Source organism: Stenotrophomonas sp. 8(2023) (genome assembly GCF_030345295.1).
GTDB classification, from domain to species: Bacteria; Pseudomonadota; Gammaproteobacteria; order Xanthomonadales; family Xanthomonadaceae; genus Stenotrophomonas; species Stenotrophomonas muris.
The window spans coordinates 1,734,199-2,186,144 of sequence record NZ_CP128404.1 but is presented as its reverse complement, the minus strand read 5'-3'; the positions used below and the strand labels follow the sequence as shown (position 1 = coordinate 2,186,144).

Here is a 451,946-nt window from a genome sequence, read left to right as displayed (position 1 = left end):
GACTGGCGGTAGAAGCACAGGTCCAGCTGCTCGGGCAGGCCGCCGTTGGCGATACGGGCGAGCGCCGCCTCGAACGCGTTGCGCGAGTCCTCCGTGTACAGCGCCAGCGCCTGGTCGAGGGTGATCGGTTCCTTGCGCAGGCCATGGATGCGGTAGCACTCCTCGGTCCATTGCATGCTGCGGGTCTGCACTTCGATCTCGCAGCCGCCGATGCGGCCCAGCGCGGAGACCCGGTTCAGCAGTTCGGTGCGCCAGCGGATCAACGCATCGGTCTGGTGCTGTTCGGTGATGTTCTGTACCTGGCCGAGCAGGCGCTTGGGTTGCCCGTCCATGTCCAGCAGCGGCTGCATCCATAGCCGCAGGTGCTGCGAAGGCTCATGGCCGCGGGTCAGCTCCAGCTCGAGGTTGGCAGCGCGGCCATCGCGCCACAACCGCCGCCATGCCGCGCGCAGCGCGCCGCGGGAGCGTGGATGCAGCTGCTTCAGCCACCGCCGCTGGCCCGGAACGGCGCCCTGCTCCAGTGCCAGAAGCGAACGCAGTTCCGGCGACCACCAGAAATGCCCGCTGTTGGGATCAAACGACCAGCTGCCCATGCTGGCGATGCGCTGGGCCTCGCTCAGGTGCAGCTGCTGTTCCTGCAGCAGCGATTCGAGCTGCTTCTGCTGCTCGATATCGGTATGCGTGCCGACCATGCGCAGGGGCTGGCCATCGGCGGTGCGAGCGACCACGCGGCCGCGATCGAGCACCCAACGCCACTGGCCATCGGCCTGGCGGAAACGGAACTGTGCGCTGTACTGCTCGCTGTGCCCGCGCAGGTGCTCGTCGAGCGCGGCGCGCACCTGGGCGATGTCCTCGCCGTGCACGCGAGACAGCAATTCAGTGGCGGTCTCGTCGCCCAGCGCCGGCGTGCGCGCCACCCGGTCACTGGGGATGTCCCAGTCCCACAGGCTGTGGCCGGCGCTGTCCAGTGCCAGCTCCCAGCGCCCGCCCCCATCGACCGGCACCGGCTCGGGAATGCTCAGGGTGAACGCCAGCAGGTTGCCGGCACCGTCGTGCACCGCACGCAGGTGACCGTCATAGTGCCCCCGTGGGCCGCCCGGCAGCGTGCAGGCAACGATGCCACCATCGGCGGCCATCAGGCGCAGATCTTCCAGCATCGGCGCATAGGCCGCCACGGTGGCCGGCAGGCCATGCTCGCGCGCGGCCGGATTGGCCGCCAGCGGGCGCCCGGCACGGTCGACGATGACCAGCGCCGACGCAAGCGGGTGCTGCAGCAGGCTGGCGATGATCCCTTGGTCCACGCGATCTTGCTCCGGATGACACGCCCGTCAGCGGGGCACGCAGTGGTTAACGGCGCCTGCGGCGGATAATTGAGTGGTCACGGCACGCTGCGGGGTAAGATGACCGGCGCCCCTGTCACCCGCCCCGTCCATGCCCGCAGAACCGACCGGCAACGCCCCAGTTCCCGACCCGCGGATGGCGCAGGCGCTGAGCCGTGACCGGCGCCGGGTGGTGCTGAGCTATCTGGTGATGGCGCTGGCCTGGATGATCTCCACCGACAGCGTGGTGCAGGCGCTGGTGCCCGATCCGCAGCAGGCGGCCCTGTGGCAGGGCCTGAAGGGCTCGTTCTTCGCGCTGGCCAGCGCGGGCCTGCTCTATCTGCTGCTGCGCCCGCTGGCCGAACACGTGCTGCATACCCATGCGCGCCAGCAGGCCTCCGAGCTGCGCCTGCGGCAGATGTTCGAGGGCAACCCCGGGCCGATCCTCGTCTACGACCTGGACACGCTGGCGATCCTCGATGCCAACCCCGCCGCCTGCAGCGCCTTCGGCTGGGACCGCGACGAGCTGCTGGAACAGACCATCGACGCCTTGTGGCCGCCGGGCCAGGACCAGGCCCTGCAGACCAAGCTGGAGGCGATCCGCGAGGCGCCCGAGGAGCTGTGCATCCTGCGCGCTCAGCTGCAGCTGCGCGATGGCGCGCTGCGGCAGATGGAGCTGCGCTCCAACGCCATCAGCTACGACGGCCACAACGCCCGCCTGCTGATCGCCATCGACCGCACCGCCGAGGATCTGGCCCAGCTGCGCCGCGACCAGGCGTTGGCCCGGGTGGAGGAAGCCCATGAGCTGGCCCGCATCGGCGCCTGGGAACTGGACCCGTCCACCGGGCTGGGCCGCTATTCCAACCAGGTCTATCGCCTGCTCGGCCGCCGCCCGCCCGAGGCCCGGCGCTGGCACCGCTTCGATGAGCTGCTGGTGCCGGCCGACCCGGCCACCGCCACCCAGACCGAACAGCTGCTGGCCGAACTGTGCTCCGGCGAGCCGGTACAGGTGGACGTGCTGCTGCCGCTGCTGTCGATGGACGGCCGTGCATTGATGGTGCACCTGCGGGCGGCCAGCGGTATCGACGAAGCCGGCCGCAGCCGCGTGCTGGGGACGCTGCAGGACGTGACCGAGCGCGAGCAGTCGCGGCGCCTGCTGCGCGAGCGCGAGGAACAGTTCCGCGAGCTGGTGCGGGTACTGCCCGACGGCGTGGTGATCCTCTCCGACGAGCACGTGCTGTACGCCAACGCCTGGGCCGCCGGCCTGTTCGGTTACGGCAGCCACACCCTGCTGGGCGAGCCGCTGTCGGCACTGGTCGCTGCCGCCGACCTGCCACGGGTGCGCAGCCAGCTGCGCGCCGGCCAGCCCCACCTGGGGCCGGGCCACAGCAGCGTGGTGGCCATGCAGCGTGCGGACGGCCGCAGCTTCCATGCCGGTCTGGCGGTGGGCGAAGTGCGCTACGGCGGTCGTGACTGCAAGCTGCTGATCGTACGCGACCTGAGCGATTCCGAACGCACCCGCAGGGCGCTGGAAACCAGCAATCGCGAGCTGCAGGCGATGGCCGGGCGGCTGTTCTCGCTGCAGGAGGACGAGCGTCGCGCGATCTCGCGCGACCTGCACGATGACATCGGCCAGGCCATTACCGCGATCAAGCTGTCGGCGCATGCGGCGCAGGATGAGGACGATCCGAAGCGTCGTGGCGAGGACCTGGCGCAGATCGTCAGCCTGGCTGACACCACCGTGGCCAAGCTGCGCGACATCTCCACCCTGCTGCGCCCGCCGCAGCTGGATGCACTGGGCCTGGAGGCGGCGCTGAGCTGGCAGGCGCGGGTGCTGTTCCGCTCTTCGCCGGTGGAGCTGCTGGCCGAGATCGAGCCGCTGCCGCACCGCCCCGACAACAGCATCGAACAAGCCTGCTTCCGCATCGCACAGGAAAGCCTGACCAATGCGCTGCGCCATGCGCGCGCCAGCCAGGTCCTGCTGCAGCTGCGCGACGTCAGCCAGCGTGGCCTGCACCTGCAGATCCGCGATGATGGTGAAGGCTTCGATCCGGACGGCCCGCGCGGCCTCGGCCTGATCGTGATGCGCGAGCGCGCGCAGAGCGTCGGTGGCCACGTGCGGATCGAATCCGCGCATGGCGAAGGCACCCTGATCGACGTCCACCTCCCCTACCAGGCGACCAGCATGGCCGCCGTCGATTCACCGGAATACTGAGCCTATGTGGAATCCCAACCTGCCCCCGGTCAGCATCGATGATGCCCCCGACCGCCTTGGCGCCGGCAACCCCGAGCTGCAGGCGATGGTTGCCGAGGCGGCCTCCGGCGGCATCGCGCTGATGCTGATGCACGTGGACATCGACCACTTCGCATCGGTCAACGAGAACATGAGTGCCGAAGTGGGCGATCAGGCGCTGGTACTGGTGGCGCAGCGCCTGCAGTCCTACCTGCGCGGGCGTGGCAAGCTGTGGCGGCATGGCAGCGACGAGTTCCTGATCGCGGTGCCCCGCACCGCGGACCTGCCGCTGCCGGAGGACTTCGCTGAAGAGATCCGCCAGCAGATGGAACTGCCGCTGTCGGTGCTTCCATACACGCTGTTCATGACCGGCAAGCTGGGCGTGAGCCTGTGCCCGGAACATGCCAGCAGCGCCTCGCGCCTGCTCGACCATGCCGAAGATGCGCTGTACCAGGCCGCCCGCGAAGGCGGCAATGCCGTGCGCATCCATGCCGTGGATACCCCGCCGAGCGCGCACAGCGAGAGCATCATCGCGCGCCAGATCGTCGATGCCATTCCCAATGGCGAGCTGAAGCTGCGTTACCAGCCGCTGGTGAGCGCCCGCGACGGCCACGTGGTCGGCATGGAAGCGCTGCTGCGCTGGCAGTCGCCGACCCTGGGCATGCTGGTGCCGGAGCGCTTCATGCGCACCGCCGAGCGCCTGGGCATCATCGTGCAGATCGGCACCTGGGTGCTGGAAGGCGCATTGAAGCAGGCGCGGTTGTGGCGCGACCAGGGCTTTGATGACTTCACCATCGCGGTGAACGTGTCCACCCTGCAGCTGCTGCGGCCGAACTTCTTCGCCGAGGTGATGTCCCTGCTGCAGGCCGCGGGCGTGCCGGCGCACATGCTGACGCTGGAGATCAACGAGAGCGCGCTGACCAACAACGTCAATTTCGTCCATGAAACGCTGGCCAACCTGCGCAACGAAGGCATCAGCCTGAGCCTGGACAACTTCGGCACCGGCGATTCCAGCCTCAGCGCGCTGGTGCGCTACCCGGTGGACAAGCTGAAGATCGACCGCAGCTTCATCAAGAGCGCACCGGCTGGCAATCGCGAAGCAGCCATTGCCCGCGCGATCATTGCCATGGGCCACCAGCTGGGCATGACCGTGATTGCCAACGGCGTGGAATCGCAGGCCCAACTGGGCTTCCTGCGCCGCAACGACTGCGATGTGTTCCAAGGCTACCTGTTCGGCGAGCCGATGTCGGCCGATGCCGCCGGCATGACCCTGCGCCGGCGCTACCTGCGCCCGGAAGCCTTCGCCGAAACGCGCCCGGACCGGACGCTGCTGCTGCTGGATGACGAGGAGAACGTGCTGCGCTCGCTGGTGCGCCTGTTCCGCCGCGACGGCTACCGCATCCTGGCCGCTGGCAACGTGCGTGACGCCTTTGATCTGCTGGCGATCAACGACGTGCAGGTGATCCTGTCCGACCAGCGCATGAGCGACATGAGCGGCACCGAGTTCCTGGGCCGGGTGAAGATGCTGTACCCGGATACGATCCGCCTGGTGCTGTCGGGCTACACCGATCTGAACACGGTGACCGATGCGATCAACCGTGGCGCGATCTATCGCTTCCTGACCAAGCCGTGGAACGACGACGAGCTGCGCAAGCACATCCACCAGGCATTCCGCACGTACGAAGAACAGCGCCGTAGCAATGCCGGCCCGGCACCGGTGGAAACCGGGGATGGTGGCGAGGATCGGCCGCTGCGGTGACGATCGGGTAGAGCCGGCCGCTGGCCGGCTGCCTTGGGTGCCCGGCTTCAATGAGGTTGCCGGCCAGCGGCCGGCACTACCGTCGATTGGCCCCGGTAGAGCCGGCCGCTGGCCGGCTGCCTTGGGTGCCCGGCTTCAATGAGGTTGCCGGCCAGCGGCCGGCACTACCATCGATAGGCCCCGGTAGAGCCGGCCGCTGGCCGGCTGCTCTGGGTGTCCGGTTCCAATGAGGTTGCCGGCCAGCGGCCGGCACTACCGTCGATTGGCCCCGGTAGAGCCGGCCGCTGGCCGGCTGCCCTGGGTGTCCGGTTTCAATGAGGTTGCCGGCCAGAGGCCGGCACTACCATCGATAGGCCCCGGTAGAGCCGGCCGCTGGCCGGCTGCTCTGGGTGCCCGGTTCCACTTCGGAAGCGGTCAGCGCGGCTGCTTCACCGGCAGCACCACGCGGAAGCGCGAGCCCACGCCCGGGGTGCTGTCCAGGTCGATGCGGCCGTGATGCTTGTTGATGATGCTGTAGGAGATCGACAGGCCCAGACCGGTGCCGCTGCCGACCGGCTTGGTGGTGAAGAACGGATCGAAGATGCGCTGGCGCAGTTCCGGCGAGATGCCGCCGCCGGTGTCTTCGAATTCAACCCACACGTGATCGCCATCAACGCCGGTGCGCACAATGATCGTGCCGCGCTCGGCGATGGCATGGCCAGCGTTGAGCAACAGGTTCATGTAGACCTGGTTCAACTCCGACGGCAGGCACTCCACCAGCGGCAACTGGCCGAATTCGCGTACCAGGGTGACCTTGTACTTGAGTTCGTTCCAGATGATGTTGATGGTCGATTCCAGGCCCGCGTGCAGGTCGACCAGCTTCCACGATTCGTCGCGACCGGAATACGAGAAGTCCTTCAGGTCGCGCACGATGCGGGTAACGCGCTCGATGCCTTCGCGCGATTCGGCCATCAGCTGCGGCAGGTCGCGGCTGATGAAGTCGATGTCCAGGCGGTCACGGATGTCATCGATTTCCGGAATCAGTGCCTTCGGGTCCGGCGCGCGCAGGGCGCGCTCGTAGGCTTCGATCACGGTGAACAGGCTGCGCAGGTACTCCTGCAGGCTGCCCAGGTTGGAGTGCACGTAACCGATCGGGTTGTTGATCTCGTGCGCGACGCCGGCGGCGAGCTGGCCGATCGAGGCCATCTTCTCCGACTGCAGCAGCTTTTCCTGGGTGCCATTGAGGCGCAGGTAGGCCTGGCGCAGCTCGGCGTGGCGCTGCTGCAGTTCGCGCTCGTAGTCTTCCTGCCCTTCGATGTGGCGGAACAACGCAAGGAAATGCCCTTCGCCGACCGGACCATGGTGGTACAGGTGGGCGATGACCACGCCCTCGCCCAGCGGCAGGCTGCCATTCCAGTGGCCATGCTGGCGGGCCTGCTCCAGTGCATCAGGGGGGAGCAGCTCGCGCAGCCGCTGCGGCGGCGGCAATCCGCCGTCCGAGCCACTGGCCAGCAGGTTCTGCGCGGCCGGGTTGGCCAGGGCCACCTGCCCGTCTTCAGTGAACAGCAGCAGGCCTTCGCGCAGGCGCTCAAGCAGGGCCTGCAGCACCGGCTGCGGCGGAAGGGGGGCGGTAACCAGGGCGTTGGCAGCGGACACGGCGACTCGGGGCGTTCGAACAGGCGCCCAATATACGCGGTCATGCAGCGGGCTTCAGCCCACCGGGAGGGGGTGTGCGACCGCCGTCGCGTCAGGCGACGGCGAGTGGCCGGCCGATGCTGACCGTGTGCGACTGGCCCTTGGCATCGTAGGCCGAGGCATCTTCGGTACGGCCGAGCTGGCGCAGCGCCCAGTTCACCTCGCGGCGACGGCGCGACAGCAGCACGCCGTTGGCGCGGTTGCGCTCGGCCAGTTCCTGCAGCTGTTCGCCCTCGCCCACCGGCGGCGCGCCTTCCAGCGCACGCAGCGCTTCCAGCTTGGCGCCGGTGGCCCGGATCAGGGCGTGCACGTCGTGCTCGACCAGGGCCTGGCGCTCAACGTCCAGGGCCTGGGCGAGGCGCTGCAGCGGCTCGCTCATCGCCGCAGTCATCCGTGCAGCTGCTGGTCCAGATCGAGCATGCGCGATGCGATCGCGTCCGGATTGATCTTGTAGGTGCCGTTCTGCAGTGACTCGCGCACGGCCGCCACGCGCTGGGCGTCGATCGCCGGGGCGGTGGTCAGCTCACGCTCGATGGCCTGCAGATTGGTGGCCTCGCCGGTCAGGCGCAGGCTGTCGGCCGCCTCGACCGGGCGCGCCGCCGCATCGGTGCTGACGCCGGGCTTGCTGGCCGGGGTCGTCACGCTGCGCAGTGCCTGGGGGACCTGCAGGTTGCCGTCGATTTTCTGGCTCATGGGGTGTCCTGGAGTTGCCGTTCACAAGGGATAACGGCCGCAGGGCCGTGATCTTTAGGGATATTTTGCGGTAAATCAACGCGCCACGATTACGTCACCTGCGGCGTCGACCGTGCCCTGCACGATCCGCCGCGAGGACAGGTTCTCGACCGAGACCCGCTCGTTCTCACCGGCATCACCCATCGCACGGCCGGCAATGCGCACCTCGACCGAGCCGCGACGCGACACCAGGGCTACATTGTCTCCTCGCTTGATGAGACGCTGGACCACCAGATCGTTGTTCGACAGCAGGGCTCCGGCCTGCAACGGACGGCGGGCGATGCGGCCGATCGCCGCATTGGGATCGGACAGCACCGCGCCGGCAATCCGGGCAGCGTCACGCTGGGCAGTGGTGATATCGGCGGCCGTGAGGGTTTCTCCAGTGCCGATTCCGCGGTTGAGCACCAGCACGGTCTGGTTGCGCCGCACTTTTACCGGCACGAACAGGCGCCAGCCGCCCGCATCGGGACAGCTCACCTCCACCGTGGTGTTGGCGGTGGGCTGCACCTGCAACGCGCTGCCGCATTTCGGCAGGCGCAGCGCATCGGCCACCTGCGCCTCGCCTTCACTGCCGGCAGGCAGCGTCGACAGCGCCGCAGTGCGGATGCTGGCCACCGGCTGCCAGTCCGTGGCGCCCGCCCACGGCGCGGCCAGGGCGAGCGCGATGGCGAACAGCGATGTGACCCGGCGCATGGCGCCTCCTGTCGATGGGATCTGCCCAGCAGCGTGCAAGGGGTGTGCCAGAGACCGGGTCCCGTTGATCGGATCCGGGATGGGGATTCGACCGGATGGGTAGAGTCGACTGCCAGTCGACTTTCGCGCGAAGCGCGGGGTTTCCCGTGATCGGATCGAAGAGCAGTCGGCTGACAGTCGACTCTACAAACGCGGTGCGGGCCGCGCGGGCGGCAGAGCGCCCTCAAGTTCCGCCCCCACCACGCCGATACAGCAGCCATGTCCCATGACCTGCTCAACCGGATCGACCAGCGGACCCGACTGGCCGGCCACAACCGCCTGGCGCTGCTGCTGTTCCGCCTCGGCGGACGTCAGCTTTTTGGCGTCAATGTCTTCAAGGTGCAGGAAGTCCTGCGCCGCCCGGAGCTGTTCCAGGTGCCCGGCCTGCCCAGCCAGTTCTCCGGCGTGGCCGACGTGCGCGGCCGCTCGGTGCCGGTACTGGACCTGGGCCTGGCGATCGGCCACCCCGAGCGCGAACCGGACGCGGACACCTCGCCCGGCTACCTGGTCGTCACCGAATTCAACCGCTCGATCCAGGGCTTCCTGGTCAGTGGCGTCGAACGCATCGTCAACATCGCGGTGGAAGACATCCACCCGCCACCGGAGCTGGGCGCCGAGTCGAGCTACCTGACCGCGGTGACCCGCTTCCAGGGCGAGCTGATCCAGGTGATCGACGTTGAGAGCGTGCTGGCCGATATCGCCCAGGTGCGCGGAGAAGCGGTACTCGACCCGGCAATGGCCATGCCCGCCGACGGCCCGCAGCTGCAGGTGCTGGTGGTGGACGACTCGCGCGTGGCCCGCCAGCAGATCCGCAGCGTGCTGGACCAGCTGGGCGTGGGTGCCACCCTGCTTTCCGACGGCAAGCAGGCGCTGGACCACCTGCTGCAGGTCCACGCCTCGGGGGAAAACCCGGCCGAGCGCTATGCCATGGTCATCTCGGACATCGAGATGCCGGCCATGGATGGCTACACGCTGACGACGGAAATCCGGCGCCACCCGGGCCTGGCCGGCCTGTACGTGCTGCTGCACACCTCGCTGTCGGGCGTCTTCAACAACGCCATGGTCGAGCGCGTCGGCGCCAATGCGTTCGTCGCCAAGTACTCGCCGCACGAGCTGGCCGACTTCGTGCTGGACCGCCTGCGCAAGGTGGCGCTGGCGGCGTAAGGCCCGCCGAGGGGTCGGATCCCGGAACGGGCTCCGACCCCGCATCGCAACGCGTCAACCACGGGGTCAGAGCCCCTGCGGGGATCTGACCCCCTCTCCATTTGGCACACCCCTTGCAGCTTCCCGGGCAACGTTCCCGTGGGAGTGCACCGTGCGCAACCTGATTACCGACTACCTGGGCGTCCACGCCCAGGCCATGCCGTTGCGCGAACAGCGGATGAAGCTGATCGCCAGCAACCTCGGCAATGCCGACACTCCCGGCTACAAGGCCCAGGACCTGGACTTCGATGCCGCCCTGCGCCACGCCCAGGGGCAGGATGCCAATGGCCTGATGGCCACCACCCATGAGCAGCACTACGAGATCAGTAGTGGCCTGAACCCGTTCCAGATCGCGCGCGAAGGCGTGCAGCCCAGCCTGGACGGCAACACCGTCGACCCCGATGCCGAGCGTGCCGCCTATGGCCGCGCCGCACTGGAATACCGCGCCTCGCTCAGCTTCGTCGAGAGCAAGGTGCGTTCCATGCTGACCGCGATCACGGGGCAATAAGCCATGAGCAACCTGCCGATCTTCGACATCGCCGGCTCCGCGCTGCAGGCGCAGTCGGTGCGCATGAGCACCATCGCCTCCAACCTCTCCAATGCCGACACCGTCGCCGGTTCCGCCGACGCCGTGTACAAGCCGCTGGAACCGATCTTCCAGGCCGTCACCAGCAAGAACGATCCCAACATCACCTCGGTGAAGGTGAAGGAGATCACCCAGAGCGAGGCCGCGCCGATCAAGCGCTACGAGCCGGGCCACCCGCTGGCCGACGCCGATGGCTACATCTACCAGCCCGATGTCGATCCGGTGGCGCAGATGGTCAACCTGATCTCGACCTCGCGCAATTACCAGGCCGGCGTGGAGATGTTGACCACCGCCAAGGAACTGGCCCTGGCCACCCTGACCATGGGCCGCTGAGGCCCGCAGCACCGGATACCGCCATGACCACCGCCGTCAACAACCAGACCAGCCAGGACGTCTATTCCGCGCTGGGCCTGAACGCCCCCAACAGCAACGCCACGAAAAAGAAGAACACGCTGGACCAGGCCGACTTCCTGCGCCTGATGACCGAGCAGCTGCAGCACCAGGATCCGCTGAAGCCGATGGACAACACGCAGATGGTCGCGCAGATGGCGCAGATGTCCACCGTGCAGGGCATCACCGATCTGAACAAGACGGTGAAGGGCTTCCAGGAGTCGATGGCCAGCGACCAGGTGCTGCGTGGCGCTGCGCTGGTCGGCCACCAGGTGCTGGTGCCGTCGGAAAAGCTGGTGCTGGAGAAGGAAGGCAATGTCGAAGGCACGGTGGCTGCACCGTCGGCCGGCATCATCACCGTGGACATCACCGATGCCAACGGCGCCAAGGTCACCTCGCTGAGCGTGGAAGCCAAGGCTGCCGGCGAAACCGCCTTCCAGTGGGACGGCAAGGATGCCAACGGCAAGCGCATGGAGCCGGGCAAGTACTCCATCGTCGCCAACCATGTCGACACCGCCGGCAAGAGCACCAAGCTGTCCACCTACGTACAGGCGCCGGTGGAGAGCGTGACCGTTGGTTCCGACGGCCTGTACCTGAACCTCAAGGGCCTGGGCACGGCCCCGATCGACTACGTGCTCCGCGTCAGCTGAGCCGCACCTTCCGCATCAACCAGGAGCATCCCATGGGCTTCAATGTCTCGCTGTCCGGCATCAACGCCGCCAACACCGACCTGAGCGTCACCGCCAACAACGTCGCCAACGTCAACACTACCGGCTTCAAGCAGTCACGCGCGGAGTTCGCCGACCTGTTCGCTTCGACCAGCTACGGCCTGTCGAAGAACCAGACCGGCTCGGGCGTGCGCGTTTCCAACGTCGCCCAGCAGTTCATCCAGGGCCACAACGAGCAGACCGGGCGCAGCCTGGACATGGCCATTTCCGGTGAAGGCTTCTTCACCATGAACATGAATGGTTCGCGCGTGTACTCGCGCGCCGGCAACTTCCAGACCGACTCGGCCGGCTACGTGGTCAACCCGCAGGGTGCGCGCCTGCAGGTGTTCGCGCCGAATGCCGATGGCACCAACTTCGATGCAGGCCGCCTGGTCGACCTGCAGCTGCTGACCACCGACAGCCCGCCGAAGCAGACCAGCGAAGTGAAGGTTGGCTTCACCCTGCCGGCCAACGCCAAGCAACCGACGGTGGCGACCTTCGACCCGGCCGATTCGAACAGCTACAACCACTCCAGCGGTGGCATCACCGTGTACGACTCGCTGGGCGTGAGCCACATCCAGGTCTCGTACTTCGTCAAGGGCGCCAACCCCAACGAATGGACCGTGCGCAATTACGTCGATGGCCAGCCGGCCGGCGCAGCGACCCCGGTCACCTTCGACAACAGCGGCAAGCTGGTCGCACCTGCCAACGGCAAGGTCAGCCTCGGCACCTTCACCCCGACCACCGGTGCCGGCCAGTTGAACATGACGCTGGACATCAGCGGCTCCACCCAGTACGGCGAGAAGTTCGCCCTGCGCAATACCCAGCAGGACGGCTATGCCGCCGGCAAGCTCAACGAAGTGACCGTGTCCGAATCCGGCGTGGTCTACGCCCGCTATTCCAACGGCGACGACAAGCCACTGGGCCAGGTCGCCCTGACCACCTTCAACAACACGCAGGGCCTGGAATCGAAGGGCAACAACCTGTGGGTGGAGACCTTCGAATCGGGCACGCCGCGCACCGGCATGCCGGACACCTCCAACCTCGGCAAGATCCAGGCCGGCTCGCTGGAGGCGTCCACCGTCGATCTCACCGAGCAGCTGGTCAACATGATCACCGCGCAGCGCAACTTCCAGGCCAACGCGCAGATGATCACCACGCAGGACCAGATCACCCAGACCGTCATCAACATCCGTTGATGAGCTGCTGACCCTGTCACGGAACTCCCCGCATGGATAAAGCTCTTTACGTGGCGATGACCGGTGCCCGCGCCTCCCTGCAGGCGCAGGGAACGCTCAGCCACAACCTCGCCAACTCGGACACCCCTGGCTTCAAGGAAGCGCTGGCCAACACCGAAGCGTTCCCGATCAAGGGCCCGGGCTTTGCCTCGCGGGTGGATGCGCTGCACGTCGACGCCGGCTTCAACCGTACGCCCGGCTCGCAGCACATCACCGGCAAGCCGCTGGATCTGTCCCTGCAGACCGGCACCTGGCTGGCCGTGCAGTCCAGCGACGGCAGTGAGGCGTACACGCGCGGCGCTGCATTGTCGGTCACCCCGAACGGCCAGCTGGTGACCTCCAGCGGCCGTCCGGTACTGGATGACAACAACAACCCGATCGCCATTCCGCCCTACCAGGCGATGGAAATCGGTGCCGACGGCACGCTCTCGATCATCCCGCAGGGCGAAGGCCCGCAGACCATGGCGCAGATCGGCCGGATCAAGGTGGTACAGGCGCCGGACGAGCGCCTCGAGCGTGGCCTGGATGGCCTGTTCCGCAACACCGACCCACTGCAGCCGTTCGCACCGGCACAGGGCACGGCCGTGCACAGCGGCCAGCTGGAAGGCAGCAACGTCGATGCCGCCGGTGCACTGGTGCAGATGATCCAGCTGCAGCGCCAGTACGAAATGCAGGTGCAGGTGATCAAGCACGGCGACGACAACGCGCGCAGTGCCAACAGCCTGCTGCGCCTGGGCAGCTGACGGAATTCCGGCGCCGCCCGGGCGCGGCGCTGGCACACCGCTTGCACACCCGTTACCAGGGGCCGCATCGCGCGGCCGGCTTTACCCAGACAGGACACCGAAGATGAACCAGGCATTGTGGATCGCGAAAACCGGACTGGATGCGCAGCAGATGCGCATGTCGGTGGTTTCCAACAACCTCGCCAACACCAACACCACCGGCTTCAAGCAGGACCGTGCCAGCTTCGAGGATCTGCTGTACCAGCAGGTACGCCAGCCCGGCGGCTCTTCGTCGGCGCAGACCCAGCTGCCGACCGGCCTGCAGCTGGGTACCGGTGTACGCGTGGTCGCCACCGCCAAGAATTTCGAGCAGGGTGGCCAGCAGCAGACCGGCCGTGCGCTGGACGTGATGGTCAACGGCCGCGGCTTCTTCGAAGTGCAGATGCCCGACGGCAGCTCGGCCTACACCCGTGATGGCTCGTTCAAGATCAACCAGGACAGCGAGCTGGTCACCAACAGCGGCTACCCGGTGCAGCCGGGCATCCAGATTCCCGAGGGCGCGCAGTCGGTGACCATCGGTACCGACGGCACCATCAGCGTGAAGATGGCCGACGGCGCGGCGTCAGTGGAAGTGGGTGCGCTGACCCTGACTGACTTCGTCAATCCGGCCGGCCTGCAGGCACGCGGCGAGAACCTGTTCCTGGAAACCACCGCTTCCGGTCCGGCACAGAACGGCAATCCCGGGCTCAACGGCCTCGGCACCGTGGTGCAGGGCGCGCTGGAAGGCAGCAACGTCAATGTGGTCGAAGAGCTGGTGTCGATGATCGAAACCCAGCGCGCCTACGAAATGAACGCCAAGGCGATCTCCACCACCGACTCGATGCTCGGCTATCTCAACAACAAGCTCTGACCGGCCCAACCGGGAAACCGCCATGTCGCCCATTTCCAGATTCACCCGCACTGCCCTCGCCTGCGCCGTGGTCGCCCTGCTCGGTGGCTGCGTGATCGCCGGCGACGTGCGCCCCTACGCGGCGATGGCACCGATCCAGCCGATCATGCCGCCGCAGGCCGCGCCGACCGCCGGTGCGATCTACGCTGCCGGCCCGACCCTGCAGCTGTACTCGGACCGCCGCGCACGCGATGTCGGCGACCTGCTGACCATCACCCTGCTGGAAAACACCACCGCGCAGACCAGCGCCAACACGGCCACCAACAAGGAATCCAACCTGAGCCTGGGCACGCCGTCCATCCTCGGCGCGCCGGTCACCCTGGGCGGCAAGGACATCCTCAGCGCCACCGCAGCAGGCAAGCGCGATTTCACCGGCAAGGGCAACAGCGCGCAGAGCAACCGCCTGCAGGGCAGTGTCACCGTCACGGTGATCCAGCGCCTGCCCAATGGCAACCTGGTGGTACAGGGGCAGAAGAACCTGCGGCTGAACCAGGGTGATGAACTGGTGCAGGTGCAGGGCATCGTGCGCCCGGGCGACATCAGCCAGGACAACACCATTCCTTCCAGCCGCGTGGCCGAAGCCCGCATCGTCTACGGCGGCCGCGGCCCGGTCGCGCAGTCCAACGCGATGGGCTGGCTGAGCCGCTTCTTCAATTCCGGCCTGACGCCGTTCTGAGTATGGCCATGAAACTCCTCCCCTCTTCTTCCTGGCAGCGCCGCGTGGCGTCGTTCGTCGCGCTGATGCTGCTGGTCGTGGCAGCCCCGGCCAGCGCCGAGCGCATCAAGGACCTGGCCCAGGTCGGCGGCGTGCGTGGTAACGCCCTGGTGGGCTACGGCCTGGTGGTCGGCCTGGATGGCAGCGGCGACCGCACCAGCCAGGCGCCCTTCACCGTGCAGAGCCTGAAGAACCTGCTCGGCGAGCTGGGCGTGAACGTACCGGCCAACGTCAACCCGCAGCTGAAGAATGTTGCGGCCGTCGCGATCCACGCCGAGCTGCCGCCGTTCGCCAAGCCGGGCCAGCCGATCGACATCACCGTGTCGTCGATCGGCAACGCCGTCTCGCTGCGCGGCGGCTCGCTGCTGATGGCCCCGCTGCGCGGCGCCGACGGCCAGATCTATGCGATCGCGCAGGGCAACCTGATCGTCGGCGGCTTTGGTGCGCAGGGCAAGGATGGTTCGCGGGTTTCGGTGAACGTACCGAGCGTGGGTCGTATTCCCAATGGCGCCACGGTCGAGCGTGCCCTGCCCGACCCGCTGGCCAATGGCGGCGACATCACGCTGAACCTGCACAACAACGATTTCACCACCGTTTCGCGCATGGTCGCCGCACTCAACAACGCGTTCGGCGAAGGCGCCGCGCGTGCGGTCGACGGCGTGACCGTGGCCGTGACTGCGCCGACCGATCCGGGCGCACGCATCGGCCTGCTGGCCCGCATCGAGAACCTGGAGCTGACCCCGGGCAGCGCCCCGGCCAAGGTCGTGGTCAATTCCCGCACCGGCACCGTGGTCATCGGCCAGCAGGTGCGGGTCGGCCCTGCCGCGATCTCGCATGGTTCGCTGACGGTGACGATCCAGGAGAACACCAACGTCAGCCAACCCAATGCCCTGTCCGGTGGCCGTACCGTGGCCAGCCCACAGTCGACCATCACCGCCACCAACGACGGCAGCCGCATGTTCAAGTTCAGCGGCGGCACCACCCTGGACGAGATCGTGCACGCGGTGAACGCCGTGGGCGCGGCGCCGGGCGACCTGATCGCGATCCTGGAAGCCCTGAAGCAGGCCGGCGCATTGAGTGCCGAGCTCGAGGTGATCTGACATGCGCATCAATCCCGCATTCGACCTGCACCCGGCGCAGCAGAACGACCCGGCGAAGATCGACAAGGTCGCACGCCAGCTGGAAGGCCAGTTCGCACAGATGCTGGTCAAAAGCATGCGTGATGCCAGTTTCGGCGACTCGCTGTTTCCCGGCGAGAACAAGATGTTCCGCGACATGTACGACCAGAAGATCGCCGAGGCGATGACCCGCGGCAAGGGGCTGGGCCTGTCCGGCATGATCAGCCGCCAGCTGTCCGGCCAGGCCGCCGACGGCCCCGCGCTGGATACCCGCGTGGATCCGGCCAAGGCCAGCCGCGCCTACCAGCTCAACGCGCCGGACAAGCCGGCACCGTCGCTGCCGTTGGAAGATGGCAGCCAGGCCGTGCGCATGCTGCAGCAGATGGCGGCCGGCGCACAGCACGGCGCGCAGGCCGCGCTGGCACCGATGGAACAGGCACTGGACCTGATCGCCGGTCGCGAAAGCAGCAGCCTGCACCGCTCGCTGGGCACCGAGGATCCGTACATCGGCAACCTGCAGGGCGAGGACTGGTCCACCAACAACGACCAGTGGTCGGCGACGGCCAGCAACCGCGGTACGGCCATGAGCCAGGCCGATGCGATGGCTACCCGCACCGCCGTGGCCCAGCTGGGGCCGCACACGCCGGAAGGTTTCGTCGCCAGCATCTGGCAGCACGCGCAGAGCGCGGCCAGGGAACTGGGCGTGGATGCCCGTGCGCTGGTCGCCCAGGCCGCGTTGGAAACCGGCTGGGGCAAGCGCCACATCCGCCAGTCCGACGGCAGTACCTCGCACAATCTGTTCGGCATCAAGGCCACCGGCTGGAGCGGCCAGCGCGTTGAAGCCGGCACCCACGAATACGTGGATGGCGTACGCCGCAACGAAACCGCCAGCTTCCGCGCCTACAGCTCGCCGGCCGAAAGCTTCGCCGACTACGTGCGCCTGCTGAAGACCAGCCCGCGCTACCAGCAGGCCCTGCAGGCCGGCACCGACGTGCAGGGCTTCGCCCGTGGCCTGCAGCGCGCCGGCTATGCCACCGACCCGCGCTATGCGGCCAAGATCGCCGCGATCGCCGGCGGCCCGACCATCGAGCGTGCCGTAGCGGCCGTGACCGACGCCGGCGCGCGCCTTGGCCAGACCTTCGCCAGCACCGCGACCGCGGCGCTGGGTATCACCCGTCGTTGAGGAACCCCATGTCCAGCGTACTTTCCACCGGTACCGGTGCCCTGCTCGCCTTCCAGCGTGCGTTGGCGACCACCAGCCACAACGTGGCCAACCTCAATACGCCCGGCTACAGCCGGCAGAAGGTCAACTTCGCTACCGCCGACCCGCAGAACTACGGCTATGGCACGGTCGGCAACGGCACCCGGATCACTGACATCCGCCGCACGGCCGACCAGCTGGCGATCTCGCGCCTGCTCGACAGCAGCGGTGAACTGGCGCGCCTGAAACAGCTTTCGGGCATGGCCGACCGGGTCAACGCGCTGTTCTCCGATGCGGCCACCAATGTGGCCGGCGTCTGGTCGAACTTCTTCGATTCGGTCAGTGGCCTGTCGTCCAACGCGGCCGGCACCGCCGACCGCCAGAACATGCTCGACGGCGGCAAGGCGTTGGCCAACCGCTTCGTGCAGCTCAACACGCACTTGAACAACCTCAACAGCGAGGTCAACAACGGCCTGCTGGCCGGTGCCACCGAGGTCAACCGCCTGGCGCAGGAAATCGCGCAGATCAACGGCGCCATCGGCACCAACATCGCCTCTGCCGCACCCGATCTGCTCGACCGCCGCGACCAGCTGATCACCCAGCTGATCGGCTACACCGGTGGCACGGCGGTGATCCAGGACGGCGGCATCATGAATGTCTACACCGCCGGCGGCAACGCGCTGGTGGTGGGTACCACGGCGACCAAGGTCACCACCGTGGCCGACCCGTACCAGCCCGAGCGCCTGCAGTTGGCGCTGGAGACCCAGGGCAACACCATCCGCCTCGACCCGAAGGCGGTCGGCGGCCAGATCGGTGGCCTGCTGGAATTCCGCGACACCGTGCTGACCCCTGCCCAGGCCGAACTGGGCAAGCTGGCGGTGGGCCTGGCCGAGAGCTTCAACCAGGCGCACCACCAGGGCGTGGACCTGTATGGCCAGCTGGGCGGGGACTTCTTCACCATCGGCAACCCGCGCGTCACCGGCAACAACAGCAATACCGGCACCGCCAGCCTCAGCGCAACCTACGGCGACCTGGGCAAGCTGGACGCGCAGAACGTGGTGCTGCAGTTCGATGGCACCAACTGGAAGGCCAGCCGCGCCGACACCGGCGCCAGCATCCCGCTGACCGGCACCGGCACCGCCGCCGATCCGCTGGTGATCAACGGCGTCAAGCTGGTCGTCGGCGGTACGCCGGCTGCAAATGACCGCTTCCTGCTGCAGCCGACCGCGGGCGTGGCCGGCAGCATGGAAGTGGCAATCACCGATCCGTCGCGCATCGCCGCCGCTGCAGCGGTGAAGGGCGCGGCCGCCACCGCCAACACCGGTACCGGCAAGCTGAGCGGTGTCACCGTCACCGATTCGACCAACGCCAACCTGCGCAATCCGTCGGCGATCGTGTTCACCTCGGCCACCACCTACACCATCGACGGTGGGCCGCCGCAGACCTACACGCCCGGCCAGACCATCAGCGCCAACGGCTGGAGCTTCGTGCTGGACGGTGCACCGAAGGTGGGCGATACCTTCAACATCACCCCGACCCCGGCCGGTTCGTCGGACAACAGCAACGCGTCGAAGCTGGCCAAGGTGGAAAGCGCGAAGGCGTTCAACGCCGGAACGGTGACACTGAACGGCGCGCTGGGTGGCCTGACCACCCAGGTCGGCGCCGCCGCCCGCTCGGCCGAGTACTCGCTCGACGCGCAGCTGGTGATCAATGACAAGGCGCAGGAAGCCCGCGACGAAGTCTCCGGCGTGAACCTGGACGAGGAAGCGGCGGACATGCTGCGCCTGCAGCAGGCCTACCAGGCCGCCTCGCAGCTGATCTCGACCGCCGACAGCATGTTCCAGACCATCCTGGGAGCCGTCCGCCGATGAGCAGCCGCATCTCCACCAGCATGATGTTCAACCAGTCGGTGTCGCTGATGATGGCCAAGCAGGCCAAGCTCAGCCACCTGGAGCAGCAGATCGCCACCGGCAGCAAGATCGTCAGCGCCAAGGACGATCCGGTTGCCGCCGGCACCGCGGTCGGCCTTGACCGCAGCCTGGCTGCACTGGACCGCATGAAGCTCAATGCCGGCAACGTGCAGAACCGCCTGGGCGTGCAGGAAAACACCCTGGCACAGGTCAACGACCTGATGGCACGCGTCAACGATCTGACCATCCAGGCCAGCAACCCGGCGCTGAGCGCGGCGGACAAGAAGACGCTGATCACCGAGGTCAACCAGATACGCGACGGCCTGCTGTCGCTGGCCAACGCCGATGATGGCACCGGCCGCTACGTGTTCGGTGGCACCAACGACGGCGACCCGCCGTTTGCCAAGATCAACGGCAAAGTGGTCTACCGTGGCGACCAGACCCAGCGCCAGGTTGAAGTCGGTCCGGATACCTACGTGAAGGACGCGCTGCCCGGCAGCGAGATCTTCATGCGCATTCCCACCGGCGATGGCTTCGTCGACGGCAGCGCTGCGGCCGGCAACACCGGCAACGGCGTGCTCACCAACATCACCCGCGACGGCAGCGACAGCTGGAACGGCCAGGGCTTCAGCGTGCGCTTCACCACTGGCAACCAATACGAGGTGGTGGACGGTGCGGGCAACGTGACCGGAACCGGCACCTACAAGGCCGGCGACGATCTGGAAGTGAACGGTGTGCGCCTGCGCATCACCGGCGCACCGGCGGCGGGTGACAGCTTCAGCGTACAGGCCGCCAGCAGCCGCGACATCTTCTCCACCATGGACAACCTGGTGGCGGCGCTGGGTGCCGACACCGGTACCACCGCGCAGATGACTGCGCAGCAGAACCAGCTGCAGAGCGCACTGCGCGACGTGGCGCGCGCTTCCGAGCGGATGATCGATTCGCGTGCCGCAGGCGGTGCGCAGTTGAAGGCGCTGGACAATGCCGCCGACATGCGCGAGGCCAATGGCGTGACCCTGAAGACCACGCTGTCGCAGATGCGCGACCTGGATTACGCCGATGCGCTGAGTCAGTACCAGCTGCAGAGCACCGCGCTGCAGGCGGCGCAGACGATCTTCTCGCAGATGCAGTCGATGTCGCTGTTCAACAAGCTGCGCTGACGCGCCGCCCGAGTCAGTCCCGAAAGGCCGCGATGCCCTGCATCGCGGCCTTTTTCGTTTGCGCGCCTGCCCGCCGCTGCGCGGCCACCTGGCCGTCGCCGACCGATTTTCCGTGATTCTCCATCAAGCCCGGCCCGACCCCGCCGATACCTTCATCAGCGCTGGTCAGGCCCTGCCCGACCGCCCCTCCCGGGGCCGCTTCCACCCTGGCAACAGGGCTGAAAACCCCGGGAAAACAGCTTCAGGCAACGAATTCTGGCTTCAATGGAATTCACGGCTAAAGGTTGTTGACAAAGCGCCGTTATTCATTTGGCAACGGCGAAGCACACAGCCACACAAAAAAACAGGCGGCGCTTCGTTTCATTCACCAACGGGTTCCATATAAGAGGAGACGACCCCATGGCACAGGTAATCAACACCAATACGATGTCGCTCAACGCTCAGCGCAACCTGAGCACCAGCGGCAGCTCGCTCGCCACCACCATCCAGCGCCTCTCGTCCGGCCTGCGCATCAACAGCGCGAAGGACGACGCGGCCGGCCTGGCCATCAGCGAGCGCTTCACCACCCAGATCCGCGGTCTGGACGTGGCCATCCGCAACGCCAACGACGGCATCTCGCTGGCCCAGGTCGCCGAAGGTTCGCTGAACGAAGTCGGCAACAACCTGCAGCGCATCCGCGAACTGGGTGTGCAGGCTTCCAATGCCACCAATTCGGCCAGCGACCGCAAGGCCCTGCAGGCTGAAGTGACCCAGCTGGTCAGCGAGATCGACCGCGTCGCCAAGCAGGCCGACTTCAACGGCACCAAGCTGCTGGACGGCAGCTTCACCAGCCAGCTGTTCCAGGTGGGCGCCAACGCCGGCCAGGCCATCGCCATCAACAGCGTGGTCAACGCCAAGGCCGATTCGCTGGGCGCGGCCACCTTCGCCAACGGTTATACCGGCACCGCACTGGCGGTGGACAAGGCGACGGCCGACACCACCTACTCCGGCCTGCAGGTCTCGGTGACCCCGCCGGGCGGCACCGCCACCACGGTCACCATCAGCGACTTCACGGTGAAGGCCGGCGAATCGATCACCTCGGCCACCGCCGCGGCGATCAACAACAAGCTGGGCGAAACCGGCGTGGTTGCCTCGGTCAATGCCGGCGTCGTCAGCCTGGCCTCGGTCAAGGATGGCCAGACCTTCGCGCTGGGTGTCAGCGCGGCGACTCCGCCGGCCGGCGCCACCGCCGCGACCCTCGCCGGCCTGGGCCTGACCGAGACCAGCACCAACGGCGGCACCCTGACCGGTGCAGCGGCCAGCTTCGTCAAGGACCTGAACGTCACTACCGCCGAAGGCGCACAGAAGGCGATGTCGATCGTCGACAAGGCCCTGGAATCGGTCAACAGCGTCCGCGCCGACCTCGGCGCGATCCAGAACCGCTTCACCTCGGTGGTGGCCAACCTGCAGACCTCCTCGGAGAACCTGTCCGCGTCGCGCAGCCGCATCCGCGATACCGACTTCGCCAAGGAAACCGCCGAACTGACCCGCACCCAGATCCTGCAGCAGGCCGGTACGGCCATGCTGGCCCAAGCCAACCAGGTACCGCAGAACGTGCTCAGCCTGTTGCAGCGCTGACATGAGCCGCCCCCGGGGCACGTCGGGGGCGTCTAACCCAACTCACGTGCAACCGCTCAAGGACCTCTCCTCATGGCACAAGTCATCAACACCAATACGATGTCGTTGAATGCTCAGCGTAACCTGAGCACCAGCGGCAGCTCGCTGGCTACCACCATCCAGCGCCTGTCCTCCGGTTCGCGCATCAACAGCGCCAAGGACGACGCCGCCGGCCTGGCGATCTCCGAGCGCTTCGGCACCCAGATCCGCGGTACCGACGTCGCCATCCGCAATGCCAACGACGGTATCTCGCTGGCCCAGGTCGCCGAAGGTTCGCTGACCGAAATCGGCAACAACCTGCAGCGCGTCCGCGAGCTGTCGGTGCAGGCCTCCAACGCCACCAACTCGGCCAGCGACCGCAAGGCGCTGCAGGCCGAAGTGACCCAGCTGGTCTCGGAAATCGACCGCGTCGCCAAGCAGTCGGACTTCAACGGCACCAAGCTGCTGGACGGTTCGTTCTCCAGCCAGCTGTTCCAGGTCGGTGCCAACGCCGGCCAGGCCATCGCCATCGACAAGACCATCGATGCCAAGGCCAACGCCCTGGGCGGCGCCAAGTTCGACACCAACGCGCTGGCCCTGGCCGACCCGGGCACCAACGCTGATTTCAGCACCAGCGGCCTGCAGATCAATGGCGTTGCCATTGCCGATGTCTCGGTCAAGCAGGGCGCCGACGCCGCTGCCACCGGCAAGGCCTCGCGTGAAGCACTGGTGACCGCGATCAACGCCAAGATCGGCGAGACCGGCGTGTTCGCGGAAGTGAACGGCACCGCTGGCGTGACCCTGACCTCGGTCAAGGACAGCGTCAACGCCGATGGCTCGTTCAAGGCCATCACCGCGACCCCGGGCACCTGGACCGGCGCCACCGCGCCGACCTTCACCGCCTCGACGGCCGCGCCGGCCGCCAAGTACGCCAGCGACCTGGACGTCAGCACCGTGAAGGGTGCCCAGCAGGCGATGGAAATCGTCGACAAGGCCCTGGGTGCGATCAACAGCACCCGCGCCGACCTCGGTGCGATCCAGAACCGCTTCACCTCGGTCGTGGCCAACCTGCAGACCTCGTCGGAAAACCTGTCGGCGTCCCGCAGCCGCATCAAGGACACCGACTTCGCCAAGGAAACCGCCGAACTGACCCGCACCCAGATCCTGCAGCAGGCCGGTACGGCCATGCTGGCCCAGGCCAACCAGGTGCCGCAGGGCGTGCTCAGCCTGCTGCGCTGATCCGCTCGCTGATCGACCTCCGGGCGCCGCATGACGCGGCGCCCGGATCCTGAAACACGTTCCACCTTCGCCAAAGGAAAAGCACCATGGCACAAGTCATCAACACCAATACGATGTCCCTGAATGCTCAGCGCAACCTGAGCACCAGCGGCAGCTCGCTGGCTACCACCATCCAGCGCCTGTCCTCCGGTTCGCGGATCAACAGCGCCAAGGACGACGCCGCCGGCCTGGCGATCTCCGAGCGCTTCGGCACCCAGATCCGCGGTACCGACGTCGCCATCCGCAATGCCAACGACGGCATCTCGCTGGCCCAGGTCGCCGAAGGTTCGCTGACCGAAATCGGCAACAACCTGCAGCGCGTCCGCGAGCTGTCGGTGCAGGCCTCCAACGCCACCAACTCGGCCAGCGACCGCAAGGCGCTGCAGGCCGAAGTGACCCAGCTGGTCTCGGAAATCGACCGCGTCGCCAAGCAGTCGGACTTCAACGGCACCAAGCTGCTGGACGGCACCTTCTCCAGCCAGCTGTTCCAGGTCGGCGCCAATGCCGGCCAGGCCATCGCCATCGACAAGACCATCGATGCCAAGGCCGGCTCGCTGGGCACCTCGACCTTCGCCACCGGCGCGACCGCTGCCCTGGCTGCCAGCACCGACGGCGCCCGTTTCTCCGGCACCGTGATGGGCGTGGACATCGGCACGGTTGAAGTGAAGGCCGGCGCCACCACGGCCGATGCCTCCAAGGCCGTCGCCACCGCCATCAACGCCAAGATCGGCGAGGCCGGCATCTACGCCGAAGCCAATGCCGACGGCACGCTGAAGCTGAGCTCGGTGAAGGAAGGCAAGGCTGTCGCCGCCGCCGATATCGCCCTGATGCGCAGCGACTACGACGCGACCGCCAAGACCTGGGGCACCGCGGCAGCTGCGGGCGCCTACACTGCCGGCACCGATACCTCGGCCAACGTGCAGAAGCTGGACGTGAGCACCGTGCTCGGCGCCCAGCAGGCGCTGGAAGTGGTCGACAAGGCCCTGGGTGCGATCAACAGCACCCGCGCCGACCTCGGTGCGATCCAGAACCGCTTCACCTCGGTCGTGGCCAACCTGCAGACCTCGTCGGAAAACCTGTCGGCGTCGCGCAGCCGCATCAAGGACACCGACTTCGCCAAGGAAACCGCCGAACTGACCCGCACCCAGATCCTGCAGCAGGCCGGTACGGCCATGCTGGCCCAGGCCAACCAGGTGCCGCAGGGCGTGCTCAGCCTGCTGCGCTGATCCACGGCAAGAAGGCGCCGCTACCGTCGGATCGAACCGACGGTAGCGGCAACCGGGAAGCCACGATGCACGAAGGCGCGGGCCATGCCCGGCCCGGGATCACTCCCGAACCGGCTTGGCATCGCCCGCTCCTGCGGACCTCTCTTTCAGCGCTGTACCTTTGACTGTACGTACCGGGCGGCTTCGTCTCCCCCCGATTGTCAGTAGCCTGATCCCTCCCCTGCATTGGGGGAGGGCTTTTTGCAGACTCCCGGCAGCCCGCGGTGAACCTACCCGCACCCTGCCCCAGCCCTCCTGCAACCCGCGTGCCAGAACCCGCGCCAGGCGATTGGCACGGCACGTGCATCGACGAAGTCCTCAAGACCCAGCGGCGCAGGCCGCTATTTTCGTTGACGACGGGCCACCGCACGACGGCCGGGCCCGGATACCAGGAGAAACGACGTGGCAGACTTTGGATACGGTGGCATTGGCTCGGGACTGGATATTTCCAGCATCGTCAACCAGCTGGTCGCAGCTGACCGCAAGCCCGCCGACAATGCGCTGAACCTGCAGCAGTCCAAGGCCAAGATGCAGTTGTCGTCGATCGGCACCATCACCTCTGCCTTCGACAAGCTGAAGACGGCGCTGACCGCACTGAAGGCCACCACGGCGTTCGACACGCGCACGGTGACCGCCAGCAAGGGCGGCGACAAGGGCACCGACGAGATCCTGACGGCGTCGGTCGCGCTGTATGACGTTGGCACCACCAAGGCTGCGGCCTCCAACGGCACGCACGTGGTCAATGTCACCTCGCTGGCGACAGCGCACAAACTGATCGCCGATACCTCGGTACCCAAGACTGACACGTTTGCTGCCGGAACCTTGACGCTGACCGTTGGCGTGGGCGACAAGGCCAAGACCATGAACGTGGAGGTGGAGGACGGCGACACGCTGACCACCATCCGCAACAAGATCGATGCGGCCGGCCGCAAGGAAGGCGTGCAGGCCACCCTGATCAGCTCCGGCGACAACCAGTACCTGTCGATCGCCCAGGAGAAGACCGGTGCCGCCAACGCGATCAAGCTCGAATACGCCGGCAGCGACGCCAAACTGGGCGGCCTGGTCAACAGCCTCAAGCAGAACACCGCCGCCGCCGACGCCGAGCTGACCATCGATGGTGTGAAGGTCGTCAGCGCCAGCAACACCGTGGCCGATGCGGTTCCGGGCCTGACCCTGAACCTGAAGATGCCGGGCACCAGCACGGTGACCATCAGCACGGACACTGCGGCAGCCACCAAGGTGATGCAGGAGTTCGTCACCGCCTACAACGCTGCACTGGCGGCGATCAACACCGAAACCAAGTACGACGCCAAGACCAAGGAAGCCTCCACGCTGACCGGCGATGCGCAGATGCGCGGCGCCACCAGCCAGCTGCGCTCGGTGATGTCGAGCGTGCTCAAGGACCTGGCCGGTGACAAGCTCGATGCCAAGGCGATCGGCCTGGATACCCGTGGCTATCCCAATGCCGACGGCACGCTGATCCTGGACACCACCAAGTTTGCCGCCGCACTGGCCAGCCAGCCGGAGAAGATGCGCCAGGCGATCACCGGTGATACCGGCGGTGCCGGCAAGCTGTACACGCTGGTCGACGGCTATGTCAGCACCACGGTCGGCAAGGAAGGCGCCTTCGTTGCCCGCACCAAGGGCCTGAACACCACGCTGGACAACATCGACAAGCGCCGCAAGGACCTCGACACGCGCATGAAGAGCGTGGAAGAGCGCTACAAGAAGCAGTTCCTGGCGCTGGACAGCCTGATGGGCAAGCTGCAGCAGAGCAACACCGCGCTGCAGCAGCAGCTGGCCCAGTTGAACCGCTGACGGAACATGCACGGCACTCAAGTTTGCCGCGCAATGCACCGATAACGGACGCAACAGCAATCATCGCCGCGCCGTCGGCACCGGTCCCCGCGATCACCCGACGGCACCCCGCGCAAGGAGAATCACGAATGTACGGTTCCAGCCGTCAATATGCCGAGCAGTACCGCCAGGTGGGGGTGACCAGTGCGGTCGCCGATGCCGATCCACACAAGCTGGTGGCGATGCTGCTGGCCGGCGCGCTGGAGCGCGTGCGCCGCGCCCTGGCCAGCCTTGAACGCGGTGACCAGGCCGGCAAGGGCAAGGCGATCGGCGAAGTCTGCGCGATCGTCGGCCACCTCAACGGCTCGCTGGACCATGAGGCCGGTGGCGAGATCGCCGGAAATCTGTCGGCGCTGTACGACTACGTGCTGCAGCGCCTGACCGAGGCCAACCTGCACAACGACCGTGCCGCGCTGGATGAATCGCTGCAGCTGCTGGGCGAGATCGACAGCGCCTGGAACGCGATCCCGCACGAACAGCGCCGCCCGGCCGCGGTGGCGCCATGAGCCTGCAGGAACTGCATGCGCAGCTGGATGCCTTCGAGAGAGCCTTGGGCGAAGAATCCCTCGACCAGGCAGACAGCCTGCTCGACGGCCACGACAGCACTCTGCACGCCCTGCTCAGCCAGCCGCTGACCGCTGCGGACCACGCGCCGCTGAGCGCCCTGTTCGAGCGCCAGCAGAGTCTGCTCGGCCTGCTGCGCCAGCGCCGTGATGCCGTGGCCGCACTGATGAACGACGGCCAGCGCTCCCTTCGCGCGGCGCATGCCTATCTGCAGGCAGAATCGCTGGCATGACCTCGCTGCCGACCACCTCGCTGCATCACCCGGCCGAAAGCGAGCTGTTCGACGAGACGCTCAGCTGCGAACTGGCCCTGCCGGCCGAGTTCCAGGCGGGCAGCGCGGCCGGCCGCACCAGCAGCGCCGAAGGCCTGCTGCGCAGCCTGGCACTGGTCGAGGACAGCCGCGGCGACGAGCACGACGAACGCAACGAAGCCAGCCTGCAGCTGCAGCGCCTGGAAGCCAAGCTGGACCTGGCGATGGTGCTGCTCGGCCGGCTGGTGCGCCAGCAGGGCCAGGAGCTGACCCTGCGCCCGGTGCGCTGGTCGCGCCGTGGCATCCGCCTTCAGCTGGGCCCGCGCAGTGGCGCAAGCCCCGGCCAGGCCGGCGTGGTGCGCCTGCAGCCCAGCGACTGGCTGCCCGACCACATCGACCTGCCGGTGGAGGTCGTCGCAGAAGCCGCCGACGGTAGCGGCGGGCACTTCCTGTGGCTGCGCTTCCAGCGTTTGGGCGATGGCCTGGAGATGGCGATGGAGCGGCACCTGTTCCGCCTGCACCGCCGCCAGGTGGCCGAGGCACGCCGCGCACGCTGAAACCCGCCCCCTTGGCGCTGTACGGCCGACCCTTGGCGCGCCCGTTCAGCTAAGTTAAGGTGGATGCCCCTACACGGATCTGCTGCGTGCCTGTGCGAGTTCTCATCGTCGACGATCACACCCTTGTCCGCGCCGGCCTGGCGCGGCTGCTGCAGGGGTTTGCCGACGTGCAGCTCGTGGCCGAGGCCAGCAACGCCGAACAGGCACTGCAGCTGTCCCTGCAGCACGCACCGGATGTGGTGCTGATGGACCTCTCGCTGCCGGGCCGCACCGGCCTGGAAGCGCTCAGCGACATCCGCCTGCGTGCCCCCGGTACCCGGGTGGTGATGATGACCATGCACGACGATGCCGCCCACGTGCGCGATGCACTGGATCGTGGCGCGGTCGGGTTCGTGGTGAAGGACGCCGCACCGCAGGAACTGGAACTGGCACTGCGGGCCGCGCACGCCGGCCAGGTGTTCCTGAGCCCGCAGATCTCGGCCAAGATGCTGGCGCCGATGCTGGGCCGCGAGAAACCCACCGGCATCGCCGCACTCTCACCACGGCAGCGCGAGATCCTGCGCCGCATCGGCAAGGGCGAGAGCAACAAGGAAATCGCCGCCGATCTCGGCATCAGCGTCAAGACGGTGGAGACCCACCGCGCGCGGATGATGGAATCGCTGGGCTGCCGCCGCGCCAATGACCTGCTTCTGCTGGCCGCACGCCATCAGCACGAGCTCGAGTAGGCGCCGGTATCGGGGTCAGATCCCTTTCCCGCGGAAAAGGATCTGACCCCGCGACACCCTGCAGCGGCGACGACATCCCGTCACCCCGACATTCCCTGACAGGAATCCGTACCCCGACCGGCGCGCGCCAAGCGGCTTCGCCACCACAAATCAATGACTTGGCGACGCATTTCGTCAATTTCCCGCGTCGGTGTAGGGAATTCCCCTACACCCTGTCGGGAGTTCCACGAAATGCATCAGGAACCCCCCGATTCCGCCCCCGCCGGATCAAAAGCAAGATGCGTTCCACAAGGCGCCGGGGAGCGGTGCCGGGGAACCACGATGAAGGCTGCACTCTCGACCCAGCTGGGCCAGCAACTCCACCTCACCCCGCAACTGCTGCAGTCGATCCGGCTGCTGCAGCTCGATGGCCTGCACCTGGAGCAGGAAATCCAGCGCCTGCTGGACTCCAACCCGCTGCTGGAGATCGAGGAGGCCGAAGCGCCCGCTGCTGACGCCACCGAAGCGAGTGCCACCACCCTCGACACCGCCGCCTTTGACGAACTGCCCGAGCCGTCGATGTGGGACGTGGCCGGCGCCAGTTGGCAGGACGGCGACGACGATCGCATGGCGCGCATCGCCGCCGGCGAGTCGACCGACCCGCAGCTGCGCGTGCTGCAGCGCCTGGCGCTGGACATGGACGACCGCCAGCTGGCGGTGGCCGCGTTCTGGCTGGACCACTGCGATGAGGCCGGCTACCTGCAGGCGCCGCTGGCCCAGCTGCAGCTGCTGGCCAGCGCCCAGTTCGACATCGCTGCCGACGGCGTGGAAGCCATCCGCCAGCAGCTGCTGCATGGCGAGCCCGCCGGCATGGCCGCGCAGGACCTGCGCGAAGGCCTGCAGGCGCAGCTGCGCAGCCTGCATGGCGTGGTGCCGGCCCGCCACCTGGCCGCACGCATTCTCGATGGCGCGCTCGACGCGCTCGCGGCCCACGACTACCCCGCCCTCGCCCGCCAGCACGACGCCGAGATCGACGACGTGCGCGAGGCGGTGCGCCTGATCCTATCGCTGCAGCCGCGCCCCGGCGACAGCCTGCTGCCCGAACGCAACGCCGTGGTGGTGCCGGACGTGGTCGCCTGGCACGCTGATGGGCAGTGGAAGGTCGCACTGAACCCGGCCACCAGCCGCCGCGTGTCGATCAACAGCCAGTACGAACAGGCCCTGGCCGAGACCAGCGACGCCGCCCCGGCACTGCGCGAAATGCTGCAGGAGGCGCGCTGGTTCAGCCGCGGCCTGTCGATGCGCTACGACACCCTGCTGCGCACCGCGCGGGTGATCGTCGAGCGCCAGGCCGCCTTCCTGGTCCGTGGCGAAGAGGCCATGGCGCCGTTGACCCTGAAGGAAGTGGCCGAGGAGATCGGCATGCACGAGTCCACCGTCTCGCGCATCACCACCGGCAAGTTCCTGCAGACCCCGCGCGGCACCTTCGAACTGAAGCACTTCTTCGCCGTGCGCCTGGAAGGCGCCAGCGTCTCCGGCCAGGCGGTGAAGGCCATGGTCCGCCGCCTGATCGACGCCGAACCGGCCGGCCGGCCGCTGGCCGATGAGGCCATTGCCGGCCTGCTGTCACGCCAGGGGGTGAACATTGCCCGCCGAACCGTCGCAAAATACCGAGAACAACTGGATATCGCCCCGGCCCGCGAACGGCGCCGGCTCAGCGCCAGGCAACCCCAGCTGGCCCGGGTGGGCTGAAAAGGATGTTGGACATGAACAAGCTCACGGTCCTGCTGGTCGATGACCACGAGGGCTTCATCAACGCGGCGATGCGCCATTTCCGCAAGATCGACTGGCTGCAGATCGTCGGCAGTGCCGGCAACGGCCTGGAAGCGATCGAGCGCTCGGAAACGCTGCGCCCGCAGGTGGTGCTGATGGACCTGGCGATGCCGGAAATGGGCGGCCTGCAGGCCACCCGCCTGATCAAGTCGCAGGACGATGCACCGTACATCGTGATCGCCAGCCACTTCGACGACGCCGAGCACCGCGAACACGCGCTGCGCGCCGGCGCCGACAACTTTGTCAGCAAGCTGTCCTACATCCAGGAAGTCATGCCGATCCTGGAAGGCCTCAGGGAGGATCGATCGTGAGCGAATCGCGCATCCTGGTGCTGGACAACGACGCCGTGCGCGCAGAGCGCACCGTTGCCCTGCTGGAATTCATGGACTTCAACCCGCGCTGGGTGTCCGACGCGGCCGACTTCGACCTGGGCCGCCAGCGCCAGAACGACTGGATGGCAGTGATCGTCGGCAGCCTGGATGACAGCGCCGCCAGTACCGCGCTGTACCACTGGCTGGGCGGCAGCAGCCTGCCGCCGCCGGTGCTGCTGGCCGATGGTGATGCTGCAGCGTTTGCCCAGCAGCACGGTCTGCACGAGGCCAACATCTGGCCGCTGGAAACGCCGCTGCGCCACGCGCAGATGGAAGCCCTGCTGCGCCGCGCCAGCCTCAAGCGCCTGGATGCCGAGCACCAGGCCGGCGCCGCGCAGGATCAAGGCCCGACCGGCAACGGCCCGGCGGTCACCGCGCTGCGCACCATGATCGAGCAGGTGGCCGCGTTCGACACCACCGTGCTGGTGCTGGGCGAATCCGGCACCGGCAAGGAAGTGGTATCGCGCGCCATCCACCAGCGCTCGCCGCGCCGTGATGGCCCGTTCGTGGCAATCAACTGTGGCGCCATTCCGGCCGACCTGCTGGAAAGCGAACTGTTCGGCCACGAGAAGGGCGCCTTCACCGGCGCACTGACCGCGCGCAAGGGCCGGTTTGAAATGGCCGAGGGCGGCACCCTGCTGCTCGACGAAATCGGCGACATGAGCCTGCCGATGCAGGTGAAGCTGCTGCGCGTGCTGCAGGAACGCAGTTTCGAGCGCGTTGGCGGCAACCAGACCATCCGCTGCAACGTGCGCGTGGTGGCCGCGACCCACCGCGACCTGGAGACCCGCATCGCCGAGGGCAAGTTCCGCGAGGACCTGTTCTACCGCCTCAACGTGTTCCCGATCGACGTGCCCGCGCTGCGCGAACGGCGCGAAGACCTGCCGGCGCTGGTGGAAACCATCGCCGCGCAGCTGGCCCGCACCGGCCGTGGCGAAGTGCGCTTCACCCCGGAAGCCCTGCAGGCCCTGGCCGGCTACGAGTGGCCGGGCAACGTGCGCGAGCTGACCAACCTGGTCGAGCGCCTGGCGGTGCTGCATCCGGGCGGCTCGGTGCGCGTGCAGGACCTGCCGGCCCGCTATCGTGGCGATGCCGCGCTGGCAGCGGTGGCCGCAGCGGTACCTGCAGCGCCGGTTGCCAGCGAAGAACGCCTGGACCTGCGCAGCTTCTCGTTCCACACGCCCGGCAGCGGCAACCAGCCGGCGCTGGAGCACGGCATCGCCGTCAATCGCCCGGCGGCACCGGCGGCACTGCCCGACGACGGCCTGGACCTGCGCAACCACATGGCCAACATCGAACTGGGGCTGATCAACGAAGCACTGGAACGCACCCAGGGCGTGGTCGCCCACGCCGCCCAGCTGCTTGGCCTGCGCCGCACCACCCTGGTGGAAAAGCTGCGCAAGTACGGCATCGAGCGCGAGCAGGCCGAACTGGCCGGCTGAAGCGCGCGACCCGCATGAAGGGGGCACGAACGCCTGGGCTTACCCGGGCGTTGGTGTTTGTGGTGCCCGGGGTCAGATCCCTTTCCTGCGGAAAGGGATCTGACCCCATTGCATTTGCACGTTTTCCTAGAGACAACGGAATCGCACTGCGGAGCATGGCAGGGACATCCCAAGGAGGTCCCACCATGCATCACCTGATCCTGCTCGCCGTCCTGCTCTGCCCGGCCCTGGCCACCGCGGCCAACTGCACCCTGCCCGCCACGCTCGACCAACGCCAGTTCACCAACCTCAGCGACCCGTTGTACGCCCCGGACAACCCCAACGCCGGACGCATGGTGCAGCTCAGCTTTGCTGGCAGCCAGTACGTGCTGGACATCCTCGGCACCGACCGCCGCATCGGCGGCAGCTACCGCTACCAGCGCCTGGCCCCGCATATCGCGGAAATCCAGATGACCGAGGCCCACCCGGCCGGCCCCGCCCACTACACCCTGCTGCTGACGTGCCAGAGCGACCGCCAAGGCCGTTTCATCTACACCCAGCATGACGGCCCCATCGCACCGCGCCAGCGCCAGAATTCCGGCCGATGGACCCTGCAGCCATAGGCCAGAAAACCGACGCCGGTTAAATGGCGCCGCCAATGGGGTCAGAGCCCGTGCCGACCAACGGTCGGCACCCACCATCAGCAGCAGGTTCCAACAGATCGCGGCCACCTGTCGAAGGCGGGGGGGGGTCCGGTTGCGGGGGCGTGAGCGCCATGGATGGCGCGACCGAGCCTCCATGGACGGATTTACGGCGTCCCCCGTAACCGGACCCACCCCGCCATCCCTCAGTAGACCCGCTTCTGCTGTTGCTCCGGCTCCGGCTCCGGCTTCGGCCGTTGCCGTTGAGGTTGCCGGCCAGCGGCCGGCACTACCGCGGGGCGCGGGGTGCAACCCCGCACGCACACCCAACCTCCTCACTTCACTGAATCGAAAACCGGTTTCGGCACGGCACTTGCACTGGCTCCAGCAGACAACCCCATCCCTGTTTCTGGAACCGTTGCAGATGTCCCACTCCGTCACTTCGATCCTTTCGCAGATCCGCTCCTATCAGACCCAGATGGGACAGCCGGCGCTCAACCCGCTGGGCGAAACGCCGCGCAGCAATGCCCTGCCGGGCACGGTGCTGGATGCGCCGCAGGTGCAGCCGGCCAGCTTCACCGAAACCCTGCGTGGTGCGATTGCCGGCGTCAACGACGCGCAGCAGAAATCCGGCGCCCTCGCCAAGGCCTTCGAAATGGGCGACCCCAGCGCCGACCTGGCCAAGGTGATGGTCGCCTCGCAGCAGTCCCAGATCGCCTTCCGCGCCACCGTGGAAGTCCGCAACCGTCTCGTCCAGGCCTACCAGGACGTGATGAACATGCCGCTGTAAGGAACGTTGACGCATGGCACTGACGCTCTCCAAGGACAGCCTGAACGCCGAGAAGGCCGGGCAATGGTTCGACCGCCTGCAGAGTCTGCAGATCACCCGTCGGCTGGGCCTGATGGCGATGATCGCGGTGGCGGTGGCGGCAGGCCTGTCCGTGTTCTTCTGGTCACAGAAGCCGGGCATGGTCCCGCTGTACACCGGCCTGGACCAGAAGGCGACCGCTGAAGCGACCGACCTGCTGCGCGCCGCGCAGATTCCGTTCGCGCTCGACCCGGCCACCGGTGGCATCACCGTGCCGGAAAAGAACCTGCATGATGCCCGCCTGAAGCTCGCCGGCTCCGGCCTGACCGACAGCGGCAAGCTGGGCTTCGAGCTGATGGAACGCGACCCGGGCTTTGGTGTCAGCCAGTTCGTGGAAAGCGCGCGCTACCAGCACGCGCTGGAAACCGAGCTGTCGCGCACCATCAACACGCTGCGCCCGGTGCGCGATTCGCGCGTGCACCTGGCCATTCCCAAGCCCAGCGCGTTCACCCGCCAGCGTGACGTGGCCAGCGCCTCGGTCACCCTGGAACTGCGTGGCGGCCAGCAGCTGGAGCGCAGCCAGGTCGATGCCATCGTGCACATGGTCGCCGCCAGCATTCCGGACCTCGCGCCGGAACGGGTGACCGTGGTCGACCAGAGCGGGCGCATGCTCAGCATCACCGACCCGAACAGCGAGGCGGCGGTCAACGCGGCCCAGTTCGAGCAGGTGCGCCGCCAGGAAACTTCGTTCAACCAGCGCATCCGCGAACTGCTGGAACCGATGACCGGCCCCGGCCGCGTCAACCCGGAAGTGAGCGTGGACATGGATTTCTCGGTGACCGAGGAAGCCCGCGAGCTCTACAACGGCGAGCCGCAGAAGCTGCGCAGCGAGCAGATGAGCGAGAACACCACCAGCACGCCGGGCCCGCAGGGCGTGCCGGGTGCGACCAGCAACAGCCCGCCGGGCCAGCAGGCCGCACCGGCCACCGCGCAGGCCCCGACCGAAAGCAGCAAGAACGCGACCCGCAACTACGAGCTGGACCGCACCCTGCAGCACACCCGCCAGCCGGCCGGCCGCATCAAGCGCGTCTCGGTGGCGGTGCTGGTGGACAACGTGCCGCGCGCCGGCGCCAACGGCAAGATGAGCCCGCAGCCGCTGTCGGCTGCCGAACTGACCCGCGTCGAAGCGCTGGTCAAGCAGGCCGTCGGCTTCAACGCCGAGCGTGGCGACACCGTGTCGGTGATGAATGCCCCGTTCGTGCGTGACACCACGCCGGTCGAAGGCCCGTCGTGGTGGGAGCTGCCGTGGGTGCACGATGCCGGCCGCATGCTGCTTGGCGCGGTGGTGGTGCTGGCGCTGCTGTTCGGCGTGCTGCGTCCGGCGCTGCGCGCGATCACCGGCCAGAGCAGGAAGAACGACGAACAGGCACTCGAGCCGCATACCGCGGACGTGCAGCTGGTCGATGACGATGGCATGCCGCTGCCGGCGCTGGGCGCTGACCGGGCCAGCCTGGGCGGGCCGGAAGCACTGGCCCTGCCGGTGGATTCATATGAGGAACGATTGCGGATGGCGCGTGAAGCCGTGAAGACCGACTCCAAGCGCGTGGCCCAGGTGGTCAAGGGTTGGGTAGCAAATGACTGAGGCCGCACTGACTGGCGTGCAGCGCGCCGCCGTACTGCTGCTTTCGCTGGGTGAGCTGGACGCGGCCGAAGTGCTGCGCCACATGGAACCCAAGGAGGTGCAGAAAATCGGCATCGCCATGGCCACCATGACCGACATCACCCGCGAGCAGGTGGAGCGGGTGATGGACCAGTTCGGCCAGGAGCTGGGCTCGAAGACCTCACTCGGCGTTGGCTCGGACGACTACATCCGCAACATGCTGGTGCAGGCGCTGGGCAGCGAGAAGGCCGGCAACCTGATCGACCGCATCCTGCTCGGCCGCAACACCACCGGCCTGGACGCGCTGAAGTGGATGGACCCGCGTGCGGTGGCCGACCTGGTGCGCAACGAGCACCCGCAGATCATCGCCATCGTGATGGCGCACCTGGAAACCGACCAGGCCGCCGACGCGCTGAAGCTGCTGCCGGACCGTACCCGCGTGGACGTGCTGCTGCGCATCGCTACCCTCGACGGCATTCCGCCGAACGCGCTCAATGAACTCAACGAGATCATGGAGCGCCAGTTCGCCGGCAACCAGAACCTGAAGTCGTCGAACATCGGTGGCGTGCAGTGCGCGGCCAACATCCTGAACTTCATGGACAGCGGCCAGGACCAGGCGATCCTGGGCGAAATCGCCCGCATCGATGCGCCGTTGAGCAACCGCATCCAGGACCTGATGTTCGTGTTCGACGATCTGGTCGACCTGGACGACCGCGAGATGCAGCTGGTGCTGCGCGAGGTGAGCGGCGAGCGCCTGGGCCTGGCCCTGCGCGGCGCCGACATCAAGGTGCGCGACAAGATCACCCGCAACATGTCGCAGCGCGCGGCCGAGATCCTGCTGGAAGACATGGAAGCCCGCGGGCCGGTGCGCCTGTCCGACGTGGAAGGCGCGCAGCGCGAGATCCTGGCCATCGTCAAGCGCATGGCCGATGAAGGCACCGTCACCATCGGCGGCAGCGCGGAGGCCATGCTGTGAGCAACGTCGTGCGCTGGCTTGCCCCGGACCTGCTGGCCCAGCCCGAACCGGCGCTGGAGCAGGAGGACGCGTTCGAACTCACCGAGCCGGACCCGGAACACGAACCGGAGCCGCCGCTGCAGCTGCCGACCCTGGAGGAAATCCAGGCGATCCAGGACAGCGCGGAGAAGGAAGGATTCGATCAGGGCCATGCCGAAGGGTACGGCCAGGGCCAGGCGGAGGTGCGTCGCCTCGCCGCGCAGATCGAAGGCATCCTCGACAACTTCAGCCGGCCGCTGGTGCGGCTGGAGAACGAAGTGGTCGGCGCCCTTGGTGAACTGGCGGTGCGCATCGCCGGCGCGCTGGTCGGCCGCGCCTACGAGGCCGAGCCGGCACTGCTGGCGCAGCTGGTCGGCGAAGCGATTGACGCCGTGGGCGGCAGCACCCGCGAGGTGGAAGTGCGGCTGCACCCGGATGACATCGCCGCGCTTGCCCCGCTGCTGAACCTGTCGCCGGCGCAGCGCCTGGTACCGGATACCAGCCTCAGCCGTGGCGACCTGCGCGTGCACGCCGAAGCCGTACGCATCGACGGCACCCTGGAGGCCCGCCTGCGCGGTGCGCTGGATGCGGTGATCCGCCAGACCGGGGCGACGGCATGAGCGCCGCACCGCAAACGACGCCGCCGCCGGCCGACTGGGCCGTGGCCCGCAACCTGCGCCTGGCCCGCCGCCTGGACGGCCTGCGCGTGGATACCGCGCATGGCCGTGGGCTGATCCGCGAGGGCGTGCTGCGCCGCGCGGTCGGGCTCACCCTGGAAGCGGTCGGCTGCGAGGCGCCGCTGGGCGCCAGCTGCAAGGTGGAAGTGGTCGATGGTGGCTGGGTCGATGCCGAAGTGGTCGGCTTTGCCGGTGAGCGCACCTACCTGATGCCCAGCGCCGAACTGCACGGCCTGCTGCCCAACGCCCGCGTGGTACCGTCGGCGCGGCGTGGCGGCGTGGAAGTGGGTGAAGGCCTGCTCGGCCGCGTCATCGACAGCGACGGCGTGCCGCTGGATGGCAAGGGCCCGATCCGCGCAGAAGGGCATGTCGGCATGGCCGGCGTGTCGATCAATCCGTTGGCGCGTGAACCGATCACCCAGCCGCTGGACGTGGGCGTGCGCGCGATCAACGCGCTGTTGCCGATCGGCCGCGGGCAGCGTGTCGGCCTGTTCGCCGGTTCCGGCGTCGGCAAGTCGACGCTGCTGGGCATGATGACCCGCTACACCGCTGCCGACGTGATCGTGGTCGGCCTGATTGGTGAACGAGGCCGCGAAGTACGCGATTTCGTCGAGACCACGCTGGGCGAGGAAGGCCTGCGCCGCGCCGTGGTGGTGGCCAGCCCCGCCGACCGGCCACCCTTGGCGCGCCTGCACGGTGCCTACCGTGCCACCGCCATCGCCGAGTGGTTCCGCGACCAGGGCCTGAACGTGCTGCTGCTGATGGACTCGCTGACCCGCTTCGCCCAGGCGCAGCGCGAGATCGGCTTGTCGGTCGGTGAACCACCGACCACCCGCGGTTACCCGCCCTCGGTGTTCGCCAAGCTGCCGGCGCTGGTCGAACGCGCTGGCAACGGCGCAAAGGGCCGCGGCTCGATCACCGCGTTCTACACCGTACTGACCGAAGGCGATGATCCGCAGGATCCGATCGCCGACGCCGCACGCGCGATCCTCGACGGCCACATCCTGCTCTCGCGCCGGGTGGCCGACAGCGGCCTGTACCCGGCCATCGACGTCGAATCGTCGGTCAGCCGCGTGGTCACGGAAATCGCCGACGAGCCGTGGCGCCTGCGCATCCGCAAGTTGAAGCGACTGGTCTCGGCCTACTCGGCCAACCGTGACCTGATCGCGATCGGTGCCTACCAGCGTGGTAACGACGCGGCCACCGACGAAGCCCTGGAACGCTGGCCGGAAATCATGGAGTTCCTCGGCCAGGACGTTGCCAAGGCCGCAGATCTCCCGCACAGCCAGGCGGCGCTGCAGCGCCTGGTGGAACAAGAGAGTTAAGCCATGAACCAGTCCAAGCGCATCGATCCCCTGCTCAAGCGGGCCCAGGAACACGAGGACGCGGTCGCCCGCGACCTGGCCGAACGCCAGCGCGTGCTCGACACCCATCTGTCGCGCCTGGACGAACTGCGCCGCTATGCCGAGGAGTACGCCAACGCCCAGATGGCAGCGACCAGCCCGGCACAGCTGCTGAACCGCCGCGCCTTCCTTGATCGCCTGGACAGTGCGGTCGAGCAGCAGCAGGCCACGGTCAACGGCAACCGCGAAAAAGTGGAGGCCGAGCGCGCGCGGCTGATCCTGGCCAGCCGTGACAAGGCGGTGCTGGAGCAGCTGGCCGCCAGCTACCGCGCGCAGGAAAAGGTGGTGACCGACCGCCGCGACCAGCGCGAGATGGACGACATTGGCGCGCGGCGCGCGCGCCTGGTGCAGGCCGAAGACCAGGACGGCGCCGAGCAGGGAGGCCGCCCGTGATGCCCGCCCCGCTCGCCAGCAGCGCCAACCCGGCCACGCCCGCCACCAGCAACAGTGCCGCACGCGCCGCGCGCAGCGAAGGCGCAAAGGACTTCAGCCAGCTGCTGCAGGGCGGTGCGCCCTCCGCGCCCGCGCCTGCCGGCAGCGCTACCACACCGACGCCGTCCACGCCCAGCCAGCCATCGACCGCCGACAGCAATGGCCAGGCACCGGGCGAACGCAGCGCGGACGCGGAAGCGGCAACTGCCGAAACGCCGCCGCTACCGCCCGTTGCCCCGCCCGCGGCTGGACCCGGCACCGACAAGGACAAGCCCGCCGCGACCGAGGACGCCCCGTGGCCACCGATCGGCCTGGCCGGCCTGGTGCTGGCGATGCCGACGCCTGCCGATCCGGCCGTCGCTCTGGCGGGCAGCGCTGCACCGTCACTGGCCAGCGACGGTACGGCGCTATCCACCACTGCCCCCGCCGCGACCCCGACACTGCCTGCAGCCGCGCCGGCAGCGGCAACCGCAGCCCCCGTGGCGGCCGACGGCAAACCGGCGGCGACCAGCGCGGAGGATGCCACCGCGCTGCCATTGCCGGCGATGATCCTGCCCGGCAAGCGCAGCGAGCGCGGCGAAGGCAGTGACGTGGCCGCCGTTGGCGACCGCGCAAATACACCGTTGCTGCACGCACCGGCAGCCGCCGCCGTGCAGGACCTGAAGGCGGCGCTCGCCACCGGCAACGCGATCTTCAATGGCGAACCCACGCCCAAGCCCGTGCTGGGTGACGATGGCTTCGACCAGGCCATCGGCGCACGCCTGGGCTGGCTGGCCGACCAGAAGATCGGCCATGCCCACATCCGCCTGAGCCCGGACGACATGGGGCCGGTCGACGTGCGCCTGCAGTTGAACGGCGACAAGGTGCATGCCAGCTTCAGCAGCCCGCACGTGGACGTGCGCCAGGCACTGGAAAGCAGCCTGCCGCGCCTGCGCGAGCTGCTGGGCGAACAGGGCTTCCAGCTGGCTCACGCCGATGTCGGCCACCACGCGTCTGGTGGTGACGGCAATGCGTCGGGACAACCCGGTGGCGGCGGCATGACCGGCGACGGAGAACCGACGCCGGGCGATGCCAGCGTGTCGTCCGCGCAGTTGATCCGCCAGCGCGGCTTGCTGGACGCCTACGCCTGACAGGTGTGCCAACCAAGGTTGGCACCCACCAGGGCAGGCGGTCGGCACCTCCCCGTATTGCGTTGGTGGGTGCTGAGCTTGCTCCGCACGGCCCTACCTGCACCCCGACGGAATTCCGTCGCACCCTGCGGGCCCAGCCTTCGGCACACCCCTTGCATATCCCGGTGAAGCAACCCTCAGGAGCTTCACCCCGTGGCCGCAGCCGCTGACAAAACCAAGAAGACCGCCGAGAAGGACAAGGCCGCCAAGCCGCGTAGTCCGATCCTGATCACCGCACTGGTGGCCGTACTGGCCGCCGCTGCCGCTGGTGGCGGCGTGTGGTTCTTCACCCAGTCCAAGCACGAAGAGAAGACCGCGCAGGCGCCCAAGAAGAGCGCGACCCCGGCCCCGGCACAGTACTTCGCGCTGGACCCGGCGTTCGTGGTCAACCTCAATGGCCCGGTCGACGGCCCGCGCTACCTGCAGCTGGAGGTCCAGCTGATGACCCGCGACCCGGCCGCGCTGGAAGCGATCAAGACCCATGCCCCGGCCATCCGCGCGCGCCTGCTGATGCTGTTCTCGCAGGTCAGCCCGGACCAGATCGCCGATGTCGCCGGCAAGCAGAAGCTGCAGGCCAGTTCGCTGGTCGAGGTGCAGAAGGTGCTCAAGGCCGAGACCGGCAGCAACGGCGCCGACGATCTGCTGTTCACCAGCTTCGTGACCCAGTAAGGCCCCCCGATGAATGATCTGCTGTCCCAGGACGAGATCGATGCCCTGCTCCACGGCGTGGACAGCGGCGCGGTCGAGACCGATGCGGAACCCCCGTCAGGCGAAGCGCGCTCGTACGACTTCGCCAGCCAGGACCGCATCATCCGTGGTCGCATGCCGACCCTGGAAATGGTCCACGAGCGCTTCGCGCGCCTGTGGCGGATCGGCCTGTTCAATCTGATCCGGCGCTCGGCCGAGCTGTCGGTGCGCGGCATCGAACTGATCAAGTTCAACGACTACATGCACTCGCTGTATGTGCCGACCAACCTGAACCTGATCCGCTTCAAGCCGCTGCGCGGTACCGGCCTGATCGTGTTCGAGCCGACCCTGGTGTTCGCCATCGTCGACAACTTCTTCGGCGGCGACGGGCGCTACCCGACCCGCATCGAGGGCCGCGAATTCACGGCCACCGAAATGCGGGTGATCCACCTGCTGCTGAAGCAGACCTTCGCCGACCTGCGCGAAGCGTGGGCACCGGTGATGGACGTCGACTTCGAGTACATCAACTCGGAGATCAACCCGCATTTCGCCAACATCGTGACCCCGCGCGAGTACGTGGTGGTGTGCCGCCTGCACGTCGAGCTCGACGGCGGCGGCGGTGACATCCACGTCACCCTGCCCTACTCGATGCTGGAACCGATCCGCGAACTGCTCGACGCCGGCATCCAGAGCGACCGCAACGACCGCGACGAGAGCTGGGGCAAGACCCTGCGCGAGCAGCTCAACATCGCCGAAGTCACCCTGTCCAGCGTACTGGCCAGCAAGCGCATGACCCTGCGCGACCTGACCCAGCTGAAGGTCGGCGACATCCTGCCGATCGAGCTGAGCCCGCAGGTGCCGCTGTGCGTGGAGAACATCCCTGTGTTCACCGGCGAGTTCGGCATCGCCAACGGCATGAACGCCGTGAAGATCACCGCTACCCATCCGCCGGGCACCCGCCCGCGCGTACCCGTCATCCAGGAAGACCCGCAATGAACGATATCGACGCCCTCGAACCGACCCCGGCCCAGTTCAGCAGCCTGCAGGCCGACGAGGCCAACGGTCCGGACCTGAACCTGGACGTGATCCTCGATGTGCCGGTGACCCTGTCGCTGGAAGTCGGTCGTGCCCGCCTGCCGATCCGCAACCTGCTGCAGCTCAACCAGGGTTCAGTGGTGGAACTGGAGCGCGGTGCCGGCGAATCGCTGGACGTGTTCGTCAACGGCACCCTGATCGCCCACGGCGAAGTGGTGGTGATCAATGACCGCTTCGGCGTGCGCCTGACCGACGTGGTCAGCCCGAGCGAGCGGATCCGGAGACTGCGTTGAGCCTGCTGGCCTCCACCCTGCTGGCGGTCGGCAAGACCGCAGCGCCGATCGGCCCGCAGGTCGGCCAGCACGCGGCCGCCGCACCCAGCCTGTTCGGTGCGGTGCTGGCGCTGCTGGCGGTGCTGGCGCTGGTGATCGGCCTGGGCTGGCTGCTCAAGCGCATGCCCTGCAGCGGCTTCCGCCCGGCCGAAGGCATGAAGCTGGTGGCCAGCCTCAGCGTCGGCGCCAAGGAGCGCGTGGTGGTGGTGGAGGTCAACGGCCAGCAATTGCTGCTGGGCGTCACTGCCGGCGGCATCAACACCCTGCATACCCTGCCCGAACCGTTGCCGGCACCGGCGCCGGTGCGCGTGCCGGATTTCAAGAACCTGCCGAATTTCGCCCAGCTGCTGCAGCAGCGGCTGCGCAAGGACCCCTGACATGCGTGTCACCCGTACCCGTGTTGCCACCCTGATGCCGTGGCTGCTGTTGCTTGCCCTGTGCCTGTTGCCGGTGCTGGCGTTCGCCGCGCCCGGCGCCCCGGCCACCCCGCTGCCGGACGTCAACGTCGGCAAGATCGGCGGCCAGCCGGTCAGCCTGCCGCTGCAGACCCTGCTGCTGATGACCGCGATCACCCTGATCCCGTCGATGCTGCTGGTGCTGACCTCGTTCACCCGCATCATCATCGTGCTGGGCCTGCTGCGCCAGGCACTGGGTACCGGCCAGACGCCGTCCAACCAGGTACTGCTGGGCCTGGCCCTGTTCCTCACCGCGATGGTGATGATGCCGACCTGGGACAAGGCGTGGAGCACGGGCATGGCGCCCTATCTCAACGGCGACATCGACTTCCAGACCGCCTGGACATTGACCACGCAGCCGCTGCGCGGGTTCATGCTGGCGCAGATCCGCGAGACCGACCTGATGACCTTCGCCGGCATCGCCGGGCACGGCACCTACGCCAGCCCCGATGCGATCCCGTTCCCGGTGCTGGTCGCTTCGTTCGTCACCAGCGAACTGAAGACCGCTTTCGAGATCGGCTTCCTGATCTTCATTCCGTTCGTGATCATCGATCTGGTCGTCGCCAGCGTGCTGATGTCCATGGGCATGATGATGCTGTCGCCGATGCTGGTGTCGGCACCGTTCAAGATCCTGCTGTTCGTGCTGGTGGATGGCTGGGTGCTGACCGTGGGCACGCTGGCGGCCAGCTTCAATCCCGCGTGACGCGATCCGGCGCGATTGAAAGACAGTCGAGCATGGCTCGACTCTATATATGAAGGTGGAACCCGAATGTCTCCCGAACTTGCCTTGACCGAACTGCGTGGCGGCCTGATCACCGTGCTGTGGGTGGCCGGCCCGCTGCTGCTCACCGTACTGGTGGTGGGCGTGGTGGTCGGTGTCGTGCAGGCTGCAACCCAGCTCAATGAACCGACCATCGCCTTCGTCGCCAAGGCGGCAGCGCTGACCGCGGTGCTGTTCGCGCTGGGCAGCCTGCTGATCGGCCACTTGGTTGAATTCACCACGCTGCTGTTCCAGCGCATTCCGCACCTGATCGGCTAGGACACGCACTTCGATGGACGCCGCGACACAGATGGCGGCCGACGGCCTGCAGGCCTTCGGCATGATCGGCACCGTGCTGTGGACCATGCTGCGCATCGGCGCGGTGGCCATGGCCATGCCCATGGTCGGCACGCGTGCGGTGCCGTCGCGGGTGCGCGTGGTACTGGCCGGCACCCTGGCCATTGCACTGGCGCCGCTGCTGCCACCGGTACCGGACTGGACCGGCTTCGACGCGGCTACGGTGCTGACCATCGCGCGCGAACTGGCCATCGGCGTTTCCATCGGTTTCATGCTGCGGCTGGTATTCGAAGCCGGTGCGATGGCCGGCGAACTGATCGCGCAGGGCACCGGCCTGGCCTTCGCGCAGATGAGCGACCCGCTGCGCGGTGGCACTTCGGGTGTGATCGGCCAGTGGTTCTACCTGCTGTTCGGCCTGCTGTTCTTCACCGCCAACGGCCACCTGGCGTTGATTTCGCTGCTGGTCGACAGCTACCGCGCACTGCCGATCGGCGCCCCGCTGCCGGACCCGCACGCCTTCTTCAGCATCGCCCCGACCTTCCTGCTGACCGTGCTGCGCGGCGCGCTGACGCTGGCCATTCCGCTCACCGTGGCGATGCTGGCGGTGAACCTGGCCTTCGGCGTACTGGCGCGTGCCGCCCCTGCGCTGAATCCGATCCAGCTGGGCCTGCCGGTCTCGCTGCTGCTGGGCCTGTTCCTGCTGGCCCTGCTGGCCGGGGAAATGGGGCCGCCGGTACAGCGCCTGTTCGACGCCGCCTTCCAGGCTGCGGACGCGGTCACACACTGACCCGATCATCACGTTCTACTGCTTGCCATGCATTTGTTTCTGTAGAGCCGAGCCCATGCTCGGCTGCCGCTCCTGCCGAAGGCAGCCGAGCATGGGCTCGGCTCTACAGAGGCGCAATTTCACGTATTGCCGCTTGAAGTCCCCCCCGGTCTGCGCGTTAGAGTGAATGCGCGGCAACCGGGGGGATGCCGCACATGGCCGGCGTCGTGCGTCGGCCTGCCTCATGCATGCCCCACCGTGGTTTCCGTCGACAGGCAGGTCCGGGAGACTGACGAATGCTGGTAGGCACGTACAACCCGTGGCTGGTGGCGATCTCGCTGCTGGTCGCCGTGATGGCTTCATACACCGCGCTGGCGATGGCCGGGCGCACGGTGACCGCCCCGGGCAGGGGCGCGGCCTGGTGGTGGCGGCTGGGCGGTGGCTTCGCCATGGGCCTGGGCATCTGGTCGATGCATTTCATCGGCATGCTGGCTTTCGACCTGCCCATCCCATTGGGCTACGACCTTCCCATCACCCTGCTCTCGCTTGCGCTTGCCATCGCCTCATCGGTGTTCGCGCTGTGGCTGGTCTCGCTGCGCACCCTGCCCCACCCGCGATTGGCGGTCGGCGCCCTGCTGATGGGCACCGGCATCGCCGGCATGCATTACGTTGGCATGGCTGCAATGCGCATGCAGCCGGGCATCGACTACGACCCGGGTTGGCTGCTGTTCTCGCTGATGGTGGCGGTGGCTGCCTCCTGGACCGCGCTGTACGTGGCGTTCCGGCTGCGCGCCCAGCGCACCCGCATCGGTGATCGACTGGCGGCGGCGGGCCTGCTCGGCCTGGCCATCGTCGGCATGCATTACACCGGCATGGCCGCTGCGCGCTTCCCGGAAGGCAGCGTCTGTGGCGCGGCGGTCGGCGATGGCCTGCAGAACGAGTGGCTGGCGATGCTGGTGGTGGTGCTGACCGTGGCGATCCTGGCCGTGGTGCTGGTGGTCTCATGGCTGGACCAGCGCGTGGAAGCGCAACTGCTGCGGCTGCGCAATTCGATGCTGAGCACCTCGTTGACCGACGCGCAGCAGGAACTGACCCAGGCCGCGCTGCACGATCCGCTCACCCGCCTGCCCAACCGCCTGCTGCTGCAGCGGCGCATCGTGCAGGCACTGGCCGAGGCCGAACAGGGCGGCAACCGCTTCGCGGTGATGTTCATGGACCTGGACGGCTTCAAGCAGGTCAATGATGCCTACGGCCATCAGGCCGGTGATGCGCTGCTGGTGGCGGTGGCCGAACGCACCCGCCAGCTGCTGCGCCCGCACGATATGCTGGCACGGCTGGGCGGCGACGAGTTCGTGCTGGTGGTGCGCATCGAGCACGACGAGGACCTGCCGACCCTGGCCCGGCGCATCCTGCAGGCGGTGGGCAGCGGCCCGTTGCTGCCGGACAACGAACTGCAGGTGACCGCCAGCATCGGCGTGGCGATCTGCCCGGACCACGCCGCCAGCGAGCGCCAGCTGATGGCCTTCGCCGATGCGGCGATGTACCAGGCCAAGGAGTCCGGACGCAACGCCTTCGTGCTGTTCGCCGACTGGATGAACGACAGCGCCGAGCAGCAGTTCCGGCTGCTGGCCGACCTGCGCCGCGCCATCGGCAGCGAGCAGCTGTTCCTGCACTATCAGCCGAAGATCCGCGTGGCCACGCAGAAGGTGGCCGGCGCCGAAGCGCTGATCCGCTGGCGCCATCCGGAACACGGCCTGATTCCCCCCGACCGCTTCATCCGCCTGGCCGAGCGCAGCGGTGCGATCAACGAGATCGGGCGCTGGGCGCTGGACCAGGCCTGCCAGCAGCTGCGGCGCTGGCACGACGCCGGGCATGAAAGCTGGTCGATGTCGGTGAACCTGTCGCCGGTGCAGTTCAGTTCGCCGCACCTGCTGCAGGATGTGCGCGAGGTGATCGAGCGCCATGGCATTGCCCCGCGCCACCTGGTGCTGGAGATCACTGAAAGCACCGTCATGCGCGATACCGATACCAGTCTTCGCCTGCTGCAGGCGCTGTCGGCGCTGGGCGTGGGCATCTCCATCGATGATTTCGGAACCGGCTATTCCAGCCTGCTGTACCTGAAGCGGCTGCCGGCCACCGAGATCAAGATCGACCATGCGTTCGTGCGCGACCTGGAACACAGTGCCGAAGACGTGGTGATCGTCTCGGCGATCGTGGCGCTGGGCCATGCGCTGGACATGGACATCGTCGCCGAGGGCGTGGAGACCGCCGCGCAGCGCGCCTACCTGGAACGCCTGGGCTGCGACTTCCTGCAGGGATACCTGCTGGGCCGCCCGGTCGATGCGGCGCGCTTCATGCAGCTGCACGACCTGCCCCGGCCGCGGGTGGAACTGGCACAGAGCCCGCCGCCGCAATACCCGCCCGGCTGACACCGGGCCACGCGCGCCCGCCATCACGGAACGATTCCTGCGGCACTCTCCTGTAGAGCCGAGCTCATGCCCGGCTGTGCTTCGCGCCTGGCCCCAACCGTAGCCGAGCGTGGGCTCGGCTCTACAGAACGGGCCGTCGGTAGACCCACGCCAGGCGTGGAACGGTTCTTGCACGCACCCCGGCACCCCCTGCCGCAGTGCCCGTGATGTCCGAGAACGAATCCGCCGGCGAAAAGACCGAACAACCCACCGAAAAACGCCTGCGCGACGCCCGTGAACAGGGCAACCTGCCGCGCTCGCGCGAACTTGGCACCGCCGCCGTGTTCGGCGCCGGCGTGCTGGCGGTGATGGCCATGAGCGGCTCGATCGGCCGTGGCGCCACGGCCTGGATGAAGCACGCGCTCAGCCCCGAACAGAGCCTGCGGCAGAACCCGAAGGAACTGTTCGGCCACTTCGGCGACCTGCTGCTGCAGTTCCTGCTGGTGATCGCACCGCTGGTGCTGGTCTGCCTGCTGGCCAGCTTCGTCGCCCCGCTGGTGATGGGCGGCCTGCGCTGGTCGCAGAAGGCGTTGCTGCCCGACATCAACCGCATGAACCCGATGAGCGGGCTCAAGCGCCTGTATGGCCCGGAGGCGATTGCCGAATTCACCAAATCGCTGCTGCGCGTGGCCTTCGTCGGCGTCGCCGCCGGGCTGGTGGTCTGGACCGGCTTCGACACCCTGCGCGGGCTGATCCACCACCCGCTGGAAACCGCCATCACCGATGGCCTGGGCTTCACCCTGCGCCTGCTGCTGGCCACCGCCGGCGCGATGCTGGTGCTGGCCGCCATCGATGCGCCGTACCAGCGCTGGAACTGGATGCGCAAGCTGAAGATGACCCGCGAGGAACTGCGCCGGGAAATGAAGGAAAGCGAGGGCAGCCCCGAGGTGAAGGGCCGCATCCGCCAGCTGCAGCAGCAGATGGCCAACCGCCGGATGATGGAGGCGGTGCCCACTGCCGACGTGGTGGTGGTCAACCCCACCCACTACGCGGTGGCCCTGAAGTACGAGGGCGGCGCCATGAACGCCCCCACCGTGGTCGCGCTGGGCGTGGACGAAACCGCCCTGCGCATCCGTGAAGTGGCCGACGGCAACAAGGTGGCGATCGTCTCCGCCCCGCCTTTGGCACGCGCCTTGTATCGGGAAGGCCAACTCGGAAAGGAAATCCCCGTGAGACTGTATTCGGCCGTCGCCCAGGTCCTGTCCTACGTCTACCAGCTGCGCGCCTGGCGCACTGGCCCGATGCCGGACGCCCCGCACATCCAGGTGGATGAATTCGGCAAGGGAGGCCGCCCGTGAGCGCCCAGCCCTCCGCCGGTTTCAACACCCGCCGCGCCCTGGAAATGATCCGCCAGGGCCTTGGCGCGCCGCTGATCGTGCTGGCCCTGCTGGCCATGGTCGTGGTGCCGCTGGCCGCGCCGGTGCTCGATGCGCTGTTCACCTTCAACATCGCCATCTCGCTGATGGTGCTGCTGGCGGTGGTCTACGTGAAGCGCCCGCTGGACTTCACCATCTTCCCGATCGTGCTGCTGATCACCACCATGCTGCGGCTGGCGCTGAACGTGGCCTCCACCCGCGTGATCCTGCTGAACGGCCAGAACGGCCATGATGCCGCGGGCAAGGTCATCGCCGCCTTCGGTGAATTCGTGATCGGCGGCAACTATGCGGTCGGCATCGTGGTGTTCGCGATCCTGACCATCATCAATTTCGTGGTCATTACCAAGGGTGCCGGCCGCGTTTCGGAAGTGACCGCGCGCTTCATCCTGGACGCGATGCCCGGCAAGCAGATGGCGATCGACGCCGACCTCAACGCCGGTTTGCTGACGCGTGAAGAAGCCAAGCTGCGCCGCGAGGAAGTGCGTGAGGAAGCCGACTTCTACGGTGCGATGGACGGCGCCAGCAAGTTCATCCGCGGCGATGCCATTGCCGGCATCCTGATCCTGTTCATCAACATGCTCGGCGGCCTGGCCGTGGGCGTGCTGCAGCATGGCATGCCGTTCGGCGAAGCCGCCGCCACCTACACCCTGCTGTCGATCGGTGACGGCCTGGTAGCGCAGCTGCCGGCCCTGCTGGTCTCCAGCGCCGTGGCCATGCTGGTTACCCGCGCCTCGCGCTCGCAGGACATGGCCCAGGCCATGACCGGCCAGGTGTTCGGCCAGTACCGTGCGCTGGCGATCACCGCCGGCATCATCGGCGTGGTCGGCCTGGTGCCGGGCATGCCCAACGTCGCTTTCCTGACGCTGGCCGCGATCCTCGGCTTCATCGCCTGGAAGCTGTACCGCAAGGGCAAGGCGCCGGCTGCCGATGCGGCAGGCGGTGGCACCGATGCCGCCGCACTCAACGCACTCGGCCGCCCGGCCGCACCGGCACCGACTGCCGAACTGAGCTGGGACGAACTGCGCCCGGTCGATCCGCTGGGCCTGGAGGTCGGCTACCGGCTGATCCCGCTGGTGGACAGCAACCAGGGCGGCGAACTGATGGCGCGCATCAAGGGCGTGCGCCGCAAGCTGACCCAGGATGTCGGCTTCCTGATCCCGTCGGTGCACATCCGCGACAACCTGGAACTGCCGGCCAACGGCTACCGCGTGCTGGTGCACGGCGTGCCGGTGGCCACCGCCGAGATCCACCCCGACCGCGAGCTGGCGCTGGACCCGGGCAGCGCGCTCGGCGCGCTGGAAGGCATCGCCGGCAAGGACCCCGCGTTCGGCCTGGACGCCACCTGGATCCAGCCGCACCAGCGCGCCCAGGCAGAAACGCTGGGCTACACCGTGGTCGATCCGGCCACCGTGGTCGCCACCCATCTGTCGCACCTGATCCGTGAGCACGCGCCGGAACTGCTCGGCCACGAAGAAGTGCAGCACCTGCTGGCCAACCTGGCCAAGAGCGCGCCCAAGCTCGTCGAAGATCTGACGCCGAAGGCGTTGCCGCTGTCGGCGGTGGTGCGCGTGCTGCAGAACCTGCTGGTCGAGCGCATTCCGATCCGCCAGCTGCGCAAGATCGCCGAGGCACTGGTCGAACATGCGCCCAGCAGCCAGGACCCGGCCGTGCTGACCGCCGCTGTTCGCACCGCACTGGGCCGCTTCATCGTGCAGGAGATCGCCGGAATGTCGGCGGAGCTGCCGGTATTCACCCTCAACCCGCAATTGGAACGTGTCTTGCAGGAGTCCACGCAGGGCAACGGCGCCGCGCTGGAACCCGGACTCGCTGAGCGACTGCACCAGAGCCTGGCCGAATGTGTCAGCAAGCAGGAAGCCCGCAACGAGCCCGCGGTCGTGCTGGTACCTGGCCCGGTGCGCGCCGCGCTGGCCCGCCTGGTCCGCCACAGCGTTCCGTCGCTGTCGGTCCTGGCCTACAGCGAGGTGCCGGAGGACAAGCGCCTGAAGCTGGTCGGAACGATCAGCTGACGCCGCCCTGCGATGCGCCAGAAAACAGACACCACTTTCGAACCAACGCAACAGACAGATACCAAGGGGAACCCGCACCGTGCAGACCACCGACCACCCGAGTTCTCCGACCGCCACCCCGCCGTCTTCGCCCCGTGACCACAGCATGAAAATCAAACGATTCGTCGCCGCCGACATGCGCTCGGCCATGAACCTGGTGCGCAAGGAACATGGTCCTGACGCCGTGATCCTGTCCAACCGCCGGATCGAGGAAGGCATCGAGATCGTCGCCGCCGCCAACTACGACGAGAGCGCCGTGCAGCGTGCACTGGAAGCCTCGCGCCGTGACGTCGCACCGCCGCCGGCACCCAAGCCGCGCACCGCCGCCGACGCGGTGATCGCCGCCGTCACCCGCCGCCGCAGCAGCACCCCGGCGCCGGAACCGGTCGCGGCCACCACCTCGGCAGTGGCCGCCCTCGCCCGCGCCGCCGTCGGTGCCACCGGCCGCACCCTGGACAGCGCCGACGAGATCGTGCCGACCCGGGGCAGCACCGGCTTCGCCGCCACCCTGGCCCGCGCCGCCGTCAACGAACCGGCACCGCCGGACCAGATCTTCGCCCCGTTCGCCGAGGCCATCGTTGCACCGGCCGCCACCGTGCCGGCCAACCGCGCGCGCTTCCAGATCGACCCGCCGCACGAGGCGCATCACGAAAGCGTGGCCCCGGCCGTGCTGCCGCCGCCGCTGCCGACCGCTGCCGTGATCGACGCGCAGCCCGGGATCGCCGCCAGCGAACCGGCAGCGGTCGAAGCCGCTATCGAGGCCAGCCCGGCCCCCATGCTGGCCCCGGCACCGACGCTGACCGTGGTTGCCCAGGACGACGCCGAGATCCGCCAGCTGCGCCAGGAAGTGGCCGGCATGCGCCAGGTGATCGAGCGCGAGATGAACCGCTTCACCGATGAGCGCCTGCGTGGCAGCCCGGTGCGCGCCACCGCGCTGGACCTGATGGACGAGTACGGTTTCGACGCCGGGCTGGCCCGCGACGTGGCCATGCAGATCCCGCTGGAAACCGAAGCCCATCGTGGCCGCGGCCTGATGCTGGGGCTGATCTCGCGCAAGCTGCCGATCGCCCCGGTCGACCCGCTGGAAGAAGGCGGCGTGATCGCGCTGGTCGGCCCGACCGGCGCCGGCAAGACCACCACCATCGCCAAGCTGGCCTCGCGCTTCGCCGAGAAGCACGCCCCGCGTGACGTCGCCCTGGTCACCACCGACACCACCCGCATCGGCGCCCGTGAACAGCTGTATGGCTACGGCCGCCAGCTCGGCATCGCCGTGCACGAGGCCAACAGCGGCACCGACCTGGACCAGCTGCTGGAACGCTTGAAGGACTACAAGCTGGTGCTGATCGATACCGCCGGCCTGGGCCCGCGCGACCGTGCCCTGGCCGCCCAGCTGCAGTGGCTGCGCGCCGCGCGCCAGGTGCGCACCCTGCTGGTGCTGCCGGCCAACACCAGCTTCGGCGACATGGACGAGGTGGTGCGCCGCTTCGGTGCGGCCAACCTGCAGGGCCTGGTGCTGAGCAAGCTGGACGAGACCGGCCGCTTCGGCAACGCCCTGTCGGTGGCCGTGGACCACGCCCTGCCGATCACCTGGGTGACCGATGGCCAGGACGTCCCGGAGGACCTGCACCGGGCCAGTGCAGCCAATCTTGTACTTCGCCTTGAAGATTTGCGCCGAGCGGCCGATATGCCCTGCAACCCGGAGTTGAACCATGCCGTCGCGTGAGTACGCCAAGCTGACCAAGACCTTCCCGCTGTCGGCCACCCGCAGCGAGCCGCTCGGCCCTGTGCGCACCATCGCGGTGACCGGCGGCAAGGGCGGCGTGGGCAAGACGAATGTGTCCGCCAACCTGGCGGTGGCGCTGGCGGGCATGGGCAAGCGCACGCTGCTGCTGGACGCCGACCTCGGCCTGGCCAACATCGACGTGATCCTGGGCTTGAACCCCACCTTTACGCTGGCCGACCTGGTGGCCGGCCGCTGCTCGCTGGACGACGTCATCGTCGAAGGCCCGAACGGCGTGCTGGTGGTCCCGGCCGCTTCCGGCCGCCGGCACATGGCCGAGCTGGCCCCGGCCGAGCATGTCGGCCTGGTCAACGTGTTCTCCGAACTGGAACGCGAGCTGGACATCATGGTGGTCGATACCGCCGCCGGCATCACCGACGGCGTGCTGACCTTCTGCCAGGCCGCGCAGGACACCGTGGTGGTGGTCTGTGACGAACCGGCCTCGATCACCGACGCCTACGCACTGATCAAGGTGCTGTCGCGCGAGCGCGGCGTGGACCGCATCCAGGTGGTGGCCAACATGGTGCGCGACCCGAACGAGGGCCGCGTGCTGTACGAGAAGCTGACCCGCGTCTGCGAGAAGTTCCTCGCCGATGTCTCGCTGAACTACCTGGGCTGCGTGCCGCAGGATGACTGGCTGCGCCTGTCGGTGCAGCGCCAGCAGCCGGTGGTGAAGGCCTATCCATCCAGCCCGTCGGCGCTGGCGATCACCGAGATCGCACGCCGCACCGCGCGCTGGCAGGCACCGACCGAACCGCGCGGTGGCGTCGAGTTCTTCCTCGAACGCATCCTCAAGCAGCGTGGGGTGGCCGCATGAAAGGCGCAGCCCACCAGTACAGGGAAGTCCAGCGCTCGGCGGCCAACGAGGTCATCGCCCAGCATTCGGACCTGGTGCGACGCATCGCCCACCACCTGGCCGCGCGCCTGCCGGCCAGCGTCGAAGTCGATGATCTGATCCAGGCCGGCATGATGGGCCTGATCGAAGCCTCGCGCAGCTACGACGCCGACCAGGGCGCCTCGTTCGAGACCTATGCCTCGATCCGCATCCGCGGCTCGATGATCGACGAGATCCGCCGTGGCGACTGGGTGCCGCGCTCGGTGCACCGCCGTGCCCGTGATGCCGCCGCCACCATCCGCCGCCTGGAACAGAGCACGGGCCGTGCCGCCAGCGCCACCGAAGTGGCCGCCGCGATGGAGATGCCGCTGCCCGAGTACCTGAGGCTGATGGAAGACGCCGCACGTGGCCAGGTGCTGAGCCTGGAGTCGCGCATCGAAGACCAGGGCGAACTGGATACCGTCGCCCAGGGCGGCCCGACCCCGCAGCAGGTGCTGGAGCGCGGCGAGTTCGGCCGTGAGCTGGGCAAGGCCATCGGCCACCTGCCCGAGCGCGAACAGCTGGTGCTCTCGCTGTACTACGAGCAGGAGCTGAACCTGAAGGAGATCGGCGCGGTGCTCGGCGTGAGCGAGTCGCGGGTCTGCCAGATCCATGGCCAGGCCGTGCTGCGCCTGCGCGGCCGCCTGAAGATTTTCGAGGCCGTCGACGCCGGCCTGGAAGAATGAACATCCCCGAGGCGACTGCCCCCGGCCGCCCGGAATGAACAACAAAGGAACTCTGCTTTGAACAAGAACATGCGCATCCTCATCGTCGACGACTTCTCGACCATGCGTCGAATCGTCAAGAACCTGCTGGGCGATCTGGGCTTCACCAACACCGCCGAAGCCGAGGACGGGCATGCCGCGCTGTCGCTGCTGCAGAGCCAGCCCTTCGATTTCGTCGTCACCGACTGGAACATGCCGGTGATGACCGGCATCGAACTGCTCAAGGCGATCCGTGCCGACGCCAAGCTGAAGACCCTGCCCGTGCTGATGGTCACCGCCGAAGCCAAGCGCGAGCAGATCATCGAAGCGGCCCAGAACGGCGTGAACGGCTACATCATCAAGCCGTTCACCGCGCAGACGCTGGAAGAGAAGCTGGGCAAGATCTTCGAACGCCTGGCGGCCAGCGCCTGATGGATACCACGGTCGACAAGAACGCCCTCGCCCTGCGCCTGCAGGAAGCCCTGGATGCCCTGGAGTCCGGTGACGAAGCCGCCTGGCGGCAACGCATCGACGGACTGGTCGCGCTGCGCACGCAGCCGATGATGAGCGGCCTCTCGCGGCTGGCCCGCGAGCTGGGGCAGGCCTTGGGCGAACTGCCGACCGTGCCCAGCGAGGCCGGCGAACTGGACGATGCGTGCGCACGTCTGGACCACGTGGTGGCGATGACCGAACAGGCTACCCACCGCACCCTGGACCTGGCCGAGGAATGCCGCAGCCTGACCGAGCAGCTGCGCGCCGAAGGCCTGCAGCCAGGCCAGGACGTGCAGCTCGAGCGCATCCGCCACAACCTGACCGAGATCGCCCTGACCCAGAGCTACCAGGACCTGACCGGGCAGATCATCCGTCGCGTGGTCGGCATCGTCCGCCGCGTGCATGAAGGCTTCGGCGCGCTCGGCCTGCCGCCGGAACAGCATCGCACCGACCCGGAACTGGCCGGGCCGGCACTGAAGGGACTGGACCGCCACGCGGTCTCGCAGAACGACGCCGACGACCTGTTGTCGGATCTGGGGCTGTAAGCATGAGCGCGGTATCCGACGACATCACTGCCGATTTCATCATCGAGGCACAGGAAATCCTGGATCGCCTCGGCGAACAGCTGGTGTCGCTGGAGCAGGCACCGCAGGACACCGAACAGCTCAACGCGGTGTTCCGGGGCTACCACACGCTCAAGGGCGGCGCGGGTTTCCTCGGTGTCACCGCCATGGTCGAGCTGTGCCACGCCGCTGAAGAAGCGCTGGGCGCTGCACGTGCCGGCCAGGCCGTGCTGCAGGCCCATCACTTCGACGCCGCCCAGCAATCGCTGGACTACCTGCAGTCGATGCTCGATGCCGTGTCTTCCGGCACCGAGCCGGGCTATGCACCGCCGGACCTGATCGCCCAGTTCGACGTGCATGGAGGTGCAGCAGCGCCTGCCGCCGCTGCCGCCGCACCGGCGGCCGGTGCCGGCGACCTGATCACCGACGACGAGTTCGAGGCGCTGCTCGACCAGCTGCACGGTGGCAACGCACCGACTGCGGTGGCGCCGGCAAAGAAGGCCGACGACGGCCTGATCAGCGAAGATGAGTTCGAAGCCCTGCTCGACCAGCTGCACGGTGGCGCCGCACCCGGCGCCAGGCCCGCGGCTGCGGTGGCGCCGGCACCGATCGCCGCCCCGCGCCCGGCCGCCGCACCGGCACCGGTGGCCAAGCCGGCCGCCAAGCCGCTGGCCGAAGCCGAACACACCGTGCGCGTGGACACCAAGCGCCTGGATGCGATCGTCAACCTGATCGGCGAACTGGTGCTGTCGCGCAACCGGCTCAAGACCCTGCGTGCGCGCCTGCGCGACGAGGAGCTGGACCGCGCCGTGTCCACCCTGGACATCGCCACCGCGCGCCTGCAGTCGGCGGTGATGCGCACCCGCATGCAGCCGGTGGGCAAGGTATTCTCGCGCTTCCCCAAGGTCGCCCGCGACGTCGCCCGCTCGCTGAAGAAGGAAGTGGACCTGGAGCTGATCGGCGCCGAGACCGAGCTCGACCGCAACCTGGTCGAAGCGCTGGCCGACCCGCTGGTGCACCTGGTCCGCAACGCCATCGACCATGGCGTGGAAATGCCCGACCTGCGCGAAGCGCAGGGCAAGCCGCGCATGGGCCATGTGCGGTTGTCGGCGCAGCAGGAAGGTGACTACGTCAGCATCGAGGTGCAGGACGATGGCGCCGGCATCGATCCGGAAAAGCTGCGCGCGAAGGCACGCGAGAAGGGCCTGATCGATCCGGAAGCCGCCGCCCGCCTGAGCAGCGAGGAGTGCCTGCACCTGGTGTTCCTGCCCGGCTTCTCGACCAAGCAGCAGGTCACGGATATTTCCGGGCGCGGCGTCGGCATGGACGTGGTGCAGTCGCGCATCCGCGAACTCAGCGGGCAGATCCAGATCCAGTCGGAGCTGGGCCGCGGCAGCCGCTTCCTGATCCGCGTGCCGCTGACCCTGGCGATCCTGCCGACCCTGCTGGTGCAGGCCGGCGAGGACGTCTATGCGCTGCCGCTGGCGCGCGTGATGGAGGTGCTGCACGCGCCGCGCACCTCGCTGGGCTGGTTCGATGGCCGTGCCGTGCTCGACCGCCGTTCGCACACGCTGCCGCTGGTCGATCTGCGGCAGTGGCTGGATGTGACGCCGGCCGCATCGACCCTGCTGACCATCGTGGTGCTGCAGGCCGGCGAAGCGCGCTTCGGCCTGGTCGTGGACCAGGTACGTGGGCGCGAGGAAGTGGTCATCAAGCCACTGCCGAAGGCCCTGCGCGGCCTGCGCGGTTACGCCGGTGCAACCTTGATCGGCGATGGTCGCATGGCGCTGATCCTGGATGTGGATGGCCTGCGCAGCCCGCACGACTGACCCGCTTGCTGAACCCGTAAAACCGTGAAGTCGCACCAGTAGCCCGTACCGGTGTCTCAAGTCCCATTCATACAAGCCGATACCGGATCCATGGATAGACTCAGCCTCATTGGACTCTTTCTCGCCCTGGCCTCGCTGGTCGGTGGCAGCATCCTCAAGGGCGCCGGCCTGGCGTCGTTGTGGTCGCCTGCGGCGTTCGTGATCGTCATCGTCGGCACCGTTGCCGCGATCCTGCTGCACACCTCGCCGGCGGTGTTCAAGCATGCGTTCAAGATCGTGCGCTGGGTCGTGCGCCCGCCGCACAGCGATCGCCGCGAACTGATCCAGCAGATCGTCGAGTGGAGCAACATCGCCCGCCGCCAGGGCCTGCTCGGCCTGGAATCGCAGGTGGAAGCGCAGCAGGACCCGTTCCTGCGCAAGGGCCTGCAGCTGCTGGTGGACGGTGTCGAGCCCGAATCGATGCGGCACATGCTGGAAATCGAACTGGGCAGCCAGGAACACCAGGACCAGGCCGGCGCCAAGGTGTTCGAAGCGATGGGCATCTACGCACCGACGCTCGGCATCATCGGCGCCGTGCTGGGCCTGATCGCGGTGATGAAGAACCTGGCCGACCCGAGCAAGCTCGGCCACGGCATCGCTGCGGCGTTCACCGCCACGATCTACGGCATCGCCTCGGCCAACCTGCTGTTCCTGCCGATCGCCGCCAAGCTCAAGAGCGTGATCTCGCACAACACGCGCGACCGCGAAATGGTCATCGAAGGCCTGATCTCGATCGCCCAGGGCGAGAACCCGCGCAACATCGAAACCAACCTCTCCGGCTTCCTGCACTGACATGGCCCGCCGCAAGCACCACGAAGAGCACGCCAACCACGAAGCATGGGCGATCCCCTATGCCGACCTGATGACGCTGCTGCTCGCCTTCTTCGTGGTCATGTACGCGATCTCGTCGGTGAACGAGGGCAAGTACCGGATCATGGCCGACGCGCTCACCGATGCCTTCGGTGGCGCGCCGCGCACGATCAATCCGGTGCAGGTGGGCAACAAGCAGGTGCAGGGTGGCGGCTGGGACAGCCCGTCGGTGATCAAGTCCGGCACCAAGATCGGACCGTCCGCGCCGGCGCCCTCGCACGACCCGACGCTGCTGCCGTCGATGGCCTCGCAGATGCGCATGCCGGTGTCGGTGCACAACCAGGAGCAGATCGCCCGTGCCGAGCGCCAGCTCAACACGATTGCCGACCGCCTCACCGCCGCCCTGGCGCCGCTGATCGACCGCGGCATGATCAGCGTGCGCCGCACGGAACTGTGGATCGAGGTCGAGATCAACAGCGACATCCTGTTCCCCACCGGCTCGGCCGCACTGGACGTACATGCACGGCAGACCCTGGCCAGCCTGGCCGAGGTGCTGCGCGACGTGCCCAACAGCGTGCGCGTGGAAGGCCACACCGACAACGTGCCGATCGCCACCGCCACCTTCCCTTCGAACTGGGAGCTGTCGGCCGGGCGCGCCGCCAGCGTGGTGCATCTGTTCGCCGACCAGGGCGTGCAGCCGTCGCGGCTGGCGATGGTCGGCTATGGCCAGTTCCGCCCGCGCGAAGAGAACGACAGCGCACAGGGCCGCAACCGCAACCGCCGGGTGATGGTCATCATCCTGGCCGACACCTCGCATTCGGTGGACCCGCTCGGCCAGCGCCTGAACGCAGCCACCGGCGCCACCGGCAGCACCGTCACCGAACAGGCCGCCGCAACGCCGGCCAGCGCCCCCACCTCCCCCATCGCACCGGTGACGTTGCCACCGGTGCCGGCTGGCAGCCGCGTCGGCGCCGCCGTTCCCCCGGCAATGAAGGAGTAATCCGATGCGCATCTGGGCAGTCGCCAACCAGAAGGGCGGAGTCGGCAAGACCACCACCACCCTCGCCCTCGGCCGCGGCCTGGCCGCGCTCGGCCATCGCGTGCTGCTGATCGACCTCGATCCGCATGCTTCGCTCAGCCGCGCCTTCGGCGTGCCGGTGGACCCGCCGCCGGCCGGCGTGCTGGAACTGTTCGGCGCACCGCCAGCGGACCTGTCCGGCCTGTGCCATGCCAGCAACATCCAGGGCCTGGACTACGTCTGCGCGCAGTCCGCGCTGGCCACGCTGGAACGCCGTAGCGCCAACCAACCCGGCCTCGGCCTGGCCCTGCAGAACGCGCTGGCGCGCCACCAGGGCCAGCACGACTACATCCTGCTGGACTGCGCACCGACGCTCGGCCTGCTGATGATCAACGCACTGGCTGCCGCCGATCGCCTGATCATTCCGACCCAGGCCGAGCCGCTGGCGCTGCACGGCCTGGATGGCATGGTCCGCACCGGCGAGATGGTCGAGCGTTCGCGCCGCCGGCCGCTGCCGATCTCGATCCTGCCAACCCTGTTCGACCGCCGCACCCGCGCCGGCAACGAGTCGCTGCGCACCATGCAGGACCGCCATGGCAGCCGCGTCTGGGAAGACGCGATTCCGATCGACACCCGCATCAGCAACGCCGCCGGGCTGACCCTGCCGAGCGTCGGCGAAGACTACCCGGGGCGCGGCCTGGCCGCCTACCGGCGCGCCTTGAACTGGATCCTCGGCGAGGATGCCCGCGCCCTGGAGCAGGCCGCATGAACAGCACCGGCATCCTCGACGACTACCTGGACGAACTGCTGGGCGAGGCGATCGCCCCGGCCGCCGCTCCCCTCCCCGCGCCAATCAGCACCGCCCCGGCCACGGCCACCGAAGCCGCCGCCGAACGCGAACCCACCTGGGATGACCTGCCGGCCGAGGTGATCTACGAAACCGAAACCGAGAGCGTTGCCGCTGCCCCTGCCGTGGACAATGCCGCACTGGAAGCCGCTTTCGATGCCGCGTCCGCGCCCGTCAGCGTGATCGATGCCGAACGCGAACCCACGTGGGACGACCTGCCCGCTGAAGTGATCAACGAAACGGATGCCGTCGTCGCGGCCCCGGCCGAGGATGAGGCTGCACTGGAGGCCGCCTTCGAGGCCGCCGCCGCGCCGGCCAGCGCCGGGTCCACCGAACGCGAGCCGACCTGGGATGACCTGCCCGAGGTCATCCACGAAACCGCGCCGGCACCCGCTGCGGCCGCTGCGAACACCGGCCCGGAACCCACCTGGGACGATCTGCCGGACGAAGTGATCTACGAGACCGACCCGGCGGACAGCCATCGTCTCGCCCACACCGACAGCCCCGGCCTGCAGGCCGCCTTCGAGGCGGCCGCTGGTGGCGAAGACGTGCCTGCGCCGCCGCCCGCCGTGGTCGCAGCGCCGGTGCCCCCCCCGGCGGCACGCCCTGCACCGGCCCCGGCCGCACGCGCCGCCACGCCGCCGCCGCGCGTCGCCGTCGATGCACCCGCAGGCAACCGCCCCGGCACCTGGCAGGAGCTGCAGGCGCAGGCCCACCAACCGGCCCGCAGCCCGCATCCGCAGAACCGTCGCGCCGGTGAACGCACCTCGCGCTGGCTGCGCCTGCGCTGCGGCACCCAGGCCTATGCGCTGGAACTGCTGAAGGTCCAGGAGGTCGTGCTGCCGGTGCCGCTGCTGCCGTTGCGCGGCACCGCTGCCGCCATGCTGGGCATCATGAACCTGCGCGGCCAGGTGGTTCCGGTGATGGATCTGGGCCTGCACCTGGGCGCGGCTGCCGCCGAGGACGACGCCCAGACCCGCATCGTGGTGCTGGAAGAAGACGGCGAGACCATCGGCCTGCGCGTGTCGGCAGTGGAAGATGTCGCCAACCTCACCGATTCGCAGATCGAACCTCCCGATACCGCACGCATCTGCCAGATTTCCAACGACCTGTTCCGCGGCGTGGCCCGGGTCAGCCAGCGCCCGATGATCCTGCTCGACGCCACACGGCTGTTGAGCTGACCCCCAAAAAGGGGACGGAGGGGATTAAGTCGCAAGTGGCTCGGCGCTTGGCGCCGAAGCGGTGCCTGTCGGGGACGCAAGGAGTTGATCCGTTGGATCAACACCTTACATCCCCACTGCGCGGTCGCCGTTGCCGAGGGGGCTGCGGCAGAGCCAGGTCGCTTGCGACTTAATCCCCTCCGTCCCCTTTTCAACAGCGACCGCATCGACGCACCGCGTCGATTCTTCTAAAGAACCCCACCGGGGTGCCGTTATGGATCACGGAACCGTTTGTCCGGAGCAACGATGAGCACTGTCGAACTGGGTGGGGATCTCGGCATCGAGAGCACTACCGAGCTCAAGAACCGCCTTGCCCCCCTGGTGGAGCAGGCAGGCGAGCTGACCCTGGATGCCAGCCAGGTCGCCCGCATCCACACGGCCGCCGTGCAGGTGCTGTGTGCGTTCGTGCAGGCCCGCCGCGAGGCAGGCCTGGGCACCGGCTTCCACGGTTGCACTGCAACCTTCCGTGACGCCGCGCGCCTGCTGGGCGTCACCCAGGCCCTCGGCCTGGACGTAACCCATGACAACCTGAAATCTGTGGAGAACGCTGCATGAGCGCACGTATCTTGGTGGTGGACGATTCGGCGTCGATGCGCCAGATGGTGTCCTTCGCCCTCACCTCGGCCGGTTTTGCCGTCGAAGAAGCTGAAGACGGCGCGGTCGCGCTCGGTCGCGCCAAGGGCCAGCGCTTCAATGCGGTGGTTACCGACGTCAACATGCCGAACATGGATGGCATCGCGCTGATCCGCGAACTGCGCCAGCTGCCGGACTACAAGTTCACCCCGCTGCTGATGCTGACCACCGAATCTGCCGCCGACAAGAAGTCCGAAGGCAAGGCCGCTGGCGCCACGGGTTGGCTGGTCAAGCCGTTCAATCCCGAACAGCTGGTCGCCACCGTGCAGAAAGTGCTGGGCTGATCGCCCGGCACCGCTCCCCCTCTTCGCTTCCGGACCACCACTGCCATGAGCATGGACCTGCAACGCTTCCACGCCACCTTCTTCGAGGAGAGCCGCGAAGGCCTCGACGCGATGGAGGCTGGCCTGCTGGCCCTGGAATCGGGGCAGCAGGACGCGGAGATCATCAATTCGGTGTTCCGCGCTGCCCATTCGATCAAGGGCGGCGCCGGCACCTTCGGCTTCGACGCGATCGCCGGCCTGACCCACGTGCTGGAAACGCTGCTCGATGAGCTGCGCGCCGGCAAGCGGGCACTGGAAGGCCACGCCGTCGACGCCATGCTGTCTTCGGTGGACGTGCTGCGCGCCCTGCTGCGCGAAGCCGAACATGGCCAGGCTGCCGATCCGGCTGCCGTCGCTGCGGTGAAGGCACGCCTGGAAGCGGTTCTGTCCGGCCAGGCCGCAGCGAGCGCCCCGGCGGCCGCCGCAGCCAAGGTGGACGATACGCCGGAAGCCTGGCAGATCGGCTTCACCCCGGCGCCGTCGCTGTTCATGAGCGGCAACGACCCGCTGCGCATCATCCGCGAACTGGAACACCTCGGTTCGCTGCAGGTCGCCGCGCGCATGGACCGCCTGCCGGGCTTCGCGCACCTCGATCCGCTCGAAGCCCACCTGGCGTGGGATCTGGGTCTGGTCGGCAAGGTGCCGCGCAGCAAGATCGAAGACACCTTCGCGTGGGTACTGGACGACTGCGAGCTGGACATCCGTCCGGCCGCACCGCCGAGCCTGGCCACCCAGACGCCGGCCGCGGCTGCTCCCGCTCCGGCGGCAGCGTCGCCGTCGGCACCCGCCGCGCCTGCCGCCAGCGGTGGCGCCAGCCAGGAAGCGGAAACCTCCATCCGCGTCAGCGTCGACAAGGTCGACGCGCTGATCAACCTGGTCGGCGAACTGGTCATCACCCAGGCCATGCTCAAGCAGGTCTCGCATGCGCTGGACCCGGTCCACGCCGAGAGCCTGTTCGCTGGCCTGGACCAGCTTGAACGCAACACCCGCGACCTGCAGGAAGCGGTGATCGGCGTGCGCATGCTGCCGGTCGATGCGGTGTTCCGTCGCTTCCCGCGCCTGGTCCGCGACCTGTCCAGCCGTCTCGGCAAGCAGGTGCGGCTGCGCACCGTCGGCGAAGGTACCGAGCTGGACAAGGGCCTGATCGAGAAGATCGCCGATCCGCTGGTGCACCTGGTGCGCAACTCGATCGACCACGGCCTGGAAATGCCCGACGTGCGCCGCGGTGCAGGCAAGGACGAAACCGGCACGATCACCCTGGCGGCCTCGCACCAGGGCGGCCACATTGTCATCGAAGTCAGCGACGACGGTCGCGGCCTGGACCGCGCCAAGATCCTGGCCAAGGCCACCGAGCGCGGCCTGGCGGTGCCGGACAACCCGACCGATTCGCAGGTCTGGGACCTGATCTTCCAGCCCGGCTTCTCCACGGCCGATGCGGTCACTGACCTGTCCGGTCGTGGCGTCGGCATGGACGTGGTCCGCCGCAACATCCAGGCGTTGGGGGGCGAGGTGCAGATTGAAAGCAGCCTCGGCGCTGGCACCCGCACGCTGATCCGCCTGCCGCTCACCCTGGCCATCCTCGATGGCATGACCGTGGCGGTAGCCGGTGAGACCCTGATCCTGCCGTTGGCCTATGTGCTTGAGGCGTTGCAGCCGCAAGCCGAGGACATCCGCAGCATGGCCGGCGAAGGCCGCGTGCTGCGCGTGCGCGGTGAATACCTGCCGATCCTGTCGCTGAGCGAGTACTACGGCTACGGCAACCGTGCACCCGGCAGCGAATCGCTGGTGGTGGTGGTCGAAGGCGATGGCCAGAAGATCGCCCTGGAAGTGGACGAACTGGTCGGCCAGCAGCAGGTGGTGGTGAAGAACATCGAGAACAACTACCGCCGCATCGGCGGGGTGTCCGGTGCGACCATTCTCGGCGACGGCCGCGTCGCATTGATCGTCGACATCGGCGGGCTGGTGCGTTCACTGCGGATGCCGCAGGCCGCCTGATCCACACTGCATGCGTGTACTGGACCGCCGCCCTTCGGGGCGGCGGTTTTTGTTTGCGCGCTCCATTCCGGCCGGGGCCGGATGCCCTTTCGGGGAAAAGGGATCTGACCCCATCCGTTCTGTGAACTCCGTCGACGCGATGGTTTCGCGCGCAACTACGCCATGCAAGCGAAAGCCCCGCCGCTGCGCCACTTCCGCACCGTCATCCCTACGCCACCGAATGTGACATGCGTCCATAAAGTCCATCCGGACTGCGCCGCTATTTCGCTTTGACGGCCGTCACCGAACCCCACCGGGCACCACCGTTCGCTCTGCAACCACCCCCAAACCGGCGCACAGACGCCGGCACTCTGCCCACCTGGAGCACCCTGCATGAAGTGGTTCCAAGATCTGCCCATCGCCCGCAAGCTGGCCGTGGGGTTCACCCTTACCACCCTGATGACCCTGGTCCTCGGCGCGTTCGCCCTGCTGCGACTGAGCGAAGCCAACGCGCAGCTGCGCGAGATGGCCGGCAACGATATCCCCTCGGTCCAGCACCTGGGCGAGGCGCGCTCGCAGCTCGGTGAGTTCCGCACCTACGAACTGGCCCAGCTGAGCATGCTCGACCAGCCGGAGAAGGTCGCCGACTACAACAAGCGCATGGACGACACCGCCAAGGCCGTACATGACGAACTGGCGGCGTACGCGGCGCTGCCGGCGCTGGACAAGGAGCGCGAGCTGTATCGCGCGGCCAGCACCCAGCTGGATCGCTACTTCGCCGCCAACAAGGCGATGCGCGACGCCGTGGCCGCCGGTGATGGCGCGCAGGCCCAGCAGATCTCCGATGAGCAGTCACGCCCGGCGCGCCGCGACCTGTTCGCTGCGATGAAGGCACTGGGCACCCACATCGCCGGGCAGATGGACGGCAAGATCGCCGACGCCAACGCCACCCATCGCACCAGCATGATCGCCATCATCGGCTGCATCGTGCTGCTGTCGCTGGTGGCCGCCGCGCTGGCCATCGTCATCTCGCGCGCCGTTACTGGCCCGCTGGGCAAGGCCGTGCATGCCATCCAGGCGGTTGCCCGCGGCGACCTCAGCGTCAGCACCCAGGCCACCAGCAAGGACGAAGCCGGCAGGATGCTGGCCGCCACGACCGAGATGACCGCAATGCTCCGCCGCTTCAGCGAGCAGACCCAGCTGATGGCACAGATGCACGCGGGACCGGACATCAGCCATCGCATTCCGGAAGATTTCCCGGGTGTCTATGGCCAGCTGGCCGGCGGCATCAATACGGTGATCTTCGAGCACCTGGATGCGATCCGCGATGCCATCGACGTGCTCAACCAGTACGCCATCGGCAATCTCACCCCGGATGCACGCCGCCTGCCCGGCAGCCGCGCGATCCTGCACGAATCGATGGACGCGGCCAAGGCCAGCCTGCTGGCGATCAATTCGCAGATCCAGCAGCTGGCCGCGGCGGCCGCTGCCGGTGACTTCAGCCAGCGCGGCGACGCACAGCGTTTCCAGCATGACTTCAAGCTGATGATCGAGCATCTCAACACCATGATGCAGGTGGCCGACGGCAACCTCGGCCAGCTCTCGCAGCTGCTGCAGTCGATCGCCGCCGGCGACCTGACCGCGCGCATGGAAGGCCAGTTCAATGGCGTGTTCGCGCGCATGCGGGATGATGCCAACACCACCGTTGCACAGCTGACCCAGATCGTCGGCCAGATCCAGGCCAGCGCCTCCAGCATCACCCTGGCCGCCGGCGAGATCGCCTCCGGCAACAGCGACCTGTCGCGCCGCACCGAGCAGCAGGCCGCCAACCTGGAAGAAACCGCCGCCTCGATGGAGGAACTGACCTCCACCGTGCGCCAGAACGCCGAGCACGCCCGCCAGGCCAACCAGCTCGCCATCGGTGCGCACGGTGTCGCCTCGCAGGGCGGTGACGTGGTCGGCCAGGTGGTCACCACCATGTCGGCCATCGAAGCCTCGTCGAAGAAGATCGCCGAGATCATCTCGGTCATCGACGGCATTGCCTTCCAGACCAACATCCTGGCGCTGAATGCCGCAGTGGAAGCCGCCCGTGCCGGCGAACAGGGCCGCGGCTTTGCCGTGGTCGCCAGCGAAGTGCGCACCCTTGCCCAGCGCTCGGCCGCCGCCGCCAAGGAGATCAAGGGCCTGATCGACGACTCGGTCGGCAAGGTTGCCGAAGGCTCCAGCCTGGTCCACCAGGCCGGCAGCACCATGGGCGAGATCGTCGCCTCGGTGCAGCGCGTGACCGACATCATGGCCGAGATCTCCGCGGCCTCGCAGGAACAGTCGGCGGGCATCGAGCAGGTCAACCAGACCGTGGTGCAGATGGACGAAACCACCCAGCAGAATGCTGCGCTGGTGGAAGAAGCCACTGCTGCGGCACGCGCGATGGAAGACCAGGCCGTGCAGCTGGGTGAAGCCGTGGCCCGCTTCCGGCTGGCATCGCAGGGCACGATGGCCATCCCGGCACGCCCGCTGGCCGCACCGGTACCGCGACAGCTCGCAGCCGCCGCGCCTGCGGCAAAGCCGGCCCCGGCACGTGCGCTGCGCACGGCAACGGCCCAGCCGGCGCTGGCCACGGACGGCGACTGGCAGGAATTCTGACAGAAGCACGGGGTCAGATCCCTTTCCTGCGGGAAAGGGATCTGACCCCTTACACGTGGAAAGTGATGCAAATCCCACTTCATAATCCGGTGCAGGAGCCGATATCCCCATCGAGCCTCGCGCCAATGCGTGCTGGCGCCCGCCCCTGACCGTAGATTCCATGTCCGACGGCAACGACACTGCAGTGCATGATGTCCACGCGGCCGATGCCGCGGACGAACGATTCCTGGTCCGCAACCCGCGCCAGCTGCGCCAGCTGCTGCGCTCGCTGATCGACCAGCGATCGCTGATCAACGCCCATATCGACGGCCGCGACCGTTCCTTCCCGACCGCCCTGCTCGACCTCGACGAAGACGAGGACTTCCTGCTGCTCGATGGCAGCCCACAGGAAGCCTCCAACCGCGCCGCCGAGCAGGCCGATCACCTGCTGTGCTTCGCCCAGCTCGAACGCGTGCTGGTACGGTTCCGGCTGCACGAACTGCAGCGCGTGGACAACGACGGCCATGTGGCCTTCCGTGCGCCGCTGCCTGACGAACTGGTGCACCTGCAGCGCCGCGAGCTGTACCGGCTGGAGACGCCGGTCACCGACTCGCCCCACCTGCTGCTGCCGCCTGGCGAAGCGCGCGCCGAAGCCCTGTCGATGCGCGTAGTGGACATCAGCGGTGGCGGCCTGGCCGTGGTGGTGCCCAATGACTGCGCGGTGTTTGGTCTGCAGAAGCGCTATCCGGCGCGGCTGTCGCTGCCGGACGGCCCCGACCTGGATATCGAACTGGTGGTCTGCAACCTGCTGCCGCAGCGTCAGCCCAATGGCATCGAGGTCAAGCGCGTGGGAATGCGCTTTGAATGCCTGCCACGCGGCGCCGACAGCGCCATCCAGCGCTACATCTTCCGCATCGACCGCCAGCGCAAGGCCCGCCGCAACGGCGAGCTCTGAGGCCGTCCGACCGGTAGTGCCGGCCGCCGGCCGGCAACCCTGGAACGCGTGCCGGGGTCAGATCCCTTTTCCCTGAAAAGGGATCTGACCCCATCCACGGCACTGCCCGGCACCTAAAGTCCCCCCCGGCGGGGCCGATATCGAGCCTGACACCGGGACTTCCGGCAGAACCAGGACCCCTCGATGAACGACAAGACCAGCTCCGCCGCCAGCGCCGGTGGCGAATTCCTCAGCTTCACCCTTGGTGATGAGCACTACGGCGTGGACATCCTCAAGGTGCAGGAAATCCGCGGCTACGACGCCGTCACCCGCGTGCCGGACGCCCCGGACTACATCAAGGGCGTGATCAACCTGCGCGGCACCATCGTCCCGGTCATCGACCTGCGCCTGAAGCTGCGCCTGGACAACGCCCGCTACGATGCCTTCACCGTGATGATCGTGCTGAACGTGGAAGACCGCGTGGTCGGCATCGTCGTCGACAGCGTCTCCGACGTGATCCCGCTGTCGGCCGAGCAGATCCGCCCGACCCCGGAATTCGGCGCGGCCGTCGACACCCGTTTCATCTCCGGCATCGGTACCCACGACGATCGCATGCTGATCCTGCTGGACATCGAGACCCTGCTCGACAGCGCCGACATGGGCCAGGCCAACCTCGCCGAAGACGTCGCTGCCTGAGCAAACGGAACTGCTTCACGTTCCAGTCACAAAACCCTTCAGTTCCCTTCGGCGGTGCCGATAGGGGGACAGAAGCCGGTCGCGCAGGAGCGCGCAGGACCGGCCCGATCGTTACCATCCCCGGAGATACCCTCGATGAAGTCCCTGTTTGCGTTCGTCTCGGCCGCTGTCCTGGCCACCACCGCCGCCTCCGCTTTCGCCCAGTCGGCCGACATGATCCCGCCGGAAATGGCGCCGCGTTCGGTCGGCAAGGACGGCATGGTCTGTGGCAAGGTCGAAAAGGCCCGTTACGCGGAAGGCTCCGAAGGCCAGCCGACCTTCCTGTACATGGGCGGCGCCTTCCCGCGCCACACCTTCTCGGCGCGTATCGCCGGCGAGAACCGCGGCAAGTTCTCCTTCCCGCTGGAAACCCTGGAAGGCAAGACCGTGTGCGTGATCGGCAAGATCCAGCGCGACGCCTCGCGTGCGGAAATCGAAGTCAGCTCGCCGGCCGGGCTGAAGCTGGCCAACATCAAGTAATCCGCCGTTCGTCGGACCACGCCGGGCCTGGTCCTGGCGTGGTTTCTGCTGCAACCGGGCCCGATGCCCGGGCGCGTCTGCCTTAGGAGCTCGCAACGCCCATGCCGTGGATCAACAACCTGAAACTGATGCCGAAACTGCTGCTGACCTTCGGCGTCCTCCTGCTGGTGATGCTGCTGCAGGGCATCGTCGCCTATCGCGGCCTGCATTCGCTGAACAACGTGACCACCGAGCTGGCCGGTTCACGCATGGAGAGCATCCGCATGGCCGGCGAGATGCGCGGCATGCTGGGCGAGTACCGCAATGCCGCCTACCAGCAGCTGATCCGCGCCAGCGATGACGTCAAGTCCGATGCGCGCAAGCAGGGTGTCGACCTGCGCGCCAGCATGGACAAGTCGATCAAGGAGTATCCGAAGCTGGTCGACAACCCGCAGCAGAAGAAGCTGTTCGACGCCTTCGCCAAGGAATGGAAGGACGCCCTGGCATCCTATGACAGCGTCACCGAGATGCTGGAACTGGACCTGCCGGACGACGCCATCGATACCTTCGTCGGCGAAACCCGCACCAAGCACCGCAAGGCCGCCTCCGCGCTGGAGGCGCTGATCGCCGAAGACAACCGCCTCGCCCGCGCCTCGCGCGAAGAGGCCGCATCCACCTACTCCGCCTCGGCCGTGCTGACCGTGATCGCCCTGCTGGGCGGCGCCGCGCTCGGCCTGGTACTGGTGTGGCTGTTTGCCCGCGCCCTGGTCGGCAGCGTGCGTGGCGCCGTCTCGGTGGCCAACGACGTGGCCGGCGGCAAGCTCGATGGCCACATAGACGTCAGCCGCCAGGATGAAGTGGGCGAACTGATGCAGGCCATGCAGCGCATGCAGCGCGACCTGCGCGAGCGCATCGAGACCGACCAGGCCATCGCCCGCGAGAACCTGCGCATCCGTACCGCGCTGGACTACAGCTCGACCGGCGTCTACCTGACCGACACCAGCAACACCATCGTCTACAGCAACCGCGCCCTGCAGCAGACCCTGAGCCAGTACCAGGACGAACTGCGCCGCGACCTGCCGGACTTCGATGCGCAGGCTTCGCTGATCGGCAAGCCGGTCACCGTGCTCGAACACCGCGGCGAGATGGACCAGACCCTGCTGGGCAACCTGAAGGCACACGGCGTCGCCCGTCGCCCGATGCAGTACGGCGATGCCCAGTTCGCCCAGGTGGTCTCGACCATCCGCAATGAAGGCGGCGACACCGTCGGCTACGTGGTGGAATGGCGCGACCGTACCCAGGAAGCGCAGGTCGAAGCCGAAGTGGCCCGCGTGATCGCCCAGGCCGCCGCTGGCGACCTGTCCGGCCGCATCGATGCCAGCGACAAGGAAGGTTTCTTCCTGCAGCTGGCCCAGCAGATCAACGGCCTGCTGGACGCCAACGCCGGCAGCATCGAGCAGATCTCCGGCCTGCTGGCCGCGCTGTCGCAGGGCGACCTGACCGTGCGCATGCACGGCGATTACCAGGGCGTGTTCGCCCGCATGCGCGACGACGCCAACGCCACCGCCGCGCAGCTGAGCGAGATCGTCACCCGCATCAAGCAGTCCAGCCGCGCGATCAGCTCCGCTGCCGGTGAAATCGCCTCCGGCAACAGCGACCTGTCGCGCCGCACCGAGCAGCAGGCCGCCAACCTGGAAGAAACCGCTGCCTCCATGGAGGAACTGACCTCCACCGTGCGCCAGAACGCCGAGCACGCACGCCAGGCCAACCAGCTCGCCATCGGCGCGCACGGCGTCGCCTCGCAGGGCGGTGACGTGGTCGGCCAGGTGGTCACCACCATGTCGGCCATCGAAGCCTCGTCGAAGAAGATCGCCGAGATCATCTCGGTCATCGACGGCATTGCCTTCCAGACCAACATCCTGGCGCTGAACGCCGCAGTGGAAGCCGCGCGTGCCGGCGAACAGGGCCGCGGCTTCGCCGTGGTCGCCAGCGAAGTGCGCACCCTCGCCCAGCGCTCGGCCGCGGCCGCCAAGGAGATCAAGGGCCTGATCGACGACTCGGTCGGCAAGGTCAACGACGGCTCGGCGCTGGTGCACAAGGCCGGCGCGACCATGGGCGAGATCGTCGCCTCGGTGCAGCGCGTGACCGACATCATGGCCGAGATCTCTGCCGCCTCGCAGGAACAGAGCGCCGGCATCGAGCAGGTCAACCAGACCGTGGTGCAGATGGACGAAACCACGCAGCAGAACGCCGCGCTGGTGGAAGAAGCCACCGCCGCCGCACGTGCGATGGAAGAACAGGCCGGCCACCTCAGCGAGGCCGTGTCGATCTTCGTGGTGGACGAAGCCGAGGTCGTCGCCGCCCCGCGCGTCACCGCCCCGGCGCCGCGCGCCGCTGCACCGGCTGCCCCGGCCCCGGCTGCCCCGCCGGCCCGCCGCACGGCGGGTGGTCGCCCGATGGCCACCGAACTGGCCGACGGGGACTGGCAGGAGTTCTGATGCCTGCCTGACCTGAGTTACGAGAACGCCCTGGTCCTGTGCTGGGGCGTTTTTGTTTACGGGGTATCTGATTATCCAGCCAACGGCGAAGCCCCTCGGGGTGGTCGCTGAGAGCGGCGGACTTCCTTCGTTTGGGCCGGGAGGATGGGTTGCGCAGGGGACGCTGCAAGTACGTCTCTGTAAGCTCGGTCGCCGCTTGCACGTGTGCACTGTCCTGCGCACACGGCAAGACCGGGGTTGGGCGTCCTGCCCAACCCGCCCGAGGCATGCCTCGACCCCATGCGGCTCACGCCCCTGCGCAACCCACCCTCCCGGCCACGGACACTTTCCGTACGCGTCCGCCCCGGATTGAAGAAAGAAGAGCAAAAGACAAAAGCCAGGTCACTTCCGGGGTCAGATCCGTTTTCCGCAGGAAAACGGATCTGACCCCTCTTTCCACCTGGAAACCCAATACTCTTGCCGTCCGCCGAAGTGAAGCCCTGGCGGGCCGGGTCGGGGTGGGCAGGCAGGACCGTTGGCGCCATGGATGGCGCCATCGAGCCCCCATGGATGGGTTCACGGCGTGTCCTGCCTGCCCATCCCGACCCGGCCAACCCGTAGCTACCGATCGCCATGACCTGCCGTTGCCGTTGCCGTTGCTTCAAAAGCCTGCCGCAGGCAGCGCCGCAGCCGCCGCTGCAAGGAAACCTGAATACGTTCGGACACCGCACCTCAATCCCCCGCCCGCGCGGCCGATAACGGGGTTGTCACGGCGTATCCCGCCGCTGACCGGCACGGCGCCGCCCGCCCGCTTCGACCTGGTCCTGCTCGATGAATCTCCTGCATCGCTGGCAACACTACTTCCGCAATCTTTCCGTCCGGCGCAAGCTCAACCTGCTGACGCTGCTCATCGCGCTCGGCGTGATCGCGCTCTCGGTGATCGCCGCCCGCATGCAGTACCTGGATCTGACCGAAACCCGCAAGAGCGCGCTGAAGACCCAGGTCGAACTGAGCTACGGCATCCTGCAGCACTACCACCGCCTGGCCGGTACCGGCGAGCTCAGCGAAGAGGCCGCCAAGAGCGCCGCGCTGCAGGCGCTGGAGGTCATGCGCGCCGGGAACGATACCTACTACTTCAACATCTACGACACCGGCTACCGCCTGCTGATGCACCCGTTCCGCAAGGACCTGGTCGGCAAGGACATGAAGGACTTCCGCACCGACGACGGCGTACGGATCTACTACGACCAGGTCGAAGCAGCTCGCGCCGGCGGCGGCTTCGTCAACTACCGCTGGGCCAAGCCGGGCAGCAAGGGCGAGGTCGAGAAGGTCGCCTATGCCGGCCTGTTCGCGCCCTGGAACTGGGTGGTCAGCAGCGGCGTCTACATGGACGACGTGCAGAAACAGGCGCTGGTGTTCACCGCCATCATGGCGGTCTCTGGTGGCGTACTGGTGCTGATCGTGCTGGCCCTGAGCTGGGTCATCGGCAACCGCATCGCCGTGCCGCTGAAGCAGGCCACCGCCGTGGCCGAAGGCATCGCCGGCGGCAAGCTGGACAGCCACATCGGCCCGCAGCCGCACGACGAAACCGGCCGCCTGCTGGAGGCCATGGCCGGCATGCAGCAGCAGCTGCATGCGGTCATCACCGGCCAGCGCGAAATGGCGCGCCGTCATGACGGTGGCGAACTGAGCTACCGCATCGACGCCAGCGCCTTCCCCGGCGAGTACGGGCTGATGGTGCAGGAAACCAACGTGCTCGTCGGCGGCCACGTCCAGACCCTGCACGATGTGCTGGACGTGGTGCAGCAGTACGCGGTCGGCGATCTCAGCCGCGACATCGCGCGCTACCCTGGCGAAAAGGCCGCGATGACCACCACCGTCGACACGGTCAAGGCCAACCTCGGCCGCATCAACACCGAGATCAAGCAGTTGGCCAGCGCCGCCGCGGCCGGCGACTTCAGCCGCCGTGGCGACGCGCAGCGTTTCGATCACGATTTCCGCCTGATGCTGGAGAACCTCAACGCGATGATGGCGGTCAGCGATGACAACCTCGGCAAGCTCTCGCAGCTGCTGTCGGCCATCGCCGAAGGTGACCTGACCGCACGCATGCACGGCGACTACCAGGGCGTGTTCGCACGCATGCGCGACGATGCCAACACCACCGTTGCACAGCTGACCCAGATCGTCGGCCAGATCCAGGCCAGCGCCTCCAGCATCACCCTGGCCGCCGGCGAGATCGCCTCCGGCAACAGCGACCTGTCGCGCCGTACCGAGCAGCAGGCCGCCAACCTGGAAGAAACCGCCGCCTCGATGGAGGAACTGACCTCCACCGTGCGCCAGAACGCCGAGCACGCCCGCCAGGCCAACCAGCTGGCCATCGGCGCGCACGGCGTCGCCTCGCAGGGCGGTGACGTGGTCGGCCAGGTGGTCACCACCATGTCGGCCATCGAAGCCTCGTCGAAGAAGATCGCCGAGATCATCAGCGTCATCGATGGCATCGCCTTCCAGACCAACATCCTGGCGCTGAACGCCGCAGTGGAAGCCGCGCGTGCCGGCGAACAGGGCCGCGGCTTTGCCGTGGTCGCCAGCGAAGTGCGTACCCTCGCCCAGCGCTCGGCCGCGGCCGCCAAGGAGATCAAGGGCCTGATCGACGACTCGGTCGGCAAGGTCGCCGAAGGCTCCAGCCTGGTCCACCAGGCCGGCAGCACCATGGGCGAGATCGTCGCCTCGGTGCAGCGCGTGACCGACATCATGGCCGAGATCTCCGCCGCCTCGCAGGAACAGAGCGCAGGCATCGAGCAGGTCAACCAGACCGTGGTGCAGATGGACGAGACCACCCAGCAGAACGCCGCGCTGGTGGAGGAAGCCACCGCCGCCGCACGCGCCATGGAAGAGCAGGCCGCGCAGCTCGCAGACGCGGTGGCGATCTTCCGCCTCGACAACCAGGTGGCTGCTGCAATGAAGGCCGCGGCCGCGCGCGTCGAGCCCGCCCGCGCGGCTCCTGCAGCGCGCCCGCAGCCCGCCAGCGTGCCAGCACCGGCCCGGCGCGCAGGCGGCAGCGGCACCTTCGTTGCCAGCGACAGCGACTGGCAGGAATTCTGACCCACCTGCGGTGGCTCCGGCCGCCGCCTCCGCCGATGGACACGTCCCCCGTGCAAAGTCCTACTCCCATCGTTACCGGCCCGCGCGAATTCGAGTTCGCCGACCGTGATTTCCGCCGCGTCTGCGACCTGATCTACCAGCGCGTGGGCATCGCCCTCGCGCCGGCAAAGCGCGACATGGTCTATGGCCGCCTGTCGCGCCGCCTGCGCACGCTGGGCATGCGCAGCTTCCAGCAGTACCTGGACCATCTGGAGCAGGAAGATGGTGACGAATGGCAGGCGTTCACCAACGCGCTGACCACCAACCTGACCTCGTTCTTCCGCGAACCGCATCACTTCGACAAGCTGCGCGAGGAACTCCAACAGCGCTCCAGCCGCACCCCACTGCTGCTGTGGTCGTGCGCGGCGTCCACCGGCGAAGAGCCCTACTCGATGGCGATCACCGCCTGCGAGGCCTTCGGCACGTTGAAGCCGCCGGTACGCATCATTGCCACCGACGTCGATACCCAGGTGCTGGCCACCGCCGGCCGCGGCGTCTACAACATCGATCGCGTCGCCAGCCTCGATCCGGACCTGCGCCGCCGCTACTTCCAGCGCGGCAGCGGCCCCAACGAGGGCCAGTGCCGCGTGCTGCCGGCGCTGCGCGAACTGATCGAGTTCCGCCCATTGAACCTGCTCGCCCCGCGCTACGACGTCGGCGGCCCGTTCGACGCGCTGTTCTGCCGCAACGTGATGATCTACTTCGACAAGCCGACCCAGCGCGCCATCCTCGGTCGCCTGGTCCAGCACCTGGCCGATGACGGCCTGCTCTACACCGGCCATTCGGAGAACTACCTGCACGCCGCCGACCTGATCCAGCCCTGCGGCCGCACCCTGTACCGCCGTGCGGCAAAGGCCGGCGCATGAATGCCTCGCTGCGTACCGACGATGTGATGCGCTACCAGGATGCGCGCTTCCAGACCATCGCCGCCAAGCTGCTGCCGACCCAGTACCTGGTGGTCGATGACACCACTGCGCTGACCACCACGCTGGGCTCCTGCGTGGCGGCCTGCCTGCGCGACCCGGTGCTGAAGATCGGCGGCATGAACCACTTCCTGCTGCCGGAGGGCAACGCCGGTGACGGCGCACCCGCACGCTACGGCAGCTATGCGATGGAACTGCTGATCAACGACATGCTCAAGCGGGGCGCCCACCGCAAGCGCATCGAAGCCAAGGTGTTCGGCGGCGCCAACGTGCTCAAGGGCTTCACCAGCAATCCAGTGGGCACCCGCAACGCCGAGTTCGTGCGCCAGTACCTGCAGGCCGAGCACATCCCGATCATCGCCGAGGACCTGTGCGGCATCCATCCGCGCAAGATCTGGTTCTTCGCCGACACCGGCCGCGTGGTGGTGCAGCGCCTGCCGCATGCGCATGAGGCCGAAGTGGCCGCCACCGAATCGGCGGTGCGTGCGCGCCTGTCCAAGGCGCCGGTCACCGGTGGCGTGGAGCTGTTCGAATGACCTTTACCGGCAACGCCCCCTGCCGGGTGCTGATCGTCGACGACTCTGCCGTCGTGCGCCAGATGCTCACGGAAATCCTGTCCAGCGATCCGTCCATCGACGTGGTCGGCACCGCTGCCGACCCGCTGCTGGCGCGCGAGAAGATCAAGCGCCTGGCCCCGGACGTGATCACGCTGGACGTGGAAATGCCGCGCATGGATGGGCTGGCGTTCCTGGAAAACCTGATGCGCCTGCATCCGCTGCCGGTGGTGATGATCTCCTCGCTGACCGAACGCGGCGCCGACACCACCCTGCAGGCGCTGGCGCTGGGCGCGGTGGATTTCGTCTCCAAGCCGAAGCTGGACGTGGCGCGCGGCCTGCAGGCCTACGCCGAAGAGATCATCGGCAAGGTCAAGATGGCGGCGCGCTCACGGGTACGTCCGCTGGTCCGCGCTGCAGTCCCGAAGCTCACGCTGGACACAGCCCCCTCAATGCGCCCTGCCACACCGCAGTTCCGCACCACCGACCGCCTGATCGCGATCGGCTCGTCGGCCGGTGGCACCGAAGCCCTGCGCGTGGTGCTGGAAGGCATGCCCGCCGACGCGCCCGCCGTGGTGATGACCCAGCATTTGCCGGCCAGCTTCAGCAGTGCCTTCGCCGAACGCCTGGACCGGCACTCGGCGATGGCCGTGCGCGAGGCCAGCGATGGCGAAGCAGTGCTGCCTGGCCATGCCTACCTGCCACCCGGCGGCAAGCACCTGCGGATCATCCGCGACGGTGCGCGCTGGCGCTGCCGCGTCGACGATGGCCCGGCAGTGAACCGCCACAAGCCGGCAGTGGACGTGCTGTTCCGTTCGGTCGCGCAGAACGCCGGTGGCAACGCCATCGGCGCCATCCTCACCGGCATGGGCGATGACGGTGCACGCGGCCTGCTGGAAATGCGCCAGGCCGGCGCGCCGACGTTGGTGCAGGACGAAGCCACCAGCGTGGTCTGGGGCATGCCGGGTGCCGCGTTCAAGCTGGGCGCGGCCGAGGAACAGGTGCCGCTGGAGCGGATCGCCGAGCGATTGCTCGCCCTCGCCCGCGGCTGACAGGTCCCTGTAGAGCCGAGCCCATGCTCGGCTCTGCACCCTGCTGAACACCTCCAAGAGACGTCAGGCTCCATTGCCGATCCGCCGCCAGCACTTTCGACCATTGATGTTTCAACGACGCTGATCGAGGTTTGATCCTGCCGCAAGCCATGCGCGCCAAACGGGAGGCCCGCAGGACACCGACTTGGAGCGCGGCTGGAGCGGGTCGTATAGTCAGGTATCGCACAGCAATGGAACGCCGATGAACGTTACCCCGCAAGGCCGCGCTGCTCGGGTACGCAGGGAGGGAGGTCCGGATAGCGGGCAATACCCACTGCGCAACCTGTCGCACTTGCCCGGATGCGGCGCCGTCGTTCGTGATGAGACCGCATGTTCCAGGGATCAAGGAAAATCCTGCAGCGACATGGACCGCTCATGCTGAAAGTTCTCCCGACCCTTGCTCACGTTGCGTTGATCGCCTCGATCACACTGGCCGTTCCGGGCTGCAACAAGGAACGCTCATACCCGGTCTATCGCGAGAATCCTGCACCCAGGGATGCGCTGCCTATTGTGATTCGGGTCCACGATGCACCCGTGGATGTCCCCGTTCCTTCGGTCTTTGTCACGTATGAGATAGACCCACTCTGTCTCCCTCCGGTCAACAATTGGGAGGGGGTGCAGTACGAGCCGAACCAGCACAAGGTTGAGCTTCAGGCACAGCGCCTCAGTGCCACTGAATTCAGCAGTGTTGTATTCAACGATGGCATGGAAGTTGCCGACTATTACGGTCGCGGCCCGTGCACTTGGACGCCCGTGCTCGTGGAAGCTTCATTCGCCTTCATCATCGATGATCGCCCTATCCAAGCAACCGCATGGACTTCATTCACAAAGCTTGAAACCGAGAAACTCGCTACTACCTACGTACATCGCGCCTTGCGCCCCATGACTTCAGGGGGATCGCCAGAGTGGACGCCTACCGAGCCTTCGACTTGGTACGAGAAGATGCCTCAAGATAAGCGAAAGGATTACTTCCCAATCGAAATCTCCACACGGACTGAAGGAACAGCCCAATGAATCCTGGAGCAAATGCAGCCCTCTCAGATCATGTCTACAAGGATCCGCTCCCTGCGCCCAAGGCCATTGTTACCATTGCCGGGACGGAATATCGTGTATTGGCCAGCCTAAACTCCGCCACCGGCTACCAAGGCGTCAAGAGTCAACGCACAACTCGGTGATGCCCTCGCACTGACCAAGCAGGCGATCGATCTGGCTAAAGAGAATGGGGATGGTCCGGTGTACGTCACCGGCCACTCGCTGGGCGGCGCGCTCGCCCAGATCACTGCACACCACTACAACCTCCCCGGCGACGCATTCAATCCTTACGGTGCTGCCGGGCTGGCGTATCGCCTTCCTGAGGGCCAGCCGGCCAACGCGGCGCCCTTCACCAACCATGTGATGGCAGGCGACCTGGTCAGTGCGGGCGGTCCTCATTACGGCAAGGTCGAGATGTATGCGCTGCCCAGGGAACTGGAGGTCCTGCGCAACGCCGAGCACGGCCAGCGCATCGCCTCGCTTGGAACACCTGGGATGAAAAGCGGCCATGTCATGTCCGCCGCGGTGGCGGTCCAGTTGGGCGACTCCCATCGATTGGTTCATTTCCTTGATCGCGTGACCGACAAGGGCCCGGTGCAGTCTGTACTGGACAATCCCCAGGCCCGGATCACAGATCCCGAAGACCTGCGCCGGATTGTCGACTACCGCAGTGATGTTCATCAGTTGCGCGCAGGCGCGACCGTGCTGGTCGGCGGCGGGCTTGGCCTGCTGCGCGACGGGGTCAATTACCTGCGCGGTATTGAGGAAGCCGGTGCATATGCCCGCCGCGAGGCTGAAGCGGAGCAGCGGGCCCGGAATGCGCTCAGGCCGGGGGAGCAACTGACCCAGGATGCAACCGACAAGGGCTCGCCCTCTCTCGGCAATCCCGGCTTCTCTCCCAGGAGTCCATCGCAGGAGAGCATTGAGTCAACCGTGGACAAGGCAGGCTTGGATCCCAGGAAGGAAGGCCATCCAGACCATGTGCTCTACCAGCAGATCCGCGATGGTGTATCCGCCGTGGATGCCAGGCACGGGCGCAGCTTCGATGAAACCAGTGAGCGCATGACGGCCAGCCTGCTTGCGACGGCCAAGAGCAGCGGCCTCGAACGCGTTGATCATGTGGTCCTGGGCAGTCCACCCAGCGATGGCTCGGGCGCTCGCATGTTCATTGTGCAGGGAGCACCGGACAATCCAGCGCACCTGCGGGCGTCGGTTCCGATCAGCGAGGCAATCAATACGCCGGTAGAGCAGTTGATCGCCAAGGCCGAACAGATTGCGCAGGCACAGCAGGTCGGTCAGCAAGACCACGCCCAGGAGCAGACCCGAACCGCGATGCGCATGGGCTAGGCCACCTGGCCGGGCACAATAAAAACCCGGCTTTCACCGGAGTTTCTTCGTTTCAACGGGTTGCCGGCCAGCGGCCGGCACTACCATGCGTCGTCCGCTCACAAAAAAACCCCCGGCGCGAGCCGGGGGTTTTCAGTTACCGCATCAGGCAGCGACCGTCTTGGCCACGTCCTGGTATTCCTCGATCTGGTCGAAGTTCATGTAGCGGTAGATCTCCGCGCCATTGGCGTTGATCACGCCGATGTCCGCCATGTACTCCTCCTTGGTCGGGATGCGGCCCAGGCGCGAGCAGATCGCCGCCAGTTCCGCCGAACCCAGGTACACGTTGGTGTTGCGGCCCAGGCGGTTCGGGAAGTTGCGGGTCGAGGTCGACATCGCGGTGGAGCCTTCGCGGATCTGCGCCTGGTTGCCCATGCACAGCGAGCAGCCCGGCATTTCCATGCGCGCGCCGGTAGCGCCGAAGGTGCCGTACACGCCTTCCTTGGTCAGCTCCGAAGCATCCATCTTGGTCGGCGGGGCCACCCACAGGCGGGTCGGCAGGTCACGCTTGCCTTCCAGCAGCTTCGCAGCGGCGCGGAAGTGACCGATGTTGGTCATGCACGAACCGATGAACACTTCGTCGATCTTGGCGCCGGCCACTTCGGACAGGGTCTTCACGTCGTCCGGGTCGTTCGGGCAGGCCACGATCGGCTCATGGATGTCGGCCAGGTCGATCTCGATGACGGCGGCGTATTCGGCGTCGGCATCCGGCTCCAGCAGCTGCGGGTTGGCCAGCCACGCTTCCATCTTCTCGATGCGACGCTGCAGCGAACGCGGGTCCTGGTAACCCTCGGCAATCATCCACTTCAGCAGGGTGATGTTGCTGGTCAGGTACTCGATGATCGGTTCCTTGTTCAGGCGCACCGAGCAACCGGCCGCCGAACGCTCGGCCGAGGCATCGGACAGTTCGAACGCCTGCTCGACCTTCAGCTCCGGCAGGCCTTCGATTTCCAGGATGCGACCGGAGAAGATGTTCTTCTTGCCAGCCTTGGCCACGGTCAGCAGGCCCGACTTGATCGCGTACAGCGGGATCGCGTTGACCAGGTCACGCAGGGTCACGCCCGGCTGCATCTTGCCCTTGAAGCGCACCAGCACCGACTCCGGCATGTCCAGCGGCATCACGCCGGTGGCCGCGGCGAAGGCGACCAGGCCCGAACCGGCCGGGAACGAAATACCCACCGGGAAACGGGTGTGCGAGTCACCACCGGTGCCGACGGTGTCCGGCAGCAGCATGCGGTTGAGCCAGCTGTGGATCACGCCGTCGCCCGGGCGCAGCGAGACGCCGCCACGGGTGGAGATGAACTCCGGCAGGGTGTGGTGGGTCTTCACGTCCACCGGCTTCGGGTACGCGGCGGTATGGCAGAACGACTGCATCACCAGGTCGGCCGAGAAGCCCAGGCACGCCAGGTCCTTCAGCTCGTCGCGGGTCATCGGGCCGGTGGTGTCCTGCGAGCCCACCGAGGTCATCTTCGGTTCGCAGTAGGTGCCCGGGCGCATGCCCTGGCCTTCCGGCAGGCCACAGGCGCGGCCGACCATCTTCTGCGCCAGCGAGAAGCCCTTGCCGGTGTCGACCGGCTGCACCGGCAGGCGGAACAGATCGGTCGGGGCCAGGCCCAGCGCTTCGCGCGCCTTGCCGGTCAGGCCACGGCCGATGATCAGCGGAATGCGGCCACCGGCACGCACTTCGTCGAACAGCACGTCGGACTTGACCTGGAACTCGGCGATCACTTCACCGTTCTTCAGCGCCTTGCCTTCATACGGACGCAGCTCGACCACATCGCCGTGTTCCATCTTCGACACGTCCAGCTCGATCGGCAGCGCGCCGGCATCTTCCATGGTGTTGTAGAAGATCGGGGCGATCTTCGAACCCAGGCAGACGCCACCGGCGCGCTTGTTCGGGATGAACGGAATGTCGTCGCCGGTCCACCACAGCACGCTGTTGGTGGCCGACTTGCGCGAGGAACCGGTGCCGACCACGTCGCCGACGTAGGCGACCAGATGGCCCTTGTCCTTCAGGTCAAGGATCTGCTGGATCGGGCCGCGCTTGCCGTCTTCTTCCGGGGTGAACGGCGCGTCGTCGCGCTTGTTCTTCAGCATCGCCAGGGCGTGCATCGGAATGTCCGGGCGGGTGGTCGCGTCCGGTGCCGGCGACAGGTCGTCGGTGTTGGTCTCGCCCGGCACCTTGAACACGGTGACGGTCAGGCTCTGCGGCACTTCCGGATTGCTGGTGAACCACTCGGCATCGGCCCAGCTCTGCAGCACGGCCTGGGCGTTGGCGTTGCCGGCCTTGGCCTTTTCCTGCACGTCATGGAACGCATCGAACACCAGCAGGGTCTTCTTCAGGCCGTTGGCGGCGATGGTGCCGACGCTGGCGTCGTCCAGCAACTGCACCAGCGGGGCCACGTTGTAACCGCCGAGCATGGTGCCCAGCAGTTCGGTGGCGCGCTCGCGGCTGATCAGCGGGTTCTGCTCGCTGCCCAGGGCGATCGCCGCCAGGTACGAGGCCTTGACCTTGGCCGCGTCATCGACACCGGCCGGCACGCGATGGGTCAGCAGGTCGAGCAGGAACTCGGCCTCGCCCTGCGGCGGGTTCTTCAGCAGTTCGATGACATCGGCCGTCTGCTGCGCGCTCAGCGGCAGCGGCGGGATGCCAAGCGCAGCGCGCTCGGCGACGTGGTGGCGGTAGGCTTCCAACATGACAACTCCCGGGTAATGCGTAGGTTGAAATAACAAAGTGGGCTCAGGCGTGCGGCACGATCAGCTTCAGGCCCTTGAAGTAGTCGCGGTAAAACGTGTCGTTCCAGGTGATCAGGCCGTCACACTGCAGCAGTGCGTGGGCGCCGACCATGAATTCGTCCAGGCTGCGGCGGCTGCCGCCGCGCTGGCGATGACGGCGGTGCATCTCGCCGGCGCGCAGCGCCGACTTGGCTTCCATCGGGTTGAAGTGCACGCCCATTTCTTCCAGCGCTTCGAGCACCTCGGCGCCGCCGCGCAGCGATGCGCAGACCTCGGCCAGGGTCGCGCCACAGACCACCACGCGGCCACCGACCAGGCTCTGCCGGAGGATGGCTTCCACGGCATCGGCCTGCGGACCATTGCTGAGCAGCTCGACCAGCACCGGTGAATCGACGGCGATCATCACGGCTTATTCCTCGTCACGCACCGCGCGTACCGCTGCGTCGGACGATTCGAAGCCGTCCAGCGCAAACTTGCCGCGCGCCCGTGAAATCGCATCGTCAACACTCTTGCGCAGGATGATGCGGCTGCCGTCCAGCTCGACCTTCAGCAGCGTGCCCTTGGTCAGGCCGAGGGCATCACGCACCGCCTTGGGCAGGGTGATCTGTCCGCGTTCTGCAACAGTGGCTTCCATCGGTAGGCCCTCCAGAGTATGCACAAATTATACATACTTCCCCGGGCATACTTCCACCCTGAACAGGACCGGCGCCCCGCCAGCCCTTGCCTCGCAAAGGATCGGCCACAAACGTGACATACGCCATACACCTTCCCCTATAGTCTGGAACCGATGCCGCAGGCCGGAACCCGGCCCGGATGAATCCATTCAGTCTGAGGTTCATACTGGGACGACCGGGGCCGTCAGGCCCGCGGCGACCGCAAGCAGGCCCGCCCATGCGCGGGCCACTGCAAGCCATCCGCAAGAAGGAGTTACCCCGCATGAGCGATTCGTTCTCCACCCGCAGCCAGCTGAACGTCGGCGGCAAGACCTACGACTACTTCAGCCTGCCCACGCTGGGCCAGCGCTTCGATATCTCCCACCTGCCCTACTCGATGAAGATCCTGCTGGAGAACCTGCTCCGGCACGAGGACGGCGGTATCACCGTCGGCAAGGACCACATCGAAGCCGTGGCCCGCTGGAACCCGGCGGCCGAGCCGGACACCGAGATCGCCTTCATGCCGGCGCGCGTGGTCCTGCAGGACTTCACCGGCGTGCCCTGCGTGGTCGACCTGGCCGCGATGCGCGACGCGGTCGTCAAGCTGGGCGGCTCGCCGGAGCAGATCAACCCGCAGATCCCCTCCGAACTGGTCATCGACCACTCGGTGCAGGTCGATGTGTTCGGCAAGCCGGACGCGCTGGACCTCAACGGCAAGATCGAGTTCCAGCGCAACCAGGAACGCTACGGCTTCCTGCGCTGGGGCCAGAAGGCCTTCGACAACTTCAAGGTGGTGCCGCCGAACACCGGCATCGTCCACCAGGTGAACCTGGAGAACCTGGCCCGCGTAGTGATGACCGCCGACAAGGACGGCAAGGCGGTCGCCTACCCCGATACCGTGTTCGGCACCGACAGCCACACCACCATGATCAACGGCATCGGCGTGCTTGGCTGGGGCGTGGGCGGCATCGAAGCCGAGGCCGCCATGCTCGGCCAACCGTCGTCGATGCTGATCCCGCAGGTGGTCGGCTTCAAGCTGACCGGCAAGCTGCCCGAGGGTGCCACCGCTACGGACCTGGTGCTGACCGTCACCCAGATGCTGCGCAAGCTGGGCGTCGTCGGCAAGTTCGTCGAGTTCTACGGTGACGGCCTGCAGCACCTGCCGCTGGCCGACCGTGCCACCATCGGCAACATGGCCCCGGAGTACGGCGCCACCTGCGGCATCTTCCCGATCGACGCCGAATCGCTGAACTACCTGCGCCTGTCCGGCCGCAGCGAAGAGCAGATCGACCTGGTCGAAGCCTATGCCAAGGCACAGGGCCTGTGGCACGAACCGGGCAGCCCGCATGCCCAGTACAGCACCACGCTGGAACTGGACATGGGCACGGTGAAGCCGTCGCTGGCCGGCCCGAAGCGTCCGCAGGACCGCGTGCTGCTGGAGGACGTGCAGAAGAACTACCGCGAAGCACTGGTTGGCATGACCAGCAACCGCGACAAGCGCAGTGATGATGTTTCCTCGTTCGTCAATGAAGGCGGCGGCGCGGCGGTCGGCAACGAGCAGCTGGCCAAGGGCTTCGCCGACATCGAGATCGAAGGCCGCAAGGTGCGGCTGAAGGATGGCGCGGTGGTCATCGCCGCCATCACCTCCTGCACCAACACCTCCAACCCGGCGGTGATGATCGGTGCCGGCCTGCTGGCCCGCAATGCGGCCGCCAAGGGCCTGAACCGCCAGCCGTGGGTGAAGACCTCGCTCGGGCCGGGCTCGCGCGTGGTCACGGACTACCTGGAAAAGGCCGGCGTGCTGAAGGAGCTGGAGAAGATCGGCTTCTACGTGGTCGGCTACGGCTGCACCACCTGCATCGGCAACTCCGGCCCGCTGCCGACCGAAGTCAGCGCCGGCATCGCCACCGGCGACCTGGTGGTCACCTCGGTGCTGTCGGGCAACCGCAACTTCGAGGGTCGCGTGCACCCCGAAGTGAAGATGAACTACCTGGCCAGCCCGCCGCTGGTGGTGGCCTATGCCATCGCCGGCACCACCGACATCGACCTGACCACCCAGCCGCTGGGCACCGGCAGCGATGGCCAGCCGGTGTTCCTGCGCGACATCTGGCCGAGCAACAAGGAAATCGGCGATGTCATCGCCGCCACCATCGGCCCGGAGATGTTCAAGCAGAACTACGCCGACGTGTTCAAGGGCGACACCCGCTGGAACACCATCGCCTCGCCGGACGGCAACCTGTACGCGTGGAGCGATGCCTCCACCTACATCAAGAACCCGCCGTACTTCGATGGCATGACCATGCAGACCGGCAGCATCGACGACGTGCACGGCGCACGCGTGATGGGCCTGTTCGGCGATTCGATCACCACCGACCACATCTCCCCGGCCGGCAACATCAAGAAGGACTCGCCGGCGGGCCGCTTCCTGCAGGAACGCGGCGTGCAGCCGGCCGACTTCAACAGCTACGGCAGCCGCCGCGGCAACGATGACGTGATGGTCCGCGGCACCTTCGCCAACATCCGCATCAAGAACCTGATGTTCGGTGGCGAGGAAGGCGGCAACACCCTGTACTACCCCGCCGGTGGTGGCCAGCCGGAGAAGCTGGCGATCTACGATGCGGCCATGAAGTACAAGGCCGACAAGGTGCCGCTGGTGGTGCTGGCCGGCAAGGAATACGGCACCGGTTCGTCGCGCGACTGGGCGGCCAAGGGCACCCTGCTGCTGGGGGTGAAGGCGGTCATCGCCGAAAGCTTCGAGCGCATCCACCGCTCCAACCTGGTCGGCATGGGCGTGCTGCCGCTGCAGTTCCGCAACGGCGAGAACGCGCAGAGCCTGGGCCTGGACGGCTCGGAAGTGATCGACATCACCGGCCTGCAGGACGGTGCCAGCAAGCGCGCCACGGTCACCGCGACCAAGGCCGATGGCACGAAGAAGACCTTCGAGGTCTCGGTGATGCTGCTGACCCCGAAGGAAGTCGAGTACTTCCGTCATGGCGGCCTGCTGCAGTACGTGCTGCGCCAGCTGGCAGCCAAGTAACGGAAAAGGGCCGGATCCTTGCGGGTCCGGCCCTTTCCGTCTGCGATGCCCCCCTGTAGAGCCGAGCCTGCGCTCGGCTGCTTCTGCGCCAACAGCAGCCGAGCATGGGCTCGGCTCTACAGACGCGCTCAGCGGCGGGGTGCGTCCGGGTCGGTGCGCAGCGCCTTCAGCAGGCCCCACATGTAGAACGCCAGGGTGAACGAGAACGGCAGGCCACACAGCACCACCGCCGTCTGCATCGCACTGAAATTGCCGGCCAGCAGCAGGCCGACGCTGGCCACGGTAATGCCGGCCGCCCAGAACACGCGCAGCCAGATCGGCGCGTCATGGCCGTCTTCCACACCATCGTCAACGCGACGGGTGCACAGGTTGGCGATCATCAGCGTGCCCGAGTCGACCGGGGTCAGGAACAGCACGAAGCCGATCACCACCGCCGCACCGGCAACGTACGGCGCGCCGGGCAGGTATTCCAGCAGCTTGAACAGCGTCATCGCCGCATCGTGCTGGGCCACCTCACCCAGGATCGCCTGGCCGTGGTTGAGCACCAGGTCGATGGCGGTGTTGCCGAAGATCGACAGCCAGGCCAGGGTGAAGCCGAGCGGGATCAGCAGCACGCCCATGATCACTTCGCGGATGGTGCGGCCGCGCGAGATGCGCGCCACGAAAAGGCCGACGAACGGCGCCCAGGCGATCCACCAGGCCCAGTAGAACAGCGTCCACGAGCCCATCCACTCACGGCCCTTCGGGTCGTTGAGGTACATGTCGAAGCTCTTGCGCACGAACGCGCCAAGGTAATCGCCGGTGTTCTGGATCAGGCCGTCGAACAGGTGCAGGGTCGGGCCGGTGACCAGCACGAACAGCAGCAGGCCACACAGCAGGCGCACGTTGAGGTTGGACAGCCAGGCAATGCCCTTTTCCACACCGGCGACCACGCCGATGGTGGCCACCACCATCATCACCAGCACGATGGCCACCAGCACCTGCGGCGTATCCGGGATGTGGAACAGGTAGACCAGGCCGGACTGCACCACCAGCGCGCCGATGCCGAGATTGGTCACCATCGAGATCAGCGTGGCCAGGATGCCGAAACCATCGACCATGTCGCCGATGCGGCCGTGGATGCGCTCACCGAAGATCGGGTACAGCGCCGAGCGCAGCGCCAGCGGCAGGTCGCGGCGGTACGCGAAGTAGCCCAGCGCCACGCCGACCAGCGCGTACAGCGCCCAGCCGTGCAGGCCCCAGTGCAGGAAGGTCAGCACCATCGCTTCGCGGCCGGCGGCCACGGTCCCGCCGGGTTGCCCGGGCGGATGCAGGAAATGGTCCAGCGGCTCGTAGGCACCGTAGTACAGCAGCGCGATGCCGATGCCGGCCGAGAACAGCATCGAGACCCAGGCAACGTAGCCAAACGCCGGTGACTCCTCGTTGTGGCCCAGGCGGATGCGGCCATACGGCGAGAACGCCAGCCACAGCACGAAGCCCAGGCACAGCACGATCAGCAGCATGTACCACCAGCCGAACGCGGCCGACACCTCGGCCTGCGCCCATTGCAGCCAGTGCTCGCTGCCTTCGGGATAGAGAACGGTGAGCAGCCCGAGGATGCCGATCGACACCGAGGAGCTGAGAAAGACAAAACGGTTCAAGCGCAGGGGCGAACGCTTGGGATGAGCCAGGGAAGACATGGGATCGTCTCATCAGTCCGGGGGAGCACATGGGCGGGGCCGGACCGGTAAACCGGGCCCATGGCGTGGGGCGCGAGCGCATCCTAGGGTTTATTGATTGAACGTTCAATCAATAAAAAGCATAATGGCGGGCAGCTGATCCTTCGGGTCGCAATCCGTGGAGAGACAATGCCGAAGAAAGGCGTGGAACCGGTACGGCGCGAACAGCTTATCCGGGCCACTTTCCAGACCATCGACGAGATCGGCATGGCCGACGCGACCGTCGCCACCATCGCGAAGAAGGCAGGGCTGTCCAGCGGCATCGTCGCCCACTACTTTGGCGACAAGGACGGCCTGCTCAATGCTGCAATGCGGCAGATCCTGCGCGAACTGAAGGACGCCGTCGCCCGCTACCGCGCCGAGGCCAGCGATGACCCCCGCGAGCAGTTGCGTGCCATCGTCGATGGCAACTTCGACGACAGCCAGATCAACGGTACCGCAATGCGCGTCTGGCTCACGTTCTGGGCCGCCAGCATGCACCAGCCGGAACTGGCCCGGCTGCAGCGCGCCAACGACCAGCGCCTGTTCTCCAACCTGTGCCACCAGTTCAACCGCCTGCTGCCCCACCCGCAGGCCCGCCTGGCCGCCCGTGGCCTGGCCGCGATGATCGACGGCCTGTGGCTGCGTGGCAGCCTGGTCGGCGGCCAGTTCAACGCCGACAAGTCGCGGCGCATCGCCTACGGCTACATCGACTTCCAGTTGCAGGCTGCCGCGCTATAAGCGCTTCAGCACCCGCCCCCTTCCAAGGAGTACGCCCCATGACCACCCTGCCCGTCCAACAGCTCTACATCCACGGCCAGCGCGTCGATGCCACCAGCGGCAAGACCTTCAAGACCGTCAACCCGGCCACCGGTGAGGTGATCGCCGAAGTGCAGGTTGCCAGCCAGGCCGACGTCGAGCGCGCAGTGCAGAGCGCGGCCGAAGGCCAGAAGGTGTGGGCCGCGATGACGGCCATGGAGCGCTCGCGCATCCTGCGCCGCGCCGTCGAGCTCCTGCGCGAGCGCAACGACGAACTGGCCCACCTGGAAACCCTGGACACCGGCAAGGCGCTGGCCGAGACCACCACCGTGGACATCGTCACCGGCGCCGACGTGGTCGAGTACTACGCTGGCCTGGCCACCGCCATCGAAGGCATCCAGCTGCCGCTGCGCGAATCGAGCTTCTTCTACACCCGCCGCGAACCGCTGGGCGTGGTGGCCGGCATCGGCGCCTGGAACTACCCGATCCAGATCGCCATGTGGAAGTCGGCCCCGGCCCTGGCCGCCGGCAATGCGATGGTGTTCAAGCCGTCCGAAGTGACCCCGTTGACCGCGATCCGGCTGGCCGAGATCTACACCGAAGCCGGCGTGCCGGCCGGCGTGTTCAACGTCGTGCAGGGCCCGGGCCGCGAGATCGGACAGTGGCTGACCGAGCACCCGGTGATCGAGAAGATTTCCTTCACCGGCGGCGTCGCCACCGGCAAGAAGGTCATGGCCAGCGCGGCGTCCTCGTCACTGAAGGAAGTGACCATGGAGCTGGGCGGCAAGTCGCCGCTGGTGATCTGCGATGACGCCGATCTGGACCGCGCCGCCGACATCGCGGTGATGGCCAACTTCTTCAGCTCCGGCCAGGTCTGCACCAACGGCACCCGCGTGTTCGTGCCGCGCAGCATGCTGGCCGCGTTCGAGGCCGCCGTTGTCGAGCGCGTCAAGCGCATCCGCATCGGCGACCCGATGGCCGCCGAGACCAACTTCGGCCCGCTGACCAGCTTCCCGCACATGGAAAACGTGCTGCGCTACATCGAAAGCGGCAAGGCCGAAGGCGCCCGCCTGCTGACCGGCGGCGGCCGTGCCACCGAAGGCGCGCTGGCCAATGGCGCGTACGTGCTGCCGACCGTGTTCTCCGACTGCCGCGATGACATGACGATTGTCCGGGAAGAGATCTTCGGGCCGGTGATGAGCATCCTCGCCTACGACGACGAAGACGAAGTGGTGCGTCGTGCCAACGACACCACCTTCGGCCTCGCCGCCGGCGTGGTCAGCAAGGATGTCAGCCGCGCCCACCGCATCATCCACCGCCTGGAAGCCGGCATCTGCTGGATCAACACCTGGGGCGAATCGCCGGCCGAAATGCCCGTCGGTGGCTACAAGGAATCCGGCGTCGGCCGCGAGAACGGCATCTCGACCCTCGGCCACTACACCCGCATCAAGTCGGTGCAGGTCGAGCTGGGCGACTACGCCAGCGTGTTCTGACCGGCGCGCCGCCAGCACGCCCCATCGTCCGGCCACCGCGCCGATCCGACATCCCGCCGGGACGCCTGCATGCAGCGCGCCCCGGCCTGCAGGAGACACCCATGAGCACCCACAACGAGTACGACTACATCATCATCGGCGCCGGTTCGGCCGGCAACGTGCTGGCTACCCGCCTCACCGAAGATGCCGATGTCAGCGTGCTGCTGCTGGAAGCCGGTGGCCCGGACTACCGGCTCGACTTCCGTACCCAGATGCCGGCGGCACTGGCCTTCCCACTGCAGGGCAAGCGCTACAACTGGGCGTACAAGACCGATCCGGAGCCCTTCATGAACAACCGCCGCATGGACTGCGGCCGCGGCAAGGGCCTGGGCGGCTCGTCGCTGATCAACGGCATGTGCTACATCCGCGGCAACGCGATGGACTATGACAACTGGGCCAGCATGCCGGGCCTGGAAGACTGGACCTACCTGGACTGCCTGCCCTACTTCCGCAAGGCCGAAACCCGTGATATCGGCCCCAATGACTACCACGGTGGCGACGGCCCGCTGCGCGTTACCACGCCCAAGGCCGGCAACAACGAGCTGTTCGCTGCGATGGTCGAAGCCGGCGTGCAGGCCGGCTACCCGCGCACCGACGACCTCAACGGCTACCAGCAGGAAGGTTTCGGCCCGATGGACCGCACGGTGACCCCGAAGGGCCGTCGTTCCAGCACCGCCCGCGGCTACCTGGACCTGGCCAAGCCGCGCCCGAACCTGACCATCGTCACCCACGCGCTGACCGACCGCATTCTGTTCTCGGGCAAGCGCGCCGTGGGCGTGCAGTGGCTGCACAGCGACCAGCCGCAGCGCGCCACCGCCCGCCGCGAAGTGCTGCTGTGCGGCGGTGCCATCGCCTCGCCGCAGATCCTGCAGCGCTCGGGCGTCGGCCCGGCCGACCTGCTGCGCAGCCTGGACATCGACCTGGTGCACCACCTGCCGGGCGTCGGCGCCAACCTGCAGGACCACCTCGAGATGTACCTGCAGTACGAGTGCAAGAAGCCGGTGTCGCTGGCGCCGGCACTGAAGCTGTACAACCAGCCGGCGATCGGTGCCGAGTGGCTGTTCCTGGGCACCGGCATCGGCGCCAGCAACCAGTTCGAGGCCGGTGGCTTCATCCGCAGCGACGCCGAATTCGACTGGCCGAACCTGCAGTACCACTTCCTGCCGGTGGCGATCAATTACAACGGCTCCAACCCGATCAAGGCGCACAGCTTCCAGATGCACGTCGGTTCGATGCGCTCACCCAGCCGCGGCCGCATCCACGTGCGCTCGAAGGACCCGCGCGAACATCCGAGCATCCTGTTCAACTACATGTCGCACGACCAGGACTGGCGCGAGTTCCGTGCGGCGATCCGCATCACCCGCGAGATCTTCGCGCAGCCGGCACTGGCCCCGTACAGCGGCCGCGAGATCTCGCCGGGAAGCGCGCTGCAGACCGACGCGCAGATCGATGCGTTCGTGCGCGAGCACGCCGAGACTGCCTATCACCCGTCGTGCTCGAACAAGATGGGCCATGCCGACGATCCGATGGCGGTGGTCGATGGCCAGGGCCGCGTGCACGGGCTGGAAGGCCTGCGCATCGTCGATGCCTCGATCATGCCGCAGGTGGTGACCGGCAACCTCAACGCGCCGACCATCATGATGGCCGAGAAGCTGGCCGACGTGATCCGCGGCCGCACCCCGCTCGCCCGTAGCACCGCGCCGTACTACAAGGCCAACGGCGCACCCGTTCGCAAGCAGGGTTGACGCAGCCGGCCCGCTTGGGGCCACGGTAGTGCCGGCCGCTGGCCGGCATCCATCGTATGCTCCGTCCAGCGCAGATGCCGGCCAGCGGCCAGCACTACCCAGCAAGGAGGCTCTTCGGGGCCTCTTCGCGTTTTCCCTACGGCGGGGTATGCTGCAATGACCGGCCGTTGTCGATACGCTCAGGGCCGGACCTAATACATCACGATTCCTGGAGGGGGAATATGAGTCTGGATCGTCCCTGGCTGCAGAGCTATCCGAAAGGCGTTCCCGCCGAGATCGACGTCAACGAGTTCCATTCGGTAGCTTCGGTCTTCGACGCTTCCGTCGCGAAATTCCGCGACCGTCCCGCCTACTCCAGCTTCGGCAAGGTCCTCACCTACGGCGAGACCGACGCGCTGGTCGAACAGTTCGCGGCCTACCTGCTCGGTGAGCTCAAGCTCAAGAAGGGTGACCGCGTCGCCCTGATGATGCCCAACTGCCTGCAGTACCCGGTGGCCACCTTCGGCGTGCTGCGCGCCGGCCTGACCGTGGTCAACGTCAACCCGCTGTACACCGCCCGCGAGCTCAAGCACCAGCTGGTCGATGCCGGCGTGACCGCGCTGGTGGTGGTCGACAACTTCGGCGACACCGTCGAGCAGGTCATCGCCGATACGCCGGTCAAGCATGTGGTCACCACCGGCCTTGGCGACCTGCTCGGCGCCAAGGGCGTGATCGTCAACTTCGTGCTGAAGTACATCAAGAAGATGGTGCCCAACTACCATCTCAAGGGCGCGGTGCGCTTCCGCCAGGCGCTCAAGCTCGGCAGCCGCCACAGCCTGCCCAAGGTCGAGATCGACCACGACGACATCGCGTTCCTGCAGTACACCGGCGGCACCACCGGCGTGGCCAAGGGCGCGATGCTGACCAACCGCAACCTGATCGCCAACATGCAGCAGGCCTCGGCCTGGATCAGTGCGTCCGGCATCGAGATGGGCAAGGAGTGGATCATCACCGCCCTGCCGCTGTACCACATCTTCGCGCTGACCGCGAACGGCCTGGTCTTCATGAAGTTCGGTGGCTGCAATCACCTGATCACCAACCCGCGCGACATGAAGGGCTTCGTCAAGGAGCTCAAGTCGGTGCGTTTCACCGCCATCACCGGCGTCAACACGCTGTTCAACGGCCTGCTCAACACCCCCGGTTTCGACACGGTCGACTTCTCCTCGCTGAAGGTCACCCTGGGCGGCGGCATGGCGGTGCAGCGCGCCGTCGCCGAGCGCTGGAAGAAGGTCACCGGCGTGACCCTGGTCGAGGCCTATGGCCTGACCGAGACCTCGCCGGCAGCCTGCATCAACCCGCTTACCCTGACCGAGTACAACGGCTCGATCGGCCTGCCGATCCCCTCCACCGATGCCTGCATCAAGGATGACAACAGTGCCATCCTGCCGCTGGGCGAGGTCGGCGAGCTCTGCATCAAGGGCCCGCAGGTGATGAAGGGCTACTGGCAGCGCCCGGAGGAAACGGCCAAGGCCATCGACGCGGACGGCTGGCTGCATACCGGCGACATGGCCAAGATGGACGAACACGGCTTCTTCTACATCGTCGACCGCAAGAAGGACATGATCCTGGTGTCCGGCTTCAACGTGTACCCGAACGAAGTCGAGGACGTGATCGCGATGATGCCGGGCGTGCTGGAAGTGGCCGCGGTCGGCGTCCCGGACGACAAGTCCGGCGAGGTGGTGAAGGTGGTCATCGTGAAGAAGGACCCGAACCTGACCGCCGAAATGGTCAAGGAGCATGCCCGGGCCAACCTGACCGGCTACAAGCACCCCAAAATCGTTGAATTCCGAAAGGAGCTGCCGAAGACCAACGTCGGCAAGATCCTCCGTCGCGAACTCCGCGATACGCCCGCCCAGTAAGGGTTTGCGGCAATCTGGACAGTGCAGGGCCCGGGGCGGAAACGTCCCGGGCCCTTTCGCATGCGACGCCGCTGAGGCGGTGTAGCATCGCCGCGTGTGTGGACCGTTCGGCCCGCCGGCCACCCACCTGACACTGCAGGCCGCATGCCGAGGACCCTTCCATGAGTACCATCGAAAAGCTGCCTTCAAGCGGCTCACCGTTCGCCACCATCCGTACCGAAGACAGCGCCGACGGCGCTGCCCACTGGCTGTTCATGCACGCCGATGCCGCCACCGGGATCCGCCCCTGCTGCCGCAAGGACATGCTCGACGAAATGTGGAGCTACATGGCGGCCATCACCCGCAGCCCTGCCGAACGCCACAACGGGACATTGCGGCATTTCGTGCTGGCCTCCGATGCCGTCGCCTACAACCTGGGCGGCGACCTGGACCTGTTCACCCGCCTGATCCGCGAAGGCAACCGCGACCTCCTGCTGAACTACGCCCAGCGCTGCGTGGAGGGCGTGCACCACCTGCATACCGGGTTCGGCGGCGATGTCCGTTCGATCGCGCTGATCCAGGGTGACGCCCTCGGCGGCGGCCTGGAAATGGCCCTGGCCTGCCACACCATCGTCGCCGAGGAAGGCAGCGGACTGGGCCTGCCGGAGGTGCTGTTCGGCCTGTTCCCGGGCATGGGTGCGTACTCCTTCCTGTGCCGGCGCGTGTCCCCCCATCTGGCCGAGAAGATCATCCTCGACGGCCGGGTCTACAGTGCCGAGGAGATGCATGCCATGGGCGTGGTCGACGTGCTGGTGAAGAAGGGCGAAGGCCGGGCGGCGGTCGAGGAACTGATCCGCCAGCAGCAGCGCACGCCGCAGTCCTATCTGGCGATGAACGCCGCACGCGCCATCGCCCAGCCGGTCAGCTACGACGAACTGCTGGAGATCACCAAGGTATGGGTCGATTCCGCCCTTGCACTCGGCGACCGCTCGCTGCGCACCATGGATCGCCTGATCAAGGCCCAGACCCGTCGCGCCAGTCTCGACGCGGCCTGATTCCTTCCCTCCCCCAGGATGGGTTCAAGCCCGGCTGGCCACCGGGCTTTTTTTGGGTTCACGCCACGCCTCAGCGCGCTTCACCATCATCGGCGGCGCCGCGCATGCGGCGTTCGGCCCGCGCGTCCAGCGCGCGCCGGCCTTCCTTGATCGCCTCCTGCAGGATCCCCAGGCGCGGACGCCATTCGGTCTTGAGCTGCCAGTCGGCCATCCGCATCAGCTCGCCGGCACGGTTGGACGCGCGCATCAGGCCGAGATTGCTGGCCACGCCCTTGATCGCGTGGGATTGTTCGCGGAACACATCCCACTGCGTGGCCTCGCCGGCCTGCTCGGCCTTGCCCATGCAGCTCGCCACGTCCTCCAGGCACTGGCGGATGAACTCACGTTCGAAGCCCTCGCCCATGCCCAGCGAAGCCAGTTCGTCCAGCACGCTGCTGTCGAGCACGCCATCCTGCAGCGGCGCCGCCGGTCGCACCACCGGTGCGGCCATGGTCTTCAGCTGGGCATTGCTGGCGATCTCGGCCAGCGTATCGAGCAGGCGCACCGCAACGACGGGCTTGGCCAGGAAGGCATGTGCGCCGGCCTGGGTACAGCGCTGGATCGCCTCGGGCGTTACATCTGCACTCAGTACCAGTACCGGCGTGCGCGGACCGCCGCCGGCCTGCATCACCCGCAGTTCCTTGAGCATGTCCAGCCCGCTCATGCCCGGCATGTGCAGATCGACGATGACCGCGTCGAACTCGCTGTCGGCCAGCGCATCCAGCACCGCCTCACCGCCGTCCACGCACAGCACGCGATGGCCGGCCTTCTGCAGCAGGCGCTGCAGGACCATGCGGTTGGCCTCGTGGTCGTCGGCCACCAGGATCTGCATGCTGCGCACGCGGGCGCGATGGCGCAGGAACGGATCGGCAAAAGCGATCACGTTGCCGCCCGGGCCCGCGTCTTCGTCGCCGCTCAGGCTCGGCACCGCGCCCGGCACCTGCGGCTGCGGCGGCGCGAACGGCAGCTCGACCCAGAAGTGGCTGCCGCGCGGCGGGTTTTCCAGATAGCCGATGTCACCGTCCATCGCCTCGACCAGGCCTTTGGCGATGGTCGTGCCCAGCCCCGTCCCCTCGTGGCGGCGCGCCATGCTGACATCGGCCTGCTCGAACGCGTCGAACAGCCGTGCACGCATGGCAGGTGGCACGCCGATGCCGGTGTCGAGGATGTCGAAGCGCAACCGCACCGCCCCGCTGGCATCGGCCTGCACCACGCCGACACGTATCTCGACCCGGCCATGGTCGGTGAACTTGACCGCGTTGCCGGCCAGGTTCAGCAGGATCTGCCGCAGGTGCCCGACATCGCCGCGCACGCGTGGCGGCACACCATCGGCCACCTTCACCCGGTAATCCAGCCGTTTGGCCTTGGCCTGTGGCAACAGGATCAGACCGATCGCCTGGATCACGTCGGCCACGGCGAAGTCCTCGGCCACCACGCGCAGCTTGCCGGCCTCGATGGCCGAGATGTCCAGCACTTCCTCCACCAGTGCCAGCAGGCTGCGCGACGACGCCTGGATGGTGTTGAGGCACTCGCGCTGCTCGTCATCCAGGCGCGTGGTGGCCAGCACTTCGGTCATGCCGTTGAGACCGTTCAACGGCGTGCGGAACTCATGGCTCATGTTGGCCAGGAACCGGCTCTTGGCCTCGCTGGCGCGGCGCGCCTCGGCCATCGCTTCGGTCAACTGCCGCAGCAATGTCGAGAAGTACAGCGGCACCGCTGCCAGGCCCAGCCAGAGGCCGATGGCCAGGCGGAAATTCTGTTGCCAGTAAGGCGTCAGCATCACGGTGCAACCGAAGCTCACCATCGCCATGGCCACCGCCACGTACAGATAGTGGTTGCCAAAGCGCATGCCATTGCCGACCGTCACCCACATCACCACGATGTAGACCCAGGCCAGCGGCTCACCCATCTGCACCATGCCGGCAGCAATGAGGCCGTAGTCAGCCAGCATGCCCAGCACGCGGCGGGGATCGGAACGCGCCGGCCGCCACAGCAGCCAGCCGAACAGCAACAGTGACAGGCTCAGGCCGGTCAGCACGATCGCCAGCACACCGACGTACTGGGTATGCGGCAGATCGTGGCGCGGTGCCGGCAACAGTACGTAGGCCAGGATCAGGCTGATCAGCACGATGCGGACGATCTGCTGGCCGTGCTCGCTGTCCTGGCGCTGGGACAGGCGCAGCCGCAGCTGCGACAACAGGCGTTTCACGCGCCCAGCCCCGGGCGCGCGGACGCCATCGAATGCTCGGCGCAGATCTGGTCGAGCTGTTCGCGGCCGCGCAGCAGCGCGTCCACGCATCGGGGATCGAACAGGCGGCCACGCTGGGCGTAGAGATAAGCCAGGGTGGCTTCCATGGTCCATGCTTCCTTGTACGGACGGGGCGAAATCAGGGCGTCGAAGACATCGGCGACGGCCACGATGCGCGCTTCCAGCGGAATCGCGTCGCCGACCAGCCCATCGGGATAGCCACTGCCGTCGTAGCGCTCATGATGACGCAGTGCGATCAACGCGCCAACCTGGATGAAGCGATTCTGGCTGCCGCTCAGCAGTTCATGGCCAATCCGCGGGTGCCGGCGCATGATCGCCAGCTCTTCCTCGTTGAGCTTGCCCTGCTTGAGCAGCACCGCATCGGGAATGGCGATCTTGCCCATGTCATGCAGCGGCGCAGCCATTTCGATCAGGCGCACCTCCTCTTCGGGCAGCCCGAGCTGTTCGGCGATCAGTCCGGCCACGCGCGCCATGCGCTCCAGGTAGGCGCTGGTGCCGGCATCACGGAACTCGATCGCGCGTGCCAGCCGCGACAGCGTCTCGCGCTCGCGCTCTTCGACCTCATGCATGCTGGCCAGCAGGCGCTGCTCCAGCGACAGCGCCCGCTGCTTCACGTTCTCGGTCTGCTGGCGCAGCTGCAGCAGGTTGTAGCAGCGCGCACGCAGCTCGCGCGGGCGGATCGGCTTGACCAGGAAGTCGATGACGCCTGCTTCCAGTGCCGCTTGCCGGATCGGCTCGTCACCGACCACGGTGATCAGGATCACCGGAATGTCACGGTGCTTGGGCAGGCGACGGAAACGACGGGCGAATTCCAGCCCATCCATCTCCGGCATGCGGTAATCGAGCAGCAGCAGGTCGACCGGATGGGCTTCGCACCAGGCCAATGCGGTCAGCGGGTCTCCGAAGTCATACACGCTCAGTTCCGGCGCGATGTCTTCGATGACGTGACGCAGCATCGTCCGGGCCGAAGTCTGGTCGTCAACGATGACGATGTTCAACGCGTACTCTGCCTGGTTTCTCGACCACGCTGGATCATCAGCAGGCGAGGATACTCTGCCGCTGCGAACGCTCGCACCCTGCATCGTCCTGACTCCCGTGTCATGCGTCCCGATTCATGATCGTCATCACAATGTGAAGCGGACTCCCCACACCGTGCCCTCCCCCTGGCGCCGATCAAGCCATAACAGGCGTCAAGGTAGTGCAATTACGATACGCCGAGTGCGGGACGCGTCAATCGCGCCGTCTCGTTTCGGGACGGCGCGCACAATCGGGAGTCAAAAAGACGACTTACTGCTCCGGACGCATGTACGGGAACAGCAGTACATCGCGGATCGAGCTGCTGCCGGTCAGCAGCATCACCAGGCGATCCACGCCGATGCCGAGGCCGCCGGTCGGTGCCATGCCGTACTCCAGCGCACGGATGTAGTCGGCGTCGTAGTGCATGGCCTCGTCATCGCCACCTTCCTTCGCCGCCACCTGGGCCTGGAAGCGCTGGGCCTGGTCTTCCGGATCGTTCAGCTCGGAGAAGCCGTTGGCCAGCTCCTTGCCGTTGACGAACAGCTCGAAGCGGTCGGTGTAGCCCGGGTCATTGTCGTTGGCACGGGCCAGCGGCGAGACCTCCACCGGATGGTCGGTGATGAAGGTCGGCTGGATCAGGGTGTGCTCGACGGTGGCCTCGAAGATCTCCAGCAGCAGCTTGCCCCAGCCGTAGGACGGCTTGACGCGGATCTTCAGGCGCTCGCAATGACGCAGCAGCGCATCGCGGTCGGTGCAATCGGCGACGGAGATTTCCGGGTTGTGGTGGCGGACTGCCTCGTCCATGCGCCAGCGGCGGAATGCCGGGCCCAGGTCGATCTTCGCGCCGTCCCATTCGACCTCGGTGCCACCGTTGACGGCCTTGGCCACGTCACGGATCACGCCTTCGGTCAGGTCCATGATCTCGTTGTACGTGGCATAGGCCTCGTACAGCTCCATCATGGTGAATTCCGGGTTGTGGCGGGTGCTGACGCCTTCATTGCGGAAGTTGCGGTTGATCTCGTACACGCGCTCAAGGCCACCCACGGTCAGGCGCTTGAGGTACAGCTCCGGCGCCACGCGCAGGTACAGGTCCAGGTCCAGCGCATTGTGGTGGGTGGTGAACGGCTTGGCCGCCGCGCCGCCGGGGATGTAATGCATCATCGGCGTCTCGACTTCCAGGAAGTCGCGGTTGTCCAGCCACGCGCGCATGGCGCGGATGATCTTCGAGCGCTTGATGAACACCGCGCGCGACTCCGGGGTCACGATCAGGTCGACGTAACGCTGGCGGTAACGCTGCTCGACGTCGGCCAGGCCATGCCACTTGTCCGGCAGCGGGCGCAGCGACTTGGTCAGCAGGCGGATCGATTCGGCCTTGACCGACAGCTCGCCGGTCTTGGTACGGGTCAGGCCGCCTTCGACGGCGATGATGTCGCCCACGTCCCAGCCCTTGAAGGCGGTATAGGCATCGCCCAGCACCGCGCCCTGCAGGAACAGCTGGATGCGGCCGGACTCGTCCTGGATCTGCGCGAAGCTGGCCTTGCCCATGATGCGCTTGGCCATCAGGCGGCCCGCCATCTTCACCTGGCGGCCGTTGCCTTCCAGGGCCTCGGCGGTCCAGGTTTCGGCATCTGCGAATTCTTCCTGCAGGCGGCCGGCGAAGTCCTCGCGACGGAAGTCGTTCGGGTACGCGATGCCCTGCCCACGCAGCGCTTTGAGTTTCTCACGGCGCTCGGCGATCAACTTGTTTTCGTCGACGGGGGGGGTATCGGTAGCTTCGCTCATGGATCTGCGGGAATCGTGTAGTGAGGGGGGATGCAGCGCCCGGCACAGCCGGTTGCCCAGCATACCAAAACCGCCCAGCCCCAGCCCTGGGCCGGGCCCGCCCCGGTAGCCGCCAACCTTGGTTGGCGCCGTGCGTGTCGACCAAGGTCGACACCTACCGGGCGGATCGGCCGGCCCTGCTCCGCCGCTACCTGTTGCCGGGGAACGCCTGGCGCAACTCATCCACCAGCACCCGCTGGTTCTCCGAATAGTCCACCGGCACCGACACCAGGTGCACCCCGCCCTCGTTGAAGGCCGCTTCCAGGGTCGGGATGAACTGCTCGATGGCCGTCACCTCGTGGCCCTTGCAGCCATAGGCCTCGGCGTACTTCACGAAATCGGGGTTGCTGAAGGTCATGCCGTAGTCGGTGAATCCGTCCACGGCCTGCTTCCAGCGGATCATGCCGTAGGCACCGTCGTTGAGGATCAGCACCACCAGGTTCAGGCCCAGCCGGCGGGCCGTCTCCAGCTCCTGGCTGTTCATCATGAAACCGCCGTCGCCGCACACCGCCAGCACCCGCCGCTGCGGATACAGGATCGAGGCCATGATCGCCGACGGCAGGCCCGCGCCCATCGTCGCCAGCGCGTTGTCCAGCAGCAGCGTGTTGGCCACCTGGGTGCGGTAGTTGCGCGCGAACCAGATCTTGTACATGCCGTTGTCCAGCGCCACGATGCCATCCGGCGGCATCACCTGGCGCACGTCGTGCACCAGCCGCTGCGGGGTGAACCCGGCCTCTTCGGCCCGGTCGGCCAGGTGTTCGAGGATGGTCGCGCGCAGCGGCAGCAGCGCAGCGGCATTCGGCACCGCGCCCTCGATGCGGTCGGCCAGCTGGGTCAGCGAACGACCGATATCGCCGATCACCTCCACCTGCGGGAAATACACCTGTTCCACCGCCGCCTGCGAGTACCCGATATGGATCACCGTCGGCCCACCCGGGCGCATCACGAATGGCGGCTTCTCGGTGACCTCGTGGCCGATGGTCACGATCACGTCGGCCTGGTCGATCGCCATGTGCACGTAATCGCGCTCGGTCAGCGCCGCGGTGCCCATGTACAGGCCTGAACCACCGGCCACCGCGCCCTTGCCCATCTGCGTGGTGAAGAACGGGATGCCGGCGCGCAGCACGAACGCGGACAGCGCGTCGCTGGACTGCGGCCGCGAGGCCGCCGAAGCGATCATCAGCAGCGGCCGCTTTGCATTGCGGATGAGCTCTGCTGCCCGATCCAGCGCCTCCGGGCTGGCAATGGGACGGTCCACCGCGTGCGGCGGAATCAGCGCCACGCCCTCGACCTCATCGGCAGCAATGTCTTCGGGCAGCTCCAGCAACACCGGGCCCGGGCGCTCTTCCTGGGCGACACGGAACGCCTCGCGGACGATGGTCGGAATGGTGCGTGCCGAGACGATCTGCCGCGCCTGTTTGGTCAGCGGCTTCATCGTGCCGACGATGTCGACGATCTGGAAGCGCGCCTGCTTGCTGGCGACGATGCCCTTCTGGCCGGTGATCATGATCACCGGCCACGCACCCAGCAGCGCATAGGCGGCGCCGGTGGTGAAGTTGAGCGCGCCCGGGCCGAGCGTGGCCAGGCATACGCCCGGCTTGCCGGTCAGGCGGCCGTAAGTGGCCGCCATGAACACCGCCGCCTGTTCGTGGCGGGTGATGACCAGTTCGATGCTGGAATGGCGGAGCGACTCGACCACGTCGAGGTTTTCTTCGCCGGGAATGCCGAAAATGCGCTCGACGCCTTCGTTCTCAAGTGCGGCGACGAGCAGATCTGAACCCTTGGACATCGGATGCCGTCCTTTGTGCTGGACTGATGGTGGATCGTTGCAGGAAGGATGAGAGCCGCGCGTCAATGCTTGTCGAACCACACTGTCTGCGCGTTGACGAATTCACGGATGCCGAAGTGCGAGAGCTCGCGGCCGAAGCCGCTCTTCTTCACACCGCCGATCGGCACGCGAGGGTCGGAAGCGGAGAAGCCGTTGACGAACACACCGCCGGTCTGCAGCCGGCGCGCCAGCTGCATGGCCCGTGCGCGGTCACCGGTCCACAGGTTGCCGCTGAGGCCGAACTCGCTCTGGTTGGCCAGTTCCACCGCGTGGTCGGCATCGCGGGCGCGGCTGATCGAGGCCACCGGCCCGAACGTTTCCGTGTCAAAGGCCTGCATGCCCGGCTCTACGTCCGCCAGTACGGTGGGCGCGTAGAACGCGCCCGGGCGATCGAGCTGATGGCCGCCGACGAGCAGCTTCGCGCCTGCGTCCACCGAGGCGCGCACCTGCGCGTCCAACTGTTCCAGCAGGTCCTGGCGTGCCATCGGACCAATGCGATTGCCCGCTTCACGGCCATCACCGATGGTCAGCGCCTGCACTTTCTGGCAGAACTGCGCCACGAAGCGGTCGTACACCGCGTCTTCAACGATGATGCGCTTGCCGGCAATGCAGACCTGCCCGGTGTTCTGGAAGCGCGAGGTCACCGCCGCATCGACGGCCGCATCCAGGTCAGCGTCAGCCAGCACGATGAACGGATCCGAGCCGCCCAGTTCCAGCACCACCTTCTTCAGCGCCTGCCCGGCCTGGGCGGCGATGCTGCGGCCTGCGGCCACGCTGCCGGTCAGGGTGACGGCGGCGATGCGGTCATCGGCGATCGCACGGCTGGTACCCTCGCGGCTGATGTTGGCGGCGATGAAGGTGCCTTCCGGCAGCCCGGCATCACGCCAGGCGGCATCGAGCAGGTGCGCGGTGCCGACGATGTTCTCGGCCGGCTTCAGCAGGAAGCCGTTGCCGCCCATCAGGATCGGTACCGCCGCGCGCATCACCTGCCAGTACGGGAAATTCCACGGCATGACGCCCAGCACCACGCCCAGCGGCAGGTAGGACACGTAAGCCTTGTCGTCGGGCACCTGGGTCGGCTCGTCGCGCAGGAACTGCGCACCATGGTCGGCGTACCAGTCGCACAGCACGGCACACTTCTCGATCTCGGCCAGTGCTTCGGCCTGCACCTTGCCCATCTCGGCGGTAGCCAGCGCAGCCAGCTTTTCACGGTCACGGCGCAGTACGCCCGCCATCGCACGCAACACCTGCGCTCGCTGTTCCAGGCTGCGGGCGCTCCAGGCGGCGAAACCGGCCTGACCGCGATCGAGGATCGCTTCCAGCTCGGCATCCGTGGCGAAGGGATGGCTGGCGATCTGCTGGCCGGTGGCCGGATCGCGGGAAATGGCGGTGGTGGGGGCAGCGGACATGCAGGTCTCCTGGTGTCTCGACGACGGGCGGCGGCCCGTCTCCTGCACAGGAATGTGGACCCGATTGGCGGAGGCAACAAGGCGTCTGCTTATCCTGTGACCTGCACTTACCTGTCTGAATGGGGGCTCTTGCAGGGCTGCGCCCTGCACCCGCAGAGGCAACTGCAACAGCCGAAGCAGCAGCAACAGCGGGCTATCCGTGGGATGGCGAGGTGGGTCCGGTTGCCGGAGACGCCGTAAACCCGTCCTTGGGGGCTTGGCCGCGGCATCCATGCCGCGGACACTCCCGCAACCGGACCCACCCCGCCTTCGACGGTTTTCCGCGATCTGTCGGAAATGCTCTTGGGGTCAGATCCGTTTCCATAGGAAAACGGATCTGACCCCGGAATTTCTTTCGATATCTGACAGATGTGTCGACCAAGGTCGACACCTACCAACAGCCGCGTGAACCTTTCAAAGGTGGGGCGGTGTCGGAGTGCGGGGTGTCAGCCGCATGGATGCGGCTGCCAAGCCCCCAGGGACGGGTTTACGGCGTCCCCGCACTCCGACACCGCCCCGCCAACCCACGGAATCCAGCTCTAGCTCTGGCTCTGGCTTTGGCCGTTGCATTGAGCAGGTGCAGGGCTGCAAGCCCTGCCGACCAACCTACCTACGCGGCAGGTAAGTGACCAGGGAAAGATCGTGCCGGCTCTCCGGCACCAGCGCCACGTACTGCAGGTCCAGCAACCCGCGCGTGGGATGGTTCAGCTTCTTCGCCCCTTCATCGAACCGACGCACGTCGTGCTCCGGCCACCACTGGCGGAACTCCTCGCTGTGCGCCGCGATGTCCTCCACCAGCGCCAGGAACGGCGCCTTGTCCGGCGCCTGCGCCATCGCCGCACGGAAGCCTGCCAGCAGGCCGCGGGTCATTTCTTCCCAGTTGAGGATCAGCGTGCGGTACGGCGGGTACAGGAACATCAGCCGCAGCGTGTTGCGCTCATGCGGCGCCAGTTGGCTGTAGTCCACGAACAGATCGGCGATGGCCGGGTTCCAGGCCAGGATATCGAAGCGGGTGTTGCGCACATAGGCCGGGATCGGCTGCATCGCCTCCACCAGCTGGCGCAAGCCGTCGGTCACGCTCTCGTCCGGTGATTCCAGCGGCACGCCGTAGCCGGACAGCGCGAACGCGTAGGCGCGTTCGTCGTCGCTCATGCGCAGCACCTGCGCCAGGCGCTCCAGCACCTCGGGCGAGGCGCGCACTTCACGGCCCTGCTCGATCCAGGTGTACCAGCTGACGCTCACCCCGATCGCCAGCGCGACTTCCTCGCGCTTCAGGCCCGGGGTACGCCGGCGCCCGGCCGGCAGGCCGAGCGTGGCAGGATCGACACGGGCGCGGCAGGCCTTGAGAAAGCCGCCGAGTTCCTTGCGTTCACTTTCGCTGCGCATCATCGCTACCGCCGTACCCGTTGTAGCGTCGAGCCATGCTCGACGCATCTGCTACTGCGCCAACAGCAGCCGAGCATGGGCTCGGCCCCACCGGAAGCGTGATCAGCCACCCTCGGCGTTGCGCACGAGGGTGACGATATCCGCGCAGGCGCGCCGATCAGGCATCGACGCGCTTGGAGCCCACGGCCAGGCCGGCCTTCAGGCTGGCCTCGACGAACTCGTCCAGGTCGCCGTCCAGCACCTTCTGCGTGTCCGACCGTTCGATGCCGGTGCGCAGGTCCTTGATGCGGCTCTGGTCGAGCACGTAGTTGCGGATCTGGCTGCCCCAGCCGATGTCGGACTTGGTGGCTTCCACGGCGTCCTTCTCGGCGTTGCGCTTCTGGATCTCCAGTTCATACAGCTTGGCGGCCAGCATCTTCATCGCGTTGTCGCGGTTCTGGTGCTGGCTGCGGCCGGTCTGGCAGGCCACGACGATGTTGGTCGGGATGTGGGTGATGCGCACCGCCGACTCGGTCTTGTTCACGTGCTGGCCACCGGCACCGGACGAACGGTACACGTCGGTACGCAGGTCGGCCGGGTTGATGGTGATGTCGATGTTGTCGTCGATTTCCGGCGACACGAACACCGAGGTGAAGCTGGTGTGGCGGCGATTGTCCGAGTCAAACGGCGACTTGCGCACCAGGCGGTGCACACCGGTCTCGGTCTTCAGCCAGCCATAGGCATAGTCGCCTTCCACGCGCAGCGTGGCCGACTTGATGCCGGCAACGTCGCCGCCGGAGACTTCCATCAGCTCGGTCTTCCAGCCACGCGATTCACACCAGCGCAGGTACATGCGCAGCAGGATCTCGGCCCAGTCCTGGGCTTCGGTACCACCGGCACCGGCCTGGATGTCCACGAACGCGGCCGCATTGTCCATCTCGCCGGAGAACATGCGCTGGAACTCCAGCTTCTCCACGTGCGCCTGGTGCTTGTCCAGGTCGGCGACCACGGCCAGAGCGGTTTCCTCGTCCTGCTCGGACTCGGCCAGCTCCAGCAGCTCGGTGGCGTCGTTCAGGCCATCGAGCACCGAGGCGATGCCGCCCACGGTCTTTTCCAGGCTGGAACGCTCGCGGCCCAGGTTCTGGGCGTATTCGGCGTTGTTCCAGACGTCGGGGCTTTCCAGCTCCCGCGTTACTTCTTCAAGACGCTCTTTCTTGGCGTCGTAGTCAAAGATACCCCCGAAGCGACAGCACGCGATCGGTCAGATCGGTGATGCGCTGGCGGACAGGATTCAGTTCGATCATGTCGGCGGTCGTGCATTCAAAAGATGACTGGTAATGATACCGCAGGCTGCGGGTGCCCGGAATGAGGGCCTCACCCTGCCCCCAGCGCCTGCCGCAGCAGCGGCAGCTGGCGCCGGCTGCACGGCACTTTCGCCCCGTCGGCCATGTGCAGCAGGGCCTCGCCACCGTCCAGCGGCTCGATCGAGCGCAGCTGGCCCCGATGGATCAGCCAGCTGCGGTGCGGGCGCAGGAACTCGCCCGGGTCGAGCCGCTGCTCCAGCACCGCCATGGTGATCCGCAGCGGATAGTCGTGGCCGCGTACCCGCAGGTTCACATAGTTCCCCGCGGCCTGGGCATACTCCACGTCCGCCGTGGCGACCAGGAACTCCTTGCCCAGCTTGCGCACCAGGAAGTGCTGGGGGCGCTCGACCGGCTCCACCGGCGGGCCGACGTCCGGCTCGGCCAGCAGGCTCGCCTCGCCCTGCCTGCGCCGGCCGAACCAGCTGGCAAAGTGCTCCAGTGCCACGAACATCGCAAACGTGCGTACATCCTTCAGGTATTCGTAGGCAAAACGCTCCAGCCAGCCGGCATCATCCTGGTAGCGATGGCCCAGCGACCCGTAGGCCAGGTGCCGCAGCAGCACCATCCCCACCACGTGCAGCAGCGACCAGCCGACGCTGGCCAGCAGATACAGCGGCAATCGCCGCTTCCAGGTATCGGCATGCAGCGGCCAGCGCTCGCAGCCCCACCACAGCAGCGGCAGGGTCAACAGGACCAGGCCGAGGCTGCTGAACTCCCAGATCATCGGCTCCCACAGCCCGAGATCGGCGCCGCGGCGACTGGCGTCCATCACTTCCACCAGCGCATTGGTCACTGCCGAGGCCGACAGGATCGCCGCCCATACCAGCAGGCGGGTTGAAGTACGCCAGCGCGATGGTCGGCCCTGAGTCATTGCTGCATCCATGTCGTTGCGGTGCTCCAGCCTGCCTCAAGGGACAAAGGGTAGCGGCTCCATTGATCCCACCACCCCCGCCATTGGTCACTGCGTCGGTTCCAGCGGCCCCTTGCCAGTCGCCGCACGGACCGGGCGGCGTCACCTTGGCTCGACTCTCCGGCACACCACCACCATGACCCGACGCTACGACATCGACGCCCTGCGCGTGTTCGCCTTCGCCCTGCTGATCCTCTACCACACCGCCATGGCCTACGTGGACGACTGGGGCTTTCACCTCAAGAGCGTGCATACCGCCGAATGGCTGCAGTGGCCGATGCTGTTCGTCAACCGCTGGCGGATGTCGCTGCTGTTCCTGATCTCGGGTATCGCCATCGCGCTGATGCGGCCGGAAGGCAGGTTGCTGCGCTTCGCCGGCCTGCGCACCTGGCGGCTGCTGCTGCCGCTGCTGTTCGGCATGTTCGTGATCGTGCCGATCCAGCCCTATTGCGAAGGCGTGGCCAACGGCCACGTGGCACCCGGCTTCGGCCAGTTCCTGCTGCGCTACTGGCAGGTGCGGCCGTGGCCGGAAGGCAGCTTCGCCGGCTGGCAGTACGGCATCACCTGGAACCACCTGTGGTACCTGGCCTATCTGTGGAACTACACGCTGGCCTTGGCCCTGTTGATGCCATTGCTGGGAACGGCGGTGGTTCGCCGCGCGATGGCGCTCTGCGCAGCATCGCCGATGCTGCTGATCGGCCTTCCGTCCGCCCTGCTGCTGGCCTGGGTGATCTGGCTGGAGCCGATCTACCCGTCCACCAATGCCCTGCTCGGCGACTGGTACCAGCACGCGAAGTACGCGACGGTGTTCCTGGCCGGCTACCTGCTGGGTCGTGAACCGGTGTTCTGGGAGCGCGTGGTCGCCCTGCGCCGCACCACGCTATGGCTGGCGCTGGCTGCCGTCGGCTGGTATCTGGGGTTGCGCATCCTCGGCCAGGTATTGCCCGCCGATTCCCAGCTGCGGCAATGGCCCGAACCGTTCTGGGACCTGCAGGGCCGGGCCAGCCAGTCGCTTTACGTATGGACCGCGCTGCTGGCCATCCTCGGCTGGGGAAAGGTCTTCCTCGATCGCCCGTTCCGCTGGCTGCCGTACTGCACCGAGGCGATCTATCCCTGGTACATGCTGCACCAGAGCCTGATCATCGTGCTGCTGTTCTGGCTCAAGCCACTTCAGTTGGGCCCGTGGATGGAACCGGCCCTGCTGCTGGCCGGTACTGTCGGCGGCTGCCTGCTGATCCATGAGTTGATGATCCGTCGCGTGCGTTGGCTGCGGCCCCTGTTCGGCCTGCGTGCGAATCCGCCGGCGGCGCCAATGGCGCGCACCGCAGTAGTGTAGAGCCGAGCCCACGCTCGGCTGCTTCTGCCATGAGCCGAGCGCAGGCTCGGCTCTACATTGAGGCAGTCGAGCCAGCTCGACTCTACACGGGTGCCCGAGCGATCAACGCACCTCGAACTCGCCCACCAGCACGGTTTCGGCGCGATCCTTCAGCCGCATCGTCACCATCTGGTCCTTCTGCTTGGCCGTGCCCCAATGGGTGGTCAGGCGCAGCATCAGCGTCGTCGCACCGGTCACCAGCTGCTGGCGACTGCCGAAATAGTTCGCCTCGACCTTGTACTTGCCCGGCTTGGCGTTGCGCAGCGAGAACTGCTCGGGGCCATAGCCGCCGGTGAAGTCCTGCGACATCCGCCCGCCCTGGTAGGTCTGGCGGTTGCCGTAGTAGGCACGCTCGCCGTTCGGGTCGGTCACCCACAGGTCCATGTCGCTGTTGTCGGCATCCCAGGACAGCACCACGCGCAGGTCCAGCGGCATTGCCTGCAGCAGGCGCGGGTCGATGGCCGAGGTATCCAGCCGTGGCGTGCTGCGCGCCACCAGGTTGGTCAGCTCATCCAATGCGATCAGGGCGATGCCATCGAAGCGGCTGTCCCACGGCCGCACCACCACCTGGTACAGCGGCGCCAGCGCCTGCTGCGGCTTGCCGGCCGCTGCCAGCGCCAGGCCCAGGTCGCGGAAGCTCTGCGGTTCTTCCTGGCCCATCGCCAGCACCTGCTCGAACACCGGCACCGCCAGTGCCGGGGCATCAGCCTGCATCAGCCGGTAGCCGAGCACGCGCAGCAGATGCCGGTTGTCCAGATCCATCTCGGCCAGGTTCGACAGTACCCGCAGTGCCAGTTCGCGCTGGCCCTGCTCCAGCAGCAGGTCGGCCACATCGAGGAAGAACGCGCTGCTGTCGGCGTGGGCATCGCGCTCGGCCAGATAGCGGTCGTAGAGTTGCGACGGCGGGCCCTCGCGCAGGCGCAGGGCGATGGCCGAGTCCGGCTGCCAGGCCGCCAGCTGGATGCCGAGTTGGCCGTCGTTGGCAGCAGCGGGCGCAGCGACACGGCCACCAGTGACCGTGATTGAATCCAGGGCCTTGTTCGATGCAGGCGCTGAGCGACGCGCACGCGCGCTGCTGGCTTCCATGCGCTGCTCGGCGGCGGCGGCCATCGGTGCCGGGGCGGGTGGTGCCGCCGGGGCCGGCGCGGCGAGCATCGCCACCGGCGCTGATTCCATCGCGTAGTCCGCGGAGGCCACTTCGAGTGCCCCGCCCTTCGGCTGCGGCGGCACACCCTTCGGCCAGCTGCGGTTCCACCACTGCTGGCGCTCCTTCCAGCGAGCGGCCACTTCATCCAGGCGCTGGCGATCGGCTGCGGCGCGATCACTTACCTGCACTGCAAACCTGGCGTCGTACTCGGCGCGCAACGTGCCCGAAGGGCGGATCGCATAGCGCAGGTAGTCCTCCAGCGTCTCCAGCACGATCAGCGAGGTATCCGGCCCGACCAGGCCGAACTGTTGTGACAGGCGCTGCATCGCCTCACGGTTGCCACGGCGGTCGGCGGCCAGCTGCTTCAGGCGCCCCTGCGCCCACAAGCCTGCCAGCAGTTCACCGTCTTTGCTCTTCTGCGTGGCGGGCAGCGCCTGCCATTCGCCGCCACCCACGCGCACCCGCATCGGCACGCCGTCGGCCGCCAGTCGTGCATGCAGCCACAACCAGCCCTGGGCTTCACTGCGACGATCGATCACCACGTCCTGCACGCCGCGCCCTGCATCGACCTGCACATCCAGCGGCGACGACAGCAGCTCACGGGCGGCCAATTCGACATCCTTCCCCAGCGCTACGAAGCGACCGCCATGCGCTTCGCTCCATCCACGCAGTCGCACGGCATCGGTGCGCGCGCCGGCGCTGCTGACCGCAAACAGGCGTTGGTCCGGCGCCATCGCCGGCAGCTGTTCCGGCCCATAGGTCAGCAGGCCATCGCTGAACAGCAGGTATTCCTTCACGCTCGATTGCGGCTGCCACTGCGCCAGCGCGCTGGCACCGTCCGGGCGCACGGCCTGCAGGGCTGCGCGCAGCTCGCTCCAGTTGCCGGCGCGGATACGGAATCGACGCACCGGCTCGGCGCGATCCCGCAGTACGGTCAACGCCACGCTGCCGTCACCCAGCGCAGCGAAATAGCGATCCAGCAGGGCGAACTCACGTGTGCGATCGCGCTGGCCCGCCGAGCCGGAACCGTCCCACAGCAGCCCGATCTCGCTGGGCAACGTGCGCGGCGTGCTGCTGGCCACCACCGGCAGCTGCGCCAACAGGTAATGGCCGTCCTGCCAGGGCGCCACCTGGACCTGCGCCTGACGTGCTGCCGGCAGGTTCCACTGCAGCTGCTGCGGCAACTGCGCGCCCTTGCCCTGCCACAGCAGTTGGCCCGCGCTGATGCGGAAGGGTGCCGTACCTGCAGTGGTCGCGCCGGGTGTCTGCAGTTTCAGTTCAACCGAGGCCGCGCCGGCGGCGAACTGCAGCGGCAGCGTCCACTGCCAGCCTTGTCCGGCGAAGGCCAACGGCTCGCGAATCACCAGCTCCACGCGCCGGCTACCGCCGGCCGGCAGCGGGTAGATGCGCAACCGGAACTGGTTGCCGGCGGTCTGTTCCAGCAGGCCCGGGTCGACCCCGCGACGGGCGATCTCCTCGAACACCTGGCGGCCGCGATCCTTGGGCACCGGCACCGCGTCACGCATCTCGCCGTTGATATCCAGCGCGAAGCCGCTGACCTGCTGACCGTCGGCCAGCGGGAACTGCAGCTCGCCCTCCAGCACGCGCCGGTTCGGGTTGTGGAATTCCAGTGTGATCCGGGTCTGGGCGATGCCGGCCTGGACTTCGCCTTCGATGCGGGCGTGTCGCAGCTGCACCGCCTGCTCGGCGGCCGGGGCAATCAGCAAAGGCATGCTGGCCTGCGGCCGGGAGATCGGCGGCGACTGCGCGCCAGCGGGCCAGGCCGCGAGGGCCAGCAACAACACAGTGCAGCAACGGACGAAGACCATGAGCGGACTCCAGTGGGATCGTGAACCTTTGAACGCACCAGCAACCGTAATGGGGTTGGCGCCCCCAAAAAGGGGACGGAGGGGATTAAGTCGCAATTGGCAAACGAGGCACAAGCGACTTAATCCCCTCCGTCCCCTTTTTCTATGCGGGCAGGCAGTGCTCCACGATCAGCTGGATGGCGCTGCCGCCGCGATAGTCGTCGCAGGCGAGGCGATAGGCGAGATGCACATGGCGACCGGGCGCGTTGCCGTGCCAGCCGCCGAAATGGATGGCGTTGATCGTGCCGGGTACGCCGGGCAGGCGCAGTTCCAGCTTCAGGTGACGCTCCTTCAGCACGCGCCAGTTGGCCACTTCGAAGTGGCCGTCGAACAGTGGCTCGGGGAAACCCTGGCCCCACGGCCCGGCCAGGCGCAACGCATCGGCGTGGCGATGGTCCAGCTCGTCCGCCGCCAGTTCGCCATCACTGAGGACCTGCTGCTGCAGTGCCGCCGGGTCGAGCATTTCCAGCACCACGGCGACGAAGGCGGCCTTGAAGTCATCGACGTGGTCACGCCGCAGGCTGAGCCCGGCCGCCATGGCGTGGCCGCCGAAGCGTTCGATCAGGCCCGGATGGCGCGCATCGACCAGCGCCAGGGCGTCACGGATGTGCAGGCCGGGAATGGAGCGCGCCGAGCCTCGCAGGGTGTCGGCGCCAGGTTCGGCCGGCGCGAAGGCGATCACCGGGCGATGCAGGCGGTCCTTCATCTTCGACGCGACCAGGCCGACCACGCCCGGATGCCAGTCGGCATCGAACAGGCAGGCCGCCACCGGTCGCTGACCGGCCATGTCCAGCACCACCCGGGTCAACGCCTGCTCGGCATCGTCGGTCATCGACTGCTGCACGGCGCGCCGTTCCGAATTGATCTGCTCCAGCGTCTGCGCGATCTCGCGCGCCTGGCGCGGGTCTTCGGTCAGCAGCAGCGCGATGCCCAGCGCCATGTCTTCCAGCCGGCCCGCGGCATTCAGGCGCGGGCCGAGCGCGAAGCCGATGTCGGTGGCTGTGAGCCGCGCGGCATCACGGCCGCTGGCTTCGATCAGCGCACGCAGGCCGACACAGCCCTGCCCCGCGCGCAGACGCCGCAGGCCCGCGCTGACCAGTGCCCGGTTGTTCGGATCCAGCGCCACCAGGTCGGCGACGGTGCCGACCGCCACCAGGTCCAGCAGCGTGGTCAGGTCCGGCCCCTTGCCATCGGCGAAGACGCCGGCCTCGCGCATGTGCCGGCGCAGCGCCATCAGCACGTAGAAGATCACGCCGACGCCGGCCAGCGACTTGCTGGGGAAGGCATCACCGTCGAGATTGGGATCGACGATGACATCGGCCGGCGGCAGCTGCGGCCCGGGTAGGTGATGGTCGGTGACCAGCACCTGCCAGCCCCGCGCCTTGGCCGCGATCACGCCCGCATGGCAGGCGATGCCGTGGTCGACCGTGACCAGCAGGTCCGGCTGCAGCTCGGCCAGCTCCTCCACCAGTGAGGGTGACAGGCCGTAGCCGTGCACCATTCGGTTCGGCACCGCGTGGAAGACATGCTGCGCGCCGAGCATGCGCAGTCCACGCACGCCGACCGCACAGGCGGTGGCGCCATCGCAATCGAAATCGCCGACCACCAGGATGCGCTTGTCATTGGCGATGGCCTCGATCAGCAGACCCACCGCATCATCGATGCCGGTCAGCAGCTCGGGGGCGTGCAGATGGCCCAGTTTCGGCTGCGCCAACTCCGGTGTACCGGCGCCTCGGTTGGCATAGAGACGCGCCAGCAGCGGCAGCGTGCCCTCCGGCCAGCTGCCGGGCGCGACCGCATCGCGGCGGCGGATCGTCGGCGTATCAGGGAATGGCTGCACAGCATCGGCGGCAAGGGACATCGGCATCGCCGGGTTGCGGAAGACATCCCCATGATAGCGCGGGGTCGGATCTCTCTGCCCGCAGGAGGCTCCACCCCGATCGCGAGCATTTGGAATCTGCCAGCATATCTTCCATGCTTGTCGGCCCGGAAATGGACTTCAACGCATGCATCGCACGCTGCTTCCCGCGCTGCTGGGCCTCGCCCTGGCCCCGGCCGCCCACGCCGCCACGCCCGAACCGAAGGCCGGCGTGCAGTTCCAGCACAACGACTGGTCGCTGGCCTGTGACAACACCCGCACCTGCCGCGCCGCCGGCTACAGCCCGGAAGAACCCGGCAATCTGCTCAGCCTGATGCTGGAACGCGCGGGCGGCCCGGGTACGAAGGTGCTCGCGCGGCTGCGCAATGGCGAGGATGGCGAAAGCCCGACGCCGACCGGGGCGCTGCGCCTGCGCCTGAACGGCAAGGACCTGGGCCCGGTGCACGACACCGGCGACGGGGACAACGTGTTGTTGCAGCAGGCACAGACCGATGCACTGGTCGCCGCACTGCCGCGCCAGGCACGCATCGAGATCATCGACGGCAAGGGCAAGGCGTGGCCGATCTCCGACAGCGGCGCAGCGGCCGTACTGCTGAAGATGGACGAGGCCCAGGGCCGGCTGGGCACGCCCGGTGCGCTGGTGCGGCGTGGCGACAAGCCCGAAGCGAGCGTGCCTGCGGCGTTGCCGGTGCCAGTGATCGTGCGCGGCACGCTGATGGCACCGCGCGCCTCGGACGCGGCGCTGGCCAAGGCACCGGGCCTGCGCAAGGCGCTGATCGCCAGCCTGCCGAAGCCGGATGAGTGCGGCCGCCTGAGCGATGGCGGGGCAGATGAGATCGAGATCCAGCGACTGGACGCCCAGCATGTACTGGCAAGCACCAGTTGCTTCGTGGGTGCCTACAACATGAGCAACGCCTACTGGGTGGTGCGAGACAGATCGCCTTACCAAGCGACCTTTGTCACCAACCTGGCCGAAGATTTTGACCGCGATGACGCTACGCTGCGAGGCCGCTCCCGAGGCCGCGGTGTCGGCGATTGCATCTCCGCCAATGACTGGGTGTGGGACGGGGAGCGCTTCGTGAAGAGCAGCGATTTCACGACGGGCCAGTGTCGCAATATGCTCGGCGGGCACTGGACACTGCCGACGGTGGTCAGCGAGGTCCGTTGAGGCGCCGCTACCTGCGGTAGTGCCGGCCGCTGGTCGGCAACCCCGACAAACCCTGGGGGTCAGAGCCGTTTTCCGATGGAAAACGGATCCGACCCCGATCGGTCGACCCCGATCAATCGTGAAGCTGCCGCGGCTTCTTCCAGAACTGCCAGCGCTGGCCGCGGTCCAGCTGGAACTGCAGGCCGTCCTCGAAATCCAGCACCAGCCGCTGCAGCTCGCCACGCTTCAGCGCGGCCAGCAGCGGCCGGATTGCATCATTGCCGAGCTGCTGCAGCGAACGCAGCTGGCGCAGGTCGACCAGTGCATCCACCGCCTGTTCGCCATCGACGGCTACGCCAGCCGCCAGGGCCAGGCCCTGCAGCAGGGCATCGCGGCTGCGCACCTGTGCGTGCGGCGTGCTGACCGACACCGGCATCACGCCACCGCCCCAGAACCACAGCGAATTGATCGGCTGTTGTCCCTGAGCGGCGCGCTGCTGGTTCCAGGAATGGTTGTGCAGCAGTACCTGCGCTTCGGTCATCAGCGCCCGCCAGCGACGGCCGCCCTCGCCCTCCGGCAGATGCGAGAACAGGTCATCGCCCAGCACCTCGTCCGGACTATTGAAGTCCGGCAGCACCAGGTCGATTGGAAGCCGCAGGTACCAGCGCGACGGGTCCGGTGCGTCAAGCACGAACCCGGCATCGGCAAACAAGGGCTGCAGCACCGGCAGCAGGGCCAGGCTGTCGGCCAGCGTCGGCCGCAGCGTTTCGCCGTAGGCCATCATCCGCGCGCCATGCATGTCCGGCACCATGCAGGCCGGATCGGCACGCAGCCAGCTGGCGCCGGCGGCATCGCCGACGTCGCGCTGGCGGGTCAACGCGGCCACCGGCCAGTGCGGCGCGGCAACCGCAAAATGGCGCGTCAGCTGCGCGCGTTCGCCCGGCGCGACCTGCACGGTCGTGGCACGGCCGAGCGCACGTGCCACATCGTCCGGCAACGCAGCCGCGGCAAAGCGGCTGCGGGCCGGCAACAGCAGGGTCGCCGTTGCCACCGTGTCAGTCCACGTAGCTGACGCTGACGATCTCGTACTCGCGCTGGCCGGCCGGGGCGTCGATCACGATCGAATCGCCTTCCAGCTTGCCGATCATCGCGCGCGCCACCGGCGAGGAAATCGCGATCAGGCCCAGCTTGATGTCCGCTTCCAGGTCACCGACGATCTGGTACTTCTTCTCTTCGTCGGTTTCCACGTCGGCCAGCGTCACGCTGGCGCCGAACACCACCTTGGAGCCGGCGTTGAGCTTGCTCACGTCGATGATCTCGGCGTGCGACAGCTCGCCTTCCAGCTGCTTGATGCGGCCTTCGATGAAGCCCTGTTCCTCGCGCGCGGCGTGGTACTCGGCGTTCTCCTTCAGGTCGCCATGCTCACGCGCTTCGGCGATGGCGGCGATCACCTTCGGGCGCTTGACCGACTTCAGGTGATCCAGTTCGTCGCGCAGCTTCTGCGCGCCCTTCATGGTGATGGGGGCTCTCATGCATTCAACTCCTTGTGCAGCTCCTGCAGCGACCAGACGGGACCGGTGCCGCGGAATTCCAGTGAATCCACCAGCGCCTTGGCGCCGGCAATGGTGGTCGAGTAGGTGACGCGATGCTGCAGCGCCTCGCGACGGATCGAGAACGAGTCGTTGATCGCCGAACGACCTTCGGTCGTGTTGACGATGTAGACGATCTCGCCGTTCTTGATCGAGTCGACGATGTGCGGACGGCCTTCGACCACCTTGTTGATGATCTCGCAGTCCATGCCGTGCTGCTGCAGCCAGGCGGCGGTGCCACGGGTGGCGACCAGGCTGTAGCCGCGCGCCAGCAGCGCCCTGGCCACCGGCAGCACGCGCTTCTTGTCCGGATCACGCACCGAGACGAAGGCCTTGCCAACCGGCGGGGCCTTGATGCCGCCGGCTTCCTGCGCCCGCGCGAAGGCGGCGTTGAAGGTGCGGCCCACGCCCATCACCTCACCGGTGGAGCGCATCTCCGGCCCGAGGATCGGGTCGACGCCCTGGAACTTGGCGAACGGGAAGATCGCTTCCTTCACCGAGTAGTAGTCCGGCACGATTTCCTTGGTCGCGCCCTGCTCGGCCAGCGTCTTGCCGGCCATGCAGCGGGCGGCGATCTTGGCCAGCGGCATGCCGGTGGCCTTGGACACGAACGGCACGGTGCGCGAGGCACGCGGGTTCACTTCCAGCAGGTAGATGGTGTCGGCACCCTCGTCGCTGGTCTGGATCGCGAACTGGGTGTTCATCAGGCCGACCACGTTGAGGGCCTTGGCCAGCTCCACCACCTGGCGGCGCAGCTCGGCCTGGGTTTCAGCCGACAGCGAGTACGGCGGCAGCGAGCACGAGGAATCGCCCGAGTGCACGCCGGCTTCTTCGATGTGCTCCATCACGCCACCGATCAGGACGTTGCCCTGGGCATCGGCAATGATGTCGACGTCGCACTCCACGGCGTTGTCGAGGAAGCGGTCCAGCAGCACCGGCGAATCGTTGGACACCTTCACCGCGTCGCGCACGTAGCGGGCCAGGTCGGCTTCGCCGTAGACGATTTCCATCGCACGGCCGCCCAGCACGTAGCTCGGGCGCACCACCAGCGGGTAGCCGATCTCGCGGGCCAGCAGCAGGGCTTCCTGGTCGTTGCGGGCGATGCGGTTCGGCGGCTGCTTCAGGCCCAGCGTGTCGACCAGCTGCTGGAAGCGCTCGCGGTCTTCGGCCAGGTCGATCGAGTCCGGGCTGGTGCCGATCACCGGCACGCCATTGGCTTCCAGCGCGCGCGCCAGCTTCAGCGGGGTCTGGCCGCCGTACTGCACGATCACGCCCTTCGGCTGTTCCAGTTCGACGATCTCCAGCACGTCTTCCAGGGTCAGCGGTTCGAAGTACAGGCGGTCGGAGGTGTCATAGTCGGTCGACACGGTTTCCGGGTTGCAGTTGACCATGATGGTTTCATAGCCATCCTCGCGCAGCGCCAGTGCCGCGTGCACGCAGCAGTAGTCGAACTCGATGCCCTGGCCGATGCGGTTCGGGCCACCGCCCAGGATCATGATCTTGTCGCGGTTGCTCGGCGCGGCCTCGCACTCGTCCTCGTAGGTCGAGTACAGGTAGGCGGTGCCGGTGGAGAATTCACCGGCGCAGGAGTCCACGCGCTTGTAGACCGGGCGCACCTTGTGCGCACGACGCAGCGCGCGGATGGCGGCTTCATTGGTGCCGGTCAGCTGCGCCAGGCGCGCATCGGAGAAGCCAGCACGCTTCAGCTTGCGCAGGCGTGCGGCATCCAGCGCGTCGATGCCACCGGCCGCGACTTCGCCTTCTGCAGCGATGATTTCCTCGATCTGGTCCAGGAACCAGTGGTCGATGAACGACAGTGCGTAGATCTCTTCCACGCTCATGCCGGCGCGGAACGCGTCGGCGACGAAGAACAGGCGCTCCGGGCCCGGCGCCTTCAACTCGCGACGCAGGGTCTGCAGGTCGTCTTCGTTGGCCAGGTCCAGGCCGGTCGGGTCGAAGCCGACCTTGCCGGTTTCCAGGCCACGCAGGGCCTTCTGCACCGACTCCTGGAAGGTACGGCCCATCGCCATCACCTCGCCCACCGACTTCATCTGGGTGGTCAGGCGGGCGTCGGCGGCCGGGAACTTCTCGAAGGCGAAGCGCGGGATCTTGGTGACGACGTAATCGATGGACGGCTCGAACGAGGCCGGGGTCAGGCCACCGGTGATTTCGTTCTTCAGTTCGTCCAGGGTGTAACCCACGGCCAGCTTGGCGGCGACCTTGGCGATCGGGAAGCCGGTGGCCTTGGAGGCCAGCGCCGAGGAACGCGACACGCGCGGGTTCATCTCGATGACGACCACGCGGCCGGTCTTCGGGTTGATGCCGAACTGCACGTTCGAGCCCCCGGTATCGACGCCGATCTTGCGCAGCACGGCGATGGAGGCATCGCGCAGGCGCTGGTACTCCTTGTCCGTCAGGGTCTGCGCCGGCGCCACGGTGATCGAGTCACCGGTGTGCACGCCCATCGGGTCCAGGTTTTCGATCGAGCAGACGATGATGCAGTTGTCCGCGGTATCGCGGACCACTTCCATCTCGAATTCCTTCCAGCCCAGCACCGACTCTTCCACCAGCACCTCGGTGGTCGGCGACAGTTCCAGGCCGCGGCTGACGATCTCGACCAGCTCTTCGCGGTTGTAGGCGATGCCGCCACCGCTGCCGCCCAGGGTGAAGCTGGGGCGGATGATGGTCGGGTAGCCGACGCGGGTCTGGATCTCCAGCGCTTCGTCCAGGGTGTGGGCGACGGCGGCGGTCGGGCATTCCAGGCCGATCTCACCCATGGCCACGCGGAACAGCTCGCGGTCTTCGGCCATGCGGATCGCTTCGCGCTTGGCGCCGATCAGTTCGACGTTGTACTTCTCCAGCACGCCGTTGTCGGCCAGGTCCAGCGCGCAGTTCAGCGCGGTCTGGCCACCCATGGTCGGCAGCAGCGCATCGGGCTTTTCCTTGGCGATGATCTTCTCGACCGTCTGCCAGTTGATCGGCTCGATGTAGACGGCGTCGGCCATCTCCGGGTCGGTCATGATCGTGGCCGGGTTGCTGTTGACCAGCACCACGCGGTAACCCTCGTCACGCAGGGCCTTGCAGGCCTGGGCGCCGGAGTAGTCGAACTCGCAGGCCTGGCCGATGACGATCGGGCCAGCACCGATGATGAGGATGGTCTTGAGGTCAGTGCGCTTGGGCATTTTCTTCTCTAAGTCAGTACAGCGTGACAAGGGGGAGTGATCGCACGCTGTCGATCAGGAATCTTGATCCGCAGCGCCGCGCCGGGGGCAGCAGCGATGCGGGGTTTACGGTCCATCGCGACGCCACCGGGGGGGCCGGCGGCGTACTGATCACGCCTTGGCCTGCTCCATCAGCACCACGAAGCGGTCGAACAGCGGACCGACATCGGTCGGGCCCGGCGACGCTTCCGGGTGGCCCTGGAACGAGAACGCCGGCACGTCGGTGCGGGCGACACCCTGGTTGGTGCCGTCGAACAGCGAACGGTGGGTCACGCGCAGGGTCGGCGGCAGGGTCGCTTCATCGATCGCGAAGCCGTGGTTCTGCGAGGTGATCATCACCCGGCCGCTGTCCAGGTCCTGCACCGGGTGATTGGCACCGTGGTGGCCATGGCCCATCTTCATGGTCTGCGCGCCCGAGGCCAGGCCCAGCAGCTGGTGGCCCAGGCAGATGCCGAAGGTCGGGATCTTCACATCGATGAAGGTCTTGGTCGCTTCGATGGCGTAGTCACACGGCTCCGGGTCACCCGGGCCGTTGGACAGGAACACGCCGTCCGGCTTCAGGGCCAGCACTTCGGCGGCCGGGGTCTGCGCCGGTACCACGGTCACTTCGCAGCCACGCTCGGCCAGCATGCGCAGGATGTTGGTCTTCACGCCGAAGTCGTAGGCCACGACCTTGAACCGGGCCGGCACGCTGACGAAAGCGTTGGCATCCAGGTCCAGCTGGCCCTCGGTCCAGGTGTAGGCCTTCTCGGTAGTGACGACCTTGGCCAGATCCATGCCCTTCAGCCCCGGGAACTTGCGGGCGGCTTCCAGTGCCTTTTCCACGTCGATGTCGCCGGCCATCAGCGCACCGTTCTGCGCGCCCTTCTCGCGCAGGATGCGGGTCAGCTTGCGGGTGTCGATGCCGGCGATGGCGACCACGCCACGCTGGATCAGCCAGTCCTGCAGCGACACCTGGCTGCGCCAGTTGCTGGGGCGGCGCGGAACGTCGCGCACGATCAGGCCGGCCGACCACACCTTGGACGCTTCGTTGTCCTGGTCGGTCATGCCGGTGTTACCGATATGCGGATAGGTCAGCGTGACCATCTGCCGGGCGTAGGACGGGTCGGTCAGCACTTCCTGGTAGCCGGTCATGGCGGTGTTGAACACCACCTCACCGACGGACAGGCCGGGCGCGCCTACGGATTCGCCCTCGAATACGGTGCCGTCTTCGAGGACGAGGATTGCGGCTTGGGTCACGGGAATCTCACTTTGGCTACCGAGGGGGCTGCCGAAGTCACGCCTGCGCTTCACGGAAATCCGGTTGCAAAAAAGCGCGGACGTACGGTCTGGGACCGGTCCGGCTTTCGTGATTCGGCGAGTGCGAATTGTAGCGCTGCCGGGGCGCTCGCGCCAGCGGTTATCGCGCTTCATGAACAGGCGATTGCGCATTCATTTCAATCCGGCGGCGTATGCGGGCCGGAGGCGGGGTCGGATCCATTTCCCGAATGGGAAAGGCTCTGACCCCAGGCGCCCTCGGATGGGGTCAGAGCCCTTTCCGCAGGAAAGGGATCCGACCCCAGGAATCAGCCCGCCTACTGCAGCAGATCCCTTACCCGGTAGCTGCCCGGCGCCCGCCCCTGCAGCTGGCGGGCGGCGAACAGGGCGCCGCGGGCGAAGATGTCGCGGTTGGTGGCCCGATGCACCAGCTCGATGCGCTCGCCCAGACCGGTGAACTGCACCATGTGCTCGCCCACGATGTCACCGGCACGCAGGCTGGCGTAGTGCGGCTCCGCCCCGCCCCGTTGCGCGGCCGCGCCCAGGGTCAGCGCGGTGCCCGATGGCGCATCCTTCTTCTGGGTGTGGTGCGATTCGACGATGTCGCAGTCCCAGCCGGCCAGCGCCTGCGCCGCGCGCTCCACCAGTTCGTCCAGTACCGCCACGCCCAGGCTGAAGTTCGAGGCCCATACCAGCGGGATCTTCGCCGCCGCGGCCTCCAGCGCCTGCCGCTGCGTGCTGGAGATGCCGGTGGTACCCGACACCAGCCCGGCACCCCGCTCCACGCACAACGCCAGCATCGGGTCGAAACCCTCCGGCAGGCTGAAGTCGATCGCCACATCGAACACCGGCGCGCCGGGCAGCTCACTGGCGCCGAAGAACGGCACGCCGTCGACCACGCGCTGTGCCGGCGCACGGCCGGTCACTGCGGCCACGATCTGCAGGGTTTCAGGATGTTCGGCGGCCAGCCGCAGCAGGGCCTGGCCCATGCGCCCGGAGGCACCGTGAATGAGCAATCGCAGAGGAGTCTGGTTCATGCCTGCAGGCTAGCGGCAGCACGCCCGCTCCGGCAAGCGCCATCGCTGCTACGCTGCATGCCCTTTCATGCAATGGATGGCAGCCCCTTCATGCAGATCAGCGAACAGCTGGTGCTGATCACCGGCGCCGGCCGCGGCCTTGGCCAGCACATCGCCCGCGCGTTCGCGGCGCAGGGTGCGCGCGTCATCGTCAACTACCACCGCAGCGAAGGCCCCGCACGGGCGCTGGCCGCCGAGCTGGGCGGACAGGCGATCGCGCTGCCGGCCGACGTCACCGACCGCAGCCAGGTCGATGCAATGCTGCAGCACGCCCTGGCCCACTTCGGCCAGGGCGTCACCACCGTGGTCAACAATGCGCTCGCCGCGTTCTCGTTCAATGGTGACGCCCGCGATGGTGCCGCCGATATCGGCTGGTCGGCGTTCCAGGCGCAGTTCGAGGGCAGCGTGCGCGGCGCGCTGAACACCGTGCAGGCCGCCCTGCCCGGCATGCAGGCCCGCCGCTTCGGCCGCATCATCAACATCGGCACCAACCTGTTCCAGAACCCGGTCGTGCCCTACCACGACTACACCGCCGCCAAGGCCGCGCTACTGTCCCTCACGCGCACGCTGGCCGGCGACCTCGGCCCACATGGCATCACCGTGAACATGCTGTCCGGCGGCCTGCTGCGCACCACCGATGCCAGCGCTGCCACGCCGGAGGCAGTGTTCGACTACATCGCCGCCAACACGCCACTGCGCAGCGTTACCACGCCAGCAGAATTCGCCGATGCCGCGCTGTTCTTCGCCAGCCCCTGGTCGCGCGCGGTGACCGGGCAGAACCTGGTGGTCGATGGCGGGCTGGTGCGGGACTGAGCCAATGCGCATTTCCGAGGTCAGCCGCCTGACCGGCGCCAGCGCCAAGGCCATCCGCCTGTACGAGGCGCGCGGACTACTGCCGCCGGTGCCGCGGCTGAACCGCTATCGCGACTACAGCGAACAGGATGTGGCCTGGGTGCAGCTGATCCGCCAGGCGTTGGCGCTGGGCATCACCCTGGCCGCGATCTCCCGCCTGCAGGGCCGCGACGGACGGCTCGACTGGCCCGCGGTGCTGGCCCTGCTCGAGCAACAACGCAGCCGCATCGCCAGCGAGCGGGCACGGCTGGCGCAGGTCGAGCTCGACCTGCAGCAGGTCAGCGACGAACTGCGGCAGTGGCTGCACTCCGGCAGCGGTGACTGCATCCTGGAACCCAGCGGCTGCGCCGCTGGTGGTTGACTCTGCCCCAAGGGCATAGCCCAACCTCGCGCACTTTCCATTGCCCGAGGTTGCCGTGTCCCGTTCCATCCTGATCCTGCTCGGCCATCCCGACCGCGACAGCCTGTGCGGTGCCCTCGCCCAGCGCTACGCCACCGCCGCCGAGAATGCTGGCCATCGGGTGCGCCTGATCGCACTCGGCGAACTCGAGTTCGATCCGGTGCTGCGCCATGGCTACCGCCAGATCCAGCCGCTGGAAGCCGACCTGCAGGACACTGCGGATGCGATCGAGGCCTTCGACCATCTGGTGCTGGTCTATCCCACCTGGTGGGGCGCGATGCCGGCGCTGCTGAAGGGCTTCTTCGATCGCGTGCTGCTGCCGGGGTACGCCTTCCGCTACCGGCGCGATTCAGTCTGGTGGGACCGGCTGCTGGCCGGTCGCAGCGCACGGGTGATCACCACGCTGGATACGCCGCCCTGGTATTACCGCTGGATCTACCGCGACCCGGGCATCACCCAGATCCGCGCCACTATTCTGGAATTCTGCGGCATCCGCCCTGTGCGGGTCAGCCGACTCGGTGCGGTGCGCAGCAGCTCGCCGGAGCAACGCAACCGGTGGCTGGCGTTGGCAGCGGAGCTGGGCTCACGGGCCAACTAGCTGGAAGAGCGTGCGAACCAAGGTTCGCACCCACCTGGAGCGTTCGCACCCACCTGGGGCGCTCGTTGCGGGTGTCGCGTTTGCCAATTGACCGTCAGGCACTGCGCCTCAAGGCTGTGGGCCCTTGTTACGGCCCAGGCAAAGCCCATGAAATCCTCGACTGTCTTCAGCAAGTGCGCCAGGAAGACCGGCTTTGCCGGGACGTCGACGACCCGCTACCGCTTGCTGGACGCCGCGCTGCTTGTCGTGAATCACCAGCGCGCCAGCGAAAGCCGGGGCTTCTATGTGAATGCTGGACTCTACTTTCCGGAACTGCTCACGTATCCCCTCGCGCCTGACGATCTTGAAACGGCTTTCCGGTACCGCTCCAGCATCCCCACGCCCCATGTCGACTGGCGGATCGAAGAAACGCCGGGCCTGCGCCGGACCTTCATCCAGCAGGATCTTGAAGATCTGCTGGAGGCCGGTAACCGCGACGCGTTGAAGGCCCTGCTGCTCGATGCCCTGGCCGACGTGGCAGGTTTCGCGGCAGCCCATGGGAACAGGGAATCGGTGCGGCGATTGAACCGGGACGGGAACTTCCGGGCGATCATCCGCAGAGAGGTCTGAATCCCGAGAGCGTGCGAACCAAGGTTCGCACCCACAGGGCGAAGGCCCGCACCACCGGCCGAAGGTTCGCACCCACCGGCCGGCCGCCGTCGAGCATGGCTCGATGCTACTTCTTGGTCGGCCCGCAGCTGTCGCAACCGCCACAGGCACCGCCACCCCCGCTGGCCGGCGGCGCGACCTTCCGCCCCAGCGCCTGCAGCCAGGCGGCGCGGCCCGGCTTCAACAGGGCCAACGCCAACGCACCGCGCAGCGTGCGCACGGTGCCCGGGAACTGCTTCTTCAGCACCACCCAGGCACTGACCAGCACAGCCACCGCGATGATCAGGTACTGGATCAGCAGGCCGGTATCCATCAGCCGCCTCCCAGCGCCCTGGTCACCTGGTAGGTGATCAGTGCGGCCACATAAGCCGCTGCGAACAGGTAGAACGCGGCAAAGCCCATCTGCTTCCACGAATTGGTCTCGCGCTTGATGGTGGCCAGCGTCGAGATGCACATCGGGGCGTAGATGTACCAGACCAGCAGCGACAGCGCGGTCGCCAGCGACCAGCCATCGCTGATCAGCGGGGTCAGCGCCTGGCTGGCGGCATCGTCATCGGCGGCCGACAGCGCATACACGGTGGCCAGCGAAGACACCGCCACCTCGCGCGCGGCCAGGCCCGGGATCAGCGCGATGCAGATCTGCCAGTTGAAGCCCAGCGGCGCGAAGAACACCGCCATCGCATGGCCGATCTGGCCGGCGTAGCTGTAGTCGATGGCTGGCATCGTGGCGTCGGCCGGTGCCGCCGGGAACGACAGCAGCACCCACAGCAGGATGGTCAGCGCCAGGATGATGCCGCCGACGCGCTTGAGGAAGATCATGCCGCGCTCGTACAGCCCCACCGCCAGGTCGCGCACATGCGGCAGGCGGTACGACGGCAGCTCCAGCATCAGCGGGTGCTCGCTCTTGTCGCGACGCCACTTCTTCATGATCCACGACATCGCCAGCGCGCTGAGAATGCCCGCCGCATACAAGCCGAACAGCACCAGGCCCTGCTGGTTGAACACGCCCCACACCGTCTTCTGCGGAATGAACGCACCGATCAGCAGCGCGTACACCGGCAGGCGCGCCGAGCAGGTCATCAGCGGCGCCACCAGGATCGTGGCCAGGCGGTCACGCGGGTCCTGGATGCTGCGCGTGGACATGATGCCCGGCACCGCGCAGGCGAAGCTGGACAGCAGCGGGATGAACGAGCGGCCGGACAGGCCGGCGGCCGCCATCATGCGGTCGAGCAGGAACGCCGCACGCGGCAGGTAGCCGGACTCCTCCAGCACCAGGATGAAGAAGAACAGGATCAGGATCTGCGGCAGGAACACCACCACGCCGCCGACGCCTGCGATGATGCCGTCGGTCAGCAGGCTGGCCAGCGGGCCTTCCGGCAGCACGCTGCCAACAAAGGTGCCGAGCCAGGCGAAGCCAGCCTCGATGCCGTCCATCAGCGGCGTCGCCCAGGCGTACACCGCCTGGAAGATCAGGAACATCACCACCGCCAGGCTGACCAGGCCGAACACCGGGTGCAGCAGCCAGCGGTCCAGCGCGTCGTCGATCTTCGCGGTCCGTGCCGGCATGCGCACGGCGACCGACAGGATCCCGCGCACCTTGGCGTGGTAATCGATGCCACCTTCCGGGCCCGGCACCGGCGCATCCAGGTGCGGCACCATGGCGTCCAGGCGCTCGACCAGGGCCTTGGCGCCCTGCTTGCGCACCGCCACGGTCTCCACCACCGGCACGCCCAGCTCGCGTTCCAGCGCGGCCACATCCACCTGGATGCCGCGGCGCTGGGCCGCGTCGACCATGTTCAGGGCCACCACCATCGGCTTGCCCAGCTCGCGCAGTTCCAGCGCGAAGCGCAGGTGCAGGCGCAGGTTGGTGGCGTCGATCACGCACAGCAGCACGTCCGGCGCGGCCTCGCCCGGGTAGAAGCCCCGGCACAGGTCACGGGTGATCGCCTCGTCCAGGCTGGCCGGATGCAGGCTGTAGGCACCCGGCAGGTCAAGCACGGCGAATTCACGGCCGGACGGCGCACGCAGGCGACCCTCCTTGCGCTCGACGGTGACGCCGGTGTAGTTGGCGACCTTCTGCCGGCTGCCGGTCAGCTGGTTGAACAGCGCGGTCTTGCCGCTGTTGGGGTTACCGACCAGCGCGATGCGCAGGGGGGCGGTGGCGGCGATTGCGGTCATGCACGTCGTTCCTGGCTGGCGGCGTCGACCACGACCCGCTTGGCTTCACTGATCCGCAGCGCGAACCGGGTGAACCCGACCTGCACCAGCAGCGGCTCGCCGCCCACCGGGCCCTTGGCCACCAGGCGCACTTCCTCGCCGTTCACGAAACCCAGCTCGCGCAGGCGCCGGGCAATGGCATCGTTGGCATGCAGGTCCTGCACGGACTCGACCACGGCCGAGGTGTGCAGCGGCAGTTCGGACAGCGTCATCTAGCGTGTTCTCTGCTGGATGTAAATGGTTCTCGATTCTAACATTCCCGCGTCGCGTCATGGCCCATGACCAATGGTCCGCTATGATCCATACAGGTATGGAGTGACCCTGGAATCCCATGAACGATGCTTTGCAGATCGAGCGCCGTGGCGCCGTCCTCACCCTCTGGCTGAACCGGCCGGAGCTGCACAACGCCTTTGACGCCAGCCTGATCGCCCGGCTGACCGCCGCGCTGGAAGCCGCCGGCCGCGATGATTCGGTCCGGGCCGTGGTGGTCGCCGGCCACGGCGCCTCCTTCTCGGCCGGCGCCGACATGCAGTGGATGCGCGGCATGGCGGCGGCCAGCGAGGCCGACAACCGCGAGGACTCGCTGGCACTGGCACGGCTGATGCGCACCCTGGACGAGTTGCCCAAGCCGACCCTGGCCCGGGTCCACGGCGCGGCCTTCGGTGGCGGCGTCGGCCTGGTTGCCTGCTGCGACATTGCCATCGCCAGCACCTCGGCCCGCTTCGGCCTGACCGAAAGCCGCCTTGGCCTGCTGCCGGCGGTGATCTCGCCTTACGTGATCGAGGCCATCGGCCCGCGCCAGGCGCGGCGCTGGTTCGCCACCGGCGAGCACTTCGACGCCGATACCGCACTGCGCATCGGCCTGGTCCACCAGCTGGTCGAGCCCGAGCGCCTGGACGAAGCGCTGGAGCGCCAGCTGGCCCTGCTCGACAAGGCCGGCCCGATCGCCTCGTCCACCGCCAAGCAGCTGGTCCGGAAGGTCCGAGACAGCCATGACCGCGACGCGCTGGATCGGGATAATGCCGCCCTGATCGCGCGCCTGCGGGTGTCCGCCGAGGGCCAGGAAGGCTTGGGCGCCTTCCTCGACAAGCGCGCCCCCCATTGGGTCACGGAAGCCTGAACATGCTCGATCATCTTGGTTTGACCAGCGCCGACCTGGCGCGCAGCAGGACCTTCTTCCTGCAGGCGCTGGCGCCGCTGCAGATCGGCGTGGTGATGGAAGTGAGCGCCGAACAGACCGGCGACCACGACCACATCGGCTTCGGCAGCGACGGCAAGCCGTTCTTCTGGCTCGGCAATGGCGGCACCGCCAGCCACGGCGTGCACGTGGCCTTCGCCTGCGCCAGCCGCGCGCAGGTGGACGCCTTCCACGCCGCCGCCCTCGCCGCCGGTGGCCGCGACAACGGCGCGCCGGGCCTGCGCCCGTGGTACCACCCGGATTACTACGCCGCCTTCGTGCTCGACCCGGACGGCAACAACATCGAAGCGGTCTGCCATCGCCCCGTCGGCGAGGTGGCTGCATGAGCGACTACGTCCGCATCGTCGAGGTCGGCCCGCGTGACGGCCTGCAGAACGAAAAGCAGTCGGTGTCCACCGCCGACAAGATCGAACTGATCAACCGCCTGTCGGCCACCGGCCTGCGCAGCATCGAGGCGACCAGTTTCGTCAGCCCGAAGTGGATTCCGCAGCTGGCCGATGCCGCCGAGGTCTACGCCGGCATCCAGCGCCGGCCGGGCATCCACTACCCGGTACTGGTGCCGAACGAACAGGGCTACGACCGCGCCCGTGCGGTGGGCGTGGAGGAAGTAGCGGTGTTCACCGCCGCGTCCGAGGCCTTCAACCGCACCAACACCAATGCCGGCATCGACGAATCGCTGGCCCGGTTCGAGCCGATCCTGCACCGCGCCGCCGCCGATGGCGTGCGCGTGCGCGGCTACGTCTCCACCGTGCTCGGCTGCCCCTACCAGGGCGAGGTGCCGCTGGCCGACGTGGTGCGGGTGGCGCGCGCGCTGCACCAGATGGGCTGTTACGAAATCTCGCTGGGCGACACCATCGGCGTCGGCACCCCACGCAAGGCACGGGCGATGCTGCAGGCGGTCGCTGCCGAGATCCCGATGGAAGCCTTGGCCGTGCACTTCCACGACACCTACGGCCAGGCCATCGCCAACATCGCCACCTGCCTGGAAGCAGGCGTGCGCGTGGTCGACAGTGCAGTCTCGGGCGCCGGTGGCTGCCCGTACGCGAAGGGGGCCAGCGGCAACGTCGCCAGCGAGGACGTGGTCTACCTGCTGCAGGGCCTGGGCCTGGACAGTGGCGTGGACCTGCCGGCACTGGCCGAGACCGGCCGCTGGCTGGCCGGCCTGCTCGGCCGCGCCACCGCCAGCCGCACCGGCCAGGCGCTCGCAGCGACCGGCTGAGCAACCCGCTGCGCCGCTCCCGCTCGGGCGGCGCAGCGCACAACGGCGACGGTCGCCGCTTCCGTTAGAATCGGCGGTTCTCGAACCTGCAGGACCGTTCAATGCAGCTGTCTTCCGTACGTGCCGTGATCACTGGCGGCGTCTCCGGCCTCGGCCTGGCCGTGGCCCAGCACCTCGTCGCCCAGGGCGGCAAGGTGGCTCTGTTCGACCTCAACGACGACAAGGGTGCAGCTGCCGTTGCCGGGCTGGGTGCCGACAAGGCCCGCTATTTCAATGTCAATGTCAGCGATGAGGCGGCCGTGGCTGCAGCCATCGACCAGGCCCACGATTTCCTCGGCGGCCTGAACGTGGCGATGAACTGCGCCGGCATCCTCGGCGCCGGTCGCGTGCTCGGCAAGGAAGGCCCGATGCCGCTGGCCGGCTTCCAGGGCACGGTGATGGTCAATCTGGTCGGCAGCTTCAACGTGGCCAAGGCCGCGGCCAACCGCATGCAGCACAACGACGCCGGCGAAGACGGCGAGCGCGGCGTGATCATCAACACCGCCAGCATCGCTGCCTATGAAGGACAGATCGGCCAGGCCGCGTATGCCGCCAGCAAGGGCGGCGTGGTGTCGATGACGCTGCCGATGGCGCGCGAACTGTCGCGCTTCGGCATCCGCGTCAATACGATTGCTCCTGGCGTGTTCTGGACGCCGATGGTCGATGGCATGCCCGAAGCCGTGCAGCAGTCGCTGGCCGCCTCGATCCCGTTCCCGTCGCGCCTGGGCAAGCCGGAAGACTTCGCCAGCCTGGTCGGCTTCATCCTCGGCAACACCTACCTCAACGGCGAGACCATCCGCCTGGACGGCGCTACCCGCCTCGCTCCGAAGTGATTCCCCCCGGGCGCCGGGACGGCGCCCTCCCCCAACGACCTAGATCACCATGAAAGCCAACGACATCAAGAAGGGCAACGTCGTCGAGTACAACAACGGCGTGTACCAGATCCGCGACATCGAGCGCAGCTCGCCGCAGGGTCGCGGCGGCAACGTCCGCTTCCGCTTCATCATGTACAGCGTGCCGGGCGGCAACAAGCTCGACGCCAGCTTCGATGCCGACGACAACCTGGTCGAGGTCGAACTGCTGCGCCGCCAGTCCACCTATTCGTACAAGGACGGCGATGCCTTCGTGTTCCTCGATGACGAGGACTACACGCCCTACACCCTGGACGCGGACGTGATCGGCGACGACGCCGGCTACATCACCGACGGCCTGACCGGCATCTACGTGCAGGTGATCGACGAGCAGCCGGTGGCGATCCAGCTGCCGGCCTCGGTGGTGCTGGAAGTGATCGAGACCCCGCCGGAACTGAAGGGCGGCACTGCCACCAAGCGCCCGAAGCCGGCCAAACTCAACACCGGCATCGAGATCATGGTGCCGGAATACATCGTCAACGGCGAACGCGTGCTGGTGAACACCGCCACCGGCGAATTCGCCGGCCGCGCCGACTAAGCGCCTTGCGCTGATCGGCTGCCTGTCCCTGCTTGCGGCGTGCTCGCCGCAGGCAGCGGGCAGCGCATCGGATGTACCGATCGTGTAGAGCCGAGCGTGGGCTCGGCTCTACAGAAGGCTTACGGCTGCTTCGCACCGAAGTTGCCGCAGCCGTGGTACTGGCGGGTGCCGATGGTCAGGTTCACCTTGGCATCGAACGACTCGCCGCTCATGTCGTCCTGGCAGGTGGTGCGCTGGAAGCTGAGCTTGACGTCGGTACCGTCGGACGCCTTGCCACTCCAACCGTCAGCACCTTCGGTGGGCGTGGCGACGTCGAAGCGACGCTCGCCATAGTCAACTTCCACCCGCAGGCCCGGCGCGTCGCCATCGACGACCGCCAACCAGCCCGGCTCGTTGCCCGTGGCGCGGAACGCGGCCGTGCCCGCACTGCCATCGCCTTCGGTCGCTTCGACCGCATGGCACTCGCGGTCCGCCTCGCCCTTCAGGCTCAACAGGCCGTCATCGCTGCCCTTGGTCCAGAAGCTGTTGCCCTGGCCATCACCGTACTTGGCACCCGACGCCGCACGTTCGGAGGTCATGGCGAAGGTACGTTCGCCGATCACCACCGTGGCCGCATCCTCGCCATTGAAGGCCGCGCGCACGCTCAGATCACCACACTGGTACGTGGTCTCGCTGCCGGTACCGGCGCTGGTGCTGGCAGCCGGTTCGGGCGCCGCCGGCGGCGCGGCATCGGTGCCGCCCGCAGCGGGTGCCTGGGCCGGCTGGCACGCGGCCAGCACCAACCCGAGCGAGGCTGCCAACAGACTGGGAACTACACGCATGGCTCGACTCCTTGTCGACACTACAGAGACCTTCGACCCTACCACCTGCCGGTGAGCGCGGCCTGAAAGCGGCCTGACCGTACTCACGCGGCCAGTACCGCCATCGACAACAGCTGCGCACCGCTGCCGGCGGAACTGCAGGTCCAGACCCGCAGCAGGCGCAGCTTCACTTCACGCTCCCGGCCCTGCCGCCACACGGACAACCGCACGTCGCTGGACAGCAACGCCAGGCGGCCACACAGCAGCGCCTCCACCGCGTGCAGCTGCAGGCTTCGCACCTGCAGGCTGCCGGCCAGCCAATCGCCCAGCCATGGCAGATCGAGCATGCGGCCGCCGTGGCCTTCCATCATGAACAAGGCCGGGGATACCAGCGCGTTCAACGCATCGTGGTCATTTTCCAGCAGCGCCGCGCACAGGCGCTGCTCCAGCGCCATCAACTGTTGCTCATGCAAATTTTCAACGATGTTCCGTTCCATCCACGGTTCCTCCCGGCATCGGCCGGCGCCTGCGCAGGCGCTGCGCGATCCACTGCCGCGCGCCCTGCACCACTACATAGAAGACCGGCACGAAGAACACGGCCAGCACGGTCGCACTGACCATCCCGCCGAACACACCGGTTCCAATCGCCTGCTGGGTTTCCTTCGACGCGCCCTGCGCCAGCATCAGCGGCACCACGCCCAGCGCGAATGCCAGCGAGGTCATCACGATCGGGCGCAGGCGCAGCCTGGCTGCCTCCAATGCCGCCTCGACCAGGCCGCGCCCCTGCTGCTGCAGCTGCCGCGCGAACTCGACAATGAGGATCGCGTTCTTCGCCGACAGCCCGATCACGGTGATCATGCCGACCTTGAAGAACACATCGTTGGGCATGCCACGCAACAGCACCGCGGCGACCGCACCGAGCAGGCCGAGTGGCACCACCAGCATCACCGCCAGCGGAATCGACCAGCTCTCGTACAGCGCCGCCAGCACCAGGAACACCACCAGCATCGACAACAACAGCAGCCACGGCGCCTGCGCCCCCGACTCACGCTCCTGCAGCGACTGGCTGGTCCACTGCAGGGCAAAACCGGACGGCAGCTTCCCGGCCAACCGCTCCATCTCCGCCATGGCCTGGCCGGTCGACACGCCGGAGGCCGGTGCGCCGGACAGATTCAACGCCGGGAAGCCGAGGTAGCGCTGCAGCTGCAGCGGCGCCTCGGTCCAGTTCGGGGTCACCAGTTCCGACAACGCCACCATGCCGCCCTCGCTGTTGCGCACGTACAGTTTCAGCACGTCCTCCAGTTCCATGCGATGCGGCGCGTCGGCCTGCAGGATCACCTGCTGCAACCGGCCCTTGTTGGGGAAATCATTGACGTACTGCGAGCCCATCGCCGCTGACAGCGTGCTGCTGATGTGCTCGAAGCCCACGCCCATCGCCTCGGCCTTGGCGCGATCAATGTCCAGCCGCACGCTGATACCTGCCGGCAGGCCATCGGCATGCACCTCCGACAGCAGCGGACTGGCCTCGGCCAGCTTCAGCAGCTGCTGCAGGGCCGCGCGCAGCTCGGCCTGGCTCTGCCCGGTACGCGCCTGCAGGGCCAGCGAGAACCCGGACGAACGGCCCAGGCTGTCGATCGCCGGCGGCATCACGCTCATCACCTCACCCTCGGCAACCGTGGCCATCGCCTGCTGCGCGGCCTCCACCTCGCTGGCCGCGGTGGCGCCAGCACGCTCGCCCCAGTCCTTCAGCATGGTGTAGGTCAGCGCCGCGCTCGGGCCGGAACCGGAGAAGCTGTAACCGAGGATCGACTGGTTGGAGCCGATGCCCGGGCGCGAGGCCACGTGCCGTTCGTAGGCTTCGACCACCGCCAGCGTGCGTTCGGCGGTGGCTTCGGCCGGCAGCTGGATCGAGGTCATGAAATAGCCCTGGTCCTCTTCCGGCAGGAACGCGCCCGGCAGCCAGTGCAGGCCCAGCAGCAGCGCCGCCACCAGCGCGGCGAACACGCCCATCACCCGGCCGCTTCGCTGCAGCACGGAGGCCACGCCACGCTGGTAGCGCCCGGTCAACGCCTCGAAGCCACGATTGAAGGCGCCGAACAGCCCGCCACGACCATGATGGCCGTGGGTGTTCGGGCGCAGCAGGGTCGCGCACAGCGCCGGTGTCAGGCTCAGTGCCAGCAGCGCCGAGAACAGGATCGACACCGCCATCGCCACGGTGAACTGGCGGTAGATCGCGCCCACCGAGCCGCTGGCCAAGGCCATCGGAATGAACACCGCGGTCAGCACCAGGGTGATGCCGATCACCGCGCCGGTCAGCTCGCGCATCGCCTTGATGGTCGCCTCGCGCGGCGGCAGGCCCTCCTCGGCCATGATCCGCTCCACGCCCTCGACCACCACGATCGCGTCGTCGACGATGATGCCGATCGCCAGCACCATGCCGAACATGGTCAGCACGTTGATCGAGAAGCCCAGCGCCAGCATCACCGCGAAGGTACCGAGCAGCGCGATCGGTGCGACCAGCGCAGGAATCAGCGTGTAGCGCCAGTTCTGCAGGAACAGGTACATCACCGCGAACACCAGCAGCATCGCCTCCAGCAGCGTCTGCACCACCTTCTGGATCGAGATCTTCACGAACGGCGCGGTGTCGAACGGGATGCTCGCCTCCACGCCGCGCGGCAACAGCGGCGCCAGCTCGGCCATGCGCTCACGGACCGCCGACGCCGTGCGCACCGCATTCGCGCCCGGCCGCAGCTGCACCCCGGCGGCGGTGGCCGGATGGCCATCCTCGCGGGTGCCCCAGGCATAGCTTTGCGCGCCCAGTTCGACGCGGGCGACATCACCCAGCACCACCCGTGAACCGTCGGCCCCGGCGCGCAGTACGATCGCCGCGAACTGTTCCGGCGTGGACAACTGGCCGTCGGCGCTGAGCGGCACGGTGATGCGCTGGCCTGGAACACCCGGCGAATCACCGATGCGCCCCGGCGAGATCTCCAGGTTCTGCTGCTCGATGGCAGTGGCCACATCGCCCATGGTCAGGTCGTAGCCGGTCAACCGGGTCGGGTCCAGCCACACGCGCATCGCCTGCTCGGCACCGAACAACTGCACGCGACCGACGCCATCGATGCGGCGCAGCTCTTCGATGATGTTGCGCGCCATGAAATCGCCCAGCGCGGCCTCGCTGACGCTGGCATCCGGCGAACGCAGGCCGACCAGCATCAGGAAGCCGGAATCGGCGGCCTCCACGAACAGGCCGTTCTGCCGCACGCTGCGCGGAAGACGCGGCTCGATCGCCTTGATCCGGTTCTGCACGTCCACCTGCGCCAGTTCCGGATTGGTGCCGGGCTTGAAGGTGGCGGTGATCGAGGCTTCGCCGGAGGTGTCCACCGACGATTCGAAGTACAGCAGATGCTTGACGCTGGACAGCTCGCGCTCGATCAGGCCGACCACCGCATCGTTCAACGTCTGCGGGCTCGCACCCGGGTAGCTGGCATAGATGCTGACGCTGGGCGGCGCGACCGCCGGATAGCGCTCCACGGCCAGGCGCGGAATCGCCAGCGCGCCGGCCAGGATGATGAAGATCGCCAGCACCCAGGCGAACACCGGGCGATCGATGAAGAAACGTGCCATGTTGGATTTTCCTGGAGGGGCTGTCCCGGGAAAGGCTCAGCCCTTGCTGCCGGCCTGCACCGCACCGGCGCTGGCGACCGGCTTCTGCCAGTCGCGCGCATCGACCACCACGCCTTCCTGCAGGCGCTCCTGGCCCTCGACCACCACTTTCTCGCCGGCCTTCAGGCCCGCGCGCACCAGCCACTGGCGATCGACGCTGCCGTCCACCTCCAGCGTGCGGATCACCGCCCTGCCGTCGGCGCCGATCACCCAGGCATAGGCCTGGCCACCGGCGCTGCGCAGCACGGCCTGCTGTGGCACGGTCAACGCGCTGGCCGGGGCACCCCGCGGCACCCTCGCGCGCACATACATGCCGGGCAGCAGCTGCCGCCGCGGGTTGTCCACCAGGATGCGCAGGATCACATCACCCGTCCGTGCATCGACATTGATACCGGAGAACAGCAGCTGGCCACGCTCGGGCAGCGGCTTGCCGGCGGCACCGATGATCGTCACCGGCAGCTTGTCGCCGCCGGCCGCACTGCGCTGCAGCGACTCCAGCTGCGCCGCCGGCTGGCGCACATCCACGTAGACCTGGTCGATCTGCTGTACCACGGCCATCGGCTCGGCATCGGCCACGCCGACCAGCGCACCTTCGGTCACCAATGCCTGATCGATACGACCGGCAATCGGTGCGCTGACCGTGGCATAGCGCAGGTCGAGCTGGCGACGGGACAGGATCGCGCGCGCTTCATTCACTGCCGCGCGTGCCTGCTCGTACTCGGCGCTGGCGTCGTCCCGATGCTGCTGGCTGACCGCCTGCGCGGCAGCCAGGGCGTGCAGGCGCTGCGACTGCACGCGACTGCGGCCCAACGCCGCCTCACTGCGCTGCAGTGCGGCCAGCGCCGAATCGACGTCGGCCCGGAACGCTGCCGGGTCAATCTGGAACAAGGCCTGGCCTGCCCTGACTTCCGCCCCCTGGTCGAACAGGCGCCGCTGCACGATGCCGCCCACCTGTGCGCGGATCTGCGCGGTGCGCACCGCCGCGACGCGGCCTGGCAGTTCGTCGTCACGTTGCACCACCTGCGGGCCGACGCTGATCACGCTGACGCGCGGCGCCGCCTCGGGGGTGGCTTCGGGAGTGGAGCAGGCCGTCATGGCCAAGGCGAGGGCCGCGATCAACGCGACCGGAGTCCTGAAGGTTCTCATTGCTGTGCACAATGCCGCGCAGGCGGCGGATAGGTTCTGAAGCGCGCAGTCTGCGTGGCGATGATGGGGTTTCGATGGAGGAACTGTGGAGATACGATGGAGGCAAGCACCTTACGGCCCCGCCCCTGCATGCATGCCTCCCCTGCCCTCGCCGCCCTCGTCCTGATCGTCGAGGATGAGGCCGAGATCGCTGACATTCTCTGCGCCTACCTGGAACGCGAAGGACTGCGCACGCTGCGCGCCGCCGATGGCCACAGCGCACTGGACCTGCACCGCAGCGCCCGGCCCGACCTGGTCCTGCTCGATGTGCAGCTGCCGCGCCTGGACGGCTGGAGCGTGCTGACCCAGCTGCGCCAGCGCGGCGAGACGCCGGTGATCATGCTGACCGCACTGGACCAGGACCTGGACAAGCTGACCGCGCTGCGGATGGGCGCTGATGACTACGTGGTCAAGCCCTTCAACCCGGCCGAGGTGGCCGCGCGCGTGCGCGCCGTACTGCGGCGCACGCTGCGCGCCGCGCGCGTGGACGCACCCACCGCGTTGCGCGTCGGCCCTCTGCTGATCGACTCGGCCACCCACGCGGTGCACGTGGAGGGCGAAGGCTACAGCCACGAAGTGCTGCTCACCCTCACCGAGTTCAAGCTGCTGCACTGCATGGCGCTGGCGCCGACGCGCATCTTCAGCCGCAGCGAGCTGATGCACGAATGCCTGCCGGAAAGCGAAGCACTGGAGCGCACCGTCGACAGCCATGTCAGCAAGCTGCGCCGCAAGCTGGATGAAGTGGGCATGGTCAACGTCCCAGCCAGCGTGCGTGGCGTCGGCTACCGGCTGATGGCCGATCGCTGATGCCCTCCCTGCGCCGCTCCGGGCTGAGCCGCCACATCATCGTTTCGATGTCGCTGATGGTGATCGGCGTCATCGTGATGATGATCCTGTCATCGTGGCTGCTGTACGCGGTGCTGGTCGAGTTCTTCCCCGGCAGTGCCGAGGAGCCGGAAAGCTGGCTGCCGACCGGCCCGGAACTGGCATGGATGGTGGGCGTGATCCTGACCGGGCTGGCGCTGGCCATCGCCGCCTCGTTCCGCCTCGCCCACCGCATCCTGTCGCCGCTGAATTCGCTGGTGGACAGCGTGCGTGCGCTCGCGGGCGGCGACCTGGGTGCACGCGCCAGCGTCGAGGAAAATTCGCCGGGGGAAGTGGCGACCCTGGTCGAGGACTTCAATGCGATGGCGCGCCGCCTGCAGCACATGGAGAGCGAGCGCGCGATGTGGCACGCGGCCATCGCCCATGAGCTGCGCACGCCGGTGACGATCCTGCGTGGCCGCCTGCAGGGGCTGGCAGAGGGTGTGTTCCAGCCAGACGAGTCGCAGTTCCGCAGCCTGCTGGCCCAGGTCGAAGGGCTGTCACGGCTGATCGAGGACCTGCGCGTGCTGAGCCTGTCCGACAACGCGCGGCTGGACGTGCGTCGCGCGCGCACCGACGTGGTGGCCGAGGTGCATTCGGTGATGACCCTGGTCGATCCACAGTTCCGCGCCGCCGGCTTCGTGCTGGAGCTGGAAACCAGCCGCGAGGAACACAACGCGCACTGCGACCCGACCCGCCTGCGCCAGGCATTGCTGGCGCTGCTGGAGAACGCGCGGCGCTATGCCAGCCCGGGCAAGGTGCGGATTGCAGTGCATGACACGCCCGGCCACGTGCAGGTGGCGATCGAAGACGAGGGTCCGGGCATCGACCCGGAACTGCACGCGGATATCTTCACCCCGTTCATGCGTGGCGACGGTTCGCGTTCGCGACAGGGCGGCGGCAGCGGGCTCGGCCTGGCGGTGGTCAAGGCCATCGCCGACGCGCACGGTGGCCGCGTCTACTGCATCCCGGGCAGCGCCGGCGGCAGCCGCTTCGTCATCGAACTGCCGCGCCAGTAGCCGGGCGGGCTGCCTGCGTACGCAGGTGTGCACCGAGTGCGGCCAGATTGGCGTCGATCGCATCCATTTCCTCGCGCTGGCGGATCGGCAGCTGCTGGCGCAGCTGGCCGCGCAATGCCTGCCACGCCGGGACCGCCTGCGCACTGGCAGAGGCCACGGCCGCGGACAGCAGCGCCTGCTCGTCGCCCAGCGGCAATCCATAGCCGTCATCCTGCAGCAGCGTCCCCGGGCGCAGCCACTGCCCGCTCTGCTCCAGCAACCCGCGCAGGCTGCGCGTTTCAGCGCTGTCCGGTGCGGCCAGCAGCTGCCGCTTGAGCACATCGCGTGCGCGCAGCTCGGCGCGCCGCTGCGCGGCCTGTTCCAGCAGCAACAGGCCGGCACTGGCACGCAGGTCACCCTGCAGCAGCCACGGTGCGCGTTGCTGTGCAGACAGCTTCAACCAGCCGCGCACATCACGAGCGGGCAAGGCCAGCTGGGCCGCGGCCACTGCGAACAACTGCTGGTAGTGGTCGCGCGCCGAGGCGAAGTAGTAGCCCTGCGCCTGCGCTGCAGTGCGGTCCGCCAGTACCCTCTCGTCGAGCACATCCAGCCGCACCAGTCGCCGCTTCAGGCCGCGCGGACTCAGTTGGGCCAGGCCCGCCTCGCCAAGGCGCGGCACCCCGGCCTGCAGCAGCTTGGCGGTTTCCACCGCGCAGTTGTTGCTGACGAAGTAATAGCGCCCGTCATAGCTCCAGTGCACCTGCGCGGTGCGCTCGAGCAGGCTGGCGATTTCGCTGCGGCCCAGCTGCAGCGGCAGCGACTGCAGCCCGCGCAGCTCGACCTTGGTGTACTCGTCCACCACCTGCTGCAGGGGCAGCACGAACAGCCGCGACGGATAGCCGCCGGTCAGGCCACGCCAGTTGGATATCTGCACGTCGCCCACGAACGCGCGGAACGACAGCACGCGGTGGTACTCCAGGTCCAGGCGGCAGTCCGGCCCAGGTACGCGGCCCGGCTTGCAGACCACCAGCCGCAGCATGCTGTGGCCCCAGCGACTCATCGGCTGCGCACTGCCTTCGGCGAACAGGTAGTCCACCGCGTAGACGCGCGCCGGGTCGAGCTGCAGCAGCGATGCAGCGCCCTCCTCCGATTCGGCCTGCAGCAGGGGCAGCGTCGTGGCGCACTGCGGCCGTGGCAGCGACGGTGGCGTTCCGAAATGCGCCTGGTACCACTGCGCCAATGCGGGCCGCCGGCAGGCGAACTCGCCGTCGAGGACGAAATGCTCGGCATTCACGGCCAGGTACTCGGCCGGGTTCGCCAGTTCATAGACATCCGGGCTGCGATCACGGAAATCGTTGTCGCCCCGGCCGAGGTGCCAGGGCTTGCGCTGCCAGCCCGCAAGGTCACGCCATCGCACGCTCTGCGACCAGTTCGCACCGCCACGGTCGGCGACGTGGGTCAGTTCATGCACCAGCGCACTGCGGCGCGCACGGCGGTTGCCGGGCATGCCGCTATCCAGCAGGGTGCGGCGCAATGTGATGCGGCCGGCGAAAGCGCGCCCGTGCACCTCAGCGGGAAGGTCATCACTCCAGCGCACCTGCACCTGAGCCGGCAAAGCGCGCAGCAGGCCTTCCGGCAGCAGGGACTGCACGTCGGCCAGGGTCTGGCTGGCGAGCTGCTGCTGCGCCGGATCGAGACCGGAGGGATCGAGCTGCAGCCGATCAGCCGCATGGGCGGAAGGGATGAGCAGCCATGCCAATGCGGCCATCCACCCGCACCGCCCGCTGTGCTTCCGTAGAGCCGAGCCATGCTCGGCTGCTGTTGCGATCCGGGTGCGCCGGGCATCCAGCCGGGCATGGCTCGGCTCTGCAGAAAGCGATGGCGCCGAGGTCATGCAGCCCGCATCAACGCGCCAGCAGCGCGCGGGCCAGTTCCAGGTCGCTCTGTTGCTGTGCGGCAGCGCTCTGCTCACGCAGGTGGACCAGCGCGGCCTGCAGGCGGGCGCCACGGATCTGGCCGTCGCTGGCGACGAACGCAGCGGCATCGTCGCGCGCGGCTCGCACCACCTTGTCGTCGCCCGAGCTGCTGCCCGAGGAACCGGAGGAGGCACCGGTCGCCGAACCGGCCGAGGTGCCAGCGAAGCTGGAAGCGAAGCCGGCCAGCGGCAGGGACAGCAGGGCGAGCAGCAAAAGCGGACGGGTCATCGGTTCGAAGCCGGTTGTGAAGGTGCGTGGAGCGTAACGGGTACGTGAAGGATTTGCCCGGCTCAGGCGTCGAACAGCTTGCCGGGATTCAGCCGCGCTTGGGGATCGAACGCGCGTTTGACCGCCTTCATGAGCGCGATCTCGGCGGGGCCGCGGGTGCTGTCCAGGTAGCCCTTCTTGACCAGTCCGATGCCGTGCTCGGCCGAGATGCTGCCATCGAAGCGGGCCAGCACCTGCGCCAGCAGCTTGGTCACGTGCTCGCACTGCGCCACGAAGTCGGCGTCGCTGGTGTCGTCCGGCTTGAGCACGTTGATGTGCAGGTTGCCATCGCCGATATGGCCGAACCAGACCACGTCGAAGTGCGGGTAGGCCTGCCCGATCAGTGCCTGGGTCTCGGCCAGGAACGCCGGCATCGCCGAGATCCGCACCGAGACGTCATTCTTGTAGGGCTTGTAGCGCGCCAGCGATTCGGTGATGCCTTCGCGCAGGCGCCACAGCTGGGCGGCCTGGGCATCGCTGGCACTGATCACACCGTCGCTGACCCAGCCGTTGCCCATGCAGTCCTCGAAGGCCGCCATCGCCGCGGCTTCCTGTGCCTCGTCGTTGGCCGCGAACTCGGTGACGACGTAGTACGGATGCACCTCGTCGAACGGTGCCTGCGCGCCATGCGCCAGCACGTGCTCCAGCGCCCGGTCGGTGAAGAATTCGAAGGCCTGCAGCTGCAGGCGCGCGCGGAACGCGGCGAACACCCGCATCAGCACCTCGAAGCTGGGTACTGCCAGCAGCATCACGTTGCTGGCTGGCGGCGGATCGGTGAGTTTCACTGTCGCCTCGACGATCACGCCCAACGTGCCTTCCGAACCGATCAGCAGCTGGCGGAAGTCATAGCCGCTGGAGTTCTTGATCAGGCCCTTGTTGAGTTCCAGCAGTTCGCCGCTGGCGGTAACCACCTTCAGCCCGGCGATCCACTCGCGGGTATTGCCATAGCGGATCACGCGGATGCCGCCGGCATTGGTGGCGATGTTGCCGCCGATCGTGCACGACCCGCGCGCAGCGAAGTCCACCGGGTAGATCAGGCCGTGGTCCAGCGCGGCGTTGTGCACGGCCTCCAGCGGCATGCCGGCCTGCACCACCAGGGTGCGATCGACCGCGTCGTAGGCCAGTGCCTTGTTCATCCGTTCCAGGCTGAGCACCAGCTCGCCGTTGGCGGCCACCGCGCCACCGGAAAGGCCGGTACGTCCGCCGGACGGCACCACGGCCACGCCCTCGCCCGCACTCCAGCGCATCACCGCCTGCACTTCCTCGACCGTGGCCGGCAGTGCGATCGCCAGCGGCGCTGGCGTCCAGCGCCGGGTCCAGTCGCGCCCGTAATGCTCCAGGTCGGCCGGGTCGGTCTTCAGCTTCAGGCCGGGACAGGCCTGCTGCAGCGAGGCAATGCGGGAATCGGTCATGACGGTCCAACGCGGTGCGTGAAGACGGGCAAGCGTGCCAGCGGTACGCGCCAGCGTCCAGCCCCGCAGCGATACAGATAGCTACGGATGCAACCAATTGCGCACTGCACCATGGGCGCTTCGATCTGGCATAGTGGTCAGCCCCTGTCCCACTGGCCGTGTTGCCCCATGTCGCCGAAGAAGACCTCGTTCCCGAAGCAGGATATCCGCGTGCTGTTGCTGGAGGGGGTCAGCCAGACCGCCGTGGAGGTGTTCAGCGCCGCCGGCTACAGCCAGATCGAGGCGCACACCAAGGCGCTGCCCGAGGACGAACTGAAGGCGCGCATCGCCGAGGCGCACATCGTCGGCATCCGCTCGCGCACCCAGCTCAGCGCCGAGGTGCTGGCCGAGGCCAAGCGCCTGATCGCGGTGGGCTGCTTCTGCATCGGCACCAACCAGGTCGACCTGGACGCAGCCGAGCTGGCCGGCATCCCGGTGTTCAACGCGCCCTACTCCAACACCCGCAGCGTGGCCGAGCTGGTGATCGCCGAGGCGATCATGCTGACCCGCGGCATTCCGCAGAAGAACGCCGAATGCCATCGCGGCGGCTGGTCGAAGTCGGCCAGCGGCAGCCATGAAGTGCGCGGCAAGACGCTGGGCATCATCGGTTACGGCCACATCGGCACCCAGGTCGGCGTGCTGGCCGAATCGCTGGGCATGCAGGTGATCTTCCACGACGTGGAAACCAAGCTGGCACTGGGCAATGCCCGTGCAGCGGCCAGCCTGGACGACCTGCTGGCACGGGCTGACATCGTCACCCTGCATGTGCCGGAGACCCCGGCCACGCAATGGATGATCGGCAGCACCGAGCTGGCGAAGATGCGCAAGGGCGCGCACCTGATCAATGCCGCGCGCGGCACCGTGGTCGACATCGATGCACTGGACGCGGCCCTGGCCAGCGGCCACGTCGGTGGTGCCGCGCTGGACGTGTTCCCGGTCGAACCGAAGGGCAATGGCGATATCTTCGAATCGCCGCTGACCCGCCACGACAACGTGATCCTGACCCCGCACGTGGGCGGCAGCACGCTGGAAGCGCAGGACAACATCGGCGTGGAGGTGGCGGCCAAGCTGGTGCGCTACAGCGACAACGGCAGCACGCTGTCGGCGGTCAACTTCCCGGAAGTGACCCTGCCCGAACACGAGGACAGCCTGCGCCTGCTGCATATCCACCAGAACGTGCCGGGCGTGCTGTCCAGGGTCAACGAGATCTTCTCGCGCCACAACGTCAACATCGACGGCCAGTTCCTGCGCACCGACCCGAAGGTGGGTTACGTGGTGATTGACATCACCGCCAGCGAGGCGCAGGCCGCCGCCGTCCGCGACGAACTGGCCGCGATTCCAGGCACGCTGCGGACGCGCATCCTGTACTGAGCAAGGCGTCGCCGGGCATGCCCCGGCGGATTGCTTCCGGCGTCGCACCATCCACGCATGGCGTGGATCTACTGGCGTTTCGCGCTATCCCGCAGTAGATCCACGCCATGCGTGGATGGAACACCTCAGAACCTTACGGCGTGGAGGTTCTTGTAAAAGTCCCAATGGATCAGAACCCTGTCTTCCATCGACAGGAACAGCGTATCGACGAAATCCAGCTCCTCGGCATGAACCAGCCACTCCTGCAGGCGGCTGCCCAGCGAAGGTACCGCCCCATCCACCTGGACAACCGTCAAGGCAGCCTCGCTTGGCAAGCCAACAGCATCTGCAATGGCGCTCAACTCCTGCGCCAGCCGCTCCCGCCCCACCCCGGGGACCTCCAGGCGCGATGGCACGCGCTCCCAGTCGATGGATGTGATGACTGGCAATGCAGCCTTGATCATCGCAAGGGCAGCATCCTGCTTCGCCTCGCCACAGGCATGAGCCGCAACAAACGCGGTACAGCCGTCCGAGAGCATCAACGTGCCAGCCAGCGGCGCGCCATGCGCTGCATGGATTCATCCGACGCCGGGTCGGCCGCGACCTCGGTTACCGGCCGCCAGGCCAGCTCCAGCGATTCCTCGCTGAGCACGAATGCCTCGCCACCGAGCGCCCGGATCACGAAACGCACGTCGTAGTGCCAGTGCCCCGGCACATCCTTGCGCTCGGGAATCCAGTGCTTGTCCAGATCGAAGATGGCGGGGTCTTCCAGTACCAGGCCGCTCAGACCGGACTCCTCCTCGGCTTCCTTCAGCGCCACCCGGGCCAGGTCACGGTCGCCGTCGGCGTGGCCGCCCAGCTGCAGCCAGCGCTGCAGCTTGCGGTGGTGGGTGAGCAGCAGGCGCTGGCCATCGGCGCTGACCAGCCAGCAGCTGGCGGTGAAGTGGCCGCCCAGGCGCTCGCGGCGGAACGGATCTTCCGGATCATCCAGCAATGTGCCGAATTCGGCAGCCAGGGCGTCGTGGGCGGGTTCGCGGCGCGCGTAGTCCCGGAGCAGGCCGCGCAGGCGATCGTCAAGCGCGGCAAGGGTTTCGGCGGTCTGGCTCATGAATGGGGGCGGTTCGGAAAAATACTGCTCATTATCGCCGTTCATTGTTGCGATTGCGCTTGTGCGTTGGCTTCAGCTTTGGCTAAGGTACAGCGGGCCGTTCGCACGGCCTTCACCATCAAGGCAGCCGGCAACGTATCGGCCGCCCACCCCATCCGATCACTAGGAAGTACTGCATGCTGAAAGCTCTGTTGAGGGTCAAGCCGGTCGAGCCGGCCGGGCACGTCGATGCCGGCGAACCCATCGAAGGCAGCCTGGACGGCGAAGCCACGTTGAAACGGACCCTCACGGCTAAACACCTCATCCTGCTGGGCGTGGGTGCGGTGATCGGCGCAGGCATCTTCGTGCTGACCGGCCAGGCCGCAGCCAACCACGCGGGCCCGGCGGTGATGCTGTCGTTCGTGCTGGCCGGTTTCGCCTGTGCGCTGGCAGGCCTGTGCTATGCCGAGTTCGCGGCGATGATGCCGGTCTCCGGCAGTGCCTACTCCTATTCCTACGCCACCCTCGGCGAAGGCATGGCCTGGTTCATCGGCTGGTGCCTGGTGCTGGAGTACCTGTTCGCCTCGGCCTCGGTCGCGGTGGGCTGGTCGGCCTACCTGATCAGCTTCATCACCACCACGCTGCACATGCCCTTCCCGGACATGCTCAGCGCCGCGCCCATCGCCTGGACCGGCAGCGAGTTCGTCTCCTCCGGCAAGCTGTTCAACCTGCCGGCGGTGCTGATCGTGGCGGCGGTATCCGGCCTGCTGTACGTGGGCGTGACCCAGTCGGCGTTCGTCAACGCGATCATCGTGGCGATCAAGGTCACCGTCATCTGCCTGTTCATCGGCATCGGCGCGGCCCACATCGACCCGGCCAACTGGCACCCGTTCATTCCGGAAAACACCGGCGTGCCGGGTGAGTTCGGCTGGAGCGGTATCTTCCGCGCCGCCACCATCGTGTTCTTCGCGTACATCGGCTTCGATGCGGTCTCCACCGCTGCTGGCGAGACCAAGGACCCGCAACGCAACATGCCGATCGGCCTGCTCGGCTCGCTGGCCGTGTGCACGATCGTCTACATCATCGTCTGTGCGGTGCTGACCGGCATGATGCCGTACCACCTGCTGGGCACCGACAAGCCGGTGGCGACCGCGCTGGAGCCCTACCCGACCCTGTCCTGGCTGAAGACGTTCGTGGAAGTCGGCGCCATCGCCGGCCTGTCCTCGGTGGTGCTGGTGATGATGATGGGCCAGACCCGCATCGCCTACACCATCTCCCGCGACGGCCTGCTGCCGAAGTTCTTCGGCAAGGTCCACGCCCGCTTCCGCACCCCGTACGTCGCCACCATCGTGGTCGGCGTGATCGCCGCCGCGCTGGCCGGCCTGGTGCCGCTGAACGTGCTGGGCGAGCTGGTCTCGATGGGCACCCTGCTGGCCTTCGCCACGGTCTGCATCGGCGTGCTGGTGCTGCGCTATTCCAAGCCGGACCTGCACCGCCCGTTCCGCGTGCCGATGGTCTGGATCATCTGCCCGCTCGGCGCGGCCACCTGCCTGTTCCTGTTCTGGCAGGCGTTCGTGGTGCATTGGCACCTGTTCGTTGGCTGGACGCTGCTCGGCCTGCTGATTTACCTGGGCTACGGCATCCGCAACAGCAAGCTCGCCAAGTCGCCCTGATCCGCCTTCGGGCCGGCCTCGCGCCGGCCCGTCCGTTTTCCCGCGCGCCGCCCATGGCGCGCTTCGACAAGACCACCACACATGTTCAAGCAACTGTGGGCCACCAAGCATCCGCATGCCGCCCATGAAGACGCCAACGGCCTGAGCCTGCGTCGCCACCTTGGCCCCTGGGGGCTGACCGCCCTGGGCATCGGCGCGGTGATCGGCGGCGGCATCTTCGTCATCACCGGCCAGGCCGCCGCCAACCACGCCGGCCCGGCGATCATGCTGTCCTTCGTGCTGGCCGCCATCTGCTGCGCCTTCTGCGCGCTGGCCTATGCCGAATTCGCCTCGATGGTGCCGGTCTCCGGCAGCGCCTACACCTACACCTACGCCACCTTCGGCGAGCTCTCGGCCTGGTTCATCGGCTGGATGCTGGTGCTCGAGTACGGCGTCTCCGCCTCGGCGGTGGCGGTCAGCTGGACCGGTTATTTCCTCAGCCTGCTCAGCCAGTTCGACATCCATCTACCGGCGGCACTGGTCAGCGCGCCACTGGACGCGCAGCTGCGCCCCACCGGCGCGATCGCCAACCTGCCCGCCGCCGCACTGGTGCTGCTGCTGACCTGGCTGTGCTACGTCGGCATCAGCAAGTCCTCGGCGATGAACATGGCGATGGTCGTGCTCAAGACCGGCCTGATCGTGCTGGTCATCGTGGTCGGCTGGAAATACGTGGACACCAGCAACTGGACCCCGTTCATTCCGGCCAATGAAGGCCCGGGCAAGTACGGCATGGAAGGCGTGCTGCGTGGCGCGGCGATGGTGTTCTTCGCCTACATCGGTTTCGAGGCGGTATCGGTGGCGGCGCAGGAATCGAAGAACCCGCAGCGTGACATGCCGATCGGCATGATGCTGTCGCTGGTGATCTGCACCGTGTTGTATATCGCAATGGCCGCAGTGATGACTGGCCTGGTGCCGTTCCAGCTGCTGGGCACCGACGAGCCGGTGGTGACTGCCGTGGCCGCGCACCCACAGCTGGGCTGGCTGCGCTGGGTGGTCGAGGTCGGTGCGCTGGTCGGCCTGTCTTCGGTGGTGCTGGTGATGATCATCGGCCAGCCGCGCATCTTCATGATCATGGGCCGCGACGGCCTGCTGCCACCGGTGTTCACCAGGATCCACCCGAAGTACCGCACCCCGCACATCAACACCGTGATCACCGGCATCGGCATCGCGCTGCTGGCGGCGCTGTTCCCGCTGGACATCCTGGGCGAGCTGACCTCGATGGGCACGCTGATCGCGTTCGCCGCAGTCTGTGCCGGCGTGCTGATCCTGCGCCGCACCCAGCCGGACCTGCCGCGCCCGTTCCGCATGCCGATGGCGTGGCTGATCTGCGGCCTGGGCGTGCTGAGCTGCCTGGCGCTGCTGTCGGCGATGACGATGCACAACTGGATGCTGATGGGGGTGTGGACGGTCGTCGGTTTCGTGATCTATTTCTGCTACGGGTTCCGGCACAGCCGCCTGCGGGGTCAGTAAGGGGTTTTTGTATTGCAGGGCCTGCGGCCCTGCACCCGCCTTTGAAGCCGGAGCGCCGGCAAGAGCTGGGCTGAGGGTTTGGCGGGGAGGGGGGAGATTGCGGGGGACGCTGCAAGTACATCCCTGTAAGCTCGGTCGCCGCATCCATGCGGCTCACGCCCCCGCAACCTCCCCCCTCCCCGCCTCCGACAGTCTCCTGGCACGTCCGGTAGATCCACGCCATGCGTGGATGAATTGCGTCTGAGAGATGAATTCTCTCCGGTCGATGAATCCCCTGTAGAGCCGAGCCATGCTCGGCTCCGAGCAAGCCCAGCGCCGCGACCCGCTTTCCGCTTTTTCTTCTTCACTCCGTGGCTGGCCGCACGCCGGAACCTGTCCGAGGCGGGGCGGGTGGGCCGTGCAGGGGCGTTGGCGCCATGTATGGCGCCATCGAGCTTACAGGGACGTACTTGCAGCGTCCCCTGCACGGCCCACGCGCCCCGCCCCGCCCATGAACCGCTCTACACGACCCGCCACGAGGGGCTCAGCCGTTGGCCGAATCCAGTAAAATCGCCGGCATGAACGCCCCCACCTTCCCGTACGACACCGCGCGCCTGAGCGAACTGGCCCAGCTGCTGATCGACAACGTCCGCGAACTGGCGCACGCCGGCTGGACCCCGGCCACCAGCAGCAATTTCTCCCACCGCCTGGATGACCGCCACGCCGCGATCACCGTGTCCGGCAAGGACAAGGGCCGGCTGATCGAGGACGACATCATGGTGGTGGACTTCGACGGCCTGGCCGTCGGTCGCCCGCTGCGCCCGTCCGCCGAGACCCTGCTGCACACCCAGCTGTACCGCCGCTTCCCGGAAATCGGCTGTGTGCTGCATACGCATTCGCCGGTGCAGACCATCGCTTCGCGCCTGTACGCGCCGCAGGGTCATATCCGCCTGGAAGGCTACGAGCTGCTGAAGGCCTTCGCCGGCAACAGCACCCATGAAATGGCCATCGACGTGCCGGTGTTCGCCAACACCCAGGACATGAACGTGCTCTCGGCGCAGGTCGACGACCTGCTCGACCGGCAGAACCTGTGGGGTTACCTGATCGACGGCCACGGCCTGTATGCCTGGGGCCGTGACATGGCCGAGGCGCGCCGCCACCTGGAAGCCTTCGAATTCCTGTTCCACTGCGAGCTCGAGCTGCGCAAGCTGCGCGGCTGAGCCTGCGCGCAGGTGCAGATGCCGATCCGGAATCTGCGCCTCGCCCCCACCCTGCTACCCTGTCTTCCCCCCGAGACGTTCAAGCTGCCGCCATGAGCCGACTGCGCATCTACGACGACACCCGCCCCGAATCGCCGCTGCTGGACACCCAGGACGGCGCGGTCATCGCTGCCGAGCTGCAGAAGATCGGCGTCACCTTCGAGCGCTGGCAGGCCACCGCGCCAGTCGCGCCGGGCGCCAGCCAGGAGGAAGTGTTCGCCGCCTACCGTGCGGACATCGACCGCCTGGTCGCCGAGCGCGGCTTCAAGAGCGTGGACGTGGCCTCGATCGCCCCGGACAACCCGAACCGCGCCGAGCTGCGCAAGAAGTTCCTCGACGAGCACTTCCACAAGGAAGACGAGGTGCGCTTCTTCGTCGCAGGCTCGGGCCTGTTCACCCTGCACGTGGGTGACAAGGTCTATGAGATCGAGTGCGTGAAGGACGACCTGATCGCCGTGCCCGATGGCACCACCCACTGGTTCGACATGGGCGATGAACCGAGCTTCGTGGCGATCCGCTTCTTCACCGAGCCGGACGGCTGGGTGGGTCATTTCACCGGCACCGACATCGCGCAGAAGTTCCCCCGTTACGTACCTACCCAGGCGTCCTGATCCATGCAGCCCCGCGTCATCCTGACCGACATCGAAGGCACCACCAGCAGCATCTCGTTCGTCAAGAACGTGCTGTTCCCCTATGCCCGCAAGGCCTTGCCCGCGTTCGTCGCCGAACATGGCCAGCAGCCGGAGGTCCGCCGCTGGCTGGACGCGGTGGCTACCGAGATCGGCGGCGCCTGCCAGGACAGCCTGGTGGCCGAGACGCTGCAGGGCTGGATTGACCAGGACCGCAAGCACACCGCACTGAAGGCGCTGCAGGGCCTGATCTGGGATGAGGGCTACCGTCGCGGCGACTACACCGCGCACTTCTACCCGGAAGTGGCACCGGTGCTGAAGGGCTGGCATGCCTCCGGCCTGCCGCTGTACGTGTACTCCTCCGGCTCGGTGCCGGCACAGAAGCTGTTCTTCGGCTTCAGCGATGCCGGTGACCTCAGCCCGCTGGTGTCGGGCTGGTTCGATACCGAGATGGGTGGCAAGCGTGAGGCCGACAGCTACCGCCGCATCGTGCAGGCCATTGGCGTGCCGGCCGGCGAGATCCTGTTCCTGTCCGATGTGGTCGAAGAACTGGATGCTGCCCGCGAAGCCGGCCTGCAGACCCGGCTGATCGACCGCCTGGATGACTACCCGATGCCGCGTACCGGCCAGGCCGCCAACGGCCACGAGCGGGTCGAGAACTTCCAGCAGATCCAGCTGTAAGCAGGAAAAAGGGGACGGAGGGGATTAAGTCGTTTGTGGCCCATGTGTGCCACAAACGACTTAATCCCCTCCGTCCCCTTTTTTGCTCAACGGTCGTTGAGGGTCTTCACCCTCAGCGCCTCGCGCAGGGTAACCAGATCCACCGGGCCACGCACCGCGATATCGCGGATTTCACCCGGCAGCAGATCCAGCAGGTTTTCTTCGACCTGCACGTCCAGCGCACCGAAGTCGATCCACGTCGCGCGCACATACGCCGCGCTTTCCAGCCGCAGTCGATAGTGGTCGCCTTCGATGGACAAGGTGGCCTTGAGCTTCTGCCGCGGCAATACCTGGTCCTTGGCTTCGACGAATCCGACCACCTGCCGTGCGCTCACCGCCCCGTTCTGCAGCAGCTCAAACACCGCCACCGTGCGCTTCGGATCGGCACCGGCCAGCAACTCGGCATCGCGAAAATCACCGATCGAGGTGACGCCCGACGCCGCCAGCGTCACCGCATCCTCGCGACGGCGCAGCACCTTCCCTTCCACGTCCATCACCCGCAGCCGCCAACGTGCATCCAGCGCCACACCGTCATTGATCAGGCGTACCCGCGTGCTGCCCTCATCGCGCAGCGCGGCTACCGTGACCGGCGCGAAGAAGCGCCGCGCGGCGAAGTGCAGCGCCTTCCAGCGGCCGAAGTAATCCACGCTGGACCACGAGGCGCCTGGCCAGACATCGTTGAGCTGCCAGTACAGCGAACCCATCGTGTATGGCCGGGAGGCGCGATGATGCAGCGCCGCCAGTGCGATGCCATCGGCCTGCATGACCTGGCTGAGGTAGACGAAGTCCTCGAAGTCCTTCGGCGTGCCATAGCCCTGTTCGATGTAGTGCAACAGGCGGCTGTTGCCCTCGCCGGCCATGAACTTCTGGTGTGCACGGATCACCGGGCTGTCGATGCGCTGCTCGGCGCGGGTGGCGATCTGGTCCACCGTCGCCACCGACGGCCACGCCTGCAGCCCGTACTCGGACATGAAGCGCGGCGTCTCACGCAGGTAGGCCTGCACCGGCAGCGCCGGATTGCCCCAGACCTGCCAGTAGTGCTTGTCGCCGCGGGTGGAATCGTTGGCCTTCTCGTCCAGATCGTTGCTGGGCGAACTGGACCAGTACGGTACGCCCAGTCCTTCCTCGCCCACCGCCTGGCGCAGGTCGTTGCCGAACAGGTCGACATAGCCCTGCCAGACCTTCGCCGCAAATGCCGGGTCGGCCGCCTTCAGGTCGCGGCCGTGACCCCAGTCCTTCCAGGCGGTTTCTTCCTCGTTGTTGCCACACCACAGCACGATGCTGGGGTGATGGCGCAGCCGGCGCACGTTGTCGCGCGCCTCGGCCACCACGCTGGCACGGAAGGCCGGATCGTAGCCCGGCTGCATGCCGCCGCCGAACATGAAGTCCTGCCAGACCAGCAGGCCCAGTTCGTCGGCGATGTCGAAGAACGCGTCGTCCTCGTAGTAGCCACCGCCCCAATTGCGCAGCATGTTCATGTTGGCGTCGCGCGCGGCGGTCAGCACCTGGCGCAGACGTGCTGCGTCGACGCGTGCGGGGAAGGCATCGAACGGAATGACGTTGGCGCCCTTGGCGAAGATCGGCACGCCGTTGATGACGAAGGCGAAGCCCTGCCCGCCCTTGCCGTCCTCTTCGCGGCGCAGTTCGACCGTGCGCAGGCCGATGCGCTGCTCGCGCACCAGCGTTGCGTCGGCACCGCCATCCAGGCGCGCCTGCACGGTATAGCGATCCTGCGCACCATGGCCGACCGGCCACCACCGCTTCGGTTCCGCCAGTTCAATCGGTAGTTCAACACTGTTCTGCCCGGGCTTCAGCAGTACGGTGCGCTGCTGCTGGGCCACGCTGCGACCCTGCGGATCGCGGACTTCCACATTGACGACCGCAGAACCGGTGGCGCTGCCCTGCTCCACCTGCAGCAGCACCGCCAGCTTCGCCTGCTCCGCGCTCAATGCATCGGTGCGCACGGCAAGACTGGTCAGGCGGTGCGTATCCCAGGCCTGCAGGTCGACCCCGCGCCAGACCCCGGCGGTGACATAACGCGGGCCCCAGTCCCAGCCGAAGTGGTAGGCCGGCTTGCGCGCGAAGTTGCCGACCATCGCGTCCTTCGGCTCGTCCCCATAGGGCGAAGGATAGTTGCCAGCGATCCTGTGTGGCATCGCCTGTACGCCCGGAAGCAGCGTGCGGATCGGTGAGCGGAACACGATCTGCAGTTCATTGCCCCTGGCGCGCAGATGCCCTTCCACGCGCGCGCGCCAGGTCCGGTGCGCGTTGTCCGCGCGCAGCAGCGGCTTGCCGTTGAGGCTGACTTCGGCATAAGTGTCCAGCCCGTCGAAGCGCAGTTCGGCATTGGGCTTGGCCAGCATCGCCGCGTCCACGTCGAAGCGCGCGCGGTACTCCCAGGCCGCCAGGCCGATCCATTGCAGCTCCGCTTCGGGCGCACCCACGTACGGGTCGCGGATCAGCGCATGCGCCAGCAGGTCGGTGTGCACGCTGCCCGGCACCGTTGCCGCACGCCATTGCTGCAGGCCTGGGTGGGCGGCGCCCTGCGCGTCGCCGGGCAGCATGCGGAACTCCCACTGTGCCTGCAGAGGCGCTGCAATTGCCGGGAAGGCCGACGTTGCGACCAGCAGCAGGAGCAGACGGACAACGAGGGAAAGACGATGCACGCGGAGCTCCTGTTTTTCCGCCGGGCGTGGCCCGGCGCTACTGATTCCGATTCATCATGCGTATGGCGACACGCGCCTCAACGCACCACGTTCAACACTTCGTAGCACGCGCCCATGGTGTGGTAATCCACCTTGCCGGCCGGGCTCTTCTCGTCGCTGTACTTGCGGTTGTCGGCATCGAGGATGCGGAACCAGGCGCCGAACTGATGGTCGACGAAGTGCTCCCACGCGTACGCCCAGATGCGCTCGTACCACTGCCAGTAGCGGTCATCACCGGTGCGCTTGGCCATCAGCGCGGCAGTAGCCAGCGTTTCGGCCTGCACCCAGAAGTACTTGTCGTCGTCGCAGACGAAGCTGTCGCCACCGATCGGCGCGCCATCCATGCCCGGCTGCCGGCGCGATTCCGGTGCGAAGCCGTAGTACAGGCCACCTCGCGCTTCGTCCCAGCTGCGCGCCACGGCCACGTCGAACAGGTGCTGCGCGGTCGGCACCAGCCAGTCGGCCTGCACGTGGCGATCGAGGATCAGCAGCAGCTTGGCCCACTCGGTCTGGTGCCCCGGTTGGAAGCCCCACGGGCGGAACAGGTGCTTGGGGTCGTCCAGGTTGTAGTCCCAGTCGATCTCCCAGTTCTCATCGTAGTGCTCCCAGACCAGCCCGCCGGCCTTGGCCGCCTGGCGGCGGGTCATGTTGTCGGCCAGCTGCAGCGCGCGCTCCACATAGCGCTGCTCGCCACTGGCCTCGAACGCGGCCAGCATCGCCTCGCACATGTGCATGTTGGCGTTCTGTCCACGGTAGCCGGTGAAGTTCCACTGGCCGTCCGCTTCATCCTTGTAGAGCCCGTGCTGCGGCTCCCAGAAGCGCGCTTCCAGCAGCTGCCAGGTCTCGTCCATCCACGCGCGCGCCTGCTCGATACCTGCCTTCAGCGCGCAGCTGTAGGCCAGCAGCACGAAGGCCACGCCGTAGCAGTGGTTCATGTCGTCCTCGACCTTGCCATCACGCAGGGTCCAGGCGTAGCCGCCGGTGGCGGGGTTGCGGTGCACCTCGCGCAGGTAGCGCACGCCGTGCTCGACCGCGTCGCGGTACTCGGCATTGCCGAACTCGCGGTAGGCCATCGCGTAGTTGAAGACGAAACGGGTGCTGCTCACCAGGTGGCGATGGCTGGCATCGTAGATGCTGCCGTCATCACGGAAGTAGTGGAAAAAGCCACCATTGGGATCGATGCAGCGCGGGTGGTAGAACGCCATGGTGTCGGCGATGTGCGCGCGCAGGAACGCGGGCGAACGGAAATCGGGCGAGGTGCTCATGCGGTAATGTCCTGTGCCTGCAGCAGCTGCTGCACTTCATCGAGCGAGGGCATCGCGGCGAACGCGCCCTTGCGGGTAACAGCCAGCGCGCCGACCGCAGCGCCGAAGCGCAGCGTGGCGGTGATCGCCTCGGGGTCCTGGCAGAAGGCGGTAAAACCGGCACCGGCCCCGCCGCGCTCCAGCAGGCCGACCAGCACGCCGCCGACGAAGGCATCACCGGCCGCCGTGGTGTCGACCGTGGCCACGCGGAAGCTGGTGACCGTGCCGTGGTTGTCGCGGGTGTACCAGTGCAGCGTGGCTGCACCATCGGTGACGATCACCCAGCGCGCCTGCGCGGCCAGCAGGCGCCGCAGCACCGCCGCCTCGCCATCGGCGCCCAGCGGCGCGGCCAGGTAGTCCAGCTCCTCGCGCGACAGCTTGACCAGGTCGGCGCGTTCCAGCGCCTGCCACAGGCGCGGCGTCGGGTCCTCGTTCGCCGGCCACAGGGCAGGACGCAGGTTGAGGTCCAGGCTGACCACCGCACCGGCAGCGCGGGCACGGTCCATGCCGGCAAAGGTCGCCTCGGCGATGGCCGGCTCGGTCAGGCTGTTGGAACAGACGTGGAAGCATTGCGCGCTGTCGAGGCACGCCGCCTGGAAGTCGCTGTCACGGAACAGCAGGTCAGCCGCCGGCGGGCGGTAGAAACTGAAGCTGCGCTCGCCATTGGCATCCAGGGCCACGAAGGCCAGTGCGGTCTTGGCCGCGTCGGTGCGCACGATGTAATCGGTACCCACGCCGTGCTCGACCAGGCTGTCGGCCAGGAAGTCGCCGAACATGTCACGGCCCAGCATGCCGACGAACTGGGTCTTCGCACCCAGCCGCGCAGCCGCCACCGCGACGTTGGCCGGCGCCCCACCGGCGTACTGCAGGAACGCACGCGGGGTGTCGGCCGAGGCCGGCGGCTGTGCTAGTAGATCGATCAAAATTTCGCCGAAGCAAACGATGGCACCCATTCCGGACTCAGCCTCCCTGCGTTGCGGAGGCCGGCGTACGCGCGCCGACCAGTCCGTAGAAAATGATGTAGCCGTAGCACAGCAGCGGCAGGATGAAGCTGGCCTGCACACCGATGTGGTCGGCCAGCACGCCCTGCAGGTACGGCACCACGGCACCGCCGACGATGGCCATGATCAGCAGGCTGGACCCCTTGTTGGTCAGCGGGCCGAGGCGCTCGATGCTCAGCGCGAAGATGGTCGGGAACATGATCGAGTTGAACAGGCCGATGGCCACCACCGAGTACAGCGCGACGTTGCCGGAGCTCAGCATGGTGGTGACCAGCAGCGCCACGTTGACCAGCGCGAAGATCGCCAGCAGACGGCTGGGCGAGAAGCGCGCCAGCAGCGCCGAACCGGCGAAGCGGCCGATCATCGCCATCGTCCAGTAGGCAGACACGTAATGCGTGGCCTGCTGCTCGCTGAAGCCACCGATGTTCGGCATCGACAGGTAGTTGACCAGGAAGCTGCCAATCGACACTTCGGCACCGACGTAGAAGAAGATGCCCAGCACGCCCAGCAGCAGGTGGCGCTTGCGCAGCGCATCCAGGTAGCTGTGGTGGTGGCCCTGGTCGGCCTGCTCGGTGGCGTCGCTCAGGGCCGGCAGGCGGAACAGGAATACGAACAGCGCCAGCAGCACCAGCGCCACCGCCAGGCCCACGTACGGACCCTGCACAGCCTGCGCCTCGGCGGCACGGTAGGCCAGCTGCTCGGCGGCCGGCAGCGCCGCGATGTCGTCAGCGCTCTTGACCGTGTTGGACAGGATCAGCATGCCGCCGAAGATCGGGGCGATGGCCGTGCCCAGCGAGTTCAGCGCCTGCGCCAGGGTCAGGCGGCTGGAGCTGGTCTGCTCCGGGCCCAGCAGCGCGACGTAGGGGTTGGCGGCCACCTGCAGCACGGTAATGCCGGTGGCCAGCACGAACAGTGCGCCGAGGAAGGCGCCATAGACGCGCAGTTCGGCCGCCGGCCAGAAGCCCAGCGCGCCGATGCCGGCGATCACCAGGCCGGCGACGATGCCCTTCTTGTAGCCCAGCGCCGCCACCAGCCGCCCCGCCGGCAGCGACATCAGGAAATAGGTGCCGAAGAAGGTGAACTGCACCAGCATCGCCTTGGCGTAGTTCAGCTCGAACACCGCCTTCAGGTGCGGGATCAGGATGTCATTGAGGCAGGTCAGGAAGCCCCACATGAAGAAGATCGTGGTGACGACAGCCAACGCCTTGCCGTTGGTGACGGCGGGTGCGTTGCCCGAGGAACCCGATGGACGGGGCGTTGCGGAGATCGGCATGCGGTACGCGCCTCGATGCGCGGAAGGTCGTTGTTGCGTGGAAGGGGTGTATGAAAGGAATCAGTTCGGTCGCGCAGCACTGCTTTCGCGGATGCGCAGCTGCACCGGCGCGACCGTGCGCCGTGGCGGCGCATCCGGTTCGTCCAGCCGTTGCAGCAGCAGCGCGGCCGCTTGCCGGCCACGCTCGCGCGGGTCGGCAGTGAGCGTGGTCAACGGTGGCACCGCCACCGCAGCCTCGGAAATGTCGTCGAAACCAGTAACGGCAAAGTCGCCACCGGGACGGATGCCACGCGAGTTCAAGCCCAGCATCAGGCCCAGCGCGACGGTGTCGTTGTAGCAGACCGCCGCACTCGGACGATGGCCATCGGCAAACAGTTCATCGGTGCGCGCTGCTGCTTCCAGGCGGTTCGGCGCCGACTCGATCATCCAACCCGGCGGCAGCGACAGCCCGGCCTCGGCCAGCGCCTGCTGGAAACCGGCGCGGCGCTGGTGGCAGGAACTGGATGCGGCGTGGCCGCCGAAGAAGGCGATCTGGCGATGGCCGCGCTCGATCAGGTGGCGCGTGGCCAGATAGGCGCCGTGCTGGTTGTCCAGGGTCAGGAAGTCCCAGTCAGCCCCGGCCAGTTCGCGGTTGAACAGCAGCACGTTGGCATTGGCGCCCAGCGCCTGCCGCAACTGCGCGGTGTCGCTGCCCTCGGCCGGCGACAGGATCAGGCCGGCCGGGGTGTGCTCCATCAGCGTGGACAGCACGGCCTGCTGGCGCTCTGGCGATTCCCCGGTGCTGCCCAGCAACGTCACGTAACCGCGCCCGCCCAGCGCCTCGTCCACGCCTGACGCGAATTCGGCGAAGAACGGGTTGGACAGGTCGTTGATCACCAGCGCGATGCTCGACGAGGTGCGCCGGCGCAGGTTGGCCGCCGCGCGGTTGTAGACATAGCGCTGGCGGCGCAGCTCGGCCTCGACCTTGGCGCGGGTATCGACATTGACCAGCGGGCTGCCGCGCAGCACCAGCGACACGGTTGCCCGTGACACGCCGATCGCACGCGCGATGTCGGTCACCGTCACCGCCTTGCCGGCGCGCTTGCTGGGACTGCTGCCGTTGTCGTTCATCGTCTTCCCGGACTCCGCTGGAAGCTCAAGCCTAATGGATCAGGGCCGTGTCGTGCCGTGCCGTTCGCTGGGTCACCGCGAACGGCACAGTCCGGCTCAGCGCAGCTGGCTGCCCGGTGCCGCGCACCAGGATACCGGCAGATCCTTCACCGCCGTGCCCCAGCCCTGCTCCGGCACCTTCGCATCCAGCGCAAAGCGCACGCGCGGGCCCTGCTGCAGGCGGTTCCAGTCCAGCCACACCGGTGCATGCGCCTGGCCATCGACCTGCACGCCCTGCACATACTGCAGGCGGCGGCCATCGGCGCCCGGCGCGTCGATGCGCAGGGTGCGGCCATTGCCCATGTCCACTTCCACCTTGCTGAAGCGCGGGGTGTGCAGCAGGAACTGGCCGCTGCCCGGCACCGCCGGGTACACGCCGATGGCACTGAACAGGTACCAGGCCGACATCGTGCCGAGGTCATCGTTGCCGGTCACACCGTTGGGGGCATTGGTGAACAGCTGCTGCGCCGCACGCACCACGGCCGCGGTCTTCCACGGCTGGCCGATCAGCGTGTACAGCCACGGCGAGTGCAGGTCCGGCTCGTTGTTCGGGTTGTAGCGGAACTGGTTGTAGTAGCTGTACGGCCCGACCACCCACGCCTTGCGGGCGGCATTGAGCGGGTCGGCCTGCAGCGCGTCCATCGCGAAGAACGCATCGAGGCGGCGGCCCGCCTGCTCGCGGCCGTCCATCGCTTCGACCAGGCCCGGCACGTCCTGCTGCGCCAGCCACTGGTACTGCCACGCCGTGCCCTCGTGGAAACCGTGGTGCGAACGCGGGCTGTAATGGCCGTCGGACGGGGTGTACCACTGGCCGTCCTCGGTACGCGGGCGCGGGAACCCGGTGAAGCCGGTCTCGGCGTCGCGCACCTGCGGGTCCCACACCTTGCGCCAGTTGCGGCCGCGCTCGCGCAGCGTCGCCGCATCCTGGGCATGGCCCAGGCCGTCGGCCATCTGCGAGAGCGCGCAGTCGGCCAGCGCGTACTCCAGCGTGGCCGAACCACCGTGGTGCGGATCGACGTCCATGCCCTTGGACGGGAATGCACGGTCATAGGCCACGTAGCCCTTGTCCAGGTAAGTCGGGTTGCCGGAGCGGCCGGCCATGCGCGAGTTCAGCGGCGGCGTGCCGAAGGCATTGCGGCGCAGCGCATCCCACGCCTGCGATTCACGGCCCTTGAGTGCACCGAACCGCCACAGGTCGACCATGAACGGGGTGACCGGATCGCCGGTCATGATGTTGGTTTCGAAGTTGGCATAGCCCCAGCGCGGCAGCCAACCGCCCTGCTCATCGATCGCCAGCAGGGTGCGGCCGATGTCGCGCGCCACGTCCGGGCGGGTCAGTGCCAGCCACTGGTTCTGCGCGCGATAGGTATCCCACAGCGAGAAGTACTCGTAATAGGTCCAGCCATCGGCACGGTGGATGCCATCGTCATAGCCGCGGTAGCGGCCATCGGCATCGTTGCCGGTCATCGGCTGCAGCAGCGCGTGGTAGACCGCGCTGTAGAACACGGTGCGGTCATCGGCGGTGCCGCCCTGCACGCGTACACGGCCCAACTGCTCACGCCAGGCCTGCTGCGACAGCGCGCGCATGCGGTCGAAACCGAGCAGCGACCCACCCTGCATGCCCTCGGCACGCAGGTTGGTGCGCGCGCCTTCGGCATCCACGTGCGAGATCGCGCTGACCGCCGTCACCGACTGGCCCTTGGCCAGGTCGAAGCTGAGCCAGGCACCGTTCGGCTTCTGCTCGCCTTCCATGCTGTGGCGCGCGCCCGGCAGGCCGCCGCCCTCACCCCAGGTACCATGCGCCTTGAACGGACGGTCGAACTCGATGCGGAACCAGGTGGTGTACTGATGGCCGCCGCAGAAACTCTTGGTAACCAGCTTGCCCTCGACCACGCGGTCGCCGACCACATCGACCACGCTGCCGATCACCGAATGGCGCTCGTTGGCCTGGCCGACATTGACCAGCACGTGGCCATCGCCACTGCGCTGGCTGAAGGTGTAGCGCTCGGCCGCGGCACGGGTACGCGCGGTCGCCTCGGCATCGATGCCGCCGTAGCTGGTCAGCCGCACCTTGTAGTAGCCGGCCTGGCCGACCTCGCCATCGTGGGTGTAGGACGCGGCGTAGGCCTTGTGGTCGAACTGCCTGGCGTTGCCGGTATCGAAATCACCGCCCGGACCGATCGAGCCCGTGACCGGCAGCACCGACACCTGGCCGCCCTGTTCCCAGCAGCCGGCACCGGAGATGAAGGAGTGGCCGAAGCCACGGATCTTCTCGTCGTCATAGCGCCAACCCGAATAGTGGCTGCCGATCGGGCTGACCTGGATCAGGCCGAACGGCGCCGACGCACCCGGGAACGTGTTGCCGTCGTCCTTGCTGCCGATGAAGGTGTTGACCTCGCGCTCCAGCGCTGCCGGCGCGGCCTGCAGCAGCATCGGCGCCGCCGACAGCGCAAGCAGGCAGGCCAGGCGCGCCAGCGGGCGCGAGGATGATGGGACGGCGGGAGCGGACGGCACTGGACGCATGTCGGGTTCCTGTAGTCGATGACGCAGAGACAGACGGCCCGGGCCTTCCGGCACCGTTCCGCTGAGCTCTGCCTGGACCGGCAGAAGGCTCCCCCTGGAATGACGCCCGACCCACGTGACCGTGAATTTAGATCGATTCAAGTAGAGCATGCAGGTTCAGCCGAATGCATTCTGCGGCGCAGCATGAGGGTGTATTCGGCACGGCTGCGCCCTGCACCCGCGGTAATGCCGGCCGCTGGCCGGCAACCTCAGAAGCAACAGCCGAAGCAACAGCAAAAGCCGGCGATCCGTGGAATGGCGGGATGGGTCCGGTTGCGAGGGACGCCGTAAACCCATCCCTGGGGGCTTGGCCGCGGCATCCATGCCGCGGACACCCCCGCAACCGGACCCACCCCGCCTTCGACAGATTTTCGCGATCTGTGGATGGATCCACGCCATGCATGGATGAATCTCTGTCAGACAACGAAATCGATTGGGGTCAGATCCGTTTTCCTTTGGAAAACGGATCTGACCCCAGGACCCCATGTCGTTCCAGGATCAGTCCAACCGTCACCGGGAAACTGTCAAAGGTGGGGCGGTGTGGGCTGGCAGGACCGTTGGCGCCATGGATGGCGCCATCGAGCCCCCAGGGGTGAGGGCGCCTTGCTTGCGAAGCACTGCTTCGCAAGCGCCCGAACGCACAGCCGCCAGCGGCTGGGCCGGCCCCCGGAGGGGGGTTTACGGCGTGTCCTGCCAGTCCACACCGCAGCGCCAAACCCAGACAACCCAGAGCCGCTTTGGCTTTGGCTCTTGCCGGCCAGCGGCCGGCACTACCCGCAGGTGCAGGGCGCAGCCCTGCCGACCCACCCTCCCTGCGCACGAAAACGATTTCACTGATTTCAGCAAACCGTCATCCCTACGCCACGCCAGTACCATATTGCGGAGCAGCATGCGCCCAAGGGCGACCCATGCTAAAAATCGCCCGCCCATCGCTTAGATCGATCCAAGACGACGCTGCGATGGCCGGGAGTTGGGGGAGCAGCAACAGGACGTACACCAGGCCACGCGTGCGGTGCTACTGCCACTGCATGGCGACAGCGACAAATTCACTTCAAATTAGATCGATTCAAGTTGTCCGTGCCACGTCACCGGATCAATCCAGGAGAGAGGGAGAGATGGGAATGAAGCATTCAACACGTACGCACGGCCAGGACGCATTGTCGCTGGCCATCGCGCTGGCCCTGGCTGCCGCCGTCATTCCGGCAGGCGCCGCCGCGCAGCAGGCCACGACCATCGGCTCGCAGGACGCCACGACTCTGGACAGCGTCCAGGTCACCGGCTACCGCTACGCCATCGAAAAGAGCCTTGAGCAGAAGCGCGATGCCAACGCCGTGGTCGAAGTGATCACCGCCGAAGACGTCGGCAAGTTCCCCGACAAGAACGTGGCCGACGCACTGCAGCGCGTGCCCGGCGTGGTCATCACCCGCAGCGGTGGCGAAGGCAAGAGCGTCAGCGTGCGCGGCCTTGCACCGGACCTGACCCTGACCCAGTTGAACGGCAACTTCGTCGCCTCCTCGGAAACCAACAACGAAGCCACCCGTTCCTTCAACTACACCCTGCTGCCGTCGAACATGCTGTCCAGCGCCGAGCTGTTCAAGTCGCCGGAAGCACGCATCGACGAAGGCGGCATCGGCGGCACGGTCATCCTGCATACCCGCCGTCCGCTCGACATGGAATCCAACTCCGGCTACGTGAACCTGGAGGGCACCACCTCCGACACCAGCCACGACGTCGACCCGCAGGTGTCGGCGCTGTATTCCTGGCACAGCAAGGACGACCGCTTCGGCGTGCTGGTCGGCGTGACCCAGCAGAAACGCACTACCCGCACCATGGAGGCCAGCACCGAGGACTACCAGTGGTACGGCAACGGCACCACCGCCCGCGATGCCAACGGCAACCTGCTGGAGCAGGATGGCATCCACTACTGGTGGGGCGAGTCCGGTTTCAACAACCAGACCGGCAAGAACTACAGTGAGTTCTTCATGCCGACCTCGGTGAACTTCGCGGTGAAGGAAGAGAAGCGCGAACGCAAGGGCGGGCAGCTGACCTTCCAGTTCAAGCCGGTCGACAACGTCACGATGACGGCCAACTACTTCCGCTTCGAGCTGCAGGGTGACTACACCCAGAACATGCTGAAGGTGCCGGAGTGGAACCTGGCCCGCTACAACCAGGACGGCAACTGGGCCGGCGGCCGCCTGCTCAATGGCCTGGACTTCGATCCGAGCGGCAGCATCGTCACCGGCGCGCAGTACCAGAAGCTGGCCGGTAAGACCTACTACTGCAGCGAGGATGAAGCGGCTGCCGCCGGCCTCAAGCCCGGTGGCTGGGGCCCGGACGACTGCACCATCCCCACCCCGCAGCTCACCGGCGGCTACAGCAAGGAAAAGGCACTGTCGCAGACCGCGGACCTGACCATTGACTGGGACATCAGCCCCCTCTGGAAAGCCTCGTTCACCGGCGGCCGCACCTGGTCCGAAGGTGGTCCGTCGATGAACTTCCGCATGTCGGCCAAGCCGCGCCGCAAGGTGGGCAACCAGTGGCAGTCCGGCAACCAGTACACCGCGTGGGACCTCACCGGCACGCCGTCGGTGCAGTTCTCTCCCGACCTGCAGCAGCAGCTGATGGCCGGCGTCGCCGAAGTCGATACCGGTTCCACCGACTCGTCGTGGATGCAGACCGAAGTCAAGCAGAACTACTTCCAGGCAGACGTCACCAAGCTGTTCGAGGCCGGCTGGCTGGACTCGATCCAGTTCGGTGCCAAGTACCGCGACGGCAAGGTCCACCGCAACACCGGCAACACCTACTGGGTGTGCCCGGGCCTGGACCCGTCCGACTATGACAACAACCGTTACCAGGCCGGTTGCGATCCGACCGCTGGCAACGCGCAGCCGGGCTTCTTCCTGTCCAACCCGATCAGCAACATCACCGGCGCCTTCAACGCCAATGTGTTCCCGGGCATCAACTACCCGGCCTACATCGATTACCTGAACAAGACCTACGGCGGCTCGCACAACCGCACCGAAGAAGACTTCGTCTACGACGTCAACGAGAAGATCTACTCCGGCTACTTCCAGGCCAACTTCCGCACCGAGCGCGTGCGCGGCAACGTCGGCGTGCGCGTGGTGCGCACCAAGCAGTTCGCCCAGTCCAGCGACTCGGTCGAGCGCTTCAACGACTACTTCGTCGACAACGCCAGCGGCGCGCCGATGAGCTGCGATGATCCGGCCGCCGATCCGAACCTGCGCTGCCAGGGTGGCTTCGTCCGCCTGCCCGACGCCCAGGTGCGCGACAAGGTGTACGCCCTGTCGTCGCTGGAGAAGACCTATACCGACGTGCTGCCGAGCTTCAACATTGCCTGGGACATCACCGACAACCTGGTGCTGCGCGGTGCGGCGTCGAAGGTGGTCGCGCGCCCGAGCTACACCAGCATCGCCTATCCCGGTGGCCTGCGTTACATCAGCGAGGAGTACGCCAACGATCGCCGTGTCACCGGCGGCACCGACACGCCCGGCTGGTACGGCTCGGGCAGCAACAAGGCGCTGGAGCCGTTCAAGGCGGTCCAGTTCGACCTGGGCCTGGAGTGGTACTTCCAGCCGGGCGCGGTCGCAGGTGTTTCGCTGTTCCGCAAGAACGTGGACAACTTCACCGTGCCGGTGGTGCGCGACCAGCAGATGAACGTCGGCGGGCAGTCGGTCACCGTGCAGAAGTACGAGACCGAGGCCAACGGCCGCGATGGCGTTTCGCAGGGCGTGGAGCTGTATGGCCAGTACACCTTCGACTTCGGTCTGGGCGTGCAGGCCAACTACACCTACAACGACACCAACCTGGCCTCGATCGTGCTGGACGGCGAGGAAATCGGCTCATCGCCGCTGGTCGGCAGCGCCAAGAACCAGGCCAACGTCACCGTGTTCTACGAGAACGACAAGTTCCTGGCGCGTGCCTCGTACAACCGTCGCGGTGAAGTGGTCGGCGGGCTGAACAATGGCATGACCACCTACACCAAGCCGTACAGCCAGCTTGACCTGAACGTGGCCTACAACCTGACCCCGGACTGGACGGTGACGGCTGCCGTGCTGAACGCCACCAAGTCCGAGCTGCGCAGCTACATCGGCAACGACAGCCAGGCCCGCCTGCTGTCCAACCTGTACGCCGGTCGCCAGTTGTACTTCGGCGTGAACTGGAAGTTCTAAGCCCGCACCGGGTTGGCCGGGCACGTCCCGGCGCAACCCATGCCCTGCCCTGGCGGGGACGTTCCTCCACGGCAGCCGCGCTGGTACAGGTGGCTGCCGTTTTTTTTGTCCGCGCCTTGTTCGTCGTTCAGCCCGACGCTTGACCCTGCCATCGTTGGAAGGTGCACACTGGTCCCATCCCAAGAGCAGCGAAGGAGCTACAGATGGAATTCCATGTCGACGGCATGACCTGCGGCGGCTGCGCGCGCAGCGTGACCCGTGCGATCCAGCAGATCGACCCCAACGCCAGCGTGGTGGCCGATCCGCCGGCCGGGCTGGTCAAGGTGCAGACCACCGCGTCGCAGGAACAGGTGTTCGCCGCGGTGAACGAAGCCGGCTTCCCGCCTCGCACTGCCTGATTCCCTGAACTGCATCCAGAACCAAGCCCGCCCCGTGCACTGTCACAGGGCGGGCTTTTCAGTGCACGCGATATCGATTCAATGCTTCTGTGCGCGTCGCCGCACCGCGCCGGTCTTGGCGGCGACGACCGGCACCGGGGCATCATGGTCTTCGCCCAACCGCTCCAGGATCGGGCATTCCGGGCGCTCGTCACCCGCGCAGCAGCTGATCAGCGACTTCAACGTGTCGGCCATCTGCCGCATGTGCTCGATGCGTTGCTCCAGGTCGGCAATGTGCTGTTCGGCCAGGTGCTTGACGTCGGCGCTGTGCCGCGAGGTGTCGTTCCACAGGCCCAGCAGATCGGTGATCTCGGCAACCTGGAAGCCGAGATCGCGCGCGCGGCGGATGAAGCGCAGGCGGTGGATGTCCGCCTGCGAGTACGCCCGGTAGCCCGACTCGGTGCGATCAGCCGCAGGAATGAGGCCGATCTGTTCGTAGTAGCGGATCATTTTCGCCGACACGCTGGAGGCCTTGGCGGCTTCACCGATATTCATGCGGTTCTTCCTCAATGGATCGCGGCGGGGGCGTCCGCCATCGGCGGCTGGAAGCGGCGCAGGCGCAGCGCGTTGCCCAGCACGAACACGCTGGACAGTGCCATCGCACCGGCCGCGAACACCGGCGAGAGCAGCACGCCCCAGGTCGGATACAGCACGCCGGCCGCCACCGGAATCAATGCGGTGTTGTAAGCGAAGGCCCAGAACAGGTTCTGGCGGATGTTGCCCAGCGTCGCCTTCGATAGTGCAATGGCATTCGGCACGCCCTGCAGGTTGCCCGACATCAGCACGACATCGGCCGACTCGACCGCGATATCGGTGCCGGTGCCGATGGCCAGGCCGACATCGGCCTCGGCCAGCGCCGGCGCATCGTTGATGCCGTCGCCGACGAAGGCGACATGGCCATGTGTGGCCTTCAAGCGGCGCACCGCCTCGACCTTGCCTTCCGGCAGCACCTCGGCCACCACGTCGTCGATGCCGAGCTGGCGCGCGATCGCCTGCGCGGTACCAGCGTTGTCACCGGTGATCATCGCCACCTTGAGGCCAAGCTGATGCAGTGCCGCGATTGCGGCCGGCGTGCTCGGCTTGATCGGATCGGATACCGCGATGATTGCGGCCAGGCGGCCGTCGATGGCGGCATACAGCGGCGACTTGCCCTTGATGCCCAGCTCTGCCGCCAGCGTCGCAAACAAAGTGATGTCCACGCCCAGGTCGCGCATGAAGCGATCGGCACCGACCTCCACGCGTGCACCCTCGACACTGGCCCGCACGCCCATGCCGGTGACCGATTCGAAGTCGACCATGCCCGGCAACGCGATGCCCTGGCCGGTCGCGGCATCAACAATCGCGCGGGCGATGGGATGCTCCGAGCGCGACTCCGTTGCGGCAACTGCCGCCAGCACCGTGTTGTGATCGAAGCCGGCAGCAATCTCCAGATCGGTCAGGCGCGGGCGCCCTTGGGTCAGCGTGCCGGTCTTGTCCACCGCCACCACCTGTGCATCCTTCAACAACTGGAGCGCTTCACCCTTGCGGAACAGCACACCCATCTCGGCGCCACGGCCGGTACCGACCATGATCGAGGTCGGCGTGGCCAGTCCCATCGCGCATGGGCAGGCAATGATCAGCACCGCCACCGCATTGACCAGCGCGAAGCTCAGCGCTGGCGAGGGCCCGAAGATCAGCCAGACTGCGAAGGTCGCCAGCGCGGCCAGCATCACCGCCGGCACGAACCACAGGGTGACCTTGTCGACCACCGCCTGGATCGGCAGCTTCGAGCCCTGCGCCTGTTCGACCATGCGGATGATCTGCGCCAGCATGGTCTGCGCGCCCACCGCCGTGGCACGTACCGTCAGTGCGCCCTTCTGGTTGACCGTACCGCCCACCACGCTGCTGCCCGGCTGCTTCTCGACCGGGATCGGCTCGCCGCTGATCATCGACTCGTCGATGTAGCTGCGGCCCTCGACCACCTCGCCGTCGACCGGCACGCGCTCGCCCGGGCGCACTTCCACCACGTCGCCGCTCAGCACTTCATTGACCGGGACATCCACCGTCCGGCCGTCACGGACCACGTGGGCAACCTTCGCCTGCAGATTGACCAGTCGCTTGATCGCCTCGGAGGTGCGGCCCTTGGCCCGGGCCTCAAGGAAGCGGCCGAGCAGGATCAGCGCAACGATCACCGCCGCTGCTTCGTAGTAGACGTTCACCGTGCCCGCCGGCAACAGCGTCGGCAGGAACGTGGCCACCACCGAGTAGCCAAACGCTGCGGCAGTGCCCACCGCCACCAGCGAATTCATGTCCGGCGCCAGCCGCAGCAGCGCGGGGATGCCCTTCTGGTAGAAGCGGCGGCCCGGGATGGCGAGCACCAGCGCGGTCAGCACGAACTGCAGGTACCAGCTGGCCTGCATGCCGATGGTGGACATCACCCATTCGTGCATGCCGGGGATCAGGTGCGACCCCATCTCCAGCACGAACACCGGCAGCGCCAGCGCGGACGCCACGATCAGGTCGCGCTTCAGTTCGGCGCGCTCGGCATCCTTCTTTTCCGCGGCCTCGTCATCGGACTGCACGCCGGCTTCAATCACGCGTGCGTCATAGCCGGCCTTGTCGATCGCGGCGACCAGCGCTGCAACTTCCGCCACGCCACGCACCGTGGCGCGCTCCGTGGCCAGGTTCACGCTGGCCTGGCTGACGCCGGGCACGGCCAACAGCGCACGTTCGACTCGGCCCACGCAGGACGCACAGGTCATGCCCTCGACCGACAGCTCGGTGGTGGCAGCGGGCACGTCGTAGCCCACCCGCTCCACCGCCTGGATCAACGCGGCCCGATCGACCGGACCGGACGGGCGGATATCCGCGCGCTCGGTGGCCAGATTGACCGAAACACTGCCCACGCCTTCGACCCTGGACAGCGCCGCCTCGACCCGGCCGACACAGCTGGCACAGGTCATGCCCTCGATGGGCAGGCTGATGGTGGCAGGGCTTGCGGGGGCTGCAGTGGCGCGGGGCGTGCTCATGATCGGATTCCCGGGGCTCCTTCTGGATGCGGACAGGCTAAACCTTGCCATCGTGGGAAGGTCAAATCCAGCCTGTCCGCAGTTCCTGAATGGGCACCCGGGTGTCCATATCCACGCATGGCGTGGACCTACCGGCGGAGGCAGGTCACCTCAGAAGGTGAACACATACTCCAACGCGAACTCGCGGCCGACCGCGCCCAGCAGGCGGGTCGGAGCGAAGTCGTAATCCAGCTTGTACGGGTCCTTGTGGTTCCAGCTGGCGGCGTTGAAGGCGTTGTTGACGTACACGTTTACCTTCGCGTGTTCGGTCACCTGGTAGCCCACGTTGAAGTTCCAGGTGATGAACGGCCCCACTCGACCGTAGTAGCGCGCCGTCTGCTGCCCGGCGTTGGGGTTCGGGTTCACCGAACCATCCGGCAGCCGTGCCGGCTCCAGGCAGTTCAGCGACGGGCTGTCACTGGGCACGTAGCCATCGGCGAACGGCAGGCAGCCACCAGGGTTGTCCAGGCGGTCGGTACCCCAGTGGTAGCGCACGCCCGGCACCGAACCGATGCGGTCGGCATAGACATTGGCGTTCCAGTTGCCGCGCTGCCAGGCCAGGCTCGCGCGCAGCTTGCTGCGCAGGTCACGATCGCGGCGTTCCGGATTCGGGTCGGCGGCGTAGCGTTGCTCCTTGGTCGAGATCTGGTTGGTGTAGTTCACACCCAGCTGGAAGCTGCCCCACCGCGCGGTTTCCAGGCGATAGCGCGCGGTCAGGTCGATGCCGCGCACCTCGCGGCTGGCCAGGTTGAACGGGCCGCGCTCGATCGATACCAGGCGACCGTTGCTGTCACGGTTCACGCGGGCCAGGATGCCGGCGCAGTACTCGCCACCGGCCGGGTTGGCCCATGGCGTACCGTCCATGTTCTTGCCGGTCAGGCAGCCGGCCTCGCTGGCCAGCACCTCATCGGCGCCGACGTCGACGATCATGTCTTCCAGCTTGATCGCCCAGTAGTCGGCACTGACCGACAGGTTCGGCAGCACGTCCCAGACGAAGCCGACCGTCCACGAATCACCGGTCTCCGAGCGCAGCAGCGGCGTCCCACGCCGGTTCACGTCGAACGTGTACCAGACGTCGGTGTTGCCCACGCCACAGTTGTTGACCAGGTACGCGCCGCTCTGGATGCAGCGCAGGCGGTCATAGGTCTGCACTTCCGAACTGCTCGGCTGGCCCAGCAGGTAATGCATGTCCGGCGCATGGAAGCTGGTGGCGTACGAGCCACGCACCAGCAGCGATTCGACCGGGCGCCATTCCAGGCCGACGTTCCAGGTGGTTTCCTTCTGGCTGCCGATGTCCAGCGCTTCGCTGCTGTCGTCGGCCTTGTAGTTGCCATAGCGGTCGTAGCGCGCGGCCGCAGTTGCGGTCACGCTGTCCAGCAGCGGGATCTTGAACTCGACGCCGGCCGAGTAGCGGGTACGCTCACCGCCGCCGCGATCGACATTCTGCAGGTCGAAGTCGATGCCAGCACGCGGGTCCGGACTGAGGTGATAGCCCTGCTGCGCGACTTCAGCCACCGCCGCAAACGAAATCGGGCCGGCCCAGCCCTGGAACAGCTCGCCGGTGATATCCGCCGACGCCTGGTTGACCCATGACGCCGCGCGGTTCTTCGCCACGGTCCCCATCTGCCAGTACTGGTCCGGCGTCAGCGGGTTCCACCAGCGCGATTCGTTCAACGCATAGATCGCCTCGCCATCGGCGGTGGTGCCCAGGCGCGGGCCAAGGAAGTAGTCATACGACTTCTGCTTGTCGACCACGTTCTGCCGTTCTTCCACGCGGTAATAGGAACGCCCCACCGTGGCACTCCAGTCAAAACGGTCGGCCAGGCGCCCGCGCAGGCCCGCGCTCCAGTCCCAGGACAGCTCGCGGTTGGTGTTGCGCAGCGTATCCAGGCCCCCGACTTCGTTCGGGGTGAACTGGCGCACGCCCAGGATCGGCCGGTTGCGGTTGGCATCCCAGTAATAGCCGTTGTCATCGTCGATCAGCGACACGCCGGGCGGATTGGTGCCCCAGATCGCTTCGGAGCGATACACCGCCAGGTTGGTCCAGGCCTGCAGGTCATTGCTGAAATCGAAGGTGGCGTACAGGTTTCCGGACACGTTCTCGGCGCCGCCGGTAAGCAGCCAGTTGGCGTAGTCGGCGCTCATGCCGCACAGGCGGCCGGTGTTGGTGATGCGGTTGGCGGCGTAGTTGTAGACCAATCGATCGGCGGTGTAATACTCGCCGTCGAATTTTTCGCAGGTGCCGGTGGGCGGCGCCAAGCGCTGGCCCGTGGTCGGATCGATCAGCGCCAGACCGGCGGTGGGACGGAAGCCGACCTTGCGTTGTTCCATGTTCCAGGACGGGTACGGCGCATCGTCGGCATCGTCCATCTGCGGGCGATCACGCCCGAACAGCGGGTCGCGCTTGGTGTACTGCAGCGCGTAGGTCACGCTCCAGTTTTCGCCGGTCTTGCCACCGGCCCAGGACAGATCCCAGGTATCACGTCCGCCTTCGCTGGAAGTGCCGCCGCGCACGCGCACTTCGTCGCCGTCGTAGTTGGTTTTGAGGATGACGTTGACCACGCCGGCGATCGCATCCGAACCGTAGATGGCCGAGGCGCCACCGGTCAGCACTTCAATGCGCTCCACCGCCGCGGCCGGAATGTTGCCGTAGTTGGAGAAGTTGGTTTCGCCACCGTAGGGCAGCGGGTAATCCGCTACACGACGGCCATTGACCAGCAGCAGCGAGCGGTTCGGGCCCATCCCGCGCAGGTTCAGGCCGCTGGCATTGGGCGTATGCGAGCCCCATTGCGATGCGGCTTCAACGGTGCCTGTGGCCTCGGTGAGGGTCTTCAGCGCGTCGTACACACTGACAAAGCCTTCCTTCTGGATCTGCGCGGCGGTGATCACGTTGACCGGCGCCGGGCCCTCGACGCTGGCGCGCTTGATGCGCGAGCCGGTGACGGTGACCGCGTCCAGATCCTTGGTGGACGAACTGGCAGCTTCCTGCGCGCTGGCTGCCAGCGGCAACAGGGCCAGGATCAGGGCCTGGGACAGCAGGTGGCGACGCTTGTGGACGATCTGAGCCATGGGTGGTTGCTCTTCGAAGATGTGGACGCACGGGCGGACGGTGGCGCGGCACTACGACGGATCCAGGCGCTTGGATCGGTTCACGACCGATATGGCACCTCCCCTGTGGATCGATCCAAACTAAAGCACAGCTGAACCACGCCCGGCATGCGGCAACGCAGCAACAGCCCGGCGAGATGCCGCTATCGGCTGCCGGTGTCAAGAACAATCAAAGAGTTGCGACGCGTTGCTGACAGAACGGCGCACGAAGTAGTGACATGATCACGACAATCGCGCGCGGAACGGTTTTGTCCGTCGCGTGCCTGCGGCCGGGGTTGCGACAGGGGTCAGATCCCTTCGCAGAAGGGATCTGACCCCGGGCCATGCCCGACGGATTCGATCAGTCCAGCGCCTGCCGCAGCGCGGCCACGGTAGCGGCGGCGGTCTGGCTCCAGTCCGGGTCCAGACCGCGCAGCGCCGGGTTCTGGAACTGCATCGCCGAGCGGCGCAGGCCTTTTGCGGAGGCGTGCAGTTCGGTACAGCCGGTCTGCCGCGCGACGGTTGCGATGTTGCCCGGGGCCAATCCGGCGCCAGCCATCACCGTGATGCGCCCCGCCGCCTGGGTGACCAGGCCCGCCAGCACATCGGCACCGGCCTCGGCGCTGGCCTGCCCGCCCGAGGTCAGCACGCGCTGGCAGCCCAGCCCGATCAGCTGCTCCAGCGCCGCCGGCAGATCGCGGGCGGCGTCGAAGGCGCGATGGAAAGTCACCTGCAACGGCCCGGCGGCCTGCACCAGTTCCCGGCACAGCGCCAGGTCGATGCCGCCCTGCACGTCCAGCGCGCCGATCACCACGCCATCGCAACCCAGCGCGCGGCACTGCGCGATGTCACGCAGCATCAGTTCGGTTTCCAGCGCGTCGTAGTGGAAGTCGCCCGGGCGTGGCCGCACCAGCACGAACAGCGGAATCGACAGGCGCTCGCGGGCCATCGCGATGCTGGCGAACGACGGCGTGGTGCCGCCCTCGGCCAGGTTGTCGAACAGTTCGATGCGGTCGGCGCCGCCAGCCTGCGCGGCCAGCGCCGAGGCCAGCGAGTTGCTGGCGATCTCCAGGGTCAGCCGCGTACTCACGCCTGGGTGCTCGTGTAGATCGACGGCGAGTCACGCAGGTCATCCTGGCGCTGCGCATCGCACACCGCATAGACGAAGCCACGATGCAGCGCATAGGCGCCGACCTCGCCCTGCTTGTTCATGGCCAGGAAGCACACCTGCAACGTTCTGCTCGCTTCCGGGCGCTTGCGCACCACGCGGTCGATGGCTTCACGGCAGGCCTGCGCCGGTGAACGCCCCTGGCGCATCAGCTCGACCACCAGGAACGAAGCCGCGTTGCGGATCATCTCTTCACCCACCCCCGAAGCAGTGGCCGCGCCGACGTCGTTGTCGACGTACAGGCCGGCGCCGATGATCGGACTGTCGCCAACGCGACCGTGCGGTTTCCACGCCATGCCGCTGGTGGTGCAGGCACCGGCCAGCTGGCCCTTGGCATCCAGTGCCAGCATGCCGATGGTGTCGTGGTTGTCGCTGTTGCCGGGAATGCCACGGCGCTCGGCATTGATCTGCGGCTGGTACTTCTCGGTCTTCAGCCACTCGCGCCAGGCCGCTTCGGCCTGCGGCGTCAGCAGATGCTTGCGCTCGAACCCCTGCTGCACCGCGAACTGCTGCGCGCCCTCGCCGACCAGCAGCACATGCGGGCTGTTCTCCATCACTTTGCGGGCCACCGACACCGGATGCAGGATGTCCACCAGCGCGGCCACTGCACCACAACGGCCATCGCCGTCCATGATGCTCGCATCCAGGCTCAGCACGCCGTCGCGATCCGGATTGCCGCAATGGCCAACGGTAGGGTTGCACAGCTCGCTCTCGGCCCAGCGTGCGCCCGCCTCCACCGCATCCAGCGCGCTGCCACCCTGCGCCAGCACCCTCCACGCGGCCTGGTTGGCCGGTACGCCAAAGTCCCAGGTGGAGACCACCCGGGCCCCACCCTGCGTGCGCGCCTGCACGCCCGGCAATGCCGCCATGCCTGCGGCCAGTGCACCGGCCTGCAGGAACTGCCTGCGATCCACCATTTTCCCCTCCCAGTCTGCAATGCACGGCCGGCCCGATGCCAACCCTGCCGATCAGTCGTGCGTGGGCTGCCGTGCGGCGTGCCAGACCGCTGCGCCGAGCACGCCCAGCTGGCCATGCTCCACGCGCCACACCGGCACCTGGCGCAGCACCTCGGTCAGCACGCCCTTGTTGAGGAAGCGCTCACGGAAGCGGCCATCGGCCAGGAAATCCTGCACATGCGCGGAAATGCCACCGGCCAGGTACACCGAGCGCGCGCCGACGGCGATCGCCGCGTCGCCGGCCAGGCTGCCAAGCCACGCACAGAAGACCTGCAACGTTTCCACCGCCAGTGCATCCTCACCGCCACGCGCGGCGCCGATCAGCGCCTCCGTACTGTTCCACACCGGGGTGACGCCGCGCAGTTCGCACAGGCACGGATACAGGTTCATCAGGCCGCTGCCGGACAGCACGCGTTCGTTGTCCACGTGCGGCCAACGCTGCAGCAGGCGGCCCAGCACCTGCAGTTCCAGCGCGTTGCCGGCGCCCAGCGCGGCATGACCGATCTCGCTGGCCAGCACCGGACGCTCGCCATCAGCGAAACGCAGCGCGGCGCCCAGCCCGGTACCCGCGCCCAGCACCAGCGCCGGGAAGGCCTGCGCCGGATCGGCGTCACCGTTCAGTGGCACCAGGGTTTCCGGCTGCAGGTAGGGGATGGCCAACGCCACCGCTTCGAAATCATTGATCAGCTGCAGTTCGTGCAGCCCGGACTGCGCGCGGGTGGCCGACAGCGAGACCGTCCACGGCAGGTTCGAGTTGATCAGCACATCGCCATCCAGCAGGCCAGCGATGGCGACCACCGCGGTCTGCACCGGTTGGCCGAGGCCGGCGGTGAAATCGGCCAGGATCGCGGCCAGGCTGGAATGCTCGGCACAGGCATAGGTACGGTGGCTGCCCAGCAGCGGCGTCTGGCCGGGTCGGGTTTCTGCCAGCGCGAGCCGGGCAAAGGTGCCGCCGACATCGGCGACGACCAGACGGCGCGGAAGACCGCCGCGGGCGGAGTCGGAGGAAACCGTTGACGCTGCTGCGATGGTCACGCTGGCCTGCTTGGATCGATTGAATCGCCCCGATTCTCAGGCATCGGGACGGCTTTGCCTAGCGCGCCGGTGGTTCAGGTGAACCTACATGCCTTCCTGTTCGGCCACCTGCACCCCATCCACCAGCACGCGCAGGCGCTGTGGGCGGAAGCCGGCGAACAACAGCGGCCGGGTGCGCTCGACCAGCACTTCGTGGCCGGCGATGTGGCGCAGCCACGACTGTACCAGCGAGAACGAGAAGTGGGTGCCCGGATGCAGCGGGTGCTGCACCCAGACCTTCTCGGTGGCGCTCTGCAGCAGCATCGCGCCGGTGAACCAGTGGCGGCTGAGGGTCACCGGTGTGGTGCCGGCCATGAAGCGGATATCCATGCGGGGTCCTTTCGCTGGAGCGCTGGTGCGCGGGAGTCAGGGCTGGGCAGTCTGCAGGCTGTAGCTGGTGGTGGCGGTGAACACTGCGCCATCAGGCTGGGTGGAGCGTACCTCGACCTTATGGCTGCCCACTGCAAGATCGGTCGGCAGCGCGCCACGCCACAGGTGCGGCGACGCAGTGGCCTCCGGCGAACGGTCGTAGCCGCGCAGGCTGCTGGCCAGATCATCGGCCACGTTCTCCACCATCAGGCGCGGGTCGGGCTGGCTGACCTGCTTCATCGGCTGCCAGGCGCCGCCATCGACACGGTACTCGACCACGCTCCGATCCTCGCCCATGTAGACGTTGGCGTAGACACCCCACGCCGGGTAGGCCCCCTGGCGCAGCACCTTCGGCGCGTGCAGGCCGATCTGCTCGCTGGCCGGCCTGCCGGCCACGCGGTACTGCAGGCGATAGCTGCCGTTGCCGGCCACGTCGAGCAATGCATAGCCCTTCGGCGTGCCGTCGCTCATGGTGCTGTCCGGCACGCCAGCGGCATTCTTCACGCCCGACCAGAACGCACCGCAGTTGGCACCGACGTTGTATTCGTGCAGTGGCTTGTCGCCGTTCCAGCCCTCGGCCTTGCCGTGGTAGACGTGCTGCTGGGTGTGGCTGTGGCCGCTGAGCACCAGTACGTTGCGGAAGTCCTTCAGCAGGTCGAACAGGCGCTGGCGGTCAGCATGGCGGAAGGTCTCGCGCCCCGGCGCCGCGTCGAACAGCGGGATGTGCATGCCCAGCACCAGCAGGCGGTCCTTGTGCAGGCCCTTCAGGTAGCTGGCGAGGAAGGCGAACTGGTCTTCGCGCAGGCCGCCGATGTACTTCGGCCTGGCCTTGGGGTCGTACACCACGTCGTCCAGGAACACGAAACTGGCGCCGCCCTCTTCCACCGCGTAGGTGTCCGGGCCGTAGATGTTGCGCCAGCTGTCCAGTGAGTGTTCGTCGCTGGCCGCATCGAAGTCGAGGTCATGGTTGCCCGGCACGTGGAACCACGGCACGCCGAGTTCGGTGGTGACCTTGTTGATCGCCGGGTACAGGGTCAGGTCGTCGTTGACGATGTCGCCCAGGGTGGTGCCCATGCGTGCCCTGGTCTGGCCGACCAGTGGCGCCACGATCGACTGCTGGTAGTAGCCGATGTCCTTCAGGCTGGCGGTCTGCGAATCGGTGAATACCAGCATCTGGAAACCACGACGGCTGTCATGCCGATCCGACTGCAGGGCGAAGTCCCAGTTGCGGGTGACGTCGCTGGTCGCCGCGATGCCGCCGTACTTCAGCGCCGGCGAGCCGTTCGGGCGGTAGTGGCGCCAGAACGAAGGCAGGCCGTCCGCCGCCTTCGGGAAGGCGTAGGCATCGGGCTTGATCACGAATACGGTCTGGCCGTCGCGCACCGGCAGGCTGTAGCTGCCGTCAGCGGCAGTCTTGACGATGGTCTCGCCGTTGGAAACCTGCACCCCGGCCAGGCCCGGATCGGTCGCACCGCGGCCGGGCTTGCCGTCACGCTCCAGATAGACCTTGCCGCTGACCACGGTGTCCGCGGCCCAGGCCGGCGAGGTCAGCAACAGGCAGCACAGCCAGGCGGCAGGCAGTTTCATGGGCGGTCCGGGAAAGAAGAAGACCACCTATTGTAGAGCCGAGCCATGCTCGGCTGCATTGCAGAGGTGGGTGCGGACCGTTGGTCCGTACGCCTTCCTCAACGATGGCGTTTTTCCAGCACCGCGCGCGCATCATCCAGCGACAGCCCGCGCGCGCGCAGCAGCACCAGCAGGTGGTACAGCAGGTCCGACGCCTCGCCCAGCAATGCCTCATCATCCTGCGCCACGGCGGCCAATGCGGTCTCCACGCCCTCCTCACCCACCTTCTGCGCGATGCGGCGGATGCCGCCTTCAAACAGGCTGGTGGTGTAGCTGCCGGGAGGGCGCTGCGCGTCACGCATGGCCACCAGCTGGCCCAGCCCACCCAGGAAATCCTTCGGCGCCTGGTCGAAACAGCTCTCGGCACCGGTGTGGCAGGTCGGCCCGGCCGGGCGCGCCATCACCAGCAGCGTATCGGCGTCGCAGTCGACACGGATCGACTGCACCACCAGCACGTTGCCGGACTGCTCGCCCTTGGTCCACAACCGCTGCTTGCTGCGGCTGAAGAAGGTCATGTGGCCGATGGCCAGCGTGGCCGCCAGCGATTCGGCGCTGACATAGCCCAGCATCAGCACCTGCAGGGTATCGGCATCCTGCACCACGGCCGGCAGCAGGCCGTCGCCCTTGCCCCAGTCCAGCGCCTGCAGCGCATCCAGCGATGGCCTCACTTCAATAGACATCCCGCACCTCGATCTGCTGTCCGCGCAGGTAGCGCTTCAATTCTGGAATGGCGATGGCGCCGCTGTGGAACACACTGGCCGCCAACGCACCGTCGACGTCGGCCTGGTCGAAGGCGTCGGCGAAGTGCTCCATCGCTCCGGCACCACCGGAGGCAATCAGCGGCACCTGGCACAGCGCCCGCGCCTGCTGCAGCTGCACGACATCGTAGCCACGGCGCACACCGTCGCTGTCCATGCAGTTCAGCACGATCTCACCGGCTCCACGCCGTTGCGCTTCGACGATCCAGTCGAGCGTGCGCAGCGGCACCGCCTGGGTCTTGTCCGGATCGCCGCTGAAACGACGCACCCGCCATTGCCCGTCGGCCTCGCGCACCGAATCGACCCCCACCACAACGCACTGCACGCCGAACTCGTCCGCCAGCTCGGTGATCAGCTCCGGCCGGCCCAGCGCCGGCGAATTGATCGACACCTTGTCGGCACCGGCGAACAGCACGCGGCGCGCGGTTTCCACGCTGTCGATGCCACCGGCCACACAGAACGGAATGTCGATCAGGCGCGCGATGCGCTCGATCCAGGCGACGTCAACCGACCGTGCCTCGGGACTGGCGCCGATGTCATAGAACACCAGCTCGTCCGCGCCCTGGTCGCGATAGCGCTGTGCCAACTCGGCGATGTCGCCCATGTCGACGTGATCGCGGAAGCGCACGCCCTTGACCACGCGGCCATCACGCACGTCCAGGCACGGAATGATGCGGCGGCTCAACATGCCAACGCCTCGCTCAGGTCCATGCGCTGCTCCAGCAGTGCCTTGCCGAGGATGGCACCTCCGCAGCCGGCGGCACGCGCCTCGGCCACATCGGCCACGTCACGGATGCCACCGGACGCCTGCACCGCCACACCCGGCAACAGCGCCGACAGGTGCTGGTAGAGGCTGATGTTGGGCCCGGCCAGCATGCCGTCGCGGGCGATGTCGGTGCACAGCAGATGGCGCATGCCGGCGCGCGCGTAGCGCCGGGCCAGGTCATCCAGGGTCACCCCGGCGTTCTCGGTCCATCCGTGCACCGGCAGCTGCCATTGCCCCTGTGCGTCCTGGCGCGCGTCCAGCGCAATCGTGATGCGATCGGCGCCGAATTCCTCCAGCCAGCCGACCACTTCATCGGGACGACGCACCGCCAGCGAACCCACCACCACGCGGCCGGCGCCAGCGTCGAGGATGCGCGCCACATCGTCGCGGCCGCGCACGCCACCGCCGGTCTGCACCTGCAGCGGGGTCTGCGCACGAATGGATGCCAACAGCGGCGCCAGCGTGTAGCCACCGGCCCGTGCGGCATCCAGGTCGACCAGATGCATCCACTGCGCGCCCTGCGCGGCGAAGGCCTGCGCGCGCGGCAGAGGGTCATCCCCATAGGAGGTTTCCTGCGCGTAGTCGCCCTGGCGCAGCCGCACCACGCGGCCGTCGCGGATATCCAGCGCGGGGTAGACGATGAAACTCATGCAGCAGTGCCCTCGAGGAAGTTGCGCAGCATCAGCGAGCCGGTCTCGCCGGAGCGCTCGGGATGGAACTGTGCGCCGTAGTAGCGCCCCTGCTCCACCACGGCGGTGAACAGGCCACCGTGGTCGCAGGCAGCGACGGTGTGGGTATTGAGCGGCGCCGCATAGCTGTGCACGAAGTAGGCGCTGGCGCGTTCCGGCACGCCCTGCAGCAACAGCGATTCGCGCAGCGGCAGCAGGCGGTTCCAGCCCATGTGCGGCACGCGGATGCCACAGGCCGGCACCAGCTTGCGTACCACGCCCGGAATCAGTCCCAGTGTCTCTACGCCCGCTTCCTCGGAGCGTTCGAACAGCAGCTGCATGCCCAGGCAGATGCCCATCAACGGCACCTCCAGTCGCTGCAGCGGTTCCACCAGGCCCTGAGCGTGCAGGCGCTGCATGCCGGGACCGGCGGCGCCGACGCCGGGCAGGATCACCCGCCGCGCACCAACCAGGCCGTCCGCATCGCGCACCAGCCGCACCGTCGCGCCCAGGCGCTCCAGTGCGTAGCGCACCGAGCCCAGGTTGGCGCCACCGGCATCGATCAGCGCAACATCGCTCACAACGCCCCCTTGGTACTCGGCAGTGCCGTGCCCTGCCGGGCCAGCGCCGGACGCAGCGCGCGCGCCAGCGCCTTGAAGCAGGCCTCCACCTTGTGGTGATCATTGTCGCCGCGCACCTGCAGGTTGAGGTTCAAACCGCTGGCATCGCACAGCGAACGGAAGAAGTGCGGCACCAGCTCGGTCGGCATATCGCCCACGCGCTCGCGCTTGAACTCGCCCTCGAACACGAAATAGGGACGGCCGCTGAAGTCCAGCGCAGCGCTGGCCAGGGTCTCGTCCATGGGCAGGGTGAAGCCGTAACGGCCAATGCCGCGCTTGTCGCCCAACGCCTCGCGCAGGGCCTGGCCCAGGGCCAGCCCGGTGTCCTCGATGGTGTGGTGCTCGTCGATGTGCAGGTCACCCTCGGCCTGGATGTCCAGCGCGAAGCCGCCGTGCTTGCCGATCTGCTCCAGCATGTGGTCGAAGAACGGCAGGCCGGTGGCAATGCGTGCATCGCCCGCGCGGTCCAGGTCCAGCTCAACGCGGATCTTCGTTTCTTTGGTGTTGCGCTGGACAACGGCGGTGCGCGGCGCGTCGGCCAGCGCATGGGCGATGCCCGGCCAGTCCCACTCCCCACCAAACTGCGCGGTGCGCAGCTGGAAACCACGGATGTTGAGGTTGGCGGCAAACTGCAGGTCGGTGATCCGGTCACCGACCATGCCCGAGCGTGCCCAGTCGATGCTGCGGTCCTGCAGGTAGGCGGTCATCAGGCCGATGCCCGGCTTGCGGGTCGGCGCATTGTCCTGCGGCCAGCTGGAATCGATCAGCACGTCACGGAAGGTGATGCCCTGGCTCTCGAAGATCTGCAGCATCAGGTCGTTGGGGCCATCGAAGCTGGCGCGCGGGTAGCTGTCGCTGCCGAGCCCGTCCTGGTTGGTGACGATCACGAACTGGTAGCCGGCATCACGCAGCTTCAGCAGCGCCGGGATCACCTGCGGCACGAAGCGCAGCTTTTCGTAGGCGTCGATCTGGAAGTCGGACGGCTCCTCGATGAGGGTACCGTCGCGGTCAATGAACAGGATCGGGGTCATGCTGCGGCCCTCCGCGCCGACAGGGCCGCAAGCACGCGGTCATTCTCTTCGGGGCTGCCGATGCTGATGCGCAGCGCATCACCCAGCTGCGGCGCAGCGCGCTGGTCGCGCACCACCACGCCCGCAGCCAGCAGCGTATCGAACGCGGACTGGGGATCGGCGAAACGGACCAGCAGGTAGTTGCCGGCCGAGGCATACACCCGGCACACGCCGGGCAGGCCGGCCAGGGCTGCACGCAGGCGCTCGCGCTCGGCGATCACCGTGGTCACGCGCTCGGCGGTGCGCGCCAGCGCGGCCGGCTGCAGTGCCTGCACGGCCAGTTCCGCGCACGGCGTCGGCACCGGGTACGGCGCCTGGCAGCGACGCAGCAGGGCAATCAGCTCCGGGGCAGCGATCAGCGTGCCAACGCGGGCGGCCGCGAGCGCGTGCGCCTTCGACAGCGTGCGCAGCACCGCCAGATTGGCGTGCGCGGCCAGCAACGTGGTCGCCGACGGCCGTTGTGCATACTCGACATAGGCCTCGTCCACCACGACCAGCGCCTGCCCGCGCAGCGCAACCGCCACGCGCTCGACCTCATCCAGGGCGATGTCACTGCCGGCCGGGTTCGACGGCGCACACAGGAACACCAGCTTGGCACCCTGCGCCTTGGCCGCGTCGATCACCGCATCCAGATCGGTGCGCAGTCCATCCTCGCTGTCCACCAGCGGCACTTCAATCAAGGCGGCACCCTGCAGGCGTGCGCAGACGGCGTACATGCCAAACACCGGCGGCGTGACCAGCACGCCATCGCGACCCGGCACGCACAGCGCGCGCACCAGCAGATCAATGGCTTCGTCGCTGCCGCGACCGATCAGCAGCTGCTGTGGCGTCACGCCGTACAGCGCCGCCAGTCCCTCGCGCAGCGCGAGCGGCTGCGGCTCCGGATAGCGCCGGCTGCTGCCTGCGGGATCGGCCGCATTGGCCCAGGCCGACTCATTGGCATTCAACCAGACCTCGCCCTGCACCGCCGCGCTGCGTGCCGAGCTGTAGCCGGCGAAGGCCTGCAGGTCCGGGCGCACCAGTGCCAGCACCTCATCGATCGCCGCGCTCATGCCGCCACCTCCATGCGCAACGCAACGGCACGCTCGTGCGCATCCAGGCCTTCGGCACGGGCGATGATGCGCGCGCAGCCGCCGATCGCGGCCAGGCCGGCGGCGCTGGCGCTCTGCACGCTGATCAGGTTCTGGAAGCTGGCAACGCTCACGCCGCTGTAGGCACGCGCGGCACCGGCGGTGGGCAATACGTGGTTGGTGCCGCTGCAGTAGTCACCCAGTGCTTCGGGGGTGTAATCGCCCAGGAACACCGAGCCGGCCGCCTGCACCTTGTCCAGCCATGCGCGCGGATCACGCAGGGCCAGGATCAGGTGCTCTGGTGCATAGCGGTTGCTGATCGCGAACGCCTCGTCCAACGCATCGACCTGCACCAGCCGCGATGCCGACAGTGCCTGGCGCGCGATCTGCTGGCGCGGCAGCAGGGCCACCTGGCGCTCAACCTCGGCTTCGACCGCCGCCAGCATCACGGCGTCGTCGGTCAGCAGCAGCACCTGAGAATCCGGACCGTGCTCGGCCTGCGACAGCAGGTCGGCGGCGACGAACGCCGGATTGGCGCCAGCATCGGCAATCACCAGCACCTCCGAAGGACCGGCAGGCATGTCGATGGCGGCGGCGCCGTCCTGTGCGACCTGCTGCTTGGCTTCGGTAACGAAGCTGTTGCCCGGCCCGAACAGCTTGTCGCAGGCCGGAATGCTGGCCGTGCCATAGGCCATCGCCGCGATCGCCTGCGCGCCGCCCAGCTTGAACACGCGCTGCACGCCGGTCAGGCGGGCGGCTACCAGCACTGCCGGATCGGCACTGCCGTCGGCGCGCGGCGGGGTGCACAGCACCACCTGCGGGCAACCGGCCAGCTGCGCCGGAACGCCCAGCATCAACGCGGTGGACGGCAACGGCGCGCTGCCAGCCGGTACGTACAGGCCCACCCGGCCGATCGGGCGCAGCATGCGTTCGCAGACCACGCCCGGCGCGGTTTCAACTGCATAGCCTTTGCCCATGCCAGCGGCGTGGAAGCGCGCAATGCGTTCGGCGGCGTCCACCATCGCCTGTCGCAGTTCGGCGGGCACGGCGGCTTCGGCAGCGGCGAATTCGGCTTCGGAAACTTCAAACGAGGCCAGCTCGACGCCATCGAAACGCGCCGTAATCGCACGCAGCGCATCGTCGCCCTGTGCACGCACCTGCGCGATCAGGGCCGCTACGGCATCGCGGGTCTGCTGCGCCACGGCCTGCACCGGGCGGGTCAATGCCGCGCTGCGCGCGGCCTCATCAAGTCGGGACCAGATCAGACGGTTCATGCCAGCGATCGCTCCACGCTCAGTACCATCAGGCCCTGCGCGCCCGCGCGCTCGAGTTCTTCCATGCGCTGCCAGCTCAGCGGGCCGGGGCACATGGTCTGCAGGCGCAGCGCGCCACCATCGGCCGGCAGCCGCACCAGCGGCTCGGCATCGGCCAGCAGCTGCGCCAGCGCGTCGACGCGATCTTCGCTGGCACGGAACATCAGCAGCTTGCGGTCCTGGCGCTGCACCACGCCGTCGAGGCGGCGCAGCAGCATCGCGCGCAGCGATGCACGTGCGTCATCCGGCACGCGCATCGCACCAGCCAGCACCGCCTCGCTGTCGAGCAGGTTGTGTACCGGGGTCAACTGGTTGGCACGCAGCGTGGCGCCGCTGGAGACCAGATCGCAGATCAGGTCGGCGGTACCCAGGCGCGGGGCGATTTCCACCGACCCGGACAGCTCGACCACCTGCGCGTCCACGCCCTGCTCCGCCAGCCACTGCTTGAGGATGGCCGGGTAGCTGGTGGCGATGCGGGTGCCGGCCAGCTGCGCCGGACCCTGCCACTGCCATTCCTCGGGCACCGCCAGCATCAGCCGGCACTGGCCGAAGCCCAGCCCGCGCAGCGCCTGGTAGGCGTCCGGCAGGCCGATCTGGCGACGTGCTGCGGCCTGCTCGTCCAGTTCATTGCGACCGACGATGCCGAGGTCGCAGACGCCATCGGCGATCAGGCCGGGGATGTCGTCGTCGCGCACCAGCAACAGGTCCACCGGCAGCGATTCGCCGTAGCAGAACAGCTTGTCGCGGCTTTCGCGCCAGCTCAGACCACAGGCGCTGAGCAGGTTGCGGGCGGGCTCGGCCAGCCGGCCACTCTTCTGGATGGCGATACGCAGCCGGTCTCGTGCCGGCGCTGCCTGGGTTGCACTCATAGGGGAGGTCTCGAAGTTCGGAACGGGGCGCGGATCAGCGCGAAGCAAGGCGGTCGATGGCGGCGGCATAGCCTCGATGGCCATGCTCGAGCGTGCGTGCCACCCGTCCGGTGGTGGTCACGCTGACGCCGGTGCGCTCGTGGATCTCGCGGTACGGCACGCCCTGCTGCAGCAGCGGCACCACCTTCCAGCGGTCGGCCATGGCCTCCAGCTCGGCCGGGGTGCACAGGTCGCGCAGGAATGCCTCGACCTGCTCCGGCTCGCGCAGCGCGGCAAAGGCCCGGGCCAGGGCTTCCAGGTCGGCCTTCGGGTCTTTGGCGGCAATCTCGGGGCGGGCTTTCACGGGGTCGGGTCCATGCATCAATGTAATAGCGCGTTAGTACATTAGCGCATTCTTGCGCGGTGCGTCAAATCGGAGCCTCATGGGGTCAGATCCGTTTTCCAAAGGAAAACGGATCTGACCCCTGGACCGGATGCCGGAAATGCAGAACGCCCACCAAAGGGCGGGCGTTCTGCTTTCAAATCAACAACCTGGCTCGACTCAGGGCAGGCAACGCACCTCCGCCTGCAGCGTCCCGCGCCGCAGGCACTCCCCGAACAGACTGCCCTGCCGGCTCGGCAGGGACTGTTCTGCAACGCCCCTGCACCCGCCGGGCACTTCCGCGAGGCCAGGGCCCGCAGGTCGCCCTCAAGCTGCGCGCGGTCGATCACGTGACAGCGATCAACCTGCAGCCGGTACTGCGCCGGGCCCAGCCGATCACTGCGCAGCACTAGGTCACTCTGGCAGCCCGCCAACAGGAGTACGGTGAGTACCCCTGCGACGGCCGGCTTCACATCATCGCCCTGGACTGCTCCAGCTCCACCAGCAGGGTGCTGGCCAGCTCGTCGCGCGACACTTCGAACTGCTGCTCACGCAGCAGGTCCTTCACCGCCACCACGCCGCGCGCGAGCTCGTCTTCACCCGCCAGCACCACGAAGCGGATGCCGGCCTTGGCCGCGTACTGGAACTGCTTGCCGATCTTCTTCGGCTCCATCTGCACTTCGGTATTGATGCCACCGGCGCGCAGGCGGCGCGCGATGTCCAGCGACTGCGGCATGCCCTGCTCGTCCATCAGCGCCACCAGCGCCTGCACGCTGCTGGCTTCGATGCCGTCGATCAGGCCCGCCTCGCGCAGCTGCCAGAACAGGCGCGACAGGCCGATGGAGATACCCACGCCCGGCAGCTTCGACTTGCTGTAGTGGCTGGCCAGGTCTTCGTAACGGCCGCCCGAACAGATCGAGCCGATCTGCGGGTGGTCGGTCAGCGTGGTCTCGTAGACGGTGCCGGTGTAATAGTCCAGGCCGCGCGCAATGGAGAAGTTCAGGCAGTATGCGGTTTCCGGCACGCCCAGCGCCTGCACCAGCTGCAGCACTTCGCGCAGTTCGGCGACGCCGGTACGCAGGATCTCCGAAGAACCGGCGTCGGCTTCCAGCGTGGCCAGCTGCGCCAGCGCATCGGCATGGCCCTGCGAACGCACAGCGACGAAGGCCAGGATCTTCTCGACCTGTTCTGCCGGGATGTTGAAGCCCTCGCCCACCAGCGTCTCGCGAACGTAATCGGCGCCACGCTTGTCCAGCTTGTCCACTTCGCGCAGCACCGCCAGCTGGCGCTCGCCTTCAGCCACGCCCAGGCTCTCGAAGAAGCCGCGCATCAGCTTGCGGTTGTTCAGCTGGATGCTGAAGTCACCGATGCGCAGTTCCGAGAACACCGCATGGATGACCGCCAGCACTTCAGCGTCGTACCGCACGCTCAGGCTGTCCTTGCCGATCACGTCGATGTCGCACTGGTAGAACTCGCGGAAACGACCGCGCTGGGCACGCTCGCCGCGGTACACGCGCTGCATCTGGTAACGGCGGAACGGGAAGGTCAGTTCGTGTTCGTGCTCGGCCACGTAGCGTGCCAGCGGCACGGTCAGGTCGAAGCGCAGCGCCATTTCCGGCAGCGAACGGTCGCCCGACTCGGCCGCGTTGGCCAGCGCGCCGGTGGACTGCACGAAATACACCTGGCGCTCGGTCTCACCACCGGACTTGGTCAGCAGCACGTCGGACAGCTCGAACACCGGCGTCTCCACCGGCAGGAACCCGAAGCGCTCGTAGTTGCGGCGGATGACGTCCAGCATGCGCTGGAACGCAATCTGCTCGCGCGGCAGCAGCTCAAGGGTGCCGGGCGGGGTACGGGGCTTGATCACGGGCGGAACTCCTGCTGGAACGGGACGTGGGAGGGGGCGACATTCTAGCGCCCCCGCCTCGGGCAGGGTCGAACGGCCGCTTGAAGTATCATAAGGCCCTCCCCGCCCGCGATACGCCCCCCGCAACATGTCACGGCCTTCCGGCGCTCCGCCCGCCACCAACGATCCCGCCTCGCCGTCCTGCACCACGCTGGACTGCCTGCACTGCTCGGTTCGGCACCTTGCGGTGTGCTCGGCGCTGTCGCCAGACGAAGTGCAGGCGCTGGAACAGGTCACCGTCTCGCAGCAGGTCAGCATGGGCAGCACGCTGGCACGCACCGGCGAAGAGCGCGACCATGTCTATACATTGACCGCCGGCGCACTGCGCCTGGTGCGCACCCTGGCCGACGGCCGGCGCCAGATCAACGGTTTCGTGCTGCCCGGCGACTATCTGGGCCTGAGCGGCAGCGACCACCATCGCTACGACATCGAGGCCATCGCCGACAGCCGCGTGTGCCGTGTCGCGCTGCCACAGATGAAGGCCCTGCGCAGCCGCTTCCCGCACCTGGAGCGCAAGCTGCTGCAGCGCGCCTGCCAGGAACTGGATGCCGCACAGGATGCTGCGCTGGCGCTGGCACGCCTGCAGCCGGCCGAGAAGCTGGCCGATTTCCTGCTGCGCCTGGCCGCGCGCGAGGCCAAGCTGGGGGGCGACGGCCTGCGCGTGTCGCTGCCGATGGGCCGCGGCGATATCGCCGACCATCTGGGCCTGACCATGGAAACGGTCAGCCGCACCTTCACCAAGCTGCGCCAGCAGGGGCTGATCGCCCTGCCCCACCTGAACGTGGTGGAGATCCTCGACGAGGATGGGCTGCGCACGCTGGCCGGTGAAGGGTTGATCTGACCGTATCGCGGTTGGTTGGGTTGCCGGCCAGCGGCCGGCACTACCGGAAGGATGCAACACGGGTAGTGCCGGCCGCTGGCCGGCAACCGCCTCCATCTGCGATCAACGCAGCAACACCTCGCGCAAGGCCGCGTAATCTGCCGCCAATGGTTCGGCGTGCGCCGGTCGCTGCAGCAAGGCATCCAGCGCAGGTGGCACCGCCACCGTTTCGCCGATCAGCGGCTCGACCACAGCCTCGAACTTGGCTGGATGCGCCGTAGCCACCGCCGCCCAGTCGCCCTTGGCACCGCGCGCGCGCAGATCCTGCAGCACCTTCACCGCCGTCGCCGTGTGCGGGCAGAACAGCTCGCCGCGGCTGGCATGCGCTGCGGCAATCGTCGCGCGGATGGTCACGTCATCCACCGCGAACGCGCGGAAAGCTGCACGCAGCTCTGCGTCGTCGCCGTGGTAGAGCCAGCGCAGTCGCTCGAAGTTGCTCGGCGCACCCACGTCCATTGCATTGGCCACCGTCGCCACACTGGCCTGCGGCTGGTAGTCGCCACCATTGAAGTACGCCGGCAGCACGGCATTGGCATTGGTGGCCAGCACGACCTGGCCGATCGGCACGCCCAGCGCGCGCGCCAGCACGGCCGCCATCGCGTTGCCCAGATTGCCGGTCGGCACCACCAGGTTGAGCCGGCGACGATGCGCGGCGTAGTGGGTCAACGCTGCATGCGCGTAGTAGCTCATCTGCGGCAGCAGTCGGCCCAGGCTGATGCTGTTGGCCGAGCTCACCGGCACCTGCGCCTGCAGTTCGCGGTCGGCCAGCGCCTGCTTGACCATCGCCTGGCAATCGTCGAATGCGCCCGTCACGCGCAGGGCCTGGATGTTGTCGCCGAAACAACCGAGCTGATGCGCCTGGCGCGGAGACACGCGACCCTCCGGATACAGCACCACCACGCGCACGCCCGGCTGGCGATGGAAGGCCGCCGCAACGGCGGCACCCGTATCGCCGGACGTGGCGACGACGATCGTCAGATCGCGATCCTCGCCGCCCTGCAGGCGCGACAGCGTACCGGCCAGGAAGCGCGCGCCGATATCCTTGAATGCCGCCGTCGGCCCATGGAACAGCTCCAGCACGTGGTCACCCTCGCCGAGTGCACGCAGCGGCACCGGGAAGTCGAACGCTCCGCGGCAGATCGCCGGAAGCGCAGTCTCGAGTGCATCGCCCGCAAAGAACGGTGCCAGCAGATCGGCGGCGGTATCGGCCAGGGTCGCCCCGGCCTGCAGCTCGCGCGCGGCCGGCAGATGCGCGGGAACATACAGCCCGCCATCGGGCGCCAATCCGGCGGCGATCGCCGCGCTGAGGCCAACGGCGGGCGACTGGCCGCGGGTCGAAACAAATTGCATGGGATCGGTTTCCAGAGAAGGGGAAGGATTCAGCACAGCCGGGCTCCCGGCGCATCCAGCGGCGATACCCAGGCGTCACTGTCGAAGCCGGCCGCAGCGAACGCTGCCTGCACCGGCGCCACGGCGGCACGGGCCTGGTCGGCATCCTCGAACCAGGCGAACACACTGGGTCCGGCACCGGAGATGCCCGCGCCCATTGCATGGGCCGACAGCGCTGCATCACGGGCGGCCTCGAAGCCGGCAATCAATCCGGCCCGTCGCGGTTCGACCAGCACGTCGCGCAGTCCCGCGCGTACCAGCGTCGCATCACTGCGATGGCAACCACTGAGCACCAGCGCGAGGTTCGCGCTCTGGGCCACGAACTCGCCCAGCGCATAGCTGCCCTGCAGGGCCTGGCGGGCACGGCGCGTTTCCAGCACCGCGTGCGGATGCACCAGCAGGCTGTGCCAGCTGGCAGGCACCGGGACCGGCAACAGGCGATCGGCCGTGCACAGCGCCAGGCCACCCAGCAGCAGCGGGCCGACGTTGTCACCGTGACGGCCACCACTGGCCACCGCCTCACCGTCCAGCGCGTAGGGGTACAGCGCTTCGCGCGGCAACGGGGCCTGCAGCAGCGCATTGGCGGCGACCAGCGCCGCGACACTCGACGCTGCCGAACCGCCCATGCCGGAACCGAACGGGATGCCCTTGTCGATCTCGACCGCGAAACCGAAATCCAGGCCCAGGCCTTCGCGCAGCGACATCAGCGCAGCCCCGGCGGTGTTGCCGGCGGCGTCCAGTGGCAGCGCGACGGCACTGCCACGGATCGCATCGATCCGCACCACCGGCTCGTCGATGCGGCGCACGCTCACGGTATCGCCGATACCGGCAATGGCATGGCCGAGAATGTCGAAGCCCACTGCCACGTTGGCCACCGAGGCAGGCGCGAACGCACGTGCGATCACAGCCGCGCTCCTTCACCGGCGGCGACCCGCAGCAGGTCCGCGAACACACCCGCTGCCGTCACCTCCGGACCCGCACCCGGCCCCTGCACCACCAACGGGTTGTCGCAGTAGCGACGGGTGCGGAACTGCACCACGTTGTCGGTCAGCCGCAGGTTGGCGAAGGCATGATCGGCCGGCAGTTCCTGCAGCCCCACCGAGGCGCCGTCGGCACCCAGCTGTGCCACATAGCGCAGCACCGCGCCACGCGCCCGCGCATCCTGCAGGCGTTGCAGCAGGCTGGCGTCGGACTCGCCCAGCCGCGCCATGAAGTCATCCACGCTGCCCTCGCGCAGCAGCGCCGGCACCAGGCTTTCCACTTCCACCTGCTCAAGACTGAGCGCGTGGCCGGCTTCGCGGGCCAGGATCACCAGCTTGCGCGCCACGTCCACGCCCGAAAGATCGTCACGCGGGTCCGGCTCGGTGTAGCCCATCGACCGCGCCTGCGCGACCAGCTGCGAGAACGGCTGGCTGCCATCGAAGCGGTTGAACAGCCAGGCCAGCGTGCCGGAGAAGATGCCTTCGATGGCCAGCACCTCGTCACCGGTATCGACCAGGTCACGCAGCGTGGTGATCACCGGCAGGCCCGCGCCCACCGTGGCCTCGTAGCGGAAACGCGCACCACTGGCCGCCGCCGCGGCGCGGATGCGCTGGTAGCGCGGCAGCGGCCCGGCGCCGGCCTGTTTGTTCGGTGTGACCACGTGGATGCCGGCTGCCAGCCAGCCCTCATAGCGCTCGGCCACCTCGGCACTGCCACTGCAGTCGATCACCACCGCATGCGGCAGGTGCGCGGCCAGCAGGTGTTCGGTGAAGCGATCCAGATCGCTGGGCTCACCCGCCTGCTGAAGGGCTTCGCGCCAGTCGGCATGCAGCCCATCCGCATCCAGCCGCATGCGCGAACGCGAGGCCAGTGCGCGCAGGCGCAGGTCGACATTGGCCTTGGCCAGCAACTGCGGGCGCGCGGCCAGCAGCTGGTCCAGCAGCGCGGCACCGACGTTGCCAGGCCCGATCACACCCACCGCGAAGGTCTGCGGCGACAGCCAGAAGCCGGCATGCGCGGCGCGCAGGGCGCGGGTGGCATTGGCACTGTCCACCGCCACCGAAATGTTGCGCTCGGACGAGCCCTGCGCGATTGCCAGGATGTTCACCTGTGCGCGGCCCAGCGCCTCGAACAGGCGTGCCGCCACGCCGGGTTGACCGGCCATGCCGTCGCCCACCGCCGCCAGAACGCTGACGCCCTCGCTGACCTGCACGCGCTGCACCTGGCCCACCGACAGCTCATGCGCAAACGCATGCAGCAGCGCCTCGCGGCCACGTGCAGCTTCGGCGGCGCGCACCACGCAGCAGATCGAATGTTCCGACGAACCCTGCGAGATCATCACCACCGACACCTGCGCCTGGCGCAGGGCAGCGAATACGCGCTCTGCAGTGCCTGGCACGCCGATCAGGCCGGTGCCTTCCAGGTTCAACAGGGCCAGGCCCGGGCTCAGGGTCAGGCCCTTTACCGGCCCACGCGGCGAGCGCTCGGCACTGATGCGCGTACCCGGATGCGCCGGTTGGAACGTATTGCGGATGAAGATCGGCAGGCCCAGGCGGATCGCCGGCGACATCGTCTGCGGGTGCACCACTTTGGCGCCGAAGTAAGCCAGTTCGCAGGCCTCGTCGTAGCTGAGCGATTCGAGCTGCACGGCTTCGGGTACCAGCCGCGGGTCGGCTGACAGCACGCCGTCGACGTCGGTCCAGATGTGCAGTTCATCGGCATTGAACAGCGCGGCGAAGATCGCGCCGGAGTAGTCACTGCCGTTGCGGCCCAGGGTGGTGATGCGGTCATCACGGTCACGCGCGACGAAACCGGTGGCGACCAGGCGCGGCTGCGGATGCTGCAGGCGCCATTGCGCGAGGCGGTCGGCGCTGGCTTCCCAGTCGACATCGACGCCCAGCTCGCCATGCCCGACCACCAGCACATCGCGCGCATCGAGCACCGCACAGTCTTCGCCCAAGGCACGCAGGTGGGTGCCGAGCAGCTGCGCGGAGAACACTTCGCCCAGGCCCTGCACGCGGTCCAGCACCTCGCGCGGCAGCTCGCCGATCACCGCCAGCGCCGCCAGCACTTCGGCCAGCTGATCGAAGCGGGCGTCGATCCATTCGACCGTCTCGCCGACCTGCTCGCCCAGCAGCGCCACGGCGGCGCCACGGTGGCGCGCGCGCAGGGCATGCCAGGCCTCGCGCCAACCCTGGTCACCCTTTGCCGCCAGCTGCGCCAGATCGATCAGCGCGTCGGTGACCCCCTTCATCGCCGAGACGACAGTGACCTGCAGCGACTCAGGACGGGCCAGCAGCAGGCCGGCAACATGGCGATAGCGTTCGGCATCGGCCACCGAGGTGCCGCCGAACTTGTGCACGACAGTGGACGGTGCAGCCAGATCGGCCGGGGCAACGGGATGGGCGGGGGCGTGGGAAGACATGCAGACCTCGTTAGGAGGCCCCGTCGCATGCAGGTGTCGAGTTTCCCCGCCACCTGGATGGTGCGGGGCCGTGGTTTTCGGGAGTTACACGAAGACGACGGGCCGCACCAGGGCAGTGGTGACGGTGGTGGTGGTAATGGTGGTGGTGGCGACCGGCGCAGTCGGACGGCCCGCAATGGCGGGGGCGATCAGGCTGGCGTGGGCGGCATCAAGGACCATGACGCACAGAAAACACTGTGCGCCGGTCCGCTGTCAAGTGCTGCGATGCAAAAAACCATTGCGGCGATCATCGGCCAACGTGCCGGCATTTGGTTGCATCTGAGACCAAGCCGGCATCAGCACGCTTGACGCCCACATTCAGCCTGCATGTTCGGCGATCGCCCGTGGCGAGCGATGGGCATGCGCGCACAGCATCACGCCGGCCACCAGGAACACGATCGCCAGCGCCTCCAGCAGCGAGGGCCAGCGCTGCTGCCAGGCGAAGGCATACGCCAGCGCGAACAGCGTCTCGAACACGATCATCTGCCCGGTCAGGGTCAATGGCAGCAGGCGGCTGGCACGGTTCCAGAACGCGTTGCCGAGGATCGAGGCCACCACTGCCACGCCGGCGCTGATCGCCCAGAAGCCACTCCACTGCGCCGCGGTGTGGGTACCGCTGTGGCCGATGAAGGCCATCGGCACCAGCAGCAGGGCCAGGCCGCCAGTGGTGACGCCGGTCAGCAACGACCAGTCGTGGCTGGACAGGTCCGGCCGGCGTGCCAGCCAACGACTGTTGCCGATCGAGTACAGCGCCCACGAGAACAGCGCGCCGAACGCACAGAGCAGGCCGATCAGGCGCTGCCGCCACGGTGTTGCGAGGTATTCGGACATCAATGCTTCCCAGCCCACCAGCGCCACGCCGAGCACGCACAGGCCCAGCGCCGGCAGCAGCTTCTTCAACGGCACCGCGCCCTGCTCGCGCACGCCAACCACAGTGACCACCACCGGAATCAGGCCGACAATCAATGACGCCGCCGCGCCACCGGCCCACTGCACCGCCGTGGCCAGCAGCAGGAAGTACACCAGGTTGCCAGCCAGGCTCAGCCACAGCAGCCCGAACCATTCGGCGCGGCCCAGCCGCGGTGCCAGCCGCTTCCAGCGCGGCAGCAGCAGAGCGATGGCAATCAGGCCATAGACCAGGTAGCGACCGGCGGACAGTTGCAGGGCATTGAACGACTGCAGCACGGCGGGGGCGAGAAAGACCACGCCCCACAGCGCGCCAGCGGCAACGCCATTGGCGATGCCCAGGGCCATCGGGTTGTTGCGCATTCGGGTTCTTCGGGGGAAGAGAACGGGCCGCGCAGTGTAAGCGCTCACCAGTGGCGCACTCTTGACCGAGGCTATTGCCTTGTCATCTCTGTAGAGCCGAGCCAATGCTCGGCTGCGATTGGCCGCTGTGCAGATAAGGGCAGCCGAGCGTGGGCTCGGCTCTACAGGTCAGATGGCGCCCCTGCGCCAGGCGGCCGGCGTCTGCCCGCACTCACGACGCAGCGCACGGGTCAGTGCACTCTGCTCGGAATAGCCTGCCGCCAGCGCGATATCGCTGATCGGCGCCGCACTGGTACGCAGCTGGTGCTTGGCCCAACGCAACCGGCTTGCACTGAGCCAGGCCTGCGGGCTCAGCCCGAACTCCCGCTGGAACAGCGCATGCAACCGGCTTTCGCTGACACCGACGAAGGCGGCCATGCGTGCTACCGGCCACGCCTGGCCCGGATCAACCTGCACCGCCGCGCACAGGCCCTGCAGGCGCGCACCACTGCCCGCCGGTGCGAACACCTGGACCAGCTGCGGCAACAGGGCCGGCAGTGCCTGGCCCTCACACACCTGCGCCAGGCGCTGTCGCAGCGCCAGTGGCAGATGCAGCCAGCGCTGGCGGCACAGGTGTTCCTGGGTACCGTCATCGAGCACACCCGGGGGGCAGTCGACGATCACGAAAGCATTCGGGCCATCGGCCATCTGGTCGTGTGCTTCGCCAGCCGCGACGAAGGCCCCCTGCAGCAGGTCCAGGCGACCACCGCGGCCTTGCATCTCGAACTGCAGTTCGCCCTGCAGCGGCAGCACCCACTGCGCGTAGTCATGACGGTCCAGGCCGGTGGCCTGGCCGTAGTGCCGCAGGTGGAAGATCGCGCCCATATGACGAGTGTGCGCGTGCTGGCATTTCCCTGCAACGCGGCCCCGGCACCGGCCATGCTATGTTCCAGCCAGTTACAGACGCAGGGATGGCAGGATGAACAGCATGATCCGATTGCTTCCGCTGGCACTGGCCAGCGCCTTACCCCTGGCCGCCCTGGCCCAGGCGCCATCCGCGCCATCGGCCGCCGAGCGCATGGCACCTGCACCGCACTGCCTGGACGCACGTGACGTACGCCAGGTCGAGCAGGAGACACCGACCGCCATCGCGGTCCGTGCTGGCAGGGGCCAGGCCTTCCGCATCGACTTCAGCGCAGCCTGCCCGGGTGTCAACGAAGCCAGCACACTGCGGCTGGAGGCGCCTTCGGGCTGGGCCTGCGGCCGCCCCAGTGAACAGGTGATGGTGGATGGCCGCCGCTGCGGCGTCGGCAGTGTCACCCCCATCGACAACCGGGAGTTCGCCAGCACCGCTCGCCAGAGCAGCCGCCTGTACGCGGCCACCCTGCCGCCGGTGAACGTGACCGCCACAGGCAAGCCCAGCCGTGGCGGCAGCAGCCCGCGCCATACCTTCCAGGCCTCGCCAGCGTTCTGCTTCGCCACCCGCCATGTGCGCAGCTGGAACGAGGATCCGCAAGGCGTGGTGGTGGAGACCAATCCGCGCCGCAATGGCGGCAATCGCTACTACCGCGTCGAACTGGCCGGCAGCTGCTCGATCCTGGCCGGGGCGACCTCGGTGGAATTCCAGTCCGGTTTCCAGAACGGCCTGATCTGTGGCAATCCGGGCGATCGCATCGTGGAGACGCCGTCCGGAATCCCCGGCGACATGCGCGCCAGCACGCCGCGCTTCGCCCGCCCGGGCTGCAGCGTGCTGGCGGTCTATCCGAAGGACGCGCCGGACCAGGCCTCGCGCTAGCCGTCCACGCCGAGGAAGGCGAACGGTGCACTGGGTACGAAGTGACCCAATGCATCGCCGGCGAACGTGTTGCGCTGGTCCTTGCCAAGGTCGAGCTTGAGCACCTGGCCGCCGAAATCGACCTTGTTCAGATCGATCCAGAAGGTGTTGGGGGTCAGCGCCGATTCGAAGAAGTACAACCGCCGCTTGTGGTCGGCCACCGTGCGCCAGCGCGTCGATGAGATGTTCGGCTCGCCCGGCGTGGTGATGCCGTACGGCACCGACGCATTGCGGATCACGCTGAACACGCTGGCCAGCGCTTCCACCGGGTCCTCGGCCTTGGGAATGGCGTTGATGTAGAACGACGCACGCGCGAAGCGGTCGGACGAGCGGTTGGTACCTGGCAGCATCACCGTGCCACCGATCTGCTGCCAGTAGCTGTTGAGTGCCAGCTGCTGCTCGAAGATCGGCGAGTTGGTCATCACCTGGTAGCGCCGGTCATGGTGGATCACCTGGCGCCCCCCGATGTACTCGACGATGGCACTGTCGCCGCTCGCGTCGGACAGCGACAGATGCAGCGTTGCCTGGCGGTCCTCGCCCGGCACCTTGTCGGTGACGATCGAGTACGGCTCGCGCTTCAGCGCCGCCACTGCCTCATCCACGGTCGCGAAATTGTCCAGCACATACTGCGCCCACAGCGAAATCGCCAGTCCCGGCTTGTTGCCGCGCTGCTGCGGATACTCCGATTCGACCAGCCACAGCAGGTTGGCCACCAGGCCCTTCTCGTTCATGCCATCGGTGGTCGACACGTCGTAGCCGGTGGCCACCACCGAACCATAGCGCGCTGTCCAGGCCAGCGACTTCGGTCCGGCCTGGCCGGTGCGCGCGATGCCGCGCGGTAGCACGTAGAGATTGGTGGCCACGTCGACCTTCCAGTCCATCGAGCGTGCGGTGATCACATCACCGTTGTCACCCAGGTACACCGCGCGCGTGCAGGCCAGCGCCGGTGCCACCGCAGCGGCCAGTGCGACCGCCAGCATTGCCCTGCCCGTCCACTTCATCCGTACCATGTCGTTGTGCTCCTTTCCCCGTGAACCCCGGATCTGACCGCACGCAGGGTGACACAGGGGTGAAGCCTCAGCGTACGACCCGATCGTGCAGCCAGAAACCTGCAAGCATCGCAGGCACGAACCACAGCGCTTCACGCGACGCGACTGCCAGCCCGGCGATGGCCGGTCCCGGGCAATAGCCAGCCCATCCCCAGCCGATACCGAACAGTGCGGCGCCCAGCAGCAGGCGCGCATCGACATCACGCGCACTGGGCAGCTGGAAGCGCACCGCGAACCACGGCTGCGCGCGGCGCAGCACCCAGCGCTGGCCGACCGCACTGACCAGCAGCGCCGCGCCCAGCACCCACACCAGGGTGGGATCGAAATCACCCGCAATGTCGAGGAAGCCGAGCACACGGCGCGCGTCGGTCATCCCCGAAAGCGCCAGCCCCGCACCGAACAGCGCACCCGCCGCTGCCGCGGCCCCTGTCGCGCGGCTCATGCCGGGCCTCCGCCGTGGCGGATGAGGAACGTCGTCAGCATCGCGCAGGCCATGAACACCAGCACCGCCAGCAGCGAGCGCTTCGAGCCGCGAGCCATGCCACAGACGCCGTGACCGCTGGTACAGCCACTGCCCAAGCGGGTGCCGAAGCCCACCAGCAGGCCGGCGCCGATCAACTGCCAGGCAGGCAAGGCATCGCGCAACTGAACCCGCGGCGACGCGTCGGGCAGCGACTGCCACCACAGCACCAGCCCGGCCGCCGCGAGCAGGCCAGACAGGAAGGCCCAGCGCCATCCGCGCTCGCCTTCCGCTGCGCGCAGACTGCCTGCGGCGATCCCGCTGATACCGGCCACACGCCCGAGGGTGGCGAGCAACAGCACTGCGGCGGCGCCGATCAGCCCACCGCCGGCCACCGCAGTCCACGGCAGGTTCATGCCCTGCCCTCATTCACGCCCTTCATGGGATTGCCCTTTTATTTAGATTTATCTAAATTAGACACGTCTAAACAAAAAGGTCAACCATGCCCAGCACCCCGCTCGACAGTGCCGCGATGGCCAAGCACGCCGCGCAGGCCGCTGCCCTGCTCAAGCGCCTGGCCCATCCTGCCCGCTTGCGCGTGCTGTGCCGCCTGGTCGAAGGCGAAGCGCCGGTACCGGAGCTGCAGGCGCTGACCGGATTGAGTGCGTCCGCGCTGTCGCAGCACCTGGCTGTGCTGCGCGATATGGACATCGTGGCGACCCGGCGCGAAGCACAGGCCATCCACTACCGCATGCAGGAAGGGCCCGCATTGGGCGTGCTGCAGGCGCTGCATGCCGCCTATTGCGGCGGCGGCACCTCGGGCTGACGCTCAGCCGGCGTGTAGTGCTGGCTGCACAACCTTGTCGAGCAGGTCCACCGGCGTCGGCGCGGAGCGATCACCCTGCAGCGTACGGGTAAAGCCCGACCAGTCACTGGATGACAGCTGGCGCAACAGCGCCTCCTCCACCGGCAGCGCGCGCATCGACCAGTACGGAAACTGGCGCTGGCCCAGGCGGCCGCGCGCCAGTTCAATGATGTCGATATGGCTGCCGGCCTGCAGGATGCGTTCGTAGACCGAACCGATGCCATCCGGCGGCCCTTCGATGTACTGCAGGAAACGCCCGCCGTCGTGCAGCAGCACGCCGGTCACGCCGGCCATCTTGTTGAAGCGGGCCGCATCGTCGACCAGCGCCTGCAGCCGTCGAGCGGAGAGATCCGGCAGCGCCCGGCTGACATAGGCGATCGCACGCAGTGGCATGGTGCTTCCTTGGCAATATCTGCCGCCACGGTAGCAGTTGCGGACGAGCCCGTCTCAGATCCAGGCGTCGCTTGCTGAAGGATTCAGCTGGCCGCCGTTGCCGGGCTTTCAGAGCGCCGTGGCAGCGTCGCCTCGAACACCACCTGCCCCGCCTCGTTGCGCGCGCCGATGTGGCCGCCGTGCGCGCGGACGAACTGATCAACGATGTACAGGCCCAGCCCCAGACCATTGCTGGGGTGGAAACTGGCCTTGAACGGCTCGAACAATCGCGGCAGCAGCGCGTCGTCGATCCGCCCGGCGTTGCTTACCCGCAGCAGCACGCTGCGCGGATCGCGGCCGTCCACCTCCACCCTCGCCTCGCTGCCATGGGTAAGCGCGTTGCCGACCAGGTTCGCGGCGACCTGGCCAAGCCGATCCAGATCACCCTGCAGGCGGGTATCGCCCTGCATGTCGAGATGCACCCGTGCGTGGCCGTGGGCGCTGCCCGCTTCGGCCACCACGGCACGCGTCACTTCCGCAAGATCGCAGGCACTTGCCTGCAGGCGCAGGCCGCCGCTGCGGATCCGCGAAAAGTCCAGCAGCTGCTCGACCATCCGCGCCATGCGCAGGGTGCTGGCTTCCAGGTGCTTCAGGGTCTGCTGCGCACCGGCATTGTCCTCTGGAAGCTCCAGCGCCAGCTTGTCGGCACACAGCAGGATCGCCGACAGCGGCGTGCGCAGGTCATGGGTGAGCACGGCCGCCATCGTCTCGTTGAGCTTGAGCGAACGTTCCAGCGCCTCGTTGCGCGCCTTCAGCAGCTGGCGCTGCTGGTAGAGCTCGATGAAGACGTTGACCTTGCTCAGGATCACCTGCGGTGCGACCGGCTTGTGCAGGAAATCGACCGCACCGGTTTCGTAGCCCTTGAAGGCACGCACCGGGTCATCCGGCGAGGCGGTCAGGAAGATGATCGGCACATCGCGGCTGCGGTGCGAACCGCGCATCAGCTCGGCCAGGGTGAAACCATCGATCTCCGGCATGTGCACATCCAGCAATGCCAGCGCCACCTCGTGCTCCAGCAGCAGCTCCAGCGCCTGCGCACCCGAGCCCGCAAGCAGCAGGTTCACGCCCTCGCGCTGCAGCAGCGCCTGCATGGCTACCAGGTTCTGCGGCACGTCATCGACGATCAGCAGGTTGACCGGGGTCTGCGACTGCGCAGGGTCCGGTGGCAACAGGTTCATGCAAACAACTCCTTCAGGCGACGGCACATCAGTTCAAGGGGCAGCACGGCATCGGCGCCAGCGTGCTGCAGGGCGGAGGCCGGCATCATCGATGCCTCGGCCTCCTCGGGACATTGCAGCCAGGCGCGGCCACCAGCGGCGCGCACGGCGGCCACGCCTTCGCTGCCATCACTGCTGGCACCGGTCAGCAGCAGGGCCAGCACCTGCGCGCCGAACACCGCTGCCGCCGACTCGAACAGCGGATCGATGGCCGGGCGAGAAAACAGCACCGGGGCGTCCACCGACAGCGCCAGCGAACCGGCGTCTTCCACCAGCAGGTGATAGTCCGGTGGCGCAAAGGTCACCGTACCAGGCTGCAGCGGCTGCTTGTCTTCGGCCTCGCGCACCGGCAGCGCGCAGTACGGCGCCAGCACTTCGGCGATGCGGCTGCTGCGATCGCGTGGCAGGTGCAGCACTGCCAGCACCGGCGCCGGCAGTGCCGCAGGCAGCGCGCCAAGCACCGTCTGCAGTGCTGCGACCCCACCCGCAGAGGCCCCGATCACCAGCACGGCCGGTCGTATCAGCAGGCTCATCAGGCGACTTTCCGGTACAGGCGATGCTCGCGCGAGCAGACCTCGAACGCACCGTGGTGGCGCCCGAACTGCAGCGACTCCTTGCTGCCCAGGCCAAGGAAGCCGCGATGCACCAGCGCATCACGGAACAGGCCCACCGCGCGATCCTGCAGGTCGCGGTTGAAATAGATCAGCACGTTGCGGCACGACACCAGGTGTACTTCGGAGAACACGGTATCGGTGGCCAGGCTGTGGTCGGCGAACACCACGTTGCGGCGCAGTTGGCGGTCGAACACCGCACCATCGTAGGCGGTAGCGTAGTAGTCCGACAGCGACGCGGTGCCACCGGCGGCCAGGTAGTTGCGGCTGAACTGGGCCATGCGGTCGATGCCATAGGCGCCCGCCTCGGCGGTGGCCAGCGCGGCCGGATTGATGTCGGTGGCATAGACGATGCTGCGCTCGAGCAGGCCTTCCTCATGCAGCAGGATCGCCAGCGACCACACTTCCTCGCCCGTACTGCAGCCGGCCACCCACAGCTTCACCGAGGGATAGGTACGCAGCACTGGCACCACCTGCTCGCGCAGCTCACGGAAATACGCAGGGTCACGGAACATCTCCGAGACCTGCACGGTGAAGAACTGCATGGCCTGGGCGAACAGGTCCGGCTCGTGCAGCAGCCGGTACTGCAGGTCGACCAGCCGCTCGCACTCATAGCGCTGCATCGCCTGGCGCATGCGTCGGCGCAGCGACGACACCGCATAGCTGCGGAAATCGTAGTGGTAGCGCTGGTACAGCGCCTCCAGCAGGACCTTCAGTTCGAGGTCGAACAGCGCCTGTTCGTTCATTGCCGCGAGCACCAGACCCGGCACAGCGAGACCAGCTTGTCGACGTCGATGGGCTTGGCGATGTAATCGTTGGCGCCCGCCTGCAGGCAACGCTCACGGTCGTCCGGCATGGCCTTGGCGGTCAGCGCGATGATCGGCAGGTCCTGCAGGTGGCGCTGCGCGCGGATCTCGCGCATCGCGGCCAGCCCATCCTTCTCCGGCATCATGATGTCCATCAGCACCAGATCGACCTCGCGCTCGGCCAGGCGATCCACCGCTTCCTGGCCATTGCGCGCGATCTCCAGCGTGACGCCGAGCGGTTCGAGCACGCTGGACAGCGCGAAGATGTTGCGGACATCGTCTTCGGCCAGCAGCACGGTACGGCCATCGAGCACGGTGTCGCGACGGCGCGCTTCGCGCAGCAGGCGCTGCTGGTCGGTCGGCAGGCTGGCCTCGACGCTGTGCAGGAACAGGGTCACTTCATCCAGCAGGCGTTCCGGCGAACGCGCACCCTTGATGATGATGCTCTTGGAATAGCGGCGCAGGCGCTGCTCTTCCTCGCGGCTGAGCGCGCGGCCGGTGTAGACGATCACCGGCGGGAAACCGACCTCATCGTTGCCGGCCATGTGTTCAAGCAGGTCGTAGCCGCTGCCGTCGGGCAGCGACAGGTCCATCACCATGCAGTCGAACGTGACCGTGCTGAGCTGTTCCAGTGCGCCGGCCAGGGTGCCCACCGCGACGATCTGCAGCTGGTCGCGGCCCAGCAGCAGTTCCAGGTTGCTGCGCAGCTCGCTGTCGTCCTCGACGATCAGCAGGCGCCGCACGTCGCGCTGGCTGGTCTGTTCCAGCTGCTCGATGGCCGTCACCAGCCGCTCGCGCGTGGTCGGCTTGATCGCGAAGCCGATCGCGCCCAGCTCGCGCGCCACCTGGCTGCGGTCCGTTGCCGAGACCACATGCACCGGGATGTGGCGGGTTTCGGGGTTGCGCTTCAGGCGCTCCAGCACGCTCAGGCCCGACACGTCCGGCAGGCCGATATCAAGCAGGATGCCGTTTGGACGCAGCTCACTGGCAAGTGTCAGCGCTTCTTCCGCCGTACCCGCCACCACGCAGTCGAAGTCCAGTTCATGGGCCAGGGCCACCAGTGCTTCGGCGAACGTGGCATCGTCCTCGACCGCCAGGATCAGGCGCCCGGCGCGCTGGCGGCGGCCGCGGTCGTCGGCCACGCCCGCCGACGCAGTGGCCGGCGCCGACGCAGTGGCAGCGCGCACCGGCGCGGGCGGCAGCACGGCCGGTGTCCGTGCCGGCGCCGGCACTGCCACGGGGACCTCGGCAGCCTCGGCTGCGCTCGCCGCGGGGGCGCCCTGCAATGGCAGCTCCAGGATGAAGCAGCTGCCGCGCCCGGGCTCGCTGTCGACCTGGATCTGGCCGCCCATGCGCTCGGCCAGATCGCGCGAGATCGACAGGCCCAGGCCGGTACCGCCGTAGCGACGGCGGGTGCTGCCGTCGGCCTGGCGGAAGGCTTCAAAGATGACGTCCAGCTGCTCGCGGGCGATGCCGATGCCGGTGTCGCAGACCTCGAACCGGATGCGGCCATTGCCGGCCGCACGCACGTGCAGGCTGACCTTTCCGTGCTCGGTGAACTTCACCGCGTTGGCCAGCAGGTTCTTCAGGATCTGCTGCAGCCGCTGGCTGTCGACCACCAGCTGGCTCGGTGCCAGCGCATCGGCTTCGATCTGCAGGGCCAGGCCCTTCTGCCGCGCCATCGGCTCGAAGGTCTCGCGCAGGCGCTGCAGCGCGCTGTCGACCACCACCACTTCATCGGACAGTTCGACATGGCCGGCCTCGATGCGCGACAGATCGAGGATGTCGTTGATCAGTGCCAACAGATCGTTGTTGGACGAGAGGATCGCACGGGCGTACTTCACCTGTTCTTCGGTGAGCGTGCCGTCCTTGTTGTCGGCCAGCAGCTTGGCCAGGATCAGCGAGCTGTTCAGCGGCGTGCGCAGTTCGTGCGACATGTTGGCCAGGAACTCGGACTTGTAGCGCGACGTCGCGGCCAGTTCGTTGCTGTTGCGCACCAGCTGGCTCTGCGCGACCAGCAGCGCCTGCTTCTGCGCCTCCAGCTCGTGGGTGCGCTCTTCCAGCTGCACGTTGCTCTGTTCCAGCTCGGCCTGCTGTTCTTCCAGGTGGCTCTGCGACTGCAGCAGGCTGCGGCTCTGCTCTTCCAGCTCCTCGTTGGCCACGCGCAGCTCTTCCTGCTGGGCCTGCAGCTCCTCGCCCTGGCGCTGCGACTCTTCCAGCAGCACCACCAGTTGCGCACGCAACAGCGATGCGCGCAGCGCCAGGCCGATGGTCTCGGCACAGCGCTCCAGCAGCTCGCGATCCAGATCACGCTGTTCACCGACCCGGGCGCGGCCCAGTTCGATGATGCCGACCACGGCACCATCGCTGCTGAGCGGCGCCAGGATGCGCTCGCGCACCGGCAGCCGGCCCAGGCTGGTCTGCAGTTCAAGCACGGCGGCATCGTCGCCATGCAGGTGGCGGATCCGTTCATCACGAGCGACCTGCCCGGCCAGCCCTTCGTGCAGGGCCAGCGAGGCCGGCGCGCCCGAAGGGAGCGCCATGCCACCGGTCAGCTGCAGCCGTCCGCCTTCCAGCCGATAGACCGCACCGACCTCCGCGTCCAGCTGCCCGGCCAGGCTCGTCGCAGCCGCCTCGGCGATCTGCTCCGGCCCCAGGTCACCGCGCAGGCTCGACGCCACCGCGTTCTCGGCCTCCTGCAGCCAGAGCGCGCGCATGGCCTGGCGGCGGGCCTGGATGGCGCGCGAGACGATCAGCGCGATCATCAGGAAGGCGCAGCCACCGATGGTGCGGTTGACGAACGAGAACGACGAGTTGTTGCTGGCGGGCGCCACGTTGAAGCCGATCACCAGCAGGATACAGGCGATCATCGCGACCACGAACGGCGCGCGCGCACTGCGCTGGAACACCGTGACGCCCACGGCCAGGAAATAGGCCAGCCAGACCGCGTATCCCAGCGGTACCACCAGTTCCAGCGCGATGGTCGCCGCCAGCAATACGGCAGAGGTCATCCAGATCCAGCGGTCACGCGTAGTCGCACCAGGACGCATGCAGGTCGGTTCCAGAAGGCAAAGGGTGGAAGATGGTACTCCGTGTCGCATTCAGCCGCACAGGACAAATGGCACGTGTCAGGTGTGCACGCATCCTTCACACTTGAATGCCTAGCTTCACGTCCCTCACAGGGGTAACACTTATCTACACGTGGACGCAGCTGCCTCTACGACGTCCGTGCTGACGGACCCTTCCCGACAACTGCGATTGCTGATCGACAGCGTGCGCGACCATGCGCTGTACCTGCTTGATCCTGAAGGCATCGTCTGCAGCTGGAACCCGGGCGCCGAGCGTATCAAGGGCTATTCAGCCGATGAAGTGGTGGGTACGCACTTCGGTCGCTTCTACCTGGCCACCGAGCGCGAGGCCGGCGAACCGCAGCGCCTGCTCCGCCTCGCGGCGCAGCAGGGCCATGTTGCCAGCGAGGGCTGGCGGGTACGCCGCGACGGCTCCTCGTTCCGCGCCAGCGTGGTCATCGAGCCGGTCGTTGAAGCGGGCGAACTGCTTGGCTTCGTCAAGATCACCCGCGACATCACCGAGCAATGGCAGGCGCAGCGACTGCTGCGCGATGCCCAGCGTGCGCTGCGCAACACCCAGCAGTTCGAGACGGTCGGCCGGCTCAGCCGCGGCCTGTCGCACGAGTTCAACAACCTGCTGACCACCATCGGCAACGCACTGGACCTGCTGTCGCTACGCGTCCGCGGTGACGATGCACGCGCCGCCGAGCTGCTGGACGCTGCGCAGGCAGCCACCGACCGCGGCGCCCTGCTGACCCGCCAGCTGCTGGCCTTCAGCACGGGCCAGACCCTGATCCGCGAACCGCTGGACATCAACACGCTGGTACAGCAATGGCTGCCGGGCCTGCAGCGCGCCTGCCCGCCCACGGTGACGCTGGACGCCTGCCTCACGCCGGGCCTGCCGCAGGTGTGCACCGACGCGATGCAGCTGCAGGCTGCCCTGGCCAACCTGGTGGCGAATGCCGTGGAGGCCACCATCGATGGCGGGCGCATCCTGATCGGCACCGCGCTGGAACATCGGCTCGACCCGGATGCGGACACTACGCTGCAACGCGGCTATGTCACCCTCAGCGTCTGTGACGAAGGCCATGGCATGGCGGCCGACATCGCCGAGCGCGCCAGCGAGCCCTTCTTCACCACCAAGGACATCGGCAAGGGCAGCGGCCTGGGCCTGAGCCAGGTGTTCGGTTTCACTACCCAGAGCGGCGGCTTCGTCGATGTGTCCACCACGCCCGGTGTCGGCACGACGGTAAGCCTGCTGTTACCCGCATCAGAGGAAGCAACCCATGACCGATGAACCGATCCGCGTACTGATGGTGGAGGACCAGAACGATCTGCGCGAGATGATCGGCCTGGCCCTGCGCGATTTCGGCATCGAGGTCGCCACCACCGCCGATGGCCACGAGGCGGCGGAGCTGCTCAAGGGCGAGGCGCGTTTTGACGTGGTGTTCAGCGATGTCAGCATGCCCAACGGCATGTCCGGCATCGAACTGAGCGAGCACGTCGCCCGCGAACAGCCGCAGGCACGCATGATCCTGTCCTCCGGCTATGCGCGCTCGCAGCTGCCGCCGCTGCCGGAGCAGGTGGAGTTCCTGCCCAAGCCCTATCGCCTGCGCCAGCTGGTCGAGCTGTTGAAGCAGGATTGACCTTTCGCCAGGCCTGGCGAAGCCGATCTGCGGGTGCCGGGGCCCTACCGCCGCGACTGCGTGGTCGAACGCATGCTCGGCGGGGTTACCGGGGATCTGCTGCCCGAAGTGCCGGCACCGCTGTTCGTATCCCACTAGGGCCGCCCTGCCCCGCACGGCGGTAGCCGGTCAGCGACTGCCCGGTGTGCCGCCGGAAGTAGCGGCACAGGTAGGACGCATCCTCGAAGCACAATCGCTCGGCGATGCGCCCGATCGGCAGCTCGCTGTAGCTCAGCAGCGCCTTGATCTCCAGCACCACCTGGCGGTCGATCAACGCCTTGGGTGTTTCACCGAAGCACTCGCGGGTGAGCTGTGAAAGATAGAACGGCGTGATGCACAACGCATCGGCATAAGACTGCACGTCGCGCTGGCGGGTACTGCGCTGGCCGACCAGTTCCCAGAAATTCCAGGCCAGGCGCTCGCGCCGGCTGACCGACGCTGCGGCCCCCTTCTGTGCCGGCAACAGCGTGGCGAATTTCAGGAAAAAGGTCTGCAGTAGATTGCGCAGCATCACGTGCCGATAGCGGCCCCCAGTATGCTGCGCGTCCATCAGCTGCTGCAGCCAGCCCTGCAGGAGCGGCACCTCCAGCGGCGACGGCACGCAATGGGGATGCTCATGCAGGAACTTGAACAGCGCGCTGGGCAGTACGTAGGCCACCTCCGACGCCAGCGCCTTCGGCATCAGGCAGACCACCGCCAGGAAGCCACGCGATCGCTTCCGCAGCAGCGCCAGCGTGTCCTCGGCCAGCACCAGCACGTCGTGCCGCTGCACCGCCACCTCACGGAAGTTCAGTGCGAAGCGCGCACGCCCGGACACGCACACCAGTACCGCCAGATACGCGTGCCCGAACGACAGCGGAACCCCCTGCCCCTCGGCCAGCGTACTGACCTCCAGGCGCATCGATTCGTCCTGATCCAGAAGCTGGGGTATGCGGTCCATTGGCCGATCCGGCTGCATTCCGCGGCACAGCATACCGGGCAACGCCGGGGAGTTGTGAAAAGTACCGAAACCATCAAGGTCCCGCCCTGTGCCCTCCGCCCGACGCGGCCTAGCCTGTGCGCTCTCTCCCTGCCCCTGGAACGGCCATGCCGCTGCATACCGAACGCTTGATCCTGCGCCCCTAGCGCGACACCGACGCCGCCGACCTGTACGAATACGCCCGCGACCTGCGCGTCGGGCCCATCGCCGGATGGCCAGCCCACACCAGCGTCGAGGAAAGTACCGGGATCATCCGCACCGTGTTCAACCGGCCGGAGGTCTATGCCCTGCAGAGCCGCGAAGATGGCCACGCCATCGGCTGCGTCGGCATCCTGATCGGTGCCGACAGCAACTTCGAGATCGGCGAACGCGAAGGCGAGATCGCCTACTGGATCGGCGTACCGTACTGGGGGCGCGGCCTGGTGCCCGAAGCAGTGCGCGAAGTGATGCGGCACGCCTTCCTCGGCCTGCGCCTGGACGCACTGTGGTGCGGCTACTTCGCCGACAACCTGCAGTCCCTGAGCGTACAGAGCAAATGCGGTTTCCAGCATCACCATACCGAAGTGAAAAAGTTCAACAGCTTCCTCCGCGACTACCGCACCGAACACATCAGCCGCATCACCCGCGAGCAATGGCAGGCGCAACAGGCTTCCGTGCTGCGCGCGTGATCACCACTCAGCCGGCACGGTGCTGCATGAACAGCAGTTCCGGCGTCGAAGCGTCTTCCATCGGCTGAAAGCCTAGGTCGCGGTACAGGGTCACCGCCGCGACGTTGTCACGATAGACACGCAGGGTCAGCCGCTCCGCCCCGGGCGACTGCAACGCCTGCGCCATCAGCGCCTGCATCAGTACACGTCCCAGTCCACGCCCGCGTGCCCGCGGCGAAACGATGATGCGGCCCAGGTGCAGCGTGCCGGAGGTCGTTGGCCAGTACTGGCCGAAACCAAGGCAGTGGCCATGCGCATCCAGCAGCACCCAGCCCGGGCGCTGCTGCAGTTGCAGTGCGTGCGCGAATGCGTCCGGCACGAGCGGATACGCCACGCCGGGACCGGCCCAGCGCCGGGTTGCGCTGGCCGAATCCAGCCACGCGCCGATGGCGGCGAAGTGCGGAGGCTGCACGGGGCGAAGGTACTCACTCATGGCGTGCCCGCAAGGAAGGATGGCCGCCATGGTGCGCGATCCCGGTGGCCGGATCACGTTGCACGGCAGCGCTTGAATTTTGTCCTAGGACAATAAACAATGCCAGCCGTCCAGGGTCGCCGCTGCAGACAACCTCCCTTCGCCCTCTGCCTTCGGGGTTAGCCATGATCCACGGCCTCAGCGCCTTTCCTCTTACGCCGATGAACGAATCGAGCATCGACCTGCACGCCTTCGCCGGGCTGGTCGAGCGTCTCGCGGCCGCTGGCGTGGGGTCGATGGGCGTGCTCGGCTCCACCGGCAGCTACGCCTACCTGGAAAAGGCCGAGCGCATGCGCGTGCTGCGCGAAGCGTTGGCCCATTCGGGCGATGTCCCGGTCATCGTCGGCATCGGTGCGCTGCGCACCCGCGATGTGCTGGCGTTGGCCCGGGACGCGGAAGATGCGGGTGCAGCCGGCCTACTGCTGGCACCCGTGTCCTACCAGCCATTGAAGGAGCACGAGGTCTACACGCTCTTCGAATCGGTGTGCACGGCGGTGGGCACACCGATCTGTGTCTACGACAATCCCGGCACCACCCACTTCCGGTTCAGCGATGAACTGCATGGGCGGATCGCCGCCCTGCCCAACATCGCCTCGATCAAGATCCCACGCCTTTCCGACGATCCTGCCGAAGCAGCGGCGCGCGTCACCGCACTGCGCGCCCATCTTCCAGCGCATGTCACGCTGGGCATCAGCGGCGACGCAGCCGCCGTGCGCGGGCTGGCCGCTGGCTGCGATGGCTGGTACTCGGTAACCGGCGGGCTGTTCCCCGGGGTGGTGCAGCAGATCACCCGCGCGGCCGGCACCGGCGACATGGCGACGGCGCAGGCCGTGTCGGCGAGGCTGGCGCCGCTCTGGGCGCTGTACGACCGCTTCGGTGGCATCCGCGTCATGGCATGCGCGGCGGCACTGATGGGCCTGTGTGCGGAGGACTGCCTGCCACGGCCGCTGCTTGGGCTGCGAGGCGAAGAGCGTGCGCACGTGGCGCAGGTACTGCGCGGCCTGGAGCTGCTGTAGCGCTCGAAGAAGGGCGTCCCGGGCAGCGCGTGGATGGTGACCCCGGCCCGATTCGAACGGGCGACCTTCCCCTTAGGAGGGGGCTTCCACCGCGCGTTAAATCAATGACTTGCAAGATTGCTGGGACCGGCTTGGGTCCAGCTTCGCTCAAACACCCCGCCGCAGCTGCTGTAGCCCTGGCCTCGCCCAGGTCTAGCGGGCGTCCCTCGGTTAGCTCTGATCCCACCCTCCGGTGATTAGCATGGATCGGTCCAACTCTCCCTGCCGCAGAGGCTCGAGTGTAAGCTTGAAGCCGTTCGGACCAGGCTGACACAGAGTTCCGGCTGCTGTTGCCCAACGGCGTCAGCAATGAGCGTGTAGGCGAGAACGCAATGCTAGCCCTGTTCAAACCTATCGGCTTTGGCCACGTGACCATCCACGGGTTCAGGTCGACCTTCAAAGACCGGTCTAGGGAGACCACCGACTTTCTTGACGATCTTTCCGAGGCAGCACTCGCGCACAAGGTCCGCGATAAGGCCAAAGCCGCTTACAAGCGAGGATCCATGCTGGAGAAGAGGCGTCTCATGATGGCTGCCTGGGCAAATTTTTGCTGTCCCGCGGGTGATACATCATGATGCCTTCGTTGCAATCCCCCGACGTTTGACTGAACATCTGCCAACAGGACGCGAACCGTCTGCACATTTGATCAATTTGCAATAGGAATCAGGGGAAGACGTGGAAAAAATTCAGCAGGGAAAGCGAAAAAAAGAACTCGGATTCAAGAGCAACAAGAACATCCCTATTCTGCGCGTCCATGGCATAAGAATCGGAAACTTTCGCTCCCTTCGAACTCAAACCATTGAGCTCGGGAGCAGGATGACGATTATTTCCGGAAGAAACGGGACGATGAAGACGTCATTGATGGGACTGATTGCGCACCCGTTCACTGGCAGCGCGAAAGATGCGTTTGGATCCCCTCTTAAAACGAGCTACTCAGAAGTCTTCAGCCTTTCGCCAGAACATGATAAAGAAGACTACAGCTACGAGATGGTCCTAGAAACAAGCAAGGGGACACTAGCTGAGGAAGTCAAAATTTACTATGTTGCAAAGAAGACTAATCGACATCGCATTGTTGTTTCTGGCGCAGACGCAGGCGACGGCAACTTCAACTACAACACCTCGTTCCTTAATCTAAAGCGCCTTTACCCGATGGTAGATACAAAGGCGCAGCCAGACACGACTGAAGAGCTTAGCACTGAAGAGGCGACCGAGCTCAAGCACTTCTATGAATCAGTGTTTCCGAGCAGCGCATATGAAAATTTCTCACCTATCGTTCAGCCCAAGCTAAAAACTACCTTTGCTCCATCTGGCAATGGCGCAACGTACGATTGGAGAGCAATCTCTTCAGGCGAAGACAATCTCGGCGCCATCTTTAATCGTCTGATCGGATTCATGCGTGCGGAAGTACAGAAACCAAATGGCAACGGCATTCTGTGTATAGACGAGTTTGAGGCAAGCCTGCATCCGGTAGCGCAGATCCAGCTATTTGACTATCTACTAAGATGGGCCCACCAGTATAGTGTCCAGGTGGTTATAACGACCCACTCTCTGCACCTGATTCAACACGCTTACCTTGCACATCAAGCGAGCTTGGACGCCAAGAGGATCGTTGTAAACTTCATCAGCAAGGCAAAGGCAAGAAGGGGCAACACACCAATACTGAAGAACCCCACCTACGAACAGGCCTACTCCGAATTAACCTTGGAGACGCCCGAGAAAGCCGCAGAAGCCAGAAGGGTAAGAGTATTTTGCGAAGATGATATTGCCATGCATTTCATTCGATGCTGCATTGGCAAGAGAGACATACTCAAACTAGTTTCCTTGCATAGCTCACTCGCACCGAAATCGAAGACTCCCGGCACATCGTACACGTCTCTCGCAAGCATCTGCATAAATTACCCAATCCTTCTCGAGCATGCCTTCGTCATCTTTGACGGCGACGTATCAGATACCAAACTTGCGAAGATAAAAGATAAAAAATCTTTTATCCGACTTCCGGATCCAGATGGCGTGGCGCTCGAGAAGAGGATCGTTCATTTCATTTGCTCGCTAGACAATGACGATGATTTCTTTACAAAGTTCAAGAAGGAAAGAGATTCATTCCTTAGGAGCTTTAAGGCATCCGGAATCGCGTCATTAACCCTTAAAGACATCCTGAACGATAACATTGTCACAGTTGAGTCCTGCAAAAAGTGGGCAAATTCCAGCCCATCCCAGTTCAAGAAATACATTACACACTACGCACATACGATCGACACAACCGAATTTAGAGCCTCTTTCGTAGATCGGATAAATAGTATAAACTTAAAGGTAGGCATCCCGCCCATCGACGCTGGATAGGCATTGTTCTCTAATAGATTGTATACCCCGCTACGCTACCCAGGCGGCAAAGGTGCATTCGCGCCCTTTGTCATTGACGTTATGCGGAAAAACAACCTGGCAGGACATTACCTGGAACCTTATGCAGGAGGCGCCGGCGTGGCCCTCTGCCTTCTATTAGAAGATGTGGTTCAGCACATCCACATCAATGATATTGATCCGGCCGTATATTCATTCTGGATATCCGTAACACAGCATCCCGACGAGCTGTTACGACTTCTCCGCGCAACACCCGTATCAATAGAACAGTGGCTTCATTGGAGGAGTATTCTCCGTGGAGAAATTGATGCTTCTGTTGTGGAGAAAGGATTCGCAACGCTCTTCATGAACCGGACCAATCGCTCTGGAATTCTAAAGGCAGGAGTTATTGGCGGCCTTGATCAAAACGGGCCTTATAAGATAGACGCACGCTTCAAGAAGGACGTCATTCAGTCCAGAATTGAGAAAATTGCGGAGCAATCCAACCGCATTACCGTCCATTGCGAGGACGCCCTTAGCCTCATCCAGCGCTGCCAAGAATTCCTGCCAAGTAGTTCATTGATTTATCTCGACCCCCCGTACTTCGTAAAGGGAAAGGGATTGTATCGAAACTACTATGCTCCGCACGATCATGCGCGCATAGCGAATTTCCTGCAATCCGGCAGCTTCAGAACTAGCTGGATTGTCTCTTATGACAGCGCCCCCGAGATACAGTCAATGTATTCCCGAAGCAGGAGCATTAGATACAGCCTAAACTACTCGGCCCAGAGAATGTATAGAGCTGACGAATCTGTATTCTTTTCATCGGACCTACTTCCGCCCGATATCTCCATAGCAAGCTGATAATAGAGACTCCATGATGGTTGCTCCTAGCCTAAAGTGGTTTGCCGCAGCGGCCGGTCCCAGCGCTTCCCTGACCTGCCGTGTCTCATTGCCCGGCACAACCAAATCCCGCTGTTAGACTTTGCGCACCTTTGGATGGGAGACCCCATGGAACGGTGGTATCGGACAACACTTCTAGCGTTGATCCTGCACCAGATCGACGCCGCGTTCTAACCGGCCATTGGTCAGTAACCGCCCCGGAGCTGCGCCCGCCCCGCCCTGACCCACGCTTTCATAGGATCCCTCGCCCTGGGCTTGGTCTCCTTCGGCGGTCGGCGCGGCTCCAGCGCTTCCTTGATTCGCTCCAGTTCGGCAGTCCCGGCCTCGGCCAGACGCCGGGCCTGTTGCTGCTGCTCGCGGGTTGGCGGCAGGCCGGGCAGCGGCGGGGGCAACTGGATCGGCATGCTGTCGATCAGCCGGGCGACGGCCTCACGCAGAGGCAGCTCGGGATACAGACGTGCTGCGCACCAGCGCTCGGCGTAGCGCTTCGCCTGTCGGACGCTGGCGGCGCGCACTTCCTTCACCTGCCACATCTTCTGGCCTTCCATCCATAGTCGGACCCCAGGACCGCCGTCGGGCGTGACGCTGGCCGTCTCGCGGCCGTTGTACCAGAGCGCCCAGCGCTCGCCGGTCTGGACCCAGCCAGAGGGAATTGGGGCGGTGCGGAAGCCGTGGGAGTACTGCATGGCTGGAAGGATACGGCTGGCCGTCGCAGATCCTGCGAAGCGCCGGGCACATGTCTGAATCGGTCACATTCGGACGCGTGTCACATCCCCGCCTCTGTCGGGCTTTACCTACACCGAGATGGCCGGTTTTCTGATTGCACCCCTGATGAGGGGTTGCGACCTTGCGCGGGCAGTGCAGCACTACCCTACTCATGGAGAGATGGAAGTGAACTCAATGCAAAGCGATTGCAGAACTGCCCGCGCAACCCCTCGCCACCTCATGCTGGGCATGTCACTTGCTCTGTTGTCAGCCGGCTTTGCCCCGAGCGCCTTCGCCGGCCAATGGGTGCCGACAGGCCGCGTACTCTGGGTGGATTCGGAAACTATCCAGCCTTACCCAGTGGCCTATACCAACTTCTGCCAGGGCGGCGTGGATGGGCCGAGCGGCGTCTACCTGTACGGCGACTGGGGTTCGGAAGGGTTCGGCTCGTGCCCAACCGACCCATACACCGGTTTTCAGGAGATGAAGGGCTCCGGCGGCACATGCAGACCGGATCCCCAAGGCGTTGGTGGCGGCTACTCCTGCGAAGAGAATCACCATACCTTCGGCGGTCAGACCTACCAAGGCCCAATGCCGGCGACCTGTAGCTCGCCCGGGATCTATGGCGTAAGCCACCTCTACCGCAGAGAACTCGTCTACTTCGGCTCCGGTCACATGCCCGACGACTTCTACGACAGGTTCTACGAAAGTTCCCAAGAATACGTCTGCCAGTAGCTCGAACCTGTGCTTCACACGTCCCCGCGCGAGCGGGGACACTGCTTTACAGCGACCCAAGATCCTTCACGACGGCTGGCTGTTTTTGCAGGAACGCGGCCAGCAGGCGGTCGCAGATCCTGCGAAGCCGCAGGCACATGTCTGAGTCGTTCGGGATGGCCACTGGCGTGGCGCAGTTGATCCGCTCTGGGTTGAGCTGCTTGCCGTCCAGGCGTCGAAGAGAATTTGCCCAGCACGAAGTTCTTAACGATTCATGCTGTATGGTTGACGCATCTGGCTCCTCTCAGGCGCGAAATCCTTCGCCCCCGTGTCTAGCCCCCTACAGGCACGACACATGACACCCCCAACAGCTTTCCGGGTCCTTCGGATCCGCCCGCTGCTGCGCCTCAACGGAACGATCGAGCAAGTCGAAACTCTGCACGCCAAGTGCGGTTCATGCGGCGACGAGTCCCGTATGTCCAGAGGGTATGGCCTTGTCGAGGTGGAAGGAGGGGTGGAACTCACGTGTCCGGCATGCCGGGTGACAGGGATTTTGACCTTAGACCAAGCGTGGACTCTCTGGGCCGAGCAGATGAGGCAGGACAAGATCCTCGCCTTGGCCGGGCTAACGCCCGAAGATCTAAAGCTCACCTAGATCTTTGATCACGGCTTGCCCCGCTTTCAGGAAGCCGGCTAACAGCCGGCCTCCCGCCACCTGCCGGTCCATCTGCTCATTGAGGTAAGTGGCCTGCAGGCGCGCGTGGGCCATCAGATCGGCTTGGCCCATGCTCGGCGTCAATGCCCGGAGCGGCTCCCCGGGTGACGCCAGCTGGCCCGCGATAGCCTGCACCAAGCAGGAGCGTTGACTGTCGCTCTTGGCGTACCCCGTGGCCATCATCCGGCCGTTCTTCGGCGACCAACCACCCAGCACCAGCTCGGTCCCGAGCTGCTCGATCGGCAGGCCGGCCTCGGCAACAGCCTTCTCATAGTTCGGCCAGAGCTGGTCCACCACCGACCCAAGCTCGGCGGACAGCTGCTCCATCGTGAAATCTGCGCGGAAGCTCGCCTGCAGCGCCAGCTCATAGATGCGAAGGAAGAACTGGGTGGAACCGCGAGTGGCAAGCACCAGGTTGTGCTGAGGGATCAGCAGCAGCTTCGCCCCCGCAGAATGCGCCCCTGTCCGGGAATCCACTGCCAGAGTGTCTACCGCGACGACCAGGTGGTCACGAGTGAGCAGAACGTTGAGGATGCTCATTTAGAAAGCAGCCGGAAGTTCTGCGAAATATGGCAGCGTGAGCGCTTCGAGTCCACCAGCCCCGAGGCTCAGGGAAGTAAGCGCGAGAGTCCACTTGAGCTTGGTGTGATGCGAGGTTCACATCATGTGGTAGACACTTCTGTCTCGCGGCTCTTCTCCGGTGCAGAATCCTTTGCTCCCGTGTCCAGCCCCTAAACGGCACGGCCATGCACCCTCCCAATGCGTTCAGGATCCACTCGATCCTGCCCCTGCTTGCGCGAAATGGCGCAATCATCCGCCTGGAGCAGGTGCGCTCAACCTGCAAGAACTGTGGGCTTAGGTCATCACTGGCCCACGATGCTGGATTCCATACGGACATCAGGGGCACGACCCTGAAGTGCCCAGCTTGCGGAGCTACAGGATTGATGGACGAAATGGAGATCTGGCATCACTGGCTCGAGCAGCGTCGTCGCGAAAAGCTGCTAGCGCTCTTGGACCCCAAGCCCGACGAACCACTCGATATCGAGGACCCAAAATGACCGATGGCATCTCCGAACTGCTAGACCGAGTCCACTCCTGCGAAGTTGCGATTGAGGTCCATCGCGGGTATCTCAAGGCAATGGAGTACGCGCTGCGGGTATCTGTCCTGACCCACCCGGCGCCCGAGCAATTGACCGATACTTGGTTGCGCCTGCTACCCAGCATCGCGGCGAAGCACAAACACGATGGCGGCGCTCTCTTCGCCGCCGCCTTCCAGCAATCGCTAACGGTTCTGACCGAGCAAATCGGAGAGCCCGCCGACAGAGGCTAGACTGCGATGGCGTACGGCTCCACCAGCCCGACCAACAGATCCATGGCAGTCGCATAGGGTGCCTGGTGATCGCCTCGCTGATTGAATCGGGTCCAGTCCGCATGGGCCACACGCCCAAGCTCATCCGATTCAACGGGCAGCCATCTCATCGGCCAGAACGGCAGGCGACGCTGGCCCACCCTGCCCCGCTGCAGCTCTACGATCCCGTTATGGCTACTCGCACCCAACACGCGGGAATAGGCAACTGACAATCCATCCTCTGGCCCCTCCAAGTACTGGAGGAAGCGCTCACCATCAAAGAGGAGCACCCCCGTAACTCCAGCGTTACGGTTGAACCGGGCCGCGTCGTCCACAACTTGGTCGAGCTTTCCGCTGGACAGGCCTAGCTTGTCGCTGGCAATGTCCTCGCCGGCGCTGCTAACGTATACAACCGCCCTGATGGGCATGGCACACCTCCTTGACGGGGACCAGCCTACCAGCAACGGGTTCATGTCAGCGCGAGGTGGCGGACGCGCCCTGAACGCGTCAGGTTCGCGTATTGCTGAATTCGGAACTTCGTCACATGATGCAGGCCCAGCTACATGCACCATGCACGAAAGTTCTAGGTACTAAGCAATGCCCGACACTGGCCTTTTCTACGTTCTGGATATAGATGTGGTGCGTCGCGATGAAGGCAATATCGAACGCGTGAACGCAATCAGCGTACGCTGCAACCACTGCCGGCACATCACGCATTCCAGAACACCTGGCTTGGAGACCATGCCAGGAGGCACCCTGCTCGCATGCGCAGGATGCCGCAAGCGGCAAGCGGTCAGTAACGCGCGCTTGGTCGAATGCGACCACGTTTTAAGGCACGACGACCCAGCAACACATGCTGCCCAGACCGGTCTTCGTGGCCAAGTCGGGTGACATAGTCAGCGTTCCACCTCAGCCGTCGGCTGGTGCCTCCCAGCCAAGCTCCCCATCGTGAAGGCATACCCGGCTTCTTCCAGCAGTGCCCTCATGCGCAACTCCACACGACGGGGAGAGCGCAATCCATTCGGCGCATAGAGAGCATACACGTAGCCGGCGCCGTCAATGATTTCGCGGCGGACTGCGCACTCGGATGATTCGGTAGCTTCGCACCAGACAGACATTAGCCTAGCCGGGCTGATCGACTGACCATTGCGGAGTCGGAAGAAAAGCCAACGCACGCCTGGCGGTTGAGCTGGATCTACTCTAGCCATTGCGAGCCCCGGATTCGTCTGGATAGATCACTGAGAACCTCAGGGTCCAGGCGAGGGCGCTCATCTTTAGAGGAACGTGGCAGATCTATGCGCTCACTACCGTTCACTAGCGCGGGGAGATCTGACTGCAGATCGATCCACCACTCGGAAGGAAGCCGGAGCCCAGTACCCGTTCGATCGTAGATGCATATCGGGAAATTCATAGCGTTGCTCCTAGATGTACCGAGCATACGCTTGCGCAATGTCAGGCCAGAATGCGACTCCTACAAGGCTGACGCATCAACTCTCTTTGCACATATGAACACGTGTGCTTCGTCTCGCTGAACTTTCAGGAACGACTCAAGCCAGCAAAGAGCAGCGCCTCTATTCGCAATCACTCTTCCCAACTTTTCAGTCAAACACCGCGCACACTCCATTCCACCAGGGCTTTGCCCTTGGCAGGTCCGGCACTGAGCCATCGTCGTCGTGGTCGCCGGGCGCGATTGATACATGATCTTCGTCATCAAGTTCACAGCTTGAGCATGGGACGACATATCAACGTTCCTTTTGATACAGAAGGAGCCGCGCTGGGCGCGGCCACTCCTTAGACGTCAACGGCGGCTATTGCGACCCTCACTGCCCTTTTGGTCCTGGCCATGGGTCGACTGCTCACGCTCCTTGCCTCCCGGCTGCTGCTGTTGCTGTTGCTGACCTTGCTTTCCGGCGAGGTCTTCACCGCCAAGCTCGTTTCCGTCCACTTGACCCTGCTGGCCTGGCTGCTTCTTCTCGCCATCCGAATTGGGACGGTCGTTCTGGTTCTGGGGGGAATTGTTCATTTCTCACTCCGATGCAGCCATCTGCTGCCAACCCACAATGGCCCTCAGCCTGTTACGCAGCCGTGCCCGATTGGCACCAGTATGAACAAGCGCCATGAACAGGTCGCCGCCTCCAAGGGTGTACAGTGCAGCTCTAAGAGGAGAAGAACATGGAACGCAAGAGGAACAAGGATTTCGTTGACGTCGAACGTGAACTCACGCATTGGGGATTGGCATTCAACTCTGGTGCGCTACCCGCCATTAGCTTCCGCCATGAAGTTGACCCGGTCATCCGACTCGCATGTGACATCTACACCAGAGACCCGCACGGAACACGCGCAGAATGGCTGGACGACCTCAAGGGCAGACTTGCGGCCCGATCCAGTCTCCGTGGTCACCCTGGCGCAGCGGAAATCGCAGGTCAATGCTGGTCGCGCCTCTCTTGCTCCTAGGAGTTTTCTTCCCGCGAGGCTGCGTCGTTCCCTTCTCGCATGAGCTGATCATTCAGCACGTGAACGATGGACATGACCGCATCGGCGAGCGCTCTTGAGTCGCTGATTGACCCGTAAAAATAGATACGGGAGCCTTCAACCCGGACTTCTGCCAAGGAGAGCTGAGATGCCAGGGCCTCGCACTTCCTCACGAATAGTTCAGTCCAGCGGGCACCCGGCGCAAGATCCAACAACGCAATGATGGCCTCATCAGTAGAGGAATCGACGCGCTCATGTAGCTGCGGCACATCGAAACCGACAATTCTCGGAAGCATGGAAGCGCTCAACGGTTGATCCTCTTGCTTATAGTCGGTTTGAGTATCCTCCACGATACTCGGATCCACCATCTGGCAAACCCCCACAGCCTTGCGCCAATCCCGCTCCCATGTCTCAATAGCCGGTCATTCCTAACATGGCCATGGCCGTCCTAAGGCAGGCGGCGGTGATCCGGGCGGAATAGCACATGCGCACCATCTCACCGCGGAAAGTGTCGTGCCACGGTGAAGCCGCCCAGCCACAGGCTAGGCGGCTACCACATCACATGAAGACGTAGCCTTGCGGCCCGTCGTTGTGGGCGCCCGAGATTCCCTCGCAGCCAACATCGCGGGTGTCGAAATGACGGAGCTTTCCCTTCCACGTGTAAGCACATCGATACAGTGGCGCGGTTCCTGGCAGCTGCACCGACGATACATAGCCGATCGGCCCTTGATTGGGAGGAATGACTTGCCCCTCACAATTCATGTCAGTTGAGGTGAAGCCATCCCATGGGGTGTGACTGAAACACTCCCTAATCGGGTGACTGTTCTCAAAGGGTGTCGTGGAGATAAACCCGATGACCCCTTCGTCCATCCAGCCCGACCGCACCCACGAGGCAATATCGTAGTGAAGAATCCTGTGGGTGTTGTTCTTGCCTTGATAGATGCGGTGGAGTTCTGCCAGCGTGACACCAGCCGGCACAGCAAGACTGGGATCCATCTGTACCGCCGCATTCGCCACGGATGCAAGGTCAGTCCCGCTTGCATGGGCGACGGGCGCGCCGCCAACTGCGAGAAGCAAAGAAATACTCAGAAGACTCGATTTCACGAAATGCTCCATTTCTTCAATCGCGAACATCTTGTTCGCCGCTCGATCCTATCTAGTCTTGCGAGCCCACAATGTGACAGCGCTCACGTCGATCACCCTCAATCATCTTTTAGGCGGATGGCATTGAATTGAAATTCGGCCACGCCGCACTCTTCATCCGAACCCCAGCGGCACCTCGGTCAGGTCCACGATGAAGATCGTGGCGTTCTGCGGCCCCATCGTCACGCCGCCCACCGGGAACGTGTTGGTGATCAGGGTCTGTTGAGTCACCTGCAATCGCGAGAGGAAGATCCGGTTGTCGCTGGTCATGTGGAAATGGTCGGCATTCATGGTGCACCGATCCTGTGACTGCGAGAAGTAGTAGAAGCGCGGCGACGGGATGGCAATGCCGATCTTTGTCCCTGGGAAGAACTGGCCGATCTCTACGGGAGGCCCTGGGACCGTTGGCAGCGCCACCACCTGGAGTACCCGCAGACCCTTGCGTCGGGAGTCGTAGAAGACCGTGCCGTCTTCGCCACGCATGCGCAGACCAACCGGTCCACTGGCCGCACGCTCGGTGGCATTGAATGTGTAGTACTCCAGCGTCTTGTTCGGCGCTTGGTTGGAAGCGTAGACGAAACACGTCACACCGGTCTGAACCAGAGTGAATCCCGTCGTAGTTGCCACGCTGTCATTGATGTAGCGGCAGACATGGAGATTCGATGTCCCGCTCGTTGAGGCCAGGACCCCGCTCGGCGACCATGAGGCAAATGGCGGCGAGCCGCCGGTCCCGCCGCCGGAGAAAGTTCCGGTGTTGAGCGTCCCTGACTTGGCCAACTGTAGATTCTGATAGCCAGCCCCAATCTGGATCTGCCCGGTTCCCTGGTTCCGCACGCGTAGTCCGACGGCCATCAGCTGTATACCCCGTAATGAAGGGTGATGCCGCCGACGGTGTCCGTCGTGGGCTTGCTCGGAAACATCTCCATCCTGACGTGGAAGTTCACCACGTCAGGATCCCAGCTCCAAGTGATGCTGTTCCCCGATATGGTCACCGAAGGAACCAGCATTCCGTACACCGATCGTTGGCCCTCGCAGGTGAAGTAGTAGAAGGGCTCACCGCCAGAAAAATCATTGACGATGAGCCCTCCATTTGCCTCCGGCGGCGCTACCCACTTGTTGTTGGAGTTGACCGGGTTGTAGAGCGGGAACGTGTAGGACCCGATCCTCTTCGACAGCTTAGTGGTAACCGAAGTCTCCACGTACCCGCTCTCGGTCCGAACCCTCAGCCCAATGTCGACCATTACTGCAGCACTCCAAGCTCCACGGCGAGATTGCCGTTCGGGTAGCGGATGTAAATGCCCTGGTTAGTGATGTTCAACTGATATCCGCCGGCGACGGCGCCATTGAACTCGAATCCACCACCCGCCGCCTTGTTGATTCTCCAGCCGCTTTGCCCCGGCACGTAATCATCGGATTGGATGGCCCCACTGATCTTCGCATTGGTGATCGCGGCATCGGCGATATTGGCGCTGGTGATCCACGCGGTGCCGATCAGGGCCTGGTTGATGAAGGTCTGGCCGCCCTGAATCACGAACGGCGAGGTCAGCTGCCCGTTGACCAGGTTGACGAACGCGAAGCGGTCGGCGGTAAACAGCACCTGGCTCTGGTAGCTGCCGTCCGGCTGGTTCTCGATGCCGATGCCCATGCCAGCTGCGTAGTACTGGCCGTTGGCTGCAATCTGCAGCTTCAGGCTGTACGAGGCGCTGATCTGTCCGTCCAAGTCGACCAGAGCCTGCGAGGTGGCCTGCACCATCGCCCGGGTCTCGCCTACCGCTGCTTCGGTGGTATCGACCCGCCTGCCCAGCGCATAGTCTCCGCTCGCGATGACCGTCAGCGTGGTGATCGTGCCGGCAAACGCGTCCTCATCGCCCGCGTTCCAGTCCCCATCGCCGGCGTGCTCAGCGCTGTATTGCGCCACCAGGCCATCTACGCGGTTGCCCACCGCCGTGACCTTGCCGTCCACCTCCGTAACGTCAAGCTCCAGCTGATCGATCCGCCCGGCCAACGCGCCGGCCTCGGCCACGGCATCGCCGACGCTCTTCCACTTCGTGCCAGGCGGCTCCTCGTTCCCCGGGGCGGCGTCGGTCCACAACCAGATCTTGCCGTTGTGCACCACCGTCTGGCCCGACTCATACGTGGCATCTGCGGCCCAGATCAACGGGACGATACTGCTGATGCTCTCGATCTCCGACAGCAGCTCCCGCCCCAGCGCGCTCTTGTTGATGAGGCCGGAGAAATAGGCGTCATACTCGGTCACGTCGGTGCTCGACTCGCCCACGACACCAGCGCCAGCGGGATGCCACGGCCCGATATTGCCGCTGCGGTCCACCAACCGACCCCAGAAGTAGAACTTCGCGCCGGCGGCCAGGCCATCGAGCCGGTGTCGGTTCTGGGGATAGGCGAAATCGCCCAGCTTCGTCGCGCTCTCCAGGTTTGGGCCAGCGCTGCGCCAGATCTCGGTGCGTTGCGTGTCGGTTGCCCCGGGCGGGAACGCCCAAGCCAGCTGGATGCCGAACACCACTGACGCTGCCGTCAGTGAGGTCAGCGCCGGCGGCGGCTCCGTCTTCCCCTGAATGTCGGTGAGGACACTGAGGGCCGGCTGCGACACCGCATTGAGCGCATTCACCGCACGCACCCGGGCCAGGTACTTGCCCGCATAGACCCCGCGCACCTCCGCGCTGGCCGTGCCCACGCGCCCCACACGCACCCAGTTCAGATCGTCCCGGCGCCATTCCACGTCGTAGGCAATCGCCTTGTCGGCCGCATCCCATTCAATGGTCAGCACCGGCGTGGCAATGCCCTGGTCGATCACCACATGCGAGGACAGGCGCACGTTCGCCGGCGGCGGCTGCACGCTGGGCGGTACGATGCTGATGGGCGGCGGCTCCAGCCGGGTGCCGTCATCGATGGCCGCGAACTTGTCCGGGCGGTGCTGCAGCGCGGTGACGCGATAGGTCAGCCCATCTTCCTCGGTGATGCTGATCACCCGGAACTGCTGCATCACCAGGTCGGTCGACTCCGTCGCCCAGATCGACTGCACCACCGGGATCGCGCTCCAAGGCGCAGAGACGGTCACCACGCGCGTCTCCGGGTTGACCGCGCTGATGGTGCGGGCCTCGGTCTTCCCGCCCGGCAGCGTCGCCCGCAGGAGATCCCCGGCCTGCATCGAGGGCGGCACCACATCCAGGGTAAGGCTGCTCGCCGCGGCCGCGCTGATGCGGCCGGAGTTGCGCCGCCCCGCGCGCTTCGCATCGGCGACCTGGATCACGTCACCGGGCATGCAGTTCAGGGCATCGAGACCCACGGCGAAGTTGACGGTCTCCGTCTCCAGATTCTCGCTGTAGAGGATGTGCAGCCCCACGCGCTGGGCCTGCGACTTGGAGTGGCAGCCGAAAGCCGTCACCTCGATCTGGTTCACGCCGTAGCGTGCGATCCCTTCCTGCAGCTGGACCGGCTCGACCTTCTGCCGGCCGAAGTCGTCCGGGTCGGACCAGGACACCAACGCCACCGTGTGCCGTGCCTTGCTGCCGCTGCCGGTGTACGTGAACTTCCCGTCGACCACGTTGGCCTGGCTGTAGGTATAGACCGGGTCCTTCGGCATGTCGGCCGAGGCCATGATCTGCCCCGCCGCGTAGAAGCTGATGCCGCGGAACATGCTGGCCATGTCCTGCAGCACCTTGTGGGCCGACTCCCGGGTCTGCAGGTACAGGCTGCAGGTGAAGCGCGGCTCCATGCCGCCCATGCCGTCGCTGACCAGCTGATCGCAGTACTGCGCGATCTCGTACAGGCGCCACTTGTTGACCCAGTCCAGCGGGATTCGGTCGCCCAGACCGAAACGGTCGTTGGTGACCATGTCGAAGAACACCCACGCCGGGTTGTTCGTCCAGGCCGACTTGAAGGTGCCATCCCACACCCCGCTGTAGGTACGCGCGATCGGGTCGTAGTTGCTGGGCACGCGGATGATCCGCCCCCAGATGCGGTAGGCCGTGGTCGGCTTGCCCTGGAACTGGCTGCCGTCGATCTGGATCGCGGCCAGTGCGCAGTTCGGGTAGCGCAGCTTCACGTCGATGATCTCCGTCATGGAGATCACGTTCACGGTGTCGGCGACGGTGGAGCTGTTCGCGTTCGGCGTAAGGCGGCGGATCCGCGCCTGCCACTGATTGCCCGGCGGCAGGTCGATGCGGTGACTGCGCTGGTACTCGGTGGTGGTCTTGCCGCGGAAGGCGTTGCTCAGCACCGTGCTGAAGGCGCCGCCATCGGTAGACAGATCGATGGCGTACTCGACGGCATAGCCCTCGGTGTCACCGTTCTCGGTGTTCTGCCGCTGCAAGGCGGGCACACCGAACCGGATGCGGACCGCGGACAGATCCTGCCCGGAGGCCGCGCGCACCACCGGTGTGTCGCGCAGCTCGACGCCAACGCCGATCTCGTTCTCGACCGACGGGAAGCCCGGGATGTACTCCTGGTCCTGCGTGCCCGAGCGCGTCTCGACCTTCACGCCGTTGAAGTTGAAGCTGCCGTCGCTGTTCTGGATCGGCACCTCATTGAGGTAGATGGACTGGTTACCGGCCACCAGACCCCGGATCTCGCCCTCGCTGACCAGGTCCAGCACCTTGGCATAGGAGATCGAGTGCAGGCTGTCCGGGGTCTCCACCGGCGTGCGGGCGTTGGTGCTGCTCTTGCCGCCTGCGCCGATCACATCAACGCACGCCAGGGCCAGCGGATCGTGTTGATAGCTGACGGCTCGGTTCACTGCTGGTCCTCCGCGTAGATGCCGCCGCTGATCACCACGGATCCGACGACCATCCCCTTTGTGTCGTGGCCGCCGTAGGCGACGGGCACGGGGTTGCCTTGGGCCTGCACGTTCACAGGCCCGTTCATGCTGTAGTTCGGCGTGTTCTCGGCGGCCTCCTTCGTCCCTAGGCCACGGGGCTGGGGCGACAGCATCTGCACCACGCCGCCGATGGCCAGACTCCAGCCGGCCGCGCCGACAGCGCCCCAGAACTTGGCCGCTGCGGCGCCGGCGCCCGGACCGCCGTAGATGGAGGCCACCACGATCAGGGCCACACCGACGATGGTCTGCAGGGCACCCCCACGTTTGGAGCCGACCAGCACCGGTGCAATGCGGATATCGTCGGCACCCGGCGGATCGTGCAGCTGCGCCTTGCTCAGGTTCTCCCGCCCGATGAACACGGCAAACTCGATGCCCTGGTCCTTGCAGCCTGTCAGGAACTGCCGGAAGCCGGGCAGCAGGATGCCGAGCGCGAAAATGGCCTCGGCCGGGCTGTCCACCGCCAGCTGGAACTTGCGGCCAAAGCGAGCGCCGAGGCGCCCGTACAGCCGGACAGTGCGAAGGCGCTCAGTCATTGCCGGCCTCCTTGTGGCGGACGATGTAGCGGGTGCGCTCGGCCCACATGCCGCCGTAGACCACCGTTTCAGACAAGCGCCCGTGAATGTGGTGCAGCATCTTCCCGTCGCCCAGGTAGACGCCGGCATGATTCGGCACCGGTGAGCGGATCTGCATCAGGATCATGTCGCCGCGGCGGGGCACGCCCTGGATGACCGCGAAGCCCTCCGCCTGCAGCCGGTCTAGGCTGTAGAGGTCCTGGCCCTTCTCCCACCAGTCGTCTTCCCGCTCGTACTGGCTGAGCTGAATACCCAGCTCGCGGGCGTAGAAATCACGCACCAGGCTGTAGCAATCCAGCACGCCGTGGGCGAACTGCCGGCCTACCAGCGGCGCCTCGTAGCCGCAGGGCACTATGGTCTGCAGGTCGCCACATTCGGGGTCAGCCCCAACGCACTGTCCCACGCTCACGATGTGCCACGGCAGGCCGCTGGCCTCGCACATGACGCGGTCGGCATCAGAGGCAGCCGCAGACGCGTTCGGGTGGCTGTGCACGACGGCCAGCACTTCGCCGTTGTCCTCGGCGTCGGCAAAGTCATCTGCCGGCAGCCGGAAGTGCTCGCTGGGAGTTGTGGCCAGGTTGCGGCACGGGACGTATAACTCCCCATCGCAGCCGGCCACGATGAGGCCGCAGCACTCGCGCGGGTAGTCGGCCACGGCATGCGCCTGGATGGCCTGCAGGGTGCTCTGTTGCATGGATCTCGCCCATAGAAAAGGCCCGCGCCTGGCGAGCCCTGTGGTGCTGCTGGTGCAGCGCGAATGGTCTGGAGCTGGGGTATGGCGGATCGTCAGGTCCGCAGCAGGCCGGCAGCGGGGAATCCACCGTGCGGAATCGGCTTGTCCTGGCCGAACCGCAGTTGGCAGCTTCGGACCAGGCCGGCGCACACGTCCCTGGCCGGGTCGTCGACTGGCTGGTCGTTGATATCGAAGTAGGCCGAGCCGGTGTAGCCGCAGTAGGGACCGCGATAGCCCCCGTGCAGCAGGGCGCTGCAGATCCTCGTGCATTGCCGGGCGGGAAGCTCCCGCCCGTTGAAGTCGGCCACCGTGGTCAGCTCGAACTCGACCGTTTCGTCGTCCTCGCCCACCTTGCGCTCGATGTACCAGATTTCATCCGGGAAGTGTTCGCCAGGATCAGCCAACGGGTTCCCCTCGGGGAAGTTGGCCGCGTCCAGGTATTTCACCAGCGTCTGCCGGCGGATCAGCTTGGCGCCAGCCAGATCCTGGAACATGCGGCACAGAGCGCCGATCCGGCCATCGATGTTGCTTACCCTAAGCCGTGGGTTGGGCTGCTGCTCGCTGGTGCGCTCGAAGCCGGTAGCGTTGATCGGCCAAGGTCCATATTCCTGGCCCTGCCACCAGATCACCCCCGACTGCAGGTGCTGGTGGAACCAGAGCTGATCAGCACCGAAGCTGGTGCAGTCCAGTTCATAAACGGTGACGCGGCCGCCCGGCTCGAGCTGCTGGGCATCGGCGGTGATCATGGCGCATCGACCTCCGCGTCCTCGGCTTGTTCGAGCTCCGGAGCGTCAACGACGACACGTACCGTCAGCAAGTAGACAATGTCCCTTGCCTCTCCGGTCGCCGGATCGGTACACGTGTAGAGCACCGCACCCGCCTCCTGCTGGATGGCCAGACGGATGGTCTGTTCGTCGTTCTCGTCACGGTATACGCTCGCGCGCCACCCGGTAGCCGGTTTGATCCCCGGACCAGCTACCCGATACACGCCAGTCGCAACACGAGCGCACGCGATGCCCAAAGCATCAAACGAGCAACCGATGCTTGTGCCAGGAGCATGGTCTCCGTCGAGCACGATCCCGCCATCAGGCTGGATGTTGAACGCTGCGGTGCAGGTGGGCTCCATGTTCAGGCTCTCTTGATGAAGTTGTTGGCATCCACCGTCGTGTTCCCCGCGTGCCATAGGGCACTGCCTCGGAAGGACACAGCTGTTCGGGTGACCGTGAGCACCTGGACATAGGCCGAATTGAAGAAGTCGCCGTCCTTCAACCAGACTTGGCATTGGGACTCGAATCCGTTGGGCCCCGTAGGGACCAGGAAAACACCGGCCAGATCGCTGTTGCTGGCGTTGTAGGACAGGGTGAGCTTGGCTCCGAAATCGTTCGTAGCATTCGCGTTGTGGAAAAAGTTCGCGCGACGAACTGCCGTTCCGCCGCCTCGCATGACGAGCGTCCCCGTCATGGCGCCGGCTTCACCTCCAGCCTTCGGAACGGCCGCCGCAGCTGCGGAACCAGCATTGGTCGCCTTCGTGTCCGCGGTGGCCGCAGCTGTGGCGACAGTATTGATCCGGCCATCGAGGTACGCGTCGTTATCGTTGACCTTCCCGAAGGCGATCCTGGCTGGATCGCCCTTCTTGCCGTTCGGCTGGACTGTATCGATATTGATTGGCTGAAGTGCCATGTTCTCTCCTTACGGCTGGAACGTCTGTTCGAAGGTGGCCGTGACGCTGTAGGTAAGACCAGTGGGGAATGGCTCACCCTGCGCTGTGCACTCGAACAGCAGCAGGCCGCGTGGGCTCTCCCACAGGAACGAGCGGCCGACGTGCGTATCGAGGAAGGCGATGATCTGCTCGATCGTCGCCCTGCTGCCGGTGAAGGTGAGCTGGTAGTTACGGCTGCGCGGGTTGATTCCGTCCGGCGCCACCTGGCGGTAGCCGTCGCCGAACTGGACGCGGTGCACCACATCCTTGATGGTGCCCCCGCCCGTGCTGGTGGGCTTCCAGATGAAGGTGTCGGTCATCGCCCTGCTCCCATGACCCGCATCGCACCACCGTCCTTCATGGACCTGACCTGCGCATCGTTGATCTTCATGTCGATCAACTGCCCGATTTCCTTACCGAACCGCTGCCACACCGGGGTATCTGCAGACACGTCGGTAGAGCCGTCGCTGTTGACGACCACGCGCACGTTCACCACGGATCCGCTGCCGGTGGACGTGTTGCCACTGCCCCCAGTCGGGGCCGCAGGGATCACTGCTCCGTTGTCGCCAGGGATGAGGTACGTCCTGCCGTTCTGTCGGAACAGCTCAGGCTTGCCGCCCTCACCCACCTGGTAGAACGCGTCCGCCGCCACAGGGCCACCGGTTGCGCGGCCACCGCCGTAGCTGGCCAGCAGGCCGGCATTGATGTTCTGCGTGCCGCTGGTCGCCGCCGCGTTGCCCGCAGCTGTCACTCCCCCGCCCCATGCGCCCGCCACCGCATTGATGATGCCCACGGCCGCCTGCTTTGCAGCGATGCGCGCCAAGTCGGCAACGATGGCATTGGCCATGTCACGGAACGATAGCTTTCCGGTCTGAGCGAACCGCACCCAGGCATCCTCCCAGCCACCGAGTGCGCTGTTCATCAAGCCGTTGGCCTGCTGCAGCGCGTTACTGGCAGCGAAGGCGTACTCCTCCCATGCCCGACGCGCGCCTGCCCGCCAGTCGCCCAGCATCGCCAGGCGCTGCTCCTGGAAGACGCGTTCCTTAGCCAGCTCGCTGTCGCGGTAGGCAGCCGCGTTCGCCGCCAGCAGATCCCACGACGCCTTGTCGCTTGCCACATCCCGACTGCCGATGCGCTTCAGCTCGTCCTGATACTCGCGTTGGATGTCAAGCTGCCGACGGAGCATGCCTACCGCATCGGACCCTCGGCCCATGCCCATCAGGTCCAGTTCGTTGGAGCGGTCTCGGTTGGCGCTGGCCTGCTCCAGAATGGCCTGTTGCCGCGCCAGTGCCTCCGCTGCTTCCTTCTCCTTGGTGTACGCCGCTGCCTTCGTTCCCGAGGTGAGAAGTTCTTCCCTGGCCGCTTCCAGAAGCGCCCGGGTAGACGCCGTCATGGTGTTCTTGCCCTTGGCCAGCACCTGCTCGATCGCCATCGCCTGGCGCTCGCTCTCGGTCACCTTTACGCCGGTCTCCACCAGCTGCTTGTTGGCCTCGATCTGCCGCTGGGCAGCGGCCAGCATGTTCTGCGCGGCGCTGTCGTCACCGTTGCGCTTACCCAGGCCGTCGCGGCGATTGAACGACTTGTCAACGTCGGCCTCCGCCTTCGCGATAAGACGCTGCATCGACCCGTCGAAGTGGCGAGCGTCGTTGTCGGCCAGCTTGTTGTACTGGGCGATGATCTTCAGCCGTGCCGCCTCCTTCGCGCTGGCACGGTCGAGGCCGGCCACCTGGGCATTGATAGCCTCGGCCGCAGCCTGCTCGGCTGAGGCGCGCTCCTGCGTCACCGCAGCCAGGTCACGTGCGGTCTGCGGATCCAGCGCGCCACCCTCATCGATGGGCTTGGGCAGCGGCGGCAGGCCTCGCATGACTGCCGCCGCGCCGTTCAGCGCCTCGGTGACGGACGGCAGACCCAGGTTCTTGACCAAGGTGCCACCGGCCAAGCCAAGGCCCAGCACGTCGCTCAGGCGTGGCATCCGAGCCAGGACGCCCCACTCTCCGGCAAGGTCCACCACTGCACTGGTGAAGCTGCCCAGCGCACCCCAAGCACCGCCGATGTCGTCCTTGATGTCGCGCCAGCCCTTGGACATTGCCGGCATCACCGCCTCGGTGCGGTTCGCCACGTCGTCCAGGTGGCTGGCATAGATCTGGATCGCCTCGTTGGCGGCCTCCTGCGACCTCCCCTCTTCCCGCAGCGTAGTGATGCGCTGCAGCTGCGCGGCGGTCAGGAAGCGCTCTGCGTCGTTGAGCTTCAGCAGGCCCTCAACCGGTTCCTTTGCGATGGAGTCGAATGCACTGACCGTGGCCGACAGCGAACGCCCGGTCGACGCTTCCATGCGCGCAGCAGCGGCGGCCACGATCTCGAACTGCTCGCCGGCATAGCGTCCAGCCTTCGCCGTCTCCGTCAGCGCATCAACCGCACCACCACGGGACACGCCCTGCAGGTGATCAATGCTGCTGGCCAGCTCCAGGAAGCCAGCGGCACCGACGGCGGCGCCCTGCCCGCTCAGGATCTGGGCCTTCTGGAACTCGAACAGCTGGTCTTCCGACTGCTTTGCGGCCATGGCCAGTGCCGCCAGCGCGGCAGCAGCCAGCGTCACCGGATTGATCAGCCCAAGCACGTACCCGCCCACGGCACGCGCGGCAGGGCCGATGCCGCCGAACTGGTCCTTCAACTGGCCACCCTGCTGGATCGCCACCATCCACGCCGGCTGGCCGCTGATCAGGCTGGTGGTAATGTCGGTCACCTGCATGGGGATCATGCGCAGGTTGTTCTGCAGCTGCCGCGCGGACATACCCATGCCGTTCTGCGCGCCGGTGGCGTTGAGCACCGATGCACGCATGGCGTCGATCTTGGTCTGGTACTGATCGAACACCGCCGGATTGATCAGTCCCGCCTTGTGCGCACGCTCTAGGCGATCCTCCATGGCCGCCAGCCGGTTAAGCGCACCCACAGTCGGGTCGATCTGGCCCAGCAGCTGCTTCAGGTTGATCTGCTGGGCCTCAGCAGCGGCGGTAGCCTGGCGCACCTGATTGGCGGCCCGCGCCTCAGCCTCTTCCAGAGCGCGTGCACGGGCGACCATGCGGTCCTGCTCGCTGCCGGCGCCGGCCAGCGCCCGCGCCTTGTGGTCTATGCCCAGGGCGGCGTCACGAGCAGCCTCGGCCAGGGCGCGCTCGGACAGGTTCGCCTCCCGGTTGCTGGCCGCCCATTCCATGGCCCTCTGAGCCACACCCTTCAGCCGTGCGTCCTGATCGGCCAGCTGCTTCTCCAGCTGCTGGCTTGCCGTTGCCACCTGGGCAGTGGACGCCGCTGCAGCAGCACCCGCCGCACCATAGGCCTGCGCCTGAGCCGCGGTGCTGGTCAGCTTCCCGTCGAGCGCCCCCAGCGAGGCCAGGATCTCGGTGTTGGTCCGGTTGAGTGTCTGCAGCTCGGTGATCACCGCACCGGTGCCGGTTCCGATGCGGTCCAGTGCGCCGCCCAGACGGTCGCCGAGCGCGCTGGAGGACCGTTCGACCGTCCGGGCCAGCGCCGAGTACTCGCGGTCCAGGCGATCAGCAGCGCCGCCGGCACGATCAGCCGCAGCAGCATTCTCGTCCAGGGCCTTGGTGCCTTCGACCAGGCCACTGCTGTCGACCTTGTAGCCAAGCTCGGCGATATCCATCAGGGGCTCCCGTTGTTCTGCATTGCCCGCTCACGCGCGGCTTTCTGGTCTTCGCGCACCGCGCGCAGGTACTGGTCATCCATCGCCATCAGCATCCCGACCTCCTCCGGGAGAAGTGCGACCTGCAGCAGGCGGGCCCATTCGCCAACGTCAGCAAACGTCAACGCTTCCGGACCGCTGTGCCTGCGCCCGGATAGCTCCCAGAACCAGCCCCAGACGTGGGCAGCCGCGTCCGGGACCTCCAGCTCTGGTGATTCGGCGATGCCGAAGCGCGCGTTGCGCTGGCGCCTTGTCTCGCCGTTCTCATCCGCCATGTCGTAGCGGACGGCGATGTAGACGGCCTCAGCCGTCCGTTTCGTCAGGTCGGCGAAAGAACTCCGCTCGGTCGGTCAGGGCGACGTCGACCTGTTCCCCCACCCATGGCAATTCCTTCAGCAGCTGCTGCAAGGCGTGCTGGTTGAACTCGGGTTTCTCCCCGTGGAAGGTCAGCTCCCCCTTCCACTCCCAGCCACCGATCGAGGCACAGAGCATCCCGATACGGCTGGCCTCGATCTGCTCGGCACCCAGCTTGCCGCGGTAGTTGATCCGGTCGTTGATCGACTTGCGTGCTGCGGTCTTCACCTGCGGGTGACTGTCGGGCAGCAGGATCAGCACCAGGCCCACCGGCTCTTGGTTGGCCGGGTGCACGATGTCCAGGCGGCGCTCTGCCGCCACGATGTTGGTCAGTTCGGTCATGTTCGAGATCCTTGATGGCGATCCGATAGAGAGCCCCGGGGGAAGCCGGCCGGATCAGTTCCGGCTTGTCAGGCGGCCGCCCTATCCCCCGGGGTGTTCGGGTTACGGCGTGGTTGGGGCCGGCACCGTGATCGGCGCCTGGTTCAGCGCCAGCGTGAAGGTGTTGAGGACGAAGTCCTCATTGCGGCCGCCGGTCACGTTCGGGCCGGCGACCAGGCCGCGCAGGAACTCGATGGAGCCATCAGCACGTTCCACCTTGAACGCGTAGGCGTCCGGTACGTTGGGCGCACCCGCAGCGCGCAGCGCCACCTGGCCCGGGTCGGTCAGGTCCTCGGCCACCTCCACCTGCGGGTCGCCCGCATTGGTGATGCCCTTGCCCTTCAGCGCCACCAGGGTGTCCAGCGTGTCGTACTGGACGATGTTGGTATTGATGCCGCGCTCACCAATGCTGCCGACCTTCTTCACCTGCACGAAAGTCAGGGCCTTGAACTCGGTTTCGGTCAGGTCGGCGTTCTTGGGGGTGGCGCAGATGTGCAGCTTGGTACCTGCGTTCGTCTTTGCTTCAGCGGCCATAGCCGTATCTCCTCGCGATGGGCGTAAAAAAACCCGCCACGGGGCGGGGTCGTTGGAAAAGCGAAAGGCCCGCGGGTGGGCGGGCCTTTGTGTCCTAAGTAAGTCTCTGATCAGCCTGATCCATCGCCGATGTATCGCCCATCCGGGCACATGATCGGGTTGCCGCCGACGTAGGTTCCATCAGGAGCCATTGTTGGCCTGCCGGCCACGTATGTACCGTCGGGGGCCATGCGGGGTGTTCCTGCAACGTACTTGCCGTCAGGGGTCATTTGCATTTGCCCCCTTCCTACATAGCTCCCATCTGGTGCCATCTGCGGACTGCCGAACACGTACGTTCCATCTGGTGCCATCTGCATGCTCATAGAAGCTTCCCTTCCTTTTAGGCGACCCTCACTTTCGGGATGATGGCCCAAGTTTCGCGGCCACCAGCTGCATGGCCTGAGGTCGGGTAAAGCCGGCCTCCACGTAGGCCAAGTACTCAGCCCGAACAAACCGCGCCTGCTCGGCGCAGAACTCGTCCAGCAGTTGCCGGTTCCGCTTCATGCGGGTGATGGCATCGCGCATGGCCTGCAGCTCACCCTCGTTCGGGATCTCGTTGCTGCTGACCAGGTGCAGGTTGGGCGGCTTGGGGCTCATGGCCGGAGTCTACCCCGAAACGAATCCCCGCCACGGGATGGTCACCGGATGCATGATCCGCTCCGGGTCCTGGATGATGCTGGAGGTCCAGGGCTTCCTCTCCACCCGCATGCCGGCGAAGGTCGTGCCCTTGGCGAAGGCGGCGATGATCTGGTCCGTGATCGCAGTACCCACCATGATCCCCTGCCCGGGCCGGTAGCAGGCCGACAGCTGGCCGAACCCCTGCATCAGGAACGGGCCATCGTCCTCGATGCCGTAGTTCTCGGTGCGATTCGGGAGCCACTGCAGCTCCAGCCAGCGGGCGTTGTTGCCGGTGGGCGGCGTGAATCCCTGCCCCGGGTACGAGCAGGCCAGGCCCTGCGCTGCAGCGAACTGCCCCACCAGCGTGGCGAATGCGTCATAGATCGCGGTGTCGCTCATCCCATCCGTCCTTTCACGTCGGCGGTGACCTCGGCCACGATGAAGTCCCAGCGCTGTGCCGCCGCGCGCGCGAAGCCCTTGCCGGCCTGGGCATAGGTTCTGCCCAGGCTGTCCTCGCCCTGGAAGCCGTGCTCCATGCGCATGGCGTACTTCGCTGTCCAGCCAGCCCACACGGTCTGCCCGAGCTCCATGGTGGCGAACACTAGCTCCGGGGGCTGCGCTCCCTCAGAGGGCATGCCTTCTACCGACGCAGCCACCGAGTTGCGCAGCGTGCCAGTGATGACCGGCATCTTCCCGCCCTGCCCCTCGGGCGTGCCGGCTTCCTCCATCAGCTTGGTGGCCGACTCGCGGAAGATCACGCCCTGGATGGCTTTAGCCTTCTCCGCGAAGGCCCGGACCTGGCTGCCGAACTTATTGGCCACGCTTTACCTCCGCCGCCATGTTCACCCGGTACTTCTTCATGCAGCGGCAGCCGATGGTTTCCTCCGGGCCAGCGCCGAGCGAGGTGTCGCCGGGGAAGCGCATCAGCGCGCCGCTGGGCGTCTGGAATGGCTCACCGAACCGACGCACCTGGCCGTTCATCGCCTGGTGACTGTGGCGGGTCCTGTCGTCACCGGTGGCTGACCAGGTGCCTTCGACGTTCTCCGGCGCCAGACGACCGCTTTCGATCTGCTGCCGGAACGCCTCCTCCCGGCCCGCGGCCATGGCTGTCAGCGACTCGGTGCGGGCGATCATCTCGCCCCGTAGTGCCAAGAGCCTGTCTGCGTAGCGCGCAGCGATCTTCTCCACGTCTGCCGGTGCCACCGGCTGGCCGGCCTTGATGGCCCGGCTGACGATGCCGTCCAGGCGCCTGTCGCGCCGCTTGCGGCCGAAGTACTCCGCCATCTGCGACGGATCACCGCTGGCCAGCTGTTGCCGGACATTGGCCACGAACTGCGCCTGCTGCGCGGTGAGGCCCACGACGCCGCCACTGCGGCGCCCGGTCTCGCCCACGCGGCCGACCAGCTCCAGCGCTGTCTGGCGCGGGTTTGTACCGCTGGCCATGCCACGGGTCAGCAGCTGCCGCACAAGCACGCGTTGATCCTCGACCACGCCGGTGATCAGGCGCGAGGAGTTCGACTGCAGCCAGCTCTCCACGCCACGGTTGCGCATGTCGAACCCGAACCGAAGCAGCGGCGTGTCGTTGGCTGGGTTGTACCGCCCGCGCACCTGCTGCCGCAGCGACAGAGTGGGCAGCTCCTTCATGCCAACCTCAGCACCAGTTGCGAAGGCCTGGCGCACCTGCTCGGCCAGCGGCGAGAAACGCTCGCCGTCGAATCCCAGCGCCTCGAGGACGGCGTCCACCTGTCCTGCTTGCAGAAGGCTCGCCAGTAGGTCCAGCTGCACCTGCGATCGCACGCCGGCAATGGCTTGCTCGAACGCGCGGCGGACAGCCGGCTCCAGGCGACGTGCCAGCAGCTCCAGCTCGCGGGGTGTGTAGTCGGCCATCAGCGTCGGGCGTGGAACTCGTAGAGCAGCACCTGCCCGCCAGGGGAGAGCGGCTGCAGGTCGATGAGGTGATACAGCTGGCCACCCAGCAGCAGCCGGTCGTCCTTGCCAGGCTGAACGTCCACCGCGGTGGAGATCAGGCCCAGCTTGTCGCCCTGCTGCACCAGCGTGGCGTCGCGGTTGGTCAGGCTGTACTCCAGCTCCACCACCTTGCAGTCGTGCCGCGCGGCTGGCCCGGGCTGCGGGTTGTGCGGCGGGCCAGTCGGTGCGCCGTCGCGCTCCAGCTGGGTGCCGTAGCCGTAGCGGTCGATCAGCTTCGTGGCCGTCGCCTGCATGCGATCGTAGAAGGTGTTCATACGACACGCACCGCAGGTAGAACCGCCGGCGTCCGCAGCAAGGGCGCCAGGATCTCATCGATCGCAGGGACCACCGGCCGGTTCGGCACCTGGCCAGCGGCCGTGGCATCGGCGTAGGTGACCTCGATGGGGCCAACCTTCTCCTTTGTGACCGCCTCGCTCGCCACGTAGTCCGGCGATAGGCTTCCGGGCGCTACCAGCTCGCGCAGCGCGGCCTCGTAGGTTGCGCGCTCGACTTCGTCGGGCACTTCGTCCGGCTGGATGGGATCGCCGTCGTAGTCGATCGCGCCGGTGCGGGGCCACTCGTTCGGCTGGCCCCGCCCGGCCGTGCGCACGCCAGGGAACATTGACGCCCAGCGGCCGGATGCGAGCAGCACCCGGTACCGGCCGTCGATGTAATCCGTGGCGCGGACCAGCGCACCCTCGCGGGCCTGTTCCGTGCCTGCGGCCCAGGCGGCGTTGCCGCGCGCCTGGTGGTAGCTGTTCGCGCCTTCCAGCGTGCCGTACATGGTCATCCCTCGCCGCCCGAATTGCCGCCGGCGGCCTTTTCAGCATCGGCGATTGCCGCCTGCAGCTTCGGCACACCCCAGTTGCCCTTCGCGTCGATGCCCAGCTCCTTGGCGCGCGCGATCAGGGCGTCCTTGTCGGCGCCGCCCTCGCCGCCCGAATTGCCGCCGGCGGCCTGCCCGCTGCCGCCGGCGTCGCCACCGGTGATGCTCAGGATCTCGGCCTTGATCCAGCCCTGCACCACCGAGTTCTTCTTCAGCTCCTCCCAGTTCGCGACCGGGGTCTGTTCGCCCGGCGGCAGAATCGTGCCGTCGGGCAGGCCCAGCGGACCATTGTGGTTGTTCTTGATCTTCATGCTTCGCTCCGATGTGGCCCCGGCGCGTGGCCGGGGCCGTGGGGATCAGATGCCGTCGAGGTAGACGACCTGCTTCGGCTGACGGACGTCCAGGCCGCCCAGTCGCATCACGCCCGGCACGTCCACGCGCAGCGGGCCAGCCGGATGCGGAGACAGGAAGCGGTGCGGCATCGGCATGTGCAGCTTCAGCACGCTGGGGTCGTAGCGATAGGCGACCAGACGTGCCACACCACCTACACCGGCAGTGTCCAGGCCGCGCTGTCCGCGCACGGTCAGCGGCTGTCCGGTAGTTGCGGTGTAGACGTTGTTGGCCAAGAAGTACTGCAGGATGGTGAGGTCGCTGTACTGACTCATCTTCTTGGTGGAGATCAGCATGAACTTCGACCACGGCAGCAGCAGTCGGTCCGCCAACGCAGTCGTATTGGTGCCGTTGAACACGTTCATCAGCGACGCGTTCATGTCATCGACGATTTGGTCCGAGGTTGCGGTACCGGCGACCTGCAGCGTGCCCCAGGAACCAGTTGGCGCCGCAATCGGGGTGACATTGGCGGCGTTGAACAGGCCACTGAAGCCCTTCGCCGTATCACCCAGCAGCGCCACGCGATCGACCATCTCTTCGGAGGCACGACGCGCGGCAGCGGCGTCTTCGGTGGGAAGATTGATGCCCAGCAGCTGGGCCCGCCCGATCTCCTCGAAACCGAAGCCATAGCCGATGCCAGCGGTGTAGACCGGGGTCTCGAACTTCGACCGAGTGGTGCCGGCCTTCGGAATATCGTCGGCATTGCCATTGATCCAGTCGGCCTTGCCGTATTGGTCCTGCGACATGTAGGTCACCGACGTGGCGAATTCGCTGCCGCTTGTATCCACCGGGATCAAACCGCGGTACTGGATATCCGGATAGACGGTGCGGTAAACGCCCGGCTCGATGATCGAAGCCTGGGCGACCACGAAGCCCAGTGCGGCCTGGGCATCGATCAGGGGGATTGCGCTCATGTTGTGGGCTCCTTAGCCGAGACGGACGACGGCCAGCTGGCCAGCGGCGGTGGTGCTGGTGTCCCAGCGGGCGCCAGGCACAAGCACATTGCTCGACCCCGCGTTGACGAACGTGCCGGTTGCCGTGACGTACACGGGATCTCCGGCTGCGACCGCGATCGCCGCCTCAACCCAGATGTCGCCCTTGGTGCGGACGCGTGCAGGTTCGCCCACGCCGAACGCATCGGTGGCGCGGCCGGTGACCTGGCCCGCCGTGACCGTCAGGCCCGAGGCTGAGCGATCCAGCAGAGCGATGCCGACGAACTTGCCGCCGGCGAAGGCCTTCACCGACTTGTCGGTGGCGCCCTGCTCCACGGCCTTGCCGAAGGCGATCGCCGCTCCCTCCACGGTGCGGGAGATGTCGGTGGCCGGCAGCATGGTCGCCGGCGCGCCGGCGATGGCGGCCGGCTGGGTATCCGGGTAGTTGGTCTGCAGTGCCATGGCTTAGGCCTCCTTCTGGCCAGCGGTGCGGAAGTCCAGGCCGGCCACAGACGCGGCATAGCCGTTGTCCTGCACCGGCTGGCGGTGGGTGGTGCTGTCGCGCAGCGCCTTGGCGACCGGATCGACCGGCTTGGCTTCGTCGGCCAGGATGTCGAAGCGGGCCTCGATGTATGCGTCGCCCTTGCCCGCCACCGCGGCATCGCCGAGCTTGGCGACCACGGCAATCTTGCGGACGTCGGCGTCAGTCTTGCCGCTGTAGTCGGCGTTGTGCACAGCCCTGGCCTTGGCGATCAGGTCGCCGCGCTGCTGCACGCGCTGGTCCAGGTCGGCGTCGCTCAGCACCTTGGCTTTCAGTGCGTCGCGCTCGGCCTCGATCTTGGCGATAGCCGCGTCCTTGGCGTCGATGGCAGCCTTGTGGGCAGCATCGGCGGTGCCAGCGGCGGCCTGCGCGTCCTTCAGCTGCTGCTGCAGCTTGCCAATGGCCTGGGCGCCGGCGTCGTTGGTGACGACGGACAGCCCATCGACCAAGATGGTCTTGTCGCTCATGGGTTCTTTCCTCGTAGATGGATTGTGGTCGTCGCCGTGCTGGTGCTGCTGACCACGCGCCCGGTCGACTAGCGCGAGTTCGTACTGCGTGAGCGGGGCCGGGCCCCAATGCGAATCGCCGATGCGGGTGTTGCCGGCGCGCGGGTTGTTGTCCGGCAGGTACGCCACATGGTTGAAGCGCAGCGGACCAGCCTGCCGGTACTGATACGCGGTGCCGTCCGGGGCAATGCCCTCGTCGGCAACGATCTCCACCGAGTAGCCGGCCGACAGCGAACGGGCACCGTCGGCCACCTCCTTGGCAGAAGCGGCGTCCATGATTGCCATGGGGGCAACCACATGCTCGCCATCGCGCACGACGCGACCACCGACCTGCCCGACGGTCAGCTCCTTCCAGTTGTCAGCGTTGACGCCCTTCGGTGGGTGGCCACGGGTGACCGGGCGGCCCACCAGCGAGCGCATGCTGTCCTCATCGAACACCGTCGCCGGGTCCCGGTAGACCCCGAACACCCGACCGGCATCGTCACCGGTCAGGCCGAGCTCGCGCCCCAGGTAATGCTGCACATTGCCCGCACGACTGACCTTTGCATCGCCGACCAGGAAACCGTCGCGCGTGAAAGCGAGCCCAGACGCGTCAAGCGCCAGGCTGTCGAAGATCTCCATGGCTCAGTCCTCGCTGTTGCTGTCTGGCCGCGGCGTGGCGGCGGCGCGCTGCTCGTCGTCGTCCTGATCGCCCTCGCGGTCCGGCGTCGACTTCCCGAACTCCAACATCTCGGCTTCCAAGCCAGGCGCAACGCCAGCTTCGGTCAGCATGTTCACCGCCACCGTGGACATCACCTCATCCGGCAGCAGCCGCGTTTCGGAGATGGTCTTGATGGTCTCTGCAGTGGTCTTGCCAATGGTTGCGCGCTCGGTGTCCGTGGTCTGCCACAGACTGCGCCAGTTGTAGAAAACCTCCTGCGGCCGGCTGCCCAGCGCCGAGCGGATCAGGCACTCGTCCAGAACCTGCAGCGCCGGCTGCAACACCAGCTCCTGGTTGCTGCTGATCCGGTCGTAGTAGTTCCGCAGGTCACTCTCGCCGCTGGCGTTAAGGCCGCCCGGCGACTGGCCCAGAAGGCGGGTCATGGGGATGTCCGACGCGCCGGACACCAGCTGCATAAAGCCCATAAGCAGGTCCACCAGGCCACCGAACTGAGCCTGCTTCTGTTCGTACTCCTCCTCCGCATCCAGCAGCAGCGCTCCGTTGACGCCCTTCGCCATCGCCGCAAGGGTGAGACGCTGCAGAACCTTCTGCTCATACTCCGGGTCGGCCAGGTTCGACATGAAGTTCGGAATCTTGATGACGTCGACCTTTGCCTCGAACACCAGGGAGGCGATGTTCGCAGCGCTGGCGTCGGCGTCCTTGATGGCCTTGCTGACGGCCATCAGCACCGAGTCGCCCCAGCCGTTGCCGGTGTCCAGTTCCGGATCTGGCTTCACCGCGCCCTGCAGAATCACCAACCTCGAAGGATGGATCTGCAACTGCCCGGCGGTGCCGCTGCTCAGGGTGTAGAACGCAGGGCGGCCATAGCCCGGCGACTCGGGATCTCGGTCCAACTCACCCGCCTGGAGCACGCGCTTCGAAAGCACGTTCAGATGACGGATGCCGGCCTTGCCCAAGGACTCAGGCTTCAGCGGCAGCATCGGATCGGACTGACCGGTACCGATGTAGAGCGCGGCTCCGCCGGTGAGGCGCGCACGGATCAATGCTTCCAGCAGCTTCTGCTGCAGGCCCAACCGCTTCTCCTCAGCCTCGATCGCGGTGATGTTCGCCTGATCGGCACTCCAACCGCGCCACTTCCGGCAGCTGTCCATCGCCGGGATGTCGATCACCTTCCGGGCCAACCACGTGCCGCGGTAGGCGTTTTCTGCCTCCTGGTCCGATAGGGTCGGCGGGCCGTAGAACGTCGACGCAGCCTTGTCGCGCGGCGTCCCCAGGTTGGCCACCAGGTTGACCAGCCCGTCCTTGATTTGTGCGAGCTTGCCCATCAGAGCGCGTCCCCGAGGTTGTAGGTGCTGCCGGTGACCAGCTCAGCGAATGCGCCGGACAGCGCATCCACTTGGTCGTCGTGCTTGGCGTTGGGGAATTCGGCGATCTCTTCCAAGAACGCGGCCACCCATGGGCCATTCACCAGCTTGATGTTTCCGGCTTCGGCCTGAGCCTCGACCGGTGTTGCGCGGACCTCCTTGGATCCGGATTCCAGCGCCGCCTTCACGTCCCAGCCGGCCAACAGCTTGATCTGGTGCGCAGCGTTGCTCTTGCCGGCGGCGCCAGGGTCCTGCGGGATCCGAACCTTGATCGCCTTGCCGTCCTGCAGCGCGGTGTTCTTCAGCATCCGTTCGACGCCGGCCGGAGATTCCTGCCCGCGCACGATGTCCAGCACGTAGTAGATGCCGCCGATCTCGCCCAGCAGTAGGCCGACCGTGTAGTCGGGGTCGCTGCTGGTCTTCTCCTTCGGATCGGTGGCGCCGAAATCCCAGCGCCTGACTTTCCGCGCCGCCGAGATGGCCGGAGCCCCGTCCACCACCTCAAACCATTCCCGCTTGAACGTGCCGCCGTCGCGCGGCGTTGGCCGCTGCTGGTACTGGCCAGCGTAGGCATAGCTGCCCTTTGCGCGCTTCAGCCGCTCCACCTCGGCGCGAGGGAAGCGCTCGGGAAACAGGAGCTCGCCGTCGACTGTGCGCGGATCCTCAAAGAACAGCGTGCCGTCCACATACGTGCGGCATGGGCCGCCGGTCTTCTTTCCGTCCTTGCCCACCCGCTCCGCCTCGAACTCCATCGGCAGGTTCAGGTGGACGAAGCCCAGGTCCAGCTCCATGGCCACGGCTGCAACGTCCTGCTGGTGCAGGCGCTGCATGATGATGACCATCGCCGACGACGTGATGTCGTTGAGGCGGTCGGTGATGCCCTCCCGGAAGATTCGGACAGCCGTCTTGCGCTCGGCGTCGCTCTCGGCCGTCTCGGTCGAATGCGGGTCGTCCACCTTCACCCGGTCACCGCGGCCACCGGTCATGGAGCTGAAAGGCCGGGCCTCGCTGAAGCCGTTGCCGGTGTTCTCGAACTTGCCCTTGGCGTTCTGATCGCCGCGCAGCTTCATCGGCCAGGCGGCCTGGTACTGGTCGCTCTCGATGAGGCGCCGCAGCTTCAGGTTGTCGCGCAGCACGTTTGGCTGGCTGTAGGAGGTGGCCAGCGTCTGCAGGTCCGGGCGGCCTACCGGCCCCCATTCCCACGCCGTCCAGAACACCATCAGCAGCGACTTCATCATGCCCGGGGGCACGGTCATCAGCAGGAACTGGATGCGGCCTTCGGTGACCGCTTCCAGGTGCCGGCACATGGCCCGCAATGCCCAGCCGAACTTCAGCGGTCTGGTCGGCTCCAGCACCCGCCAGTGTTCTTTGATGAAGCCCTCGAGCGTCTGCGATCGCGCCCGGATGCCTTCGACATCCTCTGCAATGCGCGCGCGCTCTCGCTCAGCCGCCCTCCTCGCTCGCTCCGCCCGGATCTCCGCCAGTGTCGGCAAGCGGACCGAGGATCTGTTCAAGGCGGTCGAGTTCATTGTCGGAAAGCTTGCTGAGGTCATAGGTGCCGATCGCGCCGCTGTGCTTGTGCTTCTCCACCAGCAGGCCGGCCAGCTTCCCCTTGCCCATCGTGGCGGTGACCGCGGCGCTGGCCTGCTTCTCCTTCAGCGCGAGCATCCGGGCCTGCTCCAGCTCGGCCATCAGGCTGTCGACGGTCACCTCGGCATTCTTGGCCACCTTCTGCTGGCCGGCGCGCACCGCAGCCTGGATACGCGGCTCGGTCAGGAGCCGTGACCCCTGCTGCTTGGCCGTCTTGTCGCTGTACCCGGCGCGGATTGCCGCCTGAGTCCCGTTGTGATCCTGCAGGTATTCCTGGACGAACCGCTGCTGCTTGGGGGTCAGCGGCGGCATCCGGGCTAGTTTGGTCTTGGCCATAGTCGGAGCGGAAATTCCGCAAGTGGAACGGCGGTGTGGCCTCGCCGACGATGTGACCGGCGGCGGAAATCGCGGAAGTGGAGATGTCGGCGGGCGTGGCACACCCTACCAACCAGCGTTCGAGCGTTTCGGTACAGATGTAGCCAGAAGGCGAGCCGAATCTGATTCGGTACCTATACAACTCACAAGAGGAAACACCCCAACATGGAAATCGCTGTCACCCCTGAACTTGTAAAAGCCATCATCGGCTCGGCCGTTGCGGCTCTAGTACGAGCCATCATTCGTAGCATCCAGAGCCGAGGTGCTTCTGGCCGGGGTTCCGGCCGCACCAACGTTGCGGTCAGCGTCGATCACGGCTTGGCAGGCGTGGACGTGGTCGTCCGCGTCTCGCCCGATTTGAATAAGAGCTCCCGCGACCTCTGCTCGTAATTGGGCGGCCTGGTCACGTTCGACGGCGCCGGCGGCGGCTTCGGACAGGCGAGCGGTATTGCAGGTGGCGAGGTCGTCGCGCAGCTGGAGGCTGCCATCACGCACGCCAGCAGCAACAGAAGCAGGGACGGCCGTGGCCGCGGTGCGATCTTCTTCATGCTTGGCTCCGATGGTGGCCAGCGCCTCGGCCTGGCTGTGCTCGACTGCACGCGTCTCGGTGAGCTGCTGGACCTGGCCAGCGCTGATGCTGGCTTGCTGTTGGGCTTCCCCGGCCTCGGCCCGATCACCGCGCCAAGCCCAGCCGGCACCAAACATGCCTGCCGACCAGGCGGCGAACACCAGCAGATAGATGGTGATCCGGTTCATGTCAGGCCCCTGGACCCTTGCGGGTCATGCCGAAGAAGTAGCCGATGACCATACCCGTAGCGTTGTTCAGGCCGCCGATCAGCATGCCGAACGAGTCCTTGTTCTCCGGCGGGATGGCCACTGCGATAAGGGCGGCCATGGCCATCCCAAGCAAGAACAACACCAGCACGGCGATGCCGACGCGCGCGGCGCCAATGTTGCGGGTCGCGAAGGTCATGCGGCACCTGCCAGTGAGTGAATTTCCTCCAGCGCCCAGTGGTAGAGCTGCTGGTCGGTGATGGTTACGCGAGTGAGGCGCTTGCCTCGCACTTCCTTGATGGCAACCTGGGTGGACTGCTGAACTGCCAGCAGCACGAATGCGATTCGCTGCTTGGTCGGGTCAGGCTCCTGCAGGACAGCGAGCGCGTCGCTGACCATCTCGCGGATGGCCAGCAGCAACTCGGCGGTGGGGTTCTTGGCCTTCTGGCTCTCCAGCACCACCAGCACGCCCTGCAACTGGTTGACCGGCGAGAGCTTGGCCTTTTTCTTGGCGGCCGTCATGCGAGGCCGAACAGCTTCTTGGCCTGTGCCAGCCTGAGCTTCCGGTCCTCCAGACCGTTGGTGCCGCCGTTGACGCGCTTCGTCACTGCTACCACGTCGTCGCGGTCGGCCAGCGAGTTCAGACCTTTACGCTTCCAGAACCAGCCAGCGGCTGCCACTGCCCAAGGCAGCTGCGCAACCAGTTCAGGGGAGCGGACGAAGAGATCGCCCTGCCCCATTGCATGGCTGAAGGTCGCGTAGTTCTCGCGCCCGGTCAGCTGGATCAGGCCTCGTCCCTTGAAGCGCACGCCGTCACCCGGCTGCAAGTTGCCCAGGTCGGCCCGGCCTTCGTAGGCGCGGCCCGAGGCGTACTCGGTGGCAGTGCGGAAGCCATCCGATTCATGCGCGACCTGAGCCAGGAAGTGCGCCTTCTGAAGCGCGGTCACAATACCGAACTGGATGCACGCATCCTCCAGCGGCTTCGCGTACTGGCCGGCGCCCATGGCGGCCGCTACGGTTTCGGTGCTCACCATGGTCTCTCCTGAATAGGTGCCCGCCCCGCAACCGGCTAGTGCGCGAGGGTGTGGTTGGTCCGGGGGGCTGCGGGCGTAGAGGGCCGATCACCACCGCTGCCTAGGCGCTGCCCGGCCTCCAAGGGCCGTGCGCAGACCGCCCGCCTGCGTTCACGCCAGCCCCAATCGCCTCACGGCGAGCGGAGGGGGTTTCAGCGCGGTGACTGATCGGTGTTCTTGGTCCCGGAAACGCAGAAGCCCCAGCGCAGGGCCGGGGCTTCAGGGACAATTCTTGACATTTGCATAATTAGGGCATTTGTCTGTGCAACCTGTCAATACCTGCCATCAAATTGAATGAAAATTCCCCGATCTCATCTCGGGACACAGGGAGCACTTCAATACCAGATATCTGTGTGAGCAGCGGTCGGAACGACTCCACCGCTTCGACGAATCCGTCGATAAGCTTGAGTTCTACTTTGGACAGCTCCATGACATCTTCGGCTAGATTTTTGTCGTCCCAATGGGCAACCATCTTGTCCCGGATGTCTTTGATCCCCGCCAAACCTGCTACGTGTCCATCAAACAATGCCTTGGCGGCACCATTCAGTGTTTGGAGGTCAGCCCTCCCGTTCGTTCGCTTAACGAGCGTAGGAATTGAGACGTACTTGTCGGTCACTGAGTTATGAAGGCCAAGGATCGCCGACCGAAAATGCGCAGATTTGGTCGAATAAAAGAACCGCACAACATGTCGATCGTGGGGGAATGGCAATCCCACTCCATCCAGCTCGGTGAAAAACCACCAGTGCTCAGACATTTGGCGCAGTTCGCGGTTGAGAATCTGAGCGAACTGCTGAAGAGGCAGCACCTTTTGGTGTTCAAATTTTCTTCTCATGGGACGCGCTTGCTCAGGCGGCCATCCTGCCGCCCACGAAGTCTACCCCGCGCTGTAGCTCCCGGCGGTACTGCCACACTGACAGCGTGCCGCCATACTTCTCGGCCACCATGCGCGCCTTGACCGCCTGGCTGGCCGACACAGTGAACTCGGTCCGGACGATCAGGGCACGCACCGGGTACTGCCGCTCCATCGATGCCAGCGCCCTATCGATCCAACGCAGCTCATCCGGCACGCCGACATCGACCGCGATTTCGGGGTTGTCATGAGGATGATCCGCGTCGTTGGAGGCGCGAATCGGATCTGCAGCCCACAGGGGCACGATGCTCAGGCCTTTAACGCCAGCGCCAGCCGCCATCAGGCGGCGTCGGTCGGTACCGTCGCGGCCAACCAGATCTTGGATAGCCCGCTCCCGCGTCAGCGGGGCGTGGTCGCGGACCTTGTCCAAGACATGCACGCTCCTGTCGGCGCGGCTCAGGGCAAACCGATTCACCTGGGCGTGGCCCCAGCGGCGCAGGTCTTCGGTCAGCGGATCAGTGTTGCGCATCGCGCATGTCCTCCAGTACGGCGTCATCGAATCGGAAAACCGGCAGCTTGCTGTCGGTGTCGCAGGTGCCAGCCCTTTCTGGCCAGCCCTTGCAGTGGAAACCTTCGGCTCCGGTTGCGCGGAACTGGCAGACTGAGCAGCGGCCATGCTTCTGCACGTAGGACCGGTAGCGCTTCTGCATGCGCAGCTCAGCGCCCGTCATGCGGCGGCCTGGCCCATGGCCAGCTGGTGCTCGGCCCAGAGGGCGATCAGCAGCGCGTCGGCCCGGCCGTTGTCCTTCTTCCGCTGCAGCTGGAACGCGGCAGCCGGGAAGCGCTGTATTGCCAGCAGCCGAGCCGCGTCTTTGTCCTGGCCGATCAAGCCGAAGCGGCGCTTCCAGACGGCCGGGATGGCCCGAAGGTACGGCACGCCCAGCACCTGCAGCACCGCACGGGCTTGGCCGTAGCTGTCCCCGAACCGGAAGGCGCTGGTACCACCATCCCCCGGCCGAGCCCCGACCTTCTCCAGCGCGGCCTGCAGCTCGGCGCCGGGATGAGCGTCGCGCTGGGCCCGGATGAAGGTGGCCACCGCGCGGGCATCTACCTCCTTCCAGCCATCCACGTCGCGGGTGGGCATATCGAGGATCGGGCCAGGCACGCCGTCGATCAGGGTGGCCACCGCCCCGGACAGGCCAGGGTCGATGCCAAAGGTCAGGCGGCTGGTCGCCATGAGGTCTTCTCCAGGTGCTGTTCGATCAGGGTGTTCTGCAGGTCCAGCAGGTAGTCGTCGGTGCCGATCTCCTGCCGGAACCGCCGCGGTTCGCGTGCGTAGCTGGGCCCGTAGCGCTCGGCGCAGGTGGAATGGCTGAGGCCGGCCATCGGCTCGCCGACGTGGTGCCACGGGCACAGGCCAATCGTGAAGTCGTGGCCGCGCCGGGGCTGGCCGTGCTTTCCGCCGACCAGCAGGTGGTGTTCCTGGCAACCCATGTGGCCGAAGCCGAGCGCAAGGCAGGCAATGCAGCCAATGTCCTTGATAGCGTCGAATCGGGACTGCTGTCCCTTGGTCTTGTTGCCAGTGGAGCGGCCGCGCTTCATGATCGGAGCCTCCTCTCAGAAGAATGGAATCGCAATGGCACTGACCGCCGACGAACAGGCTGAACTTGCCTCTCTTGAAGAGGTCGCCAACCACCAACCTCCTTCGTCACCGCCAACGCTCGAACAGCTGCGGAAGAGCGGACACGCGCAGAAGGGAGCGATTGGCTTAACTGAGCTGGGTAAAGCCAGACTGGATGTTCTAAGGACTCGGAATTTGAAGCACAAGAAGTCAGCCTCCCCGAGCCCCCAACCGGCAGCGGCCCCGAAACCGAAACAGGAGCCGCAGCCAGAGCCTGCTCAGAAGCCGAAGCAAGAGCCGAAACCGACACCGACACCGAAGCCGAAGCCTCAGCTGAAACCAGCGCCAATTCCCAAGCCTGAGAAATCCCCTGGCTCACAGCTTCCCGCTCCGGGTCAAGGGCGCAAAGGGCGTAAAGGTCCTGGTTGACGCCTTTGCAGGAAGTCCAAGCCGTCATCCTGCAGTCCTCTGCTGCTGCCGGCCGTTGACCATCCGCCAGTAGTCCGCGCGCACGTCGTCCAGCATGACGTGCGCGTAGTGGTCACCGATCCAGGCGGTGATGCCCTTGAAGAAGGCGGCGAAGTCCTCCTCCTCCATCGAATCGAAGGCCAACGACTGCGCTACCTTCACCCGGATGGTTCGGATCTCCGGCAGCACACCCGACAGCACCTTGCGCGCGCCCGCGCCGAGCACCGTCTCGGCAGCATCCAGCAGTGCCTTGACCACCGGGCTGGCATCCATCTCTACCATCTCGCAGAAGATGCCGGACTCCAGCTGCACCTGCTTCAGCGCAGCGTGTGCGTCCAGATCTCGGAACGCCTCGACGTTGTCCACCAACAGGTGGCCGATGAGGTGGGCCAGGCGGTGGAACACGGCATTGCGCGATTCCTTGATCTCCAGCCGGTACTCATGGCCGATCCTGTAGCCCCGGTCCTTGGCCAGCCTGCGATCGATGTCGTTGCTCGGGGCGAACGCACCAATTTCCTCGCCCGTGGCCGGATCGACCAGGCGCATGCAGGTCGCATAGATGGGCCGGCTGGCCCGCTTCGCGCGGATCTTCCGCGCAGCTGCTGTCATCACGGTCATGCGTCGTCTCCTGCAGCAAGGTCTCGCCGGCTACGGCGGCGTCGGCCCGAAGCCGGCACGTCGAAGTCGTCATCGCTACTGCCGACGGTGGATGTGCCCTTCAGGGTGTAGTTCGGCCGAAGGCCGGTGTAGTCATCGAAGGCGCTGCATTGCAGGCGGTGCTGCAGGTAGCAGGTGCCGGTCTCGCCCTGGCGGTTCTTCGCAACGATCAACTCCGAGATCCCGGGCGCGCCGCAGGCTTCCTTGCTGTAGTAGTCGTCCCGGTACAGGAACGCGATCACGTCGGCGTCCTGCTCGATCGCGCCGGACTCGCGCAGGTCGGCCATGCCCGGGCGCTTGTCGGTCTTCGCCTCGACCCCGCGGTTGAGCTGCGACAGCGCCATGACCGGGCAATTCAGCTCCTTCGCCAAGCCCTTCAGGCGGCGCGAGATGTACGACACCTCATCGTTCCGGTTCTCCGACTTCCCCTTGCCGGTCAGCAGCTGCAGGTAGTCCACCACGATCAGGCCCAGCCCACCCGGCACCTTGGCGTGCATGCGGGAGGCACGCGCTGCCAAGGCATCGACCGATAGCGCGCCGCAGTCGTCGATCGCCAGCGGCAGCGACTGGATGTAGTTCCGGGCCTGCGAGAGCCGTGCCCATTCGTCATTGTTCAGGGCGCCCTTCTCTCGCATGCGGTTGAGGTCGACCCCGGCGTGCGCCGCCATTAGGCGCAGGCTCCACTGGGAGGCGGACATCTCCAGGCTGAAGGCCGCGACGTTCCTGCCGCAGGCAGCCGCGTCCTCGGCCCAGTTCAGGGCATGCGCGGTCTTGCCCATGGCCGGACGGGCGCCGAGCACCATCAGGTCGGTCGGCTCCAGGTACGGGATCTTGCGGCGCACGCTGCTCCACTTCGGCACCAGGCCCTGCGTGCCCTCACCGTGGAACCGGGCTTCCATTTCGTCCCAGGCCTTCTGCACGCCGCTGCGCACCATCACCAAGCCGCCGCTGCCGCTCGACTTCACGGTCAGGCTGGCCAGCTTCGTAGCCGAGGCAGACACCACCTCCTCCGCCTCGTCATCGCTGGCGCTGTAGGCGCTGTCTGCGATGTCGGTGGTGGTCTCGATCAACTGCCGCAGCAGTGCCTTGTTGCGCACGATCTCCGCATAGGCGCGGACGTTGGCTGCCGAAGGCGTGCTGCCGGCCAGATCGTAGACGGTGGCCACCAGCTCCTGCGCGCCGATCTCGACATTGGCCGTGATCCAGTCGCCCACGGTCACCACGTCGACCTCCCGCTTCAGGTCGGCCACGCCGCAGATGCCCTGGTAGATCAGCTGGTGCTCGCGGCGGTAGAAATCCTCCGGAGCCAGCTGGTCGCGGATCTGAGCCAGCGATTCACCCACCAGCAGCAGTGCGCCGAGGACCGACTGTTCGGCCGGCACGGAATGCGGCGGCACGCGCAGCTGTGCGACGTTGTCCAAGTAGTCGGGCACCGCGCTCACGCAGCCTGCTCCTGCTGCGCCCGCTGATCCTGGCGGTCACGTTCCCGCTCAGCGTCGCGCTCGCGCTTGACCTGGACGCCACTGGTCGTCAGCTCGCAGCCGCCTGCAGGCGGGCACCACCAGAGCTTGAACCAGTTCCGGCGCACGGCATCGCGGAAATGGGCACGCCAGTCCTTCTGCAGCTTCCCACTGTCCCGATGCTTGATGGCGAACTCGCGCCAGGCCAGCGCCACGAATTCGCGCGGGATACCAGCGTCCTCGGCGAAGTCGAAGATCGGGTCATCAGTGCGGATAGGCCGCTCGCCGGCTGCGCGGCATGCGTCGATGAAGGCGGTGAAGGTGGTCTTCTCGCGCTTGGGCCGGCCGCCCTTGCCCTGGCCAGATTTGCCACCGATTGCCCCACCGGCGGCAGCCGGGGGGGTATGGGGGGGCTTTTCTCCCTTTCCCTTCCCTTCCTCTCCACTCCCCTCCACTCCGGGGGGGGAGGACTCGTCGAGCCCTCGACGATCATCGTTCGAGAATGAGGGATGCTTGTAGGTGGGACGGTCGATTTTCTGATGCTTCTTCCACCCTGTGACGTGCAGATACTGCTTATCGCCGTTGCTATAGAAGGCGATCAGGGAATTCGACGACAGCTCGTCGAGCATTCCCTGAACATCCGTCGAGGAGATATCGTCACCGGGGAAGATTTCAGCCTTCACGGTCTTGGCGCTGGCGACGTGATTGCCGCCGTCGTCGCAGAAATTCCAGAGACCGATGAAGAGCAGCCGAGCCATCGGCGAGCATTCCATGACCTGCTCGCTGGACCAGAACTCAGGTTTGATGGAGCGAATGCGGGCCATTACTTTTCCCCCAGAAGATCAGGGGCCGTGTCTCCGGCGCGCCGCGCTTCAGCCCTGGCCTGCTCCTCGGCACACCTCCGGCGGTGGTCCGCACGTTCGGTGTCGGTCATCGGCTCGCTGCTGGCGATGACGTCTAGACAGCGCTGCAGCTGCCGGAGCGTATTGGGTAGTATTTTCACGGGGTGTCCCCCTCGTTGGGCGGACACCCATGCTGTAGCACGGGCACGCCGATTGCGTGCCGTAACTGGCGCGAATACGCGGGCAGTTACGCTCATACCCCACCCCGCTCCGCCGCTGCCTCAGCGTGCTGGCTGACCTGCACAAGCGCGGCCATGACCTGCTGGCAGGCGCGCGCGATGGCATCAGCCTCATTCGGGGTGATGCGGTTATCGGCCATCGCTTCCGAGACCAGCTCGGCCAGGTCGCCCTTTGCGGCGGCAGCCGACAGCAGTGCGGTGATCAGGGTGCCCGACTCAGGCGCGTCGACCCGCTGGGCGATGAAGCCGTGTTCTGCGCACAGCGCATGCAGGATCCGGTAGTCCCCGGTCCGTGCCATAAGCGTGTCCGCCTCCTGCAGGCTGAGCAGGTTGCGGTCCGTGTTCGGGTTTACCTTGCCGCGCAGGGTCGCGGCGGACATGCCCATCCTGGGCGCCAGGGCCTCGCTGCCGCCCCGGTACTGGTGGACGGTGTCGTAGGCGGCATCGGTGACATTCATGGGCGGGGTACTCGATTGGAGACTGGGCGACAGCGGCGGCGCAGGATGGCGCCATGGACAACGTCACATCAGGGATGAAGGGAGTCGCCCTCCTTGAGGTAGGCTGCGGTCACCACACGCACAGCCGATGCCCGCAAGGAGGGCGACATGGAACTGTTGGACAGGGGCTTTTAGGAAACGCTTCTGCAGGAGCTGGCGACGCTGTACCCAGAGGACGCCGACGTCGCCTCCTTGCCCGCGCATGGGGAAGGAAACCGGCTGCTGGTCAATGCAACTTATTTGGCCGAGCACGGCTTGATGGAAGTCCGCCTGAGGAGGCTGGATGGCCGATTGACACTTTCCTTTGCCAAGATCACTGCGAAGGGAATGGACTTCCTCGCCGGCGACGGCGGGCTCGGGGCCATTCTTGGCGTGGTCACGATCAAGCTCCACGAAGAGACGCTCCGTCATCTGATCGAAGCGAAAGTCCTGGAGTCAGACCTGCCCCAGACTCAAAAGCAGCGATTGCTCGATCAGCTTCGACAGCTGCCCGCCGAGACCACAAAACACCTTGCCACGCAGTTGGTGGACGCGGGCTTGAAAAACTGGCCAGCTGCATTCCTGCTGCTTCGAAATGCCGTCGGGATGTAGCCGAACGACGCATCACCAGCCAGGCGTCTTCCGTCACCGGGATCAGGAACTCATCGGGCTCGATGAGTCCGTGTTCGTCATCGACAAACAGGCCCTTGGCGGTGACCACCAAGGCGTGGATCTTCACCACGGGAGTGCCGTCCATATCAGGCCGCCTCCTGCTGCTCGTCGTTGGCCGGCGGCAGCTCGAAGACGTCGGAACGGGTGATCCGAATAAGGGGGGGTATGCCCCTGCTCTTCCAGTTGTGGACTCGCTGGACACCGCCGCGCGTGTCATAGCCGAGCGCGCGCGCGACGACCGAAGGGCCACCCAGCTGGTCGATCAGCAGGGAATCGGGATGCACATCCGTCGGGTTCTTGGCGTTCATACGGGCATTAAACGCCATGTTTAACGTGGCGTCAATCGAATCAACACGGCGTGTAACAACGTGCTGTTTAGTAACGGGAAAATGGGGCATGTCTGCCATGCACCCATCTATGAAGCGGCTTTACGAAGCTGCCGAACGTCTGACCCCCGCGATACGTGGCCAGTCGGAACTCGCTCGAGCAATCGGGCAATCTCCGCAGGTCGTTAAGAACTGGGAGGTCCGGCCTACGGGCGTGAGTGCCCAAGGAGCGTCCAAGGCGCAACAAGCCCTGGGAATTAGCTCGACATGGATCCTAGAGGGAACCCTACCGATGCACGTAGGCATCAGCCAGGTGCCTGCGTCTCAATCTGCGGGACTGCAACGTCAGATCATCGCCACCACGGTGAGGTTGATCGATTATGTGGATGACATGGTCCTAGACCCTATCCCTGAAGGAGATCGCGAGAGGTTGATCGATATCGCGACAGCGGAGGTCGTGGAACGCTGGGCATCTGGGATAGGGGGAGAGAAGGACCTGGCAACTGCAGGCCGCAACGTCATCGCCAAGTTCCGGTCCGGAGGGTGAACGACGATGTCAGTGAGCGAGAAGGAAATGCGCGGCATGGCTGCGGCGGTTGCAGCCGCTCTAGGGGCCAGGACCGGGAAGCGGGTTCGACGCCTTGCATTGGTTAATCCCGAGAAGAACCAGCCTGACGCGCTGAACGCGCTGCAGCGTGACGTCCTCTATTCCAGGATCCGAGACCTAGGTCGCATGTATTCACTGATGTGGCTGGTGCGCCAGGAGACGACCCACGTACATGGGATAGTGGAGTGCCTTCAGGACACTGAGCTGGAGTCCTTGCTCGCCAAGATGGAGCGAGGACGAGAATGCAGAGTCGAGGGCATCGCATTCGATGACGCTGGCCTGGTTAGAAATTCAATGATGGAGTACTCATGAAACGGGATCTTTCGGCAGCAATTTTGATTCTGGCAGCTGTTGCAGGGACGTCGGTCGCGCGGGCGGACGAGCGAAACTTCTTAGGAATTCAGGTCGGCGGCGCACCACCGCAGGAGTGCCCATTTGAGGTGTCCTTCGGAAGCCGAAGCTATCGATATCCTTCTGGCCAAGTGTGCGTTACATCTCTTGGCTACGCGCCTGGCACTGACCCTATTGACCTGACCGGAACAAAGGAGCTGATCGCGCACATCGACAGTAAAACCGCGCCCAATGGCGTGGAAAGTGTCTATGTGGATATCGTTGGCGGCATCGTCCAAAGTGTGCTGGTCTCAACGGCGGGATTCTCCGTACAAGAGCAGCTGCTCTCGGATCTCACTGCCAAGTATGGGAAGCCAAAGAAGCTGGAACGCAGCCCGGTGCAGACTGGTATAGGAGCAAAGTTCGAGCGAATTGAAGCCGAATGGCGCAAGCCCGACCTCAACATTGACTACCGAGGCATGGGCACCAGCATCACAGAAGGGCATATTTCGGTCCGAACGGACGCGGGGCAAGCCGCGTTCCTTGAGAAGTACGGCGGGCAACGATCCTTCTAGCCCCCGAAAAGAGCCCCGGCAGTCGGCCGGGGCTTTTTTTTGCCCGCTGTTAAACATGGTGTTGACTTCATGATTACACAGGGTGTTTAATGCGCTCCTCGCCCAGCAACCCGTGCTGGACCGCCGGAGCCCGAGATGGACCACACCGCCCTCAATTCAGCTTCCCACCGCGCCCAGGCAACCTGGGAGAACCGCGAAGATCCGCGCATCGCCGCTGAGGCGGCCATCGACAGCACGGCACTGGAAGCCCTGCGCGCCGCGCCGGCCATGCTCGAACAGACCTTCGGCTTCCAGTCGCCTGCCTTCTGGGCCAAGGCCGCCCGCCTGCTGGATGCCCAGCAGGACACCGCCTTCGCGACCCTGATCCGCGAGGCCCGCGACGCCCACGTCAACGAGGAAATCGAGGACGCAGCCGACGACAAGGGTCTGTCCGCCAACGGCGCCATCGACCATCTGCTTGCGGAGCGCGCGGCATGAGCGCCACCGCCCTCCAGGTCCTCGACGACGAGATCGAGGTCATCAGCCAATCCCTCTCCCGACACCGCGCCCGTGCAGACCGCACCGCCGCACGTAAGGGCGAGCGCGATATCCACGCCGACCGGGTCTGCGATTGGGCGGAGTACCGCCGCGACCGGTTGCGCGCCGCAAGGGCCGAGATTGCCCGCCTCATCGCCAGCAACCAGCACGCAACCGAAGGAGCCATCGCATGAACACCAACGTTCGCCAGATCCGCGAGTTCCAGGCCGTGCGCGACGCGATCGCCTGCACCGGCCTGAGCCCGGCACCGCTGTTCCAGCGCCTCAATGCCGAGCAGCGCCGGGGCTATCGAGGCCTGTCGGTGGTCGACAACGCGCTGCGGCTGCGCCGCCAGTACCGCGACGAGTTCAGCAACCAGCCTGGCCCGGAGGCCGCATGAGCTTCGAACACGCAATCCGGAAGGAAACCGTGCGCATGTCGATCGAGTTCATCGCCTACGGCGCGCTGATCGGCTTCATCGTCGGCGCGGCCGCCGTGCTGATCTTCCAAGACATGTTGAAGGCGGTGATGTCGTGAACCGCCGCCTCGCTTACATCGTCGCGCCGGTGCTGATGTGGGGCCTTATCTGCGGCTTCGCTGCCGCCGGCGCGCTGCTGGCCGTGATGCACGGCAACTACCTATCGCTGCTGATGGCCCGCGCGGTACTGGCCGGCGCTGCCTATCAGACCGCTCTGGAATGGTTCCGCGCCGAGCCGGCGCTGGCCGAACGCCGCAGCAGCATCCAGTCCATGACCCCCGCCATGCCGGTACCGGCGGAAGACCTGCAGTAACCCACTGCCGGCCCGGCCGGCTCAACCGACGAGGTCTACATGTTCCACCTGAAGAACAACCCGGCGGCCGTCTCCAACGTGAACCTGCGCATCGAGAAGCACGGCGATGAGCGGCACCTGGCGGTCGACCTTTCCATCACCACCAGCACCAGCAACCTGGTGCTGGACCACTTCGACAAGGAACTGCGCAAGGCGTTGTTCCGCAAGCCGGGCAAGGGTGAGCAGCAGTCGCTGCCGACCATCGGCGACCACCTGACCGAGATCAAGATCCCGAGCTTGGAGCCCATCAAGGTGGGCCACGAATTCAAGGGCTTCGAACTGCAGATCGACGGCGAATTGGACAGCACGCAACCGATCTTCTTGGTGGACGTGAAGCTGAAGAAGTTCGTTATCGCCCCGAAGGAAGGCGGCAGTGTGGAGCTGTCGTTCAAGGCCTCGGCCAGCGTCACCCCCGACGAAGTCGCTGAACTGACCGAAGCGCTGGTCCGCGAAAACGTGGTCCTGACCCTGCAGCCCGGCCAGGCCAACGAAACCACGCAGCAGGAAGACCTCGCTGCCTGATCCCCCTGCCCTGCGCTTCCCCCTGTGGCGCAGGGCTGACAGCCCGGAAAGACGGGCACTTCTCTACCCGCCCAGGAGAACACCATGACCCGCACCATGCCGGAACGGAATCACATCGCGCTGTTGGACGTGCAGTCGAGCCAGATCCACAGCATCGGCCACGACGCCGACACCAACACCCTCGCCATCCGCTTCACCAGGGGCTATGGCGACAAGCGCGGTCCCGGCTCGCTCTACCACTACGCCAACTTCAGCGCCGAAGAGTTCCTGGCGTTCAAGGACGCCGAGTCCATCGGTAAGCACTTCGGCGCGTATATCAAGCCATTCCCGGAGAAGTACCCGTACCACAAGGTCGCCGAGCAGCAGCAGGCCGCCTGAGTTCTACGGAGAGGAATGCGCAGGCTGATGCGCGCGGTGAAGCACGTGCCGGTTCGACTCCGGTGATGGGGCGGTCCCCTGACTGCTAGGCCAGCAGATCGAGCGAAGGCGGTTCGAGTCCGCACCAGGCCATGCCGGAGATCAGCACCGGCCCTCTCCACCCCTATTCCATGCACGCCGGCCCCTGCCGGCCGGAGATCCATAGACATGAACCTTCCCGCCGCACAGCAGCAGCCGCAAACCGGCCTCGCCGCGCAGCCGCGCCAGCAGTTCGACCTGAGCCCGCAGACCTTCGAGCAGGCCCTGACCTTCTGCGATTACCTCGCCGACAGCGACCTGGTCCCGAAGGACTTCAAGGGCAAGCCGGCCAACTGCCTGATCGCCATCCAGTGGGGCGCCGAGCTGGGCCTGAAGCCGCTGCAGGCGCTGCAGAACCTGGCAATCATCAACGGGCGCCCCGCGCTCTGGGGTGATGCGGTCATCGCATTGGTGCGCAGCTCCCCGCTGTGCGAGTACATCACCGAGGCGGACGACGGCAGCACCGCTGTGTGCCGCGTGAAGCGCCGCGGCGAGTCCGAGGAGGTCCGCACCTTCAGCATGGACGATGCCAAGGTAGCCGGCCTGCTGGGAAAGAGCGGTCCCTGGACGCAGTACCCAAAGCGCATGCGCCAGATGCGTGCCCGTGCCTTCGCCCTGCGCGACGTATTCCCCGACGTCCTGCGTGGCATGCCCATCGCTGAAGAGGTCATGGACATCCCGCAGGCAGGTGCTGCCAGCAACGAGCAGCCGCGCGTCGCCATCGAGGGCCAGGCCGACAAGCAGCTTCCGCTCTATTCCGAAGCCGACTTCGCGGCCAACCTGCCGAAGTGGTGGGACATCATCGCCAGCGGAAAGAAGTCCGCCGAAGACCTGATCGCCACGCTGCAGACCCGTGCGCGTTTCACCGCCGACCAGCTGCAGGAGATCCGCAACCCGCCCAAGGACGAAACGGAGGGCGAAGGAGAGCCGCAGAGCGGTGTTGCTGCGGCTGCCAGCGGCCTGACCCAGACCGCGGTGGAGGGCTGAGCATGCGCACCGTGAACCTGATCCAGGGCACCCCGGAATGGCATGCCCACCGTGCCAGCCACTTCAACGCCAGTGACGCCCCGGCAATGATGGGCTGCAGCCCCTACAGGACTCGCAGCCAGCTGCTGCGCGAGTTCGCCACCGGCGCGGCCATCGAGCACGACGCTGCCACACTGCAGCGCTTCGCCGACGGCCACCGCTTCGAAGACCTGGCCCGGCCGCTGGCCGAGCAGATCATTGGCGAGGAGCTGTACCCCTGCGTCGGCGTCGACGGCAAGTTCTCGGCCAGCTTCGACGGCCTGACCCTGCTGGAGGACAAGGCCTTCGAACACAAGTCGCTGAACGACGACTTGCGGCTGGCCATGCCGGTCGATGGCGGCGACGCCTGCCTGCCGCTGCACTACCAGGTGCAGATGGAGCACCAGGCCATGGTCAGTGGCGCCGAGCGCGTGCTGTTCATGGCGTCGAAGTGGAACGGTGACGAGCTGGTCGAGGCGCGCCACTGCTGGTACATCCCGAACCCAGAGCTGCGCGCGAAGATCGTGGCCGGCTGGGCGCAGTTCGATGCCGACGTGATGGCCTACGACCCGGCACCCGTGGCCGAGCCGGTGGCCGCCGGCCGCGCCCCGGACCAGATGCCGGCCCTACGCATCGAAGTGACCGGCATGGTCACTGCGTCGAACCTGGCCGAATGGAAGACGCAGGCCATCGCCGTGTTCCAGGGCATCAGCACCGAGCTGGTGAGCGATCAGGACTTCGCCGATGCCGAGACCACCGTGAAGTGGTGCGGCAACATCGAGGAACAGCTGAAGGCCGCCAAGCAGCATGCCCTGAGCCAAACCGAGAGCATCGACCTGCTGTTCCGCACGATCGATGACATCGCCGCCGAGGCCCGGGCCAAGCGTCTGGACCTGGAGAGGCTGGTGAAGCGCCGCAAGGACGAACGCCGTACCGAGATCGGCAACGCCGCCCGCCGCGCAGTCCAGCAACACGTGCTGGCCATCAACGAAACGCTCGGCGAGCACGCCATCCCGATGCCAGCCACGCTGGTTGCCGACATCGCCGAGGCGATGAAGGGCAAGCGTTCCTTCACCAGCATGCAGGAAGCGGTGGATGCCGTCGCCGCCAACGCGAAGGTCGATGCCAGCCAGTCGGCCGAGCGGGTCCGCGCCAACATTCGCGTGATGAAAATGGAGGTCGGCACCCATGCCGCGCTGTTCCCCGACCGCGTGCAGCTGTGCTCCACGAAGTCGGCCGAGGACCTGCGCAACCTGATGGCGGCGCGCATCTCCCAGCATCAGCAGGCGGAGCAGGATCGGTTGGACGCCGAGCGCGAGAAGATCCGGAAGGAAGAGGAGGAGCGCGCGCAGAAGGCCGCCGCCGCTGAGCAGGCCGCCCAGGCAGCGCAGACAGCCGCGGCCCAGCAGCAGACCGAACCGGTGGCAGCCGCGCCGGCAGCGACTGCGGCAGCGGTGCGCACCGCTCCGACGGCAGTGACGAGCGCCCGGGCACCGAACGCCGCGCCGCGCGAGGTGGTCAAGATCAAGCTCGGCGACATCAACGCGCGCATCGCCCCGCTCTCGATCAGCGCCGACGGTCTGGCCCTGCTGGGGTTCAAGCCGATCAACGCCACCGGTGCCGCGAAGCTCTACGACCAAGCGCAGTTCCCGGACATGTGCCGGGCCATGATCCACGGCCTGCGGGATGCGGCCGACCAGTACCCGCTGGCCGCGTGATGGAGTTCTGGCGCACCAGCGAACTGCGGGCCCTGCGCCAGATGGAGGGCCGCGACGCGATGACCGTTGCGGCTGCCCTCGGGCGCTCTCCCCGCGCGGTCCAGGACATGGCCCGCTGCCAAGGGATGCCGGTACCGCGCCAACCTCACGCCCGGTACTGGCCGGCCATCACCAAACGCCGCGCCCGGCAGCTCCGGGCCAGCGGGAACACCGTCAACCAGATCAGCGCCGCGCTGGGCGTCCCGTTCGGGACCGTGCGTCGCTGGGTCTACGAAGGAGCAGCAGCATGGCCAGTATTCACGTGAAGCCCGTCTTCAGCGGCGCCACCGATCGCGAAAAGGAGCAGGACCGACAGAGGCTGGCCAGCGATATCGCGCGCTTTGAGGCGGGCGGCGGCAAGGTTCAGATCCTGGGCAACAGCGGCATCGACAAGAGCACGATCAGCCGCCGCCAGGTGGTTGAGGGTGGACACGGTCGCCGCGGTGGCAAGAAGGCAGCAGAGGCATGAGCCGCCACATCGCCCGCCGTGCGCCCAAGGAGACCATGGGCTTCGCCTGGGGCCGGTTCCCGACCGTCGACGGCAGCGCCATCACCTGGCGCCTGTACCGCCGCGACCACCGCCGTGCACTGCATATGCACGTGCTGACCTTCTTCGCCCATGACGATCGAGCCGTGATCGCCGGCCACCTGCGCCGCGCGCGCCGCTACCTGCGCGACAGGGTGGACGACATCGACCTAATGGCACTGGGGGGGGCATGAGGTCTTGCTCATACACACACCTACGAATTGCCGCCACCTTCCCGTCGCTGCCGACGCCGCTCCGCATCTGCTTCATTCATCGTTCGGATCTCGTCGAAGGTGAAAGACTGAAGCCCCGGGAGGTCGGCGAAGTACTGCAGGAGCTCTTGCTTCGTCTCGCCAAAGAGCGCCAGGCGCGCTTCGATATCGGTCAGCACCTTGTTGCGAACTCTAAGCAGGTCTATGCCGGGAGATTGGGCCAGCCCTTCAGAGAACAGGGGCATGCTCGACCAGTTGGTCATGTTGTTGACGATGGAGATGGCCAGCATGTCGGGAAACACGTCAAGCTGATCAAGAAACCGCTCGTGCATCCTAAACACGTCGGGCGCCAGCGGTCTTGCATAGATTTTTTCGAACTGGGAGATGTTCTTCGCGGTAGCACCCTCCAGCAGCTTACTCAGCGTGGTCAGATGCCTCGCTGCCTCAGTCAGTTCACGATCAAAGATCTTCGCGAGGCGCCTGGCCCGCGACTTTCGAGCTTGGGCAATTCGCTCAGCTTCGGCCTCTTCGCGCCTCAGAGCTGCGTCCAGATCATCCTTGCGGATTCTATCGGCCCGGGTTCGCTCGTTGTTTCGATGCTTGTTCTCTACCCAGATTGCCCCCATGGCCACGACTACTGCGGAGGCTGTCGCCACTGCGGAGACAACGTCCCAGTCGATAACGCAGGTCGGCGCACGAGGATCGCAAGAGAGCGCACCCGCCACCAACCGCCAGAAGTATTCCACCACGCTGCACCCCCGTCCCTGTTGGAGCCGATTCTGCCATGACGTACATCCATCCGAACGACCGGGTCTACGCGCTGGAGCGCGCTGTGGCCGCCGCTGTCGCCCAAGGCGAGGACCGCAAGGTCCAGGACGACCTGCGCGAGATCCTGGCCGAAGCCCGGCGCGAGGCCCGGGGGTGAGCGGCCTGGTGCTGGACCCGTTCATCGGTGCCGGCACAACCGCGGTGGTTGCCGAACGCCTCGGCCGGCAGTGGCTGGGCTGCGAGTTGAACCCCGAATACGCGGCGATCGCGCAGACCCGCATCCGACAACAGCAGCCCGGCCTACCGCTGGGGCTGATCGCATGAACACCGCCACCGAGCAGCTGCGCGCTGCGCTGGCCACGAACTGAAGGAGGACCCGATGGGAGCTGCTGAAAAGCTGGACATCGTCGGAAAGGACTGGCTGACCGTGGACGAGGCCGCGCACTACTGCGGCGTGTCGCGAAGCCAGTTCGATTCGAACATCGCCGACTACGGCATCGAACCCCGAAATTTCATGGGCAAGAAGCTCTACGAGAAGGCTGCCCTCTACTCTGCAATCTACGGCTCCAAGCAATGGTCAAGGTCACAATCTTCTGGCGCGATGGCGCCGCGTACCTCAACTGGCGGGAAGGCGGCAAGCGAAGCCGTGTCGCCATTGGTCGCGTCAGCCCACGCGAAGCTGAGGGCGTACGAGCAGCGAAAGAAGCGGAACTGACCCATGGAGTACGCATTCTTCCCCGGCTGCCCACGGTCCGCGACTTCCTGGAGCCTTACCTGGAGTGGTACAAGGCCGAGCACCCCACCACGCACGGCAAGGCCAAGAGCGAGGTTCGGCTGTTTATGGCCCGCTTCGGCCATCGCCCCATCGACACGCTGCGCCCGATGGAAATGGAGTCCTACAAGTCGGACCGCCTGACCAAGGACAAGGTGTCACCGGAAACTGTGGGGAAGGAAGTGCGCAGGCTGCAGGCCGCGTTCCGGCGTGGCGTCCAGTGGAAAGAACTGGACTTCAATCCGCTGGAGGAAACCCGGGCACCGCGGGGCGTTCGTAGCGTGGCGGTGCGGTTCTACGACCGGGCCGCGATGCGCAAGCTGTACCGGGCGAACCCCGCCCGGGCACCCCTGTGGCTGTTCATGGCCCACACGGGTCTGCGCCGCGGTGAGCTGGTTGGACTGGGCAAAGATTCGGTGGCAGGGAGCAGGCTCAGGGTCGAGAGCGAGCCAGACGAACATGGCCAGGGGCGCACGAAGTCGGGCAAATGGCGCGAGGTGCCACTCAACCGGTATGCGCGCTGGGCGCTGCGCCACCTTCCCGATCCGCTGGTGGCCGTGCACAAGGACACCGTGTCTGACTGGTTCGCATCCGATGCTAAGCGAGCGGGGATCGGCGGCAGCCTCCACCGGCTACGGCACACCTTCTGCGCGCACATGGTGATGGCCGGAGTTCCGTTGCGAAGGGTGCAGATTCTGGCCGGGCACGCTGATTACGCCACGACCGAGAAGTTCTATGCCCACCTGACGCCTGAGGGCGACGATGGCGCCGTGGCAAAGCTCAGGTACTAGGCGGGACCGCTGGGACCACTGGGACCAAATCCTGTGGATATGCGGGAAACAGTGGGAAATCCCGCCCACTGAGTTTGCCTAAGCTATTGATTCTGGTGACCCCGGCCCGATTCGAACGGGCGACCTTCCCCTTAGGAGGGGGACGCTCTATCCAGCTGAGCTACGGGGCCATGCAGCCGGGAAGTTTACAGGCAACGTGCCCTGCCCTCCAAGCATTCATGTTCGGCCGGGCCTGGCTGGCGCGTTGCACCATGGCCGATCGGGGCGCTCTGCTACCATCGGCGATTCAGTTCATCGCGTCCCCCACCTGCCCGCGATGGCGCCAAACAACGTAACGAAATACAGGAGTCTGCATGTCTTCCGAGCTGCTCAAGTCCCTTGGCCTGGACGCGATCAACGCTGGCACGTACCTGGGCAACGGGGAGTGGTCGAGCGCGACCAGCGGTGAGCTGATCACCCCGGTCAACCCGACCACCGGCGAGCCGATCGCGCAGGTCCGCGCGACCACCGAGGCCGAGTACGAGACCGTCGTGGCCCGCGCCCAGGAAGCCTTCAAGGTCTGGCGCACCACGCCGGCCCCGCGCCGCGGTGAAGCCGTGCGCCTGTGCGGTGAAGCACTGCGCAGGCACAAGGACGCCCTGGGTTCGCTGGTTGCGCTGGAAATGGGCAAGAGCAAGCCGGAAGGCGATGGCGAAGTGCAGGAGATGATCGACATCGCCGATTTCGCCGTGGGCCAGAGCCGCATGCTGTACGGCTACACCATGCATTCCGAGCGCCCCGGCCACCGCATGTACGAGCAGTACCACCCGCTGGGCCTGGTCGGCATCATCTCGGCCTTCAACTTCCCGGTCGCGGTGTGGAGCTGGAACTCGTTCCTGGCCGCCATCTGTGGCGACGTGTGCATCTGGAAGCCGTCCAACAAGACGCCGCTGACCGCCATCGCCTCGCTGAAGATCTGCAACGACGCCCTGCGCGAAGCCGGCTTCCCGGACATCTTCTTCCTGATCAACGATGCCGGCACCGCGCTGTCGGAAAAGATGGTCGATGACCGCCGCGTGCCGCTGATCAGCTTCACCGGCTCGACCCAGGTCGGCCGCACCGTCAACGAGAAGGTCGCGCGCCGCCTCGGCCGCTGCCTGCTGGAACTCGGCGGCAACAACGCCATCATCCTGGACGAAACCGCCGACCTGAAGCTGGCCGTGCCGGGCATCGTGTTCGGCGCTGTCGGCACCGCCGGCCAGCGCTGCACCACCACCCGCCGCCTGATCGTGCACCGCTCGATCTACGCCGACGTGCTGGCCACCCTGGTCAAGGCCTACAAGCAGGTGGAAGGCAAGATCGGCGACCCGACCGATGCGGCCAACCTGATGGGCCCGCTGAACAGCGAAGGCGCCGTGCAGCAGTTCCTCGATGCGATCGCCCAGGCCAAGGCGGCCGGCGGCACCATCGAAACCGGTGGCAGCCGCATCGACCGCCCGGGCAACTTCGTGTTGCCGGCCATCGTCTCCGGCCTGAAGAACAGCGACGCCGTGGTCCAGCACGAGACCTTCGCGCCGATCCTGTACGTGATGCCGTACGACACCCTCGATGAAGCCATCGACATGCAGAACGGCGTGCCGCAGGGCCTGTCGTCCTCGATCTTCACCCAGAACCTGAAGACTGCCGAGAAGTTCCTGTCGGCCGCCGGCAGCGACTGCGGCATCGCCAACATCAACATCGGCACGTCCGGTGCGGAGATCGGCGGCGCCTTCGGTGGCGAGAAGGACACCGGCGGTGGCCGCGAATCCGGTTCGGATGCGTGGAAGGTCTACATGCGCCGCCAGACCAACACCATCAACTATTCGGATTCGCTGCCGCTGGCCCAGGGCATCAAGTTCGACCTGTGATGGCGAACGACGAGGACACGTCCGTGGGTCAGAGCCCCTCCGGGGATCTGGCCCCAGCGAGGGGTCGGATCCCCGCAGGGGCTCCGACCCTCGATTTCAGCGGCCGCCGCGTGCTCATCGCCGGCGGCAGCAAGGGCATTGGCCGTGAAATGGCGCTGGCCTTTGCCGGCGCCGGCGCACAGGTCTCGGTCTGCGCCCGCGGCCAGGCCGGCCTGGATGCCCTGCGTGCCGATGCACGGGCGCAGGGCTTCGAACTGCACGCGTTTTCCACCGATCTGGCCGATCCCGGCCAGATCCAGGCCTGGCTGCAGGCCGCCGCCGATGCCCTCGGCGGTATCGATGTACTGGTCAACAATGCCACCGGCTACGGCATGGCCGACGACGAGGACGGCTGGGCGGCCAGCCTGCAGATCGACCTGATGGCGGCCGTGCGTGCCTCGCGTCTGGCACTGCCATGGCTGCGTGCCTCCAGCGACGCCTGCATCCTCAATCTGTCGTCGATTGCCGCGCAGCAGCCGCGCCCCGGTGGCGCGCCCTACGCCGCTGCCAAGGCGGCACTTTCGCACTACACCACGTCACAGGCGCTGGCGCTGGCCAAGGACCGGATCCGGGTCAATGCCATCGCCCCGGGCTCGATCGAGTTCGATGACGGCCTCTGGGACCGTCGTCGCGTCGAGGATCCCGCGCTGTACCACGGCACCCTGGCGAAGATTCCGTTCGGCCGCTTCGGCCACCCGCGCGAGATCGCCGACGCCGCGCTGTTCCTGTGCTCGCCGCTGGCGCGCTGGGTCACCGGTAGCGTGCTCAATGTGGATGGCGGCCAGGTGTTGATGGGCTGATACCGGCACTTCGGTAGCCGCCAAGCCTGGTTGGCATGCCTTTCGTCGACCAAGGTCGACGCCTACCAGGGCCGATATCCCTTTCGTCGACCAAGGTCGACGCCTGCCAAGGCCGAAATCCCTTTCGTCGACCAAGGTCGACGCCTACCAGGGCCGAAATCCCATTCGCCGGCCAGGGTCGACGCCTGCCATCGCATCCGCCGGGCATGGGATTGCCGGGGCAGAGGCACTATCATGTGCACACTGCCAAGGAGGACCCCGATGAGCGTGGCACCCCGACAGACAAGCGCCCTGGCCGTGGTCAGCCTGGTCATGGGCATCGCCAGCTGGACCGTCCTGCCCTTCGTGGCCAGCATCGTCGCCATCATCACCGGCCACATGGCCCGCGCCGAAATCCGCCGCCGCCCGCACGAACTGGAAGGCGATGGCCTGGCCGTCACCGGCCTGGTGCTGGGCTGGGTCATGGTCGGCGCGGCACTTGCCGCCATCGTGGTCTTCATCCTGTTCTTCGGCGGCCTGGCGTGGCTGGCGGCGGTGTCGAACTGACGCCATGACCGCCTCCGACAGCACTGAACGCTTCAGCAGCCGCGTCGCCGACTACGTCCGCTACCGGCCCGACTACCCACCCGCGCTGCTGGAGTGGCTGCATGGCCCGATGGGTGTCAGCCAGCAGGCGCGTGTGGCTGACATCGGCGCCGGTACCGGCATTTCCAGCCGCCTGTTCCTGGCCAGCGGCCATCCTGTTGTCGCGGTTGAGCCCAATGCGGCCATGCGGGGCGCGGCCGAAGAATGGCTGGCACCGCAGTACCCGCAGTTCCGTGCGGTGGACGGCCGCGCCGAGGCCACCGCGCTGGACGATGCCAGCATCGATCTGGTCAGCGTCGCGCAGGCCTTCCATTGGTTCGACACCGTGGCGGTACGCGCCGAGTGGCAGCGCATCCTGCGCCCCGGCGGCCAGGCCCTCATCTACTGGAATTCTCGCCTGCTCGATGCCAGTCCGTTCCTGATCGGCTACGAACAGCTGCTGCTGGACTACGGCACCGACTACACCGCCGTGGCCGAGCGCTACCAGGACGACGCCACCATGCAGGCCTGGTTCGGCGCTGGCCTGCGCGGCAGGGTGGAGCTGCCGAACGTGCAGCACCTGGACTTCGACGCCCTGCGCGGGCGCCTGCTGTCCTCCTCCTACGCCCCTCAACCCGGTCATCCGCGCCACGCACCGATGATCGACGCTCTGCAGCACCTGTTCGCCACCCACGCGGTCGACGGCCAGGTCGCTTTTGAATATCGAACCCGAGCCTTCCTCGGCACGCTGGACTGAACCGACGCATGTATTCGCTTGCCCGCCCCTTCCTGTTCTCGCTCGACGCCGAGCGCGCCCACGGCCTCGGCCTGTCCGCACTGGACCTGGCCTATCGCACCGGCACCACGCCGCTGCTGGCCGCACGCATCGCGCCGATGCCCAGCACGGTGTTCGGGCTGACGTTCCCCAACCCGGTCGGCCTGGCCGCCGGCCTGGACAAGAACGGGGAGCACATCGATGCATTGTTCGCGCTCGGCTTCGGCTTCGTCGAAATCGGCACGATCACCCCGCGCCCGCAGGCCGGCAATCCGCAGCCGCGCCTGTTCCGCCTGCCGGAACACAACGCGATCATCAACCGCATGGGCTTCAACAATGCAGGCGTGGACGCACTGGTGCGCAACGTCGAGCGCGCGCGCAACCGCCGCGGCCTGCTCGGCATCAACATCGGCAAGAACAAGGACACCCCCAACGAACAGGCCGTGGACGATTACATCGCCTGCCTGGACAAGGTGTACCCGCTGGCCGACTACATCACTGTCAACATTTCCTCGCCCAACACCGCCGGCCTGCGTGAGCTGCAGGAAGAAACCGCGCTGCGCCAGCTGGTCAGCCAACTGCGTGACCGCCAGGAAGAGCTCGCGGCTCGCCACGGCCGCCGCGTGCCGATGCTGGTGAAGGTGGCACCGGACCTCAGCGAGCGCGACATCGATGCCGCCGCCCGCGTGCTGGGCGAGCTGCAGGTGGACGGCGTGATCGCCACCAACACCACCATCGACCACAGCAAGGTGGCCGGCGATCCGCTGGCCAACGAGGCCGGTGGCCTGTCCGGTGCGCCGGTGCTGGAGCAGTCCACGCTGGTGCTGCGCCGCCTGCGCTCGCGCCTGCCCGAGTCGGTGCCCTTGGTCGGCGTCGGCGGCATCCTGTCCGGTGCCGATGCCGTGGCCAAGATGGCGGCCGGTGCCGCGCTGGTGCAGTGCTACAGCGGCCTGATCTTCCGTGGACCGGCGCTGGTTTCCGAATGCGTGGAGGCGATCCGTCGCCGCCGCGAAGCGCCCAGCCGCGGCGCGGTGGCCCCACTGTGAGCGCGCCCATGGACACCATCGACGGCAACGCGCCGCTGCGCTGGACGCTCACCCAAAATGCGCCGCTGCAGGGACTGAACACCTTCCACGTGCAGGCCAATGCGGAACAGCTGCTGGAACTGCACGATGCCGCGCTGCTGCCGGAGGTGCTGGCACTGCCCGAGGTGGCCAACGGCCCACTGCTGGTGCTGGGTGCCGGCAGCAACGTCCTGATCGCCGAGGACCTGCCCGGTACCGTGCTGGTGTTCGGCAACCGCGACATCAGTTTCCTTGAACACCGCGCCGACCATGCCGTGATCCGCGCCGGCGCCGGCGTGCCCTGGCATGGCCTGGTGATGTGGTCGCTGCAGGAAGGCCTGTCCGGCCTGGAAAACCTGGCGCTGATTCCCGGCACCGCCGGTGCCGCACCGATCCAGAACATCGGCGCCTATGGCGCGCAGGTCGGCGAGTTCATCCAGGCGGTCGAAGCCTGGGACTGCCAGGAGCAGGCCTGGGTGCGCCTGGATAACGAACAGTGTGGTTTCGCCTACCGCGACAGCGTGTTCAAGCAACAGCCCGATCGCTACCTGATCACCGCCATCGAACTGAAACTGCCACTGCTGCACGATCTGCGCATGGACTACGCCGGCATCCGCGAAGAGCTGCAGGCGCAGGGCGTGGAGCTGCCGGGCGCGGTGGACGTGGCCAATGCGGTGATCGCGATCCGCCGCCGCAAGCTGCCCGACCCGGAGGTACTCGGCAATGCCGGCAGCTTCTTCAAGAACCCGGTGCTGCCGCTGGAGCAGGTCGACGTGCTGCTGCAGCATTTCCCCGACCTGCCGGTGTTCCCGGCCGAGCAGGACGACAAGCGCAAGGTCTCGGCGGCCTGGATGATCGAATCCTGCGGCTGGAAGGGCTTCCGCGACGGCGATGCCGGCGTGGCTCCCAGCCACGCGCTGGTGCTGGTCAACCACGGCAATGCCAGCGGCGCTGAACTGCTGGCGCTGGCGCGCCGCATCTCGGCCTCGGTGCTGGAGAAGTTCGGCGTGCCGATCGAACCGGAGCCCCGCCTGCTCGGCGCACAGTGGTGAACAGCCCTACCCTTTTCCCCAGCGCCACCCCGATGCGGGCGGCGCTGCTGATGCTCGGCAGCACGATGGCGTTCGGCCTGATGGCGGTGGCGATCCGCTATGCCACGCGCTACGTGCCCACCCAGGAAGTGGCGTTCTTCCGCAACGCCTTCGGTCTGCTGGCGCTGCTGCCGATGCTGCTGCGGCCCGGCCGTGCGCCCTTGAAGACGCAGCAGCTGCCACGCTATTTCGTGCGCAGTGCAATCGGCCTGGGCTCGATGCTGTGCGCATTCTGGGCGCTGGGTCACCTGCCGTTGGCGCAGGCGGTTTCGCTCTCCTATTCCACGCCGCTGTTCGTCACCATTGCCGCCGTGCTGTGGCTGGGTGAAACCGTGCGCGTGCGCCGCTGGGCCGCGGTCGTGGTCGGCTTCATCGGCGTGCTGGTGATCGTGCGTCCCGGCACCGCCGGCTTCACCGCCGGCAGCCTGGTCGCGGTGGGTGCGGCGGGACTCAGCTCGCTGGTGGCGATCCAGATCAAGCAGCTGACCCGCGTCGACAGTGCCGATACCGTGGTGCTCTATACCTACGTGTTCTGGGTGCCGCTGTCGCTGGTGCCGGCGCTGTTCGTCTGGGTCTGGCCGACCGGGTCGGCCTGGCTGTGGCTGCTGGCCACCGGCGTGCTCGGCACCGTCGGCCAGCTGTTGTGGACCCGCGCGCTACGGCTGGGCGAAGTCTCCGCCCTGACCCCGATCAGCTTCCTGCAGCTGCCACTGGTAACGCTGTTCGGCTGGCTGCTGTTCAACGAAACGGTGGACCGCTGGACGATCATCGGTGCCGGCATCATCCTCGCCGCCAACGCCTACATCGCCCACCGCGAAGCCGTGCTGTCACGCCGCGCTGCAAGCGCTGCGGCCTCTGCAGCGGCCAAGCCCGCAGAGTAGATCCACACCCCGCGCAGACACCGCGGCCCCCCGTAGAGCCGAGCCATGCTCGACTCATCGCGCGGCATGAGGATTCATCGTAGAAAATGCCATGCACGCATGGCGTGGATCTACAGCGCGCGATACACCCGCTCTGCCGCGTCGAATACATTGCCCGGTGCGAACTGTTCGCTGAGGAAATGCAGCGACTGCCGGCGCAGCTGCGGCGAACGGTCCTCTCCATCGCTGCCCAGCAGGACCTGCTGGAACTCGATCAGGTCCTGCAGGATGCGCCAGTGCCGGTACCAGGCGATCCAGCGTGGATCGCCGCGGTCACTGCCATAGCCTTCCTCGAATCCCAACGGGTTCTCGCGCCCCCAGCGCCCACCGACCGCGCCACCGATGAACATCAGGTCGCGCTCGCGCGGGGCCAGCGACAGGCCATCCCAATCGATCAGGTGCAGGCTGCCGTCATTGCCCATCAGCAGATTGCCGGCATGCAGGTCGGTGTGGCACAGGTGCAGCCGCACCGGGACATCCTGCAACGCCGCGTGCAGCTGCAGTGCCTGCGCATGCAGCGCCGCGATGCGCGCATGCTGCTGGTCCCAGACGGATACGAAGGCCCGGCCCAGCCCATCCCTGGCGGCCGCCAGGCCCTCGCCGGCCAGCCATTGCCCGACCGTATCAAGCGCCGCGGTTTCCATCCGCAGGCTCGGCAGCGCCTTCTGCAGCGCCGGTGGCGGGCACGCCTCGTGCAGGCGCCGCAGCACCTCGCCCAATCGTTGCCACTGCGTGCGGCTCAACGCCGCCTCGAAGCCGGACTGGCCTTCCACATACGGGAACAGGGTGAACTGCAGGCCCCAGCGCTGCACTGACGCTCCACCGGTCAGGGCCGGCCAGGGCGCGACGATTTCCTCGATGCCCAGCGTGCCGCGCAGCCAATGCAGGGTGTCCCAGACGGCAGGGGCAACCTGGTAACTGCGGCACTTCAACCACCATTGCCCGCGCCGTGCATCGATGCGATACACACTGGCGTTGGCATCGGCGCCAACCGGGCGTGGCACCACGGCATTGGCGGTGATGCCATAGGACTGCTGAAGGACTTCGCCGAGATGCTGCGCCGAAGCGAATGACATGGATGCAAGCGGAGAGTATTACCTGCCGCCACTATCGCAGATGCGCGGGCCGCGACACAGACATGTCCGTCACAACATCGTGCCTGCGCGACCAAAGTGCTAGCCGGCGACGCGTCGCATCACCGCTTCCAATGGGCCCCGCGCGAACCGCCAGGACCACAGCCACGCTGCGCCCGTGGCCAGCATCAGGAACAACAATGCCCACAGCAGCACCGACGCGAGCGACGCTCTGCCATCAAGCAGGCCCAGGCTTTCCAACGTGCCCATGCCCAGCAGGATATGGCCGACGTACAGGGTCAGGGTCATGCGCCCGGCCGCGGTGAGCGGTTCCAGCCAGTCACCCGGTCGTACACGCGTCAGCCACAGGCAGGCTGCAATGACACTGCAGGCCGCGCCCGCGCCTGTGAGTACGTAGGCCGGTCCCGGTGGCATCGGCTGCGTTCCCAGCCACGCCTGCCAGGGCGTTCCCTGCGCAAGCTGCTGCACGCCATGTCCAGCCACGATCAGCATCAGGCCCAGCACCAGCAGCGCGCGCTGGACCCGCGGTTGCGACAGTTGCAGCCGCGCCAGCAGCATGCCCAGCAGGAAGAAGCACAGCCACGGCAGCAGCGGATGGAACCCGTTGAACAGCAGGTTGCGGGCCGCGCCCGGCCATTGCCACAGACCGGCGTATTCCAGCGTCTGCCAGTTCCATCCCTGGCTGTAGTCCCAGTGCAGCAACGCCCAGAACGAACAGGCCGCGATCCCCACGATGCTGGCCAGCAACACCCGCGGCGAGGCCCGCAGCCACAGCACGGCCAGCGCGAAATACACCGCGTAGTAATGCAGGATATCGGCCGGGAACAGCGTCAGGTTGAGCAGGCCCAGCACCAGCAGGAACAGTGCGCGCCGCCAGGTCTGCACACTGGCCGGCCACCAACCCTGCCGATGCGCGCCCAGTACCAGGCCCAACCCGGCCAGCGTAACGAACGTCGCCGAAGCCTTGCCTTCCAGAAAGTGGAAGACGCCTGCCAACCATCCGGCGCCCTCTGCCGGCACGGCCATCGCCAGGCGGAAGTTGACCAGCACCATGCCGGCCAAGGCCAGGTAACGCGCCAGATCAACGCCGTGCAGTCGCCGGTCGACGGCGCTCATGCGCGTGCGCCCAGCAGCAGCGCAAGCAGGCCGAGATCCAGCGATGCCTCATCGGTGCCCCCGGCTTCGCCCAGCCCTCGGCGCAGGGCATCGCTTTCGATGGCATCCAGCAGCACCTGTGCCTGCAGTGCCGGGGCCAGCACGGGGCGCCGACGTTCGCGCCGTGCCACCTGCTGCAGGGCTTCGGCCAGCGTCGCCTGCAATTGCCTGCGATTGGCCGCAAATGCCTCGGCCACGGCCGGATTGCGTGCGCTCTCGGCCAGCACTTCGACGGCGAGCGTTGCCCACTCCGGTTGCCGGCACAGTGCGTGGAAGTCCTGAAGGAAAACCAGCACCCGTGCGCGCTCGCCATCGGACGCGGCCAGTCGCTGCAGCAACGGTGCCAGTTCCTCGCCTTCGGCCACGGCCACCGCAAGGATGATCGCCTCCTTGCCCGGGAAGTGGTTGTAGAGATTGCCGAGGCTGACGCCGGCCGCCTGCGCGATGTCACGCATGCTGGTCTGGTGGAAGCCCTTCACGAGAAAGCACTGCAGGGCGGCCTGCAGGATCTGCGCGATGCGTTGCCCGTTGCGGTCGGTTCGGTTCATGCCACAAATAGTGAACGAACGTTCGTCCATTTTTAAGGGCGCGCGCATCCGCTGGCAGGGTGCCGTTCAGCCCTGCCCTACGCTGCCCTGTGCGGTTTCAGAAGAACTCGTCGAGAAGACGGTAGAACGCCAGCCGCCGTTCGTCGGGCACAACGCCATAGCGCCGAAACAGCGGCGCGACCCAGCGCGTGTCGCTGAAGTTGTGGACCAGGCTGCGCGCGGCGAGCGCCAGATCCTGGTAGCGATCGGCCACACCCAGCCGGCCACAGTCGATGAAGCCGCTGAAACGGCCTTCGGCTGCCAGCAGGTTCGGCAGGCAGGCGTCGCCGTGGCTGACCACCAGATCCTCGTGATTGGGCCGGGTAGCGCGCAGTTCGGCGAACACCTGCTGTGCGCTCTGCCCCAGGCGCTCGTCATCGAAGTCATCGGCGTCGACCAGGCCCGCCTCGACCCGTGCCTGCGCGGCCTGCAGGCGCGAGGCCAGCCGCTGGTCGAACGGACAGGCCGCCACCGGTATGGCATGCAGGCCCCGCAGCGCATCGGCCAGCAGTTCCACCAGGCGCTGGGGCGGAAGCTCAGGCGACGAGGCCAGGTCGCGGCCGGGCAGCGCGCTCATCAGCAACCAGCGCCGGCCCGCTTCTTCGGCGGTGGCAGTTACCGTTGGTGCCGGCTGGCCCTGCGCCTGCAGCCAGCGCAGGCGCGCGATCTCATCGCCCAACTCACTGAAGGTGTCTATCACTTCCGATTTCAGGAAGGCATCGGCCTGCCCCGGACGATGCACGCGGGCAACGTCCGCACGCGATAGGCCGATCGACTGTCGCTCGATTCGCGCATCGGCCAATGTTTCCCGCCACGCCCACGGCAGCGGCATGCCATCAGTGAAAGGATCGGGTGCTTCCATGGCGGGATGTTCCTGGTGCCGGTGACCCTACGGATTCTCGCTCATCCTGCACGGACCCCGGCCAACAGCAGCGCGGAAAGGTACATGCCTGCGCCGAACACGCTGTGTGCCACCAGGCTGCGCAGCCGCGCCTTGCCAGGCGCCGGGGTCTTCGAAGCGGCAATGCCGGCGCCCATGCCCGGCTGCAGGATGAAGAACGGCGCGGCAACGCTGAGAATGCCGAAGGCCAGCGCCGGCCACAGGGTCGGTGCCTGCACCCAACCGTTCCCGACCACGGCCAGCAACACCGCGGCGAAGACCACACCGATCACGTAATGCGCGGTCCACCCCAGCGCGCGCTCGCCGGCCACCGGCAGCGAACGACCAATGCCCTCATGGCGGAAGCGCCCACGCCGCAGGTGGCCGAGCCAGCGGCCGACCATCGCAAAATCCAGCGACGGAATGCCGAGCAGCCTGCACTGCAGCAACGCCCACAGATCCATCAGCGCGGTCGCGCCCACGCCGATCACTACCGCATCGATCACCAATGTCGTCGCCCAGCCACTCATTCCGCCCACCTTCAATTATTTGCTTGAATGATGGAGCGATGCTAGCGTGCCCGGCATGAACGCTGCAACCGAGCTGCCGCCGTCCCCGCTGGAAGCGCTGGCCGAAATCGCCCGCACCCTGGGCCACCCGCACCGCCTGGCCCTGCTGGAGCACATCGCCCAGGGCGAGCGTGCGGTCGAGCGCCTGGCCGAACTGAGCGGCCTGTCGGTGGCCAATACCTCCCAGCACCTGCAGCAGCTGCGTCGTGCCGGCCTGGTGCAGACCCGCCGTGACGGCAAGCGCATCCTCTACCGCAGCGCTGACGGCCCACTGGCCAACCTGCTGGCCGCGCTGCGCGACTATGCCGACCACCAGCGCAGCGAAATGCAGGGCGTCCTCACCGACAGCCTGCAGCGCCGCGATGCACTGGAAGGGCTGACCGTCGAGCAGCTGCTGGAGCAACGCGACAGCGTGGTACTGCTGGACGTGCGGCCGCGCGAGGAATTCGATCTGGGCCACCTGCCCGGCGCGCTGAACATTCCCGCTACGGAACTGCACGCGCGGATGGACGAACTGCCGCGCGCCGTCCACATTGTCGCGTACTGCCGCGGGCCCTACTGCGTGCTGTCCAACGATGCAGTGATGATGCTGCGCGAAGCCGGCCTCAGCGCGCAGCGACTGGCCGCCGGCTATCCCGAATGGAAGGCCGCAGGCCTGCAGGTTGAACTGCCCCGACACTGAGCGAACCGTTTGTCATGGATGATGCGATTTCCCCGTTGATCGATGCTGCCTGGCAGCGCGTGTTCGCCGGCCAGCGCACGTTGCAGCAGGGGCCGCAGCTGCACCTGGCGTGCAGCGATGATGTCGATGAGGGTGAGGACGGCATGCTGTTACAGCCGGTCGCGGGCCCCGCCCGAGCGCTGTTGCGTCCTGCCCTGGCCGCTCGCCTGCAACTGCGTGCGCAACCGCACTGGACACTGGCGCAGCTGCAACAGCGCTTGCAGCAGCTCGGCCAGCATACGCACGGCGCGGATCGTGTCTTCTACTTCCCCACCGCAACACTCGCCGCCCTCGCCGAACACCCTGCCCCACCACATATCCGCCGCCTCGGCGCGACCGACGCGGCAGCGTTCAACGCGTTCCAGGCCACCGCCAGCGAGGACGATCTCGATGCCGCATGGGTCGAGCTGGATCACTGGCAGGTGTTCGGTGCCTTCGACGGCGAGCGCCTGGTCGCTGCGGGAAGCATGTACCCCTGGAGCCTGGATCCAGCCTTCGCCGATATGGGCGTACTGACCCTGCCCGAGGCCCGCGGTCGCGGTCACGCGCGACAGCTGGTACACGCCATGGCCGTGTCCGCGCGGGCGTCCGGACTGCAGCCGCAATACCGTTGCCAGCTCGACAACACCGCCTCGATCATCACCGCCGGACGCAGCGGCCTGCGCGCGTTCGCCGATTGGGACACCATTCTGGCGGCCGACTGAGGCCGCCGCAGCACAACAAGGAAGCCACATGAAATTGATGGTCATCGGCGCCAGCAGGGGCCTCGGTCGAGCGTTCGTCGAAGGCCTGTGCAGTGCGGGCGACACCGTCATCGGCGTTTCGCGCAGCCGCCCGCACGACCTTGAATGCCCCGAGGGCGTCACCCTGCAGTGGATCGAAGCGGATCTGTCCCAGCCCACCCTTGCTGCCAATCACATCGCAGCGCAGGCGCCGGCCGATCTGGATGTGCTCATCCACAACCTGGGCATCTGGGAAGAGACGGCCTTCAGCGACGAGTACGCCTTCCTCGACGAAAGCGATGCCGCGCTTGCCCAGCTGGTCGACGTCAACATCACCGCCACCCTGGTGCTGCTGCGGCGCCTGCTGCCGAGGGTACTGGGCGCAGCACGTCCACAGCTGGTGCTGACCGGCTCGACCTCGGCGCTGCCGCGCAGCGGCCGCCCGGAAGTGGCGTTCGGCGCATCCAAGTTCGCGCTCAACGGCATCGCCGATGCGCTGCGCGAAGGCTTCCGGGATCGGCGCCTGGCGGTAACCAGCCTGCAGCTGGGCTACCTCAACACCGACGATGCACTGTCAGTGCCGGTAGCGGACGCCGCAGCGCGCGGCGACGGCGAACTGGTGCCGGTCCATGATGTCGTGGCGATGGTACGCACCCTGCTGCAGCTGTCACCGTCCTCCTTCGTGCGCGAACTGGTGCTGCCCGCCATCGCCGACCCGCGCTACTGACCGCAGGGACCTTGGCCTGGCCCTTGGTGGCCGCACAGGCGCCTGTGGTTTACCCTGCTCGTCACTGGCCGTCGGTCACAGGCGGGAACCTGCTATGGATGCGCTTTCACGGGTCTCGGCCCAGGTCCTGGACAGCGCCCTGCCCAGCCTGCCGCTGTACCTGCTGCAGGCCACGGCGGTGATCGGCATGATCGGCGTGCTGCTGATCGCCACCCGTCGCGCCGGGCACGCCATGGAAGGACGGCGCCTGTATGTCGGCATAGCGCTGGGCCTGATCTACCTGTTCAATTCCTGGTTCGTGGCCCGTTACACCCAGGGTGTGGTCAAGCTGCACCTCGGCTTCGACATCCTGCTGGTCAGTGGCCTGCTCGGTGGCTGGCGCGGCGGCTTGGCCTGCCTGGCCGCCGCCCTGCTCGCCCGCTACCAGTTCGTCGGCACCCAGTTCTTCCTGCCTGCCGGCCTCGAGGCCGTGTTGCAGATGGTGGCCGGCGTCTGGCTGCGCAGGCGCCTGCACCCGCGCATGTTCAACGAACTCTCGCCACGCATGATCCTGCAGGCGTGGTCCGTGCGTATCGGGATGACCGCTCTGGGCCTGGCGCTGGGTGTGGCGATCATTGGGGCCGATCAACTACCGGTGGCCGAACTGGCGATCCAGCGTGTGCTGGCACTGCCGGTCTCGCTGCTGGTACTCGGCGCAGTGTTCGCGCTGGTCTACAACGATGCCCAGATCGATGCGCAGCGCCAGCGCGAACAGGCGTGGCTGCGCATCGATCCGATCAGCGGCCTGCCCAACATGCGTGCGCTCGGTGAACGCCTGCAGCGGTACTGGCGCGACAACGACGGCATCGGCAAGGCCTGCCTGATCGTGGCCGAGATGGGCAACCTGCGCGATCTGCGCCTGCGCTACGGGCCATTGCAGGACAACGGCCTGTGGCAGAGCGATACACCGGCCGACGTCCACCGGTTGCTGCCATCGCTGGCGGTGGACGACGTGGAGGTCTACCAGTTCGGTGATGCCGCGCTGGCGATCCTGGTGCGCGGCATGACCTTGTCCGAACTGCGCATACAACCGCAGATCACCGAGCTGGCCAGCAACCTGGCCGATCGGGTCGGCCGCGATTGGCCTGGCTTCCGGCCACTGTTCCGTTGTGCGGTGGTTGAATTGAAGCCCCCCGTTGATGCCGACGAAGGACATCTTCCGTTCCGCGCGATCACCGTGGCACTGAGCGCGATCGAATCCGGCGTCGTGTTCTTCGACGACCCGATCCAGCGCGACGGCGAGATCGACGCCCTGATCGAAGCCGCCCTCGAACGCTGGCTGCAGCAGGGCGACGCACCGCTGTGCTACCAGCCCAAGCATCGCCTGCAGGACCGCCAGCTGGTCGGCGCCGAAGCGCTGCTGCGCATGCGCGATGGCGAAGGCCGGCCGATCGCACCGATGCGGGTGATCTCGCTGCTGCGCCGGCAGGGCCGGCTGGCAGACCTGGAATGGGCCACGCTGCAGTCGGCGGTGCACTTCCTGCAGCACTGCCGGCAGGACGGCGCGGCGCTGACCATCGCAGTCAATGTGTCAGCCGAATCCCTGCGCCTGCCCGACTTCGGCCTGCGCCTGCAGGAACTGCTGCAGCTGCGCGACATCCCCGGCGCGATGCTGCGCCTGGAAATCGTCGAGTGGACCGAAATCGTCGAGCGCGATGTGGTCGATGCCAACATCGCACAGCTGATGGCCGCCGGAGTCACCCTGTCGCTGGATGATTTCGGCGCGGGCTATTCGACCCTGATCCTGCTTTCGCAGCTGGCCATCGCCGAGGTCAAGATCGAGCAGGCGTTGATCGCCACGCTGTCCGACGCCAAGTCGCAGTCGATCGTTCGCTTCATCGTCGAAGTCGCGCACCGCTGCGGCGCGATCGTGGTGGCCGAGGGGACCGAAACCCTGGCGCAGGAACAGCACCTGCGCGCGCTGGGCGTGGATGTCGGCCAGGGCTACCTGTACTCGGCGGCGCTGCCGGCCGACGAGTTCCGTCGCTTCGCCGCCAGCTAGACCGCGTAGAAACCCAGGAACATGGCCACCGCCGATTCGGCGACGCGTGCGCGTTCCTGCGCGGTCAATGGTGGCTGCCCCATCGTCACCTGCGGCCAGAACGCGAAGCTCTTCACCAGCCCATGCAGCTGGTGGCCGGCGAATTCCGGATCAACCTCTCGCAACCGGCCATCGGCGATCGCTGCGCGGATCCACGCACTCTCCCCACTTTCCTTCTCGCCCATGCGGCAGACGATGGCCTGCGCCCGCTCCGGTGAGTGGATGACCTCGGCCATCGCCACCCGTGCCAGGTCGATGAAGTTGGCATCGCTGAGCAGTTCCAGCTTCTGGCCCAGCAACTGCAGCAGCTGCGCCTGCAACGGCTGGTCCGCGCGATACGGCAGTGCGTCGCTGGCCACGCTGCGTTCCCACAGCTCCTCCAGGATCATAGAAAACAGCGCTTCCTTGCTCGGGAAGTGGTTGTAGACGGTGCGCTTGGAGACCCCGGCCACCTCGGCGATGCGGTCCATGCTGGTCGCCTCGTAGCCCGATGCACGGAACTCCTCCACCGCCGCGCGCACGATGGCCTCGCGTTTGCGGTCGGTCAGGCGTTGTGGGGCACGGGGCATGGCGGAGACCGGATAGCTGAACGGACGCCACCATTTTACACCCAGTAGTGTACTTTTGAAAAATGCGAAACTACACTGTGCAGTGTACCCAGCGGACGTCACCCATGAAGCGCCTGCTCCTTGTCCTCCTGCTTGGAATCCTCGCCGTGACCGCCTACACCTTCTGCAAGTCCTGGTCCCTCCCCGACTTCCCCGATTCGCCGCAATACCGCGACGGCAAGTTCCGCAATGCCCTGCCCCGTCCGGCGATGGGCCTGCGCGACGGTGCGGAGATCTGGTGGACGTTCCTGTTCAACAAGCCCAAGGGCACCGTGCCAGCCCACCCGATTCCGGTGCAGCCGCTGGACCGCGCCTCCCTGGATGCTGCGCCGGATCGCAGCCTGTTCCGGCTTGGGCACTCCACGATCCTGCTGAAGCTGCGTGGCCAGTACTGGCTGACCGACCCGGTGTTCTCCGAGCGCGCCTCACCAGTGCAGTGGATGGGGCCGGCGCGCTTCCACGCACCGCCGATCAGCATCGACGAACTGCCGCCCATCGCCGGCGTGATCCTCTCGCACAACCACTATGACCATCTCGACCATGCCGCGGTAATGCAGCTGGCCGGCAAGACCGCGCGCTTCATCGCACCGCTCGGCGTCGGCGACCAGCTGATTGCATGGGGTGTGGACGCCAGCAAGGTGGAACAGCTGGACTGGTGGCAGTCGACTGAAGCCAGTGGCCTGCGCTTGACCGCGACCCCGGGCCAGCACTTCTCCGGCCGCGGGCTGGGTGACAGCGACCGCAGCCTGTGGGCGTCATGGGTGATCCAGGACGGCGACTTCCGCATCTTCTTCAGCGGCGACACCGGCTACTTCGATGGCTTCAAGGCCATCGGCGAGAAGTACGGACCGTTCGACCTGACCATGATCGAGACCGGCGCCTACGATCCGCGCTGGGCGTTCGTGCACATGCAGCCGGAACAGACCCTGCAGGCGCACCTGGACCTGCGCGGCAAGTGGCTGCTGCCGATCCACAACGGCACCTTCGACCTGGCCCTGCACGCATGGCAGCAGCCGTTCGAGCGCATCACGGCATTGGCGGCCGCAAAGAATGTGCCGGTGGCCACGCCGATGATGGGCGAAGCACTGGACATGCAGGCGCCGCAGGCGGGTACGCGATGGTGGGAGACGGTGGAGCTTTAACGGGGGATGCCGTTTGACCTGCCGGAAGCCATGTAGAGCCGAGCCATGCTCGGCTGCGTCAACCACGGAAGCGGCCTGCGGCGCTGCAGTGCGTCATGTAACCGATTACATCCCTTGCTAGCGTAGCGCTCGCCCGATTCCGGTCGAACCTGCGAGGCAGTCCGTAATGACGTTGCGCGCCGAACGCTCCAAGGTCTCCCGCTCAGCTATCCCATGGCGATCTGCCGCCGCCCTGCTGTTGGCCGCCCTGGCCTCCAGCGCACAGGCACAGACCCTCCCCCCGCGCAGCCAATGGCAGGCCAGCAGTTCCTCGCAGCAGGTACCGGCGATGGCGATCGGCCACCTGATCGACGGCGACCCGAAGACCGTGACCGGCGGCGCCTTCAGCCCCGGCCACTGGTTCCAGATCGATCTGGGCGCGCCCACCCTGCTGGCCGGTGCGCGCCTTACCTGGGATGTCTCCAACCCGGAAGGCTATTCACTGCAGACCTCGCTGGACGGCACGCAGTGGCAGACCGCGTACACGATGGCCGATTCACTGGGCGACGTGGAAACGCTGTACTTCGCGCCGCGGCAGGCACGCTACCTGCGGCTGGCCAGCCCGCAGCGCACCTCCGATTGGGGCGTGTCGATCTTCGAGATGGAGCCACTGGACAGCACGCTCAGCGCACGCATCAGCGGTATCGATGCAACGCAGGCAGCGGCGCTCTGGCAAGGCGGCGGCACCGTCGCGATGCCGGCCGGGGCAAATGGATCCCATACGTTCGAGATCACGCTGCCGCGGGCCCAATCAACGGCTGGCCTGGTCGTCGACTGGGCCGATGGCGCGCGCGGCGCCGCGCGACTGCAGGTGCAGGATGCACAGGGCCGTTGGCAGGACCTCGCACACGATGCACAAGCGGCCAATCATCGGCAAAGCTGGCTGGCCGCCACTGCAGCACAACCCTTACGTACATTCCGCCTGAGCGTGGACGGCGCTGCACCGCAGATCGCGCGCCTGCGCCTGCTCGGCCCGAAAGCCGTGATGACGCCGATGAAGCGCTACCAGATCGCTGCCAGCGGCGCGCAGCGTGCGCTGTTCCCGGCGTCGCTGCAGATGCAGCAGACTTATTGGACGGCCGTCGGTGTGCACGCAGGACGACAGAAATCGATCTTCGACGAATACGGCAATCTGGAAGCCTTCAAGGGCGCGCCGTTGGTGCAGCCGATCTGGCGCAATGCCGATGGCCAAACCGCCGGCGCCGCCGCGCAGGCCATGCAGCATGCCCTGCGCGACGGCTGGAAGCCGATGCCCTCCGCTACGTGGTCACCGCAGCCCGGGCTGGAGTTGCGCAGCGAGGTATTCGCCGTCGAGCGCAACGGCCAGCCGGTAACGTTCCTGCGTCATCGCCTGCACAACACCGGAAAAACCCGGATCGACGGCACGCTCAGCCTGGTCGTGCGCCCGATGCAGATGAACCCGCCATGGCAGAACGGCGGGCTGTCACCGATCCGCGATGTGGCCATCGACAGGCAATCCGTGCGCATCAATGGCCGCACGCTGCTGCAGTCGCTCACGCCAGTGGCTGCGTCCGGCGCGGCGCCGTTCGGCAGGGATGGCGCCACGGAAATCACCGCGGACATCGCTGCCGGCCAACTGCCTTCCGCGCAACAGGCGCATGATGACCAGGGTCTTGCCTCGGCTGCGTTGGACTACCGCATCTCGTTGGCGCCGGGAACCAGCGATGCCATCGTGGTCGCGTTCCCGTTGGGCACCGCCGCCGCGGATGCCAATGGCGTGCTGCCCGAAGCGCCTGCGCTGGATCTGGCCACGCTTCCCCGCGATGCCAATGCGGCGTTCGATTCACTGGCCACGCAGGCGTCCGCGGACTGGCAGGCACGGCTGGGCCAGGTCGGCCTGCGCCTGCCCGACCCATCACTGGTGGACATGCTGCGCGCGCAGGCCGCCTACATGCTGATCAACCAGACCGGCCCGGCGATGCAGCCCGGCCCGCGCAACTACAACCGCTCCTTCATCCGCGACGGCATGGCCACCTCGGCCGTGCTGCTGCGCATGGGCGAGGCCAAGGTCGCGCGCGACTACCTGGCCTGGTACAGCGAACACGGCGTACATGCCAACGGCCTGGTCTCGCCGATCCTCAATGACGATGGCAGCGTCAACACCGGCTTCGGTTCGGACATCGAGTACGACAGCCAGGGCCAGTACGTGGCGCTGGTCGCCGACGTTGCACGGCTGGATGGCGGACCCGAGTCGGTGCGTGACTACCTGCCGAAGGTGAAGGCCGCGCTGCACTTCCTGCAGGAACTGCGCGAGCGCACGCTGGTGCCCGGTTACAAGGCTGACCAGCCTGCCCCGGAACGCTTTGCGGGCATCCTTGCACCATCGATCAGCCATGAGGGCTATCCATCACCCACCCACAGCTACTGGGATGACTACTGGGGCCTGAAGGGGTGGCACGACGGCGCGTGGCTGGCCGAGGCGCTGGGCGACCACGAAACCGCCCGTTGGGCGCGCGAGCAGTACAAAGCGCTGTACGACGCATTGCGTGCCTCGATCCGCGCAACGATGGCGTGGAAGGGCATCGACTTCATTCCGTCATCGGCCGATCTGGGCGATGGTGACCCCACGGGCGTGTCGATCGCCCTGGACCCGACCGGCGCGCAGAGCGTGTTGCCGGCAGATGCGTTGCGGACCACCTTCGCCCGCTACCTGGAAGACGTGCGCAAGCGCAGCCAGCCCGGTGCGCTGTATGCCTACACGCCGTACGAGATCCGCAACGTGCTGAGCTATGTGCACCTGGGCCAGCCAGACGTGGCTGACGAGCTGCTGCAGGGCCTGCTTCATGACCGGCGCCCGCTTGAATGGCAGGTGCTGGCCGAAGTAGTGCATTCACGGCTGCGCTTCCCGCGCTACCTCGGCGACATGCCGCATACCTGGATCGGCGCCGAGTACGGCCGCACGCTGTTCGGCATGCTGATGCGCGAAGACGATGATGCGCTCTCGCTGCTGCCGGGCACACCGCCCTCGTGGGTGGCGGGGGATGGATTGGCGGTGGAACGCCTGCCGACGGCGTATGGCACATTGCAGATGCAGGCGCGGCAGCGCGACGGGGTGCTGAAGGTGGGGCTTGGCAAAGGGCTGCGCGACGGAACGGCGGTGAAGGTCTGGTGGCCGGCGCGCACGATGCCGAAGACGGTGCGTGTGGACGGACGCAGCGTTTCCGACTTCGACGCCGAGGGCGTGCGCCTGGCGAAACCGTTCAGAACGCTGGAGGCGCGTTGGTAAAGCAGCCGAGCATGGCTCGGCTCTACAAAAGCGGAGGTCGCGCCGGGCCACGCCCGGTGTCATTGCAACGTCGGCAATCCCGGCGGATTGGTCTGCGACTGCGGCACGGCTTCCTCGGCCACATTCCACCGTTTCAGCGCCTGCGCGTAGGTGCCACTGGCGATCTGGGTGTTCAGCGCCTGCGTCACCGCGTCGGCCAGGCCGCTGCCCTTGCGCGTGGTCACCGAGATCGCCGCAGCGTTCGGCCAGCCACCGGGGAACAGGCCGACGCGCCGCACCTTGCCGTCGCGCGCCGAATAGGCGCCGGTGGCGTTGGGCTCGAACGACACATCGGCACGGCCGGTGATCACCGCCAGCCGGCCCACCACGGCGTCATCGAAGTACTGGTATTCCACCGGTTTCAATCCCGCCGCGATGTTCTGCTGGTCCCACTGCCGCAGGATCTGGTCCTGGTTGGTGCTGGCACCCACCACCACCTTCAGCCCGGCCACATCGGCCGGCTTCTCGATCTTCTGGATCGGCCCGTCTGCGCGCGTGTAGATGCCCAGCAGGTCGAAACGGTAGCTGGAGAAATCGAACTTCTTCTTGCGCTCTTCGGTAACCGTCACGTTCGACAGCACCGCATCGTACTTGCCTGATTCCAGACCCAGCGGCCAGTCGGCCCAGGCCACCGGCACGATCACCACTTTCAGGCCCAGCGCATCGGCGATCAGGCGCGCGATGTCGGGCTCGATGCCCACAACGTCCTTGCTGTCGGCCCCGTAGTCGGCCAGCGGCAGCTGCCCTGGATGGGTGGCCACGGTGAACGACCCGGGCGTGACGAAGCGATACCCCTTGGGGATCAATGCCTGCGCCTCTGGATCGAACGTGCCTTTCAACACCGCCGTGTTCGCACCGGCCAGGCTGGTCGCGGCCACGGTGCCGGCATCCGGTGCCTGCCGCACGCGCGAATAGACGATACCGGTGATGCCGATGACCAGCACGCCCACGATCAACAGGGTGCTGCGTGAGGGACGACGCGGTGCTGCAGGGCTCATGGTGTTCCTTTCTCGGTTACAGGGTCTTGGCCAGGAAATCGGCGGTGCGCTGCTGGCGCGGGCGTTCGAACAGCACCTCGGGCGTGCCCTGCTCGATCACCCGGCCCTGGTCCATCATCACCACGTGGTCGGCCACGCGGCGGGCGAAGCTCAGCTCATGGGTGACGATCACCAGCGTGGTGCCGGAGCGGGCCAGCTCCTCGATCACGCTCAGCACCTCGGCCACCAGTTCCGGGTCCAGCGCCGAGGTCGGTTCGTCGAACAACAGCACCTTCGGCTGCAGGGCCAGCGCGCGGGCAATCGCGATGCGCTGCTGCTGGCCACCGGACAGCTGGCGCGGGAAGGCATCGGCCTTGTCGGCCAGGCCAACCCGTTCCAGCAGCGTGCGCGCCTGCTGCTCGGCCTGCGCGCGCGGCACGCCACGCACCGCGATCGGTGCCTCGATGATGTTCTCCAGCGCGGTCAGGTGCGGGAACAGGTTGAAGCCCTGGAACACCATGCCCACTTCTGCACGGCGGCGTCGGATCTCGCGCTCGGGCAGCTCGTACAGGGTGTCGCCCTCGCGGCGGTAGCCGATCAGCTGGCCGCCGACAGTCACGTAACCGCCGTCGGCGCGTTCCAGGTGGTTGATCAGCCGCAGCAGCGTGGACTTGCCGGCGCCCGAAGGGCCGATCAGCACGGTCACGCTGCCGGCGCGCAGGTCCAGGTTCACGTCTTCCAGCACCGGCTGGTCGCCAAACACCTTGCCTACGCCATGCAGCGACACCGCCGCGCCCTCGCCCGCTTCAACCTGGGGGGCGATACGCGGGCGGCTTGCTACTCGCGGTGCGGCTTCGCTCTGCACACGCGGGGGCGATGACACCCGCGACACCGAGCGCTCGCGCTGCAGCTGGCCGCGCGCGAAGCGTTGCTCCACGCGCCGCTGCAACAGCGACAGCACGGTAAGGATCACCAGGTACCAGACGGTGGCCACCATCAGCAGCGGCACCACCTCCAGATTGCGGCGGTAGATCACCTGCACGGTGTAGAACAGCTCCGGCAGCGCCAGCACGTAGACCACCGAGGTGCTCTTGGCCAGGCCGATCACATCGTTGAACGCGGCCGGCAGGATCGAACGCATCGCCTGCGGCAGGATGATGCGGCGCACCTGGCGGCCACGCGGCAGGCCAAGTGCCGCTGCCGCCTCGTACTGGCCATGGTCGACCGAGAGGATGCCACCGCGGATCACTTCGGCCGAGAACGCGGCCTGATTCAAGGTGAGGCCCAGCACTGCGGCGGTGAACGCGCCGATCAGCTGCGTGGTCGGGTACGAGAACAGGCTGATGCCGGTGAACGGCACGCCCAGTTCGATAGTGCTGTACAGGTAGCCCAGGTTGTTCAGCAGCAGCAACAGCACCAGCAGCGGGATCGAGCGGAACAGCCATACATAGCCCCACGACACCGCCGACAGCAGGGGCGAGCCGGACACGCGGGCCAGCGCCAGCAAGGTACCCAGCGCGAAGCCGAGGCCGGTACCGAGCGCGGTCAGCAAAAGCGTGCGACCCAGGCCTTCCAGCACCGGGCGCGCGAAGAACCACTCGGCGAACGTGCCCCAGCCCCAGCGCGGATTGCCCAGCACGGATTGCAGCCCGATCAGGATCAGCGCCAGTGCCAGCACCGTGCCGAAGACCTGCAGCGGATGCCGGGCCGGCACGATCTTCAGCGCCGGTGCTGGCGCGGGGGGTGCGGCAATGCCATCCAGCGCAGTCGAAGGCGTGCTCATGCGTGGGCTCCGTGCAGCATGGCCTGTGATGGCACAACGACCGGCGCCGATACGCTCAGGTGCTTCTCGAACGGCAGATGCGCGATGGTTTCCGGGTCGGCCTGCAGGTCGAACAGCGCGGTATAGCCGTGGCTGAGGTACAGGCCGACGGCTTCAGGCTGGCGGAAGCCGGTGGTCAGGAACACCCGCCGGTACCCTTGCCGCGCCGCCTGGTCTTCCAGTTCCTGAAGCACGCGACGCGCGATGCCCTGCCGGCGCAGCCCGGGCAGCGTCCAGATACGTTTGAATTCGGCGGTGTCCGGATCGCGGTGCGGCATGAAGGCGCCGCCGGAGATCGCCACACCATCGCGCAGCAGCAGCACGAACGCGCCTACCGGCGCCGCGAAGGCCTGCGCCGGATAGCGTTGCAGCTCCTCGCGGGCGCTGCCGCCGATGCGTCGGCGCACGTCGGCGTAACGGATGTCGTACTCCTGCTCCAGGCCATCGAACAGCGGCCGCGCCAGCGGATCATCCACCGACGTATAGAGGAAGCGTTCGTTGCTGCTCATGCCACGTCCTTCACCAGATAGTCTTCGGCCAGCCGAGCCCACAGGCTGGCAGCGGGTGCAATGGCGGCGTCGTTGAACACATAGCGCGGGCTGTGCAACGGTGCGCTGTCGCCGTTGCCGACGAACACGAAACTCCCGGGCCGTGCCTGCAACAGGAAAGCGAAGTCCTCGCTGGCGGTGCGCGGCGCGAACTCCGGCACCACCTGTTCGTGGCCGAAGCCCTGTACGGCCACGTCGCGGATGTAGGCGGTCTGCTGCGGGTGGTTGATCACGCTGGGGAAGCCACGCGGGAACTCGATTTCGGCGCGTGCCCCGAAAGCGGCAGCGGTCTGCTCGGCAATCCCGGTCACCCGGCGGCGCAGCGTGTCGCGCACCTCGGGCAGGTAGGCGCGCACGGTCAGCTTCAGCTCGACCACGTCCGGAATCACATTGGCGGCCTGCCCACCGTGGATCGAACCGACGGTGACCACGCCCATCTGCCGCGGGTCGACATTGCGCGACACCACACTCTGCAATGCAGTGATGATGTGCGCGGCGACCAGGATCGGGTCCACGCTGCCCTGCGGCTCGGCACCGTGGCCGCCCTTGCCGATCACCTTCAGCCGCGCCCAGTCGACCGACGCCATCGCCGGGCCGTCGACGAAGCCGAAGTGGCCGACCGGTACGCCGGGCCAGTTGTGCAGCCCATAGATCGCATCCACCGGGAAGCGCTCGAACAGGCCGTCGGCAATCATCTTCGATGCACCCGAGCCGGTTTCCTCGGCTGGCTGGAACACCAGCTGCAAGGTGCCGTCGATAGTGCCGTGATGGGCCAGGTAATGCGCGGCAGACAGCAGGATGGCGGTGTGACCATCATGGCCGCAGGCATGCATCAGGCCGTCGGTCTGGCTGGCGTAGACCAGCCCCGAGTCTTCGTGGATCGGCAAGGCATCGATGTCCGCACGCAGCCCCAGCCGACGGCCGCCCTGCCCACGCTGCAACGTGCCGACCACGCCGGTGCCGCCAAGACCGGTGGTCACCTCATAGCCCCACTGCTGCAGCAACTCGGCCACACGGGCGCTGGTGCGGTGCTCCTCGAAGGCCAGCTCCGGGTGGCGGTGCAGGTCATGGCGGATCGCGATGGTGGCCTCGGCGCGTGCCGCGATCTCGGGCAATACGCCCGTCGTTTGGGAATCCCGCCGGGCATGGCCCGTTGCTGCCGCAGTGTCTCCGCTCATTGCCCTACCCCGCCTTCCGCGCCGGCTCGGCATCGGTCGAATGGCGGCTGGCCTTGTACGGCAGGCCCAGATGCTCGCGCAGGGTCTGCCCTTCCAGCTCGCGCTGGTGGTAGCCGCGCGCCTGCAGGATCGGCAGCACCTGGGTCACGAAATCGTCCAGGCCTTCGCGCTGTGCCGCAAAACCGAGGATGAAGCCGTCGCTGGCACCGGCATCGAACCAGCGGATCAGCTCATCGGCCACGCGCTCCGGCGTACCGATGAAGTTCGGTCGTGGACTCACGGCTTCCAATGCCACCTGGCGCAGGCTCAGCCCCTTCTCCCGCGCATCCTGCTTGATGCGGTCGGTGGTGGAACGGAACGAGTTGCTGCCGATCTCACCCAGCTCCGGGAACGGCGCGTCCGGATCGTACTGGCTGAAATCGTGGTGATCGAAGAAGCGTCCCAGGTACGCCAGTGCATCCTCCAGCGTGGCCAGTGCGGCGATTGCCTGGTACTTGGCTTCGGCCTCCTCTGCGGTACGGCCGACGATGGGGCCGATGCCCGGGAAGATCTTCACGTCGTTGCCGCTGCGGCCATGCGCGATCGCCGAGTTCTTCACCTTCTGGGTGAACGCGCGGGTTTCTTCCAGCGACGGCGAATGGGTGAACACCGCATCGGCGTACTTGCCGGCCAGCGCGATGCCATCGTCGGACGAACCGGCCTGGAAGATCACCGGCTGGCCCTGTGGCGAACGCTGGATGTTGAGCGGGCCTTCCACCTGGAAGAAGCGGCCCTTGTGGTCGAGGCGGCGGAACTTTTCCGGCGCGAAGAACGTACCGCTGTCGCGCTCGCGCACGAAGGCATCGTCATCCCAGGAATCCCACAGCCCCTGCACCACCTCCAGGTACTCGTCGGCGATCTGGTAGCGCAGTGCATGCTCGGGATGTGGGCGGCCATAATTGCGACCCGAGCCCTCCAACGGCGACGTCACCACGTTCCAGCCGGCGCGGCCGCCGCTGAGCAGATCCAGCGAGGCGAATTGACGGGCGACGGTGAATGGGTCGCTGTAGGACGTCGACAGCGTGCCGGCCAGGCCGATCTTCTTCGTGGCCGTGGCCAGCGCCGACAGCAGCGAGATCGGCTCGAAGCGGTTGAGGAAATGCGGGATCGACTTCTCGTTGATGTACAGGCCGTCGGCCACGAAGCCGAAGGCGATGCCATTGTCTTCGGCGGTGCGAGCGATGTCGATGTAGAACTGCAGGTTGACGCTGGCATCGGCCGGGTTGGACGGGTGCTTCCAGGCATGCATGTGGCTGCCGGGGCCCTGCAGCATGATGCCGAACGGAACGTGGCGCGGGGTCGTGCTCATGGGAAACGCTCCTGCAGGTCAGGCCACCGCCGCGCGCGGCGCGGGCGACAGCAGTTCAAGGGATGTCAGGCGTGCGTCGAGGTCGGCCACCGGCGCATCGAGGATGAACTCGCCCACGCCGAAACGCCGGTGCAGCGCATCCAGTTCGCCGCGCACGTGCTGCGCATCACCGGACAGCACGCTGGGGCGCGTTTCCTCGATGCGGAAGTCGGCCACCCCCACCTGGCGCGCGTACTCGGCAGCTGCCTCGGCGCTGGGCAGGTTCACCGCCTGCCCGGGACCGAGGTGCAGCTTGTAGACGCGCAGCGCACCGATATGACGCGAAGCGGCTTCCGCAGTCGGTGCGGCGAAGGCCACCGTGGCCAGCAGCGGCGGCTGCGAGGCGACGCTGCGGTAGGCGTCGAACGCGGCCTCGATGTGCTTCGGGTCACCATCGAAGTGCGCGGCGTAGACGAAGCGCCAGCCCAGTTCGGCCGCCTGCTTTGCACTCTGTGGACTTGCGCCGAGCAGGAAACGCTCCGGCGCCTGCTGCGGAAGCGGCCACGCCAGCGCCTCGCTTTCGGCGCCGGCCAGATAACCCTCCAGGTCGCGCAGTTGCTGGTCGAAATCAGCGAACGGCGGACGCCCGGCTGCCAGCGCGGCAGTCGAGGCCGGCAGGCCGCCGGGGGCCTTGCCCACGCCCAGATCCACGCGCCCCGGCGCCAGCGCCGCCAGCAGGTTGAAGTTCTCCGCCACCTTGTACGGCGCGTAGTGGCGCAGCATCACCCCGCCACTGCCGATGCGGATGCGCCGGGTCTGCGCCAGCACCCAGGCCGCCAGCACTTCCGGTGCAGGGCTGGCCAACGTCGGTGCGGCATGGTGCTCGGCAAACCAGTAGCGGTGATAGCCCAGCTGTTCGGCGCGCTGCGCCAGCTGCAGGCTGTTGCGCAGCGCCTGCTCCGGCGAAGCGCCCTCGGCTACCGGGCTCTTGTCCAGCACGCTGATCTGATAGCTCACGGTCGCGTCCTCGCTCAGGGGTGGGCCACGGGAATGCCGAGCAATCCGTTCAGTGCGGCCAGGATCGGTTCGGCACCGGAGATGTACTGCCGGTCCTGGTGCGCGCCACTGGCCAGGTCGCTGCGTACGCCCTGCGGCAGCACCAGCTTGGGCAACGACTGGTCCTGCTCGCCGATCTCGGCGATCACCTCGCGGCGCGGCCGCGCGAAGCCGATGCGACGTACGTCCAGCTGCGCATCAAGGCCGTCGATGCTCGACAGTGCACCTTCCAGTAACAGGCTGTGCCGGCAGAAGAAGCGCTGGCCGGGAATCTGGCCGTCCTCGAACTCGCGATCGAGCAGGAACAGGATGGGTTTGCTTGCTGCGTCGAGCGTCACTGGGGGGTCCTCATCTGGGCCGGCAATGCGATGCCGCTTCGATATCGATGCTAGAGATGCCGGCGGCTGCGGCAGCGACGCCTGGCGACAATCGGCGGTCAGATCCGGCCATGCAGATGCGGCGTGGCCATAAGCAAAGCGCCGCCGGTTATGGCGTCAGGCGATGCGTCGCAGCGGCGCCGCTACCGCCAGCGCCTGCGTCGCCAGGTGGCCGGCCGCACGCTCGGCTGCCAGCGCGATGCGTGCCTGCAAGGCAGCACTGTTGATGTGCTCGCCGTCGAAGTCGGCAGGCGTGGCATACACCCCGATCGGCAGCGTGTGCGCCTGCAGGAAACTGAACAACGGCCGCAACTGGTGGTCGATCACCAGCGCATGGCGCTCGCTGCCACCGGTCGCCGCCAGCAGCACCGGCGTATCCACCAGCGCCTCCAGCCCGACGAAGTCGACCAGGTGCTTGAACAACCCGGGATACGAGCCGCGATAGACCGGCGCGGCCACCACCAGCAGCTCTGCGGCCTCGATGCTCTGCAGCGCCTGCTCCACCTCCGGCCCCGCCTCATCGCGCGACAACGACTGGCCCAGCGAGCGCGCGATCGGCGCCAGCTCCACCAGCTCCACGCTGGCATGCACGCGTTGCTGCAGCGACGCCAGCAGATGCCGCACCAGCAGCAACGTGCGCGATGTCGCCGAACTGGTCGGCGACCCCACCAATGCAACCACCTTCAATGCAGAAGACATGAATTGCTCCTCGATAATGCCGAACTACCTCCGGCCGCACTTCGTCTTTTGTAGAGCCGAGCCATGCTCGGCTGCTTCCCGCCTTTGTAGAGCCGAGCCATGCTCGGCTGCCCCAGATCAGAACCGGTAACTGATCCGCCCATACCAATACGCCCCGACGTTGCCCAACACGTCGCCGTTGTCCCAGGTCGTCTCGATGCTGGCCACATCGGTAGCACTGCGCGCGTACTCCGGCACCTTGCGCGTGCGCTTGTCGAACACATTGTTGATCCCCAGCGCCGCGCTCCAGCCCGCCCCCAGCTCCACGCCGCCGGACAGGTTGGTCACCAGCACCGGCGGCTGCTTGTACTCCACGCCGTTGTTCAGGCGCTTGATCGGGCCGTAGTAGGTGAAATCGACGTTCGAGCGCCAGCGCCCGTTCTGCCAGCCCAGCCCGGCTACCTGGGTGTAGCTGGGCGTGCGGAAGCGCAGCGCGTATTCGCTGCTCTTGGTCAGCAGGTTGATGTTCGGCAGCCCCTGCAGCGCCGCCGGAATGTCGCTCACCTTCTGGATGGTGGTACGGCCGACGTTGGCCGCGTAGCTCCAGCGCAGCTTGCCCCACGCAGTGTCCTGGTTGGCTTCCAGGGTCAGCTCGACACCGCGCGTGCGGGTATTGCCCACATTGGTGAAGTAGCTGGCGTAGAACGCATCACCCGGCAGGATGCTGATGCCGGCCGAACCCAGCAGCGCATCGATGGTGTTCTTCTGCGCCGCGCTCAGCACCGTACCGCTGTTGTCGGTGATGCGCGCCGGATCCTGCGCGTTGTAGCCGATCTGGCTGGACTGGCCCAGCTGGCCACGGATGTCGATCTGGTACGCATCCACGGCCAGATGGAATGCGGGGCTCGGGTCCCAGGTCACGCCCAGGCTGTAGTTGGTGGCTTTCTCGGGCTTCAGCGGCGTAGCACCCAGCGCAACCGCCGCCGGTGAAGACACCTGCGCCACCAGCGTGGTCCCGCACGGGCAGCTGCCCGTGGCCTGGTAGAACTGTGCGCCCAGGCTGGGCGCATGGAAGCCGTTGCTGACCGTCGCGCGTACACCCAACGCGTCGGTGAAGTCGAAGCGCGTGGTCAGGCGGCCAGTGGACACGCTGCCGAAGTCGGAATGATCTTCCCAGCGCGCCGCTGCATCCAGATACCAGCGCGAGGTGATGTTGCTGGCCGCGCCCACATAGACCGCCTTGCTGTTGCGCGTCGCCTTCACCGCATCGGCGGTGGAGTAGCCCACGAACGCGGCTGCACCGAAGCCGGTGTACGACTCCCACTGCCCGGCCCCGCGTTCGTACTGTTCGTGCTGGTACTCGGCGCCTGCGCTCACTTCCAGCGGCGACGCAAAGGCCGCCACCTCGAAGCCACGGCGCAGGTCGAGGTTGGCGATCCCCTGCTGGTAGTCCAGCTTGCCGTCATAGAAGTCAGTGGGCGAACCGGGATACGGCAGCGAGTAGTTCACCGCGTTGCGGGTATAGGTGCGCACCGTGCTGCGGTTGCCGGTCAGGCTGGCGTCGTAATCCCAGCCCGCGATCTGCCCCTTCACGCCCGCAGTGCCGGTGTACTGCTTTTCCTTGGTCTCCAGCACCGGCAGGAAGCCATCGGGAAACACGCTCAGCACGCCGGGTGCCTTGTAGGTGGTGAAGATGGTCGCCGGCAGGCGGAAGTTCTGGATCGCCTGCGCGGTGCGGTCACTGGTCGTGGCGTTGGCGTAGAACTGCGCGCTCTCGCCCAGGCCATGGCCTGCATTCACTGCGAAAGCCTTCAACGCGTACGACGGCGAACTGAGGATGGTGTTGGCCTCGGCATCGCGGTTGGCCTCGGCCGGGTTCGGCGATGCACCCGTCGGCAAGCGATTGTTCGGGCGCAGTGCGACCCGGTTGCCGTTGGCATCTACTGCCGGATAGCTCAGGTAGCCATCGATGTAGCGACGGGTGCGGATCGCGTGGTGCTGCCGCGTGTTCTCGCCGGACAGGTTGACGAAGCCATCCTGGCCCCACGGCAGCCCGACATTGGCGCGCACGCTGGTACGCGAACCATCACCATCGATGCTCTGCCCGCTCTCCACCGACACATCGCCACCGTGCGCCTGCGATTTCAGGATCACGTTGACCACGCCGGTGATCGCGTCCGAGCCATAGATGGCCGACGCACCATCGCGCAGCACTTCCACGTGGTCGATGGCCGACACCGGAATCAACGCCAGGTCGGCCCAGGCGTGGCCCGGAAAGCCACCACCGTTTGCGCCACTCACGTAAGCGCTGGCATTGCGGCGCTTGCCGTTTACCAGCACCAGCGTGTAGCCCGGTGACAGGTTGCGCAGCTGGTAGCCACGGATCAGGCTCTCCTGGTCGCTCTGGTAGCCGCCGATCTGGCTCAGCGACGGCAGGCTGCGCTGCAGCGCTTCCAGCAGGTTGCCCTGCCCGGTGGCGGCGAGGTCCTCTGCAGAGATCACATCGATGGGCGTGGAACTGTTCTTCACCGTGCGCGTGCTGGTACGCGAACCGGTCACCACCACCGCATCCAGCGTGGACGCGGCCACGTTGGCCGTCGCGGCGGTGGCAGCAGGATCTGCGTCGGCTTCAGCCGCATGGCTGGGCGAGGCGGCAAGGATGGCTGTGATCAGAACAGCGAGAGTGCTCAGGACAGGGGCGTGGGCGGCAGGCATGGGGGCTCGTGGGGGTGGGCCGGAAACACGCTTCCATTCAAGGGCCTGTTCACCTGGTGCGACAGGCGCGATCGCGTCACCCAGCCGTAACATCCGGCCACCCACATGACCGCTGGTAATGACGTTAGGCGGCGCACACGCACGGGGTCCCCCCACGGAGTCGGATCCCTTTCCATAGGAAAGGGCTCTGACCCCACGCACGCCTCCCCACCACGGGGTCAGAGCCCTTCCTGCGGAAGGGATCCGACCCCGGTTCCCATATGCCCGCCCGGCATCACCTCATGCCCGCGCATCACGCAACGCCACGCACCGCCACCCGTAGCATCAGGCCATGCCCAGCCCACCCGCCGATCCAACCGCGCCGCTCGTTGCCATCGTCGCCTGCCACGGCCAGGGGCTGTTCGAATTCGGCTGCGCGGTTGGCCTGTTCGCGCCGGTGCGGCCGGAACTCGGCGTGGCCTGGTACCGCACCCAGCTGTGCGCAGGCGAACCCGGTGCGCTGCGCATGCTCGGCAACGCGCAGGTGCAGCTTCCCTACGATCTCAGCGCGGTTGATGACGCCGACATCATCGTCATCCCAGGTTGGCGCGAACCCAGCGAGCGCCCACCGCAGGCACTGCTCGATGCACTGATCCGTGCCCACGCACGCGGCGCGCGCATCGCCTCGATCTGCTCCGGTGCGTTCGTACTCGCCTGGGCTGGGCTGCTCGATAGCCGCCAGGCCACCACCCACTGGCGCCTCACCGAAGCGCTGGCACGCGAGTTCCCACGCATCGATGTGCGCGAGGATGCGCTGTACGTGGATACCGGCAGCATCATCACTTCGGCCGGCTCGGCCACCGGCATGGACATGATGCTGCACATGGTGCGCAAGGATTACGGCGCGCGCGTGGCCAACCTGGTGGCCGAACGGCTGGTCCTGGCACCATGGCGTGATGCCGGGCGCAGCCAGCGCGTCAGCCGCGCCATTCCCCACGGCGAGCCCACCCGCTTGGCAAAGCTGATGGAATGGATGCGCCGCAACCTGCGCGAGCCCCACTCACTGGGCAGCCTCGCCGAGCAGGCCGCGCTCAGCCAACGCACGCTGCAGCGGCAGTTCCTGGACGCCACCGGCCTGTCGCCGATCGACTGGCTGATCCGCGAGCGCGTGGCTTTCGCGCGCGAGCTGCTGGAAACCACTGACCGGCCGCTGCAGTGGATTGCAGAACAGGCCGGCTTTGGTTCGCAGGAATCGTTCCGTCGGCACTTCCGCGGTCAGGTCGACGCGAGCCCTACCGAGTACCGCAGCCAGCATCGCGGCGGTCTCGGTGCCGACCGGTTGGTGGGCTGTTGATCCAGTGCGCGGAGCCAAGCGTGGCGTGAGCAAAGCCTCACGACGGTCCGGGCTTGCGTGCGTATAGTGACGTGCGTCACAAGAAGCCCCTTCCATGCTCCATGCATTTGCTTACTCCAGCCGCATGTCGGCTGAGCTGTCCAATCAAGCCCTCCACCAGATCGTCTCGCAATCTGCCACGTTCAATCGCCGGGTGGACGTTACCGGTGCGCTGATCGTCGACGGGCAGCGGTTTTTCCAGTACATCGAAGGCCCGCCCGACGCCTTGGAAGCAGTCAAGCGCCGCATCCATGACAGCCGCTCGCATGCTGCCGTCGTGCCGGTACTGGACATGGCCATCAGCGCGCGTGCCGTTCCGTACTGGGCAATGACCCACATCGAGACCGGGCAGATCGTGGTGTCCGGCCTGGTGAATGCGCGCTGGGACGAGTTCGGCCACTCCATTCCGGGCATGGACCAGCTCGTCGGCCTGCTGCGTCCGCATTTTCCACGCGTCGGCACCGTCGGCGCGCCACGCGCAGCCGCCTGATAGACACTGAACCATCGCCTTGCACGCGCACGCCGACGTGGCCGCGCGTTGCGTCCAGGCGTCATCATCCAGATCTCCTTTCCCATCGTCTTCGCCACGCCCATCGCATGCCCGTACCCGCCCACCCTGCAACGGAAACACGCGCATCGCCTGCCGACCTGTTCGAGATCGTCGTCATGCGTGCAGGCACCGTCCTGTTCGCCATCGACATCCAGGCGGCGGTCGAAATCCGCGGTCCGGAGGCATTCGGCCCTGCAGACCGCAACGGCAGGCCGACCCTGGAGGTCCGTGGGCAACCGTTACCCGTCGTCGACCTGCGCCGCATGAGCGGCCAACCGGCATTCGAGGGTGGCAGCCCGGCCATGCTGCTGATCAACGCCGGCACCGCAACCCTGGCGCTGGCCGTGGACGAAGTGCTGGAGATCGAGACGCCGGACGCGAGCGCGAACACCCCCGAGCCTGCAGCGGGCCAATCGTTCTGCTTCTGCAGCCGGCACATTCAACTCGATCCGGCGCGCTCGGCTGCACTGATCGAACCGGCGGCACTGCTGGGCGCACTTGCCGCGCAGGGGTGACCGGCGGCGTCTCAGGATCGTCCTGCAAAGGTACGGTTTCGCAGCCTCCAGCACTGCGCGGCAAAGCCGATCACGAACACCACCAGGCAGGCCAGCAGCGTGTGCAGCACCACCGGGGCCATCGGTGCCGCCGCAATCGGATGCGCTGCCGGCAAGCGGGTCAGCGTTTCGTTGACGCCGGGCACCAACGAGAGCAGGAAGCTGAACGACAGTGCGAAGGTCGACAGGTAACGCGCGGCGCGCCCCAGCCAGCGCAGCCGCGCGGCCAGCACGCCGCCGAATGCCACCAGCAGCACGATCACCCCGAATGCGTGGCCGGGGTTGATCCCGCCCGTGCTGGACACGGTGAACGAGGTGGCCACCGACAGCACCAGCCCCACCAGGTACAGCTTGCCCGCGCGCGTGGCGGGATCGATTGCGCGATGGCGAATGAATGCATACAGGCCACTCAACACCGGGATCAGGCTGACAGCGGTATGGATCACGCCAAGTGTGGACAGAGGGTGGGACATGGGACATCTCCAGGGACAGAATGAACCTACTAGTAGGTAGGCATAGGACTCAAAAAGAAGGCCCGCGTCGCCGCAGGCCCACCACACATTTCTCAGGACGCCGCGCTCACCCGCGCGATCGCCAACCGCGCCAGTGCCGCGAAGGTCGCCGCATCACCGAAACCGCGCGCGGCCAGCATCGCGCCGTGCACCGATGACATGAACGCCTTGGCCTCATCGGCCGCCGAGCCCTGCAACTGCAGTTGGCCCATCGAAACGCCCTTCTCCAGCGTCACTGCCAGCCAACCGCTCAGGTCCTCGAAATGGCCGCGCACTTCCTCAGCGATCTCTGCCGGAATCATCGGCGCTTCGGCGGCCAGCATCGCGCAGATGCAGAACGAGGACGTACCCCCTGCAATGCAGCTGGACCAGTAATCCACATAGGCGTTGAGCTCCTGCAGCGGGTCGGCCAACTGCCGGTCCAGCAGCGCCAGGCCTTCGCGCGCTTCGGCCCGGTACAGCTCGACCACCGTGCGCACCAGATCCGCCTTGCTGGGGAAGTGGTGATGGATGCTGGCCTTGCTGATGTTCACCCGCGCCGACACGTCGGCGTAGCTGAAGCCGTTGTAGCCACCGGCTTCCAGCAGCGCACGGGCATGCGCCAGGATTTCCTGTGCCTTGGGCGAGAGCGACTCTTTCATGGCAATAAACCTACTAGTAGGTAGACAGCCTGTCAACCCCTCTCTGCTGCACCCGCCAGGCATCATTCCCGGCAGAGCCGGCCGCTGGCCGGCTTGCTGGCAACGTGACCTTCGATTGCCGCTCAATGCGAAGACACGTATACCGCATCGGCTGGCGGAGGTGGCAGCGCGAAACTGCGCCGCATCCGCGCGACCTCGGCCGCCGGCGGCAACGCGAACAGACGCTTGAACTCACGGTTGAACTGCGACGGGCTGGCATACCCCACCGCCAGCGATGCCGCTTCGGCAGTCATCCCCTGCCGCAGCATCAGCAACCGTGCCTGGTGCAGGCGGGTCGACTTCACGTACTGCATCGGCGACGTGCCGGTAATCGCGCGGAAGTGGTCGTGGAAGGTCGCCACACTCATGCCCGCTTCGGTGGCCAGTTGCCCCACGTCCAGGGCGGTGGCATATCCGGCATGGATCGTCCGCAGCACTCTGCCGATGCTGCCGAAGCGCCCGCGCATGGCCAGCGCCTCGCGCATTGCGCCGCCCTGTGCACCCGTCAGCACGCGGAAGTACACCTCACGCACCAACGCAGGGCCGAGCACGGCAGCCTCCAACGGTTCAGCCAGTGCCTCCAGCAGGCGCAGCACCGTGGCCTGCATCGGCGCCTGCATCGGGCTGGACATCATGCTCTGCGCCGGTGTCGCCGGGGTGCCCTCCTGTTCACCCAGTTCGATCAGCAGATCCGCCGCCAGCTGCAGATCCAGGTGCAGGTAGATCGCCAGCAGCGGCGCCTGGGCCGACGCATCGGTTTCCATCGTGAACGGCACCGGCACCGACACTGCCAGATAGTGCTGCGCGTCGTACTGGTAGACCTGCCCGCCCAGATAGCCACGCTTCACGCCCTGGCAGACGATCACGATGCCGGGGTCGTACAACACCGGCGTGCGCGCCAGTGGCCGGTCCGATCGCAGCAACCGCACCCCCGGCAGGCGCGTGAGCGTATAGCCCTCCTCCACCGCCAGCGTCTTCAGCAGGCCGACCATGCGCGCCTGCACCTGCCGTTGCAGGGAATCGACCACAGGCACAGGCACTCCAGAGGAATAGGCAAGAATGGCCGAATCCTAGGCCTGTGACCCCGGTCGTTCAAGCACTAACGTGCAAGCCCTGCCCACCACGAACGCCCCCTCATGCCCCCTTCCCGCTTTCTCCTCATCACCGGTGTCAGCAGTGGATTCGGCCGCGCCCTTGCCCAGCAGGCCCTGCTGGCCGGCCACCGCGTGGTCGGCACCGTGCGCAACGAAACCGACCGCCAGGTACTCGAAGCGCTCGCTCCCGGCCGCGCATTCGGTCGCCTGCTGGACGTAACCGATACCGCCGCCATCAATGCGCTCGTCGCCGATATCGAAACCAACATCGGAAGCATCGACGTGCTGGTCAACAACGCTGGCTACGGCCACGAAGGCATCCTCGAGGAATCCACGCTCGCCGAGCTGCGGCAGCAATTCGAGGTGAACGTGTTCGCTCCGGCCGCGCTGATCAAGGCCGTGCTGCCGCACATGCGCGCCCGGCGCCGCGGCCATATCCTCAACATCACCTCCATGGGCGGTTTCATCACGATGCCGGGCATCGCGTGGTACTGCGGCAGCAAGTTCGCGCTGGAGGGCATCAGTGAAGTGCTTGGCAAGGAAGTCGCGCCGTTTGGTATCCACGTCACGGCCGTCGCGCCGGGTTCCTTCCGCACCGACTGGGCAGGCCGCTCGATGGTGCGGGCACCGCGCAGCATTGACGACTACGACGCATTGTTCGATCCCATCCGCAGCGCGCGTGAGGCGAAGAGTGGCCACCAGCCCGGTGATCCAGTGAAGGCTGCGCAGGCCATGCTGCAGGTCATCGACAGCGACGCTCCTCCCCGCCACTTGCTGCTGGGCAGTGATGCACTGCAGCTGGTGAGGGCAAAGCTGGCATCGATGGCCGGTAGCATCGACGCGTGGGAACAGCTGAGCCGTTCGACCGACGGCGTAGCGTGAGATCTTGAGGCCGCCGATGCCCTCACCGGCGGCCTCCCCCTGCCCGCTCAGTCTTCCTGCACCAGCTTGAACTCGCGCAGCAGGCCACCGATCTGGGTCTTGTCCAGCTTGTTCATCAGCAGATTGCGCAGGAACGCAGGCCCGGGAACATCCAGTTCCTTGCCATCGCGCAGGCGACCGGTGGCGGCCAGCAGCGAGCGCACGTCGTAGGTTGAATTGAACACCTCCGGCACGCCACGTTCGATATCCAGCAACGTGTACACCGCTTCCATCGGCGTACGCACCGAATACTCGGTGGTGAAAATGCAGTCGCGCTGCTTCGATTCGGCGAACTGGCCGATGAAGGCGAAGTTCACCGCACCCTCCGGCACCACGTCAGGGCGGTCACCGGCCTGGCGCGGCATGAAGAACGCGGTGATGTACGGCATCATCACCGGCACCGTCTTCGCACCGGTCGCGGCCAGCGCATCAATCTCTTCCACCGGCACGCCCAGGTGGTACAGCCACTCGCGGGTGATCTCCTCGCCGGTGCACTCCTGCATCGGCTTTTTCACGTAGTCGCCCGGCGTATCCACAAACAGCGAGTACACCCAGACCACGATCTGGTCCCTGGGCTGGTTCTTGAAATGCGGCTGGCGGTTCACCGTCCAGCTCATCAGCCAGCGCGAGTCGCGCACGCTGACGATGCCGCCGGTCACTACCTTGCCACTGAACGGGTCGCGCTTGGCGATCTTCTGGATGTAGGCCGGAATGCGCGCATCCAGCGTCGTCACTGTCGCCGATTCCCACTTGGTCTGCGGGATATGCGCGCCGAACACGTCCGGGCGGCCAAAGGCCTCGTCCTTCGCGGCGATGCGGCGCCACAGGTCCCAGGCCGGCGCCGGTCCTTCGTTCAAACGCGCCGCGGTGTGGTGATCGCCATTATCCGAGTTTTCGGTCAGCGAACCGATCGTCATGAAAACAAGATCATCGGCGCCCAGATCCACGCCATCGGCTACACCATCACGCATCCAGTGGATACGCGTGGCCTGCTTGCGGCCCGGCTGTAGATCGAAGTCGACGTCGGTCACCTCGGTGCCGTACTGGAACACCACGCCCTGGTCCTGCAACCACTTCACCAGCGGCAGCACCAGCGATTCATACTGGTTGTACCGGGTGAACTTCAACGCCGAGAAATCCGGCAGGCCGCCGATGTGGTGGATGAAGCGATGCAGGTACAGCTTCATCTCCAGCGCCGAATGCCATTCCTCGAACGCGAACATGGTGCGCCAGTACAGCCAGAAGTTGCTGTCCAGGAAGTCGCGGCCCAGCACCTCGTCGATGCGCTTGTTCTCCATCTCCTTCCGGGTGGCCAGGAACAACGCGATGATGTCCTTCTGGGCCTGCTCGGTCAGCGTGAACAGGCCATCGGTGTGCGCATCTTCGCCGCGATTGATGGTGGCGCGCTGCAGCGAATAGTTCGGGTCGTCCTTGTTCAACCAGTAGAACTCGTCCAGCACACTGGCATCCTCGATTTCCAGCGACGGAATCGAGCGGAACAGATCCCACAGGCACTCGAAGTGGTCTTCCATCTCGCGGCCGCCGCGGATCACGAAGCCCTTCTCCGGCACCTTCAGGCCATCCAGCGCGCCGCCAGGAATCTGCTGCTGTTCAAGGATGGTGATGCGTTCACCGGCCATGCGGCCGTCGCGCACCAGGAACGCGGCGCCGGCCAGCGAGGCCAGGCCCGAGCCCACAAACCAGGCGCGCTTGCCATCCACACCGGCCGGCTTGCGCGGGCGCGCGAAAGCTTCGTAGTTGCCACTGCTGTAATACATGCGTTGCACCTTCCTGGAGGGGGTCATCAGGAACCGGCAGCGGAATGTCACAGCCATCCGATGCAGGTCATGACCCTACTCTAGCGCCGAACCGGTGTATCGTTTCCTGCACGCAGGCTGCGACGGAATGACGCAGCCGTGTCAGAGCGTCCTTCCCAGCAGCATGCCTGGCCAGCCGTCCACGTTGAACGGCGCGATGCGCGTATACCCGCAGGATTCATAGAAGCGCACCAGGTCGCCGCTGCCTCCGGCGTAGCAGTCCACACGCAGATGGTCGACACCGGCAGCGCGCGCCTGCTCGTCGGCAAACGCCATCAGGCGGCGGCCGATGCCACGCACGCGCACATCACGCGAGGCCACCAGAACCCGCACATACAGCTCCGGCCCGGTGGGCGCCGGCACATAGGGCATCGACTCGCCCAGTGCAAGGAACGCCCGCACGTCGCCCTGCTCGTTCTGCGCCACCCATGCGCCTGGCAGTGCACACGCCTCGGTGACCTGGGCAATCCGGCGCGGCATCATCGACCACGGTTCGCTGCCCCATTGCTGCACATTGCCGATCGACACGAACCACTCGATCACCTCGTCAAAGAGCCCCAACACTGCGGGGGCATCGGCCGCGCTGGCGCGGCGGATGTTCAAGGCGTCCTTTCCGGTTTCAGTCATGCGTTCCGCTCCTGTCATACCACGCTCCCCAACCCTGGAAAACAGGGGGAGCGTCGGCCGGTTCAACCAGTCTAGCGCGTGCCCCAGCGTGGCCACCTGTACCGGACCAAAGCAGTCGGAAGTCCATGTGACTTCCAGCGTGCCGCCAGGAATCTGCTGCTGTTCCCAGTGTCGCAGGTGCGTACAGACTCGATGCTTCATCAACCGCGTGGAGCATCCCCTCCGGTAGTGAACCAGCGCTGGAACCCCTCGATCGCATCCGGCATCAGGGCGCGGGCGCGTTCACGCACCAGCACTTCGGCGTCGCGCATCGCGCTGATCGCATCCGGCCGCGCGCACAACGCCATCGCCACATCCGACGCGTCCAGCATCGCCAGGTTCACGCCCACGCCCACCGGCGGCATCAGATGCGCCGCATCGCCGATCAAGGTCACGCCATCGCGCGGGGCCCAGCAAAAATCCGCTGGCAGGCTGTAGATCGGCCGCCGCACGAAGTCCGTGCAGGCCTCCAGCAGGCGCCGAAGGTTCGTGGCCCACCCGGTATAGCAGCCTGTCACCAGCGTCCGTATGCCGTGCTGCGCGATCTGTGCATCAAGCCATTCGGAAGAGCGCTTCAGCGCCGCATACACGCAGAGCCGATCGCGGCTGTTGCGTTGCACGAACAGGGCCTCCTCGCCGCCAAAGCAGAACAGGCTGCCCTGCCCGACCATCGATGCGATGTCCGCAGCAGGCTGTGCGATCCAACCTTCGAAGAAGGTAATGCCGGTGGGCACCGGCTGGCACGTACTCAAGGCCGCGCGCACTTTCGACCACGCACCATCGGCACCGATCACGATGTCCGCCTCGCGCTGCACGCCGTTGGCGAATCGCAGGCCGTGGCCGTTCGCCTGTGCAGATACCAGCGCGGTCAGGCTGTGGCCCCACTGCACCGTGTCCGCCGGCAGCGCGTCCAGCAGCAGCTGGCGCAGGTCGCCGCGGTCGATCTCCGGCTTGTCCTTGCTCCCTTCCGGCCCGAACCCGCCGGTGGTGATCTCCCCGGACCACGGATCGCCCATCCGCGCCTCCTGCCCCTCATGCCGCGCCACCGCACGGAAGGCCTCCAGCAGGCCCGCGCGCTGCAGCGCCACCTGCCCGGAATCGTCGTGCAGATCCAGCGTGCCGCCCTGTGTGCGCTGCTGCCCGGATGCTTCGCCCTCGTACACGCTCACGGGGTGACCGCCCCGATGCAGGATGAGCGCAGCGGTGAGGCCAGCGGGGCCTGCGCCGATGACGGCAATACGGGGAGGGTGCTGCATGGCGCGATCCAGGTTAGTTGATACGTCAACCGTATGCCGCGAGGGTTGACATGTCAACCATTGCCCGGCAACGTTCGGCCATGACCTCCCCCAGCATCACACCCGACGAATGGGCCACCTGGCGCGGCTTCCGGCGCATGGCAGAAATCACCTCCGGCCGCATCGTCCAGGACATCACCCGCAGCACCGGGCTCTCAAGGGCCGACTTCATCGTGCTGATGGAGCTGAACCAGTCCAAGGATCGCTGCCGCCGCCAGCGCGAACTGCTGGACTACCTGGAATGGGACAAGACGCGCCTCTCGCACCAGCTGACCCGCATGGCGGGTCGTGGCCTGATCGAACGCGATACCGACAGCGAAAACGTCGTAGTGATCCGCATGACCACAGAAGGGCACGCGCAGCTGCGCGCGGCACGGCCGGTACACGCCGCCGGTGTCCGCCGGTATTTTCTCGACCATCTCTCCGCGGATGATCGTGCCGCACTGCAGCAGATCACCGACAAACTGCATGCCGCCCTTCAGGACGGCGAGAACTGAAGCATCGCCCCCGGTAGTGCCGGCCGCTGGCCGGCAACTGCACGCACCCAACTCCACCGGGATGCCGGCCAGCGGCCGGCACTACCAGGCCCGGGCGTTCGTGGCGGGTTTGACATGCAGGCATTTACCTGCATATAGTCCACTCAAGGGCGGCGCCTGCCAGCCCATCGCGAGGAACCTGCAATGGTGGATATCGCACACAGGGTCGGCATCAAGGCCCCCGCAAGCCAGGTGTACCAGGCGCTGGCCACCCCCGAAGGCGTGGCCGCCTGGTGGGCCGAAGACGCGCACGGCGACCGCGAAGCCGGCGGCACGGTCAAGGTCCGTTTCACCAACAACGGCCAGGAAATCGGCGCCATGGAGATGAAGCTTGAGCAGCTTGTTCCAGGCGAGCTCGTGCTGTGGCGGTTCCACGCCGGCCCCGCCGAATGGATCGGCACCCACGCGCGCTTCGCGCTGAAGCAGGAAGGCGACTACTGCATCGTGCTGTTCACCCACGAAGGCTGGAAGGAACGTGTCGAGTTCACCTCCCACTGCAGCACCAAGTGGGCGGTGTTCCTGATGAGCCTGAAGGCACTGCTGGAAACCGGCAAGGGCCAGCCCAACCCACACGACGTCAGGATCGACAACTGGAATTGAAGACCTCCCCATGGCGGTAGACCACCTGCGCGACGCAGACAAGGTGTTCAAGGCACTGGCCGATCCCACGCGCCGGACGCTGCTGGATCTGCTCTGCAAGGACAACGGGCAGACGCTAGGCCAGCTGTGCGAACACCTGGACATGGCCCGGCAATCGGTCACCCAGCACCTGGGCCTGCTGGAAGACGCCAACCTGATCAGCACCGTGCGCCGTGGCCGCGAGAAGCTGCACTTCATCAACCCGGTGCCCCTGCATGAAGTCTACGAACGCTGGGTACGCAAGTTCGAGCAGCAGCGCCTGAGCCTGCTGCATGACCTGAAACGCGAACTGGAAGGAGAATGACGATGTCCGCAGAGTCAACCCGCTTCATCCACGTGATCTATATCGCCTCCACCCCACAGAAGGTGTTCGAGGCCATCACCCGCCCCGAGATCGCCAGTCGCTACTGGGGCCACGAGAACGTCTCGGACTGGAAACCGGGCTCGCGCTGGCAGCACGTGCGTGCAAATGAAACGCGCTCGGTCGAGCTGGTCGGCGAAGTGGTGGAAAGCACCCCGCCCTCGCGCCTGGTCATCACCTGGGCAGCCGCCTCGCAGGCCGACAATCCCGCTGCCTACAGCCGCGTCACCTTCGACATCGTGCCCTACCAGGACATGGTGCGGCTGACGGTTACCCATGAGGAACTGGAACCCGGCAGCGGCATGGATACCGGCATCCGCCAGGGCTGGCCGATCGTGCTGTCCAGCCTGAAGTCGCTGCTGGAGACGGGCAAGGGGCTGGATGTGTTTGCGAAGCCGAACTGATTCGTGCCGCAATCGGCGGCGGAGCGCCATCCGCCGCCAGCGCTCCCTGGCCGGTCAATCGCTCAATCTGCGCGAACGTCCATAACTGCCATGCACATCCTGCTTGATCCAATCGGCCAGCAGGCGCAGGTAGCCGTCGGTGATCCGCGTCGACACGCGATGGCCCTCGGCATCGGTGCGGAACTCGACCATGCCGTGGTCGGTATCCGGGAACAGGTAGGTGTCGATCGGTTGCCCCGACGCGCGCAGGCGCGACAGGATCGAACGCGTGGCGGCAATCGGCGCGGCGCGGTCCTGCTCGGCCAGCACCCACAGCAACGGCACCTTCAGGCGGCGCAGCGCGGCCTCGGCGTCGTAGTCCCAGATCAGTTCCAGGTTGTCGAATCGCGCGCGACCGATCCGGCGCAGGTCAGCGTCACTCATGCGCAGCATGTCGCCGCTGTACTCGCCGCTGATGTTCTTTGCCCACGGTGCGGCACCGATCTGCGTACGCACCTTCGCCAGCGCCTCGAACCCTTCAGTGAAATGCGTGCGCATCAACTGCGCGGTCGCGTCTGAAAGCTGGCCGACCTGCTTCATCGCCGTTGCATCCAGCTGCATGCGCCGTGCCTCGTCGAACAACTGCTCGCGGTCCTCCTCGATGGGCGACACCACCAGCCCGAAGCCGATCGCCATGAAATCCGCCTGCGAGCGGGTCGCCGCCAGCGGCGCGATCCAGCCGCCCTGGCTGCCACCAAAGTAGCCGGCGCGGCCGAACCGGCCTCTCGCCAGTTCGCGCGCCTTGGCAAGCGCCGCCGCCGCGTCGTCGGCCAGCAGCTCGAAGTTCTGTGTGTACTCGCCTTCCGAATCGCCGGTCCCACGCTTCTGGTAAGCGAAGACCGAAATCCCCTGCGCCACCAGCATGCGCTGGTAGATGGCCGCCGCCGCCATCGTGCGTTCCGAGCCGTGCACCAGCACCACCAGCGGTCGCGTCGGGTCGGCCGGCCCTGCCGGCTCGATCAACTGCCCAACCAGCTTGGTTCCCGCGCTGATGAACGTTGCATCGGTATCGCGGGTCGGCAGTCGCTGCCAGCGCTGCGTGGCTCCCGCAGACGACCTGAAGCTGACCACATCGTCGCTGCAGCTCACCGGCGCGTTGGCATCACCGGTGGCGCCACGTCGCCCGTCCACCATCAGATAGCGCTGCCCCGTGGCCGGTGCCGCAGCGGGTGCGCCGAGCACCACGATGTTGCCCTGCCCGTCACCGTAGGCACTGGCCGTGCATAGCTCGGCGGCCGCAGCCGGCAGACCCGAGCACACCAGCACCGCCATCAACAACGAACGTCCTTTCCACCCTGCCATGCCCTTTCCCGGTATCGTGAACCCGCCTCGTGCGGGCGCCCGGCGCAGCCTAACGCGTTCGTTCGCCAGATTCATGCTGCATCTGCTCGCCGTCGCTCCCCTTCCACGGCCATACTGGAAGGACGATACGGACTTCAGAGCGTCATGCACCCACACTTGGAACACATCGGCACCACCCGCATCCTGCGCGTCGACCCGCAGGGCCCGATGCTTGATGCCGGCGCCCTACGCGACCTGGTCGGCGATGCCCTTGGGCACCAGGCCGAGTGGATCGCCGTGCCGGTGCAGCGCCTTTCGGCAGACTTCTTCGAGCTGCGCTCCGGCATGGCCGGGCAATGGCTGCAAATGCTGGTGAACTACCGCCTGCACTTCGCCGTCCTGGGCGATGTCAGCGGCTACCGCGCACAGAGCGAATCGCTGGACGCGTGGATCACCGAATGCAACCGCGGCCGCGACGGCTGCTTCGTGGCCGACTGGGGCGCCCTGCTGCCGCGCCTTTCGGCCCCCGCCAGCGCCGGCTGAACGCCGCCCCCACGCTCACCCTCGCCAAACCTGGTTCCGACTGCACTCCGACGCCGCCCGCCACAGCATCACCCGCGGGCTCCCCAGGCGACGTTCGATGCGCGCTTCAGACGCAGATTCCCTGCGCAGCAAAGTGGCGGCGGTCACCCTCGGTTTCTGGGTGATGAAGATCGCCGCCACCACCCTCGGCGAGACTGCGGGCGATCTGCTGTCGATGACGCTCAACCTGGGCTACGTGGCCAGCTCGGCCATCCTGCTGGCGATCTTCGCCGGCCTGCTGGGCCTGCAACTGTCGGCGCGGCGCTTCCATCCGGTGCTGTTCTGGTCGGTGGTGCTGGCGACCAGCACTGCCGGCACCACCCTGTCCGACCTGATCGACCGCACGCTCGGCCTGGGCTACGCCACCGGCGCCAGTCTGCTGGCCGGCTGCCTGGCGCTGGTGCTGCTGGCTTGGCGGGTGTCGGAAAAGTCGATCTCGGTCAGCAACATCGCATCGCGCCGTGCCGAAGGCTTCTACTGGACCGCCGTGCTGTTCTCCAACACGCTCGGCACCGCGCTGGGTGATTTCCTCGCCGACGATTCCGGACTGGGCTTCACCGGCGGCGCACTGCTGATCGGCAGCCTCATCGCGCTCACCGCACTGGCCAGCCGCATCAAGGGCATCAACCGGGTCATCCTGTTCTGGAGCGCCTTCGTGCTCACCCGCCCGTTCGGCGCCACCTTCGGCGATCTGCTCACCAAGCCGCTGGAAAAGGGCGGCCTGGGCTTCGGCACGGTGGGCTCGTCGCTGGTGCTGTTCACCCTCCTCGCCACGCTGGTGGCGCTGCCGATGCTGCAGCGAAAGGCGCAGCCAGCCAGCTAGCGCGCCGTCCAGCCCCCATCCACCGGCAGCGCCGTGCCGGTAATCTGCGCCGCTGCGTCCGAGGCCAGGAACACCACCATTTGTCCCAGCTGCTCAGGCGTCACGAACTGCAACGACGGCTGCTTTTCAGCCAGCAGCGCACGCGCGGCGGTCTCCTGATCCGTGCCTTCGCGCTCGGCCAACGCGGTGATCTGCTGCTCGACCAGCGCCGTCCGCACCCAGCCCGGGCAGATCGCATTGGCGGTAATGCCGGTCCCCGCATTCTCCAGCGCGGTCACCTTGGTGAAGCCCACCACGCCATGCTTGGCCGCCACGTAGGCCGACTTGTTCACCGAGCCCACCAACCCGTGCACCGACGCAATGCTGATGATGCGGCCGGCGCCCTGCTGCTTCATGTGGGGCAAGGCCGCCGCCGTTGCATGGAACACCGCCGAGAGATTCAGCGCCAGGATCGCGTCCCACTTCTCGACGGGGAATTCCTCGATCGACGCCGTGTGCTGGATGCCGGCGTTGTTTACCAGGATGTCGATGCGGCCCATCGTCGCGACGGCGTGGTCGATCATGCCGCGCACTGCCTCGCCATGGGAAAGGTCGGCGCCGTCATGCGCCACGCGCACGCCGAACTCGGTTTCCAGCTTGGAACGGATGCGTTCGATCTCCGCCGCATCGCCGAAGCCGTTCAGCACGATGTCGGCGCCTTGCCGGGCCAGCGCGGTGGCAATGCCAAGACCGATACCGCTGGTGGAGCCGGTGACCACCGCAACCTTTCCACTGAACATGGGTGAGTTTCCATTGGGCGTAGGTGGTCAGTGTAGCTTTGCCGGCGCCCCGCTTCAGCGACGCTACATTGGTCAATTAACGGTTAGAACGCGTTGGGTAGCCGCCGAGGGAAGTGTCCAGCGTTCTTTCAAAACGGACGGTACGCCTCAGAGGGGACGCATCCGTGGCCCGCTGGCGATGCTGTCCGACTCCCACAAGGGCAATGCATCCATGCTTTGCCCGGCGGATCGAACACGTCCGAAAATAGCTTCTGCGGCCGTTCTACTCCCCCCACCGCCAACCGGGCGGGGCGCCTTTCATCCAGCAGATAAGGACAAGCACCAACACCACGGCCCACGTGTAGAGCTGAAACGCGATGGGCTCGCGAAATGGAGAGAACAGAAACGGACCCGCCAGTAGCAAGCCGAATGCGACTGCGTACACAAGCCAGCCTTGCCACGCGCACGGCATCCCCCAGCCCCATCCGTACTTCTTCCTGGTAAACCAGTACTTCCTGCTGATCATTGCAGTGTTCCTCGATGGCCGCCGGTCTCACTCACCTGATCCAAGCATGCTTTGAGCTGTTCGTAAAGACGCCGGTCCAGAATCAAGTCAATATCCCCTCTGGCTGTGACGAGAACAGAGCTACGATCCGTGCGCAGCACGAAGACGTTGCGACCGTTCTGCATGCCGAACTTGCCAAGTTCAACGCCCCCGGTGCTGGTCCCAAGTTGCCGGTGAGGCAGCGTGATCCTTGAAGCATCGGAAGCGTCCTGCCACGCGACACTGGAAAGCGGGAGCTGCAGTCGGACAAACGCTGCTGACCCAATCAGCTGGCCATCTGTAATGGCGATGTACGCTGTCCGCGCTTGATATACGAGGCCAAAGGCAACTACGACAACAACGGCCAGCGCCGAGCCGAGCGCAATATTCCTGGCTGGCACCCCGCCAGAGCGGGGTGCCAGCCATACTGCGATCAGAACCACGGCTGCTGCCACGCATATGCCGAGAGGAAGCGCATAGGCATGAATCAGGGAGACGTCCAGCGTGGATCGGCACATCATCATGAACTACTCCGCAGAGATTGACCGCATGCCGTAAACGTAAGTCGTCTCGACAATTATCTCAAATGCGTCTTCGTCACAGGTACCAAGGCCCACGCTTTGCGTCGCGCGCAGGAACGAGCGGACCTCGTTCCATGTTACGGGCTTTGCGTGTTCATCGCAGATCATGCTTGCACTGCCACGCATGAGAATGCTTCGGTATCAGATACCGCGCAACAAACGCCCATTTCTCATCGATTACATCGGTCACACAGGGGCTGCGCGCTGTGATGCCATTGCAGTGACACTGTTCATACCGAACTTCAAACACGCTCTAGAAGAGGATGCCCACCCGATCAACGGTCGCCAGTGGATTGGCCTTCCGCACCGCCTCCAGGAACAGCAGGAAATCGCGATTGAACAGCGTCAGGTTGTTGGTGAACGTCACGCACTTTCTGCCCGATGCTTTGCTGAAGCACACCTGCCAGACATAACGTCCGTAGATCTTGTCGGAGGTGCGAGTGACTGAGTTGATCTGCGAAAGCGGAATCGCCGTGGGCACCGGCCCACGCCGTAGGTAAAAGGACGCCGCATCAAAGAAGTAGTGCTCCCGATCCTCTTTTCCATCCACCATCACCAAGGTCATGGACCTGCCGGAAATCCGGCGCGGCGCATGCAAATGCAGCCCCGATTTCACGGACGAGCGAGCAGTTGCTGACATCCGCCGAAGGGTGAACCAGAGGATCACCAACGGAAGGGCCGCGAGGACAATGAAACCTACAGTCTTCAAAACAGTTTCCAGCGTGCTAGGCACACAGATCTCCAGGATGAATGTTCAGGCACTGACGAGGCCCGGGTAGATCCACGCCACGCGTGGATGCTCTGGCTTCAACGCCTTTTCACTTCCAATGATCCGGCCCCAGGAACGGCAGGCTCAGCACAAACACCGGCACCGCCACAGGGATCAGCGCCGCGCCGAGCACCTTGCCCGCCGCCGAACCCACACCCGGCTTGTCCTCCCTCTCCGGCAGGATCCGTTGCGCGCGCGCATTGATCGGCTGTGCCAGCTTCCCCTTCTCCGCCAGTGCCGCAGCATCCGGCAACTGCACCTGCTCGCCATCGCCCTCGAACAGTGCGCTGTAATAGCTGCCGCCCTTCCTTGAAAGATTGCAGGCCCGGTCAAACGCCAGCGCGTAGCGGGTCCGGTCCATCGGCAGGTAGTAGCGCGCCCGCTCCTCCACGGCCTTGGCCTCGCGCGGGGGGACCTCAATCCGCTCCAGCTTGAACTGCGCGGCCTGCTTCGCCGTCACCTGCTCCGGCCGCAGCAGCAGCGCATAGCTGCCGTGCACCTTGGACTTGTTGGCCGGGTCGCGCCAATCCTCATGGAAGTACATCTGCGCGCAGGCCACCGCCTCGCGCAGCGGGCTGTCCATCAGCGCGCGGTACTCGCGGAACGGCGCGGCATTGAAGCGCATGGGCTCGTCATAGCGCGGCAACAGGTACAGCTGGCCGTCGTCGGCCACGAACGCACTGGTGATCTCGCGGCTTGAGGCGTGCTCCTCTGGGCCACTGGCACAGCCGGACAGCAGGCCAAGGCACAGGGCGGAGAGAATGAAGAAGGACGTTCGCATGTCGTGTTGGTGGGCTTCCCTGGGAAAACGGCCCCGGCCGGAAGGACGAGGCCAGCCCACCATGGTGCCATGCCAGCCTTGCCCTGCCCAATCAAACTGCTGGAGATCGAGCGGGTTCAAGCCGCTAGCGCTGGTCGGCGTGATATATTGAGTGCGCCTGGACATGCATGTTCAGTGACGTTCCTGGATCAGTCTGGAACGAGCGCCACAGGCATATCCCCGTTCGGCCTTTCCGTAGCGCGTTGGGATTATCCAATCACCAGCGCGCCAGATTGCTCCTTGGTTGGCGAAATGAGCCAGTGGCTGGGGCCATGCGTCTTGGGCAACGGCCAGAGCAGCCACTCGGCACGCCTTTGAAGAATCGCCGCGATATATACCGCATTTCAAGCGTGCCGATTACGGCATCTGCCGGGCGGCATCGCCGTGAGGCGATGCCCATCTCAGTTTCAATTCTGGTTGGTGGTGCCCGTATTGTGTTGTTACGGCACGGTGCACCGTCCCGCTGCAGCAGCGCCTGATGGACTCAAAAGGCACTCTGGCGTTCCGCATTGGCGGGGTTGCAGGCCATCACTCTTTCGCCCTGGACCGACGCCAGCGGCATCGCGATTGCTGCCATATCTGTCGCAATCACCAAGCACTTTGCCCCGCTACTGGGGAACCGATGAAGAAGAAAGCCCACTCTTGAAAGGAGAACGCGCAAATGAACGCTGACGATGTGAAGACCATGCCGGTGATGGACCCGCTCGCCAACCAGCACGCAGGTGGATCGAGTGCATCCCGACGCACGATCTACGTAGATCTTGATGGTGTCATGGCCGACTTCGACGCGGCATTTCCCGCCCTGTTTGGCCTGGACCATCGCTTGCTTGCCGACGATGAAATGTGGGGGCACATCAACAACCACCCGTCGTTCTTTCGCGACCTACCGCCGATGCACGGTGCAGTGGAGTTCTTCCACAGCATCCACCACTTGAACCCGGTGATTCTCACTGCCTGCCCGAAAGCGAACTATCCGCTCGCCGCGATGCAGAAGCGACAGTGGGTCCGCGAACACCTGTCAGCAACCTGCCTGGTGTTGCCTGTGCTCGGCGGCAGGCACAAGCCTCTTTTCATGCACCAGCCGGGCGATGTTCTGATCGACGATTTCGAAGCGAACTGTGATGCCTGGACAGCGGCCGGAGGCGTAGCGATCAGGCACGCCGGCGATTGGGCCGCGACGCGTCATGCGCTGTCCCAGATTGAAGATCTGTCAGGGGCAGCGCTCGCGAAGGGCTGATGCCCTCTCTGCCGCCCACGTTGGCACTTCCATAGACAGGCCGAGGCGCTGGCCCCCTCGGCCCCCAAGGCTGGCAGCCTGCTGTGCAGGCCCCGCCCTACTTCAACCGCTCCACCAACCGCTGCCCCACCTCCAACGCCGAAGCCGGGTTCTGCCCGGTAATCAGCTCGCGGTCCACCACCACATGCCCGGTCCACGGCGTGGTGTTGCTACTGAACTTCGCACCCGCCCGCTGCAGCGCCGTCTGCGGGTAGAACTTCATCTCACTACCGCCCAGCAGGGGCTTGGCCTGTTCTTCTTCCTGGTTGCTGATCACCGTCATCTGGTAGCCGCTGTAGATCCACTTCGGCGTGGCCGGCATCGCACCCGCTTCCAGCTTCGCCACGAAACCATCGGCATCCGGCAGCGTGGACAGCAGCGCGATCGGCCCGTGGCAGACCAGCGCGGTGGTCTTGTTGCGCTGATGGAAGTCGGCCAGCAACCGGCCCAGCGTGGGGCTCTTCAGCAGGTCCTGCATCGGCGCGTGGCCACCGGGAATGTAGACCGCATCAAACCGCGCGTAGCCCTGCTGCTCGACACGCGCCAGGCTCACCACTGGCGAGGCCGTCGGCGAGGTCAGCGCCAGCTTCTCCAGCAGGTCCTTGTGCAGCGTCAGCTGCGCGGCATCGTTGCCGAAGTACGCCGGCGTCACCGAGGACGCATCCACGGTGGGCGCCCGTCCCTGCGGTGTGGCGAAGGTCACCTCGTGGCCCGCGTCCAGCAGCAGCTTGACCGGCTGCATCAGCTCGTTGAGATAGAAGCCGGTAGACAGCACCTTGCCGTCCTTCAGGTCCAGGTGGTTTTCGTCGGACAGCACCACCAACACGTTGGCGGCCTGCGCGCCGGTTGCGGCCAGGGTCAGGGCCAGCGCAGCGGCCAGCCGGGTCATCAGATTCATGGGGAGCTCCTATCGGGGAATGGTGGCCACTTTATTCATCGCCCCAGCGGCGATAAATTGACCGCATCGCAAAACATCTGTTCCCCGGAGAGCCAAATGAGCCGCAAGTTCGACTACCTGGGCGATGTGGAGGTGTTCCTGGCGGTGGTCGAGCACGGCTCGTTCACGGCCGGCGCGGTGGCGCTGTCCACCACGCCCTCGGTGCTGAGCCGCGCGGTCACCCGCCTGGAAGCGCGGCTGGGCCGGCAGCTGCTGCAGCGGACCACCCGCCGCGTGGGCCTGACCGACGCCGGGCGGCTCTATCTGGAACAGGTGCGCACCGCCTTCGGCCTGCTGGACGACGCCGAGCGCGACGTACTGGCCCAGGACGGTGCGCTGGCCGGCTGCGTGCGCCTGAGTGTACCCACCACCTATGGCCACTACCGGCTGCCGCCCGTGCTGGCGCGCTTTGCGCAGCAGTACCCGCAGGTGCAGGTGGAACTGAACATCACCAACCGCAACGTGGACCTGGTGGCCGAAGGCTTCGACCTGGCCATCCGCCTGGGCCAGCTGCCGGACAGCGGGCTGGTGGCGCGAAAGCTGGAAGACGCTCCGCTGCTGCTCGTGGCTTCTCCGGAGTACCTGCAGCGCCGGGGTACGCCGCAGACGCTGGACGACCTGCAGCAGCACCTGTGCCTGCCGTTCGTGATGCCGCGTACTGGGCGGCTGGCGCCCTGGATCTTCCGCGACGGCGGGCGCGACGTGGACTGGCTGCCGCGTTCGTCCATCGAGACTTCCGACGATGTGCTGGGCGTGGTGTCGCTGGCCGAACAGGGCATCGGCATCTGCCAGAGCTACGAGTTCATCGTGCGCGAGCGGCTGCAGCGTGGGGAGCTGGTGGAGGTGCTGCCGCAGTTGCGCGGGAGATCGCGCCCGTTCTCGGTGATCTATGCGCCGCATCGTCGGCAGTCAGCGGCGGCGCGGGCGATGATTGAGCTGCTGGTGGGGAATGCGGCTGAGGCTGGCGTCGGTTGAGGCAGGGGCTTGTTAACGGTGTCGGGATTGAACCGCTTTTCGGGATGTGCGGCTGATCGGGCGCCGTTGCTTAGCGAGGCGGACTAAGAACTGTTGCAAAGAAGGCTGTCGCGCTATTCGCTTGTGGCGTGGGCGATTGCGCCAGTTTTAATCGCCATCAGCAGAGCAGCTGCGCGAATGCGTCCGGCGGTGTCGCGTGCTGCACGAATGGTGCGTGTAACAATAGTCCTCTGCTCTCGGATTCCGCGATTCCTTCGCGAATTTCTATTGGCATTCAGAGCGACGGCGTAAACAACATGACGCGCCACCGACAACGGGTGGCCGGGTCTGCAAACCCGCATTGATGTACGCGTCTGTAGTTTGCGCTTGCCCGCCGGCACCGTCCTTAACCGGTGCCGGCGGGCAATCCGTCGGCCTTTCTGGCGGGCGGTGCGTGGGGGTCTTCGGATCCACCGGTTCTATGACGCTACATCATCCCGGTTTGCAGCCATGCATCGTCCGCCACCTCTTCACGGTGGCGCTGTTAAGCACAGCCACGGAAGCCGACGCCATGAACGAATCCGACACCTTCTCTTCGTACACCGTTGTTGAGCCCATCAACGAAGACACTCCCCCGCCCGACCTGAACTACCTCCTCGGCATCCTCAAGCGCATGCGTGGCTGCGAGGGGGCTGATGGGCACCCTTGGCCGGAAACCGATGTATCGCCCGGCCGACGTGTGAGCCTGGCCAGGAGCGAGCGCGCGATGGTCGGGGCGTTGACGGTGCTGGAGTTGCTACACGCGGCAGACCGCTGCCGGGTGGCAGCGGAACCGGAGCGGCATTTGGATGAGGGAGTTGTGGATGGATTGTTTCTGGCTTGCCGGGGGTTGGTTGAGTGGGCTTGTCGGGAGGTTCGGCCGGAGTGAGTAAGCATCCTCCAAGCGAACAACGATCAATTATGGGCAACCGCCATCCACTCAATTGGAATCCTAGGTGCTATGCGAGACGGGCTTGCTTAGCCCTCTGGACCTGAGTCGCGCTACCTTTCTCGAATGTTGATCTAAACGCATTGTACGCATCATCGACATGGAGAGATTCACCAGGGGACGTTGTCTTCTGGAATATTGAATAGTACCGGCTGAATGCCTCCCTATCAGAATCAATATCCCATTGCCAATCCAAACTTTGAGAAGAACTTCGTTTCATGACGCCAGAGTACACATGATTATTAATTGACTTGACGAAATTAAGAAGATTGAACGCTATATCTTCAAGCTTGGCACCAGGAATTTTTATCTTTCTTTCCAGCAACGACTTATGCACACCAAACCCGAGCTTCATCGCGTTGCGTGTGCCAAGCCTCCCGAATCGATGTACGATGCAGTGTCTCAATTGACATATCCGGTCGTACTCTTTGATTAGATCCGAAACCCCGTCAACCCCCACACCAATGACCTTATTTAGCAGATCCCTGATCGAGTCATTAGTAATAAAAGTCATATCTTCCATAAGAACTTCTGGAAGCAATCCTGGTGCCGCGTGCTTCGCCGCACCAAATGCAATCTTCACATCCTGAACCGCCTCAGCAGTATATTCATCAACATGAATTAACTGCCTCGTCAGGCAGCGAAAGTAGCTCTCTACTGCGGACATGTAGCCCAAGAAGACCAAATTATTTAGCTGCAGAGTTACCTCATCCTCAGCGGAAGAAGAGCTCGAGCTCTTTGGCAAAGCGGCTCCATCCATTCCCTCGCCATCTGATGCTTCTTGATTGCACAGATCAATCTCAATCCCATTGGAATCCTCGATTGAGTCATCAATTGCAAATAACGACTCCAATGAAGCGCCATCACTATCGGTGGCAACTTCAACTTCGCCTTTGCCAGCTCCTCCCATCCTTGAGTGCCGAGCAAGCACAACATTTAGCTCCTCAATCGTGGCCACAAATTGATCAATTGCAGATCGAGCGTCAATCTCGAGATCCGGGTCAATCAGCTCGTGACTAAGGAGTGTTGTCATCGGCTGGGTGATCGTTGCTTCCAGATACAAAGCCGAAACGGGCGACTTCTGGGCTGCACCTTTCTGAGCGCTCATGAGAAATACTCATCCACGTACTTCTGTGCCTTCTCCGCAATATTTGCGGCACGTCTTTGCCCGATCAGTCCGTAAGTCCGCAACTCGGTGGCAGGATCTTGCGCAGCAATGATGTCGCCAATTGTGGAGAATTGCTCGCGAAGCGCTTCCTTCTGTCGCTCAGTTATAGGCAAGACATCGATTGAAAGAGCCATGCATGCTTCGTAAGCCGACTGATTTATCAATTCAGCGCCACAATTGTGGCAGAACTTCTGAACTTCCGAGAGCCTTGATGTATCACATCGTGTGCAACGAGCAAGGTCGAGATGCAGATGCACATCAGGAAGCAGCTTAGATAACGAAAACCTGAGGGGCTGACGCTTGTGATCGGCTCTCAAAACAGCGACCTGCCGCTTAGCCGAAAAGCCGCTAGAATGCTCAAACGCCCTGCGGAATATCAGCGGAGCAAGATGCGGAATGAATCGCAAATAAGCACGATCATCACCGTGCTTCACCGATGACATGGGATAAAGGAGGCCAACTTCAACCAGGAATCTAAGCATTCTGGTCTCAAGCGTACGAATGTCTTTCGCCGCGATACCAACAATGACCTGACGTGAATCCTTTTGCTGACGGTTGGCTTCGGCAACTTGGTTAGCCAGTGAGTTAAAGAGCGTCGCACCCGCGCCGATTACGGTTCCGAACTGAGGAACTTTCTGGGCTAGCGACTCATATTCCGCAATCATCAACTCAACCTGCTGCTCGATAACAGCATTCACACCCTGCTGAACTGTGACCCAAGAGCCCTCTACGTAAGCTCGGAGCAATGACATCAGCACCCTTGGCACCCCGAACGACGCATACTTGAAGAGATCTACGACACCTTCGGGTAGCTCTGCCAAGCGCACCGACCATGCATCGATGAGCTTACTCATTGTGTCGTCGTATGCAGGATCTTCAATACTAAGCCATGCATTGATCGGCTGGACATCGTGTCGAAGATGCAGTCTAGGCCCGTATTGCGACGTACCTGGATAGACAGATGCCTTGGGTGAGACGGTTGGAGACTTCAGATCCTGGAAAATATTAAAGAACTCAACCAAATACTCCGGAGTCATTGACAGCGCAGCGTCGTCAAGCAGCACAATTAGACGCGATCGATTGGACAGCCGAAGCAGCTCATCAAACCATTGATGGAGAGCCCCAAGCGTAAATCCTTCTGGAGGAATTACCTCCTTCCCCCCCCTGCTTTCGATGAAAGAAACAAATCGCTCAGCCTCTTCACTATTGAGCTCAAAGCAATCAAGGTAGGAGCGCTCAACCCTATCGAGAGGATGATCAATATCACGCAAAAGTGCGAAACCAGCCAAAGATATTTTTGCTATAACCCAAGATTGGAATACAGTAACTGCCGACCGAGATGTCTTCAGTAGCGGCTCAAGGCGCACATAGCGGGAGAAGCTAGAGAATATTGCCGCGGGCTTAGTGGAATCCCTGACACACTCCTGATAAACGAAGCGCATCTGGTGAGTTTTTCCAGTGCCCCGCGGACCGACCAGCAATTTTGCGCCCTGTGATAGAAGGCGACGGCGAATGTCCAGGTAGAACTGATTATCAACAGTTTTGCGGACCAGCGTAGCCTCGTCAAGCTCGTCCGCGCGCTCAACAAATGCAACGTCCGTTGCAGCCAAAGGCCCGGTCACTTAATAAACTCCGTCACTGGAAACATCTGAAGATCATCCTTGGTTATGTACTGCGCACATGCACCTCGGGCGTGCGCCTGTAGCCACCTCTGGCCGGCCTCGCTCGTGAAGGCATCAAACAGCTGAGAGGGCTCATAAGTAGTCGAGCGAATTGCAAAAACACAATCACTCAGAGGCGCTTCATCGCCTTCCCAAACAGCGATTTTTGCGAAAAATTTCCGGCCAACCCTAGCAATAAGTAAATCCCCTTGGCGGGCTCGAACGACAGAGACTGGGAGTTCGCCCATCCCATTGTCCGCCCAAGTTATGTTCCCACCTTGTATATCTGTGGTGTGGATAAGACTTGCGCCCAAGCGTCGCGCACTGCCAACCTCTACGGTCCCACGAAGAACTTGAAAATCGCCTAGCTTTGCCTGTTTGATGCTTGAACGATGCTCGGCCACATAATGTGAATAATCCATCCGAGAGGCAGCCTCCGCTGCTTTGATCGCAATAGGGACTCCCTCAGTCCCATCAACATCAAGGCGCCGGAGGGTGACTGGCGCGTTCGTTCGACTTCCCTTCTGAAGGCAAAGAAGGTATGTGCGAACTTCGGTATTACTAAAGACACCAGCAGGCAGTTCAACTACTTGATGAACCTGATGTTGCTCCAACAGTGCTTCGCGAATCGCTTGACTCCTACTCCCAACAATTAATCCGGCCGGCACTATGACGCCCAGCTCGCCGTTCTGCTTTAACAGCCACAGATTCTGCGCGATGAAGAAGGCGTCAGCTCCAAAGGTTGCAGCACCTGCGGTCGGTAGACCTGCACGAGAGAGGATCCGCTGATACCGCTTGTCCCAATTGCGCAGGGCAAAGGGTGGATTACACAAGGCTAGATCCGCACTCCCTTCAGCCATACCGATACGGGCTGGCAGGTCATGCCGCAAAGCGTCGTCGACAAAGTGAGAACGAGAGGTCGCAATTCCTGCGGGCGCATTCCTCGGGTCTATATCAACGGACACGAAATGTGCAGTTGGCCAACGTCCCCGGGCTGCGGCGATCAAGGCTCCCTCTCCGGCACCCAGCTCCAAGGCTGTTGCTACATCGTTCTGCCGCAGTGAGGCGACCAACAGCCTACCTACAGCTGCCTTGGTGTAGTACTGACTGTGGAATTTACGAGCGAGGGATGAACTATCAGCGTGGCGCATAGCTATCGCCCATTTGTTTCAGGAAATGGTAGCTGAACATTGTCTGCAAGGCATCACCTCCCCACAACGGCAATGCGCCATCCCCAGAGGGACGCCAAGGTGACAGGCAGGCCTTCAGTCCATCCTATGGATGAACAAGGGCGCCTCTCGGCGCCCTCGTTCTTTCAACTCATTCCCACTCAATAGTCGCCGGCGGCTTCCCCGAGATGTCATAAACAACCCGCGACACCCCCCGCAACTCATTGATGATCCGGTTGCTCACCGTACCCAGGAACTCATACGGCAGATGCGCCCAATGCGCCGTCATGAAATCAATCGTCTCCACGGCCCGCAGCGCAATCACCCACTCATAAGCACGCGCATCACCCACCACGCCCACCGACTTCACCGGCAGGAACACGGCAAACGCCTGGCTGGTCTTGTCGTACAGGTCCGCCTTGCGCAGCTCATCAATGAAGATGGCATCAGCCTTGGCCAGCAGTTCGGCGTATTCCGGCTTCACTTCGCCCAGAATGCGCACGCCCAGGCCCGGGCCCGGGAACGGATGGCGGTAGACCATGGTGCGCGGCAGGCCCAGCTCGACGCCCAGGCGGCGCACTTCGTCCTTGAACAGCTCGCGCAGCGGCTCCACGAGGCCCAGCTTCATGTGCTCCGGTAGGCCGCCCACGTTGTGGTGGCTCTTGATCACATGCGCCTTGCCGGTCTTGCTGCCGGCCGACTCGATCACGTCCGGGTAGATGGTGCCCTGCGCCAGCCACTTGGCGTTGCTCAGCTTGTTCGACTCTTCATCGAAGATCTCAACGAACAGGTTGCCGATGATCTTGCGCTTGGCTTCCGGGTCGCTCACGCCTTCCAGCGCGGCGAAGTAACGGTCGGCGGCATTCACCCGCACCACCTTCACGCCCATGTGCTCGGCAAACATCGCCATCACCTGGTCGCCTTCCTGCCAGCGCAGCAGGCCGGTATCCACGAACACGCAGGTCAGCTTCTCGCCGATGGCCTTATGCAGCAGCGCAGCCACCACGGACGAATCCACTCCGCCGGACAAGCCCAGGATCACTTCGTCATCGCCCACCTGTTCGCGCACGCGGGCGATCTGGTCGTCGATGATGTTGGCGGCGGTCCACAGGGTCTGGCAGCCGCACACGTCCACCACGAAGCGGCGCAGCAGCGCCTGGCCCTGCAGGGTGTGGGTCACTTCCGGGTGGAACTGCACGCCGTACCAGCGCTTTTCTTCGTTGGCCATGGCGGCCACCGGAATGCGGTCGGTGGTGGCGGTGATGGTGAAGCCCGGCGGCGCAACGGAGACGTGGTCGCCGTGGCTCATCCAGACATTCAGCTTCGGCTCGCCGCCGTGGTCACTCAGGCCCTTGAACAGTGCATCGGGGTTGATCACGTTCACTTCGGCGTGGCCGAACTCGCGCTGGTCAGCGGCTTCGGTGGCACCGCCCAACTGCGCGGCCAGGGTCTGCATGCCGTAGCAGATGCCGAAGATCGGCAGGCCGCTGTCGAACACTTCCTGCGGCGCGGCCGGGGCGCCCGGCAGCGTGGTCGATTCCGGGCCACCGGACAGGATGATGCCCTTGGCGCCAAACGCGGCGATCTCGGCCGGGTTGTGGTCCCAGGCCCAGATTTCGCAGTAGACGCCCAGTTCGCGGATGCGGCGGGCGATCAGCTGCGTGTACTGCGCGCCGAAATCGAGGATGAGGATCTTGTCGTTATGGATGTTGGTCATGGTGCCGTTCCAGTGGTGTTTTTCGCAGCGCCCGGCGCTTCAAGGCTCTGCGTCAGCGTGGCGATGAACGCCTCGCGTTGTTGAATATGTGAGGGGTCTTCCTCATCCCAGCGCAGCATCAGCAGGCCGTGCGGTGCGTTGGGGTTGGCGCGGTCGGCGCGCGGCAGCTCGGCGATTTCCTGCACCTCGGTGCCGGGCACGATGCGCCGTTGAAAGGCGTGCATCGGGTAACCAGATGCTTTCGCAGTACCCCAATCGGCCATCGCTGCGCTCATCCGCTTCGGCTCCAACGGCCCCAGCACCGAATCGGTCACCGGATCTTCCGGGCCAGCCCACAGCTCGGTAATGCATTGCAAGGTGACCTGCAGCGGGCGCTCGCCGGTGCCTTTCAACAGCCAGCGCTGTTCGCCAGCGGCCTGCACCTGCCAGCCCTTCGGCAGCGAGAATGCGTTCTGGCAGGCCTGTACGTCCTGCAATTGCGAAACCGCCGCGCCCGGAGACCCGGAGCGCGGCGGCGGTTCGGACAACGAACAGCCTGCCATCAGCAGGCTGCCCGTGATCGCAAGAGCAGTTCGCAAGCGCATCAGGCGCGGTAGTTCGGCGGCTCTTTGGTGATCGTCACGTCGTGGACGTGGCTCTCACGCTGGCCGGCGCCGCTGATCTTCACGAACTTGGGCTTGCTGCGCATCTCGTCGATGGTGGCGCAGCCCACGTAGCCCATGGTGGCGCGCAGGCCGCCCATCAGCTGGTGGATGATGCCGCCCACCGGGCCGCGGTACGGCACGCGGCCTTCGATGCCTTCCGGCACCAGCTTGTCGGCGGTGGCGGCGTCCTGGAAGTAGCGGTCCTTCGACCCCTTCTCCATGGCAGCCAGCGAACCCATGCCGCGGTAGCTCTTGTACGAACGACCCTGGTACAGCTCGGTCTCGCCCGGCGATTCCTCGGTACCGGCCAGCAGGCCACCGACCATGATGGTCGAGGCACCGGCGGCCAGCGCCTTGCCGATGTCGCCCGAGTAGCGGATGCCACCGTCGGCGATCAGCGGGATACGGTCCTGCAGGGCTTCGGCCACCAGGTCGATGGCGGTGACCTGCGGCACGCCGACGCCGGCGACGACGCGGGTGGTGCAGATCGAACCCGGGCCGATGCCGACCTTGACTGCGTCCGCGCCGCTGTCCAGCAGCGCCAGTGCGGCTTCGCCGGTGCAGATGTTGCCACCGATGACCTGCACGTTCGGGAAGTTCTTCTTGACCCAGCTGACGCGGTCCAGCACGCCCTGCGAGTGGCCGTGCGCGGTATCGACCACGATCACGTCCACGCCGGCGGCGACCAGCGCTTCCACGCGGCGATCGGTATCACCACCCACGCCGACGGCAGCGCCGACCAGCAGGCGGGTCGACAGATCCTTGGCAGCGTTGGGGAAGTCGGTGTTCTTCTGGATGTCCTTGACGGTAATCAGGCCACGCAGTTCGAACGAGTCATTGACCACCAGCACCTTTTCGATGCGGTTGCGGTGCAGCAGCTGCAGCACTTCATCAGACGCGGCGCCTTCCTTGACCGTGATCAGGCGATCCTTCTTGGTCATGATGTGGCGGACCGGGTCGTCCAGCTCGGTCTCGAAGCGCATGTCGCGGTGGGTCACGATGCCGGCCAGCTGGCCGTCGCTGCCCACCACCGGCACGCCGGAGATGTTGTGCGCCTGGGTCAGGGCCAGCACGTCGCGGATGGTGGTTTCCGGACCGACGGTGATCGGGTCGCGGATGACACCGGCCTCGAACTTCTTGACCTTGGCCACTTCCGCGGCCTGCTGTTCCAGGCTGAGATTCTTGTGGATGATGCCCATGCCGCCGAGCTGGGCCATGGCGATGGCCAGGCGGGCTTCGGTGACGGTGTCCATCGCGGCGGACAGGATCGGAAGCTTCAGCTTCAGGTCTCGGGTCAACCGCGTTTCGAGGTTGACGTCCTTGGGCAGGATGGTCGAGTGGGCGGGGACGAGCGAGACGTCGTCGTAAGTGAGTGCTTCAGCCTGGATGCGCAGCATCGGCATACCCGAGATGTGGGGAAGCGCGACATTTTACCCTGTTTTCGCGTCGCGTGGCAGGGGGTAGATGCGACGCAGTGTCGCGCCGGCGGCGATCGGTTCAGGGCGACGGACCGGGGCCACGCGCCGCTTGGGAACCCCCACGGAACCGCCTTTGGTAGGTGCCAACCTTGGTTGGCACGATCCGTCCGGCACCGGCACCCCAGATGGGCCGATGGCCCCGATGGATGTGTGCCAACCAAGGTTGGCACCTACCAGGAGCAGGCCAACGGTTGCCCCCACCCCAAAAGGTCAGCTCAGCGCTTCCGCCGCTTCCAGGGTGTTCTGCATCAACGTGGCCACGGTCATCGGGCCCACGCCACCCGGCACCGGGGTGATCCAGCTCGCCCGCTGGGCAGCCGCCTCAAACCCGACATCGCCCACCAGGCGGCCGTCATCCAAGCGGTTGATGCCGACGTCGATCACCACCGCGCCCGGCTTCACCCACTCGCCCGGCACGATGCCGGGGCGGCCTACCGCCACCACCAGGATGTCGGCGTTGCGCACGGCCTGTTCCAGCACGTCCTTGGGGGTGAACTTGTGGCAGCTGGTCACGGTGCAGCCGGCAATCAGCAGCTCCAGGCCCATCGGCCGGCCCACATGGTTGCTCACGCCCACGATGGTGGCGTTGCGGCCGCGCACCGGCTGGTCGGTGTGGCCCAGCAGCGTGGTGATGCCGCGCGGGGTGCACGGGCGCAGGCCGAACTCGCGCAGGGCCAGGTGGCCGACGTTTTCCGGGTGGAAGCCGTCCACGTCCTTGCGCGGGTCGATGCGCTGGATCAGCCGGCGCGCATCGGGGATGCCCGGCAGCGGCAGCTGGATCAGGATGCCGTTGATCTTCGGATCGGCGTTGAGCTGGTCGATCAGCTCGAGCAGCTCGGCCTCGGTGGTACCGGCCGGCAGATCGTAGTCGTGTGCCTCGATGCCGACCTTCTCGGCGGCACGGCGCTTGTTGCGCACGTATACGGTCGAGGCCGGGTCGCCACCGACCAGCACCACGGCCAGGCCCGGGCGGCTGCCACCGGCCGCCACGCGGGCGTCGACGCGCACCTTCAGGCTGTCGAGCAGGTCCTCGGCGATGCGGCGGCCATCAAGGATGCGGGCAGGGTGCTGGGGGGCGGAATCGGTCATCGGGAGCAGGCGTGGGGCGGCGGGGACGCTATTGTCCCTGATTCAGGCCCCCTCGCCCACCGCAGGATGGGGTCCTGACGGGGTCGGATCCCTTTGCCACAGGCAAAGGGCTCTGACCCCAGCACGACGTAGCGGGTCAGAGCCCTTTCCGCTGGAAAGGGATCCGACCCGCAAACGTTATTCTTCCTCTTCCGGCACGTCCTGCGGGTTCAACGTCTTGCTTGCCCGCTTCGGCGCGGTGAACGGCGTCGGCGTCGGCACGCCCTGGGCTGAATTGCCGAACACCATCTTGGCGCCGGCATTCAAGCCACCACCGGCAATCTCCAGCTCGAAACGCTCGGCATCGCGGCGACGGATCTGCTCGGCAATCTCCACCGCGTCGTCTTCATCCGCACCCAGTTCCACCAGCGCGGCCTGGCCGAACAACACCGCCGATTCAAACGTCTCGCGGATCTGGAAATCGACGCCGGCATGGATCAGCCGCAGCGAATGTTCGCGGTCGAACGAGCGCACCATCAGCTTGGCCTGCGGGAACTCGTGCGACACCAGTTCGACGATGCGGTCGGCGGCCTCGGCCTTGTCCACGCACACCGCAATCGCACGCGCGGTGGCCGCGCCCGAGGCATGAAGCACGTCCAGTCGCGTACCGTCGCCGTAGTAGATCTTGAAACCGAAGCGCGCGGCGCTCTGGATCATCTCCACGTCGTTGTCGATGATGGTCACGTCCACGTCGCGCGCCAGCAGCGACTGGCTGGCGACCTGGCCGAAGCGGCCGAAGCCGATCAGCAGCACACTGCCGGACAGACCCTCGGCCTCGTCCACGCCGTCCATGTTCACCGTCGGCTTCGGCGCGATGCGCTTGTAGACCAGCACCACCAGCGGGGTCAGCGCCATCGACAACACCACCACGGCGGTGAAGTTGGCATTGATCTCCAGGTTGATCACACCGGCCGATGCCGCGGCAGAGAACAGCACGAAGGCGAACTCGCCGCCCTGCGCCATCAGCACGCCGCGGTCCAGCGCCTGCGCGTGGTCGCTACCCATGATGCGCGCCACCACGTAGATGCACAGCGCCTTGGCGACCATCAACGCCAGCACCAGGCCGAGGATCAGCTGCCAGTTGCCAGCCACCACGCCCAGGTCCAGCGCCATGCCCACGCTGAGGAAGAACAGGCCCAGCAGGATGCCGCGGAACGGCTCGATATCCGCTTCGATCTGGTGGCGGAAGGTCGACTCGCTCAGCAGCACGCCGGCCAGGAACGCGCCCATCGCCATCGACAGGCCGGACAGCTGCATCAGCAGCGCAGCGCCAAGCACCACCAGCAGCGCGGCGGCGGTCATCACCTCGCGCGCCTTCGATTCGGCCAGCACGCGGAACAGCGGATTGAGCAGGAAACGGCCGACCAGCACCAGGCCGACGATGGCGCCGACGCCGATCGCTACCGACAGCCAGCGCGAGCCCTCGCCGTCGGCACTGCCCGCGCTCGGGCCCATCCAGGCCACCAGCGCCAGCAACGGCACGATCAGCAGGTCTTCGAACAGCAGGATCGAAACGATCTTCTGCCCCGACGGCAGTGCGATGTCGCCACGCTCGGCCAGCAACTGCATCACCACCGCGGTGGAGGTCAGCACAAAGCCGGTGGCGCCGATGAAGGCCACCTGCCACGGCAGGCCGAACAGCTTGGCGATGCTGGTCAGCACCACCGCACAGGTGACGATCTGCAGCGTGCCCAGCCCAAAGATCTCCTTGCGCAGGCTCCACAGGTGGGAGGGCCGCATCTCCAGGCCGATCACGAACAGGAACATCACCACGCCGAGTTCGGCGGTATGCAGGATGGCCTGCGGGTCGGAGAACCAGCCCAGCCCGAACGGCCCGATCGCCAAGCCGGCGGCGAAGTAGCCCAGCACCGAGCCCAGGCCGGCGCGACGGAACAAAGGCACCATCACCACCGCCGCGCCCAACAGGGCGACGACCTTGACCAGCTCGCTGGTCGCTGCTTCTACCGCCATGCGGTGTGTTCCCCAAGATCCAGAATCGCGTTCAACAATAGAGCAATGCCGATGACGGCAATAGCACGCATGTTGCGCCGGATTGTCTTGGAGATGGAACGATACCGGGAGTGACCCCCAGCATCATCCCGAAACCATGCATCCGCGTCGGTGGGTGCCAACCTTGGTTGGCACAACCACAACCTGTAGAGCCGAGCCCACGCTCGGCTGCTCTTCGTGCCGAGGCCAGAAGCAGCCGAGCATGGGCTCGGCTCTACAGTAGATCCACGCCATGCGCGGATGACGCCCCGGCCAGCCTCACCCACCCCGGCAGAACGCGGCGTAATCGATATATCCCGGGAACGGCACGCCCGGCGCGCACACCGGGCACTGCGGGTCCGGCCGGATGCCGGTCTCACGGAAGCACATGCCCAGCGCATCGAAGCGCAGCAGGCGGCCGACCAGCGGCTCACCGATACCCAGCAGCAGCTTCAGCACCTCGGTCGCCTGCAGCACGCCGGCCAGGCCGGGCAGCACGCCCAGCACACCCGCCTCGGAACAGTTCGGCGCGAACTCCGGCGGCGGCGGCTCGGGGAACAGGCAGCGGTAGCACGGCGCCACGCCACGCTGGCGGCCAGCGTCAAACACGCTTACCTGGCCGTCAAAGCGCTCGATGGCGGCATACACCAGCGGCGTGGCGTGCTTGATGCAGGCGTCGTTGAGCAGGTAGCGCAGCGGGAAGTTGTCCGAGCCATCCAGCACCACGTCCACGCCCTCCAGCAGCGCATCCACGTTCTCGGAAGTGACCCGCTCAGGCACCGCCTCGACGTCGATCGACGGGTTCAACGCCAGCAGCCGCTCGCGCGCCGAATCGACCTTGAACTGGCCGACGCTGGCTTCGGTATGCACGATCTGGCGGTGCAGGTTGCTGCGCTCCACGCGGTCGTGGTCGGCGAAGCGCAGGTGCCCTACCCCGGCGGCGGCCAGGTAGAACCCAGCCGGTGCGCCCAGCCCACCCGCGCCCAGCACCAGCACGCGCGACTGCTGCAGCCGGCGCTGGCCGGCCTCGCCCACCTGCGGCAGCAGCAGGTGGCGCGAATAGCGATCAAAGAAGTCACGGTCGGCAGCACTGGCCAGCGGCTGCACCAGCGGCAGCGACTGCTCGCGCCAGGCCACGGTGCCGCCCGTCACGGAAGCCACGTGGGTGTAGCCGGCCTCCAGCAGGAACTGCGCGGCATCGGCCGAGCGCTTGCCACTCTGGCAGATCAGCAGGATTTCCTGGTCGTGCCGCGGCAGATGCGCGGCCGGGTCGGCCTGCAGCTCGCCCTTGGCCACGCCGCGCGCGCCCTCGGCCATGCCGCCGGCCCGTTCGTGCGCCTCGCGCACATCGATCAGCACCGCGCCATGGGCCAGGCGCTCGCGTGCCTGCGCGGGGGAAATCTCTTGGATGCTCATGGCCGCATTATCGCGCACGTGGCGGCAGGCCGCGTTGACCAGAATCTGTAGAGCCGAGCCCATGCTCGGCTGGCGCGCCTAGCGCGCCTGCGGCAATGCGCGAGAAGCAGCCGAGCGCAGGCTCGGCTCTACAGGTCCACCGCAAGCCTACGGTAGCGCCAGCCCTGCGCCCGGGGTCAGATCCCATTTCCCCACAACGAAAAAGGCGGCCCTGCGGCCGCCTTCTCGTGAATCACTTGCCCTTGACGTGCTTCATCAAGCGCCGCTTGGCCTTGACCTGCCGCTCGGTGAGGACGTTCTTCTTGCCCTCGTACGGGTTGGTACCCTCGCGGAAGATGAAGCTCACCGGCGTGCCTATCAGCTTGAAGCGCTTGCGGAAGAAGTTCTCCAGGTAGCGCTTGTACGACTCCTGCAGCTCCTTCAGGCGGGTGCCGTGCACGATGAAGGTCGGCGGGTTGGAACCGGCCGGGTGCACGTAGCGCAGCTTGGAGACGTGGCCGCGGATGGTCGGCGGCGGGTTGGTCTCGTAGGCCACTTCCAGCGCCTTGTTCACTTCGCTGGTGGTGAAGGTCTTGTTCGCCGATTCGTGCGCGCGGTGCACCGCGCGGAACAGCTCACGCAGGCCCGAACCATGCTTGGCCGAGATGCGCACCGACTCGGCCCACGGCACGAAGCCCAGCTTCAGCGACAGCATGGTTTCGGCCTGCTCACGCTGGTACTCGGTCAGGCCATCCCACTTGTTGATGGCGATCACCAGTGCGCGGCCGGCGTCGAGCACGGCACCGAGCACGGTGGCGTCCTGGTCGGTCACGCCTTCGGTGGCGTCGAGCATCAGCACGGCCACCTGGCACTGCTCGATCGACTGCATGGTCTTGACCACCGAGAACTTCTCGACGACCTCGTCCACGCGCGACCGACGGCGCAGGCCGGCGGTATCGATCAGGCGGTACTCGCGGCCATCACGCTCCAGGTCCACCGCGATCGAGTCGCGGGTGGTGCCCGGCACGTCGGAGGCGATCATGCGCTCCTCGCCGAGGATGCGGTTGACCAGGGTCGACTTGCCCACGTTCGGGCGGCCGACGAAGGCGATGCGGATGCGGTTCGGATCGTTGTCCAGCTCTTCGCCGCTGCCTTCTTCCGGCAGGCGCTGGATCACTTCGTCCAGCAGGTCGTCCAAGCCCTGGCGATGCGCGGCCGACACGGTCAGCATCTCGCCGAAGCCGTAACGGGCGAACTCCGAACGCACGGTGTCCTCGTCGGTGCCGTCGATCTTGTTGATCAGCAGCAGCGTCGGGCGCGACAGCTTGCGCAGCCAGGCCAGGATCTCGTCGTCCATCGCCGAGGTACCCTCACGGGCGTCGACCACGAACAGGATCAGGTCGGCTTCCGCCGCAGCGGCGCGGGCCTGGCGGGTGGTAGCCCCTGCCAGACCCTCTTCCTCTTCCGCGATACCGCCGGTGTCGACGACGAGGAAATGATTGTCCTCGTCCAGCCGGCAGACACCGTAGTTGCGGTCGCGGGTGACGCCGGGCTGGTCATGGACCAGCGCGTCACGGGTGCGGGTAAGCGCATTGAAAATAGTCGACTTGCCGACATTCGGCCGTCCAACCAGGGCGACCAAAGGCAGCATCGCGATTACTCCAATTTTTAATTTGCCAACCGGAAGGCGGTCAGCTTGCCATCAACGTTCTGCACCAGCAGCACCCCGTCTGCGACGACCGGCTGGGCCAGCAGGGCGTCGCCGCCACTTTTTGCCCGTGCCGCCATCGCACCATCGGACGCCTGCAACCAGTGCACGTATCCCTTGTAGTCGCCGACCACCACGTAGTCGCCGTGCAGCGCCGGGCCGGTCAGCGAACGACGGGCCAGCGCGGTCTGCGACCACATGGCCGCGCCGCTGGCCTTGTCCAGGCCGAACACGCCGCCCTTGTTGTCGGTGACGAACACGTTGCCCGACGACACCGCCACACCACCGGCACCGCCATGGTCGCGCGCCCACAGCGGGCGACCGGTCGGGCCTTCGATGGCCATGGTCTGGTTCTTGAAGCTGCTCACATAGAGGGTGTTGCCCTCCAGCACCGGCGCGCCGTCGACGTCGGCCATGCGCTCCAGCTCGGTGCGGCCTTCGCCGTTGCCGAGGTTCTGTTCCCACAGCGTGCGGCCGTCCTGCTGGGCCAGGGCCGCAACCGCGCCCTCGTCCTTGCCGATGAACAGCACGCCCGGGCCGGTCACCACCGGCGCGTTGCCACGCACGGTCAGCGCCGGCAGCTCGCTCGGGTTGAACCACTTCTGGGTGCCGTTGCCGGCATCGAAGCCGGTAACGCGGCCGTCGTTGCTGCGCACGTAGACCATGCCCTGGGCAACGGCCGGCGCGGCGATGACTTCACCCGGAACACGGGCGCGCCACTTCTCGCTGCCATCGTTGATATCCAGCGCGATGACCTGGCCATCCAGCGTGCCGATCACGACCAGGTTCTCACCGACACCCGGGCCGCCGGACAGGCGCAGCTTGGCCTTCTTCTTTTCCTTCTTCGGCTCCCAGGTCCAGACCTTCTTGCCGGTCTGCAGGTCGATGGCGTGCACGCCACCGGTGATCGCCGCAGCGAACACGTGGCCGTTGGCCACTGCCGGGCCCTGGCGCACGCCGATGCGGCGCTCGCCCTTGCCGAGGTTGACCGACCAGGCCTTGCTGACCTTCAGGGTCGGCTCGAACTTGACCAGCTCAGCCGGTTCCTGTGCCTTCTTCGCGGCCGCGTCCTTGCCGGCGAACCAGCCCTTCATGGTGCTGCAGCCGGTCAGGGCCATGCCCATCAGGAGCACGGTGGCGACGCGGGTGATCATGACCTTCTGACTCATCAAACCGACTCCGCAGGGGCGGCGACGGTGCCGCCGGCGTCCATAACCTTGGTTTCCAGCAGGCGCCGCTGCGGCGCTGCCACGTCCAGCGTCTTCAGCGCCTTCTCGTACTGTGCACGGGCGTCATCGCGCTTGCCCTGCGCCATCAGCGCATCGCCATGGATTTCCAGGCTGCTGCTGTCGGTGGCGCTGCCCAGCAGCTTGATGGCCTCGTCGCTCTTGCCGGTGGCCACCAGCAGGCGGGCCACACGCTGGTCGACCACGCGCTGCAGGTCACCTTCGACCTTCACATTGCGCAGGGTTGCCAGTGCCTCTTCATTCTTGCCGGCGTCGACCTGGGCCTTGGCCAGCTGCAGCGCCGCGAGGTCGCCGTAGATGCTGGACGGGCCGGCTTCGAGCGCCTTGACCGCCTTGGCGGCGTCGTCAAGCTTGTTCTGCTGCAGGCCCTGCAGGGCCTTCTGGTACTCGACATTGGCCGAGGCCAGCTTGCCGCCCTGATCCTTCTGGTACCACTGCCAGCCGGCAATGGCACCGATGGCGATGACTACGCCACCGAGGATGCTGGCGCCATTCTTCCGCAGCCAGCTGCGGACGCGTTCACTTTGTTCGTGCTCGTCGAGCAGATCGTCGATCGCCATGCGTACTCTCGCCCCGCCCGTCGGGAGGGACCATTGGGATTATCGAAGGTGGTGAAACCGCGCCTCAGTGCGAAACCGGGACAACGGAGCCTTCAGAGGATACCTGAAAGCGTGCCACGTTGGCTCGCTGGTAGGGGGTCAGATCGACGATAGCGCCGTTCTGCTGAACCTGGACCGCCGAGGCGTTGCCCAGGGTCACCCGGGTCACCTGGCCCGGCGTGAAGCTGCGGGTCTCGCCGGACCTGATCAGCGCCTTCTCGACGGTGCTGCCGTCCGGGCCGCCGATGTCGACCCAGCTGTCGCCGCTGAACTGCATTTCCAGCGCGTTGCCGGCAGCCGCCGGAGCCGGCGCCGGGCGCGGCACCGGGGCCAGCGAGGCCACGTACGGGGTGGCCGCGGGCTTGCTGGCCGGGGCAGTGGCCGCTTCGGCCGGCGCGACAGCCTCGGCACCGGCCGTGGACGGGGTGACCGGCACGGCGGCCGGGATCACATCCAGCGAGGCGGTGCTCGGCGACGGGGTCGCGCTGCCGTCGAAGTGGCCACGGGTGGCGAACCACACCGGCACCGCCAGCACGGCGGTGATGCCGACATACAGCACGCGGCGACCGAGGTTCTCGGCGATGCGGCGCGCACGCGGGGTATGGGTATGGCTGACCAGGGTGGGCGGAACCACCGGGCCGACCTGGGCCTGTTCCAGCAGCTGGCCGACATCCACGTCGAGCAGGCGCGCATAGCTGCGCAGCTGGCCACGCACGAACACCGGCGCCCCCAGCTTCTGCCATTGTTCCTCTTCCAGCGACTTGACCACCTGGACCGGCATGCGCAGGCGCGAGCCGACATCTTCGAGGGTCAGTCCGGCCGCTTCGCGGGCCTGGCGCAGGCGGGTGCCGCAGCCGGCCGCAGTCTCGAGAGCGCTCACAGTCTGGTCATCAATCACAATGCATCAACCCTGGAGTTAGGAGCCCGCGTCCTGCGGAAATTCCTGTCGAATCCGCTGCAGATAACGATCAGATGCCGCCCGATCGCCCAGCTTCACTTCGATTTGAGACGCAAGTTGTAACACGGAACGCGTTGCGGGTGCAGCCGCAATCCTACGTTCGGCGAAGGCCCGGGCCTCCATGTAGCGGCCCTGGCGGTAGCTCAGCTGGGCCATCGACTCCAGCGCGACCGGGTTGGCCGGGGCCGCCACGAGCGCCGCACGCAGGTCGCGTTCGGCACGTTCAAGCTGGCCCGCATCCAGTGCGCAGCTGCCGGCATTGGCTTGGGCTTCGCCCGGGGTGGCATAAGCCGGCGCCTGCAACGCGCGGTCGAACCAGACCAGCGATTCGGCCGGCTGGCCCTGCTGGCAGAGCCACGCACCGTAGTTGTTGAGCACGTCGCCGCGCTGCGGCGCCAGTTCGGCGGCCTTGCGGAAGTTCTCGCCGGCCTGGCGGGTGCGGCCACGACGGTCATCGATGCCGGCCTGCAGCACCAGCGCATCGGGCGCCTCGGGCGCCAGCTTCAGTGCTTCGCGCACCTTGCGCTCGGCGGCATCGAGATTGCCGACCTGCATGTCGCGGGTCGCCAGCGTCAACAGGTCGCGCCAGCGCACTTCGCGCCGCACGCTTTCCGGGTCACCCACCGAATAGACCGGCGCCTGGCTCGGGCCGAGCTTGGCCTTGGGATGGGATTTGCAGCCGCCGACCGCAACGGCCAGCACGCCTGCGAGAAGCGCCAGCCAGAGGCGGTCAGGCCGCGGCATCGCTCCCCTTCCCCGCCTGCAGCGTCTTGTTGAACTCCGCCTGGCGGCGGGTGCGGTCCATCACCTGGCCCTTGAGCTGGCCACAGGCGGCGTCGATGTCGTCGCCACGGGTGCGGCGGACCATGGTCAGCACGTTGCTGTCGAGCAGGATCTTCTGGAAGGCGCGGATGTGCGCTTCTTCCGAACGCTCGTAGCGGGTGCCCGGGAACGGATTGAAGGGAATCAGGTTGACCTTGCCCGAATCCTTGGCCTGCACCGCGTTGTCGAACTGGCGCATCAGGCGGGCCAATTCGCGGGCATGCTCGGGCTTGTCGTTGATGCCCTTCATCAGGGTGTATTCGAAGGTGACCGATTCGCGGCGCTTGTTGGCGCGCAGGTAGCGTGCGCACGAGGCCATCAGCTCGGCGATCGGGTACTTCTTGTTGAGCGGCACCAGGGTCTCGCGCAGCGCATCGTTCGGCGCATGCAGCGACACTGCCAGCGACACGTCGCTCTCGGCGGACAAGCGGTCGATCTGCGGCACCAGGCCGGAGGTCGACAGGGTCACGCGCTTGTTGGCCAGGCCGTAGCCCAGATCGTCGCGCATCACGCTCATGGCGCGCACGACGTTGTCGAAATTCATCAGCGGCTCGCCCATGCCCATCATCACCACATTGGTGAGGCGGCGCATCTGGTGCGGCACGTTGCCCAGGTGGCGCGCGGCAACCCACACCTGACCGATGATCTCGGCAGTGGTCAGGTTGCGGTTGAAGCCCTGGGTGGCGGTGGAGCAGAACGTGCAGTTCAGGCCGCAACCGACCTGCGAGGACACGCACAGCGTGCCGCGGGTCTTGTCCGGGATGTACACGGTCTCGATGGCGTTCTTGCCATCCACGCCCATCGCCAGCAGCCACTTGTGGGTGCCGTCGGCGGAGGGCTTGTCGAACACGATGTTCGGAACCAGCACCTCGGCATGGGCCTGCAGCTTGGCGCGCAGGACCTTGCCGAGGTCGGTCATTTCATCGAAATCGGTGACGTAGCGATGGTGGATCCACTTCATCACCTGATGGGCACGGAACTTCTTCTCGCCGAGAACCTCGACGAAGAACTTCTCCAGGCCCGCGCGATCGAGGTCGAGCAGGTTCTGCTTGCCAGCCGTGGGTGCCGACTTCGGCAGCGGCTGGATGGCGGGGGACTGTACGACCTCGTTCACGGCATTACTCTCAGCGCGAAACGACTTCGGTGGCGGCGAAGAAGTAGGCGATTTCAATCGCGGCATTCTCGACCGAGTCCGAGCCGTGGGCGGCGTTGGCATCGATGGATTCGGCGAAGTCGGCGCGGATGGTGCCCGGCGCGGCTTCCTTCGGGTTGGTGGCGCCCAGCAGGTCGCGGTGGGCCAGGACGGCGTTCTCGCCTTCCAGGGCCTGGATCATCACCGGGCCGGAGATCATGAACTCGACCAGCGCGTTGAAGAACGGACGCTCGCGGTGCACGGCGTAGAAGCCTTCGGCTTCACGGCGCGACAGCTGCTTGTACTTGGCGGCCACGACCTTCAGGCCGGCCTTCTCGAAGCGGGCGTAGATTTCGCCGATGACGTTCTTGGCAACGGCGTCCGGCTTGATGATCGAAAGGGTGCGCTCCAGCGCCATGGGATGTCTCCAATGGAATCGGGCCGCTGATGGCCCGAAGGGTAACATGAAAAAAACCCGCGTCGGGACGCGGGCTTAGCCTGATAAACGTAGGCGAATTGTAAAAGATAAAGCGCTGGCATGGTAGTGCCGGTCGCCGGCCGGCAAACCCTCACTGCAGGGGTCGGATCCCCGCAGGGGCTCTGACCCCATTCCGGGCCCAGTGTCGGGGTCGGAGCCCCTGCGGGGATCCGACCCCTACCCCATTCACCCAGCTGAGTGGATTCTGACCGTCCGGGCCATTTTTGCTGCACTGCAAAATGCCATACGCTACCGTCTGGTCCTAGTATCAAACAATCGTTTGATTAAGGTCCGCCCGCCGATGGCCAAACCCGCCCACTTCTCGACCAAGGACCGCATTCTCGGCGCGGCCGAGGAGCTGTTCGCACAGCACGGCTTCGCCGGCACTTCGCTGCGCCAGGTGACCAGCCAGGCCGACGTCAACATCGCAGCGGTCAACTACCACTTCGGCTCCAAGGAAAACCTGGTCAACGAGGTGTTCCGCCGCCGCATGGACGAGATGACCGGCGCCCGCCTGTCGCAGCTCGAACGCGCCCGCAGCGAACATCCCGGGCAGCTGCGCCCGGTGCTGGCCGCGTTCGTCGAGCCGGCATTGGCGCTGGCCCAGGACCGCCAGAACGGCGGTGCCTTCGTGCGCGTGATCGCCCGCGCCTACGCCGAGAAGAACGACAACCTGCGCAAGTTCCTGTCCGACCACTACGGCCACGTGCTGCGTGCGTTCGGCAAGGCCATCGGCGAGTGCGTACCCGACCTGAGCAAGGAAGAGCTGTACTGGCGCCTGGATTTCCTGGCCGGCTCGCTCACCTATGCCATGGCCGACTTCGGGCTGATCAAGCGTCCCGCCGGTGTCACTGAAGCGGCGCATCGTGCCCATGCCGCCCACGAACTGATCCATTTCGCCGAAGCCGGGTTCCGCGCCGCCGCTCGCGCCAGCGCCCTGCCCGCTTCCCTTTGATTCCACCCAGTAACTGCTGACCAACAAAGGCCCTACACCATGTCCAATTCCCTGCTAGTCCGCCGCGCCGCCGTGCTGGGTGCCGGCGTCATGGGTGCCCAGATCGCTGCCCACCTCACCAACGCTGGCGTCGACACCGTGCTGTTCGACCTGCCCGCCAAGGAGGGTCCGGCCGACGGCATCGTGCTGAAGGCAATCGCCAACCTGGGCAAGCTGAGCCCGGCACCGCTGGCCAGCAAGTCGCTGGCCGAAGCCATCACTCCGGCCAACTACGAGTCCGGCCTGGAGCAGCTGAAGGACTGCGACCTGATCATCGAGGCCATCGCCGAGCGCATGGACTGGAAGCAGGACCTGTACAAGAAGATCGCGCCGTTCGTGGCCGACCACGCGGTGCTGGCCTCCAACACCTCGGGCCTGGGCATCAACAAGCTGGCCGACGTGCTGCCCGAGCAGCTGCGCCACCGCTTCTGCGGCGTGCACTTCTTCAACCCGCCGCGCTACATGCACCTGGCCGAGCTGATCCCGGCCACCACCACCGACGCCGCCGTGCTGGAAGGCCTGGAAGAGTTCCTGGTCACCACCCTGGGCAAGGGCGTGGTGTACGCCAAGGACACCCCGAACTTCATCGGCAACCGCATCGGCGTGTTCTCGATCCTGTCCACCATCCACCACACCCAGCAGTTCGGCCTGGGCTTCGATGAAGTGGACGGCCTGACCGGTCCGCTGGTCGGCCGCCCGAAGTCGGCCACCTACCGCACCTCCGACGTGGTCGGCCTGGACACCATGGCCCACGTCATCAAGACCATGGGCGACACCCTGCCGAATGACCCGTGGCATGAATTCTTCAAGTCGCCGAAGTGGCTGGACGCGCTGATTTCCAAGGGCGCGCTGGGCCAGAAGACCGGTGCCGGCATCTTCCGCAAGGTCGGCAAGGACATTGTGGTGCTGGACCTGGAGAAGCAGGACTACCGTCCGGCCGATCGCGCTGCCGCGCCGGAAGTGGTCGAGATCCTGAAGATCAGGAACCCGGCCGAGAAGTTCGCCAAGCTGCGCGAGAGCCAGCACCCGCAGGCGCAGTTCCTGTGGGCGACCTTCCGCGACCTGTTCCACTACAGCGCCTACCACCTGGCCGACATCGCCGAGACCGCGCGCGACGTCGACCTGGCCATCCGCTGGGGCTACGGCTGGTCGCTGGGCCCGTTCGAGACCTGGCAGGCCGCCGGCTGGAAGCAGGTGGCGCAGTGGATCGCCGATGACATCGTCGCCGGCAAGAGCATGAGCAGCGCGCCGCTGCCGGACTGGGTGTTCGATGGCCGCGACGGCGTGCATGCCGCCGAAGGCAGCTACAGCCCGTCGCGCAACGCCAAGCTGCCGCGCTCGTCGCTGCCGGTGTACCAGCGCCAGCGCTTCCCCGATCCGCTGCTGGGCGAGACGTTCGCGCCGGGCGAGACCGTGTTCGAGAACGACGGCCTGCGCATGTGGCACGACGGTGATGGCATCGCCGTGGTCAGCTTCAAGACCAAGATGAACACCGTGTCCGACCAGGTGCTGGACGGCCTGCAGGAATGCGTGAGCCGCGCCGAGAAGGACTTCCAGGGCCTGGTGATCTGGCAGCAGAAGGAACCCTTCTCCGCCGGTGCCGACCTGGCCGGCGCGCTGGGCCTGCTGCAGGCCGGCAAGGTCGACCAGTTCGAAGAAATGGTTGCCAACTTCCAGCGCACCAGCCAGCGCATCAAGTACTCGCTGGTGCCAGTGGTGGCTGCCGTGCGCGGCCTGGCCCTGGGTGGCGGCTGCGAGTTCCAGATGCACAGCGCCAAGACCGTGGCCTTCCTGGAAAGCTACATCGGCCTGGTCGAGGCCGGCGTCGGCCTGCTGCCGGCCGGTGGTGGCCTGAAGGAACTGGCCGTGCGCGCCTCGCAGGCCGCGGGCCCGGGCGGCGACGTGTTCGCCGAACTGAAGAAGACCTTCGAGACCGTGGCGATGGCCAAGGTGTCCAACTCGGCGGTCAACGCCAAGGAACTGGGCCTGCTGCGCAGCACCGACAAGGTGGTGTTCAACAGCTACGAGGCCCTGCACATCGCCAAGGCCGAAGCACGCGCCCTGGCCGAAGCGGGTTACCGCCCGCCGCTGCCGGCGCGCCGCATCCAGGTGGCCGGTGACGTGGGTATCGCCACCTTCAAGATGATGCTGGTCAACATGCTGGAAGGCCGCTTCATCAGCCCGTACGACTACGAGATCGCCGAGCGCATCGCTACCGTGCTGTGCGGTGGCAAGGTCGACCGCGGCACCCTAGTCGACGAAGAGTGGCTGCTGACCCTGGAGCGCAAGCACTTCGTCGAACTGGCCCAGCAGGAAAAGACCCAGGCCCGCATCGCGCACATGCTGAAGACCGGCAAGCCGCTGCGTAACTGATCGCCCATCCCTGCTTCCGGTGGGTGCCGACCGTTGGTCGGCACTCCGGCTAAAAAATTCAAGAGATCACTGCAATGACCAAGCAAATCCAGGACGCCTACATCGTCGCCGCCACCCGTACCCCGGTTGGCAAGGCGCCCAAGGGCATGTTCCGCAACACCCGCCCCGACGACATGCTTGCGCACGTGCTGCGCAGCGTCGTCGCCCAGGCCCCGGGCGTGGACGTCAACCGCATCGATGACGCCATCATCGGTTGCGCCATGCCGGAAGCCGAGCAGGGCATGAACGTGGCCCGCATCGGCGTGCTGCTGGCCGGCCTGCCGAACACCATCGCCGCACAGACCGTGAACCGCTTCTGCTCCTCCGGCCTGCAGGCCGTGGCGCAGGCCGCCGACGCGATCCGCCTGGGCAACGCCGACCTGATGCTGGCCGGCGGCACCGAGTCGATGTCGATGGTGCCGATGATGGGCAACAAGATCGCCATGGCGCCGAGCGTGTTCGACAACGACCACGTTGCCATCGCCTACGGCATGGGCATCACCGCCGAGAAGGTCGCCGAAGAGTGGAAGGTCTCGCGCGAAGACCAGGATGCCTTTGCCCTGGCCTCGCACCAGAAGGCCATGGCCGCGATCCAGAACGGCGAGTTCAAGGACGAGATCAGCCCGTACGAGATCGTCTCGCACCTGCCGGACCTGGCCGACGGCCAGCGAATCATCACCCGCAACAAGATCGCCGACACCGACGAAGGCCCCCGCCCGGATTCCTCGGCCGAAGGCCTGGCCAAGCTGCGCCCGGTGTTCCGCAACGGCCAGTTCGGCGGCACCGTCACCGCCGGCAACTCGTCGCAGATGAGCGACGGCGCCGGCGCCGTGCTGCTGGCCTCGGAGCAGGCGATCAAGGATTACGGCCTGACCCCGCTGGCCCGTTTCGTCAGCTTCTCGGTGGCCGGCGTGCGCCCGGAAGTGATGGGCATCGGCCCGATCGCCGCGATCCCGAAGGCACTGAAGCAGGCCGGCCTGACCCAGGACCAGCTGGACTGGATCGAGCTCAACGAAGCCTTCGCCGCGCAGTCGCTGGCGGTGATCCGTGACTGCGGCCTGGACCCGGCCAAGGTCAACCCGCTGGGCGGCGCGATTGCCCTGGGCCACCCGCTGGGTGCGACCGGCGCGATCCGTACCGCAACCCTGCTGCACGGCCTGCGTCGTCGCCAGCAGAAGTACGGCATGGTGACGATGTGCATCGGCACCGGCATGGGTGCGGCGGGTATTTTCGAGGCGCTGTAAGGTTCAAGGCGTTGCCTCGTTGGGCTTCATGGCGTGGGTCGGGTTGGCAGGGCTGCCCGGGACACGCCGTGAACCCTTCCATGGGGGCTCGATGGCGCCATCCATGGCGCCAACGGTCCCGGGCAGCCCTGCCAACCCGGCCCTTCCAGCCTCCCCGCGGCGGAGGGATGAGCAAAGGCAGGGTCAAAGGCTGGGGTCAGATCCCTTTGCTGCGCAAAGGGATCTGACCCCAACCCACGAAAAAAGGCAGCCAGTGGCTGCCTTTTTGCTTTTGCTTCTGCCTTTGATTCCGCCCTTCCCGTCCGCGCCACACGGAAACTGTCGAGAGGGGGCGGATGGCCCTCTCCAAAACCGTTGGCGCCATGGATGGCGCCATCGAGCACCATGGAAGGGCTTTGGCGTGTTTTGGAGAGGGCCACCCGCCCCCTCCCCCACGTATCAATCAAGGCGCCGCACGGAGCGCTTGATAAAACCCTTATTCCGCCAGCATCGCCGCCAGCTTCTCCCGCGCCGGGCCAGCCAGCTTCGGGTTGTCCAGCGCGAAGCGGATCGTCGCCTCCACCAGACCCAGGTGCGTGCCGCAGTCGAAGCGGGTGCCCTCGAAACGATAGGCATCGACTTCTTCGGTCTTCAGCAGCTCGGCAATCGCATCGGTCAGCTGGATCTCGCCGCCGGCACCGGTCTGGGTCTGTTCCAGCAGCTCGAAGATCTTCGGGCTGAGCACGTAACGGCCCACCACCGCCAAGTCGCTCGGCGCGTCCTCCGGCTTCGGCTTCTCGACGATCTGCGAAATACGGCCCTTGCGGCCATCGAACGCGTCGGTGGCGACGATGCCGTAACTGGCGGTCTTATCGTGCGGCACGTCTTCGACCGCGATCACGCTGGCGCCACTGGCTTCGTTGAGGTCGGCCATCTGCTTCAGCGCGCCCGCACCGCGGTTCCAGATCAGGTCGTCGGGCAGCAGTACGGCAAACGGCTCGTCACCGATCACCGACCTGGCACACAGCACCGCGTGCCCGAGGCCCAGCGCCTCGGCCTGGGTCACGAAGATCGCGCGCACACCATTGGGGAGCACGTGCCGGATCAGTTCCAGCTGCTCCTGCTTGCCAGCGCGCTCAAGCTTCTGCTCCAGCTCGTACGCCTTGTCGAAATAGTCGGCAACGGCGTGCTTGTAGCGGTTGGTGATGAACACCAGCGTGTCACAGCCGGCTTCGATCGCCTCATCCACCGCGTACTGGATCAGCGGCCGATCAATGATCGGCAGCATCTCCTTCGGCACAGTCTTGGTTGCTGGCAAAAAACGCGTCCCCAATCCTGCCACCGGGAAAACTGCTTTGCGAATTCGCTTGCTCATTGGTGCCTGTTGGCCTCACGTGCCGGAAAAGGCACGACTTTAGCGGATGAAATGTAAGCATCCTGTTCGATTGGCGAGAATTCCGGCATCGTCGCAAACAGGATTTCCTGGATGCGGGCGGTGTCGTAGCTGGCAATCGCCTCGCGCAGGCGCGGAACGTTGCCCAGCACCAGGTCGCGCGAGAACGTACGCACGCCGGCTTCAAGAATCTTCGGGTGCGCGGTGGAGCGGTAATCTTCGTCCGAATAGAACAGCGTCTCGTGCAGCTTCTCGCCCGGACGCAGGCCGGTATAGATGATCTGGATGTCCTTGTACGGCTGCTTGCCGGTCAGGCGGATCATCTGTTCGGCCAGCACGCGGATCGGCACCGGCTCGCCCATGTCGAGGGTATAGATCGCACCATGCGACGCCGATGCGGCCGCCTGCAGGATCAGCTGGCAGGCCTCGGGAATGGTCATGAAGTAGCGGCTGACTTCCGGGTCGGTGACCGTGACCGGGCCACCGCGCAGGATCTGCTCGCGGAACAGCGGCACCACGCTGCCGGCCGACGCCAGCACGTTGCCGAAGCGCACCGTGACAAAACGGGTATGCGTGGACTTCTGGTCCAGGCTCTGGCAGATCATCTCGGCGTAGCGCTTGCTCGCGCCCAGCGCATTGACCGGGTCGACCGCCTTGTCGGTGGAGATGAACACGAAATGCTCCACGCGGGCTTCCAGGCAGGCGCGCGCGACGTTCTCGGTCGCCAGGATGTTGTTGCGCACTGCTTCACGCAGCTGGCGTTCCAGCACCGGTACATGCTTGTAGGCGGCCGCATGGAAAGCGGTATCGACCGGGTGCAGCGACAGCGCGTGGCGGATCACCGCTGGGTCACCGCAGTCGCCCAGCACCGCCTCGATCTCGACATCGGGGAAGCTGCGACGCAGCTCGCCTTCGATGGTCAGCAGCAGCAGCTCGCTGATCTCCAGCAGGATGATGCGACCGGCACCATGCCGCGCGCACTGGCGGCACAGCTCCGAGCCGATCGAACCACCGGCGCCGGTAACCATCACGGTGCGCCCACCCAACCAGCCGCGGATCAGGTTCCAGTCCGGCATGATCGGCTTGCGCCCCAGCAGGTCCTCGATCGCCACTTCCTTCAGCTGGCCCGGCAGCGACTGGCCCTGCAGGATGTCACTGAGCTTGGGCACGGTACGGAACGGCACGCCGGTGCTTTCGCAGATCGCGACGACGCGCTGCATGCCTGCGGCGTCCAGCGACGGCATGGCAATGACCAGCAGCTTGGCAGCGGTCTCGCGGACCACCGTCGGCGCGTCATCCAGCGTACCCAGGATCGGCAGGCCCTGCAGCTTGGCGCCACGCAGGTGCGGCGCGTCGTCGAGCAGGCCGACCGGCTCGAAGTTGCCGGAGCGGCGCAGGTCGCGCACCAGGGTCTCGGCCGCCTGGCCGGCGCCGAGGATCAGCACGCGGCGGGCGCTGGAATCGGACTGCAGTGCCTGGTAGTCCTTCCAGGCGCGGTACAGCAGGCGCGGCGCGCCGAGCAGTGCCGACAGCGCGAACGGGTAGATCACCAGCACCGACATGGGTACGCCGTCGAAGCGCTTCCACATCAGCACCAGGATGATGGCCACCATGCCGATGAAGCTGGCCTTGAAGATGTTCAGCAGGTCGCTGACGCTGGCAAACCGCCACAGGCCGCGGTACAGGCCCACGCGCCAGAACACCAGGCCCTGCAGCAGCAGGACCAGGGTGGTATCGACGTTCCACAGGGGCAGCGCCGGGGCGTTGGGCAGGATCGAGTAACGCCCTGCATGGAGCAGCTGCCAGCATGCCCAGACCATGAAGAGGTCGTGGCAGACGATGGCCGAACGCGGCATCAGGCCGAGGATTCTGTCCCGCCAGGGTGAAGCCATAATTCAGGTAATTCCTTGTCGGTGGCGCATTCCATTGCGCAGGAGGAGCCAGAGGACGCTCAGCGCGATGAACCACGCGATCGCCACGACAGCCTCCCACCTCGGCTGCAAATTGGAGCAGACATTGAACACTGTAATACTGAACAGACCCAAAGCAAAGTACATCCCTGTCACCTGCGGGTGACTGGCTCCTGCCTGCACCGCGCGCTGGTAGACATGCTGGGTATGGGGTTCCATCCAGCGTTGTCCGGAAATGATGCGCGCCAGCAGTGTGAAGCCCGCGTCCACGAGGAACGGCGAAACCGGTACCAGCAGCAGGATCCAGTTGATATCGGTACGCACGCTGGCGATCGCCAGCACCACTGCGACCGCATACCCCAGCGCGCCGCTTCCAACATCGCCCATGAAGATCCGGGCGCGAGGGAAGTTGAACGGCAGGAATCCAAGGCAGGCCAGGCCCAGCGCCACGGCGGCCAGTGAATAGGGCCACGGCAGTACCGGCGCCAGCCCCAGCATCGCCACAACGGCCTGGCTGGCGGCGATGCCATTGATGCCGTCCATGAAGTTCCAGATGTTGATCAGCGACGCGGTGAACAGCAGCACCAGCACCGCCAACAGCCAGCTGCCACCATTCACCTTGACCAGGCCGGCCAACAGCGCTGCGGCGATGAAATGCACCAGCAGGCGACGCATCGCCGGCAGGGGCTTGTGGTCGTCCCACCAGCCGATACCGGCCACCAGCACCAGCCCAAGGCTGGCCACCAGCACCGTCGGCGTGCTTTCGGGCCAGGCCCAGATGGCCACGCCGGCGGTCACCAGCAGGCTGATGACGATGGCGATGCCGCCACCGCGCGGGGTGGCAACGCTATGGCTGCGACGCTCGCCCGGCTGGTCCATCAACTGCTGGCGCAGTGCATAGCCCCGCGCAGCCCAGGTCAGCAACGCACTGAGCAGGGCGAGCCCCAGCAGCGCGCCCATCACAAGCCAGGGCATGGATCAGAGCACCGCGTAGTTCAGCAGCGGCTTGACCGTCCCCCACTCCTTGCAGCTTGGGCACTGCCAGTGGTGGGTACGCGCACCGAAGCCGCAGCGCGTGCAGCGATAGGCCGGGTTGCGCACCAGCAGCTGGTCGGTGATGTGCTTGAGGTCATGCAGGGTGGCGGTGGAATCGGCTCCCTCGGCGAGGGTCAGATCGATCAGCGCTGATTCGCCACGTACCGACGGGCGATCCTTGAGCTGGCGACCGAGGTAGGCACGGGCCGGCGCCACGCCTTCCTGCTCTTCCATCAACCGGGTCAGCGCCAGTACCGGGGCGATGCCGCGGTAGTGCTCGGTCATCTCCGACAGGAACGCGCGTGCACCTGCCAGATCGCCGACCCTGCGATAGTTCTGCATCAGTGCCGGCAGCAGTTCCGGCAGGTATTCGGGGTCGTTGCGCGCGGCGCGCTCGAAGGCGCGCACGGCGGCCTCTGGATTGCCCGCGTCGGTTTCCAGCCGGCCCTCGATGATGCCGGCGCGCACCGACATCGCGTCGGCCTGGTAGGCGCGGGCGATCGCTGCCCTCGCCTCTTCCAGCTTGCCGGCGCCACGGAAACGTTCGGCCAGTTCGCATTCGAACTGTCCGATCAGCTTGCCCATCGGCTCGCCGGTGACGTCCTCGAAACGGGTCGCGTTGTCGATCGCCTTTTCCCAGTCGCGCTCGGCCTGGTAGATGCCGATCAGGTGCTTGAGCGCCTGCGGTGCGCGCTGATCCAGCTGCGCCAGCTCGGTGAACACGGTCTCGGCACGGTCCAGCAGGCCGGACTTCATGTAATCCTCGCCCAGCGCCAGCAGGGCCTGCACGCGCTGTGCATCACTGAGGTCGTGGCGGTTGACCAGGCCCTGGTGCAGGCGGATGGCGCGGTCGACTTCGCCGCGGCGGCGGAACAGGTGGCCCAGCGCGACCTGGGTCTCGAAGGTTTCCTTGTCCAGCTCGGCGATGTGCAGGAACAGCTCGATGGCCTTGTCCGGCTGCTCGTTGAGCAGGTAGTTCAGGCCACGGAAATAGGTGCTCGACAGGCGGCTGACCTGGCTGTCACCGTGGCGTTGACCACCGCGCCGCCCGATCACCCACCCAGCCAGGGCGGCCAGCGGAACGAACAGGAAGAACCAGAACCACTCGGTGACGAAATCCATCTTCGATCAGCGTCCATCAAAAGATTGAGGGGAAGCAACCGGTGCCGGCGTGGCGGCAGCGGACTTGTTGGCGCGGCGCAGCTGGCTGTAGAGCGGAATGACCACGCTCACCAGCACCAGGCCAGCGCCAACGATGACGCCGATCAGCAACGCGGCAATGATGGCCACGCCGACCGAGGTCTTAAGCTGGGTGAACAGCAGGTTGATGGTCATCTCGTCCATGTTCATGGCACCGATGATCAACCCAAGAATGAGTACCGCCAGCAGGACCAGCAGACGAAAAACCTTCATGCGACAGCTCCAGTGGCAGGAGTCCGTAGCTTATCCGACTCGCGGCTGGATTCGCACGCGGTGGCGCGACGGAAGGCTCAGGCCGGATCGGCGTCCAGCGGCAGCACACTGCTGACCCGCTCGCGCAGTTCCTTGCCCGGCTTGAAATGGGGGACATGCTTGCCCGGCAGGGCAACCGATTCGCCGGTCTTCGGGTTGCGACCCAGGCGCGGCGGACGATAGTGCAGCGAGAAGCTGCCAAATCCACGGATTTCGATGCGATCCCCGGCGGACAGCGATCCGCCCATCATTTCCAGCAACGACTTCACCGCCAGATCGACATCATCGGCCTTCAGGTGCGCCTGGCGGCGCGCAAGGATTTCGATCAGTTCGGATTTGGTCATTACCGGCTCACATCAGGGGCATCTCAGCCTGAAACGGCCCGGGCAATGCCCGGGCCGTCCAGGAAACAACGAACAGCGTAAGGCCGATTACTCGGACTTGTTGCCGTTCAGCTGTGCACGCAGCAGCGCGCCCAGCTGGGTGGTGCCGCTGGAAGCCGAAGAGGACTGGTATTCCTCCAGCACTTCGCGCATTTCCGCGTCGTCCTTGGCCTTGATCGACAGCTGCAGGGTACGGCCCTTGCGGTCCATGCCCACGAACTTGGCTTCGACCTTGTCGCCGACCTTCAGGTGCTGGGTGGCGTCGTCAACGCGCTCGTTGGCGATGTCGCGGGCCGAGACGTAACCTTCGATGCCGTCAGCCAGCTCGATGATCGCGCCCTTGGCGTCGACTTCCTTCACCACGCCTTCAACCTTGGAGCCCTTCGGATTGGCAGCCATGTACTGGCCGAACGGATCCTGCTCCAGCTGCTTCACGCCCAGGGAGATGCGCTCGCGCTCCGGATCGACAGCCAGGACGACGGCGTCCAGGGTATCGCCCTTCTTGAAGTTGCGAACGACGTCTTCGCCGGTGGTGTTCCAGCTGATGTCGGACAGGTGGACCAGGCCGTCGATGCCGCCGTCCAGGCCGATGAAGATGCCGAAGTCGGTGATCGACTTGATCTGGCCCGACACCTTGTCACCCTTCTTGTGGGTGGCAGCGAAGGTTTCCCACGGATTGGCGGCAACCTGCTTCATGCCCAGCGAGATACGGCGACGCTCTTCATCGACGTCCAGCACCATCACTTCGACTTCATCACCAACCTGGACAACCTTGGACGGGTTGACGTTCTTGTTGGTCCAATCCATCTCCGAGACGTGCACCAGGCCTTCGACGCCCGGCTCGATCTCAACGAACGCACCGTAATCGGTGACGTTGGAGACCTTGCCGAAGACGCGGCTGTTGGCCGGGTAACGACGGCCGATGTTGTCCCACGGATCCTCGCCCAGCTGCTTCAGGCCCAGCGAAACGCGGTTGCGCTCGCGGTCGAACTTCAGCACGCGGACGTCCAGCTCGTCGCCGACGTTCACGACTTCCGACGGGTGACGCACGCGCTTCCACGCCATGTCGGTGATGTGCAGCAGGCCGTCGATACCGCCCAGGTCCACGAACGCGCCGTAATCGGTCAGGTTCTTGACGACACCCTTCAGGATCGCGCCTTCCTGCAGCTTGTCCATCAGCTGCTCGCGCTCTTCCGAGTGCTCGCTTTCGACGACAGCGCGGCGCGAGACCACGACGTTGTTACGCTTGCGGTCCAGCTTGATGAGCTTGAACTCGAGTTCCTTGCCTTCCAGGTAGGCCGGATCGCGCACCGGGCGCACATCGACCAGGGAACCCGGCAGGAAGGCGCGGACATCCTTGATGTCCACGGTGAAACCACCCTTGACCTTGCCGCTGATGCGGCCGGTGATGGTTTCGTTCTTTTCCAACGCTTCTTCCAGCTCGTCCCACACCATCGCGCGCTTGGCCTTCTCGCGCGACAGGACGGTTTCGCCGAAGCCGTTCTCGATCGAGTCGAGGGCGACCTTGACGATGTCGCCTTCGGCGACGTCGATTTCGCCAGCGTCGTTACGGAACTGTTCGATCGGCACGATGCCTTCGGACTTCAGGCCAGCGTTGATCACCACGACGTCGCCGCGGACTTCAACAACGGTACCGCTGACGATGGCGCCCGGCTTCAGCTTGGCCAGATTGGCCTGGCTGGCTTCAAACAGTTCGGCAAATGATTCGGTCATTAGATTTACTCTGTTGGACACATGGGTCGGTGGCGTCCCCTTCAGGGGAATGGCGACCGCCCGCCTGTTGGTCGACCCCGGAAACGCAGGTCGTGTGTAGTAGGAAAACCGCCACGCATCATTGCGCGACGGAGCTGGTACAGCACTGCTATGCGCGACCACCGCCGATGCTGCTGGCAGCGCTCCCGCGCGAACGGATCAGGCAGCCGGAACCGGAAGCAGATCCATCACTCTGGCAACGACATCATCGATGCCGATGCCTGTGGTGTCGATGAGGACAGCATCGTCTGCCGGCTTCAGGGGCGCCACGGTACGCTGGGCATCACGGGCGTCGCGGGCCATGATCTCGCGCAGGAGGTCATCAAAGTTAACAGAAACCCCCTTGTCTTTCAACTGCTTATGCCGGCGCTCGGCGCGCTCCTCGGCACTGGCGGTCAGGAAGACCTTGTAGGAGGCGTCCGGGAAGATCACCGTGCCCATGTCGCGGCCGTCGGCGACCAGGCCCGGCAGCTCCCTGAATGCGCGCTGGCGCTCCTTCAGGGCAGCGCGGACCTCGGGAATGGCGGCAATGGCCGAGGCCAGCGCACCGGTGGTCTCCAGGCGCAGCTCGTCGGTGGCATCGGTGCCGTTGACCATGACCCGCATGGCATCGCCCTGCTCGACAAACTGAACGTGGGTGTCGAAGGTGCAACGCACCAGCGCCGAGGCGTCGGAGGTATCGATGTCGGCCCAGCTTGCGGCCACGCCCACCGCCCGGTACAGCGCGCCCGAATCCAGGTAATGCCAGCCCATCCGGCGCGCGATGATGCGGCTGATGGTACCCTTGCCGGCCCCGGATGGGCCGTCGATGGTCAGGACGGGAGCGAGTGGATTCATGGGGGTCCCAGAGCGTGTGAAGAGGCCATTCTAGCCCCTGCCAGACGCCCCCAGCGGGATCTTTTGTGCAACCACTTGAAACCACGAGGAAAAGCCCGGTAGAATGGCGGGCTTGAACGAGCGTCAACTGCCGATTGTCTTTCGCATATCGCGGCCACGCTCCACCCGAACAACTACTGTTTACGCCGAGGTATGCCATGAAAGTCCTGTCCTCCCTGAAGTCGGCGAAGGCCCGTCACCGTGACTGCAAGGTCGTGCGTCGTCGTGGCAAGATCTTCGTCATCTGCAAGTCGAACCCGCGTTTCAAGGCGCGTCAGCGCTAAGCCTCACAGCCTTCCGGCTGCGGCTGGCCCTACGCGGGGCCGACCCGATGCAAGAAACCGCCTTCGGGCGGTTTTTTGTTTATGCGGCTTTTTCCTGCCGTTTTTGCTGTAATCGCCTTTCTTGACCACTGGGGAGTAGATCGAGATGAAGCGTTACCTGTCCGCCCTGGCCGTGATGGCCACCCTGGCCGCCGCCACACCGGCACTGGCCGATACCCTGCTTGTCGACCGTGCCCGCGAGAAGCCGGCCGGTGCCCTGCCCGTGCGCGGCCAGAGCATGCAGCAGGTGCAGGCGCAGTTCGGCGCGCCCAGCGAGCAGCTGCAGCCGCGTGGCGGGCAGAAGCGGCAATGGCCGACCATCAACCGCTGGGTGTACCCGCAGTTCACCGTCTACTTCGAGAAGCAGAAGGTGATCGACGTGGTGGCCAACCAGGCGGACCCGAACGAAATCGGCCCGAAACCGCCGATCCGTTGATCCCATTACCCGCCGTGGGCGGGCCTGCGTAGCGAGACCATGAACCAGACCCTTCGTTTTCCTGCCGAGTGGGAAGCCCAGAGCGGCGTCCTGATTGCCTGGCCCACCGCCGATACCGACTGGGCTGACCGCCTGGGCCAGGTGGAAGAGACCTACATCGCCCTGGTCGCGGCCATCACCCGCTTCCAGCCGGTGCTGATCTGCGTGGCCGACGACGATGTGGAGACCTACGCCGAGATGCGACTGCGCTCCAACCGCATCGACATGGACAAGGTCCACTTCACCACGGCGGCCTACGACGATACCTGGCTGCGCGACTCCGGCCCGATCACCCTGCGCCGTGCCGACGGCGGCTTCCAGCTGCTGGATTTCCGCTTCACCGGCTGGGGCGGCAAGTTCGACGCCACCCTGGATGACCAGCTGGTGGGCGTGCTCGACCAGGCCGGCGTATTCAACGATGCGCCGGTCCGCAGCATTCCGTTCGCGCTGGAAGGCGGCGGCATCGAGACCGACGGTGAAGGCACCCTGCTGACCACCTGGAAGTGCCTGCACGAGCGCCACCCGGACCGCGACCGCGCCAGCCTGAGCGCCGACCTGGCCGACTGGCTGCAGCAGGACCGCGTGCTGTGGCTGGACCACGGCTACCTGGAAGGCGACGACACCGACGCGCACATCGATACCCTCGCCCGCTTCGCCTCCGCTGACAGCATCGTCTACCAGGCCTGCGACGACGAGAGCGACTCGCATTACGCCGAACTGCAGGCGATGGGCAATGAGCTGGCCGCGCTACGCACCAGGGATGGCCAGCCGTACCGCCTGTTCCCGCTGCCGTGGGCCCGGCCGGTGATCGACGAAGGCCGTCGCCTGGCTGCCTCGTACGCCAACTACCTGATCGTCAACGGCGCGGTGCTGATGCCGGCCTATGGCGACCCGGCCGATGACCTGGCCCGCGACGTGCTGGCACAGGCGCACCCGGGCCGAGAGATCGTGCAGGTGCCCTGCCGCTCGCTGATCTGGCAGAACGGCAGCCTGCACTGCATCACCATGCAGCTGCCGGCCGGGCTGTTGAAGGCGTAACGGTCGTGCCGGCCGCTGGCCGGCAACCCTGCAATGCCTGATGGATCCACGGGATTGCCGGCCAGCGGCCGGCACTACCCGCTGCGCCATTCAGCGCGCGACACGCCGTCGCCGCCCATCCGCGCTAACATGCTGGTTTTCCCCCGCAGGAACGCCCCGCATGAACTCGCGCAGCCCCCTTACCGTCGCCCTGATCCAGGAGCGCAACCACGGTGATGCCGCCGCCAACCTGGCGGTGATCGAAGCACGCGTGGCCGAGGCGGCTGCGCAGGGTGCCAAGCTGGTGCTGCTGCAGGAACTGCATAACGGCCCGTACTTCTGCCAGCACGAATCGGTGGACGAGTTCGACCTGGCCGAGCCGATTCCGGGCCCGAGCACCGAGCGCCTTGGCGCGCTGGCGAAGAAGCATGGCGTGGTGCTGGTCGGCTCGCTGTTCGAGCGCCGCGCTGCCGGGCTGTACCACAACACCGCCGTGGTGTTCGAGAAGGACGGTACGCTGCTCGGCAAGTACCGCAAGATGCATATCCCGGACGACCCGGGCTTCTACGAGAAGTTCTACTTCACCCCGGGCGACATCGGCTTCACGCCGATCGATACCTCGGTGGGCCGCCTGGGCGTGCTGGTGTGCTGGGACCAGTGGTACCCGGAAGCGGCGCGCCTGATGGCGCTGGCCGGCGCCGAGCTGTTGCTGTATCCGACTGCGATCGGCTGGGATCCGGACGACGTGCAGGACGAGAAGACCCGCCAGCGCGACGCCTGGGTGCTGAGCCATCGCGGCCACGCCGTGGCCAACGGCCTGCCGGTGCTGAGCTGCAACCGCGTCGGCCACGAGGCTTCGCCGCTGGGCGCGTCGGGCATCCAGTTCTGGGGCAACAGCCACGTGCTCGGCCCGCAGGGCGAGTTCCTGGCCGAGGCCGGCACCGAGGCCACCGTGCTGCTGTGCGACGTCGACCTGCAGCGCAGCGAGCACGTGCGCCGCATCTGGCCGTTCCTGCGTGATCGCCGCATCGATGCCTACGGCGACCTGCTCAAGCGCTACATCGACTGAGCCGGAGCCCGCGCATGGCCGTCCTCATCCGTGATGCCGGCCCGGCCGACATCGACGCGATCACCGCGATCTATGCGGTGGAAGTGACTGACTTCGTCAACACCTACGAGTACGACATTCCGGACGCGACCGAGATGCTGCGCCGCATGCGCGACATCGTCGATCGCGGCTTCCCCTACCTGGTCGCCGAGATCGACGGCCAGGTCGCCGGCTATGCCTACGCCAACACCTACCGCACCCGCGTCGCCTACCAGTGGACCGTTGAGAACTCGGTCTACGTCGATGCCCGCTTCCAGGGCCAGGGCGTCGGCACCGGCCTGCTGCAGGCGTTGATCAACGCCTGCATCGCACGTGGCTACCGGCAGATGGTGGCGGTGATCGGCGAGCCGACCAACACTGCTTCAATCAAGCTGCACGAACGCTTCGGCTTCGAACTGGTGGGCGTGTTCCGTGGCCTCGGCCGCAAGCATGGCCGCTGGCTGGACACCGTGCAGATGCAGCGCGCGCTCGGCGATGGCGCCGACACCGCACCTTCCAATGAATGAACCCATGACCGAAACCCTTCCCGAGACCGGTGACGACCTGTTCGCCGGCCAGCCGGTGCGCGTCGTCGAACGCGACGGCGTGCGCTACACCCTGCTGGGCACCGCCCACGTCTCCCGCGCCAGCGTCGAGGCCGTGGAAAAAGCCATCGACAGCGGCCGCTTCGATGCGGTTGCCGTCGAGCTGGACCCGCAGCGCCTGCAGGCGCTGAGCGACCCGGACACGCTGGCCAAGCTCGACCTGGTCGAGGTGATCCGCAAGGGCCGCGTCGCCCTGTTCGCCGCCAACCTGGCCCTGTCCGCCTACCAGCGCCGCCTGGCCGAACAACTCGACATCGAGCCGGGCGCGGAACTGAAACGCGCGGTGGAACTGGCGCGCGAACGCGACCTGCCGGTGCACCTGATCGACCGCGAGGTCGGCCTGACCTTCCGCCGGGCGTCGCAGCGGCTTGGGTTCTTCGGCAAGCTGAAGCTGGTTGCCGGGCTGGGCGCCGGCCTGTTCTCGTCCGAGGAAGTGGGCGAGAACGAGATCGAAAAGCTCAAGCAGGGCGACATGCTGGAATCGAGCTTTGGTGAGTTCGCCAGCGAGAGCCCGGCGCTGTACGAGACCATCATCGGTGAGCGCGACCGTTACATGGCCACGCGCCTGCGCGAGGAGCACACCCCGCAGCAGCGTGAAGTGCTGGCGGTGGTCGGCGCCGGTCACCTGGCCGGGCTGGCGCGCTACCTGGAAACCGATACCGAGGCACCGGCGCCGCTGCGCGCCGAGCTGGAGGCGGTGCCGAAGAAGCGCAACATCCCGTGGTTCACGCTCGGCATCCTGGCGATCGTGGCGACCGGCATCGGTGTGGGCTTCTACCGCGGCGGCCTGGGCGTGGGCACCGAGCTGCTGGCGACCTGGGCAATGTATACCGGCGGCCTGGCGGGCCTGGGCTGCCTGCTGGCAGGCGGTCACCCGCTGAGCATTCTTACCGCGATCGCGGTGGCCCCGTTCAAGCCGTTCCGCCTGAGCATCCCGACCGGCGCATTCTCGGCGCTGGTGGAAGCGCGCCTGCGCAAGCCGGCCTACGAAGACTTCCTGAAGCTGCGCGACGATGCGCAGAGCCTGAAGGGCTGGTACCGCAATCGCGTTACCCGCGTGGTGCTGACCTTCATGCTGACCAACATCGGCAGCATGCTCGGCCTGTGGCTGACCACCTTCAAGGTGTGGGGCAAGGTGGCGGGGTAAGCCTCTCAACCGGCCACAGAATCTGTAGCGCCCGAGCCCATGCTCGGGCGACGCGGCGACGCGGCGAGCAGAAAAAAAGGGGGAGACCGCCCCACTACGACCGGCCTCCCCCACACCACAACACGTTGGCGCGCATTACAGCCGGGCAGCGCCCGGCTCCATCCTCTCCAGCCCGCGTGCACGGCGGATCAACCGCGTCACGGCATTGCGCAGGTCATCGAGCACCGCATAGATCGTCGGCAGGAACAGCAGGCTGACCACCGTCGAGAACGCCAGCCCGCCCGCAATTGCACGCGCCATCGGCGAATACTCCGGGCCATTGCCGAACATCTGCGTATCGGTCAGCGAGATCGGGATCATCGCCAGGATCGCCGTGCCCATGGTCATCATGATCGGGCGCAGGCGTTCGCGTGAGCCTTCCACCAGCGCCTGGGTGCGGCCCATGCCGCTGCGCCGCAGGTTGTTGATGTGCTCGATCATCACGATGCCGTTGTTCACCACCACGCCCATCAGCACCAGGATGCCGATGAAGGACATGATCCCGAACGAGGTGCCGGTGATCCAGAACAGCCAGAACACGCCGAAGATCGAGAACAGCACGCCGCTCATGATCGCCGCCGGGAACAGCAGCGACTCGAACACCGCCGCCATCACCACGTAGATCATCACCAGTGCGATCAGCAGGTTGAACACCATCTGCTGCATGGCCTCGTCGTCGTTGCCGTAGTCGCCGCCGTCGAAAGTGAAGCCATAGCCGGCCGGGAAGTTCATCGGCTTGAGCACGGCTTCGATCGCCTTGCGCCCGTCCGGCGCGGTGACCTTCTCGGCCAGGTTGGCCTTGATGGTCAACGTGGTCTGGCGGTTGGTGCGGCCGATCTGGGTGGCCGACGAACCAACGTCCACGGTGACCAGGCTCAGCAGCGGCACGCTGCGGCCATCGCCGGTGCGCACGCTGAAACCGGCCAGGTCTTCCGGGCTGCTCTGCTCGGCGCCGGCAAAGCGCACCCACACCGGCACTTCGTTGTCACCGCGGCGGAACTCGCGCATCGGCGCGCCGCGCAGCGCCAGGCCGACGAAGCTGGCCACCTGCTCGGCATTGAAGCCGAACGCTGCGGCACGCTCGCGGTCGACGCGCACCTTCAGCTCGCCGCCCTTCTCGCCGTTGTCGATGCGCACGTCACGCAGCTCGGCACGCTGCGCCAGCAACGGCACCACTTCCTGGCCGATCTCCTGCAGCATCGAGCTGGAGTCGCCCACCAGCTGCACCTGCACGCCCTGGTTGCTGCCGCCACCGCCATCGCCGCCCTGGTTGCCGACGAAGTAATCGGTGCGTGCCGACTTCGGCAGGCCCTTGCGCAGTTCCTCCTGCAGCGACTTGATGTCCTTGGCGTATTTTTCGTCCAGGGTGACCACCGTGGAGCTGCCTTCCTGCTCGCTGTACCAGGAATACACCTGCTTCACGTGCAGGCGCTCGCGGTTCTGGTCGATCCAGTTCTCCACCCGCGCCACTTCCTCGGACATCTGGCGGTAGGTGTAGGCGCCCTTCCACATGTAGCCGATGAAGATGTCCTTGCCACCCTCACCACCGAACATGTCGACCTTGGTCAGCTTCATCGGCACCAGGCTGACCAGCACCACGAGCAGGATGCCGAGCAGGCTCCAACCGCGGTGATGCAGTGACCAGTCCAGCAGCTGCGCATAGCGTCGCTGCAGGCGCGCGATCAGGCCGGTCTGCGAGTGCACCAGCTTGGGCGTGGCCATGCGCGCGGACAGCATCGGGATCAGGCTGACCGCCACCAGCCACGAGGCCAGCAGCGAGACCGAGATGGTGATCGCGATCTGCGCCATGAAGATGCTGATGTTGTTGGTCTCGCCGAACAGGTTCGGCACGAACACGATGCAGTGGCACAGCGTGCCGGCGCTGAGCGCGATGGCCACGTTGCGGGTGCCGATGATCGAGGCCAGCCGTGGCTGCCCCGGCATGCGCTCGCGCTCCTGGTAGATGCTCTCCACCACCACCACCGCATTGTCGACCAGCATGCCGACGGCCAGCAGCAGGCCCATCATGGTCAGGATGTTGAGTGTCACCCCGACGAAGTACATGAAGCCGAGGGTGATGGTGAAGCAGATCGGAATGGCCAGCGTCACCATCAGCGTCGACGGCCAATGGCGCAGGAAGAAGAACAGCACGGTGACCGACAGGATCAGGCCGACCGCGCCGGCCTCGGCCAGCTCCAGCAGCGAGGACGTCACTGCCTTGCCCTGGTTGTCGATCACCTTGATCTGCACGTCGCGCATCGACGGCTGCGCGCGGATCGCCTCGACTTCGGCCAGCGCCGCACGCGAAACGTCCACCAGGTTGGCGCTGCGTTCCTTGAAGATGTCCAGGCCCACCGCCGGGTTGCCGTCCAGGCGGCGCCCGTAGTTCATCCGCGCCGGCTTCAGGCGGACGTCGGCGATGTCGCCCAGGCGCAGGCCCTTGGCGTTGATCACCAGGTCGCGCATCTCCTGAAGGTCGGTGATCTCGCCTACCGGCTGCACGCGCACGCGTTGGCCGTTGTCATCGATCTGCCCGGCCGAGATCGAGAAGTTCAGCGTGCGCAGGCGCTCGCTCAGCTCGTTGATGCTCAACCCATGCGCGTTGAGCCGGTTCGGATCGATGGCGATCTCCACCTCGTTCGGCGGCGCACCGGTGATGTCGACCCGGGCCACACCGGGAATACGCTCGATGCGCCGCTTGAACTCACGGTCGAGCATGTCATAGGCGGTGGTCAGGTCGGTGGTGCTGGCCAGCCGCACCTTCAGCACGGGCTGGTCGCTGCTGGACCACTTGAACACGTTGTAGCGCTGCAGGTCGTCGGGCAGGTCGCTGCGGATCGCGTCGATACGCTCGCGCGCGTCCGACGCGGCAATGGCGATGTCGCGGTCCCAGTCGCTGAACTCGATGTAGATCAGCGCCGCCTCGGAGGTGGCCGACGAGCGCATGCGCTTGATGCCGGTCATCGTCGCCAGCGATTCCTCGACTGGACGGATGATGGTCCGTTCCACTTCTTCCGGGGTCGAGCCGGTGTAGGGAATCTGCACGAACAGGAACGGCGCGGAGATGTCCGGCAACGCCTCCAGCGGCAGCCGGAACGAAGCGATCAGGCCGATCACCACCAGCGACACGAAGCACATGATGGTGGTGACCGGGCGGCGGATGGAGAACTCGGCAACACTCATGCCGGTTCCTCCACACCCGCTGTGCCGCCCTCGTCGCCATGCAGGCCTTCACCGGCGTGCTTGCGGCCGCGCTCACGGTAGTAGGCGTCGCCGCGACGATCCATCAGGTCGTACACCACCGGGATCACCAGCAGCGTCAGCAGCGTCGACACCAGCAGGCCACCGATCACGGTGATCGCCATCGGTGCACGCACTTCGGCGCCCTCGCCCATCGCCACCGCCAGCGGCAGGAAGCCGAACAGCGTGCACAGCGTGGTCATGATGATCGGGCGCAGGCGGGAACGCGCACCCTCCACCAGCGCCTCATGCTTGGCCACGCCGGCCTCGCGCAGCTGGTTGACCTTGTCGATCAGGATGATCGCATTCTTGGTGACCAGGCCGACCAGCAGGATCAGGCCGATGAACACCACCACCGAGATCGGCTTTCCGGTCAGCATCAGCGCCAGGATCGCGCCGACCAGCGCCAGCGGGATGGTGAACAGGATCACGAACGGGTGCAGCAGGGATTCGAACTGCGAGGCCATCACCAGGTAGACCAGGAAGATCGCCAGGCCGAAGGCGAAGATCAGCGACTTCGCCGCCTGCGCCAGTTCCTCGCCCTGGCCGCCGATGTGCAGGCCGACGCCCGCGCCCAGCGGCTGCTCGGCCACCATCTGCTGCACTTCGCGCATGGCGGCGCCCAGGTCGATGTCGCGCAGGTTGGCCGATACCACCGCGACCCGGGTCTGGTCGGCACGATGGATCTCGCTGGGGCCGGTGGTGGCGACCACGTCGGCCACCGCGTCCAGGGTCACCGGGCGGGTGCTGCCCGGATTGACGATCAGCCGGCGGATGCTCTCCACGCTGGCGCGGTCACCTTCCTGGGCGCGCACCAGCACGTCGATCTTGCGGTCACGGAAGCTGTAGCGGGTGGCGACGTCGCCACGCACCTTCTTCACCACCACGTCGGCGATCTGGCGGGTGGTCAGGCCCAGCGCACCGGCGCGCTCCTGGTCGAAGCGGATCTGGATTTCCGGGAAGCCCTCTTCCACCGTCGACTTCACGTCGGCGTAGTGGGCGTTGCCGCGCAGCATCGCCGCCAGGCGCTGGCCGGCCACTTCCAGGGTCGCCATGTCCTGCCCGCGCAGTTCGATTTCCAGCGGCGTGGAAAAGCTGAACAACGCCGGCCGCGCGAAGTCGACCTGGGCACCCGGGTGCTGGCTCATGGTGCCGCGCAGGCGCTCGGTGATCGCCGCTTCAGTGTGCGCATTGCCGCCACCTTCCATCACCACGGTCAGCTTGCCGATGTTCTCGCCACTTTCGGTCGGGCTGGCATCCAGCCGGGTGCCGCTGCCACTGACGCCATACAGCGAGGCCACGCCTTCGCCCTTGCCATGCGCCAGCTGCAGCTCGCGCACCAGCGCATCGGTCTGCTTCAGCGGCGTGCCGGCCGGCAGCTTCACCGTCATTTCGAAACGGTCCTGCGCCAGCTGCGGGATCAGGTCGGCGCCAAGCATCGGCACCAGCGCCATGGTCGCCACGAAAATGATGGCTGCCACGCCCAGCACCTTGCCGGGATGCGCCAGCGCACTCGGCAGCAGGCGCAGGTAGCCTCGCTCGGCGCCTGCATAGGGCTTCATCGCCAGGTCGCTGGCCTTGCGCATCACCGGGCCGACCACCGCCACCACGCCGCGCCACAGGCGCACCACGAGCCAGGCCAGCGCATAGAAGCTCCAGCGCACGCTGGCGAGCACGCCACGGCGGCCCAGTGCAACCGGCTTCTGCCAACGCTTCTGCGGCTGCCATGCTGCGTTCGGCGCCTCTTCCGGGAACGCCAGCGGCGGCCGCCCCTTCAGCGAGCTCAGCATCGGGATCAGGGTCATCGACACCAGCAGCGAGATCGCGATGGCGATCGCCACGGTCAGCGCCTGGTCGCGGAACAGCTGCCCGGCGATGCCATCGACGAACACCAGCGGCAGGAACACCGCGATGGTGGTCAGGGTCGAGGCGACCACGGCCATGCTCACTTCACGGGTGCCGGCGATCGCCGCCTGCAGGATGCCCAGGCCACGCTCACGGGCCTTGGCGATGCTCTCCAGCACCACGATCGAGTCATCCACCACCAGGCCGGTGGCCAATGCCAGGCCACCCAGCGACATCACGTTCAAGCTCAGGCCGAGCTGGCCCATGAAGAAGAACGTGGCGATGATCGAGACCGGCAACGACAGGCTGATCACGAACGTACTCCAGCCATCGCGCAGGAACAGGAAGATGATCAGGATCGCCAGCAGGCCGCCGATCACGGCATCCTTCTTGACGTCGGCGATGGCGTGCTCGATGAAGCGCGACTGGTCCTCGATGGTGGTCAGCTCGACATCGGACGGGAACGTGCCCTTGATCTGCTCCAGGCGCTTGCGCAGCGCTTCAGCGGTGGACACGGTGTTGGCGTCGCCTTCCTTGTAGATGGCCAGCTCGACCGACTCCTTGCCGCCCAGGCGGATGATCGCTTCGCGCTCCTTGTAGCCCTGGCGCACGGTGGCCACGTCCTTCAGGCGCACCGGCACGCCGTTGGCAACCACGCTGGAGCCACCGCCGGACGATGCGCTCTGTGCCGCCGACGCCGCCGCGATGGCGGCCGCCGAACCGGTCGACGCGGCGATGTTGAACATCTGCTGCAGCGCCGAGTCCGCCGCGCTGCCATTGGCGGCCTGGGTGGTCACCAGCAGGTTGCGGATCTCCTCCAGGTCGGCGAACTGGTTGACGGTACGCACCAGGAAGCGCTGCGAGCCCTCCTCCAGGCGGCCGCCGGAAATGTTGATGTTCTCGTCCTTCAGGCGCTTGATGACGGTGTCGATCGGCAGGTTCAGCTGGGCAAGCTTCTGCTGGTCGATGTCGACCTGGATCTCGTCCTCCAGGCCGCCGCCCACCTTCACTGCCGCCACACCGGTGACCGGCTCCAGCTTCTTCTTGAGGTCTTCATCGGCATAGCGGCGCAGGCCGGTCAGCTCGCGCACCGCATCGGCATCGCTGGTCGGCGCCGTCTTGTTCGACAGCACCAGGCGCATGATCGGCTCGGTTGACGGATTGAAGCGCAGCAGCACCGGGGCCTTGGCCTCCAGCGGCAGGTTCAGCGCTTCCATCTTGTCGCGCACCTCCAGGCTGGCCTGGTCCATGTTGGTGCCCCAGGCGAATTCCAGCACCACGTCGCTCTGGCCGGTGCGCGAGACCGACTTCAGCTTGCGCAGGTTCTTGACCACGCCGACCGCTTCTTCGACCGGCTGGGTGATCAGGGTTTCGATTTCAGTCGGCGCTGCACCGGTGTATTCGGTGCGCACGGTCAGCGTCGGGTAGCTCAGGTCGGGCAGCAGGTTGACCTTGAGATTGCCCAGCGCGATCAGGCCGAACAGCAGCAGCGTGACCGTGCACATGGCGATGGTCACGCGGCGGCGGGTGGCAAACTCCACCAGGCCGCCGCGCATGCCGGCGGCGGCGCCGTCGCTCGCCGGCGAGGCACCGTGGTCGTGGCCCGGGGCGGTCATTGCTTGCTCCCGGCCTTGTCTGCGGGCTTGGCGGCCGCAGCGACCGTCTTCGCCTTCGGATCGGCAATCACCTGCACCGTGGTGCCGTCGCGCAGGGCGACCTTGCCGGCGGTGACCACCTGATCACCGGCCGCCAGGCCATCACGGATCTCCACCCACGGGCCCTCGGCGTAACCCAGCTTGACCGGAACGCGTGCGACCTTGCCTTCGCGCACGCGGAACACCGCCGGCTCACCGTCGTCGAGCAACGCCAGGCGCGGTACGACCAGCGCATCGGCACGCTGGTCGTAGTCGATGCGGATGCGACCGAACATGCCGGGCTGCAGCGCGTGTGCGGCGCCGTCGAAGGCGCTGACCACGCGAAACGTGCCGCTGCCCGAATCCACCACCGGCGCGATGCGATCAACGGTGCCGGTGAAGCTCTGCCCCGGCAGCGCGTCGGCCGCCAGCGTCACCGGCTGGCCGGCGCGCAGGGTGGCCAGTTCACGCTCGGGCACGTTGAGGGTGGCTTCCAGCCGCGAGTTGTCGACGATGCGGAAGATCGGCGTGTTGATCTGCACGAAGTTGCCGGTCTTGATCGAGCGCGATGCGATCACGCCGGAGATCGGCGCCACCACCGTGGTGTAGGACAGCTCCAGCGTGGCCAGCCGGTACTGCGCGCGGACGTTTTCCAGGTCGTAGCGCAGCTGGTCGACATCGGCGGCGCTGACCATCTGCTGGCCGACCAGCTTCTGTGCGCGCTGGTAATTGTTTTCCAGCTTGCGCATCTGCGCTTCGCTCTGTGCAACGGCCAGCCGTGCACGATCCGGGTCCAGCCGCACCAGCGGTTGGCCGGCGGTGACCCGCTGCCCTTCCTCGACCAGCACCGCCAGCGCCACGCCGGAGGTCTTGGCGACCACCTGCGACTCGGCGCGTGGTTCCAGCGCGGCCGTGCCGGTGTAGCTGGCCGCGACGGCACGATGGCTGGCCACCGCCACTTCGACCGGGACTGCGTCGACCTTCTTCTCCTCCTTGGTCTCGGCAGCCTTGGCTTCGGAATTGGGCCCTGCGGCGCAACCGCCCAGCAGCAGGGAGGTGGAGATCAGCAGTGCGGCAGCGCAGATTCCGCTGCGACGGCCGGACAGGAAGGTTGGGTGCGACATCGTCGGGTCCCTGAAGGATGCGTGGACAGGTGTGGTAGCAAAGTAATGCACCACTTCACGGCAACACCATATCCCAAAGGTCATGGTGCCTTCACGCCGCTGGTCGGCGCGCCCCCATTTCAGCTAGATGAAACCTGAGGCTATACTCGGGTCGTTCCGTACCCCACGCCGGAACGACCAGACCCGAATCCCCGGAAACGACACCATGCGCCCGCAGCCGCTCGCCGCTTGTCTCGCTCTGGCCGTCCTCCTGCCCCTTGGGGCCGCCGCACAGCCCGCTCCTGCTCCTGCCACACCCGCCCCGGCCCCGGCTCCCGCCGTTGCGCCAGCGCCCGCCGCACCCACCGGCAACTTCGACAATGGCCGCGTCCTGGCCTACACCTGCCAGGGCTGCCACGGGATCACCGGCTACAAGAACGCCTACCCCAGTTACCGGGTGCCGAAGATCGGCGGCCAGACCCAGCAGTACCTGGCCCAGGCCCTGACCGAGTACCGCCAGGGCAAGCGCCGGCATCCGACGATGCAGGCGCAGTCGATGAGTTTCAGCGAACAGGAGATCGCCGATCTCTCTGTTTACCTGTCCACCGTCAAGTAAGGCCCGCCCATGTCGAAAGCCGCGCATCCGATGCGTCACGCCATCGCCCTGTCCGTTGCCCTGCTGCTGGCCGCCTGCTCACAGTCGCAGGTGGAAAACAGCGAAAAATCGGCCGCCGACCCGGGCCATGCCAGCGGCGAGCACGGTTCATCGTCCTCCGCCGGCCTGCCGGCAGGTCGCGAGGCCGCCGGTGAAGCCCGCGCCAAGGTGAAGGGCAAAGCCACCAACCAGAGCTGCATCGACTGCCATGGGGCCGACGGCAATGCGCCGATCGATCCGACCTATCCGAAGCTGGGTGGGCAGTACGGTGACTACCTGGCGCACGCGCTGCAGGCCTACCGCGCCGGTGACCGCCAGCATGCGCTGATGACGCCGCAGGCGAAGGACCTGAGTGATCAGGACATCGCCGATCTGGCGGCGTACTTCGGCAGCCGGCCGAGCCAGCTGCGGGATCTGCACGGGGTCAAATGACGGCCGGCCCCCGGTCGGTGCGGACCGTCGGTTGGTAGGTGCGGACCGTTGGTTGGTAGGTGCGGACCGTTGGTCCGCACAGATTCCGGATATCCATGCATGGCGTGGATCTGCTGAGCCGAGCGTGGGCTCCGCTCTACATCAATCGGCGCGATCGCTGGCGCCGGTCAACGCTCAGCCTTCCAGCTCTTCCCAGCGCGCGTAAGCGGCATCCAGTTCGGCCTGCACCTTGGCCAGCTGCTGGGTGTGCGCCGTCACTTCAGCACTGCTGCGGGTGTAGAACGATGGGTCGTTCATCGCCGAGGTCAGCCCTTCGACATCGCCTTCCAGCTTCTCGATGGTCTTTGGCAGCTGCTCCAGCTCGCGCGCTTCCTTGTACGCCAGCTTGCGCTTGGGGGCTGCGGGAGTCGCGGCCGCAGCAGCGGCCGGTGCAGCAGTCGCCGGCTTGGCAGCCGGGGCCGCGGCAGGCGCAGCCACGCTGGCCGCATAGCGCTGCCAGTCGCTGTAGCCACCGACGTACTCGCCGATCACGCCGTCGCCTTCCATCACCAGCGTGGAGGTCACCACGTTGTCGATGAAGTCACGGTCGTGGCTGACCAGCAGCAGCGTACCGGTGTACTCGCCCAGCAGCTCTTCCAGCAGCTCCAGGGTTTCCACGTCGAGGTCGTTGGTCGGTTCGTCCATCACCAGCAGGTTGGACGGCTGCGCGAACAGCTTGGCCAGCAGCAGGCGGTTGCGCTCGCCACCGGACAGGCGGGTGATCGGCGCACGCGCGCGCTCGGGGGTGAACATGAAGTCCTGCAGGTAGGCATGCACGTGCTTGCGCTTGCCGTTGAACTCGAGGAAATCGCGGCCTTCGGCCACGTTCTCGATCGCGCTCCAGTCTTCGCGCAGCACCGCGCGGTACTGGTCGAAATAGGCGATCTGCAGGTTGGTGCCCGCATTGACCTCACCCTTGGCCGGCTGCAGTTCACCCAGCAGCAGCTTCAGCAGCGTGGTCTTGCCGCTGCCGTTGGGGCCGATCAGGCCGATGCGGTCGCCACGCAGGATGGTGGTGGTGAAATCGCGGACCATGGTGCGCTCGCCGAAGGCGAACGAAATGTCCTTGACGTCGATGACCTTCTTGCCGGAGCTGACGCCCTGCGCGGCTTCCATCTTGACGTTACCGCTGAGGTCGCGGCGCTGCGAGCGTTCGGTGCGCATCGCCTTGAGGCGGCGCACGCGGCCCTCGTCGCGGGTACGACGGGCCTTGATGCCTTGGCGGATCCAGACTTCTTCCTGCGCCAGCAGCTTGTCGAAGCGGGCATTTTCCTGCGCCTGCGCATTGAGGCGTTCCTCGCGGCGGCGCTCGTAGTTGGCCCAGTCGCCCGGCCAGCTGGTGACCTGGCCGCGGTCGATCTCGACGATGCGGGTGGCCAGCGCACGCAGGAAGCGGCGGTCATGGGTGACGAACACCACGCTGCCGCTCCAGCCCTTCAGGAACGCTTCGAGCCAGTCGATGGCTTCGATGTCCAGGTGGTTGGTCGGTTCGTCCAGCAGCAGCACGTCCGGGCTGGAGACCAGTGCACGGGCCAGCAGCACGCGGCGCTTCATGCCGCCGGACAGGCGGCCGAATTCGGCATCGCCGTCGAGGTCGAGCTTGGTCAGCGTTTCGCTGACGCGCTGGTCCAGGCCCCAGCCGTTGGCGGCGTCGATCTTGGCCTGCACGTTGCCGAGCGCTTCGCCATCGAAGACCTCGGCATGGCTGAGATGGTGGAACTCGGCCAGCCACTGGCCCAGTTCACCGAGACCATCGGCAACGACGTCGAACACCGAGCCGGCGGCGCCGTGTGGCACTTCCTGCTCCAGGCGGGTGACGCGCACGCCCTGCTGCACGCGGACTTCGCCGTCATCGGGCTTGTGGTCGCCGGACAGCAGCTTGAGCAGGGTGGATTTGCCGGCGCCGTTGCGGCCGATCAGGGCGATGCGTTCGCCCGGCTCGATCGACAGTTCGGCCTTTTCCAGCAACAACGGGCCGCCGACGCTGAAGTCGACGTTCTGCAGAGTAATCAGAGGCATCCGGATATTGTACGGGTTGGGGGCGTCGACCGGGTTGCACCCGGCACCCGCGGTAGTGCCGGCCGCTGGCCGGCAACCTCAACGGCAACGTCAAAAGCTGGTTTCCTGTGGGATGGCGGGATGGGTCCGGTCGCGGGGGACGCCGTAAACCCGTCCCTGGGGGCTTGGCCGCGGCATCCATGCCGCGGACACCCCCGCCACCGGACCCATCCCGCCTTCGACAGATTCCTGCAATCTGTCGGAACTACATTCTGCTCTGGTGGGTGTCGACCTTGGTCGACACGGTAGATCCACGCCATGCGTGGATGAGCGCTACAAGAAGGGTCGATGGATGGAGTCGACTGGAAATCTGATGGCTACCCCACCTCCCCCACCAACGCCTGCAACCCCGGCAGCCATTGCTTGCCGGGGTGGCGCACCAGCCACAGGGTGCGCTGCAGGGCCGGCAGCGGAGTCTCGAGCACGCGCAGGCGGCCCAGGGCCAGCGGCTCTTCCAGCGCGTGGCGCGACAGGCAGGCCAGGCCGAGGCCGGCGATGGCGGCCTGCTTGATCGCTTCGGTATTGCCCAGCTGCAGGGTCTGCGCGAAGCCACGCAGGTGCGGCAGCAGGGCCTGTTCCACGGCTTCGCGGGTGCCGGAGCCAGGCTCACGCAGCAGCCAGCGTGCGCGGCGCAGCTCATCCAGCGACCAGCGTGCGCGGGCATCAGCGGCAGCCACGATCACCAGTGGGTCCTGCTGCCAGGCGGTCACCTGCAGGCCACGCTCATGGCACGGGCCTTCGATCAGGCCGGCGTCGACGTCCAGGCGCTGTACCGCGGCGACCACGCCGGCACTGTTGTCGATGCGCAGATCGACCTCGGCCTGCGGCGCCTGCCGCAGCAGTTCGGCGATGCGTGGCGGCAGCAGGTAGTTGCCGATGGTGGTACTGGCGGCCAGCACCAGCCGTAGCGGTGCGCCCTGCGACGGGTCGCCGCCGGCGGCCAGCTGCCGCTCCAGATCGGCGGCGTTGACCAGCAAGGTGCGCGCCGGCTCCAGCAGCGCGCGGCCGTGCCCGTTCAGCGCCAGGCGGCGGCCGATGCGGTCGAACAGCGGGGTGCCGAAGTGCGCCTCCAGCTCCTGCAGGGCGGCGCTGCTGGCCGACTGCGAGAGCGCGACGGCCTGGCCGGCGGCAGTGGTGGTGCCATGGTCGGCGATGGCGACGAAGACCTGCAGCTGGCGCAAGGTCAGGCGCATGGAATGTACCCGCTTTATAGGTAGGTTTCACCCATATTATTCGTTTTACAGGTCAGTGACACAGGCGCACGCTTGGCCCATCACTCCAGTCCTGTCGCGCCATGAACGCCACCGCTCTCTCCTCCTGGTCCCTGCCCGCCCTGCGCCAACGCTGGCAGCCTCGCCTGCCCGGCCTGCTGCTGGTGGGCCTGATCGCGGCGGCGTCGCTGTACCTGGCCCAGCTTCCCTGGCTCCAGGCGCATGGCCTGAGCGCGCTGACCGTGGCCATCGTCGCCGGCATCGTGGTCGGCAACACCCTTTACCCGCGGCTGGCGCCGAGCAGCGCGGCCGGTGTCGGCTTCTCCAAGCACTGGCTGTTGCGCGCCGGCATCGTGCTGTACGGCCTGCGCCTGACCTTCCAGGACATCGGCCACGTCGGCGTGGCCGGCGTGCTGATGGACGTGCTGGTGGTCGCCAGCACCTTCGGGCTGGCCTGCTGGCTGGGCATGCGCGTGTTCAAGATGGAGCGCGAAGCGGCGATGCTGATCGGCGCCGGCAGCGCGATCTGCGGCGCGGCGGCGGTGATGGCCGCCGAGCCGGTGGTGCGCGGCCGCGCTGCGCAGGTCACCGTCGCGGTCTCTACGGTGGTGGTGTTCGGCACGCTGGCGATGTTCCTTTACCCGGCGTTGTATGCACTGGTGCAGTCGCACGGCTGGCTGGCAATGGACGCGCGGCAGTACGGCCTGTTCACCGGTGCGACGGTGCATGAAGTGGCACAGGTGGTGGCGGCAGGCCGCGCGGTCAACGAAGCAGCGGCCGACACGGCGGTGATCACCAAGATGGTGCGGGTGATGCTGCTGGCGCCGTTCCTGGTCGCGCTGTCGCTGTGGCTGGCGCGTGGCGGCAAGGCCAGCGCCGACGGCAGCAAGGCGCGCATCGTGGTGCCGTGGTTCGCTTTTGGTTTCGTGGCGGTGGCCGGGTTCAACTCGCTGCATCTGCTGCCGGCGGGCCTGCAGGCGGGGCTGGTGCAGCTGGATACCGTGCTGCTGGCGATGGCGATGGCCGCGCTGGGCCTGACCACCCACGTCTCGGCGCTGCGCCAGGCCGGGCTGAAGCCGCTGCTGCTGGCGCTGATCCTGTTCGCCTGGCTGCTGTTCGGTGGCCTGGCGATCCATCAGGGTGTACTAGCGGTGCTTGGCTGAGCAGGAGCGTGCCGACCCAGGTCGGCATCCATCCGTAGATCCACGCCATGCGTGGACGCCCCCCGGGTATATTCACGCCCTGCGTGGATGACGACTCCGATGGGGTCAGAGCCCTTTCCTGCGGAAAGGGATTCGACCCCATCCGATCAGGCGGGACCGGCCGCGCAGGCAGGTACAATGCGCCATGACTGACTTCTCGACCCTGCCGCTGAGCCCGGCCCTGCAGCCCGGCCTGGATGCCCTCGGCTACACCACCCTCACCCCCGTGCAGGCGCAGAGCCTGCCGGCCATCCTCGATGGCCGTGATGTGATCGCACAGGCACCCACCGGCAGCGGCAAGACCGCCGCCTTCGGCCTGGGCCTGCTGCAGGCCATCGACCCCAGCCTGATCCGCGTGCAGGCGCTGGTGCTGTGCCCGACCCGCGAACTGGCCGACCAGGTCGGCAAGCAGATCCGCAAGCTGGCCACCGGCATCCCCAACCTGAAGCTGTTGCTGCTGGTGGGCGGCGTGCCGCTGGGCCCGCAGCTGGCCTCGCTTGAAGGCCACGATCCGCATGTGGTGGTCGGCACGCCCGGCCGCGTGCAGGAGCTGGCACGCAAGCGCGCGCTGAACCTGGGCGCGGTGCGCACGCTGGTGCTGGACGAGGCCGACCGCATGCTCGACATGGGCTTCGAGGAGCCGATCCGCGAGATCGCCGGCCGCACCCATAGGGACCGCCAGAGCCTGCTGTTCTCCGCCACCTTCCCCGACAGCATCCGCGCCATGGCGCGTGACCTGCTGCGCGACGCGGTGGAAGTGACCGTGGAAGGCGCCGACCAGGCACCGGCCATCCGCCACCTGTTCTGCGAGGTGGAACCGGCGCATCGCCAGAAGGCGCTGGCCGGCCTGCTGCTGAAGTACACGCCGGAATCGGCGGTCGTGTTCTGCAACACCCGCAAGGACGTGGACGAAGTGGCCAACTCGCTGCAGCAGTTCGGCTTCTCCGCATTGGCCCTGCACGGCGACATGGAGCAGCGCGACCGCGAGGAAGTGCTGCTGCTGCTGGCCAACCGCAGCTGCAACGTGCTGGTCGCCAGTGACGTCGCCGCGCGCGGCCTGGACGTGGAAGAGCTGGCGGCGGTGATCAATTACGAGCTTCCGACCGACGTGGAAAGCTACCAGCACCGCGTCGGCCGCACCGGCCGTGCCGGTGCCAGTGGCCTGGCGATCAGCCTGGTGGCCGGCCGCGAGAAGACCCGCGCCGACGCCATCGAAGCGCAGATGGGGCAGCCGCTGGACTGGCAGAAGACGCCGCTGGCAACCTCGCGCCCGGCCGAACTGCCGCAGGCCGCGATGCGCACGCTGCGCATCGACGGTGGCAAGACCGACAAGCTGCGCCCGGGCGACATCCTCGGTGCGCTGACCGGTGATGCCGGCCTGTCGAGCAAGTTCATCGGCAAGATCGCGATCTTCCCGACCCGCTCCTATGTGGCGATCGCGCGTGAGCAGGCCAACAAGGCCGTGGCCAAGCTGGAAGCCGGCAAGATCAAGGGCCGTCGTTTCCGCGTGCGGATGATGTGATTGAAGCAGCGTTGCCAACCACGGTTGGTAACGATCTGGCCTGGTAGCGGCCAACCTTGGTTGGCCCGTCCATGGCACCCGTCGCGAAAAGTGCTGCCAACCAAGGTTGGCAACGACCGGCTCCCGGCCATTCGCTCTGGTAGATGCCAACCTTGGTTGGCACCTGCCCTTCGATCAGAACACCAGTTCGGTGTGCAGCGGCAGGTCCGTTTCCCAGCGCGCACGGCCACCGAGGCCGTCCAGCTCGACCAGTACACCGGCGCCGACCACTTCAACGCCCAGGCGGCGCACCAGCGACAGCGCAGCGACCAGCGTGCCGCCGGTGGCCAGCACGTCGTCGATGATCACCACGCGGGCGCCGGCCGGCAGCGCATCGGCATGCACTTCGATGCAGTCGCTGCGGTATTCCAGCGTGTATTCCTCGCGCAGGACCTGGCCCGGCAGCTTGCCCGGCTTGCGCACCGGCACGAAGCCGACGCCCAGCTCCAGCGCCATCGCGGCACCGAGGATGAACCCACGCGATTCGATGCCGACCACTGCGTCCAGCTTCTGGTCGCGCCAACGGTCGGCCATCGCGGTGATCGCGCCGCGGAAATCCTCGCCATGGGCGAGCAGCGGCATGATGTCCTTGAACAGGATGCCGGGCTTGGGGAAGTCGGCGATGTCGCGCAGGCGGGAGGCCCACTGCGGAGCGACGATGGCGTCGGTCATGTCACATTGGCTATCTGATGGCGGCATAGGGTACCTGTTCCGGGCGCCGCCTGCCTGCTGGTGGTGTCCGGCCGGGCTGCGCCCGGCATCTGCGGTAGTGCCGGCCGCTGGCCGGCAACCTCAACAGCAACGGCAACGGCAACGGCAACAGCAACAGCCTGCATTCCGGGGGATGGCGGGGCGGGTCCGGTTGCGGGGGACGCCGTAAATACGTCCGTGTAGGCTCGGTCGCGCCATCCATGGCGCTCACGCCCCCGCAACCGGACCCACCCCGCCTTCGACAGTTTCCTGCGACCTGTCGGGCAGCTCGTGGGGTCAGATCCGTTTTACGAAGGAAAACGGATCTGACCCCGGAATTTCATTCGATATCTGACAGATGTGTCGACCAAGGTCGACACCTACCCACAGCCGCGGGAATCTGTCGGAGGTGGGGCGGTGTCGGAGTGCGGGGTGTCAGCCGCATGGATGCGGCTGCCAAGCTTACAGGGACGTACTTGCAGCGTCCCCGCACTCCGACACCGCCCCGCCAAACCACGGAATCCGCTTTTGCTCTGGCTGTTGATCTGGCCTCCGCAGGTGCAGGGCGCAGCCCTGCCGAAACCCACCCTCAGGAACTGCAGGACAGCATCGAGCAACCGGCGCGATTGTCGGCCCACGCCGGGCGCTTGCCAGCGAAGTGTTCCAGGCCGGCACGCTCGGTGTACGGGTCGCGCAGCACGTCCTGCAGTGCATGGACGCCGCCGAGATCCCCCTGCTCTGCGCGGTCGATCGCTTCCTGGGCCAGCCAGTTGCGCAGCACGTACAGCGGGTTGGCCGCTGCCATCTTCGCCTGGCGTTCGCTGGCCGCCAGCGGATCGCGGCGCAGGCGCGCTGCGTAGTCCTGCAGCCAGTGCCGCAGCGGTGCCTGCACTGCCTGTCGCCGCGCCTCGTCGTAGTACACCGCGTCCAGAACCGTCGCATCTGCTGCCGCCGGGTCGATGCGCATCAGTGCGCGCCAAGCCAGGGTCATGTCCATTGCGCCCTCCTGCATCAGCTGTTGCCAGCGCTGGTAGAGCTGCAGGTCATCATCGTCGGCAGCAGCCAGCCCCAGCTTCGCTGCAGCATCGCGACGCGTGCAGGCCACGAACGTGGACTGGTAAGCCGCCAGGCCTGCCTGCAGCGGTGCGACATCGGCGAACAGCGGCGACAGCGCCTGCGCCAATCGGCTCAGGTTCCAGTACGCCACCTGCGGCTGGGTGCCGAAGCGGTAGCGGCGCCCCTGGGCGTCGGTGGTGTTCGGCGTCCAGTCCGGATCGAAGTCCTCGACCCAGCCATAGGGGCCGTAATCCAGCGTCACACCGAGCACGGACAGGTTGTCGGTGTTCATCACGCCGTGCACGAAGCCGACACGCATCCAGTGCGCGATCATCTCGGCCGTGCGCACCGCGATCTGCGCGAACCAGTCGCCGTACAGCGCCTCGCCCTGCCCTTGCAGTTCGGGGAAGTCGCGGGCGATGCAGGCATCCACCAGCTGCTGCAGCAGGGCGGTTTCACCGCGCGAGGCCGGCAGTTCGAACGAACCGAAGCGCAGGAACGACGGCGAGACCCGGCATACGATGGCGCCTGGCTCGGCACGCGGATGGCCGTCATAGAACATGTCGCGCACCACGTCCTCACCGGTGCCGACCAGTGACAACGCGCGCGTAGTCGGCACGCCAAGGTGATGCATCGCCTCGCTGCACAGGAATTCGCGGATCGATGAGCGCAGCACTGCCCGTCCATCGGCCCCGCGCGAGTACGGCGTTGGCCCGGCCCCCTTCAACTGCAGCTCCCAGTGCTGGCCATCCGGCGCAACCAGCTCACCCAGCGAAATCGCACGCCCGTCGCCGAGCTGGCCGGCCCAGTGGCCAAACTGATGGCCACCGTAGTTGGCTGCCCACGGTTGCATGCCGGCGTACAGCGCATTGCCGCCGAATACCTGCGCGAAACCTTCGCTTTCGACTTCAGCGGTATCGAAGCCAAGCATTTCGGCGACGTCCGGCGCCCAGGCCAACAGCGTGGGCGCCGTCACCGGGGTCGGCATCACGGGCGACCAGGCGGCGCCCAGCACTTCGCGCCTGCGCGGGCCGGATTCGGGGTCGCCCGGCAGGGTGTGCAGCAGGCGGTTGTCGAAACGGGGAGTGTCGGTATCCATGGTGCTGGAGATGAGGGCGACGGCCGCCCTCCTCAATTGCCGCCGAGCGCCTGCAGGTGGCCGCCGTGGGCCTCGGCACGCTGGTAGGCCGGGCGTTCACCGATACGCTTGAGGAAGCCACGCAGTGCCGGTTTGTCGTCCAGGCCACCACCGCGCGCGGCAGCGGCCTGGATCGGGAAGCTCATCTGGATGTCGGCCGCACTGAAACGCTCGCCGGCAAACCACGGGCTTTCGGCCAGGCGGCGCTCCATCCAGTCCAGGTGCAGGCGCCGCTGCGGGCCGATGAAGCCGCGCTCGGCCTTGTCGGCAATGCTGCGTGCGATCGGGCGCGCGAAGAACGGCATCGGCGCGTTGCGTATGCGGCCCATCACCAGGGTCAGCAGCAACGGTGGCATCGCCGAGCCTTCGGCGTAGTGCAGCCAGTAGCGGTAAGCGATGCGTTCGGCCCCGTCTGCCGGCATCGGTGACGGCGACAGCTGGCGTTGCGTGTCGTAACGGTCAGCGAGGTAGTCGAGGATCGCGCCGGACTCGGCCAGTACCAGCTCACCATCCTGCAGTACCGGCGACTTGCCGAGCGGATGCACGTTGCGCAGTTCCGGCGGCGCCAGCAGCGTCTTCGGATCGCGCGGATAGCGGCGCAGTTCGTAGTCCAACCCCAGCTCCTCCAGCATCCACAGCACGCGCAGCGAACGGGAGTTTTCCAGATGGTGGACGATGCGCATGGGGGTGATCCCTTGGGGAGACGCGCATCGTACCGCGCCGGCTGCATGTCCTTTGTAGAGTCGAGCCATGCTCGACTGTCTTTGGGCGCAGTCCAGCATGGCTCGACTCTACAAAAAAAACGGCGGGCAATAAAAAACGCCGGAAGCTTTCGCTTCCGGCGTTCTGGCTAACCAACGGTAGCAGACGGATTAGACCGCCTGCACCTGGTCAGCCTGCATGCCCTTCTGACCCTGGACGGCGATGAAGGTAACCTTCTGGCCTTCCTGCAGGGTCTTGAAGCCGGTGCCCTGGATCGCGCGGAAGTGCACGAACAGGTCCGGGCCGCTTTCCGGGGTGATGAAGCCGAAGCCCTTGGCGTCGTTGAACCACTTGACGGTACCGGTCTGACGTTCAGACATTTTTACTAACTCCTGAAACACATGTTGAAAAAAATCGCAGCCACCGGGTATCGGGGCCGAGACTGAGTTGCAGGCGTTGGTAAAGCGGATCGATGAGCGGATCGTGAGATCAACTGCACCAGGCCACGATTCACGGTGACCCTAGCAAACACAGTGGGTCGCACGATACGCGTGTTTTCTGCAAAAAGCGATAGCCCCGACGTTCATGGGAATACGTCACCCGCTAGGCGTGACAAGGGTTGGCAGCCTCTCGCGGCTAACTCCGAGTCCCCATTCAGGTTTTTCCTACCCTACACTGGGTAAATGACTGAAGCTGAAACCCCCGCTGAACACGCCTCTCCCCGCATCTGGGTGGATGCGGACGCCTGTCCCACCGTCATCCGCGACATCCTGTTCCGTGCGGCTGAACGGGTCGGGATCGAACTGACCCTGGTCGCCAACCAGTGGATCCGCACCCCGCCCTCGCGCTGGCTGCGCTCGATCCAGGTGCCGCAGGGGCTGGACGTGGCCGACAGCGCCATCGTCGAGCGGGTCGCCGCGGGGGACCTGGTGGTCACCCAGGACATCCCGCTGGCCGCGCTGGTGCTGGAGAAGCAGGCCGTCGCGCTGAACCCGCGCGGCCAGTTGTACACACCGAACAACATGGCCGAGCGACTGTCGATGCGCAATTTCATGGAGGAACTGCGCGGCGCCGGGGTCCAGACCGGCGGACCGCCGCCCCTGGGCCCCCGCGACCGGCAGCTGTTCGCCGCCGAGCTGGACCGCTGGCTGGCGCGACGCCCGGCCCGCTGAGCGCCTGGCCGCCCTAAGCCGGAAGGCTCAGGCTGCAGCCGCTGCTGAACATCCGTCGTGCACCACTCAACGGGTCATCGAAAGCCAGGGCCCGCGCCAGCAGCTGCAGCGGCGCCTCGGCTACGTCCGGTGCCCGTTGCCGAAGCTGCGGGTACAGGTCGTCACCCATGATCGGCGCCCCCAGCATGGCCATGTGCACGCGCAGCTGATGCTTGCGGCCGGTTTCCGGCAGCAGCCGGTAGCGCCAGATCGGCCCTTCGGCCTCGATCAGCTCGATCCGGCTGCGCGCATTGGCCTCGCCGGGCACTTCGGCCATGCGGAAGAACGGCTCGCCCGGCACCAGGCGGCTGTACCGCTGCAGCGGAAACTCCCGCCCCGGCAGCGCCGGTGCCAAGGCCTCATAGGTCTTTTCGATGCGCCGCTCACGGAACAGGCGCTGGTAAGCATCGCGCGACGCACGCTGGGTCGAGAACAGCACCAACCCGGCCGTCAGCCGATCCAGCCGGTGCAGCGGCACCAGATCGGCATTGCCGGTGCGGGCGACCAGCCGCGCCAGCAGCGTCTCGCGTACATGCCCGCCCGCCGGTGTCACCGGCAGGAAATGCGGCTTGTCGGCCACCAGCAGGTGCGCATCCAGATGGACGATGGTTTCGGTGAAGGGGATCACCGGTTCGTCGGCCACCTCGCGGAAGTACTGGATGTCCAGCCCGACCTGCCAGGGCATGTCCGCAGTGAGCGCCCTGCCCTGTGCGTCCAGCACACGGCCGCGCGCGAAGCGATCCTGCCATTGCGCGCGCGCGATGCGCGGAAAACGTGCACACAGGCCATCCAGCAGGGTGGCCCAGGGGCCGGGCGGCAGCTGCAACCGGCTGGGCAAGCTCATGGCGTCCACTCCGGCCACGGGAAAGAGCGCAAGAGTGCCACCGTTGACGGTGCGCAGACAGTCCGGCCACGGACACCCCCGGAGCAAACCTCTATCATTGTCCTCTTTAGTCCACGGATCCCCCATGGCTCTTACCGCCACCATCCGCAAGGCCGAACTGCAGATCAGCGACATGGATCGCGGCTACTACGCGACCCACAACCTGACCCTGGCCCAGCATCCGTCCGAGACCGACGAGCGCCTGATGGTGCGCCTGCTCGCCTTCACGCTGAACGCCGGCGATCGCCTGGAGTTCGGCCGCGGCCTGAGTACCGATGACGAGCCCGATCTGTGGGAACACGACTACACCGGCGACATCCTGCAGTGGATCGACCTGGGCCATCCGGACGAATCGCGCATCCGCAAGGCCAGCAATCGCAGCCGCCAGGTGCAGGTGGTCAACTACGGCGGCAACGCCTCGGAGATCTGGTGGAGCAAGCAGGGCAAGGGCCTGGCGCGCTTCGACAATCTTTCGGTGGTCGATCTGGACGGCGAATTCGTCGAGCGCTGGGGCCAGCAGATCCAGCGTGCCATGCGTTGGAGCGTGCTGATCCAGGACGGCGAAGTGCAGCTGCTCAACGACCAGATCCAGCTCGACGTGATCCCGGACTGGCGCAAGCGCGCCAAGGCATGAGCACCATCCGTTGCGATGTGGTGGTCATCGGTGCCGGCGCAGCCGGGCTGATGACCGCGATCACTGCCGGCCAGCGCGGCCGCCAGGTGCAGGTGATCGACCATGCCAACAAGGTCGGCAAGAAGATCCTGATGTCCGGCGGTGGCCGCTGCAACTTCACCAACACCGGCACCACCCCGGCCAACTTCCTGTCGGCCAACCCGCACTTCTGCAAGTCGGCGCTGGCCCGCTACACGCCCTGGCATTTCATCGAGCTGGTGCACAAGCACGGCATCGCCTATCACGAAAAGGAACTGGGGCAGCTGTTCTGCGATATCTCGTCCAAGCAGATCGTGAAGATGCTGGTGGACGAGTGCCAGGCGGCCGGCGTACAGATCCGTACCGACTGCAGCGTGCAGCGCATCGAGCACGGCAGCGATGGTTTCCGCGTGCACACCACCCAGGGCCTGTTCCATTGCGCCTCGCTGGTGGTTGCCACCGGTGGCCTGTCGATTCCCAGCATGGGGGCCAGCGGTTTTGGCTATGAGGTGGCCCGCCAGTTCGGCCACCAGGTACTGCCGACCCGCGCCGGGCTGGTGCCGCTGACCCTCAGCGGCAAGCACCAGGAGCGGCTGGCCGACCTCAGCGGCGTCGCACTGCCGATCGAGGCGCGCTGCAACGGAAAGAGTTTCCAGAACTTCATGCTGCTGACCCACCGTGGCGTAAGCGGCCCGGCCATCCTGCAGATTTCGTCGTTCTGGCAGCCCGGCGATGCGCTGGAGCTGGACCTGTTGCCGGGCCAGGATGCCGGCGAGTGGTTGCGCCAGATGAAGCGCGACCGCCCGGCCGCCGAGCTGCGCACGGTGCTGGGCGAGGTACTGCCGAAGCGGCTGGCGCAACGCCTGTGCGAGCACTGGCTGCCCGACCGGCCCGTGCGCCAGCTGGACGAGCCGGTGCTGCGCCAGGCCGCGCAGCTGCTGGGCGCATTCCCGCTGGTGGCCAGCGGCACCGAAGGCTACCGCACCGCCGAGGTCACCCTGGGCGGCGTGGACACCGCCGAAGTGTCATCCTCGACGATGGAATCCAAGCGCGTGCCCGGCCTGCACTTCGTTGGCGAGGTGCTGGACGTGACCGGCTGGCTGGGCGGCTACAACTTCCAATGGGCCTGGGCCAGCGGCCACGCAGCGGGCGGCGTGGTGTGAACCACTTCGCCGTTCGACGCGCGCCAGGGGTGCGCGCATGGACGGTTCGCCGCGCATCGTGTATCTAGATTCGCAGATTGGGGAGCAGTGCATGCAGAACGCGAACGACATCACCATCCGCCTGCTGATCGTCGATGACAGCGGCGAGAATGCCGAAGCCATCGTCAGCACCCTGCGCAACAGCGGCATCGCGGTACGCCCGTGGCGCCCGCAGGATGCGGCCGAGCTGGCCCAGGTGCTGGCCAGCCAGGCCATCGACCTGGTGCTGGCCTCGCCTTCGCAGGGCATCCCGCTGCAGCTGGCGGCCCAGCACATCGCCGCCAGCGGCAAGGACATCCCGCTGGTGCTGCTGGCCGAGCGCATCGACGAGGACGAACTGGTGCAGGCCAGCAGCCATGGCATCCGCGCCCTCGCCCTGCGCCAGCGCCCCGAGCATCTGCTCGCCGTGGTCCGCGACCAGTGGGTCGACCTGCAGGCGCGTCGCGGCCTGCGCCGGATCGAGGCGCAGATGCGCGAGACCGAGCGCCGCTGCGACGCGCTGATCGCCTCCTCGCGCGACCCCATCGCCTATGTGCATGAAGGCATGCACATCCGCGCCAACGACGCCTATCTGGAGATGTTCGGCTACGAGCATTTCGAGGACATCGAAGGCATTTCGCTGCTGGACATGGTCGCCGCCCAGCACGTGGAGGGCTTCAAACAGCTGCTCAAAGGCCTCAGCCGTGGCGAGGCGCCGCCGCCGCAGTACCAGCTCGACGCGCGCCACGAGGACGGCAGTTCCTTCCCGGCGACGATGGAATTTGCCGCGGCCACCTACGAGGGCGAGTCCTGCCTGCAGGTGGTGCTCCGCCGCCGCATGGAGTTCGACCCCGAGCTGGCACGCGAGGTCGAGGACCTGCGCCAGCGCGACCAGGTCACCGGCCTGCTCAATCGCCCGACCTTCATGCTGCAGCTGGAAAGCGCGGTGGCCCAGGCCGGGCGCAGCGAGGGTCAGTTCGGCCTGCTGCTGATCGAGCCTGACCACTACGCGCGCCTGCTGCCGGATATCGGCCTGGCGTCGGCCGACATCCTGATCGGCGCTCTCGCCGCCCTGCTGGCCGAGGTGGTCGGCGAGGACGCGCAACTGGCCCGCTTCGGCGAACACAATTTCGCCGTGCTGCAGGCCGGGCCCTACGCGCAGACCGTGGCGCTGGCCGAGCGCATCCGCGAAGCCTATGCCGCACATGTCTTCAGCATCGGCGCACGCTCGGCCACGGTGACGGTCAGCATCGGTGGCGTGCAGGTGGGCGAGAAGATCGCCAGCATCGGCCAGGTGCTGGCGCGCGCCAGCGACTGCACCCAGGCCGCCGCCGAACTGGGCAACACCTGCCGCATCTTCGACCCGGCTGCCGCCGACCGTGTCGAGGAAGAACGCGTACAGCGCTGGGTTGCGCGCATCCGCGAGGCGCTGGCCGGCGACGGCTTCCAGCTGCATTACCAGCCGGTGCTGAACCTGCAGGGCGAGCCACTGGAGCTGTACGAGGCCTACCTGCGCCTGGAGAACAATGGCGAGCTGCTGAGCCCGACCGCGTTCCTGGGCATCGCCGAGGAACACGGCCTGCTGGCCGACATCAATCGCTGGGTGGTCTCGCAGGCCATCGCGGTGCTCGGCCAGCGGGCACGCGAAGGCAACGCCACCCAGGTGCTGGTGAAGGTGACGCCGGAATCGTTCGAGGACCCGCAGATGATCGCCACGCTGCGCCGCGAACTGCAGGCACAGGGCGTGCCCGGCGAACGGCTGTGGCTGCATGCGCCGGAAGCGAAGGTTTTCACCCACCTGCGCAGTGCGCAGCAGTTCCTAGCCGAAGTGGCGCCGCTGGGCTGCCGCATCGGCCTGGAGCAGTTCGGTTCGGGGCTGGATTCATTCCAGCTGCTGGCCCACTTCCAGCCGCAGTTCCTCAAGCTGGACCGGGGCTTCACCAGCGACCTGGCCGCCACGCGCGAGAACATCGACCGCATCAGCCAGATCACCGCGCGCGCACAGGAAGCGGGTATCCGCACCATTGCCGAGTTCGTCAGCGATGCCAACTCGATGACGCTGCTGTTCAGTGCCGGCGTGGATTACGTGCAGGGCGACTTCGTCGGCCCGGCGCTGCCGGAGATGGGCTTCGAGTTCGGGTGACGCCTCTCTGTAGAGCCGAGCCACGCTCGGCTGCGGGACTCAAGCGAAGAGCAGCCGAGCATGGCTCGGCTCTACACAAACGAGAAGGCCGGCGTTCGCCGGCCTTTTCGTTGATCAGGTCATGTCGACCAGATTTTCGATCTTCACGTCCGGATTGACGTCGGCCTCGTAGTCCACGCCCTCCACGCCGAAGCCGAACAGGCGCAGGAAGTCGGCCTTGTAGCCGGCCAGATCGCTGATCTCGTACAGGTTCTCGTTGGTCACCTGCGGCCACAGCGCGACCACCCTGCCCTGCACATCTGCGGCCATTTCCTTGTAATCGGCGCGCAGGCGGCCTTCCTCATCGATCAGCGCAACGGTGCGGCCATCGCCATCGACCAGGTCGTGGCGCAGGCGATCGATCGCCACGCCGTCGGCCTTGCCGCCGTAGAGGATGTCGTACAGCACGTCCAGCTGTTCGATGCAGCCTTCGTGGGTGCCCTTTTCCTTCATCACCTTGAACAGCAGCGACAGGTACAGCGGCATGGTCGGAATGGCCGAGCTGGCCTGGGTCACCACCGCCTTCAGCACCGATACGCGTGCATCGCCACCGATCTTGGCCAGCTTCTCGCGCAGGCCCAGCACCTTGGTGTCCAGGTCCTTCTTGGCCGCACCGATCGAGCCATTCCAGTAGATCGCCTGGGTGATCTCTTCGCCCACGTAGGTGAAGGCGGTGGTGGTGCAGCCGTTGGCCAGCACGCCGGCATCGGCGAGCGCGTCGATCCACATCTGCCAGTCTTCGCCGCCCATCACCGCGACGGTACCGGCGATCTCTTCCGGGGTAGCCGGCTGCAGGTGGGTCTCGGTCAGCACCTCCTTGTCGGTATCCAGGCCACGCAGGGTGATCGGCTCGCCGATCGGCTTCAGCGAGGAGCTGATGATCTCGCCGGTCTTCGGATGCTTGCGGCGCGGCGCCGCCAGGCTGTAGACAACCTGGTCGACCTGGCCGAGATCGGCCTTGATCATTTCGATGGTCTTCGCCTTCACTTCATCGGAGAAGGCATCGCCGTTGATGCTCTTGGCATACAGGCCGGCTTCGTCGGCGTACTTGTGGAACGCAGCCGAGTTGTACCAGCCCGCCGTGCCCGGCTTGGTCTCGCTGCCCGGCCGTTCGAAGAAGATGCCGAGGGTGGCGGCGCCACTGCCAAAGGCAGCGGTGATGCGCGCGGCCAGGCCGTAGCCGGTCGAGGCACCGATCACCAGCACCCGCTTGGGACCGTTCTGGATCGGTGGGCGCGCGCGGATGTAGTCGATCTGCTGCTTGACCGCGGCCTCGCAGCCGGTCGGGTGGGTGGTGACGCAGATGAAGCCGCGGACGCGCGGTTTGATGACCATGGATACCTCGGGTTGGCAGATGCGGCGCACGGGGCGCTCAGCAGGAATACGGGCGCGCGCCTGCGCGCGCGAACCGCAGGATCGTAGTGCGCGGGGGACGATTGCACAACCGACGCTGGCGTAGGGTGGGGTTTCTCTTTGCAGGGCTGCACCCTGCACACGCGGTAGTGCCGGCCGCTGGCCGGCAACCTCAACAGCAGCGTCAAAAGCGGGGTTCCTGTGGGTTGGCGGGGTGGATCCGGTTGCGGGGGGCGCTGCAAGTACGTCCATGTAAGCTCGGTCGCCGCATCCATGCGGCTCACGCCCCGCAACCGGACCCACCCCGCCTTCGACAGATTTCCGCGACCTGTCGGGACAGCATTCTTCTCTGGTGGGTGTCGACCTTGGTCGACACGGTAGATCTGATTCCAGTTTGATTATCGATATCTGACAGATGTGTCGACCAAGGTCGACACCTACCAACAGCCGCAGGAATCTGTCAGAGACGGGGCGGTGTCGGAGTGCGGGGTGTCAGCCGCATGGATGCGGCGACCGAGCCTACACGGACGTACTTGCGGCGTCCCCGCACTCCGACACCGTCCCGCCCAACCACGGAATGCACTCTGTTGCTGTTGCTGTTGCCGGCCAGCGGCCGGCACTACCGGGGGTGCAGGGCTGCAAGCCCTGCACACAAAAAACCCCGCTTGCGCGGGGTTCTCTGTGTGCCGCGTGCAGCAGATGCTTACGGGCGACGGGCCAGGGCCTCGACGTCCTTCGCCTTCGGCAGCAGGTCCTGCTTGCTGACGCGCAGGAAGCCGATCGTCAGCATCGGCACCGCGACCAGGATCGAGGACAGCACCACGATCACCGCACCGATCATGTGCGTCTCGGCCAGGCCTTCCATCGACGCACCGCCGTACAGGTACAGGGCAAGCGCCGACAGGAAGAACATCACCGCGGTGATCACCGTACGCGACAGCGTCTGGTTGATCGAACGGTTCAGCACCTCCATCGAGTCCACGCGCAGGCTGCGGAAGTTCTCGCGGACGCGGTCGAACACCACGATGATGTCGTTGATCGCAAAGCCCATCACCGACAGCAGGCCGGCCAGCACGGTCAGGTCGAACTCACGGCCCAGCAGGGACACGTAGGCGACCGTCACGATCAGGTCGAACATCGCCACGATGCTGGCGGTGACCGCGAACTTCCATTCGAAGCGCACCGCGATGTAGATCAGGAAGCCGGCCAGCATGAAGATGGTGGCGTACAGGCCGTTCTTCGCCAGGTCCTTGCCGATCTGCGGGCCGACGAATGCGGTACTCATCACCGTGGCCTGGTTGTCGGCGCTGGACAGCACCTTCACCACGGCCGCGGCGGTGGCCTTGTCCTCGGCAGCGGCATCACCGGTGCCCGGCGCATGCTCGCCGTGCGGCGCCAGGCGGATCAGCAGGTCGGTATTGCCACCGACGCTCTGCACCTGGGCACCGTCGAAGCCGTTCTGCTCCAGCTTGGCGCGGACCTGCTCGACGTCCACGGCCTTCTCGAAACGCGTTTCGATCAGGGTGCCGCCGGTGAAGTCCAGTGCGTAGTTGAAGCCCTTGATGCCGATGATGGCGACCGAGGCCAGGAACACCACGATGGTGACTGCCATGGCGACATGGCGCCAGCGCATGAAGTCGATCTTGGTGTCGTTCGGGAGGATGTGCAGCGGAAACAGTTTCATTGTGCGTGTCGTCCCGTCAGATGGCCACGTTCTGGAGCTTCTTGCGACGGCCGTAGATCAGCGTCGCCAGCGCACGCGACACGGTGATCGCAGTGAACATGGAGGCGAAAATACCGATGATCATGGTCAGCGCGAAGCCCTTCAGCGGACCGGTACCGAATGCGAACAGCGCCACGCCGACGATCAGGCCGGTCAGGTTGGCGTCGAGGATGGTGCCCGAGGCACGCTCGTAACCGGTCACGATCGCGGTCTTGCCCGGCACGCCGGCGCGCAGTTCTTCACGGATACGCTCGTTGATCAGCACGTTGGCGTCCACCGACAGGCCCACCGACAACGCCAGGCCGGCGAAGCCCGGCAGGGTCATGGTGGCGCCGAACAGCGACATCACCGCCACCACGATCAGCAGGTTGAACAGCATCGCCGCCGAGGTGATCACACCGAACATGCGGTAGTAGATGCTGAAGAACACCAGGGTGAACAGGAACGCGAACACCACCGCGCGCATGCCGTTCTTGACGTTCTCGGCGCCCAGGCTCGGGCCGACCACGCGCTCTTCGACGAAGTCCATCGGCGCGGCCAGCGAGCCGGACTTCAGCAGCTTGGCCAGGTCCTCGGCTTCCTTCTTCTGCAGGCCGGTGGTCTGGAAGTTCTTGCCGAACACGCCGTTGATGTTGGCCACCGAGATCACTTCCTCGTTGACCTTGAAGCCACGCACTTCCTGGCCGTCGACGACGGTCACGGTCGGCACGCGTTCGGTGTAGACCACCGCCATCGGCTTGTTCACGTTGGCGCTGGTGAAGTCGAACATGCGCTGGCCGCCGACATTGTTCAGCGTCACGCTGACGGCCGGGGAGCCACTGTTCGAATCGGTCACCGCCTGCGCGCCGACCATCTGGTCACCGGTGACGATCACGCGCTTGTTCAGCAGGATCGGGCCGCGGCCATCACGCTGCTGGTAGACCTTCGCTTCCGGCGGGATGCGGCCGGAATTGATGGCGTCCTGCGCATTGCCCTCGACCACCGCGCGGTACTCCAGGGTGGCGGTGGCGCCGATCATGCGCTTGGCTTCGGCGGTGTCCTGCACGCCCGGCAGCTGCACGACCACACGGTCGGCACCCTGGCGCTGGATGATCGGCTCGGCCACGCCGAGCTGGTTCACGCGGTTGCGCAGGGTGTTGATGTTCTGCTCGATGGCGCCGTTGGCGATCTGCGTGATCTCGGTCTCCGGCACGGTGACCGTGATGCGGTTGCCGCTGACGTCATAGCCGAGCGTCGGCTGTGCCTTGACCAGGGCGGCACGGGCACGCTGCGCGGCGTCGTCACCGGCGGACGGGCTCAGGTTGGCCACGATGCTGTTGTCCGCACGGCGCTCCACCGACTGGTAGGCGATGCGGGCGTCACGCAGGGTGCCGCGCACGTCTTCGGTGTAGGCATCCAGGCGCTTGTCGAGGGCGGCCTTCTGGTCGACCTGCAGCACGAAGTGCACGCCACCCTGAAGGTCCAGGCCGAGCACCATCGGGCGACCGCCCAGCCGGGCCAGCCAGTCCGGCACGGTCGAGGCCAGGTTCAGGGCCACCGTGTACTTCTCGCCGACGGTGTCGCGCAGGGCATCGCTGGCCGCAGACTGCGACTTCAGGTCCGGCAGACGGACGATCAGGCTTTCCCCTTCCTTTTCGGCACCGATGGCAGTGACCCCGGCCTTCTTCAGGTCGGCCAGCACACGGTCGCGCAGCGCATCGTCGATCTGCCCGCCACGGTTGGCGGTGATCTGGATGGCCGGGTCCTTCTGGTAGATGTTGGGCAGCGCGTACAGCGCACTGAGCGCCAGTACGATCAGGATGACGACGTACTTCCAGCGTGGAAATTCGAGCATTGCTTGGGTCCCGCGCGGCGCCATCCCCGGCGCCGCGGTTGTGCTTCGGAAAGGGAGTGGCTTACTTGGCCGAATCCAGGGTGCCGGTCGGCAGCACGCTGCCGACAGCGCCCTTCTGCACGCGGATGCGCACGTTCTCGGCCACTTCGATGGTGATGAAGTTGTCGCCGATGTCGGTGACCTTGCCGGCGATGCCACCGTTGGTCAGCACTTCGTCGCCACGCTTGATCTTCTCCAGCATGGACTTGTGTTCCTTCTGCCGCTTCATCTGCGGGCGGATCATCAGGAAGTACATGATGGCGATCAGGATGATCGGGAACAGCAGCGTGGTCAGGCCCATGCCCTGCGGTTGGCCGCCGGCGGCCTGGGCGTGGGCGGCGGGAATCAGGAAAGCAAGCAGGTTCATCGTTGGTCCTTTGGTTGGGCGGCGCTCCCGTCCCTTCAGGGACGGGGGTGTCGACCGCGGATCTGGGTCAGCCTTGAAGTATGCCACGGCCCCGGGCGTTCGTCCTTGGGCCGTTTGGCAGGGGGCGTTCGGGTTACAGCGGCGGGGCCACCGCCCCGCGTGCCGCGTAGAAGGACTCACGGAAGGCCAGGAAGGTTCCCGCCTCGATCGCCGCGCGGATGTCGGCCATCAGCTTTTCGTAGTAGAACAGGTTGTGCAGGGTGCCCAGCATCGGCGCCAGCATCTCGTTGCAGCGGTCCAGGTGGCGCAGGTAGGAACGGGTGTAGCCGCCGGTGCAGGCCACGCAGCCACAACCCGGCTCGATCGGGTCCATGTCGCGCGCGTACTGGGAGTTGCGGATGCGGACGGTGCCGAACGAGGTGAAATAGTGGCCGTTGCGGGCGTTGCGGGTCGGCATCACGCAATCGAACATGTCCACGCCACGTGCGACACCCTCGACCAGGTCCTCCGGCCGGCCCACGCCCATCAGGTAGCGCGGGCGGTCGCCCGGCAGCTCCGGGTCCAGGTGGTCGAGCATGGCGTTGCGCTCGTGCTCCGGCTCGCCCACGGCCAGGCCGCCGATGGCGTAGCCGTCGAAGCCGATCGCCTGCAGGGCATCGGCCGAGCGGCTGCGCAGGTCGGTATGCACGCCGCCCTGGACGATGCCGAACAGGGCCGCGTCGTTGCCCAGTTCGTCATGCGCGTTGCGGCTGCGCTGCGCCCAGCGCAGGCTCAACTCCATCGAACGGCGGGCAACGTCCTCGGTGGCCGGGTACGGGGTGCATTCGTCGAAGATCATCACGATGTCCGAATCGAGCACCTTCTGGATCTTCATGCTCTCCTCGGGACCGAGGAAGACCCGTGCGCCGTCGGTCGGCGAGGCGAAGGTCACGCCCTGCTCGGTGATCTTGCGGCGGTGCGCCAGCGAGAACACCTGGAAGCCGCCGGAGTCGGTCAGGATCGGGCCATCCCAGCGGCAGAAGCCGTGCAGGCCGCCGTGGTCGGCGATGATGTCCAGGCCCGGGCGCAGGTACAGGTGGAAGGTATTGCCGAGGATGATCTCGGCGCCCAGCGCGCGCACCTGGTCCGGCAGGATGCCCTTGACCGAGCCATAGGTCCCCACCGGCATGAAGGCCGGCGTTTCCACCGTGCCACGCGGGAAGGTCAGGCGGCCACGGCGGGCACGGCCGTCGCGGGTCTGGAGCTGGAACTGCAGTCGGGACATGGAGCGGTCATTGGGGCAAATAGTTGCCTATTGTCTCCCAAGAAGGCGTGCGCACCAAGGTGCGCACCCACAGGGGGCCCCTGCCCTCCCGGGGCGCGCTACCCCGCCTGCGGGAACAGCAGCATCGCGTCGCCGTAGCTGAAGAAGCGGTAGCGCTGCTCGATCGCGTGCTGGTAGGCCTCGAACACGCGCTCCTTGCCGGCAAACGCGGAGATCATCATCAGCAGCGTGCTTTCCGGCAGGTGGAAGTTGGTCACCATCGCGTCCACGCTGCGGATGCGGTAGCCGGGGGTGATGAAGATCTGCGTCTCGCCGGCGAACGGCAGCAGCTCGCCATCGCGCATCGCGCTTTCCAGCGCGCGCACCACGGTGGTGCCGACGCCGATCACGCGGCCGCCGGCGGCGCGCGTGCGCCGCACCTGCTGCACCAGTTCGGCACCGACATTCAGCCACTCGCGGTGCATCACGTGGTCCTTCAGGTCTTCGGCACGCACCGGCTGGAAGGTGCCCGCGCCCACGTGCAGGGTGACGTGGCCGAACTCCACGCCCTTTTCCTTCAGTGCGGCCAGCAACGGTTCGTCGAAATGCAGGCCCGCGGTCGGTGCCGCCACCGCGCCCACTTCACGCGCGAACACGGTCTGGTAGCGCTCGCGGTCGTCCACGCCCGGCTCGCGCTGGATGTACGGCGGCAGCGGCAGGCGGCCGGCATGCAGCAGCCACTGCTCCAGCGACTCGGGCACGTGGAACTGCAGCACGTAGAACTCGCCATCGCGGCCCAGCACCTCGGCTTCGCCACCGGCATCCAGCGCGATGCGGCTGCCGGCCTTCGGCGACTTGCTGGCGCCGACCTGGGCACGGGCCTGCTGGCCGCCGAGCAAGCGCTCGATCAGGATCTCCACGCGGCCGCCGCTGGCCTTCTGCCCGAACAGGCGCGCCGGGATCACCCGGGTGTCGTTGAACACCAGCAGGTCGCCCGGCTGCAGCAGCGACGGAAGGTCACGCACCTGCAGGTCGGTGAACGCGGCGGGGGCTTGCGGCACCAGCAGCAGGCGGCTGGCGGAACGCTCGGCCAGGGGCGCCTGCGCGATCAGTTCGGCCGGCAGGTCGTAGTTGAAATCGGACTTCTTCAAGGCAGTGGGCGGCAACAGGTCGACAATGGCGCGCATTGTACGTCCAGCGTCTGCGAGCCGGCGTGCTTCGCGGCGAACGTCGCGCAAAATGCTGCTATGCAGCAGGTTTTTGCGGGGTTATCGCGCAAAAAAACAAGTGCTAGCATCGAGTCGGAAGTCCGCTGCACGAGCCTGCCCCCAAGCGCGCGTTGACGCGCGTTTTGCTTTTGAAGGCCCGTGCGACCCATCGTTTCAGGAGATCTGCAATGAGCTTCATCGAACGCCTCGCCCCCCTGCGCACCCAGCCCGGCACCCGCCTCACCACCGGCCTGGACGACGCCACCCTGACCGCCCTGTCCGTCCGCCACCCGCAGCTGATCGCCGCAGTGGATGCCGCCGCCGAGGAGTTCGCGCGCGTGCAGGCCGACCTGGGGCCGCTGCTGGCGCAGGACGAACAGGCGCAGATCGACGCGATGCAGGACGGCTTCGTCAATTTCTACGCCGATGATGCAGTGACCCCGTACGTGGCGCTGGCCGCGCGTGGCCCCTGGGTGGTCACCCTGAAGGGCGCGGTGCTGTACGACGCCGGCGGCTACGGCATGCTCGGCTTCGGGCACACCCCGGATGCCGTGCTGGAGGCGATGGCACGCCCACAGGTGATGGCCAACATCATGACCCCCAGCCTGTCGCAGCAGCGCTTCATCACGGCCCTGCGCGCCGAGATCGGCCACCGCCGTGGCGGCTGCCCGTTCGCGCGCTTCATGTGCCTGAATTCCGGCTCCGAGGCGGTTGGCCTGGCCGCGCGCATCGCCGACGTCAACGCCAAGCTGCAGACCGACCCGGGCGCGCGCCACGCCGGCGCCACGATCAAGCGCGTGGTGGTCAAGGGCAGCTTCCATGGCCGTACCGACCGCCCTGCCCTGTATTCCGATTCCAGCCGCAAGAGCTACATGCAGCACCTGGCCAGCTACCGCGGCGAGGATTCGGTGATCACCGTGGCGCCGTACGACGAGGCCGGCCTGCGCAAGGTGTTCGAGGACGCCGCACGCAACCAGTGGTTCATCGAGGCGGTGTTCCTGGAACCGGTAATGGGCGAAGGCGACCCGGGCCGTTCGGTGCCGCCGGCGTTCTATGCCGTGGCCCGTGAGCTGACCCGTGCGCACGGCAGCCTGCTGCTGCTGGACTCGATCCAGGCTGGTCTGCGCGCGCATGGCGTGCTGTCGGTGGTCGATTACCCGGGCTTCGAAGGCCTGGATCCGCCGGACATGGAGACCTACTCCAAGGCGCTCAACGCCGCGCAGTACCCGCTGTCGGTGCTGGCGGTGACCGAGCACGCCGCGCAGCTGTACCGCAAGGGCATCTACGGCAACACCATGACCAGCAACCCACGCGCGCTGGACGTGGCCTGTGCCACCCTGGCGCAGCTGACCCCGCAGGTGCGTGCCAACATCGCCGAACGCGGTGCCGAGGCCGTGCGCAAGCTGGAACAGCTCAAGAGCGAACTGGGTGGCCTGATCACCAAGGTGCAGGGCACCGGCCTGCTGTTCTCCTGCGAGCTGGCCCCGCAGTTCAAGTGCTACGGCGCCAATTCCACCGAGGAATGGCTGCGCCAGCACGGCATCAACGTGATCCACGGCGGCGAGAATTCGCTGCGCTTCACCCCGCACTTCGGCATGGACAGCGATGAGCTGGACCTGCTGGTCGGCATGGTGGGCCGCGCCCTGCGTGAAGGCCCGCGTCGCGAACAGGCGGCTGCCGCGTAAGCCTGCTTGGCGTTTGTAGAGTCGAGCCATGCTCGACTCAGCCTTTGCCGCGATCTGAACGAAGCGCAGCCGAGCGTGGCTCGGCTCTACAGAAGGCCTGTCAAGGCCTCATAATCCACCGACACCCCGTCCCTGACCGCCCTGCGGTTGGCGACGGGGCGTTTTCGTTTCCGGCCAAGAGACAGGAAGATCCATGAAATCGATCTGTGTGTACTGTGGTTCCAACGCTGGCAGCAAGCCGGCCTACACCGAACGCGCCATTGCCCTGGGTGATCGCATCGCCCGTGACGGCCTGCGCCTGGTGTATGGCGGCGGCAACGTCGGCCTGATGGGAACCGTGGCCAATGCCGTGCTCGCCGCCGGCGGGGAGGTGACCGGCGTGATCCCGCGCCAGCTGGCCGACTGGGAAGTGGCCCACCGCGGCCTGACCGAACTGGAGATCGTCGGTTCGATGCATGAGCGCAAGTCGCGCATGTTCGACCTCGCCGATGGCTTCGTCGCCCTGCCCGGCGGCTTCGGCACCATGGAAGAGATCTTCGAGATGCTGACCTGGCGCCAGCTGGGCATCGGCAACAAGCCATGCGCCTTCCTCGACGTGGAAGGCTTCTACGCCCCGCTGATCGGCATGATCGATCGCATGGTGGAAGAGCGCTTCCTGCATCCGGACCAGCGCCAGGACCTGTGGTACGGCTCGGACATCGAGGAAATGCTGGAGTGGATGCAGAACTACCAGCCGGCCCAGGCTTCCAAGTGGATCGACGAGAAGCGTCGCTCCGCCCTGCGCTGAGGCGACCCGGCGCGGTGGCTCAGGCCACCGCGCCGTCCCACGGCGCCGGGCGGCCCAGCAGGTAGCCCTGGCCGTAGTCGCAACCAAGTTCGCGCAGCGTCTGCCGCTGCGCTTCGGTCTCGATGCCTTCGCCGATGGTTTCGATGCCCAAGGTGCGGGCCAGTGACAGCACGCCCTCGACCAGCGCGCGCGTGCTCTGCACTTCCGGCCCATGCAGGCCGGCGATGAAGCTCTGGTCGATCTTCAACGTGCTGATCGGGAAGCGGTGCAGGTAGGACAGCGCCGAGAAGCCGGTACCGAAATCGTCCAGCTGCACCTGGATGCCACGCTCGCGCAGGCCCTGCAGGATGCGCAGCGTGTGCGGGCCATCATCCAGCAGCGCCACCTCGGTAATCTCCAGGCGCAGCCGGCGCGGGTCGGCGCCGCATGCATCGAGCAGACCGAACAGGCGGCCACTGAACTCGGCCGAGCGGAAATGGCGTGGCGATACGTTCACCGAGACATAGCCGTGGCCGCCTTCGGCCAGTCCCGCGATGACCTGTTCGTAGATCAGCCAGTCGACCTGCTCGATCAGGCCGCTTTCCTCGCCCAGCTCCAGGAACGCCCCGGGCAGCAACAGGCCACGACGCTCGTGGCGCCAGCGCAGCAAGGCCTCGTGCCCCACCACTTCGCCATCGGACAGGCGCACGATCGGCTGGTAGAACGGCACGAAGTCGCGGTTGTTGATCGCACGCCGCAGATCCGCTTCCAGGTCCAGGCTGCGCATCGCTTCTTCGCGCATGTCTTCGTCGAAGATCGCGCAGCGGTCATGACCCTGCGCCTTGGCCCGGTACATCGCCGCGTCTGCGTCGCGCAGCAGTTCTTCACCGGTCCGGTAGCGCGGGTTCCACAAGGCGATGCCGAGGCTGCCGGACGGGAACAGTTCGCGCCCGGCGATCCACATCGATTCCTGCAGTGCCAGCAACAGCCGCTGGCCGAACTCCAGCGCCTGTGCCAGCCCCTGCGGACACTGCAGCAGCACCGCGAACTCATCGCCGCCCAGCCGCGCCACCACGTCATCGGTGCCGGCCATCGATACGATGCGCTTGGCCACCTCCACCAGCATGCGATCGCCGGCAGCGTGGCCGATGCTGTCGTTGACCAGCTTGAAGCGGTCCAGGTCGAGGAACAACACGGCGAACACTGGCCCACCCTCGCGCTTGGCCAGCGCCAACGCATCCTGCAGGCGATCGAGCAGGTGCAGGCGGTTGGGCAGGCCGGTCAGCGCATCGTGCATGGCCTGATGGGTCAGGCGCTGCTCGGCACGCAGGCGCTCGCCGATCTGCCCGAGCAGCTTCTCGTTGACCTCGGCCAGCTCGCGGGTACGTTCCTCCACGCGCTTTTCCAGCTCGGCATGCGCCGAACGCAGCTGCTGCTGGTCGCGCTGGCGCGCCAGCCCGGTTCCGATGTTCTGTGCAACGAAGGTCAACAAGCGCTGATCGTGCACGCTGAACGTGCTGTTCTCGCTGTAGCTCTGCACCACGATCGCGCCGACCACCTCGTCATCGCGAAGCAGCGGCACACCCAGCCAGCAATGCGAACGTGCGCCCGATTCGCGCACTTCACCGCTGGCCAGCAGTGCGTCGATCTGCTGCCGCGAAGCCAGCAACGGACGCCGGTTGCGCACTACGTACTCGGTCAGGCCGCGGCTGAACGGGCGTGGCGCACGGCTGGCGTTGTGCTCGTCCACCGAGTAGACGAAGTCCAGGCCGCTGCCGGCCCCGTTCACCAGCGCGATGTAGAAATTGCGCGCGTCAAGCAGGCGCCCGACCACGCCATGCACCTGCCCGTAGAACTGGGCCAGGCTGTCGGCCGACATCGCCATCTCGGCGATGTTGTACAGCGCGGTCTGCAGCTGCTCTGCGCGGCGGCGCTCGGCCACTTCATCCTGCAGGCTGTGGTTGGCACGCTGCAGCTCCAGCGTGCGCCGCTCCACCTGCTGTTCCAGCCGGACCTGCGCCTGGCGCCGGTCCATCGCGGTCTGCACGTGCTGCGCGACAAAACCCAGCAGCGCCCGCTCGGCCTCGCCATAACGGGCCGCCAGCTCATAGCTCTGCACCACGATGGCGCCGCATACCCGGCCATCGCGCAGCATCGGCACGCCCAGCCAGTCGAGGCTCTCCGGTCCACGCTGCGGGTCGTGCTCCTGCTCGACCACGCGCGCCAGCAACTCGCGCGAGGGGCCGCTGAGCGGCTTGCCGTGGCGCAGCAACGCCACGGTCAGGCTGCGCGGCATCTCGTCGGCGTCATGGCTCTGCGACGGATCGGCGACGAAGTCATCGACCTGGTCGGCGAAGTACAGGAAGCGGATCTGGTCGCGGACATCGTCGTACTCGACGATGTAGCAGTTTTCCGCGTACATCAGCGTGCCAAGCACGCCGTGCACGTGACGCAGCATCTCCGACATCTCCAGGTCGGCGCCAGCCAGATCGGCGATCTGGAACAGCGCCTGCTGCAGCCGTTCAGCTTCTTCCAGCGCCTTGATCTGCCCGGCCTGGCGACCGCGCTGCAACGCCAGCTCCATGGCCTGCCGGGCCAGCCCCCACCACGCCGCTGAAGGCACGGCGCCTTCGACCGACAACTGCAGGCGGGCACCGTCATATTCCCAGCCATGGCAACCGTTGCCCACGCCGGGCACCGTCAACGCGTCGGCCGCCGCGACAGCCGGCCAGCCGCCCTGTCCGCGGCCCAGCTGCGGGTCATCCCAGCCAACGCGGACCACGGCCGAGTCCGGCAGCAGCGCATGCAATGCGCGCACCAGCGCCGTGCTCAGCACGGCCTCGTGTGGTGGCTCTTCCGCCGGTTCAACGTGCGTGGACAAATGACAATCTCTCGGCGCCGTCTGTGCGTCGCCTCCCCTGAGCCGCCGAGCATAGCGCGCCACCCGGGGGGCAATGGAAGCCCGTAAACCCCGAATCGTGCGCCCGTACGTTTTTCCTCCTGCCCGTAGCCGCTTCCACGCCATGAACCTCGCCCTGCCCGCCCCCGTCACCGGCTATGCGCCACCGCCTGCAGGCCTTACCCTGTACGCCGTGGAAGCCAGCGCACTGCCAACCGATGAAGCCTTGATGCTGGCCTGGGCCGGTGGCGACCTGCGCGCGTTCGAAAGCCTGTATGCACGCCATCGCAAGCGCCTGTTCGGCTTCCTGCTGCGGCAACTGCGCGACAACGCGTTGGCCGAGGAGATCTTCCAGGATGTCTGGCAGCGGGTGATCAGCGCGCGCGCGGGCTGGCAGCCTGACGCTGCATTCAGCACCTGGCTGTTCCGCATCGCCCACAACCGCCTGAACGACCACTGGCGGGCCGCTCGCCATCGCCCTGCCGCACCGGCCGACGCCGACCTGCGCCTGGCCGCGATCGAGGACGGGCAGACCCCGGAAGCCGAGCTTTCCGAATTCGAACAACGTCGCCGCATCCAGCTGGCGATGGAGCAACTGCCGCCCGAGCAGCGCGAAGTGCTGCAGCTGCGGCTGGATCAGGAACTGAGCCTGGAGGAGATCGGCCAGATCACCGGCGTAGGCCGGGAAACCGTGAAATCGCGGCTGCGCTATGCGATGGACAAGCTGCGTGCGGGATTGAACGCATGAACCGAGACGAACCGCTGACGCCGGAAGAACGCGAGCTGGCGCGCCTGCTCGGCCGTCGCGTCGAACAGGCCCCGCCGGCCGCGCTGGACGCCACCATCCTGGCCGCGGCGCGCGCTGCCGTGCACGCACCGGTGGCCGATGCTGCTGTCTCCGCCGAGGCGCCGCGCAGGCAGCGCACACGTCCGCGTTGGCCGGCGGTGTTCGGCATCGCCGCCTCGATGGTGTTCGCCATCGGCATCGCCTGGCAGCTGCGCCCGGAACCGCCGCCGGTTCCGGCAGGCGAGGCCGCTGTTGCCGCGGCGCCCGCTGCGGCAGACGTCGCGGCCGCCGATCAGGCCGCTGGGAGCAGTCCAGCCGACAGCGCGGTTGCCGCATCGGAAACGACCACCGAACCTGCAGCACCCGAGGCGGCCCCTGTTGCCGCTCCCCCGGCGCCGTCCGTCGCGCGGGTAGCCAAGCCTGCGCCGACCGAGACTGCTGAAGCTCCGGCCCAGGCTGCACGATCGATGGCGGCGGATGCGGCCGCCGATACGTCCTTTGCGGCGCTCCCGCCTGGTCCGGCCACCGCACCGGCAGCGGCACCGCCCGCGCCTCCCGCACCGGCTGCCTATTCGGCACCTGCACCGGCATTGGCGCCGGCCCCGGCAGGGGCGCTGAAAGCACGCAGCGCCGAGGCGCCAGTGGCCAATGCTGCCGATGCGGAACGGGCGCAGGCACTGGATCGGGTAGAGATCACCTCGATGAAGCGGCAGGCCCCGAGCCGCTCCGCGCCCGGCGTCATGCGCCGGGGCGCCGACGCGCGGCTCAGTGCGGATGCCGTGCAGGCCGAGGTGGACGCCGATGCACAGCTGCCGCGACGGCAGTGGCTGCAGAAGATCCGCGCGCGCCGCGATGACGGCCAGCGCGACCTGGCCCGCGCCAGCCTGGAGCGCTATGTGCAGCAGTATCCGGAAGCGCGCCTGCCGCGCGACCTGCGCCCGCTGCTGGACGACTGAAGCGGGCAGTGACCTCCGGCGACCCCGTAGAATGGCGGGAATGCCCGATACCCTCGCCCAGCCGGTAAGCCACACGCTGGAAGTCAAACACAGCCGCTTCATTGCCCATGCCGCGCCGATCGATGGCGCCGCGGCAGCATTGGCGTTCCTGCAACAGGTGGCCGTAGCCGACGCAACCCACAACTGCTGGGCCTACCGGCACGGCCAGGACTACCGCTCCAGTGACGATGGCGAGCCCGCCGGCACCGCTGGGCGGCCGATCCTGGCTGCGATCGACGGCCAGGGCTTCGACCGGGTGATGGTGGTCGTGACGCGCTGGTTCGGCGGCATCAAGCTGGGCGCCGGTGGACTGGTGCGCGCCTATGGTGGCGCCGCCGCCGAATGCCTGCGTACCGCCCCGCGCTTGCCGCTGGTGGCGATGGCCCGGCTGCAGCTGTTGGCCGGCTTCGAGGATCTGGGCACCCTGCATGCCACTCTTCCCAGCTTCGGCGCCGTGAAGCGCGATGAACAGTTCGATGCCAACGGCGTGTGCCTGCGGGTCGAATTGCCGGCCGATCAGGTCGATGCATTGAAAATCCGCCTGCGCGACGCCACCCGTGACCGTATCCGCATACAAGACGACGACCAGGATGACTGACAAGGACGACGCCCCCGCCTCGGCCCCACCGCTGCGCCGCCTCGGCAGCCTGAGGACGCTGTGGCCGTTCGTGCGCCGCCACAGCGGGCTGTTCACCGCCTGGCTGCTGGCGCTGGCGGTCTCTTCGGCCGCCACGCTGAGCCTGCCCCCCGCCGTGAAGCAGATGATCGACCACGGCTTCACCAGCGGTGGCCAGATCAACCGTGCCTTCGCCCTGCTGATGCTGGTGGCGGTGGTGCTGGCACTGGCAACGGCCGCGCGGTTCTTCTTCGTGTCGCTGCTTGGCGAAAAAGTCGTGGCCGACCTGCGCAGCCGCCTGTACGCACACCTGATCCAGCTCGGTGCCGGTTTCCATGACCGCAGCCGCAGCGGCGAACTGGTCTCGCGCCTGACCGCTGACAGCGAACTGCTGCGCAGCGTGGTCGGCTCGACCATGTCGGTCGCCCTGCGCAGCAGCGTCACCGTGGTCGGCAGCCTGGCCATGCTGTTCGTCACCAGCCCCAGGCTGGCGGCATGGTCGCTGCTCGGCATCCCACTGGCGGTACTGCCGATCATCATCGGCGCGCGCAAGCTGCGCACGGTTGCACGCAGCAGCCAGGACCGCATCGCCGATGCCAACAGCCTGGCCAGCGAGACGCTGGGCGCCGTGCGCACGGTGCAGGCACATGCACGCGAGCCTTACGAGCGCGGACGCTTCGACAAGGCACTGGGCGATGCCATCGGCGCCGCGCGCCGACGCATCGGTGCGCAGTCGCTGGTCACCGCCAGCGCCATCCTGCTGGTGTTCGGCGCCATCGTTGGCGTGCTGTGGCTGGGCGCGCACGATGTCATCGACGGGCGCCTCAGTGCCGGCACGCTGGGGCAGTTCGTGCTGTACGCGCTGATCGGCGGCGGCTCGGTGGGCGCGCTGGCCGAAGTGTGGAACGAACTGCAGCGTGCAGCCGGTGGCATGGGCCGCATTGGCGAGCTGCTGCAGGAAGACATCGAGATCCGTGCGCCGGCGCAGCCGCACGTTCTGCCGCAACCATTGCGCGGCGAAATCCAGTTCGACGACGTGGTGTTCCACTATCCGCAACGTCCGGACCAGGCCGCGCTGGACCACTTCAACCTGCATGTCCGCCCGGGCGAGACGGTGGCCCTGGTCGGCCCGTCGGGCGCGGGCAAGAGCACGGTGCTGTCGATGCTGCTGCGCTTCCACGATCCGGCCAGCGGCCGCATCTGCGTGGATGGCATCGACGTACGCCAGGTCGATCCGGCCGAGCTGCGCGCGCAGCTGGCGCTGGTGCCGCAGCAGCCGACGCTGTTCGCGGCCAGTGCGCGCGACAACATCCGCTATGGCCGCCTGCAGGCCAGTGACGCCGAGGTCGAAGCTGCCGCGCGTGCGGCCGAGGCCGATGGCTTCCTGCGCGCGTTGCCGCAGGGCTACGACAGTGAGCTGGGCGAACGCGGTGCGCGCCTGTCCGGTGGCCAGCAGCAGCGCGTGGCGATTGCCCGCGCACTGCTGAAGGACGCGCCGATCCTGCTGCTCGATGAAGCCACCAGCGCGCTGGACGCACAGAGCGAGCACAGCGTGCAGCAGGCGCTGGAGCGGCTGATGGCCGGTCGCACCACGGTGGTCATCGCCCACCGCCTGGCCACCGTGCTCAAGGCCGACCGCATCGTGGTGATGGACCAGGGCCGCATCGTGGCCGAAGGTACCCATGCCCAGCTTCTGGCCGAAGGCGGACTGTACGCTGAACTGGCACGACTGCAGTTCATCGATTGATGACGGCCGGCTAACATCGGCCGGACCAAGCTGGCCTCGCATCAGCAGCATCCGCTGAAGGAGGTACGCGATGTCGTTCCGTCAGTTCCCTGCAGTCGACAGCAATGGCGAAAGCCACATCATCATCGAGTTCAAGCCCGAGGCGAATGGCAGCGGGCATCACTCTGAATCCACGCCGCGTTACGAGCTGGATGACGGGCGTCATCTGGTTCGCAATGGCCGCGAATTCACCACCAGCGGTGGCGAACTGCGGTTGATGATCTAGCGCTGCCCACCTTGGTGGGCACTGGCCGTGTCGCCCTGCTCTGGTAGGGGTCGACCTCGGTCGACACGCGCTTTGCCAAGGGCAGTCGAGCAAGGCTCGACTCCACAAGAAGGCGTGATCAATTTTTCACCAAGCATCTTGACAGCCTTGCCTGACAAGGGCTGCGCAGGGTTATCCACACGTTTGCTCAGAAACCATCCACACCGCCTGTGGATGAATTCAGCCCAGCACCCGTCCGATGCCGCTGGCGTCCACGTCGGCCGCGGCCCGGGTGATCGCCGCCGGATCGCTGCCGGCCACAAATCCGATGCGGAAGTGCACTTCACCGCCGGGCGTGCGCGAGGAATGGATCGAAGCCAGGCTGATGCCATGCTGCTCGAACACGTTCAACAGCTCGCGCAGCGAGCCAGGCCGGTCCTCCGGCAGGTGCACCGACAGCGCGTTGCGCTCGGTCAGATCGGCCAGCAGATACCCCACGCGTTCGAACGTGTAGTTGCCATCCGCCAGGGCCTGCTCGCCGAAGGCACTGCGATTGGCTGACAGCAGCTGCTCACGGAATGCAGCCCGTGCGCCGTCGTCGCCCTGTCCGACCTGCACCTGCAGGGCCTGCAGCTGCCCCACCAGCCGCTCCAGCATCGGCGCCACGTACGGGTTGCCGAACTGGATGTCTTCGTAGATCGCCGGATTCAGCGACAGGATGCGCGAGATGATCGCCGTGTCCAGCTCGAACGACGCCGAACGGTACGGCATCATCGCGGCCAGATCCCCCAGCTGCGGCTGGTACTGGCGCAGCACGCCTGCCTGCGCCAGGTGGGTGGCATGCACCATCGCCTGCACCAGCGCCATCATCTGGTCGTGGTGCTGCGGCGTCGCGCGCACGCACTCGGCCTGCAGCGCGGTGCACAGCGTATCGACCCATGCCCGCCAGTGCTGCAGCCGCGCTTCGCAGACCACCATCACCCGCCCCTTCAGGGTCGGCGCCTTGGGTGGCGCGGTCATCGGGTGCAGTCCGACCACTTCGGCCTGCGAGGCCAGCATCGCCTGCACCGGTGCCTCCTTTACCGAGGTCACATCCAGCCACAGCCTGCCCTGCTCGCGGCCCGCCGATTGCCGCACGTACTCGGCGATCAACGCCGGCGTGTGCCGGATCGGTGCCGAGAACACCAGTACATCGGCCTGCGCCAGCAGGTGTTCCGGCGTGTGCGAGTCCGGGTCGGCCGGGTCATGGCCGATCACCTGCAGCTGCAGGTGCTGCTGGAAGAAGCGGCACAGCCAGCGCCCATAGGCACCAGCACTGCCGACGATGCCGACCGTGCGCGGCGTGCGTGGATCCAGGCCGCTCATGCCACGCGTTCAGCGCGGAAGCGCGTTCCTTCGGCCAGCGCCGCCGGCGCGGCAGCGATCACGTCAAACTCCTCGAAGCCGTTGTCCAGGGTCGCCTCCAGCGCCGCATGGGTGCCGGCAATCGCGCGCGAAATCGCCTGCTGCATCGACTCACCGCGCAGCAGGAACGACACCACCAGCGACATCAGCACGTCACCGGTACCGGCCACGTCCACCGGCAGCAGCGGTGAGGTCCAGCGCCAGGTTTCCTCGTGCCCGACCGCCAGGGTGACCAGCTCACCCGGGTTGCCGCCTACGCTGTGCGCGATCACCCAGTGCGGGCCACGATCCAGCAGCGTGCGCGCGGCGGCGATGGCATCGGCCTCGGCCAGTGCCGGCATGCCGGTCAGGCGATTCAGTTCGAAGGCATTGGGCGTCACCAGCCAGGCGTGGGGCAGCAGGCGCTCGGCGAAGATCGCTTCCAGGCCCGGTTCCACGTAGGGTCCGGTATGGGTATCACCGATCACCGGGTCCAGGCAGTAACGCAGCTGTGGGCAGGCCGGCAGGATGTTGTCCAGCCAGTCGGCGAAGGCCGCACCGTTGGCGGTGCTGCCGAAGTAGCCGGACACCAGCATCTTCGCCCGCTGCGGCAGGCCACGCTCGTGGGTACCCAGCAGCAGGTCGGCAAACCAGTCGGCGGGCAGCACGCGGCCCCGCGTAGTGTCGTAGAACGGCGCATTGCTCAGCAGCACGGTCGGGATTTCGGCGACGCGCACGCCCAGTGCGCGCATCGGCGGGACGGCGGCACTGTTGCCGGCGTGGCCGTACACAAGTTGCGACTGGACCGAGATGACATCGATCGGCGACGGCCCATCCGGCCGCTGGCGGCGGCCGTGGACCAGGTGGTTATCAAGGGATTCGCTCATGGCCGCATTCTACGCCCAAGGGAGTTTTCGGCAGGGCTTGCAGCCCTGCACCTGCCGAAGGCGAAGCCGAAGCAAGATCAAGAGCCGCATTCCGTGGGATGGCGGGGCGGTGTGGGTGGTCAGGACCGTTGGTCGGCACATCTGTGGGATACCGAAATAAATCGGGGTCAGATCCGTTTTCCTTCGGAAAACGGATCTGACCCCACGAGCTGTTCCGACGGATCGCAGAAAACTGTCGAAGGCGGGGTGGGTCCGGTTGCAGGGGTGTCCGCGGCATGGATGCCGCGGCCAAGCCCCCAGGGATGGGTTTACGGCGTCCCCTGCAACCGGCCCCACCCCGCCAACCCACGGATAGCCCGCTTCTGCTGTTGACGTTGCCTCTGCAGGTGCAGGGCTGCAAGCCCTGCAAACCCAAACCCCTCAGTGAGCAGCAGGCCGCGACGGTGGCAGCCACGCTGCGACGATACCGAGCAGCGGCAGGAACGCGGTCAGCTGATAGACGAATTCAATGCTGGTCCTGTCTGCCAGCATGCCCAGCACGGCCGCGCCAAGCCCGCCCATGCCGAATGCAAAGCCGAAGAACAGGCCGGACACCATGCCGATGCGGTGCGGCATCATCTCCTGCGCGTACACCACGATGGCCGAGAACGCCGAGGAGAGCACAAAGCCGATCAGCACTGCCAGCACTGTGGTCCATAGCAGATCGGCGTGCGGCAGCATCAGCGCGAACGGGGCCACGCCGAGGATCGAGGTCCAGATGATCGGCTTGCGGCCGATGCGGTCACCCAGCGGGCCGCCGAGGAAACCACCGGCGGCAGACGCCACCAGGAACGCGAACAGATGCAGTTGCGCCTGTGCCACCGGAATGCCGAAGTGGTGGATCAGGTAGAAGGTGAAGTAGCTGCCGATGCTGGCCATGTAGAAGTACTTGCTGAAGATCAGCACCAGCAGGATCGCCAGCACCTTGGCCACGGTGCGCGACGAATGCCGCGGGGCCATAGACGCGGTGTTGGCCGGACGCGGTGTGCCCAGGTGCAGTGCATACCAGCGGCCAACATAGGTCAGCAGCGCGATGCCGATCAGCGCGGCGCCGGCAAACCATGATGCGGCACGCTGGCCATACGGCACGATCACGGCCGCAGCGATCAACGGCCCCAGCGCGGTCCCGAAGTTGCCACCCACCTGGAACACCGACTGCGCGAAGCCATGGCGACCGCCCGAGGCCAGCCGGGCGATGCGCGAGGCCTCCGGGTGGAAGATGGCCGAACCAATGCCGACCATCGCCGCAGCCATCAGCACCACCGCGTAGTTCGGCGCAAAGCCGAGCAGCAGCATGCCGCACAGGGTCGAGGCCATGCCGATCGGCAGCGAGTACGGTGCCGGGCGGCGGTCGGTGGCCATGCCGATCAACGGCTGGAAGATCGACGCGGTGAGCTGGTAGGTCAGCGTGATCAGGCCGATCTGGGTGAAGCTGAGGTTGAAGCCGCCCTTGATCACCGGATAGATGGCCAGGATCAGCGACTGCATCATGTCGTTGACGACATGCGAGGTGGAGATGGCGGCCAGCACGCCGGGAGCCACCGGGCGTGAGGTCGTTGCGGGAGAAGCCAGGGTCGACATGGACACAGTCAGGTTGGGGGCGAGCCACGCATGCTACGGTGGGCCCCCACTCCCTTCTGCCGCGTTCGGGTCATGGCCTATCGCAAAAAGGACACTCCCTGCCCGATCCGCGAGACCGCGCCGTGGAACGAAGTGCCGGTACACCGCCCGGTGACCAGCCGCGCCCGGCACTACCCGCCCGGTACCCACATCGCGCCACACCGGCATCGCCGTCACCAACTGGTCTTCGCCATGTCCGGCCTGATGGTGGTGCGCGCGGACGGTGGCCGCTGGGTCGTGCCCTCCACCCGCGCGATCTGGGTTCCGGCCGGCATGGTGCATGCGGTGGACTGCATCGCCGAGGTGCACATGCGCAGCCTGTACGTGGAACCGGACTTTGCACCGCAACTGCCGGATGGGGCGTTCGCAGTACAAGTGGCGCCGCTGCTGCGCGAACTACTGCTGGCGGCCAGCCTGATCGAGTCCGCGCACGTGGACGACAGCCGCGACGGTCGCGTGGTGCGCCTGCTGCTGGACGAGCTGCACCGCATGGACGTGCTGCCGCTGCACCTGCCCTCGCCCACCGACCCGCGCCTGCAGAGGATCTGCCAGCACATCCAGAAGCATCCCGCCGACGACGCCACGCTGCAGGACTGGGCCCAGGCGCTGCAGGTGGACGTGAAGACCATCCAGCGCCATTTCGCCGGCGAACTGGGCATGACCTTCGGGCAGTGGCGGCAGCAGGCGCGCCTGCTGGCCGCCCTGGAGCGATTGGCAGTCGGCGACAAGGTCATCGATGTGGCGCTGGCGATGGGCTACGACAGCCCCAGCGCGTTCACCAGCATGTTCAAGCGCCAACTGGGGCAGACGCCCGCGGCGTTTTTCCGCTGATCGCAAACGAAAACGCCGGGGATGGCCCGGCGCTACCGCTCAACGCTTCGGTTGAAAAACTCAGGACGTCATCCGGTCCCAGAAGCCCTTCACGCCATCCATGAACGTCGCCGACTTCGGCGAATGCTTGCGTGCTTCCTCGCCGACAAAGGTGGCTTCGAACTGCTCCAGCAGCTTGCGCTGTTCGTTGGTGAGGTTGACCGGGGTCTCCACCACCACGCGGCAGTACAGGTCGCCCTCGCTGCGGCTGCGCACCGAACGCACGCCCTTGCCGCGCAGGCGGAACAGCTTGCCGGTCTGGGTCTCGGCCGGGATGCGGATTTCCGCTTCGCCGCCGAGGGTCGCCACGCGTACGGTGTCGCCCAGTGCCGCCTGCGAGATGCGGATCGGCACTTCGCAGTGCAGGTCGTCGCCATCGCGCTGGAAGATCGCATGCTCGCGCACCCGTACTTCCACGTACAGGTCACCCGGCGGCGTACCGGCCGGGCCGGCCTCACCTTCACCCTGCAGGCGGATGCGGTCGCCGGTATCGACGCCCGCCGGCACCTTCACCGACAGCACCTTGTCTTCCTCGACACGGCCGTTGCCGTGGCAGGTCTTGCAGGGCTTGGCGATGATCTGGCCACGGCCGCCGCAGTTGTGGCAGGCCTGCTGCATGGCGAAGATGCCGCGCTGGATGCGCACCTGGCCGCGGCCATGGCACACATTGCAGGTTTCGACCTTGCCGTCTTCGGAGCCACTGCCATCGCAGTCGCCGCACTCGGCCAGGGTCGGGATCTCGATGCGGCGCTCGACGCCGCGTACCGCTTCTTCCAGGTCCAGCTCCATCACGTAGCCGATGTCGGCGCCGCGACGGGCCTGGCGCGGCCCACCGCCGCCACCGCCACCGCCACCGCCACCGCCACCGCCAAAAATGTTGCCGAAGATATCGCCGAAGATATCGTTCATGTCCGGGCCGCCCGGACCACCACCGCCCATGCCGTGCTCGAACGCGGCGTGGCCGTGGCTGTCGTACATGCGGCGCTTGTTGCCATCGGACAGCACTTCGTAGGCTTCCTTGCACTCCTTGAAGGAGGCTTCGGCCGCCGCATCACCCGGGTTGCGGTCCGGGTGGAACTTCATCGCACAGCGACGGTAGGCCTTCTTCAGCTCGTCGTCGGTGGCGGTGCGGGCAACGCCCAGCACTTCGTAGTAATCGCGCTTGCTCATATGGTGAATCTGGTTCCGGAAAGTCGGGATTCGTCAAAGCGGAAGAGCGGAACCAGGTCCGCTCTTGCGTCGGGCGCCCCGACACGCCGGTGGGCGGTCAGGACCCTGATGCGACAACGGGACGCTGATGGCCAGCGTCCCGTGTCGGTCCGGATCAGGACTTCTTGTCGTCCTTGACTTCGGTGAACTCGGCGTCGACCACGTCGTCCTGCGCCTTGCCGGCGTTGCCGGCGTCGGCACCCGGGGCACCGCCCTGGTCGGCCGAAGCAGCGGCGAACAGCGACTGGCCGGCTTCCTCCAGCACCTTCGACTTGGCTTCGATCTGTGCCTTGTCGTCACCCTTCATCGCGGTTTCCAGGTCGGCCAGGGCCGCCTCGACCTTGCCGATGACATCGCCGCCGACCTTGCTGCCGTGCTCGGTGATGGCACTGCGGGTGCCGTGGATCAGGGCATCGGCCTGGTTGCGGGCCTGCACCAGCTCCTGGAACTTCTTGTCTTCTTCGCGGTTGGCTTCCGCGTCGGCGACCATGCGTGCGATCTCTTCCTCGGACAGGCCCGAACCGGCCTTGATCTCGACCTTCTGTTCCTTGTTGGTCTTCTTGTCCTTGGCCGACACGTGCAGGATGCCGTTGGCGTCGATGTCGAAGGACACTTCCACCTGCGGCAGGCCACGCGGGGCCGGCTCGATGCCGGACAGGTCGAACTTGGCCAGCGACTTGTTGAAGCGGGCCTGCTCGCGCTCACCCTGCAGCACGTGCACGGTCACGGCCGACTGGTTGTCCTCGGCGGTGGAGAACACCTGCGAGGCCTTGGTCGGGATGGTGGTGTTCTTCTCGATGATCTTGGTGAACACGCCGCCCATGGTTTCGATACCCAGCGACAGCGGGGTCACGTCCAGCAGCAGCACGTCCTTGACGTCGCCGCCCAGCACGCCGCCCTGGATCGCAGCACCCAGTGCCACGGCTTCGTCCGGGTTGACGTCCTTGCGCGGTTCCTTGCCGAAGAACTCGGTCACCGCCTGCTGCACCTTCGGCATGCGGGTCTGGCCACCGACCAGGATCACTTCGCTGATGTCGCTCGAACGCAGGCCGGCATCGTTCAGGGCGACGCGGCACGGCTCGATCGACTTCTTGATCAGGTCTTCCACCAGCGCTTCCAGCTTGGCGCGGGTCAGCTTGATGTTCAGGTGCTTCGGACCCGAGGCGTCAGCGGTGACGTACGGCAGGTTCACTTCGGTCTGCTGGGCGCTGGACAGCTCGATCTTGGCGCGCTCGGCAGCGTCCTTCAGGCGCTGCAGGGCCAGCGGATCCTTGCGCAGGTCGATGCCCTGGTCCTTGTTGAATTCTTCAACCAGGTACTCGATGACGCGGTTGTCGAAGTCTTCGCCGCCCAGGAAGGTGTCGCCGTTGGTGGCCAGCACTTCGAACTGCTTCTCGCCGTCAACGTTGGCGATCTCGATCACCGAGACGTCGAAGGTGCCGCCGCCCAGGTCGTACACCACGATCTTGCGATCCTTGTTGTCGCCCTTGTCCAGGCCATAGGCCAGCGCGGCCGCGGTCGGCTCGTTGATGATGCGCTTGACGTCCAGGCCGGCGATGCGGCCGGCATCCTTGGTCGCCTGGCGCTGGCTGTCGTTGAAGTAGGCCGGCACGGTGATGACCGCTTCGGTGACCTTCTCACCGAGGAAGTCCTCGGCGGTCTTCTTCATCTTTTCCAGCACCTTGGCCGAGATTTCCTGCGGCGCCATCTTCTTGCCGTCGCTGGTGGCCACCCAGGCATCGCCGTTGTCATGGGCCAGGATGCTGTACGGGACGTGGGCGATGTCCTTCTGCACTTCGGCGTCGGTGAACTTGCGGCCGATCAGGCGCTTCACCGCGTAGAAGGTGTTCTTCGGGTTGGTGACGGCCTGGCGCTTGGCCGAGGCGCCCACCAGGACTTCGCCGTCCTTGGTGTAGGCGACGATCGACGGGGTGGTGCGATCGCCTTCCGAATTCTCGATGACGCGGGCCTTGCCGCCGTCCATGATCGCCACGCACGAGTTGGTGGTGCCGAGGTCGATACCAATGATCTTGCCCATGGGGGAGACTCCTGAGGATGCTTGTTGGGGTCAGTCCGGCCGTTCGGCCGGTGGATGAATACGATGTGGGGGAGGCTCGTGGAACATTCAAGCCATCTCCCGAACGCTGTGTTTCCGGTCGCCCGGCGCGTTCAGCGTCGGGCCGGGTGACGGGACATTCCCGCCTTCCGGCCCTGGAGGGGTCAGTCGGCGGCCACCACCACCAGCGCCGGCCGCAGCAGGCGCTCGTTGAGCAGGTAACCCTTCTGGAACACGGTCACCACGCTGCCCGGGGCGGCGTCTGGGGCCGGCACCTGGCTGATGGCCTGGTGGTGTTCCGGGTTGAACGGCTGGCCGATCGGGTCCAGCAGGACCAGCCCGTTGTCGGCGGCAACCTTCAGCAGCTGCTTGTAGGTCAGCTCCAGGCCCTCGCGCAGCGGATGCGGGTCATCGCCGGCCGCCTTCAAGCCGGCATCCAGGCTGTCGAACACCGGCAGCAGCTCGCCCAGCAGCTTCTCGTTGGCGAACTTGCGGGCCTGCTCGATGTCACGGGCAACGCGCTTGCGCTGGTTCTCGAGGTCGGCGCGCTCACGCAGCGCATCGGCCTTGATCTGCTCGACCTCGGCGCGCAGGCGCTCCACTTCGTCGTTGACGCCGGCGGCGGCGGCCGCATCGGCGGCAGTCTGCTGGGATTCGATATCTGGATGTTCGTGGTTCATGTCTGGGTCCCTGGCGGTCAGTCTCCGCCTCCACCCACCCTAGTGTGGGCGGGATGCTGCGTTTCAAGCGTCGGATGTTCCAGGAGTGCGCCCGGCTGGCGAAAACGCCGCGCCGAGTACATCGGCAGTAGCCTGGACCAGCGGGATCATCCGGTCGTAGGCCATCCGCTTGGGGCCGATCACGCCCAGCACGCCCAGCACCTGGCCATTGGCCGTGTAAGGGGCAGTGACCAGCGAGACGCCCTGCAGCGGCATCATCCCGGTCTCCTCGCCGATGAAGATGCGCACCCCCGGGGCCTGGATGGTGCGCTCCAGCAGCTGCAGGATCTCCCGCTTGCTGGAGAACAGCTCGAACAGCTCGCGCAGCCGCTCCAGGTCGGACAGGTCCTGCACCCCCATCAGACGGGTCTGCCCGGCCACCAGCATGTCATCGGCCGCCGGCTGCAGGGCCTGCTCGGCCAGCTCGATGCTGTGCGCCAGCAGCTGCTCCAGCTCCGAACGGGCATCACGCAGTTCCAGCAGCAGGCGGGTGCGGATCTCGGCCATCGGCAGGCCGGCGAAATGCGCGTTGAGGTAGTTGGCGACCTGTTCCAGCTGGCCCGGCGCGAACTCCTGGCGGGTCTCGATGACCCGGTTCTGCACCTCGTTGTCGGCGAACACCAGGATCGCCAGCACCCGGCGCCCGTCCAGCGCCACGAAATCGATCTGGCGGAACGCGAACTGCTCGCGCCGCGGCGCGCTGACCACGCCGACGAAGTGGCTCATCGCCGACAGCAGCTCCGAGGCGCTGCCAAGCAGGGCCTGGGTGCTGCCGCCGCCGGCCAGTTCCTGGCGCAGCCGGGCCAGCTCGCCTTCGCCCGGCGGCTGCATCTGCAGCAGGCTGTCGACGAACACCCGGTAGCCATGTGCGGTCGGGACGCGCCCGGCCGAGGTGTGCGGCGAAGCCAGCAGCCCCAGGTCTTCCAGGTCACCCAGGATGTTGCGGATGGTGGCCGGACTGACCTCCAGCCCGGCCACGCGCGCCAGCGTCTGCGAGCCGACCGGCTCACCGTCCTGGATGTAACGCGCGATCAGCGTGCGCAGCAGATGGCGCGCACGCGGGGCAAGCTGGTCGGGAGAACCGTGCATGGAATCAACCTGTGAGACACGGACACTAGATAATGGCGGCGGATCACCTTGGCAAGTCATTGGACCTCCCGCGCCCGCGTGCTAGCGTTGCGCGGCTGCTGACACCCCCTTACCCATGCTCAGACATCTTTCGATCAAGGATTTCGCCGTCGTCCGCGCCACCGAACTGGAGTTCGGGCCAGGCATGACCGTGGTTTCAGGCGAGACCGGCGCCGGCAAGTCACTGATGGTCGACGCGCTGGGCTTCCTGTCCGGCCTGCGCGCCGACAGCGGCGTGGTCCGCCACGGCGCCGCGCGCGCCGAGCTGTCGGCCGAGTTCGCGCTGGACCAGCTGCAGGCCGCGCGCCAGTGGCTGGCCGACAACGAGCTGGACGACGAGGAGCAGTGCCAGCTGCGCCGCGTGATCCGTGCCGATGGCGGATCGCGGGCCTGGATCAACGGCCGCCCGGTGACCCTGGCGCAGCTGGGCGACCTGGCCTCGCTGCTGGTGGAGATCCACGGCCAGCACGAGCAGCAGGCCCTGCTGACGCGCCCTTCGCAGCTGGCCCTGCTGGATGCCTATGCCGGCAACGAGGACGAGCGACGCCAGGTGCGCCGCGCCGCTGCGGCCTGGCAGGCGCTGGTCGATGAATCGCTGGCGCTGTCGCAGCAGGGCGACGTCAGTGACCGGATCGGCTTCCTGGAGCACCAGCTGCGCGAGTTGGACCGCGAGGATCTGGAACCCGAATCGATTGCCGCACTCGGTGCCAGCCACCGTCGCCAGGCCCACGCCAGCGCCCTGCTGAGTACCTGCCAGGCGGCCAGCAACCAGCTCAACGGCGACGACGGCAGTTCCGCACTGGACCTGCTGCAGCAGGTGCGCCACGAGCTGTCGCGCCTGATCGAGCACGACCCGCGCCTGGGCGAGGTCGACGGGCTGATCGAGAACGCCTCGATCCAGCTGCACGAAGCCCTGTCGCTGCTGGACCGCGTGCATGACGACCTCGACGCCGACCCGGAACAGTTCGAGGAGAACGAGCGTCGCCTCGGCCGCCTGCACGACCTGGCCCGCAAACACCGTGTGCCGATGGACGAGCTGGGCGCGCAGCGCGAGCGCATGCACGCCGAAGTGGAACAGCTGCGTGGGGCTGACGAACGCCTGCAGCGCCTCGCCGGCGAGATCGACAAGGCCGCTGCGGCGTGGCGCGTGCAGGCCGGGCTGCTGACCGCCAGCCGCCGCGCCGCCGCTGCCGAGCTGTCGGCCACCACCACCGGCATCATCGCCGAGCTGGGCATGGGCGGCGGCCAGTTCCTGATCGAGCTGGAGCCGCAGGACGCCGGCAAGCCCGACCCGCAGGGTGCCGAGCGCGTGGAATTCCTGGTGGCGGCCAATGCCGGACAGCCACCGCGTGCCCTGCGCAAGGTGGCCTCGGGTGGCGAACTGTCGCGCATCTCGCTGGCCATCGAAGTGGCCGCGCTGGACCTGGATGCAGTGCCGACCATGGTGTTCGACGAAGTCGACTCCGGCATCGGTGGCGCGGTGGCGGACATCGTCGGCCAGAAGCTGCGCGCCCTTGGCGAGAAGCGCCAGGTGCTGTGCGTGACCCACCTGCCGCAGGTCGCCTCGAAGGGCCATGCCCATTACCGGGTCAGCAAGGCCCCGGTGGAAGGCATGACCCAGAGCGCAGTGGAAAAGCTGGACAGCAAGGCGCGCGAGGAAGAACTGGCGCGCATGCTCGGCGGCGTGGAAGTGAGCAAGGAAGCGCGCGCCGCCGCACGCAAGCTGCTGCAGGTGTAACGCCGGCCGAGCCGAGCATTGGCTCGGCTTCCGCAAGGTAGTGCCGGCCGCTGGCCGGCACCCCGATGCGGGTGGATGAAGATCATGAGGTTGCCGGCCAGCGGCCGGCACTACCCCTGTGGCTGCGTCAGATCGACGTTCTCCACCAGGAAATCAAGAAACGCGCGCACCCGCAGCGGCAGGTAGCCGCCCTGCCCCAGGAACACCGCGTGCACCTCTTCCAGGTCACCGGGATTGGCGTCCTCCAGCACCGGCAGCAAGCGCCCGGCGGCAATGTCCTGCTGCACCTGGAATGCTGCCAGCCGCGCCATGCCCAGCCCACCCAGCACCAGCTGGCGCAGCGCATCGCCGTTGCTGGCGCGCGCGTTGCCACTGGGCAGCAGCATGCGTTCGCGCCCGTCCTGCAACAATGGCCAGCCCTGCATCGCGCGCGCATGGCCGATATCCAACCGGTTGTGCGACTGCAGCTCCTCGGCAGTGCGTGGCAGCCCGTGCCGCTGCGCGTAGGCCGGTGCAGCCACGATCATCATCCGCGTCGCACCCAGCCGCCGCGCCACCAGGCTGGAGCTCTTCAGTGGACCGGCCCGCACCGCCACGTCGGTGCGCTGCTCAAGCAGGTCGATCACCTCGTCATTGAGGGTCAGGTCCACGCCTACCTGCGGGTTGCGTTCGAGGAATGCCGGCAGCAGCGGCAACAGGAAATGCTGGCCGAACGGCACGTTGGAGTTGACCCGCAACCGTCCACGCGGCTCGGCATGGGCACTGGCACAGCGCTCGGCCTCCTCCAGGTCGGCCAGCACGCGCAGGCCGCGCTCGTAGAACGCGCAGCCTTCCGGGGTCAGCTGCAGCTGGCGGGTGGAGCGTTGCAGCAGGCGCGTACCCAGCCGCTGCTCCAGCCGGGCCACCAGCTTGCTCACTGCTGACGGCGTCATGTCCAGGGTGCGTGCGGCGGCGGAGAAGCCACCGGTCTCGATCACCCGCACGAACACTTCCAGTTCGCCGGATCGGTTGATGTCGGGTCGCGCCATGACGATGAATCCAGTTCACAGATGATTGTCCATGCGCAGTCTAGTTCACAGATGACCCCGGAATCACCATGGCGTTCCCTTCCCCTTGGATTGCCCGATGAACCGCTTGAGCCAGCTCACCGCCACCGCCCTGCTCGCCCTGTCCGGCGTCGCCAGTGCCGCATCCGCCCCGCACTGGGTCGCCAGCTGGCAGGCCAGCCCGCAACCGGTCTGGGACGCGGATTTCCTGTTCCCGACCCTGGTTCCGGCCGCGCTGCAGGACCAGACCTTCCGCCAGACCGCGCGCATCAGCCTGGGCGGGTCCCGGCTGCGGGTGCGGCTGAGCAATGCCTACGGCACCCAGCCGCTGCGGATCGGGGCGGCCAGCGTGGCCGCGGGCGCGGGCGCCACCCCGCAACCGCTCAGCTTCGACGGCCAGCCTGGGGTGTTGATCGGTGCCGGTCAGGAACGGCTGAGCGATCCGCTGGCGGTGGCCACGGAAGACCACCAGGCGCTGCAGGTCAGCGTCTTCGTGCCGGGGCCGACGCCGGTGCAGACGTTCCATTGGGACGGCCGCCAGACCAGCTGGATCGCCAGCGGCAATCAGGCCCGGGCGCGCGACCTGCAGGATGCCAGTTCCACTACCGCACGCCTGTTCCTGACCGGGATCGAGGTCGAGGGCGCCGCCAGTGCGCGTAGCGTGGTGGTGATCGGCGATTCGATCACCGACGGCGCCACCGCCAGCCTCGACCAGGACCAGCGCTGGACCGACCACCTGGCCGCACGCCTCGCCCCGCGCGGGGTGGCGGTGGTCAACGCGGGCATTTCCGGCAATCGGCTGCTGAGCGACGGCATGGGCGAGTCGGTTCTGGCCCGCCTGCGGCGTGATGCACTGGATCAGCCCGGCGTCGCCAGCGTCATCGTGCTGATCGGCATCAACGACATCAGCTGGCCCGGTACTGCCTTCGCCCGCGCGCAGCCCCGGCCCAGCCTGCCCGAGCTGCAGGCCGGCTATCGTGCCCTGGCCGAACAGGCCCACCGGCGGGGTCTACGCATATTCGGCGCCACCCTGATGCCGTTCGCGGGCGCCCTGCCCGGCACGCCGCTGGACGACTACTACCACCCGGACAAGGAGGCCCTGCGCCAACAGCTCAATGCATGGCTGCGCAGCAACAGCCCGTTCGACGCGGTGATCGACCTGGACGCGGCGCTGCGCGACCCGGCCGATCCGTCACGGATGGCCGCCGCCTACGACTCCGGCGACCACCTCCACCCGGGGGATGCCGGCAACCGGGCGATGGCCGAGGCGGTGGACCTGGAGATCCTGCTCGGTTGCAAGGGGTCAGAGCCCTCTGCTGGCGCAAAGGGATCCGACCCCGCAGAGCGCCCGGGGCCGGCCCCCTTTCCTGGAGGGAAAGGGCCCTGACCCCGGCAACGAAAAACCCCGGGCAAGCCCGGGGTTTCGTCGCTAGCGGCTGGCCGGAACGGCCTACTTGCGCTTCTTGCGCACGTAGAGCACCAGCGAGTGTTCTTCCAGCTCATAGCCGTGATCGGCCGCGATCTTGCGCTGCAGCTCCTCGATCTCATGGCTTTCGAATTCGATGATCTTGCCGCTGTCCACGTCGACCATATGGTCGTGGTGGCCACCACGGTCCAGCTCGTAAACGGCCTGGCCACCCTCGAAATTGTGCTTGAGCACGAGGCCGGCGGCCTCGAACTGGGTCAGCACCCGGTAGACCGTCGCCAGGCCGATCTCGTCGCCATGCTCGAGCAGCTGGCGGTAGATGTCCTCGGCGGTCATGTGGTGCTGGTGGTGCTGGGCATTGCGCTGTTCGAGCAGCGCCAGGATCCGCATCCGCGGATGGGTCACCTTCAGGCCGACTTTACGCAGGTCGTGGGTTTCCATAGGTCTCCGTTCATTGGCGATTTAGCGCCAGCTGCCTCGGATTGGGTCGCGGTGGCACGCCGGGAGTGTATCATCGGTTTGATTTCCCCAACCGCCAGTCCCGATGCGCAATCTCCTGTTGGTCGCCGCCGTCGCCCTGTCCACCACCGGGTGCGGCATCATCTACAAGCAACCCATCTATCAGGGCAACCTGATCCGGGAAGATGCCGTGGCCAAGCTGCAGGTCGGGCAGAGCAAGCAGCAGGTCACCGCGCTGCTGGGCACCCCGTCCATCCCCGACCCGTTCCACGCCCAGCGCTGGGACTACACCTCCAGCCAGCGCGTGAACCGCCTCGGCCGCACCGAAGTGAAGAACTTCGTGGTGTTCTTCGAGAATGACGCCGTTACCCGCTGGGAAGGCGACTACTTCCCGGGCAACGACAAGGCCCTGGCCCAGCAGACGGTGCGCCAGTTCGGCCGCAACCTGCCGAAGGACAAGAAGAAGAAGGGCCGCTGAGGCCTGCCCGTCCGCAGGGACGGGTTGCCGGGATCAACCGCCGAGCGCGCGACGCCGGCGGTTGTCCTTGGGGTCGGCCAGCAGCGGGCGCAGCAGCTCGATGCGGTCCCCGTCCAGCAGCGCCTGCTGTGGACGGGCCAGCACGCCATGCACCGCGGCGGCCGGACAGTCGGCACTACCTTCCAGCGCAGCGGCGGCGATGGCGTCGGCCACGGTCGCTCCCTCTTCCAGCTGCAGGTGGCGCGACAGCACGCGCTCCGGCCAGGCCAGCACCACCTCGACCTCGATCATCGCTCAGCCCTCGTCGGCGACGCGGACGAAATCATTGACCATGCGATCGGCCAGTCCCTGGAAGCCGATCGCCAGGGCCGGACCGAGCAGGCGCGAGCTGGGTTCGAACTCCAGGGTCAGGGTGACCTTGCACGCATCCTCGGCCAGCGCATGGAATTCCCAGCGGCCGTGCAGCTGCTTGAACGGGCCATCGCGCAGCTGCATGTCGATGCTGTGCGGGCGCTGCAGGGTGTTTTCAGTCTGGAACCAGGTACTGAACGAGCCCAGGCCCAGGTCCAGGCGCGCCACCAGGCGGTCCTCGCCCTGCTCCAGGATCTGGGCAGCCGAGCACCAGCGGAAACGGCGCGGATAGGCCTGGACGTCGTTGACCAGGTCGAACATGCGCGCGGCCGAATGTTCGACCAGGGCGCTGCGGCGGATAGTAGGCATGAATACAGGACGTTTCGGCAATCGACCGGGCGGGCCCGAATCGGAGACAATACGGAAATGAGCAAGAACAGCGGCAAGGATAAAGCAAAGAGCGCGACGGCCACCAAGACCATCGCGCTGAACAAGCGTGCCCGCCACGAGTACCACATCGAAGAGCGCTTCGAAGCCGGCCTGGCCCTGCAGGGCTGGGAGGTGAAGTCGATCCGTGCGGGCCGCGGCAACATCATCGACGCCTACGCCTATGTGAAGCACGGCGAGATCTTCCTGATCGGCGCGCAGATCACCCCGTTGATCCAGGCCTCCACCCACGTGGTGGCCAATGACCGGCGCGAGCGCAAGCTGCTGCTGCACCGGAGCGAGATCGACAAGCTGGTCGGCAAGGTCGAGCGCGATGGCTACACGATCGTGCCCACTGCGATGTACTGGAGCAAGAACAAGATCAAGCTCGAAGTCGCGCTGGCCAAGGGCAAGCAGACCCACGACAAGCGCGATGCCGCCAAGGACCGCGACTGGGCGATCGAGAAGCAGCGTGTGATGCGTCGCGGCAACCGCGACGCATGACCGCCCCCATCGGCGCCATGGTGACTGCCAGCGCCGATGAAACGCGCACGTTGTGCGCGCGCCTGCTGGCCTTCAACCAGGCCCACGGCGGCGATTCACTCGATGAGACTCCAGTCCGCCTGGCCTGGCATGACGAGCACGGCGCGCTGCGCGGTGGTGTGCTGGCCGACGTCTGTGCCGGCTGGCTGCAGGTACATGTGCTGTGGGTGGACCCGGAACTGCGCGGGCAAGGCATCGGCCAGCGCCTGCTGGCGGAAGCAGAAGCCGCCGCGCGCCAGCTTGGCGCCCGCAACGTGATGCTGGATACCTTCGACTGGCAGGCCGAAGCTTTCTACCTGCGGCAGGGCTACACCGTCTATGGGCGGCTGCCCGATTGCCCGCCCGGGCACGAGCGGATCTACCTGCGCAAGGCGTTGCCAGGCTCCTGACCACGGCGGCTGTAGAAGCCGCCGACCGATCACCCTGCCAGCACGCCCTGCCCGCGCATGCGCGGTGCCAGCGCCGCGTGCATCACGGCCAGGTGCATCACCACTGCCAGTTCCGGCGCATGCCGGTCATCGCCGGCGCGCCACCGCTGCGCCAGCTGGGCCGCGTCGGCCGGCAGCAGGGCCAGCAGCTGGGCGTCATCCAGCGAATCGGCCGCGCCCTGGAGCTGCCGCGCCATCTGTCGCGCCTGCCATACATGCACGCCGATGCTGAGGCTGGCCAGCGACATCAGGACCACGGCCAGCCCGTGCTCGAACCATTGCGACAGCACTTCCGGCCCCCACAGCAGGGCCGCCAACACGGCCAGGCCCGGCAGGCGCCAGCCCAGCCAATGGACGCGACCGCGCTGCGACCAGTGCACAACCACCGCACTGGCCACCAATGCCGCGGCCGCAGTCGCCGGCAGCTCGGTCAGCGCGGTGGCCGCAAGCAACACCGCCAGCACCACCCAGACCCAGCCGGGCGGCAGGGCCCGCCGCTGGTAGTCGGCCCCGACGGGTCCGACCAGCTGTCGCAGGCTGCGTTGTTGGCTTGCCTCGGTCACCCACAGTCTCCGTGTCTTTCCTGGTCCGGATGGTCGCCGCCAGTGTGTCGCAAATTCGTGCCAATGACGTTACCAATCCGCTATGGCCAATGCAGTGCAACTTATTGGAAATTGACAACGCTGCGCGCGCACCGTCGCCCCCACAGCCGGGACCGAGCGCCGGATCAGCTCAGGCCGGAAGCGAGGGTCGCGTCACGACGGGCAGCGCCTGGCAACGTTCATGCACAGAGCCGACCGGTACGGCGCAGACACGCTCACCGACGAACCGGCGGTACTCCCGGTTGCCATCCTCGGGCTGATCCAGCCCGGGAACCTTCAGCAGGTCCAGCCCCCGCGCCTGGGCAATCAGCTCTGCGGCCTTCACCATCGCCGTGGACCTGCCACCGAAGAAGGCGATACGCGATTCGCGCGAGTGCTCGGAGAACGTGTTGATCAGGTCTACCAGCGACCGCCCCAGACCGACGACATTCACCACCAGCAGGCTGTAGTGCCGCCATTCCACCAGCGTTGCCGCGCTGCACGCGTCGCCGACCACTTCAACGCTGACCCGCGCATCGATCGACAGGCGCGACTCCATCGCAAGTCGCTCCATTGTTCGCTCACCCACCAGCAGGACCCTGATCGAGGCCATCACCCACTCCTTCCCTATGTGTGCCCGCCGCCGAAAGCAGGGACTCCAGTGAAGGAGAAAATGGTAGGCACGCGCATGCCGGCACCCAATAAGACAACCCCGAAAACAGCGTTGATTGCAGGTACTCCAGGCCTTGCAGCAGGGTGCGGCACGCCAGAATCGGAATGGTCTCATGCGGGCCAACGTGCTCCCCGCATTATTCTCGCCACCTCACAGTCGCGGCGTTCCTGCAGTGTCCGGGACCGCAACATGGAATGGATCGGGAGGGCAGAGGCATGGCGTTTCATGGCGACCTGGACGGCATCGACCTGGAAGACATCATCGCGCTGATTGGCGCACGGTCGGGCGTGCTTTCGCTCGGCCCGATCCAGGGAAAAACCCTGAACCTGCATGTGGCCGCGGGACTGGTCGCATCGTTCTCCATCGAGCAGAACATCGAGGGCAAGGACCGGATCTTCAAACTTGCCCGGTGGTTCTCCAGGCACCGCTGCAGTTTCAGTTTCGAACAGAAGCCGATCTACGCGACGCAGGCCCTGCATCTGGACCTGCTGCAGCTGTTTCCGCGCCGACAGCCGACCGTTTCAGCGACAGACCCGGTGACGGGCCCGCTATCCAATCCGGACACGGTGTTCATGCTGATCAAGGCCAAGAAGGCCGCGCTTCCACTGGAGCTCCAGCGTTTCCTGGACCGGGTCGCGCCGATGCTGGAAAAGGGTGCCAGTGCGCACGACATTGCGCGCCGCACGCAGATGCGACTGCAGGATGTACAGCTCGCACTGCACGGCCTGAAACAGGCCAGGAAAGCGTGGCCGGCGTTTGTCGGCACAACGCCACCGGCGCGCCCTGCCGGATATGGCGTGTTCTCGTGGCTGCTGCGCCCCCGTGCTGCGCGCGCTGCATCGGGGTGAACGGTTGCAGGGTACGGGCTCCCAGACCGCTGCGACCGGCAAGACCGTGGTGGTGGCGGACGAGCATGCCATCTTCGTGCTCGGCATGGTGAGCTCGCTGCGGGTGCTTCCGCAGGTTGTGGTGACCGGCCAGACCACCCGTCGCACCGTCCTGCTGGAACTGGTGGAACAGCAGCAGCCCGACGTGGTCATCACCGGCTACACCCTGCAGGTGGAAGGCAGCACGCACCCCGGCCACGCACCGATCGCGGATATCGGCCGCTTGTCGCCGAGCACCCGCATCATCGCCATTACATCGCAACCGAGCGACGCGCTGCACCGGCGCATTCTTCGTGCGGGTGCCCACCTCGTGCAGGACAAGACCTGCCCCATCAACACCCTCATCCGGGGCGTGATCGACACGCTCAAGGGCGGCGCTCCCGCTGCTGCCGACAACCAGCGTCCAGTGATCGTCGGCACCGGTGCCCTGTCCACCTGCGAGCAGCAGGTCCTTCGACTCTATCTTTCCGGCATGAACGTCACCGCCATCGCAACGCTGCTGCAGCGGAGTAAGAAGACCATCAGCGCGCAGAAGATCAGCGCCATGAAAAAGCTCGGGGTATCGAGCAACCAGGAGCTGGTGCTTCTGGCCACGACCTTCCCCCCGCCCGAATGGCCGGAGGCGGGCGGGCTTTGAACTGGGCCCAGCCCTATCGGCCCTGTACCTTGCAGCGCTGTAGAAACCGGAGGTACATTCTCCCCGTGGCGCCATCGGCGCCGGTTTCGCAAACACCAGAATAACGCGGCCCATCAATGCTTTAGCGTTATGGACTTTTTCGTTCACGCCTGCCGGATGTGCAGAAATGGGCATCGATTGGCAGCGTTTGGTCAACTTCTTAGTCAACATTCGATGTTGACCGTTGCCGTCGTCAGCGCGCCGATGGATCTCCGAGCTGCAGGTTCTCGTCTTCCAGCTTCCTTATCTCATCACCCAGAGCTATGTGCAGGCGGTCATAGATCGGGTGCACCTGCTCCCATAAAGCTCGCGCTTCGGCTTTCACCACCGAGTTGGTCACTTGATACAGCAGCTCCCGGTACTCAGAGAGCTGTTCATAAACAGTGCGCGTGTGAATTCTCGCGTGTATCGGCACGACCTCGGCTATAGCGAGCCTGAAATCCTCCGCAACCTGAGGAGGTAACTTGTACGTCCCCCACTCGCCGGTCCTGTCGTACGCTTTGATGTCCTCGAGGTGAACAACTGCCGCCGTCCGCATGAGCTTCAGCAATAGGGGTTGAACGGAGATGAGGTTCGCGCGCTCAGCATCTATGCGCCGCATGCGTAGGGCGTCGTAGCGTTGCTCTCGCCGTAACTCCTTCGCGTGCCTCCGGCGACCTTTTTCCGTCAGGTGGTCCTGGAGCCATTTCAGACCGAAGCCGAGAATCAGCGTGGCCACCGGCACCAGCCACTTCCAGTCGTAGCCAGCGCTCGCCGCTGCACTGGCCGCCGGCGCGGCCTTGACGGTCGCCAGGAAAAGAGCTTCCCGCATCTTCAGTTCCCCTAGATCCTGTCACAAGTTTGCCTGAACGATCTGACGAATAGTTTAAGTCGGCGGTGCGTGCAAATCGCCAAAGCAGCGGTAGTAACTCCTTCAGATCGCGCCCCCGAGCTGGCGCCCGGCAGCTGGCCGATCAGGTAGTCCAGTGCCAGCCTCCTCGCTCTCGCCAATGCGACCACAGCCAGGTCACCGACCACCACACCTCTGTCGAGCCGCATTCCTAATCCTGTGACTGCTATAGGGTTTTTCCTACGAGTAAGAGGCATAGACTCCGATAGCGCACTTGAGAACGTGGGCGCAGCCTTATGCAGCTGCAAACCCAAGCGGAGGCATCGACAAAAGAACACGTTCTGCACGAAACCTGATCACCTTTTCCAATAGGGAGTTGTAGCGCATGAGAATGGATAGGAAGTGGGGAATTTTGGCGCTTTCGGTCGGACTGACCTTGGGCAGCACCTACGCAGCAGGTGCGCAACAGGATCCCGAGGCCGTCCCGATGCTATCGGATCAGAATAAGCTGCTTGTCACGTCACAGATTCAGAATGATGTGCAGCGGTTCGTCAATGCCCAGAAGCGAATCGATGGACAAGGCAAGAATATACTGGCTCGGATCACCCCAGATCCGTCGCGCCAGTGGATTTATGTGGATCTTGATGGTGCCTTTCTACCCAAGGGCCGAAGCGAAATGGGGGAGGACCTTGGGCAACTCATTAGGGATATTCAGAACCATGTCGTGGATCTTCTTACAGGCATCGTAGAGTTCAAGGCCGTCGTCATCAGGGTCGATGGCAAGCGCCTGGATGAGATTTATCCTCCTCGCTACAAGTCCAAGCAGAGGGCACGCGCCACTTCACAACTGACTACCCCAGTAGATGGCTTAGTCGTGCTCAGTCCATCGCACGGAAAATACTTTCACTACGGCAGTAACAAATGGGAGTATCAGCGCCCGCTCTATGTGAACTCCACTGTCGTCCATGAGGACACTATTACCCCGGGCTACACCTCGATGCTGCAGAGCCTTCTGACATTGAGGAGCCCGACGCATGCCACGTCAATACGTCAGACTCGAGACATTGGCAACACTGCGATTGATCCTAACAGCGGCTTGAAATGGGCAGAGCTCGCTGCACGCTATTACTTGGCCAGGCTCTATCCCAATGAAACCGGGATGTGGAATCAGTACCCTAATGGAAAACCGAACCGTGCAGACCTCCGTGAGTATGATGACGATATTGCTGTTCGCCCAAATTTTGCAAACTTCCTAAACGCTGAAACAATGATCTCCATCCACACGGATGGTAGCGACACGAACCCGTCAGCACGAGGGCTGTCTGTCTTCACGAATCTCAACGATCCAAAATCTGTAGCGCTTGCCGAGAGCGTCAAGTGCTACGTGCAGGAGCAAATCAAACAGCGCCCTGATTACCCAACATTCCCCATCCGCTCAGGTCCCAATGATGGAGTGGGCTACGGGGAGGTCCGAGAGGCGGATATGGAGACCGTGTTGGTTGAGGTGGGCTTCCATAGCAACGCCGAAGACGCTGCACTACTTCAGACCACAGAGTTCCGTACCATTTCGATGAGAGGTATCGAAAAGGGCTATCGCATGTACAGAGAGGGGAAGGCCTGCATACCTTTTGCCATTACATCGGTAGGTCCGGCTGCAGGCAAGTCCCCCGGCAAAGTACCTGTGGCGTTCACCTATGTGGGTTATCCGCAGGGAGCAATGAAGGCAGATGTGGAGATTGTTAAGTGCGCACCGGGCAACACCTGCAACGGCGCGAAAGGCCTTCCGGTCACACTCGCCGATGGAAAGCTGTCATGGAACTTTACATGTGGCAACGTCGGCGCAAACGCGACGCATACAGTAAGGACGAAGCTCTATGATGCTGATGGTGTCTTCGCAAAGTCTGTCGAATCAGCCGTGACCTGCCAGGTGTAAGGCGGCCGAGAACTCGCGCTAGTTACCTGAGTTCGCGCTAAAGCATGAACCGTTTGCCAAGGCCTCCTCGTCAGGGAGGCCTTTTAACTCATGCCTCGATTGAAAGAGGCTTCTAGGAAGGGGCTGCCGTGGCGGCCCCATGGACCTTACAGGTGCGGCAGGCCCAGCCGCCTCCGCAGCGCCGCCACGAGCACGATCGAGGTCCGCACCAGCGCGTGCTGGTCGCGGGTCAGCTGGTCGTACATCTCCAGCAACTTCGGAAAGATATGCCCCACCCGGGTGCACTCGTCGTCGGTGTAACGCTTGCCGTCCACCACCGCCGGGCCCGTGACGCTTGCGCAGACAGTCAGGATGCCGGCCGAGTCGTAGTACGGCGTGTAGCGGCGTCCTTCGTGCGCCGAGCCGTTCGTGGCAAGGGCGGCCACCAACGCGCCGATCAGCGCCAGCGGTGCGGCGGCGAACCCGATCCGCTGCTTGGTGTTGGGCGTGATGTCAGCCAGGGCGGCGGATCCACGTCCAGAGGCGCTTGGCATTGCCCATGCGCGCGGACCACCAAGCGGACCAGTCGCCCCAGTTCTTCAACCTGACGGTGAACATCTGGACGGCGGTGAACACGATCGCGCCGGTCAGCGCCCAGTCGCTCAACGTGTAGCCCGGCGAGTAGGTCGCTGCGGTGGCGCTGGCTGCCGCCCCGATCTTCGAACCTGCGACCGCCAGGTCCGTTGTGATCTGCTCTTTGATGCTCACCGCAGTTCCCCCAGTGAAAGGAGGCCGGCATGGCCCACCACTACCGCGGTTGCAGGGTCGCGCGGACACCAGCGGCGCGTCTCACGACGGCCTATGTGCTGGCTTGAGTGGTGGCCATGACTACCGGCCATTTGGTAGCGGGAGGTGGATTCGAACCACCGACCTCGTGGTTATGAGCCACGCGAGCTGCCGGACTGCTCTACCCCGCAAACAAGAAGGCCGCTGATCGACCAGCGGACTCCCACGTCCTGGTCAATCAACGGCCTTTGAATTGAGGCGCCCATAAGAACGCCCACTGTAGGAATTCAAACCTACTTTCGGTTCCCGAGGCAAATGCGGTTCCTCATGAGGAAGAAATCTTCCTCATGAGGAACAACTGAGGTCAGCTTTATGAACGATCGGCTGCCATCATCGCGAAGCCCCAAAGCGCGGTCTCTGTATTTCTAACGGCAGCGCTAAGCTCAAGCTCAACCGGGTCGTCGCTCTCCAGTGAAGAGAACACCCAAGTGTCGGCATCGAAGGCCAGGTCGGTGTAGGCGGCGTACGCGTCTGCGTCATCTGCCTTTCCTGAGAGCAGCATGTTCGCCTTTGACTGCGCTGCTCGCTTCAGATGAATCTGCGCATCTACAGCCTTCTGTCGAACAATCTTGAGTATCCGCAGCACGGCTTCCACTGAATCTGCTGCCTCTTCTCCCAAGGCAGCACGCACCCTGTATCGAATCGCCTCAAGCTGAGCCGTCGTATCAGCGTGGGGAACATAGCGGAGCTCGATCGCTCCGTAGACCCGCCTGCGCTCGTGGTCTTCAGGAGATTCGCCCTCTTTGGGAGTGATCATTTTCGATTCGGCCTCTGCCACTACCGGGCGACGGAGGTCTTTAATCACGTCCCGCACTCCATAGACGAGGGTTAGCGCATCCTCTGCGAGCGCTTGACTCTTCGTGGCCTTCAACTGTTTCCGCCATGACGAAAGGCCTGCCCAGCCAACCCAAGCCAGGACGAGTGCGCCCGCTCCCTGCGCGAGCGCACCAAATCCTTGTGTGACTACGGGCCAATCGATTGCCAATGTCCAACAGCTCATAACTGGCCCCACGGAATCAGAACGCGCTTCGAAGGTCGGAGTTTGGAAATATCATTGCGAGCACGTGCCAGCACGGCTTCAAACTACGTTGCGTTCAGCTTCCCCTCGAACGCAGTAAAGGTCGCCTTAGTCAAATCCAGGGATCGCGCCCGCACAACTGACGCGGCGTGCGCCTCGCGATCCGAGGCCAGATCGTCGGCAACCGCGCCAAGTTGCCTGGGTTCCCAGCCACGAACTAAGACACCCGTATCCTGCTGCTCGAAGTCAACTTGCTTCAACACGCGTTGCGCGTCTCTAAGCAGCGAGTGAAATCGAGACGTCCGGCTTATCACCATGCCGGAGTAGTAGCCGGACAACAGCCCTGTGGCCAGCCCAGTCCCGAGGCCGATCAAAATGTTCTCGCACAAAGGATCCATCCAGCGCCCCATTTGAAGGATTGTAGGGAAGCGGCGCGCCCCCTAACAAACCTTAACAAATGTAATAATCGCCGCCAATACAGGGAGGGTGTCGCAATGGTTGAGACCGTGCTTGGTATGACCGATCTGCAGATCAAACTGTTCACGGCGCTTGGGCAGATCGGTGTAGCTGTCGCTGTGGGCTACGTTGCTTACCGTCAATGGCGAACTGCACAACAGCAGGCTTCCACTGCTCGGAACAAGTTGCAGCTCGACCTATTCGACCGGCGCTTGGCGGTTTATGAGGCAGTGCGATCCGTGGCCTACCGCTCAATTACGTCTGACTGGCGGGCAAACGTTGAGCTGGAGATGGCCTCTCATCTCGCCGAACTCCGATGGCTGTTTGGCGAGACCGTGCGCGACTTCGTTTGGAACGAGCTCTATCTCCCGCTGGTGGACCTGTCTTCGGCCAAGGCCACTATTGCTGAGCCAGGACGGCTCAGCGAGCCAGAGGTGCGAAAATCGCACGAAGCGGCAACTGTCAGGCAGAACGAGTTGAGAAAAAGGCTCGGCAATTCACTGAAGGTGCTCGACGAAACGATGGCCGGATTCCTGACTCTTACCCACTGATTGCCTGGCCGTTAGACCGGGTGCCGTGCCGCCCCTCCGGGCAACCCGTAGAGTGACGACGCGATGCAGCGGCGGTGTGGATGGACACCCTGCCAGCGGAAATGGTCCCTTGGAGCAAGGCGAATAGGGAAGCCGGTATCAAGCCCGGCCCGCTGCATCGCACTCTTCCGCACGGTCACGCACGGGCTGCCCGAACCATAGCGCCTTTCGAAACCCTTTCCGGCCACCGTGAAGCGCTTCCTGCAGCACAGCGCTGGCGCACTTGTGGGCCTTGATGTAGTTGGCCTTGCGCATCTTGGCTGACTTGGCCAAGCCGGCGAATGGCTGGCGCCGCTCCGGCCACACCAGCTCGTGCGCCGCGTCATAGATCACCAGACGAAGGCGCCAGCGATCGGCGGGCTTGCCGAGGTCCAGCGGCCGCGGTCGCATTGCGCGCACGTCCTTGGCCACCTGCCGGTAGGCAGCGAGGGAGAGCCTTGCGATCGCAGCGGGGCCCATTCGCGTTGCTACAGTCAGCGCGGTGTGCTTCTCCAGCGGGTTGCGCATGTAGCCGACCGCGCCGGCGATGTCGCTGCTCCCCAGCGGCGCCAAGGTACTGCGCCCCTCCACTGGCATGCGGTAGCTCCCGTCATCCCCCTCGCTCCCTGTGAGGGTTTCGACTACAGCGGTACCGGCTGCCCGCGTCACCTGGCAAAAGCTGAGGCAGACCATGGCTGATACAGGCACTGCCGACGGCACTGCCACCCGGATCCTGCAGCTGCTGCAGGAGGGACCGGGCCTGGCCGGCGAGCTGGCGGCCGAACTGCAGCTGCCTTCGAACCGGGTCAGCAGCTACCTGCACCAGCTGGCCAAGAGCGGCCGCGTGCGGCGCGCACCCTTCCACGGCCCTGACGAACGCCCATCGGTCCTCTGGAGCCTGCAGGCGGTGTCCCATGAGTAGCCACGCCCCCTCAGCGCGAGGATTGTCGAGGGGCGCATCCCCCGCGAATCTGCGCCCGGTCCGATACGTGACGCTCAGGCAATTCGAGGCGCTGACCGGCTACACGGTCGACGCCACCAACTCGAAGATCAAGCGTGGCGATTGGTTGGAAGGCGCGGTGTTCATCAAGGCGCCAGATGGAAGAAACCTGATCGATTTGGAGGGGTACGAAGAGTGGGTAGTCCAAGGCAAAGCGGCGTCCGGCCAGTTTCACAAGGCAGCATCGAGATAACGTTCCACTACCGCGGCAAGCGCTGCCGCGAGCGACTGAAGCTGCCCCCGACCGCGCGGAACCTGCGGTACTGCGAAAACCTGCTGGGCCAGATCAAGATCGAGATCGAGAAAGGCACGTTCGACTACGCCACGCACTTCCCCAACAGCAAACGTGCTCGCCAGGTGGCCACTCGGCCTGCAGCCCTGGACAACCTGGAGCAGGTGCTGACCCGGTGGCTGGCGCAGAAGGAGCCCGAGCTCGAGCACAGCAGCCTGATCGGCTACCGCCGCATCGTCGAGAACATCCTGGTGCCGCGCTGCGGCGCGATCGCGCTGCGTGACTTCGACCGTATCGCCCTGAAGGAGCTGGTGGCCACGTTCGACGAGTCGGCATCGGCCAAGCGCATCAACAACGTCCTGGGCCCTCTGCGCGGCGCCCTGGACGAGGCAGTCGCCGACGACTTGATCTCCAGCAATCGCTTCGATGGCTTCAGGGTGAAGCGGCGTGCCAAGGTCAACGCTCGTGAAGAGGTCGACCCCTTCACGCCGGAGGAAGTCCAGGCGATCCTGGCCGCCTGCCGCGAGGACCAGGTCCGCAACTACTGCCAGTTCAACTTCGCCACGGGCCTGCGCACCTCGGAAATGATCGGTCTCTGCTGGTCGGACATCGACTGGCGCAAGGGCACGGTCAAGATCCGGCGCGCATGGGTCATGGGCAAGATGAAGGCCCCCAAGACCGAGTCCGGCGTGCGCGAGGTGCAGCTGCTGCAGCCGGCGATCGATGCCCTGAAGGCCCAGCGTACCCATACCGCCACTGCCGGCGAGTTCGTCTTCCACGATCCCAGGACGAATGCGCGGTGGGGGTCGGATCAGAGCATCCGCGCAGGCGAATGGCAGCGCGCGCTGCGCAAGGCCGGGGTCCGGTACCGGTACCCGTGTCAGATGCGCCACACCTTCGCCTCCCAGGCGCTCAGCGCCGGCGAGAACGTCATGTGGGTGGCGAGGCAGATGGGCCACCGCGACTGGACAATCACCGCCAAGAAATACGGCCGGTGGATCCCCTCGATGGTCCCCGATGCCGGCGCCAAGGCCGCCGCGGTCTGGAACCCCCTCGCCGCCGCCCTGCCCCGCAGCCTGCTGCTGGACGGCAGCGGGGACTGAACGGTTATGGCGCCAACCCTGGCCGCGCGTGACTGTTCAGGAAGATTGCCGTAACATTCGCGTCGTTGGGCAGGGTTAGTGCCAGCTTTTTGCCAGCATTGACCCCAAAAGCCTTGCAATACTTGAAGAAACCGGGGGTGCATTGGTTTCGACGGGGGTTGTGAAGTCGCCTGGCGCATGCCGAGGGGGTAGCTTTCCTCGTAAATCCAGCTGCAAAACTCTAGTTGCCAACGACGACAACTACGCTCTGGCCGCTTAAGGCCTAAGCCTCGAAACCGCTTGTGTCCATGCTCGCGGTGTAGAGTCACTATCATGGAATCGCGCTGGATGGCTGCCTGTCAGTCCGGCACTAGAACACAACAGGCTGGTTCCCGGATGCGCTTTGCGCACCGTGCTGTTCGGGGACGAGATCCAACGGTGAGCTAAGCATGTAGTGCTGGGGATGGAGTGCCTTCGGACGGCGGTTCAATTCCGCCCACCTCCACCATTTGCCGGTCCAGTCGGGACCAAAACGAAGCCGGAACCCGAGGAAATCAAGGGTCTCCGGCTTTTTTTTGTCCAATGTTGCCCAGGTTCCCATTGCAGGCCGTACGACCTCGGGGCACATCCAGCGCCTGGAATGCGTCGCTTAGAAGTACTGCAAATCTTAGAGGAGAGGCAGCCTATTGCCGCTCCATCGTTGGCCGTCCACCGGCAGGCCAGGCGATGCGATAGGCCAAGACATCGCCAGCAGCGACCGTCAAGTTCTGGAACGTTGAGACGTTCTGGCAAAGACCGCCACCGGCTTCAAGCTTCAGGAAGTAAGTTCCAGGCACCACGTGCATGCTGACCGATTCGCCTGGCTTCAACGCAACGACCTTCTGGTTGTCTATCAGGATGCCGAACGAGCAGCCACCGCCCGCAAATCCTTTATCACGAGTCACGTTGATTGTGGCAGAGCGATCGGGACTGCTTTCAAGGTAACTGGCGTCGTACAACCGACCGGCTGACACAGCCTTCGCTGTCCCCGGGGCTACTGCCGTTGAGGAACATCCGGTGGCGAGTAGGACCAAGAACCCCAGAGCCGAAATCTTCTTCATGCGTCCTCCCTGTAGGCCTGCGAGTCTACCCGGCCGACAAGTTCAAGGAAAATCTGCCCGTCCGAGGCAAGAAGCCGGATCCCGTTACGACCGGGGTTCCGGCCATCTTCGTCCCTGCACGCCTGGAAGGCTGTAACTCCAGGCCCTTTTCATTGCATCATTCCGGCCATCGAGACCCCGATCTCCGCCAAGGAAGAACTGTGATGAAGAAGCTGCTCGTCCCTGCCCTGCTGATTGCCGCATTGTCCGGCTGCATGCCGACCAAGCAGGCGTCGCCCGAGCAGATCAAGGACGCTCCGGCCGCGCGCATTTTCCCGATCGATGCCCAGGGTGAACCCACGGGCACCATCACGGTCACCCGCGATGTCGGATTCGTAGGCAGCGGCTGCTACATGGGCGTCATGGTCGACGGCAAGATGGCCGCACATCTCGACCCCGCCGAGCGCCTGTCCCTTGTCCTGGCCGAGGGGCGCCACGTACTGACCGCCACGCCTGTCCAGGGGCGGGGCCTGTGCGGCGTGCTGCAATCGGAGAAGACCAACAACTCCCGTCGGCGCTCGACCGAAATCAACGTCCGTGCCGGTGCCACGCAGGCGTATCGCCTCTACTCCTCCGCTGAAGAGTTCCCGGTAATCGAACCGGCGTTCTGATTCCTGCTCCCATCAGAAGGATCTGCCATGAAAGCTGCCCTAACGGTTTCCCTGCTCCTCACCACCCTCGCCGCAGCCTCAGCCACGCACGCTGCGGCGCCGGCCATCGCGCCCCCCGGCACCGCCACGCTGGAAGCGCTGCTGGCCTGCAAGACCGGCTCGAACTTCAGTGCGGCCGACGCCATCGATGCGCTGCAGGCCGCCGGCCTGGCCAAGAAACCGGGCGGCACCTTCGAGCCGGAGGACAAGCCGGTCGCGCTGTTTGGCGGCACGGTCACCAGTGCCGATGTAAACGTGGCCGAAGGCGAGAAGAGCCTCTTCGTGTACTTGAACGGCGTCGATTCCAAGCGCCTGGCCAAGGCCTGGTCGGTGACCGAGGTCAACGAGCATGCCAACACCGAAGAGCCGTCGTACGTGAAGCGCATCGACAAGCGCCACACCCTGCACGTGATCGCGGGCGACGACTACGAGGGCTATTCGGCTGCGGTGAAGTGCCAGATCAGCCGCTGATGGCGTAGCCGACGCTACAGCCAGCGCGGCACGCGATGACGGTATTGCGCGTACGCCTCGGGAAAGCGGGCCATCAGTGCCCGCTCCTCCGGCAGGATCTGCAGCCGGGTGATGTACACCAGGAACAGCGGCACCACCAGCAGCGCGATCAGGTTCTGCAGGTACACCATGGCGCCAAGCAGGACCAACGCCTGGCCCAGATACATCGGATTGCGCGTGCGGCGGTAGATTCCGCTGGTAACCAGCGCGCTCGACGCCGAAGGTCGCAGAGGATTGACGGTGGTACCGGCGCGCTGGAAAGACAGCTTGGGCAGCAGATTGAGCACGACACCCAGCGTCACCGTCACGCCTGCGAACAGAACCGGCACCGGCACCCGAAGGTGGAAACCCGGCCACAGCCAGCGTGCTGCAAAGCCCGCAGCGGCGAACAGCAGCATCACCACGGGCGGGGGAATGCGGGTTTCCAGCCAGGCCATCGCGATCACCGTGTCCCTTCCATTCGCCGCAGTGTCACACGGGAATGGCTGAATCGCCTACGGCGGCCAGGCCCAAACCGACCGTTCGGTCTATTCCGCTTTGACAGGCCGGCCGCTAGAGTGGCGCCACCGCGCAGGAGCATCGTATGGCTACCACGGGCATGGGCTTCATCGGCCGCACGACCCTCATCATCACCGTGCTGCTCACCCTGGGGGGCTGCGCGACGCTGCGCCAGTTCGGGCCGTCGGTGCAGGTCGCCTCGGTCACGCCCGGCCAGTACATCGCGCTCAAGCGCGGTGACATCCTCACCTCCGGCAAGCTCAGCGCGGCGACCACCGAGACCCTGCGCGTGGCCGGGCTCGATGAGGGCGTCTGTGCCAAGCCCGGCCTGCCCTGCATCGAGGCCATGGAAAGCAGCATCGTGGTGCGCGAGGAAGACAAGCGCTCCAGCCTGGCCGAGTTGTGGCTGCAGCATGCGATGACCCTGCCGGCGCCGAAGCGTGAGTACTCGGCATCCGGCCGCGCCAAGACCGCAATCACCGAACTGGATGCCGACTTCCAGCCGCGCCTCGATGCGTGGATGCAGGTCGCGCGCCAGGCCTATGCCTATCTGTTCTTCACCGAGCGCACCGCCAACCAGCGTGGTTTCGAGGACCGCCAGACCCAGGTGCGCGACTACTACAACCTGGCTGTGCAGGAAGCCTCGGTGCAGCTGTACAACGCGTACGCCACCGGGCGCGTGCACAGCCAGGCCAGCCATTTCCAGCTCGGCCGCTGGACCTTCGTGCTGGCCCCTTCGGGCGAAGCATCGCCGCTGGATACACGTACCCCCACCGAGCTGGTACCGGCGGCCTCGCTGTCGTTCACCGGCACGCTGCGCAGCGTGCATCGCCGCGATGGCTTCGGTGCCGAGCTGGTGGCGGTGATGGACGATCCGGCTGGCAGCACGGCCACCCCGCCTTCGGCAGCGACGCCCGCCGCGCAGGCAAGCACCCCGGCCGCGCAGAGCTGGAGCGAGATGCCCTCGCCTTCGATGACGGTGCTGCTGCGCTTCTCGGGAAAGAACCTGTGGGAAGTGCTGCACGACGACGAGCCGGAACTGGAGATCCACGATCCCTACCAGGTCTCGGAAGTAACCCTGCACGGCCAGCAGGTGCCGTTGGCGGCCAACTTCACTGCGGGCTACGCACTGTGGCTGGCGCGCTCCAACTTCAGCCAGCAGTCGCTGCGCTCGCTGTTTGGTGGCAAGGGCGGCATCGACGCGCCGCATCTGTACATGATGCAGCCCTACGACCCGAACCGCCGCGTGCTGTTGATGATCCATGGCCTGGCCAGCAGTCCCGAGGCCTGGGTGAACGTGGCCAACGAACTGATGCGCGACGACGAGATCCGCCAGGATTTCCAGGTCTGGCAGTTCTACTACCCGACCAACATGCCCATCGCGATGAGCCACGATGCGATGCGCCACACGCTGGCCGAAGTGCTCAAGCACTTCGACCCCAGCGGCAAGGCGCAGGCCTCGCATGACATGGTGCTGGTCGGGCACAGCATGGGCGGGGTGATCGCGCGGTTGATGGTCTCTTCCTCCGGCGACCACCTGGTCGACACCCTGCTGGCCACCGCGCAGATGACGCCCGCCCAGCGCGAGCTGCTGCGCACCAAGGGCGCGCCGGTACTGACCTTCCTGCCGGAACCGGAAGTATCGCGGGTGGTTTTCATCGCCACACCGCATCGCGGCACCGACGTGGCCGGTACCCGCCTCGGCCGCTGGATCGGCCGCCTGGTACGGCTGCCGCTGACCGTGCTGGAGGACGTGGCGACGCTGGCCAACGACGGCCAGATCGATCGCAACGATGGCAAGCACGGCTACCAGATGAACAGCATCCAGAACCTGGACAAGGACGACCCGTTCGTCCGCGCCGTGGCCGACCTGCCGATGTCACCGAAGGTGCACTACCACTCGATCATCGCCCGCGCCAAGGCAGATGGCCCACTGGAAAAAACCGATGACGGGCTGGTGCCCTACTGGAGCTCGCACCTGCCACACGCCGTTTCGGAGAAGGTGATCGTGTCCGGTCACAGCGTGCAGGAAGCCACGCCGGCCATCGTCGAGCTGCGGCGGATCCTGCATGAGGACATGCAGGAACACGGGCGTACGGCAAAGTAAGCCGCCCGCCCCTGCAGATCAGGCACCGGCCTTATGGCGCGAGAACGTGCCGTGCAGCGCCGCGGGAATCGCGAAGCCTTCCATGCGCACCTCGGGCCGGTAGTCGGCGCTGGGGGTGAAACGGAATTCGCGCGCCAGCAGCGCACACAGCAGTACCAGTTGCGCGTTGCCCACCGCCGATCCCACGCACGAGCGCGTGGGGAAGCCATAAGGCACATAGATGCCGGCGGTGCGCTTGCGCCGCTCGGGCAGCCAGCGATCGGGATCGAACTGCAGCGGGTCATCCCAGTATTTCGCCGAGCGATGCTGGATGAACGAGCTCAGCTCGAACACCGTGCCCTCGGCGATGGCCTGCCCTTCCACCTGCAGATCGCAGGCGGCCACCCGACGGTTGTTGAAGGGCGTGGAATACAGCCGCATCACTTCCTTCAGGAAGCGCATCGTGCAGGGAATCCTGGCCATCGGCAGCGCATGGATCTCCGCATCCGAGAACGGCGCGAATTCCTCCTCGATGCGCTGGCGCCAGTGTGGATGCATCTGCATCGCCAGCAGCAGGCAGGCGGCCATCATGCCGGGCACCCCGGAAATGGCGATCAGTTGCACGGTGACCAGGTAGGTGACCTTGTCCAGGCCGATGCGCTCGCGAAGGGTCAACAATGACTGCGCGTAGTCCAGCGGCGAACGTCCGCTGCGGACCCGGCGCCTGAGTTCGGCGGCGATCGCCCGCGATTCGCCACGACCGATGAGGAAGTTGCGCAGCAGATGACGCCGATGGATGACCTGCTCGACCTGGGTGGTGTAGCGCAGATGCAGGGCGCGTTCGATGGCCTCGGTACCGCGCGCGTCGAGCCCGTCGATCACCAGTGGCACCAGCGGATGCGCCATCACCTTCCACACGGCTGGCGTGGCATCCAGCTCGCGCCCGCACAGTGCGTCCAACGCCTGCCGCATGCGCGACTGCAGCGCCTCCAGGGTCTGCGCTCCGGTAAGCTCAGCACTGCGGGTCGCGATCAGGCTGCGCACTTCGGTCCAGCGCACGCGTTCGTGCCGGCGGAACAGGTCGGCCAGCGACTCGACCACGAACAGGTGCTCGGAATTCTCCTTGTCGACCTTGCCGGCCAGCTCTGGGCAGAACACCCCGATACCGCCGGTTTCCAGTTTCAGCACCGGTCCTTCGCGCTCCACCCGCGCAGCCAGGCGCTCGGCAGCAATGGCGCTGCCTTCATTCGACATCCCTTGCATGCAGTGCGTCTCCGGCAGGAAGGGACTCGAAAGACGAGTCCCTTCGTCTTGCTACCGCTCAATCGCGGGGTTGCCCCGCAGGATCAGAACTCGACCCAGAGCGGCCAGGTATTCCACACACTGCTCTTCTCGTTCGGATGGATATTCAGAGTGACGCGCAATGCTCGGGCGAATCTTTTCATTTTCATTCCTTTGCTTGCTGTGTGGTTATGCCGGGATTATCCCGGCACCGGCTAGATAACACGACATAATCCCGCTGTCCAACCGGGCCGGTGGCGCGATGCAGCATCCGGGTGGTGGTCCATTGAGGGGAATCCCTCATCGCGCCTGCGCACGCGGCCTCCTATGCTGGGCTCACTTTCCCCCAACGGAGGTCCGCATGAACACGCAAGAGCCCAGCCGCCAGCCCAGCCCCGATCCGGCCGAGCGCGATGCCTTCTTCCCGTCGCCGTACTCGCTGTCGCAGTTCACCTCGCCCCAGAGCGACCTGTCCGGGGCCGACTATCCGGATGCGCGCCGCGACGGCCGCTGGAAGGTGCTGATGATCGCCGCCGACGAGCGTTATCTGCCGACCGCCAATGGCCACCTGTTCTCCACCGGCAACCACCCGGTGGAAACCCTGCTGCCGATGTACCACCTGGACAAGGCTGGCTTCGACATCGACGTGGCGACGCTGTCCGGCAACGCCGTCAAGTTCGAATGGTGGGCCTTCCCGCGCGAGGACCGCGAGATCGGCGCCCTGTACGAACGCTATGAGGCGCGCTTCCGCCAGCCGTTGCAGCTGGATGAGGTGGTGGCCGGCCTGGGAGCCGATTCGGACTATGCCGCCATCTTCATTCCCGGTGGCCACGGCGCACTGATCGGCCTGCCCGGGAGCGCGGCGGTGAAGGCCACGCTGCAGTGGGCCATGGCCGGGCAGCGCCACATCATCACGCTCTGCCATGGCCCGGCGGCGCTGCTGGCGGCGGGCGTCGACGAAGCCGACGGTAGCTCGCTGTTCCGTGGTTACCGCATCTGCGCCTTCCCCGACGCAATGGACCGGCAGACACCGGAGATCGGCTACATGCCGGGGCAGCTGCGTTGGTTCTTCGGTGAACGACTGGCCCAGCAGGGCGTGCAGATCGTCAATGAGGGCATCGATGGCAGCGTGCTGCAGGATCGCCTGCTGCTGACCGGCGACAGTCCGCTGGCCGGCAACGCGTTGGGCAAGCTGGCCGCGCGTACGCTGCTCGATGCACTGGCGGGGCGCTGAGCTAATGCCTGCGCTGGTGCCCGCGCTGCTGGAACTGGAACAGGCGCGGTCACTGCCCGCGGTGGGCGGCGTGCTGCGCGCCGCCGCCTCACCCCTGGGCTACGATCGACTGCTGGTGTTTGCCACCGGGACCGGGCTGGAACGCGACGCGCAGCGCGTGTACTGGATCGAGGGTGACTGGTTCGGCGACGGCAGCGATACCGGACTTGCCCGCTACCTGCATGCCTGCCCGGTCAACCGCCATGTACTGGACAGCAATGCGCCGTTCTTCTGGAGCAAGCGCCAGGGCGTGCGCGGCGAACGCTATCAGGTGGTGAAGCAGCCGCGCGGCGATGGCCTGCATGGATTACAGGTTCCGGTGTTCGGCCCGACCGGCCTGGAGGGTGCGGTCAGTTTCGCCGGCACCTCGATTGATGCATCCGCCAGCGCGCGCCTGCTGCTGGAAATGGTCGGAACGTCAGCCTTCCGTGCGGCCCGCCAGCTCGCCGAGGCGCCCGCGGATGTTCGCGCAGGCGCGTTGAGCGCACGCGAACGCGAGGTGCTGCGCTGGGTCGCCGCTGGACGGCGCCAGGCGGAGATCGCGGCCACGCTGGGGCTGTCTCCCCGCACGGTGGAGAACCACCTGCGGCGAGCGCGACAACGGCTCGGCGTGGCCACCACCGCGCAGGCGGTGCGCGCGGCAGGCCGCCGTGGCGAGATTGAAGACTGAGCCAGGCAGTACAGATGCTGTCAGGCGTGCCGCGGCGTCAGCGTACCGATGAAATCGACCGGAATGGCAAAGCCTTCCAGCTGCATCCACGGCGTGGGCTCATCCTGTACCGTCAACTCGAAATCGCGGGTCACCAATGCGCAGAACAGCAGCAGCTGCGCGTGGCCGACCGCACTGCCGATGCAGGCCCGCGAGGAAAATCCGAAGGGCACGTAGGCGCCCTTGTTGGCCTGGCGTCGCTCCGGCAACCAGCGATCAGGATCGAAGCTGTCCGGGTTCTGCCAGTACTCCGGCGAATGATGCTGGAAGTAGGACGACAACTCGTATGCCCCGCCCTTGCGGATGCACACGCCCTCGATATCGATATCGTGCGAGGCCGGACGATGCAGGGCGAACAGTCCCGGCCACAGCCGCAGGGTTTCCTTGACGAAACGCGACGTGCACGGCAGCGACTTGATCGGCAGCGCATACAACTGCTCCAGGCTCAGCGCCGAGGTTTCCTCGCGGATACGCGCCTGCCAGTGCGGAAATCGGTACATCGCGTACAGCAGGCTGGCCGCCGTGATGCCCGGCAGGCCCGACATGCCGGCCAGCACCATCGACACCAGATAGGCCACGCGATCCACCCCGACCCGCTGCACCAGCGGCAGCAGGGATTGCAGGAAGTCCTCGCGCGGCACGGTCTGGCGCGCACGACGCCGGATGTGCCGCGACACCGTGCGCGCCGCGCGGCGGGAAAGATGGAAGTCGATGATCCGCCGCCAGAACGAGAAGTTCTGCAGCACGATGGCGTTGTATCGGGTCTTCTGCTCACCGATGAGCGCATCGACGTCGGATCGACTGAGGCCGTCGATCAGCATCGGCAACAGCGACTGCGAGATCGTCCACCAGCTCAGTTCGCTGAGGTCATGCGGCCTGTCCGCGCGCTGGGCAAGGAAGCCGTGCATGCGCGTGTAGAGGTCGCGCATGTGGCCGGGACTGGCCAGCCGCCCGGCCTGCTCGCTCAGCAACGCCCGCACCTCGCGCCACGCAACGGGGTCCCTGCCACTGCGCAGCCCAAGAAAATCAATCAGTGAATCCGGTACGGTGTGCCGGTCGGTGTTGGCCTTGTCGATCCTGACCGCCAGGGCCGGATCAAAGATGCCGACGACATCATTGTTGAAGCGCAGTACCGGCCCTTCGCGACGCACGCGTTCGAGCAGGTCGTCGATGGAAACCACTTCCGCATCCGCTGCACGCTCATCCATGCCCCGCCTCCAATGCCAGGGAAGATCATCGACCTTCCCTGGCGATGTCATCGAATACGTGGAGTCCTTCCGGTCAGAAGATATTCCAGTAGCGATACTTGGAACGGATGCACTGCGTGGAATTGTCCGAACGCAGGTTCAGCGACACCTGCAGGGCGCGAATCAATCGTGTCATGGCACAGCTCCTTGTGGTTCCGTGGATGGTTGCTGCGGTGCCGGGTTCAGTGGCCGGCAGCGCCGTTCTAGCACGCAGGCCCGCGCGGGCGGGTCAATGCGCTGTCAAGGCCCTGCTGAATACGCCGCGGCGACCGGTGGATACCGCCAGCGCGCGCACAGCCATGAACAGGCAATCCGTGCGATGCTCCATGAAACCGTTTTCATGGAATGGAGGGATTCCACGATGTTGTCGCGTTTCCGTCGCCCTGTACTGTCTGCGCTGCTGGCGCTTGCCCTGCCTGCGACCAGCGCCTGGGCCGCAGCCCCCGCGCCGTTGAAGGTGATGTCGTTCAATGTGCGCACCCCGGCCGATACCGAGCCGGGCAAGCGCTGGCCCGACCGTCGCGACGCGATGGTGAAGGTCATCCTCGATGCGCACCCGGCGGTGATCGGCACCCAGGAACTGGTGCAGGAGCAGGCCGAGTACCTGGCAGGACACCTCCCCGGCTACCGTTGGTTCGGCGAGGGCCGCCGCGGCGGCAGCGGCGACGAGCACATGGGCGTGTTCTACGACAGCAAGGTGCTGGCGATCGAGGAATCAGGCAACTTCTGGTTGTCCGATACGCCCGATGTGCCCGGCAGCATCACTTGGGGCAACCTGTACCCACGCATGGTCACCTGGGCGCTGTTCCGCCGCATCGACGACGGCCGCCGCTTCTACTTCATGAACACCCACCTGCCCTACCGCGACGAAGACGAGCCGCGGCGGGTCAAGGGTGCCGAACTGATCGGCAAGCGCGTGGCCAACCTGCCGGCCGATCTGCCCGTCGTGCTGACCGGCGACTTCAACAGCGAACCCGGCGGCGACACCTACAAGGCATTCACCCGCGTGCTGCAGGACACCCGTACCCAGGTGAAGGCTCCGCAGGGCCCGCGGCTGACCTTCCACGATTTTACCGGCAAGGCCACCGTGCAGCTGGACTGGGTCCTGGTGCGCGGCTTCCATGCGCGCAGCTTTCTGACCGATGACCGCCGCATCGGTGGCGTGCTGCCATCGGATCATTTCCCGCTGGTGGTCGAACTGGACTGGCCCAGGCACTGAGCAGCCACGGCAGCCGCCGCTACGGCGGTGGCTGCCGCGACAGCAGGCGATACAGCGCCTGATGCTGGTCGCGCGCCTGGCAGATGCGGGCCCCGATCGCCAGGAACACGGCCACGCCAATCAGGCCCAGCCCCAACATCGAATCCTGCAGGCGCAGGAAACCGACCGCCGCCGCCATCGTCGCCAGCACCAGCAGCACCACGACCGCCACTGACAGACCCGCACCGGGTGGACCCGGATCGCCGAACAACATCCGTTGGGTATCCCGCCTTCCATCCGCCATCGCCTGTCCTCCCGAGTGCCTGACCCACTTGTTACACGTCGGGCCGGCATTCCGGCAGAGTCAGAAACGTCACGAAGGTGAAGATGTACGCGGAACGCATCGCGTTACCCTGCCTCCTCCCCCGAACTGCGGAGCAGGACATGGCCCACCAGAGCCGGCTGGCTGGATTCATCATCGACTGCCAGGACCTTCCCGCCGACGCAGGTGCCGGCTTCTGGGCCGCCGCGCTCGGCCTGCAGGCACAGGCGGCGCGTGTCGAAGGGGGCGCCGAGTATGCAGACCTGCTGGGTGCACCGGCGGGCTTGAACGTGGAAGTCCAGCGGGTCGATCACCCGTCACGGGTGCACCTGGACATCGAGAGCGACGACATCGATGCCGAGGCCGACCGCCTGGAGAAGCTCGGCGCGCGCCGGATAGGCTTCGTCAAACGCTGGTGGGTGATGGAAGCACCGACCGGCCATCGCTTCTGCATCGTGCGCATGCGCGAGCGCGAGGTGCCTGCCAATCAGTGGCCCTGAAAGCAGGAGGGGACGGAAGCACTGCCTCCGTCCCCTGCGGTTACTGCACCTGCGCCACGCTCGATTGCTGCGGTGATTGCCCCCAGCCGCCCAGCGCCTTGTACACGCCCACCACGCTGACATTGACTTCGGACTCGGCCGCCGCCAGGGCGTCATCGGCCGCCAGCTGCGTGCGCTGCGCATCCAGCAGGGTCAGGAAGTCTTCCGAGCCTTCGCGATAGCGGATCTGTGCCAGTGATTCGGCACGCCGTGCGGCCTGTGCCTGCTCGACCACGATCGCCAGCCGTGCCTGCTGCTTGGAATAGCGGGTCAGCGCGTTCTCGGTATCTTCCAGCGCCAGCAGCACGGCCTGCTCGTACTGCGCGGCCACGCCTTCGGCTTCAGCCTTGCTGGCACGCAGGCGTGCACGCACGGTACCGAAGTCGAATGCTGCCCAGCTCAGCGACGGGGTCAGCGACCAGGCCTTGTTGTTGCCATTGACCAGGCCACTGGCATCGCCGCCGAGGAACCCGACGAAGCCGGACAGCGACAACCGCGGGAACAGGTCCGCGGTGGCCACGCCCACGCGTGCGGTCGCAGCCGCCAGGCGACGCTCGGCCGCGCGCACGTCGGCGCGCTGGCGCAGCAGTTCGCGGGTATCGCCCAGCGGCAGCGCCTTGGCGAAGGCCGGCACGTCGTGCGGCGCGAGCATGTCGGTCAGCACTTCCGGGCGCTGGCCGAGCAGCACGGCCAGCCGGTTGCGCGACTGCGCCTCGGCCACTTCCAGCAACGGGATGTCGGCCTCGATCGCCTTCAGGCGGGCGCGGCTGCTCTGCACATCCAGCTCGCTTCCCGCGCCCAGTTCCCAGCGCGCCTCGGTCAGCTTCTGCGTATCGCGCAGGTTTTCCAGCGTGTGCTGGGCCACCGCGATGCGCTTCTGCGTTCCGCGCAGCTCGAAGTAATTGCGTGCCACTTCGGCGGCGACCAGTACCTGCGCATCGGCCAGGTTGGCCTGCTCGGCACCGAGGTCGGCGCGTGCGGCCTCAGCGGCACGGCGCTTGCGGCCGAACAGATCCAGCTCCCAGCCGGCGTCGAAGCCGAGCTGGTAGCTTTCACTGAACACCCGCTGCCCACCCAGCTGCGGATCGGGTTGCTTGCGGCGGTCGTAGCTGCCGCCAGCGGTGATGTGCGGCGCCTGGTCGAAACGGCTTTCGACGAACACCGCGCGGGCCTGGCTGACGCGGGCCACGGCCACGCGCAGGTCCAGGTTGTCCGACAGGGCGCCATGCACCAGCTGTTCCAGCACCGGATCATCGAACTGCGCCCACCAGCTGGCCACCGGCGAAACGGTGCTGAAGACCGGCTGCTGTGCGCTCTGCAGGACCACCGGTTCCTGCACCGGGGCCTTGTAGTTCGGGCCGACGCTGACACAGCCTGCCAGCACCAGGCTGGAGACGGCCATCGCCAACGTGCGGATCACCATGGCAGCACCTCGCCCAGGTAGGTGAAGCTGCCGCTGGCACCGGATTCGCCGATCAGCGCCATCTGCACGCTGGAGCGCGCGCCTTCGGCGATTTCGATTTCGCCGTTGCCGCCGTTCATGTCGGTCTTCACGTAACCCGGATGCACGGTATTGACCTTGATCGGGGTGTTGCGCAGCTCGTAGGCCAGGCTCAGGGTCCAACTGTTCACCGCGGCCTTGGACGCGTTGTAGGCGGGAATCTTGAAGTCGTAGATGCCCGATGAGGGATCCGCGTGCAGGGTCTGCGAGCCGAGCATGCTCGACACGTTGACGATGCGCCCGGACTTGGCCTGCTTGACAAGCGGCAGGAATGCCTGGGTTACTGCGACCAGCGCATACACGTTGGTGTCGAAGGTACGCTTCCAGGTGTCGAGCGACTGCTCCGACGGCGCCTGCGCCGGGTTCTCGATCATGATGCCGGCATTGTTGACCAGGATGTCGAGGCGGCCGTGACGCTGGCGCACCTGCTCGACCGCTTCGGCGATGCTGGCCGCGTCGGTCACGTCCAGTTGCAGGGCTTCGACCGGCAGGCCTTCAGCCTGCAGCTTCAGTGCCAGCTCCACCGCCGTATCGCGCTTGCGACCGGCCAGCAGCGTATGCACACCTGCCTGGGCCAGCTGGCGCACGGTTTCCAGGCCGATGCCACGGGTGGCGCCGGTGACCAGCGCGATCTTGTTCTGATGGGTATTCATGGATGCATGCCTTGTGAGGGGAAAGCCGCCGCCGGCCAGTGACCGGCGGCGACGGGGTTCCATGTCAGTGGTGGATGGTCGGCTCGCCGTGCTGCACCAGCTGGCCACCGCCGTTGCGGGTGACGAACTTGCGCAGGGCCACGTAGAACACCGGGGTGAGGAACAGGCCGAACAGGGTCACGCCCAGCATGCCGGCGAACACGGTGATACCGGTCACCGAGCGCACCTCGGCACCCGCGCCGTGCGACAGCACCAGCGGCACGGTACCGGCGATGAAGGCGATGGAGGTCATCACGATCGGGCGCAGACGCAGGCGGCAGGCTTCCAGCGCGGCTTCAACGATGCCCTTGCCGCCCATCTCCAGCTCTCTGGCGAATTCGACGATCAGGATCGCGTTCTTGCACGCCAGGCCCATCAGCACCACCAGGCCGACCTGCACGAACACGTTGTTGTCGCCACCGGTCAGCCACACGCCGAACAGCGCGGACAGCAGGGTCATCGGCACGATCAGGATCACCGCCAGCGGCAGCGACCAGCTCTCGTACAGCGCGGCCAGCACCAGGAAGGCCAGCATGATCGCCACCGGGAACACGATGAAGGCCGCCTTGCCCTGGGTCGCCTGCTGGTAGCTCAGGTCGGTCCATTCGGTGGTCATGCCCACCGGCAGCACCTTGCCGGCGATCTCGGTCAGCTTGTTCATCGCCTCGGCCGAGGACAGCAGGCGCGGGTCGGCCTCACCGGCCAGGTCTGCTGCCGGATAGCCATTGAAGCGCAGCACCGGGTCCGGGCCGAAGGTCTGCTTGATGGTGACCATCGAACCGATCGGCACCATCTCGCCGCGGTCGTTGCGGGTACGCAGCTTGCCGATGTCCTCGACCGTCTCGCGGAACGGACCGTCGGCTTGGGCGATCACCTGCCAGGTACGGCCGAACTGGTTGAAGTCGTTGACGTAGGCCGAACCGAGGTAGGTCTGCAGGGTGTCGAACAGCTCGGTGAGCTGCACGCCCTGCGCCTTGGCCTTGACGCGGTCCACTTCGGCATCCAGCTGCGGCACGTTGGCCTGGTAGCTGCTGATCGGGAAGGCCATGCCCGGCGTCTGAGCAACGGTGCCCTGCATTGCCTGCACCGCGTTCTGCAGCGCGCCGTAACCCAGGTTGCCACGGTCCTCGATGAACATCTGGTAGCCGTTGCCGTTGCCCAGGCCGAGGATCGGCGGCGGCATCATCGCGAACGCGAAGCCTTCCTGCAGGCCGGCGATCTTCTGGTTGATCTCGGCATTGATCTGTGCGGCGGTGCGGCCATGGCGCTCGGCGAACGGCTTGAGCGGGATGAACGCCACACCGGTGTTCGGCGTGTTGGTGAACTGCAGCGCGTTCAGACCCGGGAACGAGATGGTGTGGGCCACGCCATCGGTTTCCTGGGCGATCTTGGCGACCTTGCGCAGCATTTCATCGGTGCGCGCGATCGACGAACCTTCCGGCAGCTTTACACCGGCGATCAGGTACAGCTTGTCCTGGGTCGGGATGAAGCCCGGCGGCACCAGCTTGAAGATCACGCCGGTACCGACCAGCAGGATCGCGTAGACCACGAACACGGCGCCACGACGGCCGAGGATGCGGGCCACGCCACGCTCGTACTTCTCCGAGCTGGACTTGAAGAAGCGGTTGAACGGACGGAACACCCAGCCGAACAGGCGGTCGATCAGGCGGCTCGGCGCATCCTTCGGAGCACCATGGGCTTTCAGCAGACGCGCGGCCAGGGCCGGCGACAGGGTCAGCGAGTTGATCGCCGAGATCACCGTGGAGATGGCGATGGTGACTGCGAACTGCTTGTAGAACTGGCCGGTGACGCCGGACAGGAAGGCCATCGGCACAAACACGGCACACAGCACCAGCGCGATCGCCACGATCGGGCCGGACACTTCACGCATGGCCTGGTGGGCCGCAGCGGTGGGTGACAGGCCTTCCTCGATGTTGCGCTCGACGTTCTCCACCACCACGATCGCGTCGTCGACCACGATGCCGATCGCCAGCACCAGGCCGAACAGGCTCAGCGTGTTGATCGAGAAGCCCAGCAGGTACAGCGCGGCGAAGGTACCCACCACCGACACCGGCACCGCGATCAACGGGATGATCGAGGCACGCCAGGTCTGCAGGAACAGGATCACCACCAGCACCACCAGGGCGATGGCTTCCAGCAGCGTGGAGACCACGGCCTTGATCGAGTCGCGCACGAAGATGGTGGTGTCATACACCGCTTCGTACTTCACGTCGGCCGGCATGGTCTTCTGCATCTCGTCCATCGTCGAGATGACCTGGTCACGAATCTCCAGCGCATTCGCACCGGGCGACTGGAAGATACCGATACCGACCGCGTTCTTGCCATCCAGCTGCGAGCGCAGGGTGTAGTCACCGGCACCCAGTTCAAGGCGGGCCACGTCGGCCAGGCGCACGATCTCGCCATCGGTGCCGCTCTTGAGCACGATGTCGCCGAATTCCTTTTCGCTCTTCAGGCGGCCCTGGGCGTTGATCAGGGTCAGGAACTGGCTGTTCGGCAACGGTTCGGCGCCGAGCTGGCCCGCCGAAACCTGCACGTTCTGCTCGCGCATGGCACGCACCACGTCGCTGGCGGTCAGGCCACGCGAAGCCACCTTGTCCGGGTCCAGCCAGGCACGCATGGCGTAGTCGCCGCCACCGAAGATCTGCGCGTCACCCACGCCCGGAATGCGCGCCAGCGCATCCTTGACGTGCAGGCGGGCGTAGTTGCGCAGGTACAGGGTGTCGTACTTGCCTTGCGGCGAGGTCAGGTGCACCACCATCAGGAAGGTTGGCGACTGCTTCTGCGTAGTCACGCCCTGCCGGCGCACGTCCTCGGGCAGGCGCGCCTGCGCCTGCGCCACGCGGTTCTGCACCTTCACCGCCGCCGCGTCCGGATCGGTGCCCGGGCGGAAGGTGACGGTCATCTGCAGCACGCCGTCCGAGCCGGCAACCGACTTCAGGTACATCATGCCTTCGACGCCGTTGATCGCTTCTTCAAGCGGCGTGGCGACGGTCTCGGCAATGACCTTGGGGTTGGCGCCCGGATACACCGTGCGCACGACCACCGACGGCGGCACCACTTCGGGGTACTCGCTGATCGGCAGGATTGGAATCGTGATCAGGCCTGCGGCGAAGATCACGATCGACAGCACCGCCGCGAAGATCGGCCTGTCGATGAAGAAACGGGAAAAGTCCATGGAGGAATTCCTGGGAAAGGCGTCCGGCGGGCAACAGCCACCCTGCCCCTCGCCGGGATGACGAAGGCAGGGAAGGCTGCCGCTGGCGCCGGCAGCTAAGCGGGGACGCGGATCAGGAGCCGGCGGATCAGTGGTTCAGGGCGGCGGTGGCATCGCGGCCCGGTGCCGGCGCAGCCTGCGGCTGCATCGCCACGGCCTTGGCCTGCACCGGCATGCCCGGCATGAAGACCTTCTGCACGCCGTCGATGATCACCTTGTCGCCGGCGGCAAGGCCGTGCTCGACAATGCGCAGGCCGTCGGCGGTGCGGCCGAGCTGGATGTCGCGGCGCTGGGCCTTGCCATCCTTGTCGACCACGTAGACGTACTTGCGGTCCTGGTCGGTCAGCACGGCCTTGTCATCGATCAGCATGGCCTGGAACTGGCCGCTGCCAAGCAGCTGCACGCGGGCGAACAGGCCCGGCGTGAACTGGCGGTCGGCGTTGTCCAGCAGCGCACGGACGCGGATGGTGCCGGTGCTGCGGGCCACCTGGTTGTCGAGGAAGTCGACCTTGCCCGCATGCGGGTAGCCCTCTTCCCCGGACAGGCCGACCTTCACCGGCAGCGCGCTGTCACGCTCGCTGGGGCGCTCGCCCTTGCGTGCCATCTGTGCGTAGCGCAGGAAGGTGCTTTCGTCGGCATCGAAGTAGACGAACACGGTATCCAGCGAGACCAGCGTGGTCAGTACGCTGGCGCTGTCGCCGGCGGTGACCAGGTTGCCGGCGGTGACCATCGCGCGGCCGGCACGGCCGTCGATCGGCGCACGCACCTTGGTGAACTCCAGGTTGAGGCGGGCGGCATCCAGCGCCGCCTGCGCGGCCTGCACGGCGGCGCCGGACTGGTCGGCAGCCGCGCGGCGCTGCTCGGCGGTCTCGGTGGAGATCGCCTGCTGCTCGGACAGCCGCTTGGCACGCTCGGACTCGCTGCGGGCCAGCGTGGCCTGGGTGCGGGCGCGGGCCAGCTCGGCGGCCGCGCGATCGTACTCGGCCTGGTAGCTGCGCGCGTCGATGGTGAAGAGCACTTCGCCCTTCTTCACTTCCTGGCCTTCGACGTAGTTGACCTTGTCGATGTAGCCGGACACGCGCGGGCGCAGTTCAACGCTCTGCACCGCTTCGACGCGGCCGCTGAACTCGTCCCACTGGCTGACCTGCTTGACCAGCACCGGCGCGGCGCTGACCTGCGGCGGCGGCGGAGCACCGGCCTCTTCGGCATGGCCGCCGCTGCAGGCCGCAAGCACGGCCGCGGCGAGGATCGACACGCCGACCATCGCGATGCGATGGCCGAAACGATGTGGGGTGGTATTGGGGGAAGTCATGGCATGCATCCGTACGGAGGGGTGGTACAGCTATATGAGAACGTGTTGCAAAAATCGGCGGCGCATACTGCGACCTCAACCATGGTCGAGGTCAAGCGATGCCCGCGGTATCGCGCCACAGTGGAGGGACATCCAGGTGCAGCAGGCCGCGCGGCAGTTCGGCATCGCTGCTGTCGCAGCGGACGATGGCGCGGTTGTCGCGGCAGCCGTCCAGCAGGGAGACCACACGACGACCGACCAGCAACGAGCTTGGCCACTCGATGCACGCATTGGCCGCGTTGGCCGGGGTGCACACCGGACTGCAGACTTCCAGCATCTGCGCGCGCACACCCAGTGCCTGCGCTTCCTGGTGCACCACCTGCGCGTACATGCGCAGCGCGGCGGTGGTGATCGAGGTCTCGCCGTAGCCCGCCCAGGGCTTGGCGTTGGCGGGGCTGCCGATCATCACGTAGCGGCGTGCATGCACGTTGTCCTGCAGCAGTGGCAGCAGGTGACGCACCGCGTGCACGTGCGGCATCAGGTCGGCCTGCATCGCCCCCAACAGCTCATCGCCATTGCGGTCGGTCACCCGGCCGCGACGGTAGGGGCCACCCATTGCGGCGATGACCGCCGCCAGCGGACGCGGGCGCTGCGCGATGCGTTCGGCCAAGGCACGTGCCGAGCCGTCATCGCTGAGCGAGCCCAGCAGCGTCTCCAGGCCAGGCTCGTCGGCGAACTGCTCACGCAGCGCCGCCAGCCGACCCGGGTCGCGGCCAACCACCAGCACCGGGCTGCCGGCTTCCAGCAATGCGCCGACCACGCCCTGGCCGACGGCACCGGTGCCGCCGAGGACCAGGACTTCGGGCGTCAGTATCCCATTCACGGGACATTTCCTCCCAAATCCGGGATAGTCCCGATCCGGCGCAGCCGGTCACCCTTGTGCGGGGCCAGGCGGATGGCACCGCCACGCTGCTGACGCATGGGCGCGGTAAACTCACGAAAGTCCTTGTGTACCAAGGAACTCGGACGGGCTTCGACGGTCATCGCCAGGTCCAGGGTGTTCTGGCCGACATGCCGGAAGCGGGCAAGAATGTTGCGCAGGCTCATGGCGAGGGGGCTCCATTTCACGAATGGCGCCACGATAGACCTCAAACCTTTACTTGATTAGTCCTGATTAAGGGGAATAATCATCCCGCTCCCGGTCCAATCGTTCTGTCACGATTGTCCCATCCCCGACGTCCAGGATCCCCGACCATGTCCCACGATCTCAACGAGACGCTGATCTTCGTCAAGGTGGTCGAGCAAGGCAGTTTCATTGCCGCTGCCAAATCGCTCGGCCTGCCCAAGACCACGGTCAGCCGCAAAGTGCAGGAGCTGGAAACGCGCCTGGGCGCGCGGCTGCTGCACCGGACCACCCGCCGCCTCGGCCTGACCGAAGCCGGCTCGATCTACCACGAGCATTGCCAGCGCATCGCGCGCGAGCTGGAAGAAGCCGAAAGCGCGGTGAGCCAGTTGCAGTCCGGCCCGCGCGGCTGGCTGCGCTTCACCGTGCCCTATTCGATCGGCATCACCTGGATCGCCCCGCTGCTGGGCCAGTTCCATGCGCAGTATCCGGAAATCCGCCTGGACATGCACATGGGCAACGAGAAGCTGGACCTGATTGCCGGCGAAGCGGATCTGGCGCTGCGTGTGGGCGCCCTGCCCGATTCCAACCTGGTCGCGCGCAAGCTGGGCAGCCTGCGCACGCAGGTGTTCGCCAGCCCGGCCTACATCGAGCGCTATGGTGAGCCGCTGCATCCGGAAGAACTGCAGTTCCATCGCATCCTGGCGATGCGCAAGCCGTATCACACTGGCAATTCACCGCGCTTCACCTGGCAGCTGGGCGAGAACGGCGGCGAGCTGCGTGACTTCCCGGTCACCCCGCTGATGACCGCCAACGACATGTCTGCGCTTAATGGTGCACTGGTGTGTGGCGAAGGCCTGCTGCTGACCGGTGATGTGATGGCCAAGCCGTTCGTCGAGTCCGGCATGGTACGGCGCGTGCTGGCCGGCTGGACCGGCCCGGAAGTGGACTTCAACGCCGTGTTCGCCGGTGGCCGCCTGGTCTCGCCGAAGGTGCGGGCGTTCGTCGATTTCCTGGTGGAAAAGCTCAACTTCGACGCCAACTACATGCTGGCGCAGTGCCCGGGTGCGAAGCTGGCACAGCAGCAGAAGGCCCAGGAAGACGCGGCGTTGGAGAGCAGCGGCAAGCGCATCCTGGAGAAGGTCGCCGCCTCGGCGGTGTAACCGGCTTCTGTAGAGTCGAGCCATGCTCGACTGCGGTTGGAACGGCGCCGACCAAGGTCGGCATCTACCAGGAGATGAGTTGCGGCATTTCCTTCCGACTGCGCCGGGCGTCCGGTAGATGCCGACCTTGGTCGGCGCCGTTCGGAGAAGCCGCGAACGGGAATGCTGTCGGCGTGCCGAGCAAGCTCGGCACCCACAAAAATGCCGCCTGCAAGGGCGGTATTTTCGTTCCGGCTGCGTGGCTTTCGGTAGATGCCGACCTTGGTCGGCGCCGTTCGGAGAAGCCGCAACCGGAAGCGCTATCGGCGTGCCGAGCAAGCTCGGCACCTACAGAAAATGCCGCCTGCAAGGGCGGCATTTTCGTTCCGGCCAGGCCGGAACAGCAACAACGCTACGCGTTATTGCTTGAGCGGAATCACGCGGATTTCAACGCGACGGTTTTTGGCACGGCCGGCATCGGTGCTGTTGTCGGCAATCGGATACGACTTGCCAGCCCCCAGCGTTTCGATGCGCACGCTCTGCACGCCTTGGCCGATCAGGTACTGCGCCACCGAATCGGCGCGTTCCTTCGACAGGCGGTTGTTGACCGCGTCGCTGCCGATGCTGTCGGTGTGGCCCACCACTTCGATCATGGTCTGGTTGTACTCGCGCAGCGTACCGGCCACACCGTTGAGCGAGCCGTAGAACTGCGGCTTCAGGGTGGCCTTGCCGAAGTCGAAGGTGATGCCGTCCGGCAGGTTCAGCATGATGTTGTCGCCCTGGCGCTGCACATCGATGCCGGTGTTGGCGGTGCGCTCGCGCAGCGCGCGTTCCTGGCGATCCTGGTACTGGCCGACGGCGGCGCCGCTGAGCGCACCGATACCGGCACCGATCAGTGCGTGCTGACGACGCTCGGTGGCGCTGTCACCGGTCAGAAGGCCGGCAGCCACACCGATGGCGGTACCGATCAGCGCGTTGCGGCCGGTACGGTTCTGCTGTTCGGTCGGGTTGCCGTACTGGTCGCTCTGCACATAGGAGCCGCCGGTGGCGCAGGCCGACAGGACGGCCGCACTCATCAGGGCCAGTGCGACGTTGCGGGTGGTGTTGCGGATCATGTGGTTCTCCTTGTTTTCCGGTCGGGTCGGCGGCTTACGGGCGCAGAGAGAATAAACAGCCCGATGCGATGTCGGGATGATGATCGGTCGCGGCAACAGGGCCGCGTTCAGCTAACTGACTGGAACGCTCAGCCCGCGCTTTACCCAGCCCCCGTCTGCCGGTAGGCGGCCAGCGCAGCATCGCGGCCGGCGGCCAGATCCACCAGCGGCGTACGCGGATAGCCCGGGGCATGCGCCGCCAGCAGCAGCGGATGCTGCCACGGCGCGAAGCGCGCCTTCACCGGCAGCGCCGCCAGTTCGGGCACCCAGCGGCTGATGTAGCGCGCCTGCGGGTCGAACTTCTCGGCCTGGGTGACCGGGTTGAACACCCGGAAGTACGGGGCCGCGTCGGCGCCGGTGCCTGCCACCCACTGCCAGCCCATCGTGTTGTTGGCCAGGTCGGCATCGACCAGGGTGTCCCAGAACCAGCGCGCGCCCTGCAGCCAGTGCGCACGCAGGTGCTTGCACAGGTAGCTGGCAACAATCATCCGTACCCGGTTGTGCATGTAACCGGTGTGCCACAGCTCGCGCAGGCCCGCATCGACGATCGGCACGCCGGTGTTGCCGCGCTGCCAGTCATGCAGTTGCGCTGCAGTGGGCGTGGCCCAAGGGAAGCGGTCGAAACGCGGATTGAGGTTGTCGGTCGGCGTCTTCGGGAAGTGATGCAACAGGTGGTAGGCGAAATCGCGCCAGCCCAGTTGCCGCAGATAGCCGTCGATGTCGGCATCAGTGCCGGCACTGCGCAATCTCTCCAGCGCATGCGCGATGCGCCACGGTGCAATCTCGCCGAAATGCAGATGCGGCGACAGCCGCGAGGTACCGACCCGGTCCGGCAGGTCACGCTGCTCGCGGTAACCGCGCAACGCGCCGTCCTCGAACACGGACAACGCCTCCAGCGCGCCGGCCTCGCCCGGCTGCCAGTGCTCCCAGAAGCCGGAATCCCAGTCCAGCGTGGGCGCCAGCCGCAGCTCGTCCAATGCGAGGCCGTCGACCGAGTGCGCGGTCAGTGCCTTCGGCGCGGCACTCAGCGTCGGCAGGCGCCAATGACTGAGTACGTTGCGCCAGTACGGAGTGAACACCTTGTAGGGCTGACCCTGCTGTGTCGCGATGTCCCAGGGCTCGAACAACAGGCTGCCATTGCAGCTCTGTGCGTCGATGCCCTGCTCGCGCAGCGTGCGTTTGATGGTGGCGTCGCGTGCCTGCGTAGCCGGCTCGTACTTGCGGTTCCAGTACACCGCCTCGGCGCCGGTCTGCTCGATCAGCAACTGCAGGGCCGGCAGGCTGTCACCACTACGCAGCACCAGCGACGAACCGCGCGTGCGCAGGTCGGCGTCCAAGGCACCCAGTGAACGGTGGCGCCACGCATCGGAGGCCGCGCCAGGCACCCACTCGCCTTCCTCGTGCGGCGCGTGGAGATAGACCGGCACCACGTCGTGACCCGCATCCAGCGCGGCCTGCAGGGCCGGATTGTCCTGCAGCCGCAGATCACGGCGGAACCATACCAACGCTACCGACACATGCACCGCCTTCGATGTGGAAGGCGGACATGATAGCCAGGGGCGGTGAAGGTGATGCGCGCGTCCGGCCACCCACCCACGGCGGGGTTCTAGCGCTTGAACCGCTGCATGGCCTCGCGGATCACTGACCGTGCCTCGGCGGCGTTGCCCCAGCCATTTAGCTGCACCGGGTTGCGCCCGGCCGGCAGGTCCTTGTAGACGCGGAAGAATGCTTCGATCCGCTGCCGTTCGGCCTCCGGCAGGTCCGCCAGGTCGCGGATACTGGCGTAGGTCGGGTCGACCTTGTCGGTCGGCACCCCGATGATCTTCTCGTCGTGCTCGCCGCCATCGATCATCTTCAGGTAACCAATCGGCCGGAAACGCACGATCACGCCCGGATGCAGCGGTTCGCGGGTCAACACCAGCGCATCCAGCGGATCGTTGTCGCCGGCCAGGGTGCGCGGCATCGAGCCGTAGTTGGCCGGATAGGCGACCGGCATCGACTGGAAGCGGTCCACGTGCACCAGCCCGTCTTCCTTGATCTCGTACTTGGTGAAGCTGCCGGCCGGGATCTCCACCGCCAGGTTCACTTCCTGCGGGGCCTGCGCCGGCTGGGCGACCAGGAAGGGATGCAGCACGGTATCGGCGGCGGTTACCGCACTGGCCAGCAACAGCAGGGACGCGCCGATGGCAGCCAATGGAATGATGCGGCGGGGTGTGGTCATCGGCGTCTCCTCATTCCCAGCAGCGGTCGGCGCGACCCTTGGCGGTCTGCGCACGCGGGCAGTCGCGTGGCGTGATGCGGCCTTCGGTCAACTCCGTGCGCTGCTTTCCACCCTTGGCATCACGACGCAATTCGAAGGCATCGTAAAGACGGCCGGTCACGGTGCGTGCTTCATAGCGCAGGTGCTGCGGGTCGATGTTCAGCACCTGGAACAGCTGGGTGTCCTCGGCCACCGGGTCCATCGTCCTGCGCGCTTCGTCGGAAAGGCGGTACTGCTTCGGTCCGGCCACGGTCACCACATACTGCGGCGTCGCGGCCTGCCCTTCGCCACGGCGGCCATAGGTGTGGTCATGGCCCTGCAGCACCAGATCTACGTTGTGGCGGCGTACCACCGGCAGCAGCACGTCACGCAACGCGGCGTTCTCGCGCCCTTCGCGCGGCGAGTAGAACGGCTGGTGCAGCAGCACGATGGTCCACGCCTGCCGATTGCCGGTCAGCACCTTGTCCAGCCACTGTGCCTGCGCCTTGGCGGTGCCGAGGTCGAGTGCCGATGTGCCATCGACCACGGCCACGCGCACGCCCTGCGCATCGAACCAGTAGCTGGTCTGCTGCGCGGCGGTGGCACCATTGCCCGGCAGCGCGAACGTCACCGGCCAGTGGCGGCCCAGCACGCGGCGCTCCTGCGGGGTGTCCTCGAATTCCTCGAAGTACTCGTGGTTGCCGATGGCCGGCGCCACCAGCGTTTCCTGCGCCAGCCAACTGGTCGCAGCGAACCACTCACCCCACTCGCTGTCATCCATGTTGTCGCCTCCGCTGACCAGGTCACCGGCAAACAGACTCATGCGCGCCTGCGGCGCAGCCTTCTGCGCGGCACGCACCACGCGGCTGACATGGCTGACGTTCTTGTTCTGGGTATCGCCGAAGTACAGCAGGGTCAGCGGCTGATCGGCGCTGGCCAGCGTGCGCAGCTGGTTCCAGGCGCTCCAGCTGCCATTGCCCTGCACACGGTAGACGTACTGGGTATCCGGCTGCAGGCCATCGATATCTGCCCGATGGTGGTGCGACAGACCGTTCTCGGTCTGCAGCGCGCGGGTCGTCGCACGCACCTGGCGGATGCCTTCAATGGCCGGCGAATCTGCGGCCAGCGCGATTTCCAGCAGCGGCGCCTGCACGCTGTCGTCGGTACGCCAGGCCACGGCGAACCCATGACTGGAATCAACCGCCGGCGAGGCGACGATGCGGTCCGGCACCGTCGTCGCCGCGTAGTGGCGGCTACCTGCCGGCACCTGGGTATTCGGTTCGGCCGCCGCGAACGACAGCGACGGCAGCGCCAGCAGCAGGCCCAGCGCCAGCGCGCGCATTACGCACTGCCCGCTCATGCGCCACACTCCAGCGGCAACGCCAGCTGCTTGGCGATGCTCTCCCAGTCGAAGGCCACCACGCCCTGGTCGTCATGTACTGCATACAGCGCACCGTGTGGGAAGCGCGCGCTGGGCTGCTGCATCATCCAGATGCCATCGGTGTTGGCCACGGTATTGCCCTGGAACGCGCCGACCGGCTTCAGTGTGTGCCGGTCGAACAGGTGGAACACGCTGCGCTGCTTGCCCTGTTCGGTGGTGATCCACCAGCCGTCCTTGCCGCAGGTGCGCAGGGTCACGCCTTCGGCCTGGGCCTTGAACACGTCGCGGCCAAAGGTGGTGCCAGTGAAGCGGCCCGCCAGGGTGTAGACCTTGAACTCGCTGGCGTAGCGCTCGTCCTCTTCGGCAATCAGCAGCCGGTCGTTCTCGGGGTCGCCCCAGATCGACTCGACCACGCGCAGTGCACCTGCCTCGGTGGTATCGCCGATGCTGGCCACCAGCTTCGCCTCGACCTTCGCGCCGTCGCGGGTCACATGGTACTGGCGCACGCGCTTGTCCAGCTCGGCCAGCGGCGGCAGGATGTCACGCCCCTGCGCATCCTCGCCGTTGTCCCAGGAATCGGTGACGTAGACGCTGTAGCCATCGGCACGGCGGTCGACCCACAGACCGTACGGCTTGCGCAGGTCGTCCGCAGCGAAGGTCGCCAGCGGCGCGAAGTCCGGCAGGCTCAGCACCTGCACGCGGTGATTGTCGCGCTCGACGATCCACAGCAGGTCGTCGGTCACCGCGATGCCGTTTGGGCGGTCGAACTGCCCCGGTGCGGTGCCGCTGCTGCCGACGTCACGCAGGTGCTGGCCGGTGCTGCCGTCGTAGACCACCAGCTTGTCGGTGGCCTTGGCGGTGGCGATCAGCCACAGCGCGCCGTCCGGCGCGCGCCAGGCCGCCGGCGAGTCGATGTTGTCGGCCGGGGTCATCGGTGACAGGAACGCTTCGGCGATGGTGCTCACCACGCGCTCGCCATTGGCGGCCGGCGCGGCCGCTCCCGCAACCGGATCGTTGCCGGTGGCCGTGCAGCCGGCGACCAGCGTAGCCGCCAGCGCGGCGGCCAGGACAGTGACGCCACGCCCCATCACAGCGCCACCTTCAGGCCCAGCGCATAGGTGCGGCCGTACTCTTCCATCTGCAGGGTGCGCGAGCGGGTGCCCTGGTACAGCTCCAGCGGCTTGTCCAGCAGGTTCTGCGCTTCGAAGTACATGCTCACGCGCGGGGTGAACTTGTAGTCCAGCGAGAAATCGAGCTGGGTGTTGGGTGCCACGTAGATGTCGAATGCACGCCCCTTGCCGATGCTGTCCAGATACTCGCTGCGGTACACGGCCGCCAGACGCGTGCTTACACCGTACTTTTCATAGCCGATGTGTGCGCTGTAGACATGCTTGGAAGCGCGCGGCAGGGTGAAGTCCTCGCCCTCACGTCCCTTGATGCCGGCATCGAACGTGGTGTCCAGCCAGGTGCCACTGGCACCGATCAGCAGGCCATCCAGGCCCTCCGGCAGGAAGGCCAGCTGCTGCTGCCAGTTGAACTCCGCGCCACGCACGGTGGCCTTGCGACCATTGATCGGCTGGGTCACGTCGAATCCACCGTAGGCCGGATCATTGGTCCGCACGGTCTCCACGATGTAGCCATCGATCGACTTGTGGAACAGGCCCAGCGAAACGATGCCGCTGCTGCCGATGTACTTCTCCACCGACAGGTCGATGTTCTTCGACTCGTACGGATCCAGTTCCGGGTTGCCCAGGCGCACTTCCTCGTCACCGCGGCTGTAACCCACGCGCGGCGAGACGTCGCCGAAGGACGGGCGCGATACGGTCTTGTTGGCCGAGGCGCGCAGCACCCAGTCATCGGCCGCGTCATAGCGCAGATGCAGGCCCGGCAGCACGTTGGTGTAGCTGCTGTTGGCCACGCGCGGGGTGACGGTGAAGCTGCGGCCGTTGGCGGCCACGTCCACCTGGTTGCCGACTGCCTTGAAGCGGGTGTTCTCCACGCGCACGCCGCCGATGATGCGCAGCGCGCCCACATCCCAGGTACCCATGGCATAGCTGGCGAAGATGTCCTCGCTGGCCACGTAATCCTCTTCCAGCGACGTCATCGCATTGCCGCCGACATCCTGCGGGCGGGCGCTGTACTGGCCACCATTGGCGGCCCAGAACGCGCGCATCGCAGCCGAGTCCATGCCATCCCCCATGTTGCCGTGGCGATGCTCCGGCGAAGAGGTGGTCCAGCTCGACAGCACCACCTTCGGGCCGACGCGCAGTTCGCGCTCATCGACATTCACGTCGCGGTCGCGCCAGCGGCCGAGCAGGCCGAACTTGATGCTGCTGCTGTCGCCGTCGAAGCGCACGTTGACCTGCGCGCTGTGTTCCTTGTCGTTCACCTGCTTGGGCGAAAGCACGACGCGGTCGAACGCGTAGTTGCCGTTGTCCAGCCACTGCGGGTTATCGAAGCTGTAGCTGGGCAGGCGGCTGCTCTGGTCCAGGGTGCCATTGAAGGCCTTGCCGTTGAGCTTGAAGCGCGCCTCCATCTCGTCGTTCACGCGCTCTTCGGTACGGGTGTAGCCGATCCGGTAATCGACCACGGCGTTGGTCAGCTTGTTCTCGCCACCAAGACTGGCCGCAAAGGTGTTCTCCTTCTTGGTGCGGTAGCGCATGCGCTTGTCGATCGAGTCCTTCGGCATGCCATCGAGCCGGTACTGGTCGGTGCCGGTCTTGACCATCTTCGCGTCGTCGAAGTTGAAGATCACGCGCTGGCGGGTCTCCGCATCGTCGAACTGGCTGTACAGCGTGCGCAGGTAGTACGTGCTGTCTTCGTTGGGGCGCCAGTCGAGGTTGAGGTTGGCACCGATGCGCTTGCGCTCGATCTCGTACTTGCGGTGCTGCAGGTTGATCGCGGTCACGTCACCGGGGGCGGCATCGTCCTCGCCGTCATATTCCACTTCGGTGTTGTCCGACTCGAACTTCCGCTTCTGGTAGTTCACGCCCAGCGCCACGCCGAACGTGTCGTTGAACACTTCGCTGTAGTTGAAGGCGGCCTTGGGGCTGGTCTCGCCGGACAGCTGCTGGTGGCTGCCCTCGATCTTGCCGCGCAGGCTGCGGCCGTCGCGGTCGAAGGCCGACGCCGATTCCACCAGCACGGCGCCGCCGATGGCATCACCGGGCATGTCCGGGGTCGGCGACTTGACCACGCGCAGGCGCTCGGTGGAGTCCGATGGGATCACGTCCAGCGGCGCGGCGCGGCTGGAATCTTCCGGCGTACCGATGGCGATGCCATCCACGCTGACGCTGTTGAGATTGGCATCCAGGCCGCGAATGACCACGAAGCGGCCTTCGCCCTGGTCGCGGGTCACGCTGACGCCCGGCAGGCGCTGCAGTGATTCGGCCACGTTCTTGTCCGGATACTGGCCCAGGGCATCGGAGGACACCGCGTCCTCGATGGCGTCGCTGCTGCGCTTGAGGTCGACCGCGCGGATCTGCGATTCGAGCTGGGCGCGCACTTCGATACGGTCCAGGTCGACCGCGTCGGCCGCCACGGCGCCGGTAGCGGCTACCGCCTGTTGCCCGGCAGCCTGCAGCGGTGCCGCGGCCCCCATCGCCAGGGTCAGGGTGATGGCAACGGCCAACGGAGTCTTGATATGCACTGGGAATCCCCATTCCTGTTAAGAATGGGTCTGCACGGTATGTCCGCAAGGTTGCATGGCCGTGACATGCGCCTGCACATTTCATGTAGATCAGATCCAGGCCCGGTTTGGGGTTCGACACGCCAATCCGGCAAAATGGCCTCCTCTCTCCTTTCCCCCCTTCCCGACCATGAAGATCGTCGAAGTGCGCCACCCGCTGGTGCAGCACAAGATCGGCCTGATGCGCAACGCTGCGCTCAGCACCAAGGATTTCCGCGAACTGGCCAACGAGCTGGGTACGCTGCTGGCCTACGAGGCCACCGCCGACCTGGACACCGAGCCGCACACCCTGCCCGGCTGGGCCGGCCCGGTGACGGTGCAGCGTATTGCCGGCGCCAAGATCACCGTGGTGCCGATCCTGCGTGCCGGCCTGGGCATGCTCAGCGGCGTGCTGTCGCTGATCCCGGCGGCCCGTGTCAGCGTGGTCGGCCTGCAGCGCGACGAGGAAACCCTGCAGCCGGTGCCCTACTTCGAGCGCCTGACCGGCCGCCTGGAAGAGCGCGACGCGCTGATCCTGGACCCGATGCTGGCCACCGGCGGCACCCTGATCGCCACCATCGACATGCTCAAGCGTGCCGGTGCCCGCCGCATCAAGGGCATCTTCCTGGTGGCCGCGCCGGAAGGCATCGAAGCGGTCAAGGCCGTGCACCCGGACGTGGAGATCTACACCGCAGCCATCGATGCCCAGCTCAACGACAAGGGCTACATCCTGCCGGGCCTGGGCGACGCCGGCGACCGCATCTTCGGTACCCGCGTCGGTTGATCCGGTGAACCGGGGTCAGAGCCCTTTCACAGCGAAAGGGATCCGACCCCAACATCGCGGGGGTCGGACCCCTTTCGCAGAAAGGGCCCTGACCCCACCACCCCGCATTCCGGCCTACAGCCCGGCGGCGAAGGCTTCCAGCTGGTCGATGGCGGTGTTCCAGCCGTTGAAGAAGCCCAGCTGCTCATGCTGGTCACGCAGGGCCTTGTCCGGGTGCATCACCCGCGCGGTGTAGCGGCAGCCCTGCCCCTCGTCCTCCATCGTGATCACGGCGGTAAAGCCCAGCCAGGGTGACTGCGGTCGCCAGCCCGCACCCAGCATCGAGGTGAACACCAGGCGCTGCTGCGGCACGATCTCCAGGAAACTGCCCGGATTGTCACTGCTGCCGCCATCGGGACCCTGCATGAAGGTGTGGAAGGCCCCGCCGGGGCGCAGGTCGAATGCGCGTACCTCGGTGGTCCACGGCTTCGGGCACCACCACTGGCGCAGCAGTTCCGGGTCGGTCCACGCCCGCCACAAGGCGGCGCGCGGTGCGTTCAGCACACGGCAGATCACCAGATCGGTGTCGGGGTTGTTACCTGCGTCTACGGCCATGGGCCTGCTCCTGTCGGTGAAGGGTTTCGACGAAATCGACCATGCGGTCGGAACGCGCTTCCCAAGCCGCACGCTGTTCTGCGAGCCATTGTTCGGCCTGGCCCAGCCGCGCCGGCACCAGTTCGCAGGTGCGTGTGCGCCCCTGCTTGTGGCTGCGCACCACGCCGCTGCGCTCCAGCACGGCCAGGTGTTTCATCAGCGAGGGCAAGGCCATCCCGAAGGGTTCGGCCAGCATCGACACCGTGCGCGGCCCCTGCCCCAGCGCCGCTACGATCGCGCAACGGGTCGGGTCGGCCAGTGCCTGGAAGACGTCTTCAATGGCAGGATAATACTTACCCATATGGCTAACTAATACGCCGGTCTGAACGTTGCCGCAAGCAGGCGCGGCACTGGCGTGATTCTTCACGTGGCCTTGCCGGCCCGAAGCGAATGCTCCGCGCACCCGCCACCTTTGGAGCTCCCGATGAAAGCCTCTTTCCTGCTGGCCGCCGTCCTGCTGGTCGGCCTGCCCCTGGCTGCCAACGCCACCACCCCTCAGCAGCAGCGCATGGCCGAATGCTCGGCCAAGAACAAGGGCTTGAAGGGTGATGCCTACAAGACCGCGCAGAGCTCCTGCCTCAGCGGCCACGCCGCCGAGACCAAGGCGGTCAATCCGCAGCAGGAACGGATGCGCAAGTGCAACGCTGACGCGGGCGCGAAGAAGCTGGCCGGTGATGCGCGCAAGACCTTCATGAGCAGCTGCCTGAAGTCGTCATAATCGTCGCGTCCGGATCGAACGCCATCCACGCATGGCGTGGATCTGCCACCGTCAGTGAAAGGCCGGGCATTGCCCGGCCTTTTCATTACCCCAGGGCGCGCGCCTTCAGCTCGCCCTGTTCGTGCAGGGTCACGAAACGTCCCTTGTCATCACGGCCCAGCTGCGCCAGCGCCACCTGCGGGTCGTGGGTGAAGAACAGCCGCACGTTGCGCGCCAGCTTGTCTTCAAGGAACTGCCGCTTCTCGTCGATCAGCAGCTCGGCGTTGCGGTCGTAGCCCATGGTGATCGGCACGTGTACCCATGAGCGCCCCGGGATCAGGTCGGCACAGAACACCACGCCACCATGCGCACTTTCGCCGGCATGCGCGTGACCGACGATCTCGGCCAGCATCAGTCCCGGCGTATGCCCGTCGCTGTAGCTGAAGCGCACGCTGCGGCCAAGTGCCTTCGAGTATTCCCCGTCCACCACTTCCAGCCGGCCACTGGCCTGCAGCAGGCCCGGCAGTTCCGGAATGAAGCTGGCACGGTCGCGCGGATGCGGCTGCACGGCGCGCTGCCAATGCTGCGCACCGACCACATAAGTCGCATTGGGGAACAGCAGTTCCGGCTCTCGCCCTTCGCTCCATGCCGCCAGCAGGCCACCGGCATGATCGAAGTGCAGGTGGCTGAGCACCACCACGTCGATATCCTCGTGCTCGAAGCCGGCTTCGCGCAACGAATCGATCAGTACGTGCTGGCTTTCCTGCACGCCGTAGCGCTCGCGCATGCGCGGATCGAAGAACGCCCCGATACCCGTTTCAAACAGCACGGTCTTGCCTTCCAGCGGACTGGCAAGCAGTGCGCGGCAGGCCAGCTCGATGCGATTGAGCTCGTCCGGCGCCGCCCATTTTTCCCACAACGCACGCGGTGCGTTGCCGAACATCGCGCCGCCATCGAGGCGCTGCGAGTTTCCACGAATAGACCAGAGTTTCATGCGTCGATTATCGGCGCCGGCCCGTTAAATAATCGCTAGAAAGGAAACAGAAAACCCCGCCGGCAAAGGCGGGGTTTCGGTAATCTGCCGGATTGCCGGCCAGCAGCCGGCGCTACCGGATCAGCGTGCCGGCACGACCTGGGCGCTGCCCACCGGGTTGCGGGGGTCGCTGCCGCCGAACAGCTTGTTCGCCTTGCGGTCCCATTCCACGGTCTGCAGGTTGCCCCACACGTGACTGGAACCGCGGCCGCCTGCGGCGACGTCACCCGGCAGGTCGATCTTGTGGCCCATCGCCTGCAACTGCTTCACCGTAGCCGCGTCGAACGCATCGTCCTCGGCTTCGATCAGGTCCGGCAGCCACTGGTGGTGGTAGCGCGGCAGCGCGGCAACCTGCTGTGCATCCAGGCCGTCGTCGTAGCCGAGGATGCCCAGCAGCACCATGGTGATGATGCGGCTGCCACCCGGGGTGCCCAGCACCACGACCTTGTCGGCGTTCTCCATGAAGGTCGGCGTCATCGAGCTGAGCATGCGCTTGCCGGCCTTCGGCGCGTTGGCCTCGTAACCCATCACGCCGAACGCATTGGGCGTGCCCGGCTTCAGCGCGAAGTCGTCCATCTCGTTGTTCAGCAGCACGCCGGTGCCCTTGGGAATCAGCCCCGAGCCATACAGCAGGTTGACGGTCTGGGTGGCGCCGACGCGGTTGCCGTCGCGGTCGATGATCGAGAAGTGCGTGGTCTCGTCGTCTTCCAGCGGCGTCGGATTGCCCGACAGCAGGTCGCTGGGCGTGGCCTTCTCCGGATGGATGGTCGCCCGCAGGCCCTGCGCATAATCCTTGCTGGTCAGCACTTTCTGCGGGATCTGCACGAAGTCCGGATCGCCGAGGAAGAAGGTGCGGTCGCGGTAGGCGCGGCGCATCGACTCCACCACCAGGTGGGTGCGGTGGGCCGGGTCCATCTTCCTGATGTCCCAGCCTTCCAGGATCTGCAGCATGCTGGCCAGCGCGATGCCACCGGACGGCGGCGGCGGCGCGGTGGTGATCTTCCAGCCGTTGTAGTTGAACACGATCGGCTCGCGCTGCTTTACTCGGTAACCGGCCAGTTCTTCAGCGGTCCACTTGCCGCCAGCCTGCTTCACGCCCGCCAGCAACAGCTTTCCGGTCTGGCCCTTGTAGAAGCCATCAAAGCCACCCGCGGCCAGGCGCTCCAGCGTCTGCGCCAGTTCCGGCTGCTTGAACAGGTCACCGCTGGCGATCGGCTTGCCATTGCGCAGGTAGACCTCGCGCGTGCCGGGATAGCGCTCCATCACTTCACGCCGCGACGCGTAGCCCTTGGCCATGCGGTCGTACACCGGGAAACCTTCGCGCGCGATGCGGATCGCCGGCTGCAGCGAGGCCGACAACGGCAGCTTGCCATGCTTGGCCGACAGCTCGACCAGCGCTGCGGGCAGGCCGGGAATACCCGCCGACCAGGCACCGTTGACCGAACGATCACGGTCCAGGTTGCCCTGCTTGTCGAGGAAGGCCTGCGGGGTCGCCGCGGCCGGGGCGGTCTCGCGCGCATCCAGCATCACATCCTTGCCGGTGGCCGCGTCGTGCAGCAGGAAGAAGCCGCCGCCGCCCAACCCGGAACTGATCGGCTCGACCACTGCCAGCGTGGA

426 protein-coding genes, 3 tRNA genes, 1 other RNA gene and 2 pseudogenes (2 of these 432 only partly in view) are annotated in these 451,946 nt (G+C 66.4%); 198 read left to right on the top strand and 234 right to left on the bottom strand.

Annotated elements, in window-relative coordinates:
- Positions 1 to 1,301, bottom strand: the 5' end (the start) of a protein-coding gene (locus tag QP609_RS10290) for a GGDEF domain-containing phosphodiesterase (RefSeq protein WP_053495620.1). It extends 1,459 nt beyond the left edge of the window; 1,301 of the gene's 2,760 nt are visible here — the first part of the coding sequence; the start codon lies at positions 1,299 to 1,301; its stop codon lies beyond the left edge, outside the window.
- 130 nt (positions 1,302 to 1,431) lie between these two features.
- Between QP609_RS10290 and QP609_RS10285 the strand changes: the two genes are divergently transcribed.
- Together QP609_RS10285 and QP609_RS10280 are read left to right on the top strand one after the other, a co-directional pair.
- A complete protein-coding gene (locus QP609_RS10285) occupies positions 1,432 to 3,534 on the top strand; it encodes a PAS domain-containing sensor histidine kinase (protein ID WP_032961901.1) in 2,103 nt (700 codons plus the stop codon).
- A 4-nt stretch (positions 3,535 to 3,538) separates the two neighbouring features.
- Positions 3,539 to 5,311 carry an EAL domain-containing protein gene (locus QP609_RS10280; protein WP_014647070.1) on the top strand — a complete coding sequence of 591 codons (1,773 nt, stop codon included), beginning with the start codon at positions 3,539 to 3,541 and terminating at the stop codon, positions 5,309 to 5,311.
- 414 nt (positions 5,312 to 5,725) lie between these two features.
- Here the strand turns inward: QP609_RS10280 and QP609_RS10275 are convergent, their stop codons facing one another.
- The 4 genes from QP609_RS10275 to flgA all read right to left on the bottom strand — a co-directional run bounded on the left by QP609_RS10275 (position 5,726) and on the right by flgA (position 8,410).
- Entirely contained in the window at positions 5,726 to 6,946 is a 1,221-nt protein-coding gene (locus QP609_RS10275) for an ATP-binding protein (protein WP_169411007.1), read from the bottom strand.
- Positions 6,947 to 7,037: 91 nt separating this feature from the next.
- Positions 7,038 to 7,376, bottom strand: coding sequence for a FlgN family protein (locus QP609_RS10270; RefSeq protein WP_014037132.1), 339 nt, complete (start codon positions 7,374 to 7,376; stop codon positions 7,038 to 7,040).
- On the bottom strand, positions 7,373 to 7,678 hold the full coding sequence (flgM, locus tag QP609_RS10265; protein ID WP_014647067.1) for a flagellar biosynthesis anti-sigma factor FlgM: 306 nt from the start codon (positions 7,676 to 7,678) through the stop codon (positions 7,373 to 7,375). The genes QP609_RS10270 and flgM overlap by 4 nt, the downstream gene beginning before the upstream one ends.
- A gap of 75 nt (positions 7,679 to 7,753) precedes the next feature.
- On the bottom strand, positions 7,754 to 8,410 hold the full coding sequence (gene flgA / locus QP609_RS10260) for a flagellar basal body P-ring formation chaperone FlgA (protein WP_032961903.1): 657 nt from the start codon (positions 8,408 to 8,410) through the stop codon (positions 7,754 to 7,756).
- Between the two features lie 258 nt (positions 8,411 to 8,668).
- Here flgA and QP609_RS10255 point away from each other — a divergent pair, with 258 nt between their 5' ends.
- From QP609_RS10255 to QP609_RS09935, 65 genes and pseudogenes are all read left to right on the top strand, one after another.
- Positions 8,669 to 9,613 (top strand): chemotaxis protein, encoded by a 945-nt coding sequence (locus tag QP609_RS10255; RefSeq protein ID WP_014037130.1) that lies wholly within the window; start codon positions 8,669 to 8,671, stop codon positions 9,611 to 9,613.
- A 151-nt stretch (positions 9,614 to 9,764) separates the two neighbouring features.
- Positions 9,765 to 10,160 carry a flagellar basal body rod protein FlgB gene (flgB, locus tag QP609_RS10250; protein WP_005409576.1) on the top strand — a complete coding sequence of 132 codons (396 nt, stop codon included), beginning with the start codon at positions 9,765 to 9,767 and terminating at the stop codon, positions 10,158 to 10,160.
- Between the two features lie 3 nt (positions 10,161 to 10,163).
- Positions 10,164 to 10,571, top strand: coding sequence for a flagellar basal body rod protein FlgC (gene flgC, locus QP609_RS10245; RefSeq protein ID WP_005416461.1), 408 nt, complete (start codon positions 10,164 to 10,166; stop codon positions 10,569 to 10,571).
- A gap of 23 nt (positions 10,572 to 10,594) precedes the next feature.
- Positions 10,595 to 11,278, top strand: a complete 684-nt coding sequence (locus QP609_RS10240; protein WP_014647064.1) for a flagellar hook capping FlgD N-terminal domain-containing protein — start codon at positions 10,595 to 10,597, stop codon at positions 11,276 to 11,278.
- Between the two features lie 32 nt (positions 11,279 to 11,310).
- Positions 11,311 to 12,534, top strand: a complete 1,224-nt coding sequence (gene flgE, locus QP609_RS10235) for a flagellar hook protein FlgE (protein WP_197621743.1) — start codon at positions 11,311 to 11,313, stop codon at positions 12,532 to 12,534.
- 32 nt (positions 12,535 to 12,566) lie between these two features.
- On the top strand, positions 12,567 to 13,316 hold the full coding sequence (locus QP609_RS10230) for a flagellar basal body rod protein FlgF (protein WP_032961905.1): 750 nt from the start codon (positions 12,567 to 12,569) through the stop codon (positions 13,314 to 13,316).
- Between the two features lie 103 nt (positions 13,317 to 13,419).
- Positions 13,420 to 14,205, top strand: coding sequence for a flagellar basal-body rod protein FlgG (gene flgG, locus QP609_RS10225; protein ID WP_005409571.1), 786 nt, complete (start codon positions 13,420 to 13,422; stop codon positions 14,203 to 14,205).
- A gap of 22 nt (positions 14,206 to 14,227) precedes the next feature.
- Positions 14,228 to 14,920: a flagellar basal body L-ring protein FlgH gene (gene flgH, locus QP609_RS10220; protein WP_197621744.1), complete on the top strand. Its 693-nt coding sequence runs from the start codon at positions 14,228 to 14,230 to the stop codon at positions 14,918 to 14,920.
- A gap of 2 nt (positions 14,921 to 14,922) precedes the next feature.
- Entirely contained in the window at positions 14,923 to 16,059 is a 1,137-nt protein-coding gene (locus QP609_RS10215; protein ID WP_041863393.1) for a flagellar basal body P-ring protein FlgI, read from the top strand.
- Between the two features lies 1 nt (position 16,060).
- A complete protein-coding gene (flgJ, locus tag QP609_RS10210; protein ID WP_014647059.1) occupies positions 16,061 to 17,260 on the top strand; it encodes a flagellar assembly peptidoglycan hydrolase FlgJ in 1,200 nt (399 codons plus the stop codon).
- 8 nt (positions 17,261 to 17,268) lie between these two features.
- On the top strand, positions 17,269 to 19,149 hold the full coding sequence (gene flgK / locus QP609_RS10205) for a flagellar hook-associated protein FlgK (protein ID WP_032961912.1): 1,881 nt from the start codon (positions 17,269 to 17,271) through the stop codon (positions 19,147 to 19,149).
- Positions 19,146 to 20,348 carry a flagellar hook-associated protein FlgL gene (flgL, locus tag QP609_RS10200; RefSeq protein ID WP_014647057.1) on the top strand — a complete coding sequence of 401 codons (1,203 nt, stop codon included), beginning with the start codon at positions 19,146 to 19,148 and terminating at the stop codon, positions 20,346 to 20,348. Before flgK ends, flgL begins: the two co-directional genes overlap by 4 nt.
- A 399-nt stretch (positions 20,349 to 20,747) precedes the next feature.
- Positions 20,748 to 21,965: a flagellin gene (locus QP609_RS10195; protein WP_032961916.1), complete on the top strand. Its 1,218-nt coding sequence runs from the start codon at positions 20,748 to 20,750 to the stop codon at positions 21,963 to 21,965.
- A 72-nt stretch (positions 21,966 to 22,037) separates the two neighbouring features.
- Entirely contained in the window at positions 22,038 to 23,222 is a 1,185-nt protein-coding gene (locus tag QP609_RS10190; RefSeq protein WP_005413266.1) for a flagellin, read from the top strand.
- A gap of 86 nt (positions 23,223 to 23,308) precedes the next feature.
- Positions 23,309 to 24,487, top strand: a complete 1,179-nt coding sequence (locus tag QP609_RS10185; protein ID WP_014647055.1) for a flagellin — start codon at positions 23,309 to 23,311, stop codon at positions 24,485 to 24,487.
- A gap of 441 nt (positions 24,488 to 24,928) precedes the next feature.
- Positions 24,929 to 26,344 carry a flagellar filament capping protein FliD gene (gene fliD, locus QP609_RS10180; RefSeq protein WP_014647054.1) on the top strand — a complete coding sequence of 472 codons (1,416 nt, stop codon included), beginning with the start codon at positions 24,929 to 24,931 and terminating at the stop codon, positions 26,342 to 26,344.
- Between the two features lie 128 nt (positions 26,345 to 26,472).
- Entirely contained in the window at positions 26,473 to 26,889 is a 417-nt protein-coding gene (gene fliS, locus QP609_RS10175; RefSeq protein WP_005416447.1) for a flagellar export chaperone FliS, read from the top strand.
- Positions 26,886 to 27,179, top strand: a complete 294-nt coding sequence (locus QP609_RS10170; protein WP_032959403.1) for a hypothetical protein — start codon at positions 26,886 to 26,888, stop codon at positions 27,177 to 27,179. Before fliS ends, QP609_RS10170 begins: the two co-directional genes overlap by 4 nt.
- Positions 27,176 to 27,754 (top strand): PilZ domain-containing protein, encoded by a 579-nt coding sequence (locus tag QP609_RS10165; protein ID WP_014647052.1) that lies wholly within the window; start codon positions 27,176 to 27,178, stop codon positions 27,752 to 27,754. Before QP609_RS10170 ends, QP609_RS10165 begins: the two co-directional genes overlap by 4 nt.
- A 92-nt stretch (positions 27,755 to 27,846) precedes the next feature.
- Complete coding sequence (locus tag QP609_RS10160; RefSeq protein WP_032959406.1) at positions 27,847 to 28,479, top strand: response regulator transcription factor; 633 nt, start codon at positions 27,847 to 27,849, stop codon at positions 28,477 to 28,479.
- A gap of 321 nt (positions 28,480 to 28,800) precedes the next feature.
- On the top strand, positions 28,801 to 30,210 hold the full coding sequence (gene rpoN / locus QP609_RS10155; RefSeq protein ID WP_197621668.1) for an RNA polymerase factor sigma-54: 1,410 nt from the start codon (positions 28,801 to 28,803) through the stop codon (positions 30,208 to 30,210).
- A 14-nt stretch (positions 30,211 to 30,224) separates the two neighbouring features.
- On the top strand, positions 30,225 to 30,602 hold the full coding sequence (locus tag QP609_RS10150; protein ID WP_010485922.1) for a response regulator transcription factor: 378 nt from the start codon (positions 30,225 to 30,227) through the stop codon (positions 30,600 to 30,602).
- Positions 30,599 to 32,104: a sigma-54 dependent transcriptional regulator gene (locus QP609_RS10145; protein WP_014647049.1), complete on the top strand. Its 1,506-nt coding sequence runs from the start codon at positions 30,599 to 30,601 to the stop codon at positions 32,102 to 32,104. Before QP609_RS10150 ends, QP609_RS10145 begins: the two co-directional genes overlap by 4 nt.
- A 185-nt stretch (positions 32,105 to 32,289) precedes the next feature.
- Entirely contained in the window at positions 32,290 to 32,706 is a 417-nt protein-coding gene (locus QP609_RS10140) for a hypothetical protein (RefSeq protein WP_014647048.1), read from the top strand.
- Positions 32,707 to 33,148: 442 nt separating this feature from the next.
- Positions 33,149 to 33,514 carry a flagellar hook-basal body complex protein FliE gene (gene fliE, locus QP609_RS10135; protein WP_014037113.1) on the top strand — a complete coding sequence of 122 codons (366 nt, stop codon included), beginning with the start codon at positions 33,149 to 33,151 and terminating at the stop codon, positions 33,512 to 33,514.
- A 13-nt stretch (positions 33,515 to 33,527) separates the two neighbouring features.
- Complete coding sequence (gene fliF, locus QP609_RS10130) at positions 33,528 to 35,174, top strand: flagellar basal-body MS-ring/collar protein FliF (RefSeq protein WP_014647047.1); 1,647 nt, start codon at positions 33,528 to 33,530, stop codon at positions 35,172 to 35,174.
- Between the two features lie 7 nt (positions 35,175 to 35,181).
- Positions 35,182 to 36,168, top strand: coding sequence for a flagellar motor switch protein FliG (fliG, locus tag QP609_RS10125; protein WP_024958226.1), 987 nt, complete (start codon positions 35,182 to 35,184; stop codon positions 36,166 to 36,168).
- Positions 36,165 to 36,806 (top strand): FliH/SctL family protein, encoded by a 642-nt coding sequence (locus QP609_RS10120; protein WP_014647045.1) that lies wholly within the window; start codon positions 36,165 to 36,167, stop codon positions 36,804 to 36,806. The genes fliG and QP609_RS10120 overlap by 4 nt, the downstream gene beginning before the upstream one ends.
- Entirely contained in the window at positions 36,803 to 38,188 is a 1,386-nt protein-coding gene (locus QP609_RS10115) for a FliI/YscN family ATPase (RefSeq protein ID WP_014647044.1), read from the top strand. Before QP609_RS10120 ends, QP609_RS10115 begins: the two co-directional genes overlap by 4 nt.
- 3 nt (positions 38,189 to 38,191) lie before the next feature.
- On the top strand, positions 38,192 to 38,659 hold the full coding sequence (gene fliJ, locus QP609_RS10110; protein ID WP_014647043.1) for a flagellar export protein FliJ: 468 nt from the start codon (positions 38,192 to 38,194) through the stop codon (positions 38,657 to 38,659).
- A complete protein-coding gene (locus QP609_RS10105) occupies positions 38,659 to 39,828 on the top strand; it encodes a flagellar hook-length control protein FliK (protein WP_197621667.1) in 1,170 nt (389 codons plus the stop codon). The genes fliJ and QP609_RS10105 overlap by 1 nt, the downstream gene beginning before the upstream one ends.
- A 192-nt stretch (positions 39,829 to 40,020) precedes the next feature.
- The gene (locus QP609_RS10100) at positions 40,021 to 40,536 is read left to right on the top strand and encodes a flagellar basal body-associated FliL family protein (protein WP_046430453.1); all 516 of its coding nucleotides are present in this window, start codon (positions 40,021 to 40,023) and stop codon (positions 40,534 to 40,536) included.
- Between the two features lie 9 nt (positions 40,537 to 40,545).
- Entirely contained in the window at positions 40,546 to 41,550 is a 1,005-nt protein-coding gene (gene fliM, locus QP609_RS10095; RefSeq protein ID WP_014647040.1) for a flagellar motor switch protein FliM, read from the top strand.
- A complete protein-coding gene (gene fliN, locus QP609_RS10090; protein ID WP_005409543.1) occupies positions 41,547 to 41,882 on the top strand; it encodes a flagellar motor switch protein FliN in 336 nt (111 codons plus the stop codon). Before fliM ends, fliN begins: the two co-directional genes overlap by 4 nt.
- A complete protein-coding gene (gene fliO, locus QP609_RS10085) occupies positions 41,879 to 42,298 on the top strand; it encodes a flagellar biosynthetic protein FliO (RefSeq protein WP_197621666.1) in 420 nt (139 codons plus the stop codon). Before fliN ends, fliO begins: the two co-directional genes overlap by 4 nt.
- 1 nt (position 42,299) lies before the next feature.
- On the top strand, positions 42,300 to 43,079 hold the full coding sequence (gene fliP / locus QP609_RS10080) for a flagellar type III secretion system pore protein FliP (protein WP_014647039.1): 780 nt from the start codon (positions 42,300 to 42,302) through the stop codon (positions 43,077 to 43,079).
- Positions 43,080 to 43,145: 66 nt separating this feature from the next.
- A complete protein-coding gene (locus QP609_RS10075) occupies positions 43,146 to 43,415 on the top strand; it encodes a flagellar biosynthetic protein FliQ (protein ID WP_005413254.1) in 270 nt (89 codons plus the stop codon).
- 13 nt (positions 43,416 to 43,428) lie between these two features.
- Positions 43,429 to 44,220: a flagellar biosynthetic protein FliR gene (gene fliR, locus QP609_RS10070; protein ID WP_014037103.1), complete on the top strand. Its 792-nt coding sequence runs from the start codon at positions 43,429 to 43,431 to the stop codon at positions 44,218 to 44,220.
- Between the two features lie 275 nt (positions 44,221 to 44,495).
- Positions 44,496 to 46,628 carry a bifunctional diguanylate cyclase/phosphodiesterase gene (locus QP609_RS10065; RefSeq protein ID WP_111206880.1) on the top strand — a complete coding sequence of 711 codons (2,133 nt, stop codon included), beginning with the start codon at positions 44,496 to 44,498 and terminating at the stop codon, positions 46,626 to 46,628.
- Between the two features lie 206 nt (positions 46,629 to 46,834).
- Positions 46,835 to 47,965 (top strand): flagellar biosynthesis protein FlhB, encoded by a 1,131-nt coding sequence (gene flhB, locus QP609_RS10060; protein ID WP_049441911.1) that lies wholly within the window; start codon positions 46,835 to 46,837, stop codon positions 47,963 to 47,965.
- Positions 47,966 to 48,009: 44 nt separating this feature from the next.
- Entirely contained in the window at positions 48,010 to 50,070 is a 2,061-nt protein-coding gene (gene flhA / locus QP609_RS10055; protein ID WP_153643679.1) for a flagellar biosynthesis protein FlhA, read from the top strand.
- A gap of 145 nt (positions 50,071 to 50,215) precedes the next feature.
- Positions 50,216 to 51,832, top strand: a complete 1,617-nt coding sequence (gene flhF / locus QP609_RS10050) for a flagellar biosynthesis protein FlhF (protein WP_046430441.1) — start codon at positions 50,216 to 50,218, stop codon at positions 51,830 to 51,832.
- Positions 51,819 to 52,706, top strand: a complete 888-nt coding sequence (locus tag QP609_RS10045; RefSeq protein WP_005416424.1) for a P-loop NTPase — start codon at positions 51,819 to 51,821, stop codon at positions 52,704 to 52,706. The genes flhF and QP609_RS10045 overlap by 14 nt, the downstream gene beginning before the upstream one ends.
- The gene (locus QP609_RS10040) at positions 52,703 to 53,449 is read left to right on the top strand and encodes an RNA polymerase sigma factor FliA (RefSeq protein WP_014647032.1); all 747 of its coding nucleotides are present in this window, start codon (positions 52,703 to 52,705) and stop codon (positions 53,447 to 53,449) included. Before QP609_RS10045 ends, QP609_RS10040 begins: the two co-directional genes overlap by 4 nt.
- A 57-nt stretch (positions 53,450 to 53,506) precedes the next feature.
- Positions 53,507 to 53,899 carry a chemotaxis response regulator CheY gene (cheY, locus tag QP609_RS10035; RefSeq protein ID WP_005413247.1) on the top strand — a complete coding sequence of 131 codons (393 nt, stop codon included), beginning with the start codon at positions 53,507 to 53,509 and terminating at the stop codon, positions 53,897 to 53,899.
- Positions 53,899 to 54,504, top strand: a complete 606-nt coding sequence (locus QP609_RS10030) for a protein phosphatase CheZ (RefSeq protein WP_049441909.1) — start codon at positions 53,899 to 53,901, stop codon at positions 54,502 to 54,504. Before cheY ends, QP609_RS10030 begins: the two co-directional genes overlap by 1 nt.
- A gap of 2 nt (positions 54,505 to 54,506) precedes the next feature.
- On the top strand, positions 54,507 to 56,351 hold the full coding sequence (locus QP609_RS10025; protein WP_069116912.1) for a chemotaxis protein CheA: 1,845 nt from the start codon (positions 54,507 to 54,509) through the stop codon (positions 56,349 to 56,351).
- Between the two features lie 90 nt (positions 56,352 to 56,441).
- Positions 56,442 to 57,182 carry a flagellar motor protein gene (locus QP609_RS10020; RefSeq protein ID WP_005409527.1) on the top strand — a complete coding sequence of 247 codons (741 nt, stop codon included), beginning with the start codon at positions 56,442 to 56,444 and terminating at the stop codon, positions 57,180 to 57,182.
- 1 nt (position 57,183) lies between these two features.
- A pseudogene (gene motD / locus QP609_RS10015) lies at positions 57,184 to 58,029 on the top strand (flagellar motor protein MotD); the annotation flags it as partial.
- A 175-nt stretch (positions 58,030 to 58,204) separates the two neighbouring features.
- The gene (locus QP609_RS10010) at positions 58,205 to 58,987 is read left to right on the top strand and encodes a ParA family protein (RefSeq protein ID WP_014647028.1); all 783 of its coding nucleotides are present in this window, start codon (positions 58,205 to 58,207) and stop codon (positions 58,985 to 58,987) included.
- Complete coding sequence (locus QP609_RS10005) at positions 58,984 to 60,246, top strand: chemotaxis protein CheW (protein WP_197621607.1); 1,263 nt, start codon at positions 58,984 to 58,986, stop codon at positions 60,244 to 60,246. The genes QP609_RS10010 and QP609_RS10005 overlap by 4 nt, the downstream gene beginning before the upstream one ends.
- A 285-nt stretch (positions 60,247 to 60,531) precedes the next feature.
- Positions 60,532 to 60,840 carry an STAS domain-containing protein gene (locus tag QP609_RS10000; RefSeq protein ID WP_014647026.1) on the top strand — a complete coding sequence of 103 codons (309 nt, stop codon included), beginning with the start codon at positions 60,532 to 60,534 and terminating at the stop codon, positions 60,838 to 60,840.
- Positions 60,837 to 61,202 (top strand): response regulator, encoded by a 366-nt coding sequence (locus QP609_RS09995; RefSeq protein WP_005409521.1) that lies wholly within the window; start codon positions 60,837 to 60,839, stop codon positions 61,200 to 61,202. Before QP609_RS10000 ends, QP609_RS09995 begins: the two co-directional genes overlap by 4 nt.
- A 45-nt stretch (positions 61,203 to 61,247) precedes the next feature.
- On the top strand, positions 61,248 to 63,236 hold the full coding sequence (locus QP609_RS09990; RefSeq protein ID WP_197621608.1) for a chemotaxis protein CheA: 1,989 nt from the start codon (positions 61,248 to 61,250) through the stop codon (positions 63,234 to 63,236).
- Between the two features lie 372 nt (positions 63,237 to 63,608).
- On the top strand, positions 63,609 to 65,858 hold the full coding sequence (locus QP609_RS09985; protein ID WP_197621609.1) for a methyl-accepting chemotaxis protein: 2,250 nt from the start codon (positions 63,609 to 63,611) through the stop codon (positions 65,856 to 65,858).
- Positions 65,859 to 66,018: 160 nt separating this feature from the next.
- A complete protein-coding gene (locus QP609_RS09980) occupies positions 66,019 to 66,792 on the top strand; it encodes a flagellar brake protein (RefSeq protein WP_046430424.1) in 774 nt (257 codons plus the stop codon).
- A gap of 183 nt (positions 66,793 to 66,975) precedes the next feature.
- Complete coding sequence (locus QP609_RS09975) at positions 66,976 to 67,467, top strand: chemotaxis protein CheW (protein WP_014647021.1); 492 nt, start codon at positions 66,976 to 66,978, stop codon at positions 67,465 to 67,467.
- 213 nt (positions 67,468 to 67,680) lie between these two features.
- A complete protein-coding gene (locus tag QP609_RS09970; RefSeq protein WP_223224824.1) occupies positions 67,681 to 67,986 on the top strand; it encodes a hypothetical protein in 306 nt (101 codons plus the stop codon).
- A gap of 101 nt (positions 67,987 to 68,087) precedes the next feature.
- Positions 68,088 to 70,463: a methyl-accepting chemotaxis protein gene (locus QP609_RS09965; RefSeq protein WP_075076502.1), complete on the top strand. Its 2,376-nt coding sequence runs from the start codon at positions 68,088 to 68,090 to the stop codon at positions 70,461 to 70,463.
- Between the two features lie 810 nt (positions 70,464 to 71,273).
- Entirely contained in the window at positions 71,274 to 73,544 is a 2,271-nt protein-coding gene (locus QP609_RS09960; protein ID WP_289214006.1) for a methyl-accepting chemotaxis protein, read from the top strand.
- 35 nt (positions 73,545 to 73,579) lie between these two features.
- On the top strand, positions 73,580 to 74,449 hold the full coding sequence (locus QP609_RS09955) for a CheR family methyltransferase (protein ID WP_049416359.1): 870 nt from the start codon (positions 73,580 to 73,582) through the stop codon (positions 74,447 to 74,449).
- Positions 74,446 to 75,042 (top strand): chemoreceptor glutamine deamidase CheD, encoded by a 597-nt coding sequence (cheD, locus tag QP609_RS09950; RefSeq protein WP_014037083.1) that lies wholly within the window; start codon positions 74,446 to 74,448, stop codon positions 75,040 to 75,042. The genes QP609_RS09955 and cheD overlap by 4 nt, the downstream gene beginning before the upstream one ends.
- Positions 75,039 to 76,112: a chemotaxis response regulator protein-glutamate methylesterase gene (locus QP609_RS09945; RefSeq protein WP_197621531.1), complete on the top strand. Its 1,074-nt coding sequence runs from the start codon at positions 75,039 to 75,041 to the stop codon at positions 76,110 to 76,112. The genes cheD and QP609_RS09945 overlap by 4 nt, the downstream gene beginning before the upstream one ends.
- A 414-nt stretch (positions 76,113 to 76,526) precedes the next feature.
- The gene (locus QP609_RS09940; protein WP_075076504.1) at positions 76,527 to 77,165 is read left to right on the top strand and encodes a hypothetical protein; all 639 of its coding nucleotides are present in this window, start codon (positions 76,527 to 76,529) and stop codon (positions 77,163 to 77,165) included.
- 219 nt (positions 77,166 to 77,384) lie between these two features.
- A complete protein-coding gene (locus tag QP609_RS09935) occupies positions 77,385 to 78,530 on the top strand; it encodes an XVIPCD domain-containing protein (protein ID WP_289214005.1) in 1,146 nt (381 codons plus the stop codon).
- Between the two features lie 144 nt (positions 78,531 to 78,674).
- Here QP609_RS09935 and acnB read toward each other — a convergent pair whose 3' ends face one another.
- Genes acnB through QP609_RS09920 form a run of 3 tightly spaced genes read right to left on the bottom strand, consistent with a single transcriptional unit; the run spans position 78,675 to position 81,939 of the window.
- Positions 78,675 to 81,266: a bifunctional aconitate hydratase 2/2-methylisocitrate dehydratase gene (acnB, locus tag QP609_RS09930; RefSeq protein ID WP_014647014.1), complete on the bottom strand. Its 2,592-nt coding sequence runs from the start codon at positions 81,264 to 81,266 to the stop codon at positions 78,675 to 78,677.
- A gap of 43 nt (positions 81,267 to 81,309) precedes the next feature.
- Positions 81,310 to 81,708, bottom strand: a complete 399-nt coding sequence (locus tag QP609_RS09925; RefSeq protein WP_005416402.1) for a type II toxin-antitoxin system VapC family toxin — start codon at positions 81,706 to 81,708, stop codon at positions 81,310 to 81,312.
- 6 nt (positions 81,709 to 81,714) lie between these two features.
- Positions 81,715 to 81,939, bottom strand: coding sequence for an AbrB/MazE/SpoVT family DNA-binding domain-containing protein (locus tag QP609_RS09920; RefSeq protein ID WP_005409505.1), 225 nt, complete (start codon positions 81,937 to 81,939; stop codon positions 81,715 to 81,717).
- Positions 81,940 to 82,241: 302 nt separating this feature from the next.
- Here QP609_RS09920 and acnA point away from each other — a divergent pair, with 302 nt between their 5' ends.
- Entirely contained in the window at positions 82,242 to 84,995 is a 2,754-nt protein-coding gene (acnA, locus tag QP609_RS09915; RefSeq protein ID WP_069118468.1) for an aconitate hydratase AcnA, read from the top strand.
- A gap of 128 nt (positions 84,996 to 85,123) precedes the next feature.
- Here the strand turns inward: acnA and QP609_RS09910 are convergent, their stop codons facing one another.
- Positions 85,124 to 86,674: a BCCT family transporter gene (locus QP609_RS09910; protein ID WP_014647012.1), complete on the bottom strand. Its 1,551-nt coding sequence runs from the start codon at positions 86,672 to 86,674 to the stop codon at positions 85,124 to 85,126.
- A gap of 168 nt (positions 86,675 to 86,842) precedes the next feature.
- On the opposite strand from QP609_RS09910, the gene betI reads away from it, so the two are divergent.
- From betI to QP609_RS09885, 5 genes are all read left to right on the top strand, one after another.
- A complete protein-coding gene (betI, locus tag QP609_RS09905; RefSeq protein WP_014647011.1) occupies positions 86,843 to 87,433 on the top strand; it encodes a transcriptional regulator BetI in 591 nt (196 codons plus the stop codon).
- Between the two features lie 38 nt (positions 87,434 to 87,471).
- A complete protein-coding gene (gene betB, locus QP609_RS09900) occupies positions 87,472 to 88,944 on the top strand; it encodes a betaine-aldehyde dehydrogenase (RefSeq protein WP_014647010.1) in 1,473 nt (490 codons plus the stop codon).
- Between the two features lie 101 nt (positions 88,945 to 89,045).
- On the top strand, positions 89,046 to 90,728 hold the full coding sequence (gene betA / locus QP609_RS09895; RefSeq protein WP_014647009.1) for a choline dehydrogenase: 1,683 nt from the start codon (positions 89,046 to 89,048) through the stop codon (positions 90,726 to 90,728).
- A 221-nt stretch (positions 90,729 to 90,949) separates the two neighbouring features.
- Positions 90,950 to 92,626, top strand: coding sequence for a long-chain fatty acid--CoA ligase (locus tag QP609_RS09890; RefSeq protein WP_014647008.1), 1,677 nt, complete (start codon positions 90,950 to 90,952; stop codon positions 92,624 to 92,626).
- Between the two features lie 161 nt (positions 92,627 to 92,787).
- Complete coding sequence (locus QP609_RS09885) at positions 92,788 to 93,660, top strand: crotonase/enoyl-CoA hydratase family protein (protein WP_014647007.1); 873 nt, start codon at positions 92,788 to 92,790, stop codon at positions 93,658 to 93,660.
- A 70-nt stretch (positions 93,661 to 93,730) separates the two neighbouring features.
- Here QP609_RS09885 and QP609_RS09880 read toward each other — a convergent pair whose 3' ends face one another.
- The 8 genes from QP609_RS09880 to QP609_RS09845 form a co-directional block, all read right to left on the bottom strand.
- Positions 93,731 to 95,908 (bottom strand): response regulator, encoded by a 2,178-nt coding sequence (locus QP609_RS09880; RefSeq protein WP_049407400.1) that lies wholly within the window; start codon positions 95,906 to 95,908, stop codon positions 93,731 to 93,733.
- Complete coding sequence (locus QP609_RS09875) at positions 95,905 to 97,050, bottom strand: two-component system response regulator (RefSeq protein ID WP_032959453.1); 1,146 nt, start codon at positions 97,048 to 97,050, stop codon at positions 95,905 to 95,907. Before QP609_RS09875 ends, QP609_RS09880 begins: the two co-directional genes overlap by 4 nt.
- 205 nt (positions 97,051 to 97,255) lie before the next feature.
- Entirely contained in the window at positions 97,256 to 98,767 is a 1,512-nt protein-coding gene (gene lysS, locus QP609_RS09870) for a lysine--tRNA ligase (protein WP_049440102.1), read from the bottom strand.
- 187 nt (positions 98,768 to 98,954) lie between these two features.
- Positions 98,955 to 100,595, bottom strand: coding sequence for an acetolactate synthase large subunit (locus QP609_RS09865; RefSeq protein WP_014647004.1), 1,641 nt, complete (start codon positions 100,593 to 100,595; stop codon positions 98,955 to 98,957).
- 62 nt (positions 100,596 to 100,657) lie between these two features.
- Positions 100,658 to 102,043, bottom strand: a complete 1,386-nt coding sequence (locus QP609_RS09860) for an NAD-dependent succinate-semialdehyde dehydrogenase (RefSeq protein ID WP_197621532.1) — start codon at positions 102,041 to 102,043, stop codon at positions 100,658 to 100,660.
- 645 nt (positions 102,044 to 102,688) lie between these two features.
- The gene (locus QP609_RS09855) at positions 102,689 to 103,471 is read right to left on the bottom strand and encodes a helix-turn-helix transcriptional regulator (RefSeq protein WP_021204557.1); all 783 of its coding nucleotides are present in this window, start codon (positions 103,469 to 103,471) and stop codon (positions 102,689 to 102,691) included.
- Positions 103,472 to 103,625: 154 nt separating this feature from the next.
- A protein-coding gene (gene prfB, locus QP609_RS09850) for a peptide chain release factor 2 (protein ID WP_099479803.1) occupies positions 103,626 to 104,751 on the bottom strand; the annotation gives its coding sequence in 2 pieces (ribosomal slippage) (positions 103,626 to 104,675 and positions 104,677 to 104,751; 1,125 coding nt in all).
- Positions 104,752 to 104,821: 70 nt separating this feature from the next.
- Positions 104,822 to 105,682 carry a LytTR family DNA-binding domain-containing protein gene (locus tag QP609_RS09845; protein ID WP_032959458.1) on the bottom strand — a complete coding sequence of 287 codons (861 nt, stop codon included), beginning with the start codon at positions 105,680 to 105,682 and terminating at the stop codon, positions 104,822 to 104,824.
- Positions 105,683 to 105,857: 175 nt separating this feature from the next.
- On the opposite strand from QP609_RS09845, the gene QP609_RS09840 reads away from it, so the two are divergent.
- Positions 105,858 to 107,057, top strand: coding sequence for an acyltransferase family protein (locus QP609_RS09840; RefSeq protein ID WP_197621126.1), 1,200 nt, complete (start codon positions 105,858 to 105,860; stop codon positions 107,055 to 107,057).
- 102 nt (positions 107,058 to 107,159) lie between these two features.
- Here QP609_RS09840 and QP609_RS09835 read toward each other — a convergent pair whose 3' ends face one another.
- Together QP609_RS09835 and recJ are read right to left on the bottom strand one after the other, a co-directional pair.
- A complete protein-coding gene (locus QP609_RS09835) occupies positions 107,160 to 110,072 on the bottom strand; it encodes a VIT domain-containing protein (protein ID WP_197621127.1) in 2,913 nt (970 codons plus the stop codon).
- A gap of 142 nt (positions 110,073 to 110,214) precedes the next feature.
- Positions 110,215 to 111,972 carry a single-stranded-DNA-specific exonuclease RecJ gene (gene recJ, locus QP609_RS09830; RefSeq protein WP_049440115.1) on the bottom strand — a complete coding sequence of 586 codons (1,758 nt, stop codon included), beginning with the start codon at positions 111,970 to 111,972 and terminating at the stop codon, positions 110,215 to 110,217.
- 145 nt (positions 111,973 to 112,117) lie between these two features.
- Between recJ and QP609_RS09825 the strand changes: the two genes are divergently transcribed.
- Positions 112,118 to 113,158: a DUF1176 domain-containing protein gene (locus QP609_RS09825; RefSeq protein ID WP_049440092.1), complete on the top strand. Its 1,041-nt coding sequence runs from the start codon at positions 112,118 to 112,120 to the stop codon at positions 113,156 to 113,158.
- A 112-nt stretch (positions 113,159 to 113,270) separates the two neighbouring features.
- Here QP609_RS09825 and QP609_RS09820 read toward each other — a convergent pair whose 3' ends face one another.
- The 5 genes from QP609_RS09820 to QP609_RS09800 form a co-directional block, all read right to left on the bottom strand.
- Positions 113,271 to 114,188, bottom strand: a complete 918-nt coding sequence (locus tag QP609_RS09820) for a Regulatory protein, RpfE type (protein ID WP_014646995.1) — start codon at positions 114,186 to 114,188, stop codon at positions 113,271 to 113,273.
- A 4-nt stretch (positions 114,189 to 114,192) separates the two neighbouring features.
- The gene (greA, locus tag QP609_RS09815; RefSeq protein ID WP_026347191.1) at positions 114,193 to 114,657 is read right to left on the bottom strand and encodes a transcription elongation factor GreA; all 465 of its coding nucleotides are present in this window, start codon (positions 114,655 to 114,657) and stop codon (positions 114,193 to 114,195) included.
- A gap of 8 nt (positions 114,658 to 114,665) precedes the next feature.
- A complete protein-coding gene (gene carB / locus QP609_RS09810) occupies positions 114,666 to 117,908 on the bottom strand; it encodes a carbamoyl-phosphate synthase large subunit (RefSeq protein WP_197621128.1) in 3,243 nt (1,080 codons plus the stop codon).
- 150 nt (positions 117,909 to 118,058) lie between these two features.
- A complete protein-coding gene (carA, locus tag QP609_RS09805) occupies positions 118,059 to 119,186 on the bottom strand; it encodes a glutamine-hydrolyzing carbamoyl-phosphate synthase small subunit (protein ID WP_289214004.1) in 1,128 nt (375 codons plus the stop codon).
- A 335-nt stretch (positions 119,187 to 119,521) separates the two neighbouring features.
- Positions 119,522 to 120,193, bottom strand: coding sequence for a 4-hydroxy-tetrahydrodipicolinate reductase (locus QP609_RS09800; RefSeq protein ID WP_241887018.1), 672 nt, complete (start codon positions 120,191 to 120,193; stop codon positions 119,522 to 119,524).
- 120 nt (positions 120,194 to 120,313) lie between these two features.
- Between QP609_RS09800 and QP609_RS09795 the strand changes: the two genes are divergently transcribed.
- The 4 genes from QP609_RS09795 (at position 120,314) to QP609_RS09780 (ending at position 122,739) form a co-directional block, all read left to right on the top strand.
- Positions 120,314 to 121,093: a 3-oxoacyl-ACP reductase gene (locus QP609_RS09795; protein WP_197621140.1), complete on the top strand. Its 780-nt coding sequence runs from the start codon at positions 120,314 to 120,316 to the stop codon at positions 121,091 to 121,093.
- Between the two features lie 4 nt (positions 121,094 to 121,097).
- Positions 121,098 to 121,493 (top strand): MerR family transcriptional regulator, encoded by a 396-nt coding sequence (locus QP609_RS09790; RefSeq protein ID WP_014646990.1) that lies wholly within the window; start codon positions 121,098 to 121,100, stop codon positions 121,491 to 121,493.
- 55 nt (positions 121,494 to 121,548) lie between these two features.
- Entirely contained in the window at positions 121,549 to 122,130 is a 582-nt protein-coding gene (locus tag QP609_RS09785) for an NAD(P)H-dependent oxidoreductase (protein ID WP_197621129.1), read from the top strand.
- A gap of 147 nt (positions 122,131 to 122,277) precedes the next feature.
- Entirely contained in the window at positions 122,278 to 122,739 is a 462-nt protein-coding gene (locus tag QP609_RS09780; RefSeq protein WP_142234665.1) for a DUF4304 domain-containing protein, read from the top strand.
- Positions 122,740 to 122,845: 106 nt separating this feature from the next.
- Here the strand turns inward: QP609_RS09780 and QP609_RS09775 are convergent, their stop codons facing one another.
- From QP609_RS09775 to QP609_RS09765, 3 genes are read right to left on the bottom strand one after another with little or no spacing between them, the layout of a single operon-like run.
- Positions 122,846 to 123,091, bottom strand: a complete 246-nt coding sequence (locus tag QP609_RS09775; RefSeq protein ID WP_138953577.1) for a DUF6587 family protein — start codon at positions 123,089 to 123,091, stop codon at positions 122,846 to 122,848.
- On the bottom strand, positions 123,091 to 124,956 hold the full coding sequence (locus QP609_RS09770; protein WP_032959475.1) for a ferrous iron transporter B: 1,866 nt from the start codon (positions 124,954 to 124,956) through the stop codon (positions 123,091 to 123,093). Before QP609_RS09770 ends, QP609_RS09775 begins: the two co-directional genes overlap by 1 nt.
- Positions 124,953 to 125,207, bottom strand: coding sequence for a FeoA family protein (locus QP609_RS09765; RefSeq protein WP_005416370.1), 255 nt, complete (start codon positions 125,205 to 125,207; stop codon positions 124,953 to 124,955). The genes QP609_RS09770 and QP609_RS09765 overlap by 4 nt, the downstream gene beginning before the upstream one ends.
- A gap of 119 nt (positions 125,208 to 125,326) precedes the next feature.
- Here QP609_RS09765 and QP609_RS09760 point away from each other — a divergent pair, with 119 nt between their 5' ends.
- The 5 genes from QP609_RS09760 (at position 125,327) to yeiP (ending at position 128,900) form a co-directional block, all read left to right on the top strand.
- Complete coding sequence (locus tag QP609_RS09760; RefSeq protein ID WP_197621130.1) at positions 125,327 to 126,115, top strand: enoyl-CoA hydratase/isomerase family protein; 789 nt, start codon at positions 125,327 to 125,329, stop codon at positions 126,113 to 126,115.
- Positions 126,116 to 126,117: 2 nt separating this feature from the next.
- Positions 126,118 to 126,519 (top strand): VOC family protein, encoded by a 402-nt coding sequence (locus QP609_RS09755; protein ID WP_197621131.1) that lies wholly within the window; start codon positions 126,118 to 126,120, stop codon positions 126,517 to 126,519.
- The gene (locus tag QP609_RS09750; RefSeq protein ID WP_053495357.1) at positions 126,516 to 127,412 is read left to right on the top strand and encodes a hydroxymethylglutaryl-CoA lyase; all 897 of its coding nucleotides are present in this window, start codon (positions 126,516 to 126,518) and stop codon (positions 127,410 to 127,412) included. The genes QP609_RS09755 and QP609_RS09750 overlap by 4 nt, the downstream gene beginning before the upstream one ends.
- 101 nt (positions 127,413 to 127,513) lie before the next feature.
- Entirely contained in the window at positions 127,514 to 128,284 is a 771-nt protein-coding gene (locus QP609_RS09745; RefSeq protein ID WP_014646983.1) for an SDR family oxidoreductase, read from the top strand.
- A 49-nt stretch (positions 128,285 to 128,333) separates the two neighbouring features.
- A complete protein-coding gene (gene yeiP, locus QP609_RS09740) occupies positions 128,334 to 128,900 on the top strand; it encodes an elongation factor P-like protein YeiP (RefSeq protein ID WP_005409468.1) in 567 nt (188 codons plus the stop codon).
- Positions 128,901 to 129,019: 119 nt separating this feature from the next.
- Here yeiP and QP609_RS09735 read toward each other — a convergent pair whose 3' ends face one another.
- From QP609_RS09735 to QP609_RS09720, 4 genes are all read right to left on the bottom strand, one after another.
- Positions 129,020 to 129,721, bottom strand: a complete 702-nt coding sequence (locus QP609_RS09735; RefSeq protein ID WP_197621132.1) for an MliC family protein — start codon at positions 129,719 to 129,721, stop codon at positions 129,020 to 129,022.
- A gap of 83 nt (positions 129,722 to 129,804) precedes the next feature.
- On the bottom strand, positions 129,805 to 130,197 hold the full coding sequence (locus tag QP609_RS09730) for a nuclear transport factor 2 family protein (RefSeq protein WP_032959480.1): 393 nt from the start codon (positions 130,195 to 130,197) through the stop codon (positions 129,805 to 129,807).
- Positions 130,178 to 133,327: a multidrug efflux RND transporter permease subunit gene (locus tag QP609_RS09725; RefSeq protein WP_197621133.1), complete on the bottom strand. Its 3,150-nt coding sequence runs from the start codon at positions 133,325 to 133,327 to the stop codon at positions 130,178 to 130,180. The genes QP609_RS09730 and QP609_RS09725 overlap by 20 nt, the downstream gene beginning before the upstream one ends.
- A 36-nt stretch (positions 133,328 to 133,363) precedes the next feature.
- Positions 133,364 to 134,512, bottom strand: coding sequence for an efflux RND transporter periplasmic adaptor subunit (locus QP609_RS09720; protein ID WP_134808822.1), 1,149 nt, complete (start codon positions 134,510 to 134,512; stop codon positions 133,364 to 133,366).
- A 129-nt stretch (positions 134,513 to 134,641) separates the two neighbouring features.
- Here QP609_RS09720 and QP609_RS09715 point away from each other — a divergent pair, with 129 nt between their 5' ends.
- Together QP609_RS09715 and QP609_RS09710 are read left to right on the top strand one after the other, a co-directional pair.
- The gene (locus QP609_RS09715) at positions 134,642 to 135,358 is read left to right on the top strand and encodes a response regulator (protein WP_014646978.1); all 717 of its coding nucleotides are present in this window, start codon (positions 134,642 to 134,644) and stop codon (positions 135,356 to 135,358) included.
- Positions 135,358 to 136,434 carry an ATP-binding protein gene (locus QP609_RS09710; protein WP_014646977.1) on the top strand — a complete coding sequence of 359 codons (1,077 nt, stop codon included), beginning with the start codon at positions 135,358 to 135,360 and terminating at the stop codon, positions 136,432 to 136,434. The genes QP609_RS09715 and QP609_RS09710 overlap by 1 nt, the downstream gene beginning before the upstream one ends.
- Here QP609_RS09710 and QP609_RS09705 read toward each other — a convergent pair.
- The 3 genes from QP609_RS09705 to QP609_RS09695 form a co-directional block, all read right to left on the bottom strand.
- Positions 136,412 to 138,181, bottom strand: a complete 1,770-nt coding sequence (locus QP609_RS09705; protein WP_197621134.1) for a DUF4105 domain-containing protein — start codon at positions 138,179 to 138,181, stop codon at positions 136,412 to 136,414. The two genes, QP609_RS09710 and QP609_RS09705, sit on opposite strands and share 23 nt — an antisense overlap.
- 136 nt (positions 138,182 to 138,317) lie before the next feature.
- Positions 138,318 to 138,617 carry a DUF2388 domain-containing protein gene (locus tag QP609_RS09700; RefSeq protein ID WP_014646975.1) on the bottom strand — a complete coding sequence of 100 codons (300 nt, stop codon included), beginning with the start codon at positions 138,615 to 138,617 and terminating at the stop codon, positions 138,318 to 138,320.
- Between the two features lie 62 nt (positions 138,618 to 138,679).
- Positions 138,680 to 140,068, bottom strand: coding sequence for an FAD-binding oxidoreductase (locus QP609_RS09695; protein WP_197621135.1), 1,389 nt, complete (start codon positions 140,066 to 140,068; stop codon positions 138,680 to 138,682).
- Between the two features lie 168 nt (positions 140,069 to 140,236).
- Here QP609_RS09695 and serA point away from each other — a divergent pair, with 168 nt between their 5' ends.
- Positions 140,237 to 141,478, top strand: coding sequence for a phosphoglycerate dehydrogenase (gene serA, locus QP609_RS09690; RefSeq protein WP_005416356.1), 1,242 nt, complete (start codon positions 140,237 to 140,239; stop codon positions 141,476 to 141,478).
- Between the two features lie 125 nt (positions 141,479 to 141,603).
- Here serA and QP609_RS09685 read toward each other — a convergent pair whose 3' ends face one another.
- Both QP609_RS09685 and QP609_RS09680 read right to left on the bottom strand, forming a co-directional pair.
- The gene (locus QP609_RS09685) at positions 141,604 to 141,996 is read right to left on the bottom strand and encodes a hypothetical protein (RefSeq protein ID WP_197621136.1); all 393 of its coding nucleotides are present in this window, start codon (positions 141,994 to 141,996) and stop codon (positions 141,604 to 141,606) included.
- On the bottom strand, positions 141,996 to 142,610 hold the full coding sequence (locus tag QP609_RS09680; RefSeq protein WP_197621137.1) for an NUDIX hydrolase: 615 nt from the start codon (positions 142,608 to 142,610) through the stop codon (positions 141,996 to 141,998). Before QP609_RS09680 ends, QP609_RS09685 begins: the two co-directional genes overlap by 1 nt.
- 131 nt (positions 142,611 to 142,741) lie before the next feature.
- Between QP609_RS09680 and QP609_RS09675 the strand changes: the two genes are divergently transcribed.
- The 5 genes from QP609_RS09675 to mtnC all read left to right on the top strand — a co-directional run bounded on the left by QP609_RS09675 (position 142,742) and on the right by mtnC (position 148,274).
- On the top strand, positions 142,742 to 144,217 hold the full coding sequence (locus tag QP609_RS09675; protein ID WP_014646972.1) for an amino acid permease: 1,476 nt from the start codon (positions 142,742 to 142,744) through the stop codon (positions 144,215 to 144,217).
- A gap of 81 nt (positions 144,218 to 144,298) precedes the next feature.
- Positions 144,299 to 145,726 (top strand): amino acid permease, encoded by a 1,428-nt coding sequence (locus tag QP609_RS09670; protein ID WP_046429981.1) that lies wholly within the window; start codon positions 144,299 to 144,301, stop codon positions 145,724 to 145,726.
- Between the two features lie 557 nt (positions 145,727 to 146,283).
- Positions 146,284 to 146,925 (top strand): methylthioribulose 1-phosphate dehydratase, encoded by a 642-nt coding sequence (locus QP609_RS09665; protein ID WP_041863375.1) that lies wholly within the window; start codon positions 146,284 to 146,286, stop codon positions 146,923 to 146,925.
- Between the two features lie 92 nt (positions 146,926 to 147,017).
- Entirely contained in the window at positions 147,018 to 147,575 is a 558-nt protein-coding gene (locus QP609_RS09660) for an acireductone dioxygenase (RefSeq protein ID WP_005409451.1), read from the top strand.
- A 3-nt stretch (positions 147,576 to 147,578) separates the two neighbouring features.
- Positions 147,579 to 148,274, top strand: coding sequence for an acireductone synthase (gene mtnC, locus QP609_RS09655; RefSeq protein ID WP_049408764.1), 696 nt, complete (start codon positions 147,579 to 147,581; stop codon positions 148,272 to 148,274).
- 86 nt (positions 148,275 to 148,360) lie between these two features.
- Here the strand turns inward: mtnC and QP609_RS09650 are convergent, their stop codons facing one another.
- The 6 genes from QP609_RS09650 to QP609_RS09625 form a co-directional block, all read right to left on the bottom strand.
- Entirely contained in the window at positions 148,361 to 150,979 is a 2,619-nt protein-coding gene (locus QP609_RS09650) for a glycoside hydrolase family 2 protein (RefSeq protein ID WP_197621138.1), read from the bottom strand.
- Positions 150,980 to 151,056: 77 nt separating this feature from the next.
- Entirely contained in the window at positions 151,057 to 152,283 is a 1,227-nt protein-coding gene (locus tag QP609_RS09645; protein ID WP_049441049.1) for an AGE family epimerase/isomerase, read from the bottom strand.
- Positions 152,280 to 153,275 (bottom strand): carbohydrate kinase, encoded by a 996-nt coding sequence (locus tag QP609_RS09640; protein ID WP_049441047.1) that lies wholly within the window; start codon positions 153,273 to 153,275, stop codon positions 152,280 to 152,282. Before QP609_RS09640 ends, QP609_RS09645 begins: the two co-directional genes overlap by 4 nt.
- Positions 153,276 to 153,282: 7 nt before the next feature.
- Positions 153,283 to 154,596, bottom strand: coding sequence for an L-fucose:H+ symporter permease (fucP, locus tag QP609_RS09635; protein ID WP_032957977.1), 1,314 nt, complete (start codon positions 154,594 to 154,596; stop codon positions 153,283 to 153,285).
- Positions 154,597 to 154,656: 60 nt separating this feature from the next.
- On the bottom strand, positions 154,657 to 155,706 hold the full coding sequence (locus tag QP609_RS09630) for a LacI family DNA-binding transcriptional regulator (protein ID WP_014646964.1): 1,050 nt from the start codon (positions 155,704 to 155,706) through the stop codon (positions 154,657 to 154,659).
- A gap of 96 nt (positions 155,707 to 155,802) precedes the next feature.
- Positions 155,803 to 158,268 carry a GH92 family glycosyl hydrolase gene (locus tag QP609_RS09625; protein ID WP_197621139.1) on the bottom strand — a complete coding sequence of 822 codons (2,466 nt, stop codon included), beginning with the start codon at positions 158,266 to 158,268 and terminating at the stop codon, positions 155,803 to 155,805.
- Between the two features lie 1,154 nt (positions 158,269 to 159,422).
- Here QP609_RS09625 and QP609_RS09620 point away from each other — a divergent pair.
- Both QP609_RS09620 and QP609_RS09615 read left to right on the top strand, forming a co-directional pair.
- Positions 159,423 to 162,497 (top strand): TonB-dependent receptor, encoded by a 3,075-nt coding sequence (locus QP609_RS09620; protein ID WP_197621601.1) that lies wholly within the window; start codon positions 159,423 to 159,425, stop codon positions 162,495 to 162,497.
- A 203-nt stretch (positions 162,498 to 162,700) separates the two neighbouring features.
- On the top strand, positions 162,701 to 162,895 hold the full coding sequence (locus QP609_RS09615) for a heavy-metal-associated domain-containing protein (protein ID WP_197621600.1): 195 nt from the start codon (positions 162,701 to 162,703) through the stop codon (positions 162,893 to 162,895).
- A gap of 78 nt (positions 162,896 to 162,973) precedes the next feature.
- On the opposite strand, the gene cueR is transcribed toward QP609_RS09615, so the two are convergent.
- The 18 genes from cueR to hisS form a co-directional block, all read right to left on the bottom strand.
- Positions 162,974 to 163,429 carry a Cu(I)-responsive transcriptional regulator gene (cueR, locus tag QP609_RS09610; protein WP_049440847.1) on the bottom strand — a complete coding sequence of 152 codons (456 nt, stop codon included), beginning with the start codon at positions 163,427 to 163,429 and terminating at the stop codon, positions 162,974 to 162,976.
- 11 nt (positions 163,430 to 163,440) lie between these two features.
- A complete protein-coding gene (locus tag QP609_RS09605; RefSeq protein ID WP_197621599.1) occupies positions 163,441 to 165,942 on the bottom strand; it encodes a heavy metal translocating P-type ATPase in 2,502 nt (833 codons plus the stop codon).
- Positions 165,943 to 166,092: 150 nt separating this feature from the next.
- Positions 166,093 to 169,050 carry a TonB-dependent receptor gene (locus QP609_RS09600; RefSeq protein WP_014646959.1) on the bottom strand — a complete coding sequence of 986 codons (2,958 nt, stop codon included), beginning with the start codon at positions 169,048 to 169,050 and terminating at the stop codon, positions 166,093 to 166,095.
- A gap of 379 nt (positions 169,051 to 169,429) precedes the next feature.
- A complete protein-coding gene (locus tag QP609_RS09595; protein ID WP_169412494.1) occupies positions 169,430 to 170,158 on the bottom strand; it encodes a copper homeostasis protein CutC in 729 nt (242 codons plus the stop codon).
- The gene (locus tag QP609_RS09590; RefSeq protein WP_197621598.1) at positions 170,155 to 171,153 is read right to left on the bottom strand and encodes a N(4)-(beta-N-acetylglucosaminyl)-L-asparaginase; all 999 of its coding nucleotides are present in this window, start codon (positions 171,151 to 171,153) and stop codon (positions 170,155 to 170,157) included. Before QP609_RS09590 ends, QP609_RS09595 begins: the two co-directional genes overlap by 4 nt.
- Before the next feature lie 51 nt (positions 171,154 to 171,204).
- Positions 171,205 to 172,227 carry a glucokinase gene (locus QP609_RS09585; protein ID WP_032957988.1) on the bottom strand — a complete coding sequence of 341 codons (1,023 nt, stop codon included), beginning with the start codon at positions 172,225 to 172,227 and terminating at the stop codon, positions 171,205 to 171,207.
- An 84-nt stretch (positions 172,228 to 172,311) separates the two neighbouring features.
- Positions 172,312 to 172,596: a hypothetical protein gene (locus QP609_RS09580; protein ID WP_005409434.1), complete on the bottom strand. Its 285-nt coding sequence runs from the start codon at positions 172,594 to 172,596 to the stop codon at positions 172,312 to 172,314.
- 36 nt (positions 172,597 to 172,632) lie between these two features.
- Positions 172,633 to 174,222, bottom strand: coding sequence for a calcineurin-like phosphoesterase family protein (locus tag QP609_RS09575; protein WP_032957989.1), 1,590 nt, complete (start codon positions 174,220 to 174,222; stop codon positions 172,633 to 172,635).
- A gap of 98 nt (positions 174,223 to 174,320) precedes the next feature.
- Positions 174,321 to 174,941: a bifunctional phosphoribosyl-AMP cyclohydrolase/phosphoribosyl-ATP diphosphatase HisIE gene (gene hisIE, locus QP609_RS09570; RefSeq protein ID WP_014646954.1), complete on the bottom strand. Its 621-nt coding sequence runs from the start codon at positions 174,939 to 174,941 to the stop codon at positions 174,321 to 174,323.
- Positions 174,931 to 175,707 (bottom strand): imidazole glycerol phosphate synthase subunit HisF, encoded by a 777-nt coding sequence (gene hisF / locus QP609_RS09565; RefSeq protein WP_014646953.1) that lies wholly within the window; start codon positions 175,705 to 175,707, stop codon positions 174,931 to 174,933. The genes hisIE and hisF overlap by 11 nt, the downstream gene beginning before the upstream one ends.
- Positions 175,701 to 176,435, bottom strand: a complete 735-nt coding sequence (gene hisA, locus QP609_RS09560) for a 1-(5-phosphoribosyl)-5-[(5-phosphoribosylamino)methylideneamino]imidazole-4-carboxamide isomerase (protein WP_014646952.1) — start codon at positions 176,433 to 176,435, stop codon at positions 175,701 to 175,703. Before hisA ends, hisF begins: the two co-directional genes overlap by 7 nt.
- Positions 176,432 to 177,034, bottom strand: a complete 603-nt coding sequence (gene hisH, locus QP609_RS09555; RefSeq protein WP_032957991.1) for an imidazole glycerol phosphate synthase subunit HisH — start codon at positions 177,032 to 177,034, stop codon at positions 176,432 to 176,434. The genes hisA and hisH overlap by 4 nt, the downstream gene beginning before the upstream one ends.
- A complete protein-coding gene (hisB, locus tag QP609_RS09550; protein WP_014646950.1) occupies positions 177,031 to 178,104 on the bottom strand; it encodes a bifunctional histidinol-phosphatase/imidazoleglycerol-phosphate dehydratase HisB in 1,074 nt (357 codons plus the stop codon). The genes hisH and hisB overlap by 4 nt, the downstream gene beginning before the upstream one ends.
- Positions 178,101 to 179,195 (bottom strand): histidinol-phosphate transaminase, encoded by a 1,095-nt coding sequence (gene hisC / locus QP609_RS09545; RefSeq protein ID WP_069118396.1) that lies wholly within the window; start codon positions 179,193 to 179,195, stop codon positions 178,101 to 178,103. The genes hisB and hisC overlap by 4 nt, the downstream gene beginning before the upstream one ends.
- Positions 179,192 to 180,487: a histidinol dehydrogenase gene (gene hisD, locus QP609_RS09540; protein ID WP_032957995.1), complete on the bottom strand. Its 1,296-nt coding sequence runs from the start codon at positions 180,485 to 180,487 to the stop codon at positions 179,192 to 179,194. Before hisD ends, hisC begins: the two co-directional genes overlap by 4 nt.
- On the bottom strand, positions 180,484 to 181,395 hold the full coding sequence (hisG, locus tag QP609_RS09535) for an ATP phosphoribosyltransferase (RefSeq protein ID WP_032957997.1): 912 nt from the start codon (positions 181,393 to 181,395) through the stop codon (positions 180,484 to 180,486). Before hisG ends, hisD begins: the two co-directional genes overlap by 4 nt.
- A 34-nt stretch (positions 181,396 to 181,429) precedes the next feature.
- Positions 181,430 to 181,738: a YerC/YecD family TrpR-related protein gene (locus tag QP609_RS09530; protein ID WP_005416326.1), complete on the bottom strand. Its 309-nt coding sequence runs from the start codon at positions 181,736 to 181,738 to the stop codon at positions 181,430 to 181,432.
- Between the two features lie 487 nt (positions 181,739 to 182,225).
- On the bottom strand, positions 182,226 to 183,623 hold the full coding sequence (gene hisS, locus QP609_RS09525) for a histidine--tRNA ligase (RefSeq protein WP_049420211.1): 1,398 nt from the start codon (positions 183,621 to 183,623) through the stop codon (positions 182,226 to 182,228).
- A 127-nt stretch (positions 183,624 to 183,750) separates the two neighbouring features.
- Here hisS and QP609_RS09520 point away from each other — a divergent pair, with 127 nt between their 5' ends.
- The gene (locus QP609_RS09520; RefSeq protein WP_010482595.1) at positions 183,751 to 184,503 is read left to right on the top strand and encodes a helix-turn-helix domain-containing protein; all 753 of its coding nucleotides are present in this window, start codon (positions 183,751 to 183,753) and stop codon (positions 184,501 to 184,503) included.
- 102 nt (positions 184,504 to 184,605) lie between these two features.
- On the opposite strand, the gene thrC is transcribed toward QP609_RS09520, so the two are convergent.
- From thrC to thrA, 3 genes are read right to left on the bottom strand one after another with little or no spacing between them, the layout of a single operon-like run.
- On the bottom strand, positions 184,606 to 185,892 hold the full coding sequence (gene thrC, locus QP609_RS09515) for a threonine synthase (protein WP_197621000.1): 1,287 nt from the start codon (positions 185,890 to 185,892) through the stop codon (positions 184,606 to 184,608).
- 29 nt (positions 185,893 to 185,921) lie between these two features.
- Positions 185,922 to 186,836 (bottom strand): homoserine kinase, encoded by a 915-nt coding sequence (locus QP609_RS09510; protein ID WP_014646943.1) that lies wholly within the window; start codon positions 186,834 to 186,836, stop codon positions 185,922 to 185,924.
- The gene (gene thrA, locus QP609_RS09505) at positions 186,833 to 189,337 is read right to left on the bottom strand and encodes a bifunctional aspartate kinase/homoserine dehydrogenase I (RefSeq protein WP_197620999.1); all 2,505 of its coding nucleotides are present in this window, start codon (positions 189,335 to 189,337) and stop codon (positions 186,833 to 186,835) included. The genes QP609_RS09510 and thrA overlap by 4 nt, the downstream gene beginning before the upstream one ends.
- Before the next feature lie 27 nt (positions 189,338 to 189,364).
- Between thrA and QP609_RS09500 the strand changes: the two genes are divergently transcribed.
- Positions 189,365 to 189,685, top strand: a complete 321-nt coding sequence (locus QP609_RS09500) for a hypothetical protein (RefSeq protein ID WP_197620998.1) — start codon at positions 189,365 to 189,367, stop codon at positions 189,683 to 189,685.
- Between the two features lie 9 nt (positions 189,686 to 189,694).
- On the opposite strand, the gene QP609_RS09495 is transcribed toward QP609_RS09500, so the two are convergent.
- Together QP609_RS09495 and QP609_RS09490 are read right to left on the bottom strand one after the other, a co-directional pair.
- Entirely contained in the window at positions 189,695 to 190,645 is a 951-nt protein-coding gene (locus QP609_RS09495; RefSeq protein ID WP_197620997.1) for a DMT family transporter, read from the bottom strand.
- Positions 190,646 to 190,813: 168 nt separating this feature from the next.
- Positions 190,814 to 191,509, bottom strand: coding sequence for an AraC family transcriptional regulator (locus QP609_RS09490; RefSeq protein WP_197620996.1), 696 nt, complete (start codon positions 191,507 to 191,509; stop codon positions 190,814 to 190,816).
- 103 nt (positions 191,510 to 191,612) lie between these two features.
- Here QP609_RS09490 and QP609_RS09485 point away from each other — a divergent pair, with 103 nt between their 5' ends.
- A complete protein-coding gene (locus tag QP609_RS09485; RefSeq protein WP_289214002.1) occupies positions 191,613 to 192,419 on the top strand; it encodes a DUF6491 family protein in 807 nt (268 codons plus the stop codon).
- Here QP609_RS09485 and QP609_RS09480 read toward each other — a convergent pair.
- The 3 genes from QP609_RS09480 to QP609_RS09470 form a co-directional block, all read right to left on the bottom strand.
- A complete protein-coding gene (locus tag QP609_RS09480; RefSeq protein WP_014646937.1) occupies positions 192,416 to 193,468 on the bottom strand; it encodes a linear amide C-N hydrolase in 1,053 nt (350 codons plus the stop codon). The genes QP609_RS09485 and QP609_RS09480 overlap by 4 nt on opposite strands.
- Before the next feature lie 67 nt (positions 193,469 to 193,535).
- On the bottom strand, positions 193,536 to 193,949 hold the full coding sequence (locus tag QP609_RS09475) for a DUF6691 family protein (protein ID WP_049440814.1): 414 nt from the start codon (positions 193,947 to 193,949) through the stop codon (positions 193,536 to 193,538).
- Positions 193,946 to 194,383 carry a YeeE/YedE thiosulfate transporter family protein gene (locus tag QP609_RS09470; RefSeq protein WP_014646935.1) on the bottom strand — a complete coding sequence of 146 codons (438 nt, stop codon included), beginning with the start codon at positions 194,381 to 194,383 and terminating at the stop codon, positions 193,946 to 193,948. The genes QP609_RS09475 and QP609_RS09470 overlap by 4 nt, the downstream gene beginning before the upstream one ends.
- Positions 194,384 to 194,469: 86 nt before the next feature.
- Between QP609_RS09470 and QP609_RS09465 the strand changes: the two genes are divergently transcribed.
- Positions 194,470 to 194,793 carry a metalloregulator ArsR/SmtB family transcription factor gene (locus QP609_RS09465; protein ID WP_032957672.1) on the top strand — a complete coding sequence of 108 codons (324 nt, stop codon included), beginning with the start codon at positions 194,470 to 194,472 and terminating at the stop codon, positions 194,791 to 194,793.
- A 3-nt stretch (positions 194,794 to 194,796) separates the two neighbouring features.
- Here the strand turns inward: QP609_RS09465 and QP609_RS09460 are convergent, their stop codons facing one another.
- The 5 genes from QP609_RS09460 to QP609_RS09440 form a co-directional block, all read right to left on the bottom strand.
- A complete protein-coding gene (locus QP609_RS09460; protein WP_134966678.1) occupies positions 194,797 to 195,225 on the bottom strand; it encodes a BLUF domain-containing protein in 429 nt (142 codons plus the stop codon).
- Between the two features lie 83 nt (positions 195,226 to 195,308).
- Positions 195,309 to 196,442, bottom strand: a complete 1,134-nt coding sequence (locus QP609_RS09455) for a hybrid sensor histidine kinase/response regulator (RefSeq protein ID WP_032957670.1) — start codon at positions 196,440 to 196,442, stop codon at positions 195,309 to 195,311.
- Entirely contained in the window at positions 196,439 to 197,014 is a 576-nt protein-coding gene (locus tag QP609_RS09450; protein WP_014646931.1) for a chemotaxis protein CheB, read from the bottom strand. Before QP609_RS09450 ends, QP609_RS09455 begins: the two co-directional genes overlap by 4 nt.
- Positions 197,014 to 197,838, bottom strand: coding sequence for a CheR family methyltransferase (locus QP609_RS09445; protein WP_197620994.1), 825 nt, complete (start codon positions 197,836 to 197,838; stop codon positions 197,014 to 197,016). Before QP609_RS09445 ends, QP609_RS09450 begins: the two co-directional genes overlap by 1 nt.
- Positions 197,835 to 200,948, bottom strand: coding sequence for a response regulator (locus tag QP609_RS09440; RefSeq protein ID WP_197620993.1), 3,114 nt, complete (start codon positions 200,946 to 200,948; stop codon positions 197,835 to 197,837). Before QP609_RS09440 ends, QP609_RS09445 begins: the two co-directional genes overlap by 4 nt.
- A 178-nt stretch (positions 200,949 to 201,126) precedes the next feature.
- On the opposite strand from QP609_RS09440, the gene QP609_RS09435 reads away from it, so the two are divergent.
- Together QP609_RS09435 and QP609_RS09430 are read left to right on the top strand one after the other, a co-directional pair.
- Entirely contained in the window at positions 201,127 to 202,263 is a 1,137-nt protein-coding gene (locus tag QP609_RS09435) for a PAS domain-containing sensor histidine kinase (protein WP_032957663.1), read from the top strand.
- Positions 202,253 to 202,612: a response regulator gene (locus QP609_RS09430; RefSeq protein WP_014646927.1), complete on the top strand. Its 360-nt coding sequence runs from the start codon at positions 202,253 to 202,255 to the stop codon at positions 202,610 to 202,612. Before QP609_RS09435 ends, QP609_RS09430 begins: the two co-directional genes overlap by 11 nt.
- Before the next feature lie 85 nt (positions 202,613 to 202,697).
- Here the strand turns inward: QP609_RS09430 and QP609_RS09425 are convergent, their stop codons facing one another.
- A complete protein-coding gene (locus tag QP609_RS09425) occupies positions 202,698 to 203,591 on the bottom strand; it encodes a helix-turn-helix domain-containing protein (protein WP_197620992.1) in 894 nt (297 codons plus the stop codon).
- A 206-nt stretch (positions 203,592 to 203,797) separates the two neighbouring features.
- Between QP609_RS09425 and QP609_RS09420 the strand changes: the two genes are divergently transcribed.
- Entirely contained in the window at positions 203,798 to 204,298 is a 501-nt protein-coding gene (locus tag QP609_RS09420) for a GNAT family N-acetyltransferase (RefSeq protein ID WP_310762650.1), read from the top strand.
- 7 nt (positions 204,299 to 204,305) lie between these two features.
- On the opposite strand, the gene QP609_RS09415 is transcribed toward QP609_RS09420, so the two are convergent.
- Complete coding sequence (locus QP609_RS09415) at positions 204,306 to 204,770, bottom strand: GNAT family N-acetyltransferase (RefSeq protein WP_041863362.1); 465 nt, start codon at positions 204,768 to 204,770, stop codon at positions 204,306 to 204,308.
- Positions 204,771 to 204,934: 164 nt separating this feature from the next.
- Here QP609_RS09415 and QP609_RS09410 point away from each other — a divergent pair, with 164 nt between their 5' ends.
- Positions 204,935 to 205,825 carry a dihydrodipicolinate synthase family protein gene (locus QP609_RS09410; protein ID WP_164077563.1) on the top strand — a complete coding sequence of 297 codons (891 nt, stop codon included), beginning with the start codon at positions 204,935 to 204,937 and terminating at the stop codon, positions 205,823 to 205,825.
- Positions 205,826 to 205,859: 34 nt separating this feature from the next.
- Here QP609_RS09410 and QP609_RS09405 read toward each other — a convergent pair.
- A tRNA-Ser gene (locus tag QP609_RS09405) sits at positions 205,860 to 205,963 on the bottom strand.
- A gap of 576 nt (positions 205,964 to 206,539) precedes the next feature.
- On the opposite strand from QP609_RS09405, the gene QP609_RS09400 reads away from it, so the two are divergent.
- Positions 206,540 to 208,204 (top strand): AAA family ATPase, encoded by a 1,665-nt coding sequence (locus QP609_RS09400; RefSeq protein ID WP_289214000.1) that lies wholly within the window; start codon positions 206,540 to 206,542, stop codon positions 208,202 to 208,204.
- 3 nt (positions 208,205 to 208,207) lie between these two features.
- Positions 208,208 to 209,065, top strand: coding sequence for a DNA adenine methylase (locus QP609_RS09395; protein ID WP_289213999.1), 858 nt, complete (start codon positions 208,208 to 208,210; stop codon positions 209,063 to 209,065).
- A 224-nt stretch (positions 209,066 to 209,289) separates the two neighbouring features.
- On the opposite strand, the gene QP609_RS09390 is transcribed toward QP609_RS09395, so the two are convergent.
- Positions 209,290 to 209,790, bottom strand: a complete 501-nt coding sequence (locus tag QP609_RS09390; protein WP_289213998.1) for a hypothetical protein — start codon at positions 209,788 to 209,790, stop codon at positions 209,290 to 209,292.
- Between the two features lie 268 nt (positions 209,791 to 210,058).
- On the opposite strand from QP609_RS09390, the gene QP609_RS09385 reads away from it, so the two are divergent.
- Complete coding sequence (locus tag QP609_RS09385) at positions 210,059 to 210,544, top strand: hypothetical protein (RefSeq protein ID WP_270954095.1); 486 nt, start codon at positions 210,059 to 210,061, stop codon at positions 210,542 to 210,544.
- A gap of 619 nt (positions 210,545 to 211,163) precedes the next feature.
- Here the strand turns inward: QP609_RS09385 and QP609_RS09380 are convergent.
- Positions 211,164 to 211,778 carry a hypothetical protein gene (locus tag QP609_RS09380; RefSeq protein ID WP_289213997.1) on the bottom strand — a complete coding sequence of 205 codons (615 nt, stop codon included), beginning with the start codon at positions 211,776 to 211,778 and terminating at the stop codon, positions 211,164 to 211,166.
- A 514-nt stretch (positions 211,779 to 212,292) separates the two neighbouring features.
- On the opposite strand from QP609_RS09380, the gene QP609_RS09375 reads away from it, so the two are divergent.
- Complete coding sequence (locus QP609_RS09375; RefSeq protein WP_289213996.1) at positions 212,293 to 212,568, top strand: hypothetical protein; 276 nt, start codon at positions 212,293 to 212,295, stop codon at positions 212,566 to 212,568.
- Here the strand turns inward: QP609_RS09375 and QP609_RS09370 are convergent.
- From QP609_RS09370 to QP609_RS09155, 44 genes are all read right to left on the bottom strand, one after another.
- Positions 212,565 to 213,014, bottom strand: a complete 450-nt coding sequence (locus QP609_RS09370) for a BLUF domain-containing protein (protein ID WP_164166282.1) — start codon at positions 213,012 to 213,014, stop codon at positions 212,565 to 212,567. The two genes, QP609_RS09375 and QP609_RS09370, sit on opposite strands and share 4 nt — an antisense overlap.
- Positions 213,015 to 213,482: 468 nt before the next feature.
- A complete protein-coding gene (locus QP609_RS09365) occupies positions 213,483 to 213,794 on the bottom strand; it encodes a hypothetical protein (RefSeq protein ID WP_289213995.1) in 312 nt (103 codons plus the stop codon).
- A 590-nt stretch (positions 213,795 to 214,384) separates the two neighbouring features.
- Entirely contained in the window at positions 214,385 to 214,609 is a 225-nt protein-coding gene (locus tag QP609_RS09360) for a hypothetical protein (RefSeq protein ID WP_164166284.1), read from the bottom strand.
- Positions 214,610 to 215,036: 427 nt separating this feature from the next.
- Positions 215,037 to 215,366 carry a hypothetical protein gene (locus QP609_RS09355; RefSeq protein ID WP_231109344.1) on the bottom strand — a complete coding sequence of 110 codons (330 nt, stop codon included), beginning with the start codon at positions 215,364 to 215,366 and terminating at the stop codon, positions 215,037 to 215,039.
- Positions 215,367 to 215,616: 250 nt separating this feature from the next.
- Complete coding sequence (locus QP609_RS09350; RefSeq protein WP_164166286.1) at positions 215,617 to 216,192, bottom strand: hypothetical protein; 576 nt, start codon at positions 216,190 to 216,192, stop codon at positions 215,617 to 215,619.
- A 123-nt stretch (positions 216,193 to 216,315) separates the two neighbouring features.
- Positions 216,316 to 217,053: a hypothetical protein gene (locus QP609_RS09345; protein ID WP_289213994.1), complete on the bottom strand. Its 738-nt coding sequence runs from the start codon at positions 217,051 to 217,053 to the stop codon at positions 216,316 to 216,318.
- Positions 217,053 to 217,442 (bottom strand): hypothetical protein, encoded by a 390-nt coding sequence (locus tag QP609_RS09340; RefSeq protein WP_289213993.1) that lies wholly within the window; start codon positions 217,440 to 217,442, stop codon positions 217,053 to 217,055. Before QP609_RS09340 ends, QP609_RS09345 begins: the two co-directional genes overlap by 1 nt.
- On the bottom strand, positions 217,442 to 220,813 hold the full coding sequence (locus QP609_RS09335; RefSeq protein WP_289213992.1) for a DUF1983 domain-containing protein: 3,372 nt from the start codon (positions 220,811 to 220,813) through the stop codon (positions 217,442 to 217,444). The genes QP609_RS09340 and QP609_RS09335 overlap by 1 nt, the downstream gene beginning before the upstream one ends.
- A gap of 137 nt (positions 220,814 to 220,950) precedes the next feature.
- On the bottom strand, positions 220,951 to 221,568 hold the full coding sequence (locus QP609_RS09330) for a tail assembly protein (protein WP_289213991.1): 618 nt from the start codon (positions 221,566 to 221,568) through the stop codon (positions 220,951 to 220,953).
- Complete coding sequence (locus tag QP609_RS09325) at positions 221,561 to 222,301, bottom strand: C40 family peptidase (RefSeq protein ID WP_289213990.1); 741 nt, start codon at positions 222,299 to 222,301, stop codon at positions 221,561 to 221,563. Before QP609_RS09325 ends, QP609_RS09330 begins: the two co-directional genes overlap by 8 nt.
- A gap of 92 nt (positions 222,302 to 222,393) precedes the next feature.
- Positions 222,394 to 223,086, bottom strand: a complete 693-nt coding sequence (locus QP609_RS09320; protein ID WP_262086872.1) for a phage minor tail protein L — start codon at positions 223,084 to 223,086, stop codon at positions 222,394 to 222,396.
- Entirely contained in the window at positions 223,083 to 223,466 is a 384-nt protein-coding gene (locus QP609_RS09315) for a hypothetical protein (protein WP_289213989.1), read from the bottom strand. Before QP609_RS09315 ends, QP609_RS09320 begins: the two co-directional genes overlap by 4 nt.
- A gap of 2 nt (positions 223,467 to 223,468) precedes the next feature.
- On the bottom strand, positions 223,469 to 224,020 hold the full coding sequence (locus QP609_RS09310; protein ID WP_289213988.1) for a hypothetical protein: 552 nt from the start codon (positions 224,018 to 224,020) through the stop codon (positions 223,469 to 223,471).
- Positions 224,021 to 224,029: 9 nt separating this feature from the next.
- Positions 224,030 to 224,359 carry a phage tail protein gene (locus tag QP609_RS09305; RefSeq protein WP_289213987.1) on the bottom strand — a complete coding sequence of 110 codons (330 nt, stop codon included), beginning with the start codon at positions 224,357 to 224,359 and terminating at the stop codon, positions 224,030 to 224,032.
- The gene (locus tag QP609_RS09300; protein WP_289213986.1) at positions 224,356 to 227,697 is read right to left on the bottom strand and encodes a phage tail length tape measure family protein; all 3,342 of its coding nucleotides are present in this window, start codon (positions 227,695 to 227,697) and stop codon (positions 224,356 to 224,358) included. The genes QP609_RS09305 and QP609_RS09300 overlap by 4 nt, the downstream gene beginning before the upstream one ends.
- Positions 227,697 to 228,011: a hypothetical protein gene (locus tag QP609_RS09295; RefSeq protein WP_289213985.1), complete on the bottom strand. Its 315-nt coding sequence runs from the start codon at positions 228,009 to 228,011 to the stop codon at positions 227,697 to 227,699. Before QP609_RS09295 ends, QP609_RS09300 begins: the two co-directional genes overlap by 1 nt.
- 28 nt (positions 228,012 to 228,039) lie before the next feature.
- On the bottom strand, positions 228,040 to 228,432 hold the full coding sequence (locus tag QP609_RS09290; protein ID WP_289213984.1) for a hypothetical protein: 393 nt from the start codon (positions 228,430 to 228,432) through the stop codon (positions 228,040 to 228,042).
- Positions 228,433 to 228,534: 102 nt separating this feature from the next.
- Positions 228,535 to 229,005, bottom strand: a complete 471-nt coding sequence (locus tag QP609_RS09285; protein WP_289213983.1) for a hypothetical protein — start codon at positions 229,003 to 229,005, stop codon at positions 228,535 to 228,537.
- Between the two features lie 390 nt (positions 229,006 to 229,395).
- The gene (locus QP609_RS09280) at positions 229,396 to 229,641 is read right to left on the bottom strand and encodes a hypothetical protein (RefSeq protein WP_289213982.1); all 246 of its coding nucleotides are present in this window, start codon (positions 229,639 to 229,641) and stop codon (positions 229,396 to 229,398) included.
- Between the two features lie 9 nt (positions 229,642 to 229,650).
- Entirely contained in the window at positions 229,651 to 230,061 is a 411-nt protein-coding gene (locus QP609_RS09275; protein ID WP_289213981.1) for a phage tail terminator-like protein, read from the bottom strand.
- The gene (locus QP609_RS09270; RefSeq protein WP_289213980.1) at positions 230,058 to 230,483 is read right to left on the bottom strand and encodes a hypothetical protein; all 426 of its coding nucleotides are present in this window, start codon (positions 230,481 to 230,483) and stop codon (positions 230,058 to 230,060) included. Before QP609_RS09270 ends, QP609_RS09275 begins: the two co-directional genes overlap by 4 nt.
- Positions 230,473 to 231,549, bottom strand: a complete 1,077-nt coding sequence (locus QP609_RS09265) for a phage minor head protein (RefSeq protein WP_289213979.1) — start codon at positions 231,547 to 231,549, stop codon at positions 230,473 to 230,475. Before QP609_RS09265 ends, QP609_RS09270 begins: the two co-directional genes overlap by 11 nt.
- Positions 231,549 to 231,905, bottom strand: coding sequence for a hypothetical protein (locus QP609_RS09260; RefSeq protein WP_289213978.1), 357 nt, complete (start codon positions 231,903 to 231,905; stop codon positions 231,549 to 231,551). The genes QP609_RS09265 and QP609_RS09260 overlap by 1 nt, the downstream gene beginning before the upstream one ends.
- Complete coding sequence (locus tag QP609_RS09255) at positions 231,902 to 232,414, bottom strand: DnaT-like ssDNA-binding protein (RefSeq protein WP_289213977.1); 513 nt, start codon at positions 232,412 to 232,414, stop codon at positions 231,902 to 231,904. Before QP609_RS09255 ends, QP609_RS09260 begins: the two co-directional genes overlap by 4 nt.
- Positions 232,415 to 232,416: 2 nt before the next feature.
- Entirely contained in the window at positions 232,417 to 232,767 is a 351-nt protein-coding gene (locus QP609_RS09250) for a hypothetical protein (RefSeq protein ID WP_111206209.1), read from the bottom strand.
- A gap of 45 nt (positions 232,768 to 232,812) precedes the next feature.
- Positions 232,813 to 233,760 carry a major capsid family protein gene (locus QP609_RS09245; RefSeq protein WP_289213976.1) on the bottom strand — a complete coding sequence of 316 codons (948 nt, stop codon included), beginning with the start codon at positions 233,758 to 233,760 and terminating at the stop codon, positions 232,813 to 232,815.
- 12 nt (positions 233,761 to 233,772) lie between these two features.
- Positions 233,773 to 234,240, bottom strand: a complete 468-nt coding sequence (locus QP609_RS09240; RefSeq protein ID WP_289213975.1) for a hypothetical protein — start codon at positions 234,238 to 234,240, stop codon at positions 233,773 to 233,775.
- A gap of 3 nt (positions 234,241 to 234,243) precedes the next feature.
- A complete protein-coding gene (locus tag QP609_RS09235; protein ID WP_289213974.1) occupies positions 234,244 to 235,446 on the bottom strand; it encodes a DUF2213 domain-containing protein in 1,203 nt (400 codons plus the stop codon).
- A gap of 3 nt (positions 235,447 to 235,449) precedes the next feature.
- Positions 235,450 to 236,811 carry a phage portal protein gene (locus QP609_RS09230; protein ID WP_289213973.1) on the bottom strand — a complete coding sequence of 454 codons (1,362 nt, stop codon included), beginning with the start codon at positions 236,809 to 236,811 and terminating at the stop codon, positions 235,450 to 235,452.
- The gene (terL, locus tag QP609_RS09225; RefSeq protein WP_289213972.1) at positions 236,811 to 238,379 is read right to left on the bottom strand and encodes a phage terminase large subunit; all 1,569 of its coding nucleotides are present in this window, start codon (positions 238,377 to 238,379) and stop codon (positions 236,811 to 236,813) included. The genes QP609_RS09230 and terL overlap by 1 nt, the downstream gene beginning before the upstream one ends.
- Entirely contained in the window at positions 238,294 to 238,776 is a 483-nt protein-coding gene (locus QP609_RS09220; protein WP_289213971.1) for a terminase small subunit, read from the bottom strand. The genes terL and QP609_RS09220 overlap by 86 nt, the downstream gene beginning before the upstream one ends.
- Positions 238,777 to 239,040: 264 nt before the next feature.
- Entirely contained in the window at positions 239,041 to 239,571 is a 531-nt protein-coding gene (locus QP609_RS09215; RefSeq protein WP_289213970.1) for a hypothetical protein, read from the bottom strand.
- A gap of 1 nt (position 239,572) precedes the next feature.
- Positions 239,573 to 239,788 (bottom strand): hypothetical protein, encoded by a 216-nt coding sequence (locus QP609_RS09210; protein WP_043034789.1) that lies wholly within the window; start codon positions 239,786 to 239,788, stop codon positions 239,573 to 239,575.
- Positions 239,785 to 240,111, bottom strand: coding sequence for a hypothetical protein (locus tag QP609_RS09205; RefSeq protein WP_289213969.1), 327 nt, complete (start codon positions 240,109 to 240,111; stop codon positions 239,785 to 239,787). Before QP609_RS09205 ends, QP609_RS09210 begins: the two co-directional genes overlap by 4 nt.
- Positions 240,108 to 240,623, bottom strand: coding sequence for a glycoside hydrolase family 19 protein (locus tag QP609_RS09200; protein WP_289213968.1), 516 nt, complete (start codon positions 240,621 to 240,623; stop codon positions 240,108 to 240,110). The genes QP609_RS09205 and QP609_RS09200 overlap by 4 nt, the downstream gene beginning before the upstream one ends.
- 286 nt (positions 240,624 to 240,909) lie before the next feature.
- Entirely contained in the window at positions 240,910 to 241,494 is a 585-nt protein-coding gene (locus QP609_RS09195) for a hypothetical protein (RefSeq protein WP_289213967.1), read from the bottom strand.
- 13 nt (positions 241,495 to 241,507) lie between these two features.
- Complete coding sequence (locus QP609_RS09190; protein ID WP_289213966.1) at positions 241,508 to 242,041, bottom strand: hypothetical protein; 534 nt, start codon at positions 242,039 to 242,041, stop codon at positions 241,508 to 241,510.
- Positions 242,028 to 242,222, bottom strand: coding sequence for a hypothetical protein (locus QP609_RS09185; protein WP_289213965.1), 195 nt, complete (start codon positions 242,220 to 242,222; stop codon positions 242,028 to 242,030). The genes QP609_RS09190 and QP609_RS09185 overlap by 14 nt, the downstream gene beginning before the upstream one ends.
- Positions 242,223 to 242,239: 17 nt before the next feature.
- Complete coding sequence (locus tag QP609_RS09180) at positions 242,240 to 242,749, bottom strand: hypothetical protein (protein WP_289213964.1); 510 nt, start codon at positions 242,747 to 242,749, stop codon at positions 242,240 to 242,242.
- Positions 242,731 to 243,114 carry a Ref family recombination enhancement nuclease gene (locus tag QP609_RS09175; protein WP_289213963.1) on the bottom strand — a complete coding sequence of 128 codons (384 nt, stop codon included), beginning with the start codon at positions 243,112 to 243,114 and terminating at the stop codon, positions 242,731 to 242,733. Before QP609_RS09175 ends, QP609_RS09180 begins: the two co-directional genes overlap by 19 nt.
- A 472-nt stretch (positions 243,115 to 243,586) precedes the next feature.
- Positions 243,587 to 244,219, bottom strand: coding sequence for a hypothetical protein (locus QP609_RS09170; RefSeq protein WP_289213962.1), 633 nt, complete (start codon positions 244,217 to 244,219; stop codon positions 243,587 to 243,589).
- Positions 244,216 to 245,700 (bottom strand): replicative DNA helicase, encoded by a 1,485-nt coding sequence (gene dnaB / locus QP609_RS09165; RefSeq protein ID WP_289213961.1) that lies wholly within the window; start codon positions 245,698 to 245,700, stop codon positions 244,216 to 244,218. Before dnaB ends, QP609_RS09170 begins: the two co-directional genes overlap by 4 nt.
- Positions 245,697 to 246,542 carry a hypothetical protein gene (locus QP609_RS09160; RefSeq protein WP_289213960.1) on the bottom strand — a complete coding sequence of 282 codons (846 nt, stop codon included), beginning with the start codon at positions 246,540 to 246,542 and terminating at the stop codon, positions 245,697 to 245,699. Before QP609_RS09160 ends, dnaB begins: the two co-directional genes overlap by 4 nt.
- Positions 246,543 to 246,813: 271 nt before the next feature.
- On the bottom strand, positions 246,814 to 247,257 hold the full coding sequence (locus QP609_RS09155) for a phage regulatory CII family protein (RefSeq protein WP_289213959.1): 444 nt from the start codon (positions 247,255 to 247,257) through the stop codon (positions 246,814 to 246,816).
- Between the two features lie 297 nt (positions 247,258 to 247,554).
- Here QP609_RS09155 and QP609_RS09150 point away from each other — a divergent pair, with 297 nt between their 5' ends.
- The gene (locus tag QP609_RS09150; RefSeq protein ID WP_289213958.1) at positions 247,555 to 247,887 is read left to right on the top strand and encodes a hypothetical protein; all 333 of its coding nucleotides are present in this window, start codon (positions 247,555 to 247,557) and stop codon (positions 247,885 to 247,887) included.
- A gap of 146 nt (positions 247,888 to 248,033) precedes the next feature.
- Here QP609_RS09150 and QP609_RS09145 read toward each other — a convergent pair whose 3' ends face one another.
- Positions 248,034 to 248,354, bottom strand: a complete 321-nt coding sequence (locus QP609_RS09145; RefSeq protein WP_289213957.1) for a hypothetical protein — start codon at positions 248,352 to 248,354, stop codon at positions 248,034 to 248,036.
- Between the two features lie 211 nt (positions 248,355 to 248,565).
- Between QP609_RS09145 and QP609_RS09140 the strand changes: the two genes are divergently transcribed.
- The 13 genes from QP609_RS09140 (at position 248,566) to QP609_RS09080 (ending at position 255,591) form a co-directional block, all read left to right on the top strand.
- On the top strand, positions 248,566 to 248,820 hold the full coding sequence (locus QP609_RS09140; protein WP_146257368.1) for a hypothetical protein: 255 nt from the start codon (positions 248,566 to 248,568) through the stop codon (positions 248,818 to 248,820).
- A 368-nt stretch (positions 248,821 to 249,188) separates the two neighbouring features.
- A complete protein-coding gene (locus tag QP609_RS09135) occupies positions 249,189 to 249,785 on the top strand; it encodes a hypothetical protein (protein ID WP_146257366.1) in 597 nt (198 codons plus the stop codon).
- Between the two features lie 135 nt (positions 249,786 to 249,920).
- On the top strand, positions 249,921 to 250,262 hold the full coding sequence (locus QP609_RS09130) for a hypothetical protein (protein WP_289213956.1): 342 nt from the start codon (positions 249,921 to 249,923) through the stop codon (positions 250,260 to 250,262).
- On the top strand, positions 250,259 to 250,495 hold the full coding sequence (locus QP609_RS09125; RefSeq protein ID WP_289213955.1) for a hypothetical protein: 237 nt from the start codon (positions 250,259 to 250,261) through the stop codon (positions 250,493 to 250,495). Before QP609_RS09130 ends, QP609_RS09125 begins: the two co-directional genes overlap by 4 nt.
- Complete coding sequence (locus QP609_RS09120) at positions 250,492 to 250,701, top strand: hypothetical protein (protein WP_289213954.1); 210 nt, start codon at positions 250,492 to 250,494, stop codon at positions 250,699 to 250,701. The genes QP609_RS09125 and QP609_RS09120 overlap by 4 nt, the downstream gene beginning before the upstream one ends.
- A complete protein-coding gene (locus tag QP609_RS09115) occupies positions 250,698 to 250,838 on the top strand; it encodes a hypothetical protein (protein WP_289213953.1) in 141 nt (46 codons plus the stop codon). Before QP609_RS09120 ends, QP609_RS09115 begins: the two co-directional genes overlap by 4 nt.
- Positions 250,835 to 251,092, top strand: coding sequence for a hypothetical protein (locus QP609_RS09110; protein ID WP_289213952.1), 258 nt, complete (start codon positions 250,835 to 250,837; stop codon positions 251,090 to 251,092). Before QP609_RS09115 ends, QP609_RS09110 begins: the two co-directional genes overlap by 4 nt.
- Positions 251,093 to 251,131: 39 nt before the next feature.
- Positions 251,132 to 251,653, top strand: a complete 522-nt coding sequence (locus QP609_RS09105) for a hypothetical protein (RefSeq protein ID WP_289213951.1) — start codon at positions 251,132 to 251,134, stop codon at positions 251,651 to 251,653.
- Between the two features lie 84 nt (positions 251,654 to 251,737).
- Positions 251,738 to 252,031, top strand: a complete 294-nt coding sequence (locus QP609_RS09100) for a KTSC domain-containing protein (RefSeq protein ID WP_289213950.1) — start codon at positions 251,738 to 251,740, stop codon at positions 252,029 to 252,031.
- A 207-nt stretch (positions 252,032 to 252,238) separates the two neighbouring features.
- Positions 252,239 to 253,096, top strand: coding sequence for a hypothetical protein (locus tag QP609_RS09095; protein ID WP_289213949.1), 858 nt, complete (start codon positions 252,239 to 252,241; stop codon positions 253,094 to 253,096).
- A gap of 2 nt (positions 253,097 to 253,098) precedes the next feature.
- Positions 253,099 to 254,832 (top strand): lambda-exonuclease family protein, encoded by a 1,734-nt coding sequence (locus QP609_RS09090; protein ID WP_289213948.1) that lies wholly within the window; start codon positions 253,099 to 253,101, stop codon positions 254,830 to 254,832.
- Positions 254,833 to 255,118: 286 nt separating this feature from the next.
- Positions 255,119 to 255,340 carry a hypothetical protein gene (locus QP609_RS09085; protein WP_289213947.1) on the top strand — a complete coding sequence of 74 codons (222 nt, stop codon included), beginning with the start codon at positions 255,119 to 255,121 and terminating at the stop codon, positions 255,338 to 255,340.
- Entirely contained in the window at positions 255,337 to 255,591 is a 255-nt protein-coding gene (locus QP609_RS09080) for a hypothetical protein (protein WP_289213946.1), read from the top strand. Before QP609_RS09085 ends, QP609_RS09080 begins: the two co-directional genes overlap by 4 nt.
- Before the next feature lie 20 nt (positions 255,592 to 255,611).
- Here QP609_RS09080 and QP609_RS09075 read toward each other — a convergent pair whose 3' ends face one another.
- Positions 255,612 to 256,355 carry a hypothetical protein gene (locus QP609_RS09075; protein WP_289213945.1) on the bottom strand — a complete coding sequence of 248 codons (744 nt, stop codon included), beginning with the start codon at positions 256,353 to 256,355 and terminating at the stop codon, positions 255,612 to 255,614.
- Positions 256,356 to 256,393: 38 nt separating this feature from the next.
- On the opposite strand from QP609_RS09075, the gene QP609_RS09070 reads away from it, so the two are divergent.
- From QP609_RS09070 to QP609_RS09060, 4 genes are all read left to right on the top strand, one after another.
- Positions 256,394 to 256,534: a hypothetical protein gene (locus QP609_RS09070; protein ID WP_164116115.1), complete on the top strand. Its 141-nt coding sequence runs from the start codon at positions 256,394 to 256,396 to the stop codon at positions 256,532 to 256,534.
- The gene (locus QP609_RS09065; RefSeq protein ID WP_289213944.1) at positions 256,531 to 256,701 is read left to right on the top strand and encodes a DNA methyltransferase; all 171 of its coding nucleotides are present in this window, start codon (positions 256,531 to 256,533) and stop codon (positions 256,699 to 256,701) included. Before QP609_RS09070 ends, QP609_RS09065 begins: the two co-directional genes overlap by 4 nt.
- Positions 256,702 to 256,756: 55 nt before the next feature.
- Entirely contained in the window at positions 256,757 to 257,092 is a 336-nt protein-coding gene (locus QP609_RS20885; RefSeq protein WP_310760068.1) for a hypothetical protein, read from the top strand.
- 125 nt (positions 257,093 to 257,217) lie between these two features.
- On the top strand, positions 257,218 to 257,940 hold the full coding sequence (locus QP609_RS09060) for a tyrosine-type recombinase/integrase (RefSeq protein ID WP_310762648.1): 723 nt from the start codon (positions 257,218 to 257,220) through the stop codon (positions 257,938 to 257,940).
- Between the two features lie 93 nt (positions 257,941 to 258,033).
- Here QP609_RS09060 and QP609_RS09055 read toward each other — a convergent pair.
- Positions 258,034 to 258,110: transfer RNA gene (locus tag QP609_RS09055), tRNA-Arg, on the bottom strand.
- A 183-nt stretch (positions 258,111 to 258,293) separates the two neighbouring features.
- Between QP609_RS09055 and QP609_RS09050 the strand changes: the two genes are divergently transcribed.
- The 7 genes from QP609_RS09050 to QP609_RS09020 all read left to right on the top strand — a co-directional run bounded on the left by QP609_RS09050 (position 258,294) and on the right by QP609_RS09020 (position 265,040).
- The gene (locus QP609_RS09050; protein WP_014646923.1) at positions 258,294 to 259,826 is read left to right on the top strand and encodes an aldehyde dehydrogenase family protein; all 1,533 of its coding nucleotides are present in this window, start codon (positions 258,294 to 258,296) and stop codon (positions 259,824 to 259,826) included.
- A complete protein-coding gene (locus QP609_RS09045) occupies positions 259,826 to 260,665 on the top strand; it encodes an SDR family NAD(P)-dependent oxidoreductase (protein ID WP_197602826.1) in 840 nt (279 codons plus the stop codon). The genes QP609_RS09050 and QP609_RS09045 overlap by 1 nt, the downstream gene beginning before the upstream one ends.
- Before the next feature lie 261 nt (positions 260,666 to 260,926).
- Positions 260,927 to 261,211: a DUF4190 domain-containing protein gene (locus QP609_RS09040; protein WP_014646921.1), complete on the top strand. Its 285-nt coding sequence runs from the start codon at positions 260,927 to 260,929 to the stop codon at positions 261,209 to 261,211.
- A 4-nt stretch (positions 261,212 to 261,215) separates the two neighbouring features.
- Positions 261,216 to 261,986: a class I SAM-dependent methyltransferase gene (locus tag QP609_RS09035; protein WP_046430316.1), complete on the top strand. Its 771-nt coding sequence runs from the start codon at positions 261,216 to 261,218 to the stop codon at positions 261,984 to 261,986.
- Between the two features lie 8 nt (positions 261,987 to 261,994).
- Positions 261,995 to 263,050 carry a quinone-dependent dihydroorotate dehydrogenase gene (locus QP609_RS09030; protein WP_049471279.1) on the top strand — a complete coding sequence of 352 codons (1,056 nt, stop codon included), beginning with the start codon at positions 261,995 to 261,997 and terminating at the stop codon, positions 263,048 to 263,050.
- Positions 263,051 to 263,058: 8 nt separating this feature from the next.
- Entirely contained in the window at positions 263,059 to 264,120 is a 1,062-nt protein-coding gene (gene murB / locus QP609_RS09025) for a UDP-N-acetylmuramate dehydrogenase (protein ID WP_069117045.1), read from the top strand.
- A 32-nt stretch (positions 264,121 to 264,152) separates the two neighbouring features.
- Entirely contained in the window at positions 264,153 to 265,040 is an 888-nt protein-coding gene (locus tag QP609_RS09020; protein ID WP_197621001.1) for a DMT family transporter, read from the top strand.
- A gap of 110 nt (positions 265,041 to 265,150) precedes the next feature.
- Here the strand turns inward: QP609_RS09020 and QP609_RS09015 are convergent, their stop codons facing one another.
- The 5 genes from QP609_RS09015 to QP609_RS08995 all read right to left on the bottom strand — a co-directional run bounded on the left by QP609_RS09015 (position 265,151) and on the right by QP609_RS08995 (position 269,325).
- Positions 265,151 to 266,155: an aminoglycoside phosphotransferase family protein gene (locus QP609_RS09015; protein WP_069117049.1), complete on the bottom strand. Its 1,005-nt coding sequence runs from the start codon at positions 266,153 to 266,155 to the stop codon at positions 265,151 to 265,153.
- Between the two features lie 99 nt (positions 266,156 to 266,254).
- Entirely contained in the window at positions 266,255 to 267,289 is a 1,035-nt protein-coding gene (locus QP609_RS09010; RefSeq protein ID WP_197620952.1) for a DUF418 domain-containing protein, read from the bottom strand.
- Entirely contained in the window at positions 267,286 to 267,876 is a 591-nt protein-coding gene (locus QP609_RS09005; RefSeq protein WP_049440788.1) for a TetR/AcrR family transcriptional regulator, read from the bottom strand. Before QP609_RS09005 ends, QP609_RS09010 begins: the two co-directional genes overlap by 4 nt.
- Before the next feature lie 97 nt (positions 267,877 to 267,973).
- A complete protein-coding gene (locus tag QP609_RS09000; protein ID WP_197620951.1) occupies positions 267,974 to 268,777 on the bottom strand; it encodes an APH(3')-II family aminoglycoside O-phosphotransferase in 804 nt (267 codons plus the stop codon).
- Positions 268,778 to 268,818: 41 nt separating this feature from the next.
- Positions 268,819 to 269,325: a DUF2938 domain-containing protein gene (locus QP609_RS08995; protein WP_053494450.1), complete on the bottom strand. Its 507-nt coding sequence runs from the start codon at positions 269,323 to 269,325 to the stop codon at positions 268,819 to 268,821.
- Between the two features lie 55 nt (positions 269,326 to 269,380).
- On the opposite strand from QP609_RS08995, the gene QP609_RS08990 reads away from it, so the two are divergent.
- From QP609_RS08990 to QP609_RS08975, 4 genes are all read left to right on the top strand, one after another.
- Positions 269,381 to 270,046 (top strand): metalloregulator ArsR/SmtB family transcription factor, encoded by a 666-nt coding sequence (locus tag QP609_RS08990; protein WP_032959997.1) that lies wholly within the window; start codon positions 269,381 to 269,383, stop codon positions 270,044 to 270,046.
- A gap of 14 nt (positions 270,047 to 270,060) precedes the next feature.
- Positions 270,061 to 270,789 (top strand): GNAT family N-acetyltransferase, encoded by a 729-nt coding sequence (locus tag QP609_RS08985; protein WP_046430294.1) that lies wholly within the window; start codon positions 270,061 to 270,063, stop codon positions 270,787 to 270,789.
- A 28-nt stretch (positions 270,790 to 270,817) separates the two neighbouring features.
- Positions 270,818 to 271,534, top strand: coding sequence for an SDR family oxidoreductase (locus tag QP609_RS08980; protein ID WP_197620950.1), 717 nt, complete (start codon positions 270,818 to 270,820; stop codon positions 271,532 to 271,534).
- Between the two features lie 94 nt (positions 271,535 to 271,628).
- Positions 271,629 to 273,575, top strand: coding sequence for an EAL domain-containing protein (locus QP609_RS08975; protein ID WP_289213942.1), 1,947 nt, complete (start codon positions 271,629 to 271,631; stop codon positions 273,573 to 273,575).
- On the opposite strand, the gene QP609_RS08970 is transcribed toward QP609_RS08975, so the two are convergent.
- Entirely contained in the window at positions 273,572 to 274,183 is a 612-nt protein-coding gene (locus QP609_RS08970) for a TetR/AcrR family transcriptional regulator (protein WP_014646907.1), read from the bottom strand. The two genes, QP609_RS08975 and QP609_RS08970, sit on opposite strands and share 4 nt — an antisense overlap.
- Before the next feature lie 104 nt (positions 274,184 to 274,287).
- Between QP609_RS08970 and QP609_RS08965 the strand changes: the two genes are divergently transcribed.
- Together QP609_RS08965 and QP609_RS08960 are read left to right on the top strand one after the other, a co-directional pair.
- The gene (locus QP609_RS08965; RefSeq protein WP_032960001.1) at positions 274,288 to 275,364 is read left to right on the top strand and encodes an MBL fold metallo-hydrolase; all 1,077 of its coding nucleotides are present in this window, start codon (positions 274,288 to 274,290) and stop codon (positions 275,362 to 275,364) included.
- Between the two features lie 166 nt (positions 275,365 to 275,530).
- The gene (locus tag QP609_RS08960; protein WP_197620948.1) at positions 275,531 to 278,650 is read left to right on the top strand and encodes a discoidin domain-containing protein; all 3,120 of its coding nucleotides are present in this window, start codon (positions 275,531 to 275,533) and stop codon (positions 278,648 to 278,650) included.
- 59 nt (positions 278,651 to 278,709) lie between these two features.
- Here the strand turns inward: QP609_RS08960 and QP609_RS08955 are convergent, their stop codons facing one another.
- The 9 genes from QP609_RS08955 to QP609_RS08915 form a co-directional block, all read right to left on the bottom strand.
- Positions 278,710 to 279,687 carry an ABC transporter substrate-binding protein gene (locus QP609_RS08955; protein ID WP_197620947.1) on the bottom strand — a complete coding sequence of 326 codons (978 nt, stop codon included), beginning with the start codon at positions 279,685 to 279,687 and terminating at the stop codon, positions 278,710 to 278,712.
- 16 nt (positions 279,688 to 279,703) lie between these two features.
- Positions 279,704 to 281,449, bottom strand: a complete 1,746-nt coding sequence (locus tag QP609_RS08950; protein ID WP_197620946.1) for an amino acid ABC transporter permease/ATP-binding protein — start codon at positions 281,447 to 281,449, stop codon at positions 279,704 to 279,706.
- The gene (locus QP609_RS08945) at positions 281,446 to 281,997 is read right to left on the bottom strand and encodes a GNAT family N-acetyltransferase (protein WP_164077574.1); all 552 of its coding nucleotides are present in this window, start codon (positions 281,995 to 281,997) and stop codon (positions 281,446 to 281,448) included. Before QP609_RS08945 ends, QP609_RS08950 begins: the two co-directional genes overlap by 4 nt.
- Positions 281,994 to 283,214 carry a M20 aminoacylase family protein gene (locus tag QP609_RS08940; protein WP_310760047.1) on the bottom strand — a complete coding sequence of 407 codons (1,221 nt, stop codon included), beginning with the start codon at positions 283,212 to 283,214 and terminating at the stop codon, positions 281,994 to 281,996. Before QP609_RS08940 ends, QP609_RS08945 begins: the two co-directional genes overlap by 4 nt.
- Before the next feature lie 4 nt (positions 283,215 to 283,218).
- A complete protein-coding gene (locus QP609_RS08935; protein WP_197620944.1) occupies positions 283,219 to 284,562 on the bottom strand; it encodes an LLM class flavin-dependent oxidoreductase in 1,344 nt (447 codons plus the stop codon).
- Positions 284,563 to 284,580: 18 nt separating this feature from the next.
- Positions 284,581 to 285,558 carry an MsnO8 family LLM class oxidoreductase gene (locus QP609_RS08930; RefSeq protein ID WP_197620943.1) on the bottom strand — a complete coding sequence of 326 codons (978 nt, stop codon included), beginning with the start codon at positions 285,556 to 285,558 and terminating at the stop codon, positions 284,581 to 284,583.
- Positions 285,559 to 285,572: 14 nt separating this feature from the next.
- Positions 285,573 to 285,935, bottom strand: coding sequence for a DUF3088 family protein (locus QP609_RS08925; protein ID WP_032960011.1), 363 nt, complete (start codon positions 285,933 to 285,935; stop codon positions 285,573 to 285,575).
- 156 nt (positions 285,936 to 286,091) lie between these two features.
- The gene (gene msuE, locus QP609_RS08920) at positions 286,092 to 286,673 is read right to left on the bottom strand and encodes an FMN reductase (RefSeq protein ID WP_032960012.1); all 582 of its coding nucleotides are present in this window, start codon (positions 286,671 to 286,673) and stop codon (positions 286,092 to 286,094) included.
- A gap of 117 nt (positions 286,674 to 286,790) precedes the next feature.
- On the bottom strand, positions 286,791 to 289,367 hold the full coding sequence (locus QP609_RS08915; protein WP_197620942.1) for a TonB-dependent receptor: 2,577 nt from the start codon (positions 289,365 to 289,367) through the stop codon (positions 286,791 to 286,793).
- 331 nt (positions 289,368 to 289,698) lie between these two features.
- Here QP609_RS08915 and QP609_RS08910 point away from each other — a divergent pair, with 331 nt between their 5' ends.
- From QP609_RS08910 to QP609_RS08900, 3 genes are all read left to right on the top strand, one after another.
- Complete coding sequence (locus QP609_RS08910; protein WP_197620941.1) at positions 289,699 to 290,700, top strand: helix-turn-helix domain-containing protein; 1,002 nt, start codon at positions 289,699 to 289,701, stop codon at positions 290,698 to 290,700.
- A 94-nt stretch (positions 290,701 to 290,794) separates the two neighbouring features.
- Positions 290,795 to 291,229 (top strand): BLUF domain-containing protein, encoded by a 435-nt coding sequence (locus QP609_RS08905; protein ID WP_075076785.1) that lies wholly within the window; start codon positions 290,795 to 290,797, stop codon positions 291,227 to 291,229.
- A gap of 176 nt (positions 291,230 to 291,405) precedes the next feature.
- Positions 291,406 to 291,804, top strand: a complete 399-nt coding sequence (locus QP609_RS08900) for a chemotaxis protein CheW (RefSeq protein WP_289213940.1) — start codon at positions 291,406 to 291,408, stop codon at positions 291,802 to 291,804.
- Between the two features lie 11 nt (positions 291,805 to 291,815).
- On the opposite strand, the gene QP609_RS08895 is transcribed toward QP609_RS08900, so the two are convergent.
- From QP609_RS08895 to QP609_RS08885, 3 genes are all read right to left on the bottom strand, one after another.
- Complete coding sequence (locus tag QP609_RS08895; protein WP_180835540.1) at positions 291,816 to 292,316, bottom strand: hypothetical protein; 501 nt, start codon at positions 292,314 to 292,316, stop codon at positions 291,816 to 291,818.
- Between the two features lie 92 nt (positions 292,317 to 292,408).
- Positions 292,409 to 292,996, bottom strand: coding sequence for a TetR/AcrR family transcriptional regulator (locus QP609_RS08890; RefSeq protein WP_049440761.1), 588 nt, complete (start codon positions 292,994 to 292,996; stop codon positions 292,409 to 292,411).
- 122 nt (positions 292,997 to 293,118) lie between these two features.
- Entirely contained in the window at positions 293,119 to 294,063 is a 945-nt protein-coding gene (locus QP609_RS08885; protein ID WP_197557316.1) for an AraC family transcriptional regulator, read from the bottom strand.
- 108 nt (positions 294,064 to 294,171) lie between these two features.
- Between QP609_RS08885 and QP609_RS08880 the strand changes: the two genes are divergently transcribed.
- A complete protein-coding gene (locus QP609_RS08880; protein WP_046430252.1) occupies positions 294,172 to 295,011 on the top strand; it encodes an oxidoreductase in 840 nt (279 codons plus the stop codon).
- 47 nt (positions 295,012 to 295,058) lie between these two features.
- Here the strand turns inward: QP609_RS08880 and QP609_RS08875 are convergent, their stop codons facing one another.
- The 3 genes from QP609_RS08875 to QP609_RS08865 all read right to left on the bottom strand — a co-directional run bounded on the left by QP609_RS08875 (position 295,059) and on the right by QP609_RS08865 (position 298,846).
- Complete coding sequence (locus tag QP609_RS08875; RefSeq protein WP_197620939.1) at positions 295,059 to 296,828, bottom strand: oleate hydratase; 1,770 nt, start codon at positions 296,826 to 296,828, stop codon at positions 295,059 to 295,061.
- Positions 296,829 to 296,969: 141 nt separating this feature from the next.
- On the bottom strand, positions 296,970 to 297,494 hold the full coding sequence (locus QP609_RS08870) for a GNAT family N-acetyltransferase (RefSeq protein WP_046430248.1): 525 nt from the start codon (positions 297,492 to 297,494) through the stop codon (positions 296,970 to 296,972).
- Between the two features lie 200 nt (positions 297,495 to 297,694).
- Complete coding sequence (locus QP609_RS08865; RefSeq protein WP_289213939.1) at positions 297,695 to 298,846, bottom strand: NAD(P)/FAD-dependent oxidoreductase; 1,152 nt, start codon at positions 298,844 to 298,846, stop codon at positions 297,695 to 297,697.
- A 23-nt stretch (positions 298,847 to 298,869) separates the two neighbouring features.
- On the opposite strand from QP609_RS08865, the gene QP609_RS08860 reads away from it, so the two are divergent.
- The 4 genes from QP609_RS08860 (at position 298,870) to QP609_RS08845 (ending at position 300,768) form a co-directional block, all read left to right on the top strand.
- Positions 298,870 to 299,325: a MarR family transcriptional regulator gene (locus QP609_RS08860; RefSeq protein ID WP_069117088.1), complete on the top strand. Its 456-nt coding sequence runs from the start codon at positions 298,870 to 298,872 to the stop codon at positions 299,323 to 299,325.
- Between the two features lie 183 nt (positions 299,326 to 299,508).
- Positions 299,509 to 299,964 (top strand): SRPBCC domain-containing protein, encoded by a 456-nt coding sequence (locus tag QP609_RS08855; protein WP_197561650.1) that lies wholly within the window; start codon positions 299,509 to 299,511, stop codon positions 299,962 to 299,964.
- Between the two features lie 10 nt (positions 299,965 to 299,974).
- Positions 299,975 to 300,307, top strand: a complete 333-nt coding sequence (locus QP609_RS08850) for a metalloregulator ArsR/SmtB family transcription factor (protein ID WP_014646883.1) — start codon at positions 299,975 to 299,977, stop codon at positions 300,305 to 300,307.
- Positions 300,308 to 300,309: 2 nt separating this feature from the next.
- Positions 300,310 to 300,768 carry an SRPBCC family protein gene (locus QP609_RS08845; protein ID WP_069117095.1) on the top strand — a complete coding sequence of 153 codons (459 nt, stop codon included), beginning with the start codon at positions 300,310 to 300,312 and terminating at the stop codon, positions 300,766 to 300,768.
- A 54-nt stretch (positions 300,769 to 300,822) separates the two neighbouring features.
- On the opposite strand, the gene QP609_RS08840 is transcribed toward QP609_RS08845, so the two are convergent.
- A complete protein-coding gene (locus QP609_RS08840; RefSeq protein ID WP_197621545.1) occupies positions 300,823 to 302,109 on the bottom strand; it encodes an alpha/beta hydrolase in 1,287 nt (428 codons plus the stop codon).
- Positions 302,110 to 302,253: 144 nt separating this feature from the next.
- Here QP609_RS08840 and QP609_RS08835 point away from each other — a divergent pair, with 144 nt between their 5' ends.
- The gene (locus QP609_RS08835) at positions 302,254 to 302,631 is read left to right on the top strand and encodes a DUF4180 domain-containing protein (protein ID WP_197574363.1); all 378 of its coding nucleotides are present in this window, start codon (positions 302,254 to 302,256) and stop codon (positions 302,629 to 302,631) included.
- A gap of 97 nt (positions 302,632 to 302,728) precedes the next feature.
- Complete coding sequence (locus QP609_RS08830) at positions 302,729 to 303,493, top strand: hypothetical protein (protein ID WP_197621544.1); 765 nt, start codon at positions 302,729 to 302,731, stop codon at positions 303,491 to 303,493.
- Here the strand turns inward: QP609_RS08830 and QP609_RS08825 are convergent.
- The 4 genes from QP609_RS08825 to QP609_RS08810 all read right to left on the bottom strand — a co-directional run bounded on the left by QP609_RS08825 (position 303,490) and on the right by QP609_RS08810 (position 306,926).
- Positions 303,490 to 304,272: a 3-hydroxybutyrate dehydrogenase gene (locus QP609_RS08825; protein ID WP_164077639.1), complete on the bottom strand. Its 783-nt coding sequence runs from the start codon at positions 304,270 to 304,272 to the stop codon at positions 303,490 to 303,492. The genes QP609_RS08830 and QP609_RS08825 overlap by 4 nt on opposite strands.
- Before the next feature lie 501 nt (positions 304,273 to 304,773).
- Positions 304,774 to 305,319: a hypothetical protein gene (locus QP609_RS08820; RefSeq protein ID WP_041863344.1), complete on the bottom strand. Its 546-nt coding sequence runs from the start codon at positions 305,317 to 305,319 to the stop codon at positions 304,774 to 304,776.
- Positions 305,320 to 305,629: 310 nt separating this feature from the next.
- Positions 305,630 to 306,109: a hypothetical protein gene (locus tag QP609_RS08815; protein WP_289213938.1), complete on the bottom strand. Its 480-nt coding sequence runs from the start codon at positions 306,107 to 306,109 to the stop codon at positions 305,630 to 305,632.
- An 85-nt stretch (positions 306,110 to 306,194) separates the two neighbouring features.
- Entirely contained in the window at positions 306,195 to 306,926 is a 732-nt protein-coding gene (locus QP609_RS08810) for a hypothetical protein (protein WP_197621546.1), read from the bottom strand.
- 700 nt (positions 306,927 to 307,626) lie between these two features.
- On the opposite strand from QP609_RS08810, the gene QP609_RS08805 reads away from it, so the two are divergent.
- A complete protein-coding gene (locus tag QP609_RS08805; RefSeq protein WP_197621543.1) occupies positions 307,627 to 308,202 on the top strand; it encodes a hypothetical protein in 576 nt (191 codons plus the stop codon).
- Positions 308,203 to 308,299: 97 nt separating this feature from the next.
- On the opposite strand, the gene QP609_RS08800 is transcribed toward QP609_RS08805, so the two are convergent.
- Entirely contained in the window at positions 308,300 to 309,139 is an 840-nt protein-coding gene (locus tag QP609_RS08800) for a type 1 glutamine amidotransferase domain-containing protein (RefSeq protein WP_197621542.1), read from the bottom strand.
- A 96-nt stretch (positions 309,140 to 309,235) separates the two neighbouring features.
- Between QP609_RS08800 and QP609_RS08795 the strand changes: the two genes are divergently transcribed.
- Together QP609_RS08795 and QP609_RS08790 are read left to right on the top strand one after the other, a co-directional pair.
- A complete protein-coding gene (locus QP609_RS08795; RefSeq protein WP_197621541.1) occupies positions 309,236 to 310,153 on the top strand; it encodes a LysR family transcriptional regulator in 918 nt (305 codons plus the stop codon).
- Between the two features lie 550 nt (positions 310,154 to 310,703).
- Positions 310,704 to 311,060 (top strand): hypothetical protein, encoded by a 357-nt coding sequence (locus tag QP609_RS08790; protein ID WP_197621540.1) that lies wholly within the window; start codon positions 310,704 to 310,706, stop codon positions 311,058 to 311,060.
- A 70-nt stretch (positions 311,061 to 311,130) separates the two neighbouring features.
- On the opposite strand, the gene QP609_RS08785 is transcribed toward QP609_RS08790, so the two are convergent.
- The 16 genes from QP609_RS08785 to ndk all read right to left on the bottom strand — a co-directional run bounded on the left by QP609_RS08785 (position 311,131) and on the right by ndk (position 330,353).
- Positions 311,131 to 312,228 carry a hypothetical protein gene (locus QP609_RS08785; protein WP_099605276.1) on the bottom strand — a complete coding sequence of 366 codons (1,098 nt, stop codon included), beginning with the start codon at positions 312,226 to 312,228 and terminating at the stop codon, positions 311,131 to 311,133.
- Positions 312,225 to 313,910, bottom strand: a complete 1,686-nt coding sequence (locus QP609_RS08780; protein WP_143572905.1) for a hypothetical protein — start codon at positions 313,908 to 313,910, stop codon at positions 312,225 to 312,227. Before QP609_RS08780 ends, QP609_RS08785 begins: the two co-directional genes overlap by 4 nt.
- Entirely contained in the window at positions 313,907 to 315,100 is a 1,194-nt protein-coding gene (locus tag QP609_RS08775; RefSeq protein ID WP_099605278.1) for an N-6 DNA methylase, read from the bottom strand. The genes QP609_RS08780 and QP609_RS08775 overlap by 4 nt, the downstream gene beginning before the upstream one ends.
- 169 nt (positions 315,101 to 315,269) lie before the next feature.
- Positions 315,270 to 316,835, bottom strand: a complete 1,566-nt coding sequence (gene guaA, locus QP609_RS08770; protein WP_019337532.1) for a glutamine-hydrolyzing GMP synthase — start codon at positions 316,833 to 316,835, stop codon at positions 315,270 to 315,272.
- Positions 316,832 to 317,311, bottom strand: coding sequence for a hypothetical protein (locus tag QP609_RS08765; protein WP_197576143.1), 480 nt, complete (start codon positions 317,309 to 317,311; stop codon positions 316,832 to 316,834). Before QP609_RS08765 ends, guaA begins: the two co-directional genes overlap by 4 nt.
- Before the next feature lie 107 nt (positions 317,312 to 317,418).
- Entirely contained in the window at positions 317,419 to 318,876 is a 1,458-nt protein-coding gene (gene guaB / locus QP609_RS08760; protein ID WP_032958143.1) for an IMP dehydrogenase, read from the bottom strand.
- Between the two features lie 291 nt (positions 318,877 to 319,167).
- Positions 319,168 to 320,046 (bottom strand): bifunctional methylenetetrahydrofolate dehydrogenase/methenyltetrahydrofolate cyclohydrolase FolD, encoded by an 879-nt coding sequence (folD, locus tag QP609_RS08755; RefSeq protein WP_069117134.1) that lies wholly within the window; start codon positions 320,044 to 320,046, stop codon positions 319,168 to 319,170.
- A 177-nt stretch (positions 320,047 to 320,223) separates the two neighbouring features.
- The gene (locus tag QP609_RS08750; RefSeq protein ID WP_180835768.1) at positions 320,224 to 322,056 is read right to left on the bottom strand and encodes a monovalent cation:proton antiporter-2 (CPA2) family protein; all 1,833 of its coding nucleotides are present in this window, start codon (positions 322,054 to 322,056) and stop codon (positions 320,224 to 320,226) included.
- 297 nt (positions 322,057 to 322,353) lie between these two features.
- Positions 322,354 to 323,490: a molybdopterin-synthase adenylyltransferase MoeB gene (gene moeB, locus QP609_RS08745; RefSeq protein WP_197621539.1), complete on the bottom strand. Its 1,137-nt coding sequence runs from the start codon at positions 323,488 to 323,490 to the stop codon at positions 322,354 to 322,356.
- 232 nt (positions 323,491 to 323,722) lie between these two features.
- Complete coding sequence (gene der, locus QP609_RS08740) at positions 323,723 to 325,120, bottom strand: ribosome biogenesis GTPase Der (RefSeq protein ID WP_014646861.1); 1,398 nt, start codon at positions 325,118 to 325,120, stop codon at positions 323,723 to 323,725.
- 17 nt (positions 325,121 to 325,137) lie between these two features.
- A complete protein-coding gene (gene bamB, locus QP609_RS08735; RefSeq protein WP_014036904.1) occupies positions 325,138 to 326,346 on the bottom strand; it encodes an outer membrane protein assembly factor BamB in 1,209 nt (402 codons plus the stop codon).
- A complete protein-coding gene (locus QP609_RS08730) occupies positions 326,346 to 326,984 on the bottom strand; it encodes a tetratricopeptide repeat protein (RefSeq protein ID WP_032960761.1) in 639 nt (212 codons plus the stop codon). Before QP609_RS08730 ends, bamB begins: the two co-directional genes overlap by 1 nt.
- 64 nt (positions 326,985 to 327,048) lie before the next feature.
- The gene (locus QP609_RS08725) at positions 327,049 to 327,921 is read right to left on the bottom strand and encodes a RodZ domain-containing protein (protein ID WP_032960759.1); all 873 of its coding nucleotides are present in this window, start codon (positions 327,919 to 327,921) and stop codon (positions 327,049 to 327,051) included.
- 18 nt (positions 327,922 to 327,939) lie between these two features.
- Positions 327,940 to 328,725 carry a type IV pilus biogenesis/stability protein PilW gene (pilW, locus tag QP609_RS08720; protein ID WP_134808776.1) on the bottom strand — a complete coding sequence of 262 codons (786 nt, stop codon included), beginning with the start codon at positions 328,723 to 328,725 and terminating at the stop codon, positions 327,940 to 327,942.
- A complete protein-coding gene (gene rlmN / locus QP609_RS08715) occupies positions 328,712 to 329,917 on the bottom strand; it encodes a 23S rRNA (adenine(2503)-C(2))-methyltransferase RlmN (RefSeq protein WP_005409296.1) in 1,206 nt (401 codons plus the stop codon). The genes pilW and rlmN overlap by 14 nt, the downstream gene beginning before the upstream one ends.
- A gap of 10 nt (positions 329,918 to 329,927) precedes the next feature.
- The gene (gene ndk, locus QP609_RS08710) at positions 329,928 to 330,353 is read right to left on the bottom strand and encodes a nucleoside-diphosphate kinase (RefSeq protein ID WP_005409295.1); all 426 of its coding nucleotides are present in this window, start codon (positions 330,351 to 330,353) and stop codon (positions 329,928 to 329,930) included.
- Positions 330,354 to 330,714: 361 nt separating this feature from the next.
- On the opposite strand from ndk, the gene QP609_RS08705 reads away from it, so the two are divergent.
- The 3 genes from QP609_RS08705 (at position 330,715) to QP609_RS08695 (ending at position 335,063) form a co-directional block, all read left to right on the top strand.
- Complete coding sequence (locus QP609_RS08705; RefSeq protein ID WP_014646856.1) at positions 330,715 to 331,368, top strand: TetR family transcriptional regulator; 654 nt, start codon at positions 330,715 to 330,717, stop codon at positions 331,366 to 331,368.
- 39 nt (positions 331,369 to 331,407) lie between these two features.
- Positions 331,408 to 333,780, top strand: coding sequence for a 3-hydroxyacyl-CoA dehydrogenase/enoyl-CoA hydratase family protein (locus QP609_RS08700; RefSeq protein ID WP_014646855.1), 2,373 nt, complete (start codon positions 331,408 to 331,410; stop codon positions 333,778 to 333,780).
- Between the two features lie 74 nt (positions 333,781 to 333,854).
- On the top strand, positions 333,855 to 335,063 hold the full coding sequence (locus QP609_RS08695) for an acetyl-CoA C-acyltransferase (protein WP_019661304.1): 1,209 nt from the start codon (positions 333,855 to 333,857) through the stop codon (positions 335,061 to 335,063).
- Between the two features lie 475 nt (positions 335,064 to 335,538).
- Here QP609_RS08695 and galU read toward each other — a convergent pair whose 3' ends face one another.
- From galU to cmk, 8 genes are all read right to left on the bottom strand, one after another.
- Positions 335,539 to 336,417, bottom strand: a complete 879-nt coding sequence (gene galU, locus QP609_RS08690) for a UTP--glucose-1-phosphate uridylyltransferase GalU (protein WP_032960751.1) — start codon at positions 336,415 to 336,417, stop codon at positions 335,539 to 335,541.
- Entirely contained in the window at positions 336,414 to 338,327 is a 1,914-nt protein-coding gene (locus tag QP609_RS08685; RefSeq protein ID WP_014646852.1) for a nucleoside-diphosphate sugar epimerase/dehydratase, read from the bottom strand. Before QP609_RS08685 ends, galU begins: the two co-directional genes overlap by 4 nt.
- A gap of 3 nt (positions 338,328 to 338,330) precedes the next feature.
- Positions 338,331 to 339,320 carry a glycosyltransferase family 4 protein gene (locus tag QP609_RS08680; protein WP_046430191.1) on the bottom strand — a complete coding sequence of 330 codons (990 nt, stop codon included), beginning with the start codon at positions 339,318 to 339,320 and terminating at the stop codon, positions 338,331 to 338,333.
- Between the two features lie 3 nt (positions 339,321 to 339,323).
- Positions 339,324 to 340,502 carry a lipopolysaccharide assembly protein LapB gene (lapB, locus tag QP609_RS08675; protein ID WP_014646850.1) on the bottom strand — a complete coding sequence of 393 codons (1,179 nt, stop codon included), beginning with the start codon at positions 340,500 to 340,502 and terminating at the stop codon, positions 339,324 to 339,326.
- 6 nt (positions 340,503 to 340,508) lie between these two features.
- Positions 340,509 to 340,793, bottom strand: a complete 285-nt coding sequence (locus QP609_RS08670) for a LapA family protein (RefSeq protein WP_014646849.1) — start codon at positions 340,791 to 340,793, stop codon at positions 340,509 to 340,511.
- Between the two features lie 77 nt (positions 340,794 to 340,870).
- Complete coding sequence (locus tag QP609_RS08665) at positions 340,871 to 341,176, bottom strand: integration host factor subunit beta (RefSeq protein WP_005409286.1); 306 nt, start codon at positions 341,174 to 341,176, stop codon at positions 340,871 to 340,873.
- An 87-nt stretch (positions 341,177 to 341,263) separates the two neighbouring features.
- On the bottom strand, positions 341,264 to 342,949 hold the full coding sequence (gene rpsA, locus QP609_RS08660; RefSeq protein ID WP_005416230.1) for a 30S ribosomal protein S1: 1,686 nt from the start codon (positions 342,947 to 342,949) through the stop codon (positions 341,264 to 341,266).
- A gap of 198 nt (positions 342,950 to 343,147) precedes the next feature.
- Positions 343,148 to 343,825: a (d)CMP kinase gene (cmk, locus tag QP609_RS08655; protein ID WP_014036894.1), complete on the bottom strand. Its 678-nt coding sequence runs from the start codon at positions 343,823 to 343,825 to the stop codon at positions 343,148 to 343,150.
- Between the two features lie 197 nt (positions 343,826 to 344,022).
- Here cmk and ykgO point away from each other — a divergent pair, with 197 nt between their 5' ends.
- The 6 genes from ykgO to QP609_RS08625 all read left to right on the top strand — a co-directional run bounded on the left by ykgO (position 344,023) and on the right by QP609_RS08625 (position 348,518).
- A complete protein-coding gene (ykgO, locus tag QP609_RS08650; protein WP_005409283.1) occupies positions 344,023 to 344,148 on the top strand; it encodes a type B 50S ribosomal protein L36 in 126 nt (41 codons plus the stop codon).
- Positions 344,149 to 344,293: 145 nt separating this feature from the next.
- Positions 344,294 to 344,623 (top strand): hypothetical protein, encoded by a 330-nt coding sequence (locus QP609_RS08645; RefSeq protein ID WP_005416228.1) that lies wholly within the window; start codon positions 344,294 to 344,296, stop codon positions 344,621 to 344,623.
- A gap of 39 nt (positions 344,624 to 344,662) precedes the next feature.
- Positions 344,663 to 345,700, top strand: a complete 1,038-nt coding sequence (locus QP609_RS08640; RefSeq protein WP_014646848.1) for an agmatine deiminase family protein — start codon at positions 344,663 to 344,665, stop codon at positions 345,698 to 345,700.
- Positions 345,701 to 345,860: 160 nt separating this feature from the next.
- Positions 345,861 to 346,748, top strand: coding sequence for a carbon-nitrogen hydrolase (locus tag QP609_RS08635; RefSeq protein WP_008267821.1), 888 nt, complete (start codon positions 345,861 to 345,863; stop codon positions 346,746 to 346,748).
- A gap of 14 nt (positions 346,749 to 346,762) precedes the next feature.
- Positions 346,763 to 347,293 (top strand): GNAT family N-acetyltransferase, encoded by a 531-nt coding sequence (locus tag QP609_RS08630; RefSeq protein WP_069117148.1) that lies wholly within the window; start codon positions 346,763 to 346,765, stop codon positions 347,291 to 347,293.
- Entirely contained in the window at positions 347,286 to 348,518 is a 1,233-nt protein-coding gene (locus tag QP609_RS08625) for a TraB/GumN family protein (RefSeq protein ID WP_041863327.1), read from the top strand. Before QP609_RS08630 ends, QP609_RS08625 begins: the two co-directional genes overlap by 8 nt.
- Before the next feature lie 135 nt (positions 348,519 to 348,653).
- On the opposite strand, the gene QP609_RS08620 is transcribed toward QP609_RS08625, so the two are convergent.
- The 3 genes and pseudogenes from QP609_RS08620 to QP609_RS08610 all read right to left on the bottom strand — a co-directional run bounded on the left by QP609_RS08620 (position 348,654) and on the right by QP609_RS08610 (position 356,400).
- A complete protein-coding gene (locus QP609_RS08620) occupies positions 348,654 to 351,740 on the bottom strand; it encodes an efflux RND transporter permease subunit (protein ID WP_014646844.1) in 3,087 nt (1,028 codons plus the stop codon).
- Positions 351,737 to 355,192, bottom strand: a pseudogene (locus QP609_RS08615) (efflux RND transporter permease subunit); the annotation flags it as partial. The pseudogene QP609_RS08615 and the gene QP609_RS08620, both read right to left, overlap by 4 nt.
- A 62-nt stretch (positions 355,193 to 355,254) precedes the next feature.
- The gene (locus QP609_RS08610; protein ID WP_014036886.1) at positions 355,255 to 356,400 is read right to left on the bottom strand and encodes a MexH family multidrug efflux RND transporter periplasmic adaptor subunit; all 1,146 of its coding nucleotides are present in this window, start codon (positions 356,398 to 356,400) and stop codon (positions 355,255 to 355,257) included.
- Positions 356,401 to 356,605: 205 nt separating this feature from the next.
- Here QP609_RS08610 and QP609_RS08605 point away from each other — a divergent pair, with 205 nt between their 5' ends.
- Positions 356,606 to 356,995 carry a c-type cytochrome gene (locus QP609_RS08605; protein WP_014646842.1) on the top strand — a complete coding sequence of 130 codons (390 nt, stop codon included), beginning with the start codon at positions 356,606 to 356,608 and terminating at the stop codon, positions 356,993 to 356,995.
- Positions 356,996 to 357,004: 9 nt separating this feature from the next.
- Positions 357,005 to 357,466, top strand: a complete 462-nt coding sequence (locus QP609_RS08600; RefSeq protein ID WP_005416218.1) for a cytochrome c — start codon at positions 357,005 to 357,007, stop codon at positions 357,464 to 357,466.
- 174 nt (positions 357,467 to 357,640) lie between these two features.
- Here QP609_RS08600 and QP609_RS08595 read toward each other — a convergent pair whose 3' ends face one another.
- Positions 357,641 to 359,524: an ATP-binding cassette domain-containing protein gene (locus tag QP609_RS08595; protein ID WP_014646841.1), complete on the bottom strand. Its 1,884-nt coding sequence runs from the start codon at positions 359,522 to 359,524 to the stop codon at positions 357,641 to 357,643.
- A 356-nt stretch (positions 359,525 to 359,880) separates the two neighbouring features.
- A complete protein-coding gene (locus QP609_RS08590; protein WP_197621111.1) occupies positions 359,881 to 360,756 on the bottom strand; it encodes a LysR substrate-binding domain-containing protein in 876 nt (291 codons plus the stop codon).
- Positions 360,757 to 360,857: 101 nt separating this feature from the next.
- On the opposite strand from QP609_RS08590, the gene QP609_RS08585 reads away from it, so the two are divergent.
- Together QP609_RS08585 and dbpA are read left to right on the top strand one after the other, a co-directional pair.
- Complete coding sequence (locus QP609_RS08585; protein WP_032960449.1) at positions 360,858 to 361,937, top strand: YeiH family protein; 1,080 nt, start codon at positions 360,858 to 360,860, stop codon at positions 361,935 to 361,937.
- 184 nt (positions 361,938 to 362,121) lie between these two features.
- Entirely contained in the window at positions 362,122 to 363,498 is a 1,377-nt protein-coding gene (gene dbpA, locus QP609_RS08580; RefSeq protein ID WP_014646838.1) for an ATP-dependent RNA helicase DbpA, read from the top strand.
- A gap of 174 nt (positions 363,499 to 363,672) precedes the next feature.
- Here dbpA and QP609_RS08575 read toward each other — a convergent pair whose 3' ends face one another.
- From QP609_RS08575 to QP609_RS08560, 4 genes are all read right to left on the bottom strand, one after another.
- Positions 363,673 to 364,209, bottom strand: coding sequence for an adenine phosphoribosyltransferase (locus QP609_RS08575; RefSeq protein WP_014646837.1), 537 nt, complete (start codon positions 364,207 to 364,209; stop codon positions 363,673 to 363,675).
- 607 nt (positions 364,210 to 364,816) lie between these two features.
- Entirely contained in the window at positions 364,817 to 366,382 is a 1,566-nt protein-coding gene (locus QP609_RS08570) for a protein adenylyltransferase SelO (RefSeq protein WP_126411966.1), read from the bottom strand.
- 32 nt (positions 366,383 to 366,414) lie between these two features.
- On the bottom strand, positions 366,415 to 367,104 hold the full coding sequence (locus QP609_RS08565) for a glutathione S-transferase (RefSeq protein ID WP_014646835.1): 690 nt from the start codon (positions 367,102 to 367,104) through the stop codon (positions 366,415 to 366,417).
- 189 nt (positions 367,105 to 367,293) lie between these two features.
- A complete protein-coding gene (locus QP609_RS08560; RefSeq protein ID WP_005416210.1) occupies positions 367,294 to 367,503 on the bottom strand; it encodes a cold-shock protein in 210 nt (69 codons plus the stop codon).
- A gap of 303 nt (positions 367,504 to 367,806) precedes the next feature.
- On the opposite strand from QP609_RS08560, the gene QP609_RS08555 reads away from it, so the two are divergent.
- On the top strand, positions 367,807 to 368,295 hold the full coding sequence (locus QP609_RS08555) for a YaiI/YqxD family protein (protein ID WP_014646834.1): 489 nt from the start codon (positions 367,807 to 367,809) through the stop codon (positions 368,293 to 368,295).
- A gap of 13 nt (positions 368,296 to 368,308) precedes the next feature.
- On the opposite strand, the gene QP609_RS08550 is transcribed toward QP609_RS08555, so the two are convergent.
- Positions 368,309 to 369,178, bottom strand: coding sequence for a pseudouridine synthase (locus QP609_RS08550; protein ID WP_126411965.1), 870 nt, complete (start codon positions 369,176 to 369,178; stop codon positions 368,309 to 368,311).
- A 124-nt stretch (positions 369,179 to 369,302) separates the two neighbouring features.
- Between QP609_RS08550 and QP609_RS08545 the strand changes: the two genes are divergently transcribed.
- The 3 genes from QP609_RS08545 (at position 369,303) to QP609_RS08535 (ending at position 373,193) form a co-directional block, all read left to right on the top strand.
- A complete protein-coding gene (locus QP609_RS08545) occupies positions 369,303 to 369,851 on the top strand; it encodes a YaeQ family protein (RefSeq protein ID WP_197575484.1) in 549 nt (182 codons plus the stop codon).
- Entirely contained in the window at positions 369,848 to 371,032 is a 1,185-nt protein-coding gene (locus tag QP609_RS08540) for an NAD(P)/FAD-dependent oxidoreductase (RefSeq protein ID WP_046430176.1), read from the top strand. Before QP609_RS08545 ends, QP609_RS08540 begins: the two co-directional genes overlap by 4 nt.
- Before the next feature lie 91 nt (positions 371,033 to 371,123).
- Positions 371,124 to 373,193 carry an EAL domain-containing protein gene (locus tag QP609_RS08535; protein ID WP_197621109.1) on the top strand — a complete coding sequence of 690 codons (2,070 nt, stop codon included), beginning with the start codon at positions 371,124 to 371,126 and terminating at the stop codon, positions 373,191 to 373,193.
- 114 nt (positions 373,194 to 373,307) lie between these two features.
- Here the strand turns inward: QP609_RS08535 and fabV are convergent, their stop codons facing one another.
- From fabV to queA, 6 genes are all read right to left on the bottom strand, one after another.
- Complete coding sequence (fabV, locus tag QP609_RS08530; protein ID WP_041863324.1) at positions 373,308 to 374,567, bottom strand: enoyl-ACP reductase FabV; 1,260 nt, start codon at positions 374,565 to 374,567, stop codon at positions 373,308 to 373,310.
- A gap of 721 nt (positions 374,568 to 375,288) precedes the next feature.
- Complete coding sequence (gene secF / locus QP609_RS08525) at positions 375,289 to 376,269, bottom strand: protein translocase subunit SecF (RefSeq protein WP_014646828.1); 981 nt, start codon at positions 376,267 to 376,269, stop codon at positions 375,289 to 375,291.
- A gap of 16 nt (positions 376,270 to 376,285) precedes the next feature.
- Positions 376,286 to 378,142: a protein translocase subunit SecD gene (gene secD, locus QP609_RS08520; protein ID WP_046430175.1), complete on the bottom strand. Its 1,857-nt coding sequence runs from the start codon at positions 378,140 to 378,142 to the stop codon at positions 376,286 to 376,288.
- A gap of 61 nt (positions 378,143 to 378,203) precedes the next feature.
- The gene (gene yajC, locus QP609_RS08515; protein ID WP_014036867.1) at positions 378,204 to 378,548 is read right to left on the bottom strand and encodes a preprotein translocase subunit YajC; all 345 of its coding nucleotides are present in this window, start codon (positions 378,546 to 378,548) and stop codon (positions 378,204 to 378,206) included.
- A 133-nt stretch (positions 378,549 to 378,681) separates the two neighbouring features.
- Positions 378,682 to 379,812: a tRNA guanosine(34) transglycosylase Tgt gene (gene tgt / locus QP609_RS08510; RefSeq protein ID WP_014646826.1), complete on the bottom strand. Its 1,131-nt coding sequence runs from the start codon at positions 379,810 to 379,812 to the stop codon at positions 378,682 to 378,684.
- 98 nt (positions 379,813 to 379,910) lie between these two features.
- Entirely contained in the window at positions 379,911 to 380,978 is a 1,068-nt protein-coding gene (gene queA, locus QP609_RS08505) for a tRNA preQ1(34) S-adenosylmethionine ribosyltransferase-isomerase QueA (protein ID WP_014646825.1), read from the bottom strand.
- A 209-nt stretch (positions 380,979 to 381,187) separates the two neighbouring features.
- Here queA and QP609_RS08500 point away from each other — a divergent pair, with 209 nt between their 5' ends.
- Positions 381,188 to 382,684, top strand: coding sequence for an aminotransferase class III-fold pyridoxal phosphate-dependent enzyme (locus QP609_RS08500; RefSeq protein ID WP_014646824.1), 1,497 nt, complete (start codon positions 381,188 to 381,190; stop codon positions 382,682 to 382,684).
- A 193-nt stretch (positions 382,685 to 382,877) separates the two neighbouring features.
- Positions 382,878 to 383,471, top strand: coding sequence for a TIGR00730 family Rossman fold protein (locus QP609_RS08495; RefSeq protein ID WP_014036864.1), 594 nt, complete (start codon positions 382,878 to 382,880; stop codon positions 383,469 to 383,471).
- 19 nt (positions 383,472 to 383,490) lie between these two features.
- On the opposite strand, the gene QP609_RS08490 is transcribed toward QP609_RS08495, so the two are convergent.
- Positions 383,491 to 386,331, bottom strand: coding sequence for an EAL domain-containing protein (locus QP609_RS08490; protein ID WP_069117163.1), 2,841 nt, complete (start codon positions 386,329 to 386,331; stop codon positions 383,491 to 383,493).
- A gap of 247 nt (positions 386,332 to 386,578) precedes the next feature.
- Here QP609_RS08490 and QP609_RS08485 point away from each other — a divergent pair, with 247 nt between their 5' ends.
- The 5 genes from QP609_RS08485 to QP609_RS08465 all read left to right on the top strand — a co-directional run bounded on the left by QP609_RS08485 (position 386,579) and on the right by QP609_RS08465 (position 390,759).
- A complete protein-coding gene (locus QP609_RS08485) occupies positions 386,579 to 387,097 on the top strand; it encodes an RNA polymerase sigma factor (protein WP_229653773.1) in 519 nt (172 codons plus the stop codon).
- Positions 387,094 to 388,092, top strand: a complete 999-nt coding sequence (locus QP609_RS08480) for a hypothetical protein (protein ID WP_164233055.1) — start codon at positions 387,094 to 387,096, stop codon at positions 388,090 to 388,092. Before QP609_RS08485 ends, QP609_RS08480 begins: the two co-directional genes overlap by 4 nt.
- Positions 388,093 to 388,132: 40 nt before the next feature.
- Positions 388,133 to 388,729 (top strand): YigZ family protein, encoded by a 597-nt coding sequence (locus QP609_RS08475; RefSeq protein ID WP_032960562.1) that lies wholly within the window; start codon positions 388,133 to 388,135, stop codon positions 388,727 to 388,729.
- Positions 388,722 to 390,494, top strand: a complete 1,773-nt coding sequence (locus tag QP609_RS08470) for an ABC transporter transmembrane domain-containing protein (RefSeq protein WP_046430164.1) — start codon at positions 388,722 to 388,724, stop codon at positions 390,492 to 390,494. The genes QP609_RS08475 and QP609_RS08470 overlap by 8 nt, the downstream gene beginning before the upstream one ends.
- 70 nt (positions 390,495 to 390,564) lie before the next feature.
- Entirely contained in the window at positions 390,565 to 390,759 is a 195-nt protein-coding gene (locus tag QP609_RS08465) for a hypothetical protein (protein ID WP_014646818.1), read from the top strand.
- A 219-nt stretch (positions 390,760 to 390,978) separates the two neighbouring features.
- Here QP609_RS08465 and QP609_RS08460 read toward each other — a convergent pair whose 3' ends face one another.
- The 3 genes from QP609_RS08460 to QP609_RS08450 all read right to left on the bottom strand — a co-directional run bounded on the left by QP609_RS08460 (position 390,979) and on the right by QP609_RS08450 (position 394,628).
- Positions 390,979 to 392,103 (bottom strand): prephenate dehydrogenase, encoded by a 1,125-nt coding sequence (locus QP609_RS08460; protein WP_032960565.1) that lies wholly within the window; start codon positions 392,101 to 392,103, stop codon positions 390,979 to 390,981.
- Complete coding sequence (gene pdxY / locus QP609_RS08455) at positions 392,100 to 393,008, bottom strand: pyridoxal kinase (protein ID WP_014646816.1); 909 nt, start codon at positions 393,006 to 393,008, stop codon at positions 392,100 to 392,102. Before pdxY ends, QP609_RS08460 begins: the two co-directional genes overlap by 4 nt.
- A gap of 420 nt (positions 393,009 to 393,428) precedes the next feature.
- Positions 393,429 to 394,628 carry an MFS transporter gene (locus QP609_RS08450; RefSeq protein ID WP_142234593.1) on the bottom strand — a complete coding sequence of 400 codons (1,200 nt, stop codon included), beginning with the start codon at positions 394,626 to 394,628 and terminating at the stop codon, positions 393,429 to 393,431.
- Between the two features lie 72 nt (positions 394,629 to 394,700).
- Here QP609_RS08450 and QP609_RS08445 point away from each other — a divergent pair, with 72 nt between their 5' ends.
- On the top strand, positions 394,701 to 395,498 hold the full coding sequence (locus tag QP609_RS08445; RefSeq protein ID WP_014646814.1) for a helix-turn-helix transcriptional regulator: 798 nt from the start codon (positions 394,701 to 394,703) through the stop codon (positions 395,496 to 395,498).
- 60 nt (positions 395,499 to 395,558) lie between these two features.
- Here QP609_RS08445 and dnaJ read toward each other — a convergent pair whose 3' ends face one another.
- The 4 genes from dnaJ to hrcA all read right to left on the bottom strand — a co-directional run bounded on the left by dnaJ (position 395,559) and on the right by hrcA (position 400,610).
- Positions 395,559 to 396,707, bottom strand: a complete 1,149-nt coding sequence (gene dnaJ, locus QP609_RS08440) for a molecular chaperone DnaJ (protein WP_197621822.1) — start codon at positions 396,705 to 396,707, stop codon at positions 395,559 to 395,561.
- Positions 396,708 to 396,861: 154 nt separating this feature from the next.
- Positions 396,862 to 398,784 (bottom strand): molecular chaperone DnaK, encoded by a 1,923-nt coding sequence (gene dnaK, locus QP609_RS08435; RefSeq protein WP_032959111.1) that lies wholly within the window; start codon positions 398,782 to 398,784, stop codon positions 396,862 to 396,864.
- Between the two features lie 182 nt (positions 398,785 to 398,966).
- A complete protein-coding gene (gene grpE, locus QP609_RS08430) occupies positions 398,967 to 399,482 on the bottom strand; it encodes a nucleotide exchange factor GrpE (RefSeq protein WP_014646812.1) in 516 nt (171 codons plus the stop codon).
- A gap of 63 nt (positions 399,483 to 399,545) precedes the next feature.
- Complete coding sequence (gene hrcA, locus QP609_RS08425; protein WP_010484463.1) at positions 399,546 to 400,610, bottom strand: heat-inducible transcriptional repressor HrcA; 1,065 nt, start codon at positions 400,608 to 400,610, stop codon at positions 399,546 to 399,548.
- Between the two features lie 115 nt (positions 400,611 to 400,725).
- On the opposite strand from hrcA, the gene recN reads away from it, so the two are divergent.
- Positions 400,726 to 402,387 carry a DNA repair protein RecN gene (gene recN, locus QP609_RS08420; RefSeq protein WP_197621821.1) on the top strand — a complete coding sequence of 554 codons (1,662 nt, stop codon included), beginning with the start codon at positions 400,726 to 400,728 and terminating at the stop codon, positions 402,385 to 402,387.
- Positions 402,388 to 402,497: 110 nt separating this feature from the next.
- Here recN and QP609_RS08415 read toward each other — a convergent pair whose 3' ends face one another.
- A complete protein-coding gene (locus QP609_RS08415) occupies positions 402,498 to 403,415 on the bottom strand; it encodes a LysR family transcriptional regulator (protein WP_032959114.1) in 918 nt (305 codons plus the stop codon).
- A 97-nt stretch (positions 403,416 to 403,512) separates the two neighbouring features.
- Between QP609_RS08415 and QP609_RS08410 the strand changes: the two genes are divergently transcribed.
- Complete coding sequence (locus QP609_RS08410) at positions 403,513 to 404,820, top strand: SGNH/GDSL hydrolase family protein (RefSeq protein ID WP_014646808.1); 1,308 nt, start codon at positions 403,513 to 403,515, stop codon at positions 404,818 to 404,820.
- Between the two features lie 63 nt (positions 404,821 to 404,883).
- Here the strand turns inward: QP609_RS08410 and fur are convergent, their stop codons facing one another.
- Complete coding sequence (fur, locus tag QP609_RS08405; RefSeq protein ID WP_014646807.1) at positions 404,884 to 405,300, bottom strand: ferric iron uptake transcriptional regulator; 417 nt, start codon at positions 405,298 to 405,300, stop codon at positions 404,884 to 404,886.
- Between the two features lie 103 nt (positions 405,301 to 405,403).
- On the opposite strand from fur, the gene bamE reads away from it, so the two are divergent.
- Positions 405,404 to 405,796, top strand: coding sequence for an outer membrane protein assembly factor BamE (bamE, locus tag QP609_RS08400; protein WP_014036847.1), 393 nt, complete (start codon positions 405,404 to 405,406; stop codon positions 405,794 to 405,796).
- Positions 405,797 to 405,829: 33 nt separating this feature from the next.
- Here the strand turns inward: bamE and QP609_RS08395 are convergent, their stop codons facing one another.
- Positions 405,830 to 406,087 (bottom strand): RnfH family protein, encoded by a 258-nt coding sequence (locus QP609_RS08395; protein ID WP_014646806.1) that lies wholly within the window; start codon positions 406,085 to 406,087, stop codon positions 405,830 to 405,832.
- A 3-nt stretch (positions 406,088 to 406,090) separates the two neighbouring features.
- Positions 406,091 to 406,516, bottom strand: a complete 426-nt coding sequence (locus QP609_RS08390) for a type II toxin-antitoxin system RatA family toxin (protein ID WP_032959119.1) — start codon at positions 406,514 to 406,516, stop codon at positions 406,091 to 406,093.
- A 57-nt stretch (positions 406,517 to 406,573) separates the two neighbouring features.
- Here QP609_RS08390 and smpB point away from each other — a divergent pair, with 57 nt between their 5' ends.
- Both smpB and QP609_RS08380 read left to right on the top strand, forming a co-directional pair.
- Positions 406,574 to 407,077, top strand: coding sequence for an SsrA-binding protein SmpB (gene smpB / locus QP609_RS08385; RefSeq protein ID WP_041863318.1), 504 nt, complete (start codon positions 406,574 to 406,576; stop codon positions 407,075 to 407,077).
- Entirely contained in the window at positions 407,074 to 407,505 is a 432-nt protein-coding gene (locus tag QP609_RS08380; protein ID WP_046430139.1) for a GNAT family N-acetyltransferase, read from the top strand. Before smpB ends, QP609_RS08380 begins: the two co-directional genes overlap by 4 nt.
- A gap of 29 nt (positions 407,506 to 407,534) precedes the next feature.
- On the opposite strand, the gene QP609_RS08375 is transcribed toward QP609_RS08380, so the two are convergent.
- Together QP609_RS08375 and QP609_RS08370 are read right to left on the bottom strand one after the other, a co-directional pair.
- Positions 407,535 to 408,107 carry a hypothetical protein gene (locus QP609_RS08375; RefSeq protein ID WP_197621181.1) on the bottom strand — a complete coding sequence of 191 codons (573 nt, stop codon included), beginning with the start codon at positions 408,105 to 408,107 and terminating at the stop codon, positions 407,535 to 407,537.
- 169 nt (positions 408,108 to 408,276) lie between these two features.
- On the bottom strand, positions 408,277 to 408,738 hold the full coding sequence (locus tag QP609_RS08370) for a hypothetical protein (protein WP_136191668.1): 462 nt from the start codon (positions 408,736 to 408,738) through the stop codon (positions 408,277 to 408,279).
- Between the two features lie 275 nt (positions 408,739 to 409,013).
- On the opposite strand from QP609_RS08370, the gene QP609_RS08365 reads away from it, so the two are divergent.
- Together QP609_RS08365 and QP609_RS08360 are read left to right on the top strand one after the other, a co-directional pair.
- On the top strand, positions 409,014 to 409,646 hold the full coding sequence (locus QP609_RS08365) for a DUF4388 domain-containing protein (protein WP_075076175.1): 633 nt from the start codon (positions 409,014 to 409,016) through the stop codon (positions 409,644 to 409,646).
- Positions 409,621 to 410,322, top strand: coding sequence for a response regulator transcription factor (locus QP609_RS08360; RefSeq protein WP_075076174.1), 702 nt, complete (start codon positions 409,621 to 409,623; stop codon positions 410,320 to 410,322). Before QP609_RS08365 ends, QP609_RS08360 begins: the two co-directional genes overlap by 26 nt.
- Before the next feature lie 232 nt (positions 410,323 to 410,554).
- Here QP609_RS08360 and QP609_RS08355 read toward each other — a convergent pair whose 3' ends face one another.
- Positions 410,555 to 411,172 carry a hypothetical protein gene (locus QP609_RS08355; protein ID WP_197621182.1) on the bottom strand — a complete coding sequence of 206 codons (618 nt, stop codon included), beginning with the start codon at positions 411,170 to 411,172 and terminating at the stop codon, positions 410,555 to 410,557.
- Between the two features lie 409 nt (positions 411,173 to 411,581).
- On the opposite strand from QP609_RS08355, the gene QP609_RS08350 reads away from it, so the two are divergent.
- On the top strand, positions 411,582 to 413,123 hold the full coding sequence (locus QP609_RS08350) for an N-acetylmuramoyl-L-alanine amidase (protein WP_289213936.1): 1,542 nt from the start codon (positions 411,582 to 411,584) through the stop codon (positions 413,121 to 413,123).
- 146 nt (positions 413,124 to 413,269) lie between these two features.
- On the opposite strand, the gene QP609_RS08345 is transcribed toward QP609_RS08350, so the two are convergent.
- The 5 genes from QP609_RS08345 to QP609_RS08325 form a co-directional block, all read right to left on the bottom strand.
- Complete coding sequence (locus QP609_RS08345; protein WP_230374560.1) at positions 413,270 to 413,656, bottom strand: hypothetical protein; 387 nt, start codon at positions 413,654 to 413,656, stop codon at positions 413,270 to 413,272.
- The gene (locus QP609_RS08340) at positions 413,616 to 413,870 is read right to left on the bottom strand and encodes a hypothetical protein (protein ID WP_289213935.1); all 255 of its coding nucleotides are present in this window, start codon (positions 413,868 to 413,870) and stop codon (positions 413,616 to 413,618) included. The genes QP609_RS08345 and QP609_RS08340 overlap by 41 nt, the downstream gene beginning before the upstream one ends.
- A gap of 132 nt (positions 413,871 to 414,002) precedes the next feature.
- Positions 414,003 to 414,079 (bottom strand) — tRNA-Met (locus tag QP609_RS08335).
- A gap of 179 nt (positions 414,080 to 414,258) precedes the next feature.
- The gene (locus tag QP609_RS08330; protein WP_289213934.1) at positions 414,259 to 414,819 is read right to left on the bottom strand and encodes a hypothetical protein; all 561 of its coding nucleotides are present in this window, start codon (positions 414,817 to 414,819) and stop codon (positions 414,259 to 414,261) included.
- Positions 414,820 to 415,031: 212 nt separating this feature from the next.
- The gene (locus QP609_RS08325) at positions 415,032 to 415,364 is read right to left on the bottom strand and encodes a hypothetical protein (RefSeq protein ID WP_289213933.1); all 333 of its coding nucleotides are present in this window, start codon (positions 415,362 to 415,364) and stop codon (positions 415,032 to 415,034) included.
- A gap of 96 nt (positions 415,365 to 415,460) precedes the next feature.
- On the opposite strand from QP609_RS08325, the gene QP609_RS08320 reads away from it, so the two are divergent.
- Entirely contained in the window at positions 415,461 to 415,973 is a 513-nt protein-coding gene (locus QP609_RS08320) for a hypothetical protein (RefSeq protein ID WP_197621186.1), read from the top strand.
- A 138-nt stretch (positions 415,974 to 416,111) separates the two neighbouring features.
- On the opposite strand, the gene QP609_RS08315 is transcribed toward QP609_RS08320, so the two are convergent.
- On the bottom strand, positions 416,112 to 416,564 hold the full coding sequence (locus QP609_RS08315) for a hypothetical protein (protein ID WP_289213932.1): 453 nt from the start codon (positions 416,562 to 416,564) through the stop codon (positions 416,112 to 416,114).
- Between the two features lie 118 nt (positions 416,565 to 416,682).
- Between QP609_RS08315 and QP609_RS08310 the strand changes: the two genes are divergently transcribed.
- The 4 genes from QP609_RS08310 to ssrA all read left to right on the top strand — a co-directional run bounded on the left by QP609_RS08310 (position 416,683) and on the right by ssrA (position 418,813).
- Positions 416,683 to 416,913, top strand: coding sequence for a winged helix-turn-helix domain-containing protein (locus QP609_RS08310; RefSeq protein ID WP_075076169.1), 231 nt, complete (start codon positions 416,683 to 416,685; stop codon positions 416,911 to 416,913).
- Positions 416,906 to 417,184, top strand: a complete 279-nt coding sequence (locus QP609_RS08305) for an excisionase (RefSeq protein ID WP_197621187.1) — start codon at positions 416,906 to 416,908, stop codon at positions 417,182 to 417,184. The genes QP609_RS08310 and QP609_RS08305 overlap by 8 nt, the downstream gene beginning before the upstream one ends.
- On the top strand, positions 417,127 to 418,326 hold the full coding sequence (locus QP609_RS08300) for a site-specific integrase (protein WP_289213931.1): 1,200 nt from the start codon (positions 417,127 to 417,129) through the stop codon (positions 418,324 to 418,326). The genes QP609_RS08305 and QP609_RS08300 overlap by 58 nt, the downstream gene beginning before the upstream one ends.
- Before the next feature lie 133 nt (positions 418,327 to 418,459).
- Positions 418,460 to 418,813: a transfer-messenger RNA gene (gene ssrA / locus QP609_RS08295) on the top strand.
- Between the two features lie 175 nt (positions 418,814 to 418,988).
- Here the strand turns inward: ssrA and QP609_RS08290 are convergent.
- Positions 418,989 to 419,405, bottom strand: coding sequence for a hypothetical protein (locus QP609_RS08290; protein WP_197621188.1), 417 nt, complete (start codon positions 419,403 to 419,405; stop codon positions 418,989 to 418,991).
- A gap of 203 nt (positions 419,406 to 419,608) precedes the next feature.
- On the opposite strand from QP609_RS08290, the gene QP609_RS08285 reads away from it, so the two are divergent.
- Together QP609_RS08285 and QP609_RS08280 are read left to right on the top strand one after the other, a co-directional pair.
- Positions 419,609 to 420,055: a lipoprotein gene (locus tag QP609_RS08285; protein WP_075076051.1), complete on the top strand. Its 447-nt coding sequence runs from the start codon at positions 419,609 to 419,611 to the stop codon at positions 420,053 to 420,055.
- Positions 420,056 to 420,082: 27 nt separating this feature from the next.
- The gene (locus QP609_RS08280; protein WP_197621189.1) at positions 420,083 to 420,565 is read left to right on the top strand and encodes a hypothetical protein; all 483 of its coding nucleotides are present in this window, start codon (positions 420,083 to 420,085) and stop codon (positions 420,563 to 420,565) included.
- A gap of 14 nt (positions 420,566 to 420,579) precedes the next feature.
- On the opposite strand, the gene QP609_RS08275 is transcribed toward QP609_RS08280, so the two are convergent.
- Positions 420,580 to 421,041, bottom strand: coding sequence for an isoprenylcysteine carboxylmethyltransferase family protein (locus QP609_RS08275; protein WP_197621197.1), 462 nt, complete (start codon positions 421,039 to 421,041; stop codon positions 420,580 to 420,582).
- Positions 421,042 to 421,187: 146 nt separating this feature from the next.
- Here QP609_RS08275 and QP609_RS08270 point away from each other — a divergent pair, with 146 nt between their 5' ends.
- The gene (locus tag QP609_RS08270) at positions 421,188 to 423,209 is read left to right on the top strand and encodes an alpha/beta fold hydrolase (RefSeq protein WP_046430027.1); all 2,022 of its coding nucleotides are present in this window, start codon (positions 421,188 to 421,190) and stop codon (positions 423,207 to 423,209) included.
- Positions 423,210 to 423,227: 18 nt separating this feature from the next.
- On the opposite strand, the gene QP609_RS08265 is transcribed toward QP609_RS08270, so the two are convergent.
- Positions 423,228 to 424,451, bottom strand: coding sequence for a cytochrome P450 (locus QP609_RS08265; RefSeq protein WP_289213930.1), 1,224 nt, complete (start codon positions 424,449 to 424,451; stop codon positions 423,228 to 423,230).
- A gap of 379 nt (positions 424,452 to 424,830) precedes the next feature.
- Here QP609_RS08265 and hchA point away from each other — a divergent pair, with 379 nt between their 5' ends.
- A complete protein-coding gene (gene hchA / locus QP609_RS08260; RefSeq protein WP_197621190.1) occupies positions 424,831 to 425,703 on the top strand; it encodes a glyoxalase III HchA in 873 nt (290 codons plus the stop codon).
- Positions 425,704 to 425,707: 4 nt separating this feature from the next.
- Positions 425,708 to 426,412 (top strand): PA1136 family autoinducer-binding transcriptional regulator, encoded by a 705-nt coding sequence (locus QP609_RS08255; RefSeq protein WP_197621191.1) that lies wholly within the window; start codon positions 425,708 to 425,710, stop codon positions 426,410 to 426,412.
- A gap of 20 nt (positions 426,413 to 426,432) precedes the next feature.
- Here QP609_RS08255 and QP609_RS08250 read toward each other — a convergent pair whose 3' ends face one another.
- Positions 426,433 to 427,659: a cytochrome P450 gene (locus tag QP609_RS08250; RefSeq protein WP_289213929.1), complete on the bottom strand. Its 1,227-nt coding sequence runs from the start codon at positions 427,657 to 427,659 to the stop codon at positions 426,433 to 426,435.
- Between the two features lie 400 nt (positions 427,660 to 428,059).
- Between QP609_RS08250 and QP609_RS08245 the strand changes: the two genes are divergently transcribed.
- The gene (locus QP609_RS08245; RefSeq protein WP_032959133.1) at positions 428,060 to 428,917 is read left to right on the top strand and encodes an endonuclease/exonuclease/phosphatase family protein; all 858 of its coding nucleotides are present in this window, start codon (positions 428,060 to 428,062) and stop codon (positions 428,915 to 428,917) included.
- Positions 428,918 to 428,936: 19 nt separating this feature from the next.
- Here the strand turns inward: QP609_RS08245 and QP609_RS08240 are convergent, their stop codons facing one another.
- Positions 428,937 to 429,200 (bottom strand): hypothetical protein, encoded by a 264-nt coding sequence (locus tag QP609_RS08240; RefSeq protein ID WP_032959134.1) that lies wholly within the window; start codon positions 429,198 to 429,200, stop codon positions 428,937 to 428,939.
- Between the two features lie 140 nt (positions 429,201 to 429,340).
- On the opposite strand from QP609_RS08240, the gene QP609_RS08235 reads away from it, so the two are divergent.
- On the top strand, positions 429,341 to 429,718 hold the full coding sequence (locus tag QP609_RS08235; RefSeq protein ID WP_014646791.1) for a VOC family protein: 378 nt from the start codon (positions 429,341 to 429,343) through the stop codon (positions 429,716 to 429,718).
- Between the two features lie 40 nt (positions 429,719 to 429,758).
- Here the strand turns inward: QP609_RS08235 and QP609_RS08230 are convergent, their stop codons facing one another.
- The 6 genes from QP609_RS08230 to QP609_RS08205 all read right to left on the bottom strand — a co-directional run bounded on the left by QP609_RS08230 (position 429,759) and on the right by QP609_RS08205 (position 437,583).
- Positions 429,759 to 431,180: an efflux transporter outer membrane subunit gene (locus tag QP609_RS08230; protein ID WP_197621193.1), complete on the bottom strand. Its 1,422-nt coding sequence runs from the start codon at positions 431,178 to 431,180 to the stop codon at positions 429,759 to 429,761.
- Positions 431,174 to 431,911: an SDR family oxidoreductase gene (locus tag QP609_RS08225; RefSeq protein ID WP_014646789.1), complete on the bottom strand. Its 738-nt coding sequence runs from the start codon at positions 431,909 to 431,911 to the stop codon at positions 431,174 to 431,176. Before QP609_RS08225 ends, QP609_RS08230 begins: the two co-directional genes overlap by 7 nt.
- Positions 431,912 to 431,975: 64 nt before the next feature.
- Entirely contained in the window at positions 431,976 to 435,146 is a 3,171-nt protein-coding gene (locus QP609_RS08220) for a multidrug efflux RND transporter permease subunit (protein WP_014646788.1), read from the bottom strand.
- A gap of 127 nt (positions 435,147 to 435,273) precedes the next feature.
- A complete protein-coding gene (locus tag QP609_RS08215) occupies positions 435,274 to 436,497 on the bottom strand; it encodes an efflux RND transporter periplasmic adaptor subunit (RefSeq protein ID WP_014646787.1) in 1,224 nt (407 codons plus the stop codon).
- A 91-nt stretch (positions 436,498 to 436,588) separates the two neighbouring features.
- Positions 436,589 to 437,359, bottom strand: coding sequence for an SDR family NAD(P)-dependent oxidoreductase (locus QP609_RS08210; protein ID WP_197621194.1), 771 nt, complete (start codon positions 437,357 to 437,359; stop codon positions 436,589 to 436,591).
- The gene (locus tag QP609_RS08205) at positions 437,356 to 437,583 is read right to left on the bottom strand and encodes a hypothetical protein (RefSeq protein ID WP_041863314.1); all 228 of its coding nucleotides are present in this window, start codon (positions 437,581 to 437,583) and stop codon (positions 437,356 to 437,358) included. The genes QP609_RS08210 and QP609_RS08205 overlap by 4 nt, the downstream gene beginning before the upstream one ends.
- Positions 437,584 to 437,730: 147 nt before the next feature.
- On the opposite strand from QP609_RS08205, the gene QP609_RS08200 reads away from it, so the two are divergent.
- Positions 437,731 to 438,762 carry a LysR family transcriptional regulator gene (locus tag QP609_RS08200; protein WP_032959145.1) on the top strand — a complete coding sequence of 344 codons (1,032 nt, stop codon included), beginning with the start codon at positions 437,731 to 437,733 and terminating at the stop codon, positions 438,760 to 438,762.
- A 398-nt stretch (positions 438,763 to 439,160) separates the two neighbouring features.
- On the opposite strand, the gene QP609_RS08195 is transcribed toward QP609_RS08200, so the two are convergent.
- The 6 genes from QP609_RS08195 to QP609_RS08170 all read right to left on the bottom strand — a co-directional run bounded on the left by QP609_RS08195 (position 439,161) and on the right by QP609_RS08170 (position 447,164).
- Positions 439,161 to 439,856, bottom strand: coding sequence for an OmpA family protein (locus QP609_RS08195; protein WP_014646784.1), 696 nt, complete (start codon positions 439,854 to 439,856; stop codon positions 439,161 to 439,163).
- Positions 439,857 to 439,996: 140 nt separating this feature from the next.
- A complete protein-coding gene (locus QP609_RS08190; RefSeq protein WP_046430020.1) occupies positions 439,997 to 441,412 on the bottom strand; it encodes a deoxyribodipyrimidine photo-lyase in 1,416 nt (471 codons plus the stop codon).
- Between the two features lie 89 nt (positions 441,413 to 441,501).
- The gene (locus tag QP609_RS08185) at positions 441,502 to 442,116 is read right to left on the bottom strand and encodes an inorganic diphosphatase (RefSeq protein ID WP_014646782.1); all 615 of its coding nucleotides are present in this window, start codon (positions 442,114 to 442,116) and stop codon (positions 441,502 to 441,504) included.
- 10 nt (positions 442,117 to 442,126) lie between these two features.
- The gene (locus QP609_RS08180; protein WP_053496001.1) at positions 442,127 to 443,494 is read right to left on the bottom strand and encodes a metallophosphoesterase family protein; all 1,368 of its coding nucleotides are present in this window, start codon (positions 443,492 to 443,494) and stop codon (positions 442,127 to 442,129) included.
- A complete protein-coding gene (locus QP609_RS08175; RefSeq protein ID WP_197606400.1) occupies positions 443,491 to 444,603 on the bottom strand; it encodes a phytase in 1,113 nt (370 codons plus the stop codon). Before QP609_RS08175 ends, QP609_RS08180 begins: the two co-directional genes overlap by 4 nt.
- A complete protein-coding gene (locus tag QP609_RS08170) occupies positions 444,603 to 447,164 on the bottom strand; it encodes a TonB-dependent receptor (RefSeq protein ID WP_111206158.1) in 2,562 nt (853 codons plus the stop codon). The genes QP609_RS08175 and QP609_RS08170 overlap by 1 nt, the downstream gene beginning before the upstream one ends.
- A gap of 169 nt (positions 447,165 to 447,333) precedes the next feature.
- Between QP609_RS08170 and upp the strand changes: the two genes are divergently transcribed.
- The gene (upp, locus tag QP609_RS08165; protein WP_005409099.1) at positions 447,334 to 447,966 is read left to right on the top strand and encodes a uracil phosphoribosyltransferase; all 633 of its coding nucleotides are present in this window, start codon (positions 447,334 to 447,336) and stop codon (positions 447,964 to 447,966) included.
- Positions 447,967 to 448,080: 114 nt separating this feature from the next.
- Here the strand turns inward: upp and QP609_RS08160 are convergent, their stop codons facing one another.
- On the bottom strand, positions 448,081 to 448,560 hold the full coding sequence (locus tag QP609_RS08160; protein ID WP_289213928.1) for an SRPBCC family protein: 480 nt from the start codon (positions 448,558 to 448,560) through the stop codon (positions 448,081 to 448,083).
- Positions 448,541 to 448,966 (bottom strand): metalloregulator ArsR/SmtB family transcription factor, encoded by a 426-nt coding sequence (locus QP609_RS08155; RefSeq protein WP_289213927.1) that lies wholly within the window; start codon positions 448,964 to 448,966, stop codon positions 448,541 to 448,543. Before QP609_RS08155 ends, QP609_RS08160 begins: the two co-directional genes overlap by 20 nt.
- Positions 448,967 to 449,023: 57 nt before the next feature.
- On the opposite strand from QP609_RS08155, the gene QP609_RS08150 reads away from it, so the two are divergent.
- On the top strand, positions 449,024 to 449,317 hold the full coding sequence (locus tag QP609_RS08150) for a PsiF family protein (protein ID WP_046430010.1): 294 nt from the start codon (positions 449,024 to 449,026) through the stop codon (positions 449,315 to 449,317).
- A gap of 85 nt (positions 449,318 to 449,402) precedes the next feature.
- Here QP609_RS08150 and QP609_RS08145 read toward each other — a convergent pair whose 3' ends face one another.
- Together QP609_RS08145 and ggt are read right to left on the bottom strand one after the other, a co-directional pair.
- The gene (locus QP609_RS08145) at positions 449,403 to 450,290 is read right to left on the bottom strand and encodes an MBL fold metallo-hydrolase (RefSeq protein ID WP_019338337.1); all 888 of its coding nucleotides are present in this window, start codon (positions 450,288 to 450,290) and stop codon (positions 449,403 to 449,405) included.
- A 120-nt stretch (positions 450,291 to 450,410) separates the two neighbouring features.
- Positions 450,411 to 451,946 carry the 3' portion of a gamma-glutamyltransferase gene (ggt, locus tag QP609_RS08140; protein WP_289213926.1) on the bottom strand. Its footprint extends 195 nt past the window's final position, so the window shows 1,536 of its 1,731 coding nt (coding positions 196-1,731); its start codon lies beyond the right edge, outside the window; its stop codon occupies positions 450,411 to 450,413.

What these genes read in the sequence shown, in the direction of transcription:
- QP609_RS10285 (WP_032961901.1), top strand. Translation starts at nt 1,432, where the DNA reads ATGCCCGCAGAACCGACCGGCAACGCCCCAGTTCCCGACCCGCGGATG.
- QP609_RS10280 (WP_014647070.1), top strand. Translation starts at nt 3,539, where the DNA reads ATGTGGAATCCCAACCTGCCCCCGGTCAGCATCGATGATGCCCCCGAC.
- QP609_RS10270 (WP_014037132.1), bottom strand. Translation starts at nt 7,376, where the DNA reads ATGACTGCGGCGATGAGCGAGCCGCTGCAGCGCCTCGCCCAGGCCCTG.
- flgM (WP_014647067.1), bottom strand. Translation starts at nt 7,678, where the DNA reads ATGAGCCAGAAAATCGACGGCAACCTGCAGGTCCCCCAGGCACTGCGC.
- flgA (WP_032961903.1), bottom strand. Translation starts at nt 8,410, where the DNA reads ATGCGCCGGGTCACATCGCTGTTCGCCATCGCGCTCGCCCTGGCCGCG.
- QP609_RS10255 (WP_014037130.1), top strand. Translation starts at nt 8,669, where the DNA reads ATGTCCCATGACCTGCTCAACCGGATCGACCAGCGGACCCGACTGGCC.
- flgC (WP_005416461.1), top strand. Translation starts at nt 10,164, where the DNA reads ATGAGCAACCTGCCGATCTTCGACATCGCCGGCTCCGCGCTGCAGGCG.
- QP609_RS10240 (WP_014647064.1), top strand. Translation starts at nt 10,595, where the DNA reads ATGACCACCGCCGTCAACAACCAGACCAGCCAGGACGTCTATTCCGCG.
- flgE (WP_197621743.1), top strand. Translation starts at nt 11,311, where the DNA reads ATGGGCTTCAATGTCTCGCTGTCCGGCATCAACGCCGCCAACACCGAC.
- QP609_RS10230 (WP_032961905.1), top strand. Translation starts at nt 12,567, where the DNA reads ATGGATAAAGCTCTTTACGTGGCGATGACCGGTGCCCGCGCCTCCCTG.
- flgG (WP_005409571.1), top strand. Translation starts at nt 13,420, where the DNA reads ATGAACCAGGCATTGTGGATCGCGAAAACCGGACTGGATGCGCAGCAG.
- flgH (WP_197621744.1), top strand. Translation starts at nt 14,228, where the DNA reads ATGTCGCCCATTTCCAGATTCACCCGCACTGCCCTCGCCTGCGCCGTG.
- QP609_RS10215 (WP_041863393.1), top strand. Translation starts at nt 14,923, where the DNA reads ATGGCCATGAAACTCCTCCCCTCTTCTTCCTGGCAGCGCCGCGTGGCG.
- flgJ (WP_014647059.1), top strand. Translation starts at nt 16,061, where the DNA reads ATGCGCATCAATCCCGCATTCGACCTGCACCCGGCGCAGCAGAACGAC.
- flgK (WP_032961912.1), top strand. Translation starts at nt 17,269, where the DNA reads ATGTCCAGCGTACTTTCCACCGGTACCGGTGCCCTGCTCGCCTTCCAG.
- flgL (WP_014647057.1), top strand. Translation starts at nt 19,146, where the DNA reads ATGAGCAGCCGCATCTCCACCAGCATGATGTTCAACCAGTCGGTGTCG.
- QP609_RS10195 (WP_032961916.1), top strand. Translation starts at nt 20,748, where the DNA reads ATGGCACAGGTAATCAACACCAATACGATGTCGCTCAACGCTCAGCGC.
- QP609_RS10190 (WP_005413266.1), top strand. Translation starts at nt 22,038, where the DNA reads ATGGCACAAGTCATCAACACCAATACGATGTCGTTGAATGCTCAGCGT.
- QP609_RS10185 (WP_014647055.1), top strand. Translation starts at nt 23,309, where the DNA reads ATGGCACAAGTCATCAACACCAATACGATGTCCCTGAATGCTCAGCGC.
- fliS (WP_005416447.1), top strand. Translation starts at nt 26,473, where the DNA reads ATGTACGGTTCCAGCCGTCAATATGCCGAGCAGTACCGCCAGGTGGGG.
- QP609_RS10170 (WP_032959403.1), top strand. Translation starts at nt 26,886, where the DNA reads ATGAGCCTGCAGGAACTGCATGCGCAGCTGGATGCCTTCGAGAGAGCC.
- QP609_RS10165 (WP_014647052.1), top strand. Translation starts at nt 27,176, where the DNA reads ATGACCTCGCTGCCGACCACCTCGCTGCATCACCCGGCCGAAAGCGAG.
- rpoN (WP_197621668.1), top strand. Translation starts at nt 28,801, where the DNA reads ATGAAGGCTGCACTCTCGACCCAGCTGGGCCAGCAACTCCACCTCACC.
- QP609_RS10150 (WP_010485922.1), top strand. Translation starts at nt 30,225, where the DNA reads ATGAACAAGCTCACGGTCCTGCTGGTCGATGACCACGAGGGCTTCATC.
- QP609_RS10140 (WP_014647048.1), top strand. Translation starts at nt 32,290, where the DNA reads ATGCATCACCTGATCCTGCTCGCCGTCCTGCTCTGCCCGGCCCTGGCC.
- fliE (WP_014037113.1), top strand. Translation starts at nt 33,149, where the DNA reads ATGTCCCACTCCGTCACTTCGATCCTTTCGCAGATCCGCTCCTATCAG.
- fliF (WP_014647047.1), top strand. Translation starts at nt 33,528, where the DNA reads ATGGCACTGACGCTCTCCAAGGACAGCCTGAACGCCGAGAAGGCCGGG.
- QP609_RS10115 (WP_014647044.1), top strand. Translation starts at nt 36,803, where the DNA reads ATGAGCGCCGCACCGCAAACGACGCCGCCGCCGGCCGACTGGGCCGTG.
- fliJ (WP_014647043.1), top strand. Translation starts at nt 38,192, where the DNA reads ATGAACCAGTCCAAGCGCATCGATCCCCTGCTCAAGCGGGCCCAGGAA.
- QP609_RS10105 (WP_197621667.1), top strand. Translation starts at nt 38,659, where the DNA reads ATGCCCGCCCCGCTCGCCAGCAGCGCCAACCCGGCCACGCCCGCCACC.
- fliM (WP_014647040.1), top strand. Translation starts at nt 40,546, where the DNA reads ATGAATGATCTGCTGTCCCAGGACGAGATCGATGCCCTGCTCCACGGC.
- fliN (WP_005409543.1), top strand. Translation starts at nt 41,547, where the DNA reads ATGAACGATATCGACGCCCTCGAACCGACCCCGGCCCAGTTCAGCAGC.
- fliP (WP_014647039.1), top strand. Translation starts at nt 42,300, where the DNA reads ATGCGTGTCACCCGTACCCGTGTTGCCACCCTGATGCCGTGGCTGCTG.
- QP609_RS10075 (WP_005413254.1), top strand. Translation starts at nt 43,146, where the DNA reads ATGTCTCCCGAACTTGCCTTGACCGAACTGCGTGGCGGCCTGATCACC.
- fliR (WP_014037103.1), top strand. Translation starts at nt 43,429, where the DNA reads ATGGACGCCGCGACACAGATGGCGGCCGACGGCCTGCAGGCCTTCGGC.
- QP609_RS10065 (WP_111206880.1), top strand. Translation starts at nt 44,496, where the DNA reads ATGCTGGTAGGCACGTACAACCCGTGGCTGGTGGCGATCTCGCTGCTG.
- flhB (WP_049441911.1), top strand. Translation starts at nt 46,835, where the DNA reads ATGTCCGAGAACGAATCCGCCGGCGAAAAGACCGAACAACCCACCGAA.
- flhA (WP_153643679.1), top strand. Translation starts at nt 48,010, where the DNA reads ATGATCCGCCAGGGCCTTGGCGCGCCGCTGATCGTGCTGGCCCTGCTG.
- flhF (WP_046430441.1), top strand. Translation starts at nt 50,216, where the DNA reads ATGAAAATCAAACGATTCGTCGCCGCCGACATGCGCTCGGCCATGAAC.
- QP609_RS10045 (WP_005416424.1), top strand. Translation starts at nt 51,819, where the DNA reads ATGCCGTCGCGTGAGTACGCCAAGCTGACCAAGACCTTCCCGCTGTCG.
- QP609_RS10040 (WP_014647032.1), top strand. Translation starts at nt 52,703, where the DNA reads ATGAAAGGCGCAGCCCACCAGTACAGGGAAGTCCAGCGCTCGGCGGCC.
- QP609_RS10030 (WP_049441909.1), top strand. Translation starts at nt 53,899, where the DNA reads ATGGATACCACGGTCGACAAGAACGCCCTCGCCCTGCGCCTGCAGGAA.
- QP609_RS10025 (WP_069116912.1), top strand. Translation starts at nt 54,507, where the DNA reads ATGAGCGCGGTATCCGACGACATCACTGCCGATTTCATCATCGAGGCA.
- QP609_RS10020 (WP_005409527.1), top strand. Translation starts at nt 56,442, where the DNA reads ATGGATAGACTCAGCCTCATTGGACTCTTTCTCGCCCTGGCCTCGCTG.
- QP609_RS10010 (WP_014647028.1), top strand. Translation starts at nt 58,205, where the DNA reads ATGCGCATCTGGGCAGTCGCCAACCAGAAGGGCGGAGTCGGCAAGACC.
- QP609_RS10005 (WP_197621607.1), top strand. Translation starts at nt 58,984, where the DNA reads ATGAACAGCACCGGCATCCTCGACGACTACCTGGACGAACTGCTGGGC.
- QP609_RS10000 (WP_014647026.1), top strand. Translation starts at nt 60,532, where the DNA reads ATGAGCACTGTCGAACTGGGTGGGGATCTCGGCATCGAGAGCACTACC.
- QP609_RS09995 (WP_005409521.1), top strand. Translation starts at nt 60,837, where the DNA reads ATGAGCGCACGTATCTTGGTGGTGGACGATTCGGCGTCGATGCGCCAG.
- QP609_RS09990 (WP_197621608.1), top strand. Translation starts at nt 61,248, where the DNA reads ATGAGCATGGACCTGCAACGCTTCCACGCCACCTTCTTCGAGGAGAGC.
- QP609_RS09985 (WP_197621609.1), top strand. Translation starts at nt 63,609, where the DNA reads ATGAAGTGGTTCCAAGATCTGCCCATCGCCCGCAAGCTGGCCGTGGGG.
- QP609_RS09980 (WP_046430424.1), top strand. Translation starts at nt 66,019, where the DNA reads ATGTCCGACGGCAACGACACTGCAGTGCATGATGTCCACGCGGCCGAT.
- QP609_RS09975 (WP_014647021.1), top strand. Translation starts at nt 66,976, where the DNA reads ATGAACGACAAGACCAGCTCCGCCGCCAGCGCCGGTGGCGAATTCCTC.
- QP609_RS09970 (WP_223224824.1), top strand. Translation starts at nt 67,681, where the DNA reads ATGATCCCGCCGGAAATGGCGCCGCGTTCGGTCGGCAAGGACGGCATG.
- QP609_RS09965 (WP_075076502.1), top strand. Translation starts at nt 68,088, where the DNA reads ATGCCGTGGATCAACAACCTGAAACTGATGCCGAAACTGCTGCTGACC.
- QP609_RS09960 (WP_289214006.1), top strand. Translation starts at nt 71,274, where the DNA reads ATGAATCTCCTGCATCGCTGGCAACACTACTTCCGCAATCTTTCCGTC.
- QP609_RS09955 (WP_049416359.1), top strand. Translation starts at nt 73,580, where the DNA reads ATGGACACGTCCCCCGTGCAAAGTCCTACTCCCATCGTTACCGGCCCG.
- cheD (WP_014037083.1), top strand. Translation starts at nt 74,446, where the DNA reads ATGAATGCCTCGCTGCGTACCGACGATGTGATGCGCTACCAGGATGCG.
- QP609_RS09945 (WP_197621531.1), top strand. Translation starts at nt 75,039, where the DNA reads ATGACCTTTACCGGCAACGCCCCCTGCCGGGTGCTGATCGTCGACGAC.
- QP609_RS09940 (WP_075076504.1), top strand. Translation starts at nt 76,527, where the DNA reads ATGCTGAAAGTTCTCCCGACCCTTGCTCACGTTGCGTTGATCGCCTCG.
- acnB (WP_014647014.1), bottom strand. Translation starts at nt 81,266, where the DNA reads ATGTTGGAAGCCTACCGCCACCACGTCGCCGAGCGCGCTGCGCTTGGC.
- QP609_RS09925 (WP_005416402.1), bottom strand. Translation starts at nt 81,708, where the DNA reads ATGATCGCCGTCGATTCACCGGTGCTGGTCGAGCTGCTCAGCAATGGT.
- QP609_RS09920 (WP_005409505.1), bottom strand. Translation starts at nt 81,939, where the DNA reads ATGGAAGCCACTGTTGCAGAACGCGGACAGATCACCCTGCCCAAGGCG.
- acnA (WP_069118468.1), top strand. Translation starts at nt 82,242, where the DNA reads ATGAGCGATTCGTTCTCCACCCGCAGCCAGCTGAACGTCGGCGGCAAG.
- QP609_RS09910 (WP_014647012.1), bottom strand. Translation starts at nt 86,674, where the DNA reads ATGTCTTCCCTGGCTCATCCCAAGCGTTCGCCCCTGCGCTTGAACCGT.
- betI (WP_014647011.1), top strand. Translation starts at nt 86,843, where the DNA reads ATGCCGAAGAAAGGCGTGGAACCGGTACGGCGCGAACAGCTTATCCGG.
- betB (WP_014647010.1), top strand. Translation starts at nt 87,472, where the DNA reads ATGACCACCCTGCCCGTCCAACAGCTCTACATCCACGGCCAGCGCGTC.
- betA (WP_014647009.1), top strand. Translation starts at nt 89,046, where the DNA reads ATGAGCACCCACAACGAGTACGACTACATCATCATCGGCGCCGGTTCG.
- QP609_RS09890 (WP_014647008.1), top strand. Translation starts at nt 90,950, where the DNA reads ATGAGTCTGGATCGTCCCTGGCTGCAGAGCTATCCGAAAGGCGTTCCC.
- QP609_RS09885 (WP_014647007.1), top strand. Translation starts at nt 92,788, where the DNA reads ATGAGTACCATCGAAAAGCTGCCTTCAAGCGGCTCACCGTTCGCCACC.
- QP609_RS09875 (WP_032959453.1), bottom strand. Translation starts at nt 97,050, where the DNA reads ATGCAGGGTGCGAGCGTTCGCAGCGGCAGAGTATCCTCGCCTGCTGAT.
- lysS (WP_049440102.1), bottom strand. Translation starts at nt 98,767, where the DNA reads ATGAGCGAAGCTACCGATACCCCCCCCGTCGACGAAAACAAGTTGATC.
- QP609_RS09865 (WP_014647004.1), bottom strand. Translation starts at nt 100,595, where the DNA reads ATGTCCAAGGGTTCAGATCTGCTCGTCGCCGCACTTGAGAACGAAGGC.
- QP609_RS09860 (WP_197621532.1), bottom strand. Translation starts at nt 102,043, where the DNA reads ATGTCCGCTGCCCCCACCACCGCCATTTCCCGCGATCCGGCCACCGGC.
- QP609_RS09855 (WP_021204557.1), bottom strand. Translation starts at nt 103,471, where the DNA reads ATGATGCGCAGCGAAAGTGAACGCAAGGAACTCGGCGGCTTTCTCAAG.
- QP609_RS09845 (WP_032959458.1), bottom strand. Translation starts at nt 105,682, where the DNA reads ATGACTCAGGGCCGACCATCGCGCTGGCGTACTTCAACCCGCCTGCTG.
- QP609_RS09840 (WP_197621126.1), top strand. Translation starts at nt 105,858, where the DNA reads ATGACCCGACGCTACGACATCGACGCCCTGCGCGTGTTCGCCTTCGCC.
- QP609_RS09835 (WP_197621127.1), bottom strand. Translation starts at nt 110,072, where the DNA reads ATGGTCTTCGTCCGTTGCTGCACTGTGTTGTTGCTGGCCCTCGCGGCC.
- recJ (WP_049440115.1), bottom strand. Translation starts at nt 111,972, where the DNA reads ATGTCCCTTGCCGCCGATGCTGTGCAGCCATTCCCTGATACGCCGACG.
- QP609_RS09825 (WP_049440092.1), top strand. Translation starts at nt 112,118, where the DNA reads ATGCATCGCACGCTGCTTCCCGCGCTGCTGGGCCTCGCCCTGGCCCCG.
- carB (WP_197621128.1), bottom strand. Translation starts at nt 117,908, where the DNA reads ATGCCCAAGCGCACTGACCTCAAGACCATCCTCATCATCGGTGCTGGC.
- QP609_RS09800 (WP_241887018.1), bottom strand. Translation starts at nt 120,193, where the DNA reads ATGGGCCAGGCCCTGCTGCGGCTGGCCGCCGAACATCCTGAAACCCTG.
- QP609_RS09795 (WP_197621140.1), top strand. Translation starts at nt 120,314, where the DNA reads ATGGATGGCAGCCCCTTCATGCAGATCAGCGAACAGCTGGTGCTGATC.
- QP609_RS09790 (WP_014646990.1), top strand. Translation starts at nt 121,098, where the DNA reads ATGCGCATTTCCGAGGTCAGCCGCCTGACCGGCGCCAGCGCCAAGGCC.
- QP609_RS09780 (WP_142234665.1), top strand. Translation starts at nt 122,278, where the DNA reads ATGAAATCCTCGACTGTCTTCAGCAAGTGCGCCAGGAAGACCGGCTTT.
- QP609_RS09775 (WP_138953577.1), bottom strand. Translation starts at nt 123,091, where the DNA reads ATGGATACCGGCCTGCTGATCCAGTACCTGATCATCGCGGTGGCTGTG.
- QP609_RS09770 (WP_032959475.1), bottom strand. Translation starts at nt 124,956, where the DNA reads ATGACCGCAATCGCCGCCACCGCCCCCCTGCGCATCGCGCTGGTCGGT.
- QP609_RS09765 (WP_005416370.1), bottom strand. Translation starts at nt 125,207, where the DNA reads ATGACGCTGTCCGAACTGCCGCTGCACACCTCGGCCGTGGTCGAGTCC.
- QP609_RS09760 (WP_197621130.1), top strand. Translation starts at nt 125,327, where the DNA reads ATGAACGATGCTTTGCAGATCGAGCGCCGTGGCGCCGTCCTCACCCTC.
- QP609_RS09755 (WP_197621131.1), top strand. Translation starts at nt 126,118, where the DNA reads ATGCTCGATCATCTTGGTTTGACCAGCGCCGACCTGGCGCGCAGCAGG.
- QP609_RS09750 (WP_053495357.1), top strand. Translation starts at nt 126,516, where the DNA reads ATGAGCGACTACGTCCGCATCGTCGAGGTCGGCCCGCGTGACGGCCTG.
- QP609_RS09745 (WP_014646983.1), top strand. Translation starts at nt 127,514, where the DNA reads ATGCAGCTGTCTTCCGTACGTGCCGTGATCACTGGCGGCGTCTCCGGC.
- yeiP (WP_005409468.1), top strand. Translation starts at nt 128,334, where the DNA reads ATGAAAGCCAACGACATCAAGAAGGGCAACGTCGTCGAGTACAACAAC.
- QP609_RS09735 (WP_197621132.1), bottom strand. Translation starts at nt 129,721, where the DNA reads ATGCGTGTAGTTCCCAGTCTGTTGGCAGCCTCGCTCGGGTTGGTGCTG.
- QP609_RS09730 (WP_032959480.1), bottom strand. Translation starts at nt 130,197, where the DNA reads ATGGAACGGAACATCGTTGAAAATTTGCATGAGCAACAGTTGATGGCG.
- QP609_RS09725 (WP_197621133.1), bottom strand. Translation starts at nt 133,327, where the DNA reads ATGGCACGTTTCTTCATCGATCGCCCGGTGTTCGCCTGGGTGCTGGCG.
- QP609_RS09720 (WP_134808822.1), bottom strand. Translation starts at nt 134,512, where the DNA reads ATGAGAACCTTCAGGACTCCGGTCGCGTTGATCGCGGCCCTCGCCTTG.
- QP609_RS09715 (WP_014646978.1), top strand. Translation starts at nt 134,642, where the DNA reads ATGCATGCCTCCCCTGCCCTCGCCGCCCTCGTCCTGATCGTCGAGGAT.
- QP609_RS09710 (WP_014646977.1), top strand. Translation starts at nt 135,358, where the DNA reads ATGCCCTCCCTGCGCCGCTCCGGGCTGAGCCGCCACATCATCGTTTCG.
- QP609_RS09705 (WP_197621134.1), bottom strand. Translation starts at nt 138,181, where the DNA reads ATGGCCGCATTGGCATGGCTGCTCATCCCTTCCGCCCATGCGGCTGAT.
- QP609_RS09700 (WP_014646975.1), bottom strand. Translation starts at nt 138,617, where the DNA reads ATGACCCGTCCGCTTTTGCTGCTCGCCCTGCTGTCCCTGCCGCTGGCC.
- QP609_RS09695 (WP_197621135.1), bottom strand. Translation starts at nt 140,068, where the DNA reads ATGACCGATTCCCGCATTGCCTCGCTGCAGCAGGCCTGTCCCGGCCTG.
- serA (WP_005416356.1), top strand. Translation starts at nt 140,237, where the DNA reads ATGTCGCCGAAGAAGACCTCGTTCCCGAAGCAGGATATCCGCGTGCTG.
- QP609_RS09685 (WP_197621136.1), bottom strand. Translation starts at nt 141,996, where the DNA reads ATGCTCTCGGACGGCTGTACCGCGTTTGTTGCGGCTCATGCCTGTGGC.
- QP609_RS09680 (WP_197621137.1), bottom strand. Translation starts at nt 142,610, where the DNA reads ATGAACGGCGATAATGAGCAGTATTTTTCCGAACCGCCCCCATTCATG.
- QP609_RS09675 (WP_014646972.1), top strand. Translation starts at nt 142,742, where the DNA reads ATGCTGAAAGCTCTGTTGAGGGTCAAGCCGGTCGAGCCGGCCGGGCAC.
- QP609_RS09670 (WP_046429981.1), top strand. Translation starts at nt 144,299, where the DNA reads ATGTTCAAGCAACTGTGGGCCACCAAGCATCCGCATGCCGCCCATGAA.
- QP609_RS09665 (WP_041863375.1), top strand. Translation starts at nt 146,284, where the DNA reads ATGAACGCCCCCACCTTCCCGTACGACACCGCGCGCCTGAGCGAACTG.
- QP609_RS09660 (WP_005409451.1), top strand. Translation starts at nt 147,018, where the DNA reads ATGAGCCGACTGCGCATCTACGACGACACCCGCCCCGAATCGCCGCTG.
- mtnC (WP_049408764.1), top strand. Translation starts at nt 147,579, where the DNA reads ATGCAGCCCCGCGTCATCCTGACCGACATCGAAGGCACCACCAGCAGC.
- QP609_RS09645 (WP_049441049.1), bottom strand. Translation starts at nt 152,283, where the DNA reads ATGAGCACCTCGCCCGATTTCCGTTCGCCCGCGTTCCTGCGCGCGCAC.
- QP609_RS09640 (WP_049441047.1), bottom strand. Translation starts at nt 153,275, where the DNA reads ATGGGTGCCATCGTTTGCTTCGGCGAAATTTTGATCGATCTACTAGCA.
- fucP (WP_032957977.1), bottom strand. Translation starts at nt 154,596, where the DNA reads ATGCCGATCTCCGCAACGCCCCGTCCATCGGGTTCCTCGGGCAACGCA.
- QP609_RS09630 (WP_014646964.1), bottom strand. Translation starts at nt 155,706, where the DNA reads ATGAACGACAACGGCAGCAGTCCCAGCAAGCGCGCCGGCAAGGCGGTG.
- QP609_RS09625 (WP_197621139.1), bottom strand. Translation starts at nt 158,268, where the DNA reads ATGCGTCCAGTGCCGTCCGCTCCCGCCGTCCCATCATCCTCGCGCCCG.
- QP609_RS09620 (WP_197621601.1), top strand. Translation starts at nt 159,423, where the DNA reads ATGGGAATGAAGCATTCAACACGTACGCACGGCCAGGACGCATTGTCG.
- QP609_RS09615 (WP_197621600.1), top strand. Translation starts at nt 162,701, where the DNA reads ATGGAATTCCATGTCGACGGCATGACCTGCGGCGGCTGCGCGCGCAGC.
- cueR (WP_049440847.1), bottom strand. Translation starts at nt 163,429, where the DNA reads ATGAATATCGGTGAAGCCGCCAAGGCCTCCAGCGTGTCGGCGAAAATG.
- QP609_RS09605 (WP_197621599.1), bottom strand. Translation starts at nt 165,942, where the DNA reads ATGAGCACGCCCCGCGCCACTGCAGCCCCCGCAAGCCCTGCCACCATC.
- QP609_RS09600 (WP_014646959.1), bottom strand. Translation starts at nt 169,050, where the DNA reads ATGGCTCAGATCGTCCACAAGCGTCGCCACCTGCTGTCCCAGGCCCTG.
- QP609_RS09590 (WP_197621598.1), bottom strand. Translation starts at nt 171,153, where the DNA reads ATGGTGGATCGCAGGCAGTTCCTGCAGGCCGGTGCACTGGCCGCAGGC.
- QP609_RS09580 (WP_005409434.1), bottom strand. Translation starts at nt 172,596, where the DNA reads ATGGATATCCGCTTCATGGCCGGCACCACACCGGTGACCCTCAGCCGC.
- QP609_RS09575 (WP_032957989.1), bottom strand. Translation starts at nt 174,222, where the DNA reads ATGAAACTGCCTGCCGCCTGGCTGTGCTGCCTGTTGCTGACCTCGCCG.
- hisIE (WP_014646954.1), bottom strand. Translation starts at nt 174,941, where the DNA reads ATGTCTATTGAAGTGAGGCCATCGCTGGATGCGCTGCAGGCGCTGGAC.
- hisF (WP_014646953.1), bottom strand. Translation starts at nt 175,707, where the DNA reads ATGTTGAGCCGCCGCATCATTCCGTGCCTGGACGTGCGTGATGGCCGC.
- hisA (WP_014646952.1), bottom strand. Translation starts at nt 176,435, where the DNA reads ATGAGTTTCATCGTCTACCCCGCGCTGGATATCCGCGACGGCCGCGTG.
- hisB (WP_014646950.1), bottom strand. Translation starts at nt 178,104, where the DNA reads ATGACCCCGATCCTGTTCATTGACCGCGACGGTACCCTCATCGAGGAG.
- hisC (WP_069118396.1), bottom strand. Translation starts at nt 179,195, where the DNA reads ATGAGCGCGGCGATCGATGAGGTGCTGGCACTGGTGCGCCCGGACCTG.
- hisD (WP_032957995.1), bottom strand. Translation starts at nt 180,487, where the DNA reads ATGAACCGTCTGATCTGGTCCCGACTTGATGAGGCCGCGCGCAGCGCG.
- hisG (WP_032957997.1), bottom strand. Translation starts at nt 181,395, where the DNA reads ATGAGTGCAACCCAGGCAGCGCCGGCACGAGACCGGCTGCGTATCGCC.
- QP609_RS09520 (WP_010482595.1), top strand. Translation starts at nt 183,751, where the DNA reads ATGTCACGGCCTTCCGGCGCTCCGCCCGCCACCAACGATCCCGCCTCG.
- thrC (WP_197621000.1), bottom strand. Translation starts at nt 185,892, where the DNA reads ATGCAATTTGTTTCGACCCGCGGCCAGTCGCCCGCCGTTGGCCTCAGC.
- thrA (WP_197620999.1), bottom strand. Translation starts at nt 189,337, where the DNA reads ATGTCTTCCCACGCCCCCGCCCATCCCGTTGCCCCGGCCGATCTGGCT.
- QP609_RS09500 (WP_197620998.1), top strand. Translation starts at nt 189,365, where the DNA reads ATGCAGGTGTCGAGTTTCCCCGCCACCTGGATGGTGCGGGGCCGTGGT.
- QP609_RS09495 (WP_197620997.1), bottom strand. Translation starts at nt 190,645, where the DNA reads ATGCGCAACAACCCGATGGCCCTGGGCATCGCCAATGGCGTTGCCGCT.
- QP609_RS09490 (WP_197620996.1), bottom strand. Translation starts at nt 191,509, where the DNA reads ATGGGCGCGATCTTCCACCTGCGGCACTACGGCCAGGCCACCGGCCTG.
- QP609_RS09485 (WP_289214002.1), top strand. Translation starts at nt 191,613, where the DNA reads ATGATCCGATTGCTTCCGCTGGCACTGGCCAGCGCCTTACCCCTGGCC.
- QP609_RS09480 (WP_014646937.1), bottom strand. Translation starts at nt 193,468, where the DNA reads ATGGTACGGATGAAGTGGACGGGCAGGGCAATGCTGGCGGTCGCACTG.
- QP609_RS09475 (WP_049440814.1), bottom strand. Translation starts at nt 193,949, where the DNA reads ATGAGCCGCGCGACAGGGGCCGCGGCAGCGGCGGGTGCGCTGTTCGGT.
- QP609_RS09470 (WP_014646935.1), bottom strand. Translation starts at nt 194,383, where the DNA reads ATGAACCTGCCGTGGACTGCGGTGGCCGGCGGTGGGCTGATCGGCGCC.
- QP609_RS09465 (WP_032957672.1), top strand. Translation starts at nt 194,470, where the DNA reads ATGCCCAGCACCCCGCTCGACAGTGCCGCGATGGCCAAGCACGCCGCG.
- QP609_RS09460 (WP_134966678.1), bottom strand. Translation starts at nt 195,225, where the DNA reads ATGCCACTGCGTGCGATCGCCTATGTCAGCCGGGCGCTGCCGGATCTC.
- QP609_RS09455 (WP_032957670.1), bottom strand. Translation starts at nt 196,442, where the DNA reads ATGAACCTGTTGCCACCGGACCCTGCGCAGTCGCAGACCCCGGTCAAC.
- QP609_RS09450 (WP_014646931.1), bottom strand. Translation starts at nt 197,014, where the DNA reads ATGAGCCTGCTGATACGACCGGCCGTGCTGGTGATCGGGGCCTCTGCG.
- QP609_RS09445 (WP_197620994.1), bottom strand. Translation starts at nt 197,838, where the DNA reads ATGAACGAACAGGCGCTGTTCGACCTCGAACTGAAGGTCCTGCTGGAG.
- QP609_RS09440 (WP_197620993.1), bottom strand. Translation starts at nt 200,948, where the DNA reads ATGCGTCCTGGTGCGACTACGCGTGACCGCTGGATCTGGATGACCTCT.
- QP609_RS09430 (WP_014646927.1), top strand. Translation starts at nt 202,253, where the DNA reads ATGACCGATGAACCGATCCGCGTACTGATGGTGGAGGACCAGAACGAT.
- QP609_RS09425 (WP_197620992.1), bottom strand. Translation starts at nt 203,591, where the DNA reads ATGGACCGCATACCCCAGCTTCTGGATCAGGACGAATCGATGCGCCTG.
- QP609_RS09415 (WP_041863362.1), bottom strand. Translation starts at nt 204,770, where the DNA reads ATGAGTGAGTACCTTCGCCCCGTGCAGCCTCCGCACTTCGCCGCCATC.
- QP609_RS09410 (WP_164077563.1), top strand. Translation starts at nt 204,935, where the DNA reads ATGATCCACGGCCTCAGCGCCTTTCCTCTTACGCCGATGAACGAATCG.
- QP609_RS09390 (WP_289213998.1), bottom strand. Translation starts at nt 209,790, where the DNA reads ATGCAGTACTCCCACGGCTTCCGCACCGCCCCAATTCCCTCTGGCTGG.
- QP609_RS09385 (WP_270954095.1), top strand. Translation starts at nt 210,059, where the DNA reads ATGTCACTTGCTCTGTTGTCAGCCGGCTTTGCCCCGAGCGCCTTCGCC.
- QP609_RS09380 (WP_289213997.1), bottom strand. Translation starts at nt 211,778, where the DNA reads ATGAGCATCCTCAACGTTCTGCTCACTCGTGACCACCTGGTCGTCGCG.
- QP609_RS09375 (WP_289213996.1), top strand. Translation starts at nt 212,293, where the DNA reads ATGACCGATGGCATCTCCGAACTGCTAGACCGAGTCCACTCCTGCGAA.
- QP609_RS09370 (WP_164166282.1), bottom strand. Translation starts at nt 213,014, where the DNA reads ATGCCCATCAGGGCGGTTGTATACGTTAGCAGCGCCGGCGAGGACATT.
- QP609_RS09365 (WP_289213995.1), bottom strand. Translation starts at nt 213,794, where the DNA reads ATGGCTAGAGTAGATCCAGCTCAACCGCCAGGCGTGCGTTGGCTTTTC.
- QP609_RS09360 (WP_164166284.1), bottom strand. Translation starts at nt 214,609, where the DNA reads ATGAACAATTCCCCCCAGAACCAGAACGACCGTCCCAATTCGGATGGC.
- QP609_RS09350 (WP_164166286.1), bottom strand. Translation starts at nt 216,192, where the DNA reads ATGTTCGCGATTGAAGAAATGGAGCATTTCGTGAAATCGAGTCTTCTG.
- QP609_RS09345 (WP_289213994.1), bottom strand. Translation starts at nt 217,053, where the DNA reads ATGGCCGTCGGACTACGCGTGCGGAACCAGGGAACCGGGCAGATCCAG.
- QP609_RS09340 (WP_289213993.1), bottom strand. Translation starts at nt 217,442, where the DNA reads ATGGTCGACATTGGGCTGAGGGTTCGGACCGAGAGCGGGTACGTGGAG.
- QP609_RS09330 (WP_289213991.1), bottom strand. Translation starts at nt 221,568, where the DNA reads ATGACTGAGCGCCTTCGCACTGTCCGGCTGTACGGGCGCCTCGGCGCT.
- QP609_RS09325 (WP_289213990.1), bottom strand. Translation starts at nt 222,301, where the DNA reads ATGCAACAGAGCACCCTGCAGGCCATCCAGGCGCATGCCGTGGCCGAC.
- QP609_RS09320 (WP_262086872.1), bottom strand. Translation starts at nt 223,086, where the DNA reads ATGATCACCGCCGATGCCCAGCAGCTCGAGCCGGGCGGCCGCGTCACC.
- QP609_RS09315 (WP_289213989.1), bottom strand. Translation starts at nt 223,466, where the DNA reads ATGGAGCCCACCTGCACCGCAGCGTTCAACATCCAGCCTGATGGCGGG.
- QP609_RS09310 (WP_289213988.1), bottom strand. Translation starts at nt 224,020, where the DNA reads ATGGCACTTCAGCCAATCAATATCGATACAGTCCAGCCGAACGGCAAG.
- QP609_RS09305 (WP_289213987.1), bottom strand. Translation starts at nt 224,359, where the DNA reads ATGACCGACACCTTCATCTGGAAGCCCACCAGCACGGGCGGGGGCACC.
- QP609_RS09300 (WP_289213986.1), bottom strand. Translation starts at nt 227,697, where the DNA reads ATGGATATCGCCGAGCTTGGCTACAAGGTCGACAGCAGTGGCCTGGTC.
- QP609_RS09295 (WP_289213985.1), bottom strand. Translation starts at nt 228,011, where the DNA reads ATGGCGGATGAGAACGGCGAGACAAGGCGCCAGCGCAACGCGCGCTTC.
- QP609_RS09290 (WP_289213984.1), bottom strand. Translation starts at nt 228,432, where the DNA reads ATGACCGAACTGACCAACATCGTGGCGGCAGAGCGCCGCCTGGACATC.
- QP609_RS09285 (WP_289213983.1), bottom strand. Translation starts at nt 229,005, where the DNA reads ATGGCCGCTGAAGCAAAGACGAACGCAGGTACCAAGCTGCACATCTGC.
- QP609_RS09280 (WP_289213982.1), bottom strand. Translation starts at nt 229,641, where the DNA reads ATGAGCCCCAAGCCGCCCAACCTGCACCTGGTCAGCAGCAACGAGATC.
- QP609_RS09275 (WP_289213981.1), bottom strand. Translation starts at nt 230,061, where the DNA reads ATGAGCGACACCGCGATCTATGACGCATTCGCCACGCTGGTGGGGCAG.
- QP609_RS09265 (WP_289213979.1), bottom strand. Translation starts at nt 231,549, where the DNA reads ATGGCCGACTACACACCCCGCGAGCTGGAGCTGCTGGCACGTCGCCTG.
- QP609_RS09260 (WP_289213978.1), bottom strand. Translation starts at nt 231,905, where the DNA reads ATGAACACCTTCTACGATCGCATGCAGGCGACGGCCACGAAGCTGATC.
- QP609_RS09255 (WP_289213977.1), bottom strand. Translation starts at nt 232,414, where the DNA reads ATGTACGGCACGCTGGAAGGCGCGAACAGCTACCACCAGGCGCGCGGC.
- QP609_RS09250 (WP_111206209.1), bottom strand. Translation starts at nt 232,767, where the DNA reads ATGAAGATCAAGAACAACCACAATGGTCCGCTGGGCCTGCCCGACGGC.
- QP609_RS09245 (WP_289213976.1), bottom strand. Translation starts at nt 233,760, where the DNA reads ATGAGCGCAATCCCCCTGATCGATGCCCAGGCCGCACTGGGCTTCGTG.
- QP609_RS09240 (WP_289213975.1), bottom strand. Translation starts at nt 234,240, where the DNA reads ATGGCACTGCAGACCAACTACCCGGATACCCAGCCGGCCGCCATCGCC.
- QP609_RS09235 (WP_289213974.1), bottom strand. Translation starts at nt 235,446, where the DNA reads ATGGAGATCTTCGACAGCCTGGCGCTTGACGCGTCTGGGCTCGCTTTC.
- QP609_RS09230 (WP_289213973.1), bottom strand. Translation starts at nt 236,811, where the DNA reads ATGGGCAAGCTCGCACAAATCAAGGACGGGCTGGTCAACCTGGTGGCC.
- terL (WP_289213972.1), bottom strand. Translation starts at nt 238,379, where the DNA reads ATGAACTCGACCGCCTTGAACAGATCCTCGGTCCGCTTGCCGACACTG.
- QP609_RS09220 (WP_289213971.1), bottom strand. Translation starts at nt 238,776, where the DNA reads ATGGCCAAGACCAAACTAGCCCGGATGCCGCCGCTGACCCCCAAGCAG.
- QP609_RS09215 (WP_289213970.1), bottom strand. Translation starts at nt 239,571, where the DNA reads ATGAACCGGATCACCATCTATCTGCTGGTGTTCGCCGCCTGGTCGGCA.
- QP609_RS09210 (WP_043034789.1), bottom strand. Translation starts at nt 239,788, where the DNA reads ATGACCTTCGCGACCCGCAACATTGGCGCCGCGCGCGTCGGCATCGCC.
- QP609_RS09205 (WP_289213969.1), bottom strand. Translation starts at nt 240,111, where the DNA reads ATGACGGCCGCCAAGAAAAAGGCCAAGCTCTCGCCGGTCAACCAGTTG.
- QP609_RS09200 (WP_289213968.1), bottom strand. Translation starts at nt 240,623, where the DNA reads ATGGTGAGCACCGAAACCGTAGCGGCCGCCATGGGCGCCGGCCAGTAC.
- QP609_RS09195 (WP_289213967.1), bottom strand. Translation starts at nt 241,494, where the DNA reads ATGAGAAGAAAATTTGAACACCAAAAGGTGCTGCCTCTTCAGCAGTTC.
- QP609_RS09190 (WP_289213966.1), bottom strand. Translation starts at nt 242,041, where the DNA reads ATGCGCAACACTGATCCGCTGACCGAAGACCTGCGCCGCTGGGGCCAC.
- QP609_RS09185 (WP_289213965.1), bottom strand. Translation starts at nt 242,222, where the DNA reads ATGCAGAAGCGCTACCGGTCCTACGTGCAGAAGCATGGCCGCTGCTCA.
- QP609_RS09180 (WP_289213964.1), bottom strand. Translation starts at nt 242,749, where the DNA reads ATGGCGACCAGCCGCCTGACCTTTGGCATCGACCCTGGCCTGTCCGGG.
- QP609_RS09175 (WP_289213963.1), bottom strand. Translation starts at nt 243,114, where the DNA reads ATGAAGCGCGGCCGCTCCACTGGCAACAAGACCAAGGGACAGCAGTCC.
- QP609_RS09170 (WP_289213962.1), bottom strand. Translation starts at nt 244,219, where the DNA reads ATGACCGTGATGACAGCAGCTGCGCGGAAGATCCGCGCGAAGCGGGCC.
- QP609_RS09160 (WP_289213960.1), bottom strand. Translation starts at nt 246,542, where the DNA reads ATGGCCCGCATTCGCTCCATCAAACCTGAGTTCTGGTCCAGCGAGCAG.
- QP609_RS09155 (WP_289213959.1), bottom strand. Translation starts at nt 247,257, where the DNA reads ATGAATGTCACCGATGCCGCCTACGACACCGTCCACCAGTACCGGGGC.
- QP609_RS09150 (WP_289213958.1), top strand. Translation starts at nt 247,555, where the DNA reads ATGGAAGTCCGCCTGAGGAGGCTGGATGGCCGATTGACACTTTCCTTT.
- QP609_RS09145 (WP_289213957.1), bottom strand. Translation starts at nt 248,354, where the DNA reads ATGGCAGACATGCCCCATTTTCCCGTTACTAAACAGCACGTTGTTACA.
- QP609_RS09140 (WP_146257368.1), top strand. Translation starts at nt 248,566, where the DNA reads ATGCACGTAGGCATCAGCCAGGTGCCTGCGTCTCAATCTGCGGGACTG.
- QP609_RS09135 (WP_146257366.1), top strand. Translation starts at nt 249,189, where the DNA reads ATGAAACGGGATCTTTCGGCAGCAATTTTGATTCTGGCAGCTGTTGCA.
- QP609_RS09130 (WP_289213956.1), top strand. Translation starts at nt 249,921, where the DNA reads ATGGACCACACCGCCCTCAATTCAGCTTCCCACCGCGCCCAGGCAACC.
- QP609_RS09125 (WP_289213955.1), top strand. Translation starts at nt 250,259, where the DNA reads ATGAGCGCCACCGCCCTCCAGGTCCTCGACGACGAGATCGAGGTCATC.
- QP609_RS09120 (WP_289213954.1), top strand. Translation starts at nt 250,492, where the DNA reads ATGAACACCAACGTTCGCCAGATCCGCGAGTTCCAGGCCGTGCGCGAC.
- QP609_RS09115 (WP_289213953.1), top strand. Translation starts at nt 250,698, where the DNA reads ATGAGCTTCGAACACGCAATCCGGAAGGAAACCGTGCGCATGTCGATC.
- QP609_RS09105 (WP_289213951.1), top strand. Translation starts at nt 251,132, where the DNA reads ATGTTCCACCTGAAGAACAACCCGGCGGCCGTCTCCAACGTGAACCTG.
- QP609_RS09100 (WP_289213950.1), top strand. Translation starts at nt 251,738, where the DNA reads ATGACCCGCACCATGCCGGAACGGAATCACATCGCGCTGTTGGACGTG.
- QP609_RS09095 (WP_289213949.1), top strand. Translation starts at nt 252,239, where the DNA reads ATGAACCTTCCCGCCGCACAGCAGCAGCCGCAAACCGGCCTCGCCGCG.
- QP609_RS09090 (WP_289213948.1), top strand. Translation starts at nt 253,099, where the DNA reads ATGCGCACCGTGAACCTGATCCAGGGCACCCCGGAATGGCATGCCCAC.
- QP609_RS09085 (WP_289213947.1), top strand. Translation starts at nt 255,119, where the DNA reads ATGGCCAGTATTCACGTGAAGCCCGTCTTCAGCGGCGCCACCGATCGC.
- QP609_RS09080 (WP_289213946.1), top strand. Translation starts at nt 255,337, where the DNA reads ATGAGCCGCCACATCGCCCGCCGTGCGCCCAAGGAGACCATGGGCTTC.
- QP609_RS09070 (WP_164116115.1), top strand. Translation starts at nt 256,394, where the DNA reads ATGACGTACATCCATCCGAACGACCGGGTCTACGCGCTGGAGCGCGCT.
- QP609_RS20885 (WP_310760068.1), top strand. Translation starts at nt 256,757, where the DNA reads ATGGGAGCTGCTGAAAAGCTGGACATCGTCGGAAAGGACTGGCTGACC.
- QP609_RS09060 (WP_310762648.1), top strand. Translation starts at nt 257,218, where the DNA reads ATGGCCCGCTTCGGCCATCGCCCCATCGACACGCTGCGCCCGATGGAA.
- QP609_RS09050 (WP_014646923.1), top strand. Translation starts at nt 258,294, where the DNA reads ATGTCTTCCGAGCTGCTCAAGTCCCTTGGCCTGGACGCGATCAACGCT.
- QP609_RS09045 (WP_197602826.1), top strand. Translation starts at nt 259,826, where the DNA reads ATGGCGAACGACGAGGACACGTCCGTGGGTCAGAGCCCCTCCGGGGAT.
- QP609_RS09040 (WP_014646921.1), top strand. Translation starts at nt 260,927, where the DNA reads ATGAGCGTGGCACCCCGACAGACAAGCGCCCTGGCCGTGGTCAGCCTG.
- QP609_RS09035 (WP_046430316.1), top strand. Translation starts at nt 261,216, where the DNA reads ATGACCGCCTCCGACAGCACTGAACGCTTCAGCAGCCGCGTCGCCGAC.
- QP609_RS09030 (WP_049471279.1), top strand. Translation starts at nt 261,995, where the DNA reads ATGTATTCGCTTGCCCGCCCCTTCCTGTTCTCGCTCGACGCCGAGCGC.
- murB (WP_069117045.1), top strand. Translation starts at nt 263,059, where the DNA reads ATGGACACCATCGACGGCAACGCGCCGCTGCGCTGGACGCTCACCCAA.
- QP609_RS09020 (WP_197621001.1), top strand. Translation starts at nt 264,153, where the DNA reads ATGCGGGCGGCGCTGCTGATGCTCGGCAGCACGATGGCGTTCGGCCTG.
- QP609_RS09015 (WP_069117049.1), bottom strand. Translation starts at nt 266,155, where the DNA reads ATGTCATTCGCTTCGGCGCAGCATCTCGGCGAAGTCCTTCAGCAGTCC.
- QP609_RS09010 (WP_197620952.1), bottom strand. Translation starts at nt 267,289, where the DNA reads ATGAGCGCCGTCGACCGGCGACTGCACGGCGTTGATCTGGCGCGTTAC.
- QP609_RS09005 (WP_049440788.1), bottom strand. Translation starts at nt 267,876, where the DNA reads ATGAACCGAACCGACCGCAACGGGCAACGCATCGCGCAGATCCTGCAG.
- QP609_RS09000 (WP_197620951.1), bottom strand. Translation starts at nt 268,777, where the DNA reads ATGGAAGCACCCGATCCTTTCACTGATGGCATGCCGCTGCCGTGGGCG.
- QP609_RS08995 (WP_053494450.1), bottom strand. Translation starts at nt 269,325, where the DNA reads ATGAGTGGCTGGGCGACGACATTGGTGATCGATGCGGTAGTGATCGGC.
- QP609_RS08990 (WP_032959997.1), top strand. Translation starts at nt 269,381, where the DNA reads ATGAACGCTGCAACCGAGCTGCCGCCGTCCCCGCTGGAAGCGCTGGCC.
- QP609_RS08985 (WP_046430294.1), top strand. Translation starts at nt 270,061, where the DNA reads ATGGATGATGCGATTTCCCCGTTGATCGATGCTGCCTGGCAGCGCGTG.
- QP609_RS08980 (WP_197620950.1), top strand. Translation starts at nt 270,818, where the DNA reads ATGAAATTGATGGTCATCGGCGCCAGCAGGGGCCTCGGTCGAGCGTTC.
- QP609_RS08975 (WP_289213942.1), top strand. Translation starts at nt 271,629, where the DNA reads ATGGATGCGCTTTCACGGGTCTCGGCCCAGGTCCTGGACAGCGCCCTG.
- QP609_RS08970 (WP_014646907.1), bottom strand. Translation starts at nt 274,183, where the DNA reads ATGCCCCGTGCCCCACAACGCCTGACCGACCGCAAACGCGAGGCCATC.
- QP609_RS08965 (WP_032960001.1), top strand. Translation starts at nt 274,288, where the DNA reads ATGAAGCGCCTGCTCCTTGTCCTCCTGCTTGGAATCCTCGCCGTGACC.
- QP609_RS08960 (WP_197620948.1), top strand. Translation starts at nt 275,531, where the DNA reads ATGACGTTGCGCGCCGAACGCTCCAAGGTCTCCCGCTCAGCTATCCCA.
- QP609_RS08955 (WP_197620947.1), bottom strand. Translation starts at nt 279,687, where the DNA reads ATGAGCCCTGCAGCACCGCGTCGTCCCTCACGCAGCACCCTGTTGATC.
- QP609_RS08950 (WP_197620946.1), bottom strand. Translation starts at nt 281,449, where the DNA reads ATGAGCACGCCTTCGACTGCGCTGGATGGCATTGCCGCACCCCCCGCG.
- QP609_RS08945 (WP_164077574.1), bottom strand. Translation starts at nt 281,997, where the DNA reads ATGAGCAGCAACGAACGCTTCCTCTATACGTCGGTGGATGATCCGCTG.
- QP609_RS08940 (WP_310760047.1), bottom strand. Translation starts at nt 283,214, where the DNA reads ATGAGCGGAGACACTGCGGCAGCAACGGGCCATGCCCGGCGGGATTCC.
- QP609_RS08935 (WP_197620944.1), bottom strand. Translation starts at nt 284,562, where the DNA reads ATGAGCACGACCCCGCGCCACGTTCCGTTCGGCATCATGCTGCAGGGC.
- msuE (WP_032960012.1), bottom strand. Translation starts at nt 286,673, where the DNA reads ATGTCTTCTGCATTGAAGGTGGTTGCATTGGTGGGGTCGCCGACCAGT.
- QP609_RS08915 (WP_197620942.1), bottom strand. Translation starts at nt 289,367, where the DNA reads ATGCCTGCCGCCCACGCCCCTGTCCTGAGCACTCTCGCTGTTCTGATC.
- QP609_RS08910 (WP_197620941.1), top strand. Translation starts at nt 289,699, where the DNA reads ATGCCCAGCCCACCCGCCGATCCAACCGCGCCGCTCGTTGCCATCGTC.
- QP609_RS08905 (WP_075076785.1), top strand. Translation starts at nt 290,795, where the DNA reads ATGCTCCATGCATTTGCTTACTCCAGCCGCATGTCGGCTGAGCTGTCC.
- QP609_RS08900 (WP_289213940.1), top strand. Translation starts at nt 291,406, where the DNA reads ATGCGTGCAGGCACCGTCCTGTTCGCCATCGACATCCAGGCGGCGGTC.
- QP609_RS08895 (WP_180835540.1), bottom strand. Translation starts at nt 292,316, where the DNA reads ATGTCCCACCCTCTGTCCACACTTGGCGTGATCCATACCGCTGTCAGC.
- QP609_RS08890 (WP_049440761.1), bottom strand. Translation starts at nt 292,996, where the DNA reads ATGAAAGAGTCGCTCTCGCCCAAGGCACAGGAAATCCTGGCGCATGCC.
- QP609_RS08880 (WP_046430252.1), top strand. Translation starts at nt 294,172, where the DNA reads ATGCCCCCTTCCCGCTTTCTCCTCATCACCGGTGTCAGCAGTGGATTC.
- QP609_RS08875 (WP_197620939.1), bottom strand. Translation starts at nt 296,828, where the DNA reads ATGTATTACAGCAGTGGCAACTACGAAGCTTTCGCGCGCCCGCGCAAG.
- QP609_RS08870 (WP_046430248.1), bottom strand. Translation starts at nt 297,494, where the DNA reads ATGACTGAAACCGGAAAGGACGCCTTGAACATCCGCCGCGCCAGCGCG.
- QP609_RS08860 (WP_069117088.1), top strand. Translation starts at nt 298,870, where the DNA reads ATGACCTCCCCCAGCATCACACCCGACGAATGGGCCACCTGGCGCGGC.
- QP609_RS08855 (WP_197561650.1), top strand. Translation starts at nt 299,509, where the DNA reads ATGGTGGATATCGCACACAGGGTCGGCATCAAGGCCCCCGCAAGCCAG.
- QP609_RS08850 (WP_014646883.1), top strand. Translation starts at nt 299,975, where the DNA reads ATGGCGGTAGACCACCTGCGCGACGCAGACAAGGTGTTCAAGGCACTG.
- QP609_RS08845 (WP_069117095.1), top strand. Translation starts at nt 300,310, where the DNA reads ATGTCCGCAGAGTCAACCCGCTTCATCCACGTGATCTATATCGCCTCC.
- QP609_RS08840 (WP_197621545.1), bottom strand. Translation starts at nt 302,109, where the DNA reads ATGGCAGGGTGGAAAGGACGTTCGTTGTTGATGGCGGTGCTGGTGTGC.
- QP609_RS08835 (WP_197574363.1), top strand. Translation starts at nt 302,254, where the DNA reads ATGCACCCACACTTGGAACACATCGGCACCACCCGCATCCTGCGCGTC.
- QP609_RS08830 (WP_197621544.1), top strand. Translation starts at nt 302,729, where the DNA reads ATGCGCGCTTCAGACGCAGATTCCCTGCGCAGCAAAGTGGCGGCGGTC.
- QP609_RS08825 (WP_164077639.1), bottom strand. Translation starts at nt 304,272, where the DNA reads ATGTTCAGTGGAAAGGTTGCGGTGGTCACCGGCTCCACCAGCGGTATC.
- QP609_RS08820 (WP_041863344.1), bottom strand. Translation starts at nt 305,319, where the DNA reads ATGATGATGTGCCGATCCACGCTGGACGTCTCCCTGATTCATGCCTAT.
- QP609_RS08810 (WP_197621546.1), bottom strand. Translation starts at nt 306,926, where the DNA reads ATGCGAACGTCCTTCTTCATTCTCTCCGCCCTGTGCCTTGGCCTGCTG.
- QP609_RS08805 (WP_197621543.1), top strand. Translation starts at nt 307,627, where the DNA reads ATGAACGCTGACGATGTGAAGACCATGCCGGTGATGGACCCGCTCGCC.
- QP609_RS08800 (WP_197621542.1), bottom strand. Translation starts at nt 309,139, where the DNA reads ATGAATCTGATGACCCGGCTGGCCGCTGCGCTGGCCCTGACCCTGGCC.
- QP609_RS08795 (WP_197621541.1), top strand. Translation starts at nt 309,236, where the DNA reads ATGAGCCGCAAGTTCGACTACCTGGGCGATGTGGAGGTGTTCCTGGCG.
- QP609_RS08790 (WP_197621540.1), top strand. Translation starts at nt 310,704, where the DNA reads ATGAACGAATCCGACACCTTCTCTTCGTACACCGTTGTTGAGCCCATC.
- QP609_RS08785 (WP_099605276.1), bottom strand. Translation starts at nt 312,228, where the DNA reads ATGAGCGCTCAGAAAGGTGCAGCCCAGAAGTCGCCCGTTTCGGCTTTG.
- QP609_RS08775 (WP_099605278.1), bottom strand. Translation starts at nt 315,100, where the DNA reads ATGCGCCACGCTGATAGTTCATCCCTCGCTCGTAAATTCCACAGTCAG.
- guaA (WP_019337532.1), bottom strand. Translation starts at nt 316,835, where the DNA reads ATGACCAACATCCATAACGACAAGATCCTCATCCTCGATTTCGGCGCG.
- guaB (WP_032958143.1), bottom strand. Translation starts at nt 318,876, where the DNA reads ATGCTGCGCATCCAGGCTGAAGCACTCACTTACGACGACGTCTCGCTC.
- folD (WP_069117134.1), bottom strand. Translation starts at nt 320,046, where the DNA reads ATGACCGATTCCGCCCCCCAGCACCCTGCCCGCATCCTTGATGGCCGC.
- QP609_RS08750 (WP_180835768.1), bottom strand. Translation starts at nt 322,056, where the DNA reads ATGGCGGTAGAAGCAGCGACCAGCGAGCTGGTCAAGGTCGTCGCCCTG.
- moeB (WP_197621539.1), bottom strand. Translation starts at nt 323,490, where the DNA reads ATGAGCATCCAAGAGATTTCCCCCGCGCAGGCACGCGAGCGCCTGGCC.
- der (WP_014646861.1), bottom strand. Translation starts at nt 325,120, where the DNA reads ATGCTGCCTTTGGTCGCCCTGGTTGGACGGCCGAATGTCGGCAAGTCG.
- bamB (WP_014036904.1), bottom strand. Translation starts at nt 326,346, where the DNA reads ATGAGTCAGAAGGTCATGATCACCCGCGTCGCCACCGTGCTCCTGATG.
- QP609_RS08730 (WP_032960761.1), bottom strand. Translation starts at nt 326,984, where the DNA reads ATGGCGATCGACGATCTGCTCGACGAGCACGAACAAAGTGAACGCGTC.
- pilW (WP_134808776.1), bottom strand. Translation starts at nt 328,725, where the DNA reads ATGCCGCGGCCTGACCGCCTCTGGCTGGCGCTTCTCGCAGGCGTGCTG.
- ndk (WP_005409295.1), bottom strand. Translation starts at nt 330,353, where the DNA reads ATGGCGCTGGAGCGCACCCTTTCGATCATCAAGCCGGACGCCGTTGCC.
- QP609_RS08705 (WP_014646856.1), top strand. Translation starts at nt 330,715, where the DNA reads ATGGCCAAACCCGCCCACTTCTCGACCAAGGACCGCATTCTCGGCGCG.
- QP609_RS08700 (WP_014646855.1), top strand. Translation starts at nt 331,408, where the DNA reads ATGTCCAATTCCCTGCTAGTCCGCCGCGCCGCCGTGCTGGGTGCCGGC.
- QP609_RS08695 (WP_019661304.1), top strand. Translation starts at nt 333,855, where the DNA reads ATGACCAAGCAAATCCAGGACGCCTACATCGTCGCCGCCACCCGTACC.
- galU (WP_032960751.1), bottom strand. Translation starts at nt 336,417, where the DNA reads ATGAGCAAGCGAATTCGCAAAGCAGTTTTCCCGGTGGCAGGATTGGGG.
- QP609_RS08685 (WP_014646852.1), bottom strand. Translation starts at nt 338,327, where the DNA reads ATGGCTTCACCCTGGCGGGACAGAATCCTCGGCCTGATGCCGCGTTCG.
- QP609_RS08680 (WP_046430191.1), bottom strand. Translation starts at nt 339,320, where the DNA reads ATGCCCTGGCTTGTGATGGGCGCGCTGCTGGGGCTCGCCCTGCTCAGT.
- lapB (WP_014646850.1), bottom strand. Translation starts at nt 340,502, where the DNA reads ATGGATTTCGTCACCGAGTGGTTCTGGTTCTTCCTGTTCGTTCCGCTG.
- QP609_RS08670 (WP_014646849.1), bottom strand. Translation starts at nt 340,793, where the DNA reads ATGAAGGTTTTTCGTCTGCTGGTCCTGCTGGCGGTACTCATTCTTGGG.
- QP609_RS08665 (WP_005409286.1), bottom strand. Translation starts at nt 341,176, where the DNA reads ATGACCAAATCCGAACTGATCGAAATCCTTGCGCGCCGCCAGGCGCAC.
- rpsA (WP_005416230.1), bottom strand. Translation starts at nt 342,949, where the DNA reads ATGACCGAATCATTTGCCGAACTGTTTGAAGCCAGCCAGGCCAATCTG.
- cmk (WP_014036894.1), bottom strand. Translation starts at nt 343,825, where the DNA reads ATGAATCCACTCGCTCCCGTCCTGACCATCGACGGCCCATCCGGGGCC.
- ykgO (WP_005409283.1), top strand. Translation starts at nt 344,023, where the DNA reads ATGAAAGTCCTGTCCTCCCTGAAGTCGGCGAAGGCCCGTCACCGTGAC.
- QP609_RS08645 (WP_005416228.1), top strand. Translation starts at nt 344,294, where the DNA reads ATGAAGCGTTACCTGTCCGCCCTGGCCGTGATGGCCACCCTGGCCGCC.
- QP609_RS08640 (WP_014646848.1), top strand. Translation starts at nt 344,663, where the DNA reads ATGAACCAGACCCTTCGTTTTCCTGCCGAGTGGGAAGCCCAGAGCGGC.
- QP609_RS08635 (WP_008267821.1), top strand. Translation starts at nt 345,861, where the DNA reads ATGAACTCGCGCAGCCCCCTTACCGTCGCCCTGATCCAGGAGCGCAAC.
- QP609_RS08630 (WP_069117148.1), top strand. Translation starts at nt 346,763, where the DNA reads ATGGCCGTCCTCATCCGTGATGCCGGCCCGGCCGACATCGACGCGATC.
- QP609_RS08625 (WP_041863327.1), top strand. Translation starts at nt 347,286, where the DNA reads ATGAATGAACCCATGACCGAAACCCTTCCCGAGACCGGTGACGACCTG.
- QP609_RS08620 (WP_014646844.1), bottom strand. Translation starts at nt 351,740, where the DNA reads ATGAGTGTTGCCGAGTTCTCCATCCGCCGCCCGGTCACCACCATCATG.
- QP609_RS08610 (WP_014036886.1), bottom strand. Translation starts at nt 356,400, where the DNA reads ATGTCGCACCCAACCTTCCTGTCCGGCCGTCGCAGCGGAATCTGCGCT.
- QP609_RS08605 (WP_014646842.1), top strand. Translation starts at nt 356,606, where the DNA reads ATGCGCCCGCAGCCGCTCGCCGCTTGTCTCGCTCTGGCCGTCCTCCTG.
- QP609_RS08600 (WP_005416218.1), top strand. Translation starts at nt 357,005, where the DNA reads ATGTCGAAAGCCGCGCATCCGATGCGTCACGCCATCGCCCTGTCCGTT.
- QP609_RS08595 (WP_014646841.1), bottom strand. Translation starts at nt 359,524, where the DNA reads ATGCCTCTGATTACTCTGCAGAACGTCGACTTCAGCGTCGGCGGCCCG.
- QP609_RS08590 (WP_197621111.1), bottom strand. Translation starts at nt 360,756, where the DNA reads ATGCGCCTGACCTTGCGCCAGCTGCAGGTCTTCGTCGCCATCGCCGAC.
- QP609_RS08585 (WP_032960449.1), top strand. Translation starts at nt 360,858, where the DNA reads ATGAACGCCACCGCTCTCTCCTCCTGGTCCCTGCCCGCCCTGCGCCAA.
- dbpA (WP_014646838.1), top strand. Translation starts at nt 362,122, where the DNA reads ATGACTGACTTCTCGACCCTGCCGCTGAGCCCGGCCCTGCAGCCCGGC.
- QP609_RS08575 (WP_014646837.1), bottom strand. Translation starts at nt 364,209, where the DNA reads ATGACCGACGCCATCGTCGCTCCGCAGTGGGCCTCCCGCCTGCGCGAC.
- QP609_RS08570 (WP_126411966.1), bottom strand. Translation starts at nt 366,382, where the DNA reads ATGGATACCGACACTCCCCGTTTCGACAACCGCCTGCTGCACACCCTG.
- QP609_RS08565 (WP_014646835.1), bottom strand. Translation starts at nt 367,104, where the DNA reads ATGCGCATCGTCCACCATCTGGAAAACTCCCGTTCGCTGCGCGTGCTG.
- QP609_RS08560 (WP_005416210.1), bottom strand. Translation starts at nt 367,503, where the DNA reads ATGTCTGAACGTCAGACCGGTACCGTCAAGTGGTTCAACGACGCCAAG.
- QP609_RS08555 (WP_014646834.1), top strand. Translation starts at nt 367,807, where the DNA reads ATGACTGAAGCTGAAACCCCCGCTGAACACGCCTCTCCCCGCATCTGG.
- QP609_RS08550 (WP_126411965.1), bottom strand. Translation starts at nt 369,178, where the DNA reads ATGAGCTTGCCCAGCCGGTTGCAGCTGCCGCCCGGCCCCTGGGCCACC.
- QP609_RS08545 (WP_197575484.1), top strand. Translation starts at nt 369,303, where the DNA reads ATGGCTCTTACCGCCACCATCCGCAAGGCCGAACTGCAGATCAGCGAC.
- QP609_RS08540 (WP_046430176.1), top strand. Translation starts at nt 369,848, where the DNA reads ATGAGCACCATCCGTTGCGATGTGGTGGTCATCGGTGCCGGCGCAGCC.
- QP609_RS08535 (WP_197621109.1), top strand. Translation starts at nt 371,124, where the DNA reads ATGCAGAACGCGAACGACATCACCATCCGCCTGCTGATCGTCGATGAC.
- fabV (WP_041863324.1), bottom strand. Translation starts at nt 374,567, where the DNA reads ATGGTCATCAAACCGCGCGTCCGCGGCTTCATCTGCGTCACCACCCAC.
- secF (WP_014646828.1), bottom strand. Translation starts at nt 376,269, where the DNA reads ATGAAACTGTTTCCGCTGCACATCCTCCCGAACGACACCAAGATCGAC.
- secD (WP_046430175.1), bottom strand. Translation starts at nt 378,142, where the DNA reads ATGCTCGAATTTCCACGCTGGAAGTACGTCGTCATCCTGATCGTACTG.
- yajC (WP_014036867.1), bottom strand. Translation starts at nt 378,548, where the DNA reads ATGAACCTGCTTGCTTTCCTGATTCCCGCCGCCCACGCCCAGGCCGCC.
- tgt (WP_014646826.1), bottom strand. Translation starts at nt 379,812, where the DNA reads ATGTCCCGACTGCAGTTCCAGCTCCAGACCCGCGACGGCCGTGCCCGC.
- queA (WP_014646825.1), bottom strand. Translation starts at nt 380,978, where the DNA reads ATGCGCGCCATTGTCGACCTGTTGCCGCCCACTGCCTTGAAGAAGTCC.
- QP609_RS08500 (WP_014646824.1), top strand. Translation starts at nt 381,188, where the DNA reads ATGAGCTTCATCGAACGCCTCGCCCCCCTGCGCACCCAGCCCGGCACC.
- QP609_RS08495 (WP_014036864.1), top strand. Translation starts at nt 382,878, where the DNA reads ATGAAATCGATCTGTGTGTACTGTGGTTCCAACGCTGGCAGCAAGCCG.
- QP609_RS08485 (WP_229653773.1), top strand. Translation starts at nt 386,579, where the DNA reads ATGCTGGCCTGGGCCGGTGGCGACCTGCGCGCGTTCGAAAGCCTGTAT.
- QP609_RS08480 (WP_164233055.1), top strand. Translation starts at nt 387,094, where the DNA reads ATGAACCGAGACGAACCGCTGACGCCGGAAGAACGCGAGCTGGCGCGC.
- QP609_RS08475 (WP_032960562.1), top strand. Translation starts at nt 388,133, where the DNA reads ATGCCCGATACCCTCGCCCAGCCGGTAAGCCACACGCTGGAAGTCAAA.
- QP609_RS08470 (WP_046430164.1), top strand. Translation starts at nt 388,722, where the DNA reads ATGACTGACAAGGACGACGCCCCCGCCTCGGCCCCACCGCTGCGCCGC.
- QP609_RS08465 (WP_014646818.1), top strand. Translation starts at nt 390,565, where the DNA reads ATGTCGTTCCGTCAGTTCCCTGCAGTCGACAGCAATGGCGAAAGCCAC.
- QP609_RS08460 (WP_032960565.1), bottom strand. Translation starts at nt 392,103, where the DNA reads ATGAGCGGCCTGGATCCACGCACGCCGCGCACGGTCGGCATCGTCGGC.
- pdxY (WP_014646816.1), bottom strand. Translation starts at nt 393,008, where the DNA reads ATGAGCGAATCCCTTGATAACCACCTGGTCCACGGCCGCCGCCAGCGG.
- QP609_RS08450 (WP_142234593.1), bottom strand. Translation starts at nt 394,628, where the DNA reads ATGTCGACCCTGGCTTCTCCCGCAACGACCTCACGCCCGGTGGCTCCC.
- QP609_RS08445 (WP_014646814.1), top strand. Translation starts at nt 394,701, where the DNA reads ATGGCCTATCGCAAAAAGGACACTCCCTGCCCGATCCGCGAGACCGCG.
- dnaJ (WP_197621822.1), bottom strand. Translation starts at nt 396,707, where the DNA reads ATGAGCAAGCGCGATTACTACGAAGTGCTGGGCGTTGCCCGCACCGCC.
- dnaK (WP_032959111.1), bottom strand. Translation starts at nt 398,784, where the DNA reads ATGGGCAAGATCATTGGTATCGACCTCGGCACCACCAACTCGTGCGTG.
- grpE (WP_014646812.1), bottom strand. Translation starts at nt 399,482, where the DNA reads ATGAACCACGAACATCCAGATATCGAATCCCAGCAGACTGCCGCCGAT.
- hrcA (WP_010484463.1), bottom strand. Translation starts at nt 400,610, where the DNA reads ATGCACGGTTCTCCCGACCAGCTTGCCCCGCGTGCGCGCCATCTGCTG.
- recN (WP_197621821.1), top strand. Translation starts at nt 400,726, where the DNA reads ATGCTCAGACATCTTTCGATCAAGGATTTCGCCGTCGTCCGCGCCACC.
- QP609_RS08415 (WP_032959114.1), bottom strand. Translation starts at nt 403,415, where the DNA reads ATGGCGCGACCCGACATCAACCGATCCGGCGAACTGGAAGTGTTCGTG.
- QP609_RS08410 (WP_014646808.1), top strand. Translation starts at nt 403,513, where the DNA reads ATGAACCGCTTGAGCCAGCTCACCGCCACCGCCCTGCTCGCCCTGTCC.
- fur (WP_014646807.1), bottom strand. Translation starts at nt 405,300, where the DNA reads ATGGAAACCCACGACCTGCGTAAAGTCGGCCTGAAGGTGACCCATCCG.
- bamE (WP_014036847.1), top strand. Translation starts at nt 405,404, where the DNA reads ATGCGCAATCTCCTGTTGGTCGCCGCCGTCGCCCTGTCCACCACCGGG.
- QP609_RS08395 (WP_014646806.1), bottom strand. Translation starts at nt 406,087, where the DNA reads ATGATCGAGGTCGAGGTGGTGCTGGCCTGGCCGGAGCGCGTGCTGTCG.
- QP609_RS08390 (WP_032959119.1), bottom strand. Translation starts at nt 406,516, where the DNA reads ATGCCTACTATCCGCCGCAGCGCCCTGGTCGAACATTCGGCCGCGCGC.
- smpB (WP_041863318.1), top strand. Translation starts at nt 406,574, where the DNA reads ATGAGCAAGAACAGCGGCAAGGATAAAGCAAAGAGCGCGACGGCCACC.
- QP609_RS08380 (WP_046430139.1), top strand. Translation starts at nt 407,074, where the DNA reads ATGACCGCCCCCATCGGCGCCATGGTGACTGCCAGCGCCGATGAAACG.
- QP609_RS08370 (WP_136191668.1), bottom strand. Translation starts at nt 408,738, where the DNA reads ATGGCCTCGATCAGGGTCCTGCTGGTGGGTGAGCGAACAATGGAGCGA.
- QP609_RS08365 (WP_075076175.1), top strand. Translation starts at nt 409,014, where the DNA reads ATGGCGTTTCATGGCGACCTGGACGGCATCGACCTGGAAGACATCATC.
- QP609_RS08355 (WP_197621182.1), bottom strand. Translation starts at nt 411,172, where the DNA reads ATGCGGGAAGCTCTTTTCCTGGCGACCGTCAAGGCCGCGCCGGCGGCC.
- QP609_RS08350 (WP_289213936.1), top strand. Translation starts at nt 411,582, where the DNA reads ATGGATAGGAAGTGGGGAATTTTGGCGCTTTCGGTCGGACTGACCTTG.
- QP609_RS08345 (WP_230374560.1), bottom strand. Translation starts at nt 413,656, where the DNA reads ATGCCAAGCGCCTCTGGACGTGGATCCGCCGCCCTGGCTGACATCACG.
- QP609_RS08325 (WP_289213933.1), bottom strand. Translation starts at nt 415,364, where the DNA reads ATGGATCCTTTGTGCGAGAACATTTTGATCGGCCTCGGGACTGGGCTG.
- QP609_RS08320 (WP_197621186.1), top strand. Translation starts at nt 415,461, where the DNA reads ATGGTTGAGACCGTGCTTGGTATGACCGATCTGCAGATCAAACTGTTC.
- QP609_RS08310 (WP_075076169.1), top strand. Translation starts at nt 416,683, where the DNA reads ATGGCTGATACAGGCACTGCCGACGGCACTGCCACCCGGATCCTGCAG.
- QP609_RS08305 (WP_197621187.1), top strand. Translation starts at nt 416,906, where the DNA reads ATGAGTAGCCACGCCCCCTCAGCGCGAGGATTGTCGAGGGGCGCATCC.
- QP609_RS08290 (WP_197621188.1), bottom strand. Translation starts at nt 419,405, where the DNA reads ATGAAGAAGATTTCGGCTCTGGGGTTCTTGGTCCTACTCGCCACCGGA.
- QP609_RS08285 (WP_075076051.1), top strand. Translation starts at nt 419,609, where the DNA reads ATGAAGAAGCTGCTCGTCCCTGCCCTGCTGATTGCCGCATTGTCCGGC.
- QP609_RS08280 (WP_197621189.1), top strand. Translation starts at nt 420,083, where the DNA reads ATGAAAGCTGCCCTAACGGTTTCCCTGCTCCTCACCACCCTCGCCGCA.
- QP609_RS08275 (WP_197621197.1), bottom strand. Translation starts at nt 421,041, where the DNA reads ATGGCCTGGCTGGAAACCCGCATTCCCCCGCCCGTGGTGATGCTGCTG.
- QP609_RS08270 (WP_046430027.1), top strand. Translation starts at nt 421,188, where the DNA reads ATGGCTACCACGGGCATGGGCTTCATCGGCCGCACGACCCTCATCATC.
- QP609_RS08265 (WP_289213930.1), bottom strand. Translation starts at nt 424,451, where the DNA reads ATGCAAGGGATGTCGAATGAAGGCAGCGCCATTGCTGCCGAGCGCCTG.
- hchA (WP_197621190.1), top strand. Translation starts at nt 424,831, where the DNA reads ATGAACACGCAAGAGCCCAGCCGCCAGCCCAGCCCCGATCCGGCCGAG.
- QP609_RS08255 (WP_197621191.1), top strand. Translation starts at nt 425,708, where the DNA reads ATGCCTGCGCTGGTGCCCGCGCTGCTGGAACTGGAACAGGCGCGGTCA.
- QP609_RS08250 (WP_289213929.1), bottom strand. Translation starts at nt 427,659, where the DNA reads ATGGATGAGCGTGCAGCGGATGCGGAAGTGGTTTCCATCGACGACCTG.
- QP609_RS08245 (WP_032959133.1), top strand. Translation starts at nt 428,060, where the DNA reads ATGTTGTCGCGTTTCCGTCGCCCTGTACTGTCTGCGCTGCTGGCGCTT.
- QP609_RS08240 (WP_032959134.1), bottom strand. Translation starts at nt 429,200, where the DNA reads ATGGCGGATGGAAGGCGGGATACCCAACGGATGTTGTTCGGCGATCCG.
- QP609_RS08235 (WP_014646791.1), top strand. Translation starts at nt 429,341, where the DNA reads ATGGCCCACCAGAGCCGGCTGGCTGGATTCATCATCGACTGCCAGGAC.
- QP609_RS08230 (WP_197621193.1), bottom strand. Translation starts at nt 431,180, where the DNA reads ATGGTGATCCGCACGTTGGCGATGGCCGTCTCCAGCCTGGTGCTGGCA.
- QP609_RS08225 (WP_014646789.1), bottom strand. Translation starts at nt 431,911, where the DNA reads ATGAATACCCATCAGAACAAGATCGCGCTGGTCACCGGCGCCACCCGT.
- QP609_RS08220 (WP_014646788.1), bottom strand. Translation starts at nt 435,146, where the DNA reads ATGGACTTTTCCCGTTTCTTCATCGACAGGCCGATCTTCGCGGCGGTG.
- QP609_RS08215 (WP_014646787.1), bottom strand. Translation starts at nt 436,497, where the DNA reads ATGACTTCCCCCAATACCACCCCACATCGTTTCGGCCATCGCATCGCG.
- QP609_RS08205 (WP_041863314.1), bottom strand. Translation starts at nt 437,583, where the DNA reads ATGAGCCTGCGCAACATTCTTGCCCGCTTCCGGCATGTCGGCCAGAAC.
- QP609_RS08200 (WP_032959145.1), top strand. Translation starts at nt 437,731, where the DNA reads ATGTCCCACGATCTCAACGAGACGCTGATCTTCGTCAAGGTGGTCGAG.
- QP609_RS08195 (WP_014646784.1), bottom strand. Translation starts at nt 439,856, where the DNA reads ATGATCCGCAACACCACCCGCAACGTCGCACTGGCCCTGATGAGTGCG.
- QP609_RS08185 (WP_014646782.1), bottom strand. Translation starts at nt 442,116, where the DNA reads ATGACCACACCCCGCCGCATCATTCCATTGGCTGCCATCGGCGCGTCC.
- QP609_RS08180 (WP_053496001.1), bottom strand. Translation starts at nt 443,494, where the DNA reads ATGAGCGGGCAGTGCGTAATGCGCGCGCTGGCGCTGGGCCTGCTGCTG.
- QP609_RS08175 (WP_197606400.1), bottom strand. Translation starts at nt 444,603, where the DNA reads ATGGGGCGTGGCGTCACTGTCCTGGCCGCCGCGCTGGCGGCTACGCTG.
- upp (WP_005409099.1), top strand. Translation starts at nt 447,334, where the DNA reads ATGAAGATCGTCGAAGTGCGCCACCCGCTGGTGCAGCACAAGATCGGC.
- QP609_RS08160 (WP_289213928.1), bottom strand. Translation starts at nt 448,560, where the DNA reads ATGGCCGTAGACGCAGGTAACAACCCCGACACCGATCTGGTGATCTGC.
- QP609_RS08150 (WP_046430010.1), top strand. Translation starts at nt 449,024, where the DNA reads ATGAAAGCCTCTTTCCTGCTGGCCGCCGTCCTGCTGGTCGGCCTGCCC.
- QP609_RS08145 (WP_019338337.1), bottom strand. Translation starts at nt 450,290, where the DNA reads ATGAAACTCTGGTCTATTCGTGGAAACTCGCAGCGCCTCGATGGCGGC.